This is a genomic window from Brachybacterium squillarum M-6-3 (assembly GCF_000225825.1).
Lineage (GTDB): Bacteria > Actinomycetota > Actinomycetes > Actinomycetales > Dermabacteraceae > Brachybacterium > Brachybacterium squillarum.
Genome location: NZ_AGBX01000001.1, coordinates 392,911 through 854,283 on the forward strand (window position 1 = coordinate 392,911; position 461,373 = coordinate 854,283).

Sequence of the window (461,373 nt, forward strand, 5' to 3'; positions counted from 1 at the left end):
GCGACGTGCAGGTTCCGGCCCACACCATCCCCCTGGTGGGCCTCTGCGGGCGATGACGTCCGCAGTGTCGATCGTGCGTCCTCGCGACGCCGCAGCCGCTATCCCCCAAGGATTCCGTCATGTCCCAGTCCGATCAGCCCGGCCAGCCCGGCACCCCCGATCCCCAGCTGCCGCAGCACTCCCCACCGCCCTCCGCCCCGCAGTACGGCACCCCCGAGCAGGGCCAGTTCACCGCCCCGCCCGCCGAGCCCCCGAAGAAGAAGGGCAAGGGCAAGTTCATCGCCGCCGGCTGTGGTTGCCTGGCCCTGCTTGCCATCGGCATCGCCGGGTGCACCGCCGTGGTCGCGATGAACGGGGACGACGAGACCGATGCGTCCGCGGAGACCACCGCGGTGAGCGAGGAGGGGACTGAGGAGACCACGGAGGAGGTCACCGAGGAGCAGGCCGCGGAGGAGGACCAGCCGACCGAGGAGGAGGTGACCGAGGAGGAGGCAGCCGAGGAGGACGTCCCCAGCGACTACGCCTCGGCTCTCACCCAGGCCCAGTCCTACTCGGACACCATGTACATGTCCGAGCAGGGCATCTTCGACCAGCTCACCTCCGAGTACGGCGGTCAGTTCTCCGACGAGGCAGCCCAGTACGCGATCGAGAACGTCGACGCGGACTGGAACGCGAATGCCCTCGCCTCCGCCGAGAGCTACTCGGACACCCTCCACATGTCCCAGGCGGGCATCTTCGACCAGCTGACCTCCGAGTACGGCGAGCAGTTCACCGAGGAGCAGGCCCAGTACGCCGTCGACACCATCGATGCCGACTGGAACGCGAACGCCCTGGCGAAGGCCAAGGAGTACCAGGAGACGATGGCGATGTCGCCCGACGCCATCCACGAGCAGCTCACTTCCGAGTACGGGGAGCAGTTCACCCAGGAGCAGGCCGACTACGCGATCGAGAACCTCGACTCCTGACGACGGAGCCCTCGGCCCCGCCGACGGGACGAGGACGGGGCGGACCGGGAACACTCCGGGTCCGCCCCGTTTCCGCTCCCTACCCCCTGAGGTGATGTGTCTCAGGTCACAGAATCCTCGTGTGACGAACCCTCGGGACGCGACGTCCTCATGATGTCCGTACTTCCGATCCGGCAATCCCGCCGGCGCGATTCGAAGGAGTCATCATGGCGAACACTCCCATCCCCCAGACCGGTTCCCAGCAGGAGCGCGAGGCCGCGAAGCAGCAGGCCGAGCAGGAGAAGGCCCAGCAGCAGGCGCAGCAGGAGCAGAAGCAGGAGCGCACGCTCCGCGGCCCGCTGCAGACCGAGCAGGGCATCACCACCCTCGAGGACACCGTGGTCGCGAAGGTCGCCGGCATGGCGGCCCGTGAGGTCCCCGGCGTCTACGACATGGGCAACGCCGCGCGCCGCGCATTCTCCGCCGTCACCGACCGGATCCCGAACTCGCAGACCAACGTCGCCGGCGGCATCAGCGTCGAGAAGGGCGAGACCCAGACCGCGATCGACGTGACCGTGGTCGTCGACTACGGCGCCTCCATCGTCGAGGTCGGCAACGCCATCCGTCGCAACGTGATCGACCAGGTCGAGGGCACCACCGGCCTCGAGGTCATCGAGGTCAACATCAACGTGGTGGACGTCCACCTCCCGCAGGAGGACGAGGGCAGCAGCAACGGCTCCTCCAACTCCTCCGCGTCCTCCAGCCGCAACGACAGCCTGAAGTGATCCGTGTGATCGGGGCGGGAGCGGCATCGCTCCCGCCCCGATCCCTCTGACGAGGAGTTCTCATGAAGACATCGCACTTCGCCCTGCTGGTCGGCCTCCTCCTGGGTGCCGTCCTCGCTTTCGGCAGCTTCAGCCAGTTCTTCCTGGTCCTGATCTTCGCCGCCATCGGCCTGGCCGTGGGCATGACGATCGAGGGCCGGATCGAGATCCGTGGCCTGACCGACCGCTGGAGGAACTGACCATGACCGCCCAGTCGGCTCCGGCTCCCGTCGCCGGCCGTGCGGGGCATCGTCAGTCCGCCCCCGCCGAGAACCGCGGCACCACCAAGGTGCCCGCCAAGGTGGTCGCCCGTATCGCTGAGCAGGCCGCCTCCGAGGTCCCCGGCATCGGCGCCGCCGCCGGTGGCATCCTCGGCATCGGGGCCCGCCGTGACTTCGACGCCCGTCCCACCGTGACCTGCGAGCTGTACGGCCACACCGCGGTGCTGCACCTCGACGTCGGCCTCGGCTTCCCCACCCCGCTCGGTCCCGCCCTGCAGTACCTGCGTAAGCACGTGACCACGCGGGTCGAATCCCTCACCGGGCTCCAGGTCGGTCGGCTCGACGTCGACGTGTCCTGGATGCACGCGGAGGAAAACACCAGGAGGCAGCTGCGATGAGCTCCATGCCCGACTCCCTGACCCGGCGCCCGCCGCGCACCGTCCCTGCCCTGGTGACGGGGATCGTGCTGCTGGCGCTCGGCGGCCTGGCCGTCTGGATCCTCGGCGTGCGCCTGATCGAGGGCACCTGGCCCGAGCAGGTCCGCTCCGGCATCGAGACCCTCGCGGGCGTCCGCATGGACGCCGTCGGCGTACTCGTCACCGCCGGGGTGATGGCCCTGCTGGGCCTGATCCTGCTGCTGGCCGCCATCGTTCCCGGTGACCCGACCAACCGTCGCGTCCTGGAGGACGAGATCCCCGGCGAGACCGCGGTCTCCACCCGGGACATCGCCCGCCGCGCCCGCACCCGCATCGAGCGGGTGGACGGCGTGCAGTCGGTGGCCGCCCGCGTGAAGGGCAAGACCCTCGACGTGCAGGTGTCCACCCCCATCGACGACGCCGAGGGCGTGCGCCACCGTTCCCTGGCGGCCGCCGACCTCGCCCTCGCCGAGCTGCGACCCACCAAGACCCTGCGTGCCCGTGTCCGGGTGCGTCGGACCCGCTGAGAGGAGACGACCATGCGCACCATCTCCGGTCCCCGCAACCGCGTCGTGCTCGTGCAGCTGGGCCTGCTGCTCCTGCTCGGAGCGGCCTGGCTGATCTCGGCCTCGACCCCCCTGGCCGAGCAGTGGCCCTGGGCCCAGGACGTGCTGCCGCACGCCACCTCGACCCTCGGCCACCTCGCCACCGTGCACCAGGCCTGGCTGCTCCCCGTCGGGGCGGTCCTCGCGGTGCTCGCCGCCCTGCTGGGCATCGCACTGCTGATCTCGCAGGTGCCTTCGGCCCCCTCGACGCGCGCCCTGCGCGTCACCGACGAGCAGGACCACCTGCTGGGCACCGTCCAGCCCGAGGTGATCGAGCGGGCCCTGGTGGACGTCGCCGAGGAGACCGCCGGCGTGCAGTCGGCCACCGTCCGCATCGGCGGCGCGGCCTCCGCCCCCTGGGTGCAGGCCGAGGTCGCCGTCTCCGAGGAGGCCGAGGCCGGCTGGGCCGCCGAGGCCGTCCGCCGTCGTCTCGCCGAGGACCTGGCCACCGTGCTGGGCACCTCCCCGCAGCGGGTGGACCTGCTGGTCCGACTCCGCTCCGGCGGCGCCCCCAGCAGCGCCCGGCTGGACTCCCCGGCCCGGGAGGCGAGCGTCCCGGCATGACCGATCAGCCCGTCGTCGACGAGCGCTCGCTGGCGTTGCGGGCACAGGACGGGGACATCGAGGCCTTCGAGAGCCTGGTGGACCGGTCCCAGGGTCGCCTGTTCCGCATCGCCTACATGGTGGTGCACGACCGGGCGGACGCCGAGGACGTGGTGCAGGAGTCGCTGGTGCTGGCCTGGCGCCGGCTCCACCTGCTGGACGACCCGGCCGCGTTCGGCGGCTGGGTCGCCCGCATCTGCAGCCGCACCGCCACCGACCTGGTGCGCCGCCAGGCGCGCCGGGCCACCGATGCCGCCGAGCACCAGGACCTCGACCTCGCCGCCGAGCCCGGGGAGGCCACCCTCGGTGGCTCCGCCGGGTCCGGCTCCCGCGATCCGGCCCGCACCGCCGAGGTCAACGCCCAGATGGAAGCCCTCGCGGGCATCCTCACCACCGTCGACCCCGAGCTACGCGCCTGTTGGGTGCTGCGCGAGATCGACGGCATGGCCTACAGGGACACCGCTCGCGCCCTGGACGTGAGCGAACAGACCGTCCGCGGACGCATCTCCCGCGCCCGCACCCAGATCGTCGACCGCATGGAGGAATGGAGGTGAGCATGGTGCACAGCGAGCAGAGCGACCGCAGGCCCGGCACCGGCTCCCCGGAGACCGAGGACGACGTCGCCACGCAGCGTTACCTCGACCTGATCCGCTCGGCCCACCGCGAGTGGGGCGAGCTCGAGCGCTCGGGGGATGCCTCCGTGCAGCTCTCCGAGCAGGCCCGCAGCACGATCCGCGAATCGGTGCGCGCCGACGTGCGCCACGGGGCGCAGGTGCAGATGCCGCCGACCGCCTCCGGCCCGTACACGATGTCCGAGTACGCCCTGCGCGGTCTCGTCCGCCGCGCGGTCGACCAAGTGGACGGCGCGTTGGCGCTCAAGGCCCGGTTCGAGCATGATGACTCGGGTCGGGGCCTCCGCGAACGCGGCCTCCCCACCCGCGTGATCTGCCGGATCTCGGCCTCCATCGAGTGCCGTGACCTGCAGGACCTCGCGGACCGCGTACGGACCTCCGTGCGCGAGGCCTTCGCGGAGCAGGTGGAGCTGCGCGATCCCGTCGTCGACATCCACATCGAGGATCTGCATGAGCAGCACGTGCGCTGAGTTCGACGCCGCCGACCTGATCGGCGTCGTCTGCGCGGTCCCGGGAGTGCGGGGCATCGAGGCCGGGGTGGCCTCGGCCCTGCGCACCCTGGACGCGCGCGTCCGCCGCACCGGGGGCGCCCGCTCCCGATACGGCCTGGTGCTGGATCGTAAGCAGGGAACGGTCACCGTGGAGGTCTCGCTCCTGGCCGACATCGCCGTGCGGAAGGTCGTGGCGGCGATCCAGCAGGCCGTGCAGCAGGCGCTGGACTCCGAGTCCTCGCAGGTCTGGCAGGTGCTCGTGCGCGTGCAGTCCATCGCCGCCCCCTCCGCCTGAACCGTCCGGCTCCGGCCCGCGCGGGGCGCGCACCGGGTGCCCGAGGATCGCTGCTGCGCGCCGGCCCGGTCGCCACCCGCGACCCAGGAGCGCCCGTGGAGACCACCCCTGCCCCCTCCGATGCCGGCGGAGCCACCTCCGCTGCCGGGGTCATCGCCGATTCCACGGCGACCGTGATCGGCGCGATGATCGTGGCGCCGATGCTGATGCCGATCCAGGCCACGATGCTCTCCACGGTGCTCGGCGACCGCAGGAACCTGATGCTCTCCGCCGCGATGGTCGTGGCGGGAGCCGCCACCGCCATCGGTTACCTGCTGGGCATGATCACCCCCACCGACGTCACCTCCGCCACCAGCTCCCAGGTGGCCGGGCGCACCCGTCCCGAGCTGATCGACCTGCTGGCGGCCCTGGCCACCGGGCTGGTCGGCTCGATCGCCCTGATCCACAAGGACATCGCCGACACCCTGCCTAGGGTGGCGATCGCGATCTCCCTGGTGCCGCCGCTGAGCATGGTGGGGCTGACGATGGAGTCCGGCGCCTGGGGTGAGGCCGGTGGCGCGATGCTGTTGTTCGTCACCAACGTCACCGCGATCATGGCCACCGGCATCGTGCTGATGGCCGCCTACGGCGTCCAGCGGGTGCCGGTCCTGCACCCCACCGAGCCCGGGGAGCGAGGCGTGAACCGACGCGCCGCCGTGCTCATCGTGGGCGCGATCCTGGTGGCCGTGGGCGTGCCGCTGACCGGCTCCAGCATCGACTCCACCGCCCGCGCGCTGCGGGAGAACACCCTGCGCAGCGTCGCCGGGGAGTGGGTGGCGGACACCGAGTGGGAGGTGCTGGAGGTGCGGGCCGACTACGGCGGCTCCACCATCGGGGTGACCGGCGCCGAGCCGGAGCCGGACACGGCGGAGCTGGAGACCCTGCTCGAGGAGGAGGGCGTGGACCCCACCACGGTCGAGGTGGTCTTCGTCCCCACGGACACGGTGTAACTGGGCGAGGAGTGACTCCTCCCCCGCACCCTGGACGGGCGGAGGGACTCAGGCGCCGGTGCCGGGGGCCAGGTAGGTACGCAGCGAGTCGAGGTGGTCGGCGGGGGTGAATCCGGTGGCCTCGATCTTCGCGAGGTCCAGCACCGAGTGCCGCGGCCGCGGGGCGATCGGGGCGTCGGCCTTGTCGCGGTAGTACTCCTCGGTGCTGACGGGGGTGACCCGCTCGGGGTCGTGCCCGCTCAGGCGGAACACCTCGGCGGCGATCTGCGCCCAGCTCAGCGGCTCTCCGGAGCCGGTGAGGTCGTAGGTGCCCGGTGCCGCGTCGCTGCTCAGCAGGTGATCGATGCCGGCGGCGATCTGCTCGGTGAAGCTGAGCCGGCCGATCTGGTCGTCCACCACGGAGGGGTCGATGCCGCGGCCGGCAAGGGAGGCCATCGTGCGCACGAAGTTCCCGCCCTCCCCGATCACCCAGCTGGTGCGGACGATGAAGTGCCGCGGCAGGCTCGCCACCAGGGCGTCCCCGGCGGCCTTGGTCTGGCCGTAGACGCCGAGCGGGCTGGGTGGCTCCTCTTCCGTGTGGACCTCGGCGGTGCCGTCGAAGACGTAGTCGCTGGAGACGTGCACGAGCCGCGCCCCGGCGGCGCGGGCGGCCTCGACCAGGGCGGCGACGCCGGTGACGTTCACGGCCCAGGCCTCGCGACGGCCCTCGGGGGTCTCGGCGGCGTCGACCGCGGTGTGGGCGGCGGCGTTGACGATCGTGCCGTAGGGGGTGAGGTCGAAGGCCGCGAGGCTCGCCGGATCGGCGAGGTCGAGGCGGTCGCGGCCGACCACGTCGACGTCGGCGCGTCCGGCCCAGCGGGCGGCGAGAGCCCGGCCGAGCTGCCCGTTCCCGCCGATCACGAGGGTGCGGCGGGGGGCGACGGGGGTGACCTCTGCCAGGCGCGGATGGGCGAGGTCCTTGGCGGAGAGCTCGGCCTGCTCGAGCGGGATCGGCCAGGGGATGGCGGCGGTCTCGTCGGCGAGGTTCAAGAAGGTGTACTGCTCCTGGGCGGCGGCGGACCAGTGGTCGTTGACCAGGTAGGTGTAGGCGGCGGGGGCCGTGATCGTCTGGAAGGCGTTGCCGACGCCGCGGGGCACGAAGACCGCGACCTCGGGGGTGATCTCGTGCCAGTAGGTGGCGCCGAAGCTGGGGCCCTCGCGCAGGTCCACCCAGGCGCCGAACACGGCGCCGGTGGCCACGGAGATGTACTTGTCCCAGGGCTCGGCGTGGATGCCGCGGGTGACGCCTACGGTCTGGTTGAAGGAGATGTTGTTCTGCACCGGACCGAGGTCCGGCAGTCCGGCGGCGACCATCTTCTCCCGCTGCCAGTTCTCCTTGAACCAGCCGCGGCCGTCGCCGTGGACGGGCAGGTCGAGGACCAGCAGGCCGGGGATGTCGGTGGTGCGGACGGCGAGCTCGGGCACGGGTCGTCTCCTTCGGGGCGGGCTCAGTGCCCGGTGGTGGCGTACTTGGCCTCGGTGGCGGCCTTCTGCGGGCGCCACCAGGCCTCGTTCCCGCGGTACCAGTCGATGGTCGCGGCCAGCCCGGACTCGAAGTCGCGGTAGGCGGGCTCCCAGCCCAGCTCGGTGCGCATCCGGGTGGGGTCGATGGCGTAGCGCAGGTCGTGGCCGGGCCGGTCGACGACGTGGTCGTAGGCATCCGGGTCCTCGCCCATCAGACGCAGGATCATCTCCACCACCTGCTTGTTGTTCTGCTCGCCGTCGGCGCCGATCAGGTAGGTCTCCCCCAGCGCGCCGCGCTCGAGGATGGTGAGCACGGCCGAGGAGTGGTCGTCGGCGTGGATCCAGTCGCGCACGTTCAGCCCGGCGCCGTACAGGCGGGGCCGCACCCCGTCGATCACGTTCGTGATCTGGCGGGGGATGAACTTCTCGACGTGCTGGCGGGGCCCGTAGTTGTTCGAGCAGTTCGAGATGGTGGCCCGCACCCCGAAGGAGCGCACCCAGGCCCGCACCAGCAGGTCGGAGCCGGCCTTGGTGGAGGAGTAGGGGCTGGAGGGGTTGTAGGGGGTGGCCTCGGTGAAGCGCTCCGGGTCGTCCAGCTCGAGGTCCCCGTAGACCTCGTCGGTGGAGATGTGGTGCAGCCGGGTGCCGTGGCGGCGGGCCGCCTCCAGCAGCGTGTAGGTGCCGATGAGGTTGGTCTGCAGGAACGGCGAGGGGTCGGACAGGGAGTTGTCGTTGTGCGACTCCGCGGCGTAGTGGACGATCGCGTCGTCCTCCCCCGTCATCGGGGCGACCAGCTCCTCGACCAGGGCGGCGTCGGCGATGTCGCCCTGCGCCAGGCGCACCCGGTCCTCGGGCATCCCGGCCAGGGAGGCGGGGTTGCCGGCATAGGTGAGCTTGTCCAGCACCGTCACCCGGGCGTCGGTGCGTGCGACCAGGTGGTGGACGAAATTCGAGCCGATGAATCCGGCTCCGCCAGTGACCAGCAGTTCTCTCGACATCAGGCATCTCCTCGCAGGGTGTGCTCGCGGTCGAGCAGCTCGGTCAGGTAGCGGCCGTAGCCGGACTTCACCAGGGGTTCGGCGCGGGCGCGCAGCTCCTCGTCGTCAAGGAGGCCCATGCGCCAGGCGATCTCCTCGGGGGCTCCGATGGAGAGCCCCTGGCGCTGCTGGACGGTGCGGATGAAGTCACCGGCGGCGGCGAGGTCGTCGAAGGTGCCGGTATCCAGCCAGGCGGTGCCGCGGGAGAGCACCTCGACCTGCAGGGTGCCCTCCTCCAGGTAGGTGCGGTTCAGATCGGTGATCTCGAGCTCGCCGCGGGCGGAGGGCCGCAGGGCCTTGGCCCGCTCCACGACGGTGGCGTCGTAGAAGTACAGGCCGGGCACGGCGAGATTCGAGCGCGGGCGGGAGGGCTTCTCCTCCAGGGACAGCGCACGGCCGTCCTCGTCCATCTCGACGACGCCGTAGGCGGTGGGGTCGGAGACCCAGTAGCCGAAGACGGCGGCGCCCTCGACCTCGCGGTAGCGGCGCAGCTGGCTGCCCATGCCCTGGCCGTAGAAGAGGTTGTCGCCGAGCACGAGGGCGGCGCGCTCCCCGTCCAGGAAGTCCTCGCCGAGCACGAAGGCCTGGGCGAGGCCGTCCGGGGAGGGCTGGGTGACGTACTCCAGCGTCACGCCGAAGCGGCTGCCGTCACCGAGCACCCGCTGGAAGGCACCCTGGTCCTCGGGGGTGGTGATGATGAGGATCTCGCGGATCCCGGCCAGCATCAGCGTGCTGAGCGGGTAGTAGATCATCGGTTTGTCGTACACCGGCATCAGCTGCTTGGAGACCCCGATGGTCAGCGGATGGAGTCGGCTGCCGGTGCCCCCGGCCAGGATGATGCCTCGCATCCCCCCAGTATCACCGGTGCACGGGACCGACATGCGGTCCGTTCTGGGCGATATGGGTGACTTCGGCCATCGCGTCATCGGGTGTTCAGGTCCGCGTCCCCGGCACCTCACCGGGCGTGTCCCCCGCGAGCATCGCGTCGTAGCCGGAGCGGAAGTCAGGGTGATCCAGGTCCCCGAACAGCGCGGCGAGCCGGGCGCCGGCCAGCACGGTGCCGCCGCCGGGGTCGGGCTCGGCCGCGGGCGGGACGGGCAGGTCCATCCGCCGGGCGAGATGGGTGACGACCTCGCCGAGGGTGGCGGGGTGGTCGTCCACGGCGTGCAGCAGCGACGGCGGTGCGGGGTGGGTGAGCAGAAGCTCGAGGGTGCGCACCAGGTCGTCCTGGTGGATGCGGTTGCTGCGGCGACGGTGCTCGACGGGCCGCCCCTCGCGCACGGTGCGGAGCAGCCGGTCGCGGCCGGGCCCGTAGATCCCGGCGGGGCGCAGCACGATCGCGTCGAAAAGCTCCCGGGCCTGCTCCTCCCCCGCCACCAGGCTCCGGGCGCGCTCGGTGGCGGGGGTGGGGGGCTCGTCCTCGTCGAGGGGCCGGGCCTCGGCGTCGGGGCCGCCAAGGCCGTCGAAGACCCGGGTGGAGGAGACGAAGACCGTGCGCGCGGGCACGGCGGGCAGCGCGCCCGCCAGGTGCTGCAGGCGCTCGCGGTACCCGTCCGGCGCGTCGGTGGGCGGCAGGGTGATGACCATCCCGGCGGCGCGCGGCAAGGTCGCGGGCAACGGCTCGGCGAGGTCGATCGCGAGGGCCGGCAGGTCCGGGGGCAGACCGCCGACGTCCCGGCGCAGGGCGAGGACGTCGAGGCCGCGGTCCCTCAGCCGCGGGGCCAGGGCGGTGCCGAGCTTGCCGCAGCCGACCAGCAGGACCGGACCGGTGGCGGGGTCGAGGGCGGCCGTCACCGCCGCGGCCGGAGGGCGTTCGTCGCCCAGAGGGTGAGGCCGATCAGCACCGGCTGGAAGAACAGGCGGGCGAAGCGCTTCTGGTCGGTGTCCAGCCCGAAGCCGTCGCGGCGGTGGAGCCACTGGGCGAGGTTCCCCGGGAACACGGCCACGAAAAACCCGGCGACCACCCAGCCGACGGTGGCCTGGCGGCGTCGCAGCAGCACCAGGGCGCCGCCCAGGATGATCTCGGCGAAGCCGGAGGCGAGCACGGTGGCATCGGGGTTCAGCGGCACGAACTCGGGCACCTGCGCCTGGAACTCGTCGCGGGCGACCGTGAGGTGGCTGATCCCCGCCCAGGTGAGGGCCGTTCCGAGGGCGAGGCGCACGGCGGTGCGGGGCAGGGAGCGGCGGCGTCGACGGCGCGTGGGGGGCTCGGGGACGGCGGGGGCGGAGGACTGCTCGGGCACGGGGCACCTCGGTCTCGGCGGTAATGACGGTGCAGGCAGGCTACTCCAGGGCCCTGCGGGACGCGGTCTGCTCCCGGCCGGGCGCACTAGAGTGGCTGGTCACCGCCCCGACCCGAGGAGACCCCATGTCCGCGCCCTCCCCCACCGCCGCGCAGATCCGCTCCCTCCCGAAGGCCGTGCTGCACGACCACCTGGACGGCGGGCTGCGACCCTCGACGGTGCGGGAGCTCGGCGAGGAGCTCGGGGTCGAGCCGCCCGCCGCCTCCGACGAGGGGGTGGCGGACTGGTTCGAGGCGGCCGCGGACTCCGGCTCCCTGCCCCGCTACATCGCGACCTTCGACCGCACCCTCGCCCTGATGCAGATGGCACCGGCGCTGCGCCGCATCGCCCGGGAGTTCGTGGAGGACATGGTGGCCGACGGCGTCGTGTATGCGGAGACGCGGTGGGCGCCGCAGCAGCACCTGGCCGGGGGCCTGATGATGGGGGAGGCCGTGGCCGCGGTGCAGGAGGGCCTGGACGAGGGGGTCGCCGCCTCGGAGCGCGCGGGACGGCGGATCGTGGTGGGGCAGATCCTCTCCCACATGCGTCAGCTCCCGCCGACCCTGGAGCTGGTGGAGCTCGCGGCAGCCCGGCGGGACCGGGGCGTGCTCGGCGTGGACCTGGCCGGGCCGGAGGCGGGCTTCCCCGCCTCCCGTTTCGCGGAGGTCTTCGAGCGGGCCCGGGAGCTGCAGGTGCCGATCACGATCCATGCCGGGGAAGCCGACGGGGTCGCCTCGATCGCCCAGGCCCTGGACTGCGGTGCCACCCGCCTCGGCCACGGGGTGCGGCTGGTCGACGACCTGGGCCCGGAGAGTGGAGGACCCGGCGGCGCCGGGGAGCCCGGTCCGGTGGCGCGCCGGGTGCTGGACGGTGGCGTCTGCCTGGAGGTCTGCCCCCGCTCGAACCTGCAGACCTCCGCCGCCGCCTCGATGGACACCCACCCGGTGGACCGGCTGCGCCGCCTCGGCGCCCGGGTCGCCCTGAGCTCGGACAATCGTCTGATGAGCCGCACCTCCACCTCCCGGGAGTGGCAGCGGGTGGTCGACACCTTCGCCTGGACCCTGGATGACATGGAGCGGGCCACCCTGGACGCGCTCGCGGCGGGCTTCGCCCCGGCGGCGCAGCGCGCAGCCCTGGGCGAGGACGTGGTGGTCCCGGCCTACGCGGCGGCGCGGCGATGAACTCCGCGTCGCGTCTCGCCGCCCCGACCGCCCCTCACGGGACGCCGGTTCCGCCGGAGACGGCCGAGGCTCAGTAGCTGATGACGATGGAGCCGGGGCGGCGCACGTTCGCCCTCGCGGAGCCGTTCCCAGCGGAGGTCACCGTGCCGTTCTGGAGGGAGGAGCCGAGGTAGCACGCGCCTCCGCCGGTCGCGTTCGGCGGCACCTCCACGCCGGTGATCGTCGGACGGACCCCACCCGCCGCCACGGCGAGGGTGAGGACGTCGCCCGGGGACACGGTGAGGTTTCCGGTGACCCGGGCGGCGGAACCATCGGTGCTGCCGTTGGAGGCGGCGATCATCTCGTCGGAGCCCCCGATATTCCGGATGGTCGGAGCGTCGAATCCCGCACTTCGCCAGAATCCAGCCGGAATCGCAGGGTCACGCCGTGATCAGTGCTGATGCCCACACGTCCGGGAAGGACACCACGGCACGGAATCCGTCGGCGACGTCCTGGAATTCCCGATACGCGGCGGGAATCGCGCATTCCCCGACCGAGCTCGGGCCACGGGGATCCGAGAACCGCTCAGCCCCCGGCGTGCTCCTCGAGGCCGAGCTCCCGGGCGGCGCGCCGCAGCAGCTCCGGATCCGCGTGGGCGGTGACAGCGGGCTCGACGCCGCCGCGGGCGGTCTCCGCGTCGACCAGCAGGCGGATGGGGGCGGAGTGCTCCCGATGTCCCTGCCGCGGCTCGTCCTCGCGGGGGTCCCCGTCCAGGGCGCGCAGCGTGGCGAGATCGATCGCCGCGAGGGGCAGCAGCACCGTGCGGGTGCTCAGCCGGTGCCGCGTCACGGCCAGCGCGCACACCTCGCCGGTGCGGTCCACCAGGTAGACGTCGCGCACCTGGCCCAGGCGACGGTCGTCGGCGCCGACCACGTCCACGCCCGCCAGCTCGGCGGGGTCGCTCATCGCGATCGCATCCATGCCCGCAGCCCCCTTCCCGCGCGTCAGGCGCTCAGGTAGTGGCCGAGGAACACCTGCAGGTCGGCGACGGGGTCGATCTGCCCGGAGCGCTGCAGGGTGCGCACGGACTTCTCGCGCACGGCGAGGCTCAACAGCAGGGAGAAGGTGCTGCGTGCCAGGAAGGCCGGATCGGTGCCGCCCGCCAACAGGTCCCGTGCGGCGTAGGCGTCCAGGATCTTCTCCAGCACGTGCTCGTGCACCAGGCGCAGCCGCGCGACGCGGTAGCGGCCCGGGTGCTCGGGGTTCACGATCTCCGCGGAGAGCGTCGCCAGCAGCGCCATCTGGTGCTGCGCGGGGTGCCAAGGGCCGCCGAGGGCCGCCAGCAGACTGGCCGGGGAGCTCGACAGCGGCTCGACGGCGTCCAGCAGGCCCTGGGCGTGCGCCTCGAGCCGGTCGATCACGGCGTCCAGCAGGGCGGGCTTGGAGCTGAAATGATGCAGCATCCCCGGGTGGGAGATGCCGACCGAGCGGGAGATGTCCCGCAGGCTCGCCCCGTGGTAGCCGCGCTCGGCGAACATCACCGAGGCGCCGTCGAGGATCTGCTCGCGCCGCTCCGCCCCCGGTCCGGTGCCGTGGGCGGGGGTCGGGGCGGCCAGGTCCTCGCCCTCGCCGACGGCGCTGCGCAGCGTCGGGTCCGGGGGCCCGTCCATCATGTCCAGGGTGCGCAGCACCTGCGTGGTCGGGGAGATCGAGGGCTCGGCGGGACGCAGGGCGGACTCCTCGCCGGCACGGTCGGAGAGCCCGGCCGCCGGCGACTGCGGTCCCGGGCCCAGGGCGGAGACGCCGGTCATCTCAGGCATCGTGCCCGGCCACCAGCAGCTCGGCGATCTGGATCGCATTGAGGGCGGCGCCCTTGCGGAGGTTGTCGGCGACGGCGAACAGCACCAGGCCGCGACCGTCCGGCACGGACTGGTCCTGGCGGATGCGGCCCACGAAGGTGCCGTCCCGGCCGGCGGCGTCCAGCGGGGTGGGCACGTCGACCACGGTGACGCCCTCGGCGGCCTGCAGCAGCTCCCGGGCCCGCTCGGGGCTGATCGGCGCGTCGAACTCGGCGTGGAGGGCCACGGCGTGGCCCGTCATCACGGGCACCCGCACGCAGGTCCCGGCCACCGGCAGCTCCGGCAGGCCGAGGATCTTGCGGGACTCGTTCCGCAGCTTCTGCTCCTCGTCGGTCTCGCCGCTGCCGTCGTCCTGCAGGTTCCCGGCCAGGGCGAGCACGTTGAAGGCGATCGGCGCGGTGTAGGTGGCAGGGGTGCCGAGGTCCACGGCGTGCCCGTCCAGCGCGAGGGCCTCCATGGAGTCCACGCCGGCGCGGACCTGCCCGGCCAGCTCCGCGACCCCGCCGACGCCGGAGCCGGAGACGGCCTGGTAGGTGGCGACCTTCAGCCGGGCCAGCCCGGCCTCGGCGTGCAGGGCCTTCAGGGTCGGCATCGCGGCCATCGTGGTGCAGTTGGGGTTGGCGATGATGCCGCGGGGCCGCTCGGCAGCGGCCTCCGGGTTCACCTCGGACACCACCAGCGGCACCTCGGGGTCACGTCGCCAGGCCGAGGAGTTGTCGACTACCACGGCGCCGGCCGCGGCGAAGCGCGGGGCGAGGGCCTTCGAGGTGGAGCCGCCGGCGGAGAAGATCGCGACGTCCACACCCTGCCCGGGCGAGGTGATGTCGGCGGTCTCCGCGTCCTCGACCACGAGGTCCAGGCCCGCGTAGGCGACGGTGGTGCCGGCGGAGCGGGCGCTGGCGAAGACGCGCACGGCGGAGTGGCGCACGGCGCGCTCGGCGAGCAGCGCGAGCATCACGCGGCCCACCTGGCCGGTCGCGCCGACCACGCCGATCACGGGGCCCTGCGGGTCGTAGCCGGGGGTGCCGGCGAGGTCCGCCGCGGGACCGTTGCCGGTCTGTGCGTTCGTCGGTGCTGTCGTCGTCATCGTCCGGTCCCTCCGTAGACCACGGCCTCGGTCTGCTCGGCGTCCAGCCCGAAGGAGGAGTGGATGACGCGCACCGCGTCGTCCAGCCGGTCCTGGTCGGTGACCACCGAGATGCGGATCTCCGAGGTGGAGATCATGTCGATGTTGATGCCGGCCTCGCCGAGCGCCCGGAACAGGGTCGCCGAGACGCCGGGATGGGACTTCATGCCCGCGCCGATCAGGCTGACCTTGCCCACCTGGTCGGTGTAGCGGACCTCGGCGTAGCCGATCTGCTCGCGGGCGGCCTCGACGGCGGCCATCGCGGCGGGCGCGTCGGACTCGGGCAGAGTCAGGGAGATCGCGACGGTGTCGTCCACGGTCGAGGAGTTCTGCACGATCATGTCGATGTTCGCCCCGGAGGAGGCGACCACGTCGAACAGCAGGGCGGCCTTGCCGGGGATGTCGGGCACCTCGACCACGGTGATCTTGCCTTCGCTGCGGTCGTGGGCGACGCCGGAGATGATCGGCGCCTCGAGCCCGGGATCGGAGGTGTCGTGCACGGGGAGCTCCTTCGTGGGGTCGGCCGCGTCGCGGCGGGCGACGTCGGCGATGCGGAGGGTGACCTCGGGGTCGATGGGGATGACCCGCTCGGGGTCGTCGGAGACGATCGTGCCCAGCCGGCCCGAGTAGGAGCTGCGCACGTGCAGCGGCACCCCGTAGCGGCGGGCGTACTCGACGCTGCGCACCATCAGGATCTTGGCGCCGTTGGCGGCCATGTCCAGCATCTCCTCGCAGGAGATGGCGGGCACCCGGCGCGCCGAGGGCACGATCCGCGGGTCCGCGGTGAACACGCCGTCCACGTCCGAGTAGATCTCGCAGACGTCGGCGTCCAGCGCCGCGGCGAGCGCCACCGCGGTGGTGTCCGAGCCGCCACGGCCCAGGGTGGTGATGTCCTTGGTGGAGGCGGAGACGCCCTGGAAGCCGGCGACGATCGCGACGGAGCCCTCGTCGAGCGCGGTTCGGATGCGGCCGGGCGTGACCTCCATGATGCGGGCGCTGCCGTGTGCGGTGTCGGTGATCAGTCCCGCCTGGGAGCCGGTGTAGGCGCGGGCGTCGATGCCGGCGGCGTTCAGCGCCATCGACAGCACAGCCATCGAGATCCGCTCGCCGGCGGTCAGCAGCATGTCCAGCTCGCGCGGGGGCGGGTTCGGGGTGACCTGCTCGGCGAGGTCGATCAGCTCGTCCGTGGTGTCCCCCATGGCCGAGACGACCACGACGACCTGGTGCCCGGCCTTCGCGTACTGCGCGATGCGGCCGGCGACCCGGATCACCGAGGGGGCGTCGGCGACGGAGGATCCGCCGAACTTCTGGACGACGAGGCTCATCGGGCAGGGACTCCTTCACGGGTCGGGAGTGTCGGACTCCATCGTTGCGCACCGGGACGGGCTTGTCCCGGTGCGGGTGACGAGACCGACGGCGCCGGATCGGGGGTCCGAGGACGGGACCGGTCCCCGGCGCGGGTCGGGGCCGATTCTACGGTCCCGCCTGTGCACTCCGCCCCGGTGCCCGTCGCAGGGGCACCGGGGCGGAGGGTAAAAGGTGTCGGCCGTGGTGCGCGGCCGGGTCCAGTCCCTCGTGCTCGACGTCGTCGGCGGTGAGGTCGTAGGGGCGGCGCCATTCGAGCACCACCACGGCCACCAGGAACAGGGCGGACAGCGCCAGCGCGGGCGGCACGACCAGCAGGAAGCCGACCCGCAGCAGCTGCACCACGACGAGCCTGCCGGCGTACCAGCGGACGGCGCGGCCCTCCTCACCGCCGCAGCGGGAGGCGCGCAGCCACGTCCGTCACAGCTCTGCGCAACGGCCCGGCGCACGTCACGGCCGCAGCCGCCCGGCCGCGGACGCTCAGTCCTCGGGGACCTGCTCCTCCAGCTCAGCGGTCCAGGCCCGGGAGAGGGCGTCCGAGGGCATCCGCCAGTCCCCGCGCGGGCTGAGTGATCCGCCGGCCAGCACCTTCGGGGCGTTGGGCAGGGTGGAGCGTTTGAACTGGTTGGCGAAGAAGCGCCGGGTGAACACCCGGAGCCAGTGCTTGATCTCGGCGCGGCTGTAGGCGCGGCGGTCCTCGTCCTCGTAGCCGGGGGGCCAGGCGCCCACTCCCTCGTCGCCCCAGGCCTGGTGGGCGAGGTAGGCGATCTTGGCGGGGCCGTAGCCGCGGCGCAGCAGGTGGTAGAGCGCGAAGTCGTGCAGGGAGTAGGGGCCGATCGAGTCCTCGGTGGACTGCGCCTTCTCCCCCGGCTTGGTGGGGATCAGCTCCGGAGAGATCTCGGTGTCCAGCACGGCCCGCAGGATCTCGCAGGTGGCGGCGTCGAACAGGCCCTCCGCGATCACCCAGCGGATCAGGTGCTGGATGAGGGTCTTGGGCACCCCCGCGTTCACGCCGTAGTGGGACATGTGGTCGCCCACGCCGAAGGTGCACCAGCCCAGCGCCAGCTCGGAGAGGTCTCCCGTGCCCACCACGATGCCGCCGTGGTGGTTGGCCAGGCGGAACAGGTAGTCGTAGCGCAGCCCGGCCTGGACGTTCTCGAAGGTCACGTCGTAGACCTCCTCGCCGCGGCCGGCGGGGTGGCCCATGTCGGCCAGCATCTGGGTGGCGGCGGGGCGGATGTCGATGGTCTCGAAGGTCGCGCCGATCGCGGTGGAGAGCAGCTCGGCGTTGGAGCGGGTGTGCTCCGTGGTCGCGAAGCCCGGCATCGTGTAGGCGAGGATCTCGGAGCGGTCGCGGCCCAGCAGGTCCATCGCCCGGGCGCAGACGATCAGGGCGTGCGTGGAGTCCAGGCCGCCGGAGACGCCGATGACGGGGCGGGTGCCGCCCTGCTCCGCCCCACCGATGGCGCGCAGGCGCCGCACCAGGCCCGCGACCTGGATGTTGTAGGCCTCGTAGCAGTCCAGGGCCAGCCGCGCCGGGTCGTCGGGGACGAAGGGGAAGCGGTCCAGGTGGCGCCGCAGCGGGCCGGTGGCGGGGGCCGTGGCGGGGGCGATGTCGTCCCACGGCTCGATGTCGCCGAGCTCGGTCTCACCGAGGCCCTCCGGTCCCACCAGGAGCTCGAGGCCGGGCATGTCCATCTCGGCAGCCTCGTCCCAGGGCCCGGCGACCCAGGGGGCGAAGAGCTCGGTGACGCGGCGCTGGGCCTCGAAGGCCGCCAGCCGGTCCGTGTGGGTGCGGCGGTTGTCGTCCACGGTGTTCTGGCGGCGGCGCTCGGCGACGAGGCGGTCCAGGTCCACGTCCACGACGGTCGCAGCGCTGCCCTCGGGGAAGCGCTCGGACTCCCCCAGCAGCTCCCCGCACTCGTACACGAAGGTCTGCCCGTCCCAGGCGAGGTCGGTGGTGGACTCCCCCTCCCCCGCCGCGGCATAGACATATGCGCCGAGCTGCCGGGCTGAGGCGGAGCGGGCCAGGAGTTTGCGGTCCTCGGCCCGGCCGATGGTGATCGGGGAGCCGGAGAGGTTCACGGTCACGGTGGCGCCGGCGAGCGCGGCCTCGGCCGAGGGCGGGATCGGCACCCACATGTCCTCGCAGATCTCCACGAAGATCGACAGGCCCGGCACGTCCCGCACCTCGACGATGCCCTGGGGGCTGAGCTCGTGCTCCTCGTCGCCGATGCGCACGGCCACCCCGGCGGCGTCGTCGCCGGGGGCGAACCAGCGGCGCTCGTAGAACTCGCGGTAGGTGGGAAGGTTCTGCTTGGGGGAGATGGAGAGGATCTCACCGCGGTGGACCACGACCGCGCAGTTGTAGACGCGACTGCGGTGCGCGGCGCGCAGCGGGGCGCCGACCACGATGATCGGCAGCAGCTCGGCGCTGGCCGCGACCAGCGCGACCAGGGCCTCCTCGGCGGCATCGAGCAGCGGCTCCTGCATCACCAGGTCGTCCAGGGAGTAGCCGGTCAGGGACAGCTCGGGGAACACGGCGAGGCCCACCTGCTGGGCGTCGAGGTCGCGCAGCATCCCGAGGTGACGCTCGAGGTTCGTGGCGGGATCGGCGAGGGCCACCGGCACGGTCGCCGCGGCCACCCGCACGAAGCCGTGGTCGTAGATCGAGGCGTGGGGATCGGCGGCGTCGCGGGTCTCGCTCATGCCCCGAAGCGTAGTTCAGCAGGCGCGACCGACTCGCCCGGCGCCCGGCGCGCCTGGTGCGCGCAGTCTGGGCGCGTCCCTGTCCATCGGATGCACTCAGATGGCAGGTCGCCTGCGATATGCACGCCACCTGCCACCTGAGTCCATCGGCCGGACAGGCCTCGCCGGGACCGGGCGGGGCGCGCCCTCCCCGCCGGGCTGTGGTCGCCCGACCGCACGGCGTGGCCTTCACGTCTCCCGCGCAGGATCTGTGCGGGCCGCCCCCGGAATCCGCCTCGTCGCTGCTCATGAGCACGGCAGGATGGGCCTATGAGCCAGGTCACCGTCCCGTTGCCTCCCGGTCCTCCCCCGGGCCCCGACCCCTCCGGCACCGTCGCCCCCGGCCCTCCGCCGGCAGTGGAGCCGGGGATTCTCGCCGAGCACGTCAGCCGGGCCTTCGGCCACGTGCAGGCGGTGCACGACCTGAGCTTCACGGCGCCGCCCGGCGCGGTGACCGCCCTGGTGGGCCCGAACGGCTGCGGCAAGTCCACGCTGATGCTGGTGCTGGCCTCGCTGCTGGCCCCGGACTCCGGCCGGGTGCTGGTCGAGGGCATGGACCCGGCGGCCGACTCGGCGGCGGTGCGGGCGCGGGTGGGCTGGATGCCGGATCAGTTCGGCGCCTGGGACTCGCTGCGGGTCACCGAGGTGCTGGAGGTGATGGGCCGTGCCTATGCGCTGCCGCCCGCGCGGCTGCGGACCCGGGTGGACCACCTGCTGGAGCTGCTGGACCTCGTCTCCCTGGCGCAACAGCCTGCGCACGTGCTCTCCCGGGGGCAGAAGCAGCGCCTCGGCCTGGCGCGGGCGCTGGTGCACGAGCCCTCGGTGCTGATCCTCGACGAACCGGCCTCCGGCTTGGACCCGGCCTCCCGGCGGCGTCTGCTGCGGGTGGTGCGTAGCGCGGCCGCAGACGGGGCGACGGTGCTGGTCTCCAGCCACATCCTCGGGGAGCTCGAGGAGATGGCCGATCACGTGGTGGTGATGGACCGCGGCCGTGCCGTGGAGTCGGCGAGCCTGCGCTCCCTCGCCTCCCGGCCACGGCCCTGGCGCATCGAGTCCCTGGACGATCACGCGCTCGCGGCGGCCCTGGCGGCGGTGCGCGTCCAGCATGAGCCCCTGCGGCCCCGCGCCGAGACCAGCAGCGGCCACGCGGAGACGACCGTGATGCTGCCGGACGAGGCGACGGCGGCGCGGCTGCTCGCGGACCTCGCCGCCCACGGCGCCCAGGTGGTGGCCTTCTCCCCCGCGGCGGGACGCCTGGAGACCATCTACCTCGCCTCGGACGCCTCCCGGCGGGAAGGAGCCCTGTGATGGCGACGATGAACGGAGCGCTGCGCCTGCGTCCCCGCGGCACCTGGCTGGTGGCCTCGCTCGAGCTGCGGCAGCGGCTGCGCTCCCGCGGCTGGATCATCGCCCTGGCGGTGTGGACCGTGGTGCTGCTGGGCCTGGGCTTCCTGGTGCTGGCCCCGACGCTGTACTTCGCCGGCTGGGACCACCTGGCCGGCACCGCGCGGGTGGTGCTGAGCCTGCAGATTATCCTGGTGCTGTTCGCCCTGCTCGTCGTGGTGCCGGCCCTCTCGGCCGGCTCGATCAACGGCGACCGCAATGCCGGCACCCTGGCGATCCTGCAGGCCAGCCTGCTGAGCTCCGCGGAGATCGTGATGGGCAAACTGCTGGCCGGCTGGCTGACGGGCCTGGCCTTCCTGGTCCTCGCGCTGCCCTCCACGCTGATCACGGCGGTGCTGGCGCAGACCTCCCCCTGGTACTTCCTGCGGATGGTCGCGATGATCGCCCTGATCGCGGCGTGCCTGACGGCGCTGGGCCTGGGCCTGTCCTCGATCACGGTGCGGCAGCTCAGCTCCGTGGTGCTGGCCTACGTGGTGGTGTTCGGGGTGACGGTGGTGCTGCCGGTGGCCTTCGGCGCGGCCGCGACCTTCGTCAGCCAGGAGCGGCAGGTCACCGTCTACGAGTCCCAGCCGCCGCCCGGGTGGACCGGGGACGACTGGACCTCGGAGCCCGACCAGTCGACGTGGACCTGCGAGCCCCTGGAGAGCACCCAGACCGTGCTGCGCACCGATCTGGTGCTGCCGCTGCTGTGGGCGAACCCGGTGGTGATGCTCGCGGAGACGGCCCCGTCCGTCAATCTCCGCGACACCGCCACTGCAGATTTCGGCGACCTCGATGCGCTGTCGGGGATGAAGCTGCTGCTGCAGTACGCCGCGGCCCCCGCGCATCCCTCGCACTTCGTGTCCTGCGATCCCGGCCAGGAGGGCTACCCGGAGGACCTGGCGACGATGCCGCAGCGCCCGGTCGGCTGGATCGGCGTGATGCTCTGGCTGCTGGTCGGCGGCGGCTCGCTCGCGCTGGCCATCCGGCGCCTGGCGGCGCCGATCCGGCGGCTGGGACGCGGCACCCGCATCGCCTGAGCGGGCGTCGGTCTCAGCGCTCGTGCAGGCCGCTGACGCTGCCGGGGATGCCGTGCCGCTGCTCCGGTCGTGCCGGCGGGGCGGCGAAGGGCGATCCCTCGGCGCCGAAGTCCGGCAGGTTCCCGGCGGAGACGTCGGCGGCGCGCACGGCGGTGTCCCGGGCACCCGGCTCGGAGCCGTCCACCCACAGCCGCTCCCCCGCGGTGTCCAGCGCCATCAGGGCCGCGGCGTGCTCGCCGTGCTGCTCCAGCAGGCGACGGCGCTGCGCGGCGCGGACGGCGGGGTCGGCGGCCCGGTCCGCGCGGGTGCCGAGCTCGGGGGCCACCAGGGCGTACGACGACTCCCGGCGCATGTACCGCCCGGCGGGGCCGTAGAACACGTCCCGGGCGCCGCGGCGCATCCCGGCGGCCGTCCCGAGGCCGACCAGCGGGGCGAGGACCAGCACGTCCAGCACCAGCCAGGTGGCGGTGAGGGCATCGCCCTGCTGGGCGATCGCGAGGACGATCCCGGCGGTGGTGGCCCCGAGGGCCACGGCGAGCCCGGCCAGGACGCCGGTCCAGCGCACCAGGGAGACCTCCCAGGCGTTCACCCGTGCCCGCACCGCCCAGTCGGCGTAGGTGCGCAGGTCCCGCACCTCGGCGCGACGGCGGGCGGAGAGCAGGGCGGCCACTCCCGGGGAGGCGGCGACGGCCAGCAGCACCAACAGGCCGATCGGAAGGCACACGGCGGCGACGGGCCAGGCCAGCACGTCGGGAGCATCGGCGAGGGTGCTGGCGCCGGTGCGGGCGAACAGCAGCACGGCATCGGCCGTGCCCATCACCAGCCAGCCCAGCACGAGCACGGGGATCGCGACCCAGGCCACCGAGCCGGCGGCGATCACCCGCAGCGACCGCAGCAGGCCCACCGGGCTGAGGGCCGCCCGGGACTCGGGGCTGGCGGGGGTGGGCGGCAGGTGGCGGCGGTCCTGGGCGAGGACCTGCCGGGCGGCCGCGCGGCGGCGGTCGTGGTCGCGGTCCAGCCTGGCGGTGCGCTCGAGGTCGGCGGCGGGCTTCACGCCGAGCACCCGGGGGGCGCTCCACCAGCGGGCGATGCACGCCCAGGCGAGGAGGATCAGCAGCAGTGCCAGGCAGGTCGCCATCAGGGGGCCGGCACCGAGACGGCCCCAGGGCATCCGCACCCCGAGCACGACCGCGGCCAGCAGCAGCGGCACCGTGAGCAGCGGCGGGGCGATCATCACGGTGGCCAGGCGGCGGGAGACGGTGCGCTGGAAGGCCTGCTCGGAGAGGAACGTCCGCGGGGCCAGGGGCGCGATGAGGGCGACCGCGAGGGGGATCAGGGCCAGGCTGAGCGCGGTGGCGCCGATGGGAAGCAGGGCGTTGGTCAGGGCGAGCTGGTCCCGGTCCAGGCCGATCAGGGCGGCGACGGTGCGCACGCCCATCCCGGAGCCCGCGGAGACCAGCAGCGAGAGCAGCCAGAAGGTCGGCGCGGCACCCCAGATGTACAGCAGGATCAGCCCGTACCAGAGCGCGAGGAGGATCAGGCAGGGCAGCCAGGCCGTCCGCAGCAGGCGCCGCCGCAGTGCGGCACGGGACTCGGCGATGATCTCCGCGGGCGGGGCCAGGGAGGTGTCCTCCTCCGGCAGCCGCGACGGGGAGGGCAGGTCCCGCAGCGGTGGCAGGGCGCGCTCGGTCCCCGAGGGGCCGATCGCGCCGGGCGTGCTCACACGGACCGCCGCCCGGTGAAGGCGCGGCCGAGGGTCATCTCGTCGGCGTAGTCGAGGTCGCCGCCCACCGGCAGCCCGGAGGCGAGGCGGGTCACGCTGATCTCGAGGGAGCCGAGCAGCCGGGTGAGGTACGCGGCGGTGGCCTCCCCCTCGATGTTCGGGTCCAACGCGAGGATCACCTCGGTGGTCCCCCCGGAACCGAGACGCGTCATCAGCTCGGTGATGCGCAGGTCATTGGGGCCGACACCGCCGATGGGGTCGATCGCGCCGCCGAGCACGTGGTAGCGGCCGCGGAACTCGCGCAGGCGCTCGATGGCGACGATGTCCTTGGACTCCTCCACCACGCAGATCACCTCGTCGCTGCGACGCGGGTCGGCGCAGATGCGGCAGGTGGTCTCCGCGGACACGTTCCCGCAGATCTCGCAGAAGCGCACGGTGTCCTTGACCGTCACCAGCACCTCGGCGAGACGGCGCACGGAGGCCTCATCCGCGTCGAGCAGATGGAAGGCGATGCGCTGTGCCGACTTCGGGCCGATGCCCGGCAGCTTGCCGAGCTCGTCGATCAGGTCCTGGACGATTCCTTCGTACACCCTGCAAGTCTAGGGGCCGGGGGCGACGAAGCAGGCCGGGCCGCCCCGGTTCCGCCCTCGGCGCAGGACGCCGGCACGCGACGAGGGCGGGGGTGGGGGTGGGGGACGACGGTGCGGACCGTCAGCGCACGACCTCGTAGATCAGCTTCACGACGCCGTTGGGGTAGGCCTCGCTCTCGCGCAGGCGGAGCTGCCCGGAGATCGGCTGCTCCCGGGGGAACAGGTGCTTGCCGGCCCCGCGCAGGACCGGGAACTGCAGCAGGTGGTAGCGGTCGATGAGGCCGGCGGCGGCCAGCTCCCGGGCCAGCTCGGCGCTGCCGTGGATGAAGATCGCCCTGCCCTCGGTGTCCTTCAGGGCGGCGACGTCGGCCAGGGAGCGCAGGATGCGGGTCTCGCCCAAGCCGGCGGTGAGGTCGGCCTCGTCCAGGGTGGTGGAGACGACGAACTTCGGCAGGTCGCGGTAGGCGGCGTGGTCCTCGGAGTCGCGCCAGATCGGGGCGAAGGCCTGGTAGCTGTTCCGGCCCAGCAGCAGGGCGCCGGTCTCGGCGATCTCATCGCCTTTGAGGGCGAAGGCCTCGGGATCGAAGGGCGTGTCCATCACCCAGCCGCCGTAGGGGTGGCCCTCGACGGTGCCGCCCGGGGAGTCGAGCACACCGTCGGCGGTAACGAAGCCGGTGTAGACGATCTCGCGGGTCATGATGATCCTTCCGGGGCCGCGGCGCCGGCGGGGAGGGGCGACGCCGAGGCCGAGCGTAGCGGCACAGGCCCGTCGCGGCGCCGGCTCCCCTCCCGACGGAGCGCGACTGATGCCCGTGGCACGAGGGGGCGGTGAGTCCTGTCGGGGCGATCGGCTAGCGTCGGGGCCAGCAGCCCCGCCGCGCCGCGGCCCCGGGGCGTCACCGAGTGGACAGGACCCGATGATGAGTTCCCCCGCCATGCCCTCCCCCTACACGCCCGCCGAGCCGCTCGGCTCCTGCACCGTGCTCGAGGTGCCGGAGATCCCGACGGCCGTGGTGGTGCGTCGCGACTACCCGATGTACGAGATGCCGTCGCTGATGGACGGCACCTTCTCGCACCTGGGCGCGGCGCTGGCCGAGGCCGGGGTCTCGCCGATCGGTGCGGCCATGTCCCTGCACCATCGGCGCCCGGTGGACACTGCCGACCTCGAGGTGGGCTTCCCGATCGACCGGCCGCTGCCGGGGCCGATCACCCTGCCGAACGGCTTCGAGGTGGTGGCCTCGGTGCTGCCGGCGGGCCGGGCGGCGATGATCAGCCACGTGGGCGGCTACGACGGCCTCGCGGAGGCCTGGGGCGCCTTCACCGAGGCCGTCGGGGACAGCGGGGAGCAGATGACGTACCCGTTCTGGGAGCTGTACGTCACCGAGCCGTCCCCGCAGGCCGATCCGGCGACGATGCGCACGGACCTGGTGACGCTGCTGGAGCCCCGCGAGAGCTGATCACCGCCCCGCGGGCCGTGCCGGGGATCGGTGCGGCCACCGACCCGAGCGGCCCCGGTCGGGGAGCGGGAGCGCTGGTCAGCGGTACTGCTCGGGGGTCTCGTCGATGACCTCGAGCACGCGGCCGCCGAGCACCGACTCGATGACCTCGCGTCCGCTGCGGCTCGCGTAGACGGCGTCCTCGTCGTCGCGGGAGGCGCCCCCGGTGGGGTCCTCGTCCCGGGCGGGCTCCGTCGCGGGCGACGGCCGCGCCCCGGGGCGGCGGGAGGCCTGGGCCGCCTCGCGGGACTGCTGCGCGGCCTGCCGGGCGAGCGCCGCACCGCTCCGCGGGGCCGCGGGGGCGGGTCCGGACGGGGCGGGCGCGGACGGGGCGGGCGCCGTCGGAGCACTCGCGGTCGCGGAGGGGCCGGAGGGCGCGGCGGCGGCCTGCACGGGGTCGTCGCCGCCGGGTCGGCGCGCAGGTTCCCAGGTGGTGGCCGGGGAGCGGGGAGCGTCGCCGGTGGTCGGCGGAGGCGACGCGGCGCCGTGCGCGCGGGGTTCCCCTGTGCCCTCGGTGCCCGCGGACGTGCCCGCCCCGGAGTCGGGGCCGTCCGGGGAGCCGGGGCTCAGGACACCCGTCGCGGCCCCGGTGACCGGTGCTGCGGTGTCATCCGCGGTGGTGGAGCCCCGCTGCGCGGCCGGGAGGGAGCGCACCACGCACCCCTCGGCGATGGCACGGCGGATGGCGGCCTGGCCGTGGGTGCGAGGCTCGCCCTCGGGCACGGAGTCCCGGCCCTCGTCCTCGACCTCGGGCACCTCGCCGTCCGCCGCGAGGGGGGCGCTGCTGCCGTTCGGGGCGTCATCGGTCCTCGGGGGCCGTCCAACGCCCGGGTCCGCCGCACCGCGGCCGCCGCCGGGGTGCCCGCCCTGAGCCGGGTCGCCGCCACGGGCGGGCACGGCATCGCCCCAGCGGGAGCCGCTCGCCTGTGCGGGCGCGGCAGGCTGCGGACGCGCCGCGTAGCGGCCCTCCTCCTGCGGGTCCGGCGGGTAGGGGTCGTCGGGCTCGGGCGGGAACTCGTCGTCGGCCGGCGGGGGTGACATCGTGACGGGACCGGCGGCGCGGCCGCGGGCGGGCGTCGCCGGGGCCGCGTCACCCCAGGGGCGCCCTCCCCCGCGCGGCGGCGGGGAAGCGGAGCCCGGGCCGCGGCCGGGATCGCTCGCGGAGCCGGACATCGTCCTGGCATCGGGGGTCGCCGCTGCTCGGGGCCCGCCCGGGCCACCCGGGCCCTGCGGGTCTGCCCCAGCACCCTGCGCGCCGCGCCCACCGGGGCCGGTCGGTCCGGCCGGAGGTCGGGAGCCCCCGGTGGACGGACCACCGGGTCCGCTCTGCGCCGCGGGACCGCGGGATCCGCCGCCGGCGCCCGGGCCGCCAGGTCCCGCCGACCCGCCCTGGCCGCCGGGGCCCTCCCCGACGACGGGCTCGATGGTCACGTCCTGGCGGAGGATGCGCCGCACGGCGTCGGCGAGGTTCTCGGCGGCGGTGCCGCGGCGGAACGCGGCCACCAGGCCCTCGGTGCGGAAGCCGAGCACGAGGATGGAGCCGCGCAGGTCCAGCACGGTGGCGTTCTGGGAGACCAGCGCCCAGCTCGGACGTCGGATCTGGGAGAGCTCGTCGAGGATCGCGGACCAGTGCGCCTGGACCTCCGCGGCCCCGGCCCCGGACGACGGCTCCGGGGCTGCTTCCTCCTGCACCGGCGCCTCCGATGCCGGGGCGTCGAGGGCGGGCCTCGAGGGGGCGGTCCCGGAGTGTGCCGGGGCACCCTCCGAGGCGGCGGGGACCTGCTCACAGGGAGCGGGCGGGACGGCATCGCCCCAGGAGGCGGCGGCGCGGCTGCGGGAGTCCTCGCGCGCGGCGCCCGAGGCGGGAGCCGGCGGCACCTCGGCACGCTGCTCGGGGCGGGCGGGCGCCGCCTCGTCCTGCGGCGGAGCCTGGGCCGCGGGCTCCTCGGCCGCGGGCTCCTCGGCCGCGGACCCCGCGGGCGGGCCGGCGCCGGGAGCGGGCCGGGCCGGCTCCTGGCGGGCCTCGGGCGCCGGTCGGGAGGCGCCACCGCGGGCACGTCGCGCGGCCTCGGAACGCTCCTGGGCGATGCGCCGGGCCTCCTCGCGGCCCCCTCCACCCCCTGCCGCCGGAGCGGGCGCCCCGCCCGAGGCGGGCTGGGCGCCGGAGGTCGCGGGAGCACCGCCCTGAGGGGCGGCGCCGGCGCGGGCGTCGCGCAGCACCAGTCGCGCGGCCAGCAGCTCCAGGTGCAGGCGCGGGGAGGTGGCGCCGCTCATGGTCGAGAGGGTCTCGTGGACCAGGTCGCCGCAGCGGGAGAGGTCCGCGGGGACGAAGCCCGCGGCCTGCTCGCGCATCCGGTCCAGCTCGTCGGCGGGGACCTGCGGCAGCAGCTCCTGCCCGCGGTCGGGCACGGCGGCCAGGATGATCAGGTCCCGCATCCGCTCCAGCAGGTCCTCGACGAAGCGGCGCGGCTCGTGGCCGGTGGCGAGCACCTGCTCGACGGCGTCGTACAGACCGGCGGCGTCCCGCGCGGAGACCGCGGTGACGGCCTGGTCCAGCAGCGCGGTGTCGGTGAAGCCGAGCAGGGCGATGGCGGTCTGGTGGTCCAGGCCGTCCTCGCCGGCCCCGGCCATGAGCTGGTCCAGCACGCTCATCGTGTCGCGGGCGGAGCCCCCGCCGGCGCGCACCACCAGCGACAGCACGCCCTCGCCGACCTGCACGCCCTCGGCCTGGCAGACCTCCTCCAGGTACGGGGTGAGCACCTGCGGGGGGATCAGCCGGAAGGGGTAGTGGTGGGTGCGGGAGCGGATCGTGCCGATCACCTTGTCCGGCTCCGTGGTGGCGAAGACGAACTTCACGTGCTCGGGCGGCTCCTCCACCAGCTTCAGCAGGGCGTTGAATCCGGCGGACGTGACCATGTGGGCCTCGTCGATGATGAACACCTTGAAGCGGTCACGCACGGGGGCGAAGGAGGCGCGCTCGCGCAGTTCACGGGCGTCGTCCACGCCGCCGTGGCTGGCGGCGTCGATCTCGACCACGTCGAGGCTGCCGGCACCGTCGCGGGAGAGGTCCCGGCAGGAGTCGCAGACCCCGCAGGGGGTGTCGGTGGGGCCCTCGGCGCAGTTCAGGCAGCGGGCGAGGATGCGCGCGGAGGTGGTCTTGCCGCAGCCGCGCGGACCCGAGAACAGGTAGGCGTGGCCGATCCGGCCGTTGCGCAGTGCACGCCGCAGGGGCGTGGTGACGTGGTCCTGGCCGATCACCTCGGCGAAGGACTCCGGGCGGTATCGACGGTACAGAGCGGTGGCCACGCCCCCAGGCTAATCGAGGGGCCCGACAGTTCTCACCGCCGCCGGACGCACGGTGGAGCGACTAGCGGCAGGAAGCGCCGGTCGCCGGAGGCGGCCACCCGGTGCAGGAACCCCCCGGCGACGGTGAGCAGCGCCGCCACCCCGCGCCGCCCCTGGCGGCGGGCGATCCGGGGACCCAGCGCCTCCAGCAGGCGGGTGGCGGCGGGCAGCGGCCGCAGGAAGATCGTGATGCCCGCGATGTCGCCGTGCTCGTCGAGGTCCAGCAGCTGCGCCTCGTGCAGGTCGATCCCGCCGAGCCGGGCCCGCGCGGTGAGCAGCGCCCCCGTGGAGGTCTGCTCCACCCGCTCGTACTCGATCTCCTCCAGGGCGCCCAGCGCCTCCGTGAGGATCTCGACCACTTCGGCCCGACCCTCGAAGCGGAAGGAGTCGGTGAGCGGGGAGACCATCACGACGTCCGGGGCGAGCACCGCGGCCGTCGCCGCGCCGTCGCGGGCGCGACCGGCACGCATCCAGGCGGCGAGCGCGGCGGGCAGGCGCTCCGGGTCGTCCGTCCCGGCGGGGTCGTCGGCGCTGCGGGCGGGAGGCGGGGGCAGGGTCACGGGGTCTCCTCGGGCTGGGGGGCAAACTCGGGGACGAGGGCGAGGCGTTCGGCGATGACGCGGGTGCCGGGGCCGCTGCGCCCGCCGGGGCCGGCCGCGGGGTGCAGCGTCCCGGGGTGCGCGGCGTCCCCGCAGGCGATGCAGACCACGGCGGTCTCCAGCTGGGCGCCGCAGTCGTGGGTGAACACCAGGGGCGCGCCGTCCGGGCTGCGCCAGCGGTCGCCCCAGCGCATCAGCGCCACCAGCACCGGGATCAGCTCGGAGCCCGCCTCGGTGAGCAGGTAGCGACGCCGGACGGGGCGTTCCTGGTACGGCTGCTCGTGCAGGATGCCGCCGGCGACCAGGGTGCGCAGGCGCGCGGTCAGCAGGGCCCGGGAGATCCCGAGGTCGCGGACCAGCTCGTTGAAGGTGTCGATGCCGAGGTGGACGTCGCGCAGGATCAGCGGCGTCCAGGCGTCCCCGATGACGTCGGCGGAGCGCGCGATGGAGCAGGCGATCTCGGTGTGCTCGGCGCGGGTCATGGCCCCACCGTAGTGAGTTCAGAAACTGAACTCAAGAGGGTGGGCGGGCGCGTCCGCCATCGGAGTCGTCATCGTCCGTGCCGTCATCAGCCGTTCCATCACCGGCCTTGCCGCCGCCGACCGTGCCCCGGCCGCCGTCCTCGCCCTCCGTCCCCGACGCCGGCGGGTCCCCTCCCCTCCGCGCGGTCTCCATCCGCTGCCGTCGCCCCTGCAGCCGGGCGCGGGTGGAGACGAACACCCCGAGCACGACGAGTGCAGGCAGCAGCACCGAGGTCACCCACTCGGGCAGGTGCTCCATCCAGCCGAACAGCCACAGGAACACCCCCGGGATCCAGCCGAAGAGGGTCTCGATGAGGTCGCCGAGGACGGCCAGCACCGGCTCGGTGACGGCGGCGACGGCCTCCCGGGCCGGGGCCGTCGCCTCCCGCACGGCGTCCCGGGGCGGCTGCGTGACCCGGTCGAGCCACTCGCGCAGGGGGCGCAGCAGGCCGCTCAGCAGCAGGCCGATGCCCAGCAGCGGCAGCAGGTAGCCGGCCGCGCGCATCAGGGCGGCGACCAGGGCGAAGCGCGTCGGGTGGGCGGCGCGGCGCTTCTCCCGGGCGGCGGAGGCGCTGCCCGGATCGGGTGCCAGCGGGGTCGGCTCGAAGCTCCGGCGCACGTCCACCTCGCCGGTGCCGCCGTAGCCCACGGTCCGCACCTCCACGGTGGCCTCGGTGCGCAGCTCGCCGTCGTCCGAGAGGAACTGCACCGGGCAGGTGAGCCGCCGGAAGCCCTCCTCCCTGCCCACCGCCCAGCCCTGCTCGGCGGCATGGCCCCAGGCCTCCTTCTCGGTCCTGCTCGCGGGCTCGCACTCGACCCCGTCGACGACGACCACGGCGTCGCACTCGAACAGGCCGTGGACGGCGCGGACCTCGTAGTCGTGCCCGCCCACGCGGCCGCGATAGCGGACCTCCGGGGACGGGCCGGGGTCGGCGGCGTCGGGCGCTCCGGCGAATGACTCCATATGTCCACCCTGGCGCAGCCGACGCCCTCCCGCATCCGACGATCGGCGGACCCGCGGCCTCACCCACATGGAACAATGCGCCTGTGACCAGCCCTTCCGCCGTGAAGCTCCGGCCCGCCCCCACCTCCGCGACCACCCTGCTGCTGGCCACCCTGGCGATGCTGCTGCTGCCGCTGGCCACCCTCGGCGCCTGGTCCTGGTGGGGTGCCACCCGGGTCCCGCGGCCGCGGGATGCGGCACCGCCGATCATGCTCGCGCTCGGGGTCGGCGCCTCGCTGCTGCTGGTCCGGCTGATCGCCGCCCAGCACGGCATCCTCGGCTCGGCCCTGCCGCGCATCCGCTACGGCGCCCCGATGGCCGTGGACGTGCCCTACCTGGCCTCGATGGGCCTGGGTCTGCTGGCCCTGCTACTCGCCCTGGTCTGGCTCGCGCTGCTGCCGCTGCGGCGCTCGCCCGGCCGGGGCGCGGGCCGCTCCGAGGGAATCCGGGGTCGGGCGGCGTCCGCTCCCCCGGCGGAGAAGCCCCTGGTGCTGGGGCCGCCGCGCCCCGTGGTCACCTCCTCCGCCGACGGCCTGCTGCGGCGCGTCTTCTCGCCGCTGGCGCTGGTGCTGCTGGCGCTGGGCATCGCGGTCTCGGTCGCCGCGCTGCTGCTGTTCTCCCTGGGGTCCCCGACCGAGACCACCGCGGAGCCGCTCACCGTGGTGGTGGCCTTCGCCGCGGCGCCATCGGCGGCCTGGGCGGTGCTGGCCTCGCTGTGGCGCAAGGACGAGGACTTCGGCATCGTCGTCGCCGCGCTGCTGCGGACCGTGGTGGCCCCGGTGCTCACCGGGATACTGCTGCTGGTGCCGCTGCTGCTCGCCACCGCGTTCCCGGCGGTGCGGGAGGGATTCCAGGCGCACAGCCTGGCACTGATCGGGGACGACGGGCTGCTGGAGGCGGGTGCGCCGCTGGTCGGATGGGTGGCGATTTGCGCCCTGGTCACGGTGATGGTCGGCATGCTCGCCGGGCTCGCGCTGAGCGTGGCCGTCGTCTTCCCGGGCATGGCGACCCTCTTCCCCTAGGAGGTGGTGGGCGAGAACAACCTCAGCACCCGCCCGGAGGACCTGCGGCGGAACATCGCCGCCGTGCGCGCCCTGCCCCTGCTGGTGATCCTGATCTTCGTCTTCTCCTGGCTGATCGTGGACGCCCGCGTCGGGGAGGGCCGCTTCTGGCTGGCGATGGCGACCCTCGCCGTGATGGTGGTGCTGACGGTCCTCATCGTGCGATGGCAGCAGCGCACGCCGACGTCGGAGACCGAGGATGCGCCCGGCACCTCGCCCTCGGCCGAAGTCTCGGCCGAGGGCGGAATCGGGACGAACGGCCCTGACCTTGCCGACCCTCCGACCACCCCCAAGCAGTGGTGATGTGACTCCATAGGCACCGTATTGCCCGCCGTGGAGCGCCGGGCGTAGCGTCTCCGCCCGTGACCACCTCGGCCCCCTCCTCCCCCACAGCATCGCGCTCGCGCAACCCGCTGCGCGCGATCGCCCGCATCCCCTTCGGCTGGCAGGTCCTGATCGGCCTGGCCCTCGGCGTGGTCCTCGGCCTGGTGGCCTCCGCGATGGGCCCCGGATCGGGCGAGGACGGCGCCAACTGGCTCGTCACCGCGCTGGACACCATCGGCACCACCTTCGTGACCCTGCTGAAGGCGCTGGTGCCGCCGCTGATCTTCCTCGCGATCGTCACCTCCATCGCGAACCTGCGGCAGGTCACCAATGCGGCCCGACTGGCCTGGAAGACCCTGCTGTGGTTCGCGATCACCTCGCTGATCGCCGTCTCCATCGGCATCGCGCTGGGTGCGCTCACCAACCCTGGCGAGCGCACCGGCATCGACTCCTCCGCGGCCGAGGCCTCTGAGACCCAGGGCGGCTGGATGGACTTCCTGACCGGCCTGGTGCCCTCGAACTTCCTGGGCATCACCGGCTCCACCGGGGACGACGGCTCTGTCTCACTGAGCTTCAACGCCCTGCAGATCCTGGTCATCTCCATCGCCGTGGGCATCGCCGTGCTCAGCGTCGGCGAGAAGGCCGAGCCCTTCCTCCGGTTCACCGGATCCGCGCTGGAGATCGTGCAGAAGCTGCTGTGGTGGGTCATCCGCCTGGCCCCGATCGGCACTGTCGGCCTGCTCGGCAACGCGGTGGCCAGCTACGGCTGGGACGCCATCGGCCAGCTCGGCGTCTTCGTCGCCGACGTCTACATCGGCATGCTCCTGGTGCTGCTGGTGGTCTACCCGATCCTGCTGAAGGTCAACGGCCTCGGCGTCGGCTCCTTCTTCCGCGGTGTGTGGCCGGCGACCTCGCTGGGCTTCGTCTCCCGCAGCTCGCTGGGCACCATGCCGATGACGCAGACCGTCACCGAGCGCATGGGCGTGCCGCGGCACTACGCCTCCTTCGCGGTGCCGCTGGGCGCGACCACCAAGATGGACGGCTGCGCCGCGATCTACCCGGCCCTGGCCGCGATCTTCGTGGCGAACTTCTACGGGGTGCCGCTCGGCGTCACCGACTACCTGCTGATCGTGCTGGTCTCGGTGCTGGGCTCGGCCGCGACCGCCGGCATGACCGGCGCGACCGTGATGCTGACCCTCACCCTGTCCACCCTGGGCCTGCCCCTGGAGGGCGTCGGCCTGCTGCTGGCGATCGACCCGATCCTGGACATGGGCCGCACCGCCCTGAACGTCACCGGTCAGGCGCTGGTGCCGGTGATCGTCTCCGCTCGCGAGAAGCTCCTGGACCGCGACGCCTACGACGCGGCCCGCCGCACCTCCTTCGCCGAGATCCAGGCGGAGCAGGCCCGCGAGGCCGAGGCCACCACGGAGGAGGAGCGGAAGGTCCCCGCGACCGCCTGACCCCTTGTCGGCCCGAGAGGGCAGGACACGAGACGGCGGGGGATGCCACGGCGTCCCCCGCCGTCTCTGGCATATGTGGCTCCAGAAGCCGCTGTCTCCTGCGAGCGGCCGCTTCTCAGCCGACGTCGGAGATCAATCGAGCCCGGGGATCGTCTGCGCAGTGGGGGTGGGTACAGACGGCGCGTCGCCTTCGCCCCGGAGGTGCAGCGCCGCTCCCGTGCGACGCAGCACGGAGAAGATATCGATGTACTCGACGCCCATGGCTTCACAGGCGTCGGGGATCTTCACCCTCTTGCGGGAGTCCGGACTCGGCTGCTCGTGCGTGACCACGGTGTCCCCGTGCCCGGCGGCGTGGGCGACAAGCAGGAAGTCAGCCTGATCGTCGGCGAACGCGCGCTGCGCCGCTGTGCTGTAGTTCTGCCGCGCGGCCCACGCGCTGAGCGGCGCGAGATTCTGCGCCGTCCACTGATCCACCGGGAGGAAGAAATCTCGGTGGGTGCGGGCCCAGTCCGCGAGCTCGTCCTGGACGGCGACGAGCTCATCGCGGACGGCATCGATGCTGATCAGGAGTCCGGAACGATGTGCCTTCTCGAGCCAGGTCCAGAAGCCGGGGTCGATGTCGAACGCGTAGTACCTGTTCTTCGCATCGATCAGGATGTTCGCGTCGACAAGGTGCATCAGGACGTCCCGACCCGATCGGCGAGGCTTTCGAAGGTGCTGTGCTTCTTCGTCCCCAGCAGCTTGTAGGCGTCCCGGTAGCTGGTCCCGCCCTCACGGGCACTGGCGATGACCGCACGCGTGAACGTCGCGCTGAGGCGACGCGGCTGGATGTTGTAGTAATCGCCTCCGCCGGGCCGACCCTCTTTCGCGTCGGCGAGGAGCGCGAGGACTCGACGCTCCTCCACCTCGAACCGGTCACGGTACTCATCCCCCGAGAGGTGCCTGAGGTCCGCGAGGCGCCGCAGCACGACCAGGGTGCTGACGGTGAACCGGCGCGCGAGAGCATCGAGCCCATCCGGGGAGAGATCACCCCGGTACTCCGAACTCACGGCGTCACCGGGCATCAGTACTTCCGCAGCGACGGCATTGCACCACCGCTCCTCGGGCGGACCGCCATCCGCCCCGAGGGCGATGTCGGAGAGCGCGCTTCCTCCCAGCCACACGTGGGCGAACTCGTGGATCACCGTGAAGATCTGTGCGGCCTTGCTGTCGGCGCCGTTGACGAACACGATCGGAGCGAGGTCGTCGACGAGGGCGAACCCGCGGAACTCCTCGGGGCTCAGGGTTCGATGCGTGTCGGAGCCGACGATCCCGCTCACCATGACGAGGGTCCCGCTGCGCTCGATCCGATCACTCAGAAGGCTGAAGGCGGCGCTCCAGCTCGAGGCGAGCGGTCCCACACCGGGGTCGATGCCGAGGACATCCCGAAAGCGCTGCGCGATGACTGCAGGATCGTCGTCCCGCGAAGCACTGCCGACGTACGGCACCGGGTCCATGCCGGTCTCGAGCGCATGGTCGCGGTACCAGTTCTGACGCGTCTGGCACAGGTAGATGGTTTCGAGGAGGTCAGCGGAGGGCCGGCTGATCGTCGCATCTCCCAGAGTGCGCATGTCCGGCACCGGCAGCGGTTCCTCCGGAGGGGCGGGCAGGAAGAGCTGACCGAAGGGAGCATGCGTGGCATGCGCGAACTTCTCGAGCTGCTTCACCGTGGGTTTGCGGGTTCCCTCCGTCCACTCGGTGAGCTGGGGGAACCTCCGCGCCGTCGTCTCCCGGTCCCAACCGGCGCGCTGGACGGCCCAGGTGAGCAGGGAGGGGTCGACATCGACGTGAACCGGCACGACACGACCTCCTTCCGCCGACTGCTCGACCTCGCGTCACCACGATGATAGGCACCGGGAGGCTCGCGGGGCCGCGACTGTGCACAGGGCCGTCCCCGCGTGCGCCCAGGAGCATCCGCGGCGCGTGGTGACACCGCACACCGGGGGCGGGCCCGTCCCTTCCCTGCTCAACGGGCCCCCGATACGCTGTGACCGTCCCCCGGCGCACCCCTGGCGCCATCCCGCAGTGCATCTACCTCGGGTCCACCCTCGGTGGGCCGTCCAAGGCGGCACCCACCGTCCGGAGGTCACATGAGCACCGCATCCCCCGCTCCCGCCGCGCAGGCCGCACCGTCGCTGCTGCGCACCGCCGGGGCGAGCTACTTCCCGATCGCCTTCATCGCGCGCTTCCCCTTCGCGATGATCGTCGTCGGCACCCTCACCCTCGTGGTCGCCGCCCGCGAGTCGATCGCGCTGGGCGGCCTGAACTCGGCCGTCGTCGGCCTCGGCTCCGCACTGGTCGGCCCGCTGCTGGGGGCCGCCGCCGACCGCATCGGGCAGCGACCCGTGCTGCTGCTCTCCGGCATCGTGAACTCGCTGGGCCTGCTGGCGATGGCCGCCGTCGCCTTCAGCGACCTGCCAGACTGGACCGTGCTGGTCACCGGTTTCGTCATCGGCGCCTCCAGCCCGCAGATCGGGCCGTTCTCCCGCAGCCGCCTGGTGCAGCTGATCCTGGCCCGCCCCTCCTCCGCGCAGCGTGCCCGCAGCATGAACGCGACGATGGGCTACGAGTCCGCGGTCGACGAGACCGCCTTCGTCTTCGGTCCCGTCGTGGTGGGCCTGCTGGCCACCACCCTGAACCCCGCCGCCCCAATGATCGCCGCGGCCGTGCTCACCCTGATCTTCGTGACCGCCTTCGCCCTGCACCCCACGGCCCGCGCGGCCGCCCCGGAGCGCGGCGCCGAGCAGCCGGTGGCACAGGCCCCCGCCCGTGAGCTCTTCTCCCTGCGGGTGCTGGTGCTGGTGGCGGGCGCCCTGGGCGTCGGCCTGTTCTTCGGCTCCGTGCTGACCTCGCTGACCGCCTTCCTCTCCGAGTCCGGCCGCGGCGACTCCGCGGGCCTGATCTACGGCGTGATGGGGGTCGGCTCGACGATCCTCGCGCTGTCGATGGCGCTGTTCCCCGAGCGCTTCGCCCTGTGGGCCCGCTGGCTCGTCTTCTCCGGCCTGATGCTGGCCGCGATGATCGCCTTCGGCGCCGCCGACGGGCTGGGCGGGATCGTCGCCGCGATGGCGGTGGCCGGCATCGGCGTCGGCCCGACGGTCGTGACCCTGTTCTCCCTGGCCGCGGAGCGCAGCCCGCTGGGCCGCTCCGCCACCGTGATGACGATGATCGGCTCGGCAACGATCGTCGGCCAGTCCGCCGCCTCGGCCCTCACCGGCGCGGTCGCCGAGGGCGCGGGCACCTCCGCGGCGATCGCCCTGCCGGCCCTGGCCGCCGCCACCGTCGTGCTCGCGGCGCTGGTCAACGCGATCGCCTGCCGCCGCCCGACCGTCCCGGCCGAGCCGGAGGCGCTCGCCGAGGTGCCCGCCGTCCAGCACTGAGCCGGACGGCCGCCCTCAGCGGCGCAGGACGTGACGCAGCGCCTGCTCCAGCGTCTGCTGGGCGGGCTCGAAGCCGGTCCCGCGCAGGCGGGCGTCCGAGACGTTCTGATCGGCCCGCACCAGCTCGGAGGCGGCGTCGCTGCCCAGCAGCAGCGCGGGCCCGAACCCGGGCACCGGCACGGCGGCGGGACGGTGCAGCACCCGGCCGAGGGTGCGCGCGAAGTCGGCGGCGTCCACCGGCTCCGGGCCGACCCCGTTGACCGGGCCCTGGACGCTCTCGGCGAGCGCCGCGTGGGCGAAGACCCGGGTGATGTCGTCCAGGCTGATCCAGGAGCACATGGCGGAGGCATCGGCCAGGCGCCCGCCCACGCCGGCCAGGAACATCGGCAGCTGCGGGAGCAGGGAGCCGCCCGCGTCGGAGAGCACGATGCCGGTGCGCACCTGCGCGACCCGCAAGCCGGCCTCGGAGGCATGCCGGGTGGCGCCCTCCCATTCCCGGGCCAGCTCCGCGAGGAAGCCCTCGCCGACGGCGGAGGACTCGGTGAGCAGCTCCCCCGGACGCCGCGGCCCGTAGTAGCCGATGGCACTGCCGGAGACCAGCACCCGCGGGCCGTCGCTCATCCGGGCGAGGGTGCGGGCGATGAGGGTGGTGCCGTGGATGCGGGAGGCGCGGATCTCGCGGCGGGCGGCCGAGGTCCAGCGGGTGGCGATGGACTTCCCGGCCAGGTTCACCACGACGTCCACGCCCTCGAGGTCGGCGGGATCGAGCACCCCGGCCTCGGGGTCCCAGGGGATCTCGCCCTCGCCGGCCTCGCGCCGCACCATCCTCCGCACCGTGTGCCCGCCGGTCTCCAGCAGGGCGGCGAGCTGGGTGCCGATCAGGCCGGAGGCGCCGGAGATGGCGATGGTCCGTCGTGGGACGTGCGCGTGGTGGGCGTGGAAGGCGAGGTCCTGCTCGAGCTGGCGGGCGCGGAAGGCCAGCAGGCGGCGGATCTGGTCCTCGACGGCCCCGGAGACGATCCCGCCCAGACGATCCAGTCCCGCGGGCAGCTCGAGGTCGATGCGGTCGGTGACACGGGTGCCCGATCCCGCGGCGTCGATGGTGTGCTCGTGCTGCCAGGTGCGCCAGGGCCCGTGCACCTGCCGGTCCACGAAGCGGCCGGCGGGGTCGGCCTCGACGTGGCGCAGCAGCCAGTGGGGCCGCAGCAGCTGCGGCAGGACGGGCGGGCCGAGCCGCGCCCCGACCACGCGACCGGCGTCGATGCCGCCGCGGGTGGGGTCGTCGGCGCTGGCCATGCCGGGCGGGGTGAGCCGTACCAGGGCCCCGGGCCGGTCGTACCAGGCCAGCACCTCGGGCTGGGCCTGCGGGACGCGATGGGTGGTCTCGATCCTCATGGCGGCTGCCTCTCAGGTGGTCGCGATGGTCGTCGCCCCCGGGCGACGGGACCAACCTACGCGCCGCACCAGCCAGGCCGCGAGCAGCCACAGCACCCAGCCGGCGGCATCGAGAGCCCAGGCCATGCCCGGTTCGAGGGGACCGATCACGTTCTGGGCGATCGCGACCCGGAGGCTGTTCAGCAGGCCGTGGGCGAACACCGCCACCCAGACCGTGCCGGAGACCTCCCGCAGGGCCGAGAGCAGCGGGGCGACGGCGACGATGGTGCCGAGGTAGCTCACCACCTCGCGCGGCCCCATCCCCAGGGCCAGCACGACGGGCAGGTGCCAGGCGGCCCACATCACCCCGATCAGCAGGGACATCGGCCAGAAGCCCAGGTCACCGAGGGTGGACTGCAGCCAGCCGCGCCAGCCCAGCTCCTCCCCGATCGCGAACACGGCCTGCATCACGAGCACCGCCGGGACGGCCATCAGGATGACCGGCAGACCCGGACCGGACAGTGTCGGCGCCCCGAGGGCGAGCCCCAGGATCACCCCCGCGGCGGGCACGAGGGTGAAGGCCAGTAGGGCCAGCAGCGCCGCGAGCCCGAGGCGCCGGGCGGAGGGGACGGCGAGCGCGAAGGAGCCACGGACCGATCGGTCCCGCACCAGCAGCGCGGCCACCAGCGGGGCGAGCTGGGCGATCGGCACCACCAGGGCGATCGCGGAGGCGGGGAGCACGCCGAGGGTGAGGGGCACGGCCAGCGCCGTGGAGATCGCGGTGGCGAGGAGCAGGAAGGCGGCCACGCGGCCGGCGGCGATCGGGGGGTGCGGTCGAGCAGGGGCGGGGATCAGGACGGCGGAGGAGGTCATCGGGGCTCCAGGGGCAGGGACGACGGCACCGGTCGGGCTGTCCCGACCATGCTTGGTCGCCGCGGCGCTCCGTGGTACGGGGCTAGCGGTCCCTCGAGGCGGGGGTTTCCCCCACCCCGCTGCCCGCTCTTCCCCTTGCCCCGTGCGGGCCCGGGCATGGAGCGACCCCTCGCGCACCTGCCAGAGCCCACCTGCCCTTGCTGCCGTCAGGCCCTGGGGGGGTTCAGCGAGATGACACCGCACGAGGGGTCGCCGGACATCGTATCGAACCGAGAGGGGGCCACGCACGGCGGGACGGGCCCGCTGTGACCGGCGGCTCCCCGGGCGTCGGCCGTGCCTGCGGACCCGGACAGCAGGTCTCTCTTGCATAACGGAGTGTGAACAGCGCCCGACGGGCGGGACCTTTGGCTACAGTTCCCCCCACCGGTCCGTGGGTGACGGCACTCACGTCGCGCTGTCCTCGGAGCCGGTCCTCCCGTCCCCCTCCCCCGCTGGAGATCGCGTGTTCTCAACGATTATCGACACGACGAACAGCCTCGTCTGGGCCGTTCCGCTCGTCATCCTCCTGCTCGGTGCCGGTCTCTGGTTCACCATCCGCACCGTCGTGCTGCAGGTCCGCTGCATCCCCGACATGCTCAGGCAGCTCGCCCGCGGCGAGGCCTCGCCCGACGGCACCTCCTCCTTCCAGTCGCTGATGATGTCCCTGGCCGGCCGCGTCGGCATGGGCAACATCGGCGGCGTCGCGAGCGCGATCGCCATCGGCGGCCCCGGCGCCGTGTTCTGGATGTGGGTGATCGCCTTCCTCGGCGCCGCCACCTCCTTCATCGAGTGCACCCTCGGCCAGATCTACAAGGAGAAGGACCAGGACACCGGCGAGTACCGCGGCGGCCCGGCCTACTACATCGAGAAGGCCTACAAGCACACCACCGCCGGACCGTTCTTCCTGGTCTACGCGATCGCCTTTGCCGGCGTGACCGTGCTCGCGATGTGCTTCTTCCTGCCGGGCGTGCAAGCCAACGGCGTCTCCTCGGCCATCTACGAGGCCTGGAACGTCCCCCACTGGGTCACCGCGGTGGGTCTCGTGATCGCCCTGGCTTTCATCATCATCGGCGGCGTGAAGCGCATCGCGAGCTTCGCCGTGGTGGTCGTGCCCGTCATGGCGATCCTCTACATCATCGCCGCGATGATCGTGTTCTTCGTGAACTTCGACCAGATCGGCCACGTGTTCGCCACGATCTTCTCCAGCGCCTTCGGCACCCACGCGGTGTTCGGCGCGATCATCGGCCAGGCGATCATGCAGGGCGTCAAGCGCGGCCTGTACTCGAACGAGGCCGGCCAGGGCACCGGCCCCCACGCCGCGGCCGCCGCCGAGGTGTCCCACCCCGCGAAGCAGGGCTTCGCCCAGTCCTTCGCGGTCTACATCGACACCCTGTTCGTCTGCACCGCCACCGCGTTCCTGATCATCTCCACCGGGATGTACCAGGTGTTCTCCATCGCCCCCGACGGCACCGAGACACCGCTGGCCTTCGGCAGCAACCTGCCGCCGAACACCGAGTACGGCCCCGAGTACGCGCAGAACGCCTTCTCGACCGTGTTCGGCGCCGCCGGACCGACCTTCGTGGCGATCGCGCTGTTCTTCTTCGCCTTCACCACGATCGTGGCCTACTACTACATGGCCGAGGTCAACATGACCTACCTGTCGCGGTGGATCCCGAACCGGACGATCCGTCGCATCGTGCTGCGCTGCCTGCAGGCCCTCACCCTGGTGGCCGTCGTCATCGGCGCCACCACCTCCACCGGCTCCGCCTGGGGCCTCGGCGACATCGGCGTGGGCGCGATGGCCTGGCTGAACGTGGTCGCGATCTTGATCCTGCAGGTCCCGGCCCTGAAGGTGCTCACGGACTACGGCAAGCAGAAGCGCGCCGGCAAGGATCCGCAGTTCGACCCGCGCGAGCTCGGCATCCGCAACGCCACGTTCTGGGAGGACCGGGCCGACAAGCGCGCCGCCCAGCGGACGGGCGTGGGCTCCTGATCCCGGCGATCACCCTGCTGCCTCCCCGCACGGAGGGCTGAGCACGACGGAGGGGGCGGACCGACAGGTCCGCCCCCTCCGTCGTGCCCGGGCTCGGCACTGCCGTCGTTCGGACGGTGATCAGGCCAGACGGTGCGCCGGGGACCGGGTCTTGCCGGGGTCGGTCTCCGGCAGGTCGCCGAGCACCTCGTCGACCCGGGCCAGCACCTCGGGCTCGAGCCGGACACCGGCGGCGCGGACGTTCTCGCGCACCTGCTCGGGCCGGGAGGCGCCGATGATCGCGCCCGCGACGTTGTCGTTGGCGAGCACCCAGGCCACGGCGAGCTGCGCCATGGTCAGGCCCGACTCCTCGGCGATGGGGCGCAGACCCTGCACGGCCTCCAGGGTGCGGTCCTCCAGGAAGCGCTTGATCATGTCGGCGCCGCCCTTTTCGTCCCGGGCGCGGGAGCCCTCCGGCGGCTCGGCGCCGGGGGCGTACTTGCCCGAGAGGATGCCCTGCGCGACCGGTGACCAGACGATCTGGGAGATGCCGAGCTCACGGGAGGTCGGAACCACCCGCTCCTCGATCACGCGCCACAGCATCGAGTACTGCGGCTGGTTGGAGATGAGCTGGATGCCGAGCTCACGGGCCAGCTGGTGGCCGGCGCGCAGCTGGTCGGCGTTCCACTCGGAGACCCCGATGTACAGGGCCTTCCCGGAGCGGACCACGTCGGCGAAGGCCTGCATGGTCTCCTCCAGCGGGGTCGCCACGTCGTAGCGGTGCGCCTGGTAGAGGTCGACGTAGTCGGTACCGAGCCTCTGCAGGGAGCCGTCGATGGACTCCATGATGTGCTTGCGGGACAGGCCGGTGTCGTTGTGCCCCTTGGGGCCGGTGGGGAAGTAGACCTTGGTGAAGATCTCCAGGCCCTCGCGCCGCTCCCCCGCCAGGGCCTTCCCCAGCACCTCCTCGGCGGCGGTGTTGGCGTAGACATCGGCGGTGTCGAAGGTGGTCACGCCCTCCTCGAGGGCCGCGCGCACGCAGGCGGTGGCGCGCTCGTCCTCGATCTGGGAGGCATGGGTGAGCCAGTTGCCGTAGATGATCTCGCTGATCTTGAGGCCGCTGCGGCCGAGGTGACGGAAGTCCATGACGCCAGCCTAGGCCCCGACGCCGACGAAGGACAGCGCTTGCCTACGCGGGATCGTCCTCGCCGGTCGCTGCTTCGCCGGAGGGCTGCGCCTGCTGCGCCCCCGGTGCCTGCCGCGTCTCCTGCGCCTTCTGAGCTGCCCGCATCGAGGCGTAGCCCGCCTCCCGCTGGGCGAGCAGGCGGAGGGAGGCGAGCACGGCATCGCCGAGCACCGTCCCCAGGATGACGCGACGCACCGCGGCCTCGGGCTCGCGCGGCACGTGGGCCACGTCGATCCGTGCGATCTCCTCGACGGGGGCGGCGTACTCGTGCAGCAGCTCCGGGGTCAGCTCCATGCCGGCGTCATCGCACGCGGACCACGCCGCCTCCAGCCGGGCGACGAGCTGGTCATCCGGGGGGATGCTCCAGCCGCGGTCCTCGGCCCATCGCCGCGCCCGGCTCGGCCCCTCGGCGCCGGGGTCCCCGCCACCGGCCGGGGCGCCGTGATCGCGACCGGAGGCCCCGGATCCCTCCGAGGGCTCGGGCGGGGCGCCGGTCAGGGCGCGCTGCGCGGTCGCCATCAGCTCGATGGGCGGCGGGGCGGGCGACTCGATGACCTCGACCACGCGTCGCACCTGGGCGATCTCGAGCCCGCCCACCTCGGTGAGGGCGCGGATCAGCCGGATCCGCTCCAGGTGGCTCTCGTCGTACTCGGCGCTGGTGCGGGAGGTGCGCCGACCGTGCGGGAGGACGCCCTCTCGCAGGTAGAACTTGATCGTGCCGACGGGCAGGCCGGTCTGCTCGGACAGGGCCGAGATCCGCATGACGCACCTCCGGGTGGCGACGGGCCGCCGACTCTCGGTGCGCGCGACCCTTGACCTCCGCCACGGTACGGGGGACTCTTGGAGAGCACCACTGTCTAGATGTCGCACGAGGTCATCCGCCATCGTCCCGGGCACCGTGCACCGGGACCGGGCGGGACCGCGACGATCGGGAGCTCCCATGTCCACCACCCGACCGCAGCCCGGCACCCGCCCCTCCCGGCGCCGCGAACGCCCCGAGGACGTCACCCACACCGCCCTCGACGGGGTGGTCGTCTTCCAGATCGGCATGACCCTGCGCCGCCCCCACCGGGTGGACCTGTGGGGCCCCGTGTTCGCCGCCATGGGACGCATGCTCACCGAGCTCAACCGCAACCGTGCCGCCCACGAGCCCGGCGAGGAGGGGGACCTCGGCTTCCTCGGCGCCACCACGCTGGTGGGGATCAAGGGCCCCTGGGTGGTGCAGTACTGGCGCAGCACCGAGCAGCTCTACGAGTACGCCCGCATGAGCGACCGCCTGCACGTGCCCGCCTGGAAGGCCTTCAACGCCGCCGCCCGCGCCCACCCTGAGGTGGTGGGCATCTGGCACGAGACCTACGAGGTGCCCGCCGAGGGCATCGAGACGATCTACGGCAACGGGGCCCGAGTGGGGCTCGGCGCGGCCATCGGCACGGAGCCGCGCTCCGCTCGCGGGATCACCGCCCGGGACCGCCTGGCCGCGGGCCGCGCCGCCGCGCGCGGGGAGAGCACCGGCCCCGGAGGGACCGTGCGGCAGGAGGACCTGGAGCCGCCGCTCGCGGACGCCACCGCCTGAGGCCGGCCCCGGTCCCCGTGCCCGGGAGGCGCGGGGACCGGGGAGGCTCAGCCCTGCTCGGACTCCGGAGCGAGCGGGTCCTGGCCCTCCTCGAGCACGGCCACCGGGATCTGCCCGGTCCGCGTCTCCGCATCGGGGTCGGTGCCCTCGGAGAACTGCGACCAGTACAGCCGGTGATAGGCGCCCTCGCGCTCCAGCAGGCCCTCGTGGGTGCCCTGCTCGACGATGTCGCCGTGCTCCATCACCAGGATCACGTCGGCGTCGCGGATGGTGGAGAGCCGGTGGGCGATGACGAAGGAGGTGCGGTCGCTGCGCAGCGCCGACATCGCCTCCTGGATCAGCACCTCGGTGCGGGTGTCCACCGAGCTGGTGGCCTCGTCGAGGATCAGCAGCGCCGGGTCGGCGAGGAAGGCGCGGGCGATGGTGACGAGCTGCCGCTCCCCCGCCGAGAGGTTCGCGCCCTCGTCCTCGATCACGGTGTCGTAGCCCTCCGGGAGGGTGCGCACGAAGCGGTCGACGTAGGTGGCGCGGGCCGCCTCGACCACCTCCTCGTCGCTCGCGTCCAGCCGGCCGTAGCGGATGTTCTCGCGGATGGTCCCGCCGAACAACACCGCGTCCTGCAGCACCATGCCGATGCGGCTGCGCACGGCCCCGCGGTCCAGCGCCCGGATGTCCACCCCGTCCAGGCGGATGGCGCCGCCGTCGATCTCGTAGAACCGCATCACGAGGTTCACCAGCGTGGTCTTGCCGGCGCCGGTGGGGCCGACGATCGCGATGGTCTGCCCGGGCTCGACGTCCAGGGAGAGGTCCGTGATCAGCGGCTTCTCCGGGGTGTAGGAGAAGGCCACGTGGTCGAACTCGACCCGGCCGCGGGTGCGGCCGGCGAGCTCGGCGCGCGGCACGACCTGCTCGCTGCGGGTGCCGTCGGGGCCGGTCACAGGGGCGGTGATGGCGCCGTCGGGCTCCTGCTCCTCGGCGTCGAGCAGCTCGAAGATGCGCTCGGCCGAGGCGACGCCGGAGATCAGCATGTTGGCCTGACCGGCGATCTCGCCCAGCGGCGAGTTGAACTCGCGGGAGTACTGGATGAACGCCACCACCTGGCCGAGGGACATCTGCCCGTTCGCGACCCGCAGGCCGCCGACGACGGCGATGCCGACATAGCCGAGGTAGGTCACCCACTGCATGATCGGCATGATCATCCCGGAGTAGAACTGGGCCTTGAAGGAGGCCTGGTAGAGCTCCTCGTTGCGCTCGTCGAAGCGCTCGCGCATCGAGTCCTGGCGGTCGAAGACGGTGACCAGGTCGTGCCCGGTGAAGGACTCCTCGACGTGCCCGTTCAGCCGCCCCGTGTTGCGCCACTGGGCGGTGAACAGCTTCTGCGAGCGCGAGCCGATGATCCCGATCGCGATGCCGGAGATGGGCAGGGCCACCAGGGCGATCAGGGCGAGCTGCCAGGACAGCACGAACATCATCACGGTGATGCCGATGATGGTCAGCGCCGCGTAGACCAGGGAGGCGAAGGCCTGCTGGAGCGCGCTCTGCACGTTGTCCACGTCGTTGGTGGTGCGGGAGAGCAGGTCGCCGCGCTGCCGGGTGTCGAAGTAGCTCAGGGGCAGCCGGTTGACCTTCTCCTCGATGCGCTCGCGGAGGCGGTAGACGATCCGCATCACCACGTCGTTGAGGATGCGCCCCTGCAGCCAGTCGAACAGGGCCGCCACCACGTACATGCCCAGCACGATCGTCAGCAGCCGGCCGAGCAGGGCGAAGTCGACGCCGTCCCCGCTGGTCGCGCCGTCGTAGATGACGTCCGTGGCGTCGCCGATGATGCGGGGCGCCCACACGGTGAGCAGGGTGGAGGCGATGCCGAAGGCGAGCACCACGGCCAGCCCGAGCTTGTGGTCGCCGAAGGTCGAGGCGAGGCGGAGGGCGGATGGCCAGAAGGCCTTGGCCTTGCGGGGCGGGCCCCCGCCCCACTCGGAGTCCATCGAGCCCTGCATCTCCAGGATCTCGTCCTCGGAGAGGTCCACGGTGCTCGAGGCCTCGGCATCCCGGGACGTGCCGGTGCTCTTCTGCGGGGCGCGGTCCCGGCGCCGCTCGTTCCGGTCGCTGCTCATGCCGGCTCCTCCACGGTGATCTGGGAGTCGACGATCTCCCGGTAGGTCTCGCAGGTCTCCAGCAGCTCCTCGTGGCGGCCGCGGCCGACGATGCGCCCCTGCTCCAGCACGATGATCTGGTCGGCACCGGTGATGGTGGAGATGCGCTGGGCGACGATAAGGGTGGTGGCGCCGCGGGTGTACGGGCCGAGGCCGGCCCGCACCGCGGCGTCGGTGGCGACGTCGAGCGCCGAGAAGGAGTCGTCGAAGACGTACACCTGGGGGCGGGCGACCAGGGTGCGGGCGATGCAGAGCCGCTGGCGCTGGCCGCCGGAGACGTTGGTGCCGCCCTGGGAGATGCCGGAGCCGAGCCCGTGGCGGGCGGCCTCCCCCTCCCCCGTGGTGCGGTCGGCGACGAACTCGGTGGCCTGGGCGGTGTCCAGGGCCTCCCACAGGGCCTGGTCGGGGGCCTCGGGGTCCCCGAAGCGGAGGTTCTCGGCGATGGTGCCGGAGAACAGGTAGGGCTTCTGCGGGACCAGGCCGACGGTGCGGGCGATGGTGGCGCGGTCCAGCCGGGTGACGGGAACGCCGTCCAGCAGCACCTGGCCCTCGGTGGCGTCGTGCAGGCGCGGGATCAGGTTGATCAGGGTGGTCTTGCCGGCGCCGGTGGAGCCGATGATCGCGGTGGTGCGCCCGGCCTCGGCGGTGAAGGAGATGCCGTCGAGCACGGGGGCGTCAGCGCCGGGGTAGGCGAAGGTGACGTCGCGGAACTCCACGGTGCTGCCGGGGGCGGGGGCGAGCTGCACGGGCTGGGCGGGCTCGGCCATCGTCGCGCGGGTCTCGAGGACCTCGCCGATGCGGCGGGCGCTGATGATGGCGCGCGGGAACATCATGAACATGAAGGTGCCCATCATGACGGCCATCAGGATCTGCAGCAGGTACTGCATGAAGGCGGTCAGGGAGCCGACCTCCACGAGTCCCTGGTCCACGCGGTGCCCGCCGAACCAGAGCACGGCGGCGGTGGCCAGGTGCAGCACCACGGTGATCGCGGGCCCCATGATCACGAACAGCCGACCGATCCGCACGGAGGTGTCGGTGAGCAGCGCGTTCGCATCGGTGAAGCGGCGGGCCTCGTGGTCCTCGCGGACGAAGGCGCGCACCACCCGGATGCCCATGATCTGCTCGCGCATCACGGAGTTGATGCCGTCGATGTTGTCCTGCATGCGCTGGAACAGCGGCATCAGCCGGCGCACCAGCAGGCCCACGATGACGACCAGGATCGGCACCGCCACCCACACCAGCCAGGACAGCCCCGGGTCCTCCCGGACCGCCATGATGATGCCGCCGACGGACATGATCGGCACCATCACCATGAAGTTCAGGGTCATCAGGGCGAGCATCTGCACCTGCTGCACGTCGTTGGTGCCGCGGGTGATCAGGGTCGGGGCGCCGAAGCGACCCATCTCCTCGGTGGAGAAGCGGTCGACCTTCACGAAGATCGCACGGCGCAGGTCCCGGCCCAGCCCCATCGAGGCGCGGGCCCCGAACCAGACGGAGCTGACCGCGGTGACCACCTGCACCAGGGCGACCACCAGCATGATCCCGCCCACGCGCCAGATGTAGGCGGTGTCGCCGGTGGCCACGCCGTTGTCGATGATGTCGGCGTTGAGGCTGGGCAGGTACAGCGTCGCCATGATGGTGGCGAGCTGGAGCACCAGCACCGCCGCCGCGGCGGGCAGGTAGGGGCGGCCGTATCGCCGGATGAGGGTCCAGAGCATGGGGCTGCTTTCGGCTCGGTCGGCCGTGGGAGGGCCGGGTCGATCGGAGAGATCAGGGCGGACGGGGGAAGCGTACGGCCGGGGTCGGACAGATGATGTCCGCGATGCCCGGGCCGGTGTCGGGTCGGCAGGCACACGTGGCCACCCCGCGGACAACCTCGTCATCCTGCCCCATCGGATACGTCCAGGTCATCCGACTTCTGTCGTGATCCCGCCCTCGACGGGGAGGGCGGCTCCCGGGTCAGAGCAGCCGGTGCTCCCAGATCCCGTCCGGGCGGGTGTAGAGCACCCGGGTGTGTCGGCGGTCCTCCCGCGCCTGCATCAGCTCCACCCGCTCGGGGCGGAGCGCGTAGACCTGCCAGTCGGGGTCGACCTCGCCGGTGGCGGAGGGGCGGGAGAGCCAGTCCCGCCGGGAGGCCTCGGCGTCCAGGGCGGCGACCGTGCCGCTGAGCCGCACCTGCCGGCCCGTCTCCCGCCAGAACAGCACCATGGCCGCGCGGGGGTCGGCCGCGAGCTGGCGCCCCTTCGCCGAGCGGCGCGAGGTGGCCACGTGATAGCCGTGCTCGTCGACATCCTTGAGGATCAGGGTGCGACCCTCGGGGGCGCCGTCCTCCCCGCGGGTGAGCAGGGTGAGCGCGTGCGGCTGGCGCGCCCCGGAGGCGATGGCGTCCTCCAGCCAGGCGAGCACCAGCTCCCCGGGGTCCTCCGGCAGGGTCGCCGTGTCCAGCTCGGGAAGGTGCTCGGGGAAGCCGGGCAGGGCGCGCAGCCGGTCGGCGAGGTCGCTCATGGAGCCCATCCTGGCACCGGGCGCCCGATGCGGACAGGCCCGTCGTCCCGGGACCCAGGCGCCGTGCACCGGGTCAGGTGCCGAGGAAGATCCCGTTGCCGGGGCCCAGCGGCAGGTCGGCCACCACGAAGACGGCCAGGATGATCGTCCAGACCAGCCAGAACGGCACCACGAAGGGCAGCATCCGGGCCATCAGCGTGCCCAGTCCGGCCTCCGGCTCGTAGCGGCGCAGCATCCCCAGCAGCACGATCATGTACGGGTTCATCGGGGTGATGATCTGGGTGGCGGAGTCGCCGACCCGGAAGGCCGCCTGGGTGAAGGCGGGCTCGTAGCCGATCAGGGCGAACATCGGCACGAAGACGGCGCCCATTATCGTCCACATGCCCGAGCCGGAGATGATGAACAGGTTCAGCAGGCTGGCCAGCAGGATGAAGCCGAGGATGGCGGGGAAGCCGGTCAGCCCCGTCGCCTCCAGGGCGCTCGCCCCGGTCACGGCGATCCAGGTGCCGATGCCGGACCAGTTGAACAGGGCGATGAAGTTGCCCAGGATGAAGGCCAGCACCACGAAGGGCAGCATCTCCCTGAGCGCCTCGGTCATCATCGCGACCGCGTCGCGGGTGGAGCGCAGGGTGCCGGTGACCACGCCGTACAGCAGACCGACCACCACGAAGTACGCCACCACGATGAAGACGATGGAGTCCAGCAGCGGGGACTCGGGCAGGAAGCCGCCGTCCTCGTTGCGCCAGGGCGAGGCGGGCACCAGCAGCGCCGCCAGCATGATCGCGGTGAACACCACCGCGCCGAGCACGGAGACCAGCAGACCGCGGTTCTCGATCGGGGTGAGCTCGGCGCGCATGTCCTGGGCCTCCGTACCGCCGTCGGCGCCCCCGTCGCCCTCCACGGTCTGATCGCGCGGCACGTCCTGGCGCACCAGGCGCGGCTCGATCATCCTGTCGATCACCAGGCCCGCGACGAAGCCCAGCACGAGCGAGGAGGCGATGTTGAAGTACCAGTTGGAGACGGGGTTCACGGGGGTGAACTCGTATCCCGGCAGGGCGCCCATCACCGAGGTGGTGATGCCGGCGAACAGGGCGTCGAGGCTGGTGGGGAAGATGTTGGTGGAATAGCCGGCCCCGGCCGCGGCGAAGCCGCCCAGCAGGCCCGCCACCGGGTGCCGGCCGGCGGCCTTGAACACCAGGGCGGCCAGCGGCGGCACCACCACGAAGGCGCTGTCGGCCATGATCGAGGAGATGACACCGACGAAGCCGACCACGTAGGGCAGCATCCAGGCCGGGGAGGATCCGAACAGCTTGCGGATCACGGCGCCGAGCATCCCGGAGTGCTGGGCGATGCCGATGGCCAGCAGGATCGGCAGCACGGTGCCCAGCGGCGGGAAGTCGATGTAATTCGGGCCCAGGGTGGTGGTCAGCCAGGTCATGCCCTCGGCGGTGAACAGGCCGCGGATCACGGTGGGCTCGTCGATGCCGGGCACCGAGACCTGCACCCCGGCCCAGGCCATCGCCGTGGAGACCACGCCGGTGATCGCGAACAGGATCAGGAACAGCATGAACGGCTCGGGCAGCCGGTTGCCCACCCGTTCGACGCGGGTCAGCACGCGGTCGGTGAAGCCCCCGGAGGAGGCGCTGGTGGAGGGACTGGTGCTCATGGGGACTCCTCGAGGAGGGGACGGTCGGGTCGAGGGATGTCGAGGGGGTGAAGGACCGTGGGGTCGGGGTCGGGCGGGGCAGGTCAGTCGAAGTAGCCGGGCACGTCGATCGCACCCCCGGCCGCCTCGAACTCGGCGGTGACCTGCGCGGCGAGCTCGGCGTCGTGGAGCACGTCGAGCACGGTCGCGGCGAGGCCGTAGGCCCCGTCGGCCGCGGCGGAGGCGGCGGCCGGTGAGGCGGCGTGGGCGGCGAACTCGCGGGTGTGCAGGGCGACGTCCCCGGGGGCGAGCCGGATCAGCGGGTGCATGCCGGGCAGCCGGTAGGAGACGTTGCCGAAGTCGGTGGAGGCGGCGAGGGTCTCGGAGACCACGCCGAGGGGCAGCGGGTCGCGGCCGCGCCGTCGCTGCGCCTCGACCCAGCGGCCGGTGAGCGCGCTGTTGGTGCGCACCGGCAGCGACGGCGGGTGGTGGTCCCAGGTGACGGTGACGCCGACCCCGGCCATCAGCGCGGCCCCGTGGGCGGCGTCCTCGACACGGCGGGAGAGGTCCCTCAGCGTCTCGGGCCGCTGGGAGCGCACGTACAGGTCGAGCCGGGCGCGGTCGGGCACGACGCTGGCCCGCTCGCCGCCCTCGCGGATCACGGCGTGGATGCGGTCCGAGGGCGGGGTCTGCTGCCGCATCAGACCGATGCCCTGGTAGAGCAGGCTCGCGGCGTCCAGGGCGTTGCGGCCCATGAAGGGCTGCGCCGAGGCGTGGGCGGTGTGACCGTGGTACTCGACGGTGAGAGTGCGTCGGCCCAGCCACACCTGGTCGGCGACGTCGTCCCCGGGGTAGCCGTGGGCCATCACGGCCGCGTCGATGCCCTCGAGGACGCCGGCTCGCGCCAGGTACTCCTTGCCGGTGTGGCCCTCTTCGGCGGGGGTGCCCAACAGCACGACCGTCCCGGGCAGCGCGGCGGGGTCCTCGGCGGCCAGCCGGGCGAGGGCGAGGAACGCCCCGAGACCCATCACGGCGATGACGTTGTGCCCGCAGCCGTGGCCGACGCCGGGCAGCGCGTCGTACTCGGCGAGGATCGCCAGGCGCGGCCCCTGGCCCGTGCCGATCTCGGCCCGGATCGCGGTGTCCAGGCCGCCGACGCCGAGCTCGGCGGGGATGCCCGCCCGCTCCAGCTCGGCGACGATCGCGGCCGCGCTGCGATGCTCCTCGAAGGCCACCTCGGGGTGCTCGGCCAGGTCGATCATCAGCGCGGCCATCGCCGCGGCGTGCTCATCGACGAGCGCCTCCAGCCGGGCGCGCAGGGCCTCGGGGGCGCCCTCGGCCGCGGAGCCGGGGTGCCGTTCCGTGACCAGCGCCGCCTCCCGCTGCTCGTCGAGCTGGCGGAGGTAGGCGGTGGAGGGCTCGGTCGGGGCCTCGCCGAGGCGGAGGGGCGCGGGGTCGTCCATCCGCCGACCCTATCGAGGGGGCCGGGAGGACCTGGGGCTTGCTCCCGTGTCGGGGTGCGCTCATAGGCTGGGGGCATCACCCGCGCCGCCGCGCCCCGGCCGCACGCGGGACCATGAGGAGGAGGGACCCGATGCCGCGTCTCGAGGAGCTGATCCGTGCCGAGGCCGTCCGGGTGGACGTGCCCGCCGCCGACCGCACCGCCGCCATCACCGCGGCCGGCCGCCTGCTGGAGCAGGAGGGCGCGATCGAGCCCGCCTACACCCGCGCGATGCTCGACACGGTCGCGGAGCACGGCCCCTACATCGTCATCACGCCGGGCTTCGCCCTCGCCCACGCCCGGCCCGACGAATCCGTGCACCGCACCGCCCTCAGCCTGGTGCGGCTCGCCGAGCCGGTGGCCTTCGGCCACGAGAGCAATGACCCGGTGACGCTGGTCGCGGCCCTCGCCGCCGCCGACGCGGGCGCGCACCAGGAGGCCCTGGCCGCGCTCGCCGGGGTGCTCGCGGAGCCCGAGCGGCGCCGCGCCCTGGACGAGGCCGCGACCGCGGAGGAGCTGCGGGAGGTGCTCGTCCGGGAGCCCGAACGCCCCGCCGCGACGGGCGGGCACGGCCGCCGGGCCGACCGCACGGCGCCGCCCGAGCAGGCCCCGCCGGCGGACCCCGCCCGGGCCGAGGAAGGGACCGTGCCCTCGAAGCACCTCATCCTCACCGTCTGCGGCAACGGCGTCGGCACCAGCCTGTTCCTCAAGAACACCACCGAGCAGGTGCTCGACCGCTGGGGCTGGACGCCCTACCTGAGCGTCGAGGCCACCGACACCATCTCCGCCAAGGGCAAGGCGAAGGACGCCGACGTGCTGCTGACCTCCGGGGCGATCGCCCAGGCGCTCGGGGACGTCGGCGTGCCCGTGGAGGTGATCGAGAACTTCACCTCCACCACCGAGATCGACGCCGCCCTGCGCCGCCTGTACGCGATCTGACCCGCCCCAGACCGACCCCGGAGCCGCCCCATGAACGTCCTCCTCGCGATCGCCCAGTTCCTGGTCAACGAGATCCTCTCGGTGCCCGCCTTCCTCATCGGCATCATCACCGCGATCGGCCTGATCGCCCTGCGCCGCTCCGCCGGACAGGTGGTGGGCAGTGCCATCAAGGCCGTGCTCGGCTTCCTGCTGATCGGCGCCGGCGCCACCCTGGTCACCGCCTCCCTGGCGCCGCTGGGCGTGATGATCCAGGGGGCGCTGGGCGCGCAGGGCGTGGTGCCCACCAACGAGGCGATCGCCGGGATCGCCCAGCAGGAGTACGGCGCGCAGGTGTCCTGGCTGATGATCCTGGGCTTCGTGGTCGCGATCCTGCTGGCCCGCTTCACGCCGCTGCGCTACGTGTTCCTCACCGGCCACCACCTGCTGTTCATGGCCACCCTGATCACCATCGTGATGGCCTCCGCGGGCATGCCGACCGTCGTGGTGGTGGGGCTCGGGGCGGTGCTGCTCGGCATCCTGATGGTGGCGCTGCCGGCGCTCGCCCAGCCCTGGACACGCAAGGTCACCGGCGACGACTCGATCGCCATCGGGCACTTCGGCACCGCCGGCTACGTGGCCGCCGGGGCCGTGGGGCGCCTGGTCGACCCGAAGGGCCGCAGCCGCTCCACCGAGGACATCAACGTGCCCGAGGGGCTGCGCTTCCTGCGCGACTCGATGGTCGCCACCGCCCTCTCGATGGTGCTGATGTACCTGGTGGTCGCCACCCTGTACCTGGTGCGGGAGGGCAGCGAGACCGCCTTCACCGCCTTCGAGGGCGGGGCCACCGACGTCGGGAACTACCTGATGCTCTCGGTCACCCAGGGCCTGCAGTTCGGCATCGCCGTCGCCGTGATCCTGTTCGGCGTGCGCACGATCCTCGGGGAGCTGGTCCCCGCCTTCCAGGGCATCGCCGCGAAGGTGGTGCCGGGGGCGATCCCCGCCCTGGACGCCCCGATCGTGTTCCCCTACGCCCAGAACGCGGTGCTGATCGGATTTCTCTCCAGCTTCGCGGGCGGGCTGGTCGGCCTGTTCCTGCTGGGCGTGTGGCTCGGCCCCGCCTTCGGGCTGGCGCTGATCCTGCCGGGCCTGGTGCCGCACTTCTTCACCGGCGGCGCGGCCGGCGTCTACGGCAACGCCAGCGGCGGCCGTCGCGGCGCCGTCGCCGGCGGCTTCGTCAACGGCCTCCTGGTCACCTTCCTGCCGGCGCTGCTGCTGAAGGTGCTGGGCGACTTCGGCAGCGCGAACACCACCTTCGGCGACACCGACTTCGGCTGGTTCGGCATCCTCATCGGCTACGGCGCCCGCACCGGAGTGGTCCCCGGCATCGTGCTGCTGGCCCTGATCGGCCTGGCGCTGCTCGGCGCCGCGATCCTCGTGCAGCGCCGCGTCGTGGACCGCGACTGGGACCCGGCCCCCGCCAGGCACGGCGCCGCCGTCGATCCGACCCCCGCCGACCCGACCGGTCCCCGCCCGACGACCCGAGACGACGAGGGCCGCCGCTTCCCCCGCATCGCGCCCCCGACCGGCGCCCCGACGCCGCCGCCCCCGCCCGCCGAGTGACCCGGGCCGTGCCCGCACCGTGACCTGTCCGTGGGCCGCGTCGGGCCATCCGGGCACTACCATGCGGGAACGGCCCCACCCCTGGCCGTGCCCCGTCGGCCCCACCCCGGCCGCATCCGGTCCCCCGTGGACCAGGGCGATCCGGCCGTACCCGGCCCCGCCCGCCGACCCCACCCGGTCGCGCCCGGTTCCTCCTCGGACCGGCACCGGCCCCTGCGCGGGCCGACCCCTCGGCCGCGTCCGGCCGATCCCCATCTGACGTTCCCCCGCGCCGAGCCCGGCGCTGTTCCCCGGAGGCGAATCCGTGACCGCATCCTCCCCCGCACCCGCCGAGGCCGGGCCCCGCGCCGACCGCGGGTCCTTCCCCGGCCGCGCGGCCTTCATCTTCGCCGCGATCGGCTCCGCCGTGGGCCTCGGCAACATCTGGCGCTTCCCCGCCGTGGCCTACGAGAACGGCGGCGGCGCCTTCATCCTGCCGTACCTCGTGGCGCTGCTGACCGCGGGCATCCCCCTGCTGTTCCTGGACTACGCGATCGGCCACCGCTGGCGCGGCTCGGCCCCCGCGGCCTGGCGCCGCTTCCGGCGCTGGACCGAGTTCATCGGCTGGTGGCAGGTGCTGATCTGCGTGATCATCGCGATCTACTACGCCCTCATCCTGGCCTGGTCGGTGAACTACACGATCTTCTCGGTGGACACCCGCTGGGGCGACGACCCGGCCGGCTTCTTCGGCTCCTTCACGCAGTCCCTCGGTGGCGCCGACGTCACCGTCACCTTCGACTACGTGACCCCGATCCTCATCACCATCGCGCTGGTGTGGCTCGCCGTCATCGTCGTGATGAGCCTGGGCGTGCAGAAGGGCATCTCCGCGAGCGCCCTGATCTTCATCCCGCTGCTGGTCCTCATGTTCGTGATCCTGGTCGTGCGCTCGCTGATGCTGCCCGGCGCCGTGGACGGCCTGGAGGCCTTCTTCGAGCCGAACTGGGCGGCGCTGACCAGCCCCGGCGTGTGGGTCGCGGCCTACGGCCAGATCTTCTTCTCCCTGTCGGTGGCCTTCGGCATCATGCTCACCTACTCCTCCTACCTGAAGAAGAAGGCGGACCTCACGGGCTCCGGCCTGGTGGTGGGCTTCGCGAACTCCAGCTTCGAGCTGCTGGCCGGCATCGGCGTGTTCTCCGCGCTGGGCTTCATGGCGCAGGCGCAGGGCGTGGAGGTCTCCGAGGTGGTCTCCTCCGGCGTGGGCCTGGCCTTCATCGCCTTCCCGGCCATCATCGGCGAGGCCCCGGGCGGCGCCTTCATCGGCGTGCTGTTCTTCGGCTCCCTGGTGCTGGCGGGCTTCACCTCGCTGGTCTCCATCGTCGAGGTGATCATCGCGGCCATCCAGGACAAGTTCGGCCTCTCCCGGGTGCCCGCCACCCTGGGCGTCTGCGTGCCGCTGGCACTGGTCTCCACCGTGCTGTTCCCGACCACGATGGGCCTGGCCCTGCTGGACACCCTGGACAAGTGGGTCAACGAGTACGGCATCGTCGCCGCGGCCCTGTTCTCCACGATCGTGGTGGCGCTGATCGTGGGCGGCCTGCCCACCCTGCGCGACCACCTCAACGCCCGCGGCACCTTCCGCGTGGGATGGGTGTGGATGCTGGCGGTGGCCGTGGTGGCGCCGCTGGTGCTGGGCATCTCCCTGGTGTCCTCCACGATCGACCTGCTCACCGCGGAGACCACCTACAGCGAGTACCCCTCCTGGTTCGTCCTGGTGTTCGGCTGGCTGATGGCCCTGGGTCTGCTGGTCATCGGCATCGTGCTCTCGCTGCTGCCGTGGAGCCGGACGTCGAACCTCGACAAGCTCGACTCCGACGGCGACGTGATCCCGCCGGCGGCGCGGTCCTTCCGCGGCCTCGAGCCCGCCGACGTCGCCACCCCGCACGCGCTGCGGTCCCGCGGCGACGCCTGACCCCCCTTCCGAGAACAGCGAGGAGCTGACATGTCCGTCTCCGCCATCATCATGATGATCGTCGCGATGGTCACCGTCTGGGGTGGCCTGGGCGCCGCGATCCTGAACGTCGTGCGCCACCCCGAGGCCGACGACTGAGTCGACCCCGGCACCGGTGACGAGGGCCGGGTCCGCTCCCCAGGGGGCGGGCCCGGCCCTCGTCGTGTGCGGGGGTCGCGGCGGGCTCAGCCGAGGTCGAGCACGCGGCGGATCTCGGCAAAGGCGCCGGGCACGACGCCGTAGTGGACGCTGCGACCGGCGCGGCTGCGGCTGAGCAGGCCCGCCTCGACCAGCTTCTTCAGGTGATGGCTGACGGTGGGCTGGGACAGGCCCAGCAGTTCCTCCAGCTCGCAGGCGCGCACGGCCTCGCAGCCTTGCGCGGCGATGTGGGAGAGCACCCGCAGGCGCATCGGGTCGGCCAGGGCCGCGAGCTGCCCGGCCAGGCGCTCGGCGTCCTCGGGGCCGAGCGGACCCTCCCCCAGGGCGCAGCAGGGCTCGGCGGTCTCGGCGAGGGCGATGAGGGGTGTGGCCATGCCCCCAGGGTACACATTGACGTTCGTCGATGTTCTGTCCTACGGTGGCCGCGACACCCCTCCCCCACCCGGAAGCGGCCCATGACCACCTCCGCGCCCGACACCCCGCGCACCGCCCCTCCCGCCGACCCCTCCGCCGGCGGCGTCGTCCGGGGCATGAGCCTGCTGGACCGCTGGCTGCCCGCCTGGATCCTGGCCGCCATGCTTCTGGGCCTGGCCCTGGGCCAGTTCATGCCTGCCCTGGGCGACCTGCTGGAGGGCTGGGAGATCGGCGGCGTCTCCGTGCCCATCGCCCTCGGCCTGCTGGTGATGATGTACCCGGTGCTGGCGAAGGTGCGCTACGAGGAGACCGCGCGGATCGCCGCCGACCGGCGCCTGCTGATCACCTCGCTGGTGCTGAACTGGCTGGTGGGCCCGGCGCTGATGTTCTCCCTGGCCTGGCTGATGCTGCCGGACCTGCCGGAGTTCCGCACCGGGCTGATCATCGTGGGCCTGGCCCGCTGCATCGCGATGGTGCTGATCTGGAACGACCTGGCCTGCGGCGACCGCGAGGCCGCCGCCGTGCTGGTCGCGATCAACTCGGTGTTCCAGGTGCTGGCCTTCGCGGGCCTGGGCTGGTTCTACCTCCAGGTGCTGCCCGCCTGGCTGGGCCTGCCCACCACGGCGGCGAGCTTCTCGGTGGCGGCGATCGCGCTGAGCGTGCTGGTGTTCCTCGGCATCCCCCTGGTGGCCGGGGCGCTCACCCGGGTGATCGGCGAGCGCAGCCGGGGCCGGGACTGGTACGAGCAGCACTTCCTGCCGCGACTGGGCCCCTGGGCGCTGTACGGCCTGCTGTTCACCATCGTGCTGCTGTTCGCCCTGCAGGGGGACCGGGTGATCGCGGACCCGCTGGGCGTGGCCCGGATCGCTCTGCCGATGCTCTGCTACTTCCTGCTGATGTTCGCGATCGGGCTGCTGGCCTCCCGCGCCGTCGGTCTGGACTACGCCCGCTCCACCACCGTCGCCTTCACCGCCTCCGGCAACAACTTCGAGCTGGCCATCGCCGTCGCGATCGGCACGTTCGGCGCCGCCTCCGGGCAGGCCCTGGCCGGCACCGTCGGCCCTCTGATCGAGGTGCCCGTGCTGGTGGCGATGGTCTACCTGGCCCGCTGGGCCGGCCCCCGCCTGTTCCCCGGCGACCCCACCCTGCCCCCGCGCGGCGATCGAGTCCCTGCCGCAGACCCCGTTCCCACCACCGCGAAGGACTGAGCGATGACCGGCCACACCACCCCCTCCGTGCTGTTCGTCTGCGTGAAGAACGGCGGCAAGTCCCAGATGGCCGCGGCCCTGATGGAGCACCATGCCGCCGGATCGGTCGAGGTGCATTCCGCCGGCACACGGCCCGGCTCCGCGATCAACGCCCTCTCCGCCGAGGTGATCGCCGAGCTCGGCGCCGACATGTCTGGCGGCGCCCCCACCGCGATCGACCCGGCGCTGCTGGCCCGGGTGGACCGGGTGGTGGTGCTCGGCGGCGAGGCCCGCGTCGAGCCGGTGCCCGGCATGCGCGGCAGCATCGAGACCTGGGAGACCGACGAGCCCTCCGAGCGCGGCATCGAGGGCGCCGAGCGGATGCGCCTGGTGCGCGACGACATCGACGCCCGGGTCCGCGCCCTGCGGGACGAGCTGCTGGGCGAGGACCCCGCGCAGGCCTGAGCGACGCGGCGATGTGACCTGTGCCCGGCCGGTTCGCGCCTCCCGCGGCGCGTCGGGTACGCTGTCACCTGCTCTCATCGAGCGCTGGAGGATTCGCCTAGCGGCCTATGGCGCACGCCTGGAACGCGTGTTGGGTTAACGCCCTCGGGGGTTCAAATCCCCCATCCTCCGCCGCGGTTCCTGTCAGGAACACACGAAGCCCCCGGGTCCCGACCCGGGGGCTTCGTCATACCCGGCCGGTATCGTGCGAGGTCACAGGCGGCACCCATGGACGCGCATCAGGGGACCGAGCACAGGGGAGACATGGACGAGACCACCGCGGAGTACCCGGGCCACCCCGACGACACCCGTCCCGGACGCGGCCGCCTGGTGGCGATCGTGGCCGGCGGCTGCGTGGCCGTGCTGGTCCTGGCGGGCCTCGCCGTGGGCGGCACCTGGTGGCTGCTGCGCGAGGACCCGGGCGGCGCGGCCGGCGGGACCGCGAGCGATGGCGGGAGCGGCAGCAGCGACGGTGGCACGACGTCCGCTCCCTCCCCCGAGGCCGACTCCCCCACCTTCGTGGGCGTCGCCCCCTACGAGGACACCCCCGGGGATGCGACCACCCGGCGGCAGGTGCTCGAGCAGAACCCGCTGACCGAGGGGGAGCTCGCGGCGATCGGCGACTGCAGCCTGCCCGACACCCCGACCGAGCCCTCGGCGGAGGAGCTGCAGTCCACCCTCGACGCCTCGGCGGACTGCCTGGACCAGGTGTGGGCGCGGACCAGCTCGAACCGGGACCTGCCCTGGACCAGCCCGGAGATCGTCGTCTACACCTACCCCGACGTGCCGGTGGATGCCACCTGCGACCCGGAATCCTTCGCGGCGGACTACCCGCGGCCCTGCAATCTGGACAACACGATCTACTGGCCGATCGGCTACGGCCACGGCACCTCCCTGGGTGCGAGCGGCGAGGTCACGGACCCGCAGGAGCTGGCCTCCGCGTACCTCTTCGACCTCGCCGAGATCTATGCGACCCAGGCGATGTGGCACAGCTCGGTGGGCATGTACTACGTGCACCTGGCCAACGACCTCGAGGCCGATCCGGAGGCGCAGGAGGAGGTGCGCCGTCGCTTCCGCGCTCAGCTTCGCTGCCTCGGCGCGGCCGCGTCGATGCAGGTGAACGAGGCCTCGCGCCCCTCGACCGCGGTGCGGGAGGCCGTGGTCGACCCGGGCCACTGGGAGGACGGCAGCCTCACGGCGGAGACCAGCGCCCACTGGACGCGGGTGGGCCTGGAGTCCGAGGGGGAGATGGCGGCGTGCAACGCCTGGACGGCACCCGCCGAGGACGTCGCCTGAGGCCCACACCACCGGGTGATGGGATCGACGATGATCGATGCATCACAGCACCCTTGCCCTCACGGCTCGTTTAGTTGAATATTGAACCATCAGTCGGGGACCGGACAGGGTCGGGCCTCCCGCAGCCGAGAACGCACCGCGAGGAGCACACCATGCACTTCGGAATCTTCACCATCGCCGACATCACCCCGGACCCGACCACCGGCGCCGTCCCCACCGAGCAGGAGCGCCTGCGTCTGATCGTGGAGGAGGCCAAGCTCGCCGAACAGGTGGGTCTGGACGTCTTCGCCCTGGGCGAGCACCACAACCCGCCCTTCGTCACCTCCTCCCCCACCACCACGCTGGGCTACATCGGCGCGCTGACGTCGACAATCATCCTCTCCACCGCGACCACGCTGATCACCACCAACGACCCGGTGAAGATCGCGGAGGACTACGCGATGCTGCAGCACCTCACCGGCGGCCGCGTCGACCTGGTGATGGGCCGCGGCAACACCGGCCCCGTCTACCCCTGGTTCGGGCAGGACATCCGCAAGGGCGTCGAGATCGCCATCGAGAACTACGAGCTCCTGCACCGCCTGTGGCGCGAGGACGTCGTGGACTGGGAGGGCGAGTTCCGCACCGCCCTGCAGCAGTTCACCGCCACCCCGCGCCCGCTGGACGGCGTGCCCCCCTTCGTGTGGCACGGCTCGATCCGCTCCCCGCAGATCGCCGAGCAGGCCGCGTACTACGGCGACGGCTTCCTGCACAACAACATCTTCTGGCCCATGAGCCACACCAAGCAGATGGTGCAGCTCTACCGCGAGCGCTTCGAGCACTACGGCCACGGCACCGCCGCCCAGGCGATCGTCGGGCTCGGCGGCCAGGCCTTCATGCGCAAGAACTCCCAGGACGCCGTCCGCGAGTTCCGGCCCTACTTCGACTCCGCCCCCGTCTACGGCGGCGGCCCCTCGATGGAGGACTTCACCCGCATGACGCCCCTGACCGTCGGCTCCCCCGAGCAGGTCGTGGAGCGCTACCTGGAGATGGCCGACCACGTCGGTGACTACCAGCGCCAGATGTTCCTGCTGGACCACGCGGGCCTGCCCGCGAAGACCGTCATGGAGCAGATCGAGTTGCTGGGCACCGAGGTGGTGCCGGTGCTGCGCAAGGAGCTGGACGCCCGCCGTCCCGCCGACGTGCCCGACGCCCCCACCCACGCCTCCCTGGTCGCGAAGGCCGAGGCCGAGCACGGGAGCTTCGATCCGGCGTACCGTTTCGAGACCGGCGACAACTGGACCGGCCTGCGCGCGGAGGACGCGCGCTCCGGCCAGCAGTCCCGCTGACCATCCGCCGCCGGTCCGTCCGCGCCCATCCCGGCGCGGACGGACCCCCGGCCCCGACACCCGACCCATCGCTCAACCCCGATCACGGAGGAGGAGCCCCCGTCATGACCGACCCGATCCGCCTGGTGGTGCTCACCGCCGGGCTGTCCACCCCCAGCTCGACCCGCATGCTGGCCGACCAGCTCACCCGCGCCGTGCGCACCCGCGGCGAGGCCGCCGGCCGCCCCGTCGAGGCGACCGTCGTGGAGCTGCGCGAGTACGCCCACGACGTGACCGACGCCCTGCTCACCCGCTTCCCCAGCGAGAAGCTGTCCTTGGTCATCGAGTCCGTGCGCGCCGCCGACGCGGTGATCGCCGTGACCCCGGTGTTCAACATCGGCCCCTCGGGCCTGTTCAAGTCCTTCGTGGACGCCGTGGACCGCGAGCTCTGGCGCGACAAGCCGGTGCTGCTGGCCGCGACCGCCGGCACCCCGCGCCACTCCCTCGCGATCGACTACGGGCTGCGCCCGATGTTCGGCTACCTCAAGGCCGCCGTGCTGCCCACCGCCGTGTTCGCCGCCTCGGCGGACTTCGGCGCCGAGGTGTCCGGCGAGGGCGAGAAGCAGCCGCTGGGCTCCCGCGTGCAGCGCGCCGCAGGCGAGCTGGTGGCGATGCTCGGCGCCCGCGAGGGCACCGTGTCCGCGGCCGTCGCCGAGGAGACCGGCGAGAGCGAGGACCCCGAGCCGGCCGTCTCGGGCCTGGGCGCCGAGTTCTCGGACTTCGTGCCGATGGACCGCCTGCTCCGCCGCTGACCGACCCCCGCCCCGAGGTCCGGAACCGTCCGGGACCGGACCCCGGGGCACCCCGTCGCCGGGGTGCGGACTCCCAGGATGGGGCATGTTCAGCCTCTCCGACCGCGCCGTGATGCTGTTCTCCACCGCCCTCGCCGACCTCGTGTTCTTCGTCGACGACGTCTTCGTGGTCATCACGTTCCGCCTCGGCGTGATCGAGATGTCCCCCCGCGGCGTCGACCTCGAGAGTTCACCGCTTGGCTGCAGGACGAGCAGCTGCTGACCTCCCGCTCCGACCAGCAGCCACCCGGAGGCCGCCGCCCGCGACGGCATCCCGCCGCTGGAGGAGTGCTACGGCTTCGTGCCCCTGCTCGCGCTCGGCGGCCCGCCCCAGGCCGCGAACCTCCAGCTGATGGGCATGGACGAGCACATCGCGGTGATGCTGCAGCTCGCCGAGCCGCCCCCGTTGCCCCCCTCGCCGGCGAGCTCCCGCCGGATTCGCGATGTAGGTCGGCATCGTCGCACGTCGGACCGTATGCTGAGGTCGGGCGCGGACAGCGGTTGCCGGGCCCCGACGCCCAGGCCGCCCCGGCCGGGCCCCTGACCGGAGGAGGCCCCATGCCCGCCGTCCGCCTCAGCGACGTCGCCCAGCACGCGGGCGTCTCCCTCGCCACCGCCTCCCGGGTGCTCAATGGCTCCGCGCGCGTGCCCGGTCAGGTCGTCGCCGAGAAGGTGCGCGCCTCCGCCGCCGAGCTCGGCTACGTGGCCAACGCTCAGGCGCAGGCCCTGGCCCGATCCCGCTCCGGCCTGATCGGCCTGGTGGTGCACGACATCGCCGATCCGTACTTCGCCGCGATCGCCCGCACCGTGCAGCAGCAGGTCTTCGCCTCCCACAGCCAGGTGCTGCTCACCCAGACGGACCGCGACCTCGACACGGAGCTGCGTGCGCTGCGCTCCCTGCTCTCCCAGCAGGTCGATGCCCTGGTGCTGGTCGGCTCCCATCGCTACGGCGGACAGGCCGACGCCGAGGTCACGACCCTGCTGCAGGGCTTCGCCGGCCGCGGCGGGGCGATCGTCGGCATCGGCCAGGCCCTCGGCGCGGGCCGCGCGATCGTGCCGGACAACGCCTCCGCCGCGGAAGAGCTGGCCACCTCGCTGATCGTCGAGGGCCACCGTCGCTTCGCCGTCGTCGAGGGCATCGCGGGGATCCCCTCGGCCGGGGACCGCACCGGAGGGTTCATCCGCGCCCTCACCCAGACCGGGATCGAGCCCGAACTGACCCTGCGCGCCGAGCTCACCCGTGCGGGCGGGCACGACGCCGCCGGGATCCTCGCGGCGCACCTGGCGGACACCGAGCCCTCCGCGCCGCCGCTGTGCCTGTTCGCCCCCGCTGACGTGATGGCCCTGGGCGCTCTCGGCGAGCTGCGACGTCTCGGCCTGGACGTGCCCGGCCAGGTCGCCGTGGCCGGCTTCGGCGGCGTCGCCGACGGGGCCGACGTGCACCCGACGCTCAGCACCGTCGCCCTCCCCCTGGAGACGATGGCGCAGCAGGCGGTCGACTGGATCCTCGATCCGGGCGACGCCGCGCCCGATGCGCAGGTGCACGTCCGCGGTGAGGTGCTGCTGCGGGCCTCGACCGACCTCGGCGGCCCCGACTGACAGCCCTCGAGGTCACCCGCCGCCTCCGGCACCCCACATCGGCGGGCACACCATGTGGTCTGATGTGGCTATTGTCAGAGTTGTAGCCGTTCACGTGTGGCGTTGCTAACATCCCGCGCATGATGACAGCCCCCACCACCAGCGACAGATCAGCGAACAGCCTGGTCATCCGCAGTGCCGTGGTCGCCGCCCTCGGCGGCCTCCTCTTCGGCTTCGACACCGCGGTCATCTCCGGCACCACCAGCAGCCTGACCCGGGTCTTCGACCTCAGTCCCTTCGGGCTCGGGTTCACCGTGGCGACCGCCCTGATCGGCACCATCATCGGCGCCCTCACCGCGTCCCGGCCGGCGGACCGCTTCGGACGCCGTCCGATGCTCTTCGCCATCGCGATCCTCTACATCGTCTCCGCCATCGGCAGCGCCGTCGCCGACAACTGGATCCTGTTCATGATCTTCCGTCTCGTCGGTGGCGTGGGCGTCGGCGCCGCCTCCGTGGTCGCCCCGATCTACAGCGCGGAGATCGCGCCCGCCCGGGTGCGCGGCCGCCTGGTGGGCCTGGTCCAGCTCAACGTCGTGTTCGGCATCCTGCTGGCCTACCTCTCCAACTGGGCGATCCAGGGCGCGATGGAGAACGAGGTCGCCTGGCGCTGGATGTTCGCCGCCGAGGCCCTCCCCGCCGCCCTGTTCTTCGTGCTCCTGTTCACGGTGCCCGAGAGCCCCCGCTGGCTGTTCACCCAGGACCGCCGGGACGAGGCCCACGGCATCCTGGCGCGTCTCACCCGCGATTCGACCGAGCTGAACGCCGAGTACCGCGAGATCTCCGAAGCCCGGGCCCGCGACGAGCGCACCAAGAAGGTCCCCTTCTTCACCCGCTCGCATTCCAAGGTGATCTGGCTGGCCGTCGCCATTGCCGCCTTCAACCAGCTCTCCGGCATCAACGCGATCATGTACTTCGCGCCGGACATCTTCCGCATGGCCGGCGCCGGAGACGGCGCAGCCTTCCTCCAGTCCATCGTCATCGGCGTCACCAACCTGGTGGCCACCGCCATCGCGATGACGGTGATCGACAAGCTGGGGCGGCGCAAGCTGATGCTGGTCGGCTCGATCGGCTATCTGGTCTCCCTCGGCCTGGTCACCGGCCTGTTCTTCCTGTACGACGGGAGCTTCACCGGCACCTCCTCCGCGCTGGTGCTGGTCGGCCTGATGCTGTTCATCGCCGCCCATGCCTTCGGTCAGGGCTCCGTGATCTGGGTGTTCATCTCCGAGATCTTCCCGACCGCACTGCGCGGCCGCGGACAGTCGCTGGGCAGCTTCACCCACTGGTTCTTCGCCGCCCTGATCTCCTGGACCTTCCCTTGGATCGTCGGGGGCCTCGGCGGGGCCTGGGCCTTCGCCCTGTTCTTCGTCTGCATGATCGTCCAGCTGATCTGGGTGATCACCGTGATGCCGGAGACCAAGGGGGTGCCGCTGGAGAAGATGGCCGACACCCTCGGCCTGCCGCAGGAGAGCCTGGACGAGGAGGATCTCGCGGACGACTCCGGCTCCCCGCAGCGGAGCTGACCCCTTCCCTCCATCCGACGAGGCCGGCCCCGCTCCCGTCCCCGCCGGGCTCGGTCAGGAAGCGGCGTTCACCCGGTCCAGGAAGGCCCGGATCTCCGCGGCCTCGTAGCCGCCGATGCCGGTGAAGCGACCGATCGGGATCTGCTCGGCCATCGTGCGCATGTCCGGGTCCTCGAACATCGCCGAGCCGGCAAGGAACTCCTCCAGCAGCGCCTCGCCTCCCGGCCGCGCAGCGATCTCCTGCGGGGTGGTGTCGACGGTGGCGGGCACCACCGGCTCGTCGCCGGCGAGCTGCTGCTCCGCGGACAGCCGCAGGTCACGGCTGGAGGCGCCGAGCTCCACCCGGTAGGTGCCCCCTACCACGGCCCAGGAGTCGCTGCGCACGTCGCGGACCTGCAGCTCCTCGGCGGGGATGTCGATGGCCACCCGGGCCGACTCGCGGGGCTCGAGCTCCACCTCGGCGAAGCCCTTGAGTTCCCGCGGGGGCCGGGTGATCCTCGAATCGGGGACCGAGACGTAGGCCTGGACCACCTCGCGGCCGGCGCGGCGGCCGGTGTTGGTGATCGTCGCCTCGGCACGCAGCCCGCCGTCCTGCTCGGTGAGGGCGAGGTCCGCAAACGCGAAGGTGGTGAAGCTGAGACCGTGACCGAAGGGGAAGGCCACCTCGGTGCCGCGGGCGTCGAGGCCCCGGTACCCGACGAACAGGCCCTCGCCGTAGGTGACGGAGCCACGCTCGCCCGGGAAGTGCAGGGCGGAGGGCACGTCGAGCAGACGCAGCGGGATCGTCTCGGCGAGCTTGCCGGAGGGGTTCACCCGGCCGAACAGCACCTCGGCGGTGGCCTCGCCGCCGGCCTGGCCCAGCAGCCAGGCCTCCAGCAGCGCGGGCACGGAGCGCAGCACCGGCGAGAGGCGGATGGCGGAGCCGTTCGAGAGCACCACCACCACGCGGTCGTTCACGGCGAGCAGGTCCTCCAGCAGGCGCTCCTGGGCGGCGGGCAGCTCCATGTCGGTGCGGTCGAAGCCCTCGGACTCGACGTCCTCCCCGAGGCCGAGGAACAGCACCACGGTGCGAGCGCGCCCGGCGAGCGCCACGGCCTCCTCGCGCAGCGCGTCCCCCGCGGACTCGCCCTCGGTGCCGCCGGGAGCGAAGCCGCGGGCGAAGGGCACCTCCCCGGCGATCCCGCGGATCGCGTCGAGGGCGGTGCTGAGACGGGTGGGGTTCACGTGGGAGGAGCCGGCGCCCTGGTAGCGCGGGGTGGCGGCGAAGTCGCCGATCACGGCCAGCTGGGGACCTTCACCGGGGGTGGCCGCGGCGTCCGGCTCGGCCAGCGGGAGGATGCCGTCGTTGCCGAGCAGCACGATCGCCCGGCGGGCGGCCTCGAGCGCCACCCGATGGTGGGCCTCGACGTCATAGCCGGTGCGCTCGTCGCGGTGGGCGGCGCCCTGACGCAGCAGCCGCACCACGGCCGCTGCGGCGCGGTCGAGGGCCTCGGCGGGCACCTTCCCCGCCTCGACGGCCGCGGCGAGCGCCTGCTCGGCCCCGGCGTCGGCGGGCATCTGCAGGTCCAGACCCGCGCTGACGGAGGCGGCGCGGTCGGTGACGGCGCCCCAGTCGGAGACCACCAGTCCCTCGAAGCCCCACTGCTCGCGCAGCACCTCGGAGAGCAGGAAGCGGTTCTGCGCCACCGAGGTGCCGCGCACGGAGTTGTACGAGCACATCACCGTCCAGGGCTGGGCGCGGGTGACCACGGCACGGAAGGCGCGCAGGTAGATCTCGTGCAGGGTGCGCTCGTCGACGGAGACGTCCACCCGCATCCGGTCGGTCTCCTGGTTGTTCAGCGCGAAGTGCTTGACGGAGGTGCCGACGCCGGCCTCCTGCATCGCGCGCACGTAGGCGACGGCCATCTCGCCGGCCAGGTGCGGGTCCTCGGAGAAGTACTCGAAGTTGCGACCGCACAGCGGCGAGCGCTTGATGTTCATGCCGGGGCCGAGCACCACGGAGACGCCCTCGGCGAGGGCCTCCGCGGCGATCGCGCGGGCCACGGCGGCGGCGCTCTCGCGGCTCCAGGTGGCCGCCAGGCCCACGGCGGGTGGGAAGCAGGTGGCGGGCACCGAGTCGTGCAGGCCCAGGTGGTCGCCCTCGCCTTTCTGGGAGCGCAGGCCGTGGGGGCCGTCGCTGACCATCACCGGCTCCAGGCCCAGCGACGGGGCGCCGTGGGTGTGCCAGAAGTCGGCGCCGCCGGTCAGGGCGACCTTCTCGGCGGCGGGCAGTGCGGCGATCTCCGGATCGACGGGCCGAGCGGTGTCGGGTTCGGCGGCGGGCGTGGACGAGGGCATCGGTGCTCTTTCGAGGGGTCCGGTGGGATGTGGCCGACGCTACTCCCCGGCCCCGGCATCCGGCCGGTACCCTCGTTCGTCGGCCCGGTCCGGCACACTGGGGGCATGCGTGATACCTCGGATCCCCGCGTCGCCGTCTACCTGGACTTCGACAACATCGTCATGTCCTGGTACGACCGCGTCCACGGGCGCAATGCATACTCGCGGGACCGGCAGCGGATCGCGGAGGACCCGACGGAGCCGGAGGTCGCCGCGCGGTTGGCCGCCGCCACGGTCGACATCGGCGCGATCCTCGACTACGCGGCGAGCTTCGGCTCCCTCATGCTCACCCGCGCCTACGCGGACTGGTCCTCCCCCGTGAACGCGGAGTACCGCTCGCAGCTCGTGGCGCGCGCCGTGGACCTGGTCCAGCTCTTCCCCGCCGCGGCCTACGCGAAGAACGGCGCGGACATCCGCCTGGCGGTGGACACCGTGGAGGACCTCTTCCGCACCCCGGACATCACCCACGTGGTGATCGTCAGCGGCGACTCGGACTACGTCCCCCTCGCGCAGCGCGCCAAGCGGCTGGGCCGCTACGTGGTGGCCGTCGGCGTGGCCGGCTCGACCGCGAAGTCCCTGGCCGCGGCCTGCGACGAGTTCGGCTCCTACAACACCCTGCCCGGGGTGACCCTGCCGGAGACCGAGAGCGGCGGCGGCTCCGGGAAACGCGGGCGCGGCGGACGCTCCCGCGGCGGCCGGGGAGGGCAGGAGCAGGCCTCCGAGCAGGCCACCGGCTCTCCCGCCGAGGAGACCACGCTCGAGGACGGCGGCGAGACCGGGGACGACCCGCAGGTGGCCGCCACCCGGCTGCTGTCCCGCGCGCTGCAGCTCGGCAACCGGGACGACGCCGAGTGGCTGCACAGCTCCGCGGTGAAGGAGTACATGCGGCGCATGGATCCCTCCTTCAGCGAGAAGGAGCTGGGCTTCCGCTCGTTCTCGGCGTTCCTCAAGGCGAACGACCAGATCGTGGAGCTGGAGGAGACCGGTCACGAGCGCCTGGTGCGGGCCCGGGAGACCGAGGACGCCTGACGGACCTTGCCCGGTCCGTCGCCCCCGGACCGGGCATCACACCCGCCCTGACGTGCGTGGGGAACGCCGGACCGGGCGCGAGGGCTCTGCGCGGAGGGCTCAGGCGTGGAACTCAGGCGCGGGACTCAGGCGTGGGGCAGCACCAGCTCGCGGTAGCGCTCGGCGATGATGCCGATGGCCTCGCGGGCCGGAGTCGCCCAGATGTCCTCGCGGAAGATCTCCACCTCGATGGGTCCGGTGTAGCCGGCCTCGGCCACCATCGCGGTGATCGCGGGGAAGTCGATGTAGCCGTCGCCCATGTAGCCCCGGGAGTGCAGGGCCTCCGAGGCCAGCGGCAGGTTCCAGTCGCACACCTGGTATCCGAGCAGCCGTCCGGTCCGACCGGCGCGGGCCACGGAGGCGGCGAGCTGCGGGTCCCACCACACGTGGTAGGTGTCCACGATGACGCCGACGGCCTCGCTGCCGACCTCCTCGGCGATGTCCAGCGCCTGCCCGGTGGTGGAGACGACGCCGCGGTCGGCCGCGAAGATCGGGTGCATCGGCTCGATGGCCAGGCGCACCCCGGCCTCCTCCGCGTGCGGGGCGAGGTCGGCGATGTTCTCGACGACGCGGCGGCGGGCGGCCGCCACGTCCTTGTCCTCGCGGGTGAGGCCGCCGACCACCAGCATTAGCACGTCGGTGCCCAGGCCCACGGCCTCCTCGATGGCGCGGCGGTTGTCCTCCAGGGCGGCGGCACGGTCGCCCGGGTCGGCGGCGGTGAAGAAGCCGCCGCGGCAGAGGCTGGTGACCCTCAGGCCGGCATCATCTGCCAGTCGGCGCACCTCGGCCAGGCCGTGCTCGGCGACGTCCTTGCCGCCACAGCCCGACGCCCTCGATGCCGTGCTGCCGAGTGGTGGCGAGGAACTCCGGCAGCGGGGTGGTCCGACAGGACCAGCGGTAGATGGAGAGCCGCGGCGCGGTGGCGGTCATCGTCCGGCCTTCCCGGCCGCGGGGTGGGCCTCCACCTCGTCGCCGACCAGGTCGACGCCGGCCACGTCGTAGCCCGCCAGCGCCAGCATCCCGTGCCAGCGCTCGGCGGCGAGCTGAGGGTCCTCGAGGTTGCCGGTGGCGGCGGCCAGCTCGATGGTGCGGGAGAGGTGCGGCAGGCCGCGGGCGGCGTGCATCCCGCCGACCATGCTGAAGGCCTGCTGATGGCCGTTCAGCCAGGCAAGGAAGGCGACCCCGGTCTTGTAGTGGTAGGTGGGGGCGGAGAAGACGTGGAGGGCCAGCTGCTCGGCGTCGTCGAGGATGCGGCGGGCCTCAGCCGGGTCCCCGGCGTCGAGGGCCTGGATGGCGGCGGAGGCCGCGGGGGCGGTGGCGGCGAAGGCTCCGAGCAGGGCGTGGCTGAACTCCCCGGTCGGCACCGTGCCGTCCGCGGCCGCGCCGGTGCCGTCTCCGAAGATCAGCGGGGAGAAGTGGAAGTCGTCGCCGGTGAGCATGAGGACGCCCTCGGGCAGGCGCCCGCGCACGGCGATCTCCGCGGCGTCGTCCAGCAGGCTCATCTTCACCCCGCGCACCCGCCCGGGCACGGCGGCAATGATCCGCAGCAGGGTCTCGCCGGCCTCGGCGGAGTCGGAGGAGCCGAAATAGCCCTCCAGCTGGGGGTCGAAGGCGGTGCCGAGCCAGTGCAGCACCACCGGCGCCGTGGCGGACTCCAGCACCTGCCGGTAGACCTCTTCGTAGTCGGCGGCGGAGCGGGCAGCGCGGGCCAGGTGCCGCGAGGCCATCAGCACGGCCCCCGCCCCCGTCGCCTCGGTGGCCGCGAGCTGCTCGCGGTAGGCGGCGACGATCTCCTCCAGCGAGAGCTCGTGCTCCTCACGCTGGTCGGTGGAGACCCCGGCCACCACCAGGTCGCTGACCTGCGCGCCCTCGGGGAAGACGGCGGCCACGTCGGGTTCGGTGAGGGCCTGCCGCGCCGCCTCGGCACTGCGGGAGATCAGCTCGCGGGTCGCCGCGGGGTCCAGGCCCATGTTCCGCTGCGCGGTGTCAACGCATCGGCCACGCCCAGGCCGCGGCGCCACATGGTGCGGCGGAAGGCGAGGGTGGCGTCCCAGTCGATGTCGGCGGGGGCGCCGGGGGTGTTGTCCCCGGCCGCCTGCGGGATCACGTGCACCGCGGCGTAGACGGTCCGGGAGCGCAGCGGAGCCGTCGGCGGCGCGAAGGCGGCGGCCTCCGGCAGGGGCACGCCGCGCAGGGAGCCGTCCTCGGCCAGCAGGGTCACACGGGTCATATTCACACCTCCGTCAGCGGGTCCAGGGCGATGCGGCGGCCCTGCTCGGCGCTGGCCAGGACGGTCTCGGCGAGTCGCATGCCGCGGGCGCCGGAGAGGAAGTCGTAGGGGTAGGGCTCCCCGGCGGCGACGTGGCGCAGGAAGTCCTCCCACTGCACCTTGAAGCCCTTGTCGAAGACCTCGTTGTCGGGCACCTCGATCCAGTCGGCGTAGTAGTCGTGCCCGTCGGCCACATCGGGGTTCCACACCGGCTTGGGGGTCGCCTCGCGCGGCTGGACGCGGGCGCCGTGCAGGCCCACCACGGCGGAGCCCTTGGTGCCGTCCACCTGGAACTCGACCAGCTCGCCGCGGTGCACGCGCACGTCCCAGCTGGAGTTCATCTGCACCACCACGCCGTTCTCGAGGCGGAAGATCCCGTAGGCGGCGTCGTCGGCGGTGGCGGCGTACTCCCGGCCCTGCTCGTCCCAGCGGCGGTCGATGTGGGTGGCGGTCTGCGCGTAGACGTCGACGATGCGGCCGAAGAGGTCCTCGATGACGTAGTTCCAGTGCGGGAACATGTCGACCACGATGCCGCCGCCGTCCTCGGCGCGGTAGTTCCAGGAGGGGCGCTGCGCCTCCTGCCAGCCGCCCTCGTACACCCAGTAGCCGAACTCGCCGCGCACCGAGAGGATCTCCCCGAAGAAGCCGGAGGCGATCAGGCGGCGCAGCTTGAGCAGGCCGGGCAGGTAGAGCTTGTCGTGCACGACGCCGTTGAGGGTGCCGGCCTGCTGGGCCGGGCGGGCCAGCTCGAGGGCGTCGGCGAAGGTCTCGGCGGTGGGCTTCTCGGCGTAGACGGCCTTGCCGGCGGCGATGGCCTGCTTGATGTTGGCGACGCGGAGGGGGGTGACCAGCGCGTCGAAGTAGACCTCGAAGCCCGGCTCGGCGAGGGCCTCCTCCAGGGAGGTGGTCCAGCGGGCGATGCCGTGGTGCTCGGCGACGGTGCGCAGCTTCTCCTCGTTGCGGCCCACCAGCAGCAGCTCTGGCAGCAGGCCGGGCACGATGTTGCAGGGGCAGTGCGGCAGGGCGGCGATGCTGGCGGCGAAGGAGGAGAGGTAGGTGGCGACGAGCGCCCCGGCCACATCCTCGTCGGCGGCGGCGAGCATCAGGGCCACCGCTCCCCCGCCGGAGCCCCCGGCCACCGCCACCCGCGCCGGGTCCACCCCGGGCTGGCCGCGCAGGGCGGCGACCGCGGCGGCGGCGTCGGCCACCCTCCTGCCCAGCACGGGCCGGCCGTGCAGGCCGAAGCGGGCGGCGTCGACGCGACAGCTGGACTCCTCGGGCGGGCCCACCGGTCCGGTGCGGCGGGACCCGAAGCTGATCATCTCGGGACACAGCACCGTCACCCCGGCCGCCGCCAGGTCGTGGGCGAGGCCGTGGTGGTAGCCGTCCTCCCGGTCCACGAGCCCCACGATGCCCGGACCGTGCCCAGCCACGAGCACCATCCCGGCACCGGTGTCCCGCTCGGGGGCAGGTCGCAGCAGCAGGGCCGGGATGTCGCCGTCCGCGGGGTGGCCGCCGCCTCCCGGCGCCCCCACGACCACACGCACCCCGAGCAGGCCGTCACCGCGGTCCCGGGACGGGTCCGGCAGCAGTTCGGCGGCGGATCCGGCGACGGACTCCTCCGGTTCCAGCGCCAGCCGCTCCCGCAGCGGCGCGCGGCGGAGCGCTTCGGGAGGTCCGTGGGGGACGTGAGGGGCATCGTCGACCTCGATCTCTGGGCAGGCGCGGGGCGCGCTGGTCGGGGCGGGGCGCCCCGACCAGGGGGATCAGGATGCCCCGGAGGGTCGTCCCGGCCCGGCGGTTGCCGCCGCTGGCAGGCCTCACATGTCCGCGAAGCGCATGCGGAAGAAGCAGTGGACGCCGTAGAGCACCAGGCCCGCCCCGACCAGGGTCAGCAGGATGCCTCCGGCGGGCAGCGAGGCCATGCTCTTCAGGGCACCGTCGAGCCCGGCCGCCTTCTCGGGGTCCGCCCGGACGGCCGCCCAGCCGAGCAGCACCCCGACCGCGGCGAGCGCGACGCCCTTGGCGACGTAGCCCGCGACGCCGCTGACCGTCACCGCGGTGCCGACGGGGTGGTGCCCGGTGTGCTCGAGGTCCCGGACGAAGCGTCGGGTGGCCCCCTTGACCACGTGATGCCCGCCGATCGCGATGACGACCAACCCGCCGCCCGCCACGGCGAGCCGTCCGACCGGCGACTGCATCAGGGCGGCCGTGAGCTCCGTGGTCTGCTGCCCCGATCCGCCGCTGCCGCCGAGGGCGAAGCGCAGCGCGGTCGCGGCGAGCACCAGGTAGACGACGGCCTTGGCCAGGTGACGGGCCGCGCCGATCATCGCCTCGCGCCGCTCGGAGGCGCAGCGCGCCCCGAACCAGGCGGTGGCCGTCTGCCACAGCGCCAGGGCGATCATCGCGACGCCGCCGACGCCGAGCAGGAAGCTCCCGCCGGGAACCTCCGAGAAGGCCCGCAGCGCCCCGGTCTGATCGGCCTCGCCGCCGGAGTCGGTGAGGGCGAGGCGCACGGCGATCCCGCCGATCATGATGTGCACGAGGCCGTTCATGGCGTGGCCCACCCGCGCCACGCCCTCGAAGGCGGGGTGGTCGGTGACCTTCTCCGCGCCGTCCTCGACGCTGCGCGCAGCCTCCTGGGCCCGGTCGCCGAGGTCGTCCGCCGAGCTCTCCCCCGCGTCGTCCGCCGAGGCGCTCCCCGCGGCATTGCTCACGGCATCGTCCTCCGTCCGACCCTGCCGGCCCCGGCTGCTCACCATCGCCACGCCCTCCCGCCCTCTCACGTCCGCACGGCCACAGTGAACACCAGACAGCGCGAGGGCGGTGCCGGATCCCCGGGATCGGGGTCCGGCACCGCCCTGCGGTGCGATGGCTCAGACGTCGGCGCGGATCTCCTCCACGCTCTGGTCGAGCTCGTCGATGGCTTCCTGCGGAGGCTTCGGGGTGACCAGGCTGACCACCACCGCGAGGACCAGGCCGACGGCGAAGCCGGGGATGATCTCGTACAGCGGCTCGGGCAGCACGCCGAAGAAGGTGCCCACGGTCTCGAACTGGCCCCAGACGAAGGCGATTACCGCACCGGAGACCATGCCCACCAGGGCGCCGATCGAGGTCAGGCCGCGCCAGAACAGCGCGAGGATGACCAGCGGGCCGAAGGCGGCGCCGAAGCCGGCCCAGGCGAAGCCGACCAGGTTCAGCACGGAGGCGTCCGGGTTCAGCGCGAAGATGATCGCGAAGATCGACACGGCGAGCACGCCCGCGCGGCCCCACCACAACTTGGCGACCGGGGTGATGTTCTTGCCGACGATCCCGACCAGGTCCTCGACCAGCGCGGAGCTGGTGACGATGAGCTGCGAGGAGATGGTGGACATGATGGCCGCGAGCACGGCGGCCAGGAGCAGACCGGCGATCAGCGGGTGGAACAGGATCTGCGCCATGTCCAGGAACACGGTCTCGCCGTTGTCCTGGTCGGTGAGCGAGAAGCCCGGGTTCTGCTGGGCGTAGGCCAGGCCCGCCATTGCGGTGAAGACGGCGCCGATCACGCAGATGATCATCCAGCCGATGCCCACGCCGGCGCCGTACTTGGCGTCGCGGGAGGAGCGCAGCGCCATGAAGCGCACGATGATGTGGGGCTGACCGAAGTAGCCCAGGCCCCAGGCCAGGTTGCCGATGATGGCGATGAAGGTGGCGCCCTCGACGAGGGAACCGAAGCTCGGGTTGTACTCGATGGCGGAGGAGATCATCTCGGCGGGGCCACCGGTGACGACCATGGCCGCGACCGGCACGGCGATCAGCGAGAGCATCATGATCACGCCCTGCACCACGTCGGTGTAGGTGGCGCCGAGGAAGCCGCCGAACAGGGTGTACAGCACGGTGATCGAGCCGACCAGCAGCATGCCGAACTGGTAGGAGCCGCCGAAGGTGGACTCGAAGAAGATGCCGCCGGAGACCATGCCCGAGGACACGTAGAAGGCGAAGAACACCAGGATGATGATGCCCGCGGCGATGCGGAGCAGGTGCGTGCGATCCCTCAGCCGGTTCTCGAAGAAGCTCGGCAGGGTGATGGAGTTCCCGGCGATCTGGGTGTGCTGGCGCAGTCGCGGAGCCACGAAGATCCAGTTCAGGGCGGCGCCGATGGTCAGGCCGACGGCGATCCACAGCGAGACCAGGCCGGAGATGTACAGCGCGCCGGGCAGGCCGAGCATGAGCCAGCCGGACATGTCCGAGGCGCCGGCGGAGAGGGCTGCGGTGAAGGGGTGCAGGCTGCGCCCGCCCAGCATGTAGTCCTCACCGTCGCTGGTCTTGCGGAATGCGTAGAAGCCGATCGCGAGCATGGCCGCGAAATAGATCGCGACCGCGATGATCTTGAACGTGAGATCCATGATTCCTTACGGGGATCGAGGAAGGGGGTCAGGGAAAAACCCGATCGACCGTACAGGCCGCCACGGCGGTCCGTCAGCCTGGATGTATGGTCCGCCACGTTGGCCCCGGGGTCCACCCCATGGCACGACCGATCGACGATCGTGACATTCCCGCAGGTCAGCGAGCCACGCTCCGAGGTCCGTCCGGGCCGCTCCTGCGGACCGCCGATCCGGAGGGGATCCGGGGTCGCCTCCCGGGCGCGTCGCGGTGAGCCCGCCCACGTCCGCCGCCCCACCCCGCGGGCGCGATTCTCGACGATTCCTGCCGGAACGCGGCAGGAATCGTCGGAGAACTCCGCTCGGCAGCGCGGAGTCAGGCCAGGGTGAGGCGTACCGCCGCCACCGAGTGCGGGGGCAGGGTGAGCTCGAGGCCCTTCTCGTGGGGGCGCACCACCGTCAGCGGCCGCGGGGCGACCGCCTCGGGCGCCTCCGGGGTGTTGTGGGCGGCGGTCCCCTCCCCCGTCAGCACGGTCGCCTCGTGACCGGTGACCTCTCGCCCGCGCAGGTCCAGCACCAGGGTGCGGGGCTCGGCCGCGTCGAGGTTGGACAGCGAGACCAGCGCGGCACCCTCCGCCTCCCGCAGCGAGGCGGAGGCGGAGACCAGCGCGCGGCCGTCGGCCTGGCGCGGCGCCTCCGGCAGGGAGACGTGCGTGGCCAGCGCCGCGGCGTCCTGGTGCCCGGCGTTCATCGCGAACACGTGGTAGGTCGGGGTGAGGACCAGCGCGCCGGTCTCCGGGTCGGTGAGGATCATCGCCTGCAGCACGTTCACCGTCTGGGCGATGTTGGCCATCACCAGGCGGTCCGCGTGCCGGTGGAAGCCGTCGAAGTGGACGGCGGCCACCAGGGCGTCGCGCACGGTGTTCTGCTGGTACAGGAAGCCGGGATTCGTGCCCGGCTCCACGTCCCACCAGGTGCCCCACTCGTCCAGCACCAGGCCGATGCGCTTCCCGGGATCGTGCTGGTCCATGATCGTGGCGTGCCGGGCGATCAGCTCCTCGGTGCGGGAGGCGCGGGCCAGCGCCACGTACCACTCGTCCTCGGTGAAGTCGGTGGCGGAGCCCTTGTGCTCCCACGGGCCGGTCATCGTGTAGTGGTGCAGGGAGATGGCCTGCCAGGGCGCCTGGCCGTCCGGGGGCGGAGCGCATCAGCGCCTCGGTCCAGGCGTAGTCGTCGACGTTGGCGCCGGCGGCGATGCGGGTGACGCGGTTGTCGGCGTGGTCGCGCACGAAGGTGGAGTACTGCCGGGCGAGGGCCACCTAGTCCTCGGGGCGCATGTTCCCGCCGCAGCCCCAGGACTCGTTGCCGATGCCGAAGAAGGGCACCCGCCAGGGCTCGTCCCGGCCGTTCGCGCGGCGCAGGGCCGCCATCGGGGAGTCGTCGTCGCGGGTGAGGTACTCGATCCACTCGCTCATCTCGGCGACGGTCCCGGAGCCGACGTTGCCGTTCACGTAGGCCTCGGTGTCCAGCAGCTCCACCAGGTCCATGAACTCGTGGGTGCCGAAGGAGTTGTCCTCGACCACGTCGCCCCAGTGGGAGTTGACCATGCGGGGTCGGTCCTCTCGGGGGCCGATGCCGTCCTTCCAGTGGTACTCGTCGGCGAAGCAGCCGCCGGGCCAGCGCAGGTTCGGGATGTGCAGGGCGCGCAGGGCCTCGACCACGTCGTCGCGGATGCCGCGGGTGTGCGGGAGCTCGGAGTCCTCACCGACGAAGAAGCCGCCGTAGATGCAGCGGCCCAGGTGCTCGGCGAAGTGGCCGTAGAGGTGACGGCTGATGGTGGGGCCGGGCAGGTCCAGGTCGATCACCACGCGGGCGGGGCCGGCGGCGGTGCGGTGGGTGGAGCCGGTGGCGGGGCTGCCGAGGGCGGCGACCAGGTCGCCGGTCAGGGACGGGGCGGTGCTCATGGGTGGGCCTTTCCGGCCCGGCACGGGCCGACGGGGTGAGCGGGGCTCCGGGGCCGGAGGGGACGACGGGCGCCCTCCCTCCGGCCCCAGGGGTCTCAGGCGCGGCGGCCGAGGCGGACGATGCTCCAGGAGATCGCGGGCAGCTCGCCGCGCAGCACCCCGTCCTCCAGGCGCACCGTGTCGTTGGCCTGCGGGGCGACGGTGTCGGGGGCGTCCTTCGTGTTGGCGGCGTAGGGGTCCTCGTGGTGCAGGGTGAGGGCCTCGAGCAGCTCCAGCTCACCGAAGGAGGCGAGGTCCGCGTCGAGCTGCAGCGTCTGGGCGGCGTCGCGGTTGGCGAGGAACAGGGTCAGCGCGCCGCTCTCCTCGTCCCAGGTGGCCACGGCGTCGCCGGAGGCGGAGTCGCCGAAGCGCTCGTTGGCGAAGCGCGGCGAGTCCAGGCGGACGTCCAGCACCTCGCCCTTCGCGTGGCGGGAGGTGAGGGCGAAGGGGTGGAAGGTGGTCTGCTTCCAGGCGCCGCCGCCGGGCTCGGTCATGATCGGGGCGATCACGTTGACCAGCTGGGCCAGGGACGCGGAGGCCACGCGGTCGCTGTGGCGCAGCAGGGAGATCAGCAGGTTGCCGAACACCACGGCGTCCATGGCGGTGTAGGTGTCCTCGAGCAGCACGGGCGCGACGGGCCAGTCGTCGCCGCTCGGCGGGCGGGACTCGGCGCGGTGCTGGTACCAGACGTTCCACTCGTCGAAGCTGATCATGATGCGCTTGACGGCCTTGAGCTTGGCGCGCACGTGGTCGGCGGTGGCGACGACGGAGTCGATGAAGTAGTCCATGTCGTCGGCGGAGGCGAGGAAGGAGGCCTGGTCGTCGTCCTTCTCCGCGTAGTAGGCGTGGGCGGAGATCATGTCCACGAACTCGTAGGCCTCGGTCAGCACGGTGGCCTCCCAGGCGCCGAAGGTGGGCATCTGGGAGCTGGAGGAGCCGCAGGCGATGAGCTCGAGGTCCGGGTCCTCCTGGCGCATGGCGCGGGCGGCCTCGGTGGCGATCCGGGCGTACTCCTCGGCGGTCTTGTGGCCGGTCTGCCAGGGGCCGTCCATCTCGTTGCCCAGGCACCACATGCGGATGCCGTGCGGCTCGGGGTGGCCGTTGGCGGCGCGCTCGTCGGACAGCGCGATGCCCTGGGGGGCGTTGGCGTACTGCAGGACGTCCAGGGCCTCCTCGACGCCCCGGGTGCCGAGGTTCACCGCGTACATCGGCTCCACCTCGGCCTTGCGAGCCCAGTCCATGAACTCGTCGAGACCGACGGTGTTGGGCTCGGTGGAGTGCCAGGCGAGGTCGTGGCGGGCGGGGCGGTCCCGGGCGGGGCCGATGCCGTCCTCCCACTTGAAGCCGGAGACGAAGTTGCCGCCGGGGTAGCGCACCGAGCTGACGCCGAGCTCGCGGGTGAGCTCGAGGACGTCGCCGCGGAAGCCGTGCTCGTCGGCGGTGGGGTGGCCGGGCTCGTGGATGCCGGTGTAGACGCAGCGGCCGAGGTGCTCGACGAAGGCGCCGAAGGTGCGGCGGCGCACGGGGGCGATGCGGAAGGCGGGGTTCAGGGTGAGGGTCACGGTGGGGGACATCGGTGTCGGCATCCTTGGCTCGGGAAGGGCGGGGCGTGGACGCGGGCCGGGAGCGGCGATGCTCCCCCGGGCGGGCCTGGATGCCCCGCCGGGACCCGGCGCGCCGCCCGCGGGACGATCCGCGCGGCGGATGGTCCGGGAGTCGACGTGACCGGGACGAACCCTGTTGTACAACGTTGTAGACAGCCTGCCATGCCGCCGGGTGTCCGTCAACGGGCCTCCCCCGCGCCCGGCGCGCCGCCGATGGGAGAATCAGGCGCATGACCCCGAGCAGCCGCCCCTCCCCGCAGCGTCCGCCCACCCTGCGGGACGTCGCCGAGATCGCGGGGGTCTCCATCAAGACCGTCTCCAACGTCGTCAACGACTACCCGCACGTCCGCGACGGCACCCGCGAGCGGGTCCGGGAGGCGATCCTGCAGGTCGGCTACCGCCCCCAGGTGGCCGCCCAGCAGCTGCGCACCGGCGAGAGCGGCCTGATCACCCTGGCCCTGCCCTCCCTGCAGTTCACCTACTTCTCCGAGATCGCACAGGCCTTCATCGACGAGGCCCAGCGCCGCGGCCGCACCGTGCTGCTGCACTCCACCTCCGGCGGGATCGAGGCCGAGCGCACCGTGCTGGGCGGCTTCGAGCGGCTGCTCGGCGACGGCGTCATCTTCAACCCGCTGCGCCTGGAGGAGGAGGCCTTCGCCCGGATGGAGCGCACCGCCCAGCCCACCGTCTTCATCGGCGAGCACCTGCCCGACCAGCTCCCCGCCGGCTGCGACTACGTGAAGATCGACAACGAGGCCGCCGCCTTCGACGCCACCAGCCACCTGATCGCCCAGGGCCGGCGCCGCCTCGGCTTCATCGGCCAGATCCTCACCGCCCAGGGCGCCCAGCCGCACTCCTCCGGCAGCCTGCGCCGCGACGGCTTCCTGCGGGCCCTGCGCGAGCACGGCATCGAGGAGGGGGACGCGACCGTGCAGCCCGTGGACGACTGGCTGCGCCAGGACGGCCTGACCGGCACCGCCGCCCTGCTGGAGGCGATGCCGGAGGTGGACGGCATCGTCTGCGCCAACGACGACCTCGCCATCGGTGCCCTCGCCCAGCTGCGCCGCAGCGGCCGCCGGGTGCCCGAGGACGTCGCCGTGATCGGCTACGACGACACGCCCGACGCCCCCTTCGCCTCCCCCGGCCTGTCCACCATCTCGCCCGACAAGCAGGCCCTGGCGGGCACCGCGCTGGACCTGCTGGCGGAGCGTATCGGCGGTCACGACGGCCCGCCGCGCACGCGCCTGACCCCCTACGATCTGGTGGTGCGCGGATCCACCGCGGCCGAGGCGAGCTGAGTGCGAGGAGAGCGCGAGCGATGAGCATCCCGACCCCCTACGAGGACCTCCTGGCCGAGGTGCTGGAGCACGGGAACGCGAAGTCCGACCGCACCGGCACGGGCACCCGCAGCCTCTTCGGCAAGCAGATCCGCTTCGACCTTTCCGAGGGCTTCCCGCTGATCACCACCAAGCGGGTGCACCTGCGCTCGATCGTGGTGGAGCTGCTGTGGTTCCTGCGCGGCGACACCAACGTGCGCTGGCTGCAGGAGCGCGGGGTGAGCATCTGGGACGAGTGGGCCGACGAGGACGGCGACCTGGGGCCGGTCTACGGCGCCCAGTGGCGTTCCTGGCCGGCGCGCGACGGCGGCGTGATCGACCAGATCACCGACGTCGTCGAGCAGATCCGTACGAACCCCGACTCGCGGCGGCTGATCGTCTCCGCCTGGAACCCGGCGGACATACCCGCGATGGCCCTGGCCCCCTGCCACGCCCTGTTCCAGTTCGAGGTGCACGACGGGAAGCTGTCCTGCCAGCTCTACCAGCGCAGCGCCGACCTGTTCCTGGGCGTACCCTTCAACATCGCCTCCTACGCCCTGCTCACCCACATGGTCGCCCAGCAGACCGACCTCGAGGTGGGCGAGTTCGTGTGGACCGGCGGCGACTGCCACATCTACGACAACCACGTCGAGCAGGTGCAGCGGCAGCTGGCCCGGGAGCCCTTCGCCCCGCCGCGGCTGCGCCTGGCCCGCCGCCCCGCCTCGATCCTCGAGTACGAGGAGTCCGATGTGGTGGTGGAGGACTACCAGCACCACCCGGGCATCAAGGCCCCGGTGGCGGTGTGAGCGGGGCCGTCCCCGAGATCGCCCTGATCTGGGCGCAGGCCCGCGGCGGGGTGATCGGCGCCGACGGCGCGATGCCCTGGCACCTGCCCGAGGACCTGCGCCACTTCTCCGCCGCCACCGCGGGGTCGCCCGTGGTGATGGGCCGCCGCACCTGGGAATCCTTCCCACCGCGCTTCCGGCCCCTGCCGGGCCGCACGAACGTGGTGATCACCCGCGACGCCACGGTGGCCGAGGCCGGGGCCGTGCACGCCCGCTCCCTGGACGAGGCGCTGCGCCTGGCCGCTGCGGAGCTGGAGCCGCGCCCCGGTGACGCCGCCCCCTCCCCCACCGCCGCACCCGCCGCCGTCTGGGTGATCGGGGGCGGCGGGGTGTACCGGGAGGCCCTGCCGCGCGCGGACCGCCTGGTGGTCACCGAGATCGACCTGGAGGTGGCCGGCGACACCACGGCCCCGGCCGTCCCGGAGGAGTTCGTGCTCACCGCCGCCGACCCGGCCGAGGGCTGGCACACCGCCGCCTCGGGCCTGCGGTACCGCATCCTCACCTACCGCCGCCGCTGAGCCACCGCCGCGCCGGGCGCCCCGCGCACAGACCTGGCTGTGGTGGTCGGCAGCCTGCGCATGTGCAGGGCGCCTACCACCACAGCCAGGTTTCTGTACACCTCAGCGGGCAGCGCCGGGCGGACCGCCGCTCGCCGGGCCGCTCACTGCCCGGCGATGCCGGTGGTGGCGATGCCCTTGATGATCTGGCGCTGGAAGAACAGGAACACCACGATCAGCGGCAGCGCGGCGAGTACCGCCTGGGCCATGTTCTGCGCGTACTGGATGCCGTAGGCGCTGATCACGGTCTGCAGGCCGGTGGGCAGCGTCATCAGGTTCGCGTCGTTGACGACGATGAAGGGCCACAGGAAGTTGTTCCACGCCCCGATGAACACGAAGATCGAGACCGCGCCGAGGATCGGCCGGGACAGCGGCAGGATGATCGACCAGAAGATCTTCAGCCGGCTGGCGCCGTCCATCAGCGCCGCCTCCTCCAGCTCGATGGGGATCTGGTCGAAGAACTTCTTGAGGATGAACACCATCGGGGCGGCCACCACCTGCGGCAGCACGATCCCCCAGTAGGTGTCCACCAGGTTCAGCGAGAGCATCAGCTGGAACAGCGGGACGATGAGGATCTGCCCGGGGATCATGATCGAGGCGACGATCAGCATCGTGATCACGTTCCGCCCCGCGAAGCGCAGCCGGGAGAGGGCATAGCCGGCCAGTGCCGAGATCGCCACCGTGATCACGGTGACCAGGGTCGAGGTGAGCAGGCTGTTCCAGGCCCAGCGCGGCACCATCGAGGAGCTCAGCGTCTGGATGTACGCGTCCAGGGTGAATCCGCCCTCGGGGATGATCCGCACCGGCAGCGCGGCGGCCTCCGCCTCGGACTTGAAGGAGGTCAGCACCGCCCACAGCACCGGGACCAGCCAGGCGACAGCCAGCACCGCGAGGATCACGAAGGCGACCATGCGGAAGGGGTCCAGGGGCTTGCGACGACGGGTGGAGACGACGGCCTCCGCGGTGCGCGCGGCGGCGCGGTGCGAGGAGCTCATGGCCGGGGTGGCGGGGGTCGCGGTGGTCATGCCTTCACGCTCCGTCGGGACGAGATCACCATGTAGGCGACCGAGATGAGGATGATCAGGAAGAAGAAGATGTAGGAGATCGCCGAGGCGTAGCCCAGGCGGTACCCGGTGAAGCCGACCTCGTAGATGTACAGCAGCACGGGGCGGGTGGAGCCGCCGGGGCCGCCGCCGGTCATCTGGTAGATCTGGTCGAAGACCTTGAGCGAGGCCAGCAGCTGCAGCACGAGCACCAGCACGGTGGTGGGGGCCAGCTGCGGCACGGTGATGGAGACGAACTGGCGCCAGCGGCCGGCGCCGTCCAGGGAGGCCGCCTCGTAGAGCTGCTCGGGGATGTTCTGCAGCGCCGCGAGGTAGAGCAGGAAGTTGAAGCCGACGGTCCACCACACGGTGGTGACGACCACGGCGATCATGGCGGTGCTCGGGTCCTGCAGCCAGGCCTTGCCCTCGATGCCGAACCAGCCCAGCGCCGTGTTCACGAGGCCCAGCTGCGGGTTCAGCATCCACACCCAGAACTGGGAGACGACGGTGGAGGCCAGCAGGAAGGGCATGAAGAAGGACAGCCGCCAGAACCACTGGCCGGGCAGGCCGATGTTCACCAGCACCGCGAGGATCAGCGCCACCAGCACCAGCGGGATGGTGGAGAGGATGGTGAACCAGGCGGTGTTGCCGAGCGAGGACCACACGTTGGGATCGCCCAGGGCCTCGATCCAGTTGGTCAGGCCCACGAACTCGGTGTTCGTGCCGGCCAGGCTGGTGCCGGTGAAGCTCATCCACAGCCCGTAGACGGTGGGCCAGATGAGGAACAGCCCGAAGGCGATCAGGAACGGGGAGCAGTAGATCCAGCCGCGCAGGGTGTCGGAGCGGCGGCGCCGGCGGCGTCCCTCGGCGAGGTGCGCAGTGCCGGAAGCGGGTGTCGTGGTGGGCGTGAGGCCCTCGGCGGTGGTCATCTCTCGTCTCCTTCGACGATGCGGGGGCGGTCGGCGGGGCTCACATCGGGCTCGGCTGGTCGAGCAGCGAGTTCACCCGGGCGACGAAGGCGTTCCAGCCGTCCAGGGCTCGGTGCGGCGAGCCCACACGTTCTGCATGTCGTTGCCGAAGTAGGTGTGGAAGTCGCTGCCGGAGCCGGTGAACCAGGAGACCGGGTCGTGGACCAGGTAGTCGGTGGCCTCGGCGTAGTGGGACTGGGGCACCAGCTCGGCGTAGCCGGGGTCCTCGACGATGGGCGAGTAGGCGGGGATGTGCCCGGCGCCGGCCCACTCCAGGGAGTTCTTCAGCAGGTAGGCGACAAGCTGGTGCACGGTGCGGCGACGCTCGGGGTCGGGGTCCGTCTGGTGCGGCAGCACGAAGGAGTGGGAGTCGGCGTAGGCGGCGGGCGGGCCGAGGACGCCGGGGATCACCTGCATGTCGAAGGGCACGCCCTCGTTCGTGTAGCTGCCGGTCTCCCAGACGCCGCCGAAGAAGGCGCCGGAGCCGCCGGTGGCGAACTCGGAGATGGCGGTGCCGCCGTCGTGCTGGCCGTTGCCGACCTCCCCGTCGATGAGGGACAGGATGTACTCGATGGCCTCGATGGCCAGCTCCTCCTGGTACTGCATCGTGCCGCCCTCGGGCAGCTCGATGGTGCCGCCGAGCTGGGTGTAGTAGGTCTCGAACATGCACCACTGGTTCGAGCCGTCGCCGAGGTAGCCCCCGGACAGGCCGAAGCCGCTGGGGGCCTCGGAGCCGAGCGCGAGGAGTTGCTCGCGGAAGGCCTCGGGGGTGTCCACCGGCAGCAGCAGGCCCTCGGAGTCGAGCTGCCCGGCGGCCTCCGCGATGTCGGTGTTGTAGTACATGACGAAGGGGTGGGAGTCCAGGGCGATGTCCAGCAGCTGCCCGTCGACCTGCATCTTCTCCCAGATCAGCTCGGGGAAGTCCTCCTTCACGACGCCGAACTCGGCGAGCAGGTCGAGGTCCCAGGGGTCCAGCAGGCCGCCGGGGGCGTAGCCGGGCACGCGGGCGGCGTGCATGACGGCCACGTCGGGGGCGCGGGCGTGGGTCTCGTGCCAGCTGATCACGCCGCCGCGGCTGCGCTCGTCGCCGAGGAAGATGTTCTCCGCCACCGAGAGATGGGGGATCAGCGCCAGCTCCTGGTGGATGATGACGATCCCCTGTTCCTCCGACTCGTTGACGGAGTGGAAGGAGACGGGGCGCCGCGGAAGCGGATCTCGCCCTCGTAGGTACCGACGGGCTCGACGCCCGAGAGCGCCTTCAGCAGGGTGGACTTCCCAGCGCCGTTCTCCCCGCAGGTTGCGTGGATCTCGCCCTCGCGGACGCTCAGGGAGACGTCGGACAGCGCCGTCACCCCGGGGTACTTCTTGGTGATCGACCGCATCTCGAGGATGTGATCGCTCATGCTGCCCTCCTTCGGGCGGGCCCTGGCGCAGCCACGGCGCGCCGGGCCCGGTTCTCGACACGGGGTCTCAGAGCTGGCCGGACTCGACCTGCTCCTCGGCGTAGTACCCGGAGTCGACGAGGATCTCCTCGTAGTTGGACTCGAGGACCATCTGCACCTCCAGCAGGTAGGAGGGGACCACCTTGACGCCGTTGTCGTAGGTCTCGGTGTCGTTGGCCTCGGGCTCGGAGCCGGTCAGGTAGGCCTCGGCGGCGACGATGGCCTGCTCGGCCAGGTCGCGGGTGTCCTTGAAGATGGTCGAGGCCTGCACGCCGTCGGCGACGAGCTTGATGGAGGTGATCTCCGCGTCCTGCCCGGTGACGATCGGCAGGCCCTCCTCGATGGTGGGGCCGAGCCCGGCGTTCTGCAGGGCGTTGATGATGCCGCGCGAGAGCGGGTCCGCCGGGGCGAGCACGCCGTGCAGCTCCTCGCCGCCGTTGTAGTGCGTGGTCAGCAGGTTCTCCATGCGGGTCTGCGCGGTCTCCTGCTCCCAGCGCTGGGTGGCGGCCTGCTCGATGCCGGTCTGCCCGGCGGGGACGACCAGGGTGCCCCCGTCCATGTAGGGCTGCAGGGTGTCCACGGCGCCCTGCCAGAACAGGTGGACGTTGTTGTCGTCGAGCGAGCCGACGAACAGCTCGATGTTCAGCGGGCCCTCGGGGGCGTCGCCCGCGGGCTCGAAGGACTCGTCCAGCAGGCCCAGCCCGAACAGCAGGTAGTTGGCCTGGTTCACGCCCACCTCGTAGTTGTCGAAGGTGACGTAGAAGTCGACGTTCTCGCTGTCGGTGAGCAGCCGGTCGTAGGCGATGACGGGGATACCCGCGGAGGCGGCCGCGTCGAGCTGGGCGGAGAGCGAGGCGCCGTCGATCGAGGCGATCAGCAGGGCGGCGACGCCCGAGGTGATCATCTGGTCGATCTGCTGCTGGGTGGGCATGGCGCCGCCGACGGTGAGGTCGCTGGGGTCCGCGTCGGGATCGGGCCCGCCGGATCCGGCGCCCTCGCCGCCGCAGGCCGCCAGGCCCAGGGCCGCGCCCGCGGCGGTCGCTCCGAGCAGGAAGCTTCTCCGGTTGTGCATGGGTCTCCTCCTTGAGACGTCGTCCGACGGCACATCCGGGCCGTCGAGATCTCCCGCGAGTCACCGGTGGTCGACGGCACCCTCGCCGTCCGTCCACGCCTGCACTCGCGAGAGGGACCGCAGCGATGCGGTCCGCGCTCCGCTCCGCCGATGGCGCAGAGCTGGTCGGATGCTAACGTTCACACTCTCCGGCGTGTCACGCAGGTCCCGGACACCGCGGGTCACGATGCCGCAAAGTGGCGGCGGACCGGGACGCAGTCGACATACTCGTCCCGCAGCTCGTCCCGCGACCCCGCCCCTCCCGAGAGGAACCCCGTGAGCGCACCCTCCCGCCGCCCCTCGATGGCGGATGTCGCCCGCCGCGCCGGGGTCTCCATCCAGACCGTCTCCCGGGTGCTGAACGAGCCGGAGCTGGTGCGCGAGAGCACCCGCGAGGCCGTGACCGCCGCGATCGCGGACCTGGGCTATATGCGCAACCGCGCCGCCCGCGCCCTGAAGACCACCCGCTCCTCGCTGATCGGGGTGCTCACCGACGGCACCGGCCTGTTCGGCCCCAGCGAGACCACCACCGCCATCGAGGCGGCGGCCCGGGAGGCCGGCTACGCGGTGCTGCTGACCACCGCCCGCCCGGGGGACGAGGGCCGCGCCGTGGGCGCCGAGCTGCACGGCTCCGGCGCCGACGGGATCGTCGTGATCGCGGGGCACGACGCGATGCTGCCCGCGGTCGAGGCCGTCGCCCGCACCACCCCCGTGCTCGCCGTGACCGCCGAACCCTCGGACCTGCCCGGGGTGCGCACGGTCGGCGTGGACCAGCGGGCGGGCGCCCGACAGGTGGTCGAGCATCTGCGGGAACGCGGCCGGGGACGGATCGCGCATCTGGCGGGCCCCGAGGACTGGGCCGATGCCCGCGCCCGGCGCGACGGGGTGCTCGAGGCCCTGGAGGCCACGGGCATCGACGGCGAGGTGCTGGCCGGGGGCGACTGGACCCCCGCCTCCGGCGCGGCCATGACCGAGCGGCTGCTCGCGGCCGGGCGGCCCGACGCGATCTTCGCGGCCAACGACCTGATGGCGATGGGCGTGCTGCACACCCTGGCCCGCCACGGCCTGCGGGTGCCCGAGGACGTCGCGGTGGTCGGCTTCGACGACGTGATCGGCGCCGGGTACCTGCGTCCGGGCCTGACCACCGTCGCCCAGCCCTTCTCGGGTCTCGGGCACGAGGCGCTCACGCAGCTGGTGGCCGCCGTCGAGGGCGGCGCGCCTGCGGAGGTGTCGCAGGCCCTCGCCCCGACCCTGGTGGTGCGCGGCTCCACCGACCCCGCCGCCTGAGCCGCGCAGCACCCGCCGCGGCGCGCTGGCCAGCACCGTCGCCCGGAGAGCACGGATGTCCGATGTGAACGTTGACATGCTTCGACGGGGCTGGTTGTCTGAGCCCATGACGCACGACGACGTGTCCCCCGCCGACCCCGCCGCGACCATCCGCGAGGGCCGCGCCCACCTCGGTATCGAGCTCGGCTCCACCCGCATCAAGGCCGCCCTGGTCGACGACGCCGGGACCGTGCTGGCCATCGGCTCCCACGCTTGGGAGTCGTCCCTGAGCGACGGCGCCTGGACCTATCCCCTGCAGGACGCGCTGGACGGCGTGGCCGCCTGCTACGCGCAGCTCGCCGCCGCGGTCCGCGAGCGGCACGGGGAGGAGCTCACCGAACTGGGATCCCTCGGCATCTCCGCGATGATGCACGGCTACCTCGCCCTGGACGCGGACGGCGAGCAGATCGCGCCCTTCCGCACCTGGCGCAACACCTTCACCGCGGACGCCTCCGCCCTGCTCAGCGAGACCCTCGCCCTGAACATCCCCCTGCGCTGGTCGATCTCCCACCTGCTGCACGCCGTGATGGGCGGCGAGGAGCACGTGGCGCGGATCGCCGCGATCACCACCCTGTCCGGATGGGTGCACGAGAAGCTCACCGGGCGCCGCGTGCTGGGCGTCGGCGACGCCTCCGGCATGTTCCCCATCGCCGCCTCCGGGGACGCCTTCGACGCCGTGCTGCTGGAGCGCACCGCCGCCATGGACGCCCTGGCCGAGGTGCCCTGGTCGCTCGCCGGGATCCTGCCCGAGGTGCTGGTCGCCGGGCGGGACGCCGGCACCCTCAGCGAGGACGGCGCCCGCCTGCTCGACCCCTCCGGCACCCTGCGGTCCGGCGCGATCACCGCCCCGCCCGAGGGCGACGCCGGCACCGGCATGGTCGCCACCGCCGCCGTCGAGCCCCGCACCGGCAACGTCAGCGCCGGCACCAGCGCCTTCGCGATGGTCGTGCTCGAGGGCGCCCTCTCCGGCCCCCGCGAGGAGATCGACATGGTCACCACCCCGGCCGGGGACCCGGTGGCGATGATCCACACCAACAACTGCACCGGCGACCTCGACGCCTGGCTGCGGGTGATCGGCGCCGCCGCGAGCCTGCTCGGCGCCGAGGTCGACACCGAGGAGCTCTACTCCCGGCTGTTCCGCGCCGGGGCCGAGGGCGCGGCCGACGCCGGCGGGGTGCTCAGCTACAACTACATCTCCGGGGAGCACCAGACGCAGGTGCCCTCCGGCCGCCCGCTGCTGGTGCGCGGCCAGGACGCCGACTTCACCCTGAACAACTTCATGCGCGCCCAGCTGCACGGCGCCTTCGGGGCGCTCGCGGTCGGCATGGAGGCCCTGCGCAAGGACGAGGGCGTGCGCCTGGACGTGATGTACGCCCATGGCGGCATCTTCCGCACCGCCGGCGTCGCGCAGCAGGTGCTGGCCGACGCCCTGGAGACCCCCGTCGCCCTCGGCGAGTCCGCCGGGGAGGGCGGCGCCTGGGGCATGGCCCTGCTCGCCGGCTACACCGCCGCCCACGCCCGCGGCGAGGAGCCCGGCACCCTCTCCGCGCACCTGGCCTCCCGCATCTTCGCGGATCAGGAGCTGACCACCCTGCGCCCGGACCCCGAGGGCGTCGCCGGCTTCGCCCGCTGGCTGGAGGCCTACCGCGACGGCCTGCCCGTCGAGCGTCTGGCCGGCGAGCGCCTGGCCTGACCCGGCGCACCCGACCGCATCACGGGGCGGCCCCTCGCCGGATCCGCCCTTCGCACCTGCATGACCCCGCCCGGCACGCCCCTGTGCCCCGTCCTGCCCCAGGAGACGCGATGCCCCTCGTCCTCACCGAGCTGCCCGAGACCGTCCAGGAGGCGGTGGCGGCCACCCGCGAGCGCGTGGCCGCGCTCCACGCCGAGCTGCCCCGCAACGGCCTGGTGGTCTGGACCGCCGGCAACGTCTCCGAGCGGGTGCCGGGCACCGAGGCGGCCGGCGTGCCCGGGCTGCTGGTCATCAAGCCCTCCGGCGTCTCCTACGACGAGCTGAGCCCCGAGGCGATGGTGGTGTGCACCCTGGACGGCGCGAAGATCGCCGACGGCACCCCCGAGCGCCTGACCCCCTCCTCGGACACCGCGGCCCACGCCTACGTCTACGCGCACCTGCCCGAGGTGGGCGGGGTGGTCCACACGCACTCCACCTACGCGACCGCCTGGGCGCGCGCGGCGAGGAGATCCCCTGTGTGCTGACGATGATGGGCGACGAGTTCGGCGGCCCGATCCCCGTCGGCCCCTTCGCGGTGATCGGCGACGACTCCATCGGCCGCGGCATCGTCGAGACCCTGCGGGACTCCCGCTCCCGGGCGGTGCTGATGCAGAACCACGGCCCCTTCACCATCGGCTCCGACGCGAAGGACGCCGTGAAGGCCGCCGTCATGTGCGAGGAGGTGGCCCGCACGGTCCACATCTCGCGCCAGCTCGGCGAGCCGCTGCCCATCCCCCAGGAGCTGATCGACTCGCTCTTCGCGCGCTACCAGAACGTCTACGGCCAGCACGCCGAGCAGGGTTGACACTGCACAGACCTGAACGGGCCGGTGCAGGTCTCAGCAGGTCACGGGCAGGTCACAGCCCGTCCGGGCACGCGAAGCAGGTCACGTCGACGGGTCCCGTCGCCAGGCACGGCAGGGGGACCGAGATCACGCTGCACGCACCCTCGATCCCGGCTACCACGCCTCCCTGTGAGAACATGGGGCGCATCGCCCGTAGATCAGCGTGCCTCCGCACCACCCCGGCACGGCCCTGCGAGCGCCTTCCCCTCGAGCTCGTCCCGGTGGTGGAGCGCGTCGCGGCCGCAGCCCGCGGAGTCGCGCACCGACCGCGAGAGGATGGACCGCGATGAGCAGTACCGAGAGTCAGGGCTCGGGCACCATGCCCGAGGACTCCACGCGCCACGACCCGACCGAATGGCCGGAAGACCTCCCCGAGAGCGTCCACCTGCCCAAGCATGTGCAGATCGCCGACGAGGACGACGACGAGCAGATCACCGAGAAGCTGCGCCGCCAGGGCGCCCGCATCTCCAAGGGCACGATCGCCCCGGCCGTGTTCTTCCCGGCCCTCATCATCATCCTGGGCGTGGCCGTGCTGGCCGTCCTGTTCCCCACCTCCTCCGGCGAGGTGCTCAGCGGCACCCAGAACTGGATCGTGGCGAACCTGGGCTGGTTCTACATGCTCGCGATCTTCATCTTCGTGATCTTCGCGATCGTGCTGGCCATCTCCCCCTCCGGCCGCATTCGCCTGGGCCGTGACGACGACGAGCCCGAGTTCGGCCTGCTGTCCTGGTTCGCGATGCTCTTCGCGGCCGGCATGGGCATCGGCCTGGTCTTCTACGGCGTGGCCGAGCCGCTCGGCTTCACCACCACCAACGTCAAGCCCGGCTGGGAGGGCGAGGGCGTCGAGCTCTCCGGCCTCGCCATGGCGCAGACCTTCATGCACTGGGGCGTACACCCCTGGGCCGCCTACGCCGTGATCGGCCTGGGCCTGGCCTACGCGATCCACCGTCGCGGCCGCCCCGTCTCCATTCGCTGGGCGCTCGAGCCGATCTTCGGCGAGCGCGTCAAGGGCTGGGTCGGCGACGTCATCGACGTCCTCGCGATCGTCGGCACCGTGTTCGGCATCGCCACCTCGCTGGGCCTGGGCGTTCAGCAGATCGCCGCCGGCCTGAGCGCCATCGGCCTGGTCGGCGAGGCCACGAACACCTTCCTGATCATCCTGATCGTCGTCATCACCTTCCTGGCCACCCTCTCCGTGGTCTCGGGCGTCGGCGTGGGCATCAAGTGGCTCTCCAACGCCAACCTGTCCCTGGCCGGCATCCTGATGATCGTGGCGCTGGTCTTCGGTCCCACCGTGTTCCTGGCCCAGAACTTCATCGAGTCGCTCGGCATCTACCTGGCGAACTTCTTCAACATGACCCTGGACATCGGCGCCTACTCGCGCGACGAGGCCTCGCAGTCCTGGTTCTCCGGCAACACCCTGTTCTACTGGGGCTGGTGGATCGCCTGGTCCCCCTTCGTGGGCGTCTTCATCGCCCGCATCTCGCGCGGCCGCACCGTGCGCCAGTTCATCACCGGCGTGCTGCTGGTGCCTTCGCTGGTGGGCATGATCTGGTTCTCCATCTGGGGCGGCAACGGACTGTTCCGCCAGTGGTTCGGCGCGGGCGACCTCGGCGAGATCACCGCCGAGGAGTCGATGTTCCGCATCTTCGAGGACTTCCCGGCCACCGGGCTGCTCTCGATCCTGGGCATCGTGCTGGTGACGATCTTCTTCATCACCTCCTCGGACTCCGGCTCGCTGGTGGTGGACATGCTCGCCTCCGGCGGCCACCCGAACCCGCCGATCTGGTCCCGCGTGCTGTGGGCGCTGCTCGAGGGCTTCCTCGCCATCGCGCTGCTGCTCTCGGGCGGGCTGACCTCGCTGCAGGCCGGCTCGCTGGTCACCGCGCTGCCGTTCTCGATCATCCTGCTGATGATGTGCGTGGCGCTGATGAAGGCCCTGGCCCTCGATCACGCGGTGCTGAGCCAGCACGAGCGCATCGAGCGCATCGAACAGGTCACCGAGTACATCACCGGGGAGTTCAGCTCCGGCCTGGCGGACAACGAGCACCTCGAGCACTACGTGGACGAGCGCATCGACTACCGCCTGAACCGCACCCGCGGCGCCTTCGACCCGAAGGGCAAGCCGGCCAAGCCCGGCCGTCGCCTGGGCTCGGCGAACCCGCCGCAGTGATCCTGCCGCCGGTCCCGCCCCGAGCGTGACCGGCGGTGACGGAAAAAGGGACGCCGGTGTGCACCCACCCCCTCCTGGGGGTCGGCTGCACACCGGTGTCCCTTTTTCGGTGCCCGCCCGCGCAGCGGCGGGACCGGGGCTCGGGGAGGGGTGGGGCCTCCCTTGACACCTCGCGATGTTAACGTTCACACTGAGGGGGTCAGACGGCGCCGTCGCCCCGCGGCCGCTGCCGCCCCCTCTCCGGAAAGAGTCACCGTGGACAATCCGTTCGAGACCCGTGAGATCTGGTTCCTCACCGGCAGCCAGGGCCTGTACGGCCCTGAGACGCTGGACCAGGTCGCCGAGCAGTCCCGCACCATCGCCGAGACCCTGGACGCCGCCGCCGACATCCCGGTGCGGATCGTCTGGAAGCCCGTGCTCACCGACCGCGACGCCATCCGCGAGACGGCCCTCGCGGCCAACGCCGACCCGGCCTGCATCGGCGTGATCGCCTGGATGCACACCTTCTCCCCCGCCAAGATGTGGATCCAGGGCCTGGACGCCCTCACCACCCCGCTGCTGCACCTGCACACCCAGGCGAACGTCGCCCTGCCCTGGGACAGCATCGACATGGACTTCATGAACCTGAACCAGGCCGCCCACGGCGACCGCGAGTTCGGCTATATCGCCACCCGCCTCGGGGTGCGCCGCACCACCGTCGTCGGCCACGCGAGCGACCCCGCCGTGCAGGCCGACGTGGCCCGCTGGGCCCGCGCCGCCACCGGCTGGGCCGAGCTGCACCAGCTGCGCCTGGCCCGCTTCGGCGACAACATGCGCAACGTCGCGGTCACCGAGGGCGACAAGACCGAGGCCGAGCTGCGGCTCGGCGTCTCCGTGAACACGTGGGGCGTGAACGACCTGGTCGCTGCCGTGGACGCGGTGGAGGACGCCGCGGTCGACGCCCTGGTCGCGGAGTACGAGGAGCTCTACGACGTGGCCCCCGCGCTGCGCGCCGGCGGGGACCGCCACGAGTCCCTGCGCTACGGCGCCCGCCAGGAGCTGGGCCTGCGCTCCTTCCTGGAGGGCGGCGGCTTCGGCGCCTTCACCACCAACTTCGAGGACCTCGGCGGGCTGCGGCAGCTCCCGGGCCTGGCCGTGCAGCGGCTGATGGCGGACGGCTACGGCTTCGGCGCCGAGGGCGACTGGAAGACCGCGATCCTGGTGCGGGTCGCCGCCGTGATGGGCCACGGCCTGCCCGGCGGCGCCTCCCTGATGGAGGACTACACCTACGAGCTCACCCCGGGGCAGGAGAAGATCCTCGGCGCCCACATGCTCGAGGTCTCCCCCTCGCTGACCACCGCGACGCCCACCCTGGAGATCCACCCGCTGGGCATCGGCGACCGCGAGGACCCGGTGCGCCTGGTCTTCACCGCCGACCCCGGCCCCGCCGTCGTCGTCGCCATGAGTGACCTGCGTGAGCGCTTCCGCCTCACGGCCAACGTGGTCGAGGTGGTCGAGCCCGACGCCCCGCTGCCGAAGCTGCCCGTGGCCCGCGCGATCTGGGAGCCCGCCCCGGACTTCCGCACCTCCGCGACCTGCTGGCTCGCCGCCGGCGCCGCCCACCACACGGTGATGTCCACCGCGGTGGACCTGGAGACCTGGCAGGTCCTCGCCGAGATCGGCGACCTGGAGCTGGCGGTCATCGACGAGGACACCACCGTGCGCGGCTTCGCCCAGGAGCTGCGCGTGAACCAGGTGTTCCACCGCCTCGCCCAGGGCTTCTGAGCAGCATGGCCGGTACTCAGCACCTCGCTGATCCGGGCGTGAGCTGGTCCGGGACGGTCGCCTACGGTCCCGGGCCGCTGCACGCCCCCGCCTCGGTCCCCGAGCTGCAGGCGCTGGTGGCCGGGGCCTTCCGGATCCGGGCGCTCGGCACCCGGCACTCCTTCTCCACCATCGCCGCGAGCGACGGCCCGCTGGTGACCCTGCAGGCGATGCCCGCGGACATCGAGGTCGACACCGTCGCCCGCACCGTGCGGGTGGCCGCCGGGGTGCGCTACGGCGAGGTGGCCCGGGCCGTCGAGGCGCAGGGCCTGGCGCTGGCGAACATGGGCTCGCTGCCGCACATCTCCGAGGGCGGGGCCGGCTCGACCGGCACCCACGGCTCCGGCGACGACCTCGCCGTGCTCGCCGCCTCCGTCCGCGCGGTGGAGATGGTGGGCGCCGAGGGTGACCTGGTGCGCCTGACGCGCGAGGACGATCCGGAGGTCTTCGGCGGGGTGGTGCTCTCCCTCGGGGTGCTCGGCGTCTTCACCCACCTCACCCTGGACCTCGAGCCCGCGGCCGACTGGGCGCAGGTGGTCCACCGCGACGTACCCGCCGCGGAGGTCACCGCGGAGGGGCTGGACGCCCTGCTGGGCGGCGCCACCAGCGTGAGCCTGTTCCACCGCTGGGACGGCCGCATCGACCAGGTCTGGTCCAAGCAGCGCCTGGACCCTGACCGGGAGGTCGCCGCGCAGCTCCCGCCGGTGATCTGGCACGGCGCCCGCCGCTCCCCCGACCCCGTGCACCCGCTGCCGGAGCTGTCCGCCGACTCCTGCACCGATCAGAGCGGCACCCCCGGGCCGTTCGTCGAGCGGCTGCCGCACTTCCGGATGGAGTTCACCCCCAGCGCGGGCGAGGAGATCCAGTCCGAGTACCTCGTGGCCCGCGGGGACGTCGCCGCGGCCCTGGCCGCCGTCAGCGAGCTCGGCAAGCGCATCCGCCCCCTGCTGTACGCCTCGGAGCTGCGCACCGTCGCGGCCGACGAGCTGTGGCTCTCCCCGGCCCACGGCCGCACCAGCGCCTGCGTGCACTTCACCTGGCGCAGCAGGCCCGCGGAGGTGAAGGCGCTGCTGCCCGCGATCGAGGAGCGCCTGGCACTCTTCGCCCCGCGGCCGCACTGGGGCAAGGTCTTCACCACCGACCCGACGGAGGTGCGGTCGCAGTACCCGCGCCTGGAGAACTTCCGGACGCTGCGGGACCGTCTGGACCCGGACCGCGTGTTCGCCAACGCCTTCGTCGACCGGCTGCTCGGGGACTGACCCCGCGCGCTCAGAGGGCGCGCAGCACCTCGGTCATCCGGTCCATGGTGCGGGCCGCCTGGGCGAGGCCGAGCTTGTCGAGGTGGCCGTGGGTGACGCCCTCGCGCACCTCGCAGGCCACCTCCACCCCGGCCGCGGCGAGCTGCTCGGCATAGCGGCGGGCGCCGCGGCGCAGGTCGTCGTACTGGTCGACCTCGATGTAGGTGGGTGGCAGCGCCGCGAGCTGCGCGGGCCCGGCGAGGCCCGGGAAGTCCAGCGGGCCGGCCTGTTCCAGGGGCGCCCCGAGGTGGGCCTCCGCCATGGAGCGCATCTTCTCGGGCGGGAAGCCGAACAGGGCGGGCATCTCCGCGAGGTCCCGGGCCTCCTGGGCGGTGGGCTCGGGGTTCATCGGATGGGTGACGGGGTAGATCAGCAGGGAGGCGGCGGGGGCCGCGCCCTGCCCGGCCAGCTCCAGGGCGGCGGCCGCGGCGAGGTTGCCGCCGGCGCTGGTGCCGCCGAGGGCGAGGCGGGCCGGGTCCACGCCCAGCTCGGAGGCGTTCTCGCGGGTCCAGGCGACGGCGGCGACGACGTCCTGCCGCGGGATCGGCGCGTGGATCTCGGTGCCGTCGTGCCCGGGGATCGCCCGGGCCGGGGAGCCGCCGGGCGGCTCGTCGCAGAGGCGGTAGTCGACGGAGACGACCACGGCATCGGCCCGCCCGGCGACGCCGCGGGCGGTGGCGTCGGCCTCGGACATGTCCAGGTCGCCGTGCTGGAAGGAGCCGCCGTGGCACCACACCAGCGCAGGCCGTGGCGCCTCCGCCCGACCGGCCGGGGCGTAGATGCGCAGCGGCACGGGGCCGTGCGGACCGGGGGCGGTGGTGTCCCGCACCCGCGGGTCCCAGCTCTCGGCCGGGCCGTAGGGCGCGTTCCAGGCCTCCTCCGCCCCATCGGGCGCCTCTGACCAGTCGGCGAGGCCAGCCAGGGCGCGGAGCCGCGCGGGCATGGCCTGCGCGGGGTCGGGGGCGAGCGGCTGCGACATGGGGTCTCCGATCGACGGGGAGCTGATGGTGCCCAGGTACCGGGCGGGTGCTCGCGGCGGGATCAGGGCAGGTGGAAGTACTGCGGCAGCACCTGCTTCTCCCCGCCGCCGGGGGCGAAGTACTCCCCCATCGCCGCCTCCCAGCGGGGGCTGATGGAGGCCTCGGCGATGGCGCGCTGCGCGGTCCCGACGTCCTCGGCCTCGAAGTAGCCCACCACCATGCCGTCCTCGGGGCGCAGGAACAGCGAGTAGTTGCGCCAGCCGGCCGCGGTCAGCGCCTCGCGCATCTCTTCCCAGACGTGCTGGTGGGCCTCGACGTAGTCCACCAGGCGTTCGGGCCGCACGTGCAGCAGGAAGCAGCAGCGCTGCGGGCTGCGGGCGGCGCTGGTGGTGAGCAGGCGGTCCAGCTCCGGGCGGTCCTCGGCAGGCACCGCGGTCGTCGCGGTCGTCGCGGCCTTCTGATGGGTTCCGTTCATCGTGCCACCCGCTCCCCGTAGCGCTCCTGCTCGATCTGCTCGAGGGTCTTGCCGCGGGTGTCGGGGGCGCCGATCACGCCGATCAGCAGGGAGGCCAGCAGGAAGCCGATCATCAGCACGCCCACGAAGGGCACGCCCTGGGTCTCGAGCATGACCGGGAAGAAGTAGCTGAGCACGCCCACCAGGATGCGGGCCACGAAGAACAGCACGCCCTGGGCGGTGGCCCGGTAGGGCGTCGCGAACATCTCGGCGGTCCACAGGGCGTAGAAGGCCTGGGCGCCGATGCCGGCGGAGACGCCCCAGAGCACGGCGAAGAGGATCAGCAGCGGCATGGTGACGTGCGCGAACACCAGGATCATCCAGGCGGCGATGCCGAGGGCGGCGCCGATGCCGTAGAGCAGGCGACGGTCCACCCGGTCGCCCAGCCGCATGAAGCCGAGATAGGTGGCGATCACGGTCATGGTCCACAGCAGCACCTGCAGCAGGTTCTGGCTGGCCGCGCTCTCCACCCCGGCGGTGGCGTAGACGCGGGGCATGAAGATGCCCATCTGCCCGGCCACCAGGTTCCACAGCGAGTAGACGCCGATGAGGAACAGCAGCGCGGTGATGTTCTTGCGGTGCGAGAGCAGCTCGCGGATGCCGCGGTGGCGCACGAGGGCACCCTGGGCGGCGCGGGCCTCGCGCTCCTTCTTCTGCTCGGTCCAGATATCGGATTCGGCCAAGCCGCGGCGCACCCACCAGGTGATGAAGGCGACCACGAAGAGGTGGGCGAAGATGATCCGCGACCCCAGCAGCCCCAGCGGCACCAGGGCGGTGGCGATCGCGAAGACGATGGCGGGGCCGAGCGACCAGGCCAGCTGCGCGGTGCCGACGTGGCGGGCGCGGTGGGCGTGAGGTGCCTGCTCGGCGATGTAGGTCCAGGCCACGGGCACGCCCGCGCCGACGGCGATGCCGGTGAGGACCACGCCGAGCACAAGCATCCAGGCCTCGGCGGCGAAGACCACCAGCAGGGTGCCGATCATGTAGAGGATCAGGTCGTAGGTGTAGATGAACTTGCGGCCGTAGCGGTCGCCGAGGGGTCCGCCGATCATCGCGCCGATGGCGGCGCCGAAGGCGTTGGCGGAGATCGCGGCGACCAGGCCGACCACCCAGTTCGAGAAGCCGAAGAACTCCTGCCAGAAGGTGAGGCTGGTGGCCAGGGCGATGATCGAGCCGGCCTCGATGTAGTTGGACATCGCGACAGCGATGGTCGCCTTCCAGCCGCGGACGCGGGCCGGGGCGGCGGGCGGTGCGGGTTCCGGTGGGGCCGGGCTCGCGGGGGTGGTGCTCATGGGCGGTCTCCTTCGACGGCGTTCGCCCCCGGGTGGGGAGCGGCGGGTGAAGCGCGGGCGGCGGTGCGGGGCGCTCCGGCGGCCTTGTCGGCCGGACACCGGGATGCTAACGTCCTTCTTGAGTCGTTTCAAGACGGGCATGTCGCCGGTGGACGAGCATCGTCCGCCCGACCGGGCAGGTCTCCCGCCCCGCACCCCGTCGACCCCTGAGCGAAGGAGCTTCCGTGTCCCCCACCACCCTGCCCGCCCCGATCGCGCGCGACCTGACCGACTTCGGCATCGAGGTCCCCAGCTGGGGCTACGGGAACTCCGGCACCCGCTTCAAGGTGTTCTCCACCCCCGGCACCCCCCGCGACCCCTTCGAGAAGATCGCCGACGCCGCGCAGACCCACGCCTTCACCGGCGCCGCCCCGCGGGTGTCCCTGCACTACCCCTGGGACCGGGTCGAGGACTGGGCGGGCCTGCGCGACCACGCCGCCGAGCAGGGCGTGGCGCTGGGCATGATCAACTCCAACACCTTCCAGGACGAGGACTACAAGTTCGGCTCCCTCACCCACTCCGATCCGGGGGTCCGGCGCAAGGCCATCGACCACCACCTGGAGTGCCTCGAGGTGATGCGGGAGGCCGGCTCCCACGAGCTGAAGATCTGGCTGGCCGACGGCACCAACTACGCCGGCCAGGACTCGATCCGGGCCCGGCAGGACCATCTGGGCGACTCGCTGCGGGAGATCTACGCGGGCCTCGGCGCCGGCGAGCGCCTGGTGCTCGAGTACAAGTTCTTCGAGCCGGCGTTCTACCACACGGACGTGCCGGACTGGGGCACCAGCCTGCTGCACTGCCTGGCCCTCGGCGAGCAGGCGATGGTGGTGCTGGACACCGGCCACCACGCCCCCGGCACCAACATCGAGTTCATCGTCGCCCAGCTGCTGCGGCAGGGCCGGCTCGGCGCCTTCGACTTCAACTCCCGCTACTACGCCGACGACGACCTCATCGTCGGCTCCGCGGACCCCTTCCAGCTGTTCAGGATCCTGGTGGAGATCGTCCAGCAGGGCGCCCACCGCCCCGAGTCCGGGGTGAACTTCATGCTGGACCAGTGCCACAACCTGGAGTCCAAGATCCAGGGGCAGATCCGGTCCGTGATGAACGTACAGGAGATCCTGGCCAAGGCCCTGCTGGTGGACCGCGCGGCGCTGGCCGACGCGCAGGCGCGGCACGACGTGCTGGAGGCGCACGCGGTGCTGATGGACGCCTTCTGGACCGACGTGCGGCCCGCGCTGGCCGCCCTCCGCGAGGAGCGGGGCCTGCCCGGCGACCCCTTCGCGGCCTTCCGCGCCAGCGGGTACGAGCAGAGGATCGCCGAGGAGCGCGTCGGCGGGAACCAGATGGGATGGGGAGCCTGAGCATGAGCAGCATCGACGCTTCGACGGACACCGGCGCGCGGGCGACGATCGACGCCCTGATCGCCCGCAGCAACACCCTCGGCGCGGACCCGGCGAACACCAACTACGCCGGCGGCAACACCTCCGCCCAGGGCACCGCCCCCGACCCCGTCACCGGGCAGGACGTCGAGCTGCTGTGGGTCAAGGGCTCCGGGGGCGACCTCGGCACCCTCACCGAGCAGGGCCTGGCCGTGCTGCGCCGCGACCGTGTGCTCGCCCTGCGTGACGTCTACCCCGGGGTGGAGCGCGAGGACGAGATGGTCGCCGCCTTCGACCACTGCCTGTTCGGCTCCGGCGGCGCCGCCCCCTCCATCGACACCGCCATGCACGCCCTGGTCGAGAAGGCCCACGTGGACCACCTCCACCCCGACGCCGGCATCGCCCTGGCGACCGCTGCCGACGGCGAGCGCCTGACCCGCGAGTGCTTCGGCGACGAGGTGGTGTGGGTGCCGTGGCGGCGCCCCGGCTTCCAGCTGGGCCTGGACATCGCCGCCATCCAGGCCGAGAACCCGCAGGCCATCGGCTGCATCCTGGGCGGGCACGGCATCACCGCCTGGGGCGACACCTCGGAGCAGGCGCAGGCGAACTCCCTGGCCGTCATCGAGCGGGCCACCGCCTTCCTCGCCGAGCGCGGCACGGCCGAGCCCTTCGGAGCTCACGACCCGTCGCGCGCCGCCCTGCCCATGGCCGAGCGCCGCGCGAAGGCCTCCGCGCTGTTCCCCGTGGTCCGGGGCCTCGCCTCCACGGACGCCCCGATGGTGGGCCACTGGACCGACAGCGAGGACGTCCACGAGTTCCTGGCCTCCGCGAAGCTCGCGGAGCTGGCGGAGAAGGGCACCTCCTGCCCCGACCACTTCCTGCGCACCAAGGTGAAGCCGCTGGTGCTGGACCTGCCCGCCGACGCGCCCGTCGAGGAGGCCGTGGCCCGGCTGCGGGAGCTGCACGAGGCCTACCGCGCGGACTACACCGCCTACTACGAGCGCCACGCCGGGGCCGACTCCCCCGCCATCCGCGGCGCCGACCCGGCGATCGTGCTGGTGCCCGGCGTCGGCATGTTCTCCTTCGGCGCCGACGCGCAGACCGCGCGGGTGGCCGGGGAGTTCTACGTCAACGCGATCCACGTGATGCGCGGCGCCGAGGCCGTCTCCACCTACACCCCCATCGACGAGGCCGAGAAGTTCCGCATCGAGTACTGGGCGCTGGAGGAGGCCAAGCTGCAGCGCCGCCCGAAGCCCAAGCCACTCGCGACCCGGGTGGCGCTGGTGACCGGCGGCGGCTCCGGCATCGGCAAGGCCACGGCCGAGCGCCTGGTCGCCGAGGGCGCCTGCGTGGTCATCGCGGACCTGAACCTCGAGAACGCCGAGGCCACCGCCGCGGAGCTGGGCGGGCCGGACAGGGCCGTCGCCCTGCGCGCGGACGTCGCCGACGAGCAGGCCGTGATCGCCGCGATCGACGAGGCGGTGCTCGCCTTCGGCGGGCTCGACCTGATCGTGAACAACGCGGGCCTGTCGCTGTCCAAGCCGCTGCTGGAGACCACCGCGAAGGACTGGGACCTGCAGCACGACGTGATGGCCCGCGGCTCCTTCCTGGTCTCCCGCGAGACCGCCCGGGTGATGATCGCCCAGGGCATGGGCGGGGACATCATCTACATCTCCTCGAAGAACTCCGTCTTCGCGGGCCCGAACAACATCGCCTACTCGGCCACCAAGGCCGACCAGGCCCACCAGGTGCGGCTGCTCGCGGCCGAGCTCGGAGAGCACCAGATCCGCGTCAACGGCATCAACCCCGACGGCGTGGTGCGCGGCTCCGGCATCTTCGCCGGCGGCTGGGGCGCCTCCCGCGCCAAGGTCTACGGGGTGCAGGAGGAGGACCTGGGCGCCTTCTACGCCCAGCGCACCCTGCTCAAGCGCGAGGTGCTGCCCGCGAACGTCGCGAACGCCGTGTACGCCCTGACCGCCGGGGACCTCTCCCACACCACCGGGCTGCACGTGCCGGTGGATGCGGGCGTGGCCGCTGCCTTCCTGCGCTGACCCCCATGACGACGACGCACACTCCCGCCGCGGGCGGAGCGGGCCCGTCCGTGCGGGCGGTGGCCGCGGTGGACCTCGGCGCCACCTCGGGCCGGGTGATGCTCGGCGTGCTCACGGCCGGCGGGGTCGCGGAGCTGGTGGAGGCGCACCGCTTCCCCAACGGCCCCGCCCCGCGCCGGGGGCACCTGTGCTGGGACGTCGACGCCCTCTGGGAGGGCATCCGCACCGGCCTCACCGCCGCCCATGGCCTCACCACCGAGCGCGGCCTGGCGGGGATCGAGGCCATCGGCGTGGACGCCTGGGCGGTGGACTACGTGCTGGTCGGCCCGCCGGACGACAGCGGCCGGGGCGACCGCCTCGGGGAGGCCATCGCCTACCGCGACGAGCGCACCGAGGGCGAGCCGGAGACGGTCGCCTCGCGCGTGCCGCGCTCGCGGCAGTACGCGGTCACCGGCATCGCCCAGCAGGTCTTCAACACCATCCACCAGCTGGCCGCCGAGGACCGCCTGGCGGACCTGCCCGCGGGCTCGCACGCCCTGCTGATCCCCGACTGGGTGGGGCACCTGCTCACCGGGGTGCGCCGCACCGAGGTCACCAACGCCTCCACCACCGGGATGCTGGATGCGCGCCGACGCGACTGGTCCCCCGAGCTGCTGGCCGCCGCGGGCGTCGGCCCGGAGCTGTTCGCACCGCTGGTGGAGCCCGGCACCGTGATCGGCACCGTGCTGCCGGACCTCGCCGCGGAGCTGAGCATCGGCGAGGTGCCGGTGATCGCCGTGGGCTCCCACGACACCGCCTCCGCGGTGGCGGCGGTGCCGATGACCGACCCGGGGGCCGCGTGGATCTCCTCGGGCACCTGGTCCCTGGTGGGGCTCGAGCTGGCGGAGCCGGTGCTCACCGAGGCGGCCCGGCTGCGCGGCTTCACCAACGAGGCCGGGGTGGGCGGCACCGTCCGCTTCCTCGAGAACGTGATGGGCATGTGGCTGCTCTCGGAGTGCCGCCGCGAATGGGCCGAGGCCGGGGACCCCGCCGGGCGGCAGCCGCTGGAGGAGCTGCTGGCGGCCGCCGCCCGCGAACCGGCCGGTCGCTTCCTGATCGACGCCACCGCCCCCGACTTCCTGCCGCCCGGGGACATGATCGGCCGGATCCGCCACGCCGCCGCCCGCGAGGACGACACCGCCCCCGGGACCCCCGCCCAGCTCACCCGCTGCATCCTCGACTCGCTCGCCGCCGCCTACCGGGAGGCCGTCGAGGACGCCTGCGAGGCCGCCGGGGCGCCCTTCCCCACCCGGGTGCACGTGGTCGGCGGCGGCTCCCGCAACGCCCTGCTGTGCTCTCTCACCGCCCGCAGCCTGGGTGTGGAGGTGGTGGCCGGGCCCGCCGAGGCCTCCGCGCTGGGCAACGTGATCGTGCAGGGCCAGGCCCTCGGTGCGCTCGACGCCGACCTCGCGGCGGTCCGCGCCGGCCTCGCCGCGCAGCTGGAGCTGGAGCGCTTCACCCCCTGACGGCACGCCCGTCCGGGAACGCCCTGGGGAGCGAACGTGAGGGTTCGGTGAGAATCGACGCGTCCGCATGGTCTGCGCGCCCGCGAGGCCCCATCCTGGGATGGACACCGATACGCTCTGACCTGCCTCCTCTCCCGCAGGCACCTCCCAGACAGGACCGGACCCGGTTGATCCCCCGAACCCCCCTCGCCCCCGCGGACGCGCCCCCCTCGACCACGCTCGGGACCGGCAGTGCGCACGCCAAGGCGATCCTGCTCGGCGAGCACTCCGTCGTCTACGGCTCCGCGGCCATCGCGGTGCCGGTCGAGATCCTGCCCACCCACGCCACCCTCCTCGAGGAGGTCCGCGGCGAGCGCGAGCCGCGCATCGTCAGCCGCATCTACGAGGGCCCCTCCGCCGCGGCCCCCGCGAAGCTGGCCCCCGTGCGCGCCGCCTGGCAGGCCGCCTCCGAGCACTTCGGCACCGACCCCCACGGCACCACCCTGGCCATGGAGTCCGCCCTGCCCATCGCCCGCGGCCTGGGCTCCAGCGCCGCCGTGGCCGCCGCCATCGTCCGCGCCGTGGCCGACGCCGCCGGCGCCCCGCCGCTGGACCCCGGGCTCGAGCACGCCCTGATCCAGGAGGCCGAGCGCACCGCGCACGGAACCCCCAGCGGCATCGACGCCCGTACCGTGGTCGCCGAGGGGCCCATCCGCTTCGACCACGGCGAGGTGCGGCCCGTCGAGGTCGCCGCCCCCGTCACCCTGGTCATCGCCGACACCGGCATCCCCGGCGCCACCTCCTCCGCCGTCGCCTCCGTGCGCGCCCTGCGGGAGAGCGCCCCGCGCGCCACCGAGGCCGCCCTGGACCGTCTCGGCGCCCTCGCCGAGGGCTCCGTCACCGACCTCGCCACCGGCGACCGCACCACCCTCGGCGGCCGCCTCACCGAGGCCCACGAGCTGCTGGGCTCCATCGGCGTCTCCAGCCCCGAGCTGGACACCCTGGTCGCCGCCGCCCACGGCGCCGGCGCGCTGGGCGCGAAGCTCACCGGCGGCGGCCAGGGCGGCTGCGTGATCGCCCTGGCGCCGTCCCTGCCCGAGGCCGGGGAGCTCTCCCGCGCCCTCAGCCGGGCCGGCGCCGCGCAGGTCTGGACCACCGTGATCGGAGCGACCGCATGACCGCCGCGACGGCCCGCGCCCACCCGAACATCGCCCTGGTGAAGTACTGGGGCAAGCGCGACGAGCAGCTGATGCTGCCCGCCGCCGGCAGCCTCTCCCTCACCCTGGACGCCTTCGCGACCACCACCACCGTGGAGCTTCGCGGCGAGGAGCGCGACGCCTTCACCCTGAACGGCGCCGCCGCCACCGAGGGGCAGACCGAGCGGGTCACCGCCTTCCTGGAGCTGGTGCGGCAGTGGGCCGGCGCCTCCGAGCACGCCGTGGTCCGCTCGGTGAACCTCGCCCCGACCGGGGCGGGCCTGGCCTCCTCCGCCTCCGGCTTCGCCGCCCTGGCGCTGGCCGCCTCCGCCGCCTACGGCCTGGAGCTGGAGCCCCGCGACCTCAGCCGTCTGGCCCGCCGCGGCTCCGGCTCCGCCTGCCGCTCGATCGTGCCGGAGCTGGCCATCTGGCACGCCGGCATCGACGACGCCAGCTCCTTCGCCGAGCCCATCGCCGGGCCCGCGATGGCGATGGTCATCGTCACCATCGACGGCTCCACCAAGGCCGTCTCCAGCCGTGAGGCGATGCGCCGCACCATCGCCACCTCCCCCTACTACCCGGGCTGGGTGTCCTCCACCGAGCGCACCCTGGCCGAGATGGCCGTCGCCTGTGGCGCCGGGGACTTCACCCGCGTCGGGGAGCTCACCGAGGTCAGTGCCCTGCGCATGCACGCCTCCATCCAGGCGGCCGAGCCGCCGCTGCGCTACCTGCGCGCCGCCTCCGTCGCCGTCTTCGACGCCGCCGAGCAGATGCGCGCCGAGGGCCTGGAGGCCTACGCCACCGCCGACGCCGGCCCGAACGTGGTGCTGGTCTGCCGCCCCGAGGACGCCGCGGCCGTCGCCGCCCGCGTCGAGGGCCTGGGCCAGGTGCGGGTGGTCGGCGCCGGTCCGGGTGCCGCACTGGTCGAGGAGCCCGTCGAGCCCGTCGAGCCCGCACCCGACGCGGGGGTGCCCGCGTGATCGAGACCCGCGCCCCCGGCAAGCTGTTCATCGCCGGGGAGTACGCGGTGGTCGAGCCCGGCGAGCCCGCCGTCCTGGTGGCGGTGGACCGCTACCTCACCGTGCGCCTGGTGCCCAGCGACGACGTCGGCAAGGTGCACTCCTCCGAGTACGGCAAGGCGCCCGTGCTGTGGACCCGCGCCGAGGGTGAGGACGCCGACAGCGGCGCCGTCAGCATCGTCATCGAGCACCAGCCCTACGACTACGTGCTCAGCGCCATCACCGTGATGGAGCGCCTGCGTGCCGAGCGGGGCCTGCCGGCCCGCTACTTCGACCTGCACATCTCCTCCGAGCTGGACGACTCCTCGGGCCGCAAGTTCGGCCTGGGCTCCTCCGCGGCCGTCACCGTCGCCGTGATCGCCGCGCTGGACGCGTTCTACGGGACGGGGCTGGGCCGCACCGACCGCTACCGGATGGCGCTGCTGGCGACCATCGAGGTGGCGCCCAACGCCTCCGGCGGCGACCTCGCGGCCTCGACCTTCGGCGGCTGGATCCGCTACACCGCCCCCGACCGGGCCCGTCTGCGCGCTGACCTGGCGCGCCTGTCCGTCACCGACACCCTGGACTCCCCCGGGTGGGAGCCCTTCAGCGTGCGCGCCCTGCCGGAGCCGCCCGCCCTGCGCCTGCTGGTCGGCTGGACCGGCTCGCCCGCCTCCACCGAGCGCCTGGTGGGCGGGGTGCGTCCCCGCAGCGGCGGCCGCCGCGCAGGCGCCGGCGCCGAGGAGCCGAGCGCGCAGGGCATCGCCTACGCCGACTTCGTCGCCGCGAGCCGCGAGAGTGTGGACTCCCTGGTGGAGAGCCTGGCCGCCCCCGACGGCGGCCGCACCCCCGAGCTGGTGCGCCGCCACCGCCGCCTGCTGCAGGGCCTCGGCATCTCCTCCGGCATCGCCATCGAGACCGACGAGCTGCGCCTGCTGTGCAACACCGCGGAGGAGCACGGCGCCGCCGGCAAGCCCTCCGGCGCGGGCGGCGGGGACTGCGGGATCGTGCTCGCCCCCGTCACCGCGCCCCAGGCGGAGCTGCTGGCGGCCTGGGAGGCCACCGGCATCCGTCGCCTCGACCTCGCCGTGCACCCGGCGGTCCCCGCCGCGCTCGCGCCGCAGGAGGCCGCCGCCGATGCGTGAGCCCACCACCCTCTCCGGACGCCGCAAGGACGACCACCTGCGCCTGGCCCACGCCCAGCGCGCCGAGGCGCCCCGCCCCACCGACTTCGACGCCGTCGAGCTGGTCCACCACGCCCTGGACGGCATCGACGTGGCCGAGGTGTCCCTGGCCACCGCCGTCGACACGCTGAGCTGGGACGCTCCGCTGTACATCAACGGGATGACCGGCGGCACCGATCGCACCGGCACCGTGAACCGTGCCCTCGCGATCGCCGCCCGCGAGACCGGCATCCCGATGGCCTCCGGCTCCGTCGGCATCGCGCTGGACCACCCCGAGACCGCCGACGGCTTCCGCGTGATCCGCGAGGAGAACCCCGAGGGCTTCGTGATGGCGAACCTCGGCATCGGCCGCAGCGTCGAGCACGCCCGCCGCGCCGTGGAGCTGCTGGAGGCCGACGCCCTGCAGATCCACCTCAACGCCGTGCAGGAGACCGTGATGCCCGAGGGCGACCGCGGCTTCTCCGCCTGGGCCGGGCTGCTCGAGCAGATCGTGGCCGCCGTGGAGGTGCCGGTGATCGTCAAGGAGGTCGGCTTCGGCCTCAGCGGCCGCACCCTGACCCGCCTGCACGGGATGGGCGTGCGCGTCGCCGACGTCAGCGGGAAGGGCGGCACGGACTTCCTGCGCATCGAGAACGCCCGCCGGGAGGGCTCCGCGGCGCCCGACTACGCGGCGCTGACCGGCTTCGGCCTCTCCGCCCCCGCCTGCCTGCTGGACGCCCCCGCGGACTCCCCCGCGCTGCTGGCCTCCGGCGGGGTCCGCTCCCCGCTGGACGTGATCCGGGCGCTCGCGCTCGGCGCCCGCGCCGTCGGCGTCGCCGGGGCCTTCCTCTCCCCCGCTGTGGAGGGCGGGGCCGAGGCCGCGACCACCGCGATCGAGGGCTGGCTGACCCAGCTGCGGGAGCTGATGGCCCTGCTGGGAGCCCCCGACCCCGCCGCCCTGCAGCGCACCGACGTGCTGCTGCGCGGCCCGCTGGCCGAGTTCACCGCACTGCGCGGCATCGACGCAGCTGCCTACGCCCGCCGCTCCCAGCCGGGCACCGACCATTCGTCCCGCACGACGAGGAGCCGATAATGAGCGCATCCACCACCCCCATCCCGACCCGCTGGGTGGGCCCGCTGCATCTCAGCGGCAACGCCGTCGAGGGCCCCGTGGAGGTGCCCCTGGCCACCTACGAGACCCCGCTGTGGCCCTCCGTCGGCCGCGGCGCGAAGATCTCCCGGCTGGTCGAGGGCGGCATCCACGCCCAGGTGGTCGGCGAGCGCATGACCCGCTCCAGCCTGTTCGTGGCCCGCGACGCCGCCGGCGCCCACCGCGCCGTCACCGCCATCCGCGGCCGCTTCGCCGAGCTGCAGGAGGTCGTGGCCGGCCAGAGCCGCTTCGCCCGGCTGGAGGAGATCCACGAGGAGATCGTCGGCAACCTGCTGTACCTGCGCTTCGCCCTCACCACCGGCGACGCCTCCGGCCACAACATGGTCACCCAGGCCGCCGACGCCCTGATGGGCACCATCCTCGGCTGGGACCTGGGGCTGTCCTACGGCTCGGTCTCCGGCAACTTCTGCTCCGATAAGAAGGCCACCGCCGTCAACGGCATCCTGGGTCGCGGCAAGCACGTCATCGCCGACATCCTCATCCCCCACGACATCGTGGAGACGCACCTGCGCACCACCGCCGCGCAGGTCACCGAGCTGGTGGTGCAGAAGAACCTGGTCGGCTCCACCATCGCCGGGGCGCTGCGCTCGGCGAACGCCCACTACGCGAACATGCTGCTGGGCATCTACCTGGCCACCGGGCAGGACGCCGCGAACATCGTGGAGGGCTCCCAGGGCATCACCTACGCGGAGACGCGCGAGGAGGGCCTGTACTTCTCCTGCTCGCTGCCGCACCTGATCGTCGGCACCGTCGGCAACGGCAAGAACCTGCCGGCCGTCGAGGAGGCCATGGTGCGCCTCGGCTGCCGCGAGGACCGTGAGCCCGGCGGCAACGCCCGTCGCCTGGCCGCCATCACCGCCGCCACCGTGCTCTGCGGGGAGCTGTCCCTGCTGGCGGCCCAGACCAACCCGGGCGAGCTGATGCGGGCGCACGTCGCCCTCGAACGGTGAGGCGGGCGCGATGACGCAGCCCGGCCCCGCCCCCGCTCCCCTCCACCCCCATCCCACCGACTCCCCGGAGGACTCCATGCAGGCGATCGGCATCCACGACCTGGCCCTGGCCACCGCCCATCACGTGCTCGACCTCGGCGACCTCGCCGAGTCCACCGGCACCGACCCGAACAAGTACCGCATCGGCCTCGGACAGAGCCTGATGAGCGTGCCCGCGCCCGACGAGGACATCGTGACGATGGCCGCCACCGCCGCGCGCACCCTGCTGGAGCGCACTGGCACCGAGGGCATCCGCACCGTCCTGTTCGCCACCGAGTCCGGCGTGGACCAGTCCAAGTCCGCCGGCCTGTTCGTGCACAAGCTGCTGGACCTGCCCTCCACCGTGCGCGTGCTCGAGGTGAAGCAGGCCTGCTACGGCGCCACCGCCGCGGTGCAGGCCGCCACCGGTATCATCGCCCGCAACCCCGGGGAGAAGGTGCTGGTCATCGCCGCGGACGTGGCGAAGTACGCGCTGGACTCCTCCGGCGAGCCCACCCAGGGTGCCGGCGCCGTCGCGATGCTGATCGCCGCCGACCCGGACCTGCTGGTCATCGAGCGCGGCTCCGGCCTCAGCAGCGTGGACGTCGACGACTTCTGGCGTCCCAACGACTCCGCCGTGGCCCTCGTGGACGGCGCCCTGTCGCTCACCGCGTACCTCGACGCCCTCACCTCCGCCTGGGACGACTACCGCGACCAGGGCGGGGTGGCGATCGAGGAGATCGACCGCTTCACCATGCACCAGCCCTTCACCAAGATGGCCCGCAAGGCGCTGAAGCGCCTGGGCCAGCACACGGGGGCCGAGCTCGGCGACGAGCTGCAGGAGGTGAGCTTCACCTACAACCGCGACCTCGGCAACACCTACACGGCCTCGATGTGGGCGGGCCTGGCCGCGCTGCTGGACCTCGAGGACGACCTCGCGGGCCGCCGCATCGGCCTGTTCTCCTACGGTTCGGGGGCCACCGGCGAGTTCTTCACCGGCATCGTGCAGCCCGGCTACCGGTCCTCGCGCCGCGCCGCGCAGGTCCAGGAGGCCCTGGAGGCACGGGTGCCGATCGCCCTGCCCGAGTACCGCGAGCTGCACGCCCGCGTGCTGCCCAGCGACACCGACGTGGAGACCGAGCGCGTCACCAAGGCCCCCTATCGCTTCGCGGGGATCCGCGGCCGGGCGCGGGTCTACGAGGCCACCGGCGCCTGACCGGGACGGGCCTCGCGGCAGCGTCAGGGATGGTGCGCGAGGTGCTTCTTCTGCTCGCGCAGGCTGAGGACGGGCCTGTCGGCGCGCAGGAGGGCGGTCCGCACATCGGCGACGACGGGCCGGCGGTGATCAGCCGAGGGTCGAAGCGCGCTCCACCAGGGTGGGCCGGAAGCTGACGTGGCGGCGCGGGGAGGCCTGCTCGGCGATCTCCTCCTCCAGCAGCGCGAGGGCCGTGCGGCCCATCAGGTCCGCGGGCTGGGCCACCGAGGTCAGCGGCACCACCGTGGAGCGGGCGAAGGCGATGTCGTCGTAGCCCACCAGGGCGATCTGCTCGGGCACGGCCACCTGGTGGCGGAAGGCGAAGGCCTGCAGGGCGCCGACCGCCAGCAGGTCGTTCACGCAGAACACGGCGTCGGGGCGCTCGGCCGCGGACCGGGAGACAAGGTGCTCCCCGATGGTGCGGCCGGCCAGCACGGTGAGGTCCTCGGCCTCCAGCACCTCCAGCTCGGCCCCGGCCTCCGCCGCGGCGGTGCGGGCTCCCCACAGCCGGTCGGCGACCTGGCGCAGCTCGGGCCGCGCCGCGATCACGGCGATCCGGCGCCGCCCGATGCCGGTCAGGTGCCGCACCGCGATCTCCCCGCCGGCGACGTCGTCCACGCTCACCGAGGAGCCTCCGGCGGCCTCGCGCTCGCGCTCGACCAGCACCACCGGGGTTCCGCGCTGGCGGATGCGCTCGATCTGCTCCTCGCTGCCTCCCGCGGAGGCCAACAGGATGCCGCGCACCCTCTGCTCTTCGAACAGGGAGAGGTAGAGCTTCTCGCGGCTGGCCCGGTTGCCGGAGCTGCCGGCGATCACGGCCAGCTCGGAGGCCTCCGCGGCCGCCTCGATCCCGCCGACGAGCTGCGTGTAGAAGGGGTTGCCGGAGTCCAGCACGATCGCGCCGACCGTGCGCGAGCGGCCGAGCTTGAGCTGGCGGGCGGCGTCGTTGCGCACGTAGCCGAGGGAGACGATTGCCGCCTCGACCCGTTCGCGGCGGTCGGTGGAGACCACCTCGGGGCGGTTCAGCACGTTGGAGACGGTGCCCACGGAGACCCCGGCCGCCTGGGCGACGTCCTTCATGCCCACCGGGCGTCCGCCCGCCATACCGTTCCCCTTCCGCCCGACAGCTCCGACCGCGGCCGGGCCTGTGCCCGGCCTGCGCCCGCGGCCCACGGCCGCGGCCCCGGCACTGCCGGTCTGGCGCCGACCCTACCGTGACCTGCGGCGCCGGGGACGCAGGGGCTCAGGAGAGCTGCGCGCTCGCCTCGTCGATCGCGGTCTCGGCGGCGGCCTGTGGGACACCGGCTTCCAGTTCGGCGACTGGCTGGCCCCGGACGCCCCGCCGGACAGCCCTGCGGCCGCCAAAGCCGACACGGGCGTGGTGGCGACGGCCTGCCTGGTGCGCTCGGCGCGCTTCGCCGCCGAGGCCGCCCGCCTGATCGGGGAGGTCGCCGACGCGGATCGCTGGGAGGCCCTGGCCGTGCGCACCCTGGCTGCCGCGCGCCTCGCCGAGGTGGTCGGGGAGGCCGGGTACAAGGTCTCCACCGGCTTCGCGGGCACCCCGTTCGTCACCTGGGCGCTCTCGGAGACCGGGCACGTGGAGGCTGCCTACCGGCTGCTGCTGGAGGAGGGCTGCCCCTCCTGGCTGTACCCCGTCTCGATGGGCGCGACCACCATCTGGGAGCGCTGGGACTCGATGCTGCTCGACGGCTCGATCAACGCCGGGGGGATGACCGGCTTCAACCACTACGCCCTCGGCGCCGTGGCCGATTGGATCTACCAGGTGGTGCTCGGGATCCGGTCCGGGTGGAACTCCCCAGCGGAGAGACCCAGCAGGTCACCGGCACGGGCGAGGCCATGCGCCTCGCCTGACCCATCCGTCTTCGTCCCCCGGCACCTGGCTCCGACCCCTGGCCCCGCCCCGCCCCGCCCCGCCCCAGGCACTTTTTCGCGGCTGACTTCCTCTGGTGGAAGGGAACCGCGCAGAAGTGCCCGGGGCGCGGGGGGCAGGGGGCGAGAGGCGACAAGGTGCGGGAGAGGTCTCGGGGCGCGGGCTCAGTGGGGGGCGCGGGAGGTGGTGCCGCGAGGCACGAAGCCGGTCTCGAAGCGCCACTGCATGCCGCAGTCCTCGGGGGCGGCGGGCTCGCCGACCAGGGCATCGATGCCGGCGGCGCCCATCTCGTAGCGCGGGACGGTCACGGTGCTGAGCGCAGGGTCGGTGACGGCGGCGAACTCGATGTCGTCCCAGCCCACCACGCTCACGTCGCCCGGCACGCGGAAGCCGCTGGCGCGGAGCTGGGCGATCAGCCCGAGGGCCATCACGTCGTTGTAGACCATCACCGCGGCGAGCTCGGCGACCAGCAGGGCCTCGGCCGCCTCGCGGCCGCCAGCGGTGGTGGGGGCGAAGGAGCCGACGTCGACCACCTGCAGCTCCAGCTCCGCGGCGACCTCCCCGATGGCGCGGCGGCGCTCGGCATCGGACCAGCTGCTGGCGGGACCGCCGACCACGCCGACGCGGCGGTGGCCGAGGGCGCGCAGGTGGCGCAGCGCGGCGCGCACGCCGGTGCGGGCGTCGGCGGAGACGGCCTCCAGCGCGTAGTGGGTGCGGTTGACCAGCGCGATCCGGGTGAGGCGGGAGGCAGCGTCGAGGCTCGCGGCGTCCATCCGCGGGGAGCACAGCAGCACCCCGTCGACCTGCGAGGCCAGGGTGCGCACGAGCGGCAGCTCCCCCTCGGGGGTCTCCTCCGCATCGGCCAGCAGGAGCTGCACGCCGTGGTGGCGGGCACGGGCCTGGGCGCCCTTGAGCACGGCCGGGTAGAAGGGGTTCAGCAGGTCCGGGACGACGACGCCGAGCACGCCGGTCCGGCCCGTGATCAGGGTGCGGGCGCTGCGGTTGGGGGCGTAGCCGAGCTCGGCGGCGGCGCGCTGCACGGCGTCCCGGGTGGCAGCTTGGACCATCTCGGGGCGGTGGAGGGCTCGCGAGGCGGTGGCGACGGAGACCCCGGCGCGCGTGGCCACCTCCCTCAGGGTGATCGCCATGGCGTCCTCCTCTCCCCGTCGCGACGGGTCGTGCCTGTGGGTGCGCCCATCGTGGGGCGCGCACGCCGGAAGTGCAACTCCTGCAGGCCGGGCCGCGATCTCGGACCTCGCGCCGTGAGACCGCTGGTCGCGGGGTCGCAAGCGTTTCCAGATGCGGTCCCGGGGACACGGGGGTGCGGGTCCCCGACGGGCGATGCGCGCGGCCGCGTGGGAGTCGGCGGGGGCGGTGGTGCCGTGCACCGTAATCCGGAGGCGGTGCTCCCCCGGCTCGAGCCGGTCCCCGAGGTCGAGGCGGTAGGGCGGGCGCCAGAGCAGACCGCACGGCTCGCCGTCGAGCTCGATCTCGGCGACCTCCCGCACCGGGGGATTGACGCCGACGCGGTAGCCCATCCCCGCCCCGGGATCGGCGAGGGGCGCGGTGGGGCCGAGGCCGCGACCCCGGGGGTCGGAGGGTGCTCCGGTGAGGTGCGGCACACTCAGGAAAGCGCTTCACGAAACGTCTGTCAATGACTTCCCGGAACTTTCTGACGCCTCGTTGTCACCTCGTGATCGTCTTCCGGCCACCCGGCGCGGCTAGCGTCGCAGGGCCCAGGCGGAAGGAGTCCGATGGACGTCACCGCCCTCGCCCTCGCGCTGATGGAGCGGCTCGGCGGGCCCGGTCTGCTGCTCGTCATCGCCGCCGAGGCCCCGTTCCCACCGGTCCCCGGGGAGGTGCTGCTGCCCTTCGCCGGGGTCGCCGCCGCGGCCGAGGGGCGCAGCGTGCTGTGGCCGCTGGGCTGGACCACCGCCGGCTCGGTGCTCGGAGGCTGCGCCGTCTACGGCATCGGGCGGGCCCTCGGGGAGGCCCGCACCCGCGCCCTGGTGCGGCGGGTCCCGCTGCTCGAGGAGACCGACGTGGACCGGGCGATGGCCTTCTTCGCCCGCTGGGGCTTCCCCGCGGTGGCGCTGGCCCGCTTCGTGCCGATGGTGCGCACCGTGATCTCCGTACCGGCGGGGATCGAACGGATGCCGCTGGGTCTGTTCGCCCTGGCCACAGGCCTGGGATCCGGCATCTGGAATGCGCTCTTCGTGGGGGCCGGCTACCTGTTCGGCAGCGCCGGGGGCGAGGCGCTGGAGGGCTTCGTGCGGGGGTACTCGCTGCTGGTCGCCGGGGCGGGCCTGACCGCGGTGGCCGTGGTCACGATCCGACGAGGACGGGCCCGTCGGGCGCGGCGCGACGCCGAGGACCCTAGGCTGGGCAGGTGAGCACCGCGCCGACTCCCCCGCCTCCCGGATCGGGGTCCTCGGCCGCCCCGCAGCACCCGGCGGCCACCGCCCCGGACCGCACGGCGGGCCGCGCAGGACCGGCGGCGGACGTCGGCCGCTGGTTCTCCAGCACCCCCGGTACCCGTCCCGCCGCCGAGTCCCCGCAGGCCGCCCCCACCACCCTCGGGCGACGCCGCGGCCTGCCCCGCACCCCGGAATGGGGGCCGCTGACCAGCGAGGACTACGGACACCGCAGTCCCGCCGAGGAGGTCACCGCGGCGCTCGAGCTGCTGACTCCGGGCCCCGTCGCGGTCCTCACCGGTGCCGGCATGTCCACCGGCTCGGGCCTGCCGGACTACCGTGGCCCGCAGGCGGTGCCGCGTTCCCCCATGACCGCCCAGGAGTTCCTCGGCTCCGACCTGGCCCGCCGTCGCTACTGGGCCCGCTCCACCGTGGGGTGGGCGCAGTTCCGCCGGGCCGAGCCCAATGAGGCGCACCGGCACCTCGCCGCCCTCGGGCGGGGCGCGCTGCCGGTCACCGCCGTCATCACCCAGAACGTGGACGGGCTGCACCAGCAGGCCGGCTCCCACCCCGTGATCGACCTGCACGGCCGACTGGACCGGGTGCGCTGCCGCAGCTGCGACGCGCTCAGCTCCCGCGCCGCCCTGCACCAGCGGATGCTGGCGATGAACCCCGAGCTGGCCGCGCGCCTGCCGGAGCTGGCCGCCGATGCCGCCCAGGCCCCCGACGGCGACGCCGAGGTGGACCGCACCAGCAGCTTCCGCTACCCGCCGTGCCCGCTGTGCGGCGGCATCCTCAAGCCCGACGTGGTGTTCTTCGGGGAGGCCGCCCGGCCCGAGGTGGTGGCCGTCGCCCGTGAGGCCGTGGCCGCCGCCCGCGCCCTGCTGGTGCTCGGCTCCAGCCTCACCGTGCAGTCGGGGCTGCGCTTCGTGCGCGCCGCCCGCACCGCGGGCCTGCCCGTGGTGGTGGTCAACGACGGGCCCACCCGCGCCGACGAGGTCGCTACGATCCGCCTGCACGGCCGGCTGGAGGAGGTGCTGGGCGCCTGGGCCGAGCTGACCGCCTGGCCGGCCCCGCCGCGCACCGGCCGCCACCGCGCCGCCGGCCCCGACCGCGCAGAGGCAGCCGCCCCCGCCGCCGTGCGCCAGCAGGAGACCGCATGAGCCAAGTTCGGATCGATCTCAACGCGGATCTCGGCGAGGGCTACGGCTCCTGGCCGATGGGTGACGATGACGCCATGCTCGCGGTCGTGACCACGGCGAACATCGCCTGCGGCGGCCACGCCGGGGACCCCACGACCATGCGCGCCGCCCTGGCCGCGGCCGCCGCCCGCGGCGTCGCGGTCACCGCGCACGTGGCCTACCCGGACCTGCTCGGCTTCGGCCGTCGCTTCCTGGACATCGCCCCTGCCGAGCTCACCGACCAGGTGATCGCGCAGACCGGGGTGCTGCAGGCGATGGCCCGGGTGGAGGGAGCCCGGGTGGGGGGCGTGAAGCCGCACGGCGCGCTGTACACCGCGCTCGCCCACCACGAGACGCAGGCCGCGGCCGTGGTGGAGGCGCTGCGCCTGCTCGGCGACCTGCCGCTGGTGGCCGCGCCGGGATCCGTCGTCGCCGACCGCGCCGCCGGCGAAGGTATCGAGGTGGTGCTCGAGGGCTTCGCCGACCGCGCCTACACCGCAGACGGCACGCTGGTCCCGCGCCGGGAGCCGGGCGCCGTGCTGGCCGGCGCCGAGCAGGTCGCCGCGCAGGCCCTGTCGATCGCGACCGAAGGCCGGGTGCGCACCCGCGACGGTGAGCAGATCCCGCTGGAGGTCGCCTCGATCTGCCTGCACGGGGACACCCCGGGGGCGGTGGAGCTGGCCCGGGCGGTCCGTGCCCGCCTGGAAGGCGCAGGGGTCGAGGTGACGGCCGCCCGATGAGCCCACGGAGCCCGAAGAGCCCACGCCGATCCGCCCCCGTCGAGCCCGGCCCGCCGCTGGAGGCGCCCCTGGCCCAGCACCGGGTGGGCGAGACGGCCCTGCTCGCCGACTACCCGTCCACCGCCGCGGTGCTGACCGCCGCGGCAGCGCTGGATGCCCTGGCCCCGGGGCACCTGGTGGACGTCGTGCCCGCCGAGCGCAGCCTGCTGCTGGTCGCCGCCGACGCCCGCGACCTGCCCGCCCTGGCGGGCCTGCTGTCCGCGCTGCCCGCCGCGCCCGCCGCCGCGGCCGCGGCCGCCGAGGTGAGGATCCCCCTGATCGCCGACGGCCCGGACCTCGCGGAGGCGGCCGAGCTGCTGGGCCTCGGCGAGCAGGCGCTGCTGGAGGCGCACCGGGCGACGACCTGGGTGGCGGCCTTCGGCGGCTTCGCCCCGGGCTTCGCCTACCTGGTGCCGCTGGAGCCCTCCGGCCTCCCCGGCGGCCCGCCCTGGGAGGTGCCGCGCCGCGCCGAGTCCCGCACCGCGGTGCCGCCCGGCTCCGTGGGCCTGGCCTCCCGCTACTGCGGCATCTATCCCCGCTCCTCCCCCGGCGGCTGGCAGCTCATCGGCCGCACCGAGGCCACCCTGTTCGACCCCGCCGCCGACCCGCCGGCGCTGCTGGCCCCCGGCACCCGGGTGCGCTTCGAGCCCGCCCGGGAGCGCGCCGCCGTCCGCCGCGAGCACGGGACCGGACGACGCCGCCCCGCGGCCGATCCGGCCCCCGCCGGGCGACCCGTGCTGGAGGTCCTCGAGCCGGGCCCGGCCACCCTGGTCCAGGACGCGGGCCGCAGCGGACGCGCCGCCATCGGCGTGGGCACCTCCGGCGCCTTCGACCGCTCCGCCCTGGTGGCGGCGAACCTGGCCGTCGGCAATCCGCCGCACGCCGCGGCGCTGGAGATCCTGCTGGGGCCGCTCCGGATGCGGGCGGTGGCGCGCACTGTGGTGGCGCTGGCCGGGGCCGAGGCGCCCCTGTCCGTGCTGCGCGCGGAGGAGGTCACCGCCGCGGAGGGCGCGAGCACGGACGAGACCAGGCACGACGCCCCGCCCCGGTCGTCGCCGCGGGGACAGTCTGTCGGACCCCTGCTCGCCCTGGACCCCGGGGACGAGCTGCGGGTGGGACCCGCCGCCACGGGCCTGCGGCCGGTGCTCGCGGTCCGGGGCGGGCTGGTGCCCACGGAGGTGCTCGGGTCCCGCTCCCGCGACACCCTCTCCGCGCTCGGCCCGGCCCCGCTCGCGGCCGGGAACCTCCTGCGCGCCGGGAGCACCGAGCACCTCGGCGCGGTGCAGGACCCCACCGACGCCCCCGCCGCGGGCTCGGAGGTCACGGTGCCGCTGGTCCCGGGGCCGCGCGAGGGGCTGCTCGGGGCGGAGGCCCTGGACGCGCTGCTCGATGCCGCCTGGACGGTGCGGCCGGACTCGGACCGGGTGGGGGTGCGCCTGGACGGCGACCCCCTGCCGGTCCCGAAGGATCTCTCGGGCCGGGCCAGCGAGCCGATGACGCCCGGGGCGATCCAGGTGCCACCCTCGGGGCTGCCCGTCGTCTTCGGCCCCGACCACCCCACCACCGGCGGCTACCCGGTGATCGGCGTCGTCACCCGCGCCGGGCTGGACGCCCTGGCCCAGGCCGTGCCGGGCACGACGGTGCGCTTCGCCGCGGTCACCCAGCTCCCCCCGCTCGCCGCCGACCCCGGCTCCCCGGACCCCGACTGAGCATGCGGCGCCGTCCGCTGCGCAGGGCACACCGAGGAGCATCCGATCCACGTGCCAGGATGGCGCCATGCCCTCCCTGCTGCCCGACCCGGCCTACTTCGCGACCCTGCCGAAGGTGATGGCCTTCTCCGCCGTGATCCTGCGCGACGAGACCGGCCGGGTGCTGGTGGAGGACCCGAACTACCGCGATCACTGGCTGCTGCCCGGCGGCGGGGTGGACCCCGGGGAGGACCCCCGGCAGGCCGCACAGCGCGAGGTCCGCGAGGAGCTGGGCCTGGACATCGAGGTGGGCCGCCTGCTCACCATCTATTGGGTGGGCTCCCGGGTGGAGATCGGCGCCCCGATGGGCATGCACCTGATCTTCGACGGCGGCGTGATCCCCCGCGCCGAGCTGGAGGCCCGGGTGGTGCCGCAGGAGGCGGAACTCGACGACTGGGCGCTCATTGAGGAGTCCGAGCTGGAGATCCTCTCCCCCTGGGGCGCGGAGCGGGTGCGCCACGCCCTCGCCGTCCTGCGCGGCGAGGAGCAGCCGGACCTCTACACGACCCCCGGGCGGCGCTGAGCCCGGGCGCGCCAGCCCCGAGGAGGGGTCGAGACCGCCAAACCCCGACAGAAGCCTTCACACGGCTACTGGCCGGCGAGCCCCATGTTACTTCCACGCCTTGACACCACCACCCACACATGCACTAGCTTCTCCGATAGAGCTTCCGAAAACGCCAAGAAAAGTGGAACCATGATGAAAACTAAAGTACTGAGCGCCCTCCTCGCACTCATGGTCACCCTTAGCCCCGCCGTCGGCGCGACAGGCGAGGTCCGCCAACCCATCTCCACCTCATCGACGCCAGACACACAGAGTCCGAGCCCCGATGCGCCCGAACTTGTCAAGACCGTGCCGATGATCTGGAGCAAGGTCATCAGAGTCGCCACAAGCCGGGGGCATGCGAGGCCATCCGCGACGCCCTGAACAGGAACAAAGAACTACCTCCTGTCAAATGCAAGAAGCTTGGCAAGGTCTGGGTGGTAATCCCTAAATGATCGAACCTAATTTTGATCTTCCAGCATGGGCTTCGCACTGCCGAGATATTGCATCGGAGTTCGCGGCGCCCGGGCCCCTAAAGTACGTCGATCCAGAGGCTCCCTGGAGCAAGTTTTCTCTAAACTCGACGGAGACTCACATGCTCTCCACCTGGCGTAACGCCGAGTCCATCCCCGCCGCACAACTCCGCCAGTACGAAGCCTACCTAGGGGAAGGATTGTTGCGCGAGTTTTCGGGGAGGTGGGTTATCGTTGACCCTAAAGACGTTGGCCAACCCTCCCCTCCATCGACCCGAAGCCTAGGTATTGAGTATCCAGATAGCGGTTCGATCGACGTGGTGTCAAATTTTGTTCAGCACGCGTATCTGGCAAAAGTCGGAAACTTCTGGTCGCAGTACTTCGATATTAACAGAATGTTAATTTCATCCTAGTTTGTGATGAGTACCCGCAGGCACCGGCAGCTTCGTGGGACCTGCACCTGGCCTGACAACCAGCCGGCTCTGCGGCAACCAGATATATAGACCTTTTCCCTCGCAGTGGTATCCCCCGATAGGCTCGCCGTAACACCCCAGTCTTACACTGCCCGAAAGAGCCATTTTTGCTCCACTACTGCAAAATTCCGCGATACATAATCTGGCCACACGGAGATCACTGCCGCCTCTATCGACAGAAGCCACATCGTAACTTCGATGGTTGAACCCCGACGACGAGTCGATCAACTCATAGCCACGCGAAAAAACGCTACTGGACCCAGATCACCCGAATGAACGGGCGGTGGGCGACGTTTAGGCACGCCATTCGATGGCGCCCCGATGGGCACGCACCTGATCTTCGACGGCGGCGTCATCCCCCGCGCCGACCTGGAGGCCCGCGTGGTGCCGCAGGAGGCGGAACTCGACGACTGGGCGCTCATTGAGGAGTCCGAGCTGGAGATCCTCTCCCCCTGGGGCGCGGAGCGGGTGCGCCACGCCCTCGCCGTCCTGCGCGGCGAGGAGCAGCCGGACCTCTACACGACCCCCGGGCGGCGCTGAGCCCGGGCGTCAGCGCGTTGTGGCTCCCGCCGTCGTGATCTGCGCGAGCGCATCGGCCGAGGCCTCGTCGGCGGCGGTGTAGACGAACAGCGTCTGCCCCGCGTCGTCGGGCACCCCGAAGGCCTCCCAGTCGATGCGGAGGAACCCCGCCTCGGGGTGGTCGAAGCGCTTGGTGCCGCAGGTCCGGCCCTGCGGCCGGGGCCGCTCCCAGAGCCGGGCGAAGGCGGGGCTGGAGTCCTGCAGCTCGGCGACGAGCGCACGGATGCGGGGGTCGGCCGGGGCGGCGGAGGCCTCCAGCTGCAGCACCCCCACCAGGTCGGCGAGGATCTCCTCCCAGTCGAGGTAGAGGTCCCGCGCGGCCGGGTCGGTGGCGACCCAGCGCAGCAGGTTGCGGTCGTGCTCGGGGCGGGCGGGGAAGTCCGTCAGCAGCGCCCAGGCGGCGGTGTTGCCCGTCAGCACCTCCATCCGGGGGCCCAGCACGAAGGCGGGCTGGTGCTCGAAGGCCTCGACCATGCGGGCGATCCCCGGGCGCACGGTCGGCCGGTCGGGGCCCTGCGGCGCCGCGGTCCCCGCCTGGGCGAGGTTCCTCAGGTAGTCGTGCTCGGGGCCGTCCAGCCGCAGCACGCGGGCCAGGGCATCGAGCACGGAGCGGGAGGGGGTCACGTCCCGGCCCTGCTCGAGGCGGGTGTACCAGTCGGTGCTGACGCCGGCCAGCATCGCCACCTCCTCGCGGCGGAGCCCCGGCACGCGGCGGGCGCCGCTGCTGGACAGACCCGCCTGCTCGGGCGTGATCGCGGCACGCTTCGCGGTGAGGAAGTCCTGCAGGGCCTGGTTCTTGGGCATGGCCCTTCATCCCGCCTCGCGGGACCGGTGGAGGCTGGGGCCGGCGGAGGGTGGGACCGGCAGTCCTACGATCGAGCGACCCTGGCGCCGCACCGTCCCCCGGGTGTCGGGTGGGATGGTTCCGCGCCCGAGATCGAAAGGACTGCGCAGATGAGCATGCTGGCACTGGTGACCGGAGCCTCTTCCGGGATCGGCTTCCGCCTCGCCGAGGGGCTCGCCGCCCGCGGCTACGACGTGATCGGCGTCGGCACCAGCGAACGGGTCGAGGGCCTGCCCGAGCGGCTGCCCGGGGCGCGGGTGATCCCGGTGCGCGCCGACCTCACCACCCCGGAGGGCATCGACCAGGTCTGGGCGACGGTGGAGGCCGAGGGGCGCCCGCTGGACGTCGCCGCCCTGAACGCGGGGGCGAGCCTCGGCGGCGCCTTCCTGGACACGGACCTGGAGGACGAGCTGCACCTGCTGGACCTGAACGTCGTCTCCCAGGTGCGGCTCGCCAAGCGCGTGGTGCGGCAGATGGCGGATCGGCGCTCCGGCCGCATCCTCATCACCAGCTCGCTCTCGGCGACCACCCCGACGCCCTACGAGTCGATCTACGGCCCCACCCGCGCCTTCATGTACAGCTTCGCGCAGGGTCTGCGCGAGGAGATGCGCGAGTACGGCGTCAGCGTGACGGCGCTGCTGCCGGGGGCGACGGCCACCGAGTTCCACGACCGCGCCGGGATGCAGGCCACGAAGTTCGGCGACAACTCCTGGAAGAACGATCCGGCGCTGGTCGCCTCCCGCGGCCTCGAGGGGATGTTCGAGGGCCGGGACCACGTGGTCGGCGGCGATGCGGGCACGCGCCGCGCCGCCCTGGTCAACAAGCTGCTGCCCGAGGAGCGCAAGGCGCGCCGCTTCGCCCGCGGCGCCAAGCCAACCCGCTGACGGCTCAGCCCAGGTAGCGGCGGGCGGCGCGGCGCAGGGAGCGGCCCGGCCCGGCGCCCGCCGCGAGGTAGGCGCCGAGCAGCCCGGCCGCGCCGCCGGCGGCGATCATCAGCGGGTCCCGCAGCCGCCCGGCCCGCCCGTCGGCCGCCGAGATCACCGTGCCGAGGCTGACCAGCAGGGCGCTCATCGTAACCCCGGCGATCACCCGGTCGCCGGTGGACTCGATACGCTGCACGAGCGGTTCGAGGTCGGCGGGGTCCAGGCGGGCCCGCACGCCCTCCTCCTCGTAGTCCTCCAGCAGGGCCAGCAGCCGCTCGGGCAGCCCGGCGGCCGTGCGGGCGACGCTGCGCACCTCCCCCGCGGCGTGCTCGGCCAGGGCCTTCGGGCCCCAGCGGTCCAGCAGCGCCGAGTACCCCACCTCCTGCAGCACCCGGCCCAGGTGGAAGTCCGGGTCGAGCACGGCGGCGGAGGCCTCCAGCAGCACCAGCATCCGCAGCAGCAGCGCCACCGAGGACGGCAGCTGCAGCCGGTGGCGCTGCACCAGGGCCATGAGCTGCGAGAAGAAGGCACTCATCGACATCTCGGCGAAGGAGGTCCCCGAGACGGTGTCCAGCAGGGCGGCCACGTCCTCGTGCAGCCGCCGATGGCTCACCCGGCCGCGCGGCGGAGCCAGCTGCAGCAGACGCCGGGAGACCGTGTCCGGGTCCTTCGAGGCCAGCGACAGCACCAGCCACAGCAGCTGGGTGCGGGTGGCCTCGTCCAGCTCCCCGACCATGCCGAAGTCGATCAGCCACAGCCCGCCGTCCTCGCGCACGAAGAGGTTGCCGGGGTGCGGGTCGGCGTGGAAGAAGCCGTCCACCAGCACCATGTGCACGACGGTGCGGGAGGCGGCGTCGGCGAGCGCGGGCCGGTCGATGCCGCGCGCGTCCAGCGCCGCGGTGTCGGTGATGCGGACCCCGGCCACGCGCTCCTCGGTGAGCACCTGCGCGGTGCACAGCGCCCGGAACACGGCGGGGATGTGCACGGCGGGGTCGGTGGCGAGGTTCGCGCGGAAGCGCTCGGCGGAATCGGCCTCCACCGTGTAGTCCAGCTCGCGGCGCAGGGAGGTCTCGAAGGCCGTGACGATGTCCAGCAGGCCCAGGTCGCGCAGCGTGGTGGACTCGCGGACGGCGATCTCGGCCATCTCGTGCATCAGCTCGAGGTCGACCTCGACCTCCTCGGCGACGCCGGGACGGCGCACCTTGACCACCACGGCGGTGCCGTCGTGCAGGGTCGCACGGTGGGTCTGGCCCAGGGACGCGGCGGCCAGCGCGGTCGCCTCGAAGCTGCCGAACAGCTCCTCGACCCCGGCGCCGAGCTGCTCGCGGATCACCGCCTCGACCTGCTCCCCCGGGATCGGCGCGGTGCCGTCCTGCAGCCGCGCGAGCTCCTGCGCGTAGGCCGGGGGCAGCACGTCCTCGCGGGTGGCGAGCATCTGGCCGAGCTTGATGTACGTCGGGCCGAGGTCCTCGAAGGTGCGGCGCAGCCTCACGGGGCCGCTCTCGCGCTGGGCGGCGGTGCGTCCCGGCCGGTGCGGCAGGCGCAGGGCGGGCAGGTGGCCCCCGAGCAGCTGCCCGGCCGACTCCCATCCGTAGCGGGCGAGCACCTCGCCGATCTGCCTCAGCCGTTCCCGTCTGCTCAGCGTCATGGCGCCAGGGTATCCAGGCGATCCGGGCTCAGAAGGTCGAAGGAGACCCCGGTGGTGTCATTGCGTCGTAGCAACACTCCCGGTCGGCGGGGGTTCTGCATGAGGGGTGCTCGGGTGGTGCGGGCGGGGTTGTCGTTCTCGGATCGGTCGGAGATCTCCACCGCTTCGAAGGCGGGCTGGGGAGTGCGGACCGCCAGGTACGGAAGTCGCCGCCGATCCGGTGCTGCAAGCTCGCGTGGAGGCGGACCTGGTGGCGTCGTGGACGCCGAATGAGATCGCGGGCCGCTTGCGTCTGGAGGCTGCAGACCCGACCGTGGAGCGCATGGGCAACTCTCCCGACGCTGCGGGCCCGACCGTCTCTGGTGAGGCGATCTACCAGTACATCTACGCGATCCCCCGGGGCGAACTCGTCCGCCGCGGGAACTTCTTGCAGTCCAAGCGGACCACGCGGAGGCCCCGAACGACGGGCCGGTCCCGGGGCGGGCCGATCATCGGGATGGTCCCCCTCTCGGGGCGGGGCGAAGACGCCGCCGAGCGCCGCGTTCCCAGGCATTGGGAAGGGGACCTGATCATCGGGAAGAACGGTGCCTCCTGCGCGGCGACGCTGGTGGAGAGGATGAGTGGCTTCACCGGCCTGCTCGCCCTGCCCTCCAAGCACGCCGAACACGCGGCGGGTGCGGTGATCGAGTACTTCAACGTTCTGCCCGAGATGATGCGTGGCTCGTTGGCCTGGGACCAGGGCTCTGAGATGGACCAGCACGCGAGAGTCTCCCTGGCCACGGAGATGCCGGTCTACTTCGCCGACCCGCACTCGCCCTGGCAGCGACCCAGCAACGAGAACACCAACCGGCTCTACCGGGAGTACCAGCCCAAGGGCACAAAGATCCCCGACCACCAGCCCTACCTGACAGCGATCGCGGAGGAGATCAACAACCGGCCCCGCCGCCGACTGGGATACCTCACCCCCACCGAGGCCTTCACCCGGCTACTGGCCGGCGAGCCTCAGAATCTCCTATGTTTGTCAAGCGGCGAGTTGGGCGCGGGCTGCGGTGGTGAGGTGGCGGTAGATCTCGCGGGCGAGGTATCGCTTCAGGCAGCGACGAATTTCGCGGAGGGTGCGTCCTTCAGCAGTGCGGCGCTCGACGTAGGCGCGAGTTCTTGGGTCCATGCGCATGCGAGTGACGATGGCCATGTGGAGGGCGCGGTTCAGACGGCGGTCACCTCCGCGGTTGATGCGGTGCCGCACGGTGTTGCCCGAGGACGCGGGGATCGGGCTGGCGCCGGCGAGGCTGGCGAACGCAGCCTCGGATCTGATCCGACCTAGATGCGACCAGGACGTCAACGCGACGGCGGCGGTGACCGGGCCGATGCCGGGCTGGTCGAGCAGGCCACCAGCGGGGCTCTGGCGAACAAGGTCTGTGATGCGCTTGGTGATGTCCTTGAGCTCCTTGTCGAGCGCGGCGACCCGTTTGCCGAGCCTGGTGGCCTCGCCACGTGCGGTCGCCGTGGCGAGGGCTTCATCGCGGGCCCGCCATGCGGCAGTTGCGTCGATTTGGGCCTGGGTGAGCGGGCGGCGAGCGTCGATGCCGAGGTCGACGACGCGCAGCAGCGCGGTAAGCGCGTTGATCGTCGCGGTGCGCTCGGTGCTCATGTGGTCGCGGGAGGCGAGCAGCACCTTGACTGCCGCGCGGACCCCATCGTCGGCGCGCGGTTCGCGCAGCTGCGTCTCGTGCAGCGGGAGGGCTGCAGCAGCGATACGGCGTGCATCGAGCGGGTCAGACTTGCCGATCGCGCGGTTCGCGCGGGCGTTCATCCGCGGAGCCTCGACGACCGTGTATCCGTTGTCCGCGGCTACTGCGCGCAGACGAGCACCGTAGGTACCGGTGCCCTCGATCACCCAGAGCACAGTGACGTCACCGCCGGTGCGGCGCCCGGCCCACGTCACGGCCCGGGACAGGCCAGCGGCGGTGGCTGGAAACTGGGCCTCATCAACGATCTCGCCGGTCGGGCAAGCGAGTATTGAGACGGCGTGGTTGCGGGCGTGGGTGTCCACGCCGATGACGAACGGACGAGCATGCGCGACGATAGCCATGGCGATCGACGCTCCTCTCCTCGAGACGGACATGGTCACGGTCGCTGAACGGCCGGCGCCGGTCCGGGAAGAGGTCACTTCGGGGCGAATCTGTGATGGGCCACGACCCGAGGGTCGGGCAGTCTCCTGATGAGGTCACCGAGGTGGGCCGGACGGCGCCGGCTGCGCCGCACCGAGCGGACAATTCAACGGGAAGACACCGCAAGCTGCGGGCCAATTGCTTCGAGAGTCACACCCGGTTCGACACGACCGGTATCCATCCTGACCAGCCGATCCCAGATCAGCCAGAGCCAGACTCACAGACGGCCTCGGTGCCGCCGTTGCTCGCGCCGTCGGTTTCGAAGTAGGCCAGGAACGCTGTCCGCCAGCGGCGCAGGGTCTTCCCGAGTCTGGCGATCTCGGGGATCGGGCAGGACGGCAGGGAGGCGATGAGCCTCTCGGCGAGCTGTCGCCCTCGTGCGGGTGTGGGCTGGTGGAAGACGTCGCGGAGGTCTTGGGAGCAGTGGTAGGCGACCTCGACCGCGACATGATCGGGATGCGCCGCGAACGCGCTGGCCAGCCGAGTCTGCTGGCGCGGGGTGAGGCGTTCGCGCCCCGCGCGGAGGATGTGGCGGATGCCGTAGAGGGGATCTCCCTTGCGGCCGCGGTGGCCGAGGGTCTCCTGCTGGATCCGGCGGCGAACGTCATCGACCGCCGCCCCGCCGAGCTTGACGATGTGGAAGGCGTCCAGCACGCAGGTCGCATCTTCGAGCTGGTCATCGATCGCGTTCTTATATCCCTGGAACGGGTCCAGCGTCGCGATCTCGACCTTCCGGCGGAACGTCTCGCCCCGCTTGTCCAGCCAGTCTCGGTAGGCCTTGCCGGATCGGCCGGGGACCAGGTCCAGCAGCCTGGCGGTGGGGTGGGGTCCTCGGGTCAGGTCGACCATCCCGGTGAGCTCCTTCGGGCCGCGCCGGCGCGGGTCCCGGTGGTGCCAGATGTGCTCGTCCACGCCCAGGACCTGCACTCCCTCGAACCGGGACGGGTCGTTCGCAGCCTCGATCAGGAGTGGTCGGACCTGGGACCAGACCGTGTTCCACGTCGTGCCGAGCTGGCGAGCAAGGCCCTGGATCGTCGCTCCCTCGCGGCGGAGCTGACCGATCGCCCAGCGGATCGCGCGCGTGCTCAGCAGGCCCCGCGGAGCGCAGACCTCCGGGTCCTGCTCCACGAACGAGACCACCTCGCAGATGCCCTCGTGGCAGATCCAGCGGCGCTTGCGCCACCGGATCCGCACTGGACGGCCCGCCCAGGGCGCATCGATCACCTCGACCATCACTCGGCCGTGACCAGCGGCGATGACTCCGCAACCCGGGCATCCGGCCACTGGATCGCAGGACTCGACCTCGAGCACCAGGCCCGTACGGCCCTTCACCACCGAGGCCAGATGGAGGCTGGGGAAATCGAGGAGAAGATCGCAACGGTCGCAGCGGCCGAGCGCGTCAGAGCAGGCGCACGTAGAGTTGGGCATTGTCGAGGTCCTTGAGATCAGCGGGGGTAGAAGTCCGCTCATCATCGAGGACCTCGACGTCTATCCCCAGCGACCCGACGCCACCGGCGCGCCCACACTCAACTCTGAAGAGCCCGATAAGCGGACGGTGAGACGGATGAAGGGTGTTCAAGCAGTTCAACGTCGCCGATTTCCCTCTGAGACACGTCGGATCCCCATTCCCCAGGTACGTCACGCCAGCGCTTTCAACGCGCCACCGGCCTTCCGCAATGCCCGCCGTCGATGTAGAAGGCCCATTGGCTACCCTCTCGGCCCGACTTCCACGCCGTTGAGCACGAACCAAAGCACAGAGCGGTCGCCACAGTCCCGACGGATCAACAGGCTTCAGATCATGTCGTGAAGAGGCCCAGCCTGCGCAGATCCAGGTAGAGTGCAAGACACTGCACGCCAGGAGCTCACCAGGGGGAGCTCACTCTCGCCACTCGGCGGCAGCGAACCGGGCTGGCTCGCCGCAACTTCGCATCGCAGAAGGAAAGATGCCGCATGGAGGTGTTCGACAACGTCTCTCAGCTGTGGGGCGACGATCTTCGCTCGGAGCTGAAGCGTTCTTCGAAGGTGCGCATCGCCGCGAGCGCCTTCTCGATCTTCGCGTTCGACGCTCTTCGCCAGGAGCTGGAGGGCGTCGACGAGGTTCAGTTCCTCTTCACATCACCGGCGTTCCCGGGAGAGGCATCGGCCGGCAAGGAGAGGCGCCGATTCGGGGTTGACCACTTGAACACGACGGAGTCCCAGCTACTCGGCACCGAGTTCGAGCTCCGGCTCCGTAACGCTATGACCCAGCGATCGATCGCGCGCGAGTGCGCAGAGTGGATACGGCGCACCGCCCGATTCCATGCCAGCACCACTCCCGGCGAGCAGGAGACCCTCACCCTCGACGATTCAGTGCTCTACACGGGGTTCAGCGGCTTCACCGCCCCTGACCTGGGATACGGGGGCAGTGGCCGAGCCTCGCGCTACATCATCAAGGATGATTTCCCGCAGAACACCGCACGTTTCCTCGATCGCTTCGAGCAGCTGTGGGCAGATCCGGAACGATCTCGCGACGTCACCAAGGAGATCACGGACCTCGTCGCGACGGTGTTCGCCGAGAACTCACCTCGGCACATCTACTTCGTGATCCTCTACAACATCTTCGCGGAGTTCCTCGAGGATGTGCTCACCGATGCGATGCCTGACGACCGCACCGGGTACCGGGACTCCGTCATCTGGAAGGCGCTCTACAACTTCCAGGAGGACGCTGCAACAGGAATCATCAACAAGCTCGAGCGCTATAACGGGTGCATCCTCGCCGACAGCGTGGGACTCGGGAAGACGTTCACTGCACTCGCGGTCATCCGGTACTACGAGCTGCGCAACAAGGATGTCCTCGTCCTCGCGCCGAAGAAGCTGAGCGACAACTGGACCACGTTCACCCAGAATCGGCGCTCGAACCCCTTCGCCGGCGAGCGGTTCCGGTACGACGTGCTCGCACACACAGACCTGCAGCGCGAGCGCGGCTCCTCGAACGGCATCACCCTGGATGATTTCAACTGGGGCGCCTACGACCTGGTCGTCATCGACGAGTCCCACAACTTCCGCAACGCCGTCCACCACGAGGACCGCGAGACCCGCTACGACGCCCTCCTGCGCAAGGTGATCCGGGAGGGAGTGCGCACGAAGGTCCTCATGCTCTCGGCCACCCCGGTCAACAACCGGTTCACGGATCTCCGTAACCAGCTGGCGCTCGCCTATGAGGGAGACACGGAGCGGTTCACCGCGAACCTCCCGATCGACACGTCGCTCGACGAGGTGTTCCGCGACGCGCAGGCCGCGTTCTCAGCCTGGTCGAAGCTGCCTGCCGAGGAGCGCACCTCGGCAGCGATCCTGGAACGTCTTGACCTGGACTTCTTCTCACTACTGGATGCCGTGACGATCGCCCGCTCGCGCAAGCAGGTCGCGAGGTTCTACGACACGAGTGCGATCGGAGCGTTCCCTGAGCGTCGGCCACCGGTCTCGGTCTCGGCGCCATTGTCGCTACGCGAGGATGCCCCGGGCTTCGAGCACATCGCCGCCCAGCTCGATACCCTCACGCTCGCGACCTACACCCCACTCGGGTACGTGCTCGCGAGTCGCAGGCTGAAGTACGAGGAGCTGTACGGCAATGTCGGTGCCGGCCAGAACCGCCGCAGCGGAAGCGTTGCAAATCTTGGCGCGCACTCGCGCGAGCTCGGCATACGGCGGCTCATGACCACAAACCTCCTCAAGCGCCTGGAGAGTTCGATCGAGGCCTTCAGGTTGACGCTCCGAACGGTTGCACGGCGTATCGACGAAGATCTGACCGCCCTGGAGCAGGGCCGCGCCGTGGAAGACGACTCCGAGGCGATCGAGAACTGGGACGACGAGAGCGAGGAGACGGAGCTGACCGCCACCGTCGGTTCGACCGTCGCCATCGACATCGCAGATCTCGACGTGATCTCCTTCCGCCGCGACCTCGAGACGGACCGTGACGTGATCCGCGACCTGCTCGCTGCTCTCGAACCGATCGACGCCGACGGCGACGAGAAGCTGCGTGAGCTGATGCGGGTGATCGATCAGAAGGTGAAGGAGCCGCTGAACGAGGGCAACCGCAAGGTGCTGGTGTTCTCCGCCTTCGCGGATACTGCGGAGTATCTGTATCAGCACGTTGCTCCAGCACTCGAACGCGGAGGATTGAACACCGCGCTGGTCACGGGAACGCGAGCCCCGAAGAACACCCTCGGGCCCGGCCTGGACTTCTCCTCGACTCTCACGCTGTTCTCCCCTCGTTCGAAGAAGCGCGACGTGCTCATGCCGGAGGAGACGCGGGAGATCGACGTGCTCATCGCGACGGACTGCATCAGCGAGGGGCAGAACCTGCAGGACTGCGACATGGTGGTCAACTACGACATCCACTGGAACCCGGTGCGGATCGTGCAGCGCTTCGGGCGTGTGGACCGCATCGGGTCGACGAACTCGACGATCCAGTTGGTGAACTTCTGGCCCGATGTCGACCTCGATCAGTACATCCATCTGGTGGAGCGGGTCGAGAACCGGATGCGGATCACGGACATCACCGCGACCGGTGACGACAACGTCCTGGAGCCCGCTGACAGCGAGGACGTCGCGTATCGTCACGAGCAGCTGCGCCGTTTGAAAGACGAGGTCATCGATCTCGAGGATGTGCGTGGCGGCGTCTCGATCACGGATCTCGGGCTCAACGATGTGCACCTGGATCTCCAGGCCAGGCTCCGCGAGGACCCCTCGATCGCTGACGCACCCAAGGGGCTGCACGCGGTGGTGCCCGCCGATCCCGCCTCCGGACTCGTCCCCGGGGTGATCTTCGCGCTGCGCAATGTCCGAGCCGATGGGACGTTCCAGCGGGGCAACCGACTGCACCCGCACTACCTGGTCTACCTCGATGAGCAGGGGAACGTCGTCACCGCGCACACCGAGGTGAGGAGGCTGCTCGATCTACTGCGCTCCGCGTGCCGGCGGTACGACGATCCGCTGCCCGAGGCTTTCGAGCCCTTCAACGAGGCGACTGCTGACGGCGCCGAGATGGACGGGTACTCGCAGCTCCTCACTGCCGCGATCGACTCCATGGCGCACCGCGAGGAGGAGGACCTGATCGGCAGCCTCTTCACCGCGGGGCCGACGGCACAGCCCACGCCAAGCCTCGGCGGACTCGACGACTTCGAGCTGACGGCGTTCGTCGCGGTCGTCGACCCGGTACAAGGAGGCAGCGACGCACGATGAGCGATGCTCGCCCCACGGCACCCGGCCAGGCGTTGGTCCGCTGGCCCGTTTCTGCACGTATCGACCGGGTGGTCCCGAAGCGTACGCTCGCCTCCGCTGCGTCGACTCCGGCGGCAGTGCGCCAGAAGTTGACGGACGATGTGGAGCACGTGCGCTGGCTGTTCACCTTCTCGCCCGCGCTCACGACTCTTCCCGGCACACCGGAGGTGCCGGAGTTCGTCGTCATCGGGATCGAGCTGCGAGCAGGCGACCTCGACGCCGGCACGTTGGAGGTGCTGGACCGATCGATGCCGAGACGAGTGATCTTCGAGCTGTCCCGCACGGCCAGAGAAGGTCAGGAGCACCGCATGGCGGCATTCCTCAGCGCACGCGGGCCAGGAGGTCGAGGCCAGTACGTGACCTCCGCGTGGGTCCCGGCCGAAGCGCCCCGGGCTCCCCTGCCCGCAGCGATCGATCTCGAGGCGCTGTACTTGGCGGTTCTCGAGCCGCTGCTGCCCGCCCCGCGCGTCCCTGGCTCTCGCGTGTCAGAGGTGGCTGAGAGAATCGAAGCCATTGCGACGCTCGATCGCAGGATCACCGCTCTAGAGCGCAAGATCCAGCGTGAGGTGCAGTTCAACCGACAAGTCGCACTGCGCCAGGAGCTGCGTGAGCTGCAGCGCGAACGCGATGCACTGTCCTGATCACTCCCCCGTCCGCTCCCACCGAAGGAAACGCATGGACCACTTGAGAATGCACTCAGCAGACCTCACGGCGCGCAACATCGACCAACTGGCCGAGCTTTTCCCAGCCGTGGTCACGGAGACCCGGGACGAGCTTGGCGAGGTGAAGCGAGCGATCGACTTCGACCTGCTGCGTCAGGAGCTCTCCGATCATGTGGTGGAGGGGCCCCAGGAGCGGTACCAGCTGGACTGGCCTGGGAAGCGGGAGGCGCTGTTCGCGGCGAACGCCCCGATCGCGAAGACCCTGCGGCCGCAGCGCGAGGAGTCGGTCGACTTCGACTCCACGAAGAACCTCTTCATCGAGGGCGACAACCTGGAGGCTCTCAAGCTCCTCCAGGAGAGCTACCTGGGCAAGGTCAAGCTCATCTACATCGATCCTCCGTACAACACAGGTCATGACTTCGTATACAACGACAGCTTCGCCCAGAGTAGTTCGGAGTATCTCGAGCGGTCCGGCCAGAAGGACGAGTCTGGCGCGGGCCTCAAGTCCAACCCCGAGTCCAATGGCCGCTTTCACTCGGACTGGCTGAGCATGATGTATCCACGCCTCAAGTTGGCGAGAAACCTTCTGCGAGATGACGGCGTTCTGGTCGTTTCGATCGACGAGAATGAGCATGCGCACCTCGTGGAGCTCGGTCAACAGATTTTTGGGCTCGACTCCTACGTAGGGGAGATCGTTCTCAAAAATTCCAGCAAAAACGACCAACGCTTCATTTCTATTCAACACGAATATATCGTGTTCTTCGTGAAAAGCAGGTCAGTAAACGGCGGACAATGGACCGAGCGAAAGGGTGGACTCGAGGACATATATCGCGCATTCGCCAATCTTCGCGCCAGACATGGCGACGACTGGGATGCCATCCACAAGGGTGCGCAGGCATGGTATAAGCAATTCTCTCCGAGCGACCCCATCTACGGAAGTAAGCACTACTCCTGGATGGATGAACGAGGAGTGTATTTCCCGGCCGACATTTCCGGACCAAACGACGGTCAGTACGTCTACCCGGTCATCCATCCAGTAACCGGGGTGCCCGTCAAGGAGCCCAGTCGAGGCTGGGCATTCCCCGAGTCGACAATGGACAGAATGATCGCCGAGGGCAGGGTGCATTTTGGCCCCGATCACCACGGGGTACCGAAGCTTAAGACATATCTCAGCGGAACAGAGGATCAGAGCCTCACAAGTGTACGCTTCGTGGACGGACGTGCGGCCTCTAAGCGACTTAGGCAACTATTCGGCAATAAGGTATTCACGAACCCCAAAGACGAAATCCTGCTTTCCGACATCTATGCCGCCCTCGGGGTTGGCGATTCGGATATTATTCTGGACATGTTCTCTGGGTCGGGATCTGCGCTCCATGCCGCATGGGAATTCGGCAAGAAGAATGGGCGACATCCGCGATTTATTGGAATTCAGATTGCAGAGCATCTGCACGACTCCCTAAAGACGGCTCAGGGTGCGGCGCGACAAATCACAGCAAACGCAATAAATATGCTCGAGGAGCTCGAGAAACCTGCCGTCGTTAGTGAGATAGCAAAACAAAGACTTCGTGTCGCAGGAAGGCAAATTGGTATTGACTCGCAAGTCGACACTGGATTCCGGTCTATGAAAATAGATACGACGAACATGGCAGACACACTCCGGGTACCAGATTCGCTCGCCCAAGGCGAGCTCACCGGACTGGTAGACAATGTGAAGCCCGGCCGCAGTGGCGAGGACCTGTTGTTCCAGGTCATGCTCGACTGGGGGCTCGAGCTCAGCCTTCCCATCGCCCGGGAAGAGATCGACGGCCGCGAAGTGCTCAGCGTGGACGACGACGCGTTGCTCGCCTGCTTCGCACAAGACGTCATCCCTACGCTGATCACCTCGTTGGCAGCACGGAAGCCACTGCGCGTGGTGTTCCGCGACTCTGCTTTCGTGACCGACTCCGCACGGATCAACGCAGAACAGGTGTTCGCCGAGGTCTCCCCCAGCACTGACGTCAAGGTCATCTGAGCTATGTCCGCATCCGACACTTCCTCCTCCCCGCGCCCCGAGGACCTCCTGGACGGGCTTCTCGTGGCGTGGGAGGGTGAGGTGCTCGAGTGCAAGCACGCTGAGAACTCATACGACCTGGACAAGCTCGGTAAGTACTTCTCCGCGCTCAGCAACGAGGCCGCCTTGCACGGCATCCAGAGTGCATGGATGCTGCTGGGAATCGACGACCGCTCCCGCAGCGTCGTTGGAACCCGTGCGTTCTCTCGGCCAGGACAGAGCAACGACCTCAAGCAGAAAATCGCCGAGCACACCAGCACAAAGGGCACGTTCCGTGGCATCCACGAAGTACACCACCCAAAGGGTCGTGTACTGATGCTCGAGATCCCCGCAGCACCACGGGGTCAAGCCGTTGCCTGGAAGGGTCACGCCTACGGCCGTTCCGGAGAGAGCCTCGGTGCGCTTCCACTCGACAAGTTCGACGAGCTGCGTGGCCACGACCCTCGCGGTGACTGGACCGCTCAGACAGTCCCTGACGCCACCATCGCGGACCTCGACCCCGCCGCTCTCGCAGCAGCCCGGGAAGGCTTCTCCAGCCAGCACTCCATCCCTCGAGAAGAGATCGATGACTGGTCAGACGACGAGTTCCTGGCACGCGCCCATCTCACTCAGCAAGGGAAGCTCACGCGCTCCGCGTTGCTCCTTCTCGGAGCCCCGTCGAGTGCAGGCCTTCTCACCGGCGTCTCTGTGCAGATCAGTTGGGTGCTCGACGCCGAGGAGCGCGCCTACGAGCATTTCGGCCCACCGTTCCTGCTCAACACCACGAAAGCCTACGAACGCATCCGCAACTTCCAGGTGCGAATGCTTCAACCCGGCACCCTGATCCAGACGGAGGTGCCCAAGTACGACAGAGACGCTGTCCTCGAAGCGATCCACAACTGCGTCGCCCACGCGGACTGGGCGTCCGGCGCACGCATCGCGCTGCGCGAGCATTCGGACCGCATCGTGCTCGAGAACGCCGGCAGCTTCATCGAGGGGGCCAGCGTCGAGGATTACGTGATAGGTCAACGAGTCCCGAGCAGGTACCGCAATCCGCATCTCGTCGAGGCTATGGTCTCGCTGAACATGATCGACAGCATCGGATACGGGCTTCGCCGCATCCACGACTCACAGCGCAAACGGTTCCTCCCGCTGCCCGATTACGAGTTCCCGCGTGACAACGAGGTGCGGACTACGATTTACAGCCGCGTCATCGACCAGAACTACAGCGAACAGCTAATGGCCCACACGGACCTCGACCTCGCTGACGTACTCGCACTGGACAGGGTGCAGAAGGGGCTTCAGATAGCCACCGAGGCCCGCGCTCGGCTCCGTCGCGCACGGCTCATCGAGGGGCGGGCACCCCACGTCCGCGTCAGTTCGACAGTAGCGGTCGCCGCAGGCACCGAGGCGGAGTACGTTCAGGCACGCGCCACTGAGAACGCGCACCTGGCCCAACTGGTCAAGAACCTGATCACGCAGTTCGGGCCCGCCTCACGAAAGCAGATCGATCGCGTGCTGGACAGGTACGTCGACGAGAACCTCACCGAGAGTCAGCGCCGCGCTCGCGTCTCCAATCTCCTGACACGCATGCGCAAGGCGGGCACGATCCACAACGCTGGTTCGCAGCAGCAACCTCGCTGGGTCCTCGGTCCTGAGCCGCCGGACACTCAAACATGAGGAAAACAAGAAGGCACCTCCTTCTCACTGGCCCTCCTGCATCACCCCAGGTCAGCATGTTTTCACCCTTGCGCTGACGCAAACATCCACCGCTACGCAAGGCGGTGTGACCCACGTTCCTCACCGCCGCTCCCACGCTCCAAGGATCCCCGTGAAGCTCCAGTTCAAGCACCAGCAGTACCAGACCGATGCGGTCGACGCTGTCGTCGACTGCTTCGCCGGGCAGCCCCGCAGCGACGGCGTCAGCTACCGCATTGACCCCGGCGTGCGCCGCCAGCAGCGCACCGGCGACGACTCCGGATTCCGCAACGAGAAGATCGCGCTGAGCGACCGGGAGCTCCTGGAGAACATCCAGGCCGTTCAGCTCGACCCGCGCCGCAACCTACCTACGAGCAAGAAGCTCGAGTACAGCCCCGCCGCACCGAGCGCACCGAACCTCGACATCGAGATGGAGACAGGGACCGGCAAGACCTACGTCTACATCAAGACGATCATGGAGCTGCACCGGCGGTACGGGTGGAGCAAGTACATCGTCGTCGTCCCCTCCGTCGCGATCCGCGAAGGCGTCATGAAGACGTTCCAGATCACCGGCGACCACTTCCAGCAGGAGTATGGCACCAAGCCCCGTGCCTTCGTCTACGACTCCAGCCGGTTGCACGAGCTCGAGGCCTACAGCTCCGACGCCGGAGTGCAGGTCATGATCATCAACATCCAGGCCTTCAACGCAACCGGCAAGGACAACCGGCGGATCTACGACGTGCTGGACGATTTCCAGTCCCGCCGGCCGATCGACGTGATCTCCGCGAACCGCCCCATCGTCATCATCGACGAGCCGCAGCGTCTCGAAGGCACGGGCAAGAAGGTCTCCAAGTCACTCGAGGCGCTCTCCCGGTTCAATGCGCTGTTCGTGCTGAGGTACTCCGCCACCCACAAGGTGCAGCGCACCCTTGTGCACCGGCTCGACGCCGTGGATGCCTACAACCAGAAGCTCGTCAAGCGCATCGCCGTACGAGGTATCACCGTGAAAGGCCTCGCCGGAACGGACGCGTACCTGTACCTCGACTCGATCCAGATCGCCGCCGGGAAGAACCCTCGGGCGCGGCTGGAGCTCGAAGTCCAGTCGAAGTCCGGTGCGATCACTCGCAAGGTCAGGCTCCTGGACTACGGCAGCAACCTGCACGACGTCTCCGGCGGGCTGGAGGCATACTGGGGGCTTTTCATTCGGAGCATCGACGCTGTCCACGACACCGTGGAACTCAGCAACGGCGATGTGCTCGAAGCAGGTCAGCTCTCCGACCGCGACAGTAACGAGGGGGCAAAGCGCCGCATCCAGATCCGAGAGGTCATCGCCGCTCACCTTGCCAAGGAGCGGATGCTCCACCCTCAGGGCGTTAAGGTCCTCTCCCTGTTCTTCATCGACGAGGTCGCGAAGTACCGCGACTACACCAGGGAGGACACCCTCGGGGAGTACGCACGCATCTTCGAGGAGGAGTACGTGGCCGCCGTGTCCGAGCTGCGCGAGCAACTGGCTTTGGACGGCTCCGAAGCGGGGTACCTCTCCTTCCTCGATCGAGATGAGGCCGACGATGTTCACGCCGGGTACTTCTCCGTCGACAAGAGGACCAGTCGCCTGATCGATCCAAAGGTTGCTGGGCGCGGCGAGGACAAGGGCCTCGCGACCGACTGCGACGCCTACGACCTCATTCTGCGGGACAAGGAGCGGCTGCTCTCCCAGACCGAGCCCGTCCGCTTTCTGTTCAGCCACTCGGCTCTGCGAGAGGGCTGGGACAACCCCAACGTCTTCACGATGGGGATGCTCAAGAAGTCGGACAACACCGTCTCCCGCCGCCAGGAGATCGGCCGCGGGCTCCGCTTGGCGGTCGATCAGACCGGCGAGAGGATCGACCATCCCTCCATCGTGCATGACGTCAACGAGCTCACCGTCGTCTCCGATGAGTCATACACCGACTTCGTCAACGGACTGCAGAAGGAGATCTCCGAGTCCCTGACAGCACGCCCACGCAAGGCCACCGCCGCCTACTTCGCCGGGAAGGCGTTGTTGCACTCGAAGACGAACGAAGAGAAGGTCATTACGGAGCAGGATGCGAACCTCATCCACCGCTGGTTGATCCGCCACGACGTCATCGACGAGAACGATCACCTCACCGAGAACTGGCACACGCGCGATAAACTCGATCCGATGCCCTCCCTGCCCGAGGGACTCGACGAGTACCACTACCAGATCGCTGACCTCATCGATGCCCTGCACCGTGACGTCCCGGTCGCAGAGAACAGTCGCCGCACCAAGCAGATCCCTCTGAACGAGTCCCTCTTCCGCGGAGAACAGTTCCAGGGGCTCTGGCAGAGGATTCGACGACGCGCCGCCTACCAGGTCGACTTCGACTCCAGAGCACTCATCGACTCCTCGGTCACGGCATTGAACTCCTCCCTGCACGTCACCCGGATGAGCTACACCGTGAACACTGGTGCGCAGAAGGAACAGCTCGAGGTCGAGGACGTCGACAGCGGTCGCAGCTTCACCGCAGGTCGTCATCGCACCCTCCTCGAGACGGCCACCGTCGCGTCCCAGGTGCAATACGACGTCATCGGAGAGATTGCCGAGCGCACCCAGCTCACACGCCGCACCGTCGGATCGATCCTCTCCCGGATCGAGGCCTCCATCTTCGCGAAGCTGCGCCAGAACCCGGAGCAGTTCCTCAGCGAAGCAGCCCGTCTCATCAACGAGCGCAAGGCGGAGCTGATCCTGCAGAACCTCAGCTACTCCCTGCTCGAGGACGAGTTCGGGGATGAGATCTTCACCGCCGACACCACCAAGCACGATTTCTCGAAGGCGACGCCGCTCACCCGGCACGTCTACGAGTACGCCGTCACGGATTCGCAGGTCGAGAGGGACTTCTTCACTCAGCTCGAGCAGAGCGACGAGGTCGCGGTCTACGCCAAACTCCCCCATGGCTTCCTTATCCCCACCCCGATGGGTGACTACAACCCGGACTGGGCGATCGTGTTCCAGGACGGCGCCGTGAAGCACGTGTATTTTGTCGCGGAGACGAAGTCGACGCATGCCGGGGACCAGCGGCGCGTGCTCGAGAACTCGAAGATCACCGCCGCAAGGAAGTTCTTCCGGACCCTGAATGCTGTCTCCGGCTCCGAGGTCACGTACGACGTGGTGACCGACTACGACGACCTCATCGCCCGGGCAGCGGTCTGAGGAGATCTAGGTGATGCTGCGACACAGTCATCCCGATGCGCATGACGTTCTGCGGTCCCTGCGCCGGGACATCGAGGAAGAGCATCCCTCTGAGAAAGCGCGTGTGCCTGCACCAAAGCCAGCCCGGCCCGGCCGGACACCACCGAGCCCTGGTCGGGAGCCTCTGCGCGAGCGGCCATCCCGGAGCCAGGACCTTCCCAGCTCGCAGACGAGGCATCCCGAGAAGGCGCTCGAGGCCAGCGGAACCACCTCGCGCATTGCGGCGCCCAGGCCCACGCAGACTTCCAGGGCCGCGAAAAGGCCAGCACTTCGCCCCCGCACTGGCGATCGGCCTCTCACCGCCGAGCAGAAGAAGGCCCAAGCGCAGCTGGCTGCAGAGACACGTCGCGCTGAAGCATCCGTACCCTCTGACCTGCTCGCGTACATCGACCTGAAGCTGCGCACCAAGAAGAACCGCCTGGCGGGAGTATCCGTTACCGTCGCCCGGGAGGCGCTGCTCCGCGTCGTCGCCGCAACGCACACCCGAAAAGTCCCCTACTCCGAGATCCCTGTACTGCTGCGACGGGAACTGCGCAGAGAGCTTCCGAGCCAGACGGCGACGCGTACGGCAGAGCGAGTCCTCACGATCGTCGAGCCCTATCAGCTCATCCCCCAGCGCCCTTCATCGACTCCTTGGCAGAAGGCGAAGGCGGTCCCGTGCCGGAATGACATTCCCGCTCCCCCGAGGTCCAAACCCGCGACGAGGGCAACAAACACGACCCTGGATATTTCCGAGCACGAGCTCCCGAAGGATCCCTCCACGCTCTATCGAATGCTACGCGAGACCGACCTGGCTCGAGACTTCGGATACGGCGTCATGGTCCTCACTGATGTCTTCCGGGCACTCCATGCCGGGCAACAGCCACATGTCACCGGCGTGTTCCTCGACGCTTTGGCGAACAGGTTCGCGCTCGTCGTCACCCCTGAAGGGCTGCGGGAGAGTCGGAAGGACTTCGACCGTGCCAATGCTGCGCTGGAGGACGTCCAGAACCTTCCCACCACCAAAGGCATCGTCCTCACGGACCGAGGCAATCGACTGATGGCCTGGCGGATGGATCACGCCACCGCTGAATGCGCGAGCATCGAGATCAACGCCCTCAGCTCGTATCTGACCAAGGGTCTGCTGCCCTCCGTGAAGTACGAGGTCGCAGGAAGGCGCGACGGCTCGGCAGGGGCTGGCCTTCGGGACCTTGCCGGATTCGCCCGGAACCTCCGCACGCGAGAGTCCCGGTTGCGCCCGCTGGCAGTGGACGGCTCCGGGAGCACCACGCGCGAGTGGACGGGGAAGCAGTTGCGGCGCATGGGCCACAAGAATGCCCACCGCGTCCGTGAGCATCTGCGTCTGATCCCGACCACCGGCGAGAGGACCGTCGTCAGCGAGCACTCCCGATACGGGGTACCGGGCTGGACGGAGACGACGCTGAAGATCCGGTTGCTGTGACCTCACGCCCCGAAGCTCTCGATGCCGATCACTCGAAGAAGTCCTCGTCCACGTCGACGATATGCACAGTACGACGCACCTGCACGCCCACGCCGTAGCGGATCATCAGTCGAGCGAGTTTCGCCCCGTCGACCAGGACGACCCGCGCCTGCACCTGGTCGGCGTACTTCTCCGCATCGGCGCTGAAGCGGCTAGTGGTGAGGAAGACCCCCTGGTTCGCAGCGTTGCCGGCGAGCGCGCCCACGAACTCCTGGATCGCGGGACGGCCCACCGTGTTCTCCTTCGCGTAGCGCTTGGCCTGGACGTAGATGCGCGAGAGACCGAGGGCGTCCTGGTCGATGATCCCGTCGATGCCACCGTCTCGGGAGAGCTGCGTGCGGGTCGCGGAGCCCTCGGCACCGCCGTACCCCATTGCCATGAGGAGATCCAGCACGGCCTTCTCGAAGAACTCCGGCTCCTGCGCCTGGATCCGGGTGAGCAGTTGGTCGGCGACGTCGGCGTGGATGCGCGAGATGCCGTCCTCGATCTGCTCGTCCGGGTCGAGCGCGGTGCTCTCGTCGGCGGCGGGCGCTATGGAGATCGGTGCCGCGCCGGAGGCAGCAGGCTTCGGCGCTGACCGTGGCGACTCGTACCCGGGGACGCTGCGCAGGTCCTTCTCGGTCAGACCGTCCGGGTACGTCGTGAGTAAGCCGCGGCCCACGTCGGTGATCTGGTAGCGACCGCGCGAGGGCCGTTCCACTGCTCCGGCCCGCGCCAGGTAGGAGAGCGCCCAGTTGCCTCGGTTCACCCACTGCTCCTGCCCGGAGGGGATCACCACCGCGCGGTCCGCCTCACTGAGTCGGAGGTGATCGGCGGCGGCCGCGACGACATCCCGACCTCGCCGTACATCGCCGTCAGCGAGGACTCTCAGCGACGGGATCATGTACTGGTCCCAGGTGGGGGCGGGCATGCGGCCTCCTCTGTCCGGTGCGGCGTGTTCGCACTGGACCTGCGGCGATGCGAGCTGGCACAGGGCGCGGGTTCCCGAGACTTCGGCTGTCCACAATCCCCCTCAAGGGCAGTGCGATCTGTTTGCCCCCTTCGGCACACTGGCCGTCATCCCCAGCATCCCGCGGCAAGGAGCGGCGGTAATCGTCGATCGCCGTGCGCTTCAGCCGGACCAGCGTCAGCCGCGCCCCCTCCCCCAGGCTCATCCTGTCGCCGATGGCCCGCATCGTGACCATCAGACGACCACGCCCTGCGAGCGGCGGAGCGGCCCCGTGCGGCCGGTGCCGTCGCGCTCCGAACGAGTGCGGTCACCGGCGTCCTGCGACTGCACTCGCGGGTCGTGCGCAATGCTCATCTCGGGATGCTACGACGCAGTGCGGACAGGCCGAAGGGAACGCTGGCGAGCTCACCCACGACGACGCGCAGCCGGGACCGACCGAGAACGACAGCACTCGGAAGCAGCCACGCGGCTACTCTCGATCCATGGTCGGCTCTCCCGTCATCGCCCCCGAGCTCGTGACAGCGCTGGTGCCGTCACTCTCTCGGAGCCTCGCCGAGCAGTTCAACGTGTTCCGGGTGATGCACCACGGCACCCACGAGAAGCAGCTCTCCAACGTCTTCGCCTGGCTGCTCAACGAACAGGGAACCCATCAGCTCGGAGACGCACCCCAGCGCATCTTCCTCGATCTCGTCAACGCTGCGCTCCCCGAAGGAACCGCACTCCCCGTGACGGGATACGCAGTCGCCCAGGAGGTCGTCACTCCCGGGCACGAGGGGATGCTCGATCAGGAGTCCGCGGACATCGCCGACATCGTGCTCTCCTCGCCGGAGGCGGCTGTCGTCGTGGAGAACTTCGGAACGTCCGACGGGCACGGCCACGACTACCGCAGGTATCTCGCGCTCGGCACGGCAGGTGGACGTGCTGCTGCGGTCGTGCTCCTGTGCGAGCGCCGCGCCCCTCACCTCCAGCGCGACGGGTGGGAACAGGCAGTCGTGGTCACCGATGCCGAGTACCTGAACGCCCTCCGCGCGCACGTCGCCGACGATCGCTCATGGACCCGTCGGCACCCGGACCAACACCTCTTCATCCGTCAGCTGTTCGAGCACTTCGTGGAAGGACCCGCAGCGATGAACACCGAGGACACCCTCGCTTTCCTCACCGCGATGTGCGAGACGGGGGAATCGGCACGGTACGGGCAGCGACCTCGCGACCGCGTGGCGCAGGAGTTCGGCGACCTCATCGCCGCCCGGGCCCGCCGTCAGCTCGAGGACAGCCGTACGCTTCTCGCCTCGACGAAGCGGGCGCTGCGGGGCTACGCGAGCACTGTGCTCATTGATCAAGTGAACGAACGGATCACCGCGGGCCCGATCGAGAAGGTCGTGACACGCTTCGTCGGCCAGTGGGAGTGGTGCGTCGAGCTGCAACGCGCTGACAAGCATCCGACAGTCTTCGTCGAGTACGGTCCTACGGCGGTCGTGGAGCGGGAGCGGGTCCCGCAGCAGACCGAGAACCCCGACTACTCGCAGGTGTTCGTCACGCTGAAGGACGCCAAGGTCGGAGGGATCTCGCGCATCGCGCATACCGGTGTACGTCTCACCGAGGTCCTGGACGGTCTAACGGCCGACGACGTACGGCTGCGAGATGCGGTGCTGGAGATCGCCGGCGAGTAGCGTCGCTCAACGGTGCATGTCACGGAAGTCCTCAGCCCGCAGCCAGGCCGTCGTGTGTCTTCCGTGTCCGCCCCGGAAGACCGCTCAAGACAACACCCGCAGCCGTCGGAGGCGGGCGATCACGAACTGCGCAGCGGCCAGCTCTCCGTAAGGTAGTCCAGCGCATGGCCGAGCAGAGCCACGATGTCCGGTCCCGTCGCCTGCGTGGTGTCGATCCGCACGGACGCCTCGAAGCGCGTGTCGCCATCACGTCGGAAGCCCGGGTTGTAGCGCGAAGCATCGCCGCGTTCGAATCCCTTCTCGACGATCTCCGCCCAGTCCCCTTTCGCTGAGGGACGCCCGGACCCCTTATCAGTAAGGAGCAGACCAGCGCGGTCCGGATCGGTCTCCCGGAGGTAGTCGGAGAAGCTGTCGATTCGGATGGCTTCATCGAGAGTCGTCGCGAGGTGCCACGCAGCTTCTCTCTCAGCTCGCCCGTCCGGGAGTACATGGACCCCGAAGCGGAAATCCATCTTCCTAGCAGCCGGCTGCCACCGCACCTCTGCAATGGCGTTCTGCCCCTCTTGTCTCTGCGGGAAAGCACGCCACGACTGGAGCAGTGCATTGCCTCCTCCCGAGGTGACGCCGGGGTACGCCCGGTCCGCGCCTGCCTTGACGACGGCAGGCTTCAGGGCGCGGGTCAGGACGCGTCCCAGGAACGGGTCGGAGATCGACGAAAGCGACTCCGCCTCCCTGCCGTCGACCCCGACGCTCACAGCGGTGATCAGTGCCGACCACGACTCGAGGACCCTCGTCGCGGCCGCAGCAAGTACCGCAACTTCAGAGTTCGTGGACTCCATCCAGCGGCCTACGAGCGACGGGAGGGGAGCCACGGTCCATTGGGGGTCCAAGGCTGAGTCATGTGGGTCCTCCTGGTCCAGGGACGTGAGGAGCAGCGGGACGTCGGCGGCGAATGTCGACAAGTACCAGTCGGACTGCGCCTCGCTGAGGTGGTGACCGAGCTTCACCTCCACTGCACCGATCGTGTCACCGGCTGCGTCCATAAGAAGGAGGTCCGCACGCTTCTCGGTGCTCGCCCGTCCTTCTCGGATCGCTCGAGCGGGCAGCGCTCCGAGAAGGTCCGACCATGGCGTCGGGTCTTCCTCGGTGAAGTAGGCCAGCAGATCGCTGACGTTCGTCTCGCTCGCGAGAATCCTGCCCAGTCCGTTCATCGTCGATCCCCCGCTCAGTAGTGGTCCGCTTCAGGCTCAAAGAATGCCCGAGTCGCCAGACATTCGCTGGAGCTTCTCGCGCACTCCGCCTCGTCTGTCGCGACTGGCGCGTCCGCCGACCTACCCCCGCATGCTCCGATACGGCGTCCGCCCATCGAGCTCGACGAGGACGAGGTCAAGTCCCTGGAAGTGGTGTAGCGATCCTTCGCTGAGAGGTCAGGCGGCCAGAGCGGGCAGAGAGCTGGTGGCGACCTCCCCGGTGCTGGTGTCGGGGACGAGGTTGAGGCGGCATCGGGCGAGGACGTCGAGGCCGAGGTAACGGCGTCCTTCGGCCCACTCATCGGTCTGTTCGGCCAGGACCGCGCCGACGAGACGGACGATCGCCTCGCGGGTGGGGAAGATGCCCACGGAGTCGGTGCGGCGACGGATCTCCTTGTTCAAACGCTCGGTGGGATTGTTCGACCAGATCTGCCCCCACACATCCTTGGGGAACGCGGTGAACGCGAGGAGGTCCGCACGGGCGGCGTCGAGGTGCTCGGCCACGGCCCGGAGCCTCTCGCTCACGTAGTCCAGCAGCCGCTCGAACTGCGCGTTCACCGCTTGTGCGTCGGGCTGGTCATAGACGCTGTGCAGCATCGCCTTCACCGCCGGCCACATGCCCTTGGGGCAGATGCTCATCAGGTTCGCCGCGTAGTGGGTGCGACAGCGTTGCCAGGCCGCGCCGGGCAGGTGCGCAGCGATCGCTTCGACCAGCCCCGCATGCGCATCGGAGGTCACCAGGCGAACGCCGGCGAGGCCGCGGGCGACGAGGTCGGCGAAGAAGCCGTTCCACGCAGCTCCCGTCTCGGAGGTGGCGACCCGCATGCTGAGCACTTCGCGGTGCCCATCCCCGTTGACGCCGGTGGCGAGCAGGACGACGGCGTTGATCACCCGCCCACCCTCACGGACCTTCATCGTCAGCGCGTCGGCGGAGACGAACGTGAACGGCCCGGCCTCGTCCAGCGGGCGGTGGCGGAACTGCTCGACGTGCTCGTCCAACGACTCCGCCATCCTGCTGACCTGCGACTTCGAAAGCGAGTTGATGCCAAGGGTCTTCACGAGCTTATCCATGCGGCGGGTAGAGACACCGGCGAGATAGCAGTCCGCGACGACCGTGATCAGCGCAGACTCGGCGCGCTTGCGGCGCTCGAGCAGCCAGTCCGGGGAAGTAGGTGCCGGTGCGGAGCTTGGGGATCGCGACGTCGATCGTGCCGACGCGGGTGTCGAGGTCGCGGTGGCGGTAGCCGTTGCGCTGAGCGACCCGGTCGCTGCTGGGCCGGCCGTACTCCGCGCCGGCGACGGCGTCCGCGTCCGCGGAGAGCAGGGTGTTGATCCCGTCTTGGAGCAGGCTGCGCATCAGATCCGGGGATGCTTCGGACAGGGCTTCACCGAGCAGGCCGTAAGGGTCGACAATGCGGGGAGCGGTCATCGTGATGACTCCGTTCGAGAGTGCTGTGGAAGGTTGTCTCGAAGGATCACACGGTGGCCGCGCCCACGTCCGAGACGATCACGGGGCCACCGCGCTACACCACTATGCGGGACTCAACTGGTCGCGGATCACTACGACCCGCCAATCCACGCTTTGCCAGGGGCGCGGACGTCGAGCCGCTCCCCCTTCCTTCGCAGGAGCACTCCGGCACACCGGTCGCGTTGCCGGCCCCATGCTGCTGCTCGGGGCCGGAAAGGACCTGGCCTTAGCCCCGCTGACGACCTTCGGCATCGCCGGCGCGAGCAGCGCCGGGGTCATAGAGGCGGAATGGGAGCTGCTGAGGCCTGCTGCGCACACCGGGCACGACTGGCATCCTGCCTGGTCATGACGTTCGCGGGACGATGCGCACCTCGGAATGCGGCCCGCGATAGGGCAAGATGTGTCGCTGTCTCGTCCCCTCCCTCCTCGAGGAGCCCCCGATGACCGCCACCCCGCCCGCGCAGGAGCTCGCCCCCACCCGCTCCGAGCGCCTCGACCGCCTCCCCTTCACCCGCCGCCACGGCAAGCTGCTGGGCGCCTCCGGCATCGGCTGGGCACTGGACGCGATGGACGTCGGCCTGGTGTCCTTCGTGATCGCCGCGCTCAGCGTGCACTGGGGCATCTCCAAGGGCGACGGCTCGCTGCTGGCCTCGGCCGGCTTCGTCGGGATGGCGATCGGCGCCACCGTGGGCGGGCTGCTGGCCGACCGCATCGGCCGCCGCAGCGTCTTCGCCCTCACCCTGCTGGTCTACGGCCTGGCCACCGGGGCCTCCGCCCTCGCCGGAGGCCTGGCGGTGCTGATCACGCTGCGTTTCGTCGTCGGCCTGGGGCTCGGGGCGGAGCTGCCGGTCGCCTCGACCCTGGTCAGCGAGTTCGCCCCGAAGCGGATCCGCGGCCGGGTGGTGGTGTGGCTGGAGGCATTCTGGGCGCTGGGATGGATCCTCGCCGCCCTTATCGGCACCTTCGTGGCCGCCTCCGGGCCGAACGGCTGGCGCTGGGCGCTCGCGATCGGCGTGGTGCCCGCGCTGTACTCGCTGGTGATCCGCCTGTCCCTGCCCGAGTCGGTGCGCTACCTGGAGAGCAGGGGCCGCTACGAGGAGGCGGAGGCCGCGGTGCGGCAGTTCGAGGAGTCCGCCGACGTGCCCCCACCCGCCGACCCCGACGCCCGCCACGGCGAGTCCGCCGCGACGGAGCACACCCGGGAGAGCATCTGGTCCCCCGGGCTGCGGGCGCGCACCGCGGGCCTGTGGGTGGTGTGGTTCTGCATCAACCTGTCCTACTACGGCGCCTTCATCTGGATCCCGACGCTGCTGGTGGACCGCGGCTTCGACCTCACCCGCTCCTTCACCTTCACCCTGATCATCACGCTCGCGCAGATCCCCGGCTACGCGGTCTCCGCCTGGCTGATCGAGGTGCTCGGCCGCCGGTGGACGCTCACGATCTTCCTGGCCGGCTCCGCCGCGGCCGCGACGGCCTACGGGCTCGCGGACTCGGCCACGGCGATCATCGTGGCCGGCTGCCTGCTGAGCTTCTTCAACCTCGGCGCCTGGGGCGCCCTGTACGCGATCGGCCCCGAGCTGTACCCCACCCCCGTGCGCGGCACCGGCACCGGGGCCGCGGCGGGCTTCGGCCGCATCGCCTCCCTGCTGGCCCCGTTCATGGTGCCGGTGCTGGTGGCGAGCGGCGGCGAGATCCTCGCCTTCGGCATCTTCGCCCTGGCCTTCGCCCTGGCGGCGGTCGCAGCCTTCACCCTGCCCGAGCAGCGCGGCCGCGCCCTCGAGGCCTGAACCCCGAGACGTCGGGACGATGCCTGGGGTTCCCCGCCCCGGATGCGCATCCGGGGCCCCGTGCCCGACCCCCCTCGGGCACGGGCGCTCTCAGCCCAGCAGCTCCCCCACCCGGGTGACGATCCGCGCGAAGGAGATCGCCCCGGGGTCCGGGGTGCCCTGGGACTTGTCGCCGTGGGTGCGGGCGCGGCCCTTGGAGGCGACCAGGTCCGCGGTGCCCCGGGCGGCCTCGGTGGCCTGCTCGGCGGCGGAGGCCACGGCCGCGGCGGCCTCCCCCTCGGCGGAGGCCAGGGACTCGCGGAAGGGCACCATGGCGTCCACCATCGTCTTGTCCCCCACCTGGGCTCCGCCCAGCCGCTCCACGGCCTCGACCGCGCCGATCATACCGGCCAGCAGCTGCGCGTCGGTCACCGCCTGCTGGTCGTCCAGGGCGCTGCCGAGGCTGGTCAGGGCCGCGCCCCACAGCGCGCCGGAAGTGCCGCCGGCCTCGGCGGACCAGGCGGCCCCGGCCTGCACCAGCACGGTGCGGGCCCCGGCGCCGCCGTCGATCGCCCGGCGTCCGGCGCGGTCCGCGGCGCGGATGCCGATGAGCATCCCCTGGCCGTGGTCGCCGTCCCCGGCGATCTGGTCCATCCGGCCCAGCTCGGGCTCCAGCTCCTCCAGCAGGGCGGACAGCTCGGCGAGAACCTCCCCGACGCGGGCGGCCGAGGCGCGGGAGTCCTCCGAGGCCTCCGGGATCGGGTCCTCCCCGGGGGCGTAGACCTCGCCGCGCTCCTCTCCGAGCTCGCCCTCGACGGTGCCGCCGCGACGGAAGGCGGGGGCGTCGGCCGGGGCCAGCCAGTACCGCTCCAGCTCCGTGTCCAGGCGCGTCACGGTCAGCGACAGCCCGGCCATGTCGAGGCTGGTCACGTGCTCGCCCACCTCGGGCCGCACGACGGTCAGGCCGCGCTCAGCGAGCAGCTCGGACACGTGCGCCCAGAGCACGAACATCTCCTCGTACTTCACGGTGCCCAGGCCGTTCAGCACCACGGCGACCCGCGCGGAGTCGAGCTCCGGGGTCTCGGCCAGTGCGCCCTCCACCAGGCGCTCGGCCAGCTCGCGGGCACGCGGCATGGGCACCTCGTCGATGCCGGGCTCACCGTGGATGCCGAGGCCCACGGCCATCGCGCCCTCGGGCACGTGGAACAGGGCGTCCTCGGCGCCGGGCAGGGTGCAGCCGTCGAAGGCGACGCCGATCGAGCGGGTCGCGTCGTTGGCCTTCCACGCCACGGCCTCGGCCTCCTCCAGGGAGGCCCCGGCCTGGATCGCGGCGCCGGCGACCTTGAAGACCACGAGGTCCCCGGCGATGCCGCGGCGGTCGCGGTGCTGGTCCTCGGAGTTGGAGGCGACGTCGTCGCTGACCTTCACGATGCGGGTGTCGATGCCCTCGGCGCGAAGCTTCTCGGCGGCGACCCCGAAGTGGAGGACGTCCCCGGCGTAGTTGCCGAAGCCGAGGATCACGCCGCCGCCGTTCTCGGCGTTGCGGGCCACGGCGTAGACCTGGTCCGCGGAGGGCGAGGCGAAGATGTTGCCGCAGGGGGCGCCGTGGGCGAAGCCGGGACCCACCCAGCCGGCGAAGGCCGGGTAGTGGCCGGAGCCGCCGCCCACCACCAGGGCGGGCTGCCCGGCAGGGGTGGCGGCGGCGCGCACCACCCCGCCGTGCACCCCCAGCAGCTCCTCGGGGTATGCCGCGACCAGGCCGCGGACGGCGTCGGCGGGAAAGGAGCTCGGATCGTCGTACAGGTAGGTCATCACGGCCTCCGGGGCTCGGATCAGGGGGCTGGCGAGGACGGACGGAACACGGACGGGGCGGGCCGGCCCCATGGGGAGCCGGCCCGCCCGGTCGCTCAGGCGGCGGTGTAGCCGCCGTCGATGGACATGATCGAGCCGGTCACGAAGGAGCTCGCGTCGGAGGCGAGGTACACCGCGGCGCCGGCCAGCTCGTGGGGCTCCCCGGGGCGCTTCATCGGGGTCATCAGCATCCACTGGTCGATCTGCGGACCGCCCTCCTCGAAGAACTCGCGGGTCAGCTCCGTCTTCATGTAGCCCGGGGCGATGGCGTTGACGCGCACGCCCTGCTCGGCCCACTCGCAGGCGGCGCTGCGGGTCAGGTTGTGCACCGCGGACTTGGAGGCGTTGTAGCTGGCCTGGGCCTGCGGGATGTTCGCGATCAGGCCGCTCATGGAGCCGGTGTTGATGATGCTGCCGGAGCCGCGACCGATCATGTGGCGGCCCACGGCGCGCAGCACGTAGAACACGCCGTCCAGGTTCAGCGCCATCACCTTGCGCCAGTTCTCGTCGGGCACGTCCTCGATGCCCTGGTGGATGACCATGCCGGCGTTGTTCAGCAGGATGTCGATCCCGCCGAACTCGGCGGCGACGTCGGCGACGACGGCGTCCACGGCCGCGGAGTCGGTGACGTCCAGGTGGCGGTAGCCGGTGCGGACACCCGTGGCGGAGGCCAGCTCCTGGGCGGCGGCCTCGCCGGGGGCGTCGTCGATGTCGACCAGGACGATGTTCGCGCCGTGGTCGGCGAGGCCGCGGGCCATGGCCAGGCCCAGGCCCTTGGCGCCGCCGGTGACGAGGGCGGTCTTCCCGCTGAGGTCGAAGAGATCGGTGGTGGTGCTCATGGGGTGTCCTTCCGGAGCAGGGGCGTCGGGTGGGAGTGCAGGGGGCCGGGCGGCGGGAAGGGGTCCTGCCGCCCGGCCGGGGGCATCAGGCGGTGGCGCCGTGGTGCTCGTGGTGGTCGTCGGCCTCGATGGTCTTGCCGTGGGCCCGGGGCTGGTCGACCTTGAGGAAGAAGGTCATCACGAAGGCGCAGCCGTACAGCAGGACGAAGGCCCAGACCACGCCCACGTCGCCGCCCCAGGGCCGCACCAGCGCCACCACGGCCGAGCCGAGGAAGGTCGCACCGCCCGCGGCGGTGGTGTACATGGCCATCGCGGCGCCCTTGTGGTCGGGGGCGAGCGCCGGCATGATCGCGCCGAGCGGCACGAAGCCGGCCAGCATGATGCCGAAGATGGTGCCCGCGGCAACGGCCACGAAGTAGCCCCAGTCGGAGCCGGCCGGCACCCAGTGCGGCACGTACCACCAGGCCAGCAGGCCGATGGCGGAGCCGACGATGCCGAACCAGCGCACGGTGGTGGTCCAGCCGATGCGGTCGCCCAGCGCCCCGAAGGCGGCGTTGAACAGGATGTTGCCGGCGAAGATCACCGAGGTCATCACCAGCCAGCGGGACTCGCCCCAGCCCAGGGTCTGGGCGATCACGGTGGGCAGGATGATGAACATGCCGAACTGCGGGGCGGTGTTGATCAGGCGGGTCAGGAAGCCCATCAGCACACGCTTGTTGGTGGCGGCCAGCCGCACGCCGGAGAAGATGACCCGCGAGCTGCTCTCGCCCTCGGGGGCCAGGCGGCGGTAGCCGTGGGGCTCCCGCACGCCCAGCCGTGCCACCAGGAAGCCGGTGATGACGATCGCGGTGGAGGCGACCATGGTCCAGCGCTGGCCGGTGAAGCCGCCGCCGAAGGTCGGGATCAGCACCACGGCCACCAGGGAGCCGATGGTCGGCATGCCGCCGGTGAACATCACGTAGAACCAGCCCACGGCCGCGCCGTTGCGCTGCTTGTTGACCACCGCGTTGATCCACACCAGGAAGGCGAAGGCGAACAGCGGGAAGCCGAAGCCGCGCAGCGCGTAGCTCAGGAAGATCAGCGGCACCGACTCGGTGGCCAGCGAGCCGACGAAGGCCGCCTGGAAGACCACCCAGACGACGACGCCCAGCAGCATCACCCTCCGGGGGCCCCACAGGTCCGAGAGCGCCCCGGCCAGGTAGGAGCCGATCAGCGCGGAGAGGCTGTAGAAGGTGATGATCGTGGCGGCGAGGTTGATCTTCTCGTCGCCGCCGCCGAACACGTTGGCGAGGTGCGGGGAGACGAAGTTGGTCTCCACGCCGTTGCCGGTCATGAAGATCAGCACGCCGAGGAAGCCCCAGCGCAGGGCGTGGGGGATGCCGAGCCGGTCCAGGAAGGTCTCCTGGGCGGCGCCGGGCTGCGGCTGGGCGCCGGCGGTCCGGGGGACGGAGCTCATGCGAGCACTCCTTCGTGCAGGGAGAGGGGGATGGGGACCGCGCTCAGCGACCGGGGAGGATGGAGACCTTGACGGAGGCGCCGGAGGAGTCGCCCACGGTGTCCAGGGCGGTCTGGACCTCGCCCAGGCCGAACTGGTGGGTGCAGATCTCGTCCATCGGCAGGGTGCCGGACTCGATGATCTTGATGGCCGCGGGCCAGCAGTTCGGGCCCAGGTGGGCGCCGAGCACGTCGAGCTCCTTGTCGTCGGAGATGATCGACCAGTCCACGGTGACGTCGTCCTTGAACACCGAGTACTCGACGAAGCGGCCGAGCTTGCGCAGCAGGTTCAGGCCCTGGGAGACGGCGCTGGGGTGGCCGGTGCACTCGATGTACACGTCGGCGCCGTAGCCGCCGGTCAGCTCGCGGACCTTCTCGAACACGTCGACCGTCGAGGGGTTCAGGGTGAGGTCGGCGCCGCACTTCGCGGCCAGGGCGAGCTTGTCGTCGTCGAAGTCGAGGGCGATGACCAGTTTCGGGTTCTTGTGGGAGGCGCCGATGATCGCGCCGAGGCCGATGGGGCCGCAGCCGGCCACGACCACCACGTCGTCGAAGGTGAGCTGGGCGCGCTCCACGGCGTGCAGCGAGCAGGACAGCGGCTCGGAGAAGGCCGCGTGGTGCGGGGGGATCTCGGAGGAGACCTTGTGGGCGCGGGCCAGGGCCGGGACGACCATGTACTCGGCCATCGCGCCGTCGTAGTGCTTGAAGCCGAACATGTCGTGCGGGCCGCACATCCAGTACCAGCCGCGCTGGCAGTACATGCATTCGCCGCAGGGCACGATCTGCTCGCAGGCGATGCGGTCGCCGAGGGAGACTCCGTGGTGGGCCAGGGCCTCCTCGCTGCCGGCGACGACCTTCCCGACCAGCTCGTGGCCGGGGGTGATGCCGGGCTGCACCCAGCGATCGCGGTTCTCGTCGCCCCAGAACTTCGCGGCGCCGTGGTAGCACTTCAGGTCGCTGGCGCAGACGCCGACCGCCTCCACCTGGATCAGCAGCTCGTCGTCGGCGGGCGTCGGGACCGCCACCTCCTCGAGCCGGTAGTCCTCGGGGGCGTGCATGACCACGGCCTGCATGGTGTCGGGGATCGAGCTCATCGGACCACATCTCCTTCGATACGTCACGGGCGCCCCGGGTGGGGCTCGGTGCGGCAGGGAGGGCCATCCGGGCGGGCCGTCCTCGACGCCGCGACCCACCGTAGGGAGACCTAGAACATCGGTCAAGCACAAATGTTCCGACCCAGCACACGACAGGGAATCGGACGTATCGGTCGGGTGTGTCGGCGCAGCCGGGGCGCACGGGACGTGCCGGACGGCGGGACGGGGCCGCCCCCGGAAGCGGGACGGGGTCGCGCCAGGAAGCGGGAGGGGGCCGCGCGGCGTCGGCGGGCTCAGGCCACGGCGGCCGCGGCCTCGCCCTCGGCGAGCACCGCCCGGGCGGTGGGGGCGTCGGTGATCAGGCTGGTGAACAGCCCCGCATTGGCGCCCGCCAGGATCGAGGGCACCTTCTCGGTGCCCGCGGCGAGGGCCAGGATGTGCGGGATCCGGTGCAGCAGCTCCAGGGACGGGCGCAGCAGCCGGTCCGAGCCGGGGTACTCGATCGGGCGGCCGCGGTCGTCGTAGAAGTGCAGGCAGATGTCCCCCGCCGCGGCGTCCAGCGCCGGCTCCTGCCGGGGCACCACGCTGGTCAGGGACTCACGGCCGCGGTACGGGGCGCCGATGCCGATGATCATCGCCCGCGCCCGCTCCCACAGCCCGGTGATCTCCCGGAAGCTCGGGTCCGCCTGCAGGGACTCCCACAGGCTGGGGCTCGGCAGCGCCGGCGCGAAGATGTAGCGCGCCTCGGCGCCCGTGCGGGAGGCCAGGCGGCCCGCGGTCTCGTTGGTCTGGTAGGCACGGTCCGGCTCCTGCAGGCCGCCCACGGTCGGGGCCACGATCACCCCGGGCAGGGCGGGCAGCGAGTCCATGCCGCTGACCGCGTAGGTGGTGCGGCCGGAGGACACCATCAGCACGTCCCCCCGGCGCAGCTGCAGCACCCGCAGCTCCTGGGTCAGCAGCTCCCCCAGGCCCCGGCATCCCCGTTCGATCTGGTCGCCGGGAGCGATGCGCACCTGCGCGATCCCCAGCAGCTCCCGCAGCCGGTCCTCGAGCGCGGGCAGGTCCTCGGCGGGCAGGTCCAGCACCTCGAAGCGCACCATGCCGATGCGGCGCGCCTCGGTGAGCAGTTTGGAGACGGTGGGACGCGAGACCCCGAGGCGCTCGGCCACCTCCGCCTGGCGCAGGTCGTCCAGGTAGTACGCGGAGGCGGCGCGGTGCAGCAGCTGCAGGTCCATCGTGGTCTCGAGCACCGGGTCTCCTCTCGCGGTCGCATCGCAGGCGACCCGCATCGCGCCTGGCCACCGGCTCGTCGGGCGGCAGCGCCGGACGGCGGGCGGGCCGGATCCCCGGAATCCTACCGATCCGGCCGGGGGGCGCACCGGGACCCGGGCGCACCGTGACCACACCGGGACCACACCCGGACCGCCCCGGCTGTCCACCGGATGGATCCAGGGAGACACTGCCCTGCCTATGGCGGGCGAGTGTCTCCCTGGATCCATCTCATGGACATGGCCGGGCGGACGGACCGCGCCCCTCACCCCACGCCCAGGGTGCGGCGCAGGTGGGCATGGGCGTACTCGCAGACCAGGGCGTGGCGGTAGACCATCTGCGGCACGTCCACGTTGGAGTCCATCCACAGGCTCACCCCGTCCACCTTCCAGTGCCGGAAGGCCTCGTCCCCGGTGATGGCGGCGACAATCTCCAGCAGGGAGTCGTCGAAGCGCAGCGAGTGCACGGCGCGGCGGAACTCCTCGAGGTCCAGCGCCATGGCGAAGGGGATGTTCATCAGGCACAGCGCGGTCTGGATGTCCAGGCGCAGCAGCAGCTCCATGGCGTCGGGGGCGACGAAGCGGCGCAGGAACCACAGGCACAGGGCGTCCATGGTCGTCAGCCGCATCCAGCGCCGCGGCACCAGGCGCTTGGCCAGGCTGATCCACCACACCAGGATGCGGGAGGCGGGCCGCGCGAGGGGGTAGAGCCAGTGGCGAGAGGGGCGCCGCTGGTCCTTCGCGATCATCGCGACGAGCTCGCGGTCCAGGGGGATCGAGGGGTCGGCCAGCACGGCCTCCCACATGCTGGGGTCGCCGAGCGGCGCGGAGCGGTGCGCGGGGGTCGCCATCTCAGCACCGGTCCAGCTCGGTGAGCTGCAGGGCGTACAGCCGTGCCACCACCCGCGCACAGGAGACGATCTCGTCGTGGGCGGCGGCGTCGAGCCGGTCGGAGGAGAGGATCGCGTCCAGCGCCCCGGTGTGCTCGGCGTCGGCGTCGTGGTGGTAGCGCATGAAGTGCACCTGAGCGTCGGCCAGGCCCAGCACCTCCTGGAAGCGCTCCGCCCAGCCCAGCGCCTTCTGCGCGCCCAGGCCCTCGATGATGACCATCGCGCCGAGGCAGGCCACGGGATTGGGCCGTCCGGCCTGGTGGAACATGTATACGGTCAGGGCCTGGGTGCCGATGTTGGGACGGCCGGCCCGGAGCTCCTCGCGGGAGCCGCCGACGGCGACGTAGTCGTGCTCGAGCATCAGGTGGTCGCGGTGCTCCTCGACGGCGTGGTGCATCGCGGCGGAGCGCAGCTCGAAGTGGTCCATGTCGAAGCCGGAGGCGGCCAGGGCGATCCAGCGGGAGCCGTCAACCACCTGCTGACGGAGGTTCCGCAGCAGCCGCAGGTAGTCCTCGATCTCCACCTCCCCCGCCTCGAGGGCGAGGAGGATCGGCACCTGCGCGAGCTGCTCCTCGACCTCGGACCAGACCTCGGCCAGGCGGGCTGCGAGATCGTCGGGGTCGGCGGCGGTCGGGGCGGCGCCGGTGTTTCCGCGGGTGGCGAGGTTCGAGTACCAGCGGGACTCGTCCAGGCCCGGGATGCGGGCGGCGAGGGCGTCGAACACCAGGTCGCGGAAGGCGTGGGTGCTGTAGTGGCAGATCACGTGGTCGAGGCGGCGCAGGTCCACGAGGCCGTGGTCGACGAGCCGCTCGAACTCGGCCAGGCCCATCTCGGTCAGCCGCGGCAGCATCGCGGTGTCCTGGCGGATCTGCAGCATCCCGGCGCGCTCGGCGGCGGCGAGGTCCTCCTGGTCCTGCCAGGTGCGGCCGGCCTCGGCGACGGGCCCGGCGAGCCCGGCGCGCATGCACACGGGCTGCTCGTGGGCGTGGGAGACCAAGCGCACCCAGTCCACCCGCAGGCTGGGGGCGTCCCGGCGCGGCTGGAACTCGACCACGGCGGCCCCGGCCCCGTCGGAGAGCATCCAGCGCAGGAAGTGGGCGTCGCCGCGGCCGGCGGTGCCGGTGAAGCGGCGTTCGTGCAGCCAGCGGCTGGAGAGCTCGGAGCCGACGACGGCGGCGCGGGCGTGGTCGCCGAGGCGCACCTTGGCGACGGCGGCGTCGAGCGCGGCGATCGAGGAGGCGCAGACCCCCTGGGCGGTGAGCAGCTGCATCGGGCCGCCGCCGAGCCGGCCGTGCACCATCGAGGCGAAGCCCGGCACCAGCAGGTCGCCCTGGGTGGTGGCGCAGGCGAGCATCCCGAGGTCCTCGGGGCCGAGGCCGCGGTCGGCGAGGGCCGCGCGCAGGGCGTGCGCGGCGAGCTCCTCGTTCAGGGCGGTGGTGCGGCCCTCGGTGTCCATCGCGTAGTGGCGGGTGCGGATGCCGTTGGCCTGCTGGATCGAGGCGCGCAGGCGGGCGGTGACCCGGTCGGTGCCGCCGAGGATGTCCGCCACCTCGTCATTGGCGATGGGAGGCCCGGGCAGGTGGCTGCCGAGTCCGGTGATGTACGCGCTGGCCGTCATCCGGTCATTTATCCACGGCGACGCACGATGACCCAGGGGTAGGACTCCCCACGCGGCTACGGTGGGACCAGCCCGGCCGGCCCGCTGCGAGGGTCGGCGCCCCGTCCCCGCCCCGGAGGTCCCATGCGCGCCGAGCGTCTCACCGACTCGATCTGCTACCACGGCGAGGGTCCCAGCTGGTCACCCACCTGGGGCGGGCTGCGCTGGGTGGACATGCTGGCCGGGGACGTCCTGCAGCGCGGCGAGGACGGCGCGATCACCCGGATCCCCACCCCGAGCCGGGTCGTGGCCTGCGTGCGCCCGGCCGCGGACGGCGGCGCGGTGATGGCCCTCGAGAAGGGCTTCGGACGGGAGGACGCCGACGGGACGATCACGGCCCTCCCGCCGCTGTGGAGCGAGCCGGTGCGGATGAACGAGGGCGCCGTCGCCCCGGACGGCTCCTTCCTGTGCGGCTCGATGGCCTACGACCAGCGGCGGGGCGCGGCAGCCATGTGGCGCCTGCACCCCGACGGCCGCAGCGAGCGGCTGTTCGGCGGGCTCACCATCTCCAACGGCCTCGCCTTCACCGCCGACGGTGCCCGCGCGTTCTTCGTCGACACCCCGAGCGGCCGGGTCGACCTCTTCGACTGGGACGACGAGGCGGGCCTCGTCGAGCGCCGCCCCTTCGTCGACCTGGCGACCGAGGACGGCCACCCCGACGGGCTGTGCCTGGACGCGGAGGGGAACGTCTGGGTGGCGATGAACGGCGGCGGGCAGGTGCTGGGCCTGGACGCCGCCGAGGCCGTCGCGGAGCGCATCGAGGTGGGGGCGCGGCAGGTCACGGCCTGCACCTTCGGCGGGGAGGACCTGGCGACGCTGTTCATCACCACCAGCCGGGAGAACCTGCCGGCCGAGGAGGACCCCGCCGCCGGCTCCCTCTTCGCCGCCACCCCAGGCGTCACCGGCGACCCGACCCTCCGCCTCTACGGCGCCTGACCCGCGGCACCGAGGCGCCGAGGCGTCCCAGGGCCCTGCCCCGTCCCGGCCCCCGCGGACCGGAGCCAGTACCGCCTGCTCCCCATGCTCACGCCCCGCCATGTCCGGGAAACTTCCACCCACGCGGAAGATTTTCGGACGCCGCGCCCCACTCCCCGCCCCCACCCACGACGAAGCCCCGCTTTTCGACGTTTCCTGCCAGATCGTGGCAGCAAACGTCGAAAAACGGGGCGGTAAAGGGCCCGTACCACTCAGGCTCTACCGGACTGCCTGATCTCCTGCCGCTCGCAGGCTCACAGCACGTCGATCAGGCTCTACCGGACTGCCTGATCTCCTGCCGCTCGCAGGCTCGCAGCACGTCGATCAGGCGGTGGCGGCCTCGGTGTCGTCGTCGACCCAGTCGAAGGTGCGCTCGACGGCCTTCTTCCACAGTCGCATCGACCGCTCGCGGGTCTCCTCGTCCATGTTCGGCTCCCAGCGCTTGTCCTCGGCCCAGTTGTCGATGACGTCCTGCTCGCCGGACCAGAAGCCCACCGCGATGCCGGCCGCGTAGGCGGCGCCCAGCGCAGTGGTCTCGATGACCTTCGGGCGCACCACGGGCACGCCGAGGATGTCGGCCTGGAACTGCATCAGGGTCTCGTTCTTCACCATGCCGCCGTCGACCTTGAGCTCGGTGAGCTCCACGCCCGAGTCGGCGTTCATCGCGTCGAGCACCTCGGCGGACTGGAAGGCCGTGGACTCGAGGGTGGCGCGGGCGATGTGGTTCTTGGTGATGTACCGGGTCAGGCCCACGATCGCGCCGCGGGCGTCGGACTTCCAGTACGGGGCGAACAGGCCCGAGAAGGCCGGTACCACGTAGCAGCCGCCGTTGTTCTCGACCTGCTTGGCGAGGTCCTCGATCTGCGGGGCGTCCGAGATCAGGCCGAGGTTGTCGCGCACCCACTGCACCAGCGAGCCGGTGACGGCCACGGAGCCCTCGAGCGCGTAGACCGGCTTGTTGTCGCCGATCTGGTAGCAGACGGTGGTGAGCAGGCCGTTGTCGCTGCGCACCAGCTCCTCACCGGTGTTGACCAGCATGAAGTTGCCGGTGCCGTAGGTGTTCTTGCCCATGCCGACCTCGAAGCAGGCCTGGCCGAAGGTGGCGGCCTGCTGGTCGCCGAGGATGCCGGCGATCGGGGTGTCGATGAGCAGGCCCTGCTTGCGGCCGTGGCCGTACACCTCGGAGGAGGACTTGATCTCCGGCAGCATGGACAGGGGGATGCCCATGTCGGCGGCGATGTCCGCGTTCCAGTCCAGGGTGTCGATGTTCATCAGCATCGTGCGGGAGGCGTTGGTGACGTCGGTGACGTGCACGCCGCCGTTGGTGCCGCCGGTCAGGTTCCACACCAGCCAGGCGTCGGTGTTGCCGAACAGCAGGTCACCGGCCTCGGCCTTCTCCTTGGCGCCCTCGACGTTCTCGAGGATCCAGGCCACCTTGGGGCCGGAGAAGTAGGTGGCCAGGGGCAGGCCGACGCGCTCCTTGTACTTGTCGGCGCCCTCCTCGCCGCCCAGGCGGTCGCAGATCTTCTGGGTGCGGGTGTCCTGCCAGACGATGGCGTTGTAGACGGGCTCGCCGGTGTTCTTGTCCCACACCACGGCGGTCTCGCGCTGGTTGGTGATGCCGACGGCGGCGAGCTGGTGACGGTTGATCTCCGCCTGCTGCAGGGCGTCGGCGACGACGGCACGGGTGTTGCGCCAGATCTCCTGCGGATCGTGCTCGACCCAGCCCGACTTCGGGAAGATCTGCTCGTGCTCCTTCTGACCGGTGGAGACGATCTGGCCGTCGTGGTCGAAGACGATCGCGCGGGTCGAGGTGGTGCCCTGGTCGATCGAGAGGATGTACTGCTGGTCGTCGTTCATCGTGACTCCTTCGTGGTGATGAGCGGGAGGATCAGGTGCTGCAGGGAGAAGGGCGGGACGAGGGGGCAGGGGTGCTGTCCACGGCGCCGCCCGGGGACGGGGCGGCCCGGCCGGCGGGGATGCCGGCCGGGACGAGGGGATCAGAAGACCATCGAGACCAGACCGGCGAGGACACCGCCGATGATGGGGCCGAGGATCGGGACCCAGGAGTAGCTCCAGTCGGAGCCGCCCTTGTTCTTGATCGGCAGGATCGCGTGGGCGAGGCGGGGGCCGAGGTCACGCGCCGGGTTGATGGCGTAGCCGGTGGGCCCGCCGAGGGAGGCCCCGATCGCGATCACCAGCAGGGACACGGCCAGCGGGCCGAGCTCGTGGGGGGTGTTGCCGAACATGATGATCACGAAGACCAGGACGAAGGTGCCGATGATCTCGGTGACCAGGTTCCAGCCGTAGGAGCGGATCTCCGGGCCGGTGGAGAAGGTGCCCAGGATCTTTCCGGGGTCGGTCTCCGCGTCGTAGTGGGTCTTGTAGGTCAGCCAGGCGAGGACGGCACCCAGGAAGGCACCGATCAGCTCGGCGACCAGGTAGGCGATGGTGGTGCCCGCGCCGATGGTGATGCCGGGGGCGAACTCGTCGGCGCCGCTGGCCATCAGGCCGAAGGTGACTGCCGGGTTCAGGTGCGCGCCGGAGGCGAAGGCGACCCACACGCCGGAGAAGACCGCGAGGCCCCAGCCGACGTTGATGAGCAGCCAGCCGCCGTCGAAGCCCTTGGTCTTCGTCAGTACGACGTTGGCGACCACGCCGCCACCCAGCAGGGTGAGCATGGCGGTGCCGGCGATCTCCGAGAGGAAGATCGTTGCGATGGTTCCCATGTGTTCTCCTCGTTGAGACCGGATCCGCGGGGCACGGATCCGTCGTCCCGGCACGGGGCCGGGGCACGATGCGCCACCATCGGCGCGACGTGTCGGGGGCGAGCACGGTGCTCGTCACCCACAGGGACGCCCCGGGACCATTCCCGGGGCGTCGGACCGGTCAGTTCCGGGTGGGAACCTCCGGGGCAGCCTCGATCGCCGCGGCCACTGCGGCGTCGCTGTCGGTCGCCTCACCGGCGAGGCGCGCATCGATGAAGGCCCGGTAGGTCTCCACCTCCGCCCGGCGCGTCTCGTCGTCCCATCCCAGCTCACGGCCGATCAGGGTGGCGATCTCATCCGCCGCGGCGGTGCCGCGGTCGGAGGTCTCGTAGTCCAGCCGGGTGCGGCGCAGCAGCACGTCGGCCAGGTGGCGGACGCCCTCGGCGCGGGCGGCGTAGACGATCTCCGCGCGCAGGTAGCGCGGAGCGTGCTCGAGCGGGGTGCCCAGCGAGGCGTCCTCGTCGATCAGGGCCAGCACGTCGGTCAGCAGCGAGCCGTAGCGGAACAGCAGGCGGTCGGTGCGGACCTCGTCGAAACCGTAGCGGCGGGCCAGCTCTGCGCGGCCGCGGCGCAGCTCCTCGTAGCCCTGGGCGCCGATCACGGGCACCGAGGTGGTCAGGCTGGTGCGGCCCGGGGCGGTGTCCTTGATGGCGAAGTCGACGACGTCCTCGGCCATCACCCGGTAGGTGGTGTACTTGCCGCCGGCGATCGCGGTCAGGCCCGGCTCGACCTCCATCACGGTGTGCTCGCGGGAGACCTTGGTGGAGGCCCCGGAGCCCTTCTTGACGGGCTGCAGCAGCGGGCGCAGGCCCGAGTACACGCCGATCACGTCGGAGCGGTCGAGGTCGTCGGCGAGCACCGCGTTGGCGTGCTCGAGCACGTAGTCGATGTCGGAGCTGGTGGCGCCGACGGCGGCGGGCTCCTCGGTCCACTTCGTGTCGGTGGTGCCGATGACCCAGTACTCGTCCCAGGGGATGATGAACAGGACGGACTTCTCGGTCTGGGTGATGATGCCGGTGTCGGGCACCGCGGGGATGCGGTCGCGGGCCACGGTGATGTGGATGCCCTTGGAGGCGAGCACCTCGAGGCCGGCGTCGGCCCCGGCGAGCTCCTGCTGCTCCTGGGTCCAGACGCCGCCGGCCAGGATGGTCTCGCGGGCGTGGACGTCGAACTCCTCGCCGGTCTCCTCGTCGCGCACCCGGGCGCCGATCACGCGCTTGCCCTCGTGGAGGTAGTCCACGACGGTGGTGTAGTTGGCGACGGCGGCGTCGTGCTGGGCGGCGGAGCGCACCAGCATCATCACGAAGCGGGCGTCGTCCATCTGCGCGTCGTAGTACTCCAGGGCGCCGACGGCCTCGTCCCCGTCCAGGGCCGGGAACACCTCGAGCATCTTGTCGTGCAGCAGATGACGGTGGAAGGGCACGGCGCGCTTGCGGCCCACGGACTGCATGGCGTCGTACAGCATCACGCCGGAGCCGATGAAGGCGCGGTCGACGACCTTCTTGAAGAAGGGGAAGACGAACTTGATGGGCCGCACCAGGTGGGGGGCGGTGTGCTCGAGCAGCAGGTCGCGCTCGCGCAGGGCCTCGGCGACGAGCTTGAAGTCGAGCATCTGCAGGTAGCGCAGGCCGCCGTGCATGAGCTTGGAGGACTTCGAGGAGGTGCCGGAGGCCCAGTCCTCGCGCTCGACGAGGCCGACGGAGAGGCCGCGGGTGGCGGCGTCGAAGGCGGCGCCGGCGCCGTTCACGCCGCCGCCGACGACGAGGACGTCCAGGGGGGCGTCCACGGTGGCAGAGCGGAGGCGGGCCAGGTGCTCGTCGCGGGTGGCGGGGGCCAGGACGGACCGCTGCGTGGCAGGCGTGACAGACACGGGATAGAGCTCCTTTGCTGTGACCGGAATCGCCTCATCGTGAACCTGACGTGCAGCGGGGCGCAAGTCGGCTGCACGAACGTGCAAGACTGGGCGGATGAGCACCCCGGATCGTCTCCATCACGCCTTCGAGGCTGCACGGATGTACTACGACGAGGGCCGCACCATGGAGGCCATCGCCCAGCAGCTCGAGGTGTCCCGCTCCACCGTGTCCCGGATGCTGCGGGACGCCCGCGAGGAGGGCCTGGTGGAGATCACCCTGCGCCCGCCGGGTGCCTACCGGTTGCGGGAGCTGCGGCGACGGGTCTCCGAGCGCTTCGGCCTGCAGGCCCACGTGGTCGGCGCCGGCCCCGAGGCCGGGGAGCGCGCCCGGCTGCAGGCCGTCGCCGCGGCCGGGGCGGAGCTGCTGCAGGGGATGCTGGTGCCGGACATGACTGTCGGCGTCGCCTGGGGCACCACCACCTCCGCGCTGGTGGGGCACCTGCGCCCCTCCCCCACCCCGGGCCTGCGGATCGTGCAGCTCAACGGGGCGATCAACACCGAGGGCTCGGGCCTGACCTACGTCTCCACGGTGCTCGCGAAGGCCGCCTCCCTGTGGGACGCCACCGTGCACCACTTCCCCGTGCCCGCCTTCTTCGACTACGCCTCCACCCGCGACGCGATGTGGAAGGAGCGCTCCGTGCAGCGGGTGCTGGAGGTGCAGCGGCAGTGCACCCTGGCCGTGTTCGGGGTGGGCGCCTTCGACGCGGAGGTGCCCAGCCACGTGTACACGAACAACTACCTCTCCGACGCGAACCGGCGCGAGCTGGAGCGCGACGGCGCCGTGGGCGACGTCTGCACCGTATTCCTGCGGGCCGACGGCAGCTGGCGGGACGTGGCCATGAACGCCCGCAGCACCGGGCCGCAGCCCACCCAGCTGGCGCGGATCCCCCGCCGCCTGTTGCTCGCCGCCGGGCCCCGCAAGGCCGTGCCCCTGCGGGCGGCCCTCCGCGCCGGGGTGGCGACGGACCTGGTGGTCGACGAGGTCACCGCCACGAGCCTCCTCGCCCTGCGCTGAGCGGGGCGCGACCGGGGCGGCGGATCTGCCCGCCCAGGTCGACCCGGGCGGGCGCGTCCGAGCCGGTCCGGACCCGGTCAGGCCGTGCAGGGCCGGCTCAGACCCGCGGAGCGACGTCAGCGCAGGCCAAGGCCACTTTTGTGCGCTCCCGAACCACAGGTGGCTCGTCAACGCACAAAAGCTGGTGACCCTCACCCTGCCGCGACCTCCACACCGGCGCCCACGTGCCCCGCCCCCGCACCGTCGAACTTTTCCGCGCCTCCCTTCCACCCGTGGAAGTGAGGCGGACAAAACCGTGAGGGACAGGCGGGGATAGGTCAGGCGGGGCGGATCAGGCGGGCGGGGCGGGGTGGATCAGGCGGAAGCGCTCGCAGACCACGGGCATGTCCGGGGCGAAGCCGCGGGCGCCGAACTCCCCCCAGAAGGCCTCGTGCCCGCGGCGCCAATCCTCCAGCGTGCGGTCGCCCTCCCCCTCCGCGTGGGCGTGCTCGGCGCCGACCTGGTCGAAGGGCAGGATCCGGACCGCGGTGGTCTCGAGGACGGCGCGGGGCCGGCCGCGACCGTCGAGCACGATCGAGAGGTCCCCGACCTGCGGGACGGGCTCACCGTCGTCCTCGTGGTCCCACAGCGAGGCGGCGGTGCCGGTCTTCGTTCCGGCCAGGACCAGGGCCAGCAGCTCCTCGGCGTGCTCGGCGGTGGCGCTGAAGGCCCAGGCCGGGGGCGGTGCGGCCGGGAGCCCGGGGACCTGCTCCCGCACCCGTCCCCAGAACTCCGTGTGGTCCTCGCTCGTCATGGACCGAGCCTACGGGCGGCGACGGCGTGTCTCCGCCCGGGACCCCTCCCGCCGGTCATGCCTGCCGACGGAGCGCGTACTCAGCCCTCGGCGGCGGAGAGGTCGAGGCGCTCGGGGTGGGTGTAGAGGTTCATCCGGCCGTCGCCGTCCTCGGCCGCGCGGGTGAAGCCGACCAGGGTCATGCCGAGCTCGCGGGCGGTGTCGACGGCGAGGGAGCTGGCGGCGGAGACACAGGCCAGCAGGGGAATGCCGGCCATCGCGGCCTTCTGGGCGATCTCGAAGCTCGCACGGGAGGAGACCAGCAGGAAGCAGTCGCTCAGCGGCAGCCGGTCCTCCAGCAGGGCCCAGCCGATCACCTTGTCCACCGCGTTGTGGCGGCCCACGTCCTCCCGCACCGTCAGGATCTCCCCGTCGCGACCGACCAGGGCGGCGGCGTGCACCCCTCCGGTGCGGGCGAAGACGGGCTGGCGGGCGGCCAGGTCGCGGGAGGCCTGCAGGATCACCCGCGGGTCCAGGGACCACGTGCGCTCCAGCCGGTGGCGGCTGCGATGGCGGACGTCGTCGATGCTCTCCGCACCGCACACCCCGCAAGCGGACGAGGTGGTGAAGGAGCGCGTGACCAAAGGGTTCAGCCGGGGCCGGGCGGAGGTGAACTCCATGACGTTGTAGGTGTTGCGCGGCAGGCCGGTGTCGTCCTCGACCACGGCGCCGTCGCAGTAGCGGGCCTCGGCGACGTCCTCGCGGCTCTCGATCAGCCCCTCCGCGTGCAGGAAGCCGTGGATCAGCTCCAGGTCGTGCCCCGGGGTGCGCATGGTGAGCGAGAGCCGCTGCCCGTCCAGCCGGATGTCGAGCGGTTCCTCGACGGCGACGTGGTCGCCCTTGCGCCCGGCGTACAGGCGCCCCTCGCGGACGCGGACGGTGCGCACGCGCGCCTGCTCGGTGACCCTGCCCATCCTCCGAGGGTAGTCCCGCTGGTCAGCGGGCGCGGGCCTCGCAGACGGTGCGGGCCACCTCGAGCTCCTGCTCCCAGCCCTCGAGGTTGTCGAGGTGGCGCTGCTCGCGCACGGCGGGGTCCTCGCTGATGCCGGCGACGCCGCGTTCGCGGACCGTCAGCAGGGTGCCGCCGTCCTCCTCCTGGAGGGTGAACTCGACGGTGGTGCTCGGGAAGTCCTCGAGCGGGCCGACCTCCCCGCCGAGCCAGCGGAAGCCGGCGCGGTGCGGCGGGTCCAGGTGCTCGGTGGCGATGGTGAACTCGCCGTGCACGGGGTCGGTGACGGTGGCGACGTCGCCGGTGCGGACGATGGCGTGCTCGCGGTACTCGCCGTCGTTGATGTACCAGCCGGGCTCGGTGATCAGGGCCCAGACGGTCTCCCGGGGCGCGGCGATGCGCACGGAGCGGCTGATCTCGTCGGGCACCTGGCCGGTCTCCGGGGTGGACACCTCCGGCGCCGGGAAGGGGTCCTCCCCGGTGGCCGGGGCGTCCTCGTGCTCGGTCATCGCGGGGTCAGCTCCCGGAGACGGCGCCCGCGAGGAGGTTCAGGGACTGCTCCAGGTCCTCCTCCGCGACCAGCGGGAAGATCGGCAGCAGGTCCTTGTCGGTGACGTCGGACCAGTCGTAGGTGAGGGTGACGCGGGTGGCGTCGGCGCCCTCGGACTCCAGCGTGTAGAGCCACTCCCAGCCCTTGGGCTCGTCCTTGGCGTCCTCGTTGGCCGGCTTCCAGCCGATCATCTTGTTCTCGTCGAAGGCGGTGACGTGGTTGTACATCCGGTACTCGCCACCCATGTGGTCGCCCTCCATGTTCATCACGAACTGCTCGCCGGCCTTCGTGATGCGCTCGGTGTCCTCGGCGCCCCGGACGAATCCGGAGCCGTCGAACTCGCGGTGGCGGGCCGGCAGCGAGAGCAGCGAGAACACCTCCTTGGCGGGGACGTCGATGGTGCGGGAGACGGTGATGGACGTATCGGTGTGGGTCATGCCCCCACCGTGCCATCGCGGCGGACGCCTGGCCAGCCCCCGGGCCCGACCGTGCGGTCGCCGGGACGGCATCGAGCCTGCTCCTCGTGCCTGCTCGCAGCCCGGCATCTCCGCGGACCTCCCGGACGCTCCCGCTGCGCCGGATTCCGGGGGGCCGTCCGCGACGGGGCGCTCAGTACTCGGCGGCCAGCACGTCCTCGAGGCGCAGCGGCTCCCGCCCCAGCACGGCGCGCACGTCGCCGCTGACCTCGCCCAGGGCCCCCGAAGCGATGGCCGTGTAGGTGCTGATCCAGGCGGCGACCTCCCAGTCGGGGGCGCCGTAGGGCGCGCGGGAGGCGCGAGCCTCCTCCATCGTCTCGTCGACGTAGGTGACCTCGCGGCCGAGCGCCGCCCCCATCCGCGCGGCGACCTCCTCCAGGCTCAGCGCCTCGCCCCCGGTCAGCTCCAGCACCCGCTCGTCCGCGGGGGCCGGCCCCGTGAGCACCGCGGCGGCGACCTGGGCGACGTCCTCGCGGGCCACGAAGGCGCAGCGGCCGTCGCGGGCGGGTCCGCGCAGGGTGAGGCCCTCCCCCGCCCAGGGCCGCAGCACGTCGAGGTAGAAGTCGTCGCGCAGCAGGGTGACGCGCATGCCGCTGCGGGCGGCGGCCTCACGGATGGCGTCCTCGGTGGCGCCGTGGTCTCGGGCCAGGGTGAACTCGGCGTCCGCGGAGGCGCCGGTGAAGGAGGTGTACACCAGGTGGCCCACCCCGGCTTCGGCGGCGGCCGCCACGGCGGTGCGGTGCTGCGCGACCCGGTCGGCGGACTCCCCGGCCGAGACCAGCAGCAGCGCGTCCATCCCGGCGAAGGCCTCCTTGCAGGCGGCGGCGTCGCCGAAGCTCGCCTCGGCGACTTCCGCGCCCTCGATCCGCGGGGCCCGGGCGGCGGAGCGCACGATCAGCCGCAGCCGCTCCGCGAGGCCGCGCTCGCCCAGCAGGGCGGCGACGCGGCCGCCGAGCTGCCCGGTGGCGCCCGTGATGCCGAGGCGTCCCGTGTCCGCTGCGGTGGTGTCGTCGTCCGTGGTGCTCATGCCACCAGTATTCCCGCCGGTGTCTCTGCCAGCAGCCGGACGAAGGCTCAGCCCAGCAGACCCTTCGCGGTCAGCCAGTCCGAGGCGATGGTCGCGGAGTCGAGCTGCTCGTCGACGCTGCGGGTGTTCAGGGAGATCAGCTCCCCGGTGGTCAGCGCCTCGGTGACGCCGGCGATCGCGGCGGCGGCGTCCTCGTCGATCCGCTCGGAGGCGATCGGCACCACGTTCTGCGGCAGGATCATCGAGGCCGGGTCCTCGAGGGTGACCAGGTCGTTCGCGGCGATCGAGGGGTCGGCGGTGTAGATGTCGGCGAGCTGCACGGTGCCGTCCAGCAGGGCCTGCACGGTCAGCGGGCCGCCGGAGTCGGAGACCGGCACCACGGTGACCTGCACGTCGTAGACCTCCTCGGCGCCCTGGGGGCCGTAGGGGCGCTCCTCGAACTCGGGGTTGGCGGCGATCTGCAGGTCGTCGATCCCGGAGAGGTCCCCGATCTCCGTCAGGGAGTTCTCCTGGGCGAAGGCGGAGGTGGTGGTGTAGGAGTCCTGGTCGGTGGCCTCGGCGAAGGGCAGGGTGCGCAGGCCGTCCGGCAGCACCTCGGCCAGGGAGTCCTCGAGCTGCGCGGCGGTGCCGGTGGCGTCGGCGTCCCCGAGGTACTGCAGCAGGTTGCCGAGGTACTCGGGCAGCAGGTCGATGGCGCCGGACTCGAGCTCCGGCACGTACACCTCGCGCTGGCCGATCTGGTACTGCCGCTCCACCTCGAAGCCGGCCTCCTCGAGCACCTGCGCGAACAGCTCGGCGATGATCTCGTTGGAGTAATACTGCTGGGAGCCGACGACGAGCGCTCCGCTCGCGGCGCCGCTGCCGCCGTCCTCCTCCGCCAGGGGGTCGGCGTTCGAGCAGGCCGCGAGGCCCGCGGCGGCACCGCCGCCGGCGAGCGCGAGGAGGGATCGCCGGGGCAGGCGCGGGGCGCCGGAGCGGGGGGTCGAGCTCGGGGTCATGGGGTTCTCCTCGGGGACGGATCGGCCGGGGCGGGCCGGAGGGGGCGGGGAGCGTCGCGCGGGGGCGCGGCGGGCGATGCGGGTCGGGCGGGTCCTGCGGGATGGGGTCTTGCGGGATGGGGTCCTGCGGTGGGGCTCAGCCGCGGGCGGCTCCTCGCGGGGCGGCCACCCGTTCGACCAGGCGCAGCGCCAGGTCGATGACGAGCGCCAGGGCGACCACGAGAATCGACCCGGCGAGCATCTGCGGATAGTCCGAGAGGTTCAGCCCCAGGAAGATGTACCGGCCCAGCCCGCCGTTGCCGATGTAGGAGGCGAGCATGACGGTCGCCACCACCTGCACGGAGGCCAGACGGATGCCGCTGATGAGCAGGGGCAGGCCGAGGGGGATCTCCACCCGGGTGAGGATCTGCCATTCGGTCATGCCCTGCGCGCGGGCCGCATCGACGGTACGCGCATCGACGGCCTCGCAGGCCGAGTAGGCCCCGGCCAGCAGGGACGGGATGGCCAGGATCACGAAGGCGAGAACCGGGGCGGTCAGCCCGATGCCGAACCAGAGGCCGAACAGGGTGACGAGGCCCAGGGTGGGCAGGGCGCGGGCGGCGCCGCTGAGCGCCACGGTGAGGCCGCGCCCGCGGTGGGTGTGCCCGACGACGAGGCCCACCGGCACGGCGATCAGCGCGGCGATCCCGACGCCGAGCAGCGTGTACCAGAGGTGCTCGAGCAGCCGGACCGGGATCGAGTCGGGTCCGCTCCAGCGGGTGGGGTCGGCGAGCCAGGCGAAGGCCTCGAGGAGCTGGATCATCGGGCGGCCTCCTGCCCGGTGTCCCGCGGGGCGGTGCGGCGGCGCGGGGCGCGCCCGGAGGCCCAGGGCAGGGCGAGCCGCCCGCCGAGCACCACCAGGGCGTCCAGCAGCAGCGCCAGGGCGGCGGTGAGCACGATGCCGGTGAGGATCTCGGCGGTGATGTTGCGCTGGAAGCCGTCGATGAACAGCATCCCCAGGCTCGGCACACCCAGTACGCCGCCGACGGTGACCAGGGAGACGGTGGAGACCACGACCACGCGCAGGCCCGCGACCAGGGCCGGTCCGGCCAGCGGCAGCTCGACCCTCCAGAAGCGGGCCCAGGGGGCGTAGCCCTGGGCGGTGGCGGCCTGCAGGGTCTCCCGGCTGACGGCGCGCAGGGCCTCGGAGGCGCTGGGCACCATCAGGGCGAGGCCGTAGATGGTCAGCGCCACGACGATGTTCACGGGGCTGCGGATGGAGGTGCCCAGCATCAGCGGCAGCACGATGAACAGCGGCAGCGAGGGGATCGCGTAGAGCAGGCCGGCGGTGCCGGTGAGGCCACCGCGCAGCCAGCCGCGGGCGTTGGCGAGCTTCGCGATCGGCAGGGCCAGCACGAAGGCCAGCACGATGGCGGGCAGGGCCTGCGCGATGTGCGCCAGCAGCTGCTCGGCGATGGTGTCGAGGTTGGCGCTCACCCAGCTCACGGGGTGCCGCCCTGCTCGAGCACCCCGGCGGCGCGGCCTGAGGCGTCGACCACGACCTCGCGGCCGGCGACCTGCTGCAGGTGCAGGCGGCGCTCGGCCCGGTCGGCCCCGACGAAGCTCCGCACGAAGTCGTCGGCGGGCTCGGCGAGGATCTGCTCGGGGGTGCCGATCTGGGCGATGTGGCCGCCGGGCTTCAGGATCACCACCCGGTCCCCCACCAGGAAGGCCTCGTCGATGTCGTGGGTGACGAAGACGATGGTCTTGCGCAGCTCGCGCTGCAGGCGCAGCAGCTCGGTCTGCAGCTCGGCGCGGACGATGGGGTCCACCGCGCCGAAGGGCTCGTCCATCAGCAGGATGTTGGGGTCCGCGGCGAGCGCGCGGGCCACGCCGACGCGCTGCTGCTGGCCGCCGGAGAGCTGCGAGGGATAGCGGGAGGCCATCGATTCCTCGAGGCCGACCACTTCCATCAGCTCGGCGGCGCGCTCGTGGGCCTGCGCCTTCCCGGTGCCGCGCAGCACGGGCACGGTGGCGATGTTGTCCAGCACGGTGCGGTGCGGCAGCAGCCCGGAGGCCTGCATGACGTAGCCGACGGAGCGTCGCAGGGCCACCGGGTCGGTCGCGGCGACGTCCTCCCCGTCGATGGTCACGCGGCCCTGAGTGGGATCGACCATGCGGTTGACCATCCGCATCAGGGTGGTCTTGCCGGAGCCGGAGGTGCCGACCAGCACCACGCTCTCGTGGGAGGCGATCTCCAGGTCGAAGTCCGCGACGGCCACGGTGCCGTCGGGGTAGGTCTTGCCGACCGACTCGAATGCGATCACGGTCGCCTCCCTCGCAGGGTGCTGGTGCGTCCACGCCCGGAGCGGGCCGTGGTGGTGTCGTGCGCCTGATGCTCGTGCGGGACACGACCCTACGGCAGGGCTCCGACGAACGAGAGCCCTCCCCCGCCCGGATGAGACCCGGGACGCGCCCGGGCCCGGGGATCCGTCCGCTCGGTCCGGGTTCCTCCGCGGGTGGGCGCCCTCGTCGGTCCGTCCCGCTTCGTACACTGTGCGCGACCTGCACCCGCCCGGCGCGAGCCGAGCCGACCCGAAGGAGCCGCATGGGCAAGCTCCAGCGCTGGGCCGTCCGCTCCGTCCGCGGATTCTGGCTGATCCCCGTCCTCTGCGTGCTGGGCTCGGTGGCCCTGGCCGAGGGCCTGGTCGCATTCGACGAGCACGTCGTGCAGGGCTCCGGACTGACCGCACGGTTCGACCCGATCTTCCAGATCGGCGTGGACGGCTCCCGTGGCCTGCTCTCGGCGATCGGCGGCTCCGTGTTCGGGTCGGCGGCCACCGCTTTCTCGATCACCATCTCGGTGATCGCGACGACGTCGACGAACTACGGCCCCCGCCTGGTCGGGAACTTCATGTCCGACCGGCGCAACCAGTGGACGCTCGGCGTGCTGGTCTCCACCTTCGTCTACACGACGCTGGTGCTGCGACATCTGCGCACTCTGCAGGACGGCAGCGTCTTCGTGCCGCACATCGCCGTGTACGGGGCGATCGTGCTGGCCATCGTCGACGTGTTCCTGCTCATCTCCTTCATCCACAACATCGCCTCCTCCACCCAGGTGGAGACGCTGGTCGCGACCGTCTCCGCCTCCCTGCGCGGCACCGTGAAGGGCCGCCAGCGCGAGGTGAGCGGCGAGCTGCCGGCCTCCTCTCCCCCGCACGGCGGGGAGCTGGTGCGCGCCTGGTCCGACGGCTACGTGACCGCGCTGGACGAGCAGGCGCTGCGGCAGGGCGCCCTGCAGGAGGAGGCGCGGATCGCGATGGAGGTGCGGGTCGGCGACCACGTGGTCGAGGGCTCCCCCCTCGCCCGTATCTGGCAGGGCGACGGCCGCGGCGACCCCCGCGAGACGGTGTGGGCCGCGGTGGACCTCGCGGACCGGCGCGACACCGCCGACGACATGCGGGTCGCGATCGAGCACCTGGTGGAGCTCGCGGTGCGCGCCATCTCCCCCGGCACCAACGACCCCTACACGGCGGTCACCGCGATCGACGAGCTCTCGGGGCCGCTCGGGGTGATGATGCGCGGCCGCGCCCCCGCGCAGGTGCTGGGCGACGACAACGGGGTGCCGCGGGTGTGGCTTCGCCCGACCCCGATCGAGGAGCTCATCGCCCTGCCCTTCGACCAGGTGCTGCCCTACGCGGGCGGCCAGGGGCTGGTGCTGGAGGCGCTGGTGGGCCTGGCCCGCCACCTCGAGCAGCAGAACACCCACCCGGAGCTGGAGGGCGTCGCCTGGGCGCACGTGGAGCGGGTGCGCGCGCTGGCCCGGGAGGACGGGAAGGTCGACGAGACCCGGGTGGAGTCCCGCATCGCCCGCGCCGCGGAGCTGCTGGCCCTGGGCACCGCGCACCGGGACGCCGACTGAGCCCTCAGCGCGGGGCGACGGCCTCCGGCGCGTACAGGGGCGCGAGCTGCGTGACCTCCAGCGTGCCCCGGGCGACGGCGATCGCCCCGCCCTGCGCCAGGGTCGCGAAGCCCTCCTGCGGGTAGCCCGTGGACGAGACCAGCACCCGCACGTCCTCGACCCGGTAGCGCAGCTCGTAGACCTCGGGCGGCTGATCGGTCGGCGCCTGCGCGGGATCGTGGGCGGCGAAGGCCACCAGCGCATCGGGCGTGGTCAGCAGGCAGTTCAGCGACTCCGGGACCCGGCCGAACAGCTCGAGCGTCCAGCCGGTGAGCTCCGCGGCGGCCCGCTGCACGGCCCGCGCCCAGGCGACGCCGGACAGTCCGTCCAGGTCCCCCGCCCCGCGCGCCGCGTCCTCGGCGGCCCAGGCGGTGACCAGCGAGAAGAACAGCTCGGAGTCCGTGGTGCCCTCGGGGCGGCGGCCGCCACGGGCGAGGATCCGCTCCCGCAGCTCCTCGGAGAGGTCGAACTGGCCGTTGTGGGAGAAGGACACCTCGCCGTGGACGAAGGGATGGGTGTTGCGCAGCTCCAGGGCGAGGCCGACGCTGGCGCGGCGCAGGTGCACGGTCATCACCTCGCCGTGGGCCGCCTCGACCGCCTCCCCGTAGCTGTTCGAGGCCAGCGCCGTGTCCGTCGCCCGCAGCACCAGCGGGGTGCGCGCCCCGGGGGCGTCGCCGTACCAGGCCACCCCCCAGCCGTCCTTGTGCCGTTCGGAGAGGGCGGTGAACAGCGGCAGCTCCGCGGGCACGGCCTGCGGGAGGGAGCGCGAGGAGCGGGAGACGACACCGAGCAGTCGGCACATGAGGGGTCCTTCCGGAGGGGGCGGGCTCAGGCGGTGGGCGCGGCGGCCCGGCGCCGCATGCGGGCGTCCAGCGCGAGCGCGGCCTTGGTGAGCAGGAAGTTCAGCACGATATAGATCGCGGAGACCACCACGTAGGTCTGCACCAGGTAGCGGGTGATCGAGACCATGTTGCGGCCCTGGAACTGCAGCTCGTTGAAGCTGACGACGTAGCCGAGCGTGGAGTCCTTCAGCAGGCTGACCAGGGCGAGGATCAGGCTGGGCAGCACCAGGCGGACGGCCTGCGGCAGGATCACCGCGCGCATCGTCTGCCCGGGGGTCAGGCCGATCGCGGCGCCGGCCTCGTGCTGGCCGCGGTCCACGGCGTTGATGCCGGCCCGGAACACCTCGGCGGTGGTCGCGGAGCTGACCAGGATCATCGGGATCACCAGCATCCAGAAGCGCGGGACAGTGATGCCGAAGGCCGGCAGGGCCAGCAGGAAGGCGTAGACCACCAGCAGCATCGGGATGCCGCGGAAGAACTCGATCCAGGCCGCGGCGACGCTGGACAGCACCGGGTTGCGGGCCAGGCGCCCGAGCGCCAGCAGCAGCCCGAAGGGGAAGGCGACCAGCGCCGCCATGCCGGTGGCCTGCAGGGTGCCGACCAGGCCCTCCCCCAGGAAGGCCAGGTAGTCGCTGCGCAGGTAGGGCAGCCAGCGGTCGGCGGCGAGCTGGCCGTTGCGGCCGAACTGCCACAGCCCCAGCGCGAGGATCGCGGCGATGCCGAGCACGGAGAGGGCCGAGAGCAGCCGGATCCGTGCCCGCCCCTTGGGACCGGGGGCGTCGAAGAGCACCTGGGTGGCGGTGGTGGAGCGCGCGCTCATGCCTGACCCGCCCCCTGCAGCCGCAGCCCCGCGCCCCGTGCGGGACCGTCGCCACCGCGGGCGCGACGGTCACCGGGGGCGACGGCGGCCTCGATCCGGCGCCCTGCCCACGCCGCCAGCAGCGACAGCGAGAGGTAGACGACGCCCGCCACCAGGAACAGGAACACCGCCTCGGCGGTGCGGATGTTCAGCTGCTGGGTCACGTAGGTGGTCTCGGTGACGGTGATCGCCGCGCACAGCGAGGAGCCGATCAGGGTGCCGATGAAGACGTTGACCAGCGGCTGCACCATCGTGCGGAAGGCCTGCGGCAGGATCACGAAGCGCAGCACCCCGAAGAAGCCGAGGCCGATGGAGCGGGCCGCCTCGGCGTGGCCGATCGGCACCGTGTTGATGCCGGAGCGGATGTTCTCGCAGACGAAGGCGGCGCTGGAGAGGGTCAGCCCGAGCACGCCGCACCAGAAGTAGGGCAGCACCAGGCCCACGTCGGGCAGGCCGAAGGCGATGAGGATCAGCAGGCTCAGCAGCGGGATGTTACGGAAGATCTCCACGTACACCGTGGCCGCGGCGCGCAGCGGCGGGATCGGGCTGACCCGGCACACGGCCAGCGCCGTGCCCAGGACCAGGGCGAACACGTAGCCCAGCAGGGTCAGGGCGATGGTGGTGCCGATCCCGGTCAGCAGCAGCGGCCAGTACTCGAGGATGATCTGCATGCGTCACCTTCCGGTGCGAGGGCGCCCGCGCGGCGCGGGCGCGGGCGCCCCGGGGATCAGGAGGGCAGGTCGCCGATGGCGGGCGGCTCGGGGGTCTCGCCGTCCTCGATGACCTGGCCGATGGTGGCCGCGTAGAGCGCGTCCCAGGTGCCGTCGGACTCGATGGCCTCCAGGAAGCCGTTGACGAAGTCCAGCGCCCCGTCGGCGTCCTTGTTCAGGCCGATGCCGTAGGGGTCCTCGGTGAAGGGCTCGCCGACCACGCTCACGGTCTCGTCGGCCTGGGAGTTGCCCAGCAGCACTCCCTGGTCCAGCACGTAGGCGTCGACGCGACCCTGCTTGAGGGCAGCGACGCAGGACTCGTTGTCGGGCAGGGTCTGGATCTCGCCCGGGTCGGGCACGTTCTCCTCGATGGCCTGGGTGCCGGTCGAGTTGGACTGGGTGACCAGCGGCAGGCCGGAGAGGTCGTCGGGGCCGGTGATGGTCTCGGCGTCCTCGGTGCGCACCTGGATGGCGGTGCCGGAGAGGTAGTAGGGGCCGGCGAAGTCGATCTTCTCCATCCGCTCCGGGGTGATGGAGTAGGTGGCGATCACGCAGTCCACGGTGTCGTTCTGCACCATCGTCTCGCGGGTCTCGACGGTGGTGTCGATGTACTCGACCTTCTCCTCGCCGCCCTCGCCGAGGATGTAGCGGGCCAGCAGCTGGGTGATGCCGGCGTCGAAACCGCTGACCTGGCCGGTGGAGGGGTCGATGATGGAGAACACCTGGTTGGCGGTGGTGCCGCCGCGCACCAGCTGGTCGGCCTCGCGGATGGCAGTGGCCCAGCCGCTGGCGGCGATGTCGTCCTCGGAGGCGACGGGACCGGCGGCGATCGCCGCGGTGTAGTCCTCGCTCGTGCCGCCGCCGTCGCTGGCGTCACCGCCGTCGAGCGAGGGGGCGTCGGAGCCGTCCGAGGAGCAGGCGGCGAGGGCGGCCAGCGGGAGGACGGCGCCGGCAGCGAGGGTGGCGCGGCGGCCGGGGCGGAAGCTGCGGGGGGTCATGGGGATCTCCTTCGGGGACGGGACGGGGTGCCGGCGCCGGTCAGTGCGCCAGGATCTTGGAGAGGAAGTCGCGGGCGCGCTGCGTCTGCGGGGCGGTGAAGAACTGCTCGGGCTCGCCCTGCTCGACGATCTCGGCCTGGTCCATGTAGACCACTCGGTCGCAGACGTGACGGGCGAAGCCCATCTCGTGGGTGACCACGAGCATGGTCATGCCGCGCTCGGCGAGCTCCTGCATCACGTCGAGCACCTCGTTGATGACCTCGGGGTCCAGCGCGGAGGTGGGCTCGTCGAACAGCAGCGCCTTGGGCTCCATGGCGAGGGCGCGGGCGATCGCGACGCGCTGCTGCTGGCCGCCGGAGAGGGCGGTGGGCAGGGACTGGGCCTTGTCGGCCAGGCCCACCCGCTCCAGCAGCTCCACCGCCCTCGCCTCGGCCTCGGCCTTGGGGAGCCGGCGCACCTTGCGGGGCCCGAGGCTGACGTTGTCGATGGCCTTGAGGTGCGGGAACAGGTTGAAGCTCTGGAAGACCATGCCGACGTCGGAGCGCAGGCGGGTCAGCTCCCGACCCTCCTCGGGCAGCGGCTCGCCGTCGATGGTGATCTCGCCGTCGGAGATGGTCTCGAGGCGGTTGATGCAGCGGCACAGGGTGGACTTGCCGGAGCCGGAGGCGCCGATCAGCGCCACCACCTCGCGCTCACGGATGTCGAGGTCGATGTCGGTGAGGGCCGCGAAGTCCCCGAAGTACTTGGTCACGCCGCGGACCGAGATCAGCGGCTCCCCGATCTGCTTGGGGGAGGGCTGCCGGGGGGCGGCGGGCTCGCGGGCGTCGTTCATGGCCCGATCCTTCGCCTGCCGAGCCCCTCCTGTCCAGCCGACGGACACACAGACCGTCATATGGACGAATCCGGCGCCCGGGCGGGGTCGCGCGCTCCGGGCGGTGCGACTCCCGGCGGGTCGTGTCCATCCGATGGACTCAGGTGGCAGGTCGCGTGGATAGTGCACGCCACCTGCCACCTGAGTGCGTTCGGTGGACAGCCTCGGCCGGGCCAGAGGCGCGGGTGCCCGGCCTGGGGGGGGTCAGCGGCCGTAGGCCCCCTGGTAGACGGCCTCGAAGGGGGCGTGCCCGCCCTGGCGGTGCTCGATCGAGCTGGTCACGACGTCCTTGGCCGCGCGCGCGGCCTCGAGCGGGGTGGCGCCCTTGGCGAGCTCTGCGGTGACGGCGGCGGCCAGCGTGCAACCGGCGCCGGAGACCCGCTCCTCGCCGATCTTCGGGGCGCGCAGCTCGACGACCTGCTCGCCGTCGTAGAACACGTCCACCGCGTCCTCGCCGTCCAGCACCACGCCGCCCTTGGCCAGCACGATCACGTCGTAGCGGTCGTGGATGCGGCGGGCGGCCTCGGTGAGCTGCTCGACGGTGGTGATCTCCTCCATGCCCGAGAGCGCGAGGGTCTCGAAATGGTTGGGGGTCACGTAGGTGGCCAGCGGAAGGATCTGCTCCTTGAGGGCGTTGTCGGTGTCCAGGGCCGCGCCGGGCTCCTGGCCCTTGCAGATCAGCACCGGGTCCAGCACCACGTTCGCGAAGGAGCGCTCGGCGAGGGAGGCGGCCACGGTCTCGATGGTGGCGGGGGTGCCGAGCATGCCGATCTTCACCGTGTCCACGTCGTGCACGGCGGTGGAGGCCTCGATCTGGTCGCGGATCACCTGGGGGTCCACCGGCACGAAGCGATGGCCCCAGTCGTTGGCGGGATCGAAGGAGACGATGCAGGTCAGCGCGGCGGTGCCGAAGGTGCCGAGCTGGTGGAACGTCTTGATGTCGGTCTGGGCGCCGGCGCCTCCGGTGGCCTCGGAGCCGGCGATGGTCAGGGCGACGTGGGTCATGGGGTCCTTCCTTCACGGATGACTCGGATCAGGGTGCGCCGAGGGGACCCCGTGCGGGGTGGTGCCTCGGCATCGACCGCGCGCTCCCAGGGCTCGCGGGGCCCGACCGTCCCGGCCGCGACCCGCCGCGACCCGTCGCGTCGGTCCTGCCGCGCGCTCCCAGGGAGCTGGTGTCCCGTCGCAGCGGCAGAGCATCCAGCGTAGCGGTCGCGGGGCGGGGACGTGGCCGCCGTCCGGGTGGGGACGGCCCGGGGTCCGCGCGGCCGGCTCCGATAGGGTGCCGGGGTGTCGGAGATGCCGGAGGCCCCCGCACCCCCGCGGTCCGTCGAGGCCCGACGCGGGGGCGGTCCGCGCGCCCGCCTCCGGGGACTGCTGGACGACCACCTGGCCTCCTCGCTGAAGTTCCTCACCGTGGGCGGCCTCGTGTTCCTGCTGGACGCCGCGATGTACAACGCGCTGGTGTTCTGGGAGCCCGGGCAGGGCTGGGGCGAGGGTTTCCTGCACGCCCAGCCGCTGACGGCGAAGGTGCTGACCATCGCCCTGGCCTCCTGCCTCACCTACCTGGGCAACCGGCTGTGGACCTTCGGGGACCGCCCCGCGCCACCCACCGGCCGCTCGGTCCTCGCCTTCGTGCTGGTCAACGTGATGGCGGCGGGGCTGCAGCTGGCCTGCCTGGGCTTCTCCCGCTACGTGCTGGGGCTGGACTCGCCGCTCGCGGACAACATCTCCGGCACCCTCATCGGGCAGGTCGTCTCGACCTCGTTCCGCTACGTCACCTACGGCCGCTTCGTCTTCCCGCGGGAGCGCTGAGACCGGCCGATCGGGGCGAGGTCGGTCACGGGGCGGACACGGACGGACGGGCACTGCCGGTCGGACGCCCCTCGCCGGCGGGGCGCGCTCTGCCAGACTCGGGCCATGAGCGAGACCTCCGGCACCCTGCCCTCCGCCCCCTCGGCCCGCGGCCCCTGGATGCGCGCCTCCCGCGCCACCGGTCTGCTGCGGGACGAGCAGGCCCAGGCCACGATCTTCGCCCGCATGTCGGCCCTGGCCGCGAGCACGGGCGCCGCGAACCTGGGCCAGGGCTTCCCGGACACGGACCCGCCCGAGCCGGTCGCCGAGGCCGCCGTCGCGGCGATCCGCGGCGGGGTGAACCAGTACCCGCCGGGCCGCGGCGAGGCAGTGCTGCGGGAGGCGATCGCCGCCCACCAGCGCCGTCGCTACGGGCTGCCCTGGGACCCGGACACCGAGGTGCTGGTGACCACGGGTGCCACCGAGGCCCTGGCCGCGACGCTGCTGGCGCTGCTGGAGCCCGGCGACGAGGTGCTCACCCTGGAGCCCTTCTACGACCAGTACGCGGCGATGATCGCCCTGGCCGGCGGCGTGCACCGGACGGTGCCGATCGCGATCACCGACGACGGCGCGGGGACCCTGGAGCTGGACGTGGACCCCGAGGTGCTGGCCGCCGCGGTGGGTCCGCACACCCGGGTGATCCTGCTGAACACGCCGCACAACCCCACCGGGCTGCTGCTCGGCGAGGGGGCGCAGCGGGCGCTGCTGGCGGCCGCGCAGAGGCACGACGCGGTGATCGTCACCGACGAGGTCTACGAGCACCTGGTCTTCGACGGGTTCGCCCACCGTCCGATCGCGGCGCTGCCGGGGGCGGCCGAGCGCACCGTGAGCATCTCTTCGGCGGGCAAGACCTTCTCGGTGACGGGCTGGAAGATCGGCTGGGTGACGGCACGGCCCGCCCTGCTCACGGCGGTCCTCGGCGTGAAGCAGTGGCTGACCTTCGTCTCCGGTGCCCCCTTCCAGGGTGCCGTCGCCGCCGGCCTGTCCCTTCCCGAGGAGGAGCTGAGCCGGATCGCCACCGACCTCGCGGGGCGGCGGGACCTGCTGGTGGGCGGGCTGCGGGAGATCGGCTTCCGGGTCTCGCGGCCGTCCGCGGGCTACTTCGCCCTGGCCGACCCGGGACCCTTCGGGGAGCACGACGCGGCGGCCCTGGCCGAACGCCTGCCGGCCGAGGCCGGAGTGGTCGGCATCCCGCTCGGCGCCTTCTACCGTCCCGAGGCGGAGCCGGTGGTGCCGGTCCACGGGCCCGATCCGCGCACCCTGCTGCGGCTGGCCTTCTGCAAGGACCGGCCGACGATCGAGCGCGCCCTGGAGGGCCTGGAGTCGTGGGCGCGGGACCGCTGAGAGCGGTCCCGCGCGAGGCCGCCCCCGGGACGGGGACGGCGATCGATCAGAACTCGATGTACCACTCGCCGTCGCCGGCCTGGGAGAGGGTCAGCGAGTCGCTGGTGAAGTAGGTGGAGACGCCGATGGTGCCGTCCCCGTTGTCGGTGGCATCGAGGTCCGACTCGTCGAAGCCCTCGAGCATCGAGGGGTCGTACTCGTCGAGCGTCCCCGCGCTCTCCACGTCCTCGGCACAGGAGTCCAGCGCCGAGCCGGTGATCTGCTCCCCGGTGGTGGGATCCATGAACTGCTCGCACATGCCGCGGGCGTCCTGATCGGCGGCGGCCTCCAGGTAGGCCATGACCCGCGAGCGGGCCGCGTCGAGGTCGGCGTCGGTGACGCTGCTGTCCTCCTCGGTCGCCTCCTCGGAGGTCTCGACCTCGGTGGTCTGCTCCTCGGTGGTGGACTCCTCGGTCGCCTCGGTGGCGGTGGTCTCCTCGCCGCCGGTGGTCTCGCCGTCGTCGTTCCCGGTGAGCGCCCAGACGACGACGCCGATGATCACGACGATCACCGCGAGGATCGCGCATCCGCCGCAGATGAACAGGGCGATGCGGCCGCCCTTGCCCTTCGGCGGCTCCCCCGACGGCGGCTGGGCGCTGCCCGGGTAGCCGGCGCCCTGCCCGGAGCCGGAGGCCGCGCCGGGGTAGCCGGCCGGGGAGGCCTGGCCCTGCTGGCCGTATCCCTGCTGACCGTAGCCCTGCTGGCCATATCCCGGCTGCTGGCCATATTCCTGCTGCTGGCCGTAGCCCGGCTGCTGCCCGTGCTCGGGCTGCTGGCCGTGCCCCTGTCGGCCCTGGCCATAGCCGCCCTGCCCGTCCTGCGGGAAGGACTGACCCCATTGGTTCTGCGGAGGCTGAGACATGTGCGTGCGGCGCCGCGGCGGGCGGCGCCTCCCCTTTCTGTGGCTGCCGGATCCGTCGGGACGGACCCGACGCCCACAGGGTATACGGGGACGCGACCGCGCCCCGGGTACCGGTCCGGTCACGGAACGGGCATCCGGGGCGCGACGTGGCGGCTGGTCAGCCGGTGAAGGTGCTCCCGTGGAAGGTGCGGCCGACGGCGCGCCGGGAGGCGCCGGACTGGTCGAGGTAGGGGGTGATGCCGCCGCGGTGCCGGGGGAAGCCGGCCCCGAGGATCATCGCGAGGTCGACCTGCTCGGGCCGCTCCACGACGCCCTCCTCGAGCATCAGCGCGATCTCCTCGGCGAGGCCGTCCTGCACCCGCTCCAACAGGGCATCGCCCACGGGGGCGTCGCGGCGGGTGCCGCCGCCGAAGGTCTCGGCGACCACGGGCGAGACCGGGGCGTGCACGGCGGTGCGGCTGCGCTCGGTGAAGCGGCGCTTCTCCTCGGCCATCTCCTGCAGGCCCTCGGAGGCGTGGAACCGCTCCCCCAGCTCGTCGCGCAGCACCACACCGACGTGGTCGGCGACCGCGAGACCCACCAGGTCCAGCAGGGTGAAGGGGCGCATCGGCAGGCCCAGGGCGTCCAGGGAGGCGTCCACCTCGGCGGGGTCGGCCCCGGCGTCCAGGGACTCCAGCACCGCACCGAGCACCCGGAACAGCAGCCGGTTGACGATGAAGCCGGGCGCGTCGGCGCTGCGCACGGCGAACTTCCGCAGCCGGCGGACCACCTCGAGGCCGGTGGCGAGGGTGGCCTCGTCGGTGTCGGCGGTGTGGATCACCTCGACCAGCGGCATCTTCGCGACGGGGTTGAAGAAGTGCAGGCCGACCACGCGCTCGGGGTGGGCGAGGCCCTCGGCCATCGCGCCCACGGAGAGGGAGGAGGTGTTGGAGACCAGCAGGGCGTCCTCGGCGAGCACGCCCTCCAGCTCGGCGAAGACGGACTGCTTGATCCGCAGCACCTCGGGGACGGCCTCGAGCACCAGGTCGCAGCCGGACAGGTCGGCGACGTCGGTGGTGACGGACAGCCCCTCGGCGATCGCGGTGGCGGTGGCCTCGTCGATGCGGCCACGGGCGGCGGTCTCGGCGACGACCTCGCGGGCGTGGGCGAGGCCTTTCGCGGCGATGTCGGCGTCGAGGTCGCGCATCACGACGGGCACCTGCAGGCCGAGGGCGAGCTGCGCGGCGATCTGGGAGGCCATGAGGCCGGCGCCGGCGACGCCGACGCGGCGGATCTCCTTCGCGCCCTCGACGGGGGTGCGGCCGGGCTTGCCGCGGCGCAGCAGCTCGGCGGCGTAGAGGGAGGCGGCCGCGGCGGGGCCGGCCACGAGCGCGGCCAGCGCCTCGGCTTCGCGCTCCAGGGCGACCGGCAGCTCGGATCCGGGCAGCGCTTGCAGCAGCTCGATCACGCGGGCGGCCGAGGGCGCGCCCTGGGCCTCCAGGCGCAGGGCCCACTCGCGGCGGGTCTCCGCCGGGGAGTGCGGGGCGTCCAGGGCGTCGGCGAGCGCCTCGGCCTCCGGGCTGCCCGTGGCGGGCAGGGCGGGGCCGCGGCCGGGCCAGGCTTCGCCGGCCGCACCGTCCTCGTCCACGTGCGCGGCGACCAGGGCGGCGAACTCCGCCAGGGCGGCGTCGAGGTCGGCGGCGAGGGCGTCGACGAGGCCGGTCTCGGCGGCCTGCTCGGCCGTGAGCTGCTTGTCCCGGGCGGGGTCCTCGATGATCATGCGGACCGCGGTCTCGGGGCCGACGACGGAGGAGAGCAGGGTGGTGCCGCCCCAGCCGGGGAGGATGCCGAGGCTGGTCTCGGGCAGGCCGATGCCGCGGACGCCGGGGGCGGCGGTGCGGACGTCGGCCATCAGCGCCATCTCGAGGCCGCCGCCGAGGGCGACGCCGTTGAGGTGGGCGAGGATCGGGACAGGGCTGGTGCGGGCGCGGACCTGCAGCGCGTGGGCGCGGGCGGTCATGGCGGGCACGTGGGCGGCGGCCGAGGGATCGGCGAACATCGACAGGTCGGCGCCGGCGAGGAACACCTTCCCGGTGCCGGTGAGGGCGATGGCCCGGACCTCCCCGGCGTCGGCGCGGTCCAGGGCGGTCTCCAGCGCGCCGGTGACGGCCTCGAGGGAGCGGGGGCCGAGGGTGGCGGGGCGCTTCTCCTCCCCCTGGGGCGGGGCGAAGGTCAGCACCGCGACGGTGCCGAGTCCGGGGTGCTCGCGGTCCTCGGTCAGGACGCGGGTGACGTGCTCGGTGTAGGGGGGCATCGGGGGCCTTTCGCGGTCTCGTCGTCGAGGGCAGTCGAGGGCTTCGGGGCCCGCGGGGGCCTGGAGCGCCAGGTTTCTGATACCGCGGGTTTCAGATAGATCATGCCCCAGCGGCGGCGGGCCTGTCCACCGCGGCGGCCGGCTCGCGCTCAGGGCACCTCGACGTGGAGCGGCTCGGCGTCCCCGGTCGAGGGCAGCGCGGCGCCCCGCTCGATGCCCTCGATCCGCACGGTCACCGTGCCGCCGTCCCAGGTGGACCAGCTCAGGCTGTGCTCGCCGGGAGTGGCAGGCCGCTCGCGGCTGCCGGTGCCGTCCTCGACGGGGTCCCCGTCGGCGTCGTGGACCTGGCCCGGCTCCAGCTCCTCCTGCACGGCACCGGGGTCGGTGGTGCCGGGGTCCTCCGTGCCCGGGCGCTGGGCGAGCGCCACGATCGCGCCGACCCCGCTGAGGACCAGGCCGAGGGCGAGCAGCTGGCCGACCACGGCGATCACCACCACCGCCACCAGGGTCCGGGGGGTCAGCCCCCGGGCGGACGACGACTCGGGGAGGTCCGCCGGGCGCGGGGGCACTCAGCTCTCCTCGACGGCGGGCAGCAGGTCGGGGTGGGCCTCGATCCAGGCGGCGACGGCCTCGGCCTCCTGGCCGTCCTCGTAGTCGTTGACCAGCGTGCTCTCGAGGGACTCGTACTCCTCGTCGCTGAGGGCGATGCCGCCGATGAACTCGGCGACGTCGGGGAAGGACTCGCTGAACCCCGCGTGGGCGAGCACATGCATCGTCTCGGGCTCACCGAAGGCGAGGTCGGGGTCCTCCAGCGCCTTCACCGGGAACTCCTGAAAGGCCCAGAAGGGACGCCACAGGGTGACGACGACGTCCTCGCCGTCGTCCAGCGCGTTCTGCAGCTCGGCGAGCATCGCCGGGGTGGAGGAGGTGACCAGCTCGAAGTCTGCGTCCAGACCGTAGGCGGGCATCACCGAGTCCTGGACGGCCGCGGTGAGGCCGGCGCCGGGCTCGATGCCGACGATGCGGCCGCCGAAGCGGGAGGGGTCCGCGGCCAGCTCCGGGATGCTGGTGATGTCGGTGGTCTCGGGCACGGCCAGCATGTTGGTGGCGTTGGCGTTGTAGGTGACCAGGTCCTCGATGTCCTCGCCGTACTGCTCCATGTACTGGGCGTGGGTCACGTCCGGCCAGGCCGAGGAGAAGATGTCCAGGGAGCCGTCGGCCAGGGCGGTGTAGATCAGGGCGGCGTCGGCCAGCACCGTGAACTCGACGGTGTATCCCATCGCCTCCAGCCGGTCCCGGAGCAGGAAGGCCATCGCGACCGTGTCGGTCCAGGCCTCCATGTAGCCGATGGTGATGGTGTCGTCCCCGCCCGCGTCGGTGCAGGCGGCGAGGCCGAGCGTGGCCAGCCCGGAGCCGATCAGGGCGGTGCGGCGGGTGATGCTCATGTCGTCGTCTCCTTCGCCCGCACGGGGCGTCGTGGGGATGCGGCGGCACGGCCCGGGTCGACCGACCGCCGTGCAGGGGCACGGGTGCTCCTGCACGGAGACCGGTGACCTCCGCGCGGGGCGGGGATCACCGGTCTCCGGTCGGTCGGCATTCCGGCGCCCCGCCCCGGGTGGGGCGGGGCGCCGGGCGCCCGAGGGCACCCTCGCCTCCCGACCGCGGTGGCGGTCAGGGATGGTCGGCGGTGGTGCCCGAGTTCATCACGGGGCGCTCAGCCCTCCTCGACGGCGGGCAGCACGTCGGGGTTCTCCTCCAGCCAGGCGTCGATGGCCTCGGGGTACTGGCCCTCGCCGTACTCGTTGACGACGGTGTCCTCGAGGGAGCCGTACTGCTCGTCGTCCAGCTTGATGCCGCCGATGAACTCGGCGACGTCGGGGAACTCCTCGCCGAAGCCCTCGCGGGCCAGGAAGTGCAGGGCCTCGGTCTCGCCGAGGGCGCCCTTGGGGTCCTCGAGGTCCTTCACGGGGAAGGCGGAGTTGGCCCAGAAGGGGCGCCACAGGGTGACGACGATGTCCTCCTCGGCGTCCACGGCGCTCTCCAGCTCGGTGAGCATCGCGGCGGTGGAGGAGGTGACCAGCTCGTAGTCGCCCTCGAGCTCGTACTCGGGCATCACGTTGTCCTGCACGGCGGCGGTCAGCCCGGCGCCGGGCTCGATGCCCACGATGCGGCCGCCGAAGCGGTCGGCCTGTCCCTGCAGGTCCTCGATCGAGGAGATGTCGACGTACTCCGGCACCGCCATGGTGAGTTTGGCGTTGTCGTAGTAGGCGTCGAGGTCCTCGATGGAGTCGCCGTACTGCTCCATGTACTGCGCATGGGTGACCTCGGGCCAGGCCGAGGGGTAGATGTCGAAGTCCCCGTTGGCCAGGCCCGTGTAGAGCAGCGCCGCGTCGGAGATCTCGTTGAACTCGACGGTGTAGCCCATCGCCTCGAGCCGGTTCTGCAGCAGGTAGGCGGTGGAGAGGCCATCGGTCCAGGAGGGGATGAAGCCCAGGGTGATGGTGCCGCCGCCCCCGTCGCCGGAGCCGCTGCCGGAGCCGGAGTCGTCGGAGCCGCAGGCGGCCAGGCCAGCCGCCCCGAGCAGGCCGGCGCCGCCCAGGAGGGCGGAGCGGCGGCTGAGCGCGCGGCGGGTGAGGGAGGTGGTGCGTCGGTTCTGCATGATCAGGGATCCTTCCTGCAGTCGTTCGTCGGTCTCGGGGCGGCGCATCGGGCGCCGTCCCGGGGTCTGGGGGTCAGGCGAAGGCGGTCGCGCGCTGCGCCCGCGCCTTGGTCAGGAGGGTGAGCAGGGACGTGTTGCGTGCGTGCTTGTCGCCGAGGGCGGCGGTGAGACGGTCCAGGTAGACCGCCAGCAGCACCACGCCGACGCCGGCCTCGACGCCCATGGGGACGTTGAGGGAGGTGATCGCCTGGACGACCTCCTGGCCGAGGCCCGGGGCGCCGGCGATGCCGCCGACCACGGCCATCGACAGGGCCAGCATGATCACCTGGTTGATGCCGGCCATGATGGTCGGCACGGCCAGGGGGAGCTGGATGCCGCGCAGGATCTGCCCGGGGGTGGCGCCGAAGGACTCGCCGGCCTCGACGGTCTCGGAGTCGACCTGGCGGATGCCGAGCTCGGTCATGCGCACGCCGGGGGGCATCGAGAAGATGACGGTCGAGACCATCCCGGGCACCAGGCCGATGCCGAACAGCACCACCGTGGGGATCAGGTAGACGAAGGCGGGCATCGTCTGCATGAAGTCCAGCACCGGTCTGATCAGGGCGCTCACCGTCGAGTTCATGGCGGCGAGGATGCCCAGCGGCACCGCGATCAGCACGGCGATGGCGGCGGCGATCAGCACCTGCGCCATCGTCTGCATCATCGGTTCCCACACGTCGAAGGTGAGGGCGAGGAAGAACAGCAGGGCCGAGCCGATGGCGAAGGGCCAGGAGCGCACCAGCCAGCCGATGGCGGCGAAGATCGCGATCATCGCCAGCGGCGGCAGGAACAGGAGCGCGTCGGTGAGGTTGTCGACCAGCAGCAGGATGATCCAGCTGAAGGCGTCGAACAGCCACTCGACGTTGGCCTTGAGCCAGTCGAGCCCCTGGTCGACCCAGTCGCCGAGCGGGATGCGGAGGAAGAACTCGTCGGTGCCGTTCATCGGGTCTCCCCTCCGGTGGTGTCGAGGACGGGGGTGCCGCCCGTGATGGTGGTGACGGCGTCCTGCTCGCCACCGAGGGCGCCGGCGGCGGTCAGCAGGGTGACGCGGGGGATGACGCCCGCGAAGCGTCCCTCGTCGTCGACGACGACCAGCGGGCTGAGGTGGCGGGCGGAGGCGGCGAAGAGGTCCGCGATGGGGGCGTCATGCCGCACCACGGGCATCTCGTGCTCGGCGGACCAGGGCAGGTCCTCGGTCTGCTCGCGCACGGCGCGGGCGACGTCCTCCTCCCAGAGCACACCGGCGGGGGTGCGGTCGCGCCGCAGCACCACCAGCCAGGGGTTCTGGGTCTCGCGCAGCAGCTTGTGGGCGGCGCGGGGGCCCTGTCCGGCGCCGAGCACGGCGGGGGGCTGCTCCATCACGCCGGAGGCGGTGAGCACGCGGGAGCGGTCGACGTCCTGGATGAACCGGGAGACGTAGTCGTTGGCCGGCTCGTTGAGGATCTCCTCGCTGGTGCCGACCTGCACGATGCGGCCGTCGCGCATCATCGCGATGCGGTCGCCGATGCGCATGGCCTCGTTGAGGTCGTGGGTGATGAACAGGATGGTCTTCTCCAGGCGCTGCTGGAGCTCGACGAGCTGGTCCTGCATGTCGCGCCGGATCAGCGGGTCCAGGGCGCTGAAGGCCTCATCCATGAGCATCACGTCGGTGCCGGCGGCGAGCGCCCGGGCCAGGCCCACGCGCTGCTGCATGCCGCCGGAGAGTGCGGAGGGCGGGTAGGAGCCCCAGCCCTCGAGGTCCACCATGGCCAGCGCCTCGTTCGCGCGCTTCTCGCGCTCGGCGCGGTTCACGCCGGCGATCTCGAGGCCGTAGGCGGCGTTCTCGCCCACGGTGCGATGCGGCAGCAGGGCGAAGTGCTGGAAGACCATCGAGATGCGCTTGCGGCGCACCTCGCGGACCTCGGCGGGCTTCATCGAGGTCAGCGCGCGGTCCGCGATGCGGAGCTCGCCGGCGGTGGCGGGCAGCAGGCCGTTGACCATGCGGATCAGGGTGGACTTGCCGGAGCCGGAGAGCCCCATGACCACGAAGATCTCCCCGGGCTCGACCTCGAAGGAGGCGTCGATGACGGCGGCGGTGAGGCCGTCCTCGCGCAGATCGGCGCGGGAACGGCCCTGACGGAGGGCCTCGACGCCGCGTTCGGGGCGGCGTCCGAACACCTTGTAGAGGCCGTCGGCGGTGATGACGGGCATCGGGCTCCTTCGAACGGGGAAGATCGTGCGAATGTGCTGCGAGGGGCGGCTCGACGATTTCCGTCGCACCCCGGAATGCACCCCCACGCTCCGATCCCGGGGAATCCGGAATCGGCCCGCAGAATGCACACCGGTCACCCCGTCGGGGCACGCAGGGGCATCGGCCCGACGCTCTACGGTCCCAAGCGGGCGGCGGTCGCGGCAAGCGCGCCGGCGGCCCCGGCAGCGCCATGACCGGCGGAATCCGGCGAAGAGACGGCCGTGGCGCCCGTCGTCCACGCTCCGGTGGCGGGGCATGGAATGGGCCGGTGGCCAGTGGGGACGTACGAATCCGGGTCGGCTGCTGCGGACATTTCCGGGGCTCCTGCGGACCGGGATGTCACATTTCGGTCACGCCATGCGGATCGGTGTGCCGCCGGGGTGCGAAACCCCGGATTCCGGACGGAATGCGGGCCGCCGTCACGACCGTCGTCGGCGCCGCGGACCTCGGGCAGGGGCGGACTGGCCGGGCACGCGTCAGGGGCCGGGCGACCGTGCGCCCGACCCCTGCTCTCCCCTCGGGGATCCCTCCCCGATCTCGTCCCGCACCCGGACGGACTCGCGAGGCCCCACCGACCACGCCACCCGGCAGGCCGGGAGGCTCGTCGCCCGGGGAAGGGCGCGGTCGCGGTGGTGACCGCCGGTGCCCGACGGAGACGGTTAAACTTTACGTTTCCTTTGCCCCGATGACAAAGCCTCTTGAGGGTCCGGCGGGCCTCGACCTCCGGACCCGGTCGAGGTCGACGGATCGCCGCAGGTCATCGCATCACTCGGACAGCAACGCGATCCGAGGCACACCCCCTCGAGGTGGACGCCGGCGGCCGGATCGACCCGCACCGCTTGACAACCCACAACCACTGGGTTGTAGGTTCTGAGCATGACCGGAGACCCCGAGGACCGCGCCGACGCCTGGTTCCACGCCCTCGCCGACCGCACCCGCCGCGACATCCTGCGCCGCGTGCTGGCCGGGGAGCACTCGGTCTCCACCCTGGCCCGCTCCTACGACATGAGCCTCACCGCGGTGCAGAAGCACGTGGCGGTGCTCGAGGGAGCCGGGTTGATCACCCGACGACGCAGCGGCCGGGAGTCCCTGGCCAGCGCCGACGGCGTGGAACTGCGCGCCGTGGCCCGCCTGCTCACCGAGCTGGAGTCCCATTGGCGCGATCGCATCACCCGCATCGACGCGCTCCTCGCCGAGGAGGGGAGCGCCGACCGCCCCCCGGCGGCCGCGCCACCTACTCCATGACCGGTCCCGAGGGCGAGAAGTTCTCCGGCTGCTGGGAGGTCGACGCGGTGGACGAGCCGCGCTCCTTCACCTTTCGGGACGGCTTCGCCGACGAGACCTTCGCCCGCAACCCGGAGCTGCCGGAGAGCGTCTCGGTCTCGACCTTCACCCCCGTCGAGGGCGGCACCCGCGCCGTGTACGTCACCACCTGTGCGAGCCCCGAGGCCCTGCAGACGGTGCTGGACATGGGCGTGGTCGAGGGCACCCGCAGCGCGATGAACCAGATCGACGCGCTGATCGCCCGAGCCGTTCCCCCGACGCCCTCCGCGCCCCTCGGCGGGGAGGGCATCGGCGCGACTACGGTGAGCGGGTGAGCACGTCGCCCGACCCGCAGCGCCCGACCGCGACGCCCGTCCCGGAGGGCGGTGCGGAGCGGACCCTCTCCGGTCGCGACGAGGCGGTGCTGGACGACCCGGTGACCTCCTCCCTCGCGGGAGCGCACGCCCATCTGGCCGAGGGGAACGCGCTGGTCCGCCGCTTCCCCGCCGACGTCTCTCCCTTCGTCGCCTTCCCGGTGCCCGAGGACCCGGGCACCCCGGAGGCGATCCGGGAGCTGTTCGGCCCCGGCGAAGCCGTGACCATGGCGCACGTGGAGCCACCCCTGCCCGCGCACTGGGAGTGGCGCTTCCGGCTTCCCGGCGTGCAGCTGGTGGAGACCCCGGCCCTGGCCCCGCGGCCCTGCGCCGAGGCCGTCGAGCTGGACGCGGAGGACGTGCCCGAGATGCTGGACCTCACCGCCCGCACCCGGCCGGGCCCGTTCCTCCTGCGCACGCACGAGCTCGGGCGGTACATCGGGGTGCGGCGCGAGGGCCGCCTGGTGGCGATGGCCGGGGAGCGCCTGCACCCGGCCGGCTGGACCGAGATCAGCGCCGTCGCCGTCGACCCCTCCGCCCGCCGCCAGGGTCTCGCCTCCGCGCTCGTGCTCGACGTGGCCCACGGGATCCGGGCCCGCGGCGAGGGCGTCTTCCTGCACGCGGCCGCGGAGAACACCGGGGCGATCGCCGCCTACGAGGCGCTCGGCTTCACCCGGCGTCGCGAGGTGGTCTTCGCCCAGGCCCTCGTCCCGCAGGACTGATTCAGCCAGGACGGGCACCCTCTCGGCTCAGCTGCCGGAGCGGATCTCCCGGCGGCGGAAGCCGAGCAGCGCCAGCACCAGCAGGGCGAGCACCACGACGGACAGGCCCAGGGTGCGAGCGAGGTCCCCGCCCTCCGTCGCGGCGAAGGGCGCGGGCACCCAGTGGAAGGGCGAGATGCCCAGCACCGCCTCCGGGAACTCGAACATCGCGCCGAACATGCCGATCACCAGCACGGCGGAAAGCAGCAGCCAGGACAGCCCGGCCAGCCGCGGCGCCCAGCCGTACAGCAGCGCCGAGACCGCCGCGAAGGAAAGCACTGCCGGCAGGTGGGTCGCGAAGACGGTCGCGTACTCGCCGGATCCCGGCTCGGTCACCCCCACCAGCGCGGCGCCGGCCCAGATCGCGCCGACGCACACGGCCAGCAGGACGGCTGCCCCGGCGAGCGCCACCGCGAGCTGCGCGGCGAACCAGCCGGTGCGGGACACGGGGGCGGCCAGCACCAGCTCCAGCCGCCCCGAGGACTCCTCGCCGCGGCACTGCTGATGGGTGGCGACGATCGCGTAGGCCCCCGCGCACAGCGCGACGGACAGCATGATCACGGCGAGGAAGGAGGTGATGAAGCCGTCGGGGTCCTCCCCGAACAGGGCGCCGAGCGCGGGGGTCTCGGCGACCAGGTCGGTGGCCATGTCACCCAGGGCGTCCAGCATGCTGCCGGAGCCGAACCACAGCAGCCCCAGGCCCAGGCTGCACCAGCCGAGCATCGCCCGCTGCTGCCGCCACGCCATCGCCACCGGGCCGCGCAGCCGGCCCGGGGCACCCGGGTGACCCGGCCGGGCCGGCACCATTCCCTGGCCGAGGTCGCGGCGGGCGGCCAGGGCGCTCGCGAGCCCCAGCAGCGCGGCGGTCGCCGCCGAGGAGAGCAGCAGCGGCCACCAGCGCAGGTCCACGAAAGCCCGCATCTGCTGCGCCCAGGCCAGCGGGGAGAACCAGGACAGGGTGGAGCCCTCCAGCGCGATCAGGTCCCCGGCGGAGCGCACCGCGAAGGCGGCCCCGAACACGGCCAGGGAGAGGCCGACGGCGCCGCGGGACGTGCTGACGATCTGCGCCACCACCAGGGCGGCCGCCCCGAAGACCAGGGCGGAGGCGGCGCTGGCGAGCATCAGGCCCAGGCCGTCGACCAGTGAGGTGTCCTCCCCCTGGGAGGCGAAGGTGGCCAGGGCGCTGAGCACGGCGATCACCAGCAGGTGGGCGGCAAGGGTCGCCAGAGTGGCGACGGCGGGGGCCATCCGACCCACAGCCCCGGCGCGCACCAGCTCGGCGCGGCCGCTCTCCTCCTCGGCGCGGGTGTGCCGCACGACGTGCAGGATCGCCATCACGGACAGCGCCATCACGATCCAGGTGGTGCCCTCGTTGGCGACGGCCACCAGCGGCGTGTAGTCGTCCAGGCCGTAGCCGGGGCCGCCCATCACGATGCCGGAGGGGGTGCGCATCACGGCGGCGCGGGCGGCGAGCGCGGAGGCATCGAAGACGGTGCTCAGGGCCACGGCGAAGTAGGCGATGAATACGGACATCACCGCGGCCCAGATGAGCATCCGGCGACGGTCGCGGCGCAGGATCTGCCGGGCCAGGCGCCCGGTGCCGGCGAGCACGTGGGCGTGGCGACGCTGCTCGGCGGGGGTCTCTGCGCGGTGGCTGGGAGTGCGGTGGCCGGGTACGCGGTGGGCCGTGGTGCCGGTGGCTGTGCTCATCGCCCCGCCCCCGTCGCGGGCACCCCGTCGTCGGCCCCGATCTCGTCGCCGTAGTGGCGCAGGAACAGGTCCTCGAGCGAGGGCGGGGTGGCGGTCAGGGAGACCACCTCGGCGTCGGTGAGGCGCGGCAGCACGGCGGACAGGGCCGCGTCGTCCACGTCGAGGGTGAGCCGGGTGCCCTCCTCGACGCTCTCGCTGCGGGCGTCGTGCACGCCGTCCAGGCCCGGCACGGCGCTCGCGTCGCCGCGGACGACGGCGCTGACGCGGGTGCGGGTGAGGTGGCGCAGCTCGGCGAGGGTGCCGGCCTCCACGGGGCGTCCGGCGCGGATGATGGTGACGGTGTCGCAGAGCTTCTCCACCTCGGAGAGGATGTGGCTGCTCAGCAGCACGGCCCGCCCCTCGGCGGCGCGGTCCCGCACGCACTCGGTGAACACGGCCTCCATCAGCGGGTCCAGGCCCGAGGTGGGCTCGTCGAGCACGAACAGCTCGGCGTCGCTGGCGAAGGCGGCGACCAGCGCGACCTTCTGCCGGTTGCCCTTGGAATAGGTGCGGGCCTTCTTGCGCGGGTCGAGCTCGAAGCGCTCCAGCAGCTCGGCCTTGCGCCGCGGGTCCGGGGTGCCGCGCAGGCGGGAGAGGTAGTCGATGGCCTCGCCGCCGGAGAGGTTCGGCCACAGGGCGACGTCGCCGGGCACGTAGGCGAGGCGGCGGTGCAGGGCGACGGCGTCGGCCCAGGGGTCGCCGTCGAAGAGCCGCACGGTGCCGCCGTCGGCGCGCAGCAGTCCCAGCAGCACCCGGATGGCGGTGGACTTGCCGGCGCCGTTGGGGCCGAGGAAGCCGCGCACCTCGGCCGGACCGACGGTGAGGTCGAGTCCGTCCAGGGCGGTGAAGGAGCCGAAGCGCTTGGTCAGGCCGCGGATGTCGATGGGGGTCACGGGGTCGCCTCCCGCTCGGTGGGGTCGCTCGCGGCCCGGTCGCGGCCGGCGAGGTACTGCTCGAAGACGGCGGGGCCGGTGAAGAACCCCTCGGTGTACAGCTCCAGGGCGGGCAGGGTGGTCTCCTCCTCGAGCCGGTGGAGCATGGCGACGACGTCGCGACCGGTGTCGGCGCCGTCGGCGGAGCGGGTGTCGCCGGAGGGCGTGCCGGCGGGGGGCGTGCCGGCGAAGGATGTGCCGCCGGTGGGCGGGGCGGCGAAGGATGTGCCGCCGGTGGGCGGGGCGGCGGACGGGCCGAGCAGGGTCGAGACCAGCAGGGAGCCGAGCCCGGACTGCACCAGGTAGCGGGCGCGGGCGCGCTCGTCGCGGCTGGGGCGGGCGAGCCCCTGGGCGACGGCCTCGGCGATGTAGCCCTCGGCGTCGGTGACCATCTGATCCAGCAGGTGGCGGCCGAGGGCCCCGCCGTCGAGGACCGCGTGGACGATGTACCCCAGCAGCACCGAGGCCTCGCGCTGCGCGGCGGGCAGGGTCAGCATCAGGGTGCCGCGCGCGGCGGAGCCGATGCTCTCGCTCTTGACCCGCCGGATCCACTCCAGCACCGCCTCGTCAGCGGCCTCGTGCAGCGCCTCCTTCGAGCCGTAGCGCTTGACCAGCAGGGCCGCGCTCACCCCGGCGTCGGCGGCGATGGCCCGCAGCGGAGCGCCGAAGCCCTCGCGCGAGAAGCGACCGATGGCGGCCCGCAGCAGCGGGTCGAGGTCCTGCGGTGCGCCGTGCGCTTCGGTGTCGGCCATGCCCATCATCGCTTCCCTCCCGTGCCGTCGAGCTCCGGGAATCCCACTGTGAACACGTGTTCACGAGCCAGCTCCGAGCGTAAACGTCCGTTCACGGTGGCGCAAGATGTCGGGCACCTCCCGTTGCCTCCCCAGGCAGGACGCCGTGTCCGGGAATCTTCCAGCTGGGTGGAAGATTCCCGGACACGGCGTCGGTGGCCCGGCGGGCGGCGTGGCGGGTGGGTCAGGCGGGCAGACGCAGCTCCCAGGCGCGCCCGAGGTGGCCACGCAGGGTGAGGGTGTCGTCCGCCTCGGGGTACAGCCGCACCGTCGAGGGGGTGTCGGCAGCCGGCAGCAGCTCGAGGATGCCGCCGTCGGTCAGCAGGCGCGCCGCGCCGCCGGGAAGCTCGATGACCGTCTCGACCCGGCCGTCGGCGCGGTGCAGCTCCACGGTCGCGGCGCCGGTCAGCTCGACCTCGGCCCGGAAGGGGGCGGGCAGGTCGAGAACCTCGCCGGCCGCCCCGTCCGGGCAGGAGGCCCCCACGGCAGCGGGGGCGCCATCGCCGGACGCTGCGGATCCGCCCGCCGGCCCCGCCGGAACGGTCGGCAGCTCCGCTCCGCGCAGGGCCTCGAGCTCCCGCGGGGCCCGCATCACCAGGCGGTCCCCCACCAGGCCGAGCTCACGGGGGAAGGTCAGACAGCCGGCCCAGCCCTGCTCGTCGGTCTGCTGCTGGACGCGGTCCAGGCCCTCCCAGGACCAACCCCAGGCCAGCACCCGCTCCCCCGCGGCGTCGACCACGGCCTGCGGGGCGTAGAAGTCGGGGCCCAGGTCGGCCCGACCCCCGGCCTCGGGCACGAAGCGGGGCAGACCCGTGGCCTCGTCGGTGACCAGGTCCCCCACCAGGTAGTTCACCTGCACCGTGGAGCGGGCGACCCGCTCGGGGCGCAGCCACAGCGACAGCAACAGCACCCAGCGGCCGTCGACCTCCACCAGTTGCGGGCATTCCCAGATGTCGGCCGGGGCGTGCTGCGCAGCCAGGGTGTCCTCGCCGGTCAGCAACGAGCCGCGGTACTCCCAGTGGTCGAGGTCGGTGGCGTCGAACAGCAGCAGCGCGGGCACCACCCGCTCCTGCCCCTGCTCGTCGGTCCCGTCACGCAGACCCGCGCCCTGGATCGCCCAGCGGCGTCCGTCCAGCTCGACCAGGAAGGGGTCGCGGATGCCGAGCAGGTCCAGGCCCTCGGGCACCCCGGCGGCCACGTGCCCCGGCTCCGTCAGGTGCTCCAGCGCCGCATCGGTGCGGGCAACGACCACCTGGGAGAGCTGCACGTCCCTGTCGTCGACCCCGGAGTAGACCAGGGCGGCGCCCTCCCGGCCGCCTTCGCGGGTGGCGACACCGCTCCAGCAGCCACCGCGGTCGGCCTCGCCCGGGCGGGGCACCGGCCCCAGGGGCTCCTCGCGCCAGCTGACCAGGTCCGGGGAGGACATGTGCCCCCAGTGGATCCGCTCGTGGCGGGCGGAGAAGGGGTTGTGCTGGAAGTACACGTGCCAGCGGCCGTCGACGCGGACGATGCCGTTGGGGTCGTTGATCCAGCCCAGCGGGTGGACCCGGTGCAGGGCGGGGAAGTGCGGGGCGGTCATGCGGTCCTCTCGGGGAGCGGAGGGGGAGGCGGCCGGAGCGGGCACGCCATCGGAGGAAGCGGGCACGGTGCCGGTCGGGGCGGGATCCGTGCTGGTCCAGGCCGTCACTTCGAGGCCCCTGCGGTGAGGCCCTCGCGCAGGTAGCGCTGGCCGAAGAGGAAGACCACCACGGCGGGGATCATCGAGAGGATCACGCCGGCCAGCACGATGGAGATCGAGCCGGTGCCGAGGTTGCCCTGCAGGGTGACCAGGCCCAGCGGCAGGGTGTAGTTCTCCTCCGAGATCATGAAGATCAGCGGCCGGAAGAACTCGTTCCAGTGGAAGTTGAAGGCCAGCACCCCCACGATCGCCATGCCGGGCAGGGCCAGCGGCGCGTAGATCGAGAAGAAGGTGCGCCAGGGGCTCGCGCCGTCGATGGCGGCGGCCTCCCCCAGCTCCAGCGGCAGCCCCAGGAAGTACTGCCGCATCAGGAAGGTGCCGAAGGCGGTGGGGATGGCGGGGATGATCAGCGCCAGCAGGGTGTCGGACAGGCCCATGCCGCGGATCAGCATGAACACCGGCACGATCGTGACCTGCGCGGGCACCATCATCGTGGACAGCACGATGGCGAACAGGGCGTTCTTGCCGCGGAACTCCATGCGGGCGAAGACGTAGCCGGCCATGGCCGCGGTGATCATCTGCCCGCCGGCGATGAGCAGGGTGACCAGGCCGCTGTTCAGCACCAGCAGCGGCACCCGGATCTGCTCGAACACGGCGGCATAGCTGGAGAAGTCCGGATCCAGCGGGAAGAAACTGGGCGGCAGGCTGAAGGACTCGGCGGCGGGTCGCAGGGAGGTGGTGAAGGTCCACCAGACGGGGCCCAGGGTGAGAGCGGCGGCGACCAGCAGCACCGCGTAGGTGGCGAGGGTGGTCGGGTTCTTCAGGCGGCGGATCATCGGTGACCTCCGGGGACGGCGCGGAGCGGGCGAGGCGGGCGGGGCACGGTCATCGCGGCGCTCACTGGTAGAACACGAATCGTCGGGCCAGGCGGAACTGGGCGGCGGTGACCAGCATGATCAGCAGCATGAGGACGAGGCCGATGGCGCTGGCGCGGCCGAACTCGAGCTGCCGGAAGGCGCTCTCGTAGATCACCATCACGACGGTGCGGGTGGAGTCGCCGGGGCCGCCGCGGGTGAGCACGTAGGGCTGGTCGAAGACCTGCAGCGCGGTGATGATGGCCATCACCGAGGCGACCAGCACGGTGGGGCTGACCAGCGGCAGGGTGAGGTGCCGGAAACGGCGCCAGCCGGTGGCGCCGTCGATCGCCCCGGCCTCGTAGACGTCGCCAGGGATCGCGGAGAGTCCGCCGACGAACAGCAGGAACGAGAAGCCGAAGTTCTGCCAGACGTACACCGCGATGACGACGACCATCGCCCACTGGGGGCTGGTCAGCCAGGGCACGGCGGGGATGCCCACCAGGGACAGCGCCCAGTTGATGACGCCGTAGCTCTCGTTGAAGAGGTACTTCATCAGGATCGAGACGCTGGCGGCGGAGAGCACGAGCGGGAAGAAGAAGGTGGAGCGGAAGAACACCCGCATCCAGCTCGGCATCTTCGACTGCACGAGCACGGCCAGCAGCATCGCGATGCAGAGCTGGGCGAGCACGGCGACTGCCACGAACACCGCGGTGTTCAGGAAGGAGATGCCGACGGTGCGGTCGGTGGCGAGTTCGGTGAAGTTCGCCAGCCCCACGAAGCGGGGCGAGGTGATGATGTCCCAGCGGAAGAAGGCCAGCAGCAGCGAGCCGACGATGGGCACCACCACGAAGATGCCCACGCCGATCATGGTGGGGGCCAGGAACAGCCAGGTCATCAGGCGGCTGCGACGGTCGGTCCTCATGAGTCCTCCTCGGCGAAGACGGCGCGCAGGTCCCGATCGAGGTTCTGCAGGGATCGCTCGACCCCGGCGGCACCCCCGGACAGCGCGGTGGAGACGTTGCGGATCAGGGCGGTCTCGACGGCGGCCTGCTGGGGCGGCGCAGGGATCGGCCCCGAGGTCGGGAAGCGGTCGAGGGTGTCGTAGAAGCGGGACCAGTGCTCGGGGCCGACGCCCGCGTACAGCGCGTCGTTGACCATCGAGCGGCGGGTGGGGGTGGTCGAGGGGGTGGGGAAGGCCAGCTGCATCGCCTCCTTCGAGGCGGTGTACTTGATCCACTCCCAGGCCTGGTCGGCCTTCCGGGTGGTCTTCATGACCGCGTAGCCGGCGGCGCCGAACTGGTGGCGCTGGGAGCGCCAGCGCGGGAAGAACTGCACGTCGTACTGCTCGGGGCGCATGCCGCCCTCGGCGAGGCCCTGCACCCAGTAGCCGCCGGCGGGGGTGGTGCCGATGCGGCCGGAGGCGAACAGGCCCACCAGCGTGTTGCCGCCGCCCTCCTCGGGGCGCACGGCCAGGCCGTCGGCGACCAGGGAGCGCAGGTACTCGAAGCTCTCGTGCACCGGCTCGGCGGTGGCGTTGGAGCCGGTCCAGAGGTAGCCGCCGGAGCGCTCCTCACCCGGGTAGAAGGTCGACCAGAACTGCTCGCCGCCCCTCGCCTTCTCCTCGGTCAGGAAGGAGGTGTCGTTGACGTACAGCCAGGGCACGATGCCGCCGAACAGGCGGTTCGTCCAGTAGTAGGGGGTGGCGTCACCCTGCATGCCGCGCAGCAGCTCGGAGAAGTCGTCGCGGCTCCAGTCCTCGCCGGGCATCTCCAGACCGTTGCGCTCGAGCACGTCCAGGTTCAGGTACATGTTCGCCGCGTTGAAGTCCAGCGGGAGCTGGTACAGCGAGCCCTTGTACATGAAGGCCTCGATGAGGCTGGGGTGGACGTCCTCGAAGTAGTCGCGGATCTCCTCGGCGTCGCGCTGCAGGTAGTCGTCCAGCGGCAGGGCGAGGCGCTCGGCGAAGAGCTGTGCGCCCTCGGTGGCGGTGTAGACGATGTCCGGCTGGGTGCCGGAGGCGACCATCGTGAGGATCTTGGCGAAGAAGTCGCCCCAGTCGGTGGCCTGTACGGACTGGATGCGCACCGCGATGTCCGGGTGCTCCTCCATGAAGGCGTCGGCGATGACCTGGCGGCCGGCGGCGTCCTGGGCGGTGCCGAGGATGAGGATCGTCAGGGCGTCCTCGCCCCGGCCGGGGATGTCGGCACCGGTCAGGCGTGGCCAGGCGGCCACGGTGCCGGCGACCCCGGCCGCCCCGGCGGCGCCGAGCAGGGCGCGCCGGGTGAGGGTGGATCGGTCGACCATGCGGGGATGCTCCTCGTCGTCGAGTGCGGGGGATGTGCTGCGGGGGTGCGGGGCGGGCCGATCGTGCTCGCCGCCGTCGCGGCCTCTCCACGCGGTGACTTTTACACGTGTCGAAGTTGAGCACGAGTATGCGCCCGACAGGGCACCGCGTCAAGCAGGTGGGTCGACATGGATGGCGCGCGCACCGCCCGGGCCGTTCCCGGGCACCGATCAGGAGGGCTGCAGGCGGAGCGACGCAGGGTCCGGGTGACCCATGTGCGGGCGGCACGGCACAGGGAGTCCCGGGCGGAGGAGCCCGCGCCGTGGCGGCTCAGCCGTGGGCGATGGGCTCCGCCACGGAGGCGCGCTCGACGAGGGGGCAGGGGACCAGCTCCCGGTTCGGGCCGGCAGTGTCAGTCCCGTCGTCCTCGCTGCTCACAGTGTCTTCGCTGGTGGAGGTCTCCGAGGAGGCCGGTGCCTCACCGTCGGCGCTGCCCATGCGGGCGAGCAGGCGGCGCATGGCCCGCTCCCCCATCTCGGCATGCGGCAGGGCGACGGTGGTCAGGGCCGGCGTGAGGTCCCCGGCGAAGAAGTCCTCGTCGTCGAAACCGATCACGGAGAGCCCGCCCGGCACATCCACCCCGGCGAGCGCGGCGGCATGGATCGCGCCGGCGGCGACGCGGTCGCGGATGCAGAACAGGGCGGTGGGCGGGGCGTCCTCGGCGAGCAGGCGACGGGTCTCGCGCATCCCGTCGCTCATCTGCCAGCCGGTGGGGACGATCCGCACCGGGAGCCCGGCGGCCTCCAGCTCCTCACGGAAGCCGGCCTCGCGCTCGGCGACGGCCACGGACTCGTCGGCGCCGGTCAGCATCACCAGGCGCTCGTGCCCGGCGTCCAGCAGGCGGCGGGCGGCCTCCCGGGCGCCGCCGCGGTCATCGGGGACCACCCCGGGCAGATCCCGCCCAGGTGTCGCGTCCTCGCAGTTCAGCAGCACCATCGGCGGCCAGGCGGGCAGCGGGGGCAGACGCACCCGGGCGCTGCCCATCGTCGCGTAGACCAACCCGTCGACCTGCCGCTCGGAGAGCATCCGCAGGGCGTCCTCGAGGCTGTAGTCCCGCAGGGAGAGGTCCACGGTGATCACCATGTGATCGTGCTCGGCCGCGACCCGCGAGGCGGCGCGCACCATCCGGCCGGCCCAGGGCGAGGTGGCGATCTCGTCGGTGATCAGGCCGATGGTGCGGGTGCGCTGCTGCTTGAGGGAGAGGGCGACGGCGGAGCGGGTGTAGCCGAGCTCGCGGGCCGCCTCCAGCACCTTCTGCCGCGTGGCCTCGGCGACGGTGCCCTCCACCCGGTCGTTCAGCACCATCGAGACCGTGGCGCGGGAGACCCCGGCGTGCGCCGCGACGTCTCGGGAGGTGGGACGACGGGAGGCGGGGCTCATCACCCCACCTTATGGCCGACGCCGCCGCGCACCCAGCCCGTGCGCGCGCAACCGCCGGCCCCACCCGCCCACGCGAGCTCACGGCGCCGCGATGTCCGGGAATCTTCCAACCAGGTGGAAGATTCCCGGACGCGGCGCCGCGCGGGGCGTCAGGCGGACAGGGCCGGAGCGGGTCGATCGACCCCGGGGGCGCCAGCGGTCCGGAGCAGCGCCACCGCCCAGGCGGCGAGGGCCAGACCCAGCAGCAGGCCGTGGGCCACGCGCACCACGTCGGGGGCGAAGAACTGCGGCAGGTAGAGCGCGATCAGGACGGCCCCTCCGAGCAGCACCCCACTCCCCCGCACCCCACCGCGTCGGGCGAGCACGGCGAAGGCCAGGACGCCGACGCCGGCGAGCAGCAGCCCCGTCCCGAACAGGGTCATCGCCCAGGGATCAGCGCGGATCGGCTCCTCGAGCGCCGCCAGCGCCGGGTTCCCGGTGGCCAGCGCGGCCTCGCCGAGCACGTGCAGGGCGAAGGCCTCGGCGCCGTAGTACGGGAGCAGGGCGGCGACGCCGGCGGCGACCGCGGCCGCAGCGCGTCGAGTCCCGGTGCCATTCGCCCCGCTCAGGAGGGCCGCAGCCAACAGGGCCCAGCCGAGCATTCCGGAGACGTGGGCGGCGACCCACCACTCAGAGGCGAAGGCGGCCGCCATGTCCAGCGGGCCTCCGCCGGTGTCGCCCCAGGGGCGCAGCAGGGGGAAGGCGGCGAAGGCCAGGCCGGAGCCGAGGGCGAGTACTGCGGTGCGGGTGGTGGGTTGCATGACGACCTCCATATGAGTGAACACCGTTCTCTCAACGGACAATAGCACATGAGAGAACACTGTTCACTGGTGTCGTAGGATGAGCGCATGACCAGCCGCGCCGATGCCAAGGACGCCACCCGCCGCCGCCTGCTCGAGGCCGCCGGCGAGGTGATCCGCGAACAGGGCGCCCCGGCGCTCTCCCTGCGGGAGGTGGCACGCCGCGCGGGCATCGTGCCCTCCGCCGTCTATCGCCACCTGGCCTCGCGCGACGAGCTCATCACCCAGCTCGTGCTGGCGGCCTACACCTCACTCGCCGAGCACCTGGAGACCACGGTCGCCGCCAGCAGCCCGAGCTGGCGCACCGCGGCCGATGCGCTGCGGGAGTGGACCCTCGCACACGTCCACGAGTTCCAGCTCATCTACGGCACCCCGGTGCCCGGCTACCGCGCCCCCGAGGAGACGATCACCGCCGCGGCCCGCGTGGCCGCGGTGTTCCTCCAGGTCGGCGCGGTGTCGGGGGCCCCTCCCGACGCCCTGGCCGAGCAGCTGCGGGAGCCGGCCGCGCAGCTCGGCACCGATGTCACCACGCTCGCGCGCACCCTGGCCGACCTCTCCCAGCTGGTGGGGCTGCTGACCCTGGAGCTCGGCGGCCATTTCGTCGGCACCGCGGACCCGGCGCAGGGCCTGTGGGACGAGGTCGTCGCCCGTCAGGCGGCGGAGCGGGCCCCGAGCCGCTGACCCCGTGCTGCGCGTCGGCTCAGGCGCCGCGCTCGGCCTCGGCGTCCATCGTCATGCGGGCCACGTGGAGCGCCAGGTAGGAGACCTCGTCCGGGGAGAGCCCGGCGCCGAGGCGCAGCTGCACCACGGTGGACAGCGCCCCCGCGGTCTGCGCGGCCTCGGGGTAGGTCTCCCGGATGCTGCGGCCGATCGTGGACTCCTGCCCGGCCAGCTGCCGGTGCTGCTGGATGCGCACGAACATGTAGCGCACGTGCGTGATGAAGCGGGCGGCGCTCATCGAGCGCGGGGAGACGTCCAGGCCGTGCCGCTCCCCCACCACCGCGAGCATCTGCTGGATCACGCCGGTCATGGTGTAGGTGAAGGAGAGGTCCCCGGCGGAGAACCCGGCGTTGACCAGGTGCAGTGCGAGCGCCGTGGCCTCGGCGGACCCCAGCTTGGGGTCGATGTGCTCGTTCAGCGCCACCAGCAGCCGCTCCGCCTGCTGGTACTCGGTGGCGTACAGCGTCTCCACCTCGGCCCGCAGCGGGTACTCGACGCTCTGCCCGCGCCGCTGCCGTTCCAGGGCGCCGGAGACGTGGTCGGCGACCGCGATGGCGAGGGTGGGGCGGGTGGAGTCGCTGCCCTCGATGCCGGTGGAGCGCAGCGCGATCACGACGGCGCGCAGCACCTCCTGGTCGATCATCGCGAAGGCCTCGGCGAGGTGGTCGGGGTCGCGGCCGTCGGCGGGCACGAACACCCGCACCACCTTCTCGGGGTCGACCTTCTGGCCGGGCTGGGCGCGGAAGCCGATGCCGCGGCCGGTGAGGATGACCTCCTGGTCCTGCGGGTCGCGGGAGATGACGACGTTGTTGTTGAGCACGCGCAGCACCCGCATGGTGCTGGTGTCCGGCTCGCTCATGTCGCTCCTCCCGTGGCCGCCCGCACGCGACCCCGCGGCCATTGTTCCGTGCCGGGGGTCCCCGTGGCGATGCCATCGGTCCCCCGGGCCGTCCCGCGACGCACCGCACCCCGGGCGGCCGAGGCTGCCCGGGGTGCGGCGTTTTCGATGTCGCGGCAGGTCACGGCCGGACGATCACCGCGGTCTCGCCGGCGGCGACGTCCTTGCCGGTCTGCGGCTCCACGGCGGAGAAGTTCGCCGTGTTGATCACCGTGAGCAGGGTGACGGTGGGGTGCCCGGCGGCGCGGATCGCGTCGAGGTCCACGTTCGCCAGCAGGTCGCCCTTCGTGACCTGCTGGTTGGCGGCGACCTGTACGTCGAAGCCCTCGCCCTGCATCTGCACGGTGTCGATGCCGACGTGGATCAGCAGCTCGACGCCGCCGGGACCGGCGATGCCGAAGGCGTGACCCGTGTCGGTGACGGTGACCAGGGTGCCGTCGACGGGGGCGACGATCCGCCCGTCGGCCGGCTCGATGGCCACGCCCTCGCCGAGCGCGCGGGCCGCGAAGGCCGGGTCGCCGCAGTCGGAGAGGTCCAGGACCGTGCCGGCCACGGGGGCGGAGATCTCGATGCCGGGGGTGTCCGCCGCGGCGGCAGCCGCGGCCTCTCCGCCCGCGGGGGCGGGCTCGGCAGCACCACCGGAGGCGGCACCACCCGAGGCGGCGCCCGCGGCCGCGGCACCGCCGCCGACGGCGGCACCGGACATGGCCGGCTCCCGCACCTCGGCGGGGGCGGTGGCGGCGGCCTCGGCGGCCTCCTCGGCGTCACGCTGGGCGTTGGCCTCGGCGCGCTGCTCCGGGGTCATGTAGTCCGAGAAGTACACGGCGGCCATCGACACGAAGAACGCGGCAGTGATCGCGATGACGTAGGTCGGGATCGGGTCGAAGATCGGGATGGTCAGCAGCGAGGTGAAGGCGAAGGTGCTGGCGTCCACGCCACCCAGCACGCCGATGATCACGCCGCCCACGAGGCAGCCGACCAGCATGCGCGGGTAGATGCGCTTGAAGCGCAGGTGGATGCCGTAGAGGGAGGGCTCGGAGATGCCGCCGAACAGGCCCGCGGCGAGGGCGCCGGTGGCGGTCTGGCGCATGACCTTCTCGCGGTGGCGGAAGGTCAGCAGCAGCACGCCGGCGGTGGCGCCGAAGGCGGCGAAGTTCCAGGCGCCCATGGGGCCCTGGATGAAGTCGTAGCCCAGGGAGTTGATGTTCTGCAGCATGAGCGCGTTCAGCGGCCAGTGCAGGCCCAGCGGCACCAGGAAGGGGTAGACCAGCGGGATGATGATCGCGAAGACGATGGGGGCGTTGCCGTTCAGCCAGGCCAGGCCCGCGCCGAGGCCGTTGCCGGCCCAGATGCCGATGGGGCCGATGAGGAAGGCGGTGATCGGGATCATGATGATCATGCTGAAGAACGGCACGAAGACGAGCTGCACGTTCTCCGGGAAGATCTTCTGCAGCCCCTTGTAGACCAGGGCCAGCAGCGCCACCATCACCAGCGGCACGAACACCTGGCCGCCGTAGTCGGCCAGCTGCATGGGCAGCCCGAAGACCTGGGCGACGCACTGCTCGGTGCCGAGGGTGTCGTTGGTGGTGCAGGTGACGCCCGGGATCGCCTCCCCGTCGTTGACCAGCGAGAGGAAGTTCGGCGTCATGATCGCGGCCATCACGGTGGTCCCGAGCCAGGGGTCGATCTGCAGCTTCTTGGCGGCGTTGTAGGCCACCATCAGCGGCAGGAAGTACAGCACCGAGCGGTACATGGCGTCGACGAAGACCCAGGTGGCGCTCTTGTCGGCGGCGCGGGTGTCGACGTAGCCGAAGGCCTCGAGCATCGAGACGATGGCGACGATCAGCGAGGCGCCCAGCAGCACGCCCAGCAGCGGGCGGAAGGAGTCCGAGAGGTACTCGAAGAAGCTATCCAGCCAGGCGAACTTGCCGCGGCTCTTGGAGCGGATCTCGGCCTTGACGTCCGCGTCGGACTTCGCCTTCGGGGCGGCGGCGCCGCTCATGGAGGGCAGGTTGGTGATCTGCGAGTAGACGCCGGCGACGGCGCCGCCGATGACCACCTGGAAGCGGTCGCCGGACTGGGGGACGGTGCCCATCACGCCGGGCAGGGCGTCCAGGGAGGCACGGTCGACCTGGTCGCCGTCGTGCAGCTGGAAGCGCAGGCGGGTGGCGCAGTGGGTGAGGCTCTCGATGTTCTCGGGTCCGCCGACGCCGCGGACGATGTCCTCGGCGATCTGGTCGTTCCCGGAGGAGGGGGTGCTCATGATGCGTCCTCGCATCCTTCTGGTGGGTGGGGTGGATGGGGCGGGTGGGACGGGGCTGCGGCACCGGGACGGGGTCCGCCCGGGCCCGGACGTGAAAAAGACCTGGACAGCGCGAGGCGCGGCCCAGGTCTTGCTTCACCTGCACGGGGTGGGCGGGGGCATTCCGGCCCCCATCCGCTCCGCAGCGAATGACAATCCTGTGAACAGTCCGGGAAAAGGATGTTCGGTGAGGACCATAGCAGGCCCTGCGCCCGGCGGCACCGGGACGAACGCCCCTCCGGCCCGGGCCGGAGGGGCGCCGGTCAGTCGCGGGCGCCGAACTGCTCCGCGTAGGCCTCGCGGCGGCGGGCCTGCTCGACGGGGTCGGGCACCGGCAGGGAGGCGATGAGGCGGCGGGTGTAGGGGTGCTGCGGGTCCTGCAGCACCTCGGGACCGTGCCCGCTCTCCACCAGCTCGCCGCGCAGCAGCACCCCGATGCGGTGGGCGAGGGTGTCCACCACCGCGAGGTCGTGGCTGATGAACAGCGCGGCGAAGCCCAGCTCCTCCTGCAGGCGGCGGAACAGGTCCAGCACCGTGGCCTGCACGGACACGTCCAGCGCGCTGGTCGGCTCGTCCGCGATCAGCAGCTCCGGGCCGAGCACCAGGGCGCGGGCCAGGGAGACCCGCTGCCGCTGCCCGCCGGAGAGCTCGTGCGGGTAGCGTCCGCGGTAGGCGCCCGGCAGCTCCACGGCTTCCAGCAGCTCCTCGACCTTCGCGGTGCGCTCCCGCGCCGAGAGGTCCCGCGCGTGCACCACGAGCGGCTCGGCGATGCACTCGCCGATGGTCAGGTGCGGGTTGAAGGAGGTGGCCGGGTCCTGGAACACGAAGCCGATGCGGCGGCGCAGGGGCTTGACGTCGCGCTCCTTGACCCCGCGCATCTCGGTGCCGAGCACCCGCAGGCTGCCGCCCGCGGTGCGCTCCAGCCCGGCGATGGCGCGGCCGATGGTCGTCTTGCCGGAGCCGGACTCCCCCACCAGGCCGTACACCTCGCCGGCGCGGATCGAGAGGTCCACGCCCTTCACGGCACGGAAGGCGGGGCGGCCCAGCCGGCCCGGGTACTCGATGACCAAGCCCTGCGCCTCGACCACCGGCGCGGCGACCTCGAGCGCCTGCTGCTGCGCCGGCTCCAGCGTGCTCCAGGCGCTGCGGCGGCCCAGGTGCGGCACGGCGGCCAGCAGCTCCCGGGTGTACTCCTGCTGCGGGGAGGCGAACAGCTCGCGCACGGGCGCCCGCTCGATGACCTTCCCGGAGCGCATCACGGCGACGGTGTCGGCGAGGTCCGCGACCACGCCCATGTTGTGGGTGATCAGGATGATCGAGGTGCCGAAGCGGTCGCGGATGTCCCGCAGCAGCGCCAGGATCTCGGCCTGCACGGTGACGTCCAGCGCGGTGGTGGGCTCGTCGGCCACGATCAGCTCGGCGCCCAGGGCCAGCGCCATCGCGATCATGATGCGCTGCTTCTGTCCGCCGGAGAACTCGTGCGGGTAGCGGTCGATGCGCTCGGCCGGGTCGGGGATGCCGACGGCGGTGAGCGCCTCGATCGCCTTCGCCCGGATCTGCTTCTTGGTGATCTTCGGGTCGTGGGCACGCAGCCCCTCCCCCATCTGCCACCAGATCGGGAAGACGGGGTTCAGGGCGCTGGAGGGCTCCTGGAACACCATCGACACGTCCTCGCCGCGCAGGGTGCGCAGCCGCTTCCCGCTGAGCCCGACCACGTCGGTGCCGGTGACCAGGATCGAGCCGGAGGCCTCGGCCGTCTCCGGCAGCAGGCCGAGCACGCTGCGGGCGGTCACGGACTTGCCGGAGCCGGACTCGCCGACCACGGCGAGGATCTCGCCCGGCTCGACGGTGAGGCTGACCCCGTCGACGGCGTGGACCTGCCCGCCGTCGGTGGCGAAGCGGACGTCGAGGTCCTCGATCCGCAGCCGCGGCTCCGCCGGACCCGGGTCGATCGCGGGGCTGGGGGCGCTCATGCGTTCACCGTCCGAGGGGTCTCGGCCTCGCCGCGGCGACGCCGACGGGGGCGGCGCCGCGTGCGCAGGCGCGGGTCGTTGAGGTCGTTCAGGGACTCCCCGACCAGGGTCACGCCCAGCACGGAGAGGACGATGGCCAGGCCCGGGAACATGCCGGTCCACCAGATGCCGCTGGTCGCGTCGGCCATCGCGCGGTTGAGGTCGTAGCCCCACTCGGCGGCGCTGCTGGGCTCGATGCCGAAGCCGAGGAAGCCCAGCGCCGCGAGCGTCAGGATCGCCTCGGAGCAGTTCAGGGTGAAGATCAGCGGCAGGGTGCGGGTGGCGTTGCGCAGCAGGTGCGTGCCCATCACCCGCCGGTGCCCGGTGCCGATCACGGTGGCGGCCTCGACGAAGGGCTCGGCCTTCAGCCGCACCACCTCGGCGCGGATCACCCGGAAGTACTGCGGCACGAACACCACGGTGATCGAGATGGCCGCGGCGAGGATGCCGCCCCAGGCGTTGGACTGCCCGCCGGAGATCACGATGGACATGACGATGGCCAGCAGCAGGGAGGGGAAGGCGTAGATCGCGTCGGCCAGCATCACCAGGATCCGGTCGACCCAGCCGCCCAGGTACCCGGAGACCAGGCCCAGCAGCACGCCGAGGAACAGGGAGGCGACGACCGCGCAGACCATCACGGCGACGGCGGTGCGGGTGCCCCAGATGACCCGGGAGAGCACGTCGTAGCCGGCGACGGTGGTGCCGAAGGGGTGGGCGGCCGAGGGCGGCTGCTGGGTGCCGAAGCGGACACCGTCGGCGCCGGACTGGGCGTAGCCGTAGGGCGCGAGCAGCGGGGCCAGCAGGGCGGTGAGCAGCAGCAGCGCCACCAGCACCAGGCCGGCCACCAGCATCCCGCGCTGCAGGCCGACGCTGCGGCGCAGGTGGGAGACGACGGGCAGGCGGTGCCAGCGGGGCTCGCGGCGCTCCGGGGTTCCGGCCGCGGTGGGGGTGTCGGGGGAGGCGGTCATGTCAGTACCTCACACGGGGGTCGATGAGCGCGGCGATCACGTCGACCACGAAATTCGAGACGGCCACGATCACGGCGAGCATCATGACGATGCCCTGCACGGCCACGTAGTCGCGGGCGGCCATGTACTCGGCGAGCATGAAGCCCAGGCCGTTCCACTCGAAGGTGGTCTCGGTGAGCACGGCCCCGCCCAGCATCATCGCGATCTGCATGCCCATCACGGTGATGATGGGGATCAGCGCGGGGCGCAGGGCGTGCCGGGTGGTGAGCCGGCCCTCGGCGACGCCGCGGGAGCGGGCCGAGTCGACGTAGGGCATCTCCAGGGTGCCGATCATGTTGGTCCGCACCAGGCGCAGGAAGATGCCGCCGGTGAGCAGGCCCAGGGCGATGGCCGGCAGGATGGCGTGGCTGAGCACGTCCCACAGCAGGCTCAGGTCGCCCAGGCGCAGCGCGTCCAGCAGGTAGAACGGCGAGGGGTTCAGGATCGTGCCCATCGTCAGCTCGCCGCGGGTCGAGATGCGTCCGGCGACCGGCAGCCAGCCCAGGCCCACGGAGAAGACGAGCTTGAGCAGCAGGCCCACGAAGAACACCGGGGTGGCGTAGCCGAGGATCGCGAACACCCGCAGGGCGAGGTCGCCCCAGCGGTCGCGCACCCGGGCGGCGATCATGCCCAGCGGCACGCCGATCAGCAGCGCCACGATCACGCCGTACAGCACCAGCTCGGCGGTCGCGCCGCCGTACTCCAGCAGGATCCGGCTGACGGGCTGGCGGTCCGAGTAGGTGGTGCCGAAGTCGCCGCGCAGCACCCCGCCGAGGTAGTCGAGGTACTGGATGAACAGCGGCCGGTCGTAGCCGGCCTCGGCGCGGCGCTCGGCGAGCTGGTCGGGGGTGAGGCGCCCGCCGAGGGCCGCGGTGATCGGGTCGCCGGTGATGCGCATCAGGAAGAACACCACCGTCATCAGGATGAAGACGGTGGGGATGATCAGCAGGAAGCGCACCAGGATGTAGCGACCGAGGCCGCCGCCGGTGCGCTTCTCCCGCCGGGCAGGGGTGCTCGGGGCGTCCTCGCCCGAGGGGGCGGCCACCTGGGTGGTCGCCCCCTCGGGGTCGGGCCCGCTGCTGCGGTCCGGGCTCACTTCGAGATCGAACCGAGGCGCAGCTTGAAGGAGGAGTCCAGGGTGATGCCCTCGACACCCGTGGTGGAGACGGCGATCTGCGAGCCCTGCAGCAGCGGCAGGGTCGAGACGTCCTCGGCGACCAGGTCCTGGATGTCCACGAACATCTGCTCGCGGGCGGCGGTGTCGGTCTCGCTGCGCTGAGAGGCGATGAGCTCCTGCACCGAGGCGTTGTCGTAGTGGTTGGCCAGGAAGTTGTCCTTGATGAAGAAGGGCGCCAGGTAGTTGTCGGCGTCCGAGTAGTCGGGGAACCAGCCCAGCTGGTAGGCCGGGTAGACGTCGGCGACGCGGTCCTCGGAGTACTGCACCCACTCGGTGGACTGCAGGTCGACCTCGAACAGGCCGTCGGCCTCGAGCTGCTCCTTCACCGCGGCGTACTCGTCGCCGGAGGAGCTGCCGTAGTGGTCGGGGTTGTACTGCAGGCTGAGCTGCACCGGGATCTCGACCTCGGCGTCCTCGAGGCGGCCGCGGGCGCGGTCCGGGTCGGGGCCGCCGGAGCCGTCGCCGTACATGTCCTGGAACTGGGTGCCGGAGCCGGGCAGGCCCTCGGGGATGTACGAGTACAGCGGGGTGTAGGTGTCGTTGTAGACGGAGGTGGCGATGGCCTGGCGGTCGATGAGGTCCGCGACGGCCTGGCGGACCGCCCGGGCCTTGGCCTCGTCGGCCTCCTCGGTGTCGGTGCCGTAGGGGTTGGTGGCGAAGTTGAAGACGATGTAGCGGATCTCGCCGCCGGGGCCCTCGTGCACCTCGACCGCGTCGTCCTCCTGCAGGTCGGCGATGTCGGTCGGCGAGAGCGAGCGGTAGGCGACGTCGATGTTGCCCTGCTGCACGTCGAGCTTCATGTTGTTCTGGTCGGAGTAGTACGACAGCGAGGCCGAGGTGGACTCAGGGGCGCCGTAGATGCCCTGGTAGTTCTCGAAGGCTTCGAGGGCGACGAGCTCGTTCAGGGACCAGCTGGTGATCGAGTAGGGACCGGAGAAGGGGGTGCCCTCCACGATCTCGTCGTCGGAGAGCACGGCGTCGGCGGGGAACACGTCGGCGTCGACGATGGGACCGGCGGGGCTGCACAGCACGTAGGGGAAGGTCTGGTCGTCGCCCTCGATGAGGTGGAACTCGACGGTGAGCTCGTCGACCACCTCGACGGACTCGAGATTCGCCAGCAGGCTGGAGGGGCCGTTGGGGTCGGCGATGGCGAGCTGCCGGTCGAAGGAGTGCTTGACGTCCTCGCTGGTCAGCTCGTTGCCGTTGGCGAAGGTGAGGTTCTCCTTGAGCGTCACCGTGTAGACGGTGGGGCTGGTGAACTCGGCGGAGGCGGCGAGGTCGGGCTGGGGGACACCGTCCTCGGAGCCGATCTCGGTGTTCATCAGGTGGCCGTAGACCTGGGTCCACACGGCGAAGGAGCCGTTGTCGTAGGCGGCGGCCGGGTCCAGCGCGGTGACCTTGTCGGTGGTGCCGATGGTGAGGGTGCCGTCACCCCCGCCGCCTCCGCCGCTGCCGCCGCCGGTGGTCTGCGCGCAGGCGGTCAGCAGGACGGGCGCCCCGGCGAGGGACAGCAGCACCGTGCGGCGGCGGGGGGTGAGGGCGGCATCGAACATGGGGGTCCTCCCAGGGATGGTCCAGCGGTCGTGAGGTCGCCGAGCGACGACGTCGTCAGGGGCGGGACCGGTCCGCCGGGGTGGGCGGCGAGGAGGGCCCGCGGGTGCTCCGGGGTCCGGGCCGCGACGGGGCGACCTGCTCGGGACCGCACCGGACGTGACCTGGATCGCAGGGCGCACCGTGGTGTCGAAACCTAGCATCGGGTCGATCCCGCCGGGTCCGGGACGACCGAACGGGCGGCGCCGTTGCCGTTTCGTGACATCACCGGCCACCGGTATCGCGGCCTCCTCCCGCTTCGTCCCATCCGCCCGGAGAGGCCCGTGACCAGCGAGGGCAGTGCGGCACGACCGCGTCGCGGGAATAGCGGGGAGGGCTCGCGCGTTGCCCTGGTCGACCCACCGGCCGGTCCTCCCGGCCACCCCGCCCGTCCGAAGGAGACCCCGTGTCCCGCACCGTCCGCATCCCCCGCACCGAGCTCGAGGTCCTGCCGCTGAACCTCGGCGGCAACACCTTCGGCTGGACCTCCGACCGGGAGACCTCCTTCGCCGTCCTGGACGACTTCCTGGCCGCCGGCGGCACCTTCGTGGACACCGCCGACGGCTACTCGGCATGGGCGCCCGGCAACTCCGGCGGCGAGTCCGAGGCGACCATCGGCGAGTGGATGGCCGAGCGCGGCGTCCGCGACCGGATGGTGATCGCCACCAAGGTCTCCACCAAGCCGGACCGGCAGGGCCTGTCCGCCGAGAACGTCGAGGCGGCGCTCACCGAGTCGCTGCAGCGGCTGCGGACCGACCACGTCGACCTGTACTACTTCCACTTCGACGACGAGAACGTCGCGATCGCCGATCAGGTCCGCACGGCGCACGAGCTGGTCGCCTCGGGCCGGGTGCGGCACATGGCGCTGTCGAACTACTCCCCCGCCCGGATGCGCGAGTGGCTGGAGACGGCCCGCGAGCTGGACCTCACCCTGCCGGTGGCGATCCAGCCGCAGTACAACCTGCTGCACCGCGCCGAGGTGGAGCAGGACTACGCCCCGCTGGCGCGCGAGTTCGACCTGGCCGTGTTCCCGTACTTCGCGCTCGCCTCGGGCCTGCTGACCGGCAAGTACCGCAGCCGGGAGGACCTGGCGGGCACCGCCCGGGAGGGGATGACGGCGGACCGCTTCGGCGACGAGGCACTGGCCGTGATCGACGCCCTGGACGTGGTGGCCAACGCCCACGGGTCCGAGCCGACCAGCGTGGCCCTGGCCTGGCTGCTCGCGAAGGGCGTCACCGCCCCGATCGCCTCGGCCTCGCGGCCCGCGCAGCTGCCCGCCCTGCTGGCCGCCACCGAGCTGGACCTCACCGAGGACGAGGTGGCGCTGCTGGACGGCGCCTCCGCCCCCTTCGCCTGATCCCGCGAGGCGCGGCGCAGCCCGGCCCATCCTGCCTCTGCCCCGGCTGTTCTCCGCCCCGCCCTTGCGCGAGCCCAGAACGTCGCCGATCCGTGCCATCTGGTGGCACGGATCGTCGAAAACCCGTGGTGCGGCGGGGCCCGCCGGGGCAGGGCTCGGCCGCTCCCGTCCTCCGGGGAGCGGTCCCCATTCCGGTGCGGGGCGGTCGCTCGTATCGTCGACGGGAGCCCCTCCCCCGGGGCGTCCCGCCGACCCGGGAGGCCGTCATGCCCCGCCCCGATTCCTCGTCGCCTCCACTGTGCCGCACCCGCCACGCCGTGTCCCGGTTCGGGGCGGTCCTGCTCACGCTGGTGCTGGTCGGCTGCGGCCTGGCCCGCCCGCAGCTGGAGCCGGGCGATGCCATCACGGTGACCCAGCCGAACTTCACGCTGGAGGGGGTCTTCGGCGAGGAGACCGTGCAGGTCGAGGGGCGCACGGTGACCGTCTCCTACCGGGTGCCCGCGGACGTGCCCCCGATCTACGACGTGGAGTTCCTGATCTCCCCCGCCGAACGTGATCACCTCGAGGAGCTCACTGCGGCGTACATCGCGTCCGCAGAAGCCCCCGGCTCGTCCAGGACCAATGTGTGCACCGATACGGCCCTGGACACCGTGCGGGTCAGCGGCTCGGTCGAGCACGAGGTCCACGCCCTCACCATCGGTCAGCGCGAGCACGGGGTCGGTGAGGTCGGATCCCTCGCCCACCTCGACGTCGTCAGCGCCGGCCGACAGCAGCTCGCGCGTGTCGTCGCTGCGGGTGGTGCCGACAACCTGCGAGGCGCCCAGGGCCTTCGCAATCTGCACCCCGATCACGCCGATCGCGGTGCGGTGGAGGCGCCGGTGATCAGCACCGACTGGCCGGCCTCGAAGCCGCCTCGGCGCAGGGAGCCTGCTCGGTGAGCAGTCCGGTGGGCAGGGCCGCGGCGCTCTCGGGCTCGATCCCGGCGGGCACCGCGATGACGTCCGCCTCGGCGACGGTGCAGTACTCGGCGAAGGCCCCGGAGGGGGAGCCCATCACCAGGTCACCGGCCTGCCCGCGAACGAAGCCCTGGACGAGGGCGACGACCTCGCGGGCGAACTCGTAGCCCGGCACGGACTCCTCGCCGCTGCCTCCCTGTCCGGGGGTCGGCGGCGGCGAGCACGGCGACGTCGGCGTTGTTGATGACGGCTCCTCGCACCCGGACCAGGACCTCGCCGGCTCCGGGCGCGGGAACTGCCACCTCGTCCAGCGCCCATGAGGGACCGCGGCCCAGCGGCAGGGCGCGCATGGTCTCGGGAATCGGGATGGTCGGCTCGGTGGTGCTCATGGTGCTCCGGGTTGCCCGGTCGCTCCCGGGTTCGCGACGTCGTTCCCCCACGACGCCAGGGACCGCACCGTCCGTCCGGGAGTCCCTGCCCAGGGCACCCCTCGCGTCGGCGGTCAGGCGGGCGGCCCGGCGGTCCCCCGCACCACCAGTCGCGGCTCCAACACCTCCTGCATCACCGGCACCTCCGGATGCTCCATGCGGTCCCCGGCGATCCGTGCGGCCACACGGCCGAGCTCCTCGGCGCGCAGGTCCACGGTGGTCAGCGCGGTGCCCGGAGCCCGGCCCGGGGAGCTGTTGTCATATCCGACGACGGAGAGGTCCCGGCCCGGCACCAGCCCGCGGTCCACGGCGACGTCGAGCACGCCGAGGGCCGCCCGGTCGTTGTGGGCGAAGACTGCGGTGGGCGGATCCTCGCCGTCTAGCAGCCGGGCCGTCGCCGCGGCCGCACCGTCGCGGTCGTAGCCGATGCCGACGGTGCGGGGGCTGAGCCCGGCGCCCGCGACCGCCGCCTCGAAGCCGCGCCGCCGGTCGAGGTAACCGTCGGAGGGCGGGTTCGCCAGGAAGACCAGCCGGCGGTGGCCGAGGGCGAGAAGATGCTCGGTGGCGAGGCGCGCGCCAAGGGCGTTGTCGGTGCAGACGCTGTCGACTCCCTCGACGGCCCGCGCCACGCTGACCACCGGTGTCCTCGCGGCGAAGGCGCGCAGCTCGGCGTCGGGCAACAGCAGGCCTGCGGCGATGACGGTGCCGACCCGGGCTCCCTGGAGAGCGCGCAGGGAGGCGAGGTCACGGGCCCCCTCGAGGTCCCCGACGGAGAGGACGAGGTCGCGTCCGCTGTGCTCCATCACGGCGCGGATCCCGTCGTGGATCAGCGCGAAGACGTCGTTGTGCAGGTCCTGCAGGTGCACGCCGACGCTGCCGACGCCCCGGGAGGCAAGGCTGGCCGCCATGCGATCGGGGACGTAGCCCAGCTCCTCACCGCGGGCGAGGATGCGTTCGCGGGTGCGGGGGCTGACCCCGTGGGCGTCGCGATAGGCGAGGGAGACCAGCGCACGGGACACCCCGGCGGCGCGGGCGACGTCGAGCATCGTGACCCGGGGTCCCTGCGGATTCGTCGACACCCCTTGACCCTACATCTGGAGCGCTCTAGATTGTCCGGACATGAGATCTAGAGCGCTCTAGATCCGCCATCGGCCCCGACGCAAGGACGCCTCATGCCCCCGATGACCGCATCGCAGCCCGCTGCGCCCGACACCACCGCGCCGACCACGTCCGCCGCCCCGCGCGTCGGGATCGCCCCGGACTCCTGGGGCGTCTGGAACCCCGTCGATGCCGCGCAGCCCTCTCCCGAGCAGTACCTGCGGGAGGTCGCCGAGGCCGGCTTCCACTGGACCGAGCTGGGCCCCTACGGCTACCTGGGCACCGACGCCGACCGCCTCCGCGAGCAGTTCGCCGCCCACGACCTCGCCCTCAGCGCCGGGACCGCCTTCGCCCCGCTGCAGCGCGAGGGCAGCCTCGAGGAGGTGTGGGCGGAGGTCGCCGACGTCTCCCGCCTGGTCCGCGCCCTCGGCGGGCGGCACGTGATCGCCATCCCCGCACTGTGGGAGCGCGACCCCTCCGGCGCCGTGCAGGGCCCACGCTCCTTCGACCGCGAGGCGTGGGCGCGCTTCACGATCGGCCACGACGAGATCGGCCGCCGCCTGCGCGAGGAGTTCGACCTCTCCCTGCAGTTCCATTCCCACGCGGAGAGCCCCGTCGGCAGCTACCGCGAGGTGGTGCGCTTCCTCGAGGACACCGACCCGGCCGCCGTGAACCTCTGCCTGGACGCCGGCCACCTGGCCTACTACCAGGCCGACAGCGAGCGCCTGATCCGCGAGCACCCCGAACGCGTCGGTTACCTCCACCTCAAGCAGGTCGAGCCGGACCTCCTGGCCGACGTGCTGAAGAACGACGTGCCCTTCGCCGAGGCCGTCCGCCAGGGCGTGATGGTCGAGCCCCCGCACGGCGTGCCCGGCTACGCCCCGATCCTCGAGCTCGCTGCCCGCGCCCACCCCGGCCTGTTCGCGATCGTCGAGCAGGACATGTACCCCCTCGCCGACCTCTCCGAGCCCCTCCGCATCGCCCGCCGCACCCACGAACACATCGTCGGCTGCGGCGCCGACGTCCGCTTCCGCTGACCACCCACCGTTCGAAGGAGAACACCCGTGACCACCCCCGTCCGCGTCGCCGTGATCGGAGCCGGCATGGCCGGCCAGGCCCACGCCTTCGGCTACCGCACGGCCTCCATGGCCGTCAGCTCCTCCCTGCCCGTCGTGCTGGACACGATCGCCGACCCGAACCTGCCGCTCGCGCAGTCCGTGGCCGACCGCTACGGCTTCGCCCACGCCACCGACGACATCGACGCCCTGCTGGCCCGGGACGACATCGACGCCATCAGCGTGGCCCTGCCGAACTTCCTGCACGCCGAGGTGCTGCCCGCCGTGATCGCCTCCGGCAAGCACGTCTTCGCCGAGAAGCCCATCGGCCGCACCGCCGAGGAGTCCGCCTCCCTGCAGGCCCTCGCCGAGGCCTCCCCCGCCGTCACCGGCGTCGGCTTCTCCTTCCGCCGCCTCCCGGCGCTCGCCGCCCTCGCCGCCGCTGTCGCCGAGGGCCGCCTCGGCACCGTGCACACGGTGAAGGGCTGGTACCGGGCCGACTACGCCGCCGACCCCGCGGGCGCCCTCTCCTGGCGGTACTCGCAGGAGCAGTCCGGCGGCGGGGCCCTGCTGGACATCGGCTCCCACGCCATCGACGCCGTGCAGTTCGTGGCGGGGCCGATCACCACGGTGGACAGCACCACCCTGCGCACCGTCATCACCGAGCGCCCGAAGCCGGCCGCCGGAGCCATCGGCCACGGCGCCTCCACCTCCACCGAGACCGGCCCCGTCGACAACGACGACATCGCCCTGCTCACCGTCGGCTTCGAGAACGGGGCGGCCGGACAGATCGAGCTCTCCCGCATCGCCCACGGCGTGCCGAACTCCCTGGGCGTGCACGTCTTCGGCGACCGCGGCCACGCCACCTTCGACTCCCTGCGGCCCGGCGAGTTCACCCTCTTCGAGGCCGGGCTGACCGACGCCCCCTACAACGGCCCCCGCACCGTCACCACCGGCCCCGCCCACCCCTACTTCCGGGACGTCGCCGCGATGCCCGGCGGTGGCGTCGGCACCGGCTACGCCGAGGCCTTCACCGCCGAGATCCAGGAGTTCCTGCGCTGCGTCGGCGCCGGGACCGCCATGGACACCGACTTCGCCGCCGCCACCGCCATGATGCGCGTGGTCGGCGCCGCCCTCACGGTCCACCGCAGCGGCACCGCCGCCCCGGTGGACTGAGCCCCACCCCTCGGGACCCCGACGAAGGAGTCGCCCCATGTCCGCTCATTCCGCCTCCGCCCGCTCCTCCCGCGTGCTGCCACCCCTGACCCCTGGGCCGCACCGTCGCCGTCTCACGATCGTCGCCTTCATCGCGACCATCGGCGGCCTGCTGTTCGGCTACGACACCGGCGTCATCAACGGCGCCCTGCTGCCCATGACCGAGGAGCTGGGCCTGACCCCGCTCACCGAGGGCGTGGTCACCTCCTCCCTGCTGTTCGGTGCCGCCGTCGGCGCGTTCCTGGGCGGTCGGCTCTCCGACGCGCGCGGCCGCCGCTCCACCATCCTGATGCTGTCGCTGACCTTCCTGGTCGGCACCGCCATCTGCGTGGTCGCGCCGTCCTTCGGGGTGATGGTGATCGGCCGCTCGATCCTCGGCCTGGCCGTGGGCGGCGCCTCCACCGTGGTGCCGGTCTACCTCGCCGAGCTCGCCCCCTTCGAGGTGCGCGGCTCCCTCGCCGGCCGCAACGAGGTGATGATCGCCGTCGGTGCGCTGGCCGCCTTCGCGGTGAACGCGATCATCGGCAACGTCTGGGGCCACGTCCCCGGGGTGTGGCGGTACATGCTCGCCGTGTGCGCGATCCCGGCGATCGCCCTGTTCATCGGCATGCTGCGGATGCCGGAGTCCCCGCGCTGGCTGGTGGACAAGGGTCAACGTGACGAGGCCCTGACGGTGCTGCGCACGGTGCGCTCCGCCGACCGCGCCGAGGCCGAGATCGCCCAGATCGAGGACGTCGCCGACGAGGAGGAGCAGCAGATGCAGACCGGGCTGCGCTCGGTCCTGGCCAACAAATGGCTCCGGCGGATCCTGCTGGTCGGCATCGCCGTGGCCGTGTTCCAGCAGCTCACCGGCATCAACACGATCATCTACTACGGCCAGACCGTGCTCAGCGAGGCCGGCTTCGCCGCGAACGCCGCCCTGGTCGCGAACGTCGCCCCCGGCCTGATCGGGGTGATCGGCTCGATCGTCTCGCTCTACCTGATGGACCGGGTCAACCGGCGCACGATGTTCCTCACCGGCTACGCCCTGATCACCGTCTGGCACGTGCTGATCGGGCTCGCCTCCGTCGCCCTGCCGGAGGGCAGCGGGGCCCGACCCTTCGTGATCCTCGCGCTGGTGGTGCTGTTCGTCGGCTCGATGCAAACCTTCCTGAACGTCGCCACCTGGGTGATGCTCTCGGAGATCTTCCCGCTGCACATGCGCGGCCTCGGCATCGGCATCGCCGTGTTCTGCATGTGGATCACGAACGCGCTGCTGGGCCTGTTCTTCCCCTCGGTGGTGGACGGCATCGGGCTGACCGGGGCGTTCTTCATGCTCGCCTTGTTCAACCTGGTGGCGTTCCTGGTGATGCTGAAGAACCTGCCGGAGACCCGTGGCAAGACCCTCGAGGACATCGAGGAGGACGTCTCCACGGGCGAGATCTACATCATCCGGCAATGACACGTCCGGGGCCGCACCGCGTCGGGCGGGCGGCCCCGGAGGACGGGGGTGCCGCGTCGGGCGGCACCCGGGGGCGGGCTTCGCGTCGGGCGAGGCCCGCCCCCGTGCTGCCCGGACCCTGCCCGGCCCTGCCCTGCCCTGCCCTGCCCTGCCCTGCCCTGCCCTGCCCTGCCCTGCCCAAGAATTCGACGATTCCTGCCGCCTGGTGGCAGGGATCGTCGAAAACTGCGAACAGGGAGGGGACGCGCTCAGGTGCGGATCGCGTCGATCACCGCGATGCGGGTGGCGATCAGCGCGGGCAGGGCGCCGGCGAGGATGCCGACGGCGATGGCCGCGCCGAGACCGATCAGCACCGCGGACAGCGGGAAGGCCGGCACGTCCACCAGACCCATGGAGCGGAACGCGTCCTGGGTGAAAGGGGCCCGCACCAGCGCGACCGCCCCGGCGACCCCGACGACCCCGGCCACAGCGGTCGCGACCACGGACTCCATGAGCACACCGAGGAAGATCCGCCCGCCGGTGGCGCCGTAGGAGCGGCGGATACCGATCTCCCGCACCCGGTAGCGCACGGTGACCAAGGAGATGTTCACCAGTCCCAGCGCACCGAGCAGCAGCACGGCCACGGCCACGGCGACCACGGCGTTGCGCAGCATCCCGAAGCCGGTGTCCTCCATCGAGTAGCCCATGCTGTAGGTGTCGAAGGTGCCCACGGGGGTGTCGGCGAGCGTGTCCTGGAGCCGCTCGGTGACCGCGTCGGCCTGCTCCGGCGGCACCCACAGCCGGTACTCCGTCGAGGTGAGCGCGGCGTCGTCCACCCCCGGCAGCTCATCGGCGGAGGAGGCCGGGGTGAACATGACGTTCTCCTCCCCGGTGGCGGCGGTGTAGGAGGCGGGCAGCACCCCGACCACCAGGGCCTGCGCCGATTCGACGCTGTCCCCGTCGTACAGGGTGATGGTGCCGGTGCCGACGGCGGGCCGACCGGCCTGCTCCCAGAGGTCGTGGCTGATGACGACGGCGGGGGCGAGGCGGTGGGCGTCGGAATCGGCGAACCAGCGTCCCTGCTCGGGCCGCAGCCGGTACATGTCGGCGTAGGCCGGGTCGACGGCGTACATCGAGCTGGTCTGCACCCCGGCGGAGGTCTGGAAGCGCCCACTGAGCATCAGGTAGCGGGAGCGCTGCTCGATGCCGAGCCGGTCGGTCTCCTGCAGCACGGTCTCGTCCCGATCGGCGGGGGTGGCGTCCTCCCCACCCGATATCTGGGTCACCGACAGCACCGTCTCGCGGCCCCCGAAGGTCTCGATGGACTGCTCCAGCGCGCTGGAGAGCATCCCGCCGGCGCCGAGCACCCCGGTGAGGGTGAAGACGCTGACGGCGACGCCGAACAGGGACAGCATGATCCGGCCCTTGTGGACGCGCAGCTCCCCGAAGGCTTCCACGACGGAGGCGATGAGGCCGGTCATGACGTCACCTCCGGGGTCTCGAGACGCTCGGTGGGCGGCTCCTCGAGCGCGACCCCTCCCCCGGCGACGGCGCGGCGCCCGGAGCGGATGCCGCTGGTGGCCAGCAGCGCCTCCCGGGCGTGCGCGGACTCGACGTCGTGCAGGGTCCCGTCGTCCAGCAGGTAGGAGCGCCGGGACAGTGCGGCGACCTGCAGGTCGTGGGTGATGGTCACCAGTGCCGCCTCGGAGTCGCGGGCGATCTCGTCGAGCAGACCCATCACGGCCTCACCGGTGGTGACGTCGAGGGCGCCGGTGGGCTCGTCGGCCAGGATCAGCCGGGGCCGGCGGACCAGGGCGCGGGCCACGGCCACACGCTGCTGCTCGCCGCCGGAGAGCCGGGAGGGCTTCTGCTGCGCGCGGTCGGCCAGGCCGACCCGTTCCAGCATCTCCATCGCCAGGGACTCGCGTCGCCAGAACTGCCCGGCGGTGCCGTACATCAGCGGCATCATCACGTTCTCCAGGGCGGTGCGGCCGTCGAGCAGGTTGAACTGCTGGAACACGAAGCCGATGGAGCGACCCCGCATGCGGGCGCGGCGCCGGTCGGAGAGACGCGCCGGGTCGGTGCCCTCGAACAGCAGCTGCCCGGAGGTGGGCCGGTCGATGAGACCCAGCAGGTTCAGCAGGGTGGTCTTGCCGGAGCCGGAGCGGCCGAGGATCGCGACGTGCTCGCCGCGGTCGACGGTGAGGTCGACGCCGCGCAGGATGTGCAGCTGCTCGCGGCTGGGCAGGCGCACGGAGCGGCGCACGTCCCGCAGTTCGAGCAGGGGGGCCGGCGCGGTCACCAGACCTCCTCCCCGTACTGCTCCTCCTCCTCGGAGTCCACGCCGGGGACGTACTCGAGCACCTGGGCGCCCTCGTCGAGCCCGCCGGTGATCTCGACCAGCCCATCGCCGCGCAGGCCGAGAGTGACGTCCTGGCGGACGGGCTCGCCGGTCTCCTCGTCCAGCACGTACACGCCGCCGTCGTTCAACTCACCCTCCACGGCGGTGGTGGGCAGGGTGAGCACGTCGGTCTTGGAGCCGAGATCGATGCTCACGTCCACGGTGAGGCCGGGGACGATGTCGACGTCGGCAGGGATCGGGCAGCGCAGCTGGGCGGAGGAAGATCCGGTGCCGCCGCCGCCGACGGCTTCACCGGTCTCGGGGTCCACCTCGCCGGTGGCGGCGGACGAGGAGGAGCCGCCGGTGTCCCCGGCCTGCTCGTCGATCGTGGTGTCCTCGCAGGTGATGGGGTCCTCGGCGGTGGGCAGCACGGCGGTGGCCTCGGACTCGACGTCCAGCAGGGAGAGCTGCTGCTCGGGGGTGAGGTCGGCGACGATGGCGTAGGTGCCGGGGCTGAGCGAGCCGACCTCGTCGCCCACGGAGAGGGTCTGTCCCTCCATCACGCTGAGGTCCTCGACGGTGCCGGAGTCCTTCGCCTCGAGGGTGTAGTAGCGGTACTCGGGCTCCTCGTCCTCCTCGGAGGCGACGGGCTCGCCGTTCTCGTCGACCTCGGCCGCAGCGGCCTCGGGCTCCTGCTCGACGCGCACTTGGAGCACGCGGGCGCCCTCCTCGATGCGGTCGCCCTCGGAGACCCAGATCTTGTTGATCTCGCCCTCGTGGTTGGCGAGGATCGACTCGCCCTCGTCGGCCTGGACGGTGCCGTCCAGCTCGAGGACGGAGGTGATGTCGCCGGGGGTGACGGCGACGGTGGTGTACTCCTCGACCTCGGCGACGGGCACGGCCCCGTCATCGCCCTCCTCGGCGGCGGCGTCGCTGTTCGAGAAGAAGGCCATGCGGCCCAGGGCGAGGGCGATGACGGCGAAGATCGCCAGCCAGAGGATGGGGAAGACGTATCGGCGGATGATGTTCACGGTGCTCCTTCGACGGCGCCTCCGGGGAAGGTCGGCGCGCGGGTCCGTGGCCCCCTGCGACCACGGACGGTGGGCCAGGTCACACCCTGGCCCGGGACTGATCCTAGGTCGCCCGAAACGCCCGACCATCCACCCCAGGTCTGATGTCGCCGACGAAGGTCTAAGACCAGAGAGGTTTCCGCTTGCCCACGATCACAAAGGCCCCAACCAGGGCACCTGGGAGGACTTCGTCCGCCGCCTTACTCGCGAAACCACTAGATCACAAAGTAGAAACTATCGTCAGGCACGTATAGATCGGACCTATCGGCTCGCCGCCTGCCTTACCATTGCCACATGACAGACCTCGGGATGCCAGATGGCACAATTCATCATTTCACAACGACCAAGACTCTCCTCTCGTACATTCTCCCTCAAGGTAAACTTCGCTTTAGTAGCTTCGGGCGATCCATGGATCCGCGAGAAAGGGTTCGCCTCGCACCCGGCTTCGGCATCGAGGGATTTACTGGCACCCTTGGAGAAAACCGCTTTCAAGAGCACCAGCGCCATTGTGACGACTGGATGACAAAGTACCCGCAAATGCTCTGTTTCTCCAAAAGCTATACGGCACCGCGCGCAAACAGTGACCTCACCCAGGACTCGCACCGCGTTTGGGCGCAGGCTGCAATGTGGGTTCATTTTGCGGAGGGCGCAAGTGGCGTTTGTCTAGAATTTGACAAGAAGGCACTCGAAGATGAATTTGTTCGCGCCACGGACTCAACCGGCATCCGTATGGCCGGAGATGTCCTCTACCTGAGTCCTGACAGCAATGCGTTGCATATTCCTAACATTCTGTACCCAGACGAGACATATCCGCGTGCAGGCGCCGTGGCCGGGCACCTCACAAAATTTTCGTGCGCCTCATATTTTACGAAGCACATAAATTGGTCATACGAAAACGAATTTCGCCTCGTCGTGATCAATTCCTGCGGAGAGCCCGCCTTCATACCCATTCGAAACTGTCTGCGAAGAATAATCGTTACCGACGACACGAGAAGGGATGACACTCAGAGCATTTGCTGGGCCGTCGAAGATGCGGGGATTGGAGTTCCAGTTGTGTCAACGCGTCTAAGTGGGGACCATCCATTCGACCCGGAACCGATTGCAACGAGCCCAACCGTGGGGCCGCCCCAGCGAAACTGGCTACCGACCCTAGGAGGTCGGCACCTTCACACCAAAGAATGCATTCCCGAACAAACCACAATCCGCGACCAAGAATGCGATGAACGTCCTTATCTACTATCCCTGGTCCAATATTACGTGGAGAAGCTAGCGGCGGAAGCCGTTACTGCGCTCCAACGGCGGGGATTATGCGTGACTAGTTTTCTTCTTCCGAAGTTTACTTTCCCGTTGTCCGGCCAGGAATTACCAGTTTGTCGAATTGATTTCCCTCATACATCTGGACCCGGCCTCATTTACCTTGAACTTAGGTCCGACGCCGCCGCAAAAATGTCGTTGATGGCACTACTTCAACGAGGAAGCAAAATGGAGCAGAAGGTTATCAGTCTCAGCGTCTCTCCGTCAGACCGTGGGGCAGTCCGCGACCTGGAGGGTTTAAAACAAGCTCTTCAAGAATGGCTCCCTTGAAAAGCAAGATTTCTTGCGAACAATTGGCTGCCCCCCCCCCGGTCGGCTGGTCGGTCTCATCATTAGCAATATCACGACAATATGCTATGGCGCATTCCGCAATTCCAAGTTTACGAGACGTTGGAAGATTTCCGGCAAGCGTTGTTGGTAGGTGAAACCTGCCGGACTCAGTCGTTCTTTCGGCGCTATTCACATCTGATGACATCAATCGCACATTGAATGGACATGACAGTGGCAAGGGTGTGGGGTCACGCGAAGGCGCTGACCCCCGTGACCTTCCGGCCAACGATGAGGGACTGCATGGTGTCGGTGCCCTCGTAGGTGTGCAGGGCCTCGATGTCGGCCTTGTGGCGGGCCACGCGGTTCTCCAGCAGGATGCCGGAGCCGCCCAGGAGATCGCGGGCGTCGGCGGCGATGGAACGGGCGCCGCGGGTGTTGTGGACCTTGGCGAGGCTGGCCTGCTCGGGGGTGATGGTGCCCTCGGCCTCCAGCTGGGCGATGCGCACGCAGGTCAGCTGCATGGCGGTGAGGGTCTGCAGCATGTCGGCCAGGCGCACCTGGACGTGCTGGGCCTTCGCCAGGGGGCGGCCGAACTGGATGCGGGTGCGGGCGTGCTCGAGCGCGGACTCGTAGCAGGCGGTGGCGTGACCGAGGGCGCCCCAGGCCACGCCGGCGCGGGTCGCGAACAGCACCCGGGCGGTGTCCTTGAAGGACCGCGCCCGGGGCAGGCGCGCCTCGACGCGCAGACGCACCCCGTCCAGGGTGATCTGGGCCTGGTGGATGGCGCGCAGCGCGACCTTCCCGCGGATCACCTCGGCGGTGTACCCGGGCAGGTCCTGCTCGACGAGGAAGCCGGAGACCTGGCCGTGCAGGCCGGAGCCATCGAGGTCCTCGGGGTCGTCGACGCGCGCCCAGACGACGGTGACGTGCCCGTTCACGCCGTTGCCGATCCAGCGCTTCTCGCCGGTCAGCACCCAGCCGTCGCCCTCGCGGCGGGCGGTGGTCTCCAGGGAGACGGAGTCGGAGCCGTGGTCGGGCTCGGTGAGGGCGAAGGCGGCGTACTCGGTGCCGGCGGCGATGGGCTCCACCCAGCGCTGCTTCTGCTCCTCGGAGCCCAGCAGCACGATGGAGCGCAGCGCCAGGCCGCCCTGCACGCCGACCATGGTGCCGACGGAGCCGTCGAGGCGGGACAGCTCCATGTTCACCAGGCCCGTGGCCAGCGGCGACAGCTGCCGGTGGCCGGGCAGCCGCAGGCCGTCGGTGAACAGGTCGAGCTCGCCGAGGCGCCCCAGCAGGTGCAGCGGGTACTCGCCGCGGTCCCACCAGTCGTTGATCTCGGGCAGCACCTCCTCCGCGATCGAGCGGGCGGTCCGCCAGGCCTCCAGGTCCTCGCCGGCGACCTGCTGGAACAGGGCGTAGTGGTCGGCCTCCGGGGGCAGCAGCTCCGCAGGAGTCGCGGCGGGGGCGCTCGGCGGGGTCACCACGGCGCGCGCGGTGGCGACGGTGTCACGGGTATCGGTGCTGGTCATCAGGACATCCTCTCGAGGATCAGGGCCATGCCCTGGCCGCCGCCCACGCAGAGGGTGGCGAGCCCGAGCGCGCCGTCGCGCTCCTGCAGGCCGTGGATCAGGGTGGTGGTCATGCGGGCGCCGGTGGAGCCCCAGGGGTGGCCGAGTGCGATGGCGCCGCCGTGCACGTTGAGCTTGTCGTGGTCGATGCCGATGTCCTCGGCGGCGGGCAGCACCTGCGCGGCGAAGGCCTCGTTGAACTCGACCAGGTCGATGTCGCCGATGCCCATGCCGGCGTTCGCGAGCGCCCGGCTGGTGGCCTCGACGGGACCGAGGCCCATGATCTCGGGGCTGAGGCCGGAGACGCCGGTGGAGACGACGCGGGCCAGCGGGGTGAGGCCCAGCTCGTGGGCGCGGACGTCGGACATGACGACCAGCGCGGCGGCGCCGTCGTTCAGGGGGCAGCAGTTGCCGGCGGTGACGGTGCCGTCCGGGCGAAAGACGGGGTCCAGGCCGGAGACGGCCTCGAGGGTCACCCCGGCGCGCGGGGAGTCGTCGGCGGTGACCAGGGAGCCGTCGGCCAGGGTGACGGGGGTGATGTCGCGGTCGTAGAAGCCGGCGGCCCTGGCGGCCTCGGCGCGGTTCTGCGAGCGGACCGCGTACTCGTCCTGGGCGGCGCGGGTGACGCCGCGCAGCTCGGCGACGTTCTCCGCGGTCTGGCCCATGGTGATGTAGGCGTCGGGCAGCTCGCCGTCCTCGCGGGGGTCGTGCCAGGGGGCGGGGATCTCGCGGGTGGCGCGGCGCTCGGTGCGCTCCCATGCCTGCTGGAACAGCGGGTCGCGGGCGTCCTCCTCCATCAGCTTGCCGCTGCTCATGGAGATCTGCTCGACGCCCGCGGAGATGATCGTGTGGGCCTCGCCGGCGCGGATGGCGTGGAAGGCGGAGCGGGTGGTCTCGATCGAGGAGGCGCAGAAGCGGGTGACGGTCGCGCCGGGCACGGTGTCCAGGCCGAGGCGCACGGCGACGGTGCGGGCGAGGTTGCCGCCCTGGTAGCCCTCGGGGATCGCGCAGCCGAGCTGCAGGTCGTCGATGGTGGTGGGGTCCAGCGCGGGCACCGAGTCCAGGGCGGCGCGGACCATCTGGCCGACCAGGTCGTCGGGGCGGACGTCCTTGAGCGAGCCCTTGCGGGCGCGTCCGATCGGGGAGCGGTGGGCGGCGACGATGACGGCCTCGGGCACGTAGATCTCCTTCGACGGTGGTGCCGCGGAGCGCCCGGCGATGGGTGCGGGGGCCGTCCGACGGCGACGACTGTTCCTGATACTACGGGTTCCAGATAACTGTGGGGAAGTGCAACCGCGGGTCCGTCCGCCCACGTCGCCCGCGACCCGGCCGACACCCCGGCCGTCGTGCGCCGGCACCACCGCGACGGCCCTAGAGTTCCCCCTGGGGAGATCCGCCCCGACCATGCCGAGGAGGGCGCCGACGATGCCGCAGACCCCCGCCGCGATCATCCGCGAACTGGTGGACACCCTGGAGCAGGACCAGACCCTGGTGCCCGAGGTCGCCCGCGCCATCCGCGACACGGTGCCGGGGTACGAGAACGTGCCGGAGTCCTCCCTGCACTCCTCCATCGGCCGCAACCTGGACCTCACCTTCCGCACCATCCTGGCCGATCGCGCCCCCGACCCGGGCGAGATCGACGAGGCGGAGGAGCTGGCCCTGGAGCGGATGGCGCAGGGCGTCTCCATCGGCAGCGTGCTGGCCGGCTTCCGCATCTGCATGCGGGTGTTCCTGGGCCGCCTGCTCGCGCTCGCCCCCGACCAGGGTCTGTCGGCCGACGAGGTCCTGGCCTTCTCCACCCAGCTCTGGGCCCTCGGGGACTCCTTCTCCACCCGCGCCGTGGTGGTCCACCAGGAGGGCAGCATCGCGCAGGCCCTCGCGGCCTCCTCCCGCCGCGCCCGCTGGATCCGGGATGCCGTGCTCACGGGCCTGATCCCGACCGAGCTGCGCGCCGGGGCGGCGGCCTTCGGGGTGCCGGGTGCTCGCCGCCCCGCACGGGGACACCGCCCTGGGCATCCTGGTCGGCACCCCTCCCCCGGCGCCGGACCAGGTCACCGGCACCGCCGCCGCCGGAGGAGCTCTCGCGGGGACGACCCTCGCCCTCGGTGAGCCCGGGCCGCTGGAGGAGCTGCCGACGTCCTTCGCGGGCGCCACCCGGGTGCTGGAGACGGCGCACCGGGTGGGTCGCACCGGCCTGGTCGACCTCGGCGCGCTGAGCTGGCGGATGGGCATCGGGGCGAGCCCGGAGACCATCGCCCTGCACCGACCCCGGAAGGAGCGTTCCGCGTGACCGCCCCCCAACCCCCGTCCGACGGAGCCCGCCTCGAGGGCCGCCGCGCCCTCGTCACCTGCGGGGCCTCCGGCATCGGCGCCGCCCGCGCCCGGGCCTTCGCCGCCGCCGGCGCCCACGTCACCGTCGACGCCCCGCGGCCCGCGGACGCCCCGGCCCTCGCGCGGGTCCACACCGAGGGCTGGCGCGTGGCCTACGGACACCTGCTGGACGCGTCCTGGTTCGGCGCCGAGGCCCTGACCCGGCGCACGCGCCAGTGGGAGCACTGGCTGGACCCGGCCTCCGGCACGCCCGGGGTGTTCCGGGCGGGACGCGATGCGGGCGGGACCGTGGTGGGGGTGGCCGGGTCCCTCCCCTCGCGGGACGAGCCTCCGGTCCGGGAGCGCGAGCTGACGCTGCTGTACATCGACACCGGCTGGTACGGCACCGGGCTCGGCGCGGCCCTGCTGGACGCCACCCTCGGCGACGGCCCCGCGAGCCTCTGGGTGGCTGAGGACAACCCCCGCGCCCGCCGCTTCTACGAGAAGCACGGCTTCCGCCCGGACGGCACCCGCACGGTCGACGCGGCGGTGGCGGACGTCGTCGAGCTGCGGATGGTGCGCTGAGCCGAGGACCCGCCGCGCCCGTCCGCGCGGCTCAGCACCCCGGCGGGCGGCCGCTCCCGGCGAGCCCCGAGTCGACATGCACGGCCGCCCCCTCCGCGGTGCTGACCACGATGTTCCCCCGCGCCGAACTGCCCGCGGGATCGGTGAACAGCACGTCACCGGTCACCGTGGAGCCGTCGGCGAGCTCGATGGCCGGATCCAGCAGCGGGGTGCGCAGCTCCTCCAGGCCGGGCTCCGCGTCGACCGCCTCGAAGGGGGTCCGCATGCGCTGCACCTGCAGGTCCTCGGCCGGCGCATAGGTGCCGGAGCCCAGGTAGGAGACGCGCAGCTGCACGACCAGACGCTGATCGCAGCGCCCGCCGTGGACGGTCGGCTCGTGGAGCTGCTTGGCCCCCCGCGGGGCCAGGTCGGCCCGCAGCACCGCGACGGTGACGGTGCCGAGCGCCGTCGGCCAACTCATCGAGTCGTAGCCGATCCGTGCCGGCTGCATGCGGCTCCCGACCAGCAGCCCCTCCCGCGAGAGCGTCGCCGGGGTGCGCGTGTCCCCGATCGCCGGGTCCGCCAGCATCGCCTGCACCCCGATGACCACGCACGCCAGCAGGACGAGGGCGAGGGCCGCGCCGAGCGCCCTGACCATCCCCCGACGCCGCGGCGCCATCGTCCCTGCCATGCCCGCTCCCATGTGCGAGGTTCCGTGCCTGCACGATAGCCGTGGCCGCCCCCCACGGGTAGGTGCCGTCCACGGCCCGCCCCTGACCCTCCCGTCAGCCTCGAATGCGTGGCTGACCTGGGGCGACAGTGCTGCCCGGGGAGTGCTCCCCATCGTCGTCGCCGGTGGATCGTTGCAGACTCGACGCCGAGCGAGCACCCATCGCTCCCGACCCGGCAGCCGGACCCGCCGGCCCGCAACCTCCAGGGGGAGATCATGAAGCGCACGACCACACGAGGACAGATGACCCGCCGAGCCGCCGTGGGCGGGATCGGCCTGATGGCCCTCTCGGGCTGCGGCCTCCTGAGCACCGGGTCCGACGAGGACGAGCGCGAGGACCAGGACACCCCGAGGAGGACACCCAGGACGAGAGCGAGGAGGACACCTCGGACGAGAGCTCCGAGGAGGACACCTCCGACACCGAGACCGAGGAGGACACCGAGTCCGAGGATGAGACGGAGGACGACACCGCCACCTCAGGCGGGTCTTCCGCCGAGGTCGGCATCGAGGAGACCTTCACCGACGAGGAGCTCGACGACGAGTTCCGCATCATCTCCGCGATGCGCGACATGCCCTCCGAGTCCTTCTCCTACGACGTCGAGGACGGGAAGGAGGTCATCTACCTGCAGTTCGAGATGTCCCCCTCCGGTCAGTGGGGCGGCTCGATCTCCCCCTCGGACTTCTCGATCGAGAACGGCAACACCGCCTGGTCGAGCCTCAGCACCGAGATCTCCGAGGCCGGCTACACCGCGATGGAGCTGCACTCCCGCCGCGACGGCGACCTCGCCCCGGCCTGGATCGGCTTCGTCACGGAGGGTCCCCGGCAGGACACCTACGAGGTCACCTACACCCGGCCCGAGTCGGAGGTGATCGGGGAGGACACGACGATCCCCGAGTTCACCCACACCGTGACCATCCCGGCCTCCTGAGCCGTGCCCGGCCGCCTCGGCCCGTCCTCCGTGCGGAGGACGGGCCGTTCCGGTGTCCGCGGTCGGGCACGGCGGCCCTAGGATCGCGGGCATGACGTCGCCCGCCGATCCGATCCGCCCCTCCTCGGTGCCCGACCCGCTGGCCGGGGAGCGCGTCGACTACCGCGCCGGCCACCTGGACGATTCCGCGCCGTCCGAGCCCTTCCCCCTGTTCGCCGCGTGGATGCAGGAGGCCCTGGACCGTCGCGACACCCGGGACGACCTGGTCGAGCCCTCCGCCGTGGTGCTGTCCACCGTGCACCTGGCCGAGGACGGCACCCCGCGCCCCCGCTCGCGCACCGTGCTGCTGAAGGGGAGCGGCCCGGAGGGCCTCCTCGTCTATACGAATCGCGGCTCGGCGAAGGGGCAGGAGCTGGCGGCGACGCCGTGGGCCTCGCTGCTGCTGCCCTGGTACGCGCTGCAGCGACAGGTGCGCATCGAGGGCCGGGCGGAGCTGCTGGACGATGCCAGCTCCGACGCCTACTTCGCTTCGCGGCCCCGCGGCTCGCAGCTCGGGGCCTGGGCCTCGCAGCAGTCCGCCCCGGTCGCCTCCCGGGAGGAGCTGGAGCGGGCCTTCACCGTGGTCGAGGAGCGCTTCGAGGACGGCGAGGTGCCGCGGCCGCCGTTCTGGGGCGGCTACCGGATCGTGCCGGAACGGTTCGAGTTCTGGCAGGGCCGCGGCGACCGGCTGCACGACCGCCTGGTCTACACGCGCACCGCCGAGGGCGCCTGGCGGCGGGAGCGCCTGCAGCCCTGACCCGTCCCGGCCTTCAGGGCAGGTGCCGCAGGAAGCGCTGCGGGGCATCGAGGAAGGCGCGCCGGGACCGGACCAGGTCGAGCTCCTCGTAGCTGCTCTCGCGCATCCCCCAGTCCCCCAGCTCCAGCAGCCGCGCCCCCGGGAAGGCCGCGAGCACCGGGGAATGGGTGGAGATGACCACCTGGATGCCGGCGTCGACCGTGATCTCCTCCTGGTGGGTGAACAGCGAGTGCATGGTCTCGGCGCGCAGGAAGAATCCCTCGCGCGAGGCGCCGCCCTCGCGGACCAGCTGCAGGTGCTCCGCCAGCGGCGACTCGCCGGCCCGGGTGCGGTGCAAAGCGGAGGTCGAGCCGCCCTGTGGGTTCAGGCCGTACACGCCGGCGACGGTCGCGGGCCACTCCCCCGGGGCGGGCGGGTGGTCGGGGTCCGCGCGCACGCGACGCGCGGGCAGCAGCGGGGACATGGCCCCAGCATGCCCGGCGGGAGCGAAGAACGAGCGGTGCCCCGGGCTCAGACCCCGAAGGCGCTCGCATAGGCGACGGTGCCGCGTGGGGTGGGGGCGTCGGGGTCCAGCGCGAGCGTCAGGAAGGCGTCGTCCGGCACCTCGAAGGGTGCGGAGACGCCGATGCGGGAGGCGGGGGTGAAGCCGAAGCGCGGGTAGTAGCCGGGGTGGCCGAGCACGACGACGAGGTTCTCCCCCTGCGCTCAGGCCGCGGCGAGCACCGCCTCGATCGCCGCGCTTCCGGCGCCACGACCCTGCAGCGCGGGCACGGTGGTGCAGGGGGCGAGGGCGAGTGCCGGCGCGCCGTCGACGAAGCACCGCGTGAGCAGAGCCTGGGCGATGATGCGCCCGTCCTCATCGACCGCCACCTGGGACAGGCCGTCGATCCAGGCTGCCTCGTCGCCGCGCAGGGCATCGACCAGCTCGGCCTCCTCGGCGGTCGGGAAGGCCGCCTCGAGGACGCGGCGGATCTCGGGGGCGTCGCCGGGCTGCTCGGGGCGGTTGGTCCAGGGATTCATCGGGCTCCTCGGGACGGAATGGACGGTGCGCGTCGAGCATACGGATCCCGGCGGAACACTCGGTGACGAGCCGCCGACCGCCGTCGACCCGCCTTGTGACCCGGGCCACGGATCCCTACCGTGGAAGCATGACGATCGATCAGGCATCCCTGGGCGTCACCCCGTTGCGCGGCCGCGAGCTGGACCTCGGGGTCCGCCGCGTCGTCCCCGGTGACCAGGAGGAACTCTGGTTTCCCCTGCTTGCCGAGTGGCTGCCGAGATGGCTCGACGTGGACGCGGTGCCGCAGATGGTGGGCGCGCCGTTGCGCCGGGGCGACCAGGTGCGGGGCCACGTGATCGGCTGCCATCTCGGGGAGCGGGTGCGGCTGCGCTGGCGCCCGCGGGAGCTGGAGCACGACACCGAGCTGATGGTCAGCCTGGATCCCGCCGAGCACGGCACGGAGCTCGTGGTCCACCTCGAGCGCCTGGAGGGGCCGGCCGAGCAGCAGGCCCAGCGCGAGCACTGGGAGCAGGCGCTGGAGGATCTGGCCCGGGAGGTCGAGGCCGAGCGCGGCGCCGAGGACGACATGCCGACCTGAGCGGGGCGCCTCGGCTGCGTGATCACTCCTCCGGGGCGTGGGTGAGCTCTTCCTCGCCCGACGGGATCTCGGCGTGGTCGCGCAGCACCTCGATGCGGGCCACATCGATGTCGACCTCCCCCTCGATGCCGGAGACCTCGCCGTCGAAGCGGAGCTGCCACACCGCCCAGTCGTCCTGGCCGGGGCGGCCCGCGCCGGCGTAGAGCCAGTCGGGGCGGGAGTCGGTGGCGGGCAGGCCGTAGTGCTCGCGCCACTGACTGGAGGAGTAGATGACCATGCGCCGCCCCCAGGCCTCCTCGACGGCGGCGGTGAAGGCGTCGATCTCCGCCTGGGCGTCGTCCGCCTCGGGGCGCTCGTCGCAGGCGCCGTCGAACTCGAGGTCCAGGGCGGGCGGCAGGGCGGTGTCGTCCGGCGGCACCGCGGCCAGGAAGTCCTCGGCCTGCTCGGCGCCCGGGGAGCACAGGGTGAAGTAGTGGTAGGCGCCGGGGGTGATGCCGGCGGCCTGCGCGCCCTCCCAGTTCTCGCGGATGCGCGCGTCCGTGTACCCGGCGCCCTCGGTGGCCTTGATGTAGGCGAAGCCGTAGCCGTCGCCGGCCACCTGCTCCCAGTCGATCTCCTGCTGGTAGCTGGAGACGTCGATGCCCATCACCTCGTCGGCCTCGAGCACGATGTTCTCGGGGAGCTGCTCGTGGGCAGCGGCGTCGGCGGGAGTCTCCGGCACGCTCATCGCCTCGTCATCGGCCTCGAAGGGGCTGCGACCGTCGCCGAACACGCCGATCAGCAGCCGCGTGCAGCCGCCGATCAGCAGCAGGAGGATCACCGCGGCGACGGCGAGGACGAGGCGCTGACGGCGTCGGACCTGCGCACGGCTGTAGGAGGGCACGGCTGGACGCTACCGGACAGTCGCCGGGGCATCACGCAGGACGCACGGCCGGGGACCGTCCGGCCGGCTCGCGCCTGCCCGGTTCAGCGCGCGAAGTGCTCGGCGAAGGCGCGCAGCAGCCGCGGCGGCTCGTCGGCGCTCTTCTGTCCCAGCTCGGCGAAGATCTCCTCCATCTGCTCCGGGTCGAAGTAGCCGTGCTCGCGGTAGTGGCGGGCGCGCTCGATGATCAGCGGCACGTCGAGCTCCGGGTGGAACTGGGTGGCGTACTGGCGGGGGCCGGCGCGGAACATCTGCGCGGGGCACGCCTCCCCGGCCACCAGCGCCTCGGCATGCGGGGGCAGGGTGTGCACGGCTTCCTTGTGGCCGACGAGGGCGGTGAAGGTGTCCGGCAGGCCGGAGGCGCGGATCAGGGGGTCTTCGCGGCCGGCGTCGGTGAGGTGCACGGGGATCGCGCCGATGGGTTCGCCGAAGGTGCGGTCGATGCGGGCGCCCTGGTGGGTGCCGAGGGTGCCGACGCCGTAGCAGGCGCCGAGGAAGGGGATGTCCTCGGCGAAGACCTGGTCGAGGACGCGGAAGATCTCGGCCTCGGCCCGCGCCTGGGCGGCGCTCTTGGACTCGGCGGGGTCCGAGTAGGTGAAGGGGCTGCCGGCGACGAGGATGCCGGAGAGGTCCTCACCGGTGAGGGCGGGGAAGGGGTCGCGGTCCAGCCGCGCCCATATCAGGTCCCGCTCGGCCAGGCCCGTGAACCGGAGCACGGACTCGTACTCGCGCTCGGCGACGTCGTCCTCGGGGCGGGTGGCGATCAGCACGAACGGTTTCACCCCAGCATGCTAATCCCGTCGCGGACCTGCCCCGGCCACCGCTCGGGCGGACCGCTCAGGCGCCCAGCAGCTCCCGCAGGGCGGGCGTGAGGCCGTGGACCTCGACGGGCCGCTCGGGGCGGTCCAGGTCCGCCGGGTCCAGGACGAAGCGCTGCTGGACGACGCGGCATTACGTTCCGGGGTCCTAGGCTCCTGACATGCCTTCCACCGATGCCCCGCGCGTCCTGCTGACCGGTTTCGAGCCCTTCGACGGGGCCACCTCGAATCCCTCCGCCACCGCGGTCGGGGCGGCGGCGACGCTGCTGCGCGAGCAGGGCGTGCCGACCAGGGCGCTGGTGCTGCCGGTGGAGTTCGGACGGGCCGGGGACCTGCTGGCCGAAGCCGTCCGCGCGGAGCGCCCCGGGGTGGTGCTGGCGACGGGCCTGGCCTCCGGTCGCCGCGGGATCACCCCGGAGCGGGTGGCGATCAACGTGCGCGATGCCCGCATCCCCGATGGCACCGGGGCGCATCCGGTGGACGAGCCCGTGGTGTCGGGCGGACCCGCCGCGTACTTCTCCTCGCTGCCGATCAAGGCGCTGGTCGCCGCGGGCACGGAGCGGGGCGTGCCCGCCTCCGTCTCGCAGACGGCGGGCACCTTCGTCTGCAACGACGTCTTCTACCGCCTGATGCACCTGTTGACGACGGACCCGGCGCTGGACGGGGTGCGCGGCGGCTTCGTCCATGTGCCCGAGGAGGACGTGGTCGGGCCCGCCGAGCAGGCGCGCGCGGTGGCAGCGATGGCGCGCGCCGCGCTGGGGACGAGCGAGGATCTGCGGCGCCCCGGCGGGACGATCTCCTGACCGTGCGGAGCCTCGGAACGGGTCTGTCCACATCGCTGTCCACATCGGTGGATGAATGACAGACATGTAGTTCCCCAGGTTCCACGGAACACCGGTCCACCGGCCGCGGGCACGTTGCTGCTGGGCCGACCCTGGGTCGTCCACACCCACCCGATCCGGGCCCTCCGGGTCGCGTCGCCCGCATCACACCAGGCAGGGCGCACCTTTTCGCGCCGTTCTGTCCGATTCGTGCTCCCGGGATCCGTACCTCCCGGGAGTGCCGACAGGGGCGCCGCGAGGGCCGAGGAGAGCGAGCCGGCGGTGGCGCATGCCTGGTCAGCACCGGGATGCTGCCGCCGTCATCCACCGCAGTCCGCGAGGTGTCCACAACATGGGGCGTCTCGTCCACCGACGACCGCGGTCATCCACATTCCTGTCCACAACTGGGGATAATCACAGTGGTGTCATTCGGTGGGGCGGCTGGTCCGGTGGCGTGTCGACCGGCGGGCCGACCCGACGGAGCGAAGGACATCAGCCGCCCGTGACCATGAGGACGCGCATCGCCACCAGGGCCACGCACACCAGCACCCCGGCCGCGATCACCGCAGCATGGGCGATGGCGGAGCGCCGGGCGAGGGCCTGCCGGTCCGCGCCGGGGCTGACCTTGGGCCGCAGTGCGAACATGCCGGCCGTCAGCGCCGCCCCCATCACCAGGCCGCCCAGGTGGCCCTGCCAGGAGATGTTGGGGAACAGGAAGGTGATGACGAGGTTCAGCCCGATCAGGACCGCGACCTGCGCGGTCTGCCCGCCGAGTCGCCGGTTCACGATGAACAGCGCGGCGAACAGGCCGAAGATGCCGCCGCTGGCCCCGAGGGTGCCCGAGTACCAGGCCTGGCTGGTGGCATCCGTGAACAGCATGACCGCGGTGTGACCGGCGAGGATCGAGGTCAGGTATATCGCCGCGAAACGCACGTGCCCGAGGGTCTTCTCGAGGTACTGCCCGATGATCCACAGGGCGTACATGTTCAGCAGCAGGTGCATCACCCCTCCGTGCAGGAAGCCCGCAGTGAGAAAGGTCCACGGGTAGGCCAGCGCCCGGAAGGGGGCGAAGATCAGCAGCTGCTCGACGATGCCGCCGCTGATCGCCTGCCCCGCGAACAGGGCCACGCACAGGCCGATCACCGTGTAGGTGACCAGGGGCCGCCGGTCACCCGCCGAGGCGCCCATCGCGTTGCGGGGCCGGGTCGAGGCCTGCTGGCGGGAGAGCTCGCGGTCGCAGTCCACGCAGAGCACGCCCACGGAGGTGGGGCGCTGGCAATCGGGGCAGGCGGGCCGGTCGCAGCGCTTGCAGCGCACGTAGCTGACGCGGTCGGGGTGGCGGGGGCACACCGGCTGGCCCTGCGGCTGAGCGGCGTCACCGCCGGTGGGGTCCTCGGCGCTGTAGCCGTAGCTGGGGCGATCCATGCCTCTATTCCTACACGACGGCGCTGGGCGGGACCGGGGGCGCACCGACCACGGCCGGAGCCGTCCCGATGACCCGGCCGCTCAGGGCACGGGGGTCGGGAAGGTGCGGAACAGCCGCTCGAAGCGGCCGCGCTGGGTGGGGCTGATCGTGGTGAGCTCCTCGAGCACCAGCTTCCGCTTCCCGGCGGTGCCGGTGCGGCTCCAGAAGCCGACCACCTCCCCGCGGCGCAGGGCGGCGCGCTTGAAGACCCCGTTGTTGCCGGGCACGAGGCGGTCGTGGCGGTCCTCGTCCATCAGGAACAGGCGGTCGCGGTAGCCCAGCACCAGCTCGTCGAAGCCGGGCAGCAGCAGCTCCCGCATCGACTCCTTCTCCCGGGCGGCGTACTCCTCGGCCAGGCCCGGGCGCCACCACAGGCGCTCCCCGCCGCCCCTGCGGGCCGCGGCGGCGTCGGCGTGGAGGTGACCCTGGGTGTCGGCCCAGCCGCTCTCCAGCTCGGCCTCGACCTGTGGGAGGGCCGCACGGATCTCCCCCAGCGGGAGCTTGGACCACCAGGCCAGGTCCCGCTCCGAGGCGGGCCCATGGGTGAGGAGGTAGCGCCGGGTCAGCTCGGCGACGGCCGCGATGCGGTCCCCGCCGAAGGCCCCGGCCAGGTCGCTGCCCGGGGGCAGCCAGGAGGAGGCGAGCACGACGGCCGTCTCCCCCTCCCGCCAGGGACCGTAGGCCACCAGCCCCGTGGAGAGGTGATGGGTGAGCAGGTGGTAGCCACGGCCGCCGGTGGTGGCGATGCCGGCGTCCTCCCAGGCCTGCATCACCTCGGCCCGCAGCGCGCCGCGGCCCGCACCGCGGTCCGAGACGGGGGCGACGAGCTCGGCCAGCACCTCCCCCGCCCGGGCCACCTGGGCCTCGTCCAGGCCCAGCGTGGGGCGACGGGTGATCGCGGCGCGCACGGGGCCGGCGGCGCAGAGCTCGGTGAGCCAGGCCAGGGTGTCCGCGGCCAGGGCGAAGACGGTGCCGCGCATCGGGTACCCGCGCACGACCTCCCCGCGGTCGAAGGCCTCCAGCACCGGCTCCACCCGCCCGCCGCTGCGCAGCGCGAGGGAGGAGACCACGCCCGCGAGGTCCTGCCCCTGGTGCGCCCCGAAGGAGCGGGCCACCCGCGCCGGGGTCGGTGTCGGGGCCCCGTCGGCGGGGACGATCAGACCCTGGGCGAGCAGGCGGGCGCCGGCGAGGTGGCGGGGAGGGCGCGGGGCGGAAGCGGGCATGGCCCGAGCGTAGCCATCGGCCCCGACCCTCGAGCCCCGGGGGCGCGTCCGTGCGGGACCGCCCCCGACGACCTGAGACGCCCGGACACGACAGCGCCCCGGAGCCGAGGGCTCCGGGGCGCTGAGCGGATCGGGCGGGCCGGGGCCCGCCGCAGGATCACTTCTCGATGCTGACGCTCTCGATGACGACGTCCTCGAGGGGGCGGTCGCGCATGTCGGTCTTCGCCGCGGCGATCTCGTCGACGACCTTCTTCGAGTCGGCGTCGGCGACCTCGCCGAAGACGGTGTGCTTGCCCTGCAGGTGCGGGGTCGGGCCCACGGTGATGAAGAACTGCGAGCCGTTGGTGCCGGAGGGCTTGCCGGTGATGGCGTTGGCGCGCTTGCCGGCGTTGGCCATGGCCAGCACGTAGGGCTCGTTGAAGTTCTTCTCCGAGATCTCGTCGTCGAAGGTGTAGCCGGGGCCGCCGGTGCCGGTGCCCAGCGGGTCGCCTCCCTGGATCATGAAGCCGGAGATGATGCGGTGGAAGACCACGCCGTCGTAGAACGGGCGGGAGACCTTCTGGCCGCTCTCGGGGTCGGTGAACTCGCGGGAGCCCTCGGCGAGGCCCACGAAGTTGTCGACGGTCTTCGGGGCGTGGTTCGGGAACAGCTCGATGCGGATGTCCCCGTGGTTGGTGTGCAGAGTTGCGAACATGCGGTCATCTTCGCACACGGGGATGCGCCCGCCCGGGGCTCCCGGCCTGCGCCGGGAGCGAACGGGAATCCCGCGGACCGTTCGCCTGGGAGGCCTGTCGGGGGCTCGCGTTAGAGTTGCCCCACACGGACCGCGAGTCGGTCGTCTCCTGCGCAGAGGCACCGTTCGTGGCCCAGGGACCACCGCCGGCCCGACCCGGCGGACTCGACCGAAAGGGGAACGAGCATGGCGCTGAGCAAGAAGAAGCGCGAGGCCAAGAAGGCCCAGAAGCACGCGGAGGCCGTGGCCGTCACCGCGGGCGGCACCGTGAAGAAGGCCGAGAAGGCCGTCGAGGAGCTGCAGAAGCTGGCGGGCCAGGTCGGCCCCGTCGTCTCCGAGGGCGCCCGCGAGGCCCGCAGCCGCGCGACCGACCTGGTGGACCAGTACGGCCCCGTGGTCGAGGGGCGCCTGCGCGAGCAGGGCGAGAAGATCTCGAGCACCGTCTCGCAGAACCTCGGCCCGCGCGCCGACAAGATCGTGCACGACGTGCAGGACGACTACCTCCCCCGCGCCCGCAAGACCGCGGAGACCACGGGCACCGTGCTGAGGTCCGCCGTGGACGCCGCGCGCAAGGAGATCGACAAGGGCCAGGGCGACATCAAGTCGGCCGCTCTCACCCCCACCGTGCAGAAGAAGAGCCGCGCCGGGAAGGTGCTGCTGGTCCTCGGCCTGGCCGCCGTCGGCGCCGCCGCGGGCTACGTGGCCTGGAAGAAGACCCGTCCGGTGGAGGACCCCTGGGCCCCGCCGGCCGACTTCGCCCGCGCCCACTACCCGGCCTCCGCCGCGGACGACTCCGCCTCCTCCGAGGTCTCCGACACCGTCGGCTCCGCCGACGCGGGCGACGTGGCCTCCTCGCTCAAGGGCGAGGACCGCAGCTCGGACACCGAGCCCAAGGAGGTCAAGGTGGACTCGGATCCCGAGGCCTCCGAGGGCGAGAAGCGCGGCACCCACCGCGGCGACGCCTGAGCCTGACCGCACACGCCTGATCCCGACCGGACGCCCCTGCCTCCGGTCCGGACCATGAACGGCGCGACGACCCCCTCCCCCGAGGGCGGACGTCGCGCCGTTCCCGCATCCGAGGCGGTGAGGTGCACCAGGGGTCGCGTCCCCGGGACGACCCCGGGCCCGGAGCACTTCCCCGTCCTTCCCGCGGGCGCCGCAGCGGCCGTCCTCCGCACGCCCCGCCTGCTGCTCGCCCCCGTCACCAGCGCCGATCTCGAGCCGCTGTTCCGTCTGCACGCCGACCCCGCGCCCTACGCCCTGGACTCCACCGAGCCGCTGACCACCCGTGCCCAGATGCGCTGGGTGCTCGGGCAGTGGACCGCGCACTGGCAGCGGTACGGCGAGGGGTACCGGACGGTCCGCCCGAACCCCGCGCACACCGGGAGCACCCCGCGGGGTCGCCGCCTGTTCGGCGTGGTGGGCCTGTCCGTCCTGGAGGGCGAGGACCGCGGCTCCCTCAGCGCCTACTGGCGGCTGGACCCCGCCCGGCAGGGACAGGGGATCGCCACCGAGGCGATGCGCGCCGTGCTGGCCGCCGCCCGCCTCCGCGCCCGCGAGGCCCGCACCGCCGGACCCGACCGATCCGCGCAGGAGGCACTGCCCGAGGAGATCGTGGTGGTGACCGCCGCCCGCAACGCACCCTCCCGCGCCCTGGCCGCGCGGCTGGGCTTCACCCCGGCGCCGACGAAGCGCCGGGTCCCCGGGGGCCGTGCCGGGGACGTGCTGCTGACCCTTCCCGGCCCCGGAGCCGACGCGGGCCCCCACGACCCGGGCGTGCCGGATTCCTAGACTGGCGTGATGACCTCCCAGTCCTCTGGCACCCGCGGCGCCGGCCGCTACGCCCCCTCCCCCAGCGGCGACCTGCACCTGGGGAACCTGCGCACCGCGATCCTGGCCTGGGCGCTCGCGCGCGGCACCGGCCGCGCCTTCCACCTGCGCGTCGAGGACCTCGACCGGGTGCGCAAGGGCGCCGAGGACCGGCAGCTGGAGGACCTGGCCGCCCTCGGCCTGGACTGGGACCCGCCCGTGGTGCGGCAGTCGGAGCGCGGGGACGCCCACCGTGCGGCGATCGCCCGGCTGGCGGAGGCGGGCCTGGTGTACGAGTGCTACTGCACGCGACGCGAGATCCTGGAGGCGCCGAGCGCCCCGCACGCTCCGCCCGGCGCCTACCCCGGCACCTGCCGCGACCTGGACGAGCCGGCCCGGGAGGCGGGCCGTGCCCGGATGCGCGAGCTGCGGCGCGAGCCGGCTCTGCGGCTGCGGGCGGAGGTCGCGGAGTGGTCGGTGCGGGACCGCTGGGCGGGGGAGGTCACCGGGCCCGTGGACGACCTGGTGCTGCGGCGCGGCGACGGCGTGGTGGCGTACAACCTGGCCGTGGTCATCGACGACGCGGACGCGGAGGTGGACCAGGTGGTGCGCGCCGACGACCTGCTGAGCTCCGCGCCCCGCCAGGCGCACCTCGCGCAGCTGCTGGGTCTGCCCGAACCCGTCTACGCCCACGTGCCGCTGGCCGTGAACGGCGAGGGCGCGCGGCTGGCCAAGCGCGACGGCGCCGTCACCCTGCGCGACCGCCTCGCGCGCGGCGAGAGCGCGGGGGACGTGGTCGAGCGGATCGGCGACTCCCTCGGCGTCCCCGGCTGCCGGACGGCCCGGGACGTGCTCGAGCGATGGGACCCGGACTCGCTGCCACGGGGGCCCTGGGTGGTGGACCTGCCCTCCTGACCAGCGGCAGTGCGGCCAGCGGGGCAGGAACGTCTCTCATCCCACATCCGGCTCCATACGTGGCCGTATCGGATACACGAGTGTATCGTGGCGGCGTGCCACAGACATCCTCCGCAATCCGCGCCTTCGCACGCCTCCTCCCGGCCGAGTGGAAGAAGCCCATCGCCGCCCTGTTCATCACCGGGCTGGCGCTGGTCCCGATCATCTACTCCGGCAACATGACCTGGTCCTTCCTCGACCCCACGGGGAACCTGCACCAGGCCACCGCCGCCGTCGTGAACGAGGACGCCGGGGCCATCGCCACCGGTGCCGACGGCGAGGAGACCCGGATCGACGTCGGCGAGGAGTTCACCGACACCCTGCTCGACACGGACGAGGACGACGTCTACACGTTCGTCGAGGTCAGCGCCGAGGAGGCCGAGGCCGGGCTCGAGGACGGCACCTATGCGGCCACCGTCGTCGTCCCCGAGGACTTCTCCCAGAACGTGGCCTCCCTCGGCGGCGACGCGGAGGACGCCGCCGTCGCCATGCTCACCGTCACCACGAACGACTCGATCAACTACGTGGGCGGCAACTTCACCAAGTCCATCGGCACCGCCCTCACGCAGTCCCTCGAGGGCAGCGTGCTCGAGGAGTACCTGGACAACATCTACGTCGGCTTCACGACCATCCACGACGGGGTGGTCGATGCGACCGACGGCGCCGGACAGCTGGCCGACGGCGCCACCGAGCTCTCCGACGGCCTGGACGAGCTGGAGAGCGGCTCCCTGGAGCTGAAGGACGGCACAGAGGAGCTGTCCGACGGTGCCGATCAGCTCGCCGCCGGCACCGGCGAGCTGGCCGACGGGGCGGACACCCTGGTGGTGGGCCTGGAGGAGCTGGAGTCCGGCGCGGTGCAGCTGCGCGACGGCACGGCCACCCTCGACACCGGCGCCCGCCAGCTCGCCTCGGGCCTGGGCACCCTCTCGGCCAACAGCGAGGAGCTGCGCAGCGGCGCCGACGAGCTGGCCGACGGGCTCGGGTCCCTCTCCACCGGTGCGGACTCCCTGTCCTCGGGCGCCTCCCAGGTGGCCGACGGCACCGCACAGCTCGACGCGACCGTCTCCGAGGCCGCCCAGGAGGCGGAGGACCTCGGCATCACCTCCGAGAGCGTGCAGACCACCAGCGACGACCTGATCGCCGCGATCGACTCGCTGGAGGACGCCGCCGGCGCCGCCGAGGACGTCGCCGCGGACCTCGAGGACCCGGTCGACCGCGCCTCGCAGCTCGCGGAGGACGTGACCGCCCTGCAGGACCAGGCGGACACCGTGAACGGCCTGGCCTCCAGCGCCGAGGACGCGGCCGCCGCGATCTCCACGATCCAGGACGCCGACGGCGCCATCGCGGCGGCCGCCGAGCAGGTCTCGCAGGCGAACGACGACCTGCAGGCCGCCGCCGAGGCAGCGAGCACCGCGAGTGACGACGCCCGGAGCGCCGCCGACGCGGCGGCGACCGCGGCGACGGACGCGCAGACCGCCGAGGACAGCGCCGCGGCCTCCGCCGAAACCGTGGACACCTACACGAGCGCCGCCGACGAGCTCGCCGCGCAGTGCGCCGACTCCGGGGCCGAGGAATCCTTCTGCACGGACCTCCAGGAGCTCGCCGACACCTCGGAGAGCACCGTCGCCGCCGCGGACACCGCGGCATCCGACGCCACCACCGCCAGCGATTCCGCGGACGCGGCGAGCGAGGCCGCGGAAACCGCCGCCACCTCGGCGAGCACCGCCCAGGAGTCCCTGACCACGGCCACCACCGCGCTGGACGGTCTGTCCGCGGCGGCCGAGGACCTGAGCGCCGCCGTCGCCGACGTCCAGGAGCTGCCCGCCGACCTCGGCACCGACCTCTCCACCCTCGCGGACTCGACCTCGACCATGTCCTCGGACCTGGACACCCTGGTGACCGACGCGGGTGAGCTGTCGGATGCCGTCTCCACCGCCCGCGAGGACGTGCGGACCGTCGCGGAGGACGTCTCCCCCGACTCCGGCGACCAGAGCGCCTCCGAGCTGGCCGAGACCCTCGCCTCGCAGGCGCGCACCGCCGCCGAGGCCGCCCCGCAGGCCTACGAGACCCTGCAGCAGGGCGCGGACGACATCGCCACCCTGAACGCGGGCGCCCAGCAGGTCGCCGCCGGGGCGGAGCAGCTCGCCACCGCCGCCGGCACCGCCGAGTCCGGCGCCACCGAGCTTGCCTCGGGCGTGACGACCTACACCGAGGGCGTGGACAGCGCCGCGGACGGTGCGGACGAGCTCGCCGCCGGCACCGGTGAACTGTACGAGGGGGCCGATTCCCTGGCCTCCGGCGCCACCGAGGCCCGGGAGGGTGCCGAGTCGCTCGCCTCCGGGGCGACCGAGCTGGACGAGGGCGCGACCGAGCTGGCCTCCGGCGCCTCCGAGCTGGACGAGGGCGCCCAGTCCCTCGTGGACGGTCTGGTCGAGGCGGCCGAGGGCGCCCAGCAGCTCGAGGACGGCTCCACGGAGCTGCACGACTCGCTGGCGGAGTCCGAGGGGGACATCCCTTCCTACACCGACTCCGAGCGGGAGTCGCTGGAGGCGGTCTCCTCCGACCCGGTGCAGATGGACTTCGTGCGCGCCAACGAGCTGGACGCCTTCGGCGAGGGCCTGGCCCCGCTGTTCCTGTCCATCGGCCTGTGGGTGGGCGGCATGGCCATCTTCCTGATGATGCCGGCCTTCTCCCGGGAGGCGGCCCTGCGCGGCTCCGGCGCCTGGGCGCTGCTGGCGGGTGGCCTGCTGCCCGCGCTGGCGCTGGGCCTGGTGCAGTCCGCGATCGCCGTCGCGATCCTGCACTTCCGGGTGGGCGTGACCACCGAGAACCTGGGTCTGCTGTTCGGCCTGGCGGCGATCGCGAGCGTGGTGTTCACGGCGTTGAACCACGGCTTCGGCGCCATCTTCGGGCCGGTCGGGAAATTCGTGGCCCTGGTGCTGGTGGCCCTGCAGGTCTCCGGCGCCGGCGGCACCTACCCGACGGCCACGCTGCCCGAGTTCTTCCAGGTCATCCACCCGTACCTGCCGATGACGCACACCGTGGACGCCTTCCGCGGAGCCATCGGCGGCGGCTGGGTCGACCCCGCGGGCGACCTGGCCTGGATGGCCGGCTGGCTGGTGCTGGGCGTGACGCTGGGCCTCGCGGGCGCGATCAAGGAGCGCCGCTCCGCATGGAAGGAGCTGGCGGGAGAGATCGACTGATCCCCTCGGCCGACGGCCGCCCGGCGCGGGCCGACCGGGCCCGGACATGACGGAGGGCGGCAGGTTTCCCCACCGCCCTCAGTCACCGGACCCGCTCTCCCCTGCCGGCCCGGAGTCACCGCCGGGCGGGGAACTCCATCGCAAGCCCCTTCCACGGCGATGGAATCCACCGTAGACACGGCGACCCGGGACGGTGGGGACCTTTTTCCTGGCGCGGAGCCGATGGGCCTGCTCACACCGGATAAACGGACTGTCTCGGCACACCGGCCATCAGGTCACATGTCCCACATCGGGGGAATCTCGTGCCTCCCGTCCGGCCATCGACGGCGTCCCCCCTGGTCACCGCGCCATGGGCAGGTCTGCGGAGCGGACGGCCAGTCCCTCGCGCACCGTGGGGTCCGTCGCCGCCCGACGGATGATCCAGGCCATCGCCACCGCCGCGTCGTCCAGCAGGGCGAGGCCCTCCTCCCCCATCGCGGCCGCGGCGAAGTCCCGCGTGTGCAGGGCCGCGTCGACACCGCGGATCCCCACGAAGGGGTGCAGGGACGGCACCCGGCGGGAGACGTTGCCCATGTCGGTGGAGGCCGCCATCACCCCGGTGGAGCCGGCCAGCGGACGCCCCTGCTGCGCCATCGCCTCGTTCCAGAGCGCCCCGAGCCCGGGGTCCTGGGTGAGCGGTTCGTAGGCGGGCTCGGAGGCCTCGATCTCCAGCGTGCATCCGCTGGCCAGGGCACCCGCTTCGAGGCAGGCGCGGAGCATACCCTGCAGCTCCTCGAACTGCTCCATCGTGCGGGCCCGGCACTCGAAGTCCACGACCGCGGTCTCCGGGATGATGTTGGTGACGCCGCTCTGCTGCGGCACCAGGGCGAGTCGCTGCCCGTCGTATATGCGCTGACGCAGCAGCCCGGCGGCGACCTGCGCGATCACGGCGGCGTCGTTGGCGTTGACGCCCTCGGTCGGGTTCGCGGCGGCATGCGCCCCGCGACCGGTGAAGGTGGCGCGCCAGCGGCCGACGGCCTGGCTGGTGGAGCCGATCGGGTCGTACGTGCCGGTCTGCGGGGTCGGGTGGGTCATCAGCGCCATGTCCGCCCCGTCGAAGACGCCCGCGTCGATCAGCAGCTGCTTGCCGCCGCCGTGCTCCTCGGCCGGCGTCCCGATGACCTGCAGCTCCACGCCCGGGAGGTCCCCGGCGGCGATGTCCGCCGCGAGCGCGAGGGCGGCCCCGACGGAGGAGCCCGCGATGAGGGGGTGGCCGCAGCCGTGGCCGATCTCCGGCAGCGCGTCGTACTCGACGCACAGCGCCGCCACCAGCGGCCCCTCACCCAGTCGTGCCCGGAAGGCCGTGTCGAGCCCGCCGACGCCCTGCTCGATGGCGAAGCCGGCCTGCTCGAGCAGCCTGGTGACGCGCTCGACGGCGCGATGCTCGGCGAAGGCGAGCTCGGGGTCGGCGTGGATCGCGCGGGCCAGCGCGTGGACGTCCTGGCGGTGGCCGCGGTAGGCGGACGCGACGCGGGCGAAGGCCTCGGCGTCGACGGGAGCGGCGGTGCTGGTCACGGGCCGATCCTCTCACGTGGCCTGCCGGCCCGGCGGGGCGGGGATCAGTCGCCGGCGCGCAGCAGCGGGGGGTTCAGCCGGGTGCCGTCCCCGGCCCGGTACAGCCGGGCAGGCCGGCCGCCGGTGGGGGCGGCATGGGTCTCCAGGTCCACCACGAAGCCCTCCGTGCGGGTGGCCTTGCGGTGGAAGTTCCCGGCGTCCAGCGGCCGACCCCACACGCTCTCGTAGACCCCGCGGAGCTGGGAGATCGTGAACTCCTCGGGCAGGAAGGTCACGGCGAGCGTCGTGTACTCGAGCTTGGCCCGGGCCCGCTCGACGGCATCGGCCAGCAGCACGGGGTGGTCGAAGGCGAGCGTCACCTCGGTGAGGTCCTCGACGGCCCACCAGCGGGCGTCGGCCACGCCCTCGCCGCGCCGCGGCTCGGGGAGGTCGGCGCCGAGCGCCATGAAGGCCACCGAGACCACGCGTCCGCGGGGGTCGCGGTCGGTGGCGCCGTAGGTGCGGACCTGCTCGACGTGCACGGCGCGGTCGCCGAGGGAGGCCTCGTCGGCCAGCACCCGGTCGGCGGCCTCGGTGAGGTCCTCCCGCTTGCTCATGAAGCCGCCGGGCAGCGCCCAGGCACCGGAGTAGGGCTCGTCGTCGCGCTGGATCAGCAGCACGGAGAGCTTGTGCTCGCGCAGCGTGAGGATGACGAGGTCGACGGCGACCCCGGCGCGGGGGAACGGCGAACCCGAGGTGCTCATCCGGCCACCGTAGGGCCCGCGGCCCGATCGGCGCGAAAGGCGCTCACCGGACACCCCGAGGGGGTCGCTCCGGTGAGCGCCGCTCGGCGCCCCGCCCCGCGGTGATCAGTCCTCGAGCCAGCGGCTCCACTTCTCCACCTTGTGCTCGGCCTGGACGATGCGCACCGTGCCGGAGCTGGCGCGCATCACGATCGACTCGGTGACCACGCGACGATCCTGGTAGCGCACGCCGCGCAGCAGGTCGCCGTCGGTGATGCCCGTGGCCGCGAAGTAGCAGTTGTCGGTGGTGACCAGGTCGTCGGTGGTCAGGACCTCGTCCAGGTCGAGGCCCGCGTCGATCGCCTTCTGCCGCTCGGCGTCGTCCAGCGGCGCGAGGCGACCCTGGATCATGCCGCCGGTGGCCTTGATGGCGCAGGCGGCGACGATGCCCTCGGGGGTGCCGCCGGTGCCCAGCAGCATGTCCACCCCGGTGCCGCGGGCGGCGGCGATCGCCCCGGCCACGTCGCCGTCCATGATGAACTTGATGCGGGCGCCGGCCTCACGGATCTCGCGCACCAGGCCTTCGTGCCGAGCGCGCTCCAGCACGCACACGGTCACCTGGTTGACGGGCTTGTCCAGCGCCTTGGCGACCAGCCGGATGTTCTGGCCGACGGGAAGGCGGAGGTCGACGAACTCGGCGGCCTCGGGGCCCACCACCATCTTCTCCATGTAGAACACGGCCGAGGGGTCGTACATGCAGCCGCGCTCGGCGACGGCGAACACCGCCAGGGCGTTGTTGTAGCCGAGGGCCGTGAGGCGGGTGCCGTCGATGGGGTCGACGGCGACGTCCACCGAGGGGCCGCTGCCGTCGCCCACCCGCTCGCCGTTGAACAGCATCGGCGCCTCGTCCTTCTCGCCCTCCCCGATGACGACGGTGCCGTCCATCCGCACGGTGTCCATGAAGGAGCGCATCGCGTCGACGGCGGCGCCGTCGGCCTGGTTCTTGTCGCCCGCGCCGACCCAGCGGCCGCCGGCGATGGCGGCGGCCTCCGTGACGCGCACCAGCTCGAGGGCGAGGTTGCGGTCGGGGGCCGCGCTATGGAGCTGGTCGGGCTGTCCGGTCTTTTCGGGGGTGTCGCTGCTGGTCATCGGGGCTCCATCGTCGTCGGTGGCGGGTGCCGCGGGCTCTGTTCCTCGGGGCCGTTCGCGGGTCCTGCCAGCCTATAGGGGCCGCGCCGGGGCGGCGCGGGCCCTGTGCGGACCGTTCACCAGCCCGTCACCGTGCCTGCTCCGGTCGGCGCATCTCGCCCTTGCCCGCCGCTGCGCCTCGCCCGCGCCCTCGCCCCGCACCTGCACCTCCCCCTCGCGTGCCGGCTCAAGGGCCGACGGTGCGGTGCTCAGCGATGTAGCGGTCGAAGTCCCAGGGGCGGCGGGAGTCGTCGCCGTCGAGGAAGCGGATCGCGGCGCGGCGGCCCTCGGTGTAGAGCTGCTCGCGCTGGGTGGTGCTCAGGGAGAACTCGGTGGCGCGGACCGCGGAGGTGTCGATGAAGATGGTGCGGGCGAGCGCGTGGGGATCGTCGATGTGCATCCGGTCGTAGAAGCCGGTGGCGGTGTCCAGCAGGGCCCTCGCGTAGCCGATCGGTCCGGAGATGCGGTGCAGGGGCTGCGGGTCCTCGGGTGGTCGGGCGGACAGGCGGATGCCGAAGGTGGGCCAGCGCGGCGTCTGCCCGGTGGGACGGTCGAAGACGTCGACGGGGAAGTTGGAGAGCAGGCCGCCGTCCACCAGCGTCGCGGTGCCGTGGCCGGTGCGCCAGCGGGCGGGGCGGAACAGAAGCGGGATCGCCATCGAGGCGCGCACCGCCTCGACCACCGACAGGGACTCGGGGTCGCGGCCCAGCAGGGCGGCGTCGCGGGGCAGGTGACGCAGGCGTCCGCCGCTGAGGTCGGTGGTGGTCACGACGAGCCGGGTGGGCGGGCCGGAGACCGCGAGCCCGTCGGGGTCGGTGTAGGAGAGCTCGCCGAAGGTGCCCTGGTCGTGCTCCGGGGCGTGGGCGGCGAGCTGCTCGGTGAGCCATTGCTCCAGGTAGGTGGCGGGGTGGATGCCGAGGTGCCGGATCAGACCCAGCAGGGCGCCGGGCGGGGTGCGGCGCCACCACGAGCCGTCCAGGAAGCGGCGGTAGTCGGTGGCGCGCAGGATCTCGACCAGCGAGGTGGCGGGGGTGCCGAAGGCGGTCAGCGAGCCGACGATGGCGCCCGCGGAGGACCCGGCGATGCGCTGGGGGCGGTAGCCGCGTTCCTCCAGCACCTCCAGGGCGCCGGCGAGCGCGATGCCCTTGACCCCGCCGCCCTCGAGGACCAGGTCGACGGGCCCGCTCACACCGCCTCCCGGCGACGAGAGGAGGCCAGGTGCCACATCCACATGCCGGTGCCCAGCAGGGCGAAGCCCGCCGAGGTGAGGCCGACAGTGACCAGGGAGGCGCTGACCAGCGGGGTGACGATCCCGGCCAGTAGCGCGTTCAGCACCAGGGAGAAGAAGGTGCCGAGCGACGCGGCGGCGCCGCGCTCGGTCGGGAACAGGTCCAGCACCTCCAGCTGGATGGGGGCGAAGACCAGGGAGACGGTGAAGGCGATGAGCATCGGGCCGATCAGCACCGGCAGCAGCCGCGGCGAGAGGGTGCCGTCGGGCGTCGGTCCGAGGGCGACCAGCGCCAGGTTGATCGCCGTGGTGACGATGGTGAGCAGGAAGCCGAGGGTGATCAGCCGGGGCCGCGGGATCGTCTCGGCGACCTTCCCCACCACCCAGGCGCCGGACATCATGCCGATGATCAGCGGCACGAACAGCACCCAGAAGTCCTGCTCCCCCAGGCCGTAGAGCCGCACCACCACGATCGGCGCGCCCGCGATGAACAGGAACTGGGCGGCGAAGCCGAAGGCGGAGGCGGCGGCCACCCGCAGCATCACCGGGGAGCGGCCCACCCGCACCAGCGAGCCGAGCAGGGCGCCCACCCGCAGCGGGGTGCGCTGCTCGGGCGGCAGCGTCTCGGGCAGCACCGCGGTGAGGACCAGGGCGAACACCCCGTACAGGCCGACGCCGGCGAACACCCAGCGCCAGTCGCCGAGCAGCAGCAGCCAGCCGCCGAGGATCGGGGCGAGCGCCGGGGCGACGGAGAAGATCATCATCACGCGGGCCATCAGCCGCTGCGCCTCGGCGCCGGAGAACATGTCGCGGATGACCACGCGGGAGACGATGGTGGCGGCGCCCGCGCTCATCCCCTGCAGCACGCGCAGCGCGATCAGCCCGCCGAGGCTCGGCGCCAGGATCGAGCCGAACATGCCGATCAGGTAGATGACCAGGCCGCCGATCATGACCTTCTTGCGGCCCAGCGCGTCCGAGAGCGGCCCGTGGAAGATCGACATCACCGCGAAGGCCCCGAGGTAGGCGGAGACCAGCTGCTGCAGCGCCACCTCGTCGCCGCCGAACTCCGCGCCGATCCGGGTGAAGGCCGGGAACACCGTGTCGATCGTGAAGGGCCCGATCATCGCCAGCGTGGCGAGGGTGAGGGTGATCCGCGCGCCCGCGCGGGAGGGGCCGGGGGCGGGCTGCGGCAGGGAGGAGGGGGAGGCGGCGGTCACCGGCACCAGCGTAGACCCGGGGCGCGGGGCCCTTCGCGAGGGACCGCGCGGGCACTCCCTGCGCGACCCCGCTCGACAACCTGGTCCGGGGTCCGGCGCGCCAGGGCACGGCTATCGTCGTCCGTGCCAGGCCCGACAAACGGCGGAGCATCGTCTCCCGCTCCCGGGAGCGACGAGATGAGAACCATCCAGTACCTGCTCACGGCGGCGGCGCCGACCTGCACGTCGTCGGTGACGCCTAAGCTGTGACGGTGCCGCGGAGCCGCGCTCCGCACCCCGACGACGGAGGAACCGCGATGAAGCGCTTCACGCTGCCCCACACCGAGATCGAGGCCCCGGCGGTCGTGCTGGGCCTGATGCGGATCGCCGACAAGAGCGACGAGGAGATCCGCACCCTGGTGCGCACCGCCCGCGACGCCGGCATCGACTTCCTCGACCACGCCGACGTGTACGGCTCCGAGCTGCACCAGTGCGAGCGCCGCTTCGCCGAGGCGATGGCGCTGAGCCCCACCGAGCGCGAGCAGGTCACCATCCAGACCAAGGCCGGGATCGTGCCCGAGGGTCCCTACTTCGACTTCTCCGCCGAGCACATCGTCTCCTCCGCCGAGGCCTCGCTGCGGGCGCTCGGCACCGACTACCTCGACATCCTGCTGTTGCACCGCCCGGACGCCCTGGTGGAGCCCGAGGAGGTCGCCTCCGCCTTCGACCAGCTGGTGGGCTCCGGGAAGGTGCGCCACGTCGGCGTCTCCAACCACACCCCGCGGCAGATCGACCTGCTGAAGCGCTACGTCACCCAGCCGATCGTCGCCAACCAGCTGCAGCTCTCGATCACCCACTCCACCGTGATCGCGCAGGGCGTGGCCGCGAACATGCAGGCCGAGCAGCAGTCCGCGACCCTCGACGGCGGCGGCATCGTGGACTACTGCCGTCTGCACGACATCACCGTCCAGGCGTGGTCGCCTTTCCAGGCCGGCTTCTTCAACGGCGTGTTCCTGGGCAGCGAGGACTACCCGGAGCTGAACGCCGTCATCGACCGCTTGGCCGCGAAGTACGACGTGGCCCCCGAGGGCATCGCCACCGCGTGGATCACCCGCCACCCCGCGCAGATGCAGGTGGTGCTCGGCACCACCACCCCGCAGCGGGTCACCGACTCCGCGGCCGGGGCCGACGTGGTCCTCACCCGCGCCGAGTGGTACGAGCTGTTCCGCGCCGCCGGCTGGCTGGTCCCCTGACCCCTGCGCACTGACTGATCCGGCGGCAAGCCGCGGCACCGGGTACCGCCCGGTGCCGCCGCCCGCCAGCATGGCTCCACGGCCCGCCCGACGTCGGGCATCGGGCCGTCCGCACCGCCGCGACCCCGAGGAGAGCACCCCGTGAGCACCCGACGCATCGGCCTGGTGGGTTACGGCGACGTGGCGGGGGTGCACCTGGAGGCGATCGAGGCCCTGGACGGGGTGGAACTGGTGGGCATCGCCGACCTCGACCCTTCCGCCCGGGAGCGCGCGGCGCGCGACCACGGGGTGCCCGTCGTCGCCGACACCGAGGCCCTGCTGCGCGAGCTCTCCCCCGACGCGATCCACGTGACCACCCCGCACCACCAGCACGTCGAGGCGAGCCTCGCGGCGCTCGCGGCCGGGGTGCACGTGCTGCAGGAGAAGCCGCTGGCCCACACGGTGGCCGAGGCGGAGAGGCTGGTCGCCGCCGTCGAAGGCCCGCCGTCGGTCCGGGCGGACGGCGGGGCGGGCGCCCCGACCCTCGCCGTCTGCTTCCAGAACCGCTACAACCGCGCCAGCCAGGTGCTGCTGGACCTGCTCGCCGCCGGGGAGGTCGGGGCCGTGCGCGGTGCCTGGGCCTCCGTGGTGTGGACGCGCACCGCCGCCTACTACGAGGCCAAGCCGTGGCGCGGCCGCTGGGAGAGCGCCGGCGGCGGCCTGCTGATCAACCAGGCCATCCACACCCTGGACCTGGTGCAGTGGCTGCTGGGGACCGTGGTGCGCACCGACGGGCAGGTCTCCACCCGCCGCTTCGGCGAGTTCATCGAGGTGGAAGACACGGCGGACCTGCTGCTGCACCACGCCTCCGGCATCACCACCACCTTCTACGCGACGCTCACCGCGCCCCGGGCCCGGCCGGTGGAGATCGAGGTGGAGTGCGAGAACGCCTCCCTCGATCTGCGCAGCGGCCTGGGCGGCGGCCTGACGGTGCGTTGGCACGACGGTCGCGTGGACACCTATTCCGACCGGGTGGCGAGCGCCGGCGGGCGCTCCTACTGGGGCGTCTCCCACGCCGAGCTGATCGCCGACATGTACGCGACCCTCGACGATCCGGAGCCGTTCTGGATCGGCCCGCGGGAGGCCCTGGATTCCCAGCGCATCCTCGAGGCGGCGTATGCGAACAGCGGGGTCGGGCCCGGAGCCTGAGCGCTCCCCGCCGGCCGCCGCCTCCGCGGCGTCGCGGCAGCGCCGGGCGGCCTCCGGGATCGGCGTGGTCGCGCGCAGCACGGTCGCACCCTCGTGCAGGGCCAGCAGCTGCACGGCCAGGACCTCGGGGTCGGCGCATCCCAGCTCGGCGACCAGCCCCGAGAAGCGCGCGCGGACCCATTCCTTCTCGGCCTCGATCACCGCGTGGGCGGGATGCTCGGGCTCGGTGAGCAGTTCGGCGTGGGCGTGGACGAAGGCGCAGCCGCGGGGCTGTGGGTGCGGGTCCAGCTCTCCAGGGCGTCGAAGATCGCCAGCGGCCGGTCGATGCCCTCCTCCGGGGCGATGCGCGTGTCCACCCAGGCGCGGAAGCGTTCGTCGCGCTCACTCAGGTAGAGCGCCACGAGCTGCGCCTTCGAGCCGAAGCGGTCGTAGATCGTCTTCGTGGTGACCCCGGCCTCGGCGGCGATGGTGTCGACGCCGACGGCGTTCAGGCCGCGTTCGGCGAACAGCGTGCTCGCGGCGTCGAGCACGGAGCGGGCGCCGGGGGTCATGCGGGGCGCGGATTCCGGGGCAGCTTGACGGGTGGGGACCATACCGGTCAGTGCACTCGTAACTACACCGGTCTGTTCGTTCCCGCACAGGAGCCGCCGATGCCCTCCCCCACCCGGCACGGCCGCACCTGGAGCAGCCAGCCTTCTGGACGGCCATCGCCTGGTTCATCGTGTTCTCGAACCTCGGCGGCTACGGCTGCTACTGGGCGAGCACCAGGCGTCTCGCCGCGACCTCCATCTCCACCTTGATCTACCTGACCCCGCCGGTCACGGCCCTGTGGGCCTGGGCGATGTTCGGCGACCCGCTCACCGCGGGCGGGATGCTGGGCCTGGTGGTCTGCGCCGTGGGCGTCGCCGTCGTGCTGCGGCCCGGCCCGAACGGCGAGGGGCCGCATCAGGGAGCGGGCGCCTCGAAGGTCTCGGGGTCGATGGGCCGGGAGGCGCGCGGCATCCCCGCCACCACCAGCCGGTAGGAGTCGGTGACCAGCTCGTCCAGCTGGGTGCGGTCGACGCTCGGACCGGGCTCGACGGTGATCCAGTGCCGCTTGTTCATGTGGTACCCGGGCGTGATGGCCTCGACGTTCTCCCGCAGCAGCTGCGCATCGCGCGGATCGGCCTTGAGGATCACGATGGGCTTCTCCCCCAGGAAGCTGGCGATCAGGAAGACCTTCCCGATCACCTTCATCACGTCGTACTCCGGACCGAAGGGGTGCTCGAGCACCGCCGCGGGCAGCTGCGCGGCGCGATCCAGCGCGGCCTGGTGCAGGTCCTCGGCCTCCATGCGGCCTCCTCCCGGGGACGGTCGCGGACCATCCTCCCCCACGGCCACGACGGACGACGGCGGACGCCCGCAACGGGTCCTCCGGTCCCGCCCCTACGCTCGTCCCATGGCTCGAATCGGCATCGTCACCACGCATCCCTCCCACTTCACCGCCGCGGACCCGGATCGCGACTCGGCGCCGCTGGTGGCGGCCCTGCGCGAGCGCGGCGCAGAGGCGGACTCGCTGGTGTGGCGGGACGAGGACGTCGACTGGGCGGGGTACGACCTGCTGGTGCTGCGCAGCCCCTGGGACTGGGTGGAGCAGCCGGCCGCCTTCGCCGCCTGGCTGGACCGGGTCGGGGCGCTGACCACGGTGCTGAACCCGCCCGCTCTGGTGCGCTGGAACATGGACAAGCGCTACCTCGAGGAGCTCGGGGCGGCGGGCGTGGCCGTCGTGCCGACCGTCTTCGCCGAGGGCGAGGACGCCCTGACCGCAGCGCTGGACGCGGCGGACACCGAGCACGTGGTGCTGAAGCCCGTCATCGGCGCCGGCTCCGCGCAGACCGGCCTGTTCCGCCGCGACGACCCGGCCGCGCTCGCCCTCGGGCGGGAGATCCTCGCCGGCGGCGGCACCGTGATGGTGCAGCCCGAGGTGCCGGAACTCTCCGAGGGCCGCGAGAAGGCGCTGTACACGATCGACGGGGCCTTCACCCATGCGGTCGCCAAGGGGGCGCTGCTGGCCCGCGGCGGCGGCCTGCGCGGCGGCGTCTACCAGGAGAACCCGCAGCTCGTGCCCGTCAGCGAGCACGAGCGCCGCTTCGCCGAGCACACCTTGGCCACGATCGCCCAGGTCAGCGGCGAGGAGCGGCCACCGTTGTACGCCCGCATCGACACCGTCGACTCGGCCGCGCACGGCCTGGTGCTGCTGGAGGCGGAGCTGTTCGAGCCCACCTACAACCTGCACCTGGTGCCCGAGGTGGTCGAGGAGTTCGCCGCCGCGATCCTCGCGCGGGCCTGAGGCGGGCGGTCAGCCCCAGCTCTCGGTGCGGTCCTTGAGCTCCCGGTAGGCCTCCAGCACCTCGGGCGTCGCCTCGGCCTCGACCACCTGGGCCCCGGCGATCTCCCAGGCCGGGGGCTCGGCGGTGCCGGCGAGTGCCCAGGCGGCCTGGCGGGCGGCGCCGAGGGCGACGTACTCGCCGTCGGCGGCGATGGTGACCTCGCGGCCGATCACGGCGGGGGCCAGGCTGCGCACCGCCTCGTTGCGGGCGGCGCCGCCGATCAGGGTGATGCGGGCGGCCGGCACCCCGGTGACCTCCTCCAGCGCGGCGATGCCGTCGGCCAGGGAGCACAGCAGCGCCTCGACGTGGGCGCGGGCCAGGTCCTCGCGGGTGGTGGCGGTGGTCAGCCCGGTCATGGTGGCGGTGGCGTCGGGACGGTTGGGGGTGCGCTCCCCGTCGAAGTAGGGCAGCAGGGTGAGGCCGTGCGCGCCGGGCACGCCGGCCAGGGCCAGGCGGGCCATCTCCTCGTGGTCGACGCCGAGCAGGGCGCGGCCGGTCTCGAGGATGCGGGCGGCGTTGATGGTGGTGGTCATCGGCAGGAAGCGGCCGGTGGCGTCGGCGAAGCCGGTGACGGTGCCGGAGGCGTCACCGGGTCGGGTGTCACTGACCATCGCGCAGACGCCGGAGGTGCCGATGGAGACGGAGACGTCGCCGGGGCCGAGGGACAGGCCGAGAGCCGCGCCCATGTTGTCGCCGGTGCCCGCGGCGATCGCGGCGCCTCCGGGGGTGCGGGCCATGACCTGCTGCGGGGTCTCGGGCAGGCGCGGCAGCTCCAGCCCGTGCCCGAGGGCCAGCTCCACCAGGTCCGGCCGCCAGGCCTCCTCGCGGGTGGAGTAGTAGGCGGTGCCGGAGGCGTCGCCGCGGTCGGTGAAGGCCTCTCCCCCGCCGGCCAGGTGGCGGGAGACGTAGTCGTGGGGCAGCAGCACCTGGCGGGCACGCCGTGCGTTCTCGGGCTCCTCGTCCCGCACCCAGCGCAGCTTGGAGGCGGTGAAGGAGGCGACCATCAGGCTGCCGATCTCGGCGACGCTCGCCTCGGCGCCGCCCATCTCCTCGATGAGGTCGCGGGCCTGCGGGGCGGAACGGGTGTCGTTCCACAGCAGCGCGGGGCGCACCACCTCGCCGGCCTCGTCCAGCAGCACCATGCCGTGCTGCTGGCCGCCGACGGCCACGGCCTCGGCGCGCTCCCGCAGCGGGCCGGCGGCCTCATCGACCGCGTCCAGCCACGCGCGGGGGTCGACCTCGGTGCCGTCCGGGTGGGCGGCGCGACGCTCCTCGAGCACGGTGCCGGTCTCGGCGTCGACCAGCAGCGCCTTGGTGGACTGGGTGGAGGAGTCGATGCCGAGCACGAGGGTCATGGCGGGGTCCTTCCGGAGAGGGGCGCTCAGGGTGATGGGGGTTGGCGGGAGGGTGGCTGTCCATCAGATGCACTCCAGCAGCATGTCGCGTGCATAGTGCACGCCGCATGTCACTGGAGTGCATCCGATGGACAAGGCCCGCCGGGTCCGGGCGCGCCGGAGGCCCCGGCGCGCCCGCGGGTCAGGCTCAGGTCAGGCGCGGAAGCCGAGCAGGTGCTGCAGGGCCAGCTGCTGCAGACGCACGAAGCCGTAGTTGCGCTCGCCCGCGGCGTCGGCGTCGAAGTCCTCGAAGGCCGAGCGGTCGGCCAGCAGGTCCGCGACGGACTCGCCCTCGGCCAGGGTGGGCTGGGCCAGCTCCTCGATCCCGGAGTAGGCCAGGGCCTCCTGCACCTCGGCGTCCTGGCGGAAGGCCAGCGCCCGCTCCTTGAGCATCAGGTACATCTCCATGTTCGCGGCGGCCGCGTCGTACTGCCCCTGCTCGTGCTCGGTGCGGGAGGGCTTGTAGTCGAAGTGGCGGGCCCCCTGGTAGGCGCCGGGGCGAGAGGGGAAGCCGTTCTCCAGCAGGTCCACGGTGAAGAAGGCGCTGATCAGGTCGCCGTGGCCGAAGACGAGGTCCTGGTCGTACATCGGGCCGTGCTGGCCGTTGAGGTCGATGTGGAACAGCTTGTCGGCCCACAGCGCCTGGGCCAGCCCGTGGGTGTAGTTCAGGGTGGCCATCTGCTCGTGGCCGGTCTCGGGGTTGATGCCGACGATGTCGCCGTGCTCGAGCTGCTCGATGAAGGCGAGGGCGTGGCCGACGGTGGGCAGGAAGATGTTGCCGCGCGGCTCGTTGGGCTTGGGCTCGAGGCCGATGCGCAGGTCGTAGCCCTTGTCCTTGATGTAGCCGGCGACGGTGTCGATGCCCTCGGCGTAGCGCTGGTGGGCGGCCAGCAGATCCTTGGAGCCGTCGTACTCGGTGCCCTCGCGACCGCCCCACATCACGAAGGTGGTGGCGCCGAGCTCGGCGGCGAGGTCCACGTTGGCCAGCACCTTGCGCAGGCCGAAGCGGCGCACGGAGCGGTCGTTGGAGGTGAAGGCGCCGTCCTTGAAGACGGGGTGGGCGAAGGTGTCGGTGGTGACCATCTCGATCACCAGGCCGGTCTCCTCGGTGACCGCCTTGAGCTCTCCGAGGATGCGCTCGCGCTCGGCGGGGGTGGCGTCGAAGGGGACGACGTCGTTGTCGTGGAAGGTGAATCCCCAGGCGCCGAGCTCGGCGAGCCGGCGGATGTGGGCGGTGAGGTCGAGGGCGGGGCGGGAGGCGAGGCCGAACTGGTCGCGCGCCTCCCAGCCGGTGGTCCACAGGCCGAAGGAGAAGTGGTCCTCGCGGGTGGGGGTGGGTGCTGGCATGGGGTGCCTCCTTGCACGGCGCCCGTTCCCGGACGCTCTTAGTAAGTTTCCGTAACTAATCTATACATGGGAGACTCACCGGCACAAGCCCCGCCCCTGACCGACCTGTCGGCGCCCGCCGACACCCGCCGACAAGGAGACCCCGTGCAGTCCACGCACCTGCGCGAGCACAACCTCTCCGCGATCCTGCGCGCCCTCGCCGCCGCCGGCGGCCCGATCTCCCGCGCCGGCCTGGCCGCCGCCACCGGGCTCACCAAGCCGACCGTCTCCAAGCAGGTCGAGGAGCTGATCGACGGCGGGCTGATCGCCGAGGGCACGCCCGTCTCGATGGGGGCCGGACGCCCGATGGTGCCGCTGCGGCTCGCCGAGGGGACCCTCGCCGCGATCGGCCTCGAGGTCACCGCCGACCACCTCTCCTGCCTGGCGCTCGACCTGGGAGGGCGCGTACTGGTGCGCCGCGACAGCGAGGCCCCGCTCGCGCAGGAGGAGCCCTCCCGGGCCGTCGAGCAGGGCGCCGCCCTGGTCCGCGAGGTGCTCGCCGAGCTCGGGGCGCTGCCCGTGGCGGGCCTGGTCGTCGCCGTGCCCGGCCGCATCGCCCCCGACGACGGCCGGGTGCTCTCCGCCCCGAACCTGACTTGGGAAAACGTGCCCTACGTGCGCGAGCTGGTGGCGGTCCTCGAGGAGCCGTCGTTCCCGGTCTCCGCACAGAACGACAACCGCCTCTCCGTGCTCACCGAGCTCGACGCCCGCCCCGGCGGGTCCTTCCTCTACGTGCGCGGCTCCACCGGCGTCGGCGGGGCCGTGGTGCTCGGCGGCGAGGTGCTCGACGGAGCCCACGGCTGGGCCGGGGAGTTCGGCCACACCGTGGTGGTGCCCGACGGCGAGCTGTGCCGCTGCGGCCGCCGCGGCTGCCTCGAGGCGTACATCTCCCGTCACTCGTTGGCCCAGCGCGCCGGCCTCGACCCGGACGTGCGGCTCGAGGACCTCGTGGACCGCCTCGCCGCCAGCCGCGACCGCGCCGAGGTGATCGGCGTGATCGGCCGCTCCCTCGGCCTGGCCGTCGCCAACGCCCTGAACGTACTGGACCTGGAGACCGTGGTGCTCTCCGGCTATCTCGCGCCCATCGCGGAGGAGATCACCCCCGTGGTGCGCGAGACCGTCCAGCGCCACGCCCTGGCCGCCGAGGCCGGCCCCATCGCGATCGACCGCGCCGACTCCCTGGCCGACCCGGCCCTGCACGGCGCCGCCCGCGCGGCGCTCGCCCCGGTGTTTGCGGACCCGGGGGCGTGGATGGCGCGGGGTCGCTGAGACTCCTGTCCACGGGATGAAGCACAGGAGGCAGTGCCCCGCCCTATGCAGGGCAGCGCCTCCCACGCTCCATCTCATGGACAGCCCCCGCCCGCACCTGCCGCGCCGCGCCACCCTGCGCTAAAGTAAACCTGCGCAACTAATGGGTCGGCGCGGCCGTCGGCCGCCCGCGAGCCCGCCACCCCTCGAGGAAGAGACGTGAGCACCCCGTGACCCCATCGCACACCCCTGCCCCGGACCCCGCCGCCCCGCCGCTGCGGGTGGGCATGATCGGCTACGGCTTCATGGGTGCCGCCCACTCCCACGCCTGGCGCAGCGCCCACCGCTTCTTCGACCTGCCTCGCACGCCCCAGCTCGCCCTGCTGGCCGGGCGCAGCGCCGAGGGCGTCGCCGCGGCGGCCGCCCGCTACGGCGCCGAGGCCACCACCACCCGCTGGCAGGACGTGATCGAGGACCCCTCGATCGACGTGGTCGACATCTGCTCCCCCGGCGGCACCCACCACGAGATCGCCCTCGCGGCGCTGGCCGCCGGGAAGCACGTGCTGTGCGAGAAACCGCTGGCCAACTCCGTCGAGGAGTCCGAGGAGATGGCCGCGGCCGCCGCCCCGATGACCTGGCGGCTACGCAAGGAGACCGCCGGCTCCGGGGCGCTCGGCGACATCGGCGCCCACGTCATCGACCTCGCCCAGTGGCTCACCGACAGCGACATCGAGGCCGTCTCCGGCACCCTCGCCACGGTCGTGCCGACCCGCCCCGCCGCGGGCGATGCCCAGGGCCTCGGCGGCAAGGGCGACACCTCCGGCGAGCGCGAGCAGGTCACGGTGGACGACGTCGCCCTGTTCAGCGCCCGCTTCGACACCGGGGTGCTCGGCTCCTTCGAGGCCACCCGCATGGCGCAGGGCCGCAAGAACGCGATGCGCATCGAGATCAGCGGCTCCGCCGGCGCGATCGCCTTCGACTTCGAGCGGCTGAACGAGCTGGAGGTCTACGACGCCACCGCCCCCGCGGGCCGCCAGGGCTTCACCCGCGTGCTGGCCACGGAGCCGGAGCACCCCTACGCGGCGGCCTGGTGGCCCACCGGCCACGGCCTGGGCTACGAGCACACCTTCACCCACCAGGTCGCGGACCTGGTGCGCGCCATCGGCGAGGGCTCCGACCCCTCGCCGTCCTTCGAGGAGGCGCTGCACGTGCAGCGGGTCCTCGCCGCCGTCGAGGCCTCCGACGCCGACGGCTCCCGCTGGACGCCCGTCGCTACCGACGCACCCGCCGGGGAGGTCAACCGATGAGCACCCCCACCCGCCGGGCCCTCGTCGTCCGCGGCGGCTGGGACGGCCACCAGCCCATCGAGGCCACCGACATGTTCCTACCGTTCCTGCGCGAGCACGGCTTCGAGATCCGCGTCGAGGGCTCCCCCGCCGTCTACGCCGACGCGGACTACATGGCCGGTGTGGACCTGGTCGTGCAGTGCATGACCATGTCCACCATCGAGCGGGAGCAGTTCGAGGGCCTGCGCGCCGCCGTCGAGAACGGCACCGGCCTGACCGGCTGGCACGGCGGCATCGCCGACTCCTACCGCGCCGAGTCCGACTACCTGACCCTCATCGGCGGCCAGTTCGGCTGCCATCCCGGCAAGCACCCCGACGAGCGCACCGGGGAGCAGTCCGACAACTACGTGCCCTACACGGTGAACCTGCTCCCCGAGGCGTCGGAGCACCCCATCACCCGCGGCATCGAGGACTTCGACCTGGTCACCGAGCAGTACTGGGTGCTGGCCGACTCCTACATCGACGTGCTCGCCACCACCACCCAGAAGGTCCGCGAGTGGGACCCGTGGCACCGCGAGGTGACCTCCCCGGCCATCTGGACCCGGCGCTGGGGGAAGGGCCGCATCGTGGTGACCACCCCCGGGCACCACGTGGACGTGCTCGAGCACCCGAGCGTCCGCACCATCATCGAGCGCGGCATGCTGTGGGCCGCCCGCGGCAGCGAGGAGCAGGCATGAGCACGCGCGCAGGAGGCCCGATGCGGGTCGGGATGATCGGCTGCGGCCACATCTCCACCCAGTACCTCGCCACCTTCCCGCAGCTGCCCGACGTGGAACTGGTGGCCGTGGCGGACCTGGATCCCGTGCGCGCCGAGGCCGTCGCCGCCGACCGCCCGGGCGTGCGGGCCCTCGGCGCCGAGGAGCTGATCGCGGACCCCGCGGTGGACACGGTGCTGAACCTGACCCTCCCCGCCGCCCACGCCGCCGTGGACCTGCAGGCCATCGCCGCCGGCAAGAACGTCCACGCGGAGAAGCCCTTCGCCGTGGAGACCGCCGACGGGGCCCGTGTGCTGGAGGCCGCCGCGGCCGCCGGCGTGGTCGTCGGCTCCGCCCCGGACACGGTGCTCGGCACCGGCACCCAGACCGCGCGGGCCGCGATCGACGAAGGCCTGATCGGCACCCCTATCGCGGCGACCGCCACCATGGTCACCCCCGGCCACGAACGCTGGCACCCCAGCCCCGACTTCTACTACCTGCCCGGCGGCGGCCCCCTGCTGGACATGGGCCCCTACTACCTGCACGCACTGGTCACCCTGCTGGGCCCGGTCGCGTCCGTGATCGGCGCGGGCAGCCGCGGCCGCGGCCAGCGCACCATCGGCTCCGGCCCCCGCGCCGGTGAGGACGTGCCCGTGGAGGTCGACACCCACGTCACCGGGGTGCTGGTGCACGAGTCAGGAGCGCTGTCCACCCTGGTGATGAGCTTCGACGCGGTCGCCACCCACGCCCGCCCGATCGAGGTGCACGGCACCGCGGGCAGCCTCGCCGTGCCCGACCCGAACCACTTCGAAGGGGACGTGCAGCTGCACCGCCTGGACGGCGAGGGCTGGGAGACGCTGCCCGTCGGCGGCGGCTACCTCGGGGCCTCCCGCGGCATCGCCCTGCAGGACATGGCCCTGCGGGGCCCGGAGCTGCGAGCCAGCGGGGCGCTCGGCCAGCACGTGCTCGAGGTGATGAACGCGGTGCTCGACTCCTCCGCGCGAGGTTCACGCATCGACATCGCCTCCACGGTGGAGCGGCCCGCGGGGGTGCCGCGCACGGAGCAGCCCCGGGCCACCTGAGACGGGGCTGGGGGCTCGGCGGTTCACCCCCGTCGTCCCTGGTCCCGGGCGTCCCGGCCGGGGCCGGGTGGCGTGTGCCAGGCTGCGCGGCTTGACCGCCACCGCGCCCCGCACCGCCCCCGTCGACGCCGCCTCCGAGGCCCTGCCGGCCGGAACCCCGCCGACGCGCTCGGTGCGGCCGTCACCACCGAGTGCCTGCGCCGAGGCTTGCACATGAACATCGTCCAACTGCCCGGCATGGGCGGCGTGTTCCGCATCGCCCCGCCGCTGACCATCACCGAGGACCAGCTCACCGAGGGCCTGGACCTGCTGGAGGACTCCCTGGAGGCGGTGCTCACCGGGGCCCGCTGAGCCGCACCGGGGCGGGTGACCGGCCTGGCAACTGCCTGCACCCGCCGGTGGCCCGCGGCCTCCTCGGCCAGACTCGAGCCATCCGCGGAGCGCGGCGACCGACGACGGTCGCACCCACGCGGCCTCTCGCGGCCGACCCCGGCCCGCCCCCTCGACCGGAAGGACACCCGATGCCCGCCTCCGACGGCGCCACCTACGCCCCCGCCGAGATGCCACGCCCCGTGGTGGAGCCGGGCGAGTTCGTCATCTCCGCGATGCACCTGGATCACGGGCACGTCGTCGGCATGGTCCAGGGTCTGCTGGGGGCGGGGGCGACGCTGAAGAGCGTCTACGACCCGCAGCCGGAGCGAGCTGCCGCCTTCGCCGAGCAGTTCCCGCAGGTCACGATCGCCGCCAGCGAGGAGGAGGTGCTCGCCGACCCCGAGGTGCAGCTCGTCGCGGCCGCTGCGGTCCCCTCCGAGCGCGCGCCGCTGGGCATCCGGGCGATGGAGGCCGGCAAGGACTACTTCACCGACAAGACCCCGCTGATCAGCCTCGAGCAGCTCGCCCAGGCGAAGTCGGCCGTCGAGCGCACCGGCCGCAAGTACGCCGTGTACTACTCCGAGCGGGTCCATGTGGAGGCCGCCGTGCTGGCCGGGCAGCTCATCGAGCAGGGCGCCATCGGCCGCGTCATCCAGGTGATGGGCATGGGCCCGCACCGCCTCGGCGATCCCGCGTCCCGCCCCGACTGGTTCTACCAGCGCGCCCGCTACGGCGGCATCCTCACCGACATCGGCTCCCACAACTTCGAGCAGATGCTCACCTTCACCGGCAGCGACGACGCCGAGATCCTCTCCAGTGCCATCGCCAACCACGACCATCCGGACCACCCCGAGCTCGACGACTTCGGTGAGGCCTCGATCGCGCTGTCCAGCGGCGCCTCCGGCTACGTGCGGGTGGACTGGTTCACCCCCGACGGCCTGCGCACCTGGGGCGACGGCCGCAGCTTCATCCTGGGCACCGAGGGCTACCTGGAGCTGCGCAAGTACATCGACGTCACCACCGACAACGGCGGCGGCCAGGTCATCCTCGTCAACGGCGAGGGCGAGCAGCGCATCGAGGCCACCGGCAAGGTCGGCTACCCCTTCTTCGGGGAGCTGATCCTGGACTGCCTGCACCGCACCGAGAACGCCATGACCCAGGCCCACGCCTTCAAGGCCGTCGAGCTGGCCGTCCGCGCCCAGGAGCAGGCCCGCGTCCTGGCGCCCTGAGCGCCCTGAGCGCCCTGAGCGCCCTGAGCGCCCTGAGCGCCCTGAGCGCCCTGACCCAGCCTCTCGAACCGACCCCGACGCGGACGCGCTTTTCAGCGGCTCCCTTCCACCGGTGGAAGAGAGCCGTCGAGAACCATGCGGCAACGCCGACCGCGCGTCACCTCACCGGGGTGGGGGGCGGGGCCGTGGACTCGCGCTGCACGAGGTGCGTCTCGAGCTGGAACGGCAGGGCGAAGCGGGAGGGGTCCTGGGCGAGCGCCAGGGCCCTCTCCACGGCCACCTGACCCATCGCGAACAACGGCTGCTTGATGACGGTGAGCTGCGGGTTCGTCCACGAGGCGAGCAGAGTGTCGTCGAAGCCGATGATGCTGAGCTGCTCCGGCACCCGCAGGCCTCGCTCGTGCGCCACCCGCAGCAGGCCGAGGGCGATGGTGTCTGAGGTGGCGAAGATGGCCGTGGGCGGCTCGACCCCCGCGGGCAGCTCCTCCAGCAGCGCGCGGCCGGCCCGCAGGCCCTCCTCGAAGGAGTAGCGGCTGCCGGCGACGAGGTCCGGGTCGAAGGGGATCCCGGCCTGCTCGAGCGCGCTGCGGTAGCCGTCGAAGCGCTCGCGGACGGGCGCCGAGTCCTCCGTGCCCATCGCGATCGCGATCCGCCGGTGCCCGAGGTCGATGAGGTGCTGGGTGGCGGCGCGGCCGCCGGCCCAGTTGGTGGCCGAGATCCGCACCAGCCCGTCGAGCGCCGCATCGCCGGCGTCGACCGTGATCGGGTCGATGACCAGCAGCGGCAGGGAGCAGTCGCGACTCCAGCGGAGCTGTTCGCGCCCCACGGGGGCGGTGACCGAGATGACGGCGGCGTGCCCGCGCTCGGCCATCTCGCGGAACCAGCGCTGGCCGAGGATCGGGGGTCCGTCGTCCCCGGCGGGATCCTCCATGGTGGTGACGGCGAGGTCGAGGCCCGCGCGACGGGCGGCGAGGGTGGCGCCGTGCAGGATCTCGATGGAGTACGGGTTGTTCAGGGCGTCGAAGGCGATGACCACGGAGCCGATCGGATCGGGGTCACGGCGCCGGGGGGTGTAACCGAGCCGTCTCGCCGCCTCCTGCACACCGAGGCGGGTGGAGTCCTTCACGTCGGCGCGGCCGTTCATCACCTTGGAGGCGGTCGCGAGGGAGACCCCGGCCCGCTCTGCGACCGCGCTCAGCGTCACCTTCGCCATGCCCCCGCCCCTCCGTCGTGCCGATTCGTCCGATCCGGCTCAGGCTAACGACTCGATCACGGGACGGACCGGCCTGCGGTCCTGAGCAGGGAAGCCATCCTACGAAACTTTTCGGGCCAGAGAAGTCGCCCCAGCAGGCTTGACCAGCCGAGGTGAGCAGTTTTAGTGCTCGACTCGAACTAACCGTTCCGAAACTTTTCGGCATTGTTGCCGATCGGCGAACTGGAGACCAGCAATGACGCGCATCACCCGCCGCACCACCCTCCTCGGCCTCATGGGCCTCGGCGTCGCCGCCCCCGCGGCCGTCACCCTCAGCGCCTGCGGAGGCGGCGCGCAGCCTACGGGCGGCGCCGGCTCCCCCTCGAGCCTGTCCGTCTGGGCGCTCACCGGTGCCAAGCAGGACACCTACCAGCTCACCTTCGACTCCTGGAACGAGGACAACCCCGACGATCAGTTCGCCGTCGAGTACTTCGCCAACGACTCCTACAAGGAGAAGATCCGCACCGCGATCGGCGCGGGAAACGCCCCCACCCTCATCTTCAACTGGGCCGGCGGAACCCTCGCCGACTACGCCGCCAACGGCTCGATCGTGGACCTCTCCGGGCAGGTGGACGACGTCCTCTCCCGCACCATCGAGTCGATCGGCCAGGTCGGCCAGGTGGACGGCGCCCAGTACGCGGTGCCCAACAACGACACCCAGCCGGTGATCCTGTACTACAACACCGCGCTGTTCGAGGAGCACGGCGTCACCCCGCCCACCACCTGGGACGAGCTGATGAGCGCGGTGGAGACCTTCTCCGGTGCCGGCGTCACCCCCATCGCGCTGGCCGGGCAGAGCGTCTGGCCCGAGCTGATGTACATCCAGTACCTCACCGACCGGATCGGCGGCGAGGGCGTGTTCCAGAAGGTGCTCGACGGGGAGGCCGAGGCCTGGTCCGACCCGGCCGTCACCAGCGCCCTGGACCACATCCAGCAGCTGGTGGACGCGGGCGCCTTCGGCTCCGGCTTCGGCTCGGTCGCCGCGGACTCCGGCGCCGACGCGGCCCTCGTCCACACCGGCCAGGCCGCCATGCTGCTGCAGGGCTCCTGGGTCTACGGCACCTTCAAGCAGGACGCCCCCGACTTCGTCGCCGACGGCAGTCTCGGCTTCATGAACTTCCCCGCGGTGGAGGACGGCGCCGGCGACCCCGCGAACATCGTCGGCAACCCCGCCAACTTCTGGGCGGTCTCCGCCGACGCCGCCGAGGAGGTGCAGCAGCTCGCCATCCAGTACCTCAACGAGTACAACCTCAACGAGGAGATGGTCGAGAGCTTCCTCGGCATGGGCGCCATCCCCGCCGTGCAGGGTCTCGAGGAGGAGCTCGGCGAGCTGGAGGACGGCGACTTCCTCTCCTTCGCCTACGACATGGTGCTCTCGGCCCCGCACTTCCAGCTCTCCTGGGACCAGGCCCTCCCGGCCGCCCCGGCGCAGCAGCTGCTCACCAGCCTCTCCCAGATCTTCCTCGGGGAGATCGAGCCGGCCGACTTCGTGGCCACCATGAACGGGACCCTGGGCTGATGACGGCCGCGCCCACCGCCACCCCTGACTCCGGGCGGCGTGCCCGGCGTCGGGGCGGGGGCCCCGGCGCGACCGGGCCCAGCAACTGGCTGCTGGTGCCCGCCCTCGCCTTCTTCGGGGTGTTCGCCGTGCTGCCGCTGCTGGGGGTCGTCGCCCTGTCGTTCTTCGCCTGGGACGGCCTGGGCACTCCGCAGTTCGCCGGCCTCGACGCCTGGCGCACCGTGTTCGCGAGCCCGGTCACCCGGCACGCGATGGTGCTGACCCTGCTGATGACCCTGCTGAGCTTCGTGGTGCAGTTCCCGCTGAGCATCCTGCTGGGCACCTTCATGGCCGGCCGCCAGAAGTACCGCGAGCTGTTCTCGGTGCTGTACTTCCTGCCGCTGCTGTTCTCCGCCGCCGCTGTCGGCATCGCCTTCAAGGCGCTGCTGGACCCGAACTTCGGCCTCTCCCGGGCCTTCGGCGCCGACTTCCTCAAGCAGGACTGGCTGGGCTCCCCGGACCTCGCCTTCTACACGATCATCATGGTCATCTCGTGGTCGTTCGTGCCCTTCCATTCCCTGCTCTACCAGGCGGGGGTGCGGCAGATCCCCACCTCGATGTACGAGGCGGCGACCCTCGACGGCGCCGGCCGGGTGCGGCAGTTCTTCACCGTCACCCTCCCCCAGATCAAGTACACGATGGTCACCAGCTCGACGCTGATGCTGGTGGGATCCCTGACCTACTTCGACCTCGTGTTCATCCTGACCGGGGGCGGGCCCGGCAACGCCACCCGCATCCTGCCGCTGGACATGTACCTGACCGGATTCCGCTCCTACCAGATGGGGCCGGCCAGCGCGATCGCCGTGATCCTCATCGTGGTGGGCCTGCTGCTGTCCCTGGCCCTGAACAAGTTCTCGGGCTCGGACCAGATGGACAGCCAGATGGAGGGCGCCTGAGATGCGACACCACCGCTCCCCGAACGTCGTCGGCGGGATCCTCGGATTCCTGTGGCTGCTGGTCATCCTGGTGCCGATCTACTACATCGTCATCACCAGCGTGCGCCCCCGCGAGGACTACTACTCCTCGAACCCGCTGTCCCTGCCCTCGCGGTTCACCCTCGAGCCCTTCGCCTATGTGCTGCAGAACGACTTCCTGCGGTACTTCGGCAACAGCGTCTTCGTCACCGTGATCACCGTGGTGGCCGTGGTGCTGTCCTCGCTGCTGGCCAGCTATGTGATCGTGCGCAGCCGCTCCCGCCTGGCCCGCTTCAGCCAGAAGCTGTTCCTGATGGGCATCGCGATCCCGCTGCAGGCCACGATCATCCCGATCTACTACCTGATCGTGCAGCTGGGCCTCTACGACACCCTCTGGGCGCTGATCCTGCCCTCGGTGGCCTTCGCCATCCCGATCACCGTGCTGATCCTGACGAACTTCCTGCGGGACGTTCCCAAGGAGCTGTACGAGTCGATGACGGTGGACGGCGCCTCCGACTGGCAGATGTTCCGCTCCCTGGTGCTGCCGCTGACCAAGCCTGCGATCGTCACCGTCGGCATCTACGACGCCCTGCAGGTGTGGAACGGCTTCCTGTTCCCCCTGGTGCTCACGCAGAGCTCCGAGGTGCGGGTGCTGCCGCTGTCCCTGTGGACCTACCAGGGCGAGTTCACGGTGAACATCCCCGCCGTGCTCGCCGCGGTGATGCTCTCCGCCCTGCCGATCCTGTTCCTGTACATCATCGGTCGTCGCCAGCTGATCAGCGGCCTGACCGCCGGCTTCTCCAAGTGAGCGGGTGGGGCGCCGCCGACGGCGCCCCACCTCCCCGGAGGACGGCGTCCTCCGTCCTCCGTCCTCCCCCGCCCCACCCACCGAAGGGTCCTGCCATGACCACCGTCCTGCACGTCGCGACCACCGGCTGCGATGCCGCCGACGGCGCCGAGGCCGCCCCGCTGCGCACCATCTCCCGCGCCGCCGCGCTCGCCGAGCCCGGTGACACCGTCCGTGTCCACGAGGGCACCTACCGCGAGTGGGTCCGCCCCGCGCGGGGAGGCCGCTCCGCGTCCCGCCGCATCACCTTCGAGGCCGCCCCCGGGGAGCACGTCACCATCTCCGGCGCCGAGCCCGTCACCGCCTGGGACCGGGTCGACGGCGACCTTTGGCGCGCCGTCGTCCCGAACAGCGTGTTCGGCGAGTGGAACCCCTTCGCCGAGCCCGTCGTCGGGGACTGGCTGGTGCGGCCGACCGACCCCCCGGTGAACTGCGGAGCCCTCTACGTGGGCGAGGTGCCGGGTGTGGAGGTCCCGACCCTCGACGCCGTGACCTCGTATGTCGCCCCGACGGAGCTGCTGGACGACTGGACGGGCACGATGGCGCCCGTGGACCGGCCCGAGTCCCACCGCTTCCCCTGGCACGCCGAGGTCGACGAGAAGACCACCACGATCACCGCGCTGCTGCCGGGCGTGGACCCGAGCACCGAGCGCATGGAGATCAGCGTGCGCCGCTCCGCCTTCCTGCCCACCGAGCATCACGTGGACTACGTGACCGTGCGCGGCTTTGAGATGTGCCGCACCGCGAGCCCCTGGGCACCGCCCACCGCGGACCAGCCCGGGATGCTCGGCCCGAACTGGGCGAAGGGCTGGATCATCGAGGACAACCACCTCCACGACGTCTCCTGCTCCGCGATCAGCCTCGGCAAGGAGCGCTCCACCGGCCACAACTTCTCCACCGAGCGCGGCGACAAGCCCGGCTACCAGTACCAGCTCGAGAGCGTCTTCGCGGCCCGACAGATCGGCTGGGACCGCGAGCACATCGGCTCCCACGTGGTCCGCCGCAACCGCATCCACGACTGCGGGCAGAACGCGATCGTCGGCCACCTGGGCTGCGTGTTCTCCGAGATCTCCGACAACCACATCTTCCGCGTCGGCACCCGTCGGGCGTACTTCGGCCACGAGATCGCCGGCATCAAGCTGCACGCCGCGATCGACACCCGCATCGAGCACAACCACATCCACGACTGCTCGCTGGGGCTGTGGCTGGACTGGCAGACCCAGGGCACCCGCATCACCCGCAACGTCTTCCACGCCAACTCCCGGGACCTGTTCATCGAGGTCAGCCACGGTCCCTACGTGGTGGACCACAACGTGCTGGCCTCCCCCGCGGCCATCGAGAACCGAGCCCAGGGCGGTGCCTACGTCGGCAACCTCATCGGCGGCACCGTGCAGGTGGAGCCCGTCATCGACCGCGCCACCCCGTACCACCTGCCCCACAGCACGCAGGTCTCCGGCTACGCCGTGGTCATGGCCGGCGACGACCGCTACCTGGGGAACCTGTTCCTCGGCGACGTCGACCGGCCCTCCTTCGACGCGGAGGGCTACTTCGGACACGTCCCCCCGCGCTACGGCCTCGCCGTGTTCGACGGCCACCCGGCCTCCCCCGAGGCCTACCTCGCCTCGATCCCGCAGAACCCGGCCCACGACCACCAGCGCTTCGTCGACCCGCCGCAGATGGTGATGGTCGCCGGGAACGTGTACGCCCCGGGCAACGACCCCGCCGCGCACGAGGAGTCCCCGGTGCGGCTGGACGCACTGCCGGGCGTGGCCGTCCGCGTCGAGGGCGAGGAGGTGTTCCTGGACCTGAGCGACGTGCCCTCGACACTGGTCGAGGCCCGTTTCGGCGTGCTCACCGGGGAGGAGCTGCCGCCGGTGCGCTTCGCCGGGGTGGACTTCGAGGAGGACGACGGGAGCCCGATCCGCATCGACCGCGACCTGCTCGGCGAGGTCCGGACGGAGGATTCCGTCACCGGGCCGCTCGGGGCGATGACGCCCGGGGACGTGTCGATCCGGATCTGGTGACCCCCGATCCTGGACCTCTCACTTTTGCGCGCTGTGCTTCCCGTGGTGGAAGCACAGTGCGCAAAAGTGCACGCCACCCCCGTTGCCTGCCGGAAGCACCTCACGGCTCCGCTCCGATGACCCGGTTGCAGTAGTACGGATTCCTTACTAGTCTGCGGTGGTGACCCCGAGCCCCGACCCCGCGCCGCACGACGCCGCCTCACCCGGCGCCGCCACGCCCGCCGACGCCCCGGACCCCGCCCGCCTGGCCCAGCGCCTCACGCTCGGCGCCAGCCAGTTCTCGCGGATGGCGGCGCGACTCGCGGAGGTCGGCGTCTCCTCGGTGTCCTGGCGGGTCGCCTCGACCCTCGAGCACCACGGCCCGCTGCGCCTCAGCGAGATCGCCGCCCGCGAGCGGGTCACGCGCCCCACCGCGACCGACGTCGTCCGCCGCCTGGAACAGGAGGGTTTGGTGGCCCGCACCCCGGACCCCCGCGACTCCCGCTCCGCCCTGGTGGACCTCACCGCGTCCGGCCGCGCGCAGCTCGGCGCCTGGCGCGCCCAGCTCGCCACCGGCGTCGGCCCCGTCCTGGCGGACCTGCCCGCCGCGGACCTCGCCATCCTGGACCGGGCCGCGGGCATCCTCGCCGAGCTCGTGGAGACCCACGACGGCTGAGTCGCACGACCCCGCCGCACCACCCTCGCCGCTCCGCCCACCCGGACGCCGCGACGAGGGGATCACCCATCCCCTCTCCCCGGAGGACCCCGCATGACCAGCCCCCACGCCGCCCCGACCCTGCGCGACGCCTTCCACCAGCCCCGCGCCGTCTGGGCCATCGCCTTCGCCGCCACCGTGTCCTTCATGGGCATCGGCCTGGTCGACCCGATCCTCCCGGCGATCAGCGCCGAGCTGCACGCCACCGAGGCGCAGTCGATGCTGCTGTTCACCAGCTACCTGCTGATCACCGCGATCGCCATGTTCTTCACCAGCTGGTTCGCCTCCCGCGTCGGCGTCAAGCGCACCCTGCTGATCGGCCTGGCCCTGGTGGTGGTCTTCGCGGCGCTCGCGGCGACGGCCGGCTCGGTCGGCACGATCATCGGCCTGCGCGGCGGCTGGGGCCTGGGCAACGCCCTGTTCATCTCCACGGCGCTGGCCGCGATCGTGGGGGCGACCACGGGACCCTCCGGCGGCGCGATCATCCTGTACGAGTCGGCACTCGGGATCGGCATGGCGATCGGCCCGCTGCTCGGCGGGCTGCTGGGCAGCATCTCCTGGCGGGCGCCCTTCGCGGGCACCGCGGTGCTGATGGCCGTCGGGGCGATCGCGATCCTGGCGCTGCTGCGCCGGGAGGAGCGTCCCGCCCCGGTGAGCCCGCTCGCCGCCCTGCGGGCACTGCGCCATCCGGCGCTGCGCACCCTCGCGCTGACGGCGATCTTCTACAACGTCGCCTTCTTCACCCTGCTGGCCTACTCGCCGTTCCCGCTCGAGGCCGCGGCGGCCGCTGCCGGGGCGAGCTGGGCGCGATGGGCATCGGCGGGGTGTTCTTCGGCTGGGGCCTGGCCCTCGCGATCACCTCGGTGTTCGTGGCGCCCGCGCTCACCCGCCGGGTGGGCCTGGTGCCGACGCTGCTGGGCGTGCTCGCCCTGCTCACGGTGCTGATGGTGGCGATGGACCTCGCCGTCGACTCGCTGCCGCTGATGGTCGCACTGATCGTCATGGGCGGCCTGCTGCTGGGCATCATGAACACCGCGCTCACGGAGACGGTCATGGAGGCCACGGACCTGCCGCGCGGTGTGGCCAGCTCCGCCTACTCGGGCGTGCGCTTCCTGGGCGGGGCGATCGCCCCGGCCGTGGCGGGGCCGCTCGCGGCGGCGACGACGGCGGGCGCCCCGTACCTGCTGGCCGCGGCCGCCCTGGTGGCGGCGATCGGGATGCTGCTGCTCGGGCGGCGCCACCTCGCCCAGGTGGGCACTGCCGAGGACCTCGACGAGGCGGCCGAGGCCGAGGCCCTGACCGCCGCCGACGCGGGCTGAGCCCGCGGGCGACACCGGCTGTGTCCCGGAGCACGCGTATCGGTCGCTTGCCATCCTGTCGTTAGCGATATATCGTGATGCTGTCACGATACGTACAACGAAAGGGCCCATCCATGCGACGCCATCACCATCACGATCAGTTCCCCCATCTCCACCAGGGCTTCGGCCCCGGGTCCCGCTTCCGCCGCGACGAGACCGACGATCCCTTCGAGAACTCCGGCCGCGGACCCCGCGGCGGCCGCGGCAGTGGCCGAGGTGGCCGCGGCTCCGGCCGGGGCCGCGAGAGCGCTGGCCCCCGTGGCCGCGAGGACTCCCGCGAGCACGGCCCGCGCGGCCCCCGCTCCTGGGACGACGGCGAGGAGCCCTCATTCCGCGAACGCGACGGACGAGGGCCCCGACGCGGCGAAGGCCGCGGTCCCCGCGGGGGCTTCGGACCCGGCGGACGCGACGGCGAGGGCTTCGGCCCCGGTCGCGGGCCCCGCGGCGGCTTCGGCCCGGGCGGCGGCTTCGGCCCCGAGGGCGGCCCCCGCAGCCGTGGGGGCCGGGGCGGACGCGGTCGTCGTCCCCGCGGCGACGTCCGCATCGCCGTCCTGCTGCTGCTGGACGAGGAGCCGATGCACGGCTACCAGCTGATGCAGACCATCACCGACCGCACCGGCGGCCGCTGGGCGCCGAGCCCCGGTGCCATCTACCCGACGCTCTCCCAGCTCGAGGACGAGGGCCTGGTGCTCACCGCGAAGGAGGGCGGGCGCAAGCTCGCCGAGCTCACCGAGCAGGGCCGCACCCATGTGGCCGAGCATCGTGAGGGCTGGAGCGACCCCTTCGCGGCGGCCGACGGGCAGGACGGCGCCGAGCTGCCCGACCTGCGTGCGGCGATGCACGACCTCGGCGGCAGCGTCCGCGAGGCCGGCCGCGGCGGCGACGCGGCCCAGATGACGGCCGTGGCCGAGGTGCTCGCCGAGGCCCGCCGCTCCGTCTACCGCATCCTCGCCGGCGACGCCCCGGTCGCGGCCGAGCAGGCGCCGACCACCCCGGAGACCGACGAGGAGGAGCAGACCCCCGAGCCCTGACCTCCCCGACGACCCGAGCTCGGGCCCGGACGACACCCCGTCGTGCGGGCCCGAGCTTTTCCGCGTCCTGCTTCCGCCCATGGAAGCAGACCGCCGAAAACCTCGCGCAGCCCGGACGGGCGTGGCCGGTCCCCTCCTGGGCGGATGGTGCTCGCTCAGAGGGCGAGGAGCACCTTGGCGGAGGCGGTGGCGTCGCGGGCCGTCGCAAATGCCTGCTCGGCCTCGGCCACGTCGATCACCTGCGTGACCACCGCATCCAGCGCAGGCTCGGCGGCCAGCAGCGCGACGGCGTCGTCGATCTCGGTGTGGAAGCGCCAGGAGCCGAGCAGCGTGGCCTCCTTGGCCAGCATCGGGGCGAGGTTCACGGGGATCTCGCGGTTCGGGAGGATGCCGACCTGCACGACCAGGCCTGCGGGGGCGACAGCGCGCACCGCGGAGGTGAGCGAGGCCGGGACGCTCGAGCACTCGAAGACCACGTCGAAGGCGGCGGTCTCCGGCGGCATCTCCCCCACCAGCAGGATCTCGCTCGCACCGAGGGCCTCCGCGCGCTGCAGCGGCTCGGGGCGCACGTCCCCCACCACGATCCGCTCCACCCCGCGGGCGCGCAGCGCGGCCACGGCGAGCAGGCCGATGGGTCCGGCACCGAGCACCAGCACCCGGGCGCCGGTGAGGTCCCCGGCGAGCGCGACCGCGTGCATCGACACCGCCAGCGGCTCGGCCAGGGCGGCCCGCTCCAGCGGCAGGTCCTCGGGGATCACGCGCAGCATCGGCCGCTCCACCAGCAGGTACTCGCTCGCGGCGCCCTGCCGGTGGGGCATCACGGCGGCGCTGCCCAGGTAGTCGCCGCCGGGAGCGAGGTGGGGCCGGTCCCGAAGGCCCGACTGCGCGGGTCCGTAACGGGCGGGGTGCACGACCACCGGGGTGCCGGGGGCCAACTCCCCACGGGGGTCGAGGTCCACGACGGCGGAGAGCTCGTGGCCGGGCACGAAGGGCTCGCGCACCGCGAACTCCCCGTTGGCGCCCTCGAAGTAGTAGTGCAGGTCGGAGCCGCAGATGCCGACGTAGCGGACGCGCAGGCGGACCTCGTCCGGTCCGGGCTCGGGGATGGGGTGCTCCTCGAGCCGGATTTGCTCGGCTCCGTGGATGACCAGGGCCCGCATCGCATCTCTCCTCACGCCGGTGTGCTCGTGACCTCCACTCTAGGGCCGGGCCGGGGCCTCACCACTCCTCGGGCGGCCAGGGCTCCCCGTCGTAGCGGGCGTTCAGCTCGTAGGCGCCGGCGCCGTCGAGGGCCTCGCGGATGATGTCGGCGTGTCCGGTGTGGCGGGCGGCCTCCTCGACGGCGTGCAGCGCCAGCCAGCGCACGGTCCAGCGCTCCTGCCCGGTGTACCACTCGGCCTCGGGCGTCGGCACGGGGGCGGAGAGGTCCGCGCCCCGGATCGCCGTCGCGAGGGCATCGGCAACCGCCTCCAGCTCGGCCGTCAGGGAGTCGGCGGTGTCACCCGCGGCGAGGGCGAAGGGGTCCTCCCCGCGCAGGGCGGCGGTCTCGGGGGCGTCCTGCGGCAGGGGCTCCCCGCCGGTGGCCGTGATCAGCGCGGTGAAGGCGCGGGCCCCGGCGATGACGTGCTTGGCCAGCACCCCCACGCTGAGCTCGGAGGCGGTGGGGGTGGCGGCGATCTGCTCCTCGTCGAGGCCGTGCAGGGTGGTGGCCGTCTGCTGCAACTGGTGCTGGGCGAAGGTGGCCAGGGTGTCGTGCTCATCGGTGGTGTCGGGGGTCAGGAATCCCATGATGTCCTCCTGGTCGGGGCCGGACGCCGGTCCGCTGCGGGCCGTACTGCCGGGGCTCTCGGTGGTCGATTTCCACTGTTCCGGCGATGGCGGACAGGTCCTGTCCGCGAAGCCCGGCAGACTGCCTGCCATGAGCGACGTGACGACCCGGACCCTCCGCCTGCTGGCACTGCTGCAGGCCCGCACCGTCTGGACGGGCCCCGAGCTGGCCGCCGAGCTGGAGGTGACCGACCGGACCGTGCGGCGCGACGTCGACCGGCTGCGCGGCATGGGCTACCCGGTGCTGACCTCCGCCGGGCACGGCGGGGGCTACCAGCTCGGGGCGGGCCGGGCGCTGCCGCCGCTGCTGCTGGGCCCGCGGGAGGCGGCGGCCGTCGCCATCGGGCTGCGGCTCACCGCGGCCTCGGGCATCGACGGCCTGGACGAAGAAGCGCTGCGGGCGCTCGCCGCGCTGGACCGGGTGCTGCCCCCGTCCGTCCGCTCCGAGGTGATGGCCCTGGCCGAGTCGCTGCAGGTGGTGCCCGGCACGAGCCCCGTCACCCGGCCAGAGCTGCTGATCACCCTGGCCGGGGCGGTGCGCGACCGGGTACAGCTGCGGGTCGACCACGAGCGCGCCGACGGCTACCGCGCCGAGCGCCGCCTGGAGCCCTACCGGATCCTCTCCGTCGAAGGACGCTGGTACCTCTTCGCCTGGGACCTGGACCGGGAGGACTGGCGCAGCTTCCGACTGGACCGGATGCACGACGCGCACGCCACCACCTTCGGCTTCACCCCGCGCCCCACCCCGGACATCGAAGCGGCCGTGCGCGAGGCGATCACCCTGGGCGGCGCGGACCGGGGCATCACCGTCCGGATCCGTCGCCCCGCCGCGGAGGTCGCGGCGCGGGCGGGCCTGCGCAGCGCCACCGTCGACCCCGAGGGCGCGGACACCTGCCTGCTGCGGGCGCGCGGCGACGAGCTGCGCTGGGTGGCGGTGTGGCTGGCCTGGCTCGGGGACCCCGTCGAGGTGATCGAGCCGCCCGAGCTGACGGAGATGATCGCGGGCATCGGCGCCTGGGCGGAGGCCTCGGGTCCCGCCGTCGACGGCTGAGCTCTCCGCGCCCGGAGGCGGGGCCCGGTTCCCCACCGGGCACCCGCCTCCTCCTGGGTGCGGGGCGTGGTGACCGATCCGCCCCCGCGGTGGCCACCGGTCCCCGGCGGGACGACGACGGCCGGGACGGTCCCGCGCGCCGCTCTCGACACCGCCGGCCGACGACCCCCATCGTCGACCGGGGCTCCTGCGGCGGCGGGTGCTCCGCCCCGGCCGTCGTGCCCCTCGCGAGGCCCGCACCCAGTGGCTCCATCCTGGGTCCGGTGCAGGTCAGCGCGCGATGGGGCCGCCTGCCCGGGGAGGAGTCCCCATTCCCCCGGATGGCATTCCCCCACGTGGCGCGGCTCAGTGCTCGCCGGCGTCGGAGCGCAGTGCGAAGGTGCCCTGGGCGCGGCGGCGGCCCTGCACCGGGTGGGTCGGCACCACGCCGTCGAGGAAGCGGTAGCGGTCGCGGGTGTAGGCGGCGCGCAGGTCCCCGCCGTCGGCGGCCCGGCTGAGGTGGCGCCACCAGTCGGCCAGGTCGCCCCAGCCGGGCGCGGCGAGGGAGCCGCCGAACTGCTGGACGGCCAGGGCGGAGCAGAGCGCGGCGAACTGCAGCCGCTCCTCCAGCGGCCATTCGGCGAGGGTGCCCAGCACCATCGCGGCGGTGAACACGTCGCCCGCGCCGGTGGTGTCCGTCGCCTCGACCGGCACCGCGGGGCAGTAGGCCTCCTCGCCGGTGGCATGGTCGATCGCGTAGGCGCCGGCGGCCCCGTCGGTGACCACGGCCAGCGGCACGCGTTCGGCGAGCGCCCGCACGGCCGCGCCGGCGCTGTCGGTGCGGGTGTAGGCCATGGCTTCCAGAGCGTTGGGGGTGAAGCCGTGGCAGTGCGCAAGGGGGTCGAGGTCGGCGGGGTCCCAGCGGCCGGTGGCGTCGAAGCCGATGTCGGCGAAGACGCGGGTGCCGCGGGCGGCGAGGCGCCCCCACCAGTCGGTCTGCCCCCCGAGGTCGACGACGGCGGCGCGGGCCTCGGGCGCCCCACTGGCCAGCGCGGCGAGCGGCTCGGGCGGGTGGTGGCCGTGGGTGACCATCGCCCGGTCCCCGTGGGCGGCCATCGAGGCGGTCAGGGCGGTGTGGAAGTCGGGGTACCGGCGGGAGGCACTGAGGTCGATGCCCTCCTCGTGCGCCATCGTGTGCCACATCCAGTCGGCGTAGGCGTCGTCCCCGAAGCCGGCGACCAGGCCGGTGCGCAGGCCCAGCCGGGCGGCGGCGATGGCGAGGTTGGCGATGCCGCCGGGGCTGGATCCCATGCCCTTGGCCCACATCTCCTGGCCGGGCTCGGGCAGCCGGTCGAGGCCGGTGAAGACGATGTCGAAGAAGACGGTGCCGCTGAGCAGCACGTCCAGCGGCGGATCGGCGGCGGTGCGGCGGTCGGCCAGGGGGTCCCAGCCGGCGCCGGCCGCGGCGGGATCGGCCGGGTCGGGGAGGGTCATCGGGGCTCCTTCGCGGGACCGGGGAGAACGCGGACGGGGCGAGCTCCCGCCACGCTCCCTACCGTACGCACCCGCACCCTCCCGGCCCCGGTGATCGCCCGGATCGGGCACGGCGCATCAGCCGGTGGCCTGCGGGGACGGCGGTGCTAGCGTGATCGGCGTCCGGGCCCGCCACGGGCCGCCCGCACGGGGAGGCGCATCCATGAGGCTCACGATCCTGGGCGGCGGCGGCTTCCGCGTGCCGCTGGTGTACGAGGCGGTGGCGACGGCCGCGACCGGCCTCGCCGTCGACGAGCTGGTGCTGCAGGACGTCGACCCGGACCGTCTGCGCGGCATCGCCCGCGTCATCGAGGGCCTGGGCGCCGAGCTGCTCGCCGCGGGACGGGCCGCCGCGCTCCCCCGGCTGCGGGTCACCACCGATCTGCGGGAGGCCGTGCGGGGCGCCGACTTCGTGTTCAGCGCGATCCGGGTGGGCGGGGCCGAGGCGCGCATCCGCGACGAGCGGGTGGCGCTGGACCTGGGGCTGCTCGGCCAGGAGACCGTCGGCCCCGGGGGTCTGGCCTACGCGCTGCGCACCCTGCCGGTCGCGATCGACATCGCCCGCGTCATCGCCGAGGAGGCGCCGCGGGCCTGGGTCATCTCCTTCACCAACCCCGCCGGGATCGTCACCGAGGCGATGCGCGCCGAGCTGGGCGACCGGGTGGTGGGCATCTGCGACACCCCCATCGGCCTGGTGCGCCGGGTGGGGCGGCTGCTGGGCGCCGACCCGCTCTCCGGCGCTACCGGCAGCGGCGCCGACTACGTGGGCCTGAACCATCTGGGCTGGCTGCGGTCGGTGCACCTCGACAGGACGGATCGCCTGCCCGGGCTGCTCGCCGACGATGCCGCGCTGGAGCAGATCGAGGAGGCGCGGCTGATGGGGCTCGACTGGGTGCGGGCCGAGGGCGCCCTGCCCAATGAGTACCTCTTCTACTACCGGCACACGGAGGAGGCGATCGCCCGGATCGCCGCGGCGGCCACCACCCGCGGCGAGTTCCTGGCCTCCCAGCAGGGCGCCTTCTACGACGGCCTGTCCGCGGCGGGCCCGGACGGGGCACGCTGCTGCCCCTCCCCGCTGGAGGCCTGGCGGGGCGTGCTCGCGGAGCGGGAGGCGACCTACATGGCCGAGTCCCGCGACGAGGAGCGCCGGGAGGAGGACCTGGCCGGCGGCGGCTACCAGGAGGTGGCGCTGCGGCTGATGACGGCGATCGCCACCGGGCGCCGGGAGCGGATGATCCTGGACGTCGGCAACCTCCCCTCCGGCCGGCCGGACGCCCCGGCGAGCGCGCGGATCGTGCCGGAGCTGCCCGCCGACCTGGTGCTCGAGGTGGTCTGCGAGGTCGACGGCGAGGGGGTCCGCCCCCTGCCCGTCGCGCCCGTGGAGCTGGACCGGCTGGGCCTGATGGCGAGCCTGCGCGGCGCCGAGCGGGCGATCCTCACCGCAGCCCGCACCGGCGACCGCGACGCCGCCTGGCAGGGCTTCTCCACCCACCCGCTGGTCTCCTCCCCCGCGCTCGGGGCGCGCCTGCTGCAGGGGTACACGGCGGCGCACCCGCAGATCGCCGCGCTCTGGCGCTGACGCCGGAGGGACACCGGGCTGGGCCCGAGGTCAGCGCACCCCGGCGATGATGTCGTCCACCACCCGCACCGACAGGGCGTCCACCACCTCGGCGGGGGCGTCCCGCAGGGGCCCGTGGATGACCAGTTCGGCGAAGCCGTGCACGGCGGACCAGCAGACGAACTCGGCGCCCTCGCGCCGTTCGGCGGTGAGCACTCCGGTGTCCCTGCACTCGTCCAGCGCCGCGAGCAGGGCGAGGAACGGCGGGGCGACCTCGTGGTCGCGCTCCTCCCCCGCGCCCTCCCCCGCTCCGGTCTCGGCCCCGACGCCCGGGGCGCCGAAGAACACCGTCTCGAACCAGCCGGGCTCGGCGCGGGCGAAGCCGATGTACCCGAGACCCACGCCGCGCAGCCGGTCCAGCGCCCGGGCCGCCGCATCCTCGGCCACGGAGACCTCCCCGGCCGGCCGCGGCGGGACCGCCGTGCGCATCCGAGCGGTCATCTGCTCCTGGATGGCGCGGGAGGCGGCCGCGAGAAGGTCGTCGCGACCGCGGAAGTGCCGGTAGGCCGCCCCCGGGGTGACGCCCGCTCGGCGGGTGGCCTCGCGCAGCGAGAGCGCCGCGGTGCCGCCCTCGCGGATCATCTCCAGCGCCTCCGTCACCAGGGCGGAGCGCAGGTCACCGTGGTGGTAGGGCCTGGTCGGCGCGGGATCCCTTGACGTGCTCACGGGGTAAGTCTACGGTGTTCACACCAAGTAGACGCCGTTCACATCGGCCGTGTCGGAGCCCGTTGAAACGCCACGGAGCTCGGCAGTCCTCGAAAAGTCCTCGATGCGGAGGCCCTCATGAGACCCCTGATCCTCACCCAGAACATCACCCTGGACGGCTCCGTGGAGATGCTCGACGACTGGTTCGACCCGATGGCCGCCGACGACGAGATGGGCGAGGTCACCGCCCGGGACAGCGCGGACTGCGACACGATCCTGCTGGGACGCCGCACCTTCGAGGACTTCCGCGGATTCTGGCCCGAGCAGGACGACGACACCACCGGCATCTCCGCCGAGCTCGACGCCCTGCGCAAGGTCGTCGTCAGCCGCACTCTCGGCGATCCCGGCTGGGTGAACTCCACGGTGATCTCCACCGATCCAGTCGCCGCCGTGCGGGAGCTGAAGGCCGCGGACGGCGGGGAGATCTCCCTGACCGGCAGCATCGAGCTCAGCCACCTGCTGCTCGGCGTCGGACTCGTCGACGAGATCCGGCTGTGGACCTTCCCCGTCACGCAGGGCCGCGGCCGTCGCCTGGTCCCCGAGGGTCACCGGCAGCGCTTCACCCTGCGCGAGCACCTGGCTTTCCCCAGCTCCGTCACCTACACCCGCTGGACCCTCGGAGGCACCCCATGACCAGCACGCCCGACCCCGACCCCGACAACGACTCCGCCCCGGCGCTGCCCCCGGTGGTCGACGCCGAGTCCTGGCGGGCCGAGCTCGGCGCGCTGCGGGCCCGCGAGAAGGCAGCCACCCGCGAGCTCGACGCCATCGCCGCCCAGCGCCGCCGACTGCCGATGGTCGAGCTGCCCGAGTACACGCTGACCGGCCCCGACGGCCCGGTGCGGCTGGTCGACCTCTTCGACGGGGCGCGCCAGTTGGTCGTCTACCACCACATGTGGTCCCCCGGGGCCGAGTGGCAGTGCGCCGGCTGCACGGGCTACACCTCGCAGTTCCGCGACGGGGAGTTCCTGCGCCCCTTCGACGCCCGCTTCGTCGTCGTCACCCAGGGCGAGATCGGCGAGGCCCTCGCTTACCGTGAGAAGGTCGGGAATCAGCTGCCCTGGTTCTCCACGGCCGACAGCCCCTTCGGCGCGGACATGGACGCTCCTGCGGGCGGCGGCTTCGGCCTCAACGTGTTCCTGCGCGACGGCGACCGCGTCTACCGCACCTGGCACACCGGAGCGCGGGGCTCCGAGCAGCTCAGCCACACCTTCGCCTTCACGGACCTGCTGCCCTACGGCCGACAGGAGGAGTGGCAGGACGTCCCCGACGGCTGGCCGCAGCAGCCGACCTACACGCGCTGGCCGAGCTCCGCGGACATCGCCGCGCACTACGGGAGGACCCCCGCATGAGCCCCGAAGATCAGGCTCCAGACGATCAGGCCCCCGCCGATCAGAGCCTCGACGGCGACCGGATGGTCGCCGAGCGCACCGTCGATGCCCCACCGGCCGCGGTGTTCGCCCTGCTCAGCGACCCGCGACGGCACGCCGAGACCGAGCCGGGCGACTGGGTGCGCGGTGCCCTGGACCCCGTCGTCCAGATCACCGAGGTGGGCCAGGTGTTCGGCATCGAGATGTTCCACGAGAACGCGGGCGGCCGCTACGACATGCACAACCGCGTCATCGCCCTCGAGCCCGAGCGGGTGATCGCCTGGGAGCCCGCGCAGCACCTCCCCGACGGCACTCTGGCCGGCGGCGGCTGGACCTGGCGCTACGAGCTGGAGCCGGAGGGCGAGGGCACCCGGGTGCGGCTGATCTACGACTGGTCCGCCACCCCGCAGGTGGTGCGGGACGAGGTCGGCGGCCTGCCGCCCTTCCCGCCGGAGTTCCTCGACGCCTCCCTGGCCTCGCTCGCGCGAGCGGTCGAGGAGGGGTGAGGCTCGGGTGGATGCTGCTGGGTCCGCGGGCGCCGGGCCGACCCTCACCCACGACGAGTCCCGCGACCATCTGTCCGGTCGATGGCGTCCACCGGCAGGCGACGTGGAGCATCCACGTCGCCCGCCGCGGGGCTCCCTCATAGGGGCACGCGAACGGCACCCTCTGAAGGGAACCTGCTGTCTTCCTCACCACCCACCGCAAGAACTCTTGGAATGACAGCCGTGGCCCCCCCGACGTCCGAGTGCATCGTCCTTGCGGCCGATCTACGCATGAGTCGGGGCGTCGGCTTATCGGGAAGGTCGATAGGCTCTCGCCATGACCATCCGCGCCGGAGACGTCTCCACCGAGTCCGTGGAGGCGCTGCTCGCGCAGGATCTCCGTATCCCCCCGTACCAGCGGCCGTACCGGTGGACCCCGGACCTTGCGGTCCGCCTGCTCCAGGATTTGTCCGATGCGGCACAAGCGACGGACGGGTCCGCATCCGTCACGTATGTCCTCGGGACGGTGATCCTGCATCGTCAGGGCGACGGCACACTGGACGTCGTGGACGGTCAGCAGCGTGTCCTCACCCTCCGTCTGATCCTCCTGGCCCTCCGGACACGACTCGGCAACGACCACGGCGACCTCGCCACCGCACTTTCCGGCGCACCCGACAGCCCCATCGGTGCCGCGTGGACGGAGTTGGCCTCCACCGTCGGGACGCACGGGGTGGAGTCCGAACAACTGGCCGTCTTCATCCGCGAGCAGTGTCGCGTGTTCCAGGTGGTCACGGACGACCTCGACGAGGCGTTCCGCATTTTCGACTCCCAGAACCACCGCGGTCGTCCGCTCCTCCCCCACGATCTCCTGAAGGCGCACCACCTGCGGGAGATGAGCGGGGAGACCGAGGCGAAGCGCGTCGCGGTGGTGGAGGCCTGGGAACGACGGGACCAGGTCGACCTGGATCGCCTCTTCTCCCTCTACCTGTTCCGGATCCGCCGGTGGAGCCGCGGCCGACGGGCCGACACCTTCGAGGCGGACGACATCGGCGAGTTCACCGGCGTCTCCGGCGACCTGACGTCCTCCCCGCGGATCCTCGCTCGCCGGCTCGTCCACGCCTCGGCCCCTGTCCTGGGGATCGGGATGGACGAGGCCGGCCTCGCCGATCTCCGGAGGGCGCGCTTCCCGATCGACGAGCCGGTCCTCCCGGGGTCCGCCTTCTTCGAAGCCGTCGACGCATGGACGACGGATCTGGAGGCCGTCCGTTCCCACGCCTTCGACGGCCTGCCCGGCGCCGAGGCCTTCGACGGACTCGCCGCCGGGGGACTGGGACCGCGCCCGTCCCGCCGCCGGTACCGCTACATCACCGAGCTCTACCTGGCCGCACTGCTGTACGCCGTCTCGACCGTGGGCGAGGTCGACTGGTCACGGACCCGTGACCGGCTGTTCCGATGGGCGTACGGGATCCGCCTGGACTACGAGCGCGTCGGGGACCCGACCATCCAGAGGCACGCGATCGCCGAGGACGCCCCGTTCCCGGCCCTGCGGGACGCCGTGTCGCAACGCGCTCTGGCCCACATCGGGCGCACCGGGCAGGTCCCGGGCCGGACGCACGACACGGAACTCCGCACCCTCCTGGAAGAGGTCTCCTCGTGACCACCGACCCACGATCCATGCACGCCCGGACCCTCTCGATCCGCGAACTGTTCTCCACGGCGGCGGGACCGCTGAGGGTCCCGATCTACCAGCGCAACTACTCGTGGACCCCGACGGAGGTCCACCAGCTCCTCGTGGACGTCGTCGACGGGATGGAGCGGGAGCCCTCAGCCCAGGGGAGCTACTTCCTCGGCAATCTCGTGGTGACCCGCAGGGACGGGGACTGGGAGCTCGTGGACGGGCAGCAACGGGTGACCACGCTCTTCCTCCTGCTGGCGGTCCTCGGACGGCGTCACGAGACGGTCCCGGTCCTCCGGGGACGTCTCCGGTACGACGCCAGACCCCGGGCGGAACGCACCCTCGGCCGGCTGGTGGGGGGTCCGCCGAATCCCCTGGACGCGGACGAGCACGACCCCGCGATGCTGGACGCCGTCCAGGCGATCGAGGTCGAGCTCTCGACCTGGGACCCGATCGACATCACCCGTTTCACGGAGCGACTGCTCGACCGTGTCCACGTGGTCCGGGCCGAACTCCCCGACGTGGACCTGAACCGCTACTTCGAGGTGATGAACACGCGCAGCGTGCAGCTCGAACCGTCCGACATCGTCAAGGCGCGCCTCATGTCCCGGCTGGGCGGTGACCCGGTCGCGCTCCACGCATTCCATCGGATCTGGATGGCCTGCGCCGACATGGACGGCTACGTGCAGCAGACCCTGACGCGCGAGGACCCCACGTTGCGCTCCGAGATCTTCGGGGAGGCCTGGGACTGGCTCGAGCTGGACGACTTCGCAGGGCTGTCCGAGAGGCTCACCGGCTCGGCGCGGGTCGTCGACGACCCGGCCCCCGGAGCCGCCTCGATGTGCCTCGACGACGCGATCCTGTCCGCCACCCGGACCGGCGCGGACACGCCCGCCGCCGATCGGTCGGACCGTTTCCGCTCAATCATCGACTTCCCGAGCTTCCTGCTGCATGCCCTCGCGACCTTCACGACGGACGGGTCCGTCGAGGAGCCACGACTGCTCGAGGCCGTTCTCGACGACAACCGCCTCATCGAACTCTTCGAGGGGACGGCCACCCTCGGGAGCCGGACCCAGGTCGAGCAGTTCGCCGTGCACCTCCTCCGTCTCCGGTTGCTCTTCGATGCCTATGTGGTGAAGCGGCACGCGTCGTCCGCCCACGTCGACGACGACGACTGGTCACTGCAGCGCGTCGTCAAACGGGAGCGTGGTCGGGGCCGTAGGACGGAGTACTTCATGGACTACGTGGGCACGTTCGGGACCGAGGATCGCGGGGTCCTGCTGCTGGAGTCGATGTTCCGGATCACGTACACCTCGCCCCGGACCATGCGTTGGCTCACCGAGGTCCTGGCGTACCTCCTGCACCCGGGCCCGGGAGGCATCCGGGAACACGGTCTGGAGGGCGTGCTGCGGCAGGCCGCGCGACGGGCGGTCCGCGACGCGATCCCGGATTGGGAGGACCCCCCGTCGGGCTTCGCCATCCCCCGCATCGTCTTCACCTACCTGGACCTGCTGGTGCTCGACCACCGTCGGCCACGGGACCGGGACTTCTCCTTCATGTTCCGGACCTCCATCGAGCACTTCTCCCCGCGGCACCCGCGCGCCGAACAGGGGATCGACCAGGTCAGCGAGGAGAACCGCGAGAGCCTCGGCAACCTCGCGTTGGTCAGCGTGGGGACGAACTCGGCCTTCGGGAACCTCTCACCGCGCGCCAAGGCCGACACGTATCAGGACACGATCGTGCAGCAGAGCCCCAAGCTGCAGGTCATGGCCGGGATCGTGCGATCGGCGGGCACCGCGACCGCCGTGTGGGGGGACGACGCGATCGTCGCGCACCACCGCGAGATGATGGACCTGCTCCGGCAGGACGTCGACCCCACTGCCGGGTACCTCGCGCGCGGGTGAGGTCAGGACCCCGCGTCCTGGTCCGCCCGGAGCAGGGCGCTCCGGATGCCGTCCGTCAGCCGGATCCCCCCGAGGAGACGGAGTCCACTGCGTAGTCGCTCGTCCTGGCCCCCCGACGCGGCGGCCCGGCGGACGTCCACCATCACGTTCCTGAGCTCCGAGGGGTGGAGCTGGTCGATCGAGTAGGCGCGGAGCACCCGCGGGCGGTAGCCGGTGAACTGCTCGGGAGCGACGGTGAGGGGCCAGACGAAACCGGACTCATCGAGGTGGAATGCGCTGCGGTCGACCGCCTGCCACAGCTCGTCGCGGCGTGATGCCCTGACCTTCTTGATGCCGAGGGCGGTGACCACCTGTCGCGCGGCCTCGTCCCGATGGATCGGGTACTCGGCATCGACCAGGGAGACGAGGAGCTGCTGCATACGATGGGCTTGGTCCGGCTCGGTCGGTGCCGCCTCGAGGTCGGCGACCGTCGCGTGGAACGGCGGGGACCACGGACGATGCGGCGCGGTCGAGCTCGGGTCGCGGGGCCCCGACGGACCGGTGCAGCCGGACCCGTTCCCGGCTCCACCCCGGGGGCCCTCGGGACCCTGCGACACCGCACGACCCCGGACCGCGTGCACGTCTCCGACGGCGTGGGGCTCACCGGGAACGATGGCCGGTGCCGCCGTTGCCGTCGACCCGGAGGGACCCTCGCCGTCCGACGATCCGCCCCGGTCGTCCTCGTCGACAGGGGCAGCCGTGGATGCATCGGCGGCCTCCGCGTCGTCGACCAGTGGGGTGACCACCTTTGCCCCGGGATCCATGTCCTCCGCGGCGGTGGCCTCGATCTCGGCGTGGACCGCCTCCACCCGTGCCGCGATGCGGTCGAGGACCGCCTCGCGCCGCTCCATCCAGTCCAGGAGCCAGACACGTTCGACGGCGGGCCAGCCCGCGACCCCGGTGAGCACGCTGCGCGGGAGGAGGTCACGGTCCACGGCCGTCCCCCGGTGGGCCCAGGCCACCCCGTCGAGCATGACGGCGACCAGATGAGGTCCGTCGGGCCGTCCGACCCCGAGGTCGACCCGGAAGCTGGACAGCCCCAGGGAGGTGCTGACGCCGAGACCCCGCTCACGCAGGGCCTGCGCGATGTCCTCCCGGTGGCGGTCGACGGTCCCGGGCCGGCCCTGGCCGTCCGCGAGGGTGGACACGCCCCGCTGGGCGAGGTCGAGGTAGTCCCGCAGGTCCCGCAACCCTTGGGAGGTGGACCTCTCGGCGTGGAGCTGTGAGGGCTCGAAGGAGGCGAACACGAGCACCTCCTCGCGGGCGCGGGTCACGGCGACGTTGAGCCGTCGCTCCCCGCCCTCGCGGTTCAAGGGCCCGAAGTTCAGCGGGACCTCCCCCTTGTCGTTCGCCGAGAAGCCGATCGAGAACAGGATCGTGTCCCGCTCGTCACCCTGGACGTTCTCGAGGTTCTTGACGAACAGCCCTTCCGGATCGTCGAGCGACTCGAGGACGGACTCGTCCCCGGCCTCGCGCAGCCGTGCCTCGATGAGGTCCCGCTGCGGCATGTTGAAGGTGACGATTCCGAGGGACGGCTCGGTCGAGGCGCCCGCGAACCGTGCGAGCACGTCCTCCACGACCGCCTCCGCCTCGACCGGATTCGTCCGGAGCGCCTTCCGCGGCGCCCCGGAGCGGAGGAATGTCCCCTCCACCCGTCGCAGGCGGATGCCGGCCTGACGCCGACCCGGGGTGTCGGCCGTCCCGTCGACGGACGGGGCGACGCCCGGTCCAGGGAACGTCGCGAGCCGCCCCTCGTAGTACCGGCGGTTCGAGAAGGCGATGAGTTCCTCGGTCCGGGACCGGTAGTGATGACTCAGCCAGTGACGCGGGACGCGTGCGCTGACGCATTCCCCGAGGATGGACTCCTCGTCGGGCACGACGGTCTCGTCCTCCTCCTCGTCCGTGTTCCCCCCGGTGAGTTGCGCGAATCGCGTGGGAGGCATCTGGCGGGAGTCCCCGACAACCACGACGGAGGTCCCGCGACCCATCGCCCCGATCGCGCCCGCGACGGTGATCTGGGAGGCCTCGTCGAAGACCACCAGGTCGAACAAGGGCTCGCCGAGCGGGACGAACCGGGCGACGGATTCCGGGCTGACCAGGACACAGGGCATCGACCGGCTGATGACCGATCCGAAGCGGGTGAAGAGCGAGCGCACCTTCGGGGCCCGTCGACGCCCGGACACCTCACGTCGCAGGTCGCTCGCGAGGCGGCGGCTCTCCGCCGTCTCCCCCGTGGTCCGATGCGCGAGGATGCGGGCGCGGACGGCGGCGCCCGCTCCGTCGCGGACGCGTCGGCCGAGGGCATCGAAGCCGTCGATCAGATGGTCGTGCCGCTCACCGTCGAAGCTGCGCAACGACCCGTGACCACGACGCTCCTCGACCGCGCCCTGCGCCAGGCCCTTGTCGAAGGCCTGGGACAGTTCGCTCGGTTCCACCCGACCGTCGAGCACGAGCTCGGCCAGGTCCCCGAGGCCGACGTCCCGAAGGGGATCGACGGCTCTCCCGAGGTCGGACCACAGGGCGAGCCCGCGGGGTGTCAGTTCGTCGGCCCGTGCCCCGCCCAGGGTCGTCACGAGGTGGTCGAGCGGCGATGTGCCCTCGGGGGTCGACCACGTGCCGCCCGCGTGTCCCGTCGCCGTCCGCCAGAGGTCCGCGACCGCGCGGAGATGGAGCGACATGTTCCCGCGTTCGGCATGGGGGACCCGCTCGACGGCTGCAGCCGTGTCGGTCCCGGCCATACCGCTCCGGGCGTCACGGGCAGCCCGGAGGCCGGCGAGCTGCTGTGCGACGTGAGCCCGGGCGCGAGGATCGAGGAGCGCAGGTGCCGCGAGGGGGGCCAGGCCGGGCTGCACGGAGATCCGATGTGCGGCCCGCACCGAGGTGTCGCGCACGGTGAGGAGCGCGTTGACCGCTTGCTCGATCAGCTCGTCGGGGACGGGCGCACCGGGCCGCTCCCACCGCGCCAGAGGGGCGAGCGCGCGCCGCATCCTCCCGCGCTTCCCGAATCGGGCGGATCGGGCTTCGGTGAGTGCGGCCCTGACCTGGTCGATCGGGCCCCCGATGACATCGGGGCCGTAGTGGTGGAACACCTGTGCCTGGGCGCTGAGCGCAGCGAGTTCGTGCTCGATCCCCCGGGCGCCGGTCTCCCAGTCGGGGTGGGCGATCGCCTCGATCAGCTCCCAGGGGAGTCCGCGTCCGTCCAGGAGGTCGGCGAGGGTCGCGGCCTCTCCGGCCGACCGGAGGCCAGTGACGACGGGTCGGAGGGCCTCGGGCGTCCCGCTCACCCGGTCACGGAGCGCCAGGAGGGCATCGACGAGGCCCCCCTCGGTACCGGCCGGGACGGGACGCGCGAACAGCCGCCATGGGTGCCCGGGCCTGGGCGTGACTGCCCGACTCGCCGCGGTCACCTCGGCCAGCCCCTGCGCGACGCGGTCGATCGCGGCGCGGTCGAGCCGGGCCACGACGTCCGCGGGGACAGCGAGGGGATCCACGTCGTCCCCGGCGGCGAGATCCCGCGTGTGCGCGGTGTACAGCGACATCCCCGCTGTGTTCCGCGCGTGCAGGGCGTCCCGGTAGTGGACGAGCTCCCCGCGCCGCGCCTCGAGGGCCCGCCGGTCCGCCGCGAGCCCTTCCTCGTCGACCTCCGCCTCGAGGTCGAGGGCGGAGAGTATCTTCCGCTTCACCGCCGCGGGCCGCAGGCTCACGTCGTGGAGGTCGAGCACGAGGTCCGAGACCCCGGCCGCGGCCAGACGCCGGCTGACCACCTCGAGCGCCGCCTGCTTCTCGGCGACGAACAGCACCCGCCGCCCCTCGACCATCGCCTGCACGATCAGGTTGGTGATGGTCTGGGACTTGCCCGTCCCCGGCGGCCCCTCGACCACGACGGTCCTGCCGGCGACGGCCTCGGACACCACGAGTGCCTGGGAGGCGTCGGCGGTGGTGGGGAGCTCGGCGACGAGGCCGTCCAGGTCCCGGCTCCCGGATTCGGGGACGGGATCGACGAACGGCTCGGACGGGCTCTCGACGAGATGTCGGACCAGCGGGTTCGCCATCACGGCGCGCCAGTCGTCCTCGAGGTCCTTCCAGAGTCGGAACCCTCCGAAGTTGAAGAGCCCGAGATGGACCCGGGTCTCGACCCGGAAGGGGAGCCCGTACTCGGTCAGGGCATTACGGACGGACTGGAAGGCCTGGTCGAGGTCGATCCCCGCCTCGTCGGTCTCGGGGTCCTCGAGCCCCGGGATGGAGAGGGACAGGTCGTGGGCGAGACGCTGCAGGAGGGAGTGGTTCGGGGTCGAGGCACCGGTCTCGTCGAGCGCGATCTCGTACCGGGCGCCCCGGGCGCGGGCCCGGATCGTGACGGGGACGAGGACCAGAGGGGAGACGAGGTCTTTGCCGTCACTGGTCCAGTGGAGGGTGCCGAGGGTGAGGTAGAGGTTGTTGGACCCGGTCTCCTCGACGACCGTACGGGCCGTGTTCGCGAGCTTCTGCAGGGCCCGGGCGTAGGATTCTTCGGCCACGTCGAGGATGACCCGATGGTCCTCGACCACGCGCTCGGCCAGTACGGTGTCCGTCCGCTCGATCCCGTCGAATGCCTCGAGCGCGAAGGAGGTCCCGGCGTGGAGCATGTCCTCGAAGGCGCCCTGCACCTCCGTGGGGACGGACAGGGTGTACGCGGCGCGAGGGGTCAGGTTGATGAGTCGGTTGTGGAGGGAGAGGTCCAGGAGCTCCCGCTTCCAGGCCTCGATGCGCGGCGGGACGTCGGTGTCCCGGGTGATCCGCCGGGCGGTGCCGGGCAGGCTCTCCCGGACAAGACGGGACAGATCACGGGTGGGAGGGGCGTACTCGACCACGTCGACGTCCCCGTCGTTCCCGACGACCCGGACGGGCAGCGGGTGGAGCCCCGCGCGGCGAGCGCCACGGATGTCGATCACCTGCTGGATCCTGTCGACGGCCAGGCCTCCGGCAGCACGCTGGGCGTGCTCGTGGAGGGCCGCCTGCCCCGGGTACTCGGGCGCGGTGAGCATCGTGGTCTCGACCAGACGGAGGGCACCCCGTTCGATCTGGTTCGCGAGCAACAGTGGTGCCGGGTGCGGGTCGGGATCCTGCCGACGCTCCTCCGTCCGCCAGTAGCCGACGAAGATGTGGCCGTTCAGCAGCCACAGCTGACCGTCGATGCCCGCCTGCTCCAGCAGGCTCGCGAGGAGGACCGTCGAGTCGAGGCAGGTGGCGAGTCGCTCCTCAAGGACCTCCGGTGCGGATCGGATGCGTTGGGTGTCCTCGGCCCACGCGGCCGGGGGGTTCGCATAGGTGAGGCCCCGGGCATGCACGGCGCGGCAGATCGCGTCGACGATGGCGTCGTTGCGTTCCTCGTCCCCCTGGTAGGCGTCGAGTCCCCCGCGCCCGGTCCTCGCCGCGAGGATCGTGTCGGCCTCCCGCAGCAGTCCGGACAGGGCCGGTTCCTGCGGCTGGACGAAGCCGGCCAGGGTGTGCTCGACTCCGTCGTCGGGCGCGAGCCGCCAGTTGCGAGGTCCGTGGACGGTGATGGCGCCGCCCTCGGGGAGCACGGTCCGCTCCACGCCACCGGCCGAGAGGGTGACCCGGACCCGGGCCTCCGTCACCTGGTCGAGGACCAGGAGTGCCGCGCGGTCGAGGACCAGCTCGACCTCGGGTTCCTGGCGGTCCCCGGCCGCGAGGGTGACCACTTGGTCGCTGGCCAGGGAGATCGAGGACGCATCGACCACGAGCGCGACCGACACCCGGAGGATCGGGAGGTCGGAGACCCCGCCCGTGAGGGCGATGCCGAGCCGGACCACGGGCCGCCGGAGGACCGACGAGGCGTGGACGGGGCGGGGATCGTGCGAGAAGCCGACGCCGACGGAATCGAGTGCAGCGGCGGCGTCGCCGGCGGGACGCGGAGACGGTGCCCCGGCCGGGTCGGCCCCTGCATCCTCATCGGTGGACGGCCCCGTGCCGGCGCCGGAAGAGGTCGCGCCATCGACAGGAGGTGCCGCGTCCGCCTGCAGGTCCCGGACCGCCTGCAGGAGGTCTTCGATCTCGGCGAGGGCGTCGTCCAGCTCGAGGAGCAGGAAGAGACCGCCCACCTCCATGAGGACCCGGGTCGCCTCCGCGGTGTCGACGGCCACCGTGGCGTGGGCGAAGCGGTTCCGGGTCCCCAGGACGGCCCGCGAGGCCTGGGCGACCTCGTCGTCCACCGGGATCAACGGACGGCCCGACACCCGGAAGTGCAGGAGTTTCAGTTGGACGGCCGGGTCGGTGATCTCGTGGACCATCCCCCGCCGGCCACGTTCGCGGTCCCTGGCGGTGAAAGCGCGCTGCCAGCTCTCCTCGATGCCCTGTTCACGGAGCCGTACCTCCACGTAGGGCTGGAGGTGCTGCGGGAGGACCTGGAGCAGCGCTCGGGTCACGTAGTCGATGGCCTGGGGCTGCACGGCGGCTCCGGTTCGTGTCTCGTGGGGGCGAGAGGGTGTGCCCATGATGTCATCGGGCTCCGACAGGCGGCGATGCTCGCCGCGGGTCGGGAAAGAGAGTCGTCATCCTCCCGACGTGCCGAGGTGACGCCCGATGTACCCGACGTAGACCTTGCCGGTGCCGCCGACGTCGTCGTGGAAGTGCAGTCGAGGGCTGATCCGTCCGACCTGGGTAAGTTTCAGGTGGGCCCACATGTGCACGTGACCCGCGGGATCCACCGCTGCGGGCACGGGGAGCAATCGTTGATCGGCGAGGTCCCGTCGAGCGGTGGTCGTCTCGGACTCCCGTGCCGCGTAGTGCGAGACCCCGAACCCGGCGTACCCGCTCGGGGTGGTCCGCAGGTAGCCGTACAGGCCCTCGTCATGGACGCCTTCGGCCCGCGCCCGGGCGTAGTCGTAGAGGGCGAGCAGGCCCTCCCAGCACCGCTTGGCGCCCACCGTGTTGGTGTCGTACTCGTCGAGCGCCTCGGTGGTCGCGGGGTCGCCCGTGAACTCGACGTAACGCTCGAGGTCGAGCGCCATGATCGGGATGTCGGAGAACTGCTCGGGGAACGGTTCGTCCGCCGGATGGCCGGGTGCGTCGACGTCGGACGGGCCGCTCGTCCCGCCCGGCGCGAAGCTGCTGAGCGCCCGGGCGTTCGACTCCGCGGTGTGGCGGCGATCGATCTCGCGCGCGAGCTCCCGTTCCAGGCCGGCACGGGAGCGTTCGAGCTCCTCGGTGGCGTCGGCCATGCGCTCGGCGTGGGCCTGCCGGTCGAGGGCGTCCCGTTCCGCGTCCTCGAGCACCTCGCTCATGGTCCGCGCCCAGTCCAGGGCTTCCTCCAGGGACCCCGTACCCGTGGCCTCGAGCAGGGCGGCGAGCGCGGGATCGGCGGCGGACCCCGTGGGCGTGAGCGGGCTCGGTCCCTGGGCCTCCCCGCCGTCGCCCGACCGCTCGGCCCCCGCGGCCGGTCGCGGGTCCTTCGGCGGCGTCGCCGTCCGCGGTGACGTCACGGCGCCGGCGTCATCCGGCTTCGCGGGCCCGGGATACATCGGCGACGAGGGGGTGAGGACGGGGGCGGGGGCCGCGGATCCCTCGCGCGGTGTCCTCGGTGAGGACCGGACCGGTGATCCGTCGTGCTCCGCCGTCCGGGGGAGGACGGGTTCCGAAGGGCCTGTCGGCCGGATGCCGGTCGGAGGTGTCTCCGGTCCGGGGTGGCCCGTTCCCCGCGCACGGCGACCGACCCGGAACTGTTCGGACAAGGCGCGACGGTCGAAGACCCGGCGGGCCTCGCGGAGTCCGACCGGTTCCTCCGTCGCCCACGCCTCGAAACGCGCGATACGTCCCACCAGGGCGGCGGCGGCCCGCACGGGCAGGGTCTCGAGGCGGGCGACACCGATGCGTCGGTGCCGCAGGGCGTCCTGCGCGTCGAAGGGGACCGGGGACGGGGCGAACGACCGGATGCTCCCCGGTCGGACTCCCATGGACTTCCCCAGGTGATGCATGAGCAGGGCGTTCGCCTCGTGGTCGAGGACGTACGAGTGCGCGAGTCCGGCGAGCTCGCGGGAGCGTCGCTCCATCCATTCCCGGACCTGCTCGGGATCCTGACCGGGTCGGGCCGCGGTGACGAAGACGGGGGCGCGACGCCCCTCGTCGGCGAGGACGGCGGCGAACTCCCGGAAGTGGTCTTTCCCGATCACCCAGGTGGCATCGTCGAGGTCGCTGGCCCCGTCGAGGATCGTGAGCTCCTCGAGCAGGCGCGGGACGAGACGCGGGCGGTTCCCGAACCGCTGCTCGGAGTTGCGGACGATGACACTGAGCCATCCGCCACCACCGCTGTCCTCGACCCCGAGGGCCTCGGTGAGCCATTCCCCCTGGTCTCCGCTCTCGGCGAGGGTGAGTCGCAGGGCCCGCGTCGCCTCGCCCCCGAACCCGTCCAGACGGGTCGTGAAGGAGTCGCCGGACAGCACGGCCGGGAGCCCGGCACCGAGCGAGCCGTGCTTCTCCGCGATCCAGGTGCGGGCGGCGGTGTCCAGCCGATCGAGCCACGGTCCCTCGTCGGTGACCCGGAGGAGCGACCGGAAGTCGTAGTACCGGGGGTCGGGCGCGTCCGGTTCCGGTGCCGCGGTGGCCGCCCGGCGGCCGGGGCGTGGAGCGTGGTGTTCGGGGGCCATGCGGGTCCTTCCTCGGGGTGATCGGGATCGCGGGAATGCCGGTCCGGCACGGGCGCCGTACGGCGCCGTTCCCGGCTCAGTCCACGTGCAGGAACGGGCTGGCGGCCTTCGTCCACGTGTAGACGAGTTCGTCGCGGGCACGGGAGGCTCCGACGTAGAGCAGGGACCGTTCCTGCAGCTCGGCGATGGAGGCGGCTTGTTCGTCGTAGGCCTGGCCGGGCTGCGGCCTCCGCACGGAGCCCGCGTCGACCTCGAACAGCAACACCTTCGAGAACTCCATGCCCTTGGCCCGGTGGAACGTCATGGCGAGCGGGGCGCCGGTGCGTTCGGCGTTGCGGTCGATGTTCGCGACCGTGAGGCCCCGCTCCGCCATCGCCCGCACCAGCAGGTCGCGGGTATTCGCCCATCGGGTGAGCAGGCCGATGGCCGAGGGGTCCATGTCCGCCTCGTGGAGCTCGTCGAGCCAGGTCCGCAGCTGCGTCGCCGTCTTCTCGAGCTCGTCGGTCAGGTCCTCCGCGTGGATCGGCAGGGGCTCCGGGCCGCTCCGGGCCGACCGGAAGGAACCCCCTCCCGCGGCACCGATCGTCTCCTCGTCCATCGACCCGAGGTCGAAGTCGCCGCCGTCGAGGACCCTCACGGCGAACTCCAGGTTCTGGGCGGTCGTGCGGTAGTTGAGCTTCAGCCTTCGGGAGCGACCGGTGATGCGGATCCCGTAGCGACCCAACCGCACGGGATTGGTGTAGATCCGCTGGTGGGAGTCCTCCGCGATGAACATGTCGTCCTCGCCCTCGGCGACCAGGGCCCGCAGCATCTGCCACTGGGGCGGTCGCAGGTCCTGCCCCTCGTCCACGAGGACGTGGTCGGCGGGGCGTTCCCCGGTCTCCTCCGCACGGGCGTCGAGCACCGCGGCGGCGACGGCGCTGAGCTCGTCCCAGTCGATCTGCTCGTCCCGCATCCCGTTCTCGCGGTATCGGGCGACGACCTTCCACACCGCGCGGCGCTGGTTCCGGCCCAGCCGCGTCCCCCGCCCGCCCCGGGCCACCCGGAGATACGCGGTCTCGTCGGTGATCCGGTGCGGGAGCACCACCTCCCGGTACTCGTCGGCGAGGAAGGACTCCGAGCGGAGGGCCTCGTCGAGGTCCGCCCCGGCCTCGTCGAGGGCAGTCTGCCAGGCCGTGCCGCCGGAGCGCATCCGTTCGAGCCGGCGGGTGCCCCATCCGAGCACCTGCTCCATGGGTCCCTCGATCCCGGGACGCCCGACCACCAGGTTGCGGGCGATCCGGTCCACGTTCTCGATGTGCATCCCCGGGTTCCCCAGCACGTCGGTGCGCTCGACGTCGCCGTCCAGGGAGCGCACGTGGGTCCCGAGCGCGTCGGCGAGGTTGCGGGTGTAGGTGGTCAGGACGATGCGTGGGGTGTGGCCCTGCTCGCGCGACTCCCGGGCCAGGCGGACCGCCCGGTGGACGAGGACGACGGTCTTCCCGGTCCCGGCCCCGCCTGTGAGCCGGTAGGGGCCGCGGGTGTTCACATCGACGTAGGTCTGCTGCTCAGGATGGAGGAACACCCGCCACTGCTGGAAGTCCGCCGAGGCGAGGATCTTCTCGAGCGCCTTGTCGTCCCTGATCAGGTGGAAGGTGGCCCGGGATGCGTCCGAGCCCATGGACCGCACCAGGTCCTCGGTGGACGAGGGGGTGCCGACGGCGGTACCGCCACCGGCACCGGTGAAGTAGGCGGCACGGACGTCGGGGAGGGAGGTCCCCGTGGCGAGGTCCAGGAGCGCCTTCCCCTGCCAGCCCGGGGCGGAGTCGGCCAGTTCCAGGAGCTGGTCCTCGTCGGCCTCGGCGGCGGCGCGGGCGAGCGCGTGGTCGATGCCGAGTTCCTCCTCGAGCTCCTGCGCGCTCACGGTGAGGACCGGGCCGCCGGCTCCCGTCGGCGCGGGCGCGGGAGCCTCCGGCGTGGCCTCCGTCGACCCGTCCTCGGCCTCTCGCTCCTCGTGTTCCCGTCGGGCCGCCTCGCGGGCCTCCCGCTCCGCGATCTGCTCCGCAGCGATCTCCGCGGCGCGGCGCTGCAGCTCGGACTCCGAGTACCCGCCACCCTCGCCGGTCCGGAGCGCCTCGGCGTCGTCGCGGATCTCGGTGGAGCCGGAGACGGGGTTCACGCGCAGGTAGAGGGAGCGAGCCACGCGGTAGGCGTCGTCGTGGTCGTACACCCCCTCGACCAGCCAGAAGGGGTCGCCGGCACGACTGAGCTCGAAGGCCAGGATGCGGTACTGACGGGTGACCCGGATGGAGCGGATGCGGTCGTCCGCGGCCTGGTGGATCGGCTCGACGTGCAGCCCGGCCATCTCGCGGTTCGCGCGCAGCTTCTTCAAGGTGGAGTCGACCTGCGACAACAGGTTCTTGGGGATGCTCCCGAAGAAGGAGTCGGAGATCGAGATCGTGGTGGTCTCACTCATGCGCGGTGCCTCCGGTCAGTCCGAGTCGTTCGGCGACATTCTCCGTCGAGGGTCCGACGATCAACCACCCCTCCGATTCCAAGTGCTCCCGGTCCCGGGGTGGGAGTTCCTCGGCCACGAAGGCCCGGCGTCGCTCGGGCCAGGCGAGGTCCAGGGGGATCCCGGCGCCGAACTCCTCCCCCACCACGGGCGCCTCGACACCGAGGGACGAGAGGGCCCGCAGCACCTGCCGTTCGGTGTCCGTGATCGCGTCGTCGAGGGCTTGCTGCCAGTCCTGCGGGACGACGATGTCGACCCGGGCGGGCACGGGCGCTGATTCCTCGACGGCGTCCCGGGTGACGTCGTGCCCAGCCACCACCAGGGAAGCGGTGGTGAGGACCACCGAGTCCCCGGCCGGATGCCCCTGGGCGAGGTTCGCGAGCAGGCCCCAGGTGCGCCAGGACTCCGCGAACCCGGTGGCCTCGACGGCGGCGGGGCGGTCGTCGAGGACGAGGGTGGTGGTGCCCGCCCTCCCGGGCGCCGGGATCGAGGCGACGACGGAGAGTTCCCCGGTGCAGCGGCCGACGACCTGGGATCCGCCGCTCCCCTCGGGCAGTGGCTTTCCGTCCAGCAGTCCGAGCGCGACCCCCGGCGCGTCGTCCGAGGAGATGCGGCCGAGAAGTGCGGTGTTCCCCGGGTACACGAAGAAGAACGGGAGTGGAGCGGCGACCCGGACCAGAGGATCCGTGGAGCCTGCCCGCATGATGGCGAGCAGGAGGTCGATCGGGTCGGCGGTGAGGAGTCGGGCGGTGTCCCGGTTGCCCGGCGACCGCTGTTCCCAGGCTGCCACGGCCCGGTCCACCAGGAGATCCGGGAGCGTGCCGCCGGACCTGTCGTCGTCCCGTCGGGCGCGCTCGTCGAGGTCAGCCCGCGTGACGGCGAGGGGCAGGTACCCGTGCCGGCGCAGGCGCATCCGCTTGACCGCGTCGTCCGCCACCCGGTTGTGCGTCCCGCTGGCGTGGAAGGTGCGACCGTCTGTGTAGACGGCGATGCCCTCGACGTCGGCACCGGGCCAGGTGAGGACGAAGTCGGGGCGGGTGCCCGCGACGTCCACCTGCGGGGTGATGGTGAAGACCCGTCCGCCGAGGCGCACGGTGACCACCTGGCCGCGGTCGCTGCTGCGGGTGGCGACGTCGGCCCCGGGCAGGGCCGATGCGGCGTCCCGGAAGGCCAGGCGGAAGCGACGTTCGAGGTCCGAGTCCGCGACCGAGGACTGGTCGGCCGCACCGTCCACGGGCTCCCACCCCATCCGCTCGGCGTCCGGCTCCTGCCCGAGCAGGTGCTCGAGCAGCTCGACGGCGAGGTCGCGGCGCACCAGGGGACGTCGCGGCGGAGGGACCTGGGGCAACAGACAGCGATGGCAGGCCGCGAGGCCCTCCTCCTGGCAGGCACAGTCGCGCAGGGCGTCCAGGGCGCCGACGAGGATGGACCACACCTGGGGGGCCTCGGCGAGCTCCATCAGGTAGCCGGTGCCGCCGGGCACGGCGTCGGAGAGCAACAGGGCACGTTCGCCCGCGCGGTCGGGATGGGGGACGACATCGAGGTCGAGCGAGCCGATGCTGCCGCCGAAGCGACGCTCGATGCCGAGCTGCCAGGCGCCGACCAGGTTCCAGAGGCTCTCGTCCGTGGGATCGTCCAGCACGTCGCGGGGCAGCGTCATCAGCACCGTCTCGGTGGTGACGGTGCGGGCGAGCAGCGCCGCCCGGTTCCGTCCCTCCCGGGCGTACCGCAGGCCGCACCAGGACTGATGGTCCTGGGGTCTGTTGCCACCGGTGTCGGAATCGTGGTGCCCGCATTCCGCGCACAGCAGGAAGCCGGGGGCGGAGCGGTCCTCGCCGGAGATCCGTAGGGTCCCGGAGGCCTGGTGGGGGGCGCCGAGGTTCAGCCGGGTGAGGGTGGTCCCCCGGTGCAGGTCCACGCCGAGCCCCAGGCCCGGTACAGTCCAGCGGTGGCGCAGCCGGTCGTGGTCGAACGCCACGGAGACGGCGGTCTCCCAGCGCATGCGTACCCGGTCCTCGGAGGAATCGGTGATGCGGGAGCGGTTGCGGGTCATGGTGGAGTAGACCCGGCGGAGGTCCACCACGGCCCGGTGTTGCCCGGGGTCGCCGATCGCGCGGTCACCACAGCCCGGGCAGAGCACCGGGGGCGAGGTGTCCGCGAACGGGACCACCCGACCGCAGACGGGACAGAAGGCGGTGTCCTGCAGGGCGTGGCCGTCCACGCCGATGTCCACCGCGTCGACGACGAGGTCGCGGCCGTGGGCGTAGAAGTGGGACCCGGGGGCGAGTTCGGTGAGGGCGGGACGCCCGGAGCGGGTGATGGTGGAGGCCTCGTGCTGCCAGTGCCCGGCCTCGTCCTGCCAGATGAGGGTGGCGTCGAGGGCCACGGCGTCGTCCACCAGGGTGAAGTTGGGCAGCAGGGCGAAGCGCTCCAGCACCCCGATCCAGTGGGCGGACTCCAGGGCGGAGACCTCGGCCCCCACGCGTCCGGCGCTCCCCCGCAGGCGGCGGGCCTCGGCGCGGCGTTCGTCGTCGCTCAACGCCTCGGGGTCGCCGATCTCCTCCTGTTCGGCGCTGATCAGCAGCGACTCGGCCGTGAGGGCCTGTATCGCGGCGGCTCGTTCCTCATCGGTGGGGAGCTCCGCGAGGGCGGCGAGGTTCTGCTGGACGTGGGCACGACGGCGCCGCAGCTCTTCGCGTTCGGCGTTCCAGGACCGGACGGCGTCGTGGACGGCCTGTTGCAGCCCGCTGCCCTGCTCGGTGGTGCGGGCCCAGGCGCGGAGGTCCTCCCGCGCCTCCTCGGTGAGACCGTCCCAGGCGTGCTCCCCGGGGGCGAAGGTGCCCAGGAAGGCCTCGATGCGGTCATTCCCGCGGCGGCTCATCTCCTCCAGGAGCGCACCCAGGAAGGTCCCGGGGCCGGAGGAGGCGAGCACGGGTCGCTGCGGGGTGGGTGGGTCGATGCGGTCGTCACCCGCGAGGGCGTCGAACACGGATGCGATGAACTGCCGGCGCAGGATCTCCTCGGCGGAGAGGTAGGCCCCGGGAGCGCGGACGGTGCCGTTGAGCATGTCGAGGGGGTCCGCGAACACCCCGGCGGCACGACCCCGGCCGGCGACGAAGGTGATGTCCAGGGAGTTCCCGGTGAGGCGCCCGGCACGGCCGACGCGCTGGAGATAACTGGCGACGGTGCGCGGCACGGAGGCGAGCAGCACGGTGGAGAGGTCACCGATGTCGATGCCCATCTCCAGGGTGGGGGTGGCGACCAGGACGTTCGGGGACCCGGGAGTGGTGTGGCTGCGCTTGAAGGCGGTCTCGTGGGCGAGGCGCTCGACGTTCTCCAACAGGGAGGTGTGCTCCCGGGCGACCACACGGCGCATGTCCCCGGCGTACAGGCTGCGGTAGTAGCTGGTGGGGATCGGGTGCGGGCGGAGCTCCCCATCGCACCGGAAGCGCGGGCAGTTCCCTTCCTCGAGCTGTTCCAGGACCGGGGCGGTGCCGGTGACGGTCTCCCCGCAGACCGTGCAGGCCAACGCCGGGGTCGGTTCATCGGGCCCTCCGGGGGGCCGGCAGGCCTCGATGCGGTCCGGGAGCAGCGCGAAACTGCGCACACCACCCCCGTCCTTCGCCGCGACCTCGTCGAGCACGCCCGCGTCCCGCAGGGACTCGAGGAGGGGTCGGAGCAGGGAGGAGGCGAGGCCCCTCACCCGACCCAGGACCCGCATCGTCCAGTCGGTGTACCAACCGCGACGGTCGGTGAGGTCCTCCAACGCGCTCCGGTCCCCCAGTGCGCCGAGGGCGGGCAGTCCGGGACGTGCCCGGTCCGGGGGGAAGGCGGTCATGAGGTCGGGATCGGGACGCCCTCCCCACAGCCGGTAGGCCATACCGCCGCTCTCGCGGAAGGGGCGGAGCCACGGGTGGGAGACGGCACCCCGGGTCCGGAGGCGCTCCAGCACACCCCGCACCCAGAGCCGGCGGAGGCGGCGGTCGTCCCCGAGGGCGGAGGCCTCGAGGCCGGCGAGCGCACGGTCCGCGGCGGCGTCGAGCTCGGCGTCGGTGGCCCGTACCTGGGCCCGGGCGGACCCGGTGAGCAGGAGGGTGCGGCCCACCTGTCCGGTGAGCCCCAGTTCGAGCCCCACGTCGAAGGCCAGACGGCGCGCGGCGGACTCCCGGGCGCGGCGCCGGTCCGGCCGGGAGTACAGCGGGGTGCCGGGCACTCCCTCCTGCCAGAAGGGTCGGAGGCGCTCGACGCCCGCGATGGTGGGGTGCAGCAGGCGGTAGCGCTGTTCGGGCGTCACGGCGGCGTCGAGCATCCGCTCGACGATGCTCTCGAGGGCCGTGGGCTCCTCGGTGAGGGCGCCGTGGATCACGGACCGCAGGGAGAGGCCGTGGGAGCGGGCCTCCACGAAGCCGGCGCGGTGGGCGGCGTCCTGCACGGAGTCGGTGAAGACCAGGGCCTTCTTCTCCCCCAGGTCCAGGCCGGGGGTGCCGAACAGGCTGGTGAGGGTCACGGAGAGCAGGGTCGCCACCCGGGACCCGAGAAAGCGGATGCCGTCCTTCTCGTCACAGGCGGGGCAGCTCTGGTCCAGGGAGCGGTCGTCGGCATCCGCCCCGGCGTGCACCAGCACGGGGATACCGGAGGAGTCGGCATCCTCGGCGACGGGTCCGAGCCGGTCCAGGGTGAGGGTGTCGAGGTTCAGGTGGCGGCGGCGGGAACGGGATGCGGTCTCCTCCGTCCCGTCGCCCGTCCCGGACAGGGTGGTGTCCTGGATCAGGGCGCGGAAGCGGCCGGTGCGGCGCACGGCGTCCTCGCGGACGGCGTCGGGGCGCAGGTCGAGGTCATCGCCGACGGCGCGGGTGGTGACACCCCACCCGGAACGACCGCAGTGGCGGCAGTGGATCGCGGGGAGGGCGCGGGTGTCGTCGTGGCCGGCGGTGTCGCTCCAGGTGAAGGCCGGGGCCGTGGTGACCAGGCGGTCCACCCGGGTCACCTCGCGGATCCACAGGTGGGCCTCGACGGAGGGGAAGGCGTTGCGGCCGGCCGTGGCGCGCAGGTGGGAGAGGGCGGCGAGCAGCAGGGAGGTGGCGTCGTCGGTGGCGCGGTCGTCGGTGGAGGCGGGGAACAGGCGACGACCGAGCGCGGTGAGGGCGACGGCGCTGCGGGTTGCGTCCAGCATCTCACGGACGACGGGGTGGGCGAGGGCCAGGTCGCGGGCGCCGACGCCGCCCCGGGCGGCGATCTGCACGGCGGGCGAGTCGTCCTCGTCCTCGGCGCGCCAGAGGGCGTCGAGGACGTCCTCGAGGAGCCGGGTGGGGTCGGTGTCCCCTCCGGCGGCGAGGTGGGTGCGGGCGAGCGCCTGCAGGGCGGGCACCGAGGGGGTGACGGCGGTGAGGGCGGGGAGTCCGTCGTCCTGCATGATCCCGGCGACGGCGGTCCGCGGGGGCGCGGTGAAGGCGTCGAGGTCCACACGCGTCTCGGTGATCACGGCGGAGGGGTCGATGTCGACGCCGGTCACGGTCCCGGCGAAATCGAGCATGGCCCGGGCGGCGTCCTCCCCGTCGCCGAGGGTGGCGGACGTGGCGACGGGGGTGAGGTGCACGGGGCCGTGGGCGGCGGCCTCGAGGACGATCCGCAGCCGCCGCAGCAGCATGCCGACGTCGGTCCCCTGGGCGCCGTCGTAGGTGTGGAACTCGTCGAGCACCAGGTAGCGCAGGCTGTCGCCGGAGGCGTCCCAGAGGGGTCGGTCGGCCCGGCGCAGCAGCAGTTGGTCGAGCATCTTGTAGTTCGTCAGCAGGATGTCCGGCACGCTGCGGCGGATCATCTCGCGGTCGGTGACGAGACCGTCGGCGGTGACGGTGGTGGAGGGGGAGTCCCCCGCCTCCCCCGTGTACAGGGCGGCGGAGATGCCCCGGTAGGCGGGGTTCCCGGTGATGGTGCGGGCCAGGCGGGAGGCCTGGTCGTTGGCCAGGGCGTTCATGGGGTAGAGGACGAGCGCCTTGAGCCCGCCGACGCCGGCGGCGCGGGCGCGGGCCGCGTGGTCGAGCACGGGGTAGAGGAAGGACTCGGTCTTCCCGGAGCCGGTGCCCGTGGTGACGACGGTGGGCCGGGGCAGGCGGAAGCCGTCACGGTCCTCGGGGTCGCCGGGCCGGGGCACGGTGCTGAGCCGGTCGAAGGCCGCGGCCTGGTGCGCGTACGGGGTGAAATCCGCCGGCAGGCTGGGCACCACCTGGTGCACGGGCACCTCCGCGGCGCTCTCCGCGAAAGGTAGGCGGGTGCGCAGGTAGGGGCCGAGGAAGATGCCGGCCGCGGGGTCGGTCAGGAAGGCGTCCAGGGCGGAGTCCACCGAGGGGTCGGCCAGGGAGATGGCGGTGGTGACGTAATCGGTGACGGCGCGACGCAGCGCCGCGGCCTGCCGGGTGGGGAGCAGTTCGGCCACGGCTCAGGCCTCCGTCCGGCGCAGGAACTCGGCGTGGGCGCGGCGCATGTCCGCCTCGCGATCCAGGATCCGGAACGGCAGCTCGTACACGATGCTCCGCCCGGTACCTGTGGCGCTGGGGTGGAGGGCGGTGCGGTCCTCGCGGGGCATGCCCGACTCGGGCCGGCCGGCTTTGTTCCAGGCGGTGCGCACGGAACTGGGGACGTGCCTGCCGTTCGCGTCGTAGATGTACGCCTTCTTACCCTCGCCACGGTCGTAGTCGTTCAGCACCCCGAACTGTGTGCGGTAGATCGTCACCAGGTCGTCGATCGGGATGCCGGTGACGATTGCCATGATCGCGTCGATCTCCACCAGGGCTTGCCGCCGGTCCTCGGCGATCCGCAGCGGGGAGGCCGTCGACCACTCCGGGCCGACGTCCCCGAGTGCGGGACGGTTCGGCCGGTCGAGGCCGCCGGTCCAGGCGTCCGCGGGGAAGGCCCTGTCGTAGGCGTCCTGCCAGAGATCGGCGTAGGCGTCCGTGAGGCAGTTCAGACGCAAGGCGCGGAGCATGGCGGCGGGCGCGAGGGGATGATCAACAGGGATTGTCGGCAGTCGTCGAGCCTCGGGCTCGCGAAGGTTCGCCCCCGCGGTGGACCGCATGAAGAAGTCAGCGATGATCGAGGTACTGCTGGCCGCCACGGCAGCGAGGGACGTCACCGAATCCGGGAACCCGAAAGACGCCACACCGTCGATGTGAGCTGTGCCCGGGGGGTAGACAGCGGAGATGAAGGTCCGTTCCCCAGTGGTCGCGGCCATCTTCCGCCACATCACGCGGTAGTGGTCGCGGACCGGGGTGGTGCGGGTGGGGGTCCCGTCGGTGTCGCGCTCGAGGACCCAGGTGCCGTAGGCGCGGTCGTAGGCCGAGGTGTCCGGGACGACCTCGCCGCTCACGGTGGTCTTCTCGCCGTGGACGGGCTGGTACTCCGTGGCCGGGATCGCCGAGGCCGGGAGCGTCTCCAGGTCCAGCGCCGAGTAGTCACGGTTGCTCGACATCGTCCGGTTGCGCTCGGCCGCGAAGGGGGTGCCGACGTGGAAGTACGGTCCCTGCAGGATCACGTCCCGCCACGACGGCGGCGTGCTCCAGCGGCTCTCGAAGAACCCCTTGGCACGGTCGAGGCTCTCGTCCCATCCTCTGCTGAACTCCGGCCGCAGAGCGCCGACCTTCGGGGCGCGCGCGAGCACGGCGAGCGCCTCCGCCGCCGCGTGGTTCACGCACGAGAGCATGCGACTCGCCCCCACCGGCACGTCCTCGTCGCCGGACTCCATGAGCGCGTGCCACAGCTCCAGCTCCATGCGACGGTTGCGCTGGATCCGCGCACGGTGCGGGGTGAGATCCCAGCCCCCGGTTGGGCTCTTGAAGCCCGGCTCGCGCCCCGAACCGTCGTGACGCAACGACCCCTCGACCACTGCGGGGTGGTAGACACTCACAGCGCTCAAGAAGTCGACCTCACTTCTCGCGCCGTACACATTCACCGAATACTCCACGAGGTTGTGGACCTCGGAGAAAAGCTTCAAATCGTTGATGAAACGCCAGTGACGGCGCAAGCGCGGATACGTCGCACCGCGCAGCGTGTAACCCTTCGCGTCCGTGAGGTGCGAGGGCGGATGCACGAGCGTCGACACGCCGGATTCGGCCGCATGCGCCCAGGTCTGCGCCATGAAGTTCCGGTAGAGGTCCGGCTGGGTCCCTGCCATCTCCGGGTACATCGCGCCGGACCCGACGAATGCTGCCGTGGACTCCACGTCGCGCGATCCGAGCAGCACGCTCTCCGTTGCGCCGCTTCGGGCCAGGGCGAGCTCGCGGCGGGACGCCTTCTGCGCGTTCGAGGGTTTGTTGGCGAGCACCCACCACGGGTCGAACTCCCCGAGCAGTGCCGCGACGTCCGGGCGCGGACGCACCCAGGGCGGGTTCCCCACCTGCAGGTCGAAGCCGCCGCGGTCGAAGGCGGCGGCGAAGTCCAGCTCCCAGTGGAAGAAGCGCTGCTCGGCGGCGATCTCCGTCGTGCGGCGCAGCCAGGGGGTGTCCCCCAGCAGGGCGGCGATGTCCACCGCGCCCCCCAGGACGAAGAAGGTCTCGATGGCGTCCAGCTCGTCCCAGTCGGCCGCGGACCCCATGATGCGCTGACCGGCCCGGTGACGGGCATAGCCGGTGCGGTCCTTCGCGACCTCCAGGCTGCTGCCCAGGATCTTCTCCAGGGTGTCCAGCCACTCGGCCGGGGTGGGCGGGGCCACCCCGTCCTCCGGCAGCACCGGCCAGAACCACAGGGCGCACCAGGCGTCCATCACCAGGCGCAGGCGACGGTAGGCGGAGTTCGCATCCGCGAGGCTCTGCTCGATCTGTTCGCGGGTCACCTCCCCGCCCCCGGGCGTCTTCGCCCCCCACACCGGGATCGCCCGGCGGGTCTGCTCCTCCGCGATCCGCTGGCGGCGCAGCGCGAAGCCCCACAGCTCCTCCACCCGCTGGGTGAGCGCCCGCAGCCGTTCGAGGTCATGCGCGGAGGGCTTCGCCTGGAACCGTTTGGCGTGCTCGCGCAGCTCCTTCGCCCGCCCGGGGGCGAGCTTCTTGATCTCGGTATCCTGAGCGGCGGCGAACCAGCCCTCCCCGGGCAGCAGGAAGTGGAACACCTTGCCCGCCACACCCGGCCGTCGCCCGGATTCGCTCGCCTGCTCGTGCAGCGTGGTGAGCGGGAGCGCCTCCGGGGCCGTCGCCACCACGTCCTTGAGCTTCGCCTCGCCGAGGGCGCGCGAGGAGTACAGGGCGTGCCGGGCCCCGATCAGCGAGTTCCCGGCACGCAGGCGCAGGCCGAACCAGGGCGCCTTCAACCCGGGTGCCATGGTGTCCAGCCACAGCGAGACCTCGGCGAGCTCCACCGCGGTGGGGTTCAGGTCCACGCCGTACACGTTGTGCAGGGCGATGTACGCCTTCACGCGCTGCTGTTCGGCGGCGTACTCCTCCGGGTCGATGCGCTCGCCGGTCTCCGCCTGCCGGCGGGTCAGGTACTCCGCCGCGAGCTGCCGCACCGCTTCGATCGCGAACGCCCCGGACCCGAGGGCCGGCTCACAGATCGACAGGTCCAGGATCTCCGCGGCCGCGGTGCGGCGCCGCCGGATCGGATCACCATCGAAGTCCTCGTCCGCGAACGTCGCGGTGCCCTCCGGCAGGTCCGCATCGTCCGCGATCACGGGGTCCAGGAGCTCGGCGAGACCCTGGGAGACCGTGAAGGAGGTGATGACCTCCGGGGAGTAGTAGCTCGCGGACTGCTGCCGGGCCCGCCCGGAGAGGCGGAACACGAACTCGCCGTGACGGTAGGTGCGGGGTGTGGGTTCCCCGTGTTCGTCCTGCACCATCACCAGGTGCCGGCGCATCCCCTCGTCCACCACGTCGGCGGGCACCACCCAGGAGCCGTCCTCCGGTCTCCCGTTCCGGGCCACCTCCACCAGGTCCTCCGAGGCGATGGAGCCGGTGTAGCTCATGAGGGACTCGTAGACCGCGCCGAGCTGGTTGATGCCGAGCGCCACGTAGCTGATGAAGCCGCGGTCCCGACCCTTCCTCACCCGGGAGAGCAGCAGGTTCTCCAGCACCTTCTGCAGGGCGGCGTTACCGAGGCCCACCTCGTCCAGCAGCGCCGTCCGCGCCGGGTCGAACAGGTCCGCCTCGAGCCGCTCGAACACCAGGGAGCCCGCGCCGTGTCCGGCCTCCTCGCCCCCGTCGCCGTCCTCGCCGGGGCCGTTCGTCTCCGTCCTCGGCGCGTGCCCCTCGTCCACCAGGCGGAACAGGAGCTGCAGGGACTCGTACAGGTAGGTGCCCCGCTCCGCCTCCGCGGGGACCTCCCGCTGGAGCAGGTCCCGCAGACGGTCCACCGAGTAGCCGGCCTGGTACTCGGGGGCGCCGGCCGGCACCACCCCCAGCTCCGGGGACGCCTCCGCGTACAGCAGGAACAGGATGCGGTACAGGTAACGCAGGGACTGCAGCGCGAGGCGCTGCGCCTCCCGGTCGTCGAGCTCCGGGAGCCCCTGCGCACGTCGGCGCTCCAGCACCTCGTTGGCCAGGATCTCGATGCTCTCCCGGACGCCGTCGCGCAGGTCCGCGGAGACGCCCACCGCGTTGCTCACGGCCTGCTCGCGGGTGGTGGTCCACCAGACGTGGGAGGAGGCGTCCGGAGCCAGGGAGTCGGCGCTCAGGCAGGCGAGCATCCGCTCCACCTCGCCCCCGCGCTTCAGATCGGCCCGTTCGGCGACGGTCTGCAGGTCCGCCACCAGGTAGCGGCCCTGGGGCCAGAGGTCCGCCGAGGTCAACACCGCGAAGCGACCCGCCAGGACCAGCAGGAACTCCGGGCCGTCGAGCTCGAGGGACAGGGCGGAGAGCACCTGCGGGACCGAGGTGAGGGTCCGCTCCTGCTCGGTGCCCTCTTCCAGCACGACGTCGGCCGGGAGATGTCCGGCGCCCTTGGACAGCACGTCCTCCACGTCGTCGGCGGCGAGGGCGTCCAGCATCGCGAGCGGCGCGTGCTCCACGCCGCGCGTCGCGAAGCGGCGCAGGGGGCCGGTGCGGGTGACGTCCCACCGCTCGGCCACTCCCTGTTCCGTGGCGTACCCGAGGACGGTGCGCAGGGTGTCCGCGAGGGCCACGGACCGCTCGGCCAGCTGCTCACGTCGGGCGGAACCGTCCGCACGCTCCTCGTCCAGGGCGGCGGCATCGGCCTGCAGGTCCAGCAGTCGGGAGACCATGTCGCGGAGCCCCCCGGTGAACCGTTCCCGCGGGCTCCGCCACCCGGGGTCGTGCTCGCCGGCGCTGCGCCACCCGTCGAGCAGCTCCTTGGTGCGGGCCGCGAAGGTGCCGGAGCGGTCCTCGGAGATGAAGTAGTGCTCGCTGATCCAATCCTCGACCACGTACAGGGCGTCACTGTGCGCCATCAGGACCCTCCTCAGGCCTCGGGACGGGGGACGACCACCAGCAGCGGCCGGACGAAGGTCTTCTCGGGCAGCAGGTCACGGACGATGCGCCGCTCCTGTCGTACGGCCGCGCGGGTCGCGGCGAACAGGGACCCCTGGTGGCGGGCACCGGCGGCCTCCGTCTCCCAGCGGTCCTGCTCCGCCCGCCAGGCCTCCACCCGGCGGGTCGCGGCGGCGCGGACGGGGGGCTCCACCTGCTCCGCCAGGTGCGCGCGGGCCACCGGCACCGCGGCGCGCAGCAGGGGCCGGTACCGCTCCGGATCCGCGACGGTGCTGCCGATCGAGTCCGGCCCGAGGCCGATCTCCCGGAACAGGTCCGCGGGGGAGGTGTGCGGCAGGGCGCGCAGCGTGTCGCCGTCCTCGGCGATCCCCAGCACGCTCGCGGAGACGATCTGCCCCTTCGCGGTGGTGAGCGTGCCCTGCAGGATCACCCACGGACGGTCCACGTCGCCGTGGACCGCGAACACGGCGCCGCGGTCCAGGCCGGCGAGCACCCGGTCCCCCACCCAGTCCAGCACCGGGTGCAGGGGTCCCAGGAAGTGGACCTCGGGCCAGTTGGTCCCGGAGTCGTCGTCCAGCGCGGAGCGGAGACTGCGGGCGGCGACCTCGTGGGAGGCCGTGAGCCGCAGGCTGCTCCGCACCCGGCGGTCCGCCAGGTAGCTCTGGGGCAGGTGCTCCAGACGGCGCGCGAGGTCCGGGGGCGGGGTGAAGCGGATCAGGCCTGTGCCCGGGTCCACCTGCAGGTCCACGCCGCCCCGGGAGGGGCTGCGGCCGGGCTCGGTGTGCAGTTCGGTGAGACCGTCGAGCAGGAACTCGGCGTCGTCCCGGAACAGCCCCGTGGTGTGGGTGCGGGCCACCCCGGCGCGGTGGCCCGCACCGCGCCGGGGGGTCACGGGGTCCATCGCGAGCAGCACGGCCAGGAAGTCGTCCTCGGGATCGAGGTCCTGCGGCGCGGGCGCCACCTCGTCGAAGTCCTTCACGCCGCGGAGCACGTCGATCAGGGCGCTCTGCTCCGCGCGGGCGTCGTACTTCTGCATCAGGGAGGCCGCGTCCCCCAACTGCTCGTGGGCCTCCGTCTCCCGTTGCAGGAGGCGGCGCAGCACGTGGACGTCCCCGTCGAAACCGTCGATCGCGCTGAGGTCGAGCAGGAGGGCGGTGATCTGCGGGGGTGTCCGCTGCCCGTAGCGGTCGATGCGGCCGTTGCGCTGCTCGATACGGATCAGCGACCAGGGCACGTCGTAGTGCACCAGTTCGTGGCACTGCGCGTGGAGGTTCACGCCCTCCGAGGCGATGTCCCCCGTCACCAGCACCCGGATCGGGGAGGCGGACTGCTTGAAGGACTCCACGACGCGCTGCTGCTCGACGTCCGTGAGCCCGCCGTGAAGCATCGCGACCTGGTCCGCGCGGAGGCCCAGGTCCTGCGTGAGGTGGGTGCGCAGCCAGCGGAGGGTCGCCACCCGCTCGGCGAACACGACCACCCGCTCGGGGGAGTTCTTCGCGATGCCCTTGTCCTGCAGGAGCGTCACCAGGAGCCGGTACTTCCCGGACCTCGGACCGCCCTTCACCGGGAGGCACGCCTCATTGAGCCGCATCAGTCGGTCCAGTGCGGCCGCCTCCGCGGCGGAGGCGCTGGTCGGCGGGATGGCCTCCAAGGTCTCCACCCCTGCAACGGCCCGCAGTTCCCGGCTGCGGTTGTTGAGGGTCTCCTGCAGGGCCACCGGGGAGGACAGGAACGCCTTGGCCAGGGTCCACGGGAACAGCTGCGCCCCGCGGCCGGCGACCGGGGACCGGCCGATGGCCGGATGCGTCCACACCGCGGAGATCTCCCGGGCGACGGCGACCTCCTCCGGGGACGGGTCCACCGGCACCAGGTCCGGGTCCCTCCGCTCCGCCCAGTTCTCCCCCACCACGTCCTTCACGGAGTCCGAGTACCGGTGCCGGCGGATCATCAGACGCTTCGTGGCGCCCTCGGCGATCTCCCGGGACGGGGAGACGGCCGTCGGCTCCAGCAGGCCGATCAATTGGGCGAAGGAGGCGTTGCTGCCGTTGTGCGGGGTGGCCGAGGCCAGGATCAGGGCGTCCGTGTTCGGGGACAGGAGCCTGGCCAACTGGTTGTTCTGCGTCGCCTGGTTGGTGACGTTGTGGGACTCGTCGATCACCACGGCATCCCACCGGTGGTCCCGCAGGTCGTGGGCGAAGCGGTCCTGCTTCAGGGTGTCCATGGAGACGATCACCTTCTCGTAGAAGGTGAAGGGGTTCCGCGAGGCGGGCAGCTTCTGCTTCACCTGCTGCACGCCCTCGGAGTCCAGGCGGACGAAGGGGATGGCGAAGCGGGTCCACAGCTCGTGCTGCATCTGCTCGAGCACGTGGCGCGGCACGACCACGAGGATCCTGCGGCCGCGGCCGCGCCGGATCAGCTCCGCGAGGATCATGCCGATCTCGAGCGTCTTGCCGAGTCCCACCGCGTCCGCGATGAGGATCCGCGGGCGTACCCGCTCCGGGTCCAGGGTCCGCTCGACGGCCTCCCGCTGGTAGGGCAGGTCGTCAGCGAGCATGCGGGAGGAGACCGTGAGGCCGGGTTCGTCGACCGGGACGGGGGTGCGACGCAGCATCGCCTCGAGCCAGAGACGTGAGCGCCGGGAGTGCGGGGAAGTGTCCGCGACGACCAGGGTGTCCTCCGGGGCGACCGGGTCGACCCGGTCCAGGCTCGCGTAGAAGGAGGCAGTCGTGCCCTCTACGAAGCCGCCCACCCCGCGCACGCCGTACAGGAGACCGTCGGGGCTGTCCTCCACCGAGGTGACGAGCCAGGTCTCGTCCCGCACCCGGACCAGGGATCCCGGGGTGATCGCGTCCTGCTGGTCCTGTCGCGTCCCGACCTGCACCGGTCACCTCTCCGTCGTCCGACCTCTCGCTGCACTGTATGTCAGACCGCATGGGCCATGTAGCTATCTCCGGGATGTGTTGCACGAGGTCAGCGCGGCGATCGGACCCGAGAGGCCCTAGGATCGCGGGATGGCTGCCCACCCCGCCCCCGTTCCGTCCTTCTGGTGGTCCGGAGACCGCTCCGAGCGGTACTGGGTCGAGCAGCTCCGGACAGACGAGTACGGCGACCGCCTCATCGCGCCGGACGACCCCCGGTACGCCACGATGCACGGGGTGGAGGTCGGGGACCTGGTGCTGCGCTGGTACTCGGAACGACACCCGGACGGCGGTACCCGGCGCAGCGGGATCCATGCGGTGTCCCGGGTGATCGGGCGGCTCCGGCCGAGCACCGACCTCTGGGAAGGGAGTACGTGCGTCGAGGTCCCCCTGACACGCCGGACGATGCTGGACCGTCCGGTGCTGCTGACCGACCTCAAGCGACGTGAGGAGGAATTCCGGGCGTCGTCGGAGGCCCTCGCCGAGGCTGTCGCGCCGATGCCCCGCCATTCCCCGTGGCAGTTCCCTCGCACCGGCCTGAAGCCGATGACGAAGTACCTCACCAAACTCACCCGGGCCGACCTCGAGGTGATCGTCGCGGACCACCCGCACCTGGCGACCGCCATGACCCGCGCCTGAGCGAGCACGGGTCACGGCGGCCGGCCGGTCAGAGGCTCTTGCGGCGCTTCCGGGCCTCCGGATCGGGGGCCGGCACGACCGGCTGGACCCCCTGCAGGACGGACACCGGGGTGCGACGGATCTCCACCGGGTCGGTGACCGTCACCCCCACGCCCTCCGCGGCGACCTCGGCGGCCACGGCGGCCGCCGGACTGGACGCCGCGGCGCCGCGGCCCCCTGCGGCCCGCGGCCACAAGGGGTGGGAGACCACGAGGGCCCGGTCGCCGTTGCGGATGACGGGGATGCCGAGGTCACCACGGCGTTCCAGCGCACTGCCCCGGGAGTTCGCGCCCAGGTAGTCGTCCAGGACCCGCTTCAGGTCGTCGACCTGTGTGAACCAACGCTCCGGGTCGAGCTGCGCGCCGGCGGCGAGATCGAGCATGTCCAGGGCGAGCCGCCAGTTCAGGGCGCCGTGGAGACGCTGGTTATCCCATCCCTGTAGGCAGTCCGGGCACAGGGCGGTGCAGCGCCGGCGGTGACGACGCTCCGTGTACTCCCGGGTGAGGTCGTCGCGGGTGGCCCCCAGGAGCTTCTCCAGGTTCGCCTCGCGGCCGAACTCCTCCGCGTACCCGGCGCCATTGGCCGCGGCGTCCGCCAGATAGACGCGCAGCGACTCGGCTCCCGTGTCGGGGTCCCGGAACGGGTACAAGCCGCTCTGGAGCTCCTGGGGGTCCACGTCGAGGCTGACCTTCGCCGAGCGTCGGAGGATCTCCGCGAACGAGAGGTACGCGCTCATGCCCGCCGGGAGGACGGCCGCGTCCGCAGGGACCACTCCGCCGGGCACAGCCGGGTCCCGGAGACCGAAGGTGACGGCGTCGGTCACGCGGGTGAAGCCGAGGGCGACGTCCCCGAACCGCTTCCCGTTCCGCCCCTCCGGCGGGAACTCGAAGAGGTCGTCGTTGACTGCATAGAGCTTCCGGCTCCACTCGCGCAGGTCGTAGAGCGAACCACGGTTCGCGTTGAACTGGACGATCCGGCTCTGAGGGAACCGCTCTGCGTGCAGACTTCGGAGGTCCGTCGTCGATCGGGCCTCGCCGGTCGGCGCGAAGGTGGGCTGGGACCGACCCGTGAGCGCGGTGGACTCCCCGCGGTAGTCCTCTGCATGCTCCCTGGAGGCCCAGAATCCGCGGGGCTCGACCATCCGCACGATGCCGAGTTCCTCCCCGCACAGGGGGCAGGCCCCCTGGACGAGGTCCGCGGGGGCGACGTCACCGCCCGAGCCGGATCCGACGTCCGCGAAGCTGCAGGAGCGGCAGGTGCTGAGCCATTTCACAGGTCCCACGGGATCCCGGTGCAGGAAGTTCCCGGCCTCCCCGGTACCCTTCCGCGCGTACCCGGGCGCGAAGTCCGCGAGCCCTTCCACGGTGTACACCACGCCGTCGCGGACCACTTGAGCGCCCGGTGCGTAGGACGACAGGGCCTGGGCGAGGTCCCGGTCGGCCACCGTGGCGTCCTGGACGGCCTCGGAGACGGTCTGGTTCTTACCCCGCCGCGGCACGGAGTGGTAGAGGTTCCGCACCAGGGTGGGGAAACCGTGCATGGGGAGGACGGCACCTCGGGCGGCCACCTCGGAGAGTTGACCCTCCAGGGCGGTCGGATCGGCCTCCTCGGCGCTGCCGACGTCGTCCCGGACGGCCTGGTCGATGCGCTCCACGAGGTGGTCGAGCACCTCCCGGACGGCTGCGGAGCGTTCGGCGTCGGACAGGACGGTGCCGACGAGGAGGGATTGCCCGAGTCGCTCCACGTGATCGACGTTCCGAGCAAGCCAGGACGCCAGGTGCTCCCGGGTGGTGCCGTTGAACCACTGCTGCACGGTGCCGAAAGTGCCGTGGCCGCTCGCCGCGGTCCACTTGACCTCCGGACACGTCAGGAAGCAGTCCTTCAGGACGGCGGAGGCCAGGACCCGTTCGGAGACCTGGCGCCGTCCGGACATCAGGTAGGGCTGCGGGGCGGGGTCCCCGGTGATGCGATCCGCGTGGCGGTAATAGTACTGGTCGTGCTCGGAGTCCCGGCACACGGTGATCGCGTAGGAGAAGTGCTGTCCAGATCGACCGGCACGGCCCACCCGCTGCTGATAGTTGAACCGCTGGGGCGGCATGTTGGCCATCACCACGCTGTTCAGGCTGCCGATGTCGACACCGGCCTCCATCGTCGTCGTCACACTCAGGACGTCCAGTGGGTCCGCGAGATCGGACTCACCCAGGGCCTCGAGGGTGATGCCCTGGAAGAGACGTTGACGACGCCGTTGGACCTCGGCCGGGCGGGTCTGCGCGGTGAGTTCCGCGGTGGAGATCCGTCGGGGCTCCTGTTCGGCGAGCTCCCGGTAGTAGCTCCGGCCAGCATCAGCTTCCTCGATCGGCTCCAGGACGCCGCCACTGCACCCGGTGTTCGCGCACACCCCGGCGGAGGGGTGCAGGTGACGGAAGGTGCAGACGCTGCACTGGTACATCGTCCCGGTACCCGCCGAGACCGTCAGCGGCCGCTGCGCCATCCGCGGCAGGATCCGCCATCCCTCGTCGAGGTACGTGAGCACGAGCGCTTGCTCGACGCCGTGTGCGAGGGTCTCCGCTTCCTCGAGGCCATGGCGCTCGGCGACCCGGCCCAGGTAGTCGCGGACCGGTGCCGGGGCCGCGCCGTCCATCGAGGCGTTCCTGCCCTTCTCGCGGAAGCCACGGAGGCCCAGGATGCGGAGGACGGAGGCGACGACTTCCTGCGTGGTCACCTCGTCCAGGCCCGGGAGGGGATCCAGGTCGTCGACCGGCCGCAGGAAGCCGATGCCACTGGACTCACTGTCCCGCCGCGTCCCGTCGAAGATCAGGTCGACCAACTCGCCCGCCAGGTCCTCGTCGGCCTTGCGGGCGAACTCCCGGGCATTGAACCCGAAATCCTGGGACCACGCCCCGGGGGTGGGCGACGGGAAGGCGCGGTACCAGCGATGCACCCTCCCTCGGACCTCCGAGGGGTACTGCTTCGCCGATTCCGCGACACCGGCCGGGCTGATCCCCGCGGCCACGGCGGCGTCCCGGACCGCGGAGACGATCTGGTCCCAAGTACGCGTCCCGGCCTTCTCCAACGCGTCCCGGAACTCCGGTGAGAGCTCGCCCGAGTCGATCTCGGCAGCATGGTCCACGTCCCAGTTGCCCAGTGACGCGTCCAGATGGTCGAGCACGGCCTGTTCGTCGGGGGTCAGTGACCTCGCCGTCCTCCGGTCCAGGCCCCTCCGGATGATGTCGAGCTGCTGCTCGACCGTGGTGCCGTCGATCAACTGGCGAGCCAGGGCGTGCGCCAGGAAGTCCACGTACTGGCGGTGGTCGAGGCCGGCAGCGGTGCGGGCGGCGGTGTCCCGGTTGTCCGTGAAGATGATGGTCCGGTAGTCGGCAGGCTCGTCGCCCATCACCCGGGGGAGCCGGCGCGCGTACACCTGGACGAGCTGCCCCGGGGCGGTGCGGTGGGCACGGATCGGCGAGTGCACCCGACCGCCCGCCCGGTAGTCGCGCTGCCGGGCGACGAGCTGCTGGGCGCAGGCGAGGCACCGGTCCGGGAGCGCCGGGAAGCTGTCCGGGGCCTTCCGGGCGTCGATGTCGACGAGGAAGGCGTTGCCCTCCCGCTCGGCGACCCTGGTGTCGAGGCGTCCGGAGGAATGGAGCAGCCCGGCGCCCACCATGTGCTTCACCTTCCCGGCTGTCCACTCGGGTTTCGTCGCGGGCCGGTCCGTCGATCCGCGGAGCCACACCCACCGGTAGTCCCGCCGGGTGCGCATGTTGACCATCTGCGAGGTCGCGTTCTCGAGTTCGAAGGGGGTCGCGGACAGGTACTCGACCCCTGGGGTCGAGGCGTCCCGGTGCACGTACCCGCCCAAGCTCACGTCCCCGCACTCCGTGCAGTACAGCAGCTCGAGGACCCGTGCCCCGCAGTGTTCGCAGGCCGCGGCCGGGGCGGCGTGGAGGGCGCCGATCCGGGGGTCGTCCTGGGCCGGCGCCTCCGGACAGGACGGGTCGATACAGGCCCACAGACCGGCCTGCGCGCGGGCGAAGACGTGCGCACGGAGGGGCAGGGTCTTCTCGTCCCCGGCGGTCGCGATCGTCGACAGGACCCGGGAGAGCGCGCCCGTCCGGACAGCGGAATCGTCTTCGTCCCGGAACAGGCGGCGGGCCACCTCCCCCACTCGGGTGGCGCGGAAGGACGTGGAGGTCGGGTCCTCCACGTCGCTGCGGCAGGCAGCGGCGACCTGCTCCGCGAGCCGTGGGGCGTGCTCCGGTCGCCAGTCCTCGGCGGTGCGGAGGGGCTCGAGCGGGGGGACGGCCTCGGCCCGACCCGCCGTCACGTGGAAGGACTCTCGCGGCGCGCCGAAGAACTCCTCCAGGTAGGCCCTGCCGGACTCATCGGCCTCCAGGGACGCCGAGGCGGCGATGATGCGGAGCTGCGGGGAGTCGGGGCGCAGCCCGATCCGGTCGAGGAACCGCCGAAGCAGAAGGGCGACCTCCGTGCCGGCCGTCCCCCGGAAGGTGTGGAGCTCGTCGACCACCAGGGTGAAGACGGCGCCGGGCTCCTCGCGCAGCCAGGTGGCGGTACGCTCGAACATCTCCTCCTCGTGCTCCCGCATGAGCATGACGTTGAGCATGGCGTAGTTGGAGATGAGCAGGTCCGGGGGCGCGGCGAGGAAGTCCTGACGGTGCACCATTTCGTTGCGGCGCGGATCGCTGAAGAGGTCGAGCTCCTCGCCCTGCCGCTCCGCGGCGACCAGGTCGTACTCCTTCTCCAGCTCGCGGATCTTCTCGGCGTCCTGGGCGAGGCGGTCCGCGGACACGGTGGCTGAACTGCCGGGGGTCGCCCCGGTGTAACGACCGAACCAGATGCGCGCGCGAGGGTCCGCGGCCTCGAGCCGGCGCACGGCCCGTCGGAGCCGCACGAGCTGGTCCTCCACCAGGGCGTTGGTCGGGTAGAGGATCAGCGAACGGAGGGCGGCCGTGCGCCGCTCGTGCTTCCTGACACCCACCGAGGTGATCTTGTCCGCTGCCCACCACCGGTCCACAGGGCCCGGGGTGGGCCAGCCGCGGGCCTCTTCCAGCAGACGAGTGAGCACGGGGAGCAGGAAAGCCTCCGTCTTGCCACTGCCCGTTCCCGAGGTGACCACCACATGAGGGCGGTCCGTGCTGCCTGAGAGCGAGTGCTCGAGGGATTCGGCCTGGTGGTCGCGGAACAGGACGTCCGCTCCGGTGTCCAGGTGCGGGAACAGCGCACGGGCGACGGTCATCATCGTGTCGGGTGGGGTCCCGAGCGCCTCGGCCACGTGCTCGACCGGGACCTCCGCCGGGTAGCGGAGCACCGGCTCGAGCAGCTGTTCGGCGAAGGTGTTGTCCGCGTCCAGGACGAGCTCCCGACGCGCTGCGGCGATGCCCGGGTCACGAAGACGGAAAGCGGTCTCGTAGTAGGAGAGGTAGGCGTCCCGGAGGGACTCCTGCAGCTCGAACGGCGTCGTGGTCATGACGTGATCCTTGCGTGGAGGGTGGCGGCGATGTCCTCGGGGACACCGTGGTAGGTCAGGGAGAAGGCGCTCCGGTCAGGGGTGGGGACGCAACCGGCACAGAGCACCGCGGTGCGCTCGTAGAGCTCGGGGAGCCGCGCACCGAGGGGCACGGTGAGCGTCCGGCTCCGCGGCTCGTACCCGAGGAGCGGAGTCCGGACGCCGAGGGCCGCGAGGTGCTTTCCGAGGTCCACGTCGGCCGGGGCGGCGGTGCGTTCCCCGATGTCCGTGGCGCCGCGGTACCAGTACTCGCGCCGGTACCCGCGGTGCCGTCGGTACAGGCCGGGGGCCTCCCACCCGGCGACATCGATCCAGGCGAGTTCGTCGACCCGGTACATCTGCCACGGCCCGTCCACCATCGTGACGTCACGCCGAGGGAGGTCCCGCGCGACCTCGGAGAGGTCCGGCAGGACGTCGGCCAGGCGGGCGTACGACCGCCCCGCGTCCGTCACTCCCGCCAGGGCATCGTGGGCCAGGAACGCCTCGGCCCCGACCCCGTCCACGACGCTGAGGTGCATCCCGGTGGCCGCGAGACGGACGGACCCACCGAGCTCCTCGGCGGCCGCCTCGGCCCCATCGAGGCTCTCCAGGTCCCATGCCCCGGTCAACGCCGGTCGCCCGTCGGCCAGGACACTGACCGAGGCCTCCCGGGCCTCCCACCGATCCCGACGGAAGAACGCGTCGCGCGACGTCTCGACCGTCCCCAGCGCGGAGAGGTCCCGGAGCAGCTGCGGGTGGTCCTCCGTGAGGTCCGGGGCCTGGGAGCTCAAGGCCAGCAGCATGGCCACGTCCCCGCTGTGGAGGTGCGCGATGGCGTCCTCGACGACCACGGGCGGGATGTCGTCCGCCTCGATCTCCGGCAGGTCCACGACCGGGAGGGTCGCGACGTCCACCGTGTCCTCCGCCGCCGACGCCGGCACGGCGCGTCCCTTGGCCCGGAGCCTCGCCGCCCGTTCCTCGGGCTTCAAGGCCATCCAGTGGCTGGTCGGGGAGCGTCGCACCGCGCCGCATTCCGTGCACACGCCCGTCTGCCATGTCGGCCGCTTCTGACCGTCGAGGAAGGTGGGGAAGTGGAATCGGTGGTGCCCGCTCACGAGACAGGACCGGGTCGAAGGATCCGGGAGGAGCAGGGTCCTCGTCTCCGTGCTGCGGCGCACATGACGGGACGCCCAGTCGACCGCGGGCGGGGGCCCGGACACGGGCCGAGACCGTCCCTCACCGTCCACGAGCGCCCCCCGTACGAGCGCCGCTTCCGGGAGGGTCCGGGCCGCGGTCGCATCGAGGGGCTCCTCGTCGTGCCCGAGGCTCGGCCGGAGGCGCCATCCTTCGACACTGCGGGTCCGACCGGAGCGGAGGCGAAGCGTCTCGGACTGCATCAGGTCCCCTCCCGCGGAGGCACGCAGCTCGATCCGGTAGTCCCCGTCGCCCACCCCGTCCGGGAGGGCGATGACCTCCGGTGTGGTGATGCCGGCACGCAGCGTGACGGGTGCGCCCCCCGTCCTCAGCTCGGTCAGACGGAGATCGTAGGTGCCGCTCTCCGCGCCGAGGGTCACGACCACTTCCGGGACGGCGTCGGAGTGCCACCGTCGTACGCGTCCGGGTATCCGGATCCCGCCGCGGACGTGGAACTGCGTGCTGACGGACGCCACCAGGGGGCTGAGCTCGTCCTCCACCTGGTACCCCTCCGGCACACTCCCGGGGACGAACCCGTCGACCACGAGCCAGTCGGCGGGCAGGCCGTGCACCTCGACGTCCCGCCGCCCGGAGAAGGCGGTCCGCCGGAGGAGGTCCCGGAGACGGTCCACGAGCTCGTCGGGGGTCTCCGGACTGACGAGGATCCGATGTCTCGCCCCGGACACGGCGCGCCGCACCTCGACGAAGGTCCCGGCGGCCTCGTCCTCGACGAGGACCACGATCCGACGGGGGGACCGGACCAGTTCCCGTCCGTCCTCGTGCGTCAGCGCGATCTCCTTGTCCAGGAGCTCCGACGGGCGGACACCCAGTTCGTAACCGGCCACGAAGGACGTCGAGGTCGACACCGGACGGGGATGGACGGGCTCCTGCCCCCCGCTGTGGCGCAGGGACCACGTCCCGGGATCCGGATCGCGCCGCACCATGAACCCCAGATCGGCGATCTCCTGGTCGTCCGCCCGCCCCCGGACCAGGATCCCGAGCATGACGCGTTCCCTGTGGAGTCCGCGTGGCGTCCCCGGGGCCTCCCGCTCGACGCTCTCGACGCTACCGTCCCAGCCTTCGAGCTCGGAGATGGCGACGTCGACGATCCGCCGTCGCGCCTCGGCCGCCGACCACTTCCCGGAGAGCTCCTTGGAGGCGCCGCTCCCGGGGGAGTGGACCCATTCGGCGACGACCTCGCCCATCTCGGACGGGGAGACCGAGGAGCGCGGGGCGAACCCGAACTGGTGGAACATGCGTCGCAGGGCCCGGCGGTCGGCGGCACGCACCAGGGCCTGGGAGACCGGCAGTCCCACGTACCGCTGTCCCGACGTGGCCCGGGCCGACGGGAGCCCGTAGCGCCCGTCCATCTCGTCCAACCACCAAGAGAAGGACTCCCAGAAGGTCTCCGTCACCGTGAAGTCCCGGCGGAGCTTCTGCTTGTCCCCGGACCCGAGCCGCAGGACGGGGAGCAGGTGCTCGTAGTAGTTCGTGGAGGACACGTACTTGGCCCCGGTCGCGGACTCGTCCATCTCCTGTGCCGCGATGACCGTGGCCGTCAGGAGCGCGATCACCGGAGGGGGGAAAGCCATCTCGGCCAGCTCGGTCGCCCCGCGCCTCTCCCCCGCGTCCTTCCGCCAGCGCAGCAGGTCCGTCTCCAGATGGACGAAGAGATTGCTCCGGAACTCCGGCGGCTCGAGGGCTCCGCGCACCACGTCCAGGAGACGGTCGCGCCCGGTCCCGCGATCGAGCCCGAACCTCTCCTCGAGATGTGCGTACATGTCCGGAACCGGGTCCAGGTAGAGCGGCCGCCCAGAGTTCTCCTCCCGGAGGAAGTACTGGTTCAGTTGCTCGTTCCACTTCCGATACGTCTCCAGGGGCGTCAGCGTTCCCCGTCCCCGTCGACCCACCGTCACTCCTCCATCCGACCTGTGTGGCACGATGCGGCACCACTCACACCATTGTGACTGCCACCACCGACGGACGAGGGTGGAGTTCGGATCCGGAGATCACGATTGAATCAACCGCTTTCCGACAGTGCCCGATATGTCTCCGCAATGATCTCGGCGCATTCCGCGACATCGTCGTGCTCCCAGAAACGCAGGACCGTCCACCCGGTGGCGTGCAGTCGGGCGTCGGTGTCGCGATCTCTCGCCACATTGCGCCCGAGCTTCTCCGCCCACCACGCATGACGGGTCCGAGGCGCGGTGCCGTGCTCGGGACACGCGTGCCAGAAGCATCCGTCGACGAACACCGCGAGGCGCACCCTCGTGAAGACGATGTCCGCACGCCGCCGCGGCAGGCCCGGCAGGGGGTGGTCCACCCGGAACCGGAAGCCGCGGCTGTGGAGGGACCGTCGGAGGGCGGTCTCCGGCGCGGTGTCGCGACGCCGCTGCCGCGCCATCCTCGCGGAGACCGAGGTCGCGACCGGCTCCGGCCCGTCGACGGGCCCTCCCGGTGGTGTCGGCGCGGGGGGTGTGTCGGGAACCGTGGAGGATGCACGGAACCCGGGCGGGCGCCGGCTAGGATCGGGGGTCGTGACCACAACGCCCCCTTCCTCGGACTCCGGGAACCAGCCGATCCAGGTCCTCGACCTGTTCGCCGGGGTCGGTGGGCTCAGCCAGGGCTTCCGCGAGGGCGACCCCCGCTACCGGACGGTGGCGGCCGTCGAGTCGGAGCCGCGCGCCGCCGCCGGCTACGCGCTGAACCACGGGGCCGATGTCCACGTGGGGTCGATCCAGGAATGGCTCTCCACGGAGGAGGTCCCGTCCGCGGACATCGTGATCGGTGGCCCGCCCTGTCAGGGCTTCTCCGCACTCGGGGCCCGTCGTGCCGATGACGAACGCAATTCCCTGTGGCGCCATTACGCGGAGGCCGTCCGCCGGGCAGGACCGCGATACTTCGTCCTGGAGAACGTGCCCCAGTTCCACCGGTCGGCCCAGTTCCCCCTCTTCGAATCGATGACGGAGCCCGGTGGGGACCTCGCGGACTACGCGATCTCCGCGCACACCGTGAACGCTGCGGAGTACGGGACGGCACAGGTCCGCAAGCGCATCATCGTGGTGGGGCATCACCGGGACCTGACCGACCCGGGCATTCCCGCGCCCGAGACCGACCGGACCGCGTGGACGACGCTGGCCGACGTGATCCGTGACCTCCCGGTCCCGGAGGAGATCATCGGGGGCCGTCTCCACGGGCTCCCGGACGGGACCACCACGCCGGGACCGTACCGGTCGGACGAGCTGCACGTGACGCGCACCTACTCCGACCTCTCGCGGCGCCGTTTCGCGGCGATCCCGTTCGGCGGGAACCGCTTCGACCTCCCCGACGACCTGCTGTGCGAGGCCTGGAGACACCACCCCTCGGGCAGTGGGGACGTCATGGGGCGTCTCCGGTGGAACCAGCCCTCGGTCACGATCCGGACCGAGTTCACCAAGCCGGAGAAGGGCCGCTACCTGCACCCCGTCCAGGACCGTTCCATCTCGCCGCACGAGGGGGCACGCATCCAGGGGTTCCCGGACGACTACCGCTTCGTCGGTCCCATCACGCAGATCGTCAAACAGATCGGCAATGCCGTCCCCATCCCCCTCGGACGGGCGCTCGGCGCGCACCTGGCGCCTCTCCTCACGACGAACTGATCCTGAGGCCGGCACACGTCTCATCCCTGGCCCCGCCTCGCCCCCGGCAGCCGCAGCACCCCGAACCCCGCCAGCCCCACCACCGGAAGTAGCGGCCACCACCACAGCGCCCCGCCCGGGCCGACCACGCCCGCCGAGGCCATCACCGCGAGCCCGGCGATCACGCACAGCGCGGCGGCGACCGGCCGCCAGGGCGCCGGGGCCGGGCGGTCGTCGGGTCGCGGATCCTCGAAACGGCCCATGACCAGCACCACCAGGCCGGTCAGCACCAGCAGGACCAGCACCCACAGCGGGCGGGTCAGCCACCAGGTACCGCTCAGCGGCTCGGGCAGCAGCACCCGGGCGTCCAGGCCGAGCAACAGGTGCGCGAGGCCCACCATCACGGTCAGGTGCCACAGGAACCAGGTCATGATCCGCCGGTTCATCGCGACCGTCACCAGCCACACCCGCGGCCGCGACAGCCAGGCCGCCAGCGGCCGCTGCAGGCTCAGCACCGCGCCGGCCTGCAGCATGCCGAGGAAGGCCATGGTCACCCGGGTGGGGCTCGAGTTGGAGATGGCGTCGGTCCCGGCGGAGATCATCGAGACCGGGTACGGGCCGAGGCCGACCAGCAGCAGCAGGCCCACGAGTCCGATCGCCGCGAGCAGCATCCGTTGCCGCGGTCGGACCAGTCGGCCGTCGAGCCAGGCGTAGCCGACCTGGTGGAAGGCCGCCCAGACCAGCAGGTAGTTGGGGTAGCCGAGCACCGGCGAGCCCAGACCGATGCTCACCGCGTCCACGACGGCGGCCAGCAGCACTCCGCCCGCCACGGAGGCCCAGCCGAACCGCTCCCACAGCCACAGGCAGGGAGGCGCCACCAGGATCACGAGCAGGTAGGCGGCGAGGAACCAGGTGGGGATCAGCGCCATCTGCGAGGCCAGCCGGGCCGCTTCCCGATCCCCGCCGGCGGCGACGACTGCCACGCCGATCACCAGCCAGGTCAGCAGCAGCGGCACCAGGGGGACGCCGAGGCGCCGCAGCCGTGCCCGCAGCCAGGCGCCGTAGCCGGTGCCCTTGCGGCGGGCGGAGCGCCAGGAGAGCCCGTTGGAGTAGCCGCCGACCAGGAAGAACACGGGCATCACCTGGAACAGCCAGGTCAGCGGGTGGGTCCAGGCGGCACGGTCGAGCACGCCGTGGGGCTGGATCCCGCCGTCGGCGTCGACGGCGATGATGGTCCAGTGCCCGAGGACCACGACGGCGATGGCGGCGGCCCGCAGGGCGTCGACCACCCGGTTGCGGGTGGCCGGGGTGGCGGCGTCGAGCCGTGCGGCCCGCTCCGACACCCGCCCGCCGCTCATGAGTCCACGAGGGTGACCTCGAAGGAGTAGCGGGAAGCGCGATACACGTGCCGCCCGACCTCGACCACGGAGCCGTCGTTGGCGAAGGCCGTGCGCTCCATGGTCAGCAGGGCCGCACCGAGCTCCTCCCCCAGCAGCTCGGCGTGCTCCTCGTCGGCGACGGTGGCGCCGATCCGCTCCTGGGCCAGCACCGTCGCGATACCGCGTTCCCGCAGGGAGGCGTACAGGCCGGTGGCGGCGAGGGCCTCGCGGGAGGGGGCGATGCGCTCGGGCACCATGTTGCGCATCACCGCGAGGGGCTCCCCGTCGGCGTAGCGCACGCGCAGCAGGTCCAGCACCTGCTCGCCGGGGCCGAGCTGCAGGCGGTCGACGGCCTCGGGGCCCGGCCGCCCGATGCGGTACTCGACGATCTCCGTGCGGGGCGCCTTCCCGGCGGTGCGGAGGTCGTCGTACAGCGAGGTCAGAGCCACCTGGCGGTGCACGGGCGCCTGCACCACCTGGGTGCCGACGCCGCGCTTGCGCACCAGCATCCCCTTGTCCACGAGCTCCTGGATGCCCTGGCGGACGGTGGGCCGGGAGAGCCCGAGACGCTGCGCGAGGGCCAGCTCGTTCTCCAGGCGACTGCCGGGGGGCAGCACGCCGGACCGCACGGCCTCCTCGATCGCCCCGGCGAGCTGGAGGTACAGCGGCGTGGCGGAGGACCGGTCGACGGTGATCTCGAGGGGGGCGGCGACGTCGCGGGAGACGCTCATCGTCTCCTCCTTCCCAGCATTGGTCAGGACAAATATACGGCCCGGGGCGGGCAGGTGCCCGGCCCCGGGCCGTCGTCGCGGGCGGGAGGGTCCCGCCTCAGGTCACTTCCTCAGGTCAGCACGGCAGGTCACCGAGCCGGCTCCCCGCACCGGCTCAGCGCTGCGAGTCGGCGAGGCCCTGCTTCACGCGACCGAGGTAGATCTCGCCGGTGGTGACCTCCTCCTCGAGCTGCTCGAGGGTGCGGCCCTTGGTCTCGGGCACCCACTTCAGCACGAAGAGGAAGGCGATCACGTTCAGGGCGGCGAAGGCGAAGAACGAGTTCGACAGGCCGATGGTCGCGATGATCGAGGGGAAGAACAGGCTGAGGAACGAGTTGGTCATCCACAGGATGAACACCGACATGCCCATGCCGAAGGCGCGCATCTTCTGCGGGAAGATCTCCGAGAGCGTCACCCAGGTGGCGACGTTCAGGCACAGCTGCATCGAGCCCACGAAGCAGGTGATGAGGACCAGCAGCACGAAGGGCTTGAGCGTCCCCTCGGGCAGCGCCACGGCCGCGGTGCCGATCAGCACGTGGAAGATCGTCACCAGCCCGTAGCCGGCCAGGAAGGTCTTGCGACGGGAGACGCGGTCCATCATCTGCAGGGCGATGATCGCCGCGATCACGGAGATGGTCGCCGGGGCGATGTTCGCGATGAGCGCGCCGCCCCGGGCGAAGCCCGACTCCTCCAGCACCCGCTCGCCGTAGTACTGGATCGAGTTGATGCCGGTGGTCTGCTGGAAGAAGCCTAACCCGCAGCCGATCAGCACGATCTTGACCAGGTTCTTGTTGCTGAAGATCTTGCCCAGGCTCCACTGGGTGCGCTGCGCCTCGGCGTCGCGGGCGCGGACGATGTCGGCCAGCTCCGGCTCGGCACGGTCGTCGGGACGCAGCGTGGAGAGCACCCGCAACGCCTCGTCCTCGCGGCCCTTGTCGATCAGCCAGCGCGGGGACTCCGGCATCTTCGCCATCCCCATCAGCAGCAGGATCGCGGGGATCGCGGCGAGCGCGAACATGACGCGCCAGACGCCGGGGAAGGTCTCGCCCCAGATGTTGCCGATGATCGCGTTCATGACGATCGCCAGCAGCTGGCCGAAGACGATCATGAACTCGTTGCGCCCGGCCAGGGAGCCGCGGATCTCGAAGGGCGCCAGCTCGGCGAGGAACACCGGCACCACCACGGAGGCGGAGCCGACGGCGAGGCCGAGGATGATGCGGCCGGCGACCACGAACGGCAGGCTCGGGGCCACGACCACCACGGCGACGCCGACGATGAACATCAGCGCCATCACCACGATGGTCTTCTTGCGGCCGATCATGTCGGAGATGCGTCCGCCGGTGAGGGCGCCCACGGCGGCGGCGAACAGCAGGGCGCTGACGGCGGTGCCGAGGCCGAGCTCGGTGAGCCCGAGGTCCTCGGACATGAAGCCGCCGGCGCCGTTGATGACGCTGGTGTCGTAGCCGAACAGCAGGCCGCCGAGGGTGGCGATGAGCGCCACGAAGCCGAGGCGGCTCCTGTAGGGGCCGGGGGTCAGCGGCGGCAGCTGCGTGCTGCCCGAGGAGATGGGTGGGACGGGTGCGTGGGACATGGTGACTTCCTTGTCGGGAGGCGCCGCACAGGGCACCTCCGGCATCGGGTCGATGCCGGGTCGGGTGGCGCCGGGTGCGAAGGGATCTCCTCGCCGGGAGGGGGACGACCTCGCAGGGTAGTCCTCTTCGCGGCGAGGGGGTCGGTCAGCCGGTCCGCGGGGGACAGACAGCCGGAAGGGTCGGGAATGTGCTGGTCAGGGACGCGGCTGCGTGCTCACGGGTACGAAGCCCTCGGTGCTGAGGGCCTGCTCGCCGGCCTGGCAGACGGCGGCGGCGAGGTAGCCGTCCCAGGCGGTCGCGGAGCGCTCGGCGACGTTCGCGCCCTCGCGGATCGCGGCGATCCAGGCCTGCACCTCGGCGTCGTAGGCGTCGATGAAGCGGGGGCGGAAGTCGGCGGGGATCGACCCGCCCCAGCGGCCGCCCTCGAGGTGGGTGGTGACGCGGCCGTGCTCGAGGCCGATGGTGGCGATGCCGGCGGAGCCGACGGCCTCGGTGCGCACCTCGTAGCCGGCGGCGGTGTTCACGTACAGCTCGTCGGTGACGATCACGCCGGAGGCGGTGCGGAACAGGATCAGCATCGGGTCGTGCTGGCCCTCCTCGGCGCGCGGCCCGGCCACCGGCAGCAGTACCTGCACGCCCGTGACCTGCTCGTCCAGGAAGTAGGAGATCGCGTCGACCTCGTGCACCGCGGAGTCGTAGACCATCATCGTGTCCACGAAACCGGGCAGCGTGTGGGCGTTGCGGTGCTTGAGGTTCAGCAAGCTGATGCGGCCCAGCTCCCCCGCCGCGATGGCGTCGCGCAGCTCGGCGTACTCGCGGTCGAAGCGGCGCATGAAGCCCAGGGACACGTAGGGGGTGCCGGTCTCGGCGACCGCGGCGGCCTCGGCGCGGACCACCTCGTAGGCGTCCTCGGGGTTCATCGCCAGGGGCTTCTCGCACAGCACCGGCTTGCGGGCGTCGATGCAGGCCACGGCCTGGTCGCGGTGGAACTGGCCGGGGCTGGCGATGAGCACGGCGTCGACGTCCTCGGCGCCGATCAGCTCTTCGGGGGAATCGACCACGCGGCAGCCGGGCACGGCGCCCGCGATCTCCTGGGCCTTGTCGCGGAAGTAGTCGGTGACCACGGCGACGCGGGCGCCCTTGATGCGCTCGGAGATGCGGCGGACGTGATCGGCTCCCATCTGGCCGACGCCGATGACGCCGACGCGGACATCGGCGGGGACGGCGGGGTCCGGGGCGGGGGTGGTGCTGCTCATCGCGTCTCTCCTTCGTGACGGGACGGGGGTGCGCTGCCGCGGGATCAGGCCTCGGGGGCGAGCCGCGGGTCGGGGCCGGCGGCCTCCCAGGTGCCGCGCACCCAGGTCTGCTCGGGGTGGTCGGTGATGTTCCAGGAGCGCTCGGCGGCGGGCCCGGCCATCACGTTGAGGTAGTACATGTCGTGACCGGGGGCGGCGGCGCAGGGGCCGTGCCAGCCGTGGGGCACGAGCACGGTGTCGCCGCTACGCACCTCGGTGAGCACGTCGATGGGGCGCTCGGGGCCGCTGGCGGTGGTCTGGTGGTAGCCGAATCCGGGGGTGCCGCCGGGGGCGTCCTGGATCTCGTAGTAGTAGATCTCCTCGAGCTGCGACTCGGGGGCGCCGGGCCGCTCGGACTCGGTGATGGTCTCGTCGTGCTTGTGCGCCGGGTAGCTGGACCAGTTGCCGCCGGGGGTGATGACCTCGCAGGCGATCAGGCTGTCGCAGGCGTCGAAGGAGCCGACGGTGCCGAAGTTGCGGACCTGACGGGTCATCTGCCCGCCGCCGCGCACCTCCACGGGCACGTTCTGGGAGCGGATCACGGCGACGGGGTGGCCGGGCTCGGCGGCCGCGGCGGCGATCGCGAAGCGGCCCCCGGCGTCGGTGTGGACGCGCAGGCTGGTCTCCGGCGGGGCGTAGAGCACGTCGGTGGGGCCGGCGAACACGTCGGCGCGGCCGCGCAGCTCGTGCACGGTGCCGTCGGCGGTGACGTCGCAGGCGCCGTTCAGGGGCACCACCATCACCTCGATGCCGTGGGTGGTGACGGTCTCGGACTCGCCCGCGCCGAGCGCGAGGACGCGCAGGCCGGTGTGCACCCAGTCCTGGCGCCCGCCGGGCTCGATGACGGTCTCGTAGGCGCCGGTGGCAGTGCTGCCGCCGGGCAGGTGGAGGCTGTCCTCGCTGGTCATCGTGGTCTCCTTCCGGTCCGCAGCGGTCAGCGGATCATGTCGACGGAGGCGCGCACCGCGGCGGTGACGTCCCCGTCGGCGGGGTAGAGCAGGGTGCGGCCGACGACGAGGCCCCGCACGTTGGGGCGGTCCAGGGCCCGTTTCCAGGTGGCGCGGAGGGTGGCCGGGTCGTCGTCGACGGGGTCGCCGCCGAGGATCAGGGTGGGCAGGGTGGTGGCGTCCATGACCCGCTCCATGTCGTCCACGGCGGGCAGCTTCAGCCACGTGTACGCGCTGGTGGAGCCGAGGCCCTGGGCGACGTGGATGGACTTGATGACGGCCTCCGGGGAGAGGTCGTTGACGACCGTCGTGCCGGGCCCGCCGGGGCGGGAGGACCAGAAGGGCTCGACCATCGCGATGAGCTCCTCGCGGGCCAGCTCGTCGACGGCGCGGGCGGTGGCCTCGAGGATGAAGGAGGTGCGGTCGTCGGCCAGGTCGATGCGGGTGAGGGTTTTGCCGCCGTCGAAGCCGGCCGCCTTGATGGAGGCGGCGTCGTAGGCGGTGAAGCGGTCCTCGATCTCCCAGGAGCCGCCCTGCAGGCCGCCGCGGTTCATGGAGGCGAAGACGACCTTGTCCTCCAGGGCGCCGAGCAGCAGCAGGTCCTCGAGCACGTCGGCGGTGCCGAGCACGCCGTCCACACCGGGCACGGCGAGGGCCTCGCGCATGCGGTCCAGCATCTCGGTGCGGGAGGCCATCGCGATGGGGTTCTTGCCGACGCCGATCGCGCCGCGGGCCGGGTGGTCGGCGGCGATGACCATCAGCGTGCCACCGGAGTCGGTGACGCGACGTCGGGTGCGGGCGGCGGCGAGGCGGGCGATCCTGACCGGGTCCTCGAGGCGGATCCGGGTGACGTCCTCGTAGGAGGTGGCGAAGGCGTCGCGCTGCGCCGCGGGGGTGGGGGCGAGGGTGCTCATGCGGGGGCTCCTTCGGCGCCGCGGCCGCGCAGCGCGGCGAGCATCTGCTCGACGGTCTGGCCGTGGTTGGGGTCGCCGCCGTCGATCAGCAGGTCGATCTCCTCGGAGGTCGGCATCGCGGTGGAGCACTCCAGGCGGCTGGTGACGATGGCACCGGCGGCGTTGCAGCGGGTCAGGGTGGTCTCGAGGTCGGCACCGGTGAGCAGGCCGTGGCAGAGGGAGCCGCCGAAGCTGTCGCCCGCGCCGAGACCGTTGATCACCTGGATCATGTTCGGGGCCACCACCACGCGCTCGTCCGCGGTCTTGCCGAGCACGCCCTTGGGGCCCTGCTTGACCACGGCGATCTGCACGCCGGCCTCCAGCAGGGCATCGGCGGCGCGCTCGGGCTCGGTCTCCCCGACCGCCACCTCGCACTCCTCCTTGTTGCCGACGGCGACGGTGGCGTACTGCAGGGCCTCGCGGTACTGCTCGCGGGCCTCCTCGATGGAGGACCAGAACATCGGTCGGTAGTCGAGGTCGAAGACGGTGTGGACGGTGCGGCCGCGGGCCTGCAGCGCCGCGTGGTGGGCGGCGCGGCTGGGCTCCTCGGACAGCCCGGTGCCGGAGAACCAGAACAGCGGCACCTCCCGGATCGCGTCGAGGTCGAGGTCCTCGGGGGTGATCTGCAGGTCGGGGGCGCTGGGCCGGCGGTAGAAGTACAGCGGGAAGTCGTCCGGCGGGAAGATCTCGCACAGGGTGATCGGGGTGTTCAGGTCCGGATCGGTGACGGCGAAGCGCCCGGAGACGCCCAGGCGCTCCATCTCCTGCACGACGTAGCGGCCGAAGGGGTCGTCCCCCACGCCGGTGACCACGGCGGGACGGTGGCCGAGGCGGGCGGCGGCGACGGCCACGTTGGTGGGGCTGCCGCCGAGGAACTTGCCGAAGCTCTGCACGTCCTCGAGGCCGGTGGCGATCTGCAGCGGGTAGAGGTCCACGCCGCTGCGGCCGATGGTGATGATGTCGGTGCCCGGTCGGGCGGCGGTCCCCTGGGGATCGGCTGCTGCCATCGGTGGCTCCCTGTCTGCCTGCGTCGAGCTCGTTCTCGACGACGATGTCGGTGGGCGGGCGATGTCCGTGCGGGGGCGGGCCGGCCGGTGGGCCGCCTCGCCCGTCGTGCCCCTATGCTGGCACGCGATCCACGCTTTGTCCATACAAAGATCCGAGGAATGTCGGGAGGCGGTGTGCGCGCCCCCGCGGGGCCCGCGGAACGGGCGGCGGAGGGACCGGCGGACGGTCGTGCGGTCGGGACCTCCTCAGAGCTCCCCGGTGAGGAACTGGGCGCGGCCGTGCCCGAAGGACCAGTCCTCCCGCTGGTTCCCCACGATCGAGATCACCAGGTCCTCCGGCCGCACCAGGTCCTCCTGGGCCAGCCGCTCGGCGAGCGCGGCGAAGATCGCCTGCTTCTGCTCCTGCGAGCGGCCCTGCTGGGTGATCTGGATGATGACCACCCCCTCGCTGCGCTCGATGCCGAGCCCGGTGTCCTCGGCGATGATCGCGCCGACGGGCAGGGTCTCGAGGATCTGGTACCGGTCGCCGGGAGGCGCGGCGAAGTGCTCGCGCATCACCTCCTGCACCAGGTCGGCCAGGCGACGGCTCTGCTCGGGCGTGCGGACATCCTGCTGCGTGATGCGGACCAGGGGCATGGGACGACTCCTTGGGAAAGGCGAGGGACGGGGCGGGAAAAGGGGCGCGGGGCCGGGTGGCCGGGACACGACGCGGGTGCGAACGGGGCCCGGCGCGGGTGCCGGGCGGGCGTCGTGGACTTTTGTTCACTCACGAACCGCTGCTGGCTCGTGAGCGCACAAAAGCTCGGACGGGATGCGCAGCGGGCGTGCCTCGGTCGGTGGTCGCGCGCCACGTCGCACCTGCCCCGGCCACCCTCGGTTTTGCTCGGCTCCCTTCCACACAGGGAAGTGAGGCGAGTAGAAGTTCACGGTCCAGCCGGCCCAGCGAGAGGGCCGAGGGACCGGGACGGACCGGGTCAGGCTCCGGTCTGGTCGGCGGCGGCGAGGAGGGCGGCGGCGCCGCGGGCGATGCCCTCCTCGCGGCCGAAGGCGGCGTCCTCGTGCTCGATGTTCACCACCAGGTCCGGGTCCACCGCGGCCAGCGCCGTGAGGAACCGGGCCCAGTAGTCCACGTCGTGGGCGCCGGCGACGGGGTCGCTGCCCTCCCCGATCGCGACGAAGCGCCAGGCCGGGTCGCTGGGCCAGGTGGAGCAGTCGTGGCCGATGCCGGTGGGCACGCGCGCGGCCGGATCCTCCGGCACGGGGCCGAAGTCGGTGTCCAGCACGCCCCGCACCGCCGCGCCGGGCAGGATCGCGGTGTCCTTGGCGTGGACGTGGGTGATGTGGGAGCCAAGCCGCTCGATGCAGGCGATCGGGTCCATCTGCTGCCAGAACAGGTGCGAGGGATCGAGGTTCACCCCGATGTTCGTCGGCTCCACGAGCTCCACGAAGCGCTCGAAGCTGGGCGGGGAGAACACCAGGTTGCGGGGGTGCATCTCGAGCGCCACCCGCACGTCGCGCTCCCGGGCGAGGGCGTCGATCTCCTTCCAGAACGGCACCGCCACCGACCACTGGTACTCGAGCACCTCGAGGTCGATGCCGTTCCAGGGGTTCACGACCCACGCCGGGTAGCGGGCGCCTGGGTCGGTGCCGGGGGTGCCGGACATGGCGACCACGTCGCGCACGCCCAGCAGGCCCGCCGTATCGATGGTGCGCCGCAGGTCGTGGGCGTGTATGAGCCCCTCGGTGGGCAGCGGCGAGAGGGGGTTGCCGGAGGCGGTCAGCCCGGTCAGCTCCATCCCGGCGTCGGCGAAGACCCCGCGCAGCCGGTCCCGTTCGCGGGAGCTGCCCAGCAGCGGGTCCAGCGGGGCGTGCGGGGCGGGGATGAAGCCGCCGGTGTTGACCTCCGCGCCGGTGAGGCCGACGCCGCGCAGGACGTCGAGGGCCTCGGGCAGGGAGCGGTCCTGGAGGCAGGCGGTGTAGGCGCCGTAGGTGAAGGCCATGCGGGGAGTCCTTTCGGGACGAGGGGGTCAGTCGATGGCGACGGCAGCGCCGTGCCGGGCGGCGGACTCGGCGACGGCGGCGAGGATGCGCATCTGCCGGTAGCCGTCGGCGAAGCTCGCGCAGGGCGGCAGTGCGCCCTCGGTGATGCCCGCGACCTGCTGCAGGAAGGCGTGGGCCTGGTAGGTGAACTGCTCGACCTGGGTCAGGCCCACCCCGGCGAAGGCCATCGAGGAGCCGTTGGCATAGTAGGGGAACTCGGGGTTCACCAGCACCTGGCGCAGGCCGCCCCGGCCGGCCGGGGAGCTGGCGTCGGCGAGCTGGATCTCCCCGCCTCGGTGCAGCTCCCAGCGGGCGGAGCCGCCGGTGCCGAGCACGGTGAGGGTCTTGTCGTTGGGCAGGCCGAAGGCCACCCGTGAGCAGGAGAAGGTGCCGGCGGCGCCGGAGGCGAAGCGGGCGGTGAAGGTGGCGACGTCGTCGTTCTCCACGGCCTCGCGCGGGGCGTCGGCGTCGGCGGTGACCCCGCGCCCGCCGGAGACGGCGCCGGTCATGACCGGGCGCTCGGTGATGGTGGTGACCAGCTGCGCGCCGGAGACCTCGGCGATCGGCCCCATGACCAGCTCGGCGGAGTCGACCATGTGGCTGCCGACGTCGCCGAGGGCCCCGGAGCCCATCGGGCCCTTGTACCGCCAGGCGATGGGGGTGTTCGGGTCGGCGCCGTAGTCGGCCCAGTAGTGGGCGTCGAGGTGGGAGGGGGTCCCCAGGTCGCCCTCGGCCGCGAGCTTGGCGAGCATGGCGATGCCCGCGTTGCGGCGGAAGGTGTAGCCGGTGGCGAGCACCAGTTCGGGGTGGGCCTCCTGCAGGGCGGCCATCGCGGCGGCGTCCTCAAGGGTGCCGGCCAGGGGCTTCTCGCACAGCACGTGCTTGCCGGCGTCGGCCATGGCCTCGGCGATCTCGCGGTGCAGGGCGTTGCCGACGACGATGGAGACCACGTCGATGCTCGGGTCCTCGGCCACCTCGCGCCAGTCCCCCACGGCCTTCTCGTAGCCGTAGTGGGCGGCCGCGTCCTCGGCGAAGGGCAGGTGGGCGTCGGCGATCGTGGCGAGCCGCACCGGGGGCAGGCCGAGCTCGTACACGGTGCCGGCCTGCCGCCAGGCGTTGGCGTGGGTGCGGCCGGCCATGCCGGCTCCGATGACGGCGACGGACAGGGGTGCTGCGCTCATGGGTGCCTCCTGGGCGATCGGCGCTGATCAGCGATAGGTCCCGCCGCGCGGCGGGGTCGGGGAGGGGGAGCCGTCCCGGGATCCGGGGCGGCGAGGTCCGATCGGCTCGGTGTCGATCGGAGCGGGGTCGATGAGGTGTCGATGAGGTCGGGACGAGCGGAGCGGGTGAGATCCGCTCGGGGTCGGGCCGGTGGAGTCGGGCCGGTGGGGTCGGGGCCCGCCGGCGCGGGGTCGAGCAGCGCGATGGCGACCGATCTTTGTCCGCTCACCGTCAAGAGCGCAAGCATCTTTGTCCGGTCCAGATCACGTCCCGAACCTGACGTACCGGCACGCTAGCACGCTCCGAGCGACTCCGGAAGGGGTCGATCGGGGCACGATCCGGCCTGGTGGGGCACGGATCCACGGCCGCCGTCCGCCTCCATCGTCACCATGTTCTGACAAAGTGTTGACAGCGACGGCGCACCCGACCATGCTGGGGGCATCCGCACTCACCGTCGAGGCGTCCCCTCCGGCGGTCCGATCCCACGGCCCCGCGTCCCGCGCATACCGGCCGCCCCACGGAGGCAGCATGAGCCACCCCCAGCACCCCGCCGACCCGGGCACGATCTCGACTGCCCCGAACAGCCCGGACGGCACCGTCCGGCTCACCGTCGGCCAGGCCTTGGTGCGCTTCCTCGCCGCGCAGTACAGCGAGCGCGACGGCACCCGTCAGCGGCTCATCCCCGGTGCCTTCGGCATCTTCGGGCACGGCAACGTGGCCGGCATCGGCCAGGCGCTGCTGCAGCAGCTCGAGGACCCGGCCCGCGGCGACGGCGCCGAGGACGAGGCCCCGATGCCGTACTACCAGGCCCGCAACGAGCAGAACATGGTGCACACGGCCGTGGCCTACGCCCGCACCCGCCACCGGCTGCAGACCTTCGCCTGCACCGCCTCGATCGGCCCCGGCTCCACCAACATGGTGACCGGCGCCGCCTTGGCCACCATCGACCGCATCCCCGTGCTGCTGCTGCCCAGCGACATCTTCGCCAGCCGCGCCGTGGACCCGGTGCTGCAGCAGCTCGAGGACGAGCGCGCCGCCGACGTCTCCGTCAACGACGCCTTCCGCCCCGTCTCCCGCTTCTTCGACCGCATCTGGCGGCCCGAGCAGCTGATCCCCTCGGCCCTGGCGGCGATGCGGGTGCTCACCGATCCCGCCGAGACCGGCGCCGTGACGATCTGCCTGCCGCAGGACGTGCAGGCCGAGGCCCACGACTGGCCGCTGGAGTTCTTCCGCGAACGCACCTGGCACGTCGGCCGTCCCGTGCCCGAGCCCGCCGCCCTGCAGCGCGCCGCCGCAGTGATCCGCGGGGCCGAGAAACCCGTCGTCGTCGCCGGCGGTGGCGTGGTCTACGCCGAGGCGAGCGAGGCCCTGGCCGCCTTCGCCGAGGCCACCGGCATCCCCGTGCTCGACACCCAGGCCGGCAAGGGCGCCCTGCACGCCGACCACCCGCTGTGCATCGGCGGCGTGGGCGCCACCGGCAACGACGCCGCCAACACGCTCGCGGCGGAGGCCGACGTGATCATCGGCGTCGGCACCCGCTACACCGACTTCACCACCGCCTCCCACACCGCGTTCCGGAACCCCGCGGCGCGCTTCGTGAACCTCAACGTCAAGGCCTTCGACGCCGCCAAGCACTCCGCCGAAATGGTCGTCACCGACGCCCGCACCGGCCTGGACGCGCTGCGCGAGGAGCTGACCGGCTATACGGCGCCCGCCGCCCACGGCGAGCGCGCCCGCGCCCTGCGCGCCGACTGGGAGGAGCTGGTGGCGCCCTGCTTCGCACCCCACGACCAGGAGCTGCCCGCCCAGACGGAGATCTTCGGCGCCCTGAACGAGCTGATGGGCGACACCGACGTGGTCATCAACGCCGCCGGCTCCATGCCCGGCGACCTGCAGGCGCTGTGGAAGGCCCGCTCCCCGCAGCAGTACCACCTGGAGTACGGCTACTCCTGCATGGGCTACGAGCTGCCCGCCTCGCTCGGCGTGAAGATGGCCGCGCCGGACTCCGAGGTGGTCGCGATCATCGGCGACGGCACCTTCCAGATGGCCCCGCAGGAGATCGCCACCATCGTCGCCGAGCGGCTCAAGGTGATCCTGGTGGTCCTGCAGAACCACGGCTGGTCCTCCATCGGGGCGCTCTCGGAGTCCCTCGGCTCCCAGCGCTTCGGCACGAAGTACCGGATGCGCGACGAGAGCAGCGGGAAGCTCGACGGGTCGACGCTGCCCTTCGACATCCCCGCCAACATCCGCTCCTACGGCCTGGAGGTGCAGGAGGTCTCCGACACCGAGTGCTTCCGCGAGGCCTACCGACGCGCGGAGAGGTCCGCCGAGGCCACGGCCATCGTCGTGAACACGAACCTCTACGGCCCGCACCCGCCCGGCTCCGGCTGGTGGGACGTGCCCGTCTCCCAGACCTCCCGCCTGGAGAGCACCCAGCGCGCCTCCGCCGAGTACGAGGCCGCCCGGGCCCCGCAGCGCCACTACCTCTGACCTGCCTCTGACAGCGCCCCCGAACCCGACCGACCGCACCCCGTCACGCCCGAGGAGGGCCCCATGACCTACGACATCACCCACTGGATCGACGGCCGAGAGGAGCCCGGCACCGGCTCCACCCAGCCCATCCTCAATCCCGCCACCGGGGCCCAGGTCGGCACCGTGCAGCTCGGCGACGCCGACACCGTCGACCGCGCCGTGCAGGTCGCCGCCGCCGCCCAGAAGGAGTGGGCCGGGGTGTCGCTGTCCAAGCGCACCCAGATCCTCTACCGGATGCGGCAGCTGGTCCTCGACGCCGTCGACGAGATCGCCGCCGCCATCACCCGCGAGCACGGCAAGACCCTGCCCGACGCGAAGGGCGAGATCGCCCGCGGCCTGGAGACCCTCGAGTTCGCCACCTCCATCACCCAGGACCTCAAGGGCGGCTTCTCCGAGAACGTCTCCTCCGGCGTCGACGCCCACACCATGCGCCAGCCCCTCGGCGTGGTCGCCGGCATCACCCCCTTCAACTTCCCCGCGATGGTGCCGTTCTGGATGCACCCCATCGCGATCGCCACCGGCAACGCCTTCATCCTCAAGCCCTCCGAGCGGGACCCCTCCGCCTCGAACATCATCGCCCGCCTCTACCAGGAGGCCGGCCTGCCCGACGGCGTGTTCCAGGTGGTCCACGGCGGCAAGGCCACCGTCGACGCGCTGTGCACGAACCCCGGCATCGCGGCCGTCTCCTTCGTGGGCTCCACCCCCATCGCCCAGCACGTGCACGCCACCGCGTCCGCGGCCGGCAAGCGGGTGCAGGCCCTCGGCGGCGCCAACAACCACGCCGTGGTGATGCCCGACGCGAACATCGAGTTCGCCGCCTCCCAGATCGCCTCGGGCGCCTTCGGCTCCGCCGGGGAGCGCTGCATGGCGGTGCCGGTCGCGGTGACCGTCGGCGACGTGCACGAGCGCTTCCTGGAGGCCATCGCCGCCGAGGCGGAGAAGCTGGTGGTCGGCCCCGGCGAGGACTCCGCCACCGACATGCCGCCGGTGATCACCGCCGACGCCCGCGACCGCGTGGTGCGCATGACCGACGAGGCCGAGCAGGCCGGCGGGCGCATCATCGTCGACGGCCGCGGCCTGGTCGTCGCGGGCTTCGAGGGCGGCAACTTCGTCGGCCCCACCGTCATCACCGACCTGGACCGCACCCACTCCACCTACACCGACGAGGTCTTCGGGCCGCTGCTGGTGGTCATGCACGCCGACAACTTCGACGAGGCGCTGGAGCTGGTCAACTCCTCCCCCTTCGGCAACGGCACCGCCATCTTCACCGACTCCGGGCACTACGCCCGCCGCTACCAGGAGGAGGTGCAGGTGGGCATGATCGGCATCAACGTGCCGATCCCGACGCCCGTGGGCTACTACTCCTTCGGCGGCTGGAAGGACTCGCTGTTCGGGGAGCACCACGCGCACGGCCCCGAGGCCGTCGGCTTCTACACCCGCCAGAAGGCCGTCACCACCCGCTGGCCGGCGCAGAACGAGACCGTCGAGAGCTCGATGAGCTTCCCGACCCACGACTGAGCCCCTTTCCCGGCCCGCCGTTCCCGTCTCGAAGGAGAGACCCCAGATGACCGACCCGACTCCCGCCGGATCCCCGGACCGCTCCCGCAACCCGGAGGCGCCCTTCGACCGTCTCACCATCGGGGTGTGCCCCGACCAGTGGGGCGTGTGGTTCCCCGAGGACCCGCAGCAGATCCCCTGGCGCACGGCGATGGCGGAGATGGCGGAGGCCGGGTTCTCGGTGATGGAGACGGGGCCCTGGGGATACTTCCCGCAGGACGCGGCGCAGCTGCGCTCGGTGATGGACGAGCACGGCTTCCGCGTCGTCGCCGGCACCGGCTGGGGCGTGCTGCACCAGGCGGAGGCGTGGCCGGAGACCGAGCGCACCTTTCGGGCGATCGCCGAGACCCATGCGGCCGTCGGTGCGGAGTACATGGTGCACCTGCCGCCGATGTACCGCGACGAGAAGACCTGGCAGTTCACCGACGAGCGGGAGCTCAGCGGCGAGGCGTGGCGGCAGTACGTCACCAACGCCAACGAGTTGGGACGCATCATGAAGCAGGACTACGGGCTGACCATGGTGCTGCACCCCCACGGGGACAGCCACATCGAGACCCCCGAGGAGATCGCCGCGATCTTCGCCGCCACCGACCCGGAGGTGGTGTCCTTCTGCCTGGACACCGGGCACGTGGTCTACGGCGGCGGCGACCCGATCGCGATGATCGACGAGTACCCCGAGCGGATCGGCTACGTGCACATCAAGGCCTTCGACCCGGACATCACCCGGCAGGCCCACGAGGAGGACTGGCCCTTCGGGGAGGCCGTCGCCAAGGGCGCCTCGGTGCGGCCCCCGGCGGGCCTGCCGGACATGCGGGACCTGGTCGCGAAGCTCGCCACCCTCGACAAGGACCTGTACGTGATCTGCGAGCAGGACCTCTACCCCTGCGACCCGTCCCTGCCGCTGCCCAACGCGATCGCCACCCGCGAGTTCCTGGCCGACTGCGGCCTGGGCCTGCGCTGACCCGCGCCCCGTCGTCGACCCCCTGACCTGCGAAGGAGACCCGTCATGGTGAAGGTCCTGCTGGATCCGAGCATGTACCACCCCCACCTCTCGGTCGCCGAGGAGCTCCACAAGGCCGCCGAGCTCGGCTACCGCTACCTGGAGCTGTCCCCCCGCGCGGACTTCCACGAGTGGCACCACTACCCCAAGGTGGACCGCCACCAGATCGCCGAGGTCCAGCAGGCCATGCGGGACAGCGGGGCGAAGATCTGGACGTTCAACCCGGTGTTCGACTGGGCGAGCCCCGACGAGCAGGAGCGCCAGGCGCAGGTGCGCAACTGGAGGCGCCTGCTGGAGATCGCCGACGCCCTCGAGGTGCCGCTGATCGCCACCGAGTTCTCCGGCGATCCGAACCGGCCGCGCGAGAGCGAGCACCAGTTCTACCGCTCGATGGAGGAGCTGATCCCCGTCTTCGAACGCTACGGCATCGAGTGCACCATCGAGGCCCACCCCTACGACTTCGTCGAGGAGAACGACCGGGCCGTGCAGATCATCCGCGGCGTGGACCGGGACTGGCTGAACTACGAGTTCTGCTTCCCGCACGCCTTCCACCTGGGCCGGGGCGCCCGGGACCCGCGGGCGATGATGGACTACGCGGGGGAGAGGCTGCGCCACCTGCACATCGCCGACGTCTTCGACCACACCGCGAACGTCGGCAACCGCTACATCGTGAACCCGCCCGGCGTCGACGCCCGCGTGCACCAGCACAACGAGATCGGCAACGGGGAGATCGACTGGGACGCCGCCTTCGCCTCCCTGCGGGAGCGGGAGTACGACGGGCCGGTCTCGGTGTGCGTCTTCGGCTGGGAGGAGGAGGCCGACGCGATCCACCGCCGGATGCGCGAGCGGATCCTCGCCGAGCTGGGGGGCGACTGAGCATGGGTGGCACGGGCACGGGTGGTACGAGCATGAGAGGCACGAGCACGGCGGCCGGTTCACCGGTCGGACCGGAGCCCGAGGGCCCGCGCGAGCTGGGCGTCGGCGTGATAGGCCTGGGCTGGATGGGGCGGCTGCACGCCACCTCGTACCAGCGGGTGCGTTCGCGCTACCCGGAGCTGGGGGTGGCGCCCCGCCTGGTCGCGGCGGCCGATCCGGTGCCCGCGAACCGGGAGGCGGCGCTGTCGCAGTACGGGTTCGAGCGCGCCGTGGGGACCGTGGAGGAGCTGCTGGCCGACCCGGCTGTGGACGTGGTCTCCATCTGCTCCCCGAACGCCCTGCACCGGGACCTCGCGGTCGCGGCCGCGAAGGCCGGCAAGCCCTTCTGGATCGAGAAGCCGATGGGCGTCTCCGCCGCGCAGTCCCGGGAGATCCGCGAGGCCGCGGACCGGGCGGGCGTCGCGACCGCGGTGGGCTTCAACTACCGCCACGCCCCCGCGATCGCCCACCTGCGCGAGCTGGTCTCCGCGGGACGGCTGGGCAGGGTCACGAACGTGCGCTGCTGGTTCGTCGCGGACTACGCCGCCTCCCCCGACGGCCCCCTGACCTGGCGCTACAGCCGGGAGCTGGCCGGCAACGGGGTGATCGGGGACCTGCTCTCCCACGGCGCGGACCTGGTGCGGTACGTGACGGGGCAGGCGGTCGCCGAGGTCACCGCGATGACCGACGTGTTCATCCCGACCCGCCCCATCCCCACCGGCGCGGGCATCGGCAACCAGGCCCGCGAGGTCTCCTCCGAGCACGGCCCGGTGGAGAACCCGGACTGGGTGGCGGCCCTGGCGCGGCTGGACGGCGGGGCGCAGGCCACGCTGGAGTCCTCCCGCGTGGCGCGCGGTCATCGCAGCGACTACGCGATCGAGGTGTTCGGCACCGAGGGCTCGGCCCGCTGGTCCTTCACCCGGATGAACGAGTTCGAGGTGCAGATCGGCGACGGCGGCACCGAGCACGGCTACACCACCGTGCTGGCCGGCCCCGGCCACGGCGACTTCGCCCGCTACCAGCCGGGCCCCGGCATCCCCATGAGCTTCGACGACCTCAAGACCATCGAGGCCGCCGCCTTCGTCTCCGACGTCACCCGCGGCACCCACCGGGCCCCGACCGCCGCGGACGGCCTGCACGCCGCCGAGGTGGGCGAGGCCATCGACCGCTCGGCCGCCTCCCGCGCCTGGGAGGCCGTGCCCGGCGTCTGATCCGCGGGCGGGTGTCCACCGGATGCACTCAGGTGACAGGTGGGATGCATAGTGCACGCCACCTGTCACCTGAGTGCATCGGATGGACAGGGCGGGGCGGTGGGGCACGCGTGCCGACTTCCAGGCCGGGGCCGCGAGGCACCCGCGCGGCCGCTCAGGCGGGGGCGGGGTCGTCCTCGTGGAGGCGGCGCTCGGGGTCGGGGACGCTGGCCAGGAGGTTGCGGGTGTACTCCTGCCGGGGGTCGCCGAGCACGCGGGCGGTGGGGCCCTGCTCGACCACGCGGCCCTGCCGCAGCACGGTGACGTGATCGGCCAGTGAGCCCACCACGGCGAGGTCGTGGCTGATGAACAGGCAGGCCAGTTCGGCGCCGGCGATCGCCTCGCGCAGCACGTCGATGACGTGCGCCTGGATGGTGACGTCCAGGGCGCTGGTGGGCTCGTCGGCGATCAGCAGGGAGGGGCCGTGGATCAGCGCGCGGGCGATGGAGACCCGCTGCCGCTGCCCGCCGGAGAGCTCGTGCGGGAGGCGGCTCGCGTAGGAGCCGGGCAGCTGCACCAGCTCCAGTGCCTCCCGCACCCGGGCCTCTGTGCCGCCGCGGGGGGCGTGTCCGGCCAGGTGCAGCGGCTCGGCGATGGACCAGCCGATGGTGCGGCGCGGGTTCAGGGAGGACGCCGGGTCCTGGAACACCATGCCCAGGCGGGCGTAGGTGCGGCGGCGCTCGGCGCGGCCCCGCGCGGAGGGGTCCACGCCGTCCAGCTCCACGGTGCCGGCGGTGACCGGGACCAGTCCGGCGATGGCCTTGCCCCAGGTGGACTTGCCGGAGCCGGACTCCCCCACCAGGCCGTGGATGTGGCCGGGGGCGATCTCGAGGGAGACGTCGTCCAGGGCGCGGTGGCTCGCGCCGCGGCGGCGGTACTCGACGCTCAGCCCCTCGACCCGCACGGCGGGCGGGGCGCCCTCGGGCACCTCCGGCGGGACGATCTGGGCGCGCGCCGCCACGGACTCCTCCAGCCGCGGCACGGCGGTCAGCAGCTCCCGGGTGTACGTGTCCTGGGGGTCGGTGAGCACCTGCCGCAGCGTGCCGGCCTCCCGCACGGCGCCGTCCTTCAGCACCACCACGGTGTCGGCGATCTCCCCGACCACGCCCATGTCGTGCGTGATCAGCAGGACCCCCACCTCGCGCTCGGCGACGATGCGCCGCAGCAGCTCGAGGATGCCGCGCTGCACGGTGACGTCCAGCGCGGTGGTGGGCTCGTCGGCGATCAGCAGCTCCGGGTCCCCGGCGAGCGCGAGCGCGATGATCACGCGCTGCAGCTCGCCGCCCGAGAGCTCGTGCGGGTAGGAGCCGGCGGTGCGCCCGGGATCGGGCAGGCCCACCGCGGCCAGCAGCTCCGCCGTGCGCTCCCGCACCCGCTCCCGGCCGCGCAGGTCCTCCCGCACCGCGAGCACGTCCCGGAACACGGCGGACACGGTCATCACCGGGGAGAGGGAGCGGCCGGGCTCCTGGAAGACGGTGCCGACGCGGCGGGCGCGGATCCGCCGCAGGTCCCCGGCCGAGCGGCCGACGAGCTCGTCCCCGCGCAGCCGCGCGCTGCCCGCGACCCGCGCGCCCGGGGGCTGCAGGCCGATGGTGGACATCGCGGAGATGCTCTTGCCGGAGCCGGACTCGCCGACCAGCGCGGTGATGCGTCCGGCCTGCACGCTGAGGTCCAGGCCGGACACGATGGTCCGTTCGCCGATCTCCACGTGGAGACCGGCGAGGGTGAGGAGCTCGTCGCCGTCGCTCATTCGCCCAGCGTCACCGTGAGGTAGTTCGGGTAGGCGGGGAACTCGCCGATCACGAAGGTGGAGACGCCGGAGCCGTGGATGAAGGAGTTCTTCGAGTAGATCAGCGGCACCACCGGGGAGTCCTCGAGGATCTGGCGGTCCACGGCGACCCACCGGGCCTGCGCCTCCTCGGTGTCCAGGGTGGAGGAGGCCTCGAGGATCGCCTCGTCCACCTCGGGGTTGTCGTAGCGGGAGACGTTGTAGTTGCCCTCGCCGATCTGGCTGGAGTCGAACAGCGGGGTGAGGTTCGCGTTCGGGGAAGGCACGTCGGGCTGCCAGGAGCGGATCAGCAGGTCGTAGGCGCTGCCGTCGCCGGCGTACACCTCGGAGCTGTAGGCGTTCTCGTCCATCGTCTCGATGGAGACGGTGATGCCTGCGCGGTCCAGGCCCTGCTGGATGGCCTCGGCGGCCGAGGTCTGGTCCTCGGTGATGACCAGGCGCAGTTCGAGGTCGGTGGCGCCGGCCTCCTCCAGCAGGCGGGTGGCCTCGTCGACGTCGCCGCTGGGGTCCTCGGCGTAGAGGTTGTACTCCTCGCGGCCGGCGATGCCGGGGGTGATCAGGGTGGTCGCGAAGTCGCCGGAGATCTCCCCGCCCTTGGAGGTGCGGTAGGCCTCCTTGTCGACGGCGTACTGCAGGGCGGTGCGGACCTGCACGTCGGACAGGGCCTCGGACTGGGTGTTCAGCGCCAGGTACTCGAGCGCCCCGGGGCCGGAGGTCACCAGGCGGTCGCCGACGTTCGGGTCGTTCTGGGCCTGCACCAGCTGGGCGGTGGGCACGAAGCTGGCCAGGAAGGAGTCCTGGGCGTCGCCGGTGTCGGCGATGATCGACTGGGCCACGACGCTGGCGTCCTGGGCGAGGGCGAACTCGATGGAGTCGGGGCCGCCGGTACGGGCGTCGTCGGTGTCGGCGGACCAGTTCTCGTTGCGCTCCAGCACGACGCTGTTGCCGGCGGAGTAGGAGGCGATCCGGTAGGGACCGCTGGCGACGGGCGCGGTCGCGTAGCTCTCGGGCTCGCCGGAGTCCTCGGGGACGGGGGCGAAGGCGGGGGTGGAGGCGATCCAGCCGAAGTCGCCGTAGGGGCGGTTCAGGTGCAGCACCAGGGTGAGCTCGTCGGCCGCCTCGATGGAGTCGAGGTGCTCGCCGTCGAAGGGGCCCTCGTAGTCCTCGCCGCCCTCGAGCAGCACCTTGTGGTAGCTGAGGCCGCCGGTGAGCTCGGGCGCGAAGGAGCGCTCCAGGCCGTACTTCACGGTGGCGGCGGTGATGGGGGTGCCGTCCTCGAACAGCAGCCCCTCCTTCAGGGTGAAGGTCCAGGTCTGGCCGCCGTCGGAGGGGGTGCCGGTGTCGGTGGCGAGGTCGGGGATCAGCTCGGTGGGGGCGTCGGCGCTGGTGTTCCAGGCGGTGAGGCGGCGCGCGGTCAGGCCCAGGGAGGTGATGGCGAGGGACTGGCTGGTCGCCGGGTCGAAGCCCATCTCCTCGCTGTTGGTGTAGATGGTCAGGGTTCCGCCGGTGGAGCCGCCCGAGCCGCTGTCGGAGCCGCCGGAGCAGGCGGCGAGGGCCCCGAGACCGAGGGCGAGGGGGCCGGCGGCGAGCAGGACGCGACGGGTGGGGCGGGTGGTCATGAGGCGGTCTCCTGAGGGGTCGGTGCGGAGGGGGTCGAATCGTGGCGGCGACGGCGGCCGCCGTCGGCGAGCCGCTTGTCGAGGACGGGTCGCAGCAGGTCGGCGCTCAGGTTGGCGAGGACGATCAGCAGCGAGCCGAGGAAGGTGGCGCCGACGATGACGGGCAGGTCGGCGGTGGAGGTGGCGTCCAGCAGCAGGGCGCCCAGGCCCGGCAGGCCGAAGATGCGCTCGGTGATGACGGCGCCGGCGAGCAGCGCGCCGACGTCGAGGGCGATGAGGGTGACCAGCGGGACGGCGAGGTTGCGCAGGGCGTAGCGGTCGATGCGGCGCTCGGGCAGGCCGGCGGCGCGGGCGGTGCGGGCGTAGTCCAGGCCGAGCTGCTCGATCATCGAGGAGCGCACCAGGCGGGCGTAGATCCCGCCGTAGATGAAGGCCAGGGTGGTCCAGGGCAGGATCAGGTGCCGCGCCCACTCGACGGGCCCGTCGAGGAAGGGCTCGTAGCCGCCGCTGGGCAGCCAGCCCAGGCGCAGGGACACCACCACGACCGCGAGCAGGCCCACCACGAAGGCGGGGGCGGAGGCGCTGACGACGGACAGGGCGGTGACCACGCGGTCCAGCAGCGAGCCGGGGCGGCGGGCGGCGAGCATGCCCGCGCCGATGCCGAGCACCGACTGCAGCACGATCGCGCCGAGGGCGATGGACAGGGTGATCGGGAAGCGCTCGGCCAGCAGGCCGGTGACGTCCTGGTGGTACTGGAAGGAGTAGCCGAGGCACGGGGCGGCGCACTGCACGGCCGCCTCGGCGCTGCCGTAGGTGCGGCCCGCGACGATGCCGAGGAAGAAGGTGCCGAGCTGGTTCCACCAGGGGGTGTCGAAGCCCATGAAGCCGCGGGCGGCCTCGAGGTCCTCCGGGGAGCAGGGCTTGCCGCACATGCGCAGCGCCGGGTCCACGGGGGTGAGGTAGAAGATCGCGTAGGTGAGGGTTAGCACGACGACGAGGACGCCGAGGCTGCGGGCGATGCGCTGCAGGGCGAGGCTCATGCCGCACCTCCACGGGGGTCGAGGGCGTCGCGCAGGGTGTCGCCGAGGATGTTGAAGGCGAAGGTGACCAGGAACAGCGCGGCGGCGGGGAACAGCAGGAAGGCGGGGTCGACCAGCAGCCAGTTGATCGCGTCGCCGATGGAGCGGCCCCAGGAGGGGGTGGGCGGCTGCATGCCGACGCCGAGGAAGGACAGCGTGGCCTCGGCGGCGATGCGGCCGGGCAGGGAGATGCAGGAGTAGACGATCGCGGTGGAGGCGACGTTGGGCAGCACCTGGTGGCGGAACAGGTGGCCGAAGCGGGCGCCCATCACCCGGGAGGCGGTCACGTAGGGCTGGCTGACCACGACGCGGGTCTCGGCGGCGACGACGCGGGCGATGGTGGGCCAGCCGAACATGCCGATCACCAGGGTGAGCAGCAGGGCGCGGGGCGCCTCGGGCGGGAACAGCGCGCTCAGGGCGATGGCGAACACCAGGAAGGGGAAGCCGAGGGTGACGTCAGTGGCGAAGTCCACCAGCTTCTCCACGGCTCCGCCGACGGCGCCGGCGATCACGCCGAGCACGACGCCGATGAAGGTGGCCAGGAGCGTGGAGGCGAGGCCGACCAGCAGCGAGACGCGGGCGCCGTAGACGACCAGGGAGAACAGGTCGCGGCCGGTGCTGGGCTCGACGCCGAACCAGTGCTCGGCGCTGACGCCGCCGAAGGCGCCGAGCGGGGCGGTGTCCGCGCCGAGGGCGTCGGGGTCGTAGCTGAAGGGATCGTTGCCGCTCAGGGCCGTGATCTGCGGGGCGAACAGGGCGGCGAGCACGCTGATCAGGACGATCCCGGCGGCGGCCAGGGGCACGGGGCGCAGGAAGGCGCGCCACAGGGAGGGCCGCGCGGGGCGGTCCTCGCGGCCCGGCGGGGTCTCCACCGGCGGGGACGTCGTTGCCGTCATCACCACAGCTTTCGATCATCAAAACATCAGCATTGGACAGTATGGCACCGCCGAGGCCGCCGCCGGGAGCCCGGTCGGTCACACTCCGACCAGGTCACACCCCGGGGTCCAGGGAACGCGCCGGACGCGACTCGGCGCGCCCGGACTCCACGGGACGGAGGGGCGAGGAGGACCCTCATCCCTGGCCGATCCCCAAGATCTAGCCATGTGTAGCGAGGTATAGGGAATCGCTATACATTTCTATAGATCGCTAGAGACCCCGGGAGACAGATGGATCCGATCCGCAACCCCTACGTGCCCGGAGCCGGGCGCCGCCCTTCGGCGCTTGTCGGGCGTGACCCCGTGATTCGGGACTGGGCCATTTCCCTGCAGCGCGCTGAGGCAGGGCGCACGGATCAGCCGATGATCCTGTACGGACTCCGAGGCGTCGGCAAGACCGTGCTGCTGACACGCCTGCGCAAGGATGCCGCCGCTCGCGACTGGCTGACCGTCCATGTCGAGGCGGGTTCACGACGGAGCCTGCGCGAGATGACCGGCGAAGGCCTCTATGGGCCGTTGTCCGACCTCGCTCGCCCCTCAGCCGGCTCCCAGCTCCTCCGCGCGCTGAAGACCGCACTGTCCTTCAAGGCGTCCTACGACTCCACCGGCACCTGGAGCTTCGGCCTCGATCTGAGTGGCGCCTCTGGCGGCGCAGCGAACAGCGGGGTCCTGCTGACGGACCTGACCAAGGTGGTCCACGACGTCGCGATGGCGGCCGGCGAGTCTGGCGCGGGCCTGGCCGTGCTCATCGACGAGGCCCAGGACCTGACCGCCGACGAGCTGACCACCCTGGCCGCCATCATGCAGTCCGTCGCAACCGATGATGTTCCCGCACTCTTCGCCCTCGCCGGACTGCCGAGTCTTCCGCAGACGCTCGCCGAGGCGAAGTCCTACTCGGAGCGCTTCCGCTACCACCCGATCGAGAAGCTGGGTCGCTCCGAGGCCGAGGCGGCTCTGGTCGAGCCGGCGTCAGGAGAAGGGGTGCGCTGGACCGGTGACGCGCTGAGCCACGTCGTCGCGGCCGCCGGGACGTACCCGTACTTTCTCCAGCAGTTCGGGCAGGAGTCCTGGAACGTCGCCGACGGCACGACGATCGAGGTCAACGACGCCCGCCTGGGTGTCGCGCTGGGTCAGAACCACCTGGACAACGGCTTCTTCCGGGCACGGTGGGACCGGACCACCGGCGCGGAGAAGTCCTACCTCCGAGCCATGTGCCCCGAAGGCGACCGCTCGGTGGCGACCGGCGAGGTCGCCGCACGGCTCGGACGATCCGTCGGGAGCCTGGGACCGGCGCGCGCCACTCTCATCCATAAGGGTCTGATCTACGCCCCGGATCACGGGATCGTCGCTTTCACCGTTCCCGGGATGGCGGCGTTCATCGATCGTCAGGTCCCCTAGCGCGATGACGACGAGACTGCGCTGGGACGACCTGCCCGCCTCGGTCCGCGCCCGGGTGGCCGGGGCGCTGGGCGCGGAGGTGGTGGCCACGCGCCCCTGTCGGGGCGGCTTCTCGGCGAGCACCGCCGAGCTCGTCACCACGAGCGACGGGGCGAAAGCGTTCGTGAAGGCCGTCCGCCCCACCGACGGCGGGGACTCCTTCGCGAACAATGAGCGCGAGGCCGCGACCCTGGCCGCCCTGCCGGGGGACGTGCCGGCCGCCGCCCTGCGGGACGTGTTCCGCGAGGGCGAGTGGCTGGTGCTGGTCATCGAGGCGGCGCCCGGGGAGATGCCCGCCCAGCCCTGGCGGCCGGCGCAGCTGGACCGGGTGGTGGCCACCCTCGGGGAGCTGGCCGCGGCCGCCACACCCTGCCCCGTCCCGGACCTGGCCGGCACCGAGCAGGTCCTCGGCCCCGACCTGCAGGGGTTCGCGCGGCTCGCGGCCGCTCCCCCGCCGGGCCTCGACGCCTGGGTCGCGGGGCGTCTGCCGGAGCTGGTCGAGGCCTCCGAGCGCGGCATCGCGGCGCTGGCCGGAGACACCCTGGTCCACACCGACCTCCGGGCAGACAACATGCTGCTGGCCGAGGACGGCACGGTCACCCTGGTGGACTGGGCGCACGCCTCCTGCGGCTCGGCCCTGACCGACCGGCTGCAGCTGCTGCTGTCGATCCTCGATCCGGACGGCGTCCTGCGGATCAACGCCCGCATCGACGCGCTGCTGCACCTGCTGCGGGAGCGCTGGGCGGACTGACCCCGCCCGCCCGTCCTCAGCGGGCGGCGCCCACCCGGGCAAGGTGCTCGTGGATCAGGGAGACCACGCCTGCGCCCTCGCCGGTCGCGGAGGCCACGCGCTTCATCGAGCCGGAGCGCACGTCTCCCGCGCAGAAGACTCCGGGCACGGAGGTCTCCAGGCCCTCGGGCGGGAGGTCGCCCCGCCAGTCCTCGCGGGGCACGTCACGGCCGGTGAGCACGAAGCCCTTGGGGTCGCGGCGCACCGACTCCGGCAGCCAGTCGCAGTTCGGCTCGGCGCCGAGCAGCAGGAACAGGCCCTGCACGGCGCGGCGCTCGGGTGCGGCGCCGTCCTCGACGGTGCTCTCGGTGTCGATCCAGGCCAGGTCGCCGGTCTCGTCGGCGCCGCCGTCGACGACGTGGGTGTGGCCCTGCACGGTGATGCGCGGGTTGGCCTCGATCTCGGTGATCAGGTAGGCGGACATGGTGGGCCGCAGGTCCTCGCGGCGCACCATGATCGTCACCGAGCGGGCGAAGCGCGCCAGGTGCACGGCGGCCTGACCGGCGCTGTTGCCGCCGCCGACGACGACCACGTCCCGGTCGACCATTTCCCGGGCGGCGCTCATCGCGGCGCCGTAGTGCACGCCGCGGCCGGAGAGCGCCTCGAGGCTCTCCACCCCGAGGCGGCGATAGGCGACGCCGGTGGCGACGACGACGGCGCGGGCCTGCAGGCAGCCGGCCTCGGTGTGCACCTCGTGGGGCTCCCCGTCGGTGCCGGGGACCAGGCGCTCCACCTCCCAGCCGGAGAAGAAGCGGGTACCGAAGCGGGTGGCCTGGCTGCGGGCGCGGGTGGCGAGCCGCATCCCGGAGATGCCGCGGGGGAAGCCCAGGTAGTTGCGGATCATGGAGCTGGTGCCGGCCGGCCGTACAGCTCACGGGCGAGGGTGCGCACGTCCGGGCAGAGCTGCACGGGACGGCCGGGGGCGGCGACCAGCGGCCAGACGCCCTCTTCCCCCTCGTGCTCGGCGAGCGCCGCCTGCCCGGCCTCGGACTCGGGGGCGTGCATGCCGTGCGGGGAGCCCAACCGGAACAGGTAGTCGTGCAGGTCGCGGGCGACGGGATGCCCCTCGGGGGCGATGATGCGGAGGGTCTCCACCTGCGGCGGGGCGACGGTGGCGGTCCACTCGTTCAGCAGCTCCACGACGGGCGAGTGGAACTCCTCGTCGCGCACCCCGCGGGGCATCAGCAGGTGCGCGTCGAAGGCGCCCATCTGCACCTTGTGGCGCATCTTCTCGACGTGGTCCAGGAAGTGCGACCAGGGGGTGACGGCGAGGCGGCGGGCGGTGGGGACCATGGCCCGCTGGGCGTGCAGGGCCTCCTTCATCTCGCCCATCGGCACGGTCGTGTCCAGCACCATCAGGGCCAGCGGCACCCCGGCGGCGTCCTGCGCGTCGATCCGGGCGAGGGCGTCGGCGAAGGAGCTCTCCACCTGCTTCTGGTACTCGTGCTGGTAGCGGGCGAACTGGGCGCGCAGCACGTCGATGTTGTCCTGGGTGAGCAGCAGGATGACGGGGGCGTCGGCGGGGGCGAGCGGGATGGTGGGGGTGCTCATCGGGGCTCCTTCGCGGGTGGGACACGTGCGGGTCAGGCGGTCACGCGGTGCACGAAGCACCAGCGCCAGGTCTCGCCCGGCTCGCAGGACTGCATGACGGCGTGCTCGGTGTCGTGGAAGTGGCGGGTGCCGTGGCGGCCCGGGGAGCTGTCGCAGCAGCCGACGTGCCCGCAGTCCAGACAGCGCCGCAGCGCCACCCAGCGGGTGCCCTCCTCGAGGCACTCGGGGCAGGCAAGGTCGTCGGCCTGGGTGGCGGCGGGCACGGAGGGGTGGGAGCGGAGGTCGTCGCAGGTGCCGCCCTCGCCGCTGCCGGTGGCGACCATCAGGGGGCGGACCTCCTCGGCGACGTCGCCCTCGTCGAGCATCGACTCCTCGACGTCGAGCATGCCGAGCACCTCGCGGATCACCCCGGAGGGCACCTCGCCCTCGGAGCGGATCTCCAGCACACGGGCCCGTTCGGCGCGCAGCATCCGGCGTCGCACCCGGGTGTAGGCCTCGCTGGGCGACTCCTCCCCCGCCGTGGTGGACAGCCGCTCCCAGGCGGCGAAGTCGCGCTGCTCGACGCGGTTGCGGATGTCGGTGCAGACCTCGGCGGGGGCATCGGCCTCGCACTCGGCGAGCTCGGCCAGCCCGGCCTCCCCCGCCTTGTGCAGCAGGCTGGCGCGGGCCAGGGCGTCGGCGGCCGGGTCCTCGGGCCGCACGTGCAGCTTCCGGGTGAGCCAGGGCAGGGTGAGTCCCTGCAGGTAGAGGGTGCCCAGCACGACGGTCAGCGCGGCGAGGACCAGCACGTCGTGGTGGGGGACGCCGGCGGGGATGACGAACACGGCGGCGATGGTGACGACGCCGCGCATGCCGGCCCAGCCGATCACCACGGCGTGGGAGAGGGGCTCGCGCTCGGCGGGGGCGCGGCCGAGGTTCTGGATCATCGTGACCGCGCCGACCCACACCATGCGCACCACGATCACCGTCAGCAGCACGACCAGGCAGAAGCCCAGCGCCGCGAGGCCGGAGGCGGCGGAGTCCAGACCCGCGATGATCCGCGCGGCCTGCAGGCCGATCAGCAGGAACACGGCGTGCTCGAGCAGGTAGGCGATGGAGTTCCAGGTGATCCGCTCGGTGATGCGGGAGCCGGAGGTCTGCACGATGGGGGCCTTGTGCCCGATCAGGACGCCGGCCACCACCACCGAGATCACCCCGGAGGCGCCGATCTCCTCGGCCACCAGGTAGGCGGCGAAGGGGATCACCAGGGAGATGCCGGTGTCGATCAGGGGGTCGCGCACGAAGCGCCGCACCCGGATCACGACGGCCGCGACCAACAGGCCGATCAGCAGGCCGCCGCCGGCGGCGACCAGGAAGTCCCGGCCGATGGTGAGCACGGCGACGCTGCCGGAGATCGCGGCGATGGCGGTGCGCAGGGACACCAGGGCGGTGGCGTCGTTGAACAGCGACTCGCCCTCGAGCACGGTGACGATCTGCCGGGGCAGGCCGATGCGGCGGGCGACGGCGCTGGCGGAGACCGCGTCGGGCGGGGCGACGACGGCGCCGAGGGCGATGGCGACGGCCCAGCCCACCTCGGGCAGCAGCTGCATCACCACCACGGCCACCACCAGGGTGGTCACCACGGGCAGCACCACCGACAGCAGGATCACCGAGGTGAGGTTCGCGCGGATGTCGAGGATCGAGGTCTGCAGCGCAGTGGCGTACAGCAGGGGCGGCAGCAGGCCGAACAACACCATCGCCGGGGTCAGCTCGACGGTGGGCACGAAGGGCAGGAAGGAGGCGATCAGGCCGACGGCGAGCAGCACCATCGGCGCGGGGATGCGCAGCCGGGAGGCGAGGGCGGTACCGGCGAGCACGGTGATGGCGAGGCCGACGATGAGCAGCAGGACGTCCACGGCGATGATTCTGCCTCAGCGCGAGGGTCGATCCGTCCGCTGTGCCCGGCCCCCGTGATCCAGGCCCCGCCCGCGCGGGTCAGTCGGCGGGGCCCTCCCGCAGCAGCCGGTAGACGATCGAGTCGTCCTTCGCGCCGAGGCCCTGCTCGTCGCCGCGGCGGTAGAGGGCGGCGGCGGTCCTCGCCAGCGGGACCTCCTGCCCCGCCTCCGCGGCGGCCTCGGTGACCAGCCCCATGTCCTTGACGAAGATGGTCAGCGCGGACTTCACCGCGTCGTAGTCCTCGGCGACCATGCGGGCGCCGCGGTCGGCGAGCATGAAGGAGGCGGCGGCCCCGCCGCCGAGCACCTCGTGGACCTGGCCGCGGTCCAGGCCCATCGCCTCGGCGAGCGCGAGCGCCTCCCCGGCGGCGGCGATGTGCACGCCGCACAGCAGCTGGTTGACGATCTTCACCCGCTGGCCGTCGCCCGGACGCGGGCCGACCACGGGGGCGCTGGCGGCGAGGGCGTCCAGCACGGGCCGGGCCCGGGCGACGTCCTCCGCGGCCCCGCCGACCATCACCAGCAGATCGCCGGTGGCCGCACGGGCGGTGCCGCCGGAGACGGGCGCGTCGACGATGCGGGAGGTGGTCCAGGTCAGCGAGCGCACCGCCTCCTCGAGGGCGGCGGGGCCGACGGTCGCCATGATCAGCAGGGTCGTCTCCGCGGTGAGGGCGCCGACGATGCCGTGCTCGCCGTGCAGCACCGCCTCGAGCTGGGCGGGGGTCGCGACCATCAGCACCACCACGTCGGCGCCCGTGGCCGCCTCGGCGGCGCTGGCAGCCGGGGTCGCGACGTCGGCGAGGGCGGTGAGCGCGGCGGGGTTCAGGTCGAAGGCGGTGACGGGCAGGCCGGCGGTGGCGGCGGCGCGGGCCATGGGGGCGCCGATCGCACCGAGGCCGATCCAGCCGACGGTGGGGGTGGCGGACATGCGGGGCTCCTGGGGTGGGACGGGTCAGCGGGTGGCGGCGGTGAGGCGGTCGACGACGTCGGCGAGGGCCTGCTCGCCGCCGACGTTGCCGGGGAAGACCACGTAGGGCATGCCCATCACCTCATCGGGGGCGTCGACGGTGGCGAAGAGGGAGACCTGACCGGGCCAGAACTGGCCGACCACCTCGGCGCGGCGCATGTCCAGGCCGGAGGCGGCGACCTCGTGGGAGGTGATGCCGCCCTTGGCGACGACCCAGGCGGGCCGGGCGGTGCGGACGCGGCGCACCGCCTCGACGACGGCGTCGGAGACGCGGCGGGCGATGGCCAGTGAGGCCGCGGGGTCCTCGGTGCGGATCAGGTCACGGCTGGTGTAGACCACGCAGTCGTCCTCGGCGAGCGCCGCGGTGAGGCGCTCGGCGACCTCGGCGAGGTGCCCCTCGCGGCGCTCGTCGAGCAGGGAGGGCACGTGCAGCTCCACCTCGACCAGGCTCCCGCGCTGCTGGACGGCGCGCAGCTGGGTGGTGGTGAGGCCGACGTGGGAGCCGACCACCACGAGGCCATGGGGCAGGCGGCCGGCGGGGATCTCCAGGGTGTCGGCCTCGACCACGGTGGCGCCGTGCTGACCGGCCAGGGGCCGCACGAAGGAGGGCCCGCAGCGGGTGATGAAGGTGCGGCCGGCGGCCTCGAGCTCGGCAAGGGCCGCGGTGACGGTCTCCATGTCCTCGTAACGGCTGGCGTCGACGGCGATCCAGCGGCCGTCGCGGGCCTGCTCGAGGATCTGCTGCACCCAGGCGGTGCCGCCCTCGCGGATGTCGGCGAGGCGGATGCTGAGCACGTCGCCTGCGCGGACGGCGCCGCCCGAGCGCTCCTCGAGGACCTCGCGCAGGTCGGAGTGGTGGAAGCCGAAGGTGGCGTCGCGGGCGAAGTCGGTCTCGGCGACGGGCACGGCGGCGCCGTCGACCGTGGCGTAGTGGATGCCGTCCTCGGTGAAGCGGCCGGCCTCGATCATGGCGGGACAGAACAGGATGCCGTCCACGTCGACCCCCCGGTCGGCGAGCTCGGCGCGGATCGCCTCGGGCTCGGCGATCAGGTGGCCGCGCAGGGTGGAGTCGGAGCGGGAGACCACGTGCAGGCCGGCCGGGTCGACGCCCGCGTCCAGCACCCCGCCGAGCACGCGGCGGTTCAGGGCGACGGCCTCGTTCTCGTCCAGGGCGCGGGTGTTGGTGAGCACGAAGCAGGCGGCGCCCTCCGTGCCGGCGTCGCGGAGCACGGCGGCGGGCACGGCCGGGTCCTCCCCCAGGGCCACGTCCACCCCGGCCACGCACTGGGAGCCGGTGGGGTCGTCGTCGAGCACGAGCAGGCGGCGGGCGGGGGCCATGCGGGGGTCCTTCCGGACGGTGCGGGTCGGGCGGCGATGCGGGGAGGGCCGTCCACGAGATGGATCCGAGGCGACAGCGGCCTGCATATATCGAAGCAGTGTCTCTCCGACTCCATCCCGTGGACAGCCCCCGGCGCGGATCGGACTAGGCGGCGATCAGGAACACCACGGTCGACAGGGCGAAGCCCAGCAGCGAGATGGTGGTGCCGACCAGCGACCAGGTCTTGAAGGTGGTCACCGTGTCGAAGCCGCAGAAGCGGCCGATCAGCCAGAAGCCCGAGTCGTTCACGTGCGACCAGCCGATCGAGGCGGCGCCGATGGTGATGACGATCGCGGCGACCGCCACGGAGCCGAAGTCGCCGCCCAGCACGGCCGGGGCCATGATCGAGGCGCCGGTGGTGGCGGCCACGGTGGCGGAGCCCTGGGCGATGCGCATCGCCATCGTCACCAGGTAGGCGGCGAGGATCAGCGGCAGGCCGAGGGCGTCCAGGCCGTCGGCCACGGAGGAGCCGATGCCGGTCTCGGTGAGGATGCGGCCGAAGGCACCGCCCGCGCCGGTGATCAGGATGATCGAGCAGACGGGCGCGAGGGCGTCGTCCACCAGGTTCTCGAGGGTCCCGCCGATGGTCAGGCCCTGGCGGCGGCGCGGCACGATGTACAGCACCAGCATCGCCAGCAGCGCGGACAGGGCCAGCGCCACCGGGGTCGCGCCGATCAGGCGGGACAGGGCGAACAGCACGTTGTCCTCGGTGACCGCGTCGGAGGCCTGCGCGGTGGACATCGCGGTGTTGAAGAATATCAGCAGCAGGGGCAGCAGCAGCACCGCGATGATCGCCGTGAAGGAGGGGCGCTCCTCGGCGGGCACGTCGCGGGGCTCGCCCAGCAGCGCCGGCACCGGGGTGTCCGGGAACCTCTTGGCGATCGCGGTGGCCACCAGGTAGCCGCCGAAGTACCAGGTGGGCAGCCCGATCAGCAGGCCGATCAGCACGACCAGGCCGATGTCGGCGCCCATCACGGTGGCGGCGGCGGTCGGGCCCGGGTGGGGCGGCAGCAGGGCGTGCATCATCATGAACGAGGCGATCGAGGGAAGCACGTAGAGCATGAAGGAGCCGCCCAGACGCCGCGCCACCGTGTAGATCACCGGCAGCATCACGATGAAGCCGGCGTCCAGGAAGATCGGGAAGGCGTAGAACAGCGAGGCCACGGAGAGGGCCAGCGGTGCCCGCGCTTCCCCGAAGGTGTCGAGCATCTTGTCGGCCAGCACCTGCGCCCCGCCGGTGACCTCCACCAGTCTGCCCAGCACGGCGCCGAAGCCGACTAGCAGGGCCACGGTGCCGACCGTGGTGCTGAAACCCTCGATCACCACCGTGATGACGTCGCCGACGCCGATGCCGGCGGCCAGGCCGGTTCCGACGGCGACGATCAGCAGGGAGAAGAAGGCGTGCAGCCGCACTTTGATGATGAGGCCGAGGAGCACGGCGATCGCGACGACGGCGATCGTGAGGAGCAGCCAGACCGGCCGATCCGCGAGGACGAGTTCTTCCACGGGACTCTCCTTCGAGTCGAGGTGGGCCCCGAGGCCGGTCCGGCCGCGGGGCGTCAGGGATGAGGGAGGGGCTCAGCGGGCCTTGGGGGCGGGGCCGAGCTCGGCGAGCAGCTGGGACATCTTGGCGTAGGCGCGGTTGCGGTAGGCGACGAGCTCCTCGCGGGTGTCCTCGTCGTAGTCGCCCAGCAGGCCCTTGCCGTTCTTGACGCCCTTGCGGTCGCCGGCGACCGCATCGGTGAGCAGCTCGGGGGTGGCCAGGCGGTCGCCGAAGGCGTTCTCGAAGGTCACGAAGCAGTTGGCGTAGACGTCCAGGCCCGCCTGGTCGGCGATCGCGAAGGGGCCGAAGAAGCCCAGGCGAAAGCCGAAGGTGGTGCGCACGATGGTGTCGACGTCCTCGGCGGTGGCGACGCCCTCCTCGACGATGGCGGTGGCCTCCTTCAGCAGCACGTACTGCAGGCGGTTCAGCACCATGCCGGGGGTGTCGGCGACCTGGGCGCCCTGGTTGCCGGATCGGGCCAGCAGCTCCTTGACCTCGGCGATCGCCACATCGGTGGTGGCCTCGCCGGCCACCAGCTCGACGCCGGGGATGAAGGGGGCGGGGTTGGAGAAGTGCACGGTGAGGAAGCGCTCGGGGTGCTCGACGGCGCTCTCGAGCTCCTTCACCGGGATGGTGGAGGTATTGGTGCCGATGATCGCGTCGGGGCGGGCGTGCTTCGAGATCAGGGCGAGCACGTCGCGCTTGACGTCGATCCGCTCGAAGACGGCCTCCTCGATGAAGTCGACGTCGGCGACGGCCTCCTCGATGGTCTTGCCGGCGGAGATGTTCTGCTCCACCAGGTCGGCGCTGCCCGGGGAGAACAGGCCCTGCTCCTCGAACTGGCGGGCCTCGGCGCGCAGGCGCTGCAGGGAGGCATTGGCGTTGTCGACGCTGACGTCGGCGATGGTCACGTCGAAGCCGGCGATGGCGAGCACCTGGGCGATGCCGCCGCCCATGTAGCCGGCGCCGACGATGGTCACGGTGGAGATGGACATGCAGGGGACTCCTTCGTCTGGGGCGATGCTGCGGGTGAGCGTCGGGGCGTGCGCGGGGCACGGTCTCGAGGCGGTCGGGCGTCGATGCCGGGGCGAGGGGGCGTCGATGCCGGTGCCGTGGCCTGCCCGGCCCGGGTCGTTCCGGGGAGGCATGCCGTCTCGCCGCCCAGCATAACGATCCTATTGGATATCTGCTAGGGGTGTATGGGTGGTTGGAGGGGGTTCGGGGTGCCGGGCATGCGGGATCGGTGCCATCCCGGTGCCGTGCCCCGGGGGACGGAGGACCCACCCGCCCCGACGGCGGGCTCAGACCATGTGCTTGCCGCCGTCGACGAACACGCTGCCGCCGCTGACGTAGCTGGAGTCCTCGCTGACCAGGAAGTTCACCAGGCCGGCGACCTCCTGCGGCTGGCCCACGCGCTGCACGGGGATGTCCGCGGACATGCCCTGCTTGCGCTCGTCCGAGAGCTGGCCGCCCATGATGTCGGTGTCGATCGGGCCGGGCACGATCGCGTTGACGGTGATGCCGTAGCGGCCCAGCTCGCGGGCGGCGCCGCGGGTCAGGCCCAGCACCGCCGCCTTCGCGGCCGCATAGCCGGTCTTGGAGAAGGTGCCGCCGCCGTCGTAGGCCGTGATCGAGGAGGTGTTCACGATCCGCCCGCCGGTGCCGGCGTCGATCATCCGCCGCGCGGCGGCCTGGGTCATCAGCAGGGTGCCCTTGGCGTTGACGCCCATCACCCGGTCCCACAGCTCGGGGGTGATCTCGAAGATGGTGTCGGGGCTGGCCACGCCGGCCAGATTCACGACGGCCAGCACCGGCGGCAGCTCGGCGTCGATGCGCTCGAAGGCGCGTTCCACGGCGGCGGCGTCGGTGATGTCCAGGCCGAGGCCGACCACCTGGCGACCGGAGGCGGCGGTCAGCTCGGCGGCGTAGGTCACCACGGCGTCCTCGTCGATGTCGACGAGGGCCAGGTTCCAGCCGGTGGAGGCGAGCTTGCGGGCCACGTGGCGGCCGATGCCGCGGGCGCCACCGGCACCGGTGACCACGGCGGTGCGCTCGGCGGGAAAGGTCTGGACGGATTCGATGGCGAGGTTCTCGCCGGTCGCGCTGGTCTCGTTGCTCATCATGGTGCTCCTTCGCGGCTCAGGCGGCGTCACGGTCGGCCAGGGCAGAAGTGAGCACCTGGCGGATGTAGTCGACGTTCTCGGCGATGACGCCGAGGGAGTCGGAGCCGTAGTGCTCGCAGCAGAACGGGCCGGTGTAGCCGAGCTCGAGGGCGCGGCGGATGATCTTGCGGTAGTTGATGTAGCCGGTCTTCAGCGGCAGCGGTGCGCTGGAATAGGCGCCGGTGGCCGGGTCGAAGTCCCGCGAGTAGTTCTTGATGTGCCAGAAGTTCGCCTGCGGGAGCACCTTCTCGAAGATGTCCTCGTAGGGCTCGACCTCGCGGTGCAGGCGCACCAGGTTGCCCACGTCCGGGTTCAGGCCGACGTTGTCGTGGCCGAGGTCGGTCACGAAGGAGACGGCGTCGTCCGCGGTGCCGACGTAGGTGTCCTCGTACATCTCCAGGCTGATCTGCACGCCGTGCTGCGCGCCGAGGTCGCCGAGGTCGCGGATCCGCTCCAGGGCGAGGTCGCGCAGGGCCGGGTCGTCGTGGTGGCCCTCCTCCAGCCAGAACCAGATGGCCTTCGCCTGGGCGGGGGTGAGCGCCTGCATGAAACCGGTGTTGACCAGCGAGACCCCGAAGCTGGGGGCGATCTCCACGAAGCGCTTCGCGTCGGCGAGGTTCGCCTCGCCGTGCTCGACGTCGACGACGGAGTTGCGGGTCATGGAGATGGAGGCGAGGGAGAGGCCCTCCCCGTCGAGCACGCGGCGGAACTCCTCGAGGCGCTCGTCCGAGAGCTTGGCCAGGGGCAGCCACGCATCGGTGGGATCGATCTGGTCGACCCCGAGCTCCTTGACCTGTCGGAGCTGGGAGGCCCAGAGGCGGGAGTCGGCCTCCTGCATCGGGCGTCCGTCGGGGGCCGTGTTCCCGAAGGTCAGCATGTTGGCCCCGATGGGCCAGGTCTCGGCGGTGAACATCATCGTCCTTCCTCATCGGCGAGTGCGTCCCTCGATCCTATAGGATAATCTGGCACGAGTGGAAGAGTGACGGCGTGACGCTTCGATCGAGTCGCCGCACATCTCCCCGTCGGGTTCTCGAACCTGCGGGGCGGCCCTCCCGTCGGCACTGGTCCGACCAGTTCCGACGGAGGCAACGCGTTCACTCCCCGCTCGTAGGATCACACCGACCCCGGGATGGCCGGCTCCCTCCGGCCCGGACCCGTTCGTCGCGCCCTCACCGTCCGATGGCGCCCGTGGAGGAAATCAACGATGACGTATCTCTTCAACGACCCGGCCGCCTTCGCCGCGCAGGCCGTCCAGGGCCTGGCCCTGGCCCACCCCGACCACGTGGCCACCGTCCACGGCGGCCTGGTGCGCGCGACCGAGACCCCTGAGGGCCAGCCCGCCCTGGTGATCGGCGGAGGCTCCGGCCACTACCCCGCCTTCGCCGGCTGGGTCGGCCCCGGCATGGGGCACGGCGCCCCCTGCGGCAACATCTTCGCCTCGCCCTCGGCCTCCCAGGTCTACTCGGTGGCCCGCAACGCCGAGAACGGCGGCGGCGTGCTGCTGGGCTTCGGCAACTACGCCGGGGACGTGCTGCACTTCGGCCTCGCCGCCGAGAAGCTGCGCGCCGAGGGCATCGACGCGCGCCTGGTGCGCGTCAGCGACGACATCGTCTCCAACCCGCCCGAGCAGCACCGCGAGCGCCGCGGCATCGCCGGCGACCTGCCCGTCTTCAAGATCACCGGCGCCGCCATCGAGGCAGGGGCCGACATCGCCGAGGCCGAGCGGGTCTTCACCGCCGCCAACGACGCCACCCGCTCCTTCGGCGTGGCCTTCGACGGCTGCACCGTCCCCGGCTCCGAGGAGCCCCTGTTCCACGTGCCCGAGGGTCAGATGGGCGTGGGCCTGGGCATCCACGGCGAGCCCGGCGTGCGCGACCAGGACCTCGGCACCGCCGACGAGGTCGCCGCGCTGCTGGTCGAGGGCCTCCTCGCCGAGCAGCCGGAGCGCGTCGCGGGCGGCTACCAGGGCCGCGCCGCCGTGGTGCTGAACGGCCTGGGCACCGTGAAGTACGAGGAGCTGTTCGTCGTCTACACCAAGGTGGCCGAGCTGCTGGAGCAGGCCGGCATCACCCCCGTCCGCCCCGAGGTGGGCGAGTTCGTGACCAGCCTCGACATGGCCGGCCTGTCCCTGACCCTGGTGTTCCTGGACGAGGAGCTGGAGCGGCACTGGCTGGCCCCGGTCGACACCCCCGCCTACCACCGCGGCGCGATGCCCGACGTCCAGCGCCCCCGCCGCGCGAGCTTCTGGGAGGCCGGCGCCGACCCGGTGCCCGCGGCCACCGAGGAGTCCCGTGCGGCCGCCTCCCACGTCACCGCGGTGCTCGACCTGTTCCAGCGGGTCTGCGCTCGCGAGGAGGCGGAGCTGGGCCGCATCGACGCGATCGCGGGCGACGGCGACCACGGCCAGGGCATGGCCTACGGCTCCACCGGCGCCGCCAAGGCCGCCCACGCGGCGCTCGACGAGGGCGCCGGGGCCCGTACCGTGCTGGTCCGCGCCGGGGAGGCCTGGTCCGAGTCGGCCGGCGGCACCTCCGGGGCGCTCTGGGGCGCGGCGCTGACCGCGGCGGGCGGCGTGTTCGCCGACGACGCCGGCACCTCCTCCGAGATCACCGTCCGCGCGATCGACGCCGGCATCGACGCGGTGCTGCGCCTGGGCGGCGCCGAGCTCGGCGACAAGACCATGGTCGACGCCGCGATCCCCTTCCGCGACGCCCTGGCCGAGGCCTTCGCCCGCGGCGACGTCTCCACCGCGATCGCCGAGGCGGCGCAGGTAGCCCGCGAGGCCGCCGACCGCACCGCGGACATCACGGCCCGCCGCGGCCGCTCCCGCGTGCTGGGAGACAAGTCCCTGGGCACCCCCGACCCCGGCGCGATCTCCTTCTCGATCCTCATGCGAGAGCTGGCCGAGCACCTGTCCTGACCCCACCGGTTCCCCTCCCCCGGCCCGGACCCGTACCGTGCCGGGGAGGGGGATCCACCCGGTCGGCCCCGCGCCGGCCCCGAGACCCGGACGCCGCCGCCCGGCGGCCGTCCCCCGATGCACCGAAGGAGCACCCCATGACCTGGAACATCGTCGTCGGCGGCGACAACGCCGGATACGGCTACAAGGAAGAGCTGAAGGCCCTGCTGGAGTCCGACGACCGCGTGGGCACCGTGACCGACGTGGGCGTGGGCTCCACCGAGGACGGCACCTACTACCCGAACGTCGCGGTCGCCGCCGCGGAGAAGGTCGCCGCCGGCGAGGCCGACCGGGCGCTGCTGATCTGCGGCACCGGCCTGGGCGTCGCGATCGCCGCGAACAAGGTCTCCGGCGTCCGCGCCGTCACCGCCCACGACCTCTACTCCGTGCAGCGCTCCGTGCTGTCCAACAACGCGCAGGTGCTGTGCATGGGCCAGCGCGTCGTGGGCCTCGAGCTCGCCAAGGAGCTGGTGAAGGTGTGGCTGGACCTCGAGTTCGACCCCACCTCCTCCTCCGCGGCGAAGGTCGACGCGATCTGCGCCTACGACGGCTCGCTCGAGCAGGCCTGAGCCGCCCGGGCCTCGCGCCCCCGCACCCCACCGGGCCGGGCGCCCGGCCGCCCCGCCGGTCGCCCAGCGTCGCCCCCACCCCTCGCTCCCTCGACGGCTGTCCATGAGATGGAGCGAGGGAGACGGTGCCCTGCATATGGCGGGGCACCGTCTCCTGTGATCCATTCCGTGGACAGCACCGCCGTCCACCCCGCTCCGAAAGGCCCCCGATGACGCTCTGGGTCGGCACCAGCTGGAAGATGACCAAGACCCTCGCCGAGGCCCGCACCTGGGCCACCGGCCTGCGCGATCACCTGGACGGATGGGCCCCCGAGGGGGTGCAGCCCTTCGTGATCCCCTCCTTCACGGCCACCACCACGGTGCGGGAGGTCCTCGGGGAGGACTCCCCTGTGCTGCTGGGCGTGCAGAACGCCCACTGGGAGGACGCGGGAGCCTGGACCGGCGAGGTCTCGGTGGCCCAGGCCGCGGACGCGGGGGCGCAGATCGTGGAGAGCGGCCACTCCGAGCGGCGCGAGCACTTCGGGGAGACCGTGGAGACCACGCGGCTCAAGGTCGCCGCGGCCCTGCGCCACGGCCTCACCCCGCTGCTGTGCATCGGGGAGAGCCTGGAGGTGAAGGACGCCGGCGGCTCCGCGGACTTCATCCTGGAGCAGGCCGCCGGGGCGCTGGAGGGCCTGGACGTGGAGCAGCTCGCGCAGGTGGTCATCGCCTACGAGCCGATCTGGGCGATCGGCGAGCACGGCCGGCCCGCCACCGTCGCGGAGCTCGTCGAGCCCTTCGCCGCGCTCGGCGAGGCCTACACCGAGCGGGTCGCGGGCCTGCTGTACGGCGGCTCGGTGAACCTGGACAACGCCGCGGACCTGCTGGGCATCGACCACGTGACCGGCCTGTTCGTGGGCCGCACCGCCTGGGAGCTGCCGGGCTACCTGGAGCTGCTGCGGATCGCGGAGGCCCACGCCGCCGCTTGACCCGGGATCAGCCGCGCGTCTCCTCAGTGGCGACCGCCGGGAGGGAGCGCGAGAGCACGCCGTCCAGGTGGGACTCGAGGGCCTTCAGCGCCCCGTCGTGGTGGTGGCGGCGCACCATCTCCAGGATCTCCCCGTGCTCGCTGTGCGCCTGACGGCCGTCGAACAGGCCGGCGCCGGTCCAGGTCTGACGCATGCGGTGGGTGTGGGTGCCGAGGTTCTCCACCATCGTGTGCAGGTAGCGGTTCGCGGCGTGCTCGAAGAACACCTGGTGGAAGGCCCAGTCGGCGCGGAAGTGCTCGTGCATCAGCGGGTAGTCGACGGTCTCGACGGCCTCGATGGCGTCCAGCACCTCGCCGTGGCGGGCGTGCGCGATCTCGAGGTCGGCGAGCAGCCCCTCCCACTGGGTGAAGGAGCGGCCGAGCGCGGCGGACTCGACGACGTTGCGGGCGTCCAGCAGCTCGATCATGTGCGCGGCGTCCAGCATGGGGGCGACCACGTAGCCGCGCAGCGCCACGTACTCGACCAGCCCGCTGCGCTCGAGGGCGACCATCGCCTCGCGCACCGGGGTGGGTGAGACCTCGAGGTCGCGGGCCAGGCCGTCGATGCTGAGCCGGGAGCCGGGCTCCCAGCGGTTCTCGAGGAGGCGCTGCAGGATCAGCTGCTCGACCTCGTCGCGCAGCACCTGTCGTCTGATCGCCATCGGCGGTTCCTCCCGGGCCCTCGCCCGACGCTCTGCCGGGTGATCGTTCTTCCCATAGGATAACGGTTCGCCGCGATTGCCCTGCTCAGACGCCGGACTCCCGATGACGGGACCCCGGACGTCCTCCGGCGACGACCGTGCTCAGCGGGCCTCGGGGTCGGGCTGGTGGAGGCCGAACACGTTGTGCTCGGTGTCGTGGAAGTAGGCCTGCCACGCCATGCCGGGCAGGGCGTACTTCGGCAGCGCCTCGGTGCCGCCCGAGGATGGCGCCGTCGATGCCGAGGCCCTCCCCCGTGCTGACGCCGACGTAGGGCATCCCGGCGTATTCGGACCAGTCCTGCATCGACCAGCTGAAGACCTCGCGGTAGAACGCGGTGGCGCGCTCGACGTCGGCGGCCTGGATCTCGAAGTGGACGGGACGGCCGAGGGAGGCGGCAGGCGTCTTCTCGCCGTCGGCGCTGGTGGAGGGTTGGTTCTCGGTCACGATGGATCCTCTCGCTGCGGGGGCCGGGGAGCGGCCCTGGCTCCAGGGTAGGTACCGGGATCGGTCCCCGGAGCGGGGTCAGCCGACCTCCACCTCGAGCAGCGAGCCGTCCCGCACCAGCTCCCGCGGCAGCCGCACCCCGGCGGCGCGGTAGCGCCGCGCGAGGGGCACGACGGACGCATCGGAGCCGTCCAGGGGGATCTCGCGGCCGTCCACGCGCAGGGAGCGCAGGCCGCAGCCGGCGCCGCCGACGCGATAGCGGACCGTGGCCTCGCCCTCGGGCAGGGGGATGCGGGCCTCGGTGTCGTCGAGCTCGGCGGCCAGCACCGGGTCGATCTCGATCCCGGTGGCGCGCACCCGCACGCCCAGCATCTCCTCGACCACCAGGCGCAGCAGCAGACCGGGACCGGAGGAGTACACGCGCCAGCCGCCCTCGAAGCCGGTGGCGGGGTCGAACATCCGGGCGGCGTGCTCATCGGCGCTCCAGCGGTCGGGGAAGACCGCGTCGGCGCTGGAGAAGTACGCGGTGGCCTGGCGGGGCCGGGCGCCGCGCAGGCGGTCGGAGATGCCGATGGGCACGGCCTTCAGCAGCTCCTGCCAGGCCTGCTCGGCCTCGCCGAGGTGCAGCAGGGCCTCGATCCAGCGCAGGTGCGCATGCATGTACATCAGGCCGACCTCGCGGCCCCAGAAGGTGGCGGCCTCGGCGCGCAGGAACACCTCGGTGACGCCGCCGTGATAGCTCACGGGCCGGTCGAAGAGGTGCAGGCCGCTGGGCCCGACCAGGTGCTCCTCGAGGAGCTCCAGGTGGTGGCGGGCCTGCTCGGGCGTGAGCTGCTCGTCGGCGATGGCGTGGATCATCTGCAGGGACCCGTGACGCAGGCCGGTCTCCTCGTCACGGGGGTGGACGAGGTGGCGCAGCGGCCCGCCGTCGAGCACCGCGTACCCGGCGAGCTCCTCGTCGACCAGCAGTACCTCGGCGACGGCCTCGCGGGCCCCGGCGGCAAGCTCGCGGGAGCGGTCCGCGAGGGGCAGCTCGCCGCGGCCGACGGTCTCCAGGCCCTCCACGAGCGCGCCGAGGGAGGCGATCTCGAGGCCGGCGGTCCAGGCGGAGCAGAGGTGGCGGGCCAGCTCGGGGCGGGCGGGCTGCAGGGAGTCGTTCCAGTCGCCGTGGCCGTAGGCGGGCAGGCGGGGGTCGGCGGTGCGCTGGGCGGAGATGTGGGCGAGGGCCCGATCGACGTGGTCGAGCACCGGGGTGGGCTCGCCGAGGGCGTCCTCGCCGACCCATCCCGCGGGCTCGTCCAGCAGGCTGGCATCGCCGGTGACCTGCAGGTATTCGCCGAGAGCGCGCAGCGGCCAGTAGACCACGTCGCCGTGGCTGTCGCGCAGGCCGGGGCCGCCGTGGCCGGGCAGGTAGTCGAACCACTGCGGCCAGGTGCCGTCGACCTGCTGGGCGGCGAGCACCCGCAGCAGGGTCGCCCGCAGCACCTGGTGCTCGCCGGTGGCCAGCAGCAGGCCGACGGGGCCCTGGCAGACGTCGCGCACGCCCCAGGCACCGCCGGTGAACTGCTCCAGGCCGCGCGGGGAGCGGAAGTGCACGGCGGCGTTCTGGGCGAACCAGCCCAGTGACTCGCCGACGACGGCGACGGGGTCGCCGAGGCCGCCCGTCCGCCGGGTCCCGTCGAGGCGGGTGAGCCCGGGCAGGCGGGGCGTGTAACCGGCCGGATGCTCGCCGGCGGGCTCGGCCGTCTCGGCGGGGGCGCCGAGCTGCAGGTGCAGCTCACGCGCGGCGGGGGCGAGGACGCTGCGCAGGCCGGTGCCGTGGGCGGCGCCGTCGGTGAACAGGGCGGCGTCGTCCCCGAGGGGCAGTGCCGCGCCATCGGCCTCGGCGCGGACCTCGAGCGCCGGATCGGCATCGAGGCTGACCAGGAGGTCGCCGGGGGTGCCGGTGGTGCGGACGTCGAGGTGGACGGTCCCGGGCAGCTCCACGCGGCTGCGCACCTCGATCGTGGCCTCGGCCAGGCGGTACACCCAGGTGCTGTCGGCGGTGTCGGTGAGCCAGGCGGAGGGCAGGCCGAGCCGTCGCCAGGTGCCGTCGGGGTCACGGCGCAGGATCCGCACGCCGCCGACGGGGTCGAGGCCCAGGTAGGAGCGGCGGATCCCGGTCAGCGGTGCGGCGGAGGCGTGGCCGCGGGTGAGCTGGGAGCAGAACACGCCGCGCATCCAGACGGTGGAGGCGAGCACGGCGAGGTCGGGGGCGGCGCTCGCGCTGCGCTGCTGGATGTGGCCGTGGGGGCGCAGCACCAGGCGCTCCTTGGCGGCGGTGACCAGGTGTCCGGCGGGACCGAAGGCGGAGAGCAGGCGGTCCCCGTCGCGTTCGGCCAGGCGCAGCTCGCCGCCGGCGAGGGCCGTGAGCGCGGGCTCCTCGAGCGGGAGGGCCTCGGCCTCGGGGGCCAGGGCCAGCAGCGAGCCGGGCACCTCTGCGGGCTCGGCGCCCTCGGGCACCCGGGCGGGCAGCACCAGGGCGTCCCGCAGGGCCCGGATCGCGGGGGCGTCGGCGGGGCCGGTGGCGTCGGGATGGTCAGGCAGCACGGCGCCCCAGAAGCTGACGGTGCGCTCCTCGCCGGGTGCGAGGTCGAGGGGCGCGGTGCGCAGGGTGGCGAGGGTGTGCTCGTGCTGGAGCCGCTCGGAGGGGAGGTCCCGGGCCAGGTCGAGACCGGCGCCGGTGGTCCGGTCGATGAGCTGCAGGGCGTCGGTGGCCCAGGAGTCGATCGGATCGTCGCTGCCGACGACGGCCCAGGGGGTGCGGACGCCGGGCATGTTCTGGCGGACGGCGAGGGCGAGCGTGCCAGGGTCCTCTCCGAGCACGACGGGGGTGAGGTCGAGGTACTGCGCGACGTACTGCTCGTTGCGTCGCACGTCCTCCAGGGGGCTCAGGGCCACGTCGAGGGTGTGCAGCACGTCCAGCCGCAGCGGCGTCGATCCCGCGTTGTGCAGGGTGACCTGCCAGGTCCAGTCGGCCCCGTCCTCGGTGACGGCCACCCGGGTGCGGGCCGCGAGGTCGCCGTGGCGGGTGTGCACGGCGCCGTCCTCGCTGATCCGGCCGCCGCAGGCGGGGCCGTGCAGGCGATGGGCGCGCATCGCCCCGTCGGCCTCGTGCACCCGCAGGGAGAGGCCGGCGGGGCCGGAGGCGGCGGTCGTCGCGGGGTACTGCAGCAGGCTCAGCCCCTCGGCCTCGAGCCGCGCGGCGTCCCCGGCGGCGGTGCGCTCCAGCACCACCGACGAGGGGGTGAGGGTCGTGGGGTCGAGCTCCTGGTCCGGGGCGGTCATCGGCTCTCCTCGCGCTCGGGGGACGGCAGCTCCTCGCCGGTCCCGGGGTGGGCGCAGCCGCAGCTGGAGCGGTGCACGATCTGGGAGTCGAGGACCACGGGCTCCTCGACGGGGGCGCCGCCGTCCACGAGGGCGGCGAGGCGGCGGGCGGCCAGCGCGCCGAGCTCCTCGACGGGCTGGGCGACGGTGGTCAGGCCGGGCCGCACGAAGCGCGCGGCGTGCACGTCGTCCCAGCCGACGACGGCGACCTGGCCGGGCACGTCGACGCCTCCGTCCTGCAGGGCCCGCATGACCGCGAGGGCGAGCTGGTCGTTGCCGCAGACCAGGGCGTCGACGTCCAGGCCGGCGGCGAGGAGCTCGCGCACGACGTCCTCGCCGGCCTCCTCGACGGGATCGACGGCGAACAGCGGGCCGGCCTCGACCTCCGCCCCCGCGAGCGCGGCGAGGTAGCCCTGGTAGCGGGCGCCGATGTCGGAGTCGGGTTCGGGGCGGCCCACGAAGCCGACGCGGCGCTTGCCGGCCTCGAGCAGGTGCGCGGTCAGGTCGGCGGCGGCCCTCGGGTTCTCGGCGTACAGCGCGTCCCGGCCGGGCAGCCGGCCGCGGGCGGCGGTGACGACGGGCCGGCGGGCGGCGAGCTCCTCGATGAGGGCGTCCTCCACGGCGCTGCGGGCCATGAAGGCGATGCCGTCGACGTTGCTGGCCAGGGTGCGCACGGCCCGCTGAGGGTCGGTCTCGGGCCCGGCCAGGGAGATCACGACGGACAGGCCGAGCTCGCTGGCGGCCATCTCGAAGCCGACCAGCAGGGCCGCGTAGTAGGGACCGTCGATGTGGGGCAGCACCAGGCCGAGGGCGTGGGTGCGACGCCCGGCCAGGGCGCGGGCGGCGCCGTCGGGCACGTAGTTCAGCTCGCGGGCGGCCGTGAGCACGGCCTCCCGCGTGCGGTCGGCGACCTTGCTGCTGCCGCCGAGCGCCCGGGAGACGGTGGCCGTGGAGACCCCGGCGCGCTGGGCGACGGCGTAGATGGTGGCTGCGCCCTGGGTAGGCTCGAATCCGGCGGCGCCCCCGCGCCCTCGCGATCCTCGCCCCTCGCCTCGTGGGTTCATGGCTCCCTCTCCCCTCTGCGGTGCAACCGGTGCCGGCTCGGCGGCGCGACCGGAGCCGACGCCGTCGTCGACACCCTCGGTCCCTGCAGGCCCGAGGGGTGCAACCGCTTACATGTGCCTGCTCGGCCGAACCTACGGCACCCCGGGGATTCTTGCAAGGCGGACCGGGATTCTCACCGTGCCTCCGCCCATCGAGCTCTTCACGTCTGCGTCCATGGCGGTCCATGCACACACGAACGAAGAGCTCGAGGGAAGAAGAGTCTGGGGAGGCTGGGGTGGCGAGGATGGCGGGGGCGGGGGAGGAGGGGGTGGCGGGGCAGGGCGCGCCGCAGGCGCTCAGCGGACGCGAGTGCTCAGAGGTCCTCGCGGGTGCGCTGGCGGACGGCGGCGCGGACCGCGAGGGCCACGACCACGGCCAGCAGCGCGTAGATCACGATGGTGATGGGGCTGGAGACCAGCACTCGCGGGTCGCCCACGGAGGAGAGCAGGGCGTCACGCAGGGAGCTCTCGGCGAGCGGACCCAGCACCATGCCGATCATCAGCGGCGCCAGCGGGTACTCGTAGCGGCGCATCAGGAAGCCCAGCACGCCCACGCCCAGCAGCATCAGCAGATCGAACACCGCCCCGGAGGTGGCGTAGATGCCGAGCCCGCAGAACAGGGTGATGCCGCCGTAGAGCTGGGGCTTGGGGATCAGCAGCAGCTTCGACCAGAGCTGGGCGAAGGGCAGGTTGATGATCAGCAGCACCACCATCGCCAGGAAGAAGCTGGCCAGCAGCGCCCACACCAGCTCGGGGCTGCGCTCGAACAGCAGCGGGCCCGGCTGCAGGCCGTACTGCCGGAAGGCGGCCAGCATGATCGCGGCGGTCGCGGAGATCGGCAGGCCGAGGGCCAGCAGGGCGCCCATCGCCATGCCGGTGGTGGCGTTGCCGGCGGCCTCGGGGGCGGCCAGGCCGCGGATGGCGCCCTTGCCGAACACGGGGTGCTTCCGGCGGCGGTCCAGGCGCCGCTCCGCCTCGTAGGCCAGGAAGGTGGGCACCTCGGCGCCGCCGGCGGGGACCACACCGAAGGGCAGGCCGATGAGGGTGCCGCGGGCCCAAGCGGGGGCGGCCTCCTTCACCTCGGCGGCGGAGAGGAAGGGGCGTCCGGCGGCGCGGATGCGCAGGTCCTCGCGGGTGCCGCGGATGCGGGAGGCCACGAACAGCACCTCGCCGAGGGCGAGGATGCCGACGGTGACGGTGACCAGGGAGATCCCGTCGAACAGCTGCGGGGCGCCCAGGGTGTAGCGCTCCAGGCCGGAGATGCCGTCGATGCCGACCATCGTGATGGCCACGCCGATCACGAGCGCCGCGAGGCCCTTGGCGATGTTGTCGGCCACCACGGAGGAGGTGGCCACGAAGGCGAACAGGGCGAGGGCGAAGTACTCGGGCGGGCCGAAGCTGGCCGAGACCGCCACCAGCGTCGGCGAGAGGAACACGACCAGCACCGAGGCGATCATGCCGCCGATGAAGGCGCCGATCGCGGCGGTCGCGAGCGCCTGCGGGGCGCGCCCGGAGTTGGCCATCTTGTGGCCCTCGAAGGTGGAGGCGATGGCGCTGGCCTGGCCGGGGGTGTTCAGCAGGATCGCCATCGTGGAGTCGCCGAACAGGCCGCCGAAGTAGACGCCGGCGAAGAGGATGAAGGCGGCGGTGGGATCGAGGGCAAAGGTCATCGGCAGCAGTAGCGCCACGGCCATCGAGGAGCCGAGGCCGGGCAGCACGCCCACGGCGGTGCCGAGCAGGCAGCCGACCACCACCCACAGCAGGTTCATCGGGGTGAGGGCTCCCGCGAAGCCCTCCATCAGCAGTCCGAGCTGGTCCATCAGGCGCCCCCTCCCAGCATGCCGAGGAATCCGGTGGGCAGCACCAGCCCCAGGCCGGTGCCGAAGATCAGGTAGACGGCCGAGGCCAGGAACAGGCCCAGCAGCACGTCGAAGCCGGGTCGGCGGGAGCCGAAGCCGTGGCTGGTGCACCAGAACAGCAGCGCCCCGGCGAGGATCCAGCCCAGATAGGTCAGCAGCAGCGCGAAGGCCAGGAAACCGCCGCCCACCCAGGCCAGCGCCACCAGATCGGTGCGGGGGCGGGCCGCGCCCGTGGTCGGGTCCACGGAGGGCTCGGGGTGGCGGATCGCTCCCACGGCCAGGATCGCGGCGAGCACCAGGCCGACGACGGCGAGGATCACGGGCAGGAACCGCGGCCCGGGGAACTCGGTCCCCACGGCGTCCAGGGTGGCGGCGCCGACCAGCAGGAACACGCTGATCGCGGCGAGCAGCAGGGGCATCACCAGGCCGGAGCGTCCGCCGCGCGCGGGCCGCGGCGACGCCTCGGCCGGTGACTGCGTGGCCTGCGGTGCCGGGGCGGGGGTGCTGGGGGTGGTGTCCATGCTGCTCATCCCTCGATCTCCGCGAAGAGCCCGGCGATGCGCTCGGTCTCCTCCTCGATGTACGCCCGGAGCTCCTCGCCGGTGGCGGGCACCTCCACCCAGTTGTAGCGGGCCACGGCGTCGGCCCATTCGGGGGTGGCGAAGGCCTGCTCCAGCAGCTCCTCGAACTCCGCGATCTCCTCGGCGGTGACGACGGGCGGCGCGAACAGGGCCCGCCAGTTGGTCAGGGTCACGTCGTAGCCGAGCTCGGGCAGTGTCGGGATGTCCACGCCCTCCAGCCGCTGCGGGGCGACGACGCCGAGGGCCCGCAGCCGGCCGAACTCGACCTGCGGGTAGATGTCGGCGAAGCCGCCGGCCGTGGCCTGGGCGGTGCCGTTGAGGATCGCCTGGATCGCCTCGCCGCCCCCGTCGGAGGGGATGTAGGTGGTGTCCCCGGGGGCGATGTCCGCGGCGAGCGCGAGGTCGGTCATCACCAGCTGGTCGAAGGAGCCGCCGCCGGTCCAGGCGACGTCCGGGGTGTTCTCACGCCAGTCGGCGATAAGGCCGTCGAGGTCCTGGTGGGGGCCGTCGGCGGGCACGGCGATGAGGTCGTACTCCTCGATCACGCGGGCGACGGGGGTGACGTCGGTGATCTGCGAGGGGGTGTCGAACTGGATCTGGGCGGCGATCTGGCCGGTGCCGCCCACCATCAGCGTGTTCGGCTGGGTGAGGCGGCCGACGCTGCCCAGCGCGATGGTGCCGCCGGCGCCCGGGATGTTCACCACCTGCACGTTCCCGACCAGGCTGTGGGTGCGCATGACCTGCTGCAGCTCCCGCTGGAAGGCGTCCCAGCCGCCGCCGGCGGCCGCGGGGGCCACGAGGGTGAGGTTCGCGGAGATGGTGCTGCCGCCGGAGGCGGAGCGGATCGACTGGTAGCCGGCGGCGGCGATCACGGGCACGGCGAGCACGCCGAAACCGATGCTGAGAGCACGGCGGCGGGAGGGGGATGCCGGGGCGGCGGGCCGGTCGGCGCCGTGGTCGTCGGGACCCATCGGCACGACTCCTTCGTCATGGGGGACGTCGGAGGGGGCCCCGACGCTGGGGAGGCCCCCATGAAAGCACGCCGCGCCCGCTCCCGGCGGCGGGGATCGCCGCGGCGGAATGCGCGGGATACAGTGCCGGGACGATCCCGCCGGGCCCGCCGTGGTGCCCGCTCGCCCCACCTCGGGAGGACCCATGTCCGTGCTCGTCGCCGGCACCGCCACCCCGGCCGGCCAGGCCGCCTACCGCTACGCGATCGAGGAGGCCCGGCGCCGCGGCGAGGGCATCGTGTACTTCCAGCTGGAGGGCGAGCACACGCCCTCCCCGGAGCTGGACGGCATCCCCGAGACCGTCGAGCACCCCGATGGCCGCACCCACTCCCCCGCCGGCGACCTCATCGACCGCGCCGAGCGCGACGACATCTCCGCCCTGGTCATCGGCGTGCGGCACCGCACCGCGGTGGCCAAGCTGTTCCTCGGCTCCTCCGCCCAGCAGATCATCCTCGAGGCGAACAAGCCCGTCATCTGCGTCAAGGCCTGACCGGAGCCCGAATCAGTCCCGTCGTCGGAGCGCGGCGGCGGCCAGGCCCGCGACGGCCGCGGTCCACTGCTCGCGGCCGGCCTCGCGCTCGGCGGCGTCGGTGCCGCTGAGCACCACCTCCAGCCGGGTGCCGTGACCGGTGCCCTCGCCCGTGGCCACCCGCAGCCCCTCGCCGGGCTCGGCGGGGTCCACCTCCAGCACCAGCAGGCGCGGCGGGTCCAGGGCGGTGACGGTGCCGAGCACCACCTCGGGGGCGCGGGGCGACCGGAAGGCCCGGTCGATCTCGGGGTCGGGGCCGTGCCCGGCGGGGTCTCCCCCGGCCAGCCACAGCTCCCAGGCGGTCTCGGCGGGCACCACCAGCTGCCGTGACCAGCGCAGCACCCAGCCCTGGGCGTCCTCGGCGGGCACGGGCCGGTCCAGGCCGAAGGCGGCGGCGAGCTCCTCGTGGCGCGCAGGACGCGGTCCCGGGTCGGTGACCTCCTGGCCGGCGAGCACCTGGGCGAGGCCTTCCAGGCAGGCCTCCCAGCCGGTGGCGTAGCTGGCGGTGCCGGGCCGGTCGTCGCCGAGCTGGGTGATGGTCAGCAGGGTGCCGTCGCCCTCGGGACGCAGCGCGAGGGTCATCTCCTCGCCGCCCCAGGTGAAGCGCAGCCGTTCGCCGTGCTCGACCTCGAGCATCTGGCCGTAGCCCTCGGGGCCCTCGCCGAAGGCGGGGAAGCGCGCGGTGCCGCCCTCGCGCAGCGTGAACACGGGGGCGCCGGGGAACCAGGGCTCCAGCAGCACGGGGCGGGTGATGCCCTCCCACACCTCCTCGGGTGGATGCGGCAGGAGGCGGGAGACGACCACGGCGGCGCGGCCGTCGCGGTCCTCGAGGCGGGGCGCGGGGACGCCGTCCGCGGTGCGCGGCACTCCCCCCGTGGCCTGCGAGGTGGGCACGGTCGGGTCAGGGGCGTCGGTGCTCATGCCCCCTGGATAGCCAGCCGCGCCGCCGGAGTCCAGCGACCCGACGGACGCCCGACCGAAAAAACTCGACATTCGGAGTGGACAAACGCTTGACCAACCGTGATCCACGTCCTACTGTCCATGATCAAACGATTGATCACGAGGGAGTGACATGCCGCTGCGAACCCCGTTCTTCCGCCCCGACCCGCACTGGGTGGGCGACCTGATCCCCTTCTCCCACGGCGGGGTGCTGTACCTGTACTACCTGCACGAACGCCGCCGGAGCCCCAAGCCCGGCACCTCCTGGCACCTGGTGACCACCGAGGACCTGGTGACCTTCACCGACCACGGCGAGGTGCTCCCCCACGGCGACGAGGACGCCGCCGACTTCAACGCCTACACCGGCTCCGTGGTCACCGACGACGAGGGCCTGCACCACCTCTTCTACACGGGCCAGAACCCGCGCCGCACCGCCCCCGACGGCCGCCCCCTGCAGGTGGTCATGCACGCCACCGGCACCGACCTGATCCACTGGGACAAGCACCCCGAGCACACCGTGGGCGCCCCCGAGGGCTACGACCCCGCGGACTTCCGCGACCCCTTCGTCTACCGCACCGGCCCCGGCCAGCCCTGGCAGCTGATCCTCGCCGCCCGCCACGCGGAGGGCCCCGAGCGCCGCCGCGGCACCGTCGGCCGCCTGCGCAGCACCGACCTGGTCCGCTGGCAGAGCGCCGACCCGCTGTGGGACCCGCACCGCTTCCTCACCCAGGAGTGCCCCGAGATCTTCCGGATCGGCGACTGGTGGTACCTGGTGTACTCCGAGTTCACCGACGCCTTCCAGACCCGCTACCGGATGTCCCGCTCCCCCGAGGGTCCCTGGCACGCCCCCCGCCACGACACCCTCGACGGCCGCGCCTTCTACGCCGTGAAGTCCGCCGAGTGGCACGGGCGCCGCATCCTCGCCGGCTGGATCGCCAGCCGCGAGGGCGAGACGGACGACGGCCCCTGGCTGTGGGCCGGCACCCTCTCCCTGCTGGAGGCGGTGCAGCGCGAGGACGGCACCCTGGACGTGCGGATCCCCGCCGAGGTGCTCGCCGCGGACCCCACGGCGCTCGACGCCGGCCTCGCCCCCGGGGCGCTGGAGGCCCCCACCTCCTACGCCTCCCGCGTGGGCACCACCGATCTTCCCGCCCGCTGCACGATCCGCGCGGAGCTGACCCTGGACCCCGAGGGTCGCGCCGCCGGGCTGCTGCTGCGCACCGACGCCGAGGGCGAGCACGGCTACGTGCTGCGCCTGGAGCCCCGCGCCGGCCGCATGGTGCTGGACCGCTGGCCGCGACCCGCGACCGGCACCGAGCAGTGGCAGATCTCGGGCGACATCCCCCACGCCCTGGACCTCGAGCGACCGGCCGACCTGAGCGGCCCGGACCACCGTCTCGATCTGATCCTCGAGGACGACCTGCTGGTCGCCTGCCTCGATCAGCGGGTCGTGCTCTCCACCCGTCTCTACGACCACCGGACCGGCCGCCTCGGCCTGTTCGCCGACGACGCCGCGATCGGCCTGCGATCCCTGCGCGTCACCACCGCCTGACCCCCGCACCACCCCGAGCGACCCCACCCGATATCGAAGGAGATCATCATGAAGCGCTCGCAGTTCCTCGCCCTGGCCGCCGGAGCGGCCACCGTCCCCGTCCTCGCCGCCTGTGGCGGTTCCGGCTCCGGCGGCGCGGCCGCCACCGGGGCGGCCGTCGAGGGGGAGGTGGAGCCCCGCGCCATCTCCTGGCTGCTCTCGCGGCCCGCCGACGGCGCCGTCATCTCGATCATGGAGCAGATCGCGGACGAGTACGCCGCCGAGAACGAGGGCTTCTCCCTCGAGCTGATCACCACCCCGGACCGTCCCAGCTACATCCAGAAGTACGAGACCCTGGCCGCCGCCGGGGAGCTGCCGGAGCTGTTCGACACCGACGCCACCCCCTTCGCCGCCAAGCTCGCCGAGACCGGGCAGATGATCGACGTGGAGGACCTGCTCACCCAGTTCGGGATCCTCGAGGAGTTCCGGCCTGCCGCCCTGGACTACCAGCGCTTCGACGACGGCGCGCTGTACATGATCCCGCTCGAGTTCGGCCTCGAGGTGTTCTGGTACAACACCGCCCTGTTCGAGGAGGCGGGCGTCGAGGTGCCCACCACCCTGGACGAGATGGTCGAGGTCTGCGAGACCCTGCGCGGCGCCGACATCACCCCGATCGCCGTCGGTGGGCAGGACGCCTGGCCGCTCGAGCGCTACGTCGCCTACCAGCCCTTCCGGATCGCCGGCCCCGAGTACATCCAGGAGCTCAAGCGCGGCGACGCCGCCTTCGCCGACGAGCCCGGCACCGCGAGCGCCGAGTGGCTGGCCCGCCTCGGCGAGGTCGAGGCCTTCGAGCCCGGCTTCTCCTCCGTGGGCTACGCGGACGCGCAGGCCGCCTTCACCTCCGGGAAGGCCGCGATCTACAACATGGGCACCTGGGAGCTGCCGAACCTCGCCACCGAGGAGCTGCCCGAGGAGATGCGCGAGAACATCGCGTTCTTCACCCTGCCCGTCACCGAGGGCTCCGTGACCGCGGAGAACGAGTACGTGGCACCCTCCGGCATCGGCGTCGCCGTGAACGCGGAGACCTACGACCCGCTGGTGCGGGACTTCCTCGAGTTCGCGCTGGGCCGCTACCCGGCGCTGTACGCCGAGAGCGGTCTGCTGGGCCCCACCACCGTGGACCCCGTGATCCCCGAGAACGCGCTGCCGATCTACGAGGAGGCCATCGCGGCCGCCGAGGACCTCGGCGAGGCCACCCTGATGCCCTGGGACACCCAGCTCGACCCGACCACCAACTCCCGCCTGCAGCAGGAGCTGGTGCTGCTGGTGCAGGGCGACGTGACGGCGGAGGAGTTCCTGACCACCATGGATTCCACGCTCGAGGAGAACGCCCCGCGCTACTTCGAGGACGCGGAGGGCTGATCCGTGCTTCCCCATCGTTCGCGCACCTCCGTGGTGCTGTTCCTGGCTCCGCCGCTGCTGCTGTTCGGCGGCGGGGTGCTGCTGCCCATCGTGCAGTCGCTGTTCCTGAGCTTCTTCCAGTGGGACGGCATCTTCCCGATGGAGTTCGTGGGGCTGGAGAACTACCGGCGCCTGCTGTTCGGCGACGACATCTTCTGGACCGCCTTCGGCAACCAGCTGCTGTACCTGGTGATCTGCCTGGTGCTGCAGGTGGGCGGCGGCCTGCTGGTGGCCAGCCTGCTGCTGACCATCACCAAGGGCCGTGAGGTCTTCAAGGTGCTCTACCTGATGCCCGCCGTGATCTCGACCCCCGCGATCGCGCTGCTGTTCCAGCGCATCTACGGCGGGGACGGCCTGATCAACACGATGCTCTCCGCGGTGGGGCTCGACGCCCTGGCCCGGCCCTGGCTGTCGGACGTGTCCACGGTGCTGGCGGCCGTCTCCATCCCCGAGGGCTGGCGCTTCCTGGGCCTGTACACGGTGATCCTCTACGCGGCGCTGCTGGCGGTGCCGCGGGAGCAGGAGGAGGCCGCCGCCCTGGACGGGGCGAACGCCTGGACCGTGTTCACGAAGATCCGCTTCCCGCACATCATGCCGGTCTTCATCACCACGATGATCATGGCCACCACCTACGCGCTGCGCGGCTTCGACATCCCCTTCCTGCTCACCAACGGCGGACCGGGGCAGGCCTCGGAACTGGTCACGACCTACATGTACAAGACGGCCTTCACCAGCGGGCACTACGGCTACGCGAGCGCCATCTCGGTGTTCATCGTGGTGGAGTGCCTGGTGGCGGTCGGCCTGATCCTCTTCTCGCTGCGGCGGAAGGACGCCTGAGATGACCGTGCTCGCCCCCACCGACCCCTCCCGGGAGGGACAGACCATGACCGACACCGCCCCGGACGCCTCCGCGCCCCGCGCCCCGCGCCGGGGACGCCCCGGCTCCCGCCGTCCCTCACGGCTGCGGATCTCGCAGGTCGTCTCCCGGGTGCTCATCGTCTGCGTGCTGATCCTGCAGGTGTACCCCTTCCTGTGGCTGCTGCAGACCAGCCTGCGCGACCGGCAGGACTTCGCCGCCTCCAACCCCTTCTCGATCCCCACCGAGCTCACCCTGGAGAACTTCGCGCGGGCCCTCGAGCAGGGCAGCCTGCTGCGCAACATCCTGAACTCGCTGATCATCACCGGCGGCGCCTGCGCCCTGCTGGTGGTCTGCGGGATGGCCGGGGCCTACGCGATCCAGGTGCTCGGCTTCCGCGGCAGCAACCTGGTGCACGGACTGTTCCTGCTGGGCATCGTGGTGCCCGTGCAGGTTGCCCTGGTGCCGCTGTTCATCGACTACTCGCGGATCGGGCTACTGGACACCTACGTGGCGGTGATGATCCCGCTGGCGGGCTTCGCCCTGCCGATGGCGATGTTCCTGTTCCTGTCGTTCTTCAGCTACATCCCGCGGGAGCTGTACGAGGCGGCCAGCATCGACGGCGCCGGCCCCTACCGGATCTTCTTCCGCATCACGATGCCGATGTCCTTGAACACCGTGGTCACGGTGGTGATGGTCAACGCGATCTTCATCTGGAACGACTTCATCTTCGCCAACACCTTCATCCTCAGCGACGAGCTGAAGACGATCCCGCTGGGCCTGCAGAACTACATCGGGGCCATGGGCAACACCGACTGGACCGCCACCTTCGCCGCCGTGTCGATCACCGTCACCCCGCTGCTGCTGGTCTTCCTCGTGCTGAACCGCGCGATGATCTACGGTCTCGAGAGCGGGGCGAGCAAGGGATGAGGACGATGACGGAGAACGGGCGCACGGTGACGATGCGCGAGGTGGCCGAGCGGGCGGGCGTGTCCGTCACCACGGTCTCCCACGTCATCAACGACAAGCCGGGCGTCCGCATCGGCGCGAAGACCCGCTCCCGGGTGCGCCAGGCCGTGGTGGACCTCGGCTACCGGCCCAACATCCTGGCCAAGAACCTGGTGCAGGGCACCAGCCGCTTCATCGGCCTGGTCGCGGACTCGATCGCCACCACGCCCTTCGCCGGCCAGATCATCCGCGGCGCCCAGGAGGAGGCCTGGCGCCACGGCCGGGTGCTGCTGGTGGCCAACACCGAGGCCGACGCCGCCGCCGAGCAGAATGCGCTCGCGATGATGCTGGAGTACCAGGTCAGCGGCATCCTCTACTCGAGCTGGACCCATCAGGCCCTGACCCTGCCGCCGGGCCTCGCGGAGGCGGAGCACGTGTTGGTGAACTGCTACGCCCCGGGCACCGGTGCCCGGGCCGTGGTGCCCGACGAGGTGGCCGGCGGCCGCACCGCCACCGAGATGCTCATCGCACAGGGCCACGACCGGATCGCCTTCCTGAACACCACCTCCCCCTCCCCCGCCCGCGAGGGCCGCCTGCGCGGCCACCGCGAGGCGCTGGTGGAGGCCGGCCTCCCCCTCGACGACGCCCTCGTGGTCGACGCCCTGCCCGAGCAGGAGGGCGGCTACGACGCCGCCGACCGCGTGCTCGAGCTCGGCGCCACCGCCGTGTTCTGCCACAACGACCGGGTCGCGATGGGCCTGTACGACGCGCTGCGCGAGCGGGGCCTGCGCATCCCGGAGGACCTCTCGGTGGTCGGTTTCGACAACCAGGAGGTCATCGCCGGGCACCTGCGGCCGGCGCTGTCGACCGTGGCCCTGCCCCATTACGAGCTCGGGGCTGCCGGCATCCGGGTGCTGCTGGGCGAGGAGGAGGTGGCCCCCGGGCAGCAGCTCCGGGTGGACTGCCCTCCGATCCCTCGCTGTTCGATCGCCCCGCGCTGATCCTCGTCGTGCCCGGGCGGGCGGCGCCCGCCCGGGCACCGCTCCGCCCCGCGGGACTCCCTGCGGCGGTCCTCCTCCCCTCGACGACGAGAGAGCCGAATCATGGACCCCTTCACCCGCCGACACCTCCTGCGCACCACCTCGCTGGGCGGCCTGGCCCTGGCGGGGGCGAGCGCCCTGCCCCTGGCCGCCTGCGCCGAGGACCCCTCCCTGCGCGCCCGCTTCCACATGACCCCGCCGCACGGCTGGCTCTGCGACCCGCAGCGCCCGATCGTCCGCGACGGCGTCCACCACCTCTACTACCTGCACTCCGAGATCAACTCCGGGGACGGCGGCTGGGACCGCGCCACCACCGAGGACCTCGTGCACTTCACCCACCACGGCGATGCGATCCCGCTGCGCCCGGACTTCCCCGTCTGGTCCGGCTGCCTGGTGGTCGACGAGCACGACGACGCCGGCTACGGCGCCGGGACTGTGCTGGCCTATCCCACCCAGCCCACCGACGGGATCCGGAAGTACCAGGAGCAGTACCTCTACGTCTCCCACGACGGCGGCGCCACCTTCACCCGCCGCGAGGAGCCGGTGATCCCCAACGAGGACGGCCGCGAGGCCGTCACCGGGGAGGAGGTCCTCAACGCCGAGTGGTTCCGCGACCCCAAGATCCACTGGGACGCCGCCACCGAGGAGTGGGTCTGCGTGATCGGCCGCAAGAAGTACGCGGCGTTCTACACCTCGACGGACCTCGTGCACTGGCGTCTGCGCCGCAACTTCGACTACCTGGTGGAGCCGGACGACCTCGACCTCGGCGGCATCGAGTGCCCCGACCTCTTCGAGATCACCGCCGACGACGGCACCTCGCACTGGGTGCTGGGCGCGAGCATGGACGCCTGGGGGGTAGGCCTGCCGATGACCTACGCCTACTGGACCGGCCGCTGGGACGGGGAGCAGTTCCTGGCCGACGACCTCACCCCGCAGTGGCTGGACTGGGGCTGGGACTGGTACGCGGCGGTGACCTGGCCGAAACCCGAGGACCCGGAGCGCACGCGCTACGCGATCGCCTGGATGAACAACTGGAAGTACGCCAACCGGGACGTCCCCACCGACGCCTCGGACGGCTACAACGGCCAGAACTCGATCGTCCGCGAGATCCACCTGCAGCGGGAGTCCGACGGCCGGTACGCGCTGCTCAGCCGGCCGGTCCCGCAGCTCGCGGCCACGGCCTCCGAGGTGGTGGAGATCCCCGATCAGGTGGTGGCCGGCTGGTGGGACCTGCCCTGGTCCGGGCGCGCCTATGAGCTGGAGCTCGACCTGGCCTGGGACTCCGCCGCCAACCTGGGGGTCTCCCTGGGCCGCTCCGCGGACGGCTCCCGGCACACGAACGTCGGCGTTCACGACGGGAAGCTGTACGTGGACCGTGGCCCCTCCGACCTGGAGGGCTTCTCCTTCGGGGAGTTCACCCAGGCGGAGGCGCCCATCGACCCGGCGGCCCGGCACGTGCACCTGCGGATCTTCGTGGACACCCAGAGCGTGGAGGTCTTCGCGAACTCCGGGCACACGGTGCTGTCCCAGCAGGTGCACTTCCTGCCCGCGGACACGGGCATCGCGCTGCACGGCGACGGCGGCCCGGTGACGGCCTCGCACATCACCGTCCGGGTGCACTGAGCCCCGCCCGGGCCGACGGCCCGGTCCCCCGCGTGGGGGACGGGACCGTCGGAGTCCTCCGAGGTGCCCTGGCTCTCCGCCGACAGGTTCAGGTCGGTGGGGTTGGCCAGCACCAGCCCCGAGCCGTTCAGCGGCTCGAATTCGGAACGGATGCCCTCTCCCACGAAGCCGTACACCCCGTCCGGGCCGCGCAGCCCGACCGCATAGGTGTACTGGTGGGAGATCGTGTACAGGTAGTAGAGCCCGTCCTTGCGGATCATCTGCGGCCGCTCGGTCTGGTCGTTGACGCCGTAGGCCGAGAGGATCGGCGGCAGCATCGTCCAGGCCGTCAGGTCGTTGTTGTCTGCACAGGCCAGGCCGATGTTCCCGCGCTGGTAGTCGGCGCCGGAGGCGTTGACCTCCTCGACGGTCGCCAGCACGGCGGGCTTGCCGTCGGTGCCGGGCCGCTTGTCGCCGAAGGTGGTGGCCGTGTAGAAGATCCGGATCAGGTCGTCGCCGAGGTAGCGGGCCGAGCCGGACCACTCGGTGTTGGACAAGGAGGTGTCGTCCTCGAAGACGTAGCCCTGGTCGTTCCACTCCGAGTCGGAATCGACGTCGAAGCGGCGGATGAACCAGCCGATGCGGGCGCTCAAGTGCCGCTCGTCGAAGGGGATGTCCGGCCTCGTGATGGTCGCGGGCATCGAGTTCTCCCCGGCCTCCACGTCGGGGTCGTTCTGGGTGGCCATGATCTGGCGGGCGTCGGCGCGGGTCCACTTGGCGGTGAAGCCGGACTGGATCGGGTCGTACGCCTGGCGGGTGTGCGCGGTGGGCTGGGGACCCTCAGCGGCGGAGGCCCGGGGGGCGCCCACCGCGGCGGCGGTGGTTGGGGCCGCGAACGTGCCGAAAGCGAGGGCTCAGAGGCCGCGGCGGATGGGGTTCAGGACGGGGTTCTCCGGGTAAGGGATGCAGGGCACAGCGTCTCCTCTGACGGGGTACGACGTACTACAGGGGACCAGCGGCCGCCCCGGAGGAGAGGGGAACCCAGAGGGATCCCACCGAGACGATGTATCAGGCCGAGCAGACATGCCACCGAGACGTGCACCACATCGTGATGTGGCTCACCGTGAAGAATGTGTCCTGCTCACGGCGTTGACCAGGCCGTCTCCTCGGGCCAGAGCATGGTCATGTGGGTCATCAGCGGAGCCGGTGCGGGACCCCTCGGTCAGCGGAGCAACGGCCGGACCTCCCGCGCCCAGGCCGCGACCGCGTCGAGGTCCCGGAAGTCGCCGATCGGGGTGCGCATCGCCCGCAGCAGGGTGCGCTCGGCCAGAGGGATGCGGTCCATCAGCACCCAGCCGGGGAAGTTCCGCACCGCGACGGGGCGGATCGGACTGCGGGCCAGGAAGCTCTCGGTGCCCTTCTGACGCTCGGCCTTGGCGGGGTTCGCGGCGGAGCCGGAGCAAGTGAACAGGGCCACAGGGCGGGCTCCGAGCGCGGCCGCGTGCCGGCCGGCCCAGTCCTGGAAGCTCTTCTCCAGGGCATCCATGCGGATGCCGGAGCCGATCACCGCGGCGTCGTGGCCGACGGGGTCCGGGTCCGCGGCGATATCGTGCAGCACGGCCTCGGTGCCGGCGAGGATGAGCTCGTCGACGATCACCTCGGCGAGGCTGCGGGTGGCTCCGGAATGGGTGGCATAGGCGACCAGGACGCTCATGGAACCACCCTGTCACCTGCTTCGATGGCCACGGAGGGACCCACGGCCCGGCGACGACGGACCGCTCTGCTCAGGAGTAGCCCGGGACGTCCGGGAGGGCGACCCCACGGTATCCGACCAGGCAGTCCCCGGGCAGCAGGTCCCGCGCCAGCGGGGTGCGGGAGATAGGAATGGAGAGTCCGACCGTCATCCGGGTCTCGGACTGCTCACGCTCCCCGGGCAACCGGACGACCCGCTGGTGCTCCCTGGGTCCGGCGCACTGGACCACCTCGTCGCTGAACCGCGGGGAGTCACCGGGGCGGGCGACGTCCGCGGACCCGCTGAGCACCCCGTCGGTGAGCCCTGCGACCTGCCTTCCCTCCCAGGCGGGGCCCGTCGACGGTTCCCACGCCTGCTCCCCGCCGAGGTCGGCGGCCTCCAGGGCGTCGACCAGCTCCTCCTCTCTCGGCGTCGTGCCCGCGAGCTCGTAGCTGAGGTCCACGGAGAGCCGGCACTCCTGCACCTGCCGCGTGTCGAGGCCGCCCTCCAGGCGGCAGGAGAGCGTCCAGACCTCCCCGATCGGCTCCCCGACCAGCGGGTCCAGGGCCGCGCGGGTGCCATCGGCGGCCTGATCGATGACCGGCTCCCAGCGCTCGTAGCCGGCGCCGGCCTGGGCGCGGACGGCGAGCGCGGTGCGGGGCGCCGCCGTGAGCGTGGTCAGCAGAGCGAGGATCAGCAGCACCGCCACCGCGATCAGCGCGATCATCCACCCGCGCCGTCGGGGTCGCCCCCGGCCCTGCGCTGTTCCCTGCGAGCTCATGCTCCGCCCCCGTCCCCTCGATCCCCCGGTGCGGCTCGTGCCGCCGACCCTCGCCATCCTCGCCCACCCCCGGGCGACCCACCAGGGCGCGGCATGGGGAGGACTGTCCCTCCCGGCCTCCCCGGTCGGCACCGGTTCGGCGATTCGTCCGGTTTCCCGCCCGCTCCGCGCAGGCTCGGTCAGCGAGGTCACGAATCGGACGTCATGACTGCTCGGTCACTGAAAGGCGCTGGTCGCAGCGGCGGAGAATCGCCGCACGGCGGTGGCCGTCCCGTCATCGCCGTGGCACGAAGGAGTGCACCATGTCCCGTCGTATCCTCTCCGCCCTCTCCTCCCTGCTCCTCGTCTGCGGTCTCGCCGTGCTCGTCCCCGCCACGGCACAGCCCGCGCCGTACTGCGGCTTCTACTGGGGATCCACCCCGGAGTCGTCCTCCGGGCCCGGCGCCGGTCCCCTGGAGGATCTGCGCACGGGCCGGCACGCCTGCTTCGACCGGCTCGTCATCGACCTCGACGGGGACGTCGTCGGCTACTCCGTCCGCTACGACCGGGTCGAGGCGCTCGGCACCGGCGACACCATCCCGCTGGCCGGGGGTGCCGATCTCGAGATCCTGGTCGAGGCCGCGGCCTACGACGTGGACGGTCTGGCCACCTACCAGCCGGCCGATCCCGAGCACGCCCTGGACGTGTCCGGGCACCGGACCTTCCGCCAGGTGGTCTGGGGCTCCAGCTTCGAAGGGCAGAGCCTCATCGGCCTCGGCGTGCGCGCCCGGCTGCCGATGCGCGCCTTCGTCCTGAACGGTCCGGGGGACGGCTCCCGCCTCGTCGTGGACGTCGCCCACCGCTGGTGAGCCCGGCATCCCGCTGAGGATGATCGACCGGTTCTCCTCCCTCTGCGGGGCGGCCGGTCCACCCCGCGCGCCGCGGGGATGACGGATCCGCCCCGGACGAGGGAGGCGGTGCCTGGGCGCCTGTTCTCCCGCCGACCGGCTCCCCGTCGCGTGCGGTGAGGGACACTGGACACACGGCGGAGCCCTCGTCCGCCCCTCCCGGAGGAGAGACCATGCCCCGCTACGTGATGATCAAGCACTACCGGGGCACGCCGCCCACGGTGAACGACCACCCGATGGACGAGTGGAGCACCGCGGAGGTCGAGGACCACCTGCGCTACATGAACGACTTCGCCGACCGTCTGCGAGCCGGCGGCGAGTTCGTGGACTCCCAGGCCCTCGCCGCCGAGTCGATCTTCGTCCGCGCCGCCCCCGACGGCTCCGGTCCCGAGACCACTCCGGTGCCGGCGGACAACTCGCTGGTCGCGGGCTGGATGATGATCGACGTGGCCTCCCACGAACGAGCCCTGGAGCTGGCCGCGGAGCTCTCGGCCGAGCCCGGCAAGGGCGGGAACCCCATCCACGAGTGGCTCGAGCTGCGCCCCGTGCTGGGGGACCACTGATCCCCCGGGTGAACCGGCGCCCGCGACGTCGCCGCGGCACCGCCCTGCGCGGAGCCCGCGTGCTGGTCACCGGCGGCGGCTCCGGCCTGGGCCGGCAGCTGGCTCGGGACGCGGCGGCGCGCGGCGCCGAGCTGGTGCTCTGGGACCTGGACCTCCCGGCCGCCGAAACCGTCGCCCACGAGATCCGCGCCGTCGGCGGCGTCGCCGCCGCACAGGGCGTGAACGTCGCCGATACGCAGGCGGTGGCGGCCGCCGCGGAGACGGCCGGGCCCATCGACGTGCTGATCAACAACGCCGGGGTCGTCACCGGCAGGCCGCTGCTGGAGGCGGGCGAGGAGCAGATCCGCCGCACGCTGGACGTGAACGCGCTGGCCCTGTTCTGGACCACCCGGGCGCTGCTGCCCGGGATGCTGGAACGGGGCCGCGGCACGGTGGTGACCATCGCCAGCGCCGCCGGCTGGGCGGGGGTGTCCCGCCAGACCGACTACTCGGCCAGCAAGTGGGCCGCGGTGGGGTTCACCGAGTCGCTGCGCAACGAGCTGCGCACCGCCGGGCACCGGGTGTCCACGCTGGTGGTGTGCCCGTACTACATCGACACCGGCATGTTCGACGGCGTGACCACGCGCTTCCCGCGGCTGCTGCCGATCCTGCGGCCCGAGGACGTCTCCCGCCGCACCCTGGACGCGATCGAAGCCGGCGAGCACCAGGTGATGATGCCCTGGATGGTGCGCACGGTGCCGCTGATGCGGGTGCTGCCGCCGCGCCTGTTCGACCGGGTGATGGACCTGTTCGGCATGAACCACGCGATGGACCGCTTCACCGGTCGCAGCGGACCGCATCCGTCCTGAGCCCCTGCGGGATTCGTGCGCCCGGTGCGGGGTCACCCCTCGGTCCGGGCCGCGACCCCGCACTCGGCGCCGGATCCTCGTCGACCGTCAGGCGATCGGCGGCACGTACAGCGCCTCGGGCTCCTCGGCGCCCTCGGGCACAGCGCTCAGCAGCATCACCGTGTCCTGGAGGGCGATCACCTCGCGACGCTGCGGCGGCACCTCATGGATCACCCCGCTCTGCAGCACGAAGGGCTCCTCTCGGCGATCACCTTGATGGCGCCGTGCAGGATGTAGAGGCTCGCGTCGACCTCGGAGTGGTGCGGCGGCAGGGTGGTGTCCTCGAGCAGCACCACCACCGTCTGCTGGAGTCGACCGCCGAGGATCACGTGCTCCTCATGGCGGCGGTCCGCGGCGTTGCAGGCACGGTCGATGGACCGCGAGACGATGTCGGACAGGGCGACCATGATGCGCCCCTCGGGGACGAGGGGTCCCGGGGGTCGTCGTCGACGGCGCCGGTGCGCCGGGTCGCCGTCGAACATGCCCGGGCGGATCCTTTGTGCACTGCTGTGGTCAGTCCAGGGGGACCCCGATCCCGCCCGCCCGGGTCCGACCGCTCGGACGCGGCTCGCCGCGCTGTGGTCCCGCTCCGGCGGGCCGACCGAACCGCCGACAATCGCCGCCGTCGGCAGGAGCATCACGTCCGACGTCCGTGTGCGGCGCTCGTGCCCCGACCACGAGTCGAGGCCGCCTCCCGTGACGGGGAGGCGGCCTCGATCTGGACTCTTGTGGAGACTAGGGGGGTCGAACCCCTGACCTGAAGCTTGCAAAGCTACCGCTCTACCAACTGAGCTAAGTCCCCGGGTGGAGTGATGACTCCGATTCGATGGGCGGTGCCGGCCGGGTCAGCCGCGCGGCGCGGTGACGGGCTCGGCGGGGGTGCTGTCCTGCTCGGCGGAGACCTTCTCGGCCTCGGCCCAGAGATCGTCGCGCAGACGATCGGACTCGACCTTGCGCCACACGAGGATCCCGGTCGCGGCGGTGCCGATCAGCACGGCGGCGAGTCTGACGAACTTCATCACGAGAGTCCTCCACTCATCGAAGTGGGCCTAACTGGACTTGAACCAGTGACCTCTGTCTTATCAGGACAGCGCTCTAACCGACTGAGCTATAGGCCCGGGGGCGCTGCACCGGATCGTACCGGTGCCTGCTACCGACGCACCACTGTACGTGCGCCGCGGGCCGCCGTCCAACCGATGAGGGGTGCTGTACGGCAGGTCACAGGGGGATCCGGCGGCCGTCCACAATTGTCTACCGAACCCCGGCGGTCGATGCCTGCTACCGACGACTGTCAGCACCATCGACGCCGAGAGTTGCCGAGGGGGACCCCGGCACCTGGTCCCCCGAGGAGTCGTGCATGTCCACCGTCACGCCCGCGAGCATTGGCGGCTCCCCGCCCAGTCCGTCCGAAAGCCTGCCGCCCGCGGTCCCGGCGTCTCCCCCGCGCCCCCCGCCGCCCCGCTGGAGCAGGTCGCCGACGGCGACGAGCTGGCCTTCGCCGAGCTCGCCGGACAGAGACGAGGGCGAGTACCAGCTCGGTGACCGCGTGGTCGGCGTGCAGGAGGAGGGCAACCGCCGGGTCGAGTCCGAGCGGGTCACCCACGCCCTGACCTTTCTCAGCGACCCCCAGCGCGAGGCGATCGAGCTGGCCTCTGTCGGCGGGTACACCCAGCGGGAAGTGGCGGATCTTCTGGATATCCCCCTCGGAGCCGCCAAGACCCGCATCCGGGAGGGCATGATCGTCCTGCGGGACAGGCTGGGGGTGGGCTCATGACGGCGTACGGACAGGATCATTCGGAGGACCAGGCGACGCGCGCGCTGCTCGCCGCCTGGGCCCTGGACGCCCTGGACGAGGGCGAACGCGCCCGGGTCGAGGAGCTGATGGCGCGGGACGAGCGCGCCGCCGCGGAGGCCGCCTCCTTCCTGGCGACGATGGCGGCGGTGGACGAGGGCCTGGAGCAGCTGCCGCCCCGTCCGGAACTGCGCGAGACCGTGCTGCGGCGGGTGGCGGCGACCCCGCAGGGCCGGGCGCCCGCGGACGCTCCGTCGTCGCCGTCCGCACCCCGGGGAACGGATCCCGCACCGCACGGGGAGCCGTCGGCCCGGGAACAGGGCGAGGTCGTGCCCCTGTCCCGCTATCGCTCCAACGTGCGGCGCGGCCGTTGGCTGGGGCTGGCCGCCGCGACCCTGCTGATCACCACGGTCGCCTCCTTCGGGCTGTGGCGCGGCGAGCGCGCGGCGGACGACGTGGAGCTGGCCGAGATCGAGACCCCGCAGAGCGACTCCGCACCCGCCGAGGGCTCGGTGACGGTGCAGGACGATCTCGCCGGCTCCGTGCAGATCGGGGTGACGGTGGAGCCGAGCACCGGCTCGCAGGAGCCCACCTCCGACCCGATCGCCGCCGCCGAGCTCTGATCCGGCCCCGGACCCGGGCTGCCCGGCGTACGGTGGAGTCATGAGCGAGGAGCGTGCCCGCGCGGCCCTGGAGGCCTCCGGGCTGGAGCACGCGATCACCCGGCACGGGCGCGTGTCCTCCCTCGCCGAGGCCGCGGCCGCCCGCGGCGTGGAGCCCCGAGACATCGTGAAGACGCTGGTGGTGCGCCGCGGCGAGGACGACTTCCTGTTCGTGCTGGTGCCCGGGGACCGGGAGATCTCCTGGCCGCTGCTGCGGGCCGAGCTCGGAGTCAACCGCCTCTCGATGCCTGACGCGGAGGTCGCCCGCGAGGTCACCGGCTACGAGCGCGGCACCATCACGCCCTTCGGCGCCACGACAGCCTGGCCCGTCGTCGCCGACGCCACCCTGACAGGCGACCCCGAGCGGCGGATCTCCCTGGGCGCCGGCGCCCACGGCGTCGCCGCGACCGTGCCGGCCGAGGCCGCCCTCGAACACCTGGGCGCCCTCATCGCTCCCGTCACCGCCCCCTTGGATCCCTGACCCGTCGACCCCCGAGCTTCTGATCGACCGTTTTCCGGGAGGACACCATGTAGCCCGTCCGCTACCAGATCCGCCTCGTCATCGCACGCGACGCCTGGGAGGACCGCCGAGCGCAGCACGCGGAGTTCTCGCCCGACCACGACCCGGCGGACCGGGGAGCACAGCGATGAGCATCAGTCCGACGGGCCGCATGGCGGCGGCCGCGATCATCGTCCTCATCGGCATCGCCTTGTGCGTGCTGCAGGACGACGTCCTCGGGCGGGCCCTCGCCGTCGGCCAGGTCCTCGTCGGCCTCTGGCTCCTGCGCACCGGCTGGCGTGAGCGCGTGGAGGAGCGGACAGCCCTCCAGCGCCCCCGCTCCGAGGACGCTCCCGGCCACTGAACCGGCCCCCACGACCCCACGACACACGAGGAGGGGCGGGCACCTGCGCGGTGCCCGCCCCTCCTCGTGGTGCCCCGGGGCTTCCGGGGCGGTGGCTCACTGGTCGGTGAAGGTCATCTTCAATCCGCCCAGCAGCGCCGCCACCAGGTTGTACAGGAAGGCGAACAGGGTGCCGAGCGCGGTGATGATGACGACGTTCACCACGGCCACGACGGTGCCGTAGCTGACCATCTTCGAGAAGCTGAAGAAGTCCATGAACGGCAGCGGGTCACCGCCGTTGAGATCCCGGCCGAGCTGGTCGATCTGGTTCCACAGGCCGATGGCCTCGACCAGGTTCCACAGCAGGATCACGGCCACCACGGTCGCGATGCCCACGGCGATCGCCACCAGGAACGACAGCTTCATCACCGAGAACGGGTCCATGCGGGCCAGGGTCAGGCGCACCCGGCGCGGGCCGCGGCGCTCCTCGGTGCCGGAGGGAGCGGCGGACTCCTTGACGGGGCTGCGGCTGGAGCCGCGCGCCGCCGAGCCGCGACCGGTGCCCAGCGAGAGCTCCTCCTCCGCGTCCTCGGCGACCGGCTGGGCCTTCGTGGCGCCGGTGGCGGTGCGGGAGGAGCCCTTGACCGGACCGCCCTTCGCGGAGGTCCGCGAGGACCCTTTGCCGGATCCCGCGGCGCCGGCCTTCTCCGTCGTCGTCCCGGCCGTGTCGGCGTCGGTGACCTTCTCCTGCGCCTGAGTGGGCTCCTCGGCGCTCAGCGTCGTGGTCTCCTCCCCGTTGGTGGGCAGGGCGGAGGTCTTCTCGGAGGACGCCGTGGGACGGGACCCTCCCTGGGAGCTGCTCGGGGTCACGGGGTCACTCCTCGGGGCTGTCGACGTCGGCGACGTCGGGGGTGGACGGTGACGAGCCTAGATCATCGCCCCCGGTGGGGACGGCGACCGGCTCGCCCGTGGCCTCGGCGGGATCCAGGTCGGGCGCCTCGGAGGGATCGGTGTCGGGGCCCTCCGCGTCGTCATCCGCGTCGACCTCGGACTCGGCGCTGGTGGTGACCAGCAGGATGTGGTCGCCCTTGCCCGGCTTGGCGAAGGTGACGCCCATGGTGGTGCGGCCCTTGGCGGGCACCTGCGCCACCTCGGAGCGGACCACGCGGCCCTTGGCCATCACCACCAGCAGCTCGTCGCTCTCCTGGACGACGGCGGCGCCGACCAGGTGGCCGCGGTCGTCGGGCAGCTTGGCCACCCGGATGCCCAGGCCGCCGCGGCCCTGCAGGCGGTACTCGTCCACGCTGGTGCGCTTGGCGAAGCCGCCCTCGGTCACGGTGACCACGAAGGTCTCGGGGCGCACCACGTCCAGGGCCAGCAGCTGGTCGTCCTCGCGGAACTTCATGCCGGTGACGCCGCTGGTGGCGCGGCCCATCGGGCGCAGCACGTCGTCGGCGGCGGGGAAGCGCACCGACTGCCCGTTGCGGGAGACCAGCAGCAGCTCGTCGTCGGCGTTCACGGCGCGGGCGCCGATCACGCGGTCCGTCTCGGGTCCGTCCGGGCCCTCCACGTCGCGCAGGTTGATGGCGATGATGCCGCCGGTGCGGTTGGAGTCGAAGGCCGTCATCGCGGTCTTCTTCACCAGGCCGGAGCGGGTGGCCAGCACCAGGTACTCGGCGTCCTCGTAGGTCGAGATCGCCAGCACCGAGGCGATGTGCTCATCGGGCTGGAAGGCCATCAGGTTCGCGACGTGCTGGCCCTTCGCGTCCCGCGGCGCCTCGGGCAGCTCGTAGCCCTTGGCACGGTAGACGCGTCCCTGGTTGGTGAAGAACAACAGCCACTGGTGGGTGGTGGTGGTGAAGAAGTGCTCGACCACGTCGTCGGTGCGCAGGGAGGCCCCGCGCACGCCCTTGCCGCCGCGCTTCTGGGCGCGGTACTGGTCGGTGCGGGTGCGCTTGACGTAGCCGCCGCGGGTGATGGTGACGACCACGTCCTCCTCCGGGATGAGGTCCTCCATCGACATGTCCGAGTCGAAGGGCAGGATCTCGGTGCGGCGGTCGTCGCCGTACTTCTCGACGACCTCCGCGAGCTCCTCGGAGACGATCTCCCGCTGCCGTGCCTCGGAGGCGAGGATCTCCCGGTACTCCTCGATGAGGGCCTGCAGCCGGTCGTGCTCCTCGATGATCTTCTGGCGCTCCAGGGCGGCCAGGCGGCGCAGCTGCATCGCCAGGATCGCATTGGCCTGGATCTCGTCGATGTCCAGCAGCTCCATCAGGCCCACCCGGGCCTGGTCGGCGTCCGGGGAGCGACGGATCAGGGCGATCACCTCGTCCAGCGCGTCCAGCGCCTTGAGGTAGCCGCGGTAGATGTGGATCTGCTCCTCGGCCTTGCGCAGCCGGAAGCGGGTGCGCCGGACGATGACCTCGATCTGGTGCTTGGTCCACTCCCGGATGAAGGAGTCGATCGACAGGGTGCGGGGCACGCCGCCGGCCAGGGCCAGCATGTTCGCCGAGAAGTTCTCCTGCAGCTGGGTGTGCTTGTAGAGGTTGTTCAGCACCACCTTCGCCACGGCGTCGCGCTTGAGGGTGATGACCAGGCGCTGGCCGGTGCGGCCGGAGGTCTCGTCGGTGATGTCGGCGATGCCCTGGATACGTCCCAGCTTCACCATCTCGGCGATCTTGCGGGCCAGGGTGTCGGGGTTGACCTGGTAGGGCAGCTCGGTGACCACGAGCGCCATGCGGCCGTTGATCTCCTCGGTGCTGACCACGGCGCGCTGGGTGATGGAGCCGCGGCCGGTGCGGTACGCCTCCTCGATGCCCTTGGTGCCGACGATGGTGGCGCCGGTGGGGAAGTCGGGGCCCTTGATGCGCTGCAGGCAGGCCTCGAGCAGCTCCGGCTTGGTGGCCTCCCAGTTCGTCAGCAGCCACTGCACGGCGTCGTTGAGCTCGCGCAGGTTGTGCGGCGGGATGTTGGTGGCCATGCCCACCGCGATCCCGGCCGACCCGTTGGCCAGCAGGTTCGGGAAGCGCGCCGGCAGGATGACGGGCTCGTCGATGGTGCCGTCGTAGTTCGGCTGCATGTCGACGGTGTCCTGGTCGATGTCGCGCACCAGCTCCATCGCCAGGGGCGCCATCTTGCACTCGGTGTACCGGGGGGCGGCGGCGCCGTCGTCGCCGGCGGAGCCGAAGTTGCCCTGGCCCTGGATCAGCGGGTAGCGCATCGCCCAGGGCTGCACCAGGCGCACCATCGCGTCGTAGATCGCGGAGTCGCCGTGGGGGTGGTAGTTGCCCATCACGTCGCCGACGACCTTCGCGCACTTGGAGAAGGAGCGGTCGGGGCGGTAGCCGCCGTCGTACATCGCGTAGACGATGCGACGATGCACGGGCTTGAGGCCGTCGCGCACCTCCGGCAGGGCGCGGCCGACGATGACGCTCATCGCGTAGTCCAGGTAGGACTTCTGCATCTCCTGGTTCAGGTCGACCTGTGTGATGCGGTCGCCCTCCCCCTCGTCGAGGGGGTCGACCAGGGTCACGGTGCGTTCGGCCGCCTGGGCGGCGGTCAGCTCGGTAGAGCCCTCGGGGGTGGGGTCGACGGGAGCGCCGTCCAGCGGGGCGTCCGGGGTGGGATCCCCCGGGCCGGTCGGGTCGCTGGGGTCGGTCGGGTCGGTGGGGCCGTGCGGGGTGTCGCTCATGGAGGGCCTTTCGGGTCGGGCCGGCGGAGGGACGGTCCCCGGGGGTCGGGCGCGCCGCGGGTCGGGCGCGGCGCCGGCCGCCGGGGGTGCCGGGATCAGATGTCGAGGAAGCGGACGTCCTTGGCGTTCTCCTGGATGAAGCGGCGGCGGGAGTCGACGTCGTCGCCCATCAGCACCGAGAAGATGGTGTCGGCGTCGGCGGCCTCGTCCACGGTGACCTGCTTGAGGGTGCGGGAGTCGCGGTCCATCGTGGTGGTCTGCAGCTCGCGCCAGTCCATCTCGCCCAGGCCCTTGTAGCGCTGGATGCCGTTGTCCTTGGGGATGCGGCGCCCGGCGGCGCGGCCGGCGGCCAGGCGCTCGTCGCGCTCGGCGTCGCTGAACACGTACTCGTGGGCGGCGTTGGACCACTTCAGGCGGTACAGCGGCGGCATCGCGATGAAGACGTGGCCCAGCTCGATCAGCGGCCGCATGTAGCGGAACAGCAGGGTCAGCAGCAGGGTGCAGATGTGCTGGCCGTCGACGTCGGCGTCGGCCATCAGGATGATCTTGTGGTACCGCAGCTTGGTGGCGTCGAAGTCCTCGCCGATGCCGGTGCCGAAGGCCGTGATCAGCGAGCGCACCTCCTGGTTGTCCAGCGCCCGGTCCAGCCGCGCCTTCTCCACGTTCAGGATCTTGCCGCGGATCGGGAGGATGGCCTGGGTGCGGGGGTCGCGGCCCTGGACGGCGGAGCCGCCGGCAGAGTCGCCCTCCACGATGAAGATCTCGCACTCGGAGGGGTTGCGGGAGGAGCAGTCGCGCAGCTTGCCGGGCATGCCGCCGGTCTCCAGCGGGGACTTGCGGCGGGTGGCGTCGCGGGCCTTGCGGGCCGCCTCGCGGGCGGCGGCGGAGGCCTGCGCCTTGGTGACGATGGACTTCGCCTCGGCCGGGTGGGACTCGAACCAGGCGACGAGCTGGTCGGTCATCACCTTGACCATGAAGGTGCGGGCCACGGTGTTGCCGAGCTTGGTCTTGGTCTGGCCCTCGAACTGCGGCTCGCCGAGCTTCACCGAGACCACGGCGGTCAGGCCCTCGCGGATGTCCTCGCCGGTGAGGTTGGGGTCCTTCTCCTTGAGCAGGCCCTGCGCCTTCCCGTAGCGGTTGACGATGGAGGTCAGCGCGGTGCGGAAGCCCTCCTCGTGGGTGCCGCCCTCGTGGGTGTTGATGGTGTTGGCGTAGGTGTGCACCGACTCGGAGTAGGCGCCGGTCCACTGCATGGCGACCTCGGCGGCGATGTGCGCCTCGGTGTCCTCGGCCTCGAAGGAGATGATCTCGGGGTGGATCACCTCGGCCCGCTTGGCGGAGTTGATGAACTCGACGAAGTCCTCGAGGCCGCGCTCGTAGTGGTAGGTCCAGCTGCGGGCGGCGCCGGCGACGACGGCCTCGGCGGAGGTCGCGGCCTCGTCGGCGTCGACGGCCACGTCCTCGGGGGCGCCGGCGTCCTCCTCCTCGGCCGGGCGCTCGTCCGTGAGGGTGATCTTCAGGCCCTTGTTGAGGAAGGCGTACTGCTGGAAGCGCTTGCGGAGGGTCTCGGCGTCGTAGACGGTGGTCTCGAAGATCTCCGGGTCGGCCCAGAAGGTGATGGTGGTGCCGGTCTCGGTGGTGTCCTCGCCCTGCTCCAGCGGGGCCTCGGGGACGCCGCGGCGGTAGGCCTGGCGCCACACGGAGCCGTCACGGCGGATCTCCACCTCCATGCGGGTGGACAGGGCGTTCACCACGGAGGAGCCCACGCCGTGCAGGCCGCCGGAGACGGCGTAGCCGCCGCCGCCGAACTTGCCGCCGGCGTGCAGCACGGTCAGCACCAGCTCCACGGCGGGCTTGTTCTCGGTGGGGTGCATGTCCACGGGGATGCCGCGGGCGTGGTCGACCACGCGGATCGCGCCGTCGGGCAGGATCGTGACCTCGATGGAGTCGCCGTGACCGGCCAGGGCCTCGTCCACCGCGTTGTCGACGATCTCCCACACCAGGTGGTGCAGGCCGCGCTCCCCGGTGGAGCCGATGTACATGCCCGGGCGCTTGCGGACCGCCTCGAGGCCCTCGAGGACGGTGATGTCCGAGGCGTCGTAGTGGACCGGGGCGCTCGGCGGGGTGGGGGCCTCCGCGGGTGTCGCCGCCTCCTGTGCGGTCGGATCGGTCACGGGACGGTCGGACTCGCTCACCTGATGCTGCTCCTCGCGGTTCGGGACCCCCGGCCGGCGGGGAGCGCCGAGGGCGGTGCCGGGCGCGACGGGGACCCCGGGGCGCCGAGTTCGGGGCAGGGCTCCCCACGCGCACGCGCGCGCGAGGCCGCTCGCCCTCCACGAGCCCTCCGGGAGGGCGGTGTCGGCGGGCCCGTTCCCGCCGCGGGCGACGGGGGTGGGCCGGGGTCCGGATACGCGTCCGGACCTGCACCATTCTAACGGACGACGGGCCCGATCGGGGACATCCGACGGGCGTGGCGCGGGCCGCAGATACCCCCAGGCGGCACGGGAAGCCGCCTGGGAGCGGCGAAGGACGGCCCGGACGAGGGCCGGTATGCCCGGCCGGGTCCCGACGCGCCTGCGGGGTCTCTGGCGGATCAGGACCCGCGGCCTCCGGGACGGGGCCGGAGCAGCGGTCAGCCGTAGGTGTCGCGGGGACCGCGCCAGGTCACGGTGCGTCGTCCTCGCTTCCAGGAGCGCTGGGCGGCGGCGGGCCCGGTGACGCGCAGCTCGGAGACGACGTGGGCGCCGATGTGCTCCTCGATGGTGGTGATGAGCTGCGGGGTGAGCATCCGCAGCTGGGCGGCCCAGGCGGAGGAGGAGGCGCTGACCACGAGCACCCCGTCCTCGAGGGAGACGGGGCGGCAGTGCTCGGCGACCCGCTCCCCGACGATGCCGTCCCATTCCTCCAGCACCCGGCCGCTGCTCATGCCGGCCTCCCAGCCCAGGTCGGACAGCACCCGGCGCATGATCAGCTGGATGCCCTGGGGGTCGCGCGGGTCGGGGCGCGCGCCGGAGTACCCCGGGGAGCGGGAGGAGCGGTCGCGGACATCGCGGGCCTGGGTCTTGGCGGAGATCGGGAACAGGCCGCGGTCGCGGGCGGCGGCGCGGGAGCGGTTCACGGTGCGGCGGGCCAGCTCGAAGGGGTCGTCCAGCCGGGGCAGGGCCGGCGGGTCGACCGGGTCCTCCTCGGCACCCGCGGACCCGCTGCCGTACTCGGGGGCCTCCTCCCGGTCGTTCCCGCCGGGCTCGGGCCAGGGATCCGCCGGCACCGGGCGGCGACCGGAGGCGCCCTCCGACGGGGTCGAGGGGGCCATGGCGCCCTCACCGCTCCAGGTGCGCAGGTCGTAGGGGTTGGCGACGCCGGGCCGAGGTGACCCCGTGGGCTGCGGCGCGGGACGGGGCGGCTCGCGCCGCGCGGCGCTCACGACAGCCGCCCGCTCTCGCGGGGGACCGCCTCGCCGAGGGTCACGTCGACCACGTGGGTGCCGCCGTCCAGGGCGGCGGGGATGTCGGAGTCGTTGGCGGTGGTGATGAGGACCTGGCGGGCGCCGGTGATGATGCGGCCCAGACGCTCGCGGCGGTGGGTGTCGAGCTCGGAGAAGACGTCGTCGAGGATGAGGATGGGCTCGCCGTCGCCGAGGTCGCCCTCCTCCAGCCGCAGCAGGTCGTAGGAGGCCAGCCGCAGGGCGAGGGCCAGGGACCAGGACTCGCCGTGGCTGGCGTAGCCCTTGGCCGGGAAGTCGTGCAGGCGGATCTCGAGGTCGTCCCGATGGGGGCCGACCAGGGTGACGCCGCGGTCGATCTCCTCGTCGTGGCGGCCGGCCAGGAGGGCGAGCATGGTCTGGCCGATCTCGCGGGTGCCGGGCAGCTCGCCGGGTCCGGCGCCGAGCTCGTCGAGGATCGCGGAGCGGTAGGCGACGTCCGCCGGGGAGTCGACCTCACCCCGCTGCTCGGGGGGCAGCTCGAGGGCCTGCTCGGCGCCCTCGTCGGTGGCGACCCGCAGGTAGGAGTAGCCCAGGTGGGGGCGCAGGCGGTTGACCAGGTGCAGCCGGGCGCGCAGCAGCTCGGCGCCGTGCTGCGCGAGCTGCTGGTCCCAGACCTCGAGGGTGGAGGCGGCGGCCTCGGCGGGGTCGAGGCCCCCCACGGCGCGGCCGCTGCCGCCGCGGCGCATGGAGCGCATCTGCTTGAGCAGGTTGGAGCGCTGCTTGAGCACCCGGTCGTAGTCGGCCTTGACGCCGGCGAAGCGGGGGGCGATGAGGAACAGCAGCTCGTCCAGGAAGCGGCGTCGGCCCTCGGGATCGGCCTTGACCAGGCCCAGGTCCTCGGGGGCGAAGAGCACGGCGCGCACCTCGCCCAGCAGGTCGCGCAGGCGGGGCAGGTTCTGGCCCTGCAGCCGGGCACGGTTCGACTTGCCCGGGGTGATCTCGAGGTCGACCTGCAGGGGCCGGCCGGCACGCTCGAAGGAGGCGCGGATGATCGCGGTGGCGGAGCCGCGGTGGACCAGCGCGGCGTCGTGCGGCACGCGGTGGCTGGAGAGGGTGGCCAGGTACCAGACGGCCTCGACCACGTTGGTCTTGCCCTGGCCGTTGCGGCCGACCAGCACGGTGATGCCGGGGTCGACGGGCAGGGTGAGCCGCGGGTAGGAGCGGAAGTCGGTGAGGTCGAGGGCGGTCAGCTGCACGGAGGGGGTGCCTCCGCTCAGGTCCGCATCGGCATGATCAGGTACCGGTACGAGGTGTCCGGGGTGCCCTCGAGGGACTCCTGGCCGCTCATGACGGAGGGCTTGATCGAGTCGGTGAAGGTGAGGCGGGCGAAGTCGGTGCCGAGGGCCTGCAGGCCGTCCAGCAGGAAGCCGGAGTTGAAGCCCACGACGAGGTCCTCGCCCTCGAGCTGCGCCTCGAGCACCTCGCTGGCCTGGGCGTCGTCTCCGGCGCCGGCCTCGAGGGCCACCTGTCCCTCGGTGAAGGAGAGGCGGACGGGGGTGTTGCGCTCGGCGACCAGGGAGACGCGCTTGACGGCCTCGATGAGCGGGGCGGTGGCGACGACGGCGGTGATGGCGCTCTGCTCGGGGAACAGGCGGCGCACGGGCGGGTAGTCGCCGTCGACCAGGGTGGAGGTGGTGCGGCGGCCGCCGGCCTCGAAGCCGACCAGGTTGCCGCCCTCCTCGGCGAGGGCCACCTCGACGCTGCCGCCGGTGGCCAGGGAGCGGGCGACCTCCTGCAGGGTGCGGCCGCGGACCAGGGCGGTCTGCTCGGCGCCGGGAGAGGAGGGGGTCCAGGTCAGCTCGCGCATGGCCAGGCGGTAGCGGTCGGTGGCCATCAGGGTCATGGTCTCGCCGCTGATCTCGACCTTGACGCCGGTCAGCAGGGGCAGGGTGTCGTCCTTGGAGGCGGCGACGGTGACCTGCGAGATCGCCTGGGCGAAGACGTCGGCGGGGACGGCGCCGGCGCGGGGCGGCATCGCGGGCAGCTGGGGGTACTCCTCGACCGGGAGGGTGGCCAGCGCGAAACGCGAGGAACCGCAGCGGACCTGCAGCTTGGTGCCCTCGAGGGAGACGGAGACGTCCTTGTTGGGCAGGGCGCGGACGATGTCGGAGAGCATCCTGCCCTGGACCAGCACCTCGCCGCCCTGCTCGACCTCGGCATCGAGCTGGATCTGCGCGCTGACCTCGTAGTCGAAGGTCGACAGCTGCAGCGAGCCGGAGGTCTCGGCCACGATCCGCACGCCCTGCAGGATCGGCAACGCCGGGCGCACGGGGAGGGTTCGGGTGGCCCAGGAGACGGCATCGCCCAGGACGCCGCGGTCGAGGTGGAACTTCACCGTTGCCACTCCTTCGCAGTGGTCGTTCGTCAGATCGGGGACAGCGTATCGGGTTCCCGGCCATGCGGACGACACACCGCCTCGAGCCTTGACATCCCCCACCGCGGTCCTTCCCGCGCACGACTCGCGGACCGGCGGTGCCTCGCGGAACCGGTCATCCGGTGCCCGACCTGCTGCCGGCGGTCCGGCCGCCCCGCGCCCGGCCGGACCGCCGCCCCGCGCGAGGACCCGGGATCCCCTCTCCTCGTCGAGGCCTCCTGCCGACCCCGCGAGCACCCGACCCCGCGAGCACCGCCGCCGGACGACGCCCCGACACCGCCCGCCGTCCACACCCCCGACGACAACACTTGGACAGTCCTCTTCTTCACGGCTGTTGATCCGGTGGATGAATGACAACGTCCCAGCTCGCACGGATCACCGGCGCCCCGGATCGCTCCGGACGGATCCGGGAGCGCTCGTGGGCGGGGTGTGTACGAGGGACCCCGGACCCCCGATTCCTGTCATTCGACCGTACACAACGGTTCCTGCAGGAATGACAAGAACTCCACACTGTCCACAGCGTCGTCCACATTGGGGATGAGCGAGGTGCTCGGATTCTTGTGGTTCCGCAGGTCGTCACGGCCGCGTCATCTCGCGGACACCCGCTCCGGATGCACTCCCGGTGCTCCTCACGAGCACCCTCCGCCTCCGCGCCGCGGGACACGGCCGGGTGGCTCAGGGACGGGCGGAGGAGCTCGAGCTCTTGATCTTCGCGGTCAGCTCGGTGACCTGGTTGAAGATCGCCCGGCGCTCCTTCATCAGCTCGCTGATCTTCTTGTTCGCGTGCATCACGGTGGTGTGGTCGCGGCCGCCGAACTCCTCGCCGATGCGGATCAGGGGCATGTCGGTCAGCTCGCGGCACAGGTACATCGCGATCTGGCGCGCGGAGACCAGGCGCCGGCTGCGGCCCGAGCCCACGATCTCGTCGACCGACAGCCCGAAGTAGGTGGCGGTCTGCGCGATGATCGTGGAGGCGGTGATCTGGGCGCCGTCGTCGTGGGAGAGCAGGTCCTTCAGGACGCTCTCGGCCAGGGTGACGTCCATCGGCTGCCGGGAGAGCGAGTGCAGGGCCTGCACCCTGATCAGGGCGCCCTCCAGCTCGCGGATGTTGGTGGCGATGTGAGAGGCGATGTACTCCAGCACGTCGTGGGGCACCTCGCCGGTGTTCTCCTGTGCGACCTTCTTGCGCAGGATGGCGATGCGGGTCTCGAGGTCCGGCGGCTGCACGTCCGTCATCAGGCCCATCTCGAAGCGCGAGCGCATCCGGTCCTCGAAGCCGCCCAGCTCCTTGGGCGGCAGGTCCGAGGTGATGACGATCTGCTTGTCCGTGTTGTACAGCGTGTTGAAGGTGTGGAAGAACGCCTCCATCGTCTCCGGGGCGCGCTGCAGGAACTGGATGTCGTCGATCAGCAGGATGTCGATGTCGCGGTAGCGGCGCTGGAACTCCTGCGCCTTGCCGAACTGGCCGGACTGCACCGAGTTGATGAAGTCGTTGGTGAACTCCTCCGAGTTCACGTACCGCACCACCACGTCCGGGTAGAGGGTCTGCGCGTAGTGGCCCACCGCGTGCAGCAGGTGGGTCTTGCCCAGGCCCGAGCCGCCGTAGATGAACAGCGGGTTGTAGGCCTTGGCGGGGGTCTCGGCCACGGCCGAGGCTGCGGCCTGCGCGAAGCGGTTCGAGGAGCCGATCACGAAGGTGTCGAAGGTGTACTTCGCGTTCAGCCGGGAGTCCTCGCCGAGGGTCGAGGCGGGGCCGGTGCCGCGGGAGATCCGGGTCGGGGCCGGCACGGGCGAGGGGGCGGAGGCGCCGGAGAAGCCCGCGTAGGGGGAGGTCTCCGAGAAGCCGCGGCCCTCACCGGCGTCGACGCCGACGGGGGCGGCCTCCTGCGGGGAGTCGTCGCCCGAGGTCGCGGAGCCCTGGCCGGGCAGGGGGGCGCGGCTGCCGGAGCTCGGCGACTGGCCCTCGCCGGTGGCCCGTCGGAACGGGGGATCGGTGTGGACGGACCGCTCGGAGTTCTCCACATCGTTGTCCACAGAATGTGCAGGAGCAGAGGCGGATGCCGAGGTCGCGCCGGGGACGGGGGTGGGCTTGTCGCCCTCGTCCTCCAGCAGCAGCGACTCGTCGACGGTCACCGCGAAGCGCATCTCGCGGCCCGTGGCCTCGCTCAGGGCCTGCTTGAGCTCGGCCACGATGCGGTGCTCGAACAGCTCCTTGGCGGAGGTGGAAGGCGCTGCGACCAGGGCGGTGTCCGCCACCACGGCCATCAGCCGGGAGAGCGTGAGCAGGGCGATCACCCGTGGGGAGACCCCGGCGTCCCGGCGCAGGCTGCTCAGGGTGTGCTCCCAGATCGCGTCGACGCTCTCGTCGGTCATCTCGGTCTCCATCGCGGGGGTCGGGGCTCGCCGTAGTTTTCCACAGAATCCCCAGCATTGTGGACCGATGTTGTGGAGGGTCACCTCTCCTGGCACGATGTCCCTCCCCGAGGCCGACAACGCCACGCCCGCGGCGGTGAGAATCCCGCCACACCCGCCTGTGCAGGGCGCCTGCGCCGTTGACCCCCTCGAAGGGCTCTCCTAGAATCGCTCAGTCACCGCTGCGCGTCGGTCCTGCCGCGCGCCCGGTCGCGGGCTTCGCCCGTGGCCGCCGCGACTCGGACCGGCTCGGTCATCCCGGCCGTCGCCCCGCCCCGGCGGGTGCGCCCGATCCGTCCGTCCGTGCAGCCGACCCCACGCCACCGCGAGGGGCACGCCCGTGCCCATGACCGAGGAGAACCGATGAGCAAGCGCACGTTCCAGCCGAACAACCGTCGTCGCGCCAAGAAGCACGGCTTCCGCGCCCGCATGCGCACCCGCGCCGGCCGCGCCATCATCAACGCCCGTCGCACCAAGGGCCGCTCCGAGCTCTCGGCCTGAGGCCGAGGGTCCCGGAGCCCCGCGAGTCCCCGGGAACCGGGCCCGTGACCCCGACGTCCTGGTCCCGGCACCGACTCCGCTCCGGCGACGACTTCCGCGCCGTCACCCGTCGTGGCGTGCGCAGCGCCCGATCCCACGTGGTCGTGCACCTCGCCCTGCTCCCGCAGGCCCCCGAGGCGCCCCGCGTGGGATTCGTCGTGTCCAAGAAGGTGGGCAACTCGGTGGTCCGCCATCGCATCACCCGCCGCCTCCGGGAGCTGGTGCGTGCCCATCTCGACGCGTTCCCGGCCGGGTCCACCGCGGTGATCCGCGCACTGCCCGGCGCGGAGCAGCTGCCCTTCGCCGACCTCGAGGACGAGGTGACCGGCGCCCTGGGTTCCGCCGTCCGCAAGCTCGAGCGCCGCGGCACCCCCTCGGGGGCGCCCCGATGACCGCTGCCCGTCCGGGGCCGGGGTGGGGCCGCCGCCTGCTGCGCCTCCCGCGTCGCCTGCTGATGCTGCCGGTGATCGCCTACCAGCGCGGCATCTCCCCGTACACGCCCGCCGCCTGCCGCTACACCCCCGTCTGCTCGCAGTACGGGCTCGACGCCCTGCGCGTGCACGGCGCCGTGAAGGGCACCCTGCTGACCGCCTACCGGATCCTGCGCTGCAACCCCTTCACCCGGGGAGGCCCCGATCCGGTGCCCGCCCCCGGCATGTGGAGCAATCCACGCCGACTGCGGACCCCGGCCCGCGAGGGCCTACCCTTGTCCGAGACTCCCGACCAGAGCCGTCACCACGCATGAACGACATGCGCATCCGGACGGCAGAGAGACCAGGCCGATGAATCCCCTGTACCCGATCGAGTGGGCCGTCGCATGGATCATGGTGAAGTTCCATGCCCTGCTCAGCCTCTTCATGGACGCCGACTCCGGCTGGACCTGGCTGCTGTCCATCGTGGGCCTCACCGTGGTGGTCCGCACCCTGATCACCCCGCTGTTCATCCGGCAGATCCGCTCCTCGCGGGCGATGCAGGCGGTCTCCCCGCAGCTGCAGGCCGTGCAGAAGAAGTACAAGGGCAAGACCGACCAGGAATCCCGCCAGAAGATGGCGATGGAGATGCAGTCGATCTACCGCGAGGCCGGCGCCAGCCCGCTGTCCTCCTGCCTGCCCCTGCTGCTGCAGATGCCGATCTTCTTCGGCCTGTTCCGGGTGCTGTACAACAAGCTCCCCGAGGCCGCGTCCGGCACCGCCTTCGGCCCGCTCACCGTGGAGCTCGCCCAGAGCGCGAACAACGCCAGCATCTTCGGGGCCACCACCATCGCCGACAGCTTCCTGTCGCCCGGTGACGGCGGCATCACCACCCGCATCATCGTCGGCGTCATCATCGCGATGATGGTCGCGGTCACCTTCATCACCCAGAAGGAGCTGACGATGCGGAACATGCCGCCGTCGGCCCTCGAGGGGCAGATGGGCAGCACCCAGAAGATGATGCTGTACATCCTGCCGTTCATCTACGTGATCACCGGTCCGTCGATGCCGATCGGTGTGCTCGTCTACTGGCTCACCACCAGCGCCTGGACCATGGCGCAGCAGGCCATCGTGGTGTGGACCTACCCCACTCCCGGCTCGCCCGCCGAGGCCTCCCGCCACCGCCGCATCAACGCCAAGCGCGAGCGCCAGGGCCTCGAGCCCCTGGACTTCACCCCGCCCAAGAAGGTCGTCGAGCCCGAGGCCGAGCCGACCATCCGCGTCCAGCCCACCGGGAAGAAGCGCTCCGACGGCAAGAAGCTCTCCGACGAGGAGAAGCTCGCCCGCGCCCGTGAGGCCCGGCAGAAGGCCCAGGAGGAGCGCCGCCAGCAGCAGCAGGCCTCCGGCGACTTCCTGGAGGGCAAGTCCTCCACCGGCGGCGCCCTGAACAAGAAGAACGGCAAGAGCGCCAAGAAGAAGCGCCGCTCCTGATCCCCCTCGCCCCGGGAGCGAGGACGCTCCCGGGGCACACCCCATTCCCCGCGCACCCCGGAGGACCCCATGACCGAGACCCCCACGCCCGATCCGCAGGAGACCGCGGCCGCCGCCCCCGAGCAGGACGCCCCCGTCGCCGAGGAGCAGGCCCCCGAGACCGCCGACGCGCCCGCGGCGACCACCGCTGCAGAGGGGTCGGAGGCGGCCGCCGCCGACGCCGAGGGCGCCGAGGGCGAGGCCCCCACCGAGTCGACCGCGGACCGTCTGGCGCGTCTCGAGGAGGAGGGCGACATCGCCGCCGACTACCTCGAGGAGCTGCTGGACATCGCCGACCTCGACGGCGACATCGACATCGACGTGGACGGCGACCGCGCCTCCGTGGAGATCCGCGGCGCCGAGCAGCTGGGCCGGCTGAACAAGCCCAAGGGCGAGCTGATGGACGCCCTGCAGGAGCTCACCCGCCTGGCCGTGCAGACCCGCACCGGCAACCGCTCCCGCCTGATGCTGGACATCGGCGGCTTCCGCGCCGAGCACAAGGGCGATCTGGAGACCCAGGCCGAGGAGGCCGTCGAGCAGGCCCGCAGCGGCGGCGAGCCCGTCGCCCTGCGCCCGATGAACCCCTTCGAGCGCAAGGTCGTCCACGACGTCGCCAAGCGCGAGGGCCTGCGCTCCGAGTCCGACGGCGACGGCAAGGGCCGTCACGTCGTGATCTACCCGGCCTCCTGACCCCGTGGTGCCCGTCCCCGTGCTGCCCGCCGCGCTCCGCGACCCCGCCGAGCGCCTCTTCGGCGACCGCCTCGAGCTGGCCGAGCGCTTCACCGCGCTGCTCGCCGAGCAGGGTCCTGAGCGTGGCCTGATCGGCCCCCGCGAGGTGGAGCGGCTCTGGGAGCGGCACCTGGTCAACTGCGCCCTGCTCGCCGACGCCGTGCCCGCGGGCACGTCCACGGTGGCCGACGTCGGCTCCGGCGCCGGCCTGCCCGGGGTGGTGCTGACCATCGCCCGTCCCGAGCTGCGGCTGACGCTCATCGAGACGATGCAGCGCCGGACCACCTGGCTGGAGGAGGTCGACGCCGAGCTGGGTCTCGGCCTCGAGGTGGTGCGCGCCCGCGCCGAGGACCTGCACGGCCGCCGCGACTTCGACGTGGTCACCGCCCGCGCGGTCGCCGCCCTGGACAAGTTGGCCCGCTGGACCCTGCCGCTGGTGGCCGACGGCGGCGAGCTGCTGGCCATGAAGGGCAGCTCCGCCGGCGAGGAGATCGACAAGGCCGCCCCGGTGCTCCGACGTCTCGGCGGCACCGATGCCCACGTCACCCTGCACGGCCAGGACGAGGTGGAGGTTCCCACTACAGTGGTCCACGTGCGTCGCCGCGCGCACGGCACCGAGAAGGGAGGGCCCCGTGGCTGATCAGAGCAGTGAATCCGCAGGTCAGGGGGACACCCCGCTGATGCGCGAGCTGCAGCGGGACCATGCCCGTCGCCGCGCCCTCGAGGGTGTCGAGTTCGCGGTGCCGGAGCGGACCCGCGTGCTCACCGTCGCCAACCAGAAGGGCGGGGTCGGCAAGACCTCCACCGCGGTGAATCTCGCCGCCGCCCTGGCCATGGGCGGCCTGCAGGTGCTGGTCATCGACGCGGACCCGCAGGGCAACGCCTCCACCGCGTTGGGCCTGGAGCACCACGCCGAGGTGCCGAGCATGTACGAGGTGCTGGTGGACTCCAGCCCCCTGGCCGAGGTGATCCAGGACGTCGAGGGCATGCCCACGCTGCAGTGCGCCCCCGCCACCATCAACCTCTCCGGCGCCGAGATCGAGCTGGTCTCGATGGTCGCCCGGGAGAACCGGCTGCGCAACGCGATCCGCGAACACCTGACTTGGCGGGAGGAGCAGGGGCTGCGCCGCCTGGACTACGTGATCATCGACTGCCCGCCGTCCCTGGGCCTGCTGACCGTGAACGCCCTGGTCGCGGCCCGCGAGGTGTTCATCCCGATCCAGGCGGAGTACTACGCCCTGGAGGGGCTGACCCTGCTGCTGAACAACATCGAGCTGATCCGCCAGCACCTGAACCCGGAGCTGACGGTCTCCTCGATCCTGCTCACGATGTACGACGCCCGCACCCGGCTGGCCGCGCAGGTGGCCCAGGACGTGCGCGATCACTTCCCGGAGCAGACGATGACCTCGACGATCCCGCGCTCGGTGCGGATCTCGGAGGCCCCCAGCTACGGACAGACCGTGCTGACCTACGATCCGGGCTCCAGCGGGGCCCTGGCGTACCGCGCGGCGGCGCACGAGCTGACCGTGCGTCCCGTTCCCTGAGCGGGTCCGGACGGCGGGGCCCCGACGACGGCGGTCCCGGATGCGGACGGGGTGACTCAGGGTGGGCACCGACGGTGGAAGAAGGAATGTGGAGATGACGCAGAAGCGAGGACTCGGACGCGGCCTGGGCGCCCTGATCCCCGGGGCCGGCGCCGCCCCCCAGCAGGCCCCGGCCGCCCCCGCGGAGGAGGCCCCGGCGGCCGCCCCGTCCCCGGCGGAGGCCGCGCCCCTCGCGGAGACCGCCGGCGCGGCCGAGGTCGGGCAAGCCGCTGCGGCGGCATCCTCCCCGTCGGAGGCACCGGTCCCGGAGGCACCCGTCTCGGCGGCTCCTGCCTCCGAGACCCCCTCTGTGGAGGAGACCCCGGCGCTGCGCACCCGCACGCAGCCGACGCCGGAGCCCGAGCAGGGCAGCGCCGCGGCGGAGCGTCCCGTCGACATGTTCTTCTCCGGCGAGCAGGCCGGCTCCCGCGAGGAGCGGGCACGCGCCGAGCGCGGGTCGGCCCGTGACCTGGCCGGGGACATGGCCAAGGCCGCCGCCGAGCGCCGCGGCCGCGGCACCTCCGTCCGCTCCACCGCCAAGGGCTCCTCCGCGAGCACCGAGACCGCCTCCGCCGGCCGCGGCGCGTCCACCGGGAAGAAGTCCGGTGCCACGGGCTCCGGGGGGAAGAAGTCCCCCGGCGGCGCGGCCGCCTCCAGCGCCCGCAGCTCGTCCTCCCGCAGCACGGGCTCGGCGACGGCGAAGAAGAAGACGTCGAAGACCTCGGCGTCCTCGGCGTCGGCGAAGCGTGGGGCGACGAAGGGCGGCGCGTCGAAGGGCGGCGCGGCGACGCGGTCCTCCACGACGTCGGCCCCCGGCACGGGAGCCGTCAGCGAGACTGCCGCGCAGCCCACGTCGCCTCGCACCGCGGCGGAGTCGAGCCCGGTGGTGGACGTCGAGGAGGTCCCCCTGACCCCGGCGCGCGCCGAGTCCTCGCCCGTGACGACCGTGGAGGCGCAGGCTACCGCTCCCGCCGGAACACCGGAGTCCGCCCCTGCCGAGCCCGTGGAGTCGGCGGAGTCTTCTCCCGCTCCCGCCGAGCCCTCGGAGCCGATGGAGACGACCCCCGTCCCCGCCTCGGCCGCGGAGGCCGCTCCGACCACCGCCGCCGCCGATGAGGAGCCGGTGGTCGCGCAGGATCTCTCGCCGATCGGCACCACCCCCGCGGGCGGCGACCTGCTCCCCGTGCCGGGCGCCGAGTTCGCCGAGATCCCCATCCACGAGATCCGCGAGAACCCGCGGAACCCCCGCACCCTCTTCGACGAGGACGAGCTGGACGAGCTGGCGGCCTCCCTCCGCCAGGTGGGCGTGCTGCAGCCGGTGGTGGTCCGCTCGATCGCGGTCACCGAGAACGGTGAGTCCTTCGAGCTGGTCATGGGTGAGCGCCGCTGGCGCGCCGCCACCCGCGCCGGCCTCCCCTCGATCCCGGCGATCATCCGCCAGACCAGCGATGACGACCTGCTGCGTGACGCCCTGCTGGAGAACCTGCACCGCTCGCAGCTCAACCCCCTGGAGGAGGCTGCCGCCTACCAGCAGCTGCTGGAGGACTTCGGCTGCACCCAGGACGAGCTGGGCGAGCGGATCGGTCGCTCCCGCCCGCAGATCACCAACACTCTGCGGCTGCTGCGCCTCCCCCCGCTCGTGCAGCGACGTCTGGCCAGCGGTGCCCTGAGCGCCGGCCACGCCCGCGCGCTGCTCTCCCTGGACAACCCGGCGCTGATGGAGGAGCTCGCCCAGCGGATCGTCGCGGAGGGCCTGTCCGTCCGGGCCGTGGAACGCCTCGTGGCCGCCGGTGGTGCGGCGCAGCCGGCCGCCAGGACGGCTCGGCGCTCGACCTACGATCCGCACGTCGTGGACCTCACGAGCCGGCTCTCCAACCGCCTGGAGACCCAGGTGCGGATCGACGTCGGCAAGCGCAAGGGGCGCATCACCCTGGAGTTCACCAACCTGGAGGACCTGGAGCGTCTGGTGGAGAACATCGGGCTGGATCCCGCGGAGGTCCTCGGCAGCGAGGACTGACCGCATCGTCCGCAGCGCCACGACGCACGGGCCCTTCCCCGCCGGGGAGGGGTCCGTCGTCGTGTCGAGGTGAGCGCGTCATGTTGACGGGGTGTGGAGTGTCCCTGGCACTCGCAGGTCACGCCAGAGTGCCGAGAATGCCGGGTATGGGAGTAGTCAGCCTCCTCCGGGAGAAGCACGTCGGCCTCCGAGAGCTGCGCTCCCGCCGCGGCGCCCGAACCGGACTGGCCCGCGCGGCGGTCGGTCCTCTGTCTCGGATCAGCGCCTGAACCCCCGGGTGGTGGTATGTCCTCAGGAGGGGTTTCACGCGAGTTTCCACCAGTGTGGACATCCCTGTGGATGATGATGGCCAGGGCACCGCAGATGTCATCCACCCGTTCATCGGAGACGCGCAGGATCAGGACCGGCGAGCCGCGGTGTGGGTCGCCCGCTCGGCCTTGCCGGATGTTCCCCATGACTTCGGGCACCGAGCGGAGACGACCCGGTGCACGTGGCGGCGAGTCAACAGAGTTTCCCGCAAAAGTGCGCCCTGACCTGGGGTTTCACCAACAGGGGGTTCGGGCAAGGGCTCGCTATCGGGCCTGAGGATGTCAGCCTCGTGGCCGGCCTACGCCGGCCGCGGCATGTTTCCCGTGGAACCGTCATGGTGGGTGGACGCCGGATCGGGTGGCTGGTTTTGTCGCTGACCGCGCCCCTGTCCGTCACCGACACGGAGCGAAGCCACGTGAAGCTACGTCAAATCCGTACAGCTCGAGGCGTGCACCTCGGTGGATAGCTGCGCCGACGCTCCGTCGAGAGTTTCCCGTGGAACGCGTGTCAGGCGCGATGATACGTGCTGGAGACCGACCGCTTGCTCGGGGTCGGCTACAGCCGAATACTCATCACCCGGGGAAGGGCACCTGGCCGGCCAGGGGTAGCGTGGGGCAGCGATCAGCTCCCTGATCGTGGTCGCCTGCCAGGGCCCCCGCACTCCCCTCCGCAGCAGTCGCCAGGCGATGGGTACGTGCCTGTGTGTCGCTGCGCTGCGTTCTTCGGGTGGGCCCATAGCCGCGTACGTGCTCGGCGTGGTCTGAATGAGTTTCCCGTGGAACGCTGCTCTTGGCGCGAGGCGAGAGTCCGGACCAGTGTGGAGTCAACCGCGCTGCGGGGTGGGATGTCGATCGTTTGACGTTCCGTGTTTCACGTGAATCTTCGCGAGCGCTTGCGCTCGGACATTCGTGCACCTGTCGCGACGGACAAAAACCACGAGATCATGCTGCTGCGGTGACCCCGATCCACGTGTTTCACGGGGAACACTCACCCCGGTCCACGTGCGGTCGACACGTGGCGCGTCGCTGATACGCGGTTGAGAGATCAAGAGATCGCGGGAGTTGGTGGTTCCACCAGTGGTGACTGCCATGGCAGGTGTCTCCGGGCGGAGCTGCAGATTCACGTGAAACACATCGTGAGCGTCTCGGAAGCGGCGTGCTGCTTCGGAGTGAGAGTGCAGTCCGCAGTGCAACATCGTCGCCGTACTCGGCGTTGGCGATGCGCACACGGTCGGAGATACTCGGGCGATTCCAGCTCCCGGTCTTCCGTGGTGGGGAGCGGCTCTCGGCCCGGGGGCGGGAGGGGTTTCACGCGAAACATGGGGTAAAGCGCCTCCCGCGTCCGATTTTGCCAGTCCCCTTTCCGTCCCTCCTGCCGTATTGACTTTGCGGAGGTCCGGGTGGCAGTACCATCTCTCCCGCGCGTGCCGAGCCCTCTGCTTCAGGTCCGGGAAAGACGTGACGAGACCGGACTCGATGTTTCGCGTGAAACCTCGCGTCTCCACGGGCTGTCGCTCGCGGCTTCCTCGGCAGGTGGGTTCGACGCCGGGACCAGTGCACAGGCATGGGAGTTACCCCCAGCTGGCGAAGCATCACTCTTCGCGTAGACAGCATCGCGAGAACCGTTGCACGTGAAACGTTCGGCGTGTCAGCTCTCGCCACATCAGCTGCGATAGCAGGGGCCATAGTGCCTGCGCTTCCCTCTGCGTCATGTCTCGTTCCACGGGAAACACACGGATCCAGCGCAAGATGCCGGTACCCCATACTCCTGGCCAGCAAGGCACTGCGCGCGGGCAGGCCGCCGGTGTCGACGACCTTTCGTGACGTCAAGTATGGGTCTGAGCCCCCGAGGGCGAAGGTTCCGCGTGCTTGTGCTCGTGCGACTGGAACGTGGGGGCGCGCAGCTGGAGGAGCCACGAGTAGGTCGTCGCTACGCCACGCGTTGGCCGTGGGTGAACGTCCGTGTGCGTGTGCGAGTGGTCGCGGGGCAGTCGGTGGGAGAGCGAAAGGGAGGGGAGCTGGGTACGGGCGCAGGAATGACTGTCGGCATCAGCGGTCATCCCGTGCGTCCGTCGCGTGCGTTTCCCGTGGAACGTGCGACCGCGCGTACAGATCGGCAGCTGTTGGCTGGCCGAGGCCCGCTGGAGATCCGAGGTTCGCCGTGGAACCGTCGATCGAACCTGTCCGGTGCGGCGGGCAGGAAGAGATGGTGGAGTCCCCGTGGAATGAGCCGTGTGATGGACAGCGGCGTCGGCCGGGATCCCCTTCGTCCTCACGTGCAGCGCGCGGGGCGTCGATGCCCAGTCCGCAGGCTCATCAACCACGGCAAGGGTCTCGGTGGTGATTGTCAATGTGACAGAAACGGAGATCCATGCCGCGACGACGCCAGAGGGAGGGGCTCCGGCCGCTGCGGTCGACGGCGTGTCGGGCTGTCCGTCGCGGCGGTGGAGCACCTGGTGGACAGTGATGTGGACGACGGGCCGCGAGTCGCCCTGCACGGTGGAGTGCGCAGCCGTCGTGACGTGCGCGGACAAGTCCCTATATGTGAGGTGAGCCACTCGCAGTCGTGTTCTTGCTGGTCAGACGCGTGAGGGGCTCATGTCTGATGCTGTCCGGATCCGCTGGTCGTCCACACGACAATGTGGATGAGTGGTGGACGGCCCGGCTCCTCTCTGGTGGACAGTGCTGTGGATAACTCTGTGGACGTAGCGTTGGTGCACGTCAGCCTCGGCGTGTCGCTCCGTCTTGACGCGCGGCTCGAATCACCTGGGGCTTGCCAGGTGGACACCGATCGAGACTCGGGAGTCCGGGCACTCGGAGCAGCGAGCCGGCGTCCGTATCGGAGGGTCGTGCACCGACTCCCCTCAGGAGGACGGGACAGTTCCCGGAGCAGCATCGCTCGGGGACGCGTCGGGGTCGCGGAGCATCCGGTCGACCTCGTGCTTGGGCAGGTTCCCGACACGTCTCTGCTGCACGGCCCACCTCCCCGCCAGCGGAGCCTGTGCCGGGTCGGACGTGTCCTCGGGTGCTTCCATGCGCCGCACCCCGGTGACGTCCTGCGTCGGCAGATCCCCCAGCTCGAGCACGTCCGCGGGACCCCCGGAGTCGTCGTGCCCGTTCAGCGCACCGGGTTCGACGGCCCTCAGGAGGAGCCAGGTCGGCAGCTCCTCCACGTCCAGCCGGACGAGGGTCTCCTCGTCGGGGCCCTCGATGACCGCGGTCAGCGCGCCCGATCCCCAGCGGCGGGCCAGCTCGTGCAGCACCGTCCGTGCCGGTCGGGCGGGCAGGCACCAGTCGGCGGTGACCAGGAGGAGCAGTGGCGGGCCTGCGGTCGGGCTGTGCAGGGATCCTCCCGTTCCCGGGGCGGATTGCCGAGCGATCGTCGCGTGGGCAGACGGCGACGCGGCGGGCGTCCCCTCCCCGTGGGGAGAGGCGCCCGCCGCGTCCTCGTCGTGCCCGGTGCTCAGGCCTGCACCGGGGCCGCCTGCTCGGCGGCCTCCTCCGCCTCGGCGGCCGCGGCGGCGTCCTCGCTGCCGAAGGCCTCGAGGTCCGCGAGCCAGCGCTCGGCGTCCAGGGCCGCCTGGCTCCCGGAGCCGGCGGCGGTGATGGCCTGGCGGTAGGTGTGGTCCACGACGTCACCCGCCGCGAACACGCCCGGCACCGAGGTGTAGGTCGAGCGACCCTGGCAGACGATGTAGCCCTCCGCGTCGAGCTCCAGCTTCCCGGTGAACAGGTCCGTGCGGGGCAGGTGCCCGATCGCCTCGAACACGGCGTCCGTGGCGACCTCCCGCTCCTCACCGGTGACGGTGTCGCGCAGCGTCACGGACTCGACCTTGTCGGTGCCGTTGATCGAGGAGACCTCGGAGTTCCAGGCGAAGGAGAGCTTGGCGTCGGCCTCCGCGCGGCGGGCCATGATCTTCGAGGCGCGCAGCTCGTCGCGGCGGTGCACCAGGGTCACGGACTTCCCGAAGCGGGTGAGGAAGGTGGCCTCCTCCACGGCGCTGTCGCCGCCGCCGACCACGATGATGTCCTGGTCCTTGAAGAAGAACCCGTCGCAGGTGGCGCACCAGCTCACGCCCTTGCCGGAGAGGCGCTGCTCGCCCGTCACGGACAGCTTCCTGTACGCCGAGCCGGTGGCGATGATGACGGCCTTGGCCCGGTAGACGGTGCCGTCGTCCAGGGTCAGGGTCTTCACGGGGCCCTCGAGCTCCACGTCGATGACGTCCTCGTACTCGATGACGGCGCCGAAGCGCTCGGCCTGCTCCTGCATCCTGGTCATCAGCTCGGGCCCCTGGATGCCGTCCACGAAGCCCGGGAAGTTCTCCACGTCGGTGGTGGTCATCAGGGCGCCGCCGGCGTCCAGGGCTCCGGCCAGCACGATGGGATGCATCTCGGCGCGGGCCGCGTAGATCGCGGCGGTGTAGCCGGCGGGGCCGGAGCCGACGATGACCAGCTCGTGGACCGTGCCGTCGTCCTGCGGGCCGCTCGCCGCGCCCTCGGTGGCGGGAGCGGTGGTGCCGAGGATGTTCAGTGCTTGGATGGGCTGGGTCATGGGGATCCTTCCGGGAGGGGCCGCCCGGCGCGGGGCGGATCGTGGGGTCGGTGCGGGACTGCTGGACTGCACGGCGGGTCGTGCCGGCGGGTCGGGGTCGTGGGGGGCCGGGGCGATCAGGGACGGCGCGTCGGCGGACGGAGCGGACGCGGGAGGGACGGAGGGATCAGGCCGGGGTCCCGTCCACCAGGACGGTCCCCGTCCACAGCCGGTCCTCGGTGGGGACCTCCGAGGCGGACTCGCTGCCGCACTCCGGCAGCACCACCGTGGTCGAGACGGTGCCGCCGGTGGCCTGCAGGGTGGTCTTGTCCATCGGGCCGTGCACCAGCAGCCAGGCCGGTGTCTGCTCCGGTCCCCATGCCACCTCCTCCATCAGCAGGATCGCGTCCGTGCTGCCCTGCTCCTGCAGGCACTGCACGGCGTCGAAGCTCGTCGTCGGCTGCAGCGCCCCGTCGTCGATCAGGGACTCCACCTCGGTGCCGAGGCTTCCCTCGGTGACAACGGGCAGGGCCGCCGCGTTGTTCCCGCCCCTGGCGGTGTCGATCGACGCCCCGGTCCGGTCACGGCCGATGGTCGTGGCCTCCAGGGCGCGGGTGAGGGTCAGGCCCACCAGGACGGCGAGCGTCGCGGAGACGACGATCAGCGGCAGCGGGATCCCGAGGACCGTGGGATAGCGGCGCGCCGGGCGCCGGACCCGCCGGGGCCCGGGGGAACCCTCGCTGTGCATGGTCACTCGACCCGGATCTCCGCCACCCGGCCACGGTAGCCGCTCGAGTCGCTGGTGTCCGTGGGGAGCGAGGGGAACCACAGCGCCAGCTCGGAGGCGTCCACCGGTTCGTCCAGCTCGAAGGTGACCTCGCCGTCGCCGGCGAACTCACCCTCGGCGATGGTGTCCCCGAGGGAGCCGTCGTCGTTGACCGTGTGCAGCTCGATGGTGCCGCCGCTGTTGCGGGCGGTGGTGACCACGACGGTGGAGACGGTCGACTCCTCCTCCAGCTCGAGGCGCAGGCCCATGCCGTCCATCAGGCCGCCCCATTCCGGGGTCGAGTAGATCTGGGTGGACCAGTAGGTGTCGGTGTCCCCGTCGGTGATCAGGTCCACCTCCTCCGGGTGGTCCGCGTCCTCGCCGTCCTCGGTGATGATCTCGACGCCGGCGAGGGAGGCGGCCGGCAACTCCGGCTCCTCCTCGGTGGTCTCCTCCGCCGACTCCTCGGCGGTGGCCTCCTCGCTGGTCGCGGCGGCGGACCCCGGGGTGGTGTTCAGCGGGTTGGAGACCCGGTCGCGCAGGCCCGAGGTGATCGAGGACAGCGCGAACACCATCGCCAGGATCACCAGCAGCGCCCCGCCCAGCAGGATCCACTGCGACTGCCGGGAGCGCTCGGCGGGCTGCTCCGGGCCCATCGCGAAGGTCTCGGGGTCGTCCGCGTCCACGGCGACGCCGACCACGTCGCGCAGCAGGGCACTGCGGGAGGCGGGCTGGGCCGCCGCGCCGGCGGGAGCCTGGTCGGTGGAGGCGTGCTCGCGGCCGCGCACCACGATGGGGCCCTCCTCCTCGGGGGGCGGCGCGGTGGCGGGCAGCATCGACTCCTGGCGGCCCGCGACGGCGACCGGTCCGGTGCCGCCGGTGCCGCTGCCATGGTGCACGGAGGCGACGGGGGTGATCTCGACGGCGGTCTCCTCCGCCGGGGCCGTCGGGGCGGCGGCGTCCGCGGCGGGGCCTCCGTCCTCGGCGGTCCCCGCCCCGGGGGCGTCGCCGGCAGCGGTGTCGGGGGTGGCGGAGGCCGGGATGGTGGCCTCGGCGCCCGCGGTGCTCGCCGCGGCCGCGCCGGCTGCGGGGGCCAGCGGCCAGTGGCTGCCCGCGGTCGCGGCGGGGATCTGCTCCGACGCGTCCTGCTCGGGCTTCTCCGGGTCCTGCCCGGCCGTCCCGCGAGCGGCGCCCTCAGGGGCGTCCGCGGGAGTCGCCGTGGACGGGTCCTGCCCCGCCTCGGCGTCGGTGGCGGCGCCCGGTCCCGCGGCGGCGTCCTCCGGAACGGGCTTCGGGGCGGGGGTCGGCTCGATGTCCAGGTGGCCGGGGAAGGCGCCGGCGGTGCGCTTGCGGTCCAGGTGCAGGTCCTCGACCAGCTGCTTCGCCTCGCGCGCGGCGGCCGGATCCTGGGGAGCCGCGTCCGCGGGGGCCGGATCCTGCGGGCCCGGGTCCGCGGTCGGCGCATCCTCCGCCCCGTCGTCCTCGGCCCCGACGCTGCTGACGGCCGAGGCGGTGGCGGCGCCCGCGGCTCCGGCGCCCAGCGCGAGAGCGGTCGTGCGGTCCTCGTCCTCCGCCTGCTCCTTCGCCGAATCCTCCGCCAAGTCCTCCGCCTGCACCTGTTCCGGGGCGGGGTCGGCGGTGGGCTGCTCGGAGGCGTCCGCGGGGGACGCCTCCCCGGTCGCGGGGACCGGCTCCATCGCGCGGGTGCTCTCGAGCTCCGGCTCCTCGGGCCCCGTGTCCGTGCCCGCGGGGGCCTGCGTCCCCGCGACGGCCTCCTCCGGGGTGGCGACGGCGCCGCGGCCCGCGTAGGCCTCGAGCGTCACCGGGATCGACTGCCACGGCTCGAGGGCGGCGATCAGCCCGCGGGTGGTCTCCGGGATGTCCTCGGCGGACTCGTTGAGCACCAGGTCGCAGAGCAGGTCCAGGTCCTGCGGGATCGGACCCTGCGCCAGCGTGGAGGGGCGCGGCACCCGGCCGTCGTCCCCGCGGCGCGGGCTGCGCCCGGTCAGTGCCCGGTACAGCAGCGCCACCAGGGCGGAGGTGTCCTGGAAGGAGGCGACCTCGCGGGAGCGGTCGAGCTCCGCGTGGGAAGCGGCCTCGACCCCGACGCCCAGCACGGACACCGCCCCGGAGGCGGTGTCCACGAACAGGCGGTTGGAGTCCAGGAGCTGGTGGCGCAGGCCGCGGCGGCGCGCGGCCTCGAGACCCTGCGCGGCCTCGCCGATGATGGACCGGGCCGTCTCCGGGTGCAGCGCGCCCTTCCCCAGCAGCGCGGCCAGCGGCGGTGCGGACGGGAAGGGGTACTCGACGACCGTCATCGGGGCCTCGAGCTGCACCCCGTCGTCGGGCACCGCGTGCCCCTCGCCGAGCACCACCATGTCCCGCACCGGGATCAGGTGCGGGTCCTCCACCAGGTAGGCGCGGCGCACAGTGTCCGCGGTCTCGAGGGCGATCTCGCCCTCGACCACGAACAGCGCCACCGCGTCCCCGCTCGCCACCGAGCGCGCGCGATACCATTGGGCGCCCTCGGCGACCTGGGACAGGGGGATCGTGCCCTCCAGGGTCCACCGGGAGTGCAGGGCCTCCTGATGCGGGGTGGTGTTCACGGACCGTCCTTCATGTTCTCCATCGGGACACGCTCGGGACGAGACGCGCCTCCGGCTCGGGAACTTCCCATGCTACGAGGTCACCCGCAGCCGACCGGGGAGCCGACGCCCGGCCGCGCGGACCAGCCAGCGCACCTCGTCGACCCGCAGCAGCCAGGCCACCCCCACGAAGACGGCCGTCATCACCACGCCGAGCACGGCGCCGCCGAGCGCCGCCACCAGCCGGTGGATCCAGAGCACGTCGCCGAGCAGGGCCATCAGGCCGCTGCCCGCCGCCCAGGTGATCACGCCCGCCACCGCCAGCTTCCCGAACACCACGGCGCCCGTGCCCAGCGAGGGCGAGGTCGCGCCGAGCGCGGTCCCGTGGCGGCGCAGCATGACCAGGCCCATCACCCAGCCGGCCACGTTGCCCGCGCTGGAGATGATCGCCGCGGTCATCGTGGCGTACATCGGGTCCACCAGACCGAGCACGATCGGCACCCCCGCCAGGGAGAACAGCGTGATCGGGATCTGCACCAGGAACGGCGTGCGGCCGTCCTCGTAGGCGTAGAACACGCGCTTCATCAGGTACAGCGCGGCGAAGGGCACCAGCCCCAGCATGTACCCCATCAGCACCAGGCCGTTGGCGCGGGCCCCCTCCACCCCGGTGCCGCCGCCGATCACCCACATGATCGGGCCGGACAGGGCGATGAAGACGGCCGTGCACAGCACCATCGGCACCAGCAGGATCCGGTTGGTGCGGGCGTAGGACTGCAGCGCCCCCGTGTGCTCGTCGGCCGCCGCCTGCCGCGAGATCGCCGGGAAGGCGGCCGTGACCAGGGAGACCGCGATGATGCCCTGGGGGATCATGAACGCCAGGTAGGACCAGTCCAGGCTCAGCAGCGCCGGGTAGCGCGCCGCCTGGTCCGGGTCGTCCTGCAGGCGTTCGTTCATCGCCACCGCCCCGCCGGTGGACCAGCGGGTGGCCCAGATGCCCAGCTGCCCCAGGCCCAGCATGCCCAGGGTCCACAGGCCGATGTGGCTGAGCTTGCCCAGGCCGAGCCCGCGGAAGCCCCAGCGCGGCCGCAGCCGCAGGTTCAGCTTGCGCACGTACCAGAACAGGAAGGCGACCTGCGCCGCGGACCCGCCGACGTTGATCGCGGCCATCGCGATCACCATCGCCAGGGTCCAGGTGGAGGGGTCGCCCTGCCGGCCCCAGATCCCCAGGAAGATGCCCGCGCCCGCGATGCCGACCAGGTTGTTCAGCACCGGCGCCCACTGGTACGGCCCGAAGGAGTCGTGGGCGTTCAGCAGCTGCCCGCACATCACGTACAGGGCGGAGAAGAAGATCTGCGGCATCATCCAGTAGCCGAGCTGGATGGCCAGGGTGTACGTCTCCGGGGGGAGCCGACCGCTGGTGAGGATCAGCAGCACCGGCACCGCCACGATGCAGACCGCGGTGATCGCCAGGGACGCCGCCGACACCAGTGTCATCAGCCGGGAGATGTAGTCGCTGCCGCGGTCCGGCCGCTTGACCGCGCGCACGATCGCGGGCACCAGGATCGCGTTCAAGGTGCCGCCGCCCACCAGCAGCCAGACGGTGTTGGGCAGGGCGTTGGCGGCGGAGAAGGCGCTCGCCGCGGCCGACATCGAGCCGGCCAGCACCATGCCGAACAGGTAGTTGCGCACGAAGCCCAGCAGGCGCGACACGGTCGAGCCGGCCGCCATCAGGGCGCTGGCCCGCACCAGCCGGCTGCGGCCGGAGGACGGGGCGGAGCCCGAGGTGGGGGCCGACCCGGAGGTGTCCGCGCCCCCGGTGTCTGAGGGAGCTTCGGTGGGGGCCGCCGTGTCCGGGGCGGCGGGGCGGGCGGTGCCGGGGGTGGTGCCGCGGCGGTGGCGGGGGACGTGCTGCGCGCGTCGTTCCGCGGTCATGGGCGCTCCCCTTCCTGGGGGTCATCGGTCGGGGGGTCCTGCGTCGGGGCGGCGTCGTCTCCGGCGCCGGTCCCGCTCCCCGTCCCGGGCGGGGCCGGGTCCCGGTCGGGACGCGAGCGGCCGGAGCGGGAGAGCTCCACCGGGTCCTCCGGGCCGTGCACGGCGGGGGCGCGCTTGCTGGAGCCGGTGCGGCGGGCGCGGGCCACGCCGACGACGACCAGCGCGCCCATCGCCACCACCAGCACCATCGTCGTCCAGTTCTCCCAGGCCGGGTTCACCGACAGCGGCACGTCGACCGGCTCGGTGAGGGCCTGCCCGTCCTCGGTGGTGGCCCTCGCCGAGAGGGTCACGGTGCCGTTGGCGATCGCCTCCACGGGCACGGTGGTGCTGACCTCGCCGCGCGGCGGCACCTCCACCACGGGCTGCTCGCCGATGCGCACCAGCTGCTTGTCGGAGGTCACCGCCACCTGCACGGTGATCGAGGTGTCCAGGCCGTTGGTGATGGTGATCGGCACCCCGGCCTCGTCGGAGATCAGGTTGTAGCCGGAGGCGGGCACCACGTGGATGCGCTCCACCAGCGCGGCACGCTGCTGACGGGCCTCGCGGGCGCGCTCCCCGGGCACCTGGGTGTCATCGCGCCACTGCCAGGAGGCGCCGGAGAGCGCGAGCAGCCGCGGCAGGTCCAGCGTGGCGGTGTCGCCGAGGGCGGAGCCCAGCACGTCCAGCTCCCGGCAGGCCGTCTCCAGGCGGTCCGCCTGGCTGGGGGTGAGCAGCGTCGGCTCGGCGACCACGGAGGCATGGCGGTAGCCGCCCTCGCCGTCCGCCTCGGAGGGATGCACGCCGGCCGGACCCAGGTCGCCCAGGGCGTAGAGGTCCTCGCCGTCGCCGCGGGTGGAGGTGGTGGTCGTGCCCTCCTCCGCGGCGTCCAGGAGCTCCTGGGTGCGGCCCGAGGTCACCCAGCCGGCCTCGTCCAGGGCGTCCAGGGCGGCGCCGGCGGCCTCCGCGTCCAGCGCCGTCCCGACCTCCGGGGAGATCAGCAGGTGGCGCGGCGCCTCGGTGTACTCGGAGGCGACGGTGGCGGTCTCGGCCAGCAGCCGCTGGGTGACCTGCTCGGTGTCGGTGGCGCCGGTGAGCTGGGAGAACTCGGCGGACAGCACGGGATCCAGGGCCAGCAGGCGCAGCGAGGGCGCCTCGTCCCCCTCGGCGGTGTAGGTGCCGATGGAACTGGGGGTGATTGTCCCCGCAGGGTTCTCGCGCAGGGAGGAGGAGGGCACCAGGGCGGTGTCCACGCCGGCCGCGGCCACCTTCTCCAGCGCGGCCCCGTTGGCCTCGGCGCCCGCCACGGGCAGCACCATGCTGCCGGGCTCGACGCCGGTCTCCTCGGTGACGGCGGCCGATCGCTCCTGCAGCTCCTCCAGCAGCGTGGTGCCCCCGGCGGAGCGCAGGGAGACCAGGTCGGCCTGCGCATACGGCATCGCCAGCACCGTGCGGTCCCCGGAGGTCGCGGAGGTCGTGAGGGTCTCGGCCAGGGTGCTCGCCGCCTCGGCCGGCGCGTAGCTGAGGGTGGGGCTCGCCTCGGCCTCCTCGCCGTCGGCGGCGTCGGCCTGCGCCTCCTGCTCCTCCGCGGTCGGCTCCTCGCCGGTCCCGGTGCCGATCGCGGGCGGGTCCAGCAGCGACGGGTCCATCCACAGGTCCACGTCGTCCCGCTCCGAGAGCGCGCTCAGCGAGGCCAGCTGTCCGTCCTCCAGGGAGGCGGCGTAGGCCTCGGGATCGGTGGCCGCCAGGCCGGGGTCGGAGGCGGTGACCGGCAGCAGCACCGACTGGGTGATCGCGTCCTCGGTGCCCTCGGGCCGCCACACCACGAAGCTGCGGATCGAGCTCACCGCCTCCCCGTCCACGGAGACGGTCAGCGAGAGCCGGCGGGTTCCCCAGTAGTAGGGCTGCTCGCTGAGGCCGAGCTCCTCGGCGGGCGCCTCCACCCGCAGGGTCACGGACTCGCCGGGCGCGAGGGTGGTCTCCTCCGCGGCCTCGGCGATCGGGTCGCCGGCGGTGTCGGGACCGGTGCCCGCCTGCCAGGAGGCGAGCTGGGAGCGGTCGGTGACGCGGGCGCTGCGCAGCCGCAGCCCGAGGCCCGGGTCCGCCATCTCCTCCTCGGAGGTGTTGGTCACCTCGACCTCCGCGCTGAGCGTGCCGCCCGGGGCGAGGGATGTGGGATCCAGGGAGACCAGGCGCAGGGAGACCGGGGCGTCGTCCGCGGGCTCCGGGGGGATCGCCGGCTGCGCGGGGGTCGCGACGGGCGCGGCGGCGCTCGCCGCGGGCGCGAGCAGCAGCGCCGGGGCCGCGACCAGGATCGTCGCCACCAGCGCCGCGAGCACGGGACGCAGGGACGGCACGGACGACGGCATGGGGACACTGTATGCGGCCGCTACCGTAGGGATCGGGGAGGTCACGCCGCCCTCCTCGGGGCTTTTCGGTGGTCTGCGCGACCCTCGTCGCGCCCGATCCGTCCAGCCCGCGCCCCGGCCCCGTTCAGCAAGGACCCCCCCGTGACCGATCCCGCCGCCGAGACCGCCCGTCGTCTGGAGGTCGCCCGCACCCGCGCCACCACCATGTTCGAGGCGCTGCCCGCGGAGGTCCACGACCTGGGGCGCCGCTTCGAGGAGGCCGGCCACGAGCTCGCCCTGGTGGGCGGTCCCGTGCGCGACGCCGTGCTCGGCCGCTCCAGCGCCGACCTCGACTTCACCACCTCCGCCCGGCCCGAGCAGACCGAGGCGATCCTGCGCACCTGGACCCACGACGGCGGCATCTGGGACATGGGCCGGGACTTCGGCACCCTTGGCGGTGTCCGCTCCGGGGTGAAGGTCGAGATCACCACCTACCGCACCGAGTCCTACGACCCCACCAGCCGCAAGCCGCAGGTGGCCTTCGGCGACACGCTCGCCGGGGACCTCTCCCGCCGCGACTTCACCGTCAACGCGATGGCCGTCCGCATCCCCTCGCTGGAGCTCGTCGACCCCTTCGACGGCCTCGGCGACCTCGCCAAGAACGTGCTGCGCACCCCCGTGGAGCCCGAGCAGTCCTTCGACGACGACCCCCTGCGGATGATGCGGGCCGTGCGCTTCGTCTCCCAGCTCGACATGCGCCTCGAGCCCGCGACCGCCGCCGCGATCAGCGACCTGGCCGAGCGGATCACCATCGTCTCCGCCGAGCGGGTGCGCGACGAGCTGGTCAAGCTGCTGCTGGGGATGGCGCCGCGGCGCGCCCTCGAGCTGATGGTGGAGCTGGACCTCGCCGAGCACGTGCTGCCCGAGCTGCCCGCGATGCGGCTGGCGATCGACGAGCACCACCGTCACAAGGACGTCTACGAGCATTCGCTGACGGTGCTGGACCAGGCCATCGACCTGGAGAGCCCCGCCGGCTCCGACGGCCCCTGCGAGGCCCCGGACCTCGTGCTGCGCCTGGCCGCGCTGCTGCACGACATCGGCAAGCCCGCCACCCGCCGCTATGAGGAGGGCGGGGTGGTCACCTTCCGCTTCCACGAGACCGTCGGCGCCCGGATGGCGACCAAGCGGATGAAGGCCCTGGCCTTCGACAAGGACACCACCAAGAAGGTGGCGCGCCTGGTGGAGCTGCACCTGCGCTTCCACGGCTACGCCGACGCCCCCTGGACCGACTCCGCGGTGCGCCGCTACGTCACCGACGCCGGGGACCTGCTGCAGCCGCTGCACCGCCTCACCCGCGCCGACGTCACCACCCGCAACCGGCGCAAGGCCACCGCCCTGTCCCGCGCCTACGACGAGCTCGAGGCGCGCATCGACGAGCTCGCCGCGCAGGAGGAGATCGACCGCATCCGGCCGGACCTGGACGGCAACCGGATCATGGAGCTGCTGGGCATCGGCCCCGGGCGCGAGGTCGGCGAGGCCTACCGCCACCTGCTGGAGCTGCGGATGGAGCACGGCCCCCTCGGTCAGGAGCGGGCCGAGGCGGAGCTGCGGGCCTGGTGGGACGCCCGCTCCGCGGAGTGACGCCGGGCGCGGGCCGCCGAGGGGCACGTCGGACGTGACGGGCGTCGCGGCCCGGTGCCGCCCGGCCGTGGTCCCGCTCACCGCCACGCCGCCCGGCTGCCGGTCGTCCCTGCCCCGGGCCCGCGGGCCGTGTGAGGATCGGGCGCAGGGTGGGTCGTGCGCGGCGGGGACGGATGTGTCCTTTCACGCCGCGCGGTTCCGGGGAACGGGACGACATGCCCATACTGAGAGGTCGCCCGCCACCCCTGGTGTGCGCCTCATCGAGACCTCGAAGGACCAGGAGCAGCAGCCATGAGCGATTCCGGACGCTCGTCCCGCGGTTCGTCGCGCCGATCGAACGGGTCCCAGGGCGGGAACCGTCGGGCGGCCGGTGTGCGTCGCGCCTCGGGATCCTCCTCGCGGAGCCCCCAGGACCCCAGCGCCAAGACCCCCAAGAGCGGATCGAGCTCCTCGGGCGCCTCGAAGGGCAGCAGCCGCACCGGACGTCGCACCGCGGGCGCCGCCGCGGCCGGTGCCGCCTCCGGCAAGGCCTCGTCCGCGAAGAGCTCGCCCGCCAAGGGCTCCGCCGCGAAGAGCTCCGCCACGAGCGGCTCCGGCAGCGCCAAGGCCTCCTCCGGCGCCAAGGGCGGTTCCGGCGCGAAGGGCGGTGGCGCCCGCGCCACGGGCGCCCGCCACGCCTCCCCGGCCCGCAGCGGCGCCGTCGGCTTCGGCAAGAACCGCGCCGTGGCCGCCACCAACTTCCTGAACTACCCCCGCGCCGGCGCCAAGGGCCCCTGGCGCTGGTTCCCCTCCTTGCGCCTGGTCGTCGGCCTGCTGGCCGTGATGATCCTGGCCGGGCTCGGCATGACCGTGTGGCTGTACAACACCACCGACACCCCCGAGCCCTCGGACATCGCCGTCGCCCAGACCTCCCGGGTCTACTTCTCCGACGGCGAGACCGAGATGGGCCACTTCTCGGAGATCAACCGCACCATCATCGATGAGGAAGAGATCCCGCAGAACGTCAAGGACGCGGTCGTGGCCAGCGAGGACTCCAGCTTCTACGAGAACCGCGGCATCTCCCCGCGCGGCATCGTGCGCGCCTTCGTGAACAACCTCGCCGGCGGCGACCGCCAGGGCGGCTCCACCATCACCCAGCAGTACGTGGAGCGGTACTACACCGGCACCACCACGTCCTACGTGGGCAAGGTGAAGGAGATGTTCATGGCGCTGAAGATCGACCAGGAGCTCTCCAAGGACGAGATCCTCGCCCGCTACCTGAACACCATCTACTTCGGCCGCGGCGCGTACGGCATCCAGGAGGCCTCCCAGGCCTACTTCGGCAAGGACGCCTCCGAGCTCACCGACGCCGAGGCCGCCCTGCTGGTGGCCGTGATCCCCGCGCCCTCCTCCTACGACCCCGCCGAGAACCCGGAGCGGGCCGAGGAGCTGTGGCAGCGCGTCATCAACCGGCAGGTCGAGGAGACCGGCACTCTCACGGCCGAGGAGGCCGCGGCGGCCGAGTTCCCCGAGACCATCGAGCCGCACTCCGAGAACACCCTCGGCGGCACCAACGGCTACCTGCTGGACGCCGTGCGCACCGAGCTGATCGCCCAGGGCTACACCGAGGACGACCTCAACACCGGCGGCTACTCCATCGTCTCCACCATCGACGTGGACGTGCAGGAGAACCACGTCAACGCCATCGACGAGGTCGGGGAACGCCCCGAGAACAACCGCGTCGGCACCGTGACCATCGATCCCGAGGACGGCTCGATCCGCGGCATGTACGGCGGCCCCGACTTCGTGGAGCAGTCGATCAACGACGCCACCCAGTCCCGCATGCAGGCCGGCTCGATCTTCAAGAGCTTCACCCTGATCTCTCTGCTGGAGGACGGCTACAGCCTCTACTCCACCTGGGACGGCAACTCCCCGAAGTACTTCCCGGGCTGGACGGTCAACAACTTCAACAACACCGACTACGGCCGGGTGACCCTGCTGCAGGCGACCACCAACTCGATCAACACGGCGTACGCCGAGGCGAACATCGAGAACGGACCCTCCCGCACGATGGAGACCGCGGTCTCCCTGGGCCTGCCCGAGGACACCCCGGGCCTGTCCGACGTGTCCTCCAACGTGCTGGGCTCCGCCTCGCCGACCGTGATGGAGATGGCCGAGGCCTACGCGACCATCGCCGCCGGCGGCGTGCACCACACCCCGCACATCGTCGACTCGATGACCGCCTCCGACGGCTCCACGGAGTACGAGGCCGACTTCGAGGAGAAGCGGGTGCTGGACGAGGGCGTCGCCATCAACGCGACCGTCGCCCTGCAGGGCCCCCCGTCGACGGGCTCCGCTCGTGACCTGGCCACGATCATGGACGGCCGCCCCGTGGCCGGCAAGACCGGCACCTCGGAGAGCTTCAAGTCGGCCTGGTTCGTGGGCTTCACCCCGCAGCTGGTCACCGGCGTGGGCATGTTCCAGCCCTCCGACGACGGCCAGAGCGAGGAGACGCTCACCCCCTGGGGCGGCGAATCCAACATCACCGGCGGCACCTACCCGACCGCGATCTGGGGCTCGATCATGTCGAACTCCCTGGAGGGCGAGGAGTACCTCGAGTTCGCCGACGCGGTGACGCTGGACAACCAGCGCTCCAGCGGCTCCGGCTCCGGCTCCACCCAGACCTCGGAGCCGACGCAGCAGCGGACCACGCAGGCGCCCGAGCCCACCGAGGAGGCCACCACGGAGGAGGAGACCACCGAGGAGACCACCGAGGAGGAGACCACGGAGGAGCCCACCACCGAGGAGGAGACCACCGAGGAGGCCACCACGGAGGAGGAGACCACCGAGGAGGAGGCCACCGAGGAGGAGGCCACCGAGGAGGAGCCGCCCGCCACCGAGGAGGAGGCTCCCGCGGAGGAGGACTCCGGCGGCAACGAGGACTCGGGCGGCAACGAGGACTCGGGCGGCGACGAGGACTCCGGCGGCGGGAACGACTCCGGTGGCGGGGACTCCGGCGGTGAGGACGACGCCGCGGCCGACAGCTCCGGCGGGGACGACTCCGGCGGCGAGCAGGAGACCGGCAACGGCTGATCCCGCCCGCTCCGCGGCGCGAGCCCGGCACCCGACCCCCGTGGTCGGTGCCGGGCTCTCGCGCGTCCTGGGCCTGTGATCCCCGGCGCACGCCCTCGGCCTCCCTGGTCCCGGTCCGGGCCGACCGGTACGCTGGTTCAGTTCGTGTCGGGCACCGCCGGTGTCCCGGCCCGGATGGCATGAACCCTCCTGCCACGGAGAGACCGTGGCCGTTGAGACCACAGGAGGTGGGTACCAGAACATGCGCGCATACGAAATGGTCGTGATCCTCGACCCGTCCGTCGATGAGCGGACCGTCAGCGGGACCTTCGAGAAGCTCGTGCAGGTCGTCCCCAACGAGGGCGGCACCATCGACAACGTCGACGTCTGGGGCAAGCGGAAGTTCGCCTACGAGATCGACAAGAAGGCCGAGGGCATCTACATCGTCCTCACCTTCACCGCGAAGCCGGAGACCGCCCAGGAGCTCGATCGCCAGCTCGGCCTCAACGAGTCCGTGCTGCGCACCAAGCTGATGCGGGTCGACGAGAAGTGATCCGCCCGGACGTGCCCCCGGTCCCCGGCGGCGCGTCCTCCCTCAGCCACCCCGGCCCCGGGGCTGAGACCACCCCTTCCGAGCACGGAGCACAGGAGCACCCATGGCGAATGACACCGTCATCACGGTGATCGGCAACCTCACCGCCGACCCCGAGCTGCGATTCACGCAGTCCGGCGCGGCCGTGGCGTCGTTCACCGTCGCGTCCACCCCCCGCACCTTCGACCGTCAGACGAACGAGTGGAAGGACGGCGAGGCCCTGTTCCTGCGCTGCTCGGTCTGGCGCGACGCCGCCGAGAACGTCGCCGAGTCCCTCGAGAAGGGCGCCCGCGTGATCGTGCAGGGCCGCCTCCAGCAGCGCTCCTACACCGACCGGGACGGCAACAACCGCACGTCGGTGGAGCTGCAGGTCGACGAGGTCGGCCCCTCCCTCCGCTATGCCACCGCGAAGCCCGCCAAGGTGCAGCGCGGCGGGGGCGGCGGTCGCGGCTTCGGCGGCGGCCAGCCCCAGGGCGGCGGCTACAACGGCGGCGGCCAGGGCGGCTACGGCCAGCAGGGCGGTGGCCAGGGCGGCTACAACGGCGGCGGCCAGCAGGGCGGCGCCAGCGCCGACCCGTGGGCCGGCGGCAACCAGGGCGGGTACGACGACCCTCCCTTCTGATCCGCTCCTGACGCCGCGGACGCCGCGGCGTCGCTGAGCAGGATCTGACCTCATCCATTCCATCCCGGGTGCATGCCCGGGCTCCCCTGAAGAAAGAAGGAGCACCACGATGGCCAAGCCTGTTCTTCGTAAGCCGAAGAAGAAGCAGAACCCGCTGAAGGCCGCGGGTCTCGAGACCGTTGACTACAAGGACGCCGCGCTGCTGCGCAAGTTCATCTCCGACCGCGGCAAGATCCGTGCGCGTCGGGTGACCGGTGTGTCCGTGCAGGAGCAGCGCAAGATCGCGAAGGCCGTGAAGAACGCCCGCGAGATCGCCCTGCTGCCCTACTCGACCTCCGGTCGCTGAGCGAGGAAGGGACAGACATGACCACCAAGCTCATCCTCACCCACGAGGTCTCCGGCCTCGGCACCGCCGGTGACGTCGTCGAGGTCAAGGACGGCTACGCCCGCAACTACCTGGTGCCCCGCGGCCTGGCCACCGGCTGGACCAAGGGCGGCCAGCGCCAGCTGGACCAGATCCGCGCCGCCCGCGGCAAGCGCGCCATCTCGAACATCGAGGACGCGCAGTCGCTGAAGGCCAGCCTGGAGTCCAAGCCGGTCGTCATCTCCGAGCGCGCCGGCGACAACGGCCGCCTGTTCGGCGCCGTGACCTCCAAGGAGGTCGCCGAGGGCGTCAAGGACATGTTCGGCAGCGACATCGATCGCCGCGCCGTGGAGTTCCCCGCGCCGGTCAAGGCGCTGGGCGAGCACAAGGTCACCGTGCGCCTGCACGAGGACATCCACGCGAACCTGGTCCTCCAGGTCGTCGCCGCGAAGGGCTCCGCCAAGGCCTGATCGACGTGCTGCGAGCCTGCGAGCGGCAGGAGATCAGGCAGTCCAGCACCGCCTGATCGACGTGCCGCGAGCCTGCGAGCGCCCCGCGCCTGCTGAGGTGCGGGGCGCCTTGCTGTTCTGCAGGTTGCTGTTCTGCAGGGTCCCGTGCACAAACCTGGCTGTGGTGGTAGGCAGCCTGCAAATGTGCAGGGTGCCTACCACCACAGCCAGGTCTGTGTACACGGTCCTGTGCCGCGACGGTCACCGAGGCTGCGCTGCTCGTTGTCGTCGGGGCACGCGGTGCTCCTCGCGTCGGATCAGATCGCGAAGGAGAGACCTGGTCTCCGGCCAGCGCAACATGACGTCTTCCCAGGTCAGGCGGATCACGACGTAACCGAGGCGGATGAGCCTCTGGTCCCGCCTGCGATCGGCCGCGTAGCGAGGCAGCGCGGTGTGGTGGGCGACGCTGTCGCATTCGATGATGAGGCGTTCTCCGACCAGCATGTCCGTGCGACCCACCCCGGGGACGAACCATTGCGGTCGCACGGTGACGCCCGCACGGCGCAGGTCTCGAATAACCACGGATTCCGTGGCCGACTCGGCAAGTGCCTCGATGCGCACGAGCGGCTGGCGAACTCGGCGGGGAAGCGAGTCGATCCACTCCTCGAGTTCCGCGCGTTCCAGCAGGCCGAGGTGCGCGACGGAATCGGCCACGATCCCAAGCCCGGCCGGTTCGATGCAACGGGCCGCGTGGACGAGAGCCAGCCCGAGCGGAACCACGGGCTCTCCATCGGGCCACGACGCCAGCGGGGTGTGCGGGACGACGCCGGGCGGTATGGCCATGGCGGTGTCTTGCCGGGCGACGGCGTGGGTGCCGTGGGTGAGGGGGATCTGGGCGCCGTGGAGCTGGAGGGCGTCGAGGCAGGTCAGGCGCATGCCTGCGTCGAGGGCCGTGCGGGCGGCCGGTGGCGTCTGCGGGGTGCCGAGCCAGCTGCGGCCCAGCGGGATGACGGTGCCGTTCTCGATCATCGCGGTGATCTCGCGGCGGCTGTGGCCGAGCGCGGCGAGCTCCGCGCGGGTGCCGACGTGGAGGAGCTCGCGAGGGGTGGGCATGCTCCACCGTCGGGGAGTCGCTTCCCGAGCTCCCTCTCCGCCCGCAAGGATGTGGACGCGAGGGCGATGGGGAGGACCCGCTAGGCCGGCCCTGCGGCCCCGCGGCCCTGTGGGGGCGAGCGGGCTGCCCGCGGGCCGGCGCTTCGGGCAACGCTCACGACCCCCGAGGGGGGCGGAAGGGCCGTGCAACGCGAGCGGCATGTGACGTGGGTGCTCCGACCGACGTGGCTGAGCGCGGAGATGTGACAGCGGGCTGGCCATCGCCCCCCGGGGCCAGCATGGGCCGGTGCCCTCCTCCCTGCAGAACGTCTCTCTGCGCCGCCAGCTCACCCTGGACCGGCTGCCGCTGCGCCTGGCCACCCTGATGATCGGCCTGACCGGCTTCGGGGCCGGCCTGGCGATGATCATCCGGGCCGGCCTCGGCGCTGCCCCCTGGGACGTGCTCTCCGTGGCGCTGGGCTACCTGACCGGCCTCGCCGTCGGCACCCTCACCATCCTCACCAGCTTCGTGGTGCTGCTGGCCTGGATCCCGCTGCGCCAGCAGCCCGGCATCGGCACCTTCGCCAACGCGATCTGGGTGGGCGTCTCGATGGACCTCACCCTCCTCGTGCTCCAGGAGGCGGACGGCCTGCTGCCGGGCCTCGCGCTGCTCCTCGGCGGCCTGCTGCTGAACGCCGTCGCCGACGCGGTGTACATCGGGGCGCAGCTCGGCCCCGGGCCACGCGACGGTCTGATGACCGGCATCCACCACCGCTTCGGCCTGCCCATCGGCCCGGTCCGGGCCGTCATCGAGATCAGCGTGCTGGCGCTGGGATGGGTCCTCGGCGGCCCCGTCGGCCTGGGCACCGTGCTGTACGCGCTCGGCATCGGCCCGATCGTGCACCTGGTGCTGCCGTGGGTGACCATCCCGATCCGCGCCGGCGAGCGACCGGACGCGATCCCCGAGAGTGCCGTGGGCGCGCCCCGCGACGTCTAGAATCCCGCAGGGTGAGCACTCCCTCCTCGACCCGCACCACTCCGGGCGCCCCCGGCCCGGACGACCACACCCTCGCCCGCTCCCTCGGGCACGGCCAGATGGCCATGATCGCGATGGGCTCGGCGCTCGGCACCGGCCTGTTCCTCGGCTCCGGCGAGGCCATCGGCATCGCCGGCCCCGCCGTCATCGTCTCCTTCGCGATCGGCGCCCTGATCGCCGCGACCGTCGCCCTGGCGATGGGCGAGATGGCCTCCCGGCACCCCGTGCGCGGCGGCTTCGGCACCCTGGCTGCGCACTACCTCTCGCCGTTCTGGGGCTACCTCTCCCGCTGGCTGTACTGGATCGTCACCATCGCCGTGACCGGCGCCGAACTGGTGGCCTGCGCCGCCTACCTCTCCTACTGGTTCCCCGCCGTGCCCATCTGGGCCGGGATCCTGCTGTTCGCGGCCCTGATCATCGGCATCAACCTGGCCAGCGTCGGCTCCTTCGGCGTCATCGAGTTCGCGCTGTCCTCCATCAAGGTGGTCGCGGTGCTCGTGTTCATCCTGATCGGAGCGTTCCTGGTGATCTTCGGACTGCCCTCGGCGCCCGCCCCGGGCCTCAGCGCCCTCACCGCCGACGGGGGCTTCGCCCCGATGGGCTGGGCGCCGGTGTGGGTGGCGCTGTCCGTCGTGATGTTCTCCTTCGGCGGCATCGAGCTGCTGTCCATCACCGCCGCCGAGGCGAAGGACCCGGCCACCTCGATCCGCACCGCCGCCCGCACCACCGTGGTGCGCCTGGCTTTCTTCTACGTGCTGTGCATCGGCATCGTGCTGTGCCTGGTGCCGTGGCGCGACGCCGCCTCCACCGGGGAGGACGTCGCCACCTCGCCCTTCGTGATGGTCTTCGACCGCATCGGCATCCCCGGCGCTGCGAACATCACGAACCTGCTGGTCATGGTCGCCGCGCTGTCCGCCGCGAACGCCAACCTGTACGCCGGCAGCCGGATGCTGCACTCCCTGGCCTCGGACCGGCTCGCCCCGCGCGTCTTCTCCGCCACGACCCGTCGCAAGGTGCCCTTCGTGGGCATCGCCGCCAGCTCCGTGGGCATCCTCGGCGCCGCCGTGCTGGCCTTCAGCGGCGTGGGCGGCGTGTTCGGCTACATGATGAGCCTCGTGGTGTTCGCGGTGCTCTCGGTGTGGGTGCTGATCCTGGCGACCTACATCGCCTTCCGTCGCTCCGGCATCGAGGGCGCGACCTTCCGCATGCCCGGCGGCATCGCCTCCGCGGTGGTCGGACTTATCGGCCTGGTCTCGATCTTCGGCACCATCGTGGTCCGGGAGAGCATGCAGCTCGCGGCGATGGTGGGGGTGCCGGCGATCCTGCTGGCCGCGGTGCTGTACGCGGCGGTGGCGCGCCATCGCATCGACCGCGGCGAGATCGAGCGGTCCTTCGCCGAGGCCGACAGCATGCGCTGATCCGATCCGTACCGACGCGGGGCGGGGAGCGACGATGGTCGCTCCCCGCCCCGCGTGCCGTCCCCGTAGGCTCGTCGTCGTGTTCGGCAGCGCTCGACGACAGGATCAGGAGCGCATCGAGGCCCTGCAGCGGCAGGTGCGGGAGCTCGAGGGGCTGGTGGGGGAGCTCTCCCGGCGGGCGGGCGTCGGCCCCGCCGAGCTGCACGTGCTGCGCGGGCAGACGGTCCCGTCCGGCATCACCTCCGCGATCCAGGACCTCGTCGCCCGGGGGAAGGTCATCGAGGCGATCAAGGAGTACCGCAGCGAGACGGGCGCGGGTCTCAAGGAGGCCAAGGACGCGATCGACGCCTACCGCGAGGGAGGCGGCCTGCGCTGACACCCCGCGCGGGCGTGGACGGACGATGATGACGTGGTGTGCGTCATGTGGCAGCGCGTGAAGTTGGGGCGGGCGGTGACCCGGGGGTACGCTTGGAGGACCTTCGGCGTTGGTGTGTACACTCCCGGTGTCGAAGCCACGCGCGAGTGGCGGAATAGGCAGACGCGCACGGTTCAGGTCCGTGTGCCCGAAAGGGCGTGGGGGTTCAACTCCCCCCTCGCGCACGCGGGGTGTTTCACGAAAGTGGGACACTTGATTTCACGAAACTCCCCATCCGACGTCTTGTCGGGTGGGGGTTTCTTGTTTCAGGCCCCGACACCGGGGCTAGGACCGGCTGCCGAGCCCTCCGCCCCGCTTCCAGGGGCGCGCTTCGACACCCACGTAGCCAGCGATAGCAGTGATTAGCCCCTGTCCGGGGTTATCCGAGCAGGGGCCAGCCACTTTGGGCGCAACGGCTACTTCTTCATCATTCAGGCGCCAGGGATGCCGACGGCCCATTCCTCGTCGCCTGGTGTTGCGGGTCATGACGTTGTGGTCACCGGGGCAGGGATAGAAGGAACGGGCCCCTGACCGGCACGATGGGTGGTGCTGAAGCCATGCATCTGCTGGGAGGAGACCCGTTCCATGCACCACCGTAATGCCCCGCTCACGATCGTCGGAAGACAGCGCGCGATCACCCAGGTCCTCGACCATGACCGCCCGATCGCGCACGTCGCCTCGGAATTCCGGATCGCCCGCTCGACCCTCTCGAAATGGGTCGCCCGCTACCGCGCCCAGGGAGAGGCCGGCCTCGCTGACCGCTCCAGCGCTCCCGCCCATCGCCCGACCCGCCTGCCGGGATGGGTGATCGAGACGATCGAGCAGTGGCGGCGGGAGAAGAAGTGGTCGGCACGCCGGATCGCCCGGGAACTCGCCGACCGCCACGGCATGAGCTGCGCGGTTCGCACGATCACGCGCTGGCTGGATCGGCTGGGCCTGAACCGGATCCGGGACATCACCTCGGACGGCGAAGACCTCCGGGTGCCCGGGAAGATCATCGCCCGCTACCCGGGCCACATGGTCCACATGGACGTGAAGAAGGTCGGGAAGCTTCGTGACGGGGGCGGCTGGTGGGCACACGGTCGCGGCTCCGCCCAGGACCGGAAGAAGCACGGCCAGCGGGTCGGCTACACCTGCCTGCACTCGATGACCGACGGGTTCTCCCGTCTGGCCTACACCGAGGCCCTGGAGGACGAGAAGGCCCTCACCACGATCGGGTTCTTCCACCGGGCGAGGGAGTTCTTCGCGGCGCACGGGATCACGAGGATCTCTCGGCTGGTCACGGACAACGGCGCGAACTACACCTCGGCCTCGTTCACCAGCTCGACCAGGGCATTCGTTACCCGGACCAGCGGATCCGGCCCTACACGCCCCGCCACAACGGGAAGGTCGAGCGCTACCAGCGCCTGCTGGCCGACGAGTGCCTCTACGCTCGCGCCTACACCTCCGAGACCGAGCGGCGGGACGCGATCGGGGTCTGGGTCCACCACTACAACTACCATCGGCCCCACACCGCCTGCGGCGATCAGCCCCCAGCCACCCGAGTCCACACCCGCGTCGACAACGTCATGACCTCATACAGCTAGGCACGCAATGATGGCGGCGATCTCCTCGGGCCAGCCCATGCGACTCAGCACAACGCCAGAGACCACTCCCTCCCCAGCAGTCAAGCAGGTGTACAAAATCTTCACCACCCGTGTACACGCGTTGGCTGGAGCACCGGCGTTTGCCCTGGTCAGCGAGTTTCGTGGAACACCCACGCGTGAGCAGGCATGATTGCCCCCGTCCCGGGAAGCCGGGGCGGGGGTTTCGTCATGCCCGGGGTTGCTCCTACGTGCCGAGCTCAGCCGTGGTCGGCCGGGGGCTGCGGCCGCCGGAGCAGCAGCAGCCGCGCCGGGGTCCCGTCCTCGTGGCGGTCCGTCGTGGAGAGGAACTCCCCGACGCGGGGGGACCCCGCCTTCTCCGCGACCCGCAACGAGGCCGGGTTATCGGGGTCGATGCGCAGGATCGCGGCCCGACCCGCGCCGGTCCGGGCGAGATTTTTGACCAGCAGTCCCACCGCGGCGACGGCCACCCCGCGGCCGCGTGCTCGGGCGTGCACGGCGTAGGTGAGGTTGACGTCCCCCGGGACGGTGCCGTCGGTGATCTCGGGCTCGTCATCGGCGTACCCGACCAGGTCCTCGCCCTCCCACAGCCCGAAGGCCCGCTTGCCGTGCGCGGCCTCCGCCGCGCGAGCCAGGCCACGCACGTACTCCCGGGTGCCGGCGACGGTGCTTCGATGGGGGCAACCCCGACATCGGGAGGAGGAGCCCATGAGCTCCCTCGATCTGACCCTGAACAACGGCGTCACCATGCCCGCCCTCGGCCTCGGCGTGTTCCAGTCCAGCCCCGAGGACACCGTGACCGCCGTCGAGGCGGCGCTGCGCGCCGGCTACCGCCACATCGACACCGCCGCCGCCTACGGCAACGAGGCGCAGGTCGGCGAGGGCCTGCGCCGCTCCGGCGTGCCCCGCGAGGAGGTGTTCCTGGAGACCAAGGTGTGGGTGAGCGACTACGGGTACGAGCAGACCCTGCATGCCTTCGAGAAGGCCGCCGCGAAGCTGGGTGTGGAGCAGATCGACCTGCTGATCCTGCACCAGCCCGGCAAGCCCGAGCGCTTCGAGGAGACGCTGGACGCCTACCGCGCCCTGGAGAAGCTGCTGGAGGACGGCACCGTGCGTGCCATCGGCGTCAGCAACTTCATGCCCCACCACCTGGAGCGGCTGCTCGCCGAGACCGCCGTCGTGCCCGCCGTGAACCAGATCGAGCTGCACCCCTTCTTCCAGCAGCGCGATGTGCAGGGGGCCGACGCGACGGCCGGCATCATCACCCAGGCCTGGTCGCCCATCGGCGGCATCACCTTCTACCCGGGCTTCGAGAACGAGCACCGCAGCGCCCTGGAGGATCCGACCCTGGTCGAGGTCGGCGAGGCGCACGGGAAGTCCCCGGCGCAGGTGATGCTGCGCTGGCACCTGCAGCAGGGCCGCTCCGCGATCCCCAAGTCCGTCACCCCCTCCCGCATCGGGGCCAACTACGACATGTTCGGCTTCGAGCTGTCGGAGGAGGAGCTGGCCCGCATCGACGCCCTGGAGACCGGGGTGCGCGGTGGGCCCGTGCCCGACGAGGCGCCCGATGCCTGTTACGGCGTCGAGATCCCGGAGGCCTGAACCGATGACGACTCCGTCCCCGCTCGCGGTGCTGCTGGTCGGCGGCACCGGCAGCGTCGGTCGCCACGCCACGCCACGCCACGCCACGCCGCGGCCCGCGCCCTGGCCCATGGCCACAGGTCCGTGTCCTCACCCGGGACGCCTCCCGCGCCCGTCCGCCGTGCGGGCCGCGTGGCCGAGTAGCGTGCCACGCCGGAACGCCCGATCCCAAGGAGTCAGCACCGTGCCCACTGCCCGCCATGAGGACAACGCCCTCGACATCCGCCTCGGCCATGAGGAGGTGGTGATCTCCCAGCGCTACGAGGTCGCGAGCATCGTCAACGACATCCTCATCGCGGTCTGGTTCCTCGTCGGTTCGATCCTGTTCTTCTCCCCGGAGACGACGACGGCCGGCACGGTGCTGTTCGTGATCGGCAGCGTGCAGATGATGATCCGCCCCACGATCCGCCTGGCGCGACGGGTGCATCTGCAGCGCGTGGGGAACGGCACCGCGCACCAGATGGACTTCTGACCGCGCGAATGCCTCGGCTCAGAGGAACTCGAAGGGATCGAACTCGTCGATCTCGATGATCCGCACCCGCGGCAGCGGGCTGGTGAAGGCGGCGACGTCGAACTCGAGGTCGAAGAACTCCAGGTTCGGGATGGCCCGCAGGTCCGAGGCGATGAACTCCTGGAAGCCGACCAGGCCGACACGGCGGTCGGGGTCCTCGGCCAGCTGCGCCATCTGCGGGGCGAAGTCCCGGTCGTGGCTGACCAGCATCACGTCTGCCTCGCGGGTGGCCAGGGCCTCCGCGGTGCGCTGGATCGCGATGTCCACGACCTTGCCCTCGCCGCGCAGCGGGATCGCCTTGTAGCCCAGCGCGATCAGCGCCTGCACGAAGGTGACGGGCAGCGACTCGCCGACGGCCAGGAAGAACAGCCCGTTCACGGGCTGGCTCCACGCCTCCTCCGCGTGCTGGAGCAGCTTGTTCCAGCGCGGCCGCTCCTCCGAGTGGGGACGACGGCCGAGCACGGACACCCCGAGGGTGGCGTCGATGTTCTCCCCATCGACCAGGAGGTAGGTGGAGCGCGTGGTCATCGCTCCAGGCTACGGGCCTGCCCGCGGGAGCGCCCCCAGGTTCGCGCGGCGGGGGAGGATCGGTGCCAGGTCGTGACCCGGGTCAGGGGTCGCGCCCATGACCTGGTGCCCCGCGGCCCGCGCGCGGCGGCGGTAGCGTGGGCGGATGGATGCCCACCCGGATCCCCTGGCCTCGGACGACGATGCCCCGGTGCCCGGCCCCGTCCTGCACCAGGGCTACGCCGCGGCGGTGCCGGAGCTGTCCCTCCCCATCGCCGCCGCCGAACCGCCCGCCCCGGCGATCGCCTGGCTGAACGAGGAGCTGGCCCGGGAGCTCGGCTACGACCCCGCCTGGCTGCGCGGCCCCGCGGGGATCTCCCTGCTGACGGGCCGGGTCGACGCCCAGGGCCGCCCGCTGTCCGACGAGGCCGAGACCCCCGCCGAGCCCTTCACCACCGCCCAGGCCTACGCCGGTCACCAGTTCGGCCGGCCCAATCCGCAGCTCGGCGACGGCCGCGCCCTGCTGCTCGGCGACCTGCTCGACACCCACGGACAGCGCCGCGACCTGCACCTCAAGGGCTCCGGCCGCACCCCCTTCGCCCGCGCCGCCGACGGCAAGGCGCCGCTGGGCCCGATGCTGCGCGAGGCCGTGATCGGCGAGGCCATGCACGCCGCCGGCATCCCCACCACCCGCGCGCTCGCCGTGCTCACCACCCGGGAGCGGATCGCCCCGCGCCGCGGCGTCACCCCCGAGCCCGGTGCCCTGCTGGTCCGGGTCGCCGCCAGCCACCTGCGGGTCGGCACCGTGCAGTTCGCGGCCTGGCACCACGACCGGGACGTGCGCGAGGCCCTCTTGGCTCACACCCTGGAGCGCCACCACCCCGCGGCGGCGGGGGCCCAGAACCCGGCGCTGGCCCTGCTCACCGCGGTGCGCGACGCCCAGGCGGAGCTGGTGGCCGCCTGGATGGGCGCCGGCTTCGTCCACGGCGTGATGAACACCGACAACATGACGCTCTCCGGCGAGGGCATCGACTACGGACCCTGCGCCTACCTCGACCGGCACCGCCCCGGCGCCGTGTTCAGCTCCATCGACGCGCAGGGCCGCTACGCCTACGCCAACCAGCCCGGCATCGCCCTGTGGAACCTGTCGCGGCTGGGGGAGGCCCTGCTCGACCTCATCGACGCCGAGGACCCCGAGTCCGCGGTCGCCCGGGCCACCGCGGTGCTGGAGGGCTTCGAGCCCCGCTATCGCGAGGCCTTCGCCGCGGTGATGGCCTGCAAGCTCGGCATCCCCCTGCACCGTCCCGAGGCCGGCGCCGAGGTGGAGGTGCTCACCGCGGACCTGTTCGCCCTGATGGAGGCGCACGGCCTGGACCACACCGGCACCTTCCGCACCCTCACCGACGACGGCGCCGACGGGGTGCGAGCCCTCGTCAGCGCCGCGGCAGGAGATGCGTCTGCGGCCGGGGGCGCGAGCGACCTGGAGGCGTGGCTGGACCGGTGGGAGGCGCTGCGCGAGAGGACCGGGGTGGGGCGCGACCCCGGCCTCCACGCCCACCTGCAGGCGGAGATGGAGCAGGCGAACCCGCGGGTGATCCCCCGCAACCAGCACCTGGAGGCGGTGCTGAGGGCGGCCGAGCTGGGCGACCTCGCGCCCGTCCACGCCTTCCTCGAGGCGGTCCGCCGCCCCGGAAAGGTGCCGCCCGACCACCCCGAGTGGATCGGCCCCGGCGAGGGCGGCGAGGACTTCCTGACCTTCTGCGGCACCTGAGCCGGAGCGCCCGGACCAGGATCGGACCGCCCGGTCGCGGCCGGCCCCGCAGCGCGCCCGACTCGACCCCATCCGTGGAGGTCCCGGCCGGTTTTCCCTCGACCTCCGGGTCCGGCGCGGTGTTACGGTCGGCGGGACGGCGACGCCATCGGCCCCGCCCCACGCCCACCCCGCGAGGACAGGACCCGCGAGGGCACCGAGGATCCGCGTCGCCCCACCCGCGCGAGAAGGAGGACGCCATGACCGCTCCCACCACCGAGACCAACCCGACCGGACCCCTGCAGGGCCGCCGCGTGCTGGTGCTCAGCAGCAACTCCGGCGCCGAGGCCGCCGAGATCAGCCGCCCCATCGAGGAGCTCCGCGCCGCCGGCGCCACCGTCACGGTCGCCGCCCCCGAGACCGGTGTGGTCACCACCCTGGTGCTCGACGCCGACCCCGGCCCCGAGGTGCCCGTGGACACCACCCACGACAGCATCGACCCCGCTGAGGTCGACGCCCTGGTGCTGCCCGGCGGCACCCTGAACGCCGACCAGCTGCGCGCCGACGACACCGCCCGCGCGATCACCCAGGCCGTCGCCGCCGCCGGCAAGCCCGTCGCCGCGATCTGCCACGCCCCCTGGCTGCTGGTGGACACCGGCCTCGCCGAGGGTGCCCGGCTCACGTCCGTGCCCACCATCCGCCCCGACCTGGTCAACGCCGGGGCCGCCTGGGAGGACGCCGAGGTGATCGTGGACGACTCCCGCGGCTACCGCCTGATCACCTCCCGCACCCCCGATGACCTGGACGCCTTCATCGGCGCGATCACCGACGCCCTCGCCTGAGCGGCGCCGCTCCGGCCCCGCGTCCGCCCCGGGAGAAAATCCGTTGCCCTCGCAGGGCCGGAGTCCTACGGTGGTGGCACACAGGAAAGGAGGTGGTCCGACCAGTGAAGTCTTCTCGGACATGTGAGGTGGCTCGCCGCTGAGGCGACCATCGGCCTGACCCGCTGCTGCGGGCCCCAGATCGACGGACCCGCAGCGAATCCCACCGAGCTGCCGGAACCCGCAGGGGTCGGACCTCGTCCATCCGACATGCGCCCCGCGCACCCTGCGGGTTCTTCCCTGCCCGGACGCCCGCGCCCGGGCCGGTGAATGGCCCCGGGTGAGAGAGGCGGTCGGTGGCCTCGCACGCAGCCGGCGGGGATAGCGTGTGGGGGTATGAGCACCCCCGCCACACCCCCGATCGAGCTGATCGCCCCCCGGATCGACCCCGTCGCCGTGGTCGACCTCGGCAACCAGGCCCCCGGCGCCCCGATCGTGCTGCTGCTGCACGGCGTCGGCTCCCACGAACGCGACCTCTCCGAGCTGGTACCCCTGCTGCCGCCCGAGTACCGCTACCTCTCGCTGCGCGGCACCCACCGCTACGGCCCCGGATACGCCTGGCTCGAGCACCCCCTCGACCCCGAGCACCCCGAGTCGCTGCAGACCTCCGCCGCAGCCGTCGAGGAGTTCATCGCCGCGCAGGACGCCCCGGTCGCCGGCGCGATCGGCTTCTCCCAGGGCGGCATCCTCGGCCTGCAGCTGCTGCGCCGAGACCCCGAGGCGCTGGGCTGGCTGGTGCAGCTCTCCGGCGCCCCCTTCCCCGCCCCCATGCCGGGCGATGCCGCGCTCGCCGAGGCGCGACCCCCGGTGCTGTGGGGCCACGGCGGCATGGACCCCCTGTTCGGCCCGGACCGCGAGGACGCCGTGCGGGACTTCCTGCGCGCCCACACCGCGGTCGAGGAGGTGCGCCGACCGAGCCTCGGCCACGGCGTCGACCAGGTGGAGATCGAGCAGGTCGCGGCGTTCCTGCGGCGCCGGCTCAGGGAGGCCGGGACCTGATCCCCGCCCCCGCACCCGCCCCGCAGCGGTGACCGTCCCGCCCGGTGCGCCCGGCCGTGGCCGATCGCATATCCCCCGGAAGCGGCACCCCCTGCCACCACCCCGGGACGGGTTGTATTCTCTCCCCATTCCGCCCCCGAGAGCCGGGGCCGGCACGAGGAGAACCAGGAGACCATGAGCGCCGCCAGCGACGCCCCCTGTGACAGTCGAAGGCCTTCGGGCCTGACACCGCACCACCTCCCCACCCGGGAGCCCCGATGGATCTGATCGGACCTCTCCTCTCCCTGGCCGCCAGCCTCGTGCTGATCCTGGCCTGCGGCGGATTCGTGGCCGCCGAGTTCTCCCTCATCACCGCGAACCGCAACGACGTCGAGGCCGCCGCGAAGGCGGGCGACAAGCGCGCCCAGGGCGTCCTGGAGGGCATGCGGACCCTGTCCACGCAGCTCTCCGGCGCGCAGCTCGGCATCACCGTCACGAACCTGGCCATCGGCTTCCTCGCCGAGCCCGCGATCGCCGCGATCGTCGGCCCGCCGCTGCAGGACCTGGGCCTGAGCTCCGTGGCCGCCCGCACCGTCTCCGTGGCCCTGGCCCTGGTGCTCGCCACCGGGCTGACCATGATCTTCGGCGAGCTGGTGCCCAAGAACCTCGCGATCGCACAGCCGCTGCGCACCGCCAAGGCCGTCGTCGGCTTCCAGCGCCTGTTCTCGAAGATCCTGATGTGGCCGATCCGCCTGTTCAACGGCAACGCGAACGCCGTGGTGCGGGCGATGGGCATCGAGCCGCAGGAGGAGCTGGGCTCCGCCCGCAGCGCCGAGGAGCTGTCCGCGCTGGTCAAGCGCTCCGCCGACGAGGGCGCCCTGGCCGCCGAGACCGCGAACCTGGTCCAGCGCACCCTCGCCTTCGGCGACCGCCGCGCCCATGACGCGATGGTGCCCCGCGGCCGCATGGACGTGCTCGACGTCGACGACAGCGTCGCCGACCTGCTGCACCTGTCCCGCGAGACCGGGCACTCCCGATTCCCGGTGCTCACCGAGGAGAACGAGATCGCCGGCGTCGCGCACATCCGCCACGGCCTGGCCGTGCCCTTCGCGAAACGCGCCGACACCCGCGTGGACACCGTGATGGGCGCCGCCACCTTCGTCCCGGACACGGTGCCGCTGGACGACCTGATGGACACCCTGCGCCAGGGCGGCCTGCAGATGGCCGTCGTCGTCGACGAGTTCGGCGACCACGCGGGCCTGATCACCCTGGAGGACCTGGTCGAGGAGATCGTCGGCGAGGTCCGCGACGAGCACGACGAGGAGGAGGACGACACCCCCGAGGCCGACGGCTCCTGGGAGTTCGACGCCCGCATCCGGCCCGACGAGGCCAGCGAGCGGCTCGGCGTGACCGTCCCCGAGCACGAGGACTACGACACCCTCGGCGGCCTGGTCACGATGGAGCTGGGACGCCTGGCGGAGCTGGGCGACGAGATCGTCGTGGACACCGACCCGGAGCCCGGCGAGGACCCGGCGCGGTTGCGCATCGAGGTGCTCGAGATCGACGGCCTGCGCATCGAGACCATCCACGTCACCGTCGAGGCCGCGCCCGACGAGGACGAGGACGGCGAGGACGAATCGGCGCGGGATGATTCCGCGCGCGAGAACGACACGGACAAGGAGGAGGCCCGATGAGTGACGGCATGGGCATCGCTCTCACCCTGGTCCTGCTGGCGCTGAACGCGTTCTTCGTCGGCGCCGAGTTCTCCCTGATCTCCGCCCGCCGCTCGGTGATCGAGCCGAAGGCGCTCGAGGGGAACAGGGCCGCGAAGGTCACCATCCGCGCGATGGAGCAGGTCTCGCTGATGATGGCGGGCGCGCAGCTCGGCATCACCGTGTGCTCCCTGGCGCTCGGCGCGATCAGCGAGCCGGCCATCGCCCACCTGCTGGAGGTGCCCTTCGAAGCCATCGGCGTTCCCTCCGCCCTGCAGCACCCGATCGCCTTCGTGATCGCGCTGTCCCTGGTCACCTACCTGCACGTGGTGTTCGGCGAGATGGTCCCCAAGAACATCGCGCTGGCCGGCCCGGAGCGGATGGCGATGATCCTGGGTCCGATCCTGATGGGCATCGTCACCGTGCTGCGGCCCGTGCTGTGGACCTTCAACGCCATCGGCAACGGCGTGCTGCGCCTGCTCGGCGTCGAGCCCAAGGACGAGGTGACCAGCGCCTTCACCCAGGACGAGGTGGCCGCGATGGTCAGCGAGTCCCGCGAGGGCGGCATGTTGGAGGACAACGACGAGGCGCTGCTGCTGGGCGCCCTCACCTTCGACCAGCGCAGCGTCGCGAACCTCGTGATCCCGCTGGCAGAGGTCACCACCCTGCCCGAGGGCGTCACCCCCACCCAGGCGGAGACCGCCGCGATGGAGGGCTTCTCGCGCTTCCCCGTGCAGGCCGCCGACGGTCGCCTGACCGGCTACATCCACATCAAGGACGTGCTGGAGACCGAGGAGGACGCCCGCGACCTCCCGATCGATCCCGAGCGCATCCGCCCGCTGCCGGCGATCCGCGCCGATCAGCCGCTGCGGCAGGCCCTGACCTCGATGCAGACCTCCGCCGCGCACCTCGGTGCCGCCACCGACGCCGACGGCACCGTGATCGGCATCGTCACCCTCGAGGACATGCTCGAGGAGCTGGTGGGCCAGATCCGCGACGACTCCCGCGCCGCGGCCTGAGCATGACGCCCACCGGGTCCCTCGGCATGCCGCCCCTTCCCGGGGGCGGCGCCGAGGAGAACCGCTGGACGGCGGCCGTTCGTCGCGACCCCTCCCATTCGCAGCGGTACGCGGAGCGCTGGCGCCGTCTGGAAGCCTCCGGCCAGGACATCCACGGCGAGGCCCGCCTGATCGACGCGATGGCCGCCCGCGGCTCCCGCATCCTCGACGCCGGCTGCGGCTCCGGCCGGGTGGCGGCCTACCTGGCCCGCGCCGGCCACGACGTGCTGGGTGTGGACCTCGACCCGCACCTCATCGAGACGGCCCGCACCGAACAGCCCAGCGCCCGCTTCGAGCAGGGCGACCTGGCACGCCTGGACCTGCGCGACGCCGCGGGGGAGCGGCCGGAGTTCGACCTGATCGTCAGCGCCGGCAACGTGCTGACCTTCCTCGCCACCGCCGAACGGCTGCCCGCGCTGCACGGCCTGGCCGCGCACCTCGCGCCCGAGGGTCGCCTGGTGGTGGGATTCGGCCTGGACCGCGGCTACGGCGCCGAGGACTTCCTGGCCGACGCCGCCGCGGCCGGGCTCACCCTGCAGGCGCGCTTCTCCTCCTGGGACCTGCGGCCCGCGGACGACGGCTTCCTGGTGGCGGTGCTCGGGCACGCAGAAGCCCCGGCAGCCGCTTCGTAGCGACTGCCGTGGCCCTGGCGGGTGCTCAGGCGCGCTGCGAGGGCGGGACGTAGAGCTGGTCCTCGGGGACTTCGTAGCCGGTGCGGTTGTCGATGATGCCGATGCCGAGGTCGTCGCGGACGATCTCGAGCTGGGAGCCGACGGGGAGGTTCCAGATGCCGATGAGGGCGGGTTCGATCATGCAGAGGTCGTTGTATTCGGCGACGCGCCAGTTGTCGGTGTTGTTGAGGTAGTCGCTGTCGTCGAACTCGGAGATGATCTGCCAGCCGTTGTCGGCAGGGTTGGTGGATTCGAGGCGGGTCATCCAGCGGACATTGCCGCGACGCTCGAGGACGTTGTGGGTGGCGAGGCAGGCGCCGGCGTTCGGGATGAACTCGATCGTGGGGTGGGCTCAGTCATGGATGCTGTCCTCGACGGTCGACTGTGGGGTGTTGGGGGTGGGGTGGGCCTGGTCGTAGGCGCGGGCTCGTTCGGTGAGGGGGGCGAGGCCGTGGGGGAGGCGGTAGAGGAAGTCGCGGACGGTCTTGCCGTACTTGGTTTCCAGGGGCTGGTCGAGGTCCAGGTCCGGTCGGTCGAAGATCGCGTCGTAGAACGGCGTGGGGTCACTCCCGCGCCAGGGCATGTCCACGAGCAGTTCCCAGGAGGTGCCGAAGCGGGGTGAGCGCAGGGTCATGTCTGCGCCGAGGTCCAGCAGGCGTTTCAGCAGGGGTGCTTCGGCGGCGAAGTCGCGGTCGGTTCCATGGCCGAAGGAGGAATGGAGGACGTTGATGTGGTCCCCGCCCCGAGCATCAGGGGGTCGAGGCCTTCGTCGAGCAGGAAGTGGGTGATCGCGATCCGGTCCGGGATCGAACCGTTCCTCACGGCGCTCCGTATGACGCCACCGCTTGTACGGCGGTTGTCGGAGGCGTAGGCCTCGCGGTCATACGTCTCGAGCATGGTGTCGTAGGAACGCCGTTCTGCAATGAACCAGGGTGCTGTCATCGGCCACCTCCGAGGGTGAGCCTAAAGTGCTAAAGGTCGTCGTGAGTCGACTTCAGTCCGCGTTGTCGTGCAACGATGTTCGGCGACTGGACCAGTGGAAACTCTCATCCGTGCGGGATCTTGGTGATGTTGTTGGTGGTGTAGAAGTCGGTGAGGATGGTGCCGATGCTGCGTTCGGTGAGGACGGGGCTTATGGAGAGGAGTGTCCCTCCGATTGAGAGTGGGGTGGCTTGGAGGTAGCCGTCGCCTGGGAGGGTGAGGGTGTCGGTGTCCTGGGGGAGCCAGACGAGGTAGCCGATGGGGGGCTGCCAGCCCAGGGTGGGGGTGGAGTGGAGCGCGAGTTCGGTGCTGGTGACGGAGGCGACCTGGGGTTCGAAGGTGGCGACGAGGATCTGGATCATGAGGAAGGCGTCGTCGAGGGTGACCTGCTTCGAGGGGTCGCCGTTGGCGATGCGGACCGTGACGTAGTTCAGGGGCACGGTGGTGCCGATCACGGGGGCGTGGGTGAAGATCGCGGTGATGTCGTGGTCGCCGTGGGTGGCGGTGAGGGTCATGTTCAGGCCGCGTTCGCCGGCGTCCATGTCGAGGACGTCGCGGGCCATGCGCATGACGGTGTTCATCTTGGTCTGGAGGTCGCCCTCCCATTTTCCGGCCAGGGGTGCTTCCCAGTCGGTGACGCCGAGGTGGCGGGTCATCTGGGCGGTGAAGTCGTCGATGCGTTGGGCGACGGATCCTGGGTGCTCGTCGGTGCGGGCGATCGCTGCGCGCAGGGTGATGTCGTGGGAGATGTGTTCGGTGTTCTCAGGCATCGACGGCTCCGATCGCGGGGGTGTGGATCACGTTGATCGCGGTGAGGGCGTTGACGGCCAGCAGGTTCCGCACTGCTGTTGCGCCGGGGGAGGTGTCGCAGTGCCATTCGAGGCGGGCGCCGTGGGGGAGGGCGTCGATCTGCCAGGAGGCGATGCTGAGGAGGTCTGCGGCGGTGAGGGCGGAGAGGTCGCTCATGGGGTCGGTGGCGAGGTGGTCGACGTGGAAGATCGAGGTGAGCATGACTTCGGTCTTCTCCCCGTCGGGGCCGCGCAGGGTGCGTCCTTCGTAGGTGACGAGATGACCGTCGAGGTCATCGAAGGGCACGACGTAGGTGGGGACTTTGCCGTCCTCCGTGGGCAGCCAGCCGGTGATCTGCCGGCGGTAGTCCTCTGCGGTGACGGGGTTCGCCTTTTCGGTAGTGGGTGCGCCTGCGACGGGAACGCTGTCGGGGATCGGGCCGGGATCATCTTCCGGGGGGAGCTGAATCTCCATCGGCTGGACCAAAGCTTTGTCGATCTCCGAGAGTCCGTTGGCGGTCAAGAATTCATCCCACACGGCCACCACTTGCTTGCTGGACCAGTCAGGAGGGAGCGTGAACAGTGTCCCGTTACCCAAACGCTCGGTCGAGATTCCCTCGGGGACAGACTTTATTGTGCCGACGAGATCGTTGAGCCAGACCTCGTAGCCGGGATCGATCGACCAGTCCCCCCCCTTCCATCCTCGAAATACGTGTCGAGTTGTCATGCGTACTTGAATCGGATCAAAGGCGATCGCAAAACTTCGCACGGCAGCTCTGCAGAGCGCAGCGATCCGATCCCCAGACCCCCGACGGCTACCCATTGAAAATCGATGTTCCGGCACGCTTCGCCCCACAACGGAAGATCCGCCGGCGAATCGAAACTCTACCGATGCGGCATCCGTATCGCAGTCCAGACTGAGAGTCTCGTACCCCAAGCTGGGTGATGGACTGCCGTCCTCCGCGAGAAAAGGATGCTTGGCAAAGAGTGAAGTCAGGCCAGCTTCGGTGCCGTCCCACCTCCATTCATTGATGCGCCAGGCTACGGACGGCTCGCTCTTCTCCATAGAAGTCATGAACGCGACCACCCTGGAGGACATCCATTCGGGGCTCTCGCCTTCGCGGCTCCAGGAGCCATGAAGCAGGATCTGATCGGCTTCGCAGTCTGCAAATGTTGTCACGCGGCAATCCAATCAGGGTTCGGGTGTGAAAACGACATCGATTTTGCGCAAGCCTTCCGATTCGAGCACATTTCGGATGGCGGTCGCACCTTTCTGGGAGGAAACGTGCCACTCCAATTTGGCGCCATCAGGGAGGGCTTTGGTTTGGCTGGAGGCTTGCTTATGGATGCTCTTCATCATGTCGCTGGCCATGGCGGAGCCAGGGGCGTCCTGAAGGATTTCGTATCCGCGTTTCGCCTCCAGGAAGACTTCCTGGTCCCCCCTCATGGTACGTCCGTCGAACGCGACCTTGTTGCCGTCGAGATCGTGGACGACGTACTCGGGTATCCGTCCATCCTCGGTCCGGTTCCATCCGCTGATCTGCTCTTGGTATCTGCGCCAGGGCTTGTCGTCATTGCCCCGGTCCTGGTGCTCGATGCCGTCGCCGGAGTCGGGGTCCCGGTACTCATCCGGGGTATGGGGGTCGCCGTCGCCCGGGCGCTGCGCATCGCCGGATTCGTAGACGTTGCCGGCGTCAGCATCGAACTCGACGGGGTCCACGAGGGGCTTGCCACCGGGGCCCCATCCCTCGCCCTTGTTGACAGCAACCCAGCTCTTGCTCTCCGCATCGAACTTCATGTCGTAGTGCGGCTCGGGGATCTCCTTGCCGTTTACGGTGATCGTGCCCGGGCCCTCGTTCAGTGGCGCGCCGGTGCGGAAGTCTCGCGGCGCGGACTCGCCCTCGGGGATGGCGGCCTCGCGGAGGGTCCGTCGTTAGCTGCCTGCCTGGATGGAGCTCGAACGGCGGCAGGACATCGCGGCAGGCGACCTGACCGACGTCGACGGGATTCCCGCGACCACCGTCTGGCACGCGCTGCTCGTCGTCGGGCGTGCGGGGTCGTGGTGAGTTGGTATCTCGACGGCAGCGACACACGAACGTGTCGGCTCAGATGACCGAACAGTAACAATCATCCGCGCGATCCTGACCGTTCCCACGATTCAGCCGGTCCACTCACGCACCACCACGCCTGTTGTGCGTGAGGTGCCTCACGCCGTACGGTGACCTCCCTGGTCACGACAGCGCCGTCGCTAACCTGTGCCGCATCACGTGGCGGGCCCCGAGAGCCCGCCCCGCACCGAGGGAGGTGGACGATGGGCGAGTCCCTGCCGCTGCCTCCGCCGCGCCCGCGTCGCTCCGGGAACGCCGGCCCCCTGAACACCCCCCTGAAGGCCGCGCCCGGCCGCACCGCGCCGGCTCCCGAGCGGCGCCCCGTCGTGCCCGTCTACTTCGTCTCCGACTCCACCGGCATCAGCGCCGAGACGATGGGCAACGCCCTGCTGCTGCAGTTCCCCTCGATCCCCTTCGAGCGGCACCTCAAGCCCTTCCTGCGCACCCCCGACGACGCCGCCCGGGTGCGGGAGGAGATCGACGCCGCCGTCGAGGTGGGGCCGATGCCCATCGTCTTCCTCACCGCCGTGGACGACGCCGTGCGGGAGGAGCTGCTGGCCACGAACGCCTGCGTCGTCGACTTCGTGACCGACCACCTGGCGCGGCTGGAGTCCCGGCTCGGCCAGTCCGGCGACCACACCCCTGCCCGGCTGCACGGCGTCGGCGACGTGCAGCGCTACAACACGCGGATGCAGGCCGTGGAGTTCGCGATCGAGCACGACGACGGCCAGTCCGTGCGCGCCCTGGAACGCGCCGACGTCATCCTCATCGCGCCGTCACGCTGCGGGAAGACCCCCACCAGCATGTACCTCGCCCTCACCCACGGCATCTTCGCCGCGAACTACCCGCTGGTCGACGAGGACTTCCGCTCCACCGCCCTGCCCGGAGCGATCCGCCACCTCGCCGACCGCTGCGTCGGCCTCTACACCACCCCCGAGCGGCTCTCCGAGATCCGCGGCGAGCGCCTCGCCGCCTCCCGCTACGCCTCCCACGAGCAGACCCAGTGGGAGCTCGACGCCGCCCTCGGCCTCTACCGCCGCCACCGCATCCCCGCGCTGGACTCCTCCGCCACCTCCGTCGAGGAGATGTCCACGCACATCCTCCAGTACCTCAACGCCCGCCACGGCGACTGACCCCCAGCTTCCTGGCCGTCCACCCGTCCGCACCGATCTCCCACCTGTTCTCCCGCACCACGGCATCGTCGCCGGAAGGAGTCCCCCATGACCCAGAGCATCCGCTGGCTCTCCGAGCTCGGAATGGCAGACCTCGAGGAGGTGGGCGGCAAGAACGCCTCCCTCGGCGAGATGGTCTCGAACCTCTCCGCCCTCGGGGTGCGCGTGCCCGACGGCTTCGCCACCACCGCCGAGGCCTACCGCACCTTCCTCTCCGGCACCGGCCTCGCCGACCGCATCGATGAGCAGCTCCGCGGCCTCGACGTCGAGGACACCAAGGCCCTCGCCGCCGCCGGCACCCGCATCCGCGGCCTGGTCCTGGAACAGCCCTTCCCCGCCGAGCTCGACGCCGGCATCCGGGAGGCCTACGAGACCCTCGCCGCCGGCAGCGGCGCCGAGGCCTCCTTCGCGGTGCGCTCCTCCGCCACCGCCGAGGACCTGCCCGACGCCTCCTTCGCCGGACAGCAGGAGACCTTCCTGAACGTGCGCGGCATCGACGCGGTCCTCGAGGCCGTGCACGAGGTCTTCGCCTCCCTCTACAACGACCGCGCCATCGCCTACCGCGTCCACCACGGCTTCGACCACGCCGCCGTGGCCCTCAGCGCCGGCGTGCAGAAGATGGTCCGCTCCGACATCGGCGCCAGCGGCGTCCTGTTCACCGTCGACACCGAGTCCGGCTTCGACCGGGCCGTGCTCATCACCTCCGCCTACGGCCTCGGCGAGGGCGTCGTCCAGGGCGCCGTGAACCCCGACGAGTTCGTCGTCTCCAAGCCGGCGCTGAACGACGGGCGACCCGCCGTGCTCTCCCGCCACGTCGGCGAGAAGGCCACCCAGATGACCTACACCGACGATCCCGCCGTCGGCCGGACCGTCGAGTTCGTCGACGTCGAGCCCGAGCGCCGTCGCCGGTTCTCCCTGGCCGACGCGCAGGTGGAGGCCCTGGCCCGGCAGGCCCTGCTCATCGAGCAGCACTACGGGCGGCCGATGGACGTCGAATGGGGCCTCGACGGCGCCGACGGGGAGCTGTACACCCTGCAGGCCCGCCCCGAGACGGTGCAGTCCCGCGCCGGTTCCGTGGTGGAGAAGTACCAGCTCAGCGAGAGCGGCGAGGTCCGCATCGAGGGCCGCGCCATCGGTGCCCGCATCGGCGCCGGGCCCGTCCGGGTGCTGTCCTCCCTCGACCAGATGCACGACTTCCAGCCCGGCCAGGTGCTGGTGGCCGACATGACCGACCCCGACTGGGAGCCGATCATGAAGCGTGCCAGCGCCATCGTCACCAACCGCGGCGGACGCACCTGCCACGCCGCGATCATCGCCCGCGAGCTGGGCATCCCCGCCGTCGTCGGCACCGGGGAGGCCACCCGGGTGCTGGCCGACGGGGAGGAGGTCACCGTCTCCGCCGCCGAGGGCGACACCGGTTTCGTCTACGCCGGGACCCTCGAGTTCCAGCGCACCACCTCCGAGGTGGACGCGATGCCCGAGATCCCCACCCGGATCATGATGAACGTCGGCAACCCCGAGCAGGCCTTCGCCTTCTCCCGCCTGCCGCACCACGGCGTCGGCCTGGCCCGGCTCGAGTTCATCATCAACCGGCAGATCGGCATCCACCCCCGCGCCCTGCTGGAGCTGGACACCCTGGAGGGCAGCCACCCCGAGCTCGCCGCCGAGGTGCGCGACCGCATCGCCGCCTACGACTCCCCGCGCGAGTACTTCGTGGGCCGCGTCGCCGAGGGCATCGCCACCATCACCGCGGCCTTCGCGCCCGAGCCGGTGATCGTGCGGCTGTCGGACTTCAAGTCCAACGAGTACGCGAACCTGCTGGGCGGGGAGGTGTACGAGCCGGAGGAGGAGAACCCGATGCTGGGCTACCGCGGCGCCTCCCGCTACCTCTCCGAGGACTTCGCGGCCTGCTTCCAGATGGAGTGCGAGGCCCTGCGGTACGTCCGCGAGGACATGGGCCTGACGAACCTCAAGGTCATGATCCCCTTCGTGCGCACCCCCGCCGAGGCGCAGGGCGTGGTGGAGCTGCTGGCCTCCCACGGCCTGGTGCGCGGCGAGAACGGTCTGCAGGTGGTGATGATGTGCGAGATCCCCGCCAACGCCCTGCGCGCCGAGGACTTCCTGGAGCACGTCGACGGCTTCTCCATCGGCTCCAACGACCTCACCCAGCTCACCCTGGGCCTGGACCGCGACTCCGCCCTGGTGGCCGACCGCTTCGACGAGCGCGACCCGGCCGTGCTGGGCCTCATCGCCCGCGCCATCGACGCCTGCCGCGAGGCCGGGAAGTACGTGGGCATCTGCGGGCAGGGCCCCAGCGACCACCCCGAGCTGGCCGAATGGCTGGTCGACCAGGGCATCGCCTCGATGTCCCTGAACCCGGACACCGTGGTCGACACCTGGCTGCGCATCGCCGGCGCGGAGGGCTGAGCGGGCGGGGCGTGGGGGCGGGGCCGGGTTGGTTCCGCCCCCGCCTCGTCCCGACGCCTCGGCTCCCCCGGGCGGGTACACGAGCTTTTGTGCGCTGACGAGCCATCTGTGGTTCGTGAGCGCACAAAAGCTCGGGCAGAAGACGGCCCCGGACGACCCGACCACCCAAGGCGCGGGCTCGGCCCGGCTGGCGCGGTGTGTCCGGGAGCCACCCGGCAGTGCGCGACCTTTTCCCCGCCTCACTTCCATGGGTGGAAGTGAGCCGAGCAAATTTGCGCGGGAACGTGTCCGCGCGTACCCCGGACGGGCTGGCTCGGGTGGGGGCGGGGCGAGTCAGTCGTCGGAGTGGGAGCCGTCGTGGCTCTCGGCGCCCGGCACGCTGGTCACGGTGGTGAGGAGGAAGGCCGAGTCGTCCTTGGCCTCGACCCCGTGGCGGCGATGCGTGAGGGCCTCGATCTGCCCGGTCGAGACCTCCACGGGGTCCTCCCCGGTGATCCGCACCCGGCCGCGCAGCACGTAGATCGAGGCGGCGGGCGGGGCATTGTGCTCGCCGAGCTTCGCCCCCTGCTTCAGCGCGATCACTGTCTGGCGCAGCGGCCCGTCGTGCAGCAGCAGCTCGGCGTGGCGGCCGTGCGGGTCCTTGCGCGCCTGGTCGATGGCGAGGTTGACGGCGTCGGACAGGGCAACCATGGGGACCTCCCGGGAACGGCGGTTTTCGCCCCACCAGTATCCGCCCGCGGTCCGGCCGGGGGAGCGGATTCGGCGAAGACCCGGGGAGGGGACACGGCACGGACGGGGCGACATCGAACCACCGGGACCTCGACGGCAGCGGACCGAGGACCCGTGCGAGCTTCTCTGCGGTGCGGACGGGAGACCCGCGTGGGGCGCTCCGCGCTGCGGTGCGTGTGCCTCGAGTCCGCCGGTCAGGACCCGGGCCGGTCGAGCAGGCGCCGGGCCTCCGCCTGGGCGCGGGACAGGACCTCGCGCTCGCTGCGGTGGAGCGCGCGGGCGGCCGCGGTGACGTCGCGGAACTCGGGCTCGGCACGCACCGGGGTGCCGTGCTCGTCGTGAGCGAGCTTCACCGCGATCCGCTCGCCGTCGACGGTGACCTCCCTGAAGCTGCGGCGGCGGATGCTGCGCTCCACCCGATGCCGGCGCACGCCGAGCGTGCCCGTGCCCTCGTGGATCAGCCCGGCGAGGGTTTCGTGGTCATCCTCCCTGCTCAGGGCATGGATGGTGACGGCGGGGCGGCCGTGCTTCATCACGATCGGGGTCAGCCAGGCGTCGAGCGCGCCGGCGTCCAGCAGGGAGGTGATGACCCCGGGCCACAGCCGCGGGTCGAGGTCGTCGACATTCGCCTCGAGCTGGATCGCGGTGGTCGGGGTGTCGTGGGCATCGGGGGCGAGCGCGGGGTCCGAGGTGCGATGCGCCCCGGCGGTGAGCGCGGCGTCGTGCAGGCCCTCGGCGTCGGGAGGTGCGGCTTCGCCGGGTGCCGGGTGGCCCAGCGGGGCCGGACGTGTGCCTCTTGCGGGAGAGGCGGCCTGCGACGGGTCCGCGGGCTGTCCGATCAGCACGCGCACCACGTTCGCGCGCCCGGGGGTGTCCTTGCTGCCCGCGCCGACGCCCAGCGCCTCCGTGACCAGGGCGGGCTGGGGACCGTGGCGCTCGGCGAGACCGCGGACCAGGGCGACCCCGGTGGGCGTGGCCAGCTCTCCGATGCCGGGCGCGACGCCCTCCGGCAACCGCTGCCCGCCGTGCTCGTGCGGTCCGCCCTCGGTATGCGGGGGACGCTGGCCGCGACCGTGGGCGGCGGAAGCGGAGTGGCTGTGCGTCGGAGCGTGCCCGCGCGGGGGCAGGATCTCCCCGGCGACCGTCGGCCAGCCGGTCGCCAGGCGCACCACCGCGGGGACGGGCGCCGGGATGTCGCCGTGCGCGGCACGGATGCGGCCTGAGCCGACCGCGATCGTGCTGCCCACGGCCGAGGCGATGCCGAGCTGCCTCCACGCCTCGCAGGTGCCGACCACGTCGGCGATCGAGTCGAGGGCGCCTACCTCGTGGAAGTGGATCTCCTCGGCGGGCAGGCCGTGCGCGGCGGCCTCCGCCTCGGCCAGGCGGGTGAACACCCCGAGCGCCAGGTCGACGGTGCGGGCGGGAACGGTCCCGCTGTCTCGTGCGCTCTCGAGGCCCTCCCGGATCTCCGACCAGCGACGATGCGGCGGATCCGCCACCAGCACCTCCACCTCCACCTGGGTGGCGCGCTGCCCCTGGCGGTCGACGGTGGCCGCGCTCAGCCCGACGGAGCCGGGGATGAGGGCGTCGAGCACCCGCTGCACCCCGGCCAGGTCGGCCCCGGCGTCCAGCAGGGCGCCGAGCAACATGTCCCCGGCCACGCCCGCCGTCGCGTCGATGAAGGCCAGGCGGGTGGGAGCGGGGGAGGGGGCATCGGACACCATCCCCCGATCGTAGGCACCTCCGCGGCCGCCACCCTCCCGTTGCCGCCCCTGGCCGCCTGCCCGTGCGCCGTCCGGGTCATTCCGCCACCGAGATCTTCGAGATTGCGTCGTCACCGCCCCGATCACGCAAGCGTGAAGAGTTCGGTGCAGGGAGAGGGGCGGGGACAGAACACGGCGGCGCTGACGTGGGAGGAGCCGGGTGGAGTCGGCACAGTCGTGAGAGGGGCCAGGGGAGCTGGTGCGGGAGGGGCTGAGGCCGGCGTCGAGATCGACATTCCGGTGGGCTCGGGAGCTCACAGCAACCCGAATGCCGAACTCGGCGAGGAGCAGAGGCGGAGCTGGCGCCGAGAATGACATTCGGGTGGGCGTCGGCGCTCAGGGCAACCCGAATGTCGATCTCGGTGTGGGGCAGGAGGGTCAGGTTGGCCGGCGGGTCCGCAGGGCGGGAGGGTCAGTGGGGCGGGAGGGGCCAGCGGTGGGGAAGATGCCCTGGTTTGGCGGGGTAGGCGGGAACACGGGGGCGGCTTCGTGCGTTGAGGAGCGGGAAGGGGACGTGGTGCGCCACAATGACGGGGCACGGTCCCGGGACACATTCGACGTGGAGGAACCCTCGTGGGGATCATCGATTCTTTTCTGAGCGCCTGTGGCGTCGGGGAGACCACGCGCCCTGACGCTCCGGCGGTCCAGGAGGACCTGCAGGACGCCGTCGAGCTGACCACCGAGCACCTGGACGGCGCCGTCGTCGTCCGGGATTCCGAGACCGGCGGCACCACCATCACCGGCACCCTGTCCGTCGCCGGGGAGACCCGCGAGCAGGTCACCGGCTGTTTCGCCTCCGTGCTGGAGACGCTGGTGCGCACCTACCGCGAGCAGGAGGGGCTGGGCCCCGCCGAGGTGAGGCTCGAGGCGCACCCGGCCTGCGACCGCACCCTGCGCGTGCGCGCCCACGAGGTGATGCCCGGCGGCACCGGCGGCCGCGTCACCACTGACGACCTCGCGGACCACTTCGAGATCTGATCGTCCCGACCGGGCGGAACCACCCGGTCCGGCATGCGCGGACGCACGAGCGGACATCGCGCCCGAAGCGGCCAGGACCAAGCTGTTCCCTCGTCCGCATGAGGCGCATGCGCTAGCGTGGACGACGACACGGGGTGCCCCTGCGGGGGCTGAGATCACACCCGTCGAACCTGATCTAGTTCGTCCTAGCGAAGGGAATGTCGCCGTGCCGCGCACCCCGGAACCCTCCTCGCCCCCTGCCCTGGACCCGGCACTGCTGCCGGCCCTGCGCGAGGGGCACCCCCTCATCCAGTGCCTGACCAACGTGGTCACCGTGAACCTGGTGGCCAACGCCGTGCTCGCCATCGGCGGCACCCCCGCCATGGTCGACACCCCCGGCGAGGCCGGGATCTTCGCCGGCGTCGCCTCTGCGACCCTCGTCAACGTCGGCACCATCGGCGCCGAGCAGCAGCGCGGGATGCTCGAGGCCACCGACGCCGCCCGCGAGGCGGGCACCCCCTGGGTGCTGGACCCGGTGGCCGTCGGCACCCTCCCCGTCCGCACGAAGCTCGCCCATGGCCTGCTGGAACGCCGGCCCACGGTGATCCGCGGCAACGCCTCCGAGATCCGTGCGCTCGCCGGGGACGGCGGGGGCGGCCGCGGGGTCGACGCCGCCGACGAGGTCGATGCGGTGGCCGAGGTCGCCGCGGACCTCGCCCGCCGCTCGGGCGTCGTCGTGGCCGTCTCCGGGTCCGTCGACCTGGTCACCGACGGGAACCGGGCCGTGCGCGTGCACGCCGGGCACCCCCTGCTCACCCGCATCACCGGCGCCGGCTGCGCCCTCGGCGGGGTGCTCGCCGCCTTCCTCGCGACGGGGGAGGACCCCCTGGTCGCCACGGTGACGGCGCACGCCGCCTACGGGGTGGCCGCCGAGCGCGCCGCCGCCGACGCCGCCGGACCGGGCAGCTTCGCCGTCGGCCTGCTCGACGCGCTCGCCGCCGTGCAGCCCGCTGACCTGGCCCGCGAGGGGCTGACCGCATGAGCACGCCGGCGCAGGACGAGGGGCTGACGGACCTCTCGGTGTACCTGGTGACCGACAGCGCCCAGGCGGCCGGACGCGGCCGCAGCCTCGCCGAGACCGTGCGGGAGGCCGTCGCCGGGGGCGTCACCGCCGTGCAGGTGCGCGAGAAGGACGCCGACACGACGCGGATGCTCGCCGTGGTCCGGGAGGTCGCCGCCGTGCTGCCCGAGGGGGTGACGCTGCTGGTCAACGACGATGTCGACGCGTACCTGGCCGCCTGCGCGGAGGGCGTCGCGGTGCACGGCGTGCACGTCGGCCAGTCCGACGAGGCCGTCGTGGCGGTGCGGGAGCGCATCGGGCCCGAGGCGGTGCTGGGCCTCAGCGCCTCCACCCCCGACCAGCTCGCCGCAGCCGCCGAGAGCCCCGCCCGCGTGGACTACGTCGGCATCGGCGCCGTGCACGACACCTCCTCCAAGGCCGACGCCCCCGCCTCGCTGGGCCTTAACCGCGCCGGGGAGCTGGCCGCCGTCAGCGCGCTGCCCGCCGTCGCCATCGGTGGCCTCACCCCCAGTGACCTGCCCACCCTGCGCCGCGCCGGCTTCGTGGGCGCCGCCGTCGTCTCCTGGCTGTGCGGCGCCGACGACCCCCGCTCCGCCGCCGCCGACCTCGCGATCGCCTGGGGAGCGGGCGCATGAGCGCCGGTCGTGTCCAGGTGCCCCGGGTGCTGTCGATCGCGGGGACCGATCCGACCGGCGGCGCCGGCATCCAGGCGGACCTGAAGTCCATCGCGGCCCACGGCGGCTACGGCATGGCCGTGGTGACCGCGCTGGTCGCGCAGAACACCCGCGGCGTGCGCAGCGTGCACCGGCCCCCGGCGGACTTCCTGCGCGAACAGCTCGACGCGGTGTCCGACGACGTCGAGATCGACGCCGTGAAGCTCGGGATGCTGGTGGACGCCGAGGTGATCGAGACGGTCGCGGCCTGGCTGGAGCAGCTGCGGCCGCCCGTGGTGGTGCTGGACCCGGTCATGGTCGCCACCAGCGGCGACCGCCTGCTGGACGCCGAGGCCGAGCAGGCCATGCGCGACCTGCTGCCCCGCGCCGACCTGGTCACGCCGAACGTGCCCGAGCTGGCCGTGCTGCTCGGCGAGGAGCCCGCCACCGACTGGCCCGGCGTGCTGGACCAGGCCCGACGCCTCGCCGCCGGCACCGGGGGGCGGGTGCTGGCCAAGGGCGGCCACCTCGACGGCACCGAGCTGCCTGACGCGCTGGTCGGTCCCGAGGGCGTGGAGACCGAGGTGACGGGGGAGCGGGTCGCCACCAGCAACACCCACGGCACCGGCTGCTCGATGTCCTCCGCCCTCGCGACCCTCCGCGGCCGCGGCCTGCCCTGGCCGGAGGCCGTCGCCGCGGCGAAGGAATGGCTGACCGCGAGCCTCCGCGCCGCCGACACCCTGCAGGTCGGCGAGGGCCACGGCCCCGTCTCCCACCTCGCCACCCTGTGGGACCGGGCGGGCCTGCACGGCCCCACCCCCGCAGAGATCACCGACGGCTGGTGGGAGGACATCGCCGGCATCCGCGCCGACATCGACGCCGGGGCCTTCGTCACCGCGCTCGGCGAGGGCACCCTCGATGCGGCCGCCTTCCGCTGGTACCTCGCCCAGGACGCCCTCTACCTGCGCGAGTACTCGCGGGCGCTCGCTGCCGCCAGCACCCTCGCCCCCACCGCCGCCGAGCAGTCCTTCTGGGCCGGCGCCGCCGGCGAGGCGATCGATACCGAGCTGGCGCTGCACGGCACCTGGGTGGGGGAGGACGACCTCTTCGCCGCCGCTCCGAGCCCCGTCACCCGCGCCTACGTGGACCATCTGCTGGCCCTCGCCGCCCGGGGTGACTACGCGGGCCTGATCGCCGGGGTGCTGCCCTGCTTCTGGATCTACGAGGACGTCGGCCGCCGGCTCGCCGCCCTCGCGAGGCCCGGCCACCCCTACGAGACGTGGCTTCACACCTATGCCGACGAGTCCTTCGCCGAGGCCACCCGACGGGCGATCGCGCTGGTGGGGGAGCATGCCACCGCCGCCGATGGCTCCACCCGGGAGCGGATGCGGGAGGCGTTCCTTGTCTCCGCCCGCCACGAGGAGGCCTTCTTCACTACGACTACAAGCCGCAATAGTTAGGTCGGATAACTCCATTTTGCTTGCTCTGGAAGACGGGCCAGTTACAAATCCGTCGTTGCTACACATCGTCGACAGAGGCGAATTCTAGATCGAGCCTTTGCGATTTGTCCGGAGAGACGGATCGATTGGGCAGTAGGTGATACATGAGCTTTTGCTCACCCAGTAGCTGATCGTCCGGGTCGGCGGTTTCTGTAAGAGCTACTATTATATATGGCTCCGAATTAGCCGAAAGATTGTCAAGAATGCTCCGGATGTTATCAGCTACTGAAACTGGGGGCCACTGAGCGTCGGGCGACACTTGCCTAGCCCAGCCCTCACTGAAATTCGCCTCAACGAAGGCGATGGATTTGTCGGCGGACCGAATGATGCAAGCGTAGTCTCTGATACGCCGCGGCGATTGATTCCAGGTTCCGACCGATACGGCGCTCTCGCTCTGCGCTACCCAATATAAGAATGAATCTTGCCAATCGTGCTGGGTGCTATCCGACTGCAGTGACCTGATGCGGCTAGTACGCGCACCCCTAGCCTCGAGTGAGGCGTTTCCCGCCAGCATTACTGCGGAGCGGGGATATCGACTCCGACCTTTTTCGCTCGCTATTCGATCGACAAAGAATTTCAAGAAAGTACTAATCGATTCAATCGCTGCCCGCGCTTCTTTCGCGGTTGGCTGGTATCCTGAATGCACAATCGCATTGCGAATATTGGCGACATTGGATGACCACTCGCGCAAGGGACCCGGTCGTGACAGATCCCAGTTTCCGCCCAAGCGGGGCGCAAATACCGCCGCAACTCGAGACTGGATCCCTTTTCTTGGGTCACTCTGATAGGTACTATTCTCTGGCGCAACTTCGTCTTCCCAATCGAGCATGTTCTGAACGCATATCGCAAGGTACTCGCACGCATTTGCGGCCAGGGATATGGCTCCACTGTAAAGACCTACCACTTCACTATACCTGGCCTCTTGAGTTAGGCTAATGTAGCGGTCTAACACCATTCGCTGATCCGCGAAGTCGAGGTCATCGATGGAATTTGTTGTCCTCTTGCTTAGCTTTTCATTAAGTGTTCGCACATATTGTCCATTTATGACCGTGCCGGCCCTTACTTTGCTGGGTGAGCCAGCTTGTCGTATGGAGTATGGAATTTCTAGCTGGAATCGATGCGCGGTAGCGGGTGGAGAGACGTTGCGTATGAGTTTGTGTGATACCCATGCCCAGCGCTCCAGGACTTCGTACACTGTCTCCAGAGCATTATCTAGAATCTCTTCTGTGACGCGATCGGCGTCCCGAAGATAGTTGTAGGAAGTATCGACATCAATTTGGGTCGGCTTCTTAAGTTCGAGCGCATCCAGGTGAATGGATACCTTGGCGGTCGTAAAAGGTATGCAATCAACCTTTTCGTTTTTCTGTGTCGATGCATCTAATTTTGAGGGGGCTATGGCGGATGGGGAATACGAACTCTCGATCCCAGACGTTCCGGCCTCCTCGTCCGCGATTCTCTGTTCGCCTATCATGCTAGGGGAAAGGAACTTCATGCCAAGCTCCACTTCGGCGAGAATGCACCCGATGTAATCGAGGGGGTACCTCTGCTTGCGGGTCGCGGGATCACGTATTAGGTCAGGGTGCACGGCTTCAATGCGTGTACTACTTGATAGATCAATTCTTAGGAGATCCAGTGGGCGCACCGTCTCTGGCGGGAAGTAGATTTCGCTGGCGACGAGGTGGAAAGTCACTACCAACTCTTCGGGGTCATAAATGACGAATTGCCCGCTACTAATTTCATCTAGGCATACATTGTAATCCACCAAAACTGCCACCGTTCCTTGCTTTTGTGCAGACAATGATACTAGTATACGCACTAATTTGCCTGAGATTCTGACCGTTGGCCGGAATTTGAGGGTAATTGCCGGCGCACCTAAAGATCGCGACGATTGCTTTGCGGCGTGCAAATTGGTTTCTAATGCCCGCCCGTGCCGACGCGCACTGCGAGGGTTCTAGTATTCCGTTTCGGAAATCGAGAATGCTTGTCCTTCTCGTGCCTCGGGAAGTGTTTAGGCTTGCGGAAGTGCCGATTGTGATTTCGTGTAACGACTTCGGGTGGGATAGGCGCGAGTCATTGCGGGACTTGCTGCGGGAAACGGATTGCGTTTCGAGGGGCTGGTTTTAACCGGATCTGTCTAGGCTATGAAGAGCCCCGATTGCTTTGCCGTAGAGGTCGGTCTCCTGTCCCTCCTGCTGCATGCGGGCCAGAGCGTCCGCGCGGTCCCGGCCCTGCTGGCGGTCGTAGTCCAGGACATCAGTGAGCCGAACCCGGCGATGACTCCCTCGCATCACGACGGGCAGGTCTCCCCGGTCCAGCAGCTTGACCACGGTGGGGCGGGAGACCTGCAGCAGATCCGCGGCCTCCTGCGTGGTCAGCAGCGTGTCGTCGGCGGCGATCACCACCCTGTCGCCCTCGGCGAAAGAGGTCGCGAGGTCGTGCAATGCCCGCGTCAGCTCGGGGGGAAGCTCGTGGCGGGCGCCGTCCGAGGTGAGGACGGACGCCGTGACGGGAGCCTCGGGTCGCACCGCCCCCAGAGATCCGAGAAGGTCGCGCAGCTGTGATTGGGTCTGGTCGTCCAGGGGGAAGGAATAGGTCTTCGAGGTATAGCCCCGCGGCGTTGCAGACATGAACCCTCCCTCACTGAACGAAATATCCGAAAGGGTATCTCCGTATCCATCGACTCGCCAGGGGCGCGACCTTCCGGTGGACGAGCGTGGCAACTGGCCGCCGCCGCTTGTGGGGTGCCGCCCGCCGCCGCATAGTGGAGCGATGAGCGCGAGCACTGCGACGACGACGTCGACCGGCCCCACCAGCACCGATGCCCCCTCGGACGCGAGCGGCCCGATCATCGCCCCGATCCCCGCGGGCCTGACCGAGCGCGCCGCGCTGCTCGGCGGCCCCGAGGGAATCCTCGCCCACGACGACATCGCCGCCTTCGTCCGCGAGCAGCTGGACGGGCAGGAGCTCGACGGCAGGAGCGTCTGCCTGCTCATCCCGGACGGCACCCGCTCCGTACCCCTGCCGCTGGTCCTCCCCGCGGTCCACGAGGCCCTCGCCGGCCGGGCCACCTCCGTGACCGTGCTGATCGCGCTCGGCACCCACGCCGCGATGAGCGAGGACACCCTCACGATCCTCCTCGGCGCCGAGGAGCAGGGCATCGCCGCGAAGTACCCGGGCTGGGAGGTCGTGAACCACGCCTGGCACGACGAGTCCCAGATCGCGGACCTCGGTGAGATCCCCGCCGAGCGCATCGCCGAGCTCACCGGCGGCCTGCTCACCGACGTGCCGATGCGGGTGCAGATCAACCGGCTCTGCGTCGAGTCCGACGTGAACCTCGTGGTGGGGCCCGTGTTCCCGCACGAGGTGGTCGGCTTCTCCGGCGGCAACAAGTACTTCTTCCCCGGCTGCTCGGTGCACGACGTCATCGACATCTCCCACTGGGTGGGCGCGCTCATCACCGCCAGCCGCATCATCGGCACCCTCGGCATCACCCCGGTGCGCCAGCTCATCGACGCCGCGACCGCCCTCGTGCCCAGCGAGAAGCTGTGCTTCACCATGGACGTCGTCTCCGGCGGGCAGGACCTGAACGCCATCGCCTTCGGCGACCCCGAGGCCGCCTGGGCCGCGATGGCCCGCATCTCCGCCCGGACCCACATCACCTATGTCGACCGCCCCTACCAGCGCATCGTCGCCATCGTCCCCGAGATGTACGACGACATCTGGACCGGCGCCAAGGGCTTCTACAAGTCCGAGCCCGTCTGCGCCGACGGCGGCGAGGTCATCCTCTACGCCCCGCACATCACCGAGGTCGCCGCCATGCACCCCGGCATCCGCGACATCGGGTACCACACCATCGACTACTTCACGAAGCAGTGGGACCGGTTCCGCGACCACCCCTGGGGCGAGCTGGCCCACTCCACGCACGTGACGGGCCTGGGCACCTACGACGTGGAGACGGGCCAGGAGCGACCGCGGGTGCGACGCTCCTTCGCGACCTCCATCCCGCCCGAGGTGTGCGCCGAGTACAACGTGCCCTACGTCGACCCGGCGAGCCTCGACCTCGACGCGCTCCGCGCCGATCCCGACACCCTGGTCATCGACCAAGCCGGCGAGGTCCTGTTCCGCCTGGCCGACGAGCGGGAGGACGCATGAGCGCCCCCGCCCTCGCCCCGGGACTCGACGCGCTCCCCGCCGAGCTCCGCCCCCTCGCGGAGGACGTGGCCGGGCAGCTCGCCGGCATCACCCGGCTCGGCGTCGCCTACTCCGGCGGCGTCGACTCCGCGACTCTGCTGGCGCTCGCCGCCCGCGTGCTCGGCGCCGAGAACGTCGTGGCCCTGCTCGGCGTCTCCCCGTCGCTCGCTCGCCGCGAGCACCGCCTGGCACGCCGCACCACCGAGCAGATCGGGGTGGAGGTCCTCGAGATCGCGACCGCGGAGATGGAGAACCCCGACTACGCGAAGAACGACTCTGCGCGGTGTTTCCACTGCAAGGACGAGCTGTTCACGCGCATCGACGAGGACGTGGTCGGCGCCCAGCGCCTCGACGCCGTCGCCTACGGGGAGAACGCCGACGACGCCGCCCGCCACGACCGCCCCGGTGCTGGGGCCGCCACCCGCCACCGGGTGCTGCGCCCCCTGGCCGCCGCCGGCGCGACGAAGGCGCAGGTCCGGGAGCTGGCGCGCGCGTTGAACCTCGCCGTGGCCGACAAGCCCGCCGCCCCCTGCCTCGCCTCCCGCGTGCCCTTCGGCCAGGCCGTCACCCCCGAGAAGCTGCGCCAGATCGACGAGCTGGAGGACGCCGTCTTCGCCGTCGGCTTCAGCGACTGCCGGGTCCGCCACCACGGCGAGGTGGCCCGCATCGAGGTGCCCAGCGCCGAGATCCCCCGCGTCGTCCAGCCCGAGGTGCGCGCCGCCCTCACCCGCGCCGGGAAGGACGCCGGCTTCGCCCACGTCACCCTCGACCTCGACGGTATCCGCTCCGGCCTGTTCGCCCTGCAGATCGTGCGCCGCGACGATGTCTGACCCCCGACAGGCCGACGGGCACCTGGAGGGCCTGGCCGAGCTGGACCTCGGCCGGGCCGCCCGCCGCGGCGCCCCCGAGGCCGTGCTCTGCGATGCCAAGACCCCCGCCCAGGTCGGCGCGATCGCCGCCGAGTTCGCGCGGCTCGCCGCCGAGGGCCGCGACGACCTCGGCCCCGTGCTGTTCACCCGCGCCGACGCCGCCCGCGCCGACGCCGTCCTGATTGCCCTGCCGGAGGCCGCCCACCACGAGGACGCCCGACTGCTGGCCTGGCCCGCCGAACCCCCCGAGCCCAGCGGCGGCCTGATCATCGTGGCCTGCGCCGGCACCAGCGACCTGCCCGTCGCCCGCGAGGCCGAGCTGACCGCCCGCTACCTGGGGCGCGAGACCCGACTGATCCCCGACATCGGCATCGCCGGCCTGCACCGGCTGCTGGCCCGCCTGCCCGAGCTGCGCGAGGCCGCCTGCGTGGTCGTCGCCGCCGGGATGGACGGGGCGCTGCCCACCGTCGTCGCCGGGCAGATCGCCGCGCCCGTGGTCGCCCTCCCCGCCTCCGTCGGCTACGGCGTCGCCGAGGGCGGCACCACCGCGCTGATGACAATGCTCAGCGCCTGCGCCCCCGGCATCGGCGTGGTCAACATCGACAACGGCTACGGCGCCGGCCACCTCGCCGCACAGATCGCCCGCTGGGCTCCCGGCGCCGCCTGACCGGGCGCTGGCCCGAGGTGGGCCCGGCCGGATAGCGTCAGGGACGCCCTCCTCCCCGACCGTCCGGACGGTACCCATGACCTGGCTTCTGCTGATCGCGGCGATCCTCTCCGAGGTGACGGCCTCCCTCAGCCTCAAGGGCGCGCTCGAGCGCCCCGAGCTGTACGTCGTCGTGGTCTGCGGCTATGTCCTCTCCTTCGCCCTGCTCGGTCTCGTGCTGCGCCGCGGCATGCCGCTGGGCCTCGCCTACGGGGTGTGGGGCGCCAGCGGCGTCGCGCTCACCGCGAGCGGCGCCGCCCTCGTCTTCGGGGAGCAGATCACCACGCTGATGGCCTGCGGCATCGCCCTGATCGCGGGCGGGATCCTGGTGGTCGAGACCGGTGCCCAGAAGGCCCACACCTCCGGTCCCGCCTATCCCGTCGGCGCCGATCCGGTGGCGGCCGTCGCCACCGTCACCTCCGAGCTGCCCGTCATTGTCCCGGGCGACGAGGAGGAGACCCGATGAGCTGGCTGCTGCTCGCCGGGGCCGTGCTGCTGGAGGTCACCGGCACCCTCGCCCTCCGCGTCGTCGCCGGCGGCCGTCGCGCCCTGGTGGTCGTGGTGGTGCTCTGCTACCTCGCCGCCTTCACCCTGCTCTCCGCCACGCTCGCCCTCGGCATGCCGCTGGGCATCGCCTACGGGGTGTGGGCCGCCGCCGGGATCGTGCTCACCGCGCTCGCCTCGAAGGTACTGTTCGACGAGGCGCTGACCCCGCTGATGGCCGCCGGCATGGCGATGATCGTCGGCGGGGTGCTGCTCATCGAGCTGGGCGCCGCGCACTGAGGTGAGGACACGGAGACGGGGACACGGAGACGGGGACACGGAGGCGAGGGATCGGATCGACGGCGACCTCCGGAGCGGGCGATCATGCAGGGCAGACGTCGGCGCGATCGGGCTGGGCGTCACCCCCTCCGTCGGGATCCTGCTGGTGCTCGCCGCATGGGCGAGCCTCGTGATCCCCCTGGTCATCGGCCTGCTGTTCACCGGCGCCGGCACCGCCGCGACCCTGCAGGCCCGCTTCGCCGCCACCGACCTCGCCCCCGCGCGGCACCGTGGGCGGGCCTCGGCCACCGTGGTCTAGGTCGGCACCCTCGGCTCCGTGCTCGGCCCGAACCTCGGCGTGCCCGGCGCCGCCCTGGCCGCACGCACCGGGCTCACCGTCTACGTCGCCTCGTTCCTGCTGGCCGCTCTCGCCCTCGCGGTCGCCGGGGTGGTCGTCGCCCTCACCCTGCGGCCGGACCCGATGCGCACCCTGCAGCGGCTCGAC

375 protein-coding genes, 4 tRNA genes, 1 other RNA gene, 15 pseudogenes and 1 riboswitch are annotated in these 461,373 nt (G+C 72.2%); of the genes and pseudogenes, 186 read left to right on the plus strand and 209 right to left on the minus strand.

The window, feature by feature from the left end:
• Positions 1-119 precede the first annotated feature (119 nt).
• The 10 genes from OM98_RS01865 to OM98_RS01910 all read left to right on the plus strand — a co-directional run bounded on the left by OM98_RS01865 (position 120) and on the right by OM98_RS01910 (position 6,020).
• Complete coding sequence (locus OM98_RS01865) at positions 120-965, plus strand: Ltp family lipoprotein (RefSeq protein ID WP_010532862.1); 846 nt, start codon at positions 120-122, stop codon at positions 963-965.
• A 206-nt stretch (positions 966-1,171) separates the two neighbouring features.
• On the plus strand, positions 1,172-1,729 hold the full coding sequence (locus OM98_RS01870) for an Asp23/Gls24 family envelope stress response protein (RefSeq protein ID WP_010532863.1): 558 nt from the start codon (positions 1,172-1,174) through the stop codon (positions 1,727-1,729).
• Positions 1,730-1,791: 62 nt separating this feature from the next.
• Positions 1,792-1,968 carry a hypothetical protein gene (locus tag OM98_RS15745; protein WP_010532864.1) on the plus strand — a complete coding sequence of 59 codons (177 nt, stop codon included), beginning with the start codon at positions 1,792-1,794 and terminating at the stop codon, positions 1,966-1,968.
• Between the two features lie 2 nt (positions 1,969-1,970).
• Positions 1,971-2,387, plus strand: coding sequence for an Asp23/Gls24 family envelope stress response protein (locus OM98_RS01880; RefSeq protein WP_010532865.1), 417 nt, complete (start codon positions 1,971-1,973; stop codon positions 2,385-2,387).
• The gene (locus tag OM98_RS01885; RefSeq protein ID WP_010532866.1) at positions 2,384-2,932 is read left to right on the plus strand and encodes a DUF6286 domain-containing protein; all 549 of its coding nucleotides are present in this window, start codon (positions 2,384-2,386) and stop codon (positions 2,930-2,932) included. Before OM98_RS01880 ends, OM98_RS01885 begins: the two co-directional genes overlap by 4 nt.
• A gap of 12 nt (positions 2,933-2,944) precedes the next feature.
• Complete coding sequence (locus OM98_RS01890) at positions 2,945-3,574, plus strand: hypothetical protein (RefSeq protein ID WP_010532867.1); 630 nt, start codon at positions 2,945-2,947, stop codon at positions 3,572-3,574.
• Positions 3,571-4,167 carry an RNA polymerase sigma factor gene (locus OM98_RS01895; RefSeq protein ID WP_010532868.1) on the plus strand — a complete coding sequence of 199 codons (597 nt, stop codon included), beginning with the start codon at positions 3,571-3,573 and terminating at the stop codon, positions 4,165-4,167. Before OM98_RS01890 ends, OM98_RS01895 begins: the two co-directional genes overlap by 4 nt.
• A 2-nt stretch (positions 4,168-4,169) precedes the next feature.
• Positions 4,170-4,715 (plus strand): hypothetical protein, encoded by a 546-nt coding sequence (locus OM98_RS01900; RefSeq protein WP_139017601.1) that lies wholly within the window; start codon positions 4,170-4,172, stop codon positions 4,713-4,715.
• Complete coding sequence (locus OM98_RS01905) at positions 4,696-5,031, plus strand: hypothetical protein (protein ID WP_010532870.1); 336 nt, start codon at positions 4,696-4,698, stop codon at positions 5,029-5,031. Before OM98_RS01900 ends, OM98_RS01905 begins: the two co-directional genes overlap by 20 nt.
• Positions 5,032-5,126: 95 nt before the next feature.
• Entirely contained in the window at positions 5,127-6,020 is an 894-nt protein-coding gene (locus tag OM98_RS01910) for a DUF389 domain-containing protein (RefSeq protein ID WP_010532871.1), read from the plus strand.
• A 48-nt stretch (positions 6,021-6,068) separates the two neighbouring features.
• On the opposite strand, the gene OM98_RS01915 is transcribed toward OM98_RS01910, so the two are convergent.
• The 5 genes from OM98_RS01915 to OM98_RS01935 all read right to left on the minus strand — a co-directional run bounded on the left by OM98_RS01915 (position 6,069) and on the right by OM98_RS01935 (position 10,803).
• Entirely contained in the window at positions 6,069-7,484 is a 1,416-nt protein-coding gene (locus OM98_RS01915; RefSeq protein ID WP_010532872.1) for a sugar nucleotide-binding protein, read from the minus strand.
• Between the two features lie 23 nt (positions 7,485-7,507).
• Positions 7,508-8,521, minus strand: coding sequence for a dTDP-glucose 4,6-dehydratase (gene rfbB / locus OM98_RS01920; RefSeq protein WP_010532873.1), 1,014 nt, complete (start codon positions 8,519-8,521; stop codon positions 7,508-7,510).
• Positions 8,521-9,408 (minus strand): glucose-1-phosphate thymidylyltransferase RfbA, encoded by an 888-nt coding sequence (gene rfbA / locus OM98_RS01925; protein WP_010532874.1) that lies wholly within the window; start codon positions 9,406-9,408, stop codon positions 8,521-8,523. Before rfbA ends, rfbB begins: the two co-directional genes overlap by 1 nt.
• 85 nt (positions 9,409-9,493) lie before the next feature.
• A complete protein-coding gene (locus OM98_RS01930; protein ID WP_010532875.1) occupies positions 9,494-10,354 on the minus strand; it encodes a sugar nucleotide-binding protein in 861 nt (286 codons plus the stop codon).
• The gene (locus OM98_RS01935; RefSeq protein ID WP_010532876.1) at positions 10,351-10,803 is read right to left on the minus strand and encodes a DoxX family protein; all 453 of its coding nucleotides are present in this window, start codon (positions 10,801-10,803) and stop codon (positions 10,351-10,353) included. Before OM98_RS01935 ends, OM98_RS01930 begins: the two co-directional genes overlap by 4 nt.
• Positions 10,804-10,928: 125 nt before the next feature.
• On the opposite strand from OM98_RS01935, the gene OM98_RS01940 reads away from it, so the two are divergent.
• On the plus strand, positions 10,929-12,023 hold the full coding sequence (locus OM98_RS01940) for an adenosine deaminase (RefSeq protein WP_010532877.1): 1,095 nt from the start codon (positions 10,929-10,931) through the stop codon (positions 12,021-12,023).
• Positions 12,024-12,093: 70 nt separating this feature from the next.
• Here the strand turns inward: OM98_RS01940 and OM98_RS01945 are convergent, their stop codons facing one another.
• From OM98_RS01945 to OM98_RS01975, 7 genes are all read right to left on the minus strand, one after another.
• Complete coding sequence (locus OM98_RS01945) at positions 12,094-12,363, minus strand: hypothetical protein (protein ID WP_010532878.1); 270 nt, start codon at positions 12,361-12,363, stop codon at positions 12,094-12,096.
• A 224-nt stretch (positions 12,364-12,587) separates the two neighbouring features.
• Positions 12,588-12,968: a PRC-barrel domain-containing protein gene (locus OM98_RS01950; RefSeq protein ID WP_175285934.1), complete on the minus strand. Its 381-nt coding sequence runs from the start codon at positions 12,966-12,968 to the stop codon at positions 12,588-12,590.
• 38 nt (positions 12,969-13,006) lie between these two features.
• Positions 13,007-13,813 (minus strand): TetR/AcrR family transcriptional regulator, encoded by an 807-nt coding sequence (locus OM98_RS01955; protein ID WP_010532880.1) that lies wholly within the window; start codon positions 13,811-13,813, stop codon positions 13,007-13,009.
• A gap of 1 nt (position 13,814) precedes the next feature.
• Positions 13,815-14,948, minus strand: coding sequence for an aspartate-semialdehyde dehydrogenase (locus OM98_RS01960; RefSeq protein ID WP_010532881.1), 1,134 nt, complete (start codon positions 14,946-14,948; stop codon positions 13,815-13,817).
• On the minus strand, positions 14,945-16,312 hold the full coding sequence (locus OM98_RS01965) for an aspartate kinase (protein WP_010532882.1): 1,368 nt from the start codon (positions 16,310-16,312) through the stop codon (positions 14,945-14,947). Before OM98_RS01965 ends, OM98_RS01960 begins: the two co-directional genes overlap by 4 nt.
• A gap of 148 nt (positions 16,313-16,460) precedes the next feature.
• Positions 16,461-16,694 (minus strand): hypothetical protein, encoded by a 234-nt coding sequence (locus tag OM98_RS01970; protein ID WP_139017543.1) that lies wholly within the window; start codon positions 16,692-16,694, stop codon positions 16,461-16,463.
• A 138-nt stretch (positions 16,695-16,832) separates the two neighbouring features.
• On the minus strand, positions 16,833-19,061 hold the full coding sequence (locus OM98_RS01975) for an NAD(+) synthase (RefSeq protein WP_010532884.1): 2,229 nt from the start codon (positions 19,059-19,061) through the stop codon (positions 16,833-16,835).
• 309 nt (positions 19,062-19,370) lie between these two features.
• Here OM98_RS01975 and OM98_RS01980 point away from each other — a divergent pair, with 309 nt between their 5' ends.
• Together OM98_RS01980 and OM98_RS01985 are read left to right on the plus strand one after the other, a co-directional pair.
• Complete coding sequence (locus OM98_RS01980; RefSeq protein ID WP_010532885.1) at positions 19,371-20,408, plus strand: ABC transporter ATP-binding protein; 1,038 nt, start codon at positions 19,371-19,373, stop codon at positions 20,406-20,408.
• Positions 20,408-21,523, plus strand: coding sequence for an ABC transporter permease (locus OM98_RS01985; RefSeq protein ID WP_010532886.1), 1,116 nt, complete (start codon positions 20,408-20,410; stop codon positions 21,521-21,523). The genes OM98_RS01980 and OM98_RS01985 overlap by 1 nt, the downstream gene beginning before the upstream one ends.
• A 13-nt stretch (positions 21,524-21,536) precedes the next feature.
• Here OM98_RS01985 and OM98_RS01990 read toward each other — a convergent pair whose 3' ends face one another.
• The 3 genes from OM98_RS01990 to OM98_RS02000 form a co-directional block, all read right to left on the minus strand.
• The gene (locus tag OM98_RS01990; protein WP_010532887.1) at positions 21,537-23,246 is read right to left on the minus strand and encodes a hypothetical protein; all 1,710 of its coding nucleotides are present in this window, start codon (positions 23,244-23,246) and stop codon (positions 21,537-21,539) included.
• Positions 23,243-23,836: a recombination mediator RecR gene (gene recR / locus OM98_RS01995; RefSeq protein WP_010532888.1), complete on the minus strand. Its 594-nt coding sequence runs from the start codon at positions 23,834-23,836 to the stop codon at positions 23,243-23,245. The genes OM98_RS01990 and recR overlap by 4 nt, the downstream gene beginning before the upstream one ends.
• 121 nt (positions 23,837-23,957) lie before the next feature.
• Complete coding sequence (locus tag OM98_RS02000; RefSeq protein WP_010532889.1) at positions 23,958-24,533, minus strand: dihydrofolate reductase family protein; 576 nt, start codon at positions 24,531-24,533, stop codon at positions 23,958-23,960.
• A 223-nt stretch (positions 24,534-24,756) separates the two neighbouring features.
• Here OM98_RS02000 and OM98_RS02005 point away from each other — a divergent pair, with 223 nt between their 5' ends.
• On the plus strand, positions 24,757-25,293 hold the full coding sequence (locus tag OM98_RS02005; RefSeq protein WP_050812628.1) for a GyrI-like domain-containing protein: 537 nt from the start codon (positions 24,757-24,759) through the stop codon (positions 25,291-25,293).
• A 78-nt stretch (positions 25,294-25,371) separates the two neighbouring features.
• On the opposite strand, the gene OM98_RS02010 is transcribed toward OM98_RS02005, so the two are convergent.
• The 4 genes from OM98_RS02010 to OM98_RS02025 are packed head-to-tail and all read right to left on the minus strand — an operon-like array spanning position 25,372 to position 30,761.
• Positions 25,372-28,638 carry a DNA polymerase III subunit gamma and tau gene (locus OM98_RS02010; RefSeq protein WP_010532891.1) on the minus strand — a complete coding sequence of 1,089 codons (3,267 nt, stop codon included), beginning with the start codon at positions 28,636-28,638 and terminating at the stop codon, positions 25,372-25,374.
• A gap of 32 nt (positions 28,639-28,670) precedes the next feature.
• Positions 28,671-29,237 (minus strand): nuclear transport factor 2 family protein, encoded by a 567-nt coding sequence (locus OM98_RS02015; RefSeq protein WP_010532892.1) that lies wholly within the window; start codon positions 29,235-29,237, stop codon positions 28,671-28,673.
• Entirely contained in the window at positions 29,234-29,758 is a 525-nt protein-coding gene (locus OM98_RS02020) for a winged helix-turn-helix transcriptional regulator (protein WP_010532893.1), read from the minus strand. The genes OM98_RS02015 and OM98_RS02020 overlap by 4 nt, the downstream gene beginning before the upstream one ends.
• 31 nt (positions 29,759-29,789) lie before the next feature.
• Entirely contained in the window at positions 29,790-30,761 is a 972-nt protein-coding gene (locus OM98_RS02025) for a hypothetical protein (protein WP_010532894.1), read from the minus strand.
• An 83-nt stretch (positions 30,762-30,844) separates the two neighbouring features.
• On the opposite strand from OM98_RS02025, the gene OM98_RS02030 reads away from it, so the two are divergent.
• The 3 genes from OM98_RS02030 to OM98_RS02040 are packed head-to-tail and all read left to right on the plus strand — an operon-like array spanning position 30,845 to position 33,645.
• Complete coding sequence (locus tag OM98_RS02030; protein ID WP_010532895.1) at positions 30,845-31,822, plus strand: hypothetical protein; 978 nt, start codon at positions 30,845-30,847, stop codon at positions 31,820-31,822.
• A gap of 6 nt (positions 31,823-31,828) precedes the next feature.
• Complete coding sequence (locus tag OM98_RS02035; protein ID WP_010532896.1) at positions 31,829-32,164, plus strand: hypothetical protein; 336 nt, start codon at positions 31,829-31,831, stop codon at positions 32,162-32,164.
• Between the two features lie 59 nt (positions 32,165-32,223).
• Positions 32,224-33,645, plus strand: a complete 1,422-nt coding sequence (locus OM98_RS02040; protein ID WP_010532897.1) for a dicarboxylate/amino acid:cation symporter — start codon at positions 32,224-32,226, stop codon at positions 33,643-33,645.
• A gap of 132 nt (positions 33,646-33,777) precedes the next feature.
• On the opposite strand, the gene OM98_RS02045 is transcribed toward OM98_RS02040, so the two are convergent.
• Both OM98_RS02045 and OM98_RS02050 read right to left on the minus strand, forming a co-directional pair.
• Complete coding sequence (locus tag OM98_RS02045) at positions 33,778-34,323, minus strand: DUF4411 family protein (protein WP_010532898.1); 546 nt, start codon at positions 34,321-34,323, stop codon at positions 33,778-33,780.
• On the minus strand, positions 34,323-35,483 hold the full coding sequence (locus tag OM98_RS02050; RefSeq protein WP_010532899.1) for an ImmA/IrrE family metallo-endopeptidase: 1,161 nt from the start codon (positions 35,481-35,483) through the stop codon (positions 34,323-34,325). Before OM98_RS02050 ends, OM98_RS02045 begins: the two co-directional genes overlap by 1 nt.
• Before the next feature lie 291 nt (positions 35,484-35,774).
• On the opposite strand from OM98_RS02050, the gene OM98_RS02055 reads away from it, so the two are divergent.
• Positions 35,775-37,064: an MFS transporter gene (locus tag OM98_RS02055; RefSeq protein WP_010532900.1), complete on the plus strand. Its 1,290-nt coding sequence runs from the start codon at positions 35,775-35,777 to the stop codon at positions 37,062-37,064.
• Between the two features lie 15 nt (positions 37,065-37,079).
• Here the strand turns inward: OM98_RS02055 and OM98_RS02060 are convergent, their stop codons facing one another.
• From OM98_RS02060 to ffs, 3 genes are all read right to left on the minus strand, one after another.
• The gene (locus tag OM98_RS02060; RefSeq protein ID WP_010532901.1) at positions 37,080-38,459 is read right to left on the minus strand and encodes a TIGR01777 family oxidoreductase; all 1,380 of its coding nucleotides are present in this window, start codon (positions 38,457-38,459) and stop codon (positions 37,080-37,082) included.
• Positions 38,460-38,471: 12 nt separating this feature from the next.
• Positions 38,472-39,311 (minus strand): CPBP family intramembrane glutamic endopeptidase, encoded by an 840-nt coding sequence (locus OM98_RS02065; protein ID WP_010532902.1) that lies wholly within the window; start codon positions 39,309-39,311, stop codon positions 38,472-38,474.
• 157 nt (positions 39,312-39,468) lie between these two features.
• An RNA gene (ffs, locus tag OM98_RS14955) (signal recognition particle sRNA small type) lies at positions 39,469-39,565 on the minus strand.
• Positions 39,566-39,813: 248 nt separating this feature from the next.
• On the opposite strand from ffs, the gene OM98_RS02070 reads away from it, so the two are divergent.
• Positions 39,814-41,343 carry an alanine/glycine:cation symporter family protein gene (locus tag OM98_RS02070; RefSeq protein ID WP_010532903.1) on the plus strand — a complete coding sequence of 510 codons (1,530 nt, stop codon included), beginning with the start codon at positions 39,814-39,816 and terminating at the stop codon, positions 41,341-41,343.
• 120 nt (positions 41,344-41,463) lie between these two features.
• On the opposite strand, the gene OM98_RS02075 is transcribed toward OM98_RS02070, so the two are convergent.
• Both OM98_RS02075 and OM98_RS02080 read right to left on the minus strand, forming a co-directional pair.
• Positions 41,464-42,468, minus strand: a complete 1,005-nt coding sequence (locus OM98_RS02075; protein ID WP_010532904.1) for an aldo/keto reductase family protein — start codon at positions 42,466-42,468, stop codon at positions 41,464-41,466.
• A 43-nt stretch (positions 42,469-42,511) separates the two neighbouring features.
• Positions 42,512-43,270 carry a MerR family transcriptional regulator gene (locus OM98_RS02080; RefSeq protein WP_010532905.1) on the minus strand — a complete coding sequence of 253 codons (759 nt, stop codon included), beginning with the start codon at positions 43,268-43,270 and terminating at the stop codon, positions 42,512-42,514.
• Between the two features lie 178 nt (positions 43,271-43,448).
• On the opposite strand from OM98_RS02080, the gene OM98_RS02085 reads away from it, so the two are divergent.
• Positions 43,449-44,081 (plus strand): DUF4188 domain-containing protein, encoded by a 633-nt coding sequence (locus tag OM98_RS02085; protein WP_010532906.1) that lies wholly within the window; start codon positions 43,449-43,451, stop codon positions 44,079-44,081.
• Positions 44,082-44,128: 47 nt separating this feature from the next.
• Here OM98_RS02085 and OM98_RS02090 read toward each other — a convergent pair whose 3' ends face one another.
• From OM98_RS02090 to OM98_RS02110, 5 genes are all read right to left on the minus strand, one after another.
• Positions 44,129-46,195: an ABC transporter ATP-binding protein gene (locus tag OM98_RS02090; RefSeq protein ID WP_010532907.1), complete on the minus strand. Its 2,067-nt coding sequence runs from the start codon at positions 46,193-46,195 to the stop codon at positions 44,129-44,131.
• A complete protein-coding gene (locus OM98_RS02095) occupies positions 46,192-47,952 on the minus strand; it encodes an ABC transporter ATP-binding protein (RefSeq protein WP_010532908.1) in 1,761 nt (586 codons plus the stop codon). The genes OM98_RS02090 and OM98_RS02095 overlap by 4 nt, the downstream gene beginning before the upstream one ends.
• A gap of 241 nt (positions 47,953-48,193) precedes the next feature.
• Positions 48,194-48,739, minus strand: coding sequence for a pyridoxine/pyridoxamine 5'-phosphate oxidase (locus OM98_RS02100; RefSeq protein WP_010532909.1), 546 nt, complete (start codon positions 48,737-48,739; stop codon positions 48,194-48,196).
• A 73-nt stretch (positions 48,740-48,812) separates the two neighbouring features.
• A complete protein-coding gene (locus OM98_RS02105; protein WP_010532910.1) occupies positions 48,813-50,405 on the minus strand; it encodes an AbgT family transporter in 1,593 nt (530 codons plus the stop codon).
• Positions 50,406-50,488: 83 nt separating this feature from the next.
• The gene (locus OM98_RS02110) at positions 50,489-51,847 is read right to left on the minus strand and encodes an amidohydrolase (RefSeq protein ID WP_010532911.1); all 1,359 of its coding nucleotides are present in this window, start codon (positions 51,845-51,847) and stop codon (positions 50,489-50,491) included.
• Positions 51,848-51,978: 131 nt separating this feature from the next.
• On the opposite strand from OM98_RS02110, the gene OM98_RS02115 reads away from it, so the two are divergent.
• The 4 genes from OM98_RS02115 (at position 51,979) to OM98_RS14960 (ending at position 56,509) form a co-directional block, all read left to right on the plus strand.
• Positions 51,979-52,824, plus strand: coding sequence for a PTS sugar transporter subunit IIA (locus tag OM98_RS02115; protein WP_010532912.1), 846 nt, complete (start codon positions 51,979-51,981; stop codon positions 52,822-52,824).
• Between the two features lie 30 nt (positions 52,825-52,854).
• Entirely contained in the window at positions 52,855-54,423 is a 1,569-nt protein-coding gene (locus OM98_RS02120; RefSeq protein WP_010532913.1) for a PTS ascorbate transporter subunit IIC, read from the plus strand.
• A gap of 304 nt (positions 54,424-54,727) precedes the next feature.
• The gene (locus tag OM98_RS02125; RefSeq protein WP_010532914.1) at positions 54,728-56,371 is read left to right on the plus strand and encodes a sodium-dependent transporter; all 1,644 of its coding nucleotides are present in this window, start codon (positions 54,728-54,730) and stop codon (positions 56,369-56,371) included.
• 30 nt (positions 56,372-56,401) lie between these two features.
• Positions 56,402-56,509, plus strand: coding sequence for a methionine/alanine import family NSS transporter small subunit (locus tag OM98_RS14960; RefSeq protein ID WP_010532915.1), 108 nt, complete (start codon positions 56,402-56,404; stop codon positions 56,507-56,509).
• An 86-nt stretch (positions 56,510-56,595) separates the two neighbouring features.
• On the opposite strand, the gene OM98_RS02130 is transcribed toward OM98_RS14960, so the two are convergent.
• On the minus strand, positions 56,596-56,943 hold the full coding sequence (locus OM98_RS02130; protein WP_010532916.1) for an ArsR/SmtB family transcription factor: 348 nt from the start codon (positions 56,941-56,943) through the stop codon (positions 56,596-56,598).
• 81 nt (positions 56,944-57,024) lie between these two features.
• On the opposite strand from OM98_RS02130, the gene arsB reads away from it, so the two are divergent.
• From arsB to OM98_RS02175, 10 genes and pseudogenes are all read left to right on the plus strand, one after another.
• Positions 57,025-58,191, plus strand: a complete 1,167-nt coding sequence (gene arsB / locus OM98_RS02135; RefSeq protein ID WP_010532917.1) for an ACR3 family arsenite efflux transporter — start codon at positions 57,025-57,027, stop codon at positions 58,189-58,191.
• A 3-nt stretch (positions 58,192-58,194) separates the two neighbouring features.
• Positions 58,195-58,635, plus strand: a complete 441-nt coding sequence (locus OM98_RS02140; protein WP_010532918.1) for an arsenate-mycothiol transferase ArsC — start codon at positions 58,195-58,197, stop codon at positions 58,633-58,635.
• An 86-nt stretch (positions 58,636-58,721) separates the two neighbouring features.
• Positions 58,722-58,806, plus strand: a tRNA-Ser gene (locus OM98_RS02145).
• Between the two features lie 132 nt (positions 58,807-58,938).
• A complete protein-coding gene (locus tag OM98_RS02150) occupies positions 58,939-59,970 on the plus strand; it encodes a hypothetical protein (protein WP_010532919.1) in 1,032 nt (343 codons plus the stop codon).
• A gap of 152 nt (positions 59,971-60,122) precedes the next feature.
• Entirely contained in the window at positions 60,123-61,295 is a 1,173-nt protein-coding gene (locus tag OM98_RS02155) for an LLM class flavin-dependent oxidoreductase (protein WP_010532920.1), read from the plus strand.
• Between the two features lie 104 nt (positions 61,296-61,399).
• On the plus strand, positions 61,400-62,086 hold the full coding sequence (locus OM98_RS02160) for a CE1759 family FMN reductase (RefSeq protein WP_010532921.1): 687 nt from the start codon (positions 61,400-61,402) through the stop codon (positions 62,084-62,086).
• A gap of 85 nt (positions 62,087-62,171) precedes the next feature.
• A complete protein-coding gene (locus OM98_RS15750; protein ID WP_175285935.1) occupies positions 62,172-62,348 on the plus strand; it encodes a hypothetical protein in 177 nt (58 codons plus the stop codon).
• A 39-nt stretch (positions 62,349-62,387) separates the two neighbouring features.
• Positions 62,388-62,669 (plus strand): annotated as a pseudogene (locus tag OM98_RS16450) (T6SS immunity protein Tdi1 domain-containing protein); the annotation flags it as partial.
• Between the two features lie 14 nt (positions 62,670-62,683).
• A complete protein-coding gene (locus tag OM98_RS02170; protein WP_010532923.1) occupies positions 62,684-63,724 on the plus strand; it encodes a LacI family DNA-binding transcriptional regulator in 1,041 nt (346 codons plus the stop codon).
• Between the two features lie 119 nt (positions 63,725-63,843).
• Positions 63,844-65,283 carry a sugar porter family MFS transporter gene (locus tag OM98_RS02175; RefSeq protein ID WP_245528701.1) on the plus strand — a complete coding sequence of 480 codons (1,440 nt, stop codon included), beginning with the start codon at positions 63,844-63,846 and terminating at the stop codon, positions 65,281-65,283.
• Between the two features lie 54 nt (positions 65,284-65,337).
• Here OM98_RS02175 and OM98_RS02180 read toward each other — a convergent pair whose 3' ends face one another.
• A complete protein-coding gene (locus OM98_RS02180; protein WP_010532925.1) occupies positions 65,338-67,620 on the minus strand; it encodes a glycoside hydrolase family 3 C-terminal domain-containing protein in 2,283 nt (760 codons plus the stop codon).
• A 105-nt stretch (positions 67,621-67,725) separates the two neighbouring features.
• Here OM98_RS02180 and OM98_RS02185 point away from each other — a divergent pair, with 105 nt between their 5' ends.
• Positions 67,726-68,688 (plus strand): NYN domain-containing protein, encoded by a 963-nt coding sequence (locus tag OM98_RS02185; RefSeq protein WP_010532926.1) that lies wholly within the window; start codon positions 67,726-67,728, stop codon positions 68,686-68,688.
• A 125-nt stretch (positions 68,689-68,813) separates the two neighbouring features.
• Here OM98_RS02185 and OM98_RS14370 read toward each other — a convergent pair whose 3' ends face one another.
• The 8 genes and pseudogenes from OM98_RS14370 to arfA all read right to left on the minus strand — a co-directional run bounded on the left by OM98_RS14370 (position 68,814) and on the right by arfA (position 78,934).
• Complete coding sequence (locus tag OM98_RS14370; RefSeq protein ID WP_010532927.1) at positions 68,814-69,509, minus strand: sugar phosphate isomerase/epimerase family protein; 696 nt, start codon at positions 69,507-69,509, stop codon at positions 68,814-68,816.
• Positions 69,510-69,653: 144 nt separating this feature from the next.
• A pseudogene (locus OM98_RS14375) lies at positions 69,654-70,957 on the minus strand (DUF993 family protein).
• A gap of 2 nt (positions 70,958-70,959) precedes the next feature.
• Positions 70,960-71,970: pseudogene (locus tag OM98_RS02200) on the minus strand (Gfo/Idh/MocA family protein); the annotation flags it as partial.
• A gap of 75 nt (positions 71,971-72,045) precedes the next feature.
• Positions 72,046-72,438, minus strand: a pseudogene (locus OM98_RS16330) (dienelactone hydrolase family protein); the annotation flags it as partial.
• A 378-nt stretch (positions 72,439-72,816) separates the two neighbouring features.
• On the minus strand, positions 72,817-73,713 hold the full coding sequence (locus OM98_RS02205; protein WP_245528702.1) for a DUF1206 domain-containing protein: 897 nt from the start codon (positions 73,711-73,713) through the stop codon (positions 72,817-72,819).
• 159 nt (positions 73,714-73,872) lie between these two features.
• Positions 73,873-75,381, minus strand: coding sequence for a sodium/proline symporter PutP (gene putP / locus OM98_RS02210; protein ID WP_010532930.1), 1,509 nt, complete (start codon positions 75,379-75,381; stop codon positions 73,873-73,875).
• Positions 75,382-75,733: 352 nt separating this feature from the next.
• A pseudogene (locus tag OM98_RS14380) lies at positions 75,734-77,321 on the minus strand (alpha-N-arabinofuranosidase).
• Between the two features lie 95 nt (positions 77,322-77,416).
• On the minus strand, positions 77,417-78,934 hold the full coding sequence (arfA, locus tag OM98_RS02220) for an arabinosylfuranosidase ArfA (protein WP_010532933.1): 1,518 nt from the start codon (positions 78,932-78,934) through the stop codon (positions 77,417-77,419).
• A gap of 260 nt (positions 78,935-79,194) precedes the next feature.
• On the opposite strand from arfA, the gene OM98_RS02225 reads away from it, so the two are divergent.
• From OM98_RS02225 to OM98_RS02235, 3 genes are read left to right on the plus strand one after another with little or no spacing between them, the layout of a single operon-like run.
• The gene (locus tag OM98_RS02225; RefSeq protein WP_010532934.1) at positions 79,195-80,262 is read left to right on the plus strand and encodes a LacI family DNA-binding transcriptional regulator; all 1,068 of its coding nucleotides are present in this window, start codon (positions 79,195-79,197) and stop codon (positions 80,260-80,262) included.
• Between the two features lie 20 nt (positions 80,263-80,282).
• Positions 80,283-81,086 (plus strand): thymidylate synthase, encoded by an 804-nt coding sequence (locus tag OM98_RS02230; protein ID WP_010532935.1) that lies wholly within the window; start codon positions 80,283-80,285, stop codon positions 81,084-81,086.
• A complete protein-coding gene (locus OM98_RS02235) occupies positions 81,083-81,643 on the plus strand; it encodes a dihydrofolate reductase (RefSeq protein WP_010532936.1) in 561 nt (186 codons plus the stop codon). Before OM98_RS02230 ends, OM98_RS02235 begins: the two co-directional genes overlap by 4 nt.
• Positions 81,644-81,786: 143 nt before the next feature.
• Here OM98_RS02235 and OM98_RS02240 read toward each other — a convergent pair whose 3' ends face one another.
• The 4 genes and pseudogenes from OM98_RS02240 to OM98_RS02260 form a co-directional block, all read right to left on the minus strand.
• The gene (locus tag OM98_RS02240) at positions 81,787-82,707 is read right to left on the minus strand and encodes a carbohydrate ABC transporter permease (RefSeq protein WP_010532937.1); all 921 of its coding nucleotides are present in this window, start codon (positions 82,705-82,707) and stop codon (positions 81,787-81,789) included.
• Entirely contained in the window at positions 82,704-83,654 is a 951-nt protein-coding gene (locus OM98_RS02245) for a carbohydrate ABC transporter permease (protein ID WP_010532938.1), read from the minus strand. Before OM98_RS02245 ends, OM98_RS02240 begins: the two co-directional genes overlap by 4 nt.
• A 72-nt stretch (positions 83,655-83,726) precedes the next feature.
• Positions 83,727-85,096, minus strand: a pseudogene (locus OM98_RS14385) (extracellular solute-binding protein).
• Positions 85,097-85,163: 67 nt separating this feature from the next.
• On the minus strand, positions 85,164-86,207 hold the full coding sequence (locus OM98_RS02260; RefSeq protein WP_010532941.1) for a substrate-binding domain-containing protein: 1,044 nt from the start codon (positions 86,205-86,207) through the stop codon (positions 85,164-85,166).
• A gap of 315 nt (positions 86,208-86,522) precedes the next feature.
• Here OM98_RS02260 and OM98_RS02265 point away from each other — a divergent pair, with 315 nt between their 5' ends.
• The 6 genes and pseudogenes from OM98_RS02265 (at position 86,523) to OM98_RS02290 (ending at position 95,383) form a co-directional block, all read left to right on the plus strand.
• Positions 86,523-87,533, plus strand: coding sequence for a LacI family DNA-binding transcriptional regulator (locus OM98_RS02265; protein ID WP_029362634.1), 1,011 nt, complete (start codon positions 86,523-86,525; stop codon positions 87,531-87,533).
• Between the two features lie 106 nt (positions 87,534-87,639).
• Entirely contained in the window at positions 87,640-89,265 is a 1,626-nt protein-coding gene (locus OM98_RS02270) for an FGGY-family carbohydrate kinase (RefSeq protein ID WP_010532943.1), read from the plus strand.
• 110 nt (positions 89,266-89,375) lie between these two features.
• Positions 89,376-90,109, plus strand: a pseudogene (locus OM98_RS14390) (L-ribulose-5-phosphate 4-epimerase).
• A 325-nt stretch (positions 90,110-90,434) separates the two neighbouring features.
• A complete protein-coding gene (locus OM98_RS02280) occupies positions 90,435-92,321 on the plus strand; it encodes a BCCT family transporter (RefSeq protein WP_010532944.1) in 1,887 nt (628 codons plus the stop codon).
• A gap of 255 nt (positions 92,322-92,576) precedes the next feature.
• Entirely contained in the window at positions 92,577-94,085 is a 1,509-nt protein-coding gene (araA, locus tag OM98_RS02285) for an L-arabinose isomerase (RefSeq protein ID WP_010532945.1), read from the plus strand.
• A gap of 38 nt (positions 94,086-94,123) precedes the next feature.
• Positions 94,124-95,383, plus strand: a complete 1,260-nt coding sequence (locus OM98_RS02290; RefSeq protein WP_010532946.1) for a D-arabinono-1,4-lactone oxidase — start codon at positions 94,124-94,126, stop codon at positions 95,381-95,383.
• A 10-nt stretch (positions 95,384-95,393) separates the two neighbouring features.
• Here the strand turns inward: OM98_RS02290 and OM98_RS02295 are convergent, their stop codons facing one another.
• From OM98_RS02295 to OM98_RS02305, 3 genes are all read right to left on the minus strand, one after another.
• A complete protein-coding gene (locus OM98_RS02295) occupies positions 95,394-96,401 on the minus strand; it encodes an alpha/beta hydrolase (RefSeq protein ID WP_010532947.1) in 1,008 nt (335 codons plus the stop codon).
• A gap of 62 nt (positions 96,402-96,463) precedes the next feature.
• Positions 96,464-96,877 carry an L-rhamnose mutarotase gene (locus OM98_RS02300; protein ID WP_010532948.1) on the minus strand — a complete coding sequence of 138 codons (414 nt, stop codon included), beginning with the start codon at positions 96,875-96,877 and terminating at the stop codon, positions 96,464-96,466.
• Positions 96,874-98,208 carry an MFS transporter gene (locus OM98_RS02305; RefSeq protein WP_010532949.1) on the minus strand — a complete coding sequence of 445 codons (1,335 nt, stop codon included), beginning with the start codon at positions 98,206-98,208 and terminating at the stop codon, positions 96,874-96,876. The genes OM98_RS02300 and OM98_RS02305 overlap by 4 nt, the downstream gene beginning before the upstream one ends.
• Positions 98,209-98,432: 224 nt before the next feature.
• Between OM98_RS02305 and rhaI the strand changes: the two genes are divergently transcribed.
• The 9 genes from rhaI (at position 98,433) to OM98_RS02350 (ending at position 109,873) form a co-directional block, all read left to right on the plus strand.
• Positions 98,433-99,608, plus strand: a complete 1,176-nt coding sequence (gene rhaI / locus OM98_RS02310; RefSeq protein ID WP_010532950.1) for an L-rhamnose isomerase — start codon at positions 98,433-98,435, stop codon at positions 99,606-99,608.
• Between the two features lie 2 nt (positions 99,609-99,610).
• Positions 99,611-101,677, plus strand: coding sequence for a bifunctional rhamnulose-1-phosphate aldolase/short-chain dehydrogenase (locus OM98_RS02315; protein ID WP_010532951.1), 2,067 nt, complete (start codon positions 99,611-99,613; stop codon positions 101,675-101,677).
• Positions 101,678-101,682: 5 nt separating this feature from the next.
• Positions 101,683-103,182 carry a rhamnulokinase gene (locus OM98_RS02320; protein WP_139017544.1) on the plus strand — a complete coding sequence of 500 codons (1,500 nt, stop codon included), beginning with the start codon at positions 101,683-101,685 and terminating at the stop codon, positions 103,180-103,182.
• Positions 103,183-103,349: 167 nt separating this feature from the next.
• Complete coding sequence (gene mvk, locus OM98_RS02325; protein WP_010532953.1) at positions 103,350-104,339, plus strand: mevalonate kinase; 990 nt, start codon at positions 103,350-103,352, stop codon at positions 104,337-104,339.
• A complete protein-coding gene (gene mvaD / locus OM98_RS02330; RefSeq protein ID WP_010532954.1) occupies positions 104,336-105,337 on the plus strand; it encodes a diphosphomevalonate decarboxylase in 1,002 nt (333 codons plus the stop codon). Before mvk ends, mvaD begins: the two co-directional genes overlap by 4 nt.
• Entirely contained in the window at positions 105,334-106,500 is a 1,167-nt protein-coding gene (locus OM98_RS02335; protein WP_010532955.1) for a phosphomevalonate kinase, read from the plus strand. The genes mvaD and OM98_RS02335 overlap by 4 nt, the downstream gene beginning before the upstream one ends.
• Complete coding sequence (fni, locus tag OM98_RS02340) at positions 106,493-107,611, plus strand: type 2 isopentenyl-diphosphate Delta-isomerase (protein WP_010532956.1); 1,119 nt, start codon at positions 106,493-106,495, stop codon at positions 107,609-107,611. Before OM98_RS02335 ends, fni begins: the two co-directional genes overlap by 8 nt.
• Positions 107,611-108,639, plus strand: coding sequence for a hydroxymethylglutaryl-CoA reductase (locus OM98_RS02345; RefSeq protein WP_010532957.1), 1,029 nt, complete (start codon positions 107,611-107,613; stop codon positions 108,637-108,639). Before fni ends, OM98_RS02345 begins: the two co-directional genes overlap by 1 nt.
• 10 nt (positions 108,640-108,649) lie before the next feature.
• Entirely contained in the window at positions 108,650-109,873 is a 1,224-nt protein-coding gene (locus OM98_RS02350) for a hydroxymethylglutaryl-CoA synthase (protein ID WP_010532958.1), read from the plus strand.
• 129 nt (positions 109,874-110,002) lie between these two features.
• Here OM98_RS02350 and OM98_RS02355 read toward each other — a convergent pair whose 3' ends face one another.
• Positions 110,003-111,016, minus strand: coding sequence for a LacI family DNA-binding transcriptional regulator (locus tag OM98_RS02355; RefSeq protein WP_010532959.1), 1,014 nt, complete (start codon positions 111,014-111,016; stop codon positions 110,003-110,005).
• A gap of 184 nt (positions 111,017-111,200) precedes the next feature.
• Here OM98_RS02355 and OM98_RS14965 point away from each other — a divergent pair.
• A pseudogene (locus tag OM98_RS14965) lies at positions 111,201-111,782 on the plus strand (alpha-L-rhamnosidase-related protein); the annotation flags it as partial.
• A 185-nt stretch (positions 111,783-111,967) separates the two neighbouring features.
• Here OM98_RS14965 and OM98_RS02360 read toward each other — a convergent pair.
• Positions 111,968-112,951: a LacI family DNA-binding transcriptional regulator gene (locus tag OM98_RS02360; protein WP_010532961.1), complete on the minus strand. Its 984-nt coding sequence runs from the start codon at positions 112,949-112,951 to the stop codon at positions 111,968-111,970.
• Positions 112,952-113,557: 606 nt separating this feature from the next.
• Here OM98_RS02360 and OM98_RS02365 point away from each other — a divergent pair.
• The 6 genes from OM98_RS02365 (at position 113,558) to OM98_RS02395 (ending at position 119,952) form a co-directional block, all read left to right on the plus strand.
• Positions 113,558-114,196, plus strand: coding sequence for a DedA family protein (locus OM98_RS02365; protein WP_010532962.1), 639 nt, complete (start codon positions 113,558-113,560; stop codon positions 114,194-114,196).
• Positions 114,193-115,380 (plus strand): Sir2 family NAD-dependent protein deacetylase, encoded by a 1,188-nt coding sequence (locus tag OM98_RS02370; RefSeq protein ID WP_010532963.1) that lies wholly within the window; start codon positions 114,193-114,195, stop codon positions 115,378-115,380. The genes OM98_RS02365 and OM98_RS02370 overlap by 4 nt, the downstream gene beginning before the upstream one ends.
• The gene (locus OM98_RS02375; RefSeq protein WP_010532964.1) at positions 115,377-116,138 is read left to right on the plus strand and encodes a LamB/YcsF family protein; all 762 of its coding nucleotides are present in this window, start codon (positions 115,377-115,379) and stop codon (positions 116,136-116,138) included. The genes OM98_RS02370 and OM98_RS02375 overlap by 4 nt, the downstream gene beginning before the upstream one ends.
• Positions 116,135-117,886, plus strand: coding sequence for a 5-oxoprolinase subunit B/C family protein (locus OM98_RS02380; protein ID WP_139017545.1), 1,752 nt, complete (start codon positions 116,135-116,137; stop codon positions 117,884-117,886). The genes OM98_RS02375 and OM98_RS02380 overlap by 4 nt, the downstream gene beginning before the upstream one ends.
• A gap of 67 nt (positions 117,887-117,953) precedes the next feature.
• Positions 117,954-118,448, plus strand: a complete 495-nt coding sequence (locus OM98_RS02385) for an NUDIX domain-containing protein (RefSeq protein WP_010532966.1) — start codon at positions 117,954-117,956, stop codon at positions 118,446-118,448.
• A 1,285-nt stretch (positions 118,449-119,733) separates the two neighbouring features.
• Entirely contained in the window at positions 119,734-119,952 is a 219-nt protein-coding gene (locus tag OM98_RS02395; RefSeq protein WP_010532968.1) for an NUDIX hydrolase, read from the plus strand.
• Positions 119,953-119,961: 9 nt separating this feature from the next.
• Here the strand turns inward: OM98_RS02395 and OM98_RS02400 are convergent, their stop codons facing one another.
• Positions 119,962-120,795, minus strand: a complete 834-nt coding sequence (locus OM98_RS02400) for a helix-turn-helix transcriptional regulator (RefSeq protein WP_010532969.1) — start codon at positions 120,793-120,795, stop codon at positions 119,962-119,964.
• A 150-nt stretch (positions 120,796-120,945) separates the two neighbouring features.
• On the opposite strand from OM98_RS02400, the gene OM98_RS02405 reads away from it, so the two are divergent.
• Positions 120,946-121,719, plus strand: a complete 774-nt coding sequence (locus tag OM98_RS02405) for an SDR family NAD(P)-dependent oxidoreductase (RefSeq protein WP_010532970.1) — start codon at positions 120,946-120,948, stop codon at positions 121,717-121,719.
• 4 nt (positions 121,720-121,723) lie between these two features.
• Here the strand turns inward: OM98_RS02405 and OM98_RS02410 are convergent, their stop codons facing one another.
• On the minus strand, positions 121,724-123,406 hold the full coding sequence (locus tag OM98_RS02410) for an ABC1 kinase family protein (RefSeq protein ID WP_010532971.1): 1,683 nt from the start codon (positions 123,404-123,406) through the stop codon (positions 121,724-121,726).
• A gap of 114 nt (positions 123,407-123,520) precedes the next feature.
• On the opposite strand from OM98_RS02410, the pseudogene OM98_RS14395 reads away from it, so the two are divergent.
• Positions 123,521-124,409 (plus strand): annotated as a pseudogene (locus OM98_RS14395) (IS30 family transposase); the annotation flags it as partial.
• Between the two features lie 18 nt (positions 124,410-124,427).
• On the opposite strand, the gene OM98_RS14970 reads toward OM98_RS14395, so the two are convergent.
• Both OM98_RS14970 and OM98_RS02425 read right to left on the minus strand, forming a co-directional pair.
• Complete coding sequence (locus tag OM98_RS14970) at positions 124,428-125,498, minus strand: IS110 family RNA-guided transposase (RefSeq protein WP_010532973.1); 1,071 nt, start codon at positions 125,496-125,498, stop codon at positions 124,428-124,430.
• Between the two features lie 301 nt (positions 125,499-125,799).
• Positions 125,800-127,005: pseudogene (locus OM98_RS02425) on the minus strand (ISL3 family transposase); the annotation flags it as partial.
• Positions 127,006-127,527: 522 nt separating this feature from the next.
• Here OM98_RS02425 and OM98_RS02430 point away from each other — a divergent pair.
• The 6 genes from OM98_RS02430 to OM98_RS15425 all read left to right on the plus strand — a co-directional run bounded on the left by OM98_RS02430 (position 127,528) and on the right by OM98_RS15425 (position 139,916).
• Positions 127,528-130,797 carry a helicase-related protein gene (locus tag OM98_RS02430; protein ID WP_010532975.1) on the plus strand — a complete coding sequence of 1,090 codons (3,270 nt, stop codon included), beginning with the start codon at positions 127,528-127,530 and terminating at the stop codon, positions 130,795-130,797.
• Positions 130,794-131,477, plus strand: a complete 684-nt coding sequence (locus tag OM98_RS02435) for a DUF4391 domain-containing protein (RefSeq protein WP_010532976.1) — start codon at positions 130,794-130,796, stop codon at positions 131,475-131,477. The genes OM98_RS02430 and OM98_RS02435 overlap by 4 nt, the downstream gene beginning before the upstream one ends.
• 34 nt (positions 131,478-131,511) lie before the next feature.
• Positions 131,512-133,509, plus strand: a complete 1,998-nt coding sequence (locus OM98_RS02440; protein ID WP_010532977.1) for a site-specific DNA-methyltransferase — start codon at positions 131,512-131,514, stop codon at positions 133,507-133,509.
• Positions 133,510-133,512: 3 nt separating this feature from the next.
• On the plus strand, positions 133,513-135,207 hold the full coding sequence (locus OM98_RS02445) for an ATP-binding protein (RefSeq protein WP_010532978.1): 1,695 nt from the start codon (positions 133,513-133,515) through the stop codon (positions 135,205-135,207).
• A 151-nt stretch (positions 135,208-135,358) separates the two neighbouring features.
• Entirely contained in the window at positions 135,359-138,436 is a 3,078-nt protein-coding gene (locus OM98_RS02450; RefSeq protein WP_010532979.1) for a type III restriction-modification system endonuclease, read from the plus strand.
• 10 nt (positions 138,437-138,446) lie between these two features.
• A complete protein-coding gene (locus OM98_RS15425) occupies positions 138,447-139,916 on the plus strand; it encodes a hypothetical protein (RefSeq protein ID WP_139017546.1) in 1,470 nt (489 codons plus the stop codon).
• Between the two features lie 28 nt (positions 139,917-139,944).
• On the opposite strand, the gene OM98_RS02460 is transcribed toward OM98_RS15425, so the two are convergent.
• Positions 139,945-140,865 (minus strand): restriction endonuclease, encoded by a 921-nt coding sequence (locus OM98_RS02460; RefSeq protein ID WP_010532981.1) that lies wholly within the window; start codon positions 140,863-140,865, stop codon positions 139,945-139,947.
• A 521-nt stretch (positions 140,866-141,386) separates the two neighbouring features.
• On the opposite strand from OM98_RS02460, the gene OM98_RS02465 reads away from it, so the two are divergent.
• Complete coding sequence (locus OM98_RS02465) at positions 141,387-142,574, plus strand: PD-(D/E)XK nuclease family protein (RefSeq protein WP_010532982.1); 1,188 nt, start codon at positions 141,387-141,389, stop codon at positions 142,572-142,574.
• Positions 142,575-142,693: 119 nt separating this feature from the next.
• Here the strand turns inward: OM98_RS02465 and OM98_RS02470 are convergent, their stop codons facing one another.
• Both OM98_RS02470 and OM98_RS14400 read right to left on the minus strand, forming a co-directional pair.
• Positions 142,694-143,785, minus strand: a complete 1,092-nt coding sequence (locus OM98_RS02470) for a hypothetical protein (RefSeq protein ID WP_010532983.1) — start codon at positions 143,783-143,785, stop codon at positions 142,694-142,696.
• A gap of 216 nt (positions 143,786-144,001) precedes the next feature.
• Positions 144,002-145,253, minus strand: a pseudogene (locus OM98_RS14400) (IS256 family transposase).
• 232 nt (positions 145,254-145,485) lie between these two features.
• Here OM98_RS14400 and OM98_RS15760 point away from each other — a divergent pair.
• Together OM98_RS15760 and OM98_RS02480 are read left to right on the plus strand one after the other, a co-directional pair.
• Positions 145,486-145,641 carry a hypothetical protein gene (locus OM98_RS15760; RefSeq protein ID WP_175285937.1) on the plus strand — a complete coding sequence of 52 codons (156 nt, stop codon included), beginning with the start codon at positions 145,486-145,488 and terminating at the stop codon, positions 145,639-145,641.
• Positions 145,642-145,732: 91 nt separating this feature from the next.
• Positions 145,733-147,079, plus strand: a complete 1,347-nt coding sequence (locus OM98_RS02480; RefSeq protein ID WP_010532986.1) for an MFS transporter — start codon at positions 145,733-145,735, stop codon at positions 147,077-147,079.
• Between the two features lie 90 nt (positions 147,080-147,169).
• On the opposite strand, the gene OM98_RS02485 is transcribed toward OM98_RS02480, so the two are convergent.
• The 7 genes from OM98_RS02485 to OM98_RS02515 all read right to left on the minus strand — a co-directional run bounded on the left by OM98_RS02485 (position 147,170) and on the right by OM98_RS02515 (position 156,112).
• Positions 147,170-148,870: a dihydroxyacetone kinase family protein gene (locus OM98_RS02485; protein ID WP_010532987.1), complete on the minus strand. Its 1,701-nt coding sequence runs from the start codon at positions 148,868-148,870 to the stop codon at positions 147,170-147,172.
• Between the two features lie 95 nt (positions 148,871-148,965).
• Positions 148,966-149,748: a glucose 1-dehydrogenase gene (locus OM98_RS02490; RefSeq protein WP_010532988.1), complete on the minus strand. Its 783-nt coding sequence runs from the start codon at positions 149,746-149,748 to the stop codon at positions 148,966-148,968.
• 85 nt (positions 149,749-149,833) lie between these two features.
• Positions 149,834-151,204, minus strand: a complete 1,371-nt coding sequence (locus tag OM98_RS02495) for an MFS transporter (RefSeq protein ID WP_010532989.1) — start codon at positions 151,202-151,204, stop codon at positions 149,834-149,836.
• A 43-nt stretch (positions 151,205-151,247) separates the two neighbouring features.
• Complete coding sequence (locus OM98_RS02500) at positions 151,248-152,336, minus strand: erythritol/L-threitol dehydrogenase (RefSeq protein ID WP_010532990.1); 1,089 nt, start codon at positions 152,334-152,336, stop codon at positions 151,248-151,250.
• A 293-nt stretch (positions 152,337-152,629) separates the two neighbouring features.
• Positions 152,630-153,586, minus strand: coding sequence for a sugar-binding transcriptional regulator (locus OM98_RS02505; RefSeq protein ID WP_010532991.1), 957 nt, complete (start codon positions 153,584-153,586; stop codon positions 152,630-152,632).
• A 284-nt stretch (positions 153,587-153,870) separates the two neighbouring features.
• Positions 153,871-154,455 carry a DUF6999 family protein gene (locus OM98_RS02510; protein ID WP_010532992.1) on the minus strand — a complete coding sequence of 195 codons (585 nt, stop codon included), beginning with the start codon at positions 154,453-154,455 and terminating at the stop codon, positions 153,871-153,873.
• A gap of 1 nt (position 154,456) precedes the next feature.
• The gene (locus OM98_RS02515) at positions 154,457-156,112 is read right to left on the minus strand and encodes an iron-containing redox enzyme family protein (protein ID WP_010532993.1); all 1,656 of its coding nucleotides are present in this window, start codon (positions 156,110-156,112) and stop codon (positions 154,457-154,459) included.
• 123 nt (positions 156,113-156,235) lie between these two features.
• Between OM98_RS02515 and OM98_RS02520 the strand changes: the two genes are divergently transcribed.
• The gene (locus tag OM98_RS02520) at positions 156,236-157,087 is read left to right on the plus strand and encodes an SMP-30/gluconolactonase/LRE family protein (RefSeq protein WP_010532994.1); all 852 of its coding nucleotides are present in this window, start codon (positions 156,236-156,238) and stop codon (positions 157,085-157,087) included.
• Positions 157,088-157,450: 363 nt separating this feature from the next.
• Here the strand turns inward: OM98_RS02520 and glpK are convergent, their stop codons facing one another.
• The 3 genes from glpK to OM98_RS02535 form a co-directional block, all read right to left on the minus strand.
• Complete coding sequence (glpK, locus tag OM98_RS02525) at positions 157,451-158,986, minus strand: glycerol kinase GlpK (RefSeq protein ID WP_010532995.1); 1,536 nt, start codon at positions 158,984-158,986, stop codon at positions 157,451-157,453.
• A gap of 140 nt (positions 158,987-159,126) precedes the next feature.
• On the minus strand, positions 159,127-159,846 hold the full coding sequence (locus tag OM98_RS02530; RefSeq protein WP_029362644.1) for an MIP/aquaporin family protein: 720 nt from the start codon (positions 159,844-159,846) through the stop codon (positions 159,127-159,129).
• Between the two features lie 169 nt (positions 159,847-160,015).
• Positions 160,016-161,764: a glycerol-3-phosphate dehydrogenase/oxidase gene (locus OM98_RS02535; RefSeq protein WP_010532997.1), complete on the minus strand. Its 1,749-nt coding sequence runs from the start codon at positions 161,762-161,764 to the stop codon at positions 160,016-160,018.
• A 97-nt stretch (positions 161,765-161,861) separates the two neighbouring features.
• On the opposite strand from OM98_RS02535, the gene OM98_RS02540 reads away from it, so the two are divergent.
• Positions 161,862-162,821, plus strand: a complete 960-nt coding sequence (locus OM98_RS02540; RefSeq protein WP_029362645.1) for a sugar-binding transcriptional regulator — start codon at positions 161,862-161,864, stop codon at positions 162,819-162,821.
• A gap of 331 nt (positions 162,822-163,152) precedes the next feature.
• Here the strand turns inward: OM98_RS02540 and OM98_RS02545 are convergent, their stop codons facing one another.
• The 9 genes from OM98_RS02545 to OM98_RS02585 form a co-directional block, all read right to left on the minus strand.
• Positions 163,153-163,614 (minus strand): ASCH domain-containing protein, encoded by a 462-nt coding sequence (locus OM98_RS02545; protein ID WP_010532999.1) that lies wholly within the window; start codon positions 163,612-163,614, stop codon positions 163,153-163,155.
• Between the two features lie 80 nt (positions 163,615-163,694).
• Positions 163,695-164,567: a formate dehydrogenase accessory sulfurtransferase FdhD gene (gene fdhD, locus OM98_RS02550; RefSeq protein WP_010533000.1), complete on the minus strand. Its 873-nt coding sequence runs from the start codon at positions 164,565-164,567 to the stop codon at positions 163,695-163,697.
• Between the two features lie 22 nt (positions 164,568-164,589).
• Positions 164,590-165,111: an SRPBCC domain-containing protein gene (locus OM98_RS02555; RefSeq protein WP_010533001.1), complete on the minus strand. Its 522-nt coding sequence runs from the start codon at positions 165,109-165,111 to the stop codon at positions 164,590-164,592.
• A gap of 7 nt (positions 165,112-165,118) precedes the next feature.
• Positions 165,119-165,589 (minus strand): SRPBCC family protein, encoded by a 471-nt coding sequence (locus OM98_RS02560; RefSeq protein ID WP_010533002.1) that lies wholly within the window; start codon positions 165,587-165,589, stop codon positions 165,119-165,121.
• Positions 165,590-165,761: 172 nt separating this feature from the next.
• Complete coding sequence (locus OM98_RS02565; protein ID WP_010533003.1) at positions 165,762-166,655, minus strand: NmrA family NAD(P)-binding protein; 894 nt, start codon at positions 166,653-166,655, stop codon at positions 165,762-165,764.
• 47 nt (positions 166,656-166,702) lie between these two features.
• Positions 166,703-167,653: an ABC transporter substrate-binding protein gene (locus tag OM98_RS02570; protein WP_010533004.1), complete on the minus strand. Its 951-nt coding sequence runs from the start codon at positions 167,651-167,653 to the stop codon at positions 166,703-166,705.
• Between the two features lie 136 nt (positions 167,654-167,789).
• Positions 167,790-168,455: an ABC transporter permease gene (locus tag OM98_RS02575; RefSeq protein ID WP_010533005.1), complete on the minus strand. Its 666-nt coding sequence runs from the start codon at positions 168,453-168,455 to the stop codon at positions 167,790-167,792.
• Positions 168,452-169,138, minus strand: a complete 687-nt coding sequence (locus OM98_RS02580; RefSeq protein WP_010533006.1) for an ABC transporter permease — start codon at positions 169,136-169,138, stop codon at positions 168,452-168,454. The genes OM98_RS02575 and OM98_RS02580 overlap by 4 nt, the downstream gene beginning before the upstream one ends.
• On the minus strand, positions 169,135-169,959 hold the full coding sequence (locus tag OM98_RS02585) for an ABC transporter ATP-binding protein (protein ID WP_010533007.1): 825 nt from the start codon (positions 169,957-169,959) through the stop codon (positions 169,135-169,137). The genes OM98_RS02580 and OM98_RS02585 overlap by 4 nt, the downstream gene beginning before the upstream one ends.
• 281 nt (positions 169,960-170,240) lie before the next feature.
• Here OM98_RS02585 and OM98_RS02590 point away from each other — a divergent pair, with 281 nt between their 5' ends.
• Positions 170,241-171,554 (plus strand): DUF2254 domain-containing protein, encoded by a 1,314-nt coding sequence (locus OM98_RS02590; RefSeq protein WP_010533008.1) that lies wholly within the window; start codon positions 170,241-170,243, stop codon positions 171,552-171,554.
• 4 nt (positions 171,555-171,558) lie between these two features.
• Here OM98_RS02590 and OM98_RS02595 read toward each other — a convergent pair whose 3' ends face one another.
• The 6 genes from OM98_RS02595 to OM98_RS02620 form a co-directional block, all read right to left on the minus strand.
• Positions 171,559-172,395 (minus strand): class II glutamine amidotransferase, encoded by an 837-nt coding sequence (locus OM98_RS02595; protein WP_010533009.1) that lies wholly within the window; start codon positions 172,393-172,395, stop codon positions 171,559-171,561.
• A gap of 26 nt (positions 172,396-172,421) precedes the next feature.
• Positions 172,422-173,255 carry an amino acid ABC transporter permease gene (locus OM98_RS02600; RefSeq protein WP_010533010.1) on the minus strand — a complete coding sequence of 278 codons (834 nt, stop codon included), beginning with the start codon at positions 173,253-173,255 and terminating at the stop codon, positions 172,422-172,424.
• Positions 173,252-173,965, minus strand: a complete 714-nt coding sequence (locus OM98_RS02605; RefSeq protein WP_010533011.1) for an amino acid ABC transporter permease — start codon at positions 173,963-173,965, stop codon at positions 173,252-173,254. Before OM98_RS02605 ends, OM98_RS02600 begins: the two co-directional genes overlap by 4 nt.
• A gap of 56 nt (positions 173,966-174,021) precedes the next feature.
• On the minus strand, positions 174,022-175,002 hold the full coding sequence (locus OM98_RS02610) for a glutamate ABC transporter substrate-binding protein (RefSeq protein ID WP_010533012.1): 981 nt from the start codon (positions 175,000-175,002) through the stop codon (positions 174,022-174,024).
• A gap of 40 nt (positions 175,003-175,042) precedes the next feature.
• Entirely contained in the window at positions 175,043-175,834 is a 792-nt protein-coding gene (locus OM98_RS02615) for an amino acid ABC transporter ATP-binding protein (protein ID WP_010533013.1), read from the minus strand.
• A 243-nt stretch (positions 175,835-176,077) separates the two neighbouring features.
• On the minus strand, positions 176,078-176,878 hold the full coding sequence (locus tag OM98_RS02620) for a hydroxymethylpyrimidine/phosphomethylpyrimidine kinase (protein ID WP_010533014.1): 801 nt from the start codon (positions 176,876-176,878) through the stop codon (positions 176,078-176,080).
• A 294-nt stretch (positions 176,879-177,172) separates the two neighbouring features.
• Between OM98_RS02620 and OM98_RS02625 the strand changes: the two genes are divergently transcribed.
• Both OM98_RS02625 and OM98_RS02630 read left to right on the plus strand, forming a co-directional pair.
• Positions 177,173-177,688 (plus strand): GtrA family protein, encoded by a 516-nt coding sequence (locus OM98_RS02625; protein ID WP_139017605.1) that lies wholly within the window; start codon positions 177,173-177,175, stop codon positions 177,686-177,688.
• Positions 177,689-177,793: 105 nt separating this feature from the next.
• Complete coding sequence (locus OM98_RS02630; RefSeq protein ID WP_010533016.1) at positions 177,794-179,071, plus strand: aminotransferase class I/II-fold pyridoxal phosphate-dependent enzyme; 1,278 nt, start codon at positions 177,794-177,796, stop codon at positions 179,069-179,071.
• Between the two features lie 46 nt (positions 179,072-179,117).
• Here OM98_RS02630 and OM98_RS14655 read toward each other — a convergent pair whose 3' ends face one another.
• From OM98_RS14655 to OM98_RS02665, 7 genes are all read right to left on the minus strand, one after another.
• Positions 179,118-179,972, minus strand: coding sequence for a hypothetical protein (locus tag OM98_RS14655; protein ID WP_010533017.1), 855 nt, complete (start codon positions 179,970-179,972; stop codon positions 179,118-179,120).
• A 157-nt stretch (positions 179,973-180,129) separates the two neighbouring features.
• Positions 180,130-182,265: a 3-hydroxyacyl-CoA dehydrogenase NAD-binding domain-containing protein gene (locus tag OM98_RS02640; protein WP_010533018.1), complete on the minus strand. Its 2,136-nt coding sequence runs from the start codon at positions 182,263-182,265 to the stop codon at positions 180,130-180,132.
• Between the two features lie 149 nt (positions 182,266-182,414).
• On the minus strand, positions 182,415-182,834 hold the full coding sequence (locus OM98_RS02645; protein WP_010533019.1) for a hypothetical protein: 420 nt from the start codon (positions 182,832-182,834) through the stop codon (positions 182,415-182,417).
• Positions 182,835-183,710: a glycine betaine ABC transporter substrate-binding protein gene (locus OM98_RS02650; protein ID WP_010533020.1), complete on the minus strand. Its 876-nt coding sequence runs from the start codon at positions 183,708-183,710 to the stop codon at positions 182,835-182,837.
• Positions 183,711-183,979: 269 nt separating this feature from the next.
• Complete coding sequence (locus OM98_RS02655) at positions 183,980-184,924, minus strand: glycine betaine ABC transporter substrate-binding protein (RefSeq protein WP_139017548.1); 945 nt, start codon at positions 184,922-184,924, stop codon at positions 183,980-183,982.
• Positions 184,925-184,997: 73 nt separating this feature from the next.
• Positions 184,998-185,906: an ABC transporter permease gene (locus OM98_RS02660; protein WP_010533022.1), complete on the minus strand. Its 909-nt coding sequence runs from the start codon at positions 185,904-185,906 to the stop codon at positions 184,998-185,000.
• Positions 185,903-187,153 (minus strand): quaternary amine ABC transporter ATP-binding protein, encoded by a 1,251-nt coding sequence (locus OM98_RS02665; protein ID WP_010533023.1) that lies wholly within the window; start codon positions 187,151-187,153, stop codon positions 185,903-185,905. The genes OM98_RS02660 and OM98_RS02665 overlap by 4 nt, the downstream gene beginning before the upstream one ends.
• A gap of 916 nt (positions 187,154-188,069) precedes the next feature.
• On the opposite strand from OM98_RS02665, the gene OM98_RS02670 reads away from it, so the two are divergent.
• The 3 genes from OM98_RS02670 to OM98_RS02680 are packed head-to-tail and all read left to right on the plus strand — an operon-like array spanning position 188,070 to position 189,552.
• Positions 188,070-188,438 carry an ArsR/SmtB family transcription factor gene (locus OM98_RS02670; protein ID WP_010533024.1) on the plus strand — a complete coding sequence of 123 codons (369 nt, stop codon included), beginning with the start codon at positions 188,070-188,072 and terminating at the stop codon, positions 188,436-188,438.
• Positions 188,435-188,791, plus strand: a complete 357-nt coding sequence (locus tag OM98_RS02675; RefSeq protein ID WP_010533025.1) for an SRPBCC family protein — start codon at positions 188,435-188,437, stop codon at positions 188,789-188,791. The genes OM98_RS02670 and OM98_RS02675 overlap by 4 nt, the downstream gene beginning before the upstream one ends.
• A complete protein-coding gene (locus OM98_RS02680) occupies positions 188,788-189,552 on the plus strand; it encodes a GNAT family N-acetyltransferase (protein WP_010533026.1) in 765 nt (254 codons plus the stop codon). Before OM98_RS02675 ends, OM98_RS02680 begins: the two co-directional genes overlap by 4 nt.
• 27 nt (positions 189,553-189,579) lie before the next feature.
• Here OM98_RS02680 and OM98_RS02685 read toward each other — a convergent pair whose 3' ends face one another.
• The 9 genes from OM98_RS02685 to OM98_RS02725 form a co-directional block, all read right to left on the minus strand.
• Complete coding sequence (locus tag OM98_RS02685) at positions 189,580-191,301, minus strand: ABC transporter permease (RefSeq protein ID WP_010533027.1); 1,722 nt, start codon at positions 191,299-191,301, stop codon at positions 189,580-189,582.
• Positions 191,298-192,233: an ABC transporter ATP-binding protein gene (locus OM98_RS02690; protein ID WP_010533028.1), complete on the minus strand. Its 936-nt coding sequence runs from the start codon at positions 192,231-192,233 to the stop codon at positions 191,298-191,300. The genes OM98_RS02685 and OM98_RS02690 overlap by 4 nt, the downstream gene beginning before the upstream one ends.
• A complete protein-coding gene (locus OM98_RS16335) occupies positions 192,230-193,024 on the minus strand; it encodes a TetR/AcrR family transcriptional regulator (RefSeq protein WP_175285938.1) in 795 nt (264 codons plus the stop codon). The genes OM98_RS02690 and OM98_RS16335 overlap by 4 nt, the downstream gene beginning before the upstream one ends.
• A 223-nt stretch (positions 193,025-193,247) precedes the next feature.
• Positions 193,248-194,642 (minus strand): glycoside hydrolase family 32 protein, encoded by a 1,395-nt coding sequence (locus OM98_RS02700; RefSeq protein ID WP_139017549.1) that lies wholly within the window; start codon positions 194,640-194,642, stop codon positions 193,248-193,250.
• 104 nt (positions 194,643-194,746) lie between these two features.
• Complete coding sequence (locus OM98_RS02705) at positions 194,747-195,577, minus strand: carbohydrate ABC transporter permease (protein WP_010533031.1); 831 nt, start codon at positions 195,575-195,577, stop codon at positions 194,747-194,749.
• 61 nt (positions 195,578-195,638) lie between these two features.
• On the minus strand, positions 195,639-196,520 hold the full coding sequence (locus OM98_RS02710) for a carbohydrate ABC transporter permease (protein ID WP_010533032.1): 882 nt from the start codon (positions 196,518-196,520) through the stop codon (positions 195,639-195,641).
• Entirely contained in the window at positions 196,517-197,902 is a 1,386-nt protein-coding gene (locus OM98_RS02715) for an extracellular solute-binding protein (protein ID WP_010533033.1), read from the minus strand. Before OM98_RS02715 ends, OM98_RS02710 begins: the two co-directional genes overlap by 4 nt.
• 310 nt (positions 197,903-198,212) lie before the next feature.
• On the minus strand, positions 198,213-199,322 hold the full coding sequence (locus OM98_RS02720) for a LacI family DNA-binding transcriptional regulator (protein ID WP_010533034.1): 1,110 nt from the start codon (positions 199,320-199,322) through the stop codon (positions 198,213-198,215).
• Positions 199,323-199,471: 149 nt separating this feature from the next.
• Positions 199,472-200,122: a hypothetical protein gene (locus OM98_RS02725; protein WP_139017550.1), complete on the minus strand. Its 651-nt coding sequence runs from the start codon at positions 200,120-200,122 to the stop codon at positions 199,472-199,474.
• Between the two features lie 87 nt (positions 200,123-200,209).
• Here OM98_RS02725 and OM98_RS02730 point away from each other — a divergent pair, with 87 nt between their 5' ends.
• Positions 200,210-200,842 (plus strand): TetR/AcrR family transcriptional regulator, encoded by a 633-nt coding sequence (locus OM98_RS02730; RefSeq protein WP_010533036.1) that lies wholly within the window; start codon positions 200,210-200,212, stop codon positions 200,840-200,842.
• A gap of 19 nt (positions 200,843-200,861) precedes the next feature.
• Here the strand turns inward: OM98_RS02730 and OM98_RS02735 are convergent, their stop codons facing one another.
• The 6 genes from OM98_RS02735 to OM98_RS02760 form a co-directional block, all read right to left on the minus strand.
• Positions 200,862-201,740 carry a PRD domain-containing protein gene (locus OM98_RS02735; protein WP_010533037.1) on the minus strand — a complete coding sequence of 293 codons (879 nt, stop codon included), beginning with the start codon at positions 201,738-201,740 and terminating at the stop codon, positions 200,862-200,864.
• Between the two features lie 160 nt (positions 201,741-201,900).
• Positions 201,901-204,042, minus strand: a complete 2,142-nt coding sequence (locus OM98_RS02740; protein ID WP_010533038.1) for a glucose PTS transporter subunit IIA — start codon at positions 204,040-204,042, stop codon at positions 201,901-201,903.
• Between the two features lie 302 nt (positions 204,043-204,344).
• Positions 204,345-206,054, minus strand: a complete 1,710-nt coding sequence (locus OM98_RS02745) for an ABC transporter ATP-binding protein (protein ID WP_010533039.1) — start codon at positions 206,052-206,054, stop codon at positions 204,345-204,347.
• Positions 206,051-207,061 carry an ABC transporter permease gene (locus tag OM98_RS02750; protein ID WP_010533040.1) on the minus strand — a complete coding sequence of 337 codons (1,011 nt, stop codon included), beginning with the start codon at positions 207,059-207,061 and terminating at the stop codon, positions 206,051-206,053. The genes OM98_RS02745 and OM98_RS02750 overlap by 4 nt, the downstream gene beginning before the upstream one ends.
• A gap of 1 nt (position 207,062) precedes the next feature.
• On the minus strand, positions 207,063-208,145 hold the full coding sequence (locus tag OM98_RS02755; protein ID WP_029362650.1) for an ABC transporter permease: 1,083 nt from the start codon (positions 208,143-208,145) through the stop codon (positions 207,063-207,065).
• A 47-nt stretch (positions 208,146-208,192) separates the two neighbouring features.
• Complete coding sequence (locus tag OM98_RS02760) at positions 208,193-209,830, minus strand: ABC transporter substrate-binding protein (protein ID WP_010533042.1); 1,638 nt, start codon at positions 209,828-209,830, stop codon at positions 208,193-208,195.
• A 443-nt stretch (positions 209,831-210,273) separates the two neighbouring features.
• Between OM98_RS02760 and OM98_RS02765 the strand changes: the two genes are divergently transcribed.
• A complete protein-coding gene (locus tag OM98_RS02765; RefSeq protein WP_010533043.1) occupies positions 210,274-211,224 on the plus strand; it encodes an aldo/keto reductase in 951 nt (316 codons plus the stop codon).
• 707 nt (positions 211,225-211,931) lie between these two features.
• Here the strand turns inward: OM98_RS02765 and OM98_RS16455 are convergent.
• The 3 genes and pseudogenes from OM98_RS16455 to OM98_RS02775 all read right to left on the minus strand — a co-directional run.
• Positions 211,932-212,075 (minus strand): annotated as a pseudogene (locus tag OM98_RS16455) (hypothetical protein); the annotation flags it as partial.
• A 31-nt stretch (positions 212,076-212,106) separates the two neighbouring features.
• Positions 212,107-212,355 (minus strand): zinc-binding alcohol dehydrogenase family protein, encoded by a 249-nt coding sequence (locus tag OM98_RS14670; protein WP_010533045.1) that lies wholly within the window; start codon positions 212,353-212,355, stop codon positions 212,107-212,109.
• A gap of 327 nt (positions 212,356-212,682) precedes the next feature.
• A complete protein-coding gene (locus OM98_RS02775; RefSeq protein WP_245528703.1) occupies positions 212,683-213,687 on the minus strand; it encodes a LacI family DNA-binding transcriptional regulator in 1,005 nt (334 codons plus the stop codon).
• A 102-nt stretch (positions 213,688-213,789) separates the two neighbouring features.
• Between OM98_RS02775 and OM98_RS02780 the strand changes: the two genes are divergently transcribed.
• From OM98_RS02780 to OM98_RS02790, 3 genes and pseudogenes are all read left to right on the plus strand, one after another.
• Entirely contained in the window at positions 213,790-214,743 is a 954-nt protein-coding gene (locus tag OM98_RS02780; RefSeq protein WP_029362651.1) for a sugar phosphate isomerase/epimerase family protein, read from the plus strand.
• Between the two features lie 27 nt (positions 214,744-214,770).
• Entirely contained in the window at positions 214,771-215,937 is a 1,167-nt protein-coding gene (locus OM98_RS02785) for a Gfo/Idh/MocA family protein (RefSeq protein ID WP_010533048.1), read from the plus strand.
• A gap of 7 nt (positions 215,938-215,944) precedes the next feature.
• A pseudogene (locus OM98_RS02790) lies at positions 215,945-217,417 on the plus strand (sugar porter family MFS transporter); the annotation flags it as partial.
• 248 nt (positions 217,418-217,665) lie between these two features.
• Here the strand turns inward: OM98_RS02790 and OM98_RS02795 are convergent.
• The 3 genes from OM98_RS02795 to OM98_RS02805 are packed head-to-tail and all read right to left on the minus strand — an operon-like array spanning position 217,666 to position 220,768.
• Positions 217,666-218,877 carry an ABC transporter permease gene (locus OM98_RS02795; RefSeq protein WP_010533050.1) on the minus strand — a complete coding sequence of 404 codons (1,212 nt, stop codon included), beginning with the start codon at positions 218,875-218,877 and terminating at the stop codon, positions 217,666-217,668.
• On the minus strand, positions 218,874-219,698 hold the full coding sequence (locus OM98_RS02800) for an ATP-binding cassette domain-containing protein (RefSeq protein ID WP_010533051.1): 825 nt from the start codon (positions 219,696-219,698) through the stop codon (positions 218,874-218,876). Before OM98_RS02800 ends, OM98_RS02795 begins: the two co-directional genes overlap by 4 nt.
• Complete coding sequence (locus OM98_RS02805) at positions 219,695-220,768, minus strand: efflux RND transporter periplasmic adaptor subunit (RefSeq protein WP_010533052.1); 1,074 nt, start codon at positions 220,766-220,768, stop codon at positions 219,695-219,697. The genes OM98_RS02800 and OM98_RS02805 overlap by 4 nt, the downstream gene beginning before the upstream one ends.
• A 333-nt stretch (positions 220,769-221,101) precedes the next feature.
• Here OM98_RS02805 and OM98_RS14990 point away from each other — a divergent pair, with 333 nt between their 5' ends.
• Positions 221,102-222,391, plus strand: coding sequence for a DUF2971 domain-containing protein (locus OM98_RS14990; RefSeq protein WP_083837673.1), 1,290 nt, complete (start codon positions 221,102-221,104; stop codon positions 222,389-222,391).
• 248 nt (positions 222,392-222,639) lie between these two features.
• Here the strand turns inward: OM98_RS14990 and OM98_RS02810 are convergent, their stop codons facing one another.
• Positions 222,640-223,920: an acyl-CoA dehydrogenase family protein gene (locus OM98_RS02810; RefSeq protein ID WP_010533053.1), complete on the minus strand. Its 1,281-nt coding sequence runs from the start codon at positions 223,918-223,920 to the stop codon at positions 222,640-222,642.
• Positions 223,920-225,137: an acetyl-CoA C-acetyltransferase gene (locus tag OM98_RS02815; protein ID WP_010533054.1), complete on the minus strand. Its 1,218-nt coding sequence runs from the start codon at positions 225,135-225,137 to the stop codon at positions 223,920-223,922. The genes OM98_RS02810 and OM98_RS02815 overlap by 1 nt, the downstream gene beginning before the upstream one ends.
• Before the next feature lie 247 nt (positions 225,138-225,384).
• Between OM98_RS02815 and OM98_RS02820 the strand changes: the two genes are divergently transcribed.
• Together OM98_RS02820 and OM98_RS02825 are read left to right on the plus strand one after the other, a co-directional pair.
• Entirely contained in the window at positions 225,385-226,068 is a 684-nt protein-coding gene (locus OM98_RS02820; protein ID WP_010533055.1) for an RsbRD N-terminal domain-containing protein, read from the plus strand.
• 177 nt (positions 226,069-226,245) lie between these two features.
• Positions 226,246-226,854, plus strand: a complete 609-nt coding sequence (locus tag OM98_RS02825) for a GNAT family N-acetyltransferase (RefSeq protein WP_010533056.1) — start codon at positions 226,246-226,248, stop codon at positions 226,852-226,854.
• Positions 226,855-226,885: 31 nt separating this feature from the next.
• Here OM98_RS02825 and OM98_RS02830 read toward each other — a convergent pair whose 3' ends face one another.
• Positions 226,886-227,524 (minus strand): hypothetical protein, encoded by a 639-nt coding sequence (locus tag OM98_RS02830; protein ID WP_139017552.1) that lies wholly within the window; start codon positions 227,522-227,524, stop codon positions 226,886-226,888.
• A gap of 164 nt (positions 227,525-227,688) precedes the next feature.
• Between OM98_RS02830 and OM98_RS14675 the strand changes: the two genes are divergently transcribed.
• Positions 227,689-228,492 (plus strand): hypothetical protein, encoded by an 804-nt coding sequence (locus OM98_RS14675; RefSeq protein ID WP_010533058.1) that lies wholly within the window; start codon positions 227,689-227,691, stop codon positions 228,490-228,492.
• Between the two features lie 91 nt (positions 228,493-228,583).
• Positions 228,584-229,288, plus strand: coding sequence for a pyridoxamine 5'-phosphate oxidase (pdxH, locus tag OM98_RS02840; RefSeq protein ID WP_010533059.1), 705 nt, complete (start codon positions 228,584-228,586; stop codon positions 229,286-229,288).
• 13 nt (positions 229,289-229,301) lie between these two features.
• On the opposite strand, the gene OM98_RS02845 is transcribed toward pdxH, so the two are convergent.
• From OM98_RS02845 to OM98_RS16080, 3 genes are read right to left on the minus strand one after another with little or no spacing between them, the layout of a single operon-like run.
• Positions 229,302-229,751 carry a hypothetical protein gene (locus tag OM98_RS02845; RefSeq protein ID WP_010533060.1) on the minus strand — a complete coding sequence of 150 codons (450 nt, stop codon included), beginning with the start codon at positions 229,749-229,751 and terminating at the stop codon, positions 229,302-229,304.
• A gap of 47 nt (positions 229,752-229,798) precedes the next feature.
• Positions 229,799-229,969 carry a hypothetical protein gene (locus OM98_RS16075; RefSeq protein WP_245528704.1) on the minus strand — a complete coding sequence of 57 codons (171 nt, stop codon included), beginning with the start codon at positions 229,967-229,969 and terminating at the stop codon, positions 229,799-229,801.
• 24 nt (positions 229,970-229,993) lie between these two features.
• A complete protein-coding gene (locus tag OM98_RS16080; RefSeq protein WP_245528705.1) occupies positions 229,994-230,308 on the minus strand; it encodes a GNAT family N-acetyltransferase in 315 nt (104 codons plus the stop codon).
• A 128-nt stretch (positions 230,309-230,436) separates the two neighbouring features.
• Between OM98_RS16080 and OM98_RS14680 the strand changes: the two genes are divergently transcribed.
• Complete coding sequence (locus tag OM98_RS14680; protein ID WP_010533061.1) at positions 230,437-230,886, plus strand: SRPBCC domain-containing protein; 450 nt, start codon at positions 230,437-230,439, stop codon at positions 230,884-230,886.
• Positions 230,887-230,908: 22 nt separating this feature from the next.
• Here OM98_RS14680 and OM98_RS02860 read toward each other — a convergent pair whose 3' ends face one another.
• Together OM98_RS02860 and OM98_RS02865 are read right to left on the minus strand one after the other, a co-directional pair.
• Positions 230,909-231,769, minus strand: coding sequence for a GH25 family lysozyme (locus OM98_RS02860; protein ID WP_010533062.1), 861 nt, complete (start codon positions 231,767-231,769; stop codon positions 230,909-230,911).
• Positions 231,770-231,852: 83 nt separating this feature from the next.
• Entirely contained in the window at positions 231,853-232,590 is a 738-nt protein-coding gene (locus OM98_RS02865; RefSeq protein WP_010533063.1) for a glutamine amidotransferase, read from the minus strand.
• 197 nt (positions 232,591-232,787) lie between these two features.
• Between OM98_RS02865 and OM98_RS02870 the strand changes: the two genes are divergently transcribed.
• Positions 232,788-233,429 (plus strand): pyroglutamyl-peptidase I, encoded by a 642-nt coding sequence (locus OM98_RS02870; RefSeq protein ID WP_010533064.1) that lies wholly within the window; start codon positions 232,788-232,790, stop codon positions 233,427-233,429.
• A gap of 510 nt (positions 233,430-233,939) precedes the next feature.
• Here the strand turns inward: OM98_RS02870 and OM98_RS02875 are convergent.
• The 3 genes from OM98_RS02875 to OM98_RS02885 all read right to left on the minus strand — a co-directional run bounded on the left by OM98_RS02875 (position 233,940) and on the right by OM98_RS02885 (position 236,829).
• Positions 233,940-234,872 carry a rhomboid family intramembrane serine protease gene (locus tag OM98_RS02875; protein WP_010533065.1) on the minus strand — a complete coding sequence of 311 codons (933 nt, stop codon included), beginning with the start codon at positions 234,870-234,872 and terminating at the stop codon, positions 233,940-233,942.
• 81 nt (positions 234,873-234,953) lie between these two features.
• On the minus strand, positions 234,954-236,135 hold the full coding sequence (locus OM98_RS02880; protein ID WP_010533066.1) for a winged helix DNA-binding domain-containing protein: 1,182 nt from the start codon (positions 236,133-236,135) through the stop codon (positions 234,954-234,956).
• A gap of 157 nt (positions 236,136-236,292) precedes the next feature.
• Positions 236,293-236,829, minus strand: coding sequence for a peptidylprolyl isomerase (locus tag OM98_RS02885; RefSeq protein WP_010533067.1), 537 nt, complete (start codon positions 236,827-236,829; stop codon positions 236,293-236,295).
• A 225-nt stretch (positions 236,830-237,054) separates the two neighbouring features.
• On the opposite strand from OM98_RS02885, the gene OM98_RS02890 reads away from it, so the two are divergent.
• The 4 genes from OM98_RS02890 to OM98_RS02905 all read left to right on the plus strand — a co-directional run bounded on the left by OM98_RS02890 (position 237,055) and on the right by OM98_RS02905 (position 242,834).
• Positions 237,055-237,834 (plus strand): hypothetical protein, encoded by a 780-nt coding sequence (locus tag OM98_RS02890; RefSeq protein WP_010533068.1) that lies wholly within the window; start codon positions 237,055-237,057, stop codon positions 237,832-237,834.
• 54 nt (positions 237,835-237,888) lie between these two features.
• Positions 237,889-238,659 (plus strand): GNAT family N-acetyltransferase, encoded by a 771-nt coding sequence (locus tag OM98_RS02895; RefSeq protein WP_010533069.1) that lies wholly within the window; start codon positions 237,889-237,891, stop codon positions 238,657-238,659.
• 9 nt (positions 238,660-238,668) lie between these two features.
• Positions 238,669-239,592: a tRNA glutamyl-Q(34) synthetase GluQRS gene (gene gluQRS, locus OM98_RS02900; RefSeq protein ID WP_010533070.1), complete on the plus strand. Its 924-nt coding sequence runs from the start codon at positions 238,669-238,671 to the stop codon at positions 239,590-239,592.
• A gap of 95 nt (positions 239,593-239,687) precedes the next feature.
• Positions 239,688-242,834, plus strand: a complete 3,147-nt coding sequence (locus OM98_RS02905) for a YhgE/Pip domain-containing protein (RefSeq protein WP_245528706.1) — start codon at positions 239,688-239,690, stop codon at positions 242,832-242,834.
• Between the two features lie 339 nt (positions 242,835-243,173).
• On the opposite strand, the gene OM98_RS02910 is transcribed toward OM98_RS02905, so the two are convergent.
• From OM98_RS02910 to OM98_RS02930, 5 genes are all read right to left on the minus strand, one after another.
• Positions 243,174-244,388: an amidohydrolase gene (locus tag OM98_RS02910; protein ID WP_010533072.1), complete on the minus strand. Its 1,215-nt coding sequence runs from the start codon at positions 244,386-244,388 to the stop codon at positions 243,174-243,176.
• Positions 244,389-244,432: 44 nt separating this feature from the next.
• The gene (locus OM98_RS02915; protein ID WP_010533073.1) at positions 244,433-245,131 is read right to left on the minus strand and encodes an NUDIX hydrolase; all 699 of its coding nucleotides are present in this window, start codon (positions 245,129-245,131) and stop codon (positions 244,433-244,435) included.
• 105 nt (positions 245,132-245,236) lie between these two features.
• Positions 245,237-246,259 carry a class II fructose-bisphosphatase gene (gene glpX, locus OM98_RS02920; protein WP_010533074.1) on the minus strand — a complete coding sequence of 341 codons (1,023 nt, stop codon included), beginning with the start codon at positions 246,257-246,259 and terminating at the stop codon, positions 245,237-245,239.
• A gap of 226 nt (positions 246,260-246,485) precedes the next feature.
• Complete coding sequence (locus OM98_RS02925) at positions 246,486-247,487, minus strand: patatin-like phospholipase family protein (RefSeq protein ID WP_010533075.1); 1,002 nt, start codon at positions 247,485-247,487, stop codon at positions 246,486-246,488.
• Complete coding sequence (locus OM98_RS02930) at positions 247,484-248,743, minus strand: MFS transporter (RefSeq protein ID WP_010533076.1); 1,260 nt, start codon at positions 248,741-248,743, stop codon at positions 247,484-247,486. The genes OM98_RS02925 and OM98_RS02930 overlap by 4 nt, the downstream gene beginning before the upstream one ends.
• Before the next feature lie 296 nt (positions 248,744-249,039).
• Here OM98_RS02930 and OM98_RS02935 point away from each other — a divergent pair, with 296 nt between their 5' ends.
• Together OM98_RS02935 and OM98_RS02940 are read left to right on the plus strand one after the other, a co-directional pair.
• Positions 249,040-249,975, plus strand: coding sequence for an aldo/keto reductase (locus OM98_RS02935; RefSeq protein ID WP_010533077.1), 936 nt, complete (start codon positions 249,040-249,042; stop codon positions 249,973-249,975).
• 141 nt (positions 249,976-250,116) lie between these two features.
• Complete coding sequence (locus OM98_RS02940; protein ID WP_010533078.1) at positions 250,117-251,163, plus strand: Gfo/Idh/MocA family protein; 1,047 nt, start codon at positions 250,117-250,119, stop codon at positions 251,161-251,163.
• A 197-nt stretch (positions 251,164-251,360) separates the two neighbouring features.
• Here OM98_RS02940 and OM98_RS15970 read toward each other — a convergent pair whose 3' ends face one another.
• Complete coding sequence (locus OM98_RS15970) at positions 251,361-251,714, minus strand: TetR/AcrR family transcriptional regulator (protein ID WP_010533079.1); 354 nt, start codon at positions 251,712-251,714, stop codon at positions 251,361-251,363.
• Positions 251,715-251,842: 128 nt separating this feature from the next.
• Here OM98_RS15970 and OM98_RS02950 point away from each other — a divergent pair, with 128 nt between their 5' ends.
• A complete protein-coding gene (locus tag OM98_RS02950) occupies positions 251,843-252,187 on the plus strand; it encodes an EamA family transporter (protein ID WP_083837674.1) in 345 nt (114 codons plus the stop codon).
• Here the strand turns inward: OM98_RS02950 and OM98_RS02955 are convergent.
• Entirely contained in the window at positions 252,109-252,495 is a 387-nt protein-coding gene (locus OM98_RS02955; RefSeq protein ID WP_010533081.1) for an MmcQ/YjbR family DNA-binding protein, read from the minus strand. The genes OM98_RS02950 and OM98_RS02955 overlap by 79 nt on opposite strands.
• Positions 252,496-252,601: 106 nt before the next feature.
• On the opposite strand from OM98_RS02955, the gene OM98_RS02960 reads away from it, so the two are divergent.
• A complete protein-coding gene (locus OM98_RS02960; protein WP_010533082.1) occupies positions 252,602-253,492 on the plus strand; it encodes an ATP-grasp domain-containing protein in 891 nt (296 codons plus the stop codon).
• Positions 253,493-253,501: 9 nt separating this feature from the next.
• Here OM98_RS02960 and xylB read toward each other — a convergent pair whose 3' ends face one another.
• Together xylB and xylA are read right to left on the minus strand one after the other, a co-directional pair.
• A complete protein-coding gene (gene xylB, locus OM98_RS02965) occupies positions 253,502-254,887 on the minus strand; it encodes a xylulokinase (RefSeq protein WP_010533083.1) in 1,386 nt (461 codons plus the stop codon).
• A gap of 192 nt (positions 254,888-255,079) precedes the next feature.
• Positions 255,080-256,273 carry a xylose isomerase gene (xylA, locus tag OM98_RS02970; protein WP_010533084.1) on the minus strand — a complete coding sequence of 398 codons (1,194 nt, stop codon included), beginning with the start codon at positions 256,271-256,273 and terminating at the stop codon, positions 255,080-255,082.
• Positions 256,274-256,417: 144 nt separating this feature from the next.
• On the opposite strand from xylA, the gene OM98_RS02975 reads away from it, so the two are divergent.
• The 6 genes from OM98_RS02975 to OM98_RS02995 all read left to right on the plus strand — a co-directional run bounded on the left by OM98_RS02975 (position 256,418) and on the right by OM98_RS02995 (position 262,284).
• Positions 256,418-257,581 carry an ROK family transcriptional regulator gene (locus OM98_RS02975; protein ID WP_010533085.1) on the plus strand — a complete coding sequence of 388 codons (1,164 nt, stop codon included), beginning with the start codon at positions 256,418-256,420 and terminating at the stop codon, positions 257,579-257,581.
• Between the two features lie 266 nt (positions 257,582-257,847).
• Complete coding sequence (locus OM98_RS02980) at positions 257,848-258,867, plus strand: Gfo/Idh/MocA family protein (protein ID WP_050812632.1); 1,020 nt, start codon at positions 257,848-257,850, stop codon at positions 258,865-258,867.
• The gene (locus tag OM98_RS02985) at positions 258,864-259,583 is read left to right on the plus strand and encodes a ThuA domain-containing protein (protein ID WP_010533087.1); all 720 of its coding nucleotides are present in this window, start codon (positions 258,864-258,866) and stop codon (positions 259,581-259,583) included. The genes OM98_RS02980 and OM98_RS02985 overlap by 4 nt, the downstream gene beginning before the upstream one ends.
• A 20-nt stretch (positions 259,584-259,603) precedes the next feature.
• Positions 259,604-260,683, plus strand: coding sequence for a Gfo/Idh/MocA family protein (locus tag OM98_RS02990; RefSeq protein ID WP_010533088.1), 1,080 nt, complete (start codon positions 259,604-259,606; stop codon positions 260,681-260,683).
• Positions 260,684-260,896: 213 nt separating this feature from the next.
• Complete coding sequence (locus OM98_RS15000) at positions 260,897-261,034, plus strand: hypothetical protein (RefSeq protein ID WP_010533089.1); 138 nt, start codon at positions 260,897-260,899, stop codon at positions 261,032-261,034.
• A gap of 170 nt (positions 261,035-261,204) precedes the next feature.
• The gene (locus OM98_RS02995; protein WP_010533090.1) at positions 261,205-262,284 is read left to right on the plus strand and encodes a Gfo/Idh/MocA family protein; all 1,080 of its coding nucleotides are present in this window, start codon (positions 261,205-261,207) and stop codon (positions 262,282-262,284) included.
• Between the two features lie 157 nt (positions 262,285-262,441).
• Here OM98_RS02995 and OM98_RS03000 read toward each other — a convergent pair whose 3' ends face one another.
• Positions 262,442-263,497 carry a LacI family DNA-binding transcriptional regulator gene (locus OM98_RS03000; RefSeq protein ID WP_010533091.1) on the minus strand — a complete coding sequence of 352 codons (1,056 nt, stop codon included), beginning with the start codon at positions 263,495-263,497 and terminating at the stop codon, positions 262,442-262,444.
• A 235-nt stretch (positions 263,498-263,732) separates the two neighbouring features.
• Here OM98_RS03000 and OM98_RS03005 point away from each other — a divergent pair, with 235 nt between their 5' ends.
• The 8 genes from OM98_RS03005 (at position 263,733) to OM98_RS03035 (ending at position 271,962) form a co-directional block, all read left to right on the plus strand.
• Complete coding sequence (locus OM98_RS03005) at positions 263,733-265,055, plus strand: ABC transporter substrate-binding protein (protein ID WP_010533092.1); 1,323 nt, start codon at positions 263,733-263,735, stop codon at positions 265,053-265,055.
• The gene (locus OM98_RS03010) at positions 265,055-265,990 is read left to right on the plus strand and encodes a carbohydrate ABC transporter permease (RefSeq protein WP_010533093.1); all 936 of its coding nucleotides are present in this window, start codon (positions 265,055-265,057) and stop codon (positions 265,988-265,990) included. The genes OM98_RS03005 and OM98_RS03010 overlap by 1 nt, the downstream gene beginning before the upstream one ends.
• A 1-nt stretch (position 265,991) precedes the next feature.
• Positions 265,992-266,816 carry a carbohydrate ABC transporter permease gene (locus tag OM98_RS03015; protein ID WP_010533094.1) on the plus strand — a complete coding sequence of 275 codons (825 nt, stop codon included), beginning with the start codon at positions 265,992-265,994 and terminating at the stop codon, positions 266,814-266,816.
• 95 nt (positions 266,817-266,911) lie between these two features.
• Positions 266,912-268,879, plus strand: coding sequence for a right-handed parallel beta-helix repeat-containing protein (locus tag OM98_RS03020; protein ID WP_010533095.1), 1,968 nt, complete (start codon positions 266,912-266,914; stop codon positions 268,877-268,879).
• 160 nt (positions 268,880-269,039) lie between these two features.
• Positions 269,040-269,534 (plus strand): MarR family winged helix-turn-helix transcriptional regulator, encoded by a 495-nt coding sequence (locus OM98_RS03025; protein ID WP_245528707.1) that lies wholly within the window; start codon positions 269,040-269,042, stop codon positions 269,532-269,534.
• 93 nt (positions 269,535-269,627) lie between these two features.
• Positions 269,628-270,518, plus strand: coding sequence for an MFS transporter (locus tag OM98_RS14420; RefSeq protein WP_425358391.1), 891 nt, complete (start codon positions 269,628-269,630; stop codon positions 270,516-270,518).
• Positions 270,476-270,892 (plus strand): MFS transporter, encoded by a 417-nt coding sequence (locus OM98_RS16460; protein WP_425358392.1) that lies wholly within the window; start codon positions 270,476-270,478, stop codon positions 270,890-270,892. The genes OM98_RS14420 and OM98_RS16460 overlap by 43 nt, the downstream gene beginning before the upstream one ends.
• A gap of 113 nt (positions 270,893-271,005) precedes the next feature.
• On the plus strand, positions 271,006-271,962 hold the full coding sequence (locus OM98_RS03035) for a PadR family transcriptional regulator (protein WP_010533097.1): 957 nt from the start codon (positions 271,006-271,008) through the stop codon (positions 271,960-271,962).
• A gap of 155 nt (positions 271,963-272,117) precedes the next feature.
• Here OM98_RS03035 and OM98_RS03040 read toward each other — a convergent pair whose 3' ends face one another.
• The gene (locus OM98_RS03040; RefSeq protein WP_010533098.1) at positions 272,118-273,122 is read right to left on the minus strand and encodes an L-idonate 5-dehydrogenase; all 1,005 of its coding nucleotides are present in this window, start codon (positions 273,120-273,122) and stop codon (positions 272,118-272,120) included.
• A gap of 58 nt (positions 273,123-273,180) precedes the next feature.
• Entirely contained in the window at positions 273,181-273,750 is a 570-nt protein-coding gene (locus tag OM98_RS03045) for a mycothiol transferase (RefSeq protein ID WP_010533099.1), read from the minus strand.
• A 139-nt stretch (positions 273,751-273,889) separates the two neighbouring features.
• Here OM98_RS03045 and OM98_RS03050 point away from each other — a divergent pair, with 139 nt between their 5' ends.
• Positions 273,890-274,840, plus strand: a complete 951-nt coding sequence (locus OM98_RS03050) for a WYL domain-containing protein (protein ID WP_010533100.1) — start codon at positions 273,890-273,892, stop codon at positions 274,838-274,840.
• 345 nt (positions 274,841-275,185) lie between these two features.
• Here the strand turns inward: OM98_RS03050 and OM98_RS03055 are convergent, their stop codons facing one another.
• The gene (locus OM98_RS03055) at positions 275,186-276,313 is read right to left on the minus strand and encodes a carbohydrate kinase family protein (RefSeq protein WP_010533101.1); all 1,128 of its coding nucleotides are present in this window, start codon (positions 276,311-276,313) and stop codon (positions 275,186-275,188) included.
• Between the two features lie 202 nt (positions 276,314-276,515).
• Between OM98_RS03055 and OM98_RS03060 the strand changes: the two genes are divergently transcribed.
• Positions 276,516-277,931: a family 4 glycosyl hydrolase gene (locus OM98_RS03060; RefSeq protein WP_010533102.1), complete on the plus strand. Its 1,416-nt coding sequence runs from the start codon at positions 276,516-276,518 to the stop codon at positions 277,929-277,931.
• 30 nt (positions 277,932-277,961) lie between these two features.
• Here OM98_RS03060 and OM98_RS03065 read toward each other — a convergent pair whose 3' ends face one another.
• Positions 277,962-278,636 (minus strand): TetR/AcrR family transcriptional regulator, encoded by a 675-nt coding sequence (locus OM98_RS03065; RefSeq protein WP_029362654.1) that lies wholly within the window; start codon positions 278,634-278,636, stop codon positions 277,962-277,964.
• Positions 278,637-278,753: 117 nt separating this feature from the next.
• On the opposite strand from OM98_RS03065, the gene OM98_RS03070 reads away from it, so the two are divergent.
• The 5 genes from OM98_RS03070 (at position 278,754) to OM98_RS03090 (ending at position 284,109) form a co-directional block, all read left to right on the plus strand.
• Positions 278,754-279,308 (plus strand): dihydrofolate reductase family protein, encoded by a 555-nt coding sequence (locus OM98_RS03070; RefSeq protein ID WP_010533104.1) that lies wholly within the window; start codon positions 278,754-278,756, stop codon positions 279,306-279,308.
• Positions 279,305-280,027, plus strand: coding sequence for a DUF899 domain-containing protein (locus tag OM98_RS03075; protein WP_010533105.1), 723 nt, complete (start codon positions 279,305-279,307; stop codon positions 280,025-280,027). The genes OM98_RS03070 and OM98_RS03075 overlap by 4 nt, the downstream gene beginning before the upstream one ends.
• Complete coding sequence (locus OM98_RS03080; RefSeq protein ID WP_010533106.1) at positions 280,024-280,551, plus strand: SRPBCC family protein; 528 nt, start codon at positions 280,024-280,026, stop codon at positions 280,549-280,551. The genes OM98_RS03075 and OM98_RS03080 overlap by 4 nt, the downstream gene beginning before the upstream one ends.
• A gap of 316 nt (positions 280,552-280,867) precedes the next feature.
• Positions 280,868-282,187, plus strand: coding sequence for a DUF262 domain-containing protein (locus OM98_RS03085; protein WP_010533107.1), 1,320 nt, complete (start codon positions 280,868-280,870; stop codon positions 282,185-282,187).
• Between the two features lie 17 nt (positions 282,188-282,204).
• Positions 282,205-284,109, plus strand: a complete 1,905-nt coding sequence (locus OM98_RS03090; protein ID WP_010533108.1) for a DUF262 domain-containing protein — start codon at positions 282,205-282,207, stop codon at positions 284,107-284,109.
• Between the two features lie 2 nt (positions 284,110-284,111).
• On the opposite strand, the gene OM98_RS03095 is transcribed toward OM98_RS03090, so the two are convergent.
• The 6 genes from OM98_RS03095 to OM98_RS03120 all read right to left on the minus strand — a co-directional run bounded on the left by OM98_RS03095 (position 284,112) and on the right by OM98_RS03120 (position 309,591).
• Positions 284,112-290,597, minus strand: a complete 6,486-nt coding sequence (locus tag OM98_RS03095) for a DUF4011 domain-containing protein (protein WP_010533109.1) — start codon at positions 290,595-290,597, stop codon at positions 284,112-284,114.
• A gap of 102 nt (positions 290,598-290,699) precedes the next feature.
• Positions 290,700-292,790 (minus strand): hypothetical protein, encoded by a 2,091-nt coding sequence (locus OM98_RS03100; protein ID WP_010533110.1) that lies wholly within the window; start codon positions 292,788-292,790, stop codon positions 290,700-290,702.
• 76 nt (positions 292,791-292,866) lie between these two features.
• A complete protein-coding gene (locus tag OM98_RS03105) occupies positions 292,867-295,245 on the minus strand; it encodes a UvrD-helicase domain-containing protein (protein ID WP_010533111.1) in 2,379 nt (792 codons plus the stop codon).
• Positions 295,238-301,717 carry a DEAD/DEAH box helicase gene (locus OM98_RS03110; RefSeq protein WP_010533112.1) on the minus strand — a complete coding sequence of 2,160 codons (6,480 nt, stop codon included), beginning with the start codon at positions 301,715-301,717 and terminating at the stop codon, positions 295,238-295,240. Before OM98_RS03110 ends, OM98_RS03105 begins: the two co-directional genes overlap by 8 nt.
• A gap of 3 nt (positions 301,718-301,720) precedes the next feature.
• Positions 301,721-306,670, minus strand: a complete 4,950-nt coding sequence (locus OM98_RS03115; protein ID WP_010533113.1) for a restriction enzyme — start codon at positions 306,668-306,670, stop codon at positions 301,721-301,723.
• An 11-nt stretch (positions 306,671-306,681) separates the two neighbouring features.
• Positions 306,682-309,591, minus strand: coding sequence for a DEAD/DEAH box helicase (locus OM98_RS03120; protein WP_010533114.1), 2,910 nt, complete (start codon positions 309,589-309,591; stop codon positions 306,682-306,684).
• Between the two features lie 130 nt (positions 309,592-309,721).
• On the opposite strand from OM98_RS03120, the gene OM98_RS03125 reads away from it, so the two are divergent.
• The gene (locus OM98_RS03125) at positions 309,722-310,267 is read left to right on the plus strand and encodes a hypothetical protein (RefSeq protein WP_010533115.1); all 546 of its coding nucleotides are present in this window, start codon (positions 309,722-309,724) and stop codon (positions 310,265-310,267) included.
• Positions 310,268-310,295: 28 nt separating this feature from the next.
• On the opposite strand, the gene OM98_RS03130 is transcribed toward OM98_RS03125, so the two are convergent.
• The 3 genes from OM98_RS03130 to OM98_RS03140 form a co-directional block, all read right to left on the minus strand.
• The gene (locus tag OM98_RS03130) at positions 310,296-315,791 is read right to left on the minus strand and encodes a DEAD/DEAH box helicase (protein ID WP_010533116.1); all 5,496 of its coding nucleotides are present in this window, start codon (positions 315,789-315,791) and stop codon (positions 310,296-310,298) included.
• Positions 315,788-318,784, minus strand: coding sequence for a hypothetical protein (locus tag OM98_RS03135; protein WP_139017555.1), 2,997 nt, complete (start codon positions 318,782-318,784; stop codon positions 315,788-315,790). The genes OM98_RS03130 and OM98_RS03135 overlap by 4 nt, the downstream gene beginning before the upstream one ends.
• Positions 318,785-319,023: 239 nt before the next feature.
• Positions 319,024-319,407 (minus strand): very short patch repair endonuclease, encoded by a 384-nt coding sequence (locus OM98_RS03140; RefSeq protein WP_010533118.1) that lies wholly within the window; start codon positions 319,405-319,407, stop codon positions 319,024-319,026.
• A gap of 133 nt (positions 319,408-319,540) precedes the next feature.
• On the opposite strand from OM98_RS03140, the gene OM98_RS03145 reads away from it, so the two are divergent.
• Complete coding sequence (locus OM98_RS03145; protein ID WP_010533119.1) at positions 319,541-320,641, plus strand: DNA cytosine methyltransferase; 1,101 nt, start codon at positions 319,541-319,543, stop codon at positions 320,639-320,641.
• A 20-nt stretch (positions 320,642-320,661) separates the two neighbouring features.
• Here OM98_RS03145 and OM98_RS03150 read toward each other — a convergent pair whose 3' ends face one another.
• From OM98_RS03150 to OM98_RS03195, 10 genes are all read right to left on the minus strand, one after another.
• A complete protein-coding gene (locus tag OM98_RS03150; protein ID WP_033194806.1) occupies positions 320,662-321,978 on the minus strand; it encodes an acyltransferase family protein in 1,317 nt (438 codons plus the stop codon).
• A complete protein-coding gene (locus OM98_RS03155) occupies positions 321,975-322,730 on the minus strand; it encodes a GntR family transcriptional regulator (protein WP_010533121.1) in 756 nt (251 codons plus the stop codon). The genes OM98_RS03150 and OM98_RS03155 overlap by 4 nt, the downstream gene beginning before the upstream one ends.
• 154 nt (positions 322,731-322,884) lie before the next feature.
• Positions 322,885-324,360, minus strand: coding sequence for a sugar porter family MFS transporter (locus OM98_RS03160; RefSeq protein ID WP_010533122.1), 1,476 nt, complete (start codon positions 324,358-324,360; stop codon positions 322,885-322,887).
• 195 nt (positions 324,361-324,555) lie between these two features.
• Positions 324,556-325,617, minus strand: a complete 1,062-nt coding sequence (locus tag OM98_RS03165; protein WP_010533123.1) for a Gfo/Idh/MocA family protein — start codon at positions 325,615-325,617, stop codon at positions 324,556-324,558.
• 44 nt (positions 325,618-325,661) lie between these two features.
• The gene (gene iolB / locus OM98_RS03170) at positions 325,662-326,564 is read right to left on the minus strand and encodes a 5-deoxy-glucuronate isomerase (RefSeq protein ID WP_010533124.1); all 903 of its coding nucleotides are present in this window, start codon (positions 326,562-326,564) and stop codon (positions 325,662-325,664) included.
• Positions 326,565-326,590: 26 nt separating this feature from the next.
• The gene (locus OM98_RS03175; protein ID WP_010533125.1) at positions 326,591-327,517 is read right to left on the minus strand and encodes a Cgl0159 family (beta/alpha)8-fold protein; all 927 of its coding nucleotides are present in this window, start codon (positions 327,515-327,517) and stop codon (positions 326,591-326,593) included.
• Positions 327,514-328,563 (minus strand): 5-dehydro-2-deoxygluconokinase, encoded by a 1,050-nt coding sequence (iolC, locus tag OM98_RS03180; RefSeq protein ID WP_010533126.1) that lies wholly within the window; start codon positions 328,561-328,563, stop codon positions 327,514-327,516. The genes OM98_RS03175 and iolC overlap by 4 nt, the downstream gene beginning before the upstream one ends.
• 246 nt (positions 328,564-328,809) lie before the next feature.
• Entirely contained in the window at positions 328,810-329,199 is a 390-nt protein-coding gene (locus OM98_RS03185; protein ID WP_010533127.1) for a tautomerase family protein, read from the minus strand.
• Positions 329,200-329,537: 338 nt separating this feature from the next.
• A complete protein-coding gene (locus OM98_RS03190; protein ID WP_010533128.1) occupies positions 329,538-330,563 on the minus strand; it encodes a sugar phosphate isomerase/epimerase family protein in 1,026 nt (341 codons plus the stop codon).
• A gap of 27 nt (positions 330,564-330,590) precedes the next feature.
• On the minus strand, positions 330,591-331,784 hold the full coding sequence (locus OM98_RS03195; protein WP_010533129.1) for a Gfo/Idh/MocA family protein: 1,194 nt from the start codon (positions 331,782-331,784) through the stop codon (positions 330,591-330,593).
• A gap of 568 nt (positions 331,785-332,352) precedes the next feature.
• On the opposite strand from OM98_RS03195, the gene iolD reads away from it, so the two are divergent.
• The 5 genes from iolD (at position 332,353) to OM98_RS03220 (ending at position 339,039) form a co-directional block, all read left to right on the plus strand.
• The gene (gene iolD, locus OM98_RS03200; protein ID WP_010533130.1) at positions 332,353-334,314 is read left to right on the plus strand and encodes a 3D-(3,5/4)-trihydroxycyclohexane-1,2-dione acylhydrolase (decyclizing); all 1,962 of its coding nucleotides are present in this window, start codon (positions 332,353-332,355) and stop codon (positions 334,312-334,314) included.
• Positions 334,315-334,377: 63 nt separating this feature from the next.
• A complete protein-coding gene (locus tag OM98_RS03205; RefSeq protein WP_010533131.1) occupies positions 334,378-335,874 on the plus strand; it encodes a CoA-acylating methylmalonate-semialdehyde dehydrogenase in 1,497 nt (498 codons plus the stop codon).
• Between the two features lie 46 nt (positions 335,875-335,920).
• Positions 335,921-336,874 (plus strand): TIM barrel protein, encoded by a 954-nt coding sequence (locus OM98_RS03210; RefSeq protein WP_010533132.1) that lies wholly within the window; start codon positions 335,921-335,923, stop codon positions 336,872-336,874.
• A gap of 45 nt (positions 336,875-336,919) precedes the next feature.
• Positions 336,920-337,789: a sugar phosphate isomerase/epimerase family protein gene (locus tag OM98_RS03215; RefSeq protein ID WP_010533133.1), complete on the plus strand. Its 870-nt coding sequence runs from the start codon at positions 336,920-336,922 to the stop codon at positions 337,787-337,789.
• A 32-nt stretch (positions 337,790-337,821) separates the two neighbouring features.
• Entirely contained in the window at positions 337,822-339,039 is a 1,218-nt protein-coding gene (locus OM98_RS03220) for a Gfo/Idh/MocA family protein (protein ID WP_083837677.1), read from the plus strand.
• A 154-nt stretch (positions 339,040-339,193) separates the two neighbouring features.
• Here OM98_RS03220 and OM98_RS03225 read toward each other — a convergent pair whose 3' ends face one another.
• The 4 genes from OM98_RS03225 to OM98_RS03240 are packed head-to-tail and all read right to left on the minus strand — an operon-like array spanning position 339,194 to position 344,461.
• Positions 339,194-340,828 (minus strand): ATP-binding cassette domain-containing protein, encoded by a 1,635-nt coding sequence (locus tag OM98_RS03225; protein ID WP_010533135.1) that lies wholly within the window; start codon positions 340,826-340,828, stop codon positions 339,194-339,196.
• On the minus strand, positions 340,825-342,486 hold the full coding sequence (locus OM98_RS03230) for an ABC transporter substrate-binding protein (RefSeq protein WP_010533136.1): 1,662 nt from the start codon (positions 342,484-342,486) through the stop codon (positions 340,825-340,827). Before OM98_RS03230 ends, OM98_RS03225 begins: the two co-directional genes overlap by 4 nt.
• Positions 342,483-343,526, minus strand: coding sequence for an ABC transporter permease (locus OM98_RS03235; protein WP_010533137.1), 1,044 nt, complete (start codon positions 343,524-343,526; stop codon positions 342,483-342,485). The genes OM98_RS03230 and OM98_RS03235 overlap by 4 nt, the downstream gene beginning before the upstream one ends.
• Entirely contained in the window at positions 343,523-344,461 is a 939-nt protein-coding gene (locus tag OM98_RS03240) for an ABC transporter permease (RefSeq protein WP_050812634.1), read from the minus strand. Before OM98_RS03240 ends, OM98_RS03235 begins: the two co-directional genes overlap by 4 nt.
• Before the next feature lie 270 nt (positions 344,462-344,731).
• Here OM98_RS03240 and OM98_RS03245 point away from each other — a divergent pair, with 270 nt between their 5' ends.
• Together OM98_RS03245 and OM98_RS03250 are read left to right on the plus strand one after the other, a co-directional pair.
• Complete coding sequence (locus tag OM98_RS03245; protein WP_010533139.1) at positions 344,732-345,898, plus strand: ATP-binding protein; 1,167 nt, start codon at positions 344,732-344,734, stop codon at positions 345,896-345,898.
• A 4-nt stretch (positions 345,899-345,902) separates the two neighbouring features.
• Positions 345,903-346,688, plus strand: coding sequence for an aminoglycoside phosphotransferase family protein (locus OM98_RS03250; RefSeq protein ID WP_010533140.1), 786 nt, complete (start codon positions 345,903-345,905; stop codon positions 346,686-346,688).
• Between the two features lie 16 nt (positions 346,689-346,704).
• Here the strand turns inward: OM98_RS03250 and OM98_RS16085 are convergent, their stop codons facing one another.
• The 9 genes from OM98_RS16085 to OM98_RS03290 form a co-directional block, all read right to left on the minus strand.
• On the minus strand, positions 346,705-347,571 hold the full coding sequence (locus tag OM98_RS16085; RefSeq protein WP_245528708.1) for an NAD(P)/FAD-dependent oxidoreductase: 867 nt from the start codon (positions 347,569-347,571) through the stop codon (positions 346,705-346,707).
• Positions 347,568-348,278, minus strand: coding sequence for a response regulator (locus OM98_RS16090; protein ID WP_245528709.1), 711 nt, complete (start codon positions 348,276-348,278; stop codon positions 347,568-347,570). The genes OM98_RS16085 and OM98_RS16090 overlap by 4 nt, the downstream gene beginning before the upstream one ends.
• A gap of 32 nt (positions 348,279-348,310) precedes the next feature.
• The gene (locus tag OM98_RS03260; RefSeq protein WP_010533141.1) at positions 348,311-350,173 is read right to left on the minus strand and encodes a cation:proton antiporter domain-containing protein; all 1,863 of its coding nucleotides are present in this window, start codon (positions 350,171-350,173) and stop codon (positions 348,311-348,313) included.
• A gap of 79 nt (positions 350,174-350,252) precedes the next feature.
• Complete coding sequence (locus tag OM98_RS03265; protein ID WP_010533142.1) at positions 350,253-351,140, minus strand: NAD(P)-dependent oxidoreductase; 888 nt, start codon at positions 351,138-351,140, stop codon at positions 350,253-350,255.
• A 24-nt stretch (positions 351,141-351,164) separates the two neighbouring features.
• The gene (locus tag OM98_RS03270) at positions 351,165-352,517 is read right to left on the minus strand and encodes a four-carbon acid sugar kinase family protein (protein WP_010533143.1); all 1,353 of its coding nucleotides are present in this window, start codon (positions 352,515-352,517) and stop codon (positions 351,165-351,167) included.
• A gap of 145 nt (positions 352,518-352,662) precedes the next feature.
• Entirely contained in the window at positions 352,663-354,063 is a 1,401-nt protein-coding gene (locus tag OM98_RS03275; protein ID WP_010533144.1) for a GntP family permease, read from the minus strand.
• 72 nt (positions 354,064-354,135) lie between these two features.
• Complete coding sequence (locus OM98_RS03280) at positions 354,136-355,095, minus strand: 3-hydroxyacyl-CoA dehydrogenase family protein (RefSeq protein ID WP_010533145.1); 960 nt, start codon at positions 355,093-355,095, stop codon at positions 354,136-354,138.
• A 306-nt stretch (positions 355,096-355,401) separates the two neighbouring features.
• Positions 355,402-356,220 carry an SDR family NAD(P)-dependent oxidoreductase gene (locus OM98_RS03285; protein ID WP_010533146.1) on the minus strand — a complete coding sequence of 273 codons (819 nt, stop codon included), beginning with the start codon at positions 356,218-356,220 and terminating at the stop codon, positions 355,402-355,404.
• Positions 356,221-356,239: 19 nt separating this feature from the next.
• Entirely contained in the window at positions 356,240-357,178 is a 939-nt protein-coding gene (locus tag OM98_RS03290) for a sugar phosphate isomerase/epimerase family protein (RefSeq protein ID WP_010533147.1), read from the minus strand.
• Between the two features lie 288 nt (positions 357,179-357,466).
• Here OM98_RS03290 and OM98_RS03295 point away from each other — a divergent pair, with 288 nt between their 5' ends.
• The 3 genes from OM98_RS03295 to OM98_RS03305 all read left to right on the plus strand — a co-directional run bounded on the left by OM98_RS03295 (position 357,467) and on the right by OM98_RS03305 (position 360,758).
• Entirely contained in the window at positions 357,467-359,182 is a 1,716-nt protein-coding gene (locus OM98_RS03295) for a dihydroxyacetone kinase family protein (protein WP_010533148.1), read from the plus strand.
• Between the two features lie 137 nt (positions 359,183-359,319).
• The gene (locus tag OM98_RS03300; protein WP_010533149.1) at positions 359,320-359,790 is read left to right on the plus strand and encodes a ribose-5-phosphate isomerase; all 471 of its coding nucleotides are present in this window, start codon (positions 359,320-359,322) and stop codon (positions 359,788-359,790) included.
• Between the two features lie 209 nt (positions 359,791-359,999).
• A complete protein-coding gene (locus OM98_RS03305; RefSeq protein WP_010533150.1) occupies positions 360,000-360,758 on the plus strand; it encodes a triose-phosphate isomerase in 759 nt (252 codons plus the stop codon).
• A 7-nt stretch (positions 360,759-360,765) separates the two neighbouring features.
• On the opposite strand, the gene OM98_RS03310 is transcribed toward OM98_RS03305, so the two are convergent.
• The 7 genes from OM98_RS03310 to OM98_RS03335 all read right to left on the minus strand — a co-directional run bounded on the left by OM98_RS03310 (position 360,766) and on the right by OM98_RS03335 (position 369,822).
• Complete coding sequence (locus OM98_RS03310) at positions 360,766-361,458, minus strand: GntR family transcriptional regulator (protein ID WP_010533151.1); 693 nt, start codon at positions 361,456-361,458, stop codon at positions 360,766-360,768.
• An 85-nt stretch (positions 361,459-361,543) separates the two neighbouring features.
• Complete coding sequence (locus OM98_RS15005) at positions 361,544-361,942, minus strand: VOC family protein (RefSeq protein ID WP_010533152.1); 399 nt, start codon at positions 361,940-361,942, stop codon at positions 361,544-361,546.
• Positions 361,943-362,020: 78 nt separating this feature from the next.
• Positions 362,021-365,269, minus strand: a complete 3,249-nt coding sequence (locus OM98_RS03315; RefSeq protein WP_010533153.1) for a cellobiose phosphorylase — start codon at positions 365,267-365,269, stop codon at positions 362,021-362,023.
• Complete coding sequence (locus tag OM98_RS03320) at positions 365,266-366,372, minus strand: LacI family DNA-binding transcriptional regulator (protein ID WP_010533154.1); 1,107 nt, start codon at positions 366,370-366,372, stop codon at positions 365,266-365,268. Before OM98_RS03320 ends, OM98_RS03315 begins: the two co-directional genes overlap by 4 nt.
• 353 nt (positions 366,373-366,725) lie before the next feature.
• Complete coding sequence (locus OM98_RS03325; RefSeq protein ID WP_010533155.1) at positions 366,726-368,231, minus strand: tripartite tricarboxylate transporter permease; 1,506 nt, start codon at positions 368,229-368,231, stop codon at positions 366,726-366,728.
• Positions 368,231-368,791, minus strand: coding sequence for a tripartite tricarboxylate transporter TctB family protein (locus OM98_RS03330; RefSeq protein ID WP_139017556.1), 561 nt, complete (start codon positions 368,789-368,791; stop codon positions 368,231-368,233). Before OM98_RS03330 ends, OM98_RS03325 begins: the two co-directional genes overlap by 1 nt.
• Positions 368,792-368,796: 5 nt before the next feature.
• Positions 368,797-369,822, minus strand: coding sequence for a tripartite tricarboxylate transporter substrate binding protein (locus OM98_RS03335; RefSeq protein WP_010533157.1), 1,026 nt, complete (start codon positions 369,820-369,822; stop codon positions 368,797-368,799).
• A 184-nt stretch (positions 369,823-370,006) separates the two neighbouring features.
• On the opposite strand from OM98_RS03335, the gene OM98_RS03340 reads away from it, so the two are divergent.
• Positions 370,007-370,351, plus strand: coding sequence for a universal stress protein (locus OM98_RS03340; RefSeq protein ID WP_010533158.1), 345 nt, complete (start codon positions 370,007-370,009; stop codon positions 370,349-370,351).
• Between the two features lie 12 nt (positions 370,352-370,363).
• Here OM98_RS03340 and OM98_RS14685 read toward each other — a convergent pair whose 3' ends face one another.
• On the minus strand, positions 370,364-371,311 hold the full coding sequence (locus OM98_RS14685; protein ID WP_010533159.1) for an SRPBCC domain-containing protein: 948 nt from the start codon (positions 371,309-371,311) through the stop codon (positions 370,364-370,366).
• Positions 371,312-371,462: 151 nt separating this feature from the next.
• Between OM98_RS14685 and OM98_RS03350 the strand changes: the two genes are divergently transcribed.
• From OM98_RS03350 to OM98_RS03375, 6 genes are all read left to right on the plus strand, one after another.
• Positions 371,463-372,881 carry a glycoside hydrolase family protein gene (locus OM98_RS03350; protein WP_010533160.1) on the plus strand — a complete coding sequence of 473 codons (1,419 nt, stop codon included), beginning with the start codon at positions 371,463-371,465 and terminating at the stop codon, positions 372,879-372,881.
• A 48-nt stretch (positions 372,882-372,929) separates the two neighbouring features.
• Positions 372,930-374,282 (plus strand): ABC transporter substrate-binding protein, encoded by a 1,353-nt coding sequence (locus OM98_RS03355; protein WP_010533161.1) that lies wholly within the window; start codon positions 372,930-372,932, stop codon positions 374,280-374,282.
• Between the two features lie 3 nt (positions 374,283-374,285).
• A complete protein-coding gene (locus OM98_RS03360; RefSeq protein WP_010533162.1) occupies positions 374,286-375,158 on the plus strand; it encodes a carbohydrate ABC transporter permease in 873 nt (290 codons plus the stop codon).
• Position 375,159: 1 nt separating this feature from the next.
• Positions 375,160-376,107, plus strand: a complete 948-nt coding sequence (locus tag OM98_RS03365) for a carbohydrate ABC transporter permease (protein WP_010533163.1) — start codon at positions 375,160-375,162, stop codon at positions 376,105-376,107.
• A 5-nt stretch (positions 376,108-376,112) separates the two neighbouring features.
• The gene (locus tag OM98_RS03370; RefSeq protein WP_010533164.1) at positions 376,113-377,126 is read left to right on the plus strand and encodes a LacI family DNA-binding transcriptional regulator; all 1,014 of its coding nucleotides are present in this window, start codon (positions 376,113-376,115) and stop codon (positions 377,124-377,126) included.
• Between the two features lie 102 nt (positions 377,127-377,228).
• On the plus strand, positions 377,229-378,788 hold the full coding sequence (locus OM98_RS03375) for a glycoside hydrolase family 32 protein (protein WP_010533165.1): 1,560 nt from the start codon (positions 377,229-377,231) through the stop codon (positions 378,786-378,788).
• Positions 378,789-378,886: 98 nt separating this feature from the next.
• Here OM98_RS03375 and OM98_RS15010 read toward each other — a convergent pair.
• The 3 genes and pseudogenes from OM98_RS15010 to OM98_RS03390 form a co-directional block, all read right to left on the minus strand.
• Positions 378,887-379,513 (minus strand): annotated as a pseudogene (locus OM98_RS15010) (glycoside hydrolase family 68 protein); the annotation flags it as partial.
• Between the two features lie 476 nt (positions 379,514-379,989).
• Entirely contained in the window at positions 379,990-380,481 is a 492-nt protein-coding gene (locus tag OM98_RS03385) for a flavodoxin domain-containing protein (RefSeq protein ID WP_010533167.1), read from the minus strand.
• 70 nt (positions 380,482-380,551) lie between these two features.
• Complete coding sequence (locus OM98_RS03390; protein WP_010533168.1) at positions 380,552-381,226, minus strand: hypothetical protein; 675 nt, start codon at positions 381,224-381,226, stop codon at positions 380,552-380,554.
• Between the two features lie 356 nt (positions 381,227-381,582).
• Between OM98_RS03390 and OM98_RS03395 the strand changes: the two genes are divergently transcribed.
• The 3 genes from OM98_RS03395 to OM98_RS03405 all read left to right on the plus strand — a co-directional run bounded on the left by OM98_RS03395 (position 381,583) and on the right by OM98_RS03405 (position 383,578).
• Positions 381,583-382,128, plus strand: coding sequence for an AMIN-like domain-containing (lipo)protein (locus tag OM98_RS03395; RefSeq protein WP_010533169.1), 546 nt, complete (start codon positions 381,583-381,585; stop codon positions 382,126-382,128).
• A gap of 212 nt (positions 382,129-382,340) precedes the next feature.
• Positions 382,341-382,730, plus strand: coding sequence for a YciI family protein (locus tag OM98_RS03400; RefSeq protein ID WP_010533170.1), 390 nt, complete (start codon positions 382,341-382,343; stop codon positions 382,728-382,730).
• Positions 382,731-382,738: 8 nt separating this feature from the next.
• Positions 382,739-383,578, plus strand: coding sequence for an SDR family oxidoreductase (locus tag OM98_RS03405; protein ID WP_010533171.1), 840 nt, complete (start codon positions 382,739-382,741; stop codon positions 383,576-383,578).
• A gap of 87 nt (positions 383,579-383,665) precedes the next feature.
• On the opposite strand, the gene OM98_RS16095 is transcribed toward OM98_RS03405, so the two are convergent.
• The 5 genes from OM98_RS16095 to OM98_RS03420 form a co-directional block, all read right to left on the minus strand.
• Entirely contained in the window at positions 383,666-383,806 is a 141-nt protein-coding gene (locus tag OM98_RS16095) for a hypothetical protein (protein ID WP_245528710.1), read from the minus strand.
• On the minus strand, positions 383,788-384,024 hold the full coding sequence (locus OM98_RS14430) for a hypothetical protein (protein ID WP_245528711.1): 237 nt from the start codon (positions 384,022-384,024) through the stop codon (positions 383,788-383,790). The genes OM98_RS16095 and OM98_RS14430 overlap by 19 nt, the downstream gene beginning before the upstream one ends.
• A gap of 322 nt (positions 384,025-384,346) precedes the next feature.
• Positions 384,347-384,419: transfer RNA gene (locus tag OM98_RS03415), tRNA-Ala, on the minus strand.
• A 43-nt stretch (positions 384,420-384,462) separates the two neighbouring features.
• Complete coding sequence (locus OM98_RS15765) at positions 384,463-384,636, minus strand: DLW-39 family protein (RefSeq protein ID WP_010533173.1); 174 nt, start codon at positions 384,634-384,636, stop codon at positions 384,463-384,465.
• Positions 384,637-384,661: 25 nt separating this feature from the next.
• Positions 384,662-384,735, minus strand: a tRNA-Ile gene (locus OM98_RS03420).
• A gap of 235 nt (positions 384,736-384,970) precedes the next feature.
• On the opposite strand from OM98_RS03420, the gene OM98_RS16100 reads away from it, so the two are divergent.
• The 5 genes from OM98_RS16100 to OM98_RS03440 all read left to right on the plus strand — a co-directional run bounded on the left by OM98_RS16100 (position 384,971) and on the right by OM98_RS03440 (position 386,934).
• Positions 384,971-385,159: a hypothetical protein gene (locus OM98_RS16100; RefSeq protein ID WP_245528712.1), complete on the plus strand. Its 189-nt coding sequence runs from the start codon at positions 384,971-384,973 to the stop codon at positions 385,157-385,159.
• Positions 385,160-385,163: 4 nt separating this feature from the next.
• Positions 385,164-385,391, plus strand: coding sequence for a sigma factor-like helix-turn-helix DNA-binding protein (locus OM98_RS16105; RefSeq protein WP_342626420.1), 228 nt, complete (start codon positions 385,164-385,166; stop codon positions 385,389-385,391).
• Positions 385,388-386,032, plus strand: coding sequence for a hypothetical protein (locus tag OM98_RS15770; RefSeq protein WP_010533175.1), 645 nt, complete (start codon positions 385,388-385,390; stop codon positions 386,030-386,032). The genes OM98_RS16105 and OM98_RS15770 overlap by 4 nt, the downstream gene beginning before the upstream one ends.
• Before the next feature lie 40 nt (positions 386,033-386,072).
• The gene (locus OM98_RS03435) at positions 386,073-386,552 is read left to right on the plus strand and encodes an aminoacyl-tRNA deacylase (protein WP_010533176.1); all 480 of its coding nucleotides are present in this window, start codon (positions 386,073-386,075) and stop codon (positions 386,550-386,552) included.
• Between the two features lie 166 nt (positions 386,553-386,718).
• Entirely contained in the window at positions 386,719-386,934 is a 216-nt protein-coding gene (locus OM98_RS03440) for a hypothetical protein (RefSeq protein WP_010533177.1), read from the plus strand.
• Positions 386,935-387,030: 96 nt separating this feature from the next.
• Here OM98_RS03440 and OM98_RS16110 read toward each other — a convergent pair whose 3' ends face one another.
• The 7 genes from OM98_RS16110 to dnaA all read right to left on the minus strand — a co-directional run bounded on the left by OM98_RS16110 (position 387,031) and on the right by dnaA (position 398,835).
• Positions 387,031-387,783: a DUF3566 domain-containing protein gene (locus tag OM98_RS16110; protein ID WP_010533178.1), complete on the minus strand. Its 753-nt coding sequence runs from the start codon at positions 387,781-387,783 to the stop codon at positions 387,031-387,033.
• Between the two features lie 4 nt (positions 387,784-387,787).
• Complete coding sequence (gyrA, locus tag OM98_RS03450; RefSeq protein WP_010533179.1) at positions 387,788-390,604, minus strand: DNA gyrase subunit A; 2,817 nt, start codon at positions 390,602-390,604, stop codon at positions 387,788-387,790.
• Positions 390,605-390,699: 95 nt separating this feature from the next.
• Positions 390,700-392,799, minus strand: coding sequence for a DNA topoisomerase (ATP-hydrolyzing) subunit B (gene gyrB / locus OM98_RS03455; protein WP_010533180.1), 2,100 nt, complete (start codon positions 392,797-392,799; stop codon positions 390,700-390,702).
• A gap of 437 nt (positions 392,800-393,236) precedes the next feature.
• Positions 393,237-394,028, minus strand: coding sequence for a DciA family protein (locus tag OM98_RS03460; RefSeq protein ID WP_050812609.1), 792 nt, complete (start codon positions 394,026-394,028; stop codon positions 393,237-393,239).
• The gene (gene recF, locus OM98_RS03465) at positions 394,025-395,284 is read right to left on the minus strand and encodes a DNA replication/repair protein RecF (RefSeq protein ID WP_010533182.1); all 1,260 of its coding nucleotides are present in this window, start codon (positions 395,282-395,284) and stop codon (positions 394,025-394,027) included. Before recF ends, OM98_RS03460 begins: the two co-directional genes overlap by 4 nt.
• 17 nt (positions 395,285-395,301) lie before the next feature.
• Positions 395,302-396,423 (minus strand): DNA polymerase III subunit beta, encoded by a 1,122-nt coding sequence (gene dnaN, locus OM98_RS03470; RefSeq protein ID WP_010533183.1) that lies wholly within the window; start codon positions 396,421-396,423, stop codon positions 395,302-395,304.
• A 714-nt stretch (positions 396,424-397,137) separates the two neighbouring features.
• Positions 397,138-398,835, minus strand: a complete 1,698-nt coding sequence (dnaA, locus tag OM98_RS03475) for a chromosomal replication initiator protein DnaA (RefSeq protein WP_033194947.1) — start codon at positions 398,833-398,835, stop codon at positions 397,138-397,140.
• A gap of 402 nt (positions 398,836-399,237) precedes the next feature.
• On the opposite strand from dnaA, the gene rpmH reads away from it, so the two are divergent.
• The 8 genes from rpmH (at position 399,238) to OM98_RS03515 (ending at position 405,683) form a co-directional block, all read left to right on the plus strand.
• On the plus strand, positions 399,238-399,375 hold the full coding sequence (gene rpmH / locus OM98_RS03480; RefSeq protein WP_010533185.1) for a 50S ribosomal protein L34: 138 nt from the start codon (positions 399,238-399,240) through the stop codon (positions 399,373-399,375).
• Between the two features lie 44 nt (positions 399,376-399,419).
• Positions 399,420-399,806 carry a ribonuclease P protein component gene (gene rnpA / locus OM98_RS03485; RefSeq protein WP_010533186.1) on the plus strand — a complete coding sequence of 129 codons (387 nt, stop codon included), beginning with the start codon at positions 399,420-399,422 and terminating at the stop codon, positions 399,804-399,806.
• Positions 399,803-400,159: a membrane protein insertion efficiency factor YidD gene (yidD, locus tag OM98_RS03490; RefSeq protein WP_010533187.1), complete on the plus strand. Its 357-nt coding sequence runs from the start codon at positions 399,803-399,805 to the stop codon at positions 400,157-400,159. The genes rnpA and yidD overlap by 4 nt, the downstream gene beginning before the upstream one ends.
• 37 nt (positions 400,160-400,196) lie before the next feature.
• Entirely contained in the window at positions 400,197-401,315 is a 1,119-nt protein-coding gene (gene yidC / locus OM98_RS03495) for a membrane protein insertase YidC (RefSeq protein ID WP_010533188.1), read from the plus strand.
• Positions 401,316-401,384: 69 nt separating this feature from the next.
• Complete coding sequence (locus OM98_RS03500; RefSeq protein WP_010533189.1) at positions 401,385-402,044, plus strand: Jag family protein; 660 nt, start codon at positions 401,385-401,387, stop codon at positions 402,042-402,044.
• 4 nt (positions 402,045-402,048) lie between these two features.
• The gene (rsmG, locus tag OM98_RS03505; protein WP_010533190.1) at positions 402,049-402,723 is read left to right on the plus strand and encodes a 16S rRNA (guanine(527)-N(7))-methyltransferase RsmG; all 675 of its coding nucleotides are present in this window, start codon (positions 402,049-402,051) and stop codon (positions 402,721-402,723) included.
• A 40-nt stretch (positions 402,724-402,763) separates the two neighbouring features.
• Positions 402,764-403,627 (plus strand): ParA family protein, encoded by an 864-nt coding sequence (locus tag OM98_RS03510; protein WP_010533191.1) that lies wholly within the window; start codon positions 402,764-402,766, stop codon positions 403,625-403,627.
• Between the two features lie 94 nt (positions 403,628-403,721).
• Positions 403,722-405,683 carry a ParB/RepB/Spo0J family partition protein gene (locus tag OM98_RS03515; protein WP_010533192.1) on the plus strand — a complete coding sequence of 654 codons (1,962 nt, stop codon included), beginning with the start codon at positions 403,722-403,724 and terminating at the stop codon, positions 405,681-405,683.
• A 3,172-nt stretch (positions 405,684-408,855) separates the two neighbouring features.
• Here OM98_RS03515 and OM98_RS03520 read toward each other — a convergent pair.
• The 6 genes from OM98_RS03520 to OM98_RS03545 form a co-directional block, all read right to left on the minus strand.
• Complete coding sequence (locus OM98_RS03520; RefSeq protein WP_010533193.1) at positions 408,856-409,254, minus strand: hypothetical protein; 399 nt, start codon at positions 409,252-409,254, stop codon at positions 408,856-408,858.
• A gap of 200 nt (positions 409,255-409,454) precedes the next feature.
• On the minus strand, positions 409,455-410,543 hold the full coding sequence (gene trxB, locus OM98_RS03525) for a thioredoxin-disulfide reductase (RefSeq protein WP_010533194.1): 1,089 nt from the start codon (positions 410,541-410,543) through the stop codon (positions 409,455-409,457).
• Between the two features lie 166 nt (positions 410,544-410,709).
• The gene (locus tag OM98_RS03530) at positions 410,710-411,270 is read right to left on the minus strand and encodes a hypothetical protein (protein ID WP_050812610.1); all 561 of its coding nucleotides are present in this window, start codon (positions 411,268-411,270) and stop codon (positions 410,710-410,712) included.
• A 2-nt stretch (positions 411,271-411,272) separates the two neighbouring features.
• Positions 411,273-413,894, minus strand: a complete 2,622-nt coding sequence (locus OM98_RS03535) for a hypothetical protein (RefSeq protein ID WP_010533196.1) — start codon at positions 413,892-413,894, stop codon at positions 411,273-411,275.
• 72 nt (positions 413,895-413,966) lie between these two features.
• Positions 413,967-415,805 (minus strand): murein biosynthesis integral membrane protein MurJ, encoded by a 1,839-nt coding sequence (gene murJ / locus OM98_RS03540; RefSeq protein WP_010533197.1) that lies wholly within the window; start codon positions 415,803-415,805, stop codon positions 413,967-413,969.
• Positions 415,802-418,210, minus strand: coding sequence for a DUF6049 family protein (locus tag OM98_RS03545; protein ID WP_033194808.1), 2,409 nt, complete (start codon positions 418,208-418,210; stop codon positions 415,802-415,804). Before OM98_RS03545 ends, murJ begins: the two co-directional genes overlap by 4 nt.
• Before the next feature lie 141 nt (positions 418,211-418,351).
• On the opposite strand from OM98_RS03545, the gene OM98_RS03550 reads away from it, so the two are divergent.
• The 6 genes from OM98_RS03550 (at position 418,352) to rplI (ending at position 424,929) form a co-directional block, all read left to right on the plus strand.
• A complete protein-coding gene (locus OM98_RS03550) occupies positions 418,352-419,830 on the plus strand; it encodes a CCA tRNA nucleotidyltransferase (protein WP_010533199.1) in 1,479 nt (492 codons plus the stop codon).
• A 372-nt stretch (positions 419,831-420,202) separates the two neighbouring features.
• Complete coding sequence (locus tag OM98_RS03555; RefSeq protein ID WP_010533200.1) at positions 420,203-422,902, plus strand: transglycosylase domain-containing protein; 2,700 nt, start codon at positions 420,203-420,205, stop codon at positions 422,900-422,902.
• Between the two features lie 241 nt (positions 422,903-423,143).
• Positions 423,144-423,434, plus strand: a complete 291-nt coding sequence (rpsF, locus tag OM98_RS03560) for a 30S ribosomal protein S6 (protein WP_010533201.1) — start codon at positions 423,144-423,146, stop codon at positions 423,432-423,434.
• Positions 423,435-423,537: 103 nt separating this feature from the next.
• Positions 423,538-424,095: a single-stranded DNA-binding protein gene (locus OM98_RS03565; protein ID WP_010533202.1), complete on the plus strand. Its 558-nt coding sequence runs from the start codon at positions 423,538-423,540 to the stop codon at positions 424,093-424,095.
• A 109-nt stretch (positions 424,096-424,204) separates the two neighbouring features.
• Positions 424,205-424,441: a 30S ribosomal protein S18 gene (gene rpsR / locus OM98_RS03570; RefSeq protein WP_010533203.1), complete on the plus strand. Its 237-nt coding sequence runs from the start codon at positions 424,205-424,207 to the stop codon at positions 424,439-424,441.
• 17 nt (positions 424,442-424,458) lie between these two features.
• Positions 424,459-424,929: a 50S ribosomal protein L9 gene (rplI, locus tag OM98_RS03575; RefSeq protein WP_010533204.1), complete on the plus strand. Its 471-nt coding sequence runs from the start codon at positions 424,459-424,461 to the stop codon at positions 424,927-424,929.
• Between the two features lie 240 nt (positions 424,930-425,169).
• On the opposite strand, the gene OM98_RS03580 is transcribed toward rplI, so the two are convergent.
• Positions 425,170-426,021, minus strand: coding sequence for an endonuclease domain-containing protein (locus tag OM98_RS03580; RefSeq protein WP_010533205.1), 852 nt, complete (start codon positions 426,019-426,021; stop codon positions 425,170-425,172).
• Positions 426,022-426,307: 286 nt separating this feature from the next.
• Between OM98_RS03580 and yczE the strand changes: the two genes are divergently transcribed.
• The 5 genes and pseudogenes from yczE (at position 426,308) to OM98_RS14435 (ending at position 430,455) form a co-directional block, all read left to right on the plus strand.
• The gene (yczE, locus tag OM98_RS03585; RefSeq protein ID WP_010533206.1) at positions 426,308-426,997 is read left to right on the plus strand and encodes a membrane protein YczE; all 690 of its coding nucleotides are present in this window, start codon (positions 426,308-426,310) and stop codon (positions 426,995-426,997) included.
• An 11-nt stretch (positions 426,998-427,008) separates the two neighbouring features.
• Positions 427,009-428,454: an amino acid permease gene (locus tag OM98_RS03590; RefSeq protein ID WP_010533207.1), complete on the plus strand. Its 1,446-nt coding sequence runs from the start codon at positions 427,009-427,011 to the stop codon at positions 428,452-428,454.
• Positions 428,455-428,533: 79 nt separating this feature from the next.
• Positions 428,534-428,830, plus strand: coding sequence for a ribosomal L7/L12 family protein (locus OM98_RS03595; RefSeq protein ID WP_010533208.1), 297 nt, complete (start codon positions 428,534-428,536; stop codon positions 428,828-428,830).
• A 140-nt stretch (positions 428,831-428,970) separates the two neighbouring features.
• Positions 428,971-429,054 (plus strand) — tRNA-Leu (locus OM98_RS03600).
• Positions 429,055-429,454: 400 nt separating this feature from the next.
• Positions 429,455-430,455: pseudogene (locus OM98_RS14435) on the plus strand (IS481 family transposase).
• Positions 430,456-430,712: 257 nt separating this feature from the next.
• Here the strand turns inward: OM98_RS14435 and OM98_RS14695 are convergent.
• Positions 430,713-431,222: a GNAT family N-acetyltransferase gene (locus tag OM98_RS14695; RefSeq protein WP_083837680.1), complete on the minus strand. Its 510-nt coding sequence runs from the start codon at positions 431,220-431,222 to the stop codon at positions 430,713-430,715.
• On the opposite strand from OM98_RS14695, the gene OM98_RS03615 reads away from it, so the two are divergent.
• Complete coding sequence (locus tag OM98_RS03615) at positions 431,182-432,075, plus strand: aldo/keto reductase (protein ID WP_010533212.1); 894 nt, start codon at positions 431,182-431,184, stop codon at positions 432,073-432,075. The two genes, OM98_RS14695 and OM98_RS03615, sit on opposite strands and share 41 nt — an antisense overlap.
• A gap of 223 nt (positions 432,076-432,298) precedes the next feature.
• Entirely contained in the window at positions 432,299-432,586 is a 288-nt protein-coding gene (locus tag OM98_RS03620) for a YrhK family protein (protein ID WP_010533213.1), read from the plus strand.
• An 18-nt stretch (positions 432,587-432,604) separates the two neighbouring features.
• Here the strand turns inward: OM98_RS03620 and OM98_RS03625 are convergent, their stop codons facing one another.
• A complete protein-coding gene (locus OM98_RS03625) occupies positions 432,605-433,153 on the minus strand; it encodes an NYN domain-containing protein (protein ID WP_010533214.1) in 549 nt (182 codons plus the stop codon).
• A 145-nt stretch (positions 433,154-433,298) separates the two neighbouring features.
• Between OM98_RS03625 and OM98_RS03630 the strand changes: the two genes are divergently transcribed.
• The 6 genes from OM98_RS03630 (at position 433,299) to OM98_RS03655 (ending at position 440,143) form a co-directional block, all read left to right on the plus strand.
• Complete coding sequence (locus tag OM98_RS03630) at positions 433,299-434,903, plus strand: protein adenylyltransferase SelO (RefSeq protein ID WP_010533215.1); 1,605 nt, start codon at positions 433,299-433,301, stop codon at positions 434,901-434,903.
• A gap of 239 nt (positions 434,904-435,142) precedes the next feature.
• The gene (locus OM98_RS03635; protein ID WP_010533216.1) at positions 435,143-435,724 is read left to right on the plus strand and encodes a DJ-1/PfpI/YhbO family deglycase/protease; all 582 of its coding nucleotides are present in this window, start codon (positions 435,143-435,145) and stop codon (positions 435,722-435,724) included.
• Positions 435,725-436,099: 375 nt separating this feature from the next.
• Positions 436,100-436,762: an alpha/beta hydrolase gene (locus tag OM98_RS03640; protein ID WP_010533217.1), complete on the plus strand. Its 663-nt coding sequence runs from the start codon at positions 436,100-436,102 to the stop codon at positions 436,760-436,762.
• Between the two features lie 257 nt (positions 436,763-437,019).
• Positions 437,020-438,435 (plus strand): hemolysin family protein, encoded by a 1,416-nt coding sequence (locus tag OM98_RS03645; RefSeq protein WP_010533218.1) that lies wholly within the window; start codon positions 437,020-437,022, stop codon positions 438,433-438,435.
• The gene (locus OM98_RS03650) at positions 438,432-439,472 is read left to right on the plus strand and encodes a hemolysin family protein (RefSeq protein WP_010533219.1); all 1,041 of its coding nucleotides are present in this window, start codon (positions 438,432-438,434) and stop codon (positions 439,470-439,472) included. The genes OM98_RS03645 and OM98_RS03650 overlap by 4 nt, the downstream gene beginning before the upstream one ends.
• 26 nt (positions 439,473-439,498) lie before the next feature.
• Positions 439,499-440,143 carry a class I SAM-dependent methyltransferase gene (locus OM98_RS03655; protein WP_010533220.1) on the plus strand — a complete coding sequence of 215 codons (645 nt, stop codon included), beginning with the start codon at positions 439,499-439,501 and terminating at the stop codon, positions 440,141-440,143.
• Positions 440,144-440,168: 25 nt separating this feature from the next.
• Here the strand turns inward: OM98_RS03655 and OM98_RS03660 are convergent, their stop codons facing one another.
• From OM98_RS03660 to OM98_RS03680, 6 genes are all read right to left on the minus strand, one after another.
• A complete protein-coding gene (locus tag OM98_RS03660; RefSeq protein WP_029362669.1) occupies positions 440,169-440,522 on the minus strand; it encodes an immunity protein Imm33 domain-containing protein in 354 nt (117 codons plus the stop codon).
• 12 nt (positions 440,523-440,534) lie between these two features.
• Positions 440,535-440,816, minus strand: coding sequence for a hypothetical protein (locus OM98_RS03665; protein WP_010533222.1), 282 nt, complete (start codon positions 440,814-440,816; stop codon positions 440,535-440,537).
• A gap of 26 nt (positions 440,817-440,842) precedes the next feature.
• The gene (locus OM98_RS15440) at positions 440,843-441,124 is read right to left on the minus strand and encodes a hypothetical protein (protein ID WP_139017560.1); all 282 of its coding nucleotides are present in this window, start codon (positions 441,122-441,124) and stop codon (positions 440,843-440,845) included.
• A gap of 104 nt (positions 441,125-441,228) precedes the next feature.
• Positions 441,229-441,933: a hypothetical protein gene (locus OM98_RS03670; protein ID WP_010533224.1), complete on the minus strand. Its 705-nt coding sequence runs from the start codon at positions 441,931-441,933 to the stop codon at positions 441,229-441,231.
• Complete coding sequence (locus tag OM98_RS15445; RefSeq protein WP_139017561.1) at positions 441,926-443,131, minus strand: hypothetical protein; 1,206 nt, start codon at positions 443,129-443,131, stop codon at positions 441,926-441,928. The genes OM98_RS03670 and OM98_RS15445 overlap by 8 nt, the downstream gene beginning before the upstream one ends.
• A gap of 12 nt (positions 443,132-443,143) precedes the next feature.
• The gene (locus tag OM98_RS03680) at positions 443,144-443,749 is read right to left on the minus strand and encodes a Tox-REase-5 domain-containing protein (protein ID WP_010533226.1); all 606 of its coding nucleotides are present in this window, start codon (positions 443,747-443,749) and stop codon (positions 443,144-443,146) included.
• Positions 443,750-444,262: 513 nt separating this feature from the next.
• Between OM98_RS03680 and OM98_RS03685 the strand changes: the two genes are divergently transcribed.
• Both OM98_RS03685 and ppsA read left to right on the plus strand, forming a co-directional pair.
• On the plus strand, positions 444,263-445,192 hold the full coding sequence (locus OM98_RS03685; RefSeq protein ID WP_010533227.1) for a pyruvate, water dikinase regulatory protein: 930 nt from the start codon (positions 444,263-444,265) through the stop codon (positions 445,190-445,192).
• An 87-nt stretch (positions 445,193-445,279) separates the two neighbouring features.
• Entirely contained in the window at positions 445,280-447,658 is a 2,379-nt protein-coding gene (gene ppsA, locus OM98_RS03690) for a phosphoenolpyruvate synthase (RefSeq protein ID WP_010533228.1), read from the plus strand.
• 333 nt (positions 447,659-447,991) lie between these two features.
• Here ppsA and OM98_RS03695 read toward each other — a convergent pair whose 3' ends face one another.
• On the minus strand, positions 447,992-448,348 hold the full coding sequence (locus tag OM98_RS03695; protein WP_010533229.1) for a cupin domain-containing protein: 357 nt from the start codon (positions 448,346-448,348) through the stop codon (positions 447,992-447,994).
• A 233-nt stretch (positions 448,349-448,581) separates the two neighbouring features.
• Positions 448,582-450,111 (minus strand): nickel pincer cofactor biosynthesis protein LarC, encoded by a 1,530-nt coding sequence (gene larC, locus OM98_RS03700; RefSeq protein ID WP_010533230.1) that lies wholly within the window; start codon positions 450,109-450,111, stop codon positions 448,582-448,584.
• Between the two features lie 612 nt (positions 450,112-450,723).
• Between larC and OM98_RS03705 the strand changes: the two genes are divergently transcribed.
• The 4 genes from OM98_RS03705 (at position 450,724) to OM98_RS03720 (ending at position 454,301) form a co-directional block, all read left to right on the plus strand.
• Positions 450,724-451,128 carry a hypothetical protein gene (locus OM98_RS03705; RefSeq protein ID WP_010533231.1) on the plus strand — a complete coding sequence of 135 codons (405 nt, stop codon included), beginning with the start codon at positions 450,724-450,726 and terminating at the stop codon, positions 451,126-451,128.
• 120 nt (positions 451,129-451,248) lie between these two features.
• A riboswitch (TPP riboswitch) is annotated at positions 451,249-451,343 on the plus strand.
• Positions 451,334-452,149, plus strand: a complete 816-nt coding sequence (gene thiM, locus OM98_RS03710; RefSeq protein WP_010533232.1) for a hydroxyethylthiazole kinase — start codon at positions 451,334-451,336, stop codon at positions 452,147-452,149. (Overlaps the previous riboswitch by 10 nt.)
• Positions 452,146-452,823 carry a thiamine phosphate synthase gene (gene thiE / locus OM98_RS03715; protein WP_010533233.1) on the plus strand — a complete coding sequence of 226 codons (678 nt, stop codon included), beginning with the start codon at positions 452,146-452,148 and terminating at the stop codon, positions 452,821-452,823. The genes thiM and thiE overlap by 4 nt, the downstream gene beginning before the upstream one ends.
• On the plus strand, positions 452,820-454,301 hold the full coding sequence (locus tag OM98_RS03720; RefSeq protein ID WP_010533234.1) for a bifunctional hydroxymethylpyrimidine kinase/phosphomethylpyrimidine kinase: 1,482 nt from the start codon (positions 452,820-452,822) through the stop codon (positions 454,299-454,301). The genes thiE and OM98_RS03720 overlap by 4 nt, the downstream gene beginning before the upstream one ends.
• Positions 454,302-454,359: 58 nt before the next feature.
• Here the strand turns inward: OM98_RS03720 and OM98_RS15450 are convergent, their stop codons facing one another.
• Together OM98_RS15450 and OM98_RS03725 are read right to left on the minus strand one after the other, a co-directional pair.
• Positions 454,360-456,114, minus strand: a complete 1,755-nt coding sequence (locus OM98_RS15450; RefSeq protein ID WP_139017562.1) for a hypothetical protein — start codon at positions 456,112-456,114, stop codon at positions 454,360-454,362.
• Between the two features lie 346 nt (positions 456,115-456,460).
• On the minus strand, positions 456,461-456,967 hold the full coding sequence (locus OM98_RS03725) for a helix-turn-helix domain-containing protein (protein WP_010533235.1): 507 nt from the start codon (positions 456,965-456,967) through the stop codon (positions 456,461-456,463).
• A 142-nt stretch (positions 456,968-457,109) separates the two neighbouring features.
• On the opposite strand from OM98_RS03725, the gene OM98_RS03730 reads away from it, so the two are divergent.
• From OM98_RS03730 to OM98_RS15775, 6 genes are all read left to right on the plus strand, one after another.
• On the plus strand, positions 457,110-458,492 hold the full coding sequence (locus tag OM98_RS03730; protein ID WP_010533236.1) for a lactate racemase domain-containing protein: 1,383 nt from the start codon (positions 457,110-457,112) through the stop codon (positions 458,490-458,492).
• Positions 458,489-459,361 carry an ATP-dependent sacrificial sulfur transferase LarE gene (larE, locus tag OM98_RS03735; protein ID WP_010533237.1) on the plus strand — a complete coding sequence of 291 codons (873 nt, stop codon included), beginning with the start codon at positions 458,489-458,491 and terminating at the stop codon, positions 459,359-459,361. The genes OM98_RS03730 and larE overlap by 4 nt, the downstream gene beginning before the upstream one ends.
• Complete coding sequence (gene larB, locus OM98_RS03740) at positions 459,354-460,067, plus strand: nickel pincer cofactor biosynthesis protein LarB (protein ID WP_010533238.1); 714 nt, start codon at positions 459,354-459,356, stop codon at positions 460,065-460,067. Before larE ends, larB begins: the two co-directional genes overlap by 8 nt.
• Positions 460,068-460,143: 76 nt before the next feature.
• Positions 460,144-460,572, plus strand: coding sequence for a DMT family transporter (locus tag OM98_RS03745; protein ID WP_010533239.1), 429 nt, complete (start codon positions 460,144-460,146; stop codon positions 460,570-460,572).
• Positions 460,569-460,889, plus strand: coding sequence for a DMT family transporter (locus tag OM98_RS03750; RefSeq protein ID WP_010533240.1), 321 nt, complete (start codon positions 460,569-460,571; stop codon positions 460,887-460,889). The genes OM98_RS03745 and OM98_RS03750 overlap by 4 nt, the downstream gene beginning before the upstream one ends.
• Before the next feature lie 145 nt (positions 460,890-461,034).
• On the plus strand, positions 461,035-461,187 hold the full coding sequence (locus OM98_RS15775; protein WP_010533241.1) for a major facilitator superfamily protein: 153 nt from the start codon (positions 461,035-461,037) through the stop codon (positions 461,185-461,187).
• The last annotated feature ends 186 nt before the right edge of the window (positions 461,188-461,373 follow it).

What these genes read in the sequence shown, in the direction of transcription:
- OM98_RS01865 (WP_010532862.1), top strand. Translation starts at nt 120, where the DNA reads ATGTCCCAGTCCGATCAGCCCGGCCAGCCCGGCACCCCCGATCCCCAG.
- OM98_RS01870 (WP_010532863.1), top strand. Translation starts at nt 1,172, where the DNA reads ATGGCGAACACTCCCATCCCCCAGACCGGTTCCCAGCAGGAGCGCGAG.
- OM98_RS15745 (WP_010532864.1), top strand. Translation starts at nt 1,792, where the DNA reads ATGAAGACATCGCACTTCGCCCTGCTGGTCGGCCTCCTCCTGGGTGCC.
- OM98_RS01880 (WP_010532865.1), top strand. Translation starts at nt 1,971, where the DNA reads ATGACCGCCCAGTCGGCTCCGGCTCCCGTCGCCGGCCGTGCGGGGCAT.
- OM98_RS01885 (WP_010532866.1), top strand. Translation starts at nt 2,384, where the DNA reads ATGAGCTCCATGCCCGACTCCCTGACCCGGCGCCCGCCGCGCACCGTC.
- OM98_RS01890 (WP_010532867.1), top strand. Translation starts at nt 2,945, where the DNA reads ATGCGCACCATCTCCGGTCCCCGCAACCGCGTCGTGCTCGTGCAGCTG.
- OM98_RS01895 (WP_010532868.1), top strand. Translation starts at nt 3,571, where the DNA reads ATGACCGATCAGCCCGTCGTCGACGAGCGCTCGCTGGCGTTGCGGGCA.
- OM98_RS01900 (WP_139017601.1), top strand. Translation starts at nt 4,170, where the DNA reads ATGGTGCACAGCGAGCAGAGCGACCGCAGGCCCGGCACCGGCTCCCCG.
- OM98_RS01905 (WP_010532870.1), top strand. Translation starts at nt 4,696, where the DNA reads ATGAGCAGCACGTGCGCTGAGTTCGACGCCGCCGACCTGATCGGCGTC.
- rfbB (WP_010532873.1), bottom strand. Translation starts at nt 8,521, where the DNA reads ATGTCGAGAGAACTGCTGGTCACTGGCGGAGCCGGATTCATCGGCTCG.
- rfbA (WP_010532874.1), bottom strand. Translation starts at nt 9,408, where the DNA reads ATGCGAGGCATCATCCTGGCCGGGGGCACCGGCAGCCGACTCCATCCG.
- OM98_RS01940 (WP_010532877.1), top strand. Translation starts at nt 10,929, where the DNA reads ATGTCCGCGCCCTCCCCCACCGCCGCGCAGATCCGCTCCCTCCCGAAG.
- OM98_RS01945 (WP_010532878.1), bottom strand. Translation starts at nt 12,363, where the DNA reads ATGATCGCCGCCTCCAACGGCAGCACCGATGGTTCCGCCGCCCGGGTC.
- OM98_RS01950 (WP_175285934.1), bottom strand. Translation starts at nt 12,968, where the DNA reads ATGAGCGACCCCGCCGAGCTGGCGGGCGTGGACGTGGTCGGCGCCGAC.
- OM98_RS01955 (WP_010532880.1), bottom strand. Translation starts at nt 13,813, where the DNA reads ATGACCGGCGTCTCCGCCCTGGGCCCGGGACCGCAGTCGCCGGCGGCC.
- OM98_RS01960 (WP_010532881.1), bottom strand. Translation starts at nt 14,948, where the DNA reads ATGACGACGACAGCACCGACGAACGCACAGACCGGCAACGGTCCCGCG.
- OM98_RS01965 (WP_010532882.1), bottom strand. Translation starts at nt 16,312, where the DNA reads ATGAGCCTCGTCGTCCAGAAGTTCGGCGGATCCTCCGTCGCCGACGCC.
- OM98_RS01975 (WP_010532884.1), bottom strand. Translation starts at nt 19,061, where the DNA reads ATGAGCGAGACCCGCGACGCCGCCGATCCCCACGCCTCGATCTACGAC.
- OM98_RS01980 (WP_010532885.1), top strand. Translation starts at nt 19,371, where the DNA reads ATGAGCCAGGTCACCGTCCCGTTGCCTCCCGGTCCTCCCCCGGGCCCC.
- OM98_RS01985 (WP_010532886.1), top strand. Translation starts at nt 20,408, where the DNA reads ATGGCGACGATGAACGGAGCGCTGCGCCTGCGTCCCCGCGGCACCTGG.
- OM98_RS02000 (WP_010532889.1), bottom strand. Translation starts at nt 24,533, where the DNA reads ATGACCCGCGAGATCGTCTACACCGGCTTCGTTACCGCCGACGGTGTG.
- OM98_RS02005 (WP_050812628.1), top strand. Translation starts at nt 24,757, where the DNA reads ATGAGTTCCCCCGCCATGCCCTCCCCCTACACGCCCGCCGAGCCGCTC.
- OM98_RS02020 (WP_010532893.1), bottom strand. Translation starts at nt 29,758, where the DNA reads ATGACCCGCGCCGAGCACACCGAGATCGCCTGCTCCATCGCGCGCTCC.
- OM98_RS02025 (WP_010532894.1), bottom strand. Translation starts at nt 30,761, where the DNA reads ATGGAGTCATTCGCCGGAGCGCCCGACGCCGCCGACCCCGGCCCGTCC.
- OM98_RS02045 (WP_010532898.1), bottom strand. Translation starts at nt 34,323, where the DNA reads ATGCACCTTGTCGACGCGAACATCCTGATCGATGCGAAGAACAGGTAC.
- OM98_RS02055 (WP_010532900.1), top strand. Translation starts at nt 35,775, where the DNA reads ATGAGCACCGCATCCCCCGCTCCCGCCGCGCAGGCCGCACCGTCGCTG.
- OM98_RS02060 (WP_010532901.1), bottom strand. Translation starts at nt 38,459, where the DNA reads ATGAGGATCGAGACCACCCATCGCGTCCCGCAGGCCCAGCCCGAGGTG.
- OM98_RS02065 (WP_010532902.1), bottom strand. Translation starts at nt 39,311, where the DNA reads ATGACCTCCTCCGCCGTCCTGATCCCCGCCCCTGCTCGACCGCACCCC.
- OM98_RS02075 (WP_010532904.1), bottom strand. Translation starts at nt 42,468, where the DNA reads ATGGACTTCCGTCACCTCGGCCGCAGCGGCCTCAAGATCAGCGAGATC.
- OM98_RS02080 (WP_010532905.1), bottom strand. Translation starts at nt 43,270, where the DNA reads ATGCGGATCTCGGCCCTGTCCGAGCAGACCGGCCTGCCCGTCGGCACG.
- OM98_RS02085 (WP_010532906.1), top strand. Translation starts at nt 43,449, where the DNA reads ATGTCCACCACCCGACCGCAGCCCGGCACCCGCCCCTCCCGGCGCCGC.
- OM98_RS02090 (WP_010532907.1), bottom strand. Translation starts at nt 46,195, where the DNA reads ATGAGCAGCGACCGGAACGAGCGGCGCCGGGACCGCGCCCCGCAGAAG.
- OM98_RS02095 (WP_010532908.1), bottom strand. Translation starts at nt 47,952, where the DNA reads ATGCTCTGGACCCTCATCCGGCGATACGGCCGCCCCTACCTGCCCGCC.
- OM98_RS02100 (WP_010532909.1), bottom strand. Translation starts at nt 48,739, where the DNA reads ATGAGCGACCTCGCCGACCGGCTGCGCGCCCTGCCCGGCTTCCCCGAG.
- OM98_RS02105 (WP_010532910.1), bottom strand. Translation starts at nt 50,405, where the DNA reads ATGAGCACCAGTCCCTCCACCAGCGCCTCCTCCGGGGGCTTCACCGAC.
- OM98_RS02110 (WP_010532911.1), bottom strand. Translation starts at nt 51,847, where the DNA reads ATGGACGACCCCGCGCCCCTCCGCCTCGGCGAGGCCCCGACCGAGCCC.
- OM98_RS02115 (WP_010532912.1), top strand. Translation starts at nt 51,979, where the DNA reads ATGCCGCGTCTCGAGGAGCTGATCCGTGCCGAGGCCGTCCGGGTGGAC.
- OM98_RS02120 (WP_010532913.1), top strand. Translation starts at nt 52,855, where the DNA reads ATGAACGTCCTCCTCGCGATCGCCCAGTTCCTGGTCAACGAGATCCTC.
- OM98_RS14960 (WP_010532915.1), top strand. Translation starts at nt 56,402, where the DNA reads ATGTCCGTCTCCGCCATCATCATGATGATCGTCGCGATGGTCACCGTC.
- OM98_RS02130 (WP_010532916.1), bottom strand. Translation starts at nt 56,943, where the DNA reads ATGGCCACACCCCTCATCGCCCTCGCCGAGACCGCCGAGCCCTGCTGC.
- arsB (WP_010532917.1), top strand. Translation starts at nt 57,025, where the DNA reads ATGACCACCTCCGCGCCCGACACCCCGCGCACCGCCCCTCCCGCCGAC.
- OM98_RS02140 (WP_010532918.1), top strand. Translation starts at nt 58,195, where the DNA reads ATGACCGGCCACACCACCCCCTCCGTGCTGTTCGTCTGCGTGAAGAAC.
- OM98_RS02150 (WP_010532919.1), top strand. Translation starts at nt 58,939, where the DNA reads ATGGACGAGACCACCGCGGAGTACCCGGGCCACCCCGACGACACCCGT.
- OM98_RS02155 (WP_010532920.1), top strand. Translation starts at nt 60,123, where the DNA reads ATGCACTTCGGAATCTTCACCATCGCCGACATCACCCCGGACCCGACC.
- OM98_RS02160 (WP_010532921.1), top strand. Translation starts at nt 61,400, where the DNA reads ATGACCGACCCGATCCGCCTGGTGGTGCTCACCGCCGGGCTGTCCACC.
- OM98_RS15750 (WP_175285935.1), top strand. Translation starts at nt 62,172, where the DNA reads ATGTTCAGCCTCTCCGACCGCGCCGTGATGCTGTTCTCCACCGCCCTC.
- OM98_RS02170 (WP_010532923.1), top strand. Translation starts at nt 62,684, where the DNA reads ATGCCCGCCGTCCGCCTCAGCGACGTCGCCCAGCACGCGGGCGTCTCC.
- OM98_RS02175 (WP_245528701.1), top strand. Translation starts at nt 63,844, where the DNA reads ATGATGACAGCCCCCACCACCAGCGACAGATCAGCGAACAGCCTGGTC.
- OM98_RS02180 (WP_010532925.1), bottom strand. Translation starts at nt 67,620, where the DNA reads ATGCCCTCGTCCACGCCCGCCGCCGAACCCGACACCGCTCGGCCCGTC.
- OM98_RS02185 (WP_010532926.1), top strand. Translation starts at nt 67,726, where the DNA reads ATGCGTGATACCTCGGATCCCCGCGTCGCCGTCTACCTGGACTTCGAC.
- putP (WP_010532930.1), bottom strand. Translation starts at nt 75,381, where the DNA reads ATGGATCTCACGTTCAAGATCATCGCGGTCGCGATCTATTTCGCGGCC.
- arfA (WP_010532933.1), bottom strand. Translation starts at nt 78,934, where the DNA reads ATGTCCCCCACCGTGACCCTCACCCTGAACCCCGCCTTCCGCATCGCC.
- OM98_RS02225 (WP_010532934.1), top strand. Translation starts at nt 79,195, where the DNA reads ATGACCCCGAGCAGCCGCCCCTCCCCGCAGCGTCCGCCCACCCTGCGG.
- OM98_RS02230 (WP_010532935.1), top strand. Translation starts at nt 80,283, where the DNA reads ATGAGCATCCCGACCCCCTACGAGGACCTCCTGGCCGAGGTGCTGGAG.
- OM98_RS02240 (WP_010532937.1), bottom strand. Translation starts at nt 82,707, where the DNA reads ATGACCACCGCGACCCCCGCCACCCCGGCCATGAGCTCCTCGCACCGC.
- OM98_RS02245 (WP_010532938.1), bottom strand. Translation starts at nt 83,654, where the DNA reads ATGACCACCGCCGAGGGCCTCACGCCCACCACGACACCCGCTTCCGGC.
- OM98_RS02260 (WP_010532941.1), bottom strand. Translation starts at nt 86,207, where the DNA reads ATGCACAACCGGAGAAGCTTCCTGCTCGGAGCGACCGCCGCGGGCGCG.
- OM98_RS02270 (WP_010532943.1), top strand. Translation starts at nt 87,640, where the DNA reads ATGACGCACGACGACGTGTCCCCCGCCGACCCCGCCGCGACCATCCGC.
- OM98_RS02280 (WP_010532944.1), top strand. Translation starts at nt 90,435, where the DNA reads ATGAGCAGTACCGAGAGTCAGGGCTCGGGCACCATGCCCGAGGACTCC.
- OM98_RS02295 (WP_010532947.1), bottom strand. Translation starts at nt 96,401, where the DNA reads ATGTCGCAGCCGCTCGCCCCCGACCCCGCGCAGGCCATGCCCGCGCGG.
- OM98_RS02300 (WP_010532948.1), bottom strand. Translation starts at nt 96,877, where the DNA reads ATGAACGGAACCCATCAGAAGGCCGCGACGACCGCGACGACCGCGGTG.
- OM98_RS02305 (WP_010532949.1), bottom strand. Translation starts at nt 98,208, where the DNA reads ATGAGCACCACCCCCGCGAGCCCGGCCCCACCGGAACCCGCACCGCCC.
- OM98_RS02315 (WP_010532951.1), top strand. Translation starts at nt 99,611, where the DNA reads ATGAGCAGCATCGACGCTTCGACGGACACCGGCGCGCGGGCGACGATC.
- OM98_RS02320 (WP_139017544.1), top strand. Translation starts at nt 101,683, where the DNA reads ATGACGACGACGCACACTCCCGCCGCGGGCGGAGCGGGCCCGTCCGTG.
- mvaD (WP_010532954.1), top strand. Translation starts at nt 104,336, where the DNA reads ATGACCGCCGCGACGGCCCGCGCCCACCCGAACATCGCCCTGGTGAAG.
- fni (WP_010532956.1), top strand. Translation starts at nt 106,493, where the DNA reads ATGCGTGAGCCCACCACCCTCTCCGGACGCCGCAAGGACGACCACCTG.
- OM98_RS02345 (WP_010532957.1), top strand. Translation starts at nt 107,611, where the DNA reads ATGAGCGCATCCACCACCCCCATCCCGACCCGCTGGGTGGGCCCGCTG.
- OM98_RS02350 (WP_010532958.1), top strand. Translation starts at nt 108,650, where the DNA reads ATGACGCAGCCCGGCCCCGCCCCCGCTCCCCTCCACCCCCATCCCACC.
- OM98_RS02355 (WP_010532959.1), bottom strand. Translation starts at nt 111,016, where the DNA reads ATGGCGGGCGGACGCCCGGTGGGCATGAAGGACGTCGCCCAGGCGGCC.
- OM98_RS02360 (WP_010532961.1), bottom strand. Translation starts at nt 112,951, where the DNA reads ATGGCGATCACCCTGAGGGAGGTGGCCACGCGCGCCGGGGTCTCCGTC.
- OM98_RS02365 (WP_010532962.1), top strand. Translation starts at nt 113,558, where the DNA reads ATGGACGTCACCGCCCTCGCCCTCGCGCTGATGGAGCGGCTCGGCGGG.
- OM98_RS02375 (WP_010532964.1), top strand. Translation starts at nt 115,377, where the DNA reads ATGAGCCAAGTTCGGATCGATCTCAACGCGGATCTCGGCGAGGGCTAC.
- OM98_RS02380 (WP_139017545.1), top strand. Translation starts at nt 116,135, where the DNA reads ATGAGCCCACGGAGCCCGAAGAGCCCACGCCGATCCGCCCCCGTCGAG.
- OM98_RS02385 (WP_010532966.1), top strand. Translation starts at nt 117,954, where the DNA reads ATGCCCTCCCTGCTGCCCGACCCGGCCTACTTCGCGACCCTGCCGAAG.
- OM98_RS02395 (WP_010532968.1), top strand. Translation starts at nt 119,734, where the DNA reads ATGGGCACGCACCTGATCTTCGACGGCGGCGTCATCCCCCGCGCCGAC.
- OM98_RS02400 (WP_010532969.1), bottom strand. Translation starts at nt 120,795, where the DNA reads ATGCCCAAGAACCAGGCCCTGCAGGACTTCCTCACCGCGAAGCGTGCC.
- OM98_RS02405 (WP_010532970.1), top strand. Translation starts at nt 120,946, where the DNA reads ATGAGCATGCTGGCACTGGTGACCGGAGCCTCTTCCGGGATCGGCTTC.
- OM98_RS02410 (WP_010532971.1), bottom strand. Translation starts at nt 123,406, where the DNA reads ATGACGCTGAGCAGACGGGAACGGCTGAGGCAGATCGGCGAGGTGCTC.
- OM98_RS14970 (WP_010532973.1), bottom strand. Translation starts at nt 125,498, where the DNA reads ATGGCTATCGTCGCGCATGCTCGTCCGTTCGTCATCGGCGTGGACACC.
- OM98_RS02430 (WP_010532975.1), top strand. Translation starts at nt 127,528, where the DNA reads ATGGAGGTGTTCGACAACGTCTCTCAGCTGTGGGGCGACGATCTTCGC.
- OM98_RS02435 (WP_010532976.1), top strand. Translation starts at nt 130,794, where the DNA reads ATGAGCGATGCTCGCCCCACGGCACCCGGCCAGGCGTTGGTCCGCTGG.
- OM98_RS02440 (WP_010532977.1), top strand. Translation starts at nt 131,512, where the DNA reads ATGGACCACTTGAGAATGCACTCAGCAGACCTCACGGCGCGCAACATC.
- OM98_RS02445 (WP_010532978.1), top strand. Translation starts at nt 133,513, where the DNA reads ATGTCCGCATCCGACACTTCCTCCTCCCCGCGCCCCGAGGACCTCCTG.
- OM98_RS02460 (WP_010532981.1), bottom strand. Translation starts at nt 140,865, where the DNA reads ATGCCCGCCCCCACCTGGGACCAGTACATGATCCCGTCGCTGAGAGTC.
- OM98_RS02465 (WP_010532982.1), top strand. Translation starts at nt 141,387, where the DNA reads ATGGTCGGCTCTCCCGTCATCGCCCCCGAGCTCGTGACAGCGCTGGTG.
- OM98_RS02470 (WP_010532983.1), bottom strand. Translation starts at nt 143,785, where the DNA reads ATGAACGGACTGGGCAGGATTCTCGCGAGCGAGACGAACGTCAGCGAT.
- OM98_RS15760 (WP_175285937.1), top strand. Translation starts at nt 145,486, where the DNA reads ATGCTGCTGCTCGGGGCCGGAAAGGACCTGGCCTTAGCCCCGCTGACG.
- OM98_RS02480 (WP_010532986.1), top strand. Translation starts at nt 145,733, where the DNA reads ATGACCGCCACCCCGCCCGCGCAGGAGCTCGCCCCCACCCGCTCCGAG.
- OM98_RS02485 (WP_010532987.1), bottom strand. Translation starts at nt 148,870, where the DNA reads ATGACCTACCTGTACGACGATCCGAGCTCCTTTCCCGCCGACGCCGTC.
- OM98_RS02490 (WP_010532988.1), bottom strand. Translation starts at nt 149,748, where the DNA reads ATGAGCACCACCACCGATCTCTTCGACCTCAGCGGGAAGACCGCCCTC.
- OM98_RS02495 (WP_010532989.1), bottom strand. Translation starts at nt 151,204, where the DNA reads ATGAGCTCCGTCCCCCGGACCGCCGGCGCCCAGCCGCAGCCCGGCGCC.
- OM98_RS02500 (WP_010532990.1), bottom strand. Translation starts at nt 152,336, where the DNA reads ATGAGCTCGATCCCCGACACCATGCAGGCCGTGGTCATGCACGCCCCC.
- OM98_RS02510 (WP_010532992.1), bottom strand. Translation starts at nt 154,455, where the DNA reads ATGGCGACCCCCGCGCACCGCTCCGCGCCGCTCGGCGACCCCAGCATG.
- OM98_RS02515 (WP_010532993.1), bottom strand. Translation starts at nt 156,112, where the DNA reads ATGACGGCCAGCGCGTACATCACCGGACTCGGCAGCCACCTGCCCGGG.
- OM98_RS02520 (WP_010532994.1), top strand. Translation starts at nt 156,236, where the DNA reads ATGCGCGCCGAGCGTCTCACCGACTCGATCTGCTACCACGGCGAGGGT.
- glpK (WP_010532995.1), bottom strand. Translation starts at nt 158,986, where the DNA reads ATGAACGACGACCAGCAGTACATCCTCTCGATCGACCAGGGCACCACC.
- OM98_RS02540 (WP_029362645.1), top strand. Translation starts at nt 161,862, where the DNA reads ATGAGCACCCCGGATCGTCTCCATCACGCCTTCGAGGCTGCACGGATG.
- OM98_RS02545 (WP_010532999.1), bottom strand. Translation starts at nt 163,614, where the DNA reads ATGACGAGCGAGGACCACACGGAGTTCTGGGGACGGGTGCGGGAGCAG.
- fdhD (WP_010533000.1), bottom strand. Translation starts at nt 164,567, where the DNA reads ATGGGCAGGGTCACCGAGCAGGCGCGCGTGCGCACCGTCCGCGTCCGC.
- OM98_RS02555 (WP_010533001.1), bottom strand. Translation starts at nt 165,111, where the DNA reads ATGACCGAGCACGAGGACGCCCCGGCCACCGGGGAGGACCCCTTCCCG.
- OM98_RS02560 (WP_010533002.1), bottom strand. Translation starts at nt 165,589, where the DNA reads ATGACCCACACCGATACGTCCATCACCGTCTCCCGCACCATCGACGTC.
- OM98_RS02565 (WP_010533003.1), bottom strand. Translation starts at nt 166,655, where the DNA reads ATGAGCACCACGGACGACGACACCACCGCAGCGGACACGGGACGCCTC.
- OM98_RS02570 (WP_010533004.1), bottom strand. Translation starts at nt 167,653, where the DNA reads ATGACCCCGAGCTCGACCCCCCGCTCCGGCGCCCCGCGCCTGCCCCGG.
- OM98_RS02575 (WP_010533005.1), bottom strand. Translation starts at nt 168,455, where the DNA reads ATGATCCAGCTCCTCGAGGCCTTCGCCTGGCTCGCCGACCCCACCCGC.
- OM98_RS02590 (WP_010533008.1), top strand. Translation starts at nt 170,241, where the DNA reads ATGGGCAAGCTCCAGCGCTGGGCCGTCCGCTCCGTCCGCGGATTCTGG.
- OM98_RS02595 (WP_010533009.1), bottom strand. Translation starts at nt 172,395, where the DNA reads ATGTGCCGACTGCTCGGTGTCGTCTCCCGCTCCTCGCGCTCCCTCCCG.
- OM98_RS02600 (WP_010533010.1), bottom strand. Translation starts at nt 173,255, where the DNA reads ATGAGCGCGCGCTCCACCACCGCCACCCAGGTGCTCTTCGACGCCCCC.
- OM98_RS02605 (WP_010533011.1), bottom strand. Translation starts at nt 173,965, where the DNA reads ATGCAGATCATCCTCGAGTACTGGCCGCTGCTGCTGACCGGGATCGGC.
- OM98_RS02610 (WP_010533012.1), bottom strand. Translation starts at nt 175,002, where the DNA reads ATGACCCCCCGCAGCTTCCGCCCCGGCCGCCGCGCCACCCTCGCTGCC.
- OM98_RS02615 (WP_010533013.1), bottom strand. Translation starts at nt 175,834, where the DNA reads ATGAACGACGCCCGCGAGCCCGCCGCCCCCCGGCAGCCCTCCCCCAAG.
- OM98_RS02620 (WP_010533014.1), bottom strand. Translation starts at nt 176,878, where the DNA reads ATGACCCACGTCGCCCTGACCATCGCCGGCTCCGAGGCCACCGGAGGC.
- OM98_RS02625 (WP_139017605.1), top strand. Translation starts at nt 177,173, where the DNA reads ATGCCGGAGGCCCCCGCACCCCCGCGGTCCGTCGAGGCCCGACGCGGG.
- OM98_RS02630 (WP_010533016.1), top strand. Translation starts at nt 177,794, where the DNA reads ATGAGCGAGACCTCCGGCACCCTGCCCTCCGCCCCCTCGGCCCGCGGC.
- OM98_RS14655 (WP_010533017.1), bottom strand. Translation starts at nt 179,972, where the DNA reads ATGTCTCAGCCTCCGCAGAACCAATGGGGTCAGTCCTTCCCGCAGGAC.
- OM98_RS02640 (WP_010533018.1), bottom strand. Translation starts at nt 182,265, where the DNA reads ATGCCCCCCTACACCGAGCACGTCACCCGCGTCCTGACCGAGGACCGC.
- OM98_RS02650 (WP_010533020.1), bottom strand. Translation starts at nt 183,710, where the DNA reads ATGAGCATCACCCGCCGCACCGCCCTGATCGGCTCCGGGCTGGCCACG.
- OM98_RS02655 (WP_139017548.1), bottom strand. Translation starts at nt 184,924, where the DNA reads ATGCAGAACCGACGCACCACCTCCCTCACCCGCCGCGCGCTCAGCCGC.
- OM98_RS02660 (WP_010533022.1), bottom strand. Translation starts at nt 185,906, where the DNA reads ATGAACGGCACCGACGAGTTCTTCCTCCGCATCCCGCTCGGCGACTGG.
- OM98_RS02665 (WP_010533023.1), bottom strand. Translation starts at nt 187,153, where the DNA reads ATGCCCGTCATCACCGCCGACGGCCTCTACAAGGTGTTCGGACGCCGC.
- OM98_RS02670 (WP_010533024.1), top strand. Translation starts at nt 188,070, where the DNA reads ATGACCGGAGACCCCGAGGACCGCGCCGACGCCTGGTTCCACGCCCTC.
- OM98_RS02675 (WP_010533025.1), top strand. Translation starts at nt 188,435, where the DNA reads ATGACCGGTCCCGAGGGCGAGAAGTTCTCCGGCTGCTGGGAGGTCGAC.
- OM98_RS02685 (WP_010533027.1), bottom strand. Translation starts at nt 191,301, where the DNA reads ATGAGCACAGCCACCGGCACCACGGCCCACCGCGTACCCGGCCACCGC.
- OM98_RS16335 (WP_175285938.1), bottom strand. Translation starts at nt 193,024, where the DNA reads ATGGCCGACACCGAAGCGCACGGCGCACCGCAGGACCTCGACCCGCTG.
- OM98_RS02700 (WP_139017549.1), bottom strand. Translation starts at nt 194,642, where the DNA reads ATGACCGCCCCGCACTTCCCCGCCCTGCACCGGGTCCACCCGCTGGGC.
- OM98_RS02705 (WP_010533031.1), bottom strand. Translation starts at nt 195,577, where the DNA reads ATGATCCGCCGCCTGAAGAACCCGACCACCCTCGCCACCTACGCGGTG.
- OM98_RS02710 (WP_010533032.1), bottom strand. Translation starts at nt 196,520, where the DNA reads ATGAGGACCGACCGTCGCAGCCGCCTGATGACCTGGCTGTTCCTGGCC.
- OM98_RS02715 (WP_010533033.1), bottom strand. Translation starts at nt 197,902, where the DNA reads ATGGTCGACCGATCCACCCTCACCCGGCGCGCCCTGCTCGGCGCCGCC.
- OM98_RS02720 (WP_010533034.1), bottom strand. Translation starts at nt 199,322, where the DNA reads ATGAGCCCCGCCTCCCGTCGTCCCACCTCCCGAGACGTCGCGGCGCAC.
- OM98_RS02725 (WP_139017550.1), bottom strand. Translation starts at nt 200,122, where the DNA reads ATGCAACCCACCACCCGCACCGCAGTACTCGCCCTCGGCTCCGGCCTG.
- OM98_RS02730 (WP_010533036.1), top strand. Translation starts at nt 200,210, where the DNA reads ATGACCAGCCGCGCCGATGCCAAGGACGCCACCCGCCGCCGCCTGCTC.
- OM98_RS02735 (WP_010533037.1), bottom strand. Translation starts at nt 201,740, where the DNA reads ATGAGCGAGCCGGACACCAGCACCATGCGGGTGCTGCGCGTGCTCAAC.
- OM98_RS02740 (WP_010533038.1), bottom strand. Translation starts at nt 204,042, where the DNA reads ATGAGCACCCCCTCCTCCGGGAACGACCAGATCGCCGAGGACATCGTC.
- OM98_RS02745 (WP_010533039.1), bottom strand. Translation starts at nt 206,054, where the DNA reads ATGAGCGCCCCCAGCCCCGCGATCGACCCGGGTCCGGCGGAGCCGCGG.
- OM98_RS02750 (WP_010533040.1), bottom strand. Translation starts at nt 207,061, where the DNA reads ATGACCGCCTCCCCCGACACCCCCACCGCGGCCGGAACCCCGGAGCGC.
- OM98_RS02760 (WP_010533042.1), bottom strand. Translation starts at nt 209,830, where the DNA reads ATGTTCGATGCCGCCCTCACCCCCCGCCGCCGCACGGTGCTGCTGTCC.
- OM98_RS02780 (WP_029362651.1), top strand. Translation starts at nt 213,790, where the DNA reads ATGACCGCATCGCAGCCCGCTGCGCCCGACACCACCGCGCCGACCACG.
- OM98_RS02795 (WP_010533050.1), bottom strand. Translation starts at nt 218,877, where the DNA reads ATGACCGGCCTCATCGCCTCCGTCGTGGAAGCCTTCGGGGAGCTGCGC.
- OM98_RS14990 (WP_083837673.1), top strand. Translation starts at nt 221,102, where the DNA reads ATGACAGACCTCGGGATGCCAGATGGCACAATTCATCATTTCACAACG.
- OM98_RS02810 (WP_010533053.1), bottom strand. Translation starts at nt 223,920, where the DNA reads ATGACCAGCACCGATACCCGTGACACCGTCGCCACCGCGCGCGCCGTG.
- OM98_RS02820 (WP_010533055.1), top strand. Translation starts at nt 225,385, where the DNA reads ATGCCGCAGACCCCCGCCGCGATCATCCGCGAACTGGTGGACACCCTG.
- OM98_RS02830 (WP_139017552.1), bottom strand. Translation starts at nt 227,524, where the DNA reads ATGGCAGGGACGATGGCGCCGCGGCGTCGGGGGATGGTCAGGGCGCTC.
- pdxH (WP_010533059.1), top strand. Translation starts at nt 228,584, where the DNA reads ATGACGTCGCCCGCCGATCCGATCCGCCCCTCCTCGGTGCCCGACCCG.
- OM98_RS02845 (WP_010533060.1), bottom strand. Translation starts at nt 229,751, where the DNA reads ATGTCCCCGCTGCTGCCCGCGCGTCGCGTGCGCGCGGACCCCGACCAC.
- OM98_RS16080 (WP_245528705.1), bottom strand. Translation starts at nt 230,308, where the DNA reads ATGAATCCCTGGACCAACCGCCCCGAGCAGCCCGGCGACGCCCCCGAG.
- OM98_RS14680 (WP_010533061.1), top strand. Translation starts at nt 230,437, where the DNA reads ATGACGATCGATCAGGCATCCCTGGGCGTCACCCCGTTGCGCGGCCGC.
- OM98_RS02870 (WP_010533064.1), top strand. Translation starts at nt 232,788, where the DNA reads ATGCCTTCCACCGATGCCCCGCGCGTCCTGCTGACCGGTTTCGAGCCC.
- OM98_RS02875 (WP_010533065.1), bottom strand. Translation starts at nt 234,872, where the DNA reads ATGGATCGCCCCAGCTACGGCTACAGCGCCGAGGACCCCACCGGCGGT.
- OM98_RS02880 (WP_010533066.1), bottom strand. Translation starts at nt 236,135, where the DNA reads ATGCCCGCTTCCGCCCCGCGCCCTCCCCGCCACCTCGCCGGCGCCCGC.
- OM98_RS02885 (WP_010533067.1), bottom strand. Translation starts at nt 236,829, where the DNA reads ATGTTCGCAACTCTGCACACCAACCACGGGGACATCCGCATCGAGCTG.
- OM98_RS02890 (WP_010533068.1), top strand. Translation starts at nt 237,055, where the DNA reads ATGGCGCTGAGCAAGAAGAAGCGCGAGGCCAAGAAGGCCCAGAAGCAC.
- OM98_RS02895 (WP_010533069.1), top strand. Translation starts at nt 237,889, where the DNA reads ATGAACGGCGCGACGACCCCCTCCCCCGAGGGCGGACGTCGCGCCGTT.
- gluQRS (WP_010533070.1), top strand. Translation starts at nt 238,669, where the DNA reads ATGACCTCCCAGTCCTCTGGCACCCGCGGCGCCGGCCGCTACGCCCCC.
- OM98_RS02915 (WP_010533073.1), bottom strand. Translation starts at nt 245,131, where the DNA reads ATGAGCACCTCGGGTTCGCCGTTCCCCCGCGCCGGGGTCGCCGTCGAC.
- glpX (WP_010533074.1), bottom strand. Translation starts at nt 246,259, where the DNA reads ATGACCAGCAGCGACACCCCCGAAAAGACCGGACAGCCCGACCAGCTC.
- OM98_RS02935 (WP_010533077.1), top strand. Translation starts at nt 249,040, where the DNA reads ATGAAGCGCTTCACGCTGCCCCACACCGAGATCGAGGCCCCGGCGGTC.
- OM98_RS15970 (WP_010533079.1), bottom strand. Translation starts at nt 251,714, where the DNA reads ATGACCCCCGGCGCCCGCTCCGTGCTCGACGCCGCGAGCACGCTGTTC.
- OM98_RS02955 (WP_010533081.1), bottom strand. Translation starts at nt 252,495, where the DNA reads ATGGAGGCCGAGGACCTGCACCAGGCCGCGCTGGATCGCGCCGCGCAG.
- OM98_RS02960 (WP_010533082.1), top strand. Translation starts at nt 252,602, where the DNA reads ATGGCTCGAATCGGCATCGTCACCACGCATCCCTCCCACTTCACCGCC.
- xylB (WP_010533083.1), bottom strand. Translation starts at nt 254,887, where the DNA reads ATGACCCTCGTGCTCGGCATCGACTCCTCCACCCAGTCCACCAAGGCG.
- xylA (WP_010533084.1), bottom strand. Translation starts at nt 256,273, where the DNA reads ATGCCAGCACCCACCCCCACCCGCGAGGACCACTTCTCCTTCGGCCTG.
- OM98_RS02980 (WP_050812632.1), top strand. Translation starts at nt 257,848, where the DNA reads ATGATCGGCTACGGCTTCATGGGTGCCGCCCACTCCCACGCCTGGCGC.
- OM98_RS02985 (WP_010533087.1), top strand. Translation starts at nt 258,864, where the DNA reads ATGAGCACCCCCACCCGCCGGGCCCTCGTCGTCCGCGGCGGCTGGGAC.
- OM98_RS02990 (WP_010533088.1), top strand. Translation starts at nt 259,604, where the DNA reads ATGCGGGTCGGGATGATCGGCTGCGGCCACATCTCCACCCAGTACCTC.
- OM98_RS15000 (WP_010533089.1), top strand. Translation starts at nt 260,897, where the DNA reads ATGAACATCGTCCAACTGCCCGGCATGGGCGGCGTGTTCCGCATCGCC.
- OM98_RS02995 (WP_010533090.1), top strand. Translation starts at nt 261,205, where the DNA reads ATGCCCGCCTCCGACGGCGCCACCTACGCCCCCGCCGAGATGCCACGC.
- OM98_RS03000 (WP_010533091.1), bottom strand. Translation starts at nt 263,497, where the DNA reads ATGGCGAAGGTGACGCTGAGCGCGGTCGCAGAGCGGGCCGGGGTCTCC.
- OM98_RS03005 (WP_010533092.1), top strand. Translation starts at nt 263,733, where the DNA reads ATGACGCGCATCACCCGCCGCACCACCCTCCTCGGCCTCATGGGCCTC.
- OM98_RS03010 (WP_010533093.1), top strand. Translation starts at nt 265,055, where the DNA reads ATGACGGCCGCGCCCACCGCCACCCCTGACTCCGGGCGGCGTGCCCGG.
- OM98_RS03015 (WP_010533094.1), top strand. Translation starts at nt 265,992, where the DNA reads ATGCGACACCACCGCTCCCCGAACGTCGTCGGCGGGATCCTCGGATTC.
- OM98_RS03020 (WP_010533095.1), top strand. Translation starts at nt 266,912, where the DNA reads ATGACCACCGTCCTGCACGTCGCGACCACCGGCTGCGATGCCGCCGAC.
- OM98_RS14420 (WP_425358391.1), top strand. Translation starts at nt 269,628, where the DNA reads ATGACCAGCCCCCACGCCGCCCCGACCCTGCGCGACGCCTTCCACCAG.
- OM98_RS03035 (WP_010533097.1), top strand. Translation starts at nt 271,006, where the DNA reads ATGCGACGCCATCACCATCACGATCAGTTCCCCCATCTCCACCAGGGC.
- OM98_RS03040 (WP_010533098.1), bottom strand. Translation starts at nt 273,122, where the DNA reads ATGCGGGCCCTGGTCATCCACGGAGCCGAGCAAATCCGGCTCGAGGAG.
- OM98_RS03045 (WP_010533099.1), bottom strand. Translation starts at nt 273,750, where the DNA reads ATGGGATTCCTGACCCCCGACACCACCGATGAGCACGACACCCTGGCC.
- OM98_RS03055 (WP_010533101.1), bottom strand. Translation starts at nt 276,313, where the DNA reads ATGACCCTCCCCGACCCGGCCGATCCCGCCGCGGCCGGCGCCGGCTGG.
- OM98_RS03060 (WP_010533102.1), top strand. Translation starts at nt 276,516, where the DNA reads ATGAGGCTCACGATCCTGGGCGGCGGCGGCTTCCGCGTGCCGCTGGTG.
- OM98_RS03070 (WP_010533104.1), top strand. Translation starts at nt 278,754, where the DNA reads ATGAGACCCCTGATCCTCACCCAGAACATCACCCTGGACGGCTCCGTG.
- OM98_RS03075 (WP_010533105.1), top strand. Translation starts at nt 279,305, where the DNA reads ATGACCAGCACGCCCGACCCCGACCCCGACAACGACTCCGCCCCGGCG.
- OM98_RS03080 (WP_010533106.1), top strand. Translation starts at nt 280,024, where the DNA reads ATGAGCCCCGAAGATCAGGCTCCAGACGATCAGGCCCCCGCCGATCAG.
- OM98_RS03085 (WP_010533107.1), top strand. Translation starts at nt 280,868, where the DNA reads ATGACCATCCGCGCCGGAGACGTCTCCACCGAGTCCGTGGAGGCGCTG.
- OM98_RS03090 (WP_010533108.1), top strand. Translation starts at nt 282,205, where the DNA reads ATGCACGCCCGGACCCTCTCGATCCGCGAACTGTTCTCCACGGCGGCG.
- OM98_RS03100 (WP_010533110.1), bottom strand. Translation starts at nt 292,790, where the DNA reads ATGGCCCCCGAACACCACGCTCCACGCCCCGGCCGCCGGGCGGCCACC.
- OM98_RS03105 (WP_010533111.1), bottom strand. Translation starts at nt 295,245, where the DNA reads ATGAGTGAGACCACCACGATCTCGATCTCCGACTCCTTCTTCGGGAGC.
- OM98_RS03115 (WP_010533113.1), bottom strand. Translation starts at nt 306,670, where the DNA reads ATGGCGCACAGTGACGCCCTGTACGTGGTCGAGGATTGGATCAGCGAG.
- OM98_RS03125 (WP_010533115.1), top strand. Translation starts at nt 309,722, where the DNA reads ATGGCTGCCCACCCCGCCCCCGTTCCGTCCTTCTGGTGGTCCGGAGAC.
- OM98_RS03130 (WP_010533116.1), bottom strand. Translation starts at nt 315,791, where the DNA reads ATGACCACGACGCCGTTCGAGCTGCAGGAGTCCCTCCGGGACGCCTAC.
- OM98_RS03135 (WP_139017555.1), bottom strand. Translation starts at nt 318,784, where the DNA reads ATGTACGCACATCTCGAGGAGAGGTTCGGGCTCGATCGCGGGACCGGG.
- OM98_RS03140 (WP_010533118.1), bottom strand. Translation starts at nt 319,407, where the DNA reads ATGGCGCGGCAGCGGCGTCGCGACACCGCGCCGGAGACCGCCCTCCGA.
- OM98_RS03150 (WP_033194806.1), bottom strand. Translation starts at nt 321,978, where the DNA reads ATGAGCGGCGGGCGGGTGTCGGAGCGGGCCGCACGGCTCGACGCCGCC.
- OM98_RS03155 (WP_010533121.1), bottom strand. Translation starts at nt 322,730, where the DNA reads ATGAGCGTCTCCCGCGACGTCGCCGCCCCCCTCGAGATCACCGTCGAC.
- OM98_RS03160 (WP_010533122.1), bottom strand. Translation starts at nt 324,360, where the DNA reads ATGTCCCACGCACCCGTCCCACCCATCTCCTCGGGCAGCACGCAGCTG.
- OM98_RS03165 (WP_010533123.1), bottom strand. Translation starts at nt 325,617, where the DNA reads ATGAGCAGCACCACCCCCGCCCCGGACCCCGCCGTCCCCGCCGATGTC.
- iolB (WP_010533124.1), bottom strand. Translation starts at nt 326,564, where the DNA reads ATGACCAGCGAGGACAGCCTCCACCTGCCCGGCGGCAGCACTGCCACC.
- OM98_RS03175 (WP_010533125.1), bottom strand. Translation starts at nt 327,517, where the DNA reads ATGAGCACCCTCGCCCCCACCCCCGCGGCGCAGCGCGACGCCTTCGCC.
- iolC (WP_010533126.1), bottom strand. Translation starts at nt 328,563, where the DNA reads ATGGCAGCAGCCGATCCCCAGGGGACCGCCGCCCGACCGGGCACCGAC.
- OM98_RS03185 (WP_010533127.1), bottom strand. Translation starts at nt 329,199, where the DNA reads ATGCCCCTGGTCCGCATCACGCAGCAGGATGTCCGCACGCCCGAGCAG.
- OM98_RS03190 (WP_010533128.1), bottom strand. Translation starts at nt 330,563, where the DNA reads ATGGCCTTCACCTACGGCGCCTACACCGCCTGCCTCCAGGACCGCTCC.
- OM98_RS03195 (WP_010533129.1), bottom strand. Translation starts at nt 331,784, where the DNA reads ATGAGCGCAGCACCCCTGTCCGTCGCCGTCATCGGAGCCGGCATGGCC.
- iolD (WP_010533130.1), top strand. Translation starts at nt 332,353, where the DNA reads ATGAGCCACCCCCAGCACCCCGCCGACCCGGGCACGATCTCGACTGCC.
- OM98_RS03205 (WP_010533131.1), top strand. Translation starts at nt 334,378, where the DNA reads ATGACCTACGACATCACCCACTGGATCGACGGCCGAGAGGAGCCCGGC.
- OM98_RS03210 (WP_010533132.1), top strand. Translation starts at nt 335,921, where the DNA reads ATGACCGACCCGACTCCCGCCGGATCCCCGGACCGCTCCCGCAACCCG.
- OM98_RS03215 (WP_010533133.1), top strand. Translation starts at nt 336,920, where the DNA reads ATGGTGAAGGTCCTGCTGGATCCGAGCATGTACCACCCCCACCTCTCG.
- OM98_RS03220 (WP_083837677.1), top strand. Translation starts at nt 337,822, where the DNA reads ATGAGAGGCACGAGCACGGCGGCCGGTTCACCGGTCGGACCGGAGCCC.
- OM98_RS03225 (WP_010533135.1), bottom strand. Translation starts at nt 340,828, where the DNA reads ATGAGCGACGGCGACGAGCTCCTCACCCTCGCCGGTCTCCACGTGGAG.
- OM98_RS03230 (WP_010533136.1), bottom strand. Translation starts at nt 342,486, where the DNA reads ATGACCACCCGCCCCACCCGTCGCGTCCTGCTCGCCGCCGGCCCCCTC.
- OM98_RS03235 (WP_010533137.1), bottom strand. Translation starts at nt 343,526, where the DNA reads ATGAGCCTCGCCCTGCAGCGCATCGCCCGCAGCCTCGGCGTCCTCGTC.
- OM98_RS03240 (WP_050812634.1), bottom strand. Translation starts at nt 344,461, where the DNA reads ATGACGGCAACGACGTCCCCGCCGGTGGAGACCCCGCCGGGCCGCGAG.
- OM98_RS03245 (WP_010533139.1), top strand. Translation starts at nt 344,732, where the DNA reads ATGGATCCGATCCGCAACCCCTACGTGCCCGGAGCCGGGCGCCGCCCT.
- OM98_RS03250 (WP_010533140.1), top strand. Translation starts at nt 345,903, where the DNA reads ATGACGACGAGACTGCGCTGGGACGACCTGCCCGCCTCGGTCCGCGCC.
- OM98_RS16085 (WP_245528708.1), bottom strand. Translation starts at nt 347,571, where the DNA reads ATGATCCGCAACTACCTGGGCTTCCCCCGCGGCATCTCCGGGATGCGG.
- OM98_RS16090 (WP_245528709.1), bottom strand. Translation starts at nt 348,278, where the DNA reads ATGAGCACCCCCACCATCCCGCTCGCCCCCGCCGACGCCCCCGTCATC.
- OM98_RS03265 (WP_010533142.1), bottom strand. Translation starts at nt 351,140, where the DNA reads ATGTCCGCCACCCCCACCGTCGGCTGGATCGGCCTCGGTGCGATCGGC.
- OM98_RS03270 (WP_010533143.1), bottom strand. Translation starts at nt 352,517, where the DNA reads ATGGCCCCCGCCCGCCGCCTGCTCGTGCTCGACGACGACCCCACCGGC.
- OM98_RS03280 (WP_010533145.1), bottom strand. Translation starts at nt 355,095, where the DNA reads ATGTCCATCTCCACCGTGACCATCGTCGGCGCCGGCTACATGGGCGGC.
- OM98_RS03285 (WP_010533146.1), bottom strand. Translation starts at nt 356,220, where the DNA reads ATGAGCAACGAGACCAGCGCGACCGGCGAGAACCTCGCCATCGAATCC.
- OM98_RS03290 (WP_010533147.1), bottom strand. Translation starts at nt 357,178, where the DNA reads ATGATGTTCACCGCCGAGACCTGGCCCATCGGGGCCAACATGCTGACC.
- OM98_RS03295 (WP_010533148.1), top strand. Translation starts at nt 357,467, where the DNA reads ATGACGTATCTCTTCAACGACCCGGCCGCCTTCGCCGCGCAGGCCGTC.
- OM98_RS03300 (WP_010533149.1), top strand. Translation starts at nt 359,320, where the DNA reads ATGACCTGGAACATCGTCGTCGGCGGCGACAACGCCGGATACGGCTAC.
- OM98_RS03305 (WP_010533150.1), top strand. Translation starts at nt 360,000, where the DNA reads ATGACGCTCTGGGTCGGCACCAGCTGGAAGATGACCAAGACCCTCGCC.
- OM98_RS03310 (WP_010533151.1), bottom strand. Translation starts at nt 361,458, where the DNA reads ATGGCGATCAGACGACAGGTGCTGCGCGACGAGGTCGAGCAGCTGATC.
- OM98_RS03315 (WP_010533153.1), bottom strand. Translation starts at nt 365,269, where the DNA reads ATGACCGCCCCGGACCAGGAGCTCGACCCCACGACCCTCACCCCCTCG.
- OM98_RS03320 (WP_010533154.1), bottom strand. Translation starts at nt 366,372, where the DNA reads ATGAACCCACGAGGCGAGGGGCGAGGATCGCGAGGGCGCGGGGGCGCC.
- OM98_RS03325 (WP_010533155.1), bottom strand. Translation starts at nt 368,231, where the DNA reads ATGGACCAGCTCGGACTGCTGATGGAGGGCTTCGCGGGAGCCCTCACC.
- OM98_RS03330 (WP_139017556.1), bottom strand. Translation starts at nt 368,791, where the DNA reads ATGGACACCACCCCCAGCACCCCCGCCCCGGCACCGCAGGCCACGCAG.
- OM98_RS03335 (WP_010533157.1), bottom strand. Translation starts at nt 369,822, where the DNA reads ATGGGTCCCGACGACCACGGCGCCGACCGGCCCGCCGCCCCGGCATCC.
- OM98_RS03340 (WP_010533158.1), top strand. Translation starts at nt 370,007, where the DNA reads ATGTCCGTGCTCGTCGCCGGCACCGCCACCCCGGCCGGCCAGGCCGCC.
- OM98_RS14685 (WP_010533159.1), bottom strand. Translation starts at nt 371,311, where the DNA reads ATGAGCACCGACGCCCCTGACCCGACCGTGCCCACCTCGCAGGCCACG.
- OM98_RS03350 (WP_010533160.1), top strand. Translation starts at nt 371,463, where the DNA reads ATGCCGCTGCGAACCCCGTTCTTCCGCCCCGACCCGCACTGGGTGGGC.
- OM98_RS03355 (WP_010533161.1), top strand. Translation starts at nt 372,930, where the DNA reads ATGAAGCGCTCGCAGTTCCTCGCCCTGGCCGCCGGAGCGGCCACCGTC.
- OM98_RS03365 (WP_010533163.1), top strand. Translation starts at nt 375,160, where the DNA reads ATGACCGTGCTCGCCCCCACCGACCCCTCCCGGGAGGGACAGACCATG.
- OM98_RS03370 (WP_010533164.1), top strand. Translation starts at nt 376,113, where the DNA reads ATGACGGAGAACGGGCGCACGGTGACGATGCGCGAGGTGGCCGAGCGG.
- OM98_RS03375 (WP_010533165.1), top strand. Translation starts at nt 377,229, where the DNA reads ATGGACCCCTTCACCCGCCGACACCTCCTGCGCACCACCTCGCTGGGC.
- OM98_RS03385 (WP_010533167.1), bottom strand. Translation starts at nt 380,481, where the DNA reads ATGAGCGTCCTGGTCGCCTATGCCACCCATTCCGGAGCCACCCGCAGC.
- OM98_RS03390 (WP_010533168.1), bottom strand. Translation starts at nt 381,226, where the DNA reads ATGATCGCGCTGATCGCGGTGGCGGTGCTGCTGATCCTCGCTCTGCTG.
- OM98_RS03395 (WP_010533169.1), top strand. Translation starts at nt 381,583, where the DNA reads ATGTCCCGTCGTATCCTCTCCGCCCTCTCCTCCCTGCTCCTCGTCTGC.
- OM98_RS03400 (WP_010533170.1), top strand. Translation starts at nt 382,341, where the DNA reads ATGCCCCGCTACGTGATGATCAAGCACTACCGGGGCACGCCGCCCACG.
- OM98_RS14430 (WP_245528711.1), bottom strand. Translation starts at nt 384,024, where the DNA reads ATGGTCGCCCTGTCCGACATCGTCTCGCGGTCCATCGACCGTGCCTGC.
- OM98_RS15765 (WP_010533173.1), bottom strand. Translation starts at nt 384,636, where the DNA reads ATGAAGTTCGTCAGACTCGCCGCCGTGCTGATCGGCACCGCCGCGACC.
- OM98_RS15770 (WP_010533175.1), top strand. Translation starts at nt 385,388, where the DNA reads ATGACGGCGTACGGACAGGATCATTCGGAGGACCAGGCGACGCGCGCG.
- OM98_RS03435 (WP_010533176.1), top strand. Translation starts at nt 386,073, where the DNA reads ATGAGCGAGGAGCGTGCCCGCGCGGCCCTGGAGGCCTCCGGGCTGGAG.
- OM98_RS03440 (WP_010533177.1), top strand. Translation starts at nt 386,719, where the DNA reads ATGAGCATCAGTCCGACGGGCCGCATGGCGGCGGCCGCGATCATCGTC.
- gyrA (WP_010533179.1), bottom strand. Translation starts at nt 390,604, where the DNA reads ATGAGCGACACCCCGCACGGCCCCACCGACCCGACCGACCCCAGCGAC.
- dnaA (WP_033194947.1), bottom strand. Translation starts at nt 398,835, where the DNA reads ATGACCGACGAGAGCGTCGACGCGATCTGGGAGCACACCCTGAGCAGC.
- rpmH (WP_010533185.1), top strand. Translation starts at nt 399,238, where the DNA reads ATGAGCAAGCGCACGTTCCAGCCGAACAACCGTCGTCGCGCCAAGAAG.
- yidD (WP_010533187.1), top strand. Translation starts at nt 399,803, where the DNA reads ATGACCGCTGCCCGTCCGGGGCCGGGGTGGGGCCGCCGCCTGCTGCGC.
- yidC (WP_010533188.1), top strand. Translation starts at nt 400,197, where the DNA reads ATGAATCCCCTGTACCCGATCGAGTGGGCCGTCGCATGGATCATGGTG.
- OM98_RS03500 (WP_010533189.1), top strand. Translation starts at nt 401,385, where the DNA reads ATGACCGAGACCCCCACGCCCGATCCGCAGGAGACCGCGGCCGCCGCC.
- OM98_RS03510 (WP_010533191.1), top strand. Translation starts at nt 402,764, where the DNA reads ATGCGCGAGCTGCAGCGGGACCATGCCCGTCGCCGCGCCCTCGAGGGT.
- OM98_RS03515 (WP_010533192.1), top strand. Translation starts at nt 403,722, where the DNA reads ATGACGCAGAAGCGAGGACTCGGACGCGGCCTGGGCGCCCTGATCCCC.
- trxB (WP_010533194.1), bottom strand. Translation starts at nt 410,543, where the DNA reads ATGACCCAGCCCATCCAAGCACTGAACATCCTCGGCACCACCGCTCCC.
- OM98_RS03530 (WP_050812610.1), bottom strand. Translation starts at nt 411,270, where the DNA reads ATGCACAGCGAGGGTTCCCCCGGGCCCCGGCGGGTCCGGCGCCCGGCG.
- murJ (WP_010533197.1), bottom strand. Translation starts at nt 415,805, where the DNA reads ATGACCGCGGAACGACGCGCGCAGCACGTCCCCCGCCACCGCCGCGGC.
- OM98_RS03545 (WP_033194808.1), bottom strand. Translation starts at nt 418,210, where the DNA reads ATGCCGTCGTCCGTGCCGTCCCTGCGTCCCGTGCTCGCGGCGCTGGTG.
- rpsF (WP_010533201.1), top strand. Translation starts at nt 423,144, where the DNA reads ATGCGCGCATACGAAATGGTCGTGATCCTCGACCCGTCCGTCGATGAG.
- OM98_RS03565 (WP_010533202.1), top strand. Translation starts at nt 423,538, where the DNA reads ATGGCGAATGACACCGTCATCACGGTGATCGGCAACCTCACCGCCGAC.
- rpsR (WP_010533203.1), top strand. Translation starts at nt 424,205, where the DNA reads ATGGCCAAGCCTGTTCTTCGTAAGCCGAAGAAGAAGCAGAACCCGCTG.
- rplI (WP_010533204.1), top strand. Translation starts at nt 424,459, where the DNA reads ATGACCACCAAGCTCATCCTCACCCACGAGGTCTCCGGCCTCGGCACC.
- OM98_RS03580 (WP_010533205.1), bottom strand. Translation starts at nt 426,021, where the DNA reads ATGCCCACCCCTCGCGAGCTCCTCCACGTCGGCACCCGCGCGGAGCTC.
- OM98_RS03615 (WP_010533212.1), top strand. Translation starts at nt 431,182, where the DNA reads ATGAGCTCCCTCGATCTGACCCTGAACAACGGCGTCACCATGCCCGCC.
- OM98_RS14695 (WP_083837680.1), bottom strand. Translation starts at nt 431,222, where the DNA reads ATGGTGACGCCGTTGTTCAGGGTCAGATCGAGGGAGCTCATGGGCTCC.
- OM98_RS03625 (WP_010533214.1), bottom strand. Translation starts at nt 433,153, where the DNA reads ATGACCACGCGCTCCACCTACCTCCTGGTCGATGGGGAGAACATCGAC.
- OM98_RS03630 (WP_010533215.1), top strand. Translation starts at nt 433,299, where the DNA reads ATGGATGCCCACCCGGATCCCCTGGCCTCGGACGACGATGCCCCGGTG.
- OM98_RS03635 (WP_010533216.1), top strand. Translation starts at nt 435,143, where the DNA reads ATGACCGCTCCCACCACCGAGACCAACCCGACCGGACCCCTGCAGGGC.
- OM98_RS03640 (WP_010533217.1), top strand. Translation starts at nt 436,100, where the DNA reads ATGAGCACCCCCGCCACACCCCCGATCGAGCTGATCGCCCCCCGGATC.
- OM98_RS03645 (WP_010533218.1), top strand. Translation starts at nt 437,020, where the DNA reads ATGGATCTGATCGGACCTCTCCTCTCCCTGGCCGCCAGCCTCGTGCTG.
- OM98_RS03650 (WP_010533219.1), top strand. Translation starts at nt 438,432, where the DNA reads ATGAGTGACGGCATGGGCATCGCTCTCACCCTGGTCCTGCTGGCGCTG.
- OM98_RS03655 (WP_010533220.1), top strand. Translation starts at nt 439,499, where the DNA reads ATGCCGCCCCTTCCCGGGGGCGGCGCCGAGGAGAACCGCTGGACGGCG.
- OM98_RS03665 (WP_010533222.1), bottom strand. Translation starts at nt 440,816, where the DNA reads ATGACCCTGCGCTCACCCCGCTTCGGCACCTCCTGGGAACTGCTCGTG.
- OM98_RS15440 (WP_139017560.1), bottom strand. Translation starts at nt 441,124, where the DNA reads ATGACAGCACCCTGGTTCATTGCAGAACGGCGTTCCTACGACACCATG.
- OM98_RS03670 (WP_010533224.1), bottom strand. Translation starts at nt 441,933, where the DNA reads ATGCCTGAGAACACCGAACACATCTCCCACGACATCACCCTGCGCGCA.
- OM98_RS03680 (WP_010533226.1), bottom strand. Translation starts at nt 443,749, where the DNA reads ATGAAGTTCGATGCGGAGAGCAAGAGCTGGGTTGCTGTCAACAAGGGC.
- OM98_RS03685 (WP_010533227.1), top strand. Translation starts at nt 444,263, where the DNA reads ATGGGCGAGTCCCTGCCGCTGCCTCCGCCGCGCCCGCGTCGCTCCGGG.
- ppsA (WP_010533228.1), top strand. Translation starts at nt 445,280, where the DNA reads ATGACCCAGAGCATCCGCTGGCTCTCCGAGCTCGGAATGGCAGACCTC.
- OM98_RS03695 (WP_010533229.1), bottom strand. Translation starts at nt 448,348, where the DNA reads ATGGTTGCCCTGTCCGACGCCGTCAACCTCGCCATCGACCAGGCGCGC.
- larC (WP_010533230.1), bottom strand. Translation starts at nt 450,111, where the DNA reads ATGGTGTCCGATGCCCCCTCCCCCGCTCCCACCCGCCTGGCCTTCATC.
- thiE (WP_010533233.1), top strand. Translation starts at nt 452,146, where the DNA reads ATGAGCACGCCGGCGCAGGACGAGGGGCTGACGGACCTCTCGGTGTAC.
- OM98_RS03720 (WP_010533234.1), top strand. Translation starts at nt 452,820, where the DNA reads ATGAGCGCCGGTCGTGTCCAGGTGCCCCGGGTGCTGTCGATCGCGGGG.
- OM98_RS03725 (WP_010533235.1), bottom strand. Translation starts at nt 456,967, where the DNA reads ATGTCTGCAACGCCGCGGGGCTATACCTCGAAGACCTATTCCTTCCCC.
- OM98_RS03730 (WP_010533236.1), top strand. Translation starts at nt 457,110, where the DNA reads ATGAGCGCGAGCACTGCGACGACGACGTCGACCGGCCCCACCAGCACC.
- larE (WP_010533237.1), top strand. Translation starts at nt 458,489, where the DNA reads ATGAGCGCCCCCGCCCTCGCCCCGGGACTCGACGCGCTCCCCGCCGAG.
- larB (WP_010533238.1), top strand. Translation starts at nt 459,354, where the DNA reads ATGTCTGACCCCCGACAGGCCGACGGGCACCTGGAGGGCCTGGCCGAG.
- OM98_RS03745 (WP_010533239.1), top strand. Translation starts at nt 460,144, where the DNA reads ATGACCTGGCTTCTGCTGATCGCGGCGATCCTCTCCGAGGTGACGGCC.
- OM98_RS03750 (WP_010533240.1), top strand. Translation starts at nt 460,569, where the DNA reads ATGAGCTGGCTGCTGCTCGCCGGGGCCGTGCTGCTGGAGGTCACCGGC.